At 41.8% G+C, this 420,493-nt stretch carries 382 protein-coding genes, 1 tRNA gene, 4 pseudogenes and 4 riboswitches; of the genes and pseudogenes, 277 read left to right on the top strand and 110 right to left on the bottom strand.

The features are described 5' to 3' along the window. Positions 1–166: 166 nt before the first annotated feature. Positions 167–1,177 carry a PQQ-dependent sugar dehydrogenase gene (locus tag AC25Y5_RS04260; RefSeq protein ID WP_488139248.1) on the bottom strand — a complete coding sequence of 337 codons (1,011 nt, stop codon included), beginning with the start codon at positions 1,175–1,177 and terminating at the stop codon, positions 167–169. A gap of 176 nt (positions 1,178–1,353) precedes the next feature. Here AC25Y5_RS04260 and AC25Y5_RS04255 point away from each other — a divergent pair, with 176 nt between their 5' ends. Genes AC25Y5_RS04255 through tatC (AC25Y5_RS04240) form a run of 4 tightly spaced genes read left to right on the top strand, consistent with a single transcriptional unit; the run spans position 1,354 to position 4,916 of the window. After that, positions 1,354–2,112 (top strand): gluconate 2-dehydrogenase subunit 3 family protein, encoded by a 759-nt coding sequence (locus tag AC25Y5_RS04255; protein WP_488139247.1) that lies wholly within the window; start codon positions 1,354–1,356, stop codon positions 2,110–2,112. Between the two features lie 14 nt (positions 2,113–2,126). Beyond that, positions 2,127–3,839: a GMC family oxidoreductase gene (locus tag AC25Y5_RS04250; RefSeq protein ID WP_488139246.1), complete on the top strand. Its 1,713-nt coding sequence runs from the start codon at positions 2,127–2,129 to the stop codon at positions 3,837–3,839. A gap of 21 nt (positions 3,840–3,860) precedes the next feature. Beyond that, positions 3,861–4,061, top strand: a complete 201-nt coding sequence (tatA, locus tag AC25Y5_RS04245) for a twin-arginine translocase TatA/TatE family subunit (RefSeq protein WP_482101332.1) — start codon at positions 3,861–3,863, stop codon at positions 4,059–4,061. A gap of 12 nt (positions 4,062–4,073) precedes the next feature. Then, complete coding sequence (tatC, locus tag AC25Y5_RS04240; protein ID WP_488139245.1) at positions 4,074–4,916, top strand: twin-arginine translocase subunit TatC; 843 nt, start codon at positions 4,074–4,076, stop codon at positions 4,914–4,916. A 35-nt stretch (positions 4,917–4,951) separates the two neighbouring features. On the opposite strand, the gene AC25Y5_RS04235 is transcribed toward tatC (AC25Y5_RS04240), so the two are convergent. From AC25Y5_RS04235 to AC25Y5_RS04225, 3 genes are all read right to left on the bottom strand, one after another. Beyond that, the gene (locus AC25Y5_RS04235) at positions 4,952–5,158 is read right to left on the bottom strand and encodes a hypothetical protein (protein WP_488139244.1); all 207 of its coding nucleotides are present in this window, start codon (positions 5,156–5,158) and stop codon (positions 4,952–4,954) included. A gap of 132 nt (positions 5,159–5,290) precedes the next feature. Next, the gene (locus AC25Y5_RS04230) at positions 5,291–5,434 is read right to left on the bottom strand and encodes a hypothetical protein (protein WP_488139243.1); all 144 of its coding nucleotides are present in this window, start codon (positions 5,432–5,434) and stop codon (positions 5,291–5,293) included. A 103-nt stretch (positions 5,435–5,537) separates the two neighbouring features. Beyond that, positions 5,538–5,954, bottom strand: coding sequence for a YmaF family protein (locus AC25Y5_RS04225; RefSeq protein WP_488139242.1), 417 nt, complete (start codon positions 5,952–5,954; stop codon positions 5,538–5,540). Between the two features lie 243 nt (positions 5,955–6,197). Here AC25Y5_RS04225 and AC25Y5_RS04220 point away from each other — a divergent pair, with 243 nt between their 5' ends. Beyond that, a complete protein-coding gene (locus AC25Y5_RS04220; RefSeq protein ID WP_488139241.1) occupies positions 6,198–6,725 on the top strand; it encodes a P-loop NTPase family protein in 528 nt (175 codons plus the stop codon). Positions 6,726–6,890: 165 nt separating this feature from the next. Here AC25Y5_RS04220 and AC25Y5_RS04215 read toward each other — a convergent pair whose 3' ends face one another. Further along, entirely contained in the window at positions 6,891–7,223 is a 333-nt protein-coding gene (locus AC25Y5_RS04215; RefSeq protein ID WP_488139240.1) for a winged helix-turn-helix transcriptional regulator, read from the bottom strand. A 429-nt stretch (positions 7,224–7,652) separates the two neighbouring features. Here AC25Y5_RS04215 and AC25Y5_RS04210 point away from each other — a divergent pair, with 429 nt between their 5' ends. Then, positions 7,653–8,732, top strand: a complete 1,080-nt coding sequence (locus tag AC25Y5_RS04210) for an AI-2E family transporter (protein WP_488139239.1) — start codon at positions 7,653–7,655, stop codon at positions 8,730–8,732. Positions 8,733–8,919: 187 nt separating this feature from the next. Here AC25Y5_RS04210 and tatA (AC25Y5_RS04205) read toward each other — a convergent pair whose 3' ends face one another. The 4 genes from tatA (AC25Y5_RS04205) to AC25Y5_RS04190 all read right to left on the bottom strand — a co-directional run bounded on the left by tatA (AC25Y5_RS04205) (position 8,920) and on the right by AC25Y5_RS04190 (position 12,317). Continuing rightward, entirely contained in the window at positions 8,920–9,123 is a 204-nt protein-coding gene (tatA, locus tag AC25Y5_RS04205; RefSeq protein WP_488139238.1) for a twin-arginine translocase TatA/TatE family subunit, read from the bottom strand. A 78-nt stretch (positions 9,124–9,201) separates the two neighbouring features. Then, positions 9,202–9,963: a twin-arginine translocase subunit TatC gene (gene tatC / locus AC25Y5_RS04200; protein WP_488139237.1), complete on the bottom strand. Its 762-nt coding sequence runs from the start codon at positions 9,961–9,963 to the stop codon at positions 9,202–9,204. A gap of 409 nt (positions 9,964–10,372) precedes the next feature. Further along, positions 10,373–11,821 (bottom strand): MFS transporter, encoded by a 1,449-nt coding sequence (locus tag AC25Y5_RS04195; protein ID WP_488139236.1) that lies wholly within the window; start codon positions 11,819–11,821, stop codon positions 10,373–10,375. Positions 11,822–11,990: 169 nt separating this feature from the next. Further along, entirely contained in the window at positions 11,991–12,317 is a 327-nt protein-coding gene (locus AC25Y5_RS04190; RefSeq protein WP_488139235.1) for a winged helix-turn-helix transcriptional regulator, read from the bottom strand. Positions 12,318–12,413: 96 nt separating this feature from the next. Here AC25Y5_RS04190 and AC25Y5_RS04185 point away from each other — a divergent pair, with 96 nt between their 5' ends. After that, positions 12,414–13,259, top strand: a complete 846-nt coding sequence (locus AC25Y5_RS04185; RefSeq protein ID WP_488139234.1) for a VOC family protein — start codon at positions 12,414–12,416, stop codon at positions 13,257–13,259. Between the two features lie 147 nt (positions 13,260–13,406). On the opposite strand, the gene AC25Y5_RS04180 is transcribed toward AC25Y5_RS04185, so the two are convergent. Further along, complete coding sequence (locus tag AC25Y5_RS04180; protein WP_488139233.1) at positions 13,407–13,736, bottom strand: CHY zinc finger protein; 330 nt, start codon at positions 13,734–13,736, stop codon at positions 13,407–13,409. 85 nt (positions 13,737–13,821) lie between these two features. Between AC25Y5_RS04180 and AC25Y5_RS04175 the strand changes: the two genes are divergently transcribed. Next, the gene (locus AC25Y5_RS04175) at positions 13,822–14,103 is read left to right on the top strand and encodes a hypothetical protein (RefSeq protein ID WP_488139232.1); all 282 of its coding nucleotides are present in this window, start codon (positions 13,822–13,824) and stop codon (positions 14,101–14,103) included. Between the two features lie 4 nt (positions 14,104–14,107). On the opposite strand, the gene AC25Y5_RS04170 is transcribed toward AC25Y5_RS04175, so the two are convergent. Then, positions 14,108–14,818, bottom strand: coding sequence for a hypothetical protein (locus tag AC25Y5_RS04170; protein ID WP_488139231.1), 711 nt, complete (start codon positions 14,816–14,818; stop codon positions 14,108–14,110). Between the two features lie 103 nt (positions 14,819–14,921). On the opposite strand from AC25Y5_RS04170, the gene AC25Y5_RS04165 reads away from it, so the two are divergent. Then, positions 14,922–16,193, top strand: a complete 1,272-nt coding sequence (locus AC25Y5_RS04165; RefSeq protein WP_488139230.1) for an acetyl-CoA hydrolase/transferase family protein — start codon at positions 14,922–14,924, stop codon at positions 16,191–16,193. Positions 16,194–16,277: 84 nt separating this feature from the next. On the opposite strand, the gene AC25Y5_RS04160 is transcribed toward AC25Y5_RS04165, so the two are convergent. Next, complete coding sequence (locus AC25Y5_RS04160) at positions 16,278–16,676, bottom strand: hypothetical protein (protein WP_488139229.1); 399 nt, start codon at positions 16,674–16,676, stop codon at positions 16,278–16,280. A gap of 173 nt (positions 16,677–16,849) precedes the next feature. On the opposite strand from AC25Y5_RS04160, the gene AC25Y5_RS04155 reads away from it, so the two are divergent. Genes AC25Y5_RS04155 through AC25Y5_RS04145 form a run of 3 tightly spaced genes read left to right on the top strand, consistent with a single transcriptional unit; the run spans position 16,850 to position 19,493 of the window. After that, positions 16,850–17,578: an ABC transporter permease gene (locus AC25Y5_RS04155; protein WP_488139264.1), complete on the top strand. Its 729-nt coding sequence runs from the start codon at positions 16,850–16,852 to the stop codon at positions 17,576–17,578. 4 nt (positions 17,579–17,582) lie between these two features. After that, a complete protein-coding gene (locus tag AC25Y5_RS04150; protein ID WP_482106022.1) occupies positions 17,583–18,371 on the top strand; it encodes an ABC transporter ATP-binding protein in 789 nt (262 codons plus the stop codon). Positions 18,372–18,386: 15 nt separating this feature from the next. Continuing rightward, entirely contained in the window at positions 18,387–19,493 is a 1,107-nt protein-coding gene (locus AC25Y5_RS04145; RefSeq protein WP_488139228.1) for an ABC transporter substrate-binding protein, read from the top strand. A 69-nt stretch (positions 19,494–19,562) separates the two neighbouring features. On the opposite strand, the gene AC25Y5_RS04140 is transcribed toward AC25Y5_RS04145, so the two are convergent. The 5 genes from AC25Y5_RS04140 to AC25Y5_RS04120 form a co-directional block, all read right to left on the bottom strand. Further along, positions 19,563–20,525 carry a DMT family transporter gene (locus AC25Y5_RS04140; protein WP_488139227.1) on the bottom strand — a complete coding sequence of 321 codons (963 nt, stop codon included), beginning with the start codon at positions 20,523–20,525 and terminating at the stop codon, positions 19,563–19,565. Between the two features lie 22 nt (positions 20,526–20,547). After that, positions 20,548–21,774: a peptidase T gene (gene pepT, locus AC25Y5_RS04135; RefSeq protein ID WP_488139226.1), complete on the bottom strand. Its 1,227-nt coding sequence runs from the start codon at positions 21,772–21,774 to the stop codon at positions 20,548–20,550. Positions 21,775–21,809: 35 nt separating this feature from the next. After that, positions 21,810–22,472, bottom strand: coding sequence for a lysoplasmalogenase (locus AC25Y5_RS04130; protein ID WP_488139225.1), 663 nt, complete (start codon positions 22,470–22,472; stop codon positions 21,810–21,812). A 264-nt stretch (positions 22,473–22,736) separates the two neighbouring features. Continuing rightward, on the bottom strand, positions 22,737–22,958 hold the full coding sequence (locus tag AC25Y5_RS04125) for a DUF2187 family protein (RefSeq protein ID WP_482101311.1): 222 nt from the start codon (positions 22,956–22,958) through the stop codon (positions 22,737–22,739). A gap of 1,087 nt (positions 22,959–24,045) precedes the next feature. After that, positions 24,046–25,455, bottom strand: a complete 1,410-nt coding sequence (locus tag AC25Y5_RS04120) for an amino acid permease (RefSeq protein ID WP_488139224.1) — start codon at positions 25,453–25,455, stop codon at positions 24,046–24,048. A 433-nt stretch (positions 25,456–25,888) separates the two neighbouring features. On the opposite strand from AC25Y5_RS04120, the gene AC25Y5_RS04115 reads away from it, so the two are divergent. The 10 genes from AC25Y5_RS04115 to AC25Y5_RS04070 are packed head-to-tail and all read left to right on the top strand — an operon-like array spanning position 25,889 to position 36,861. Beyond that, positions 25,889–27,112, top strand: coding sequence for a M20 family metallopeptidase (locus tag AC25Y5_RS04115; protein WP_488139223.1), 1,224 nt, complete (start codon positions 25,889–25,891; stop codon positions 27,110–27,112). 6 nt (positions 27,113–27,118) lie between these two features. Beyond that, positions 27,119–28,231: a tartrate dehydrogenase gene (locus AC25Y5_RS04110; RefSeq protein ID WP_488139222.1), complete on the top strand. Its 1,113-nt coding sequence runs from the start codon at positions 27,119–27,121 to the stop codon at positions 28,229–28,231. Further along, positions 28,215–28,961: an SDR family NAD(P)-dependent oxidoreductase gene (locus AC25Y5_RS04105; RefSeq protein WP_488139221.1), complete on the top strand. Its 747-nt coding sequence runs from the start codon at positions 28,215–28,217 to the stop codon at positions 28,959–28,961. Before AC25Y5_RS04110 ends, AC25Y5_RS04105 begins: the two co-directional genes overlap by 17 nt. Positions 28,962–28,984: 23 nt before the next feature. After that, complete coding sequence (locus AC25Y5_RS04100; RefSeq protein WP_488139220.1) at positions 28,985–30,430, top strand: aldehyde dehydrogenase family protein; 1,446 nt, start codon at positions 28,985–28,987, stop codon at positions 30,428–30,430. 20 nt (positions 30,431–30,450) lie between these two features. Then, a complete protein-coding gene (locus AC25Y5_RS04095; RefSeq protein WP_488139219.1) occupies positions 30,451–31,467 on the top strand; it encodes an ABC transporter ATP-binding protein in 1,017 nt (338 codons plus the stop codon). Between the two features lie 13 nt (positions 31,468–31,480). Continuing rightward, positions 31,481–32,473 carry an ABC transporter ATP-binding protein gene (locus AC25Y5_RS04090; RefSeq protein WP_488139218.1) on the top strand — a complete coding sequence of 331 codons (993 nt, stop codon included), beginning with the start codon at positions 31,481–31,483 and terminating at the stop codon, positions 32,471–32,473. A 27-nt stretch (positions 32,474–32,500) separates the two neighbouring features. Further along, a complete protein-coding gene (locus AC25Y5_RS04085) occupies positions 32,501–33,472 on the top strand; it encodes a P1 family peptidase (RefSeq protein ID WP_488139217.1) in 972 nt (323 codons plus the stop codon). Between the two features lie 55 nt (positions 33,473–33,527). Beyond that, entirely contained in the window at positions 33,528–35,069 is a 1,542-nt protein-coding gene (locus tag AC25Y5_RS04080) for an ABC transporter substrate-binding protein (protein ID WP_488139216.1), read from the top strand. Positions 35,070–35,084: 15 nt separating this feature from the next. Beyond that, positions 35,085–36,026, top strand: coding sequence for an ABC transporter permease (locus AC25Y5_RS04075; RefSeq protein ID WP_482101301.1), 942 nt, complete (start codon positions 35,085–35,087; stop codon positions 36,024–36,026). 10 nt (positions 36,027–36,036) lie between these two features. After that, on the top strand, positions 36,037–36,861 hold the full coding sequence (locus AC25Y5_RS04070) for an ABC transporter permease (RefSeq protein WP_488139215.1): 825 nt from the start codon (positions 36,037–36,039) through the stop codon (positions 36,859–36,861). Positions 36,862–37,079: 218 nt separating this feature from the next. Here AC25Y5_RS04070 and AC25Y5_RS04065 read toward each other — a convergent pair whose 3' ends face one another. Next, positions 37,080–38,738, bottom strand: coding sequence for a PucR family transcriptional regulator (locus AC25Y5_RS04065; protein ID WP_488139214.1), 1,659 nt, complete (start codon positions 38,736–38,738; stop codon positions 37,080–37,082). 150 nt (positions 38,739–38,888) lie between these two features. On the opposite strand from AC25Y5_RS04065, the gene AC25Y5_RS04060 reads away from it, so the two are divergent. The 7 genes from AC25Y5_RS04060 to AC25Y5_RS04030 all read left to right on the top strand — a co-directional run bounded on the left by AC25Y5_RS04060 (position 38,889) and on the right by AC25Y5_RS04030 (position 47,408). Next, the gene (locus tag AC25Y5_RS04060) at positions 38,889–40,352 is read left to right on the top strand and encodes a CoA-acylating methylmalonate-semialdehyde dehydrogenase (protein WP_488139213.1); all 1,464 of its coding nucleotides are present in this window, start codon (positions 38,889–38,891) and stop codon (positions 40,350–40,352) included. 83 nt (positions 40,353–40,435) lie between these two features. Then, positions 40,436–41,797 carry an aminotransferase gene (locus AC25Y5_RS04055; protein ID WP_488139212.1) on the top strand — a complete coding sequence of 454 codons (1,362 nt, stop codon included), beginning with the start codon at positions 40,436–40,438 and terminating at the stop codon, positions 41,795–41,797. Between the two features lie 391 nt (positions 41,798–42,188). Further along, positions 42,189–43,733, top strand: coding sequence for a CoA-acylating methylmalonate-semialdehyde dehydrogenase (locus AC25Y5_RS04050; protein ID WP_488139211.1), 1,545 nt, complete (start codon positions 42,189–42,191; stop codon positions 43,731–43,733). A 39-nt stretch (positions 43,734–43,772) separates the two neighbouring features. Further along, positions 43,773–45,131 (top strand): aminotransferase, encoded by a 1,359-nt coding sequence (locus AC25Y5_RS04045; protein WP_488139210.1) that lies wholly within the window; start codon positions 43,773–43,775, stop codon positions 45,129–45,131. 79 nt (positions 45,132–45,210) lie between these two features. Beyond that, the gene (locus AC25Y5_RS04040) at positions 45,211–45,336 is read left to right on the top strand and encodes a hypothetical protein (RefSeq protein ID WP_488139209.1); all 126 of its coding nucleotides are present in this window, start codon (positions 45,211–45,213) and stop codon (positions 45,334–45,336) included. Between the two features lie 21 nt (positions 45,337–45,357). Beyond that, the gene (locus AC25Y5_RS04035; protein ID WP_488139208.1) at positions 45,358–46,926 is read left to right on the top strand and encodes a sodium/proline symporter; all 1,569 of its coding nucleotides are present in this window, start codon (positions 45,358–45,360) and stop codon (positions 46,924–46,926) included. Beyond that, positions 46,923–47,408 carry a hypothetical protein gene (locus AC25Y5_RS04030; protein ID WP_488139207.1) on the top strand — a complete coding sequence of 162 codons (486 nt, stop codon included), beginning with the start codon at positions 46,923–46,925 and terminating at the stop codon, positions 47,406–47,408. Before AC25Y5_RS04035 ends, AC25Y5_RS04030 begins: the two co-directional genes overlap by 4 nt. Before the next feature lie 92 nt (positions 47,409–47,500). On the opposite strand, the gene AC25Y5_RS04025 is transcribed toward AC25Y5_RS04030, so the two are convergent. After that, positions 47,501–48,130 (bottom strand): glycerol-3-phosphate acyltransferase, encoded by a 630-nt coding sequence (locus AC25Y5_RS04025; protein WP_488139206.1) that lies wholly within the window; start codon positions 48,128–48,130, stop codon positions 47,501–47,503. Positions 48,131–48,273: 143 nt separating this feature from the next. Continuing rightward, positions 48,274–48,389: riboswitch (SAM riboswitch) on the top strand. A 124-nt stretch (positions 48,390–48,513) separates the two neighbouring features. On the opposite strand from AC25Y5_RS04025, the gene AC25Y5_RS04020 reads away from it, so the two are divergent. Then, the gene (locus AC25Y5_RS04020; RefSeq protein ID WP_482101293.1) at positions 48,514–49,803 is read left to right on the top strand and encodes an O-acetylhomoserine aminocarboxypropyltransferase/cysteine synthase family protein; all 1,290 of its coding nucleotides are present in this window, start codon (positions 48,514–48,516) and stop codon (positions 49,801–49,803) included. A gap of 113 nt (positions 49,804–49,916) precedes the next feature. Further along, the gene (locus tag AC25Y5_RS04015; protein WP_488139205.1) at positions 49,917–50,903 is read left to right on the top strand and encodes a homoserine dehydrogenase; all 987 of its coding nucleotides are present in this window, start codon (positions 49,917–49,919) and stop codon (positions 50,901–50,903) included. A 38-nt stretch (positions 50,904–50,941) separates the two neighbouring features. On the opposite strand, the gene AC25Y5_RS04010 is transcribed toward AC25Y5_RS04015, so the two are convergent. The 3 genes from AC25Y5_RS04010 to AC25Y5_RS04000 form a co-directional block, all read right to left on the bottom strand. After that, positions 50,942–52,435 carry a BCCT family transporter gene (locus tag AC25Y5_RS04010; RefSeq protein WP_488139204.1) on the bottom strand — a complete coding sequence of 498 codons (1,494 nt, stop codon included), beginning with the start codon at positions 52,433–52,435 and terminating at the stop codon, positions 50,942–50,944. A 187-nt stretch (positions 52,436–52,622) separates the two neighbouring features. Beyond that, a complete protein-coding gene (locus AC25Y5_RS04005; protein ID WP_488139203.1) occupies positions 52,623–52,853 on the bottom strand; it encodes an excisionase family DNA-binding protein in 231 nt (76 codons plus the stop codon). Positions 52,854–52,907: 54 nt separating this feature from the next. Then, a complete protein-coding gene (locus AC25Y5_RS04000) occupies positions 52,908–53,390 on the bottom strand; it encodes a QueT transporter family protein (RefSeq protein WP_488139202.1) in 483 nt (160 codons plus the stop codon). Positions 53,391–53,397: 7 nt separating this feature from the next. Then, positions 53,398–53,442: riboswitch (PreQ1 riboswitch) on the bottom strand. Positions 53,443–53,558: 116 nt separating this feature from the next. Here AC25Y5_RS04000 and AC25Y5_RS03995 point away from each other — a divergent pair. From AC25Y5_RS03995 to AC25Y5_RS03975, 5 genes are all read left to right on the top strand, one after another. After that, positions 53,559–54,455, top strand: a complete 897-nt coding sequence (locus AC25Y5_RS03995) for a DMT family transporter (protein WP_488139201.1) — start codon at positions 53,559–53,561, stop codon at positions 54,453–54,455. A gap of 123 nt (positions 54,456–54,578) precedes the next feature. Next, positions 54,579–55,268 carry a response regulator transcription factor gene (locus AC25Y5_RS03990; RefSeq protein ID WP_488139200.1) on the top strand — a complete coding sequence of 230 codons (690 nt, stop codon included), beginning with the start codon at positions 54,579–54,581 and terminating at the stop codon, positions 55,266–55,268. After that, positions 55,246–55,422 carry a hypothetical protein gene (locus tag AC25Y5_RS03985; protein WP_488139199.1) on the top strand — a complete coding sequence of 59 codons (177 nt, stop codon included), beginning with the start codon at positions 55,246–55,248 and terminating at the stop codon, positions 55,420–55,422. The genes AC25Y5_RS03990 and AC25Y5_RS03985 overlap by 23 nt, the downstream gene beginning before the upstream one ends. A gap of 2 nt (positions 55,423–55,424) precedes the next feature. Further along, positions 55,425–57,620 (top strand): sensor histidine kinase, encoded by a 2,196-nt coding sequence (locus AC25Y5_RS03980; protein WP_488139198.1) that lies wholly within the window; start codon positions 55,425–55,427, stop codon positions 57,618–57,620. A gap of 177 nt (positions 57,621–57,797) precedes the next feature. Continuing rightward, on the top strand, positions 57,798–58,835 hold the full coding sequence (locus AC25Y5_RS03975) for a potassium channel family protein (RefSeq protein WP_488139197.1): 1,038 nt from the start codon (positions 57,798–57,800) through the stop codon (positions 58,833–58,835). Here the strand turns inward: AC25Y5_RS03975 and AC25Y5_RS03970 are convergent. Continuing rightward, positions 58,829–59,479: a CPBP family intramembrane glutamic endopeptidase gene (locus tag AC25Y5_RS03970; protein WP_488139196.1), complete on the bottom strand. Its 651-nt coding sequence runs from the start codon at positions 59,477–59,479 to the stop codon at positions 58,829–58,831. The genes AC25Y5_RS03975 and AC25Y5_RS03970 overlap by 7 nt on opposite strands. Before the next feature lie 316 nt (positions 59,480–59,795). On the opposite strand from AC25Y5_RS03970, the gene AC25Y5_RS03965 reads away from it, so the two are divergent. Beyond that, entirely contained in the window at positions 59,796–60,128 is a 333-nt protein-coding gene (locus AC25Y5_RS03965) for a hypothetical protein (protein ID WP_488139195.1), read from the top strand. A gap of 86 nt (positions 60,129–60,214) precedes the next feature. Beyond that, the gene (locus tag AC25Y5_RS03960) at positions 60,215–60,688 is read left to right on the top strand and encodes a DinB family protein (protein ID WP_488139194.1); all 474 of its coding nucleotides are present in this window, start codon (positions 60,215–60,217) and stop codon (positions 60,686–60,688) included. 108 nt (positions 60,689–60,796) lie between these two features. On the opposite strand, the gene AC25Y5_RS03955 is transcribed toward AC25Y5_RS03960, so the two are convergent. From AC25Y5_RS03955 to AC25Y5_RS03935, 5 genes are all read right to left on the bottom strand, one after another. Beyond that, positions 60,797–61,429, bottom strand: coding sequence for a response regulator (locus AC25Y5_RS03955; protein ID WP_488139193.1), 633 nt, complete (start codon positions 61,427–61,429; stop codon positions 60,797–60,799). Then, positions 61,404–62,450, bottom strand: coding sequence for a sensor histidine kinase (locus AC25Y5_RS03950; RefSeq protein WP_488139192.1), 1,047 nt, complete (start codon positions 62,448–62,450; stop codon positions 61,404–61,406). The genes AC25Y5_RS03955 and AC25Y5_RS03950 overlap by 26 nt, the downstream gene beginning before the upstream one ends. Further along, a complete protein-coding gene (gene liaF / locus AC25Y5_RS03945) occupies positions 62,447–63,148 on the bottom strand; it encodes a cell wall-active antibiotics response protein LiaF (RefSeq protein WP_488139191.1) in 702 nt (233 codons plus the stop codon). Before liaF ends, AC25Y5_RS03950 begins: the two co-directional genes overlap by 4 nt. A gap of 101 nt (positions 63,149–63,249) precedes the next feature. Continuing rightward, complete coding sequence (locus AC25Y5_RS03940; RefSeq protein WP_488139190.1) at positions 63,250–63,888, bottom strand: PspA/IM30 family protein; 639 nt, start codon at positions 63,886–63,888, stop codon at positions 63,250–63,252. Between the two features lie 15 nt (positions 63,889–63,903). Continuing rightward, positions 63,904–64,254 carry a lmo0954 family membrane protein gene (locus AC25Y5_RS03935; protein ID WP_482106051.1) on the bottom strand — a complete coding sequence of 117 codons (351 nt, stop codon included), beginning with the start codon at positions 64,252–64,254 and terminating at the stop codon, positions 63,904–63,906. Between the two features lie 258 nt (positions 64,255–64,512). Here AC25Y5_RS03935 and AC25Y5_RS03930 point away from each other — a divergent pair, with 258 nt between their 5' ends. The 12 genes from AC25Y5_RS03930 to AC25Y5_RS03875 all read left to right on the top strand — a co-directional run bounded on the left by AC25Y5_RS03930 (position 64,513) and on the right by AC25Y5_RS03875 (position 77,906). Continuing rightward, positions 64,513–65,661, top strand: coding sequence for a thiolase family protein (locus AC25Y5_RS03930; protein ID WP_488139189.1), 1,149 nt, complete (start codon positions 64,513–64,515; stop codon positions 65,659–65,661). A gap of 139 nt (positions 65,662–65,800) precedes the next feature. Beyond that, a complete protein-coding gene (locus AC25Y5_RS03925; protein ID WP_488139188.1) occupies positions 65,801–66,571 on the top strand; it encodes a 3-hydroxyacyl-CoA dehydrogenase in 771 nt (256 codons plus the stop codon). A gap of 94 nt (positions 66,572–66,665) precedes the next feature. Then, positions 66,666–67,814: an acyl-CoA dehydrogenase family protein gene (locus AC25Y5_RS03920; protein ID WP_488139187.1), complete on the top strand. Its 1,149-nt coding sequence runs from the start codon at positions 66,666–66,668 to the stop codon at positions 67,812–67,814. Between the two features lie 3 nt (positions 67,815–67,817). After that, positions 67,818–68,795, top strand: coding sequence for a CaiB/BaiF CoA transferase family protein (locus AC25Y5_RS03915; protein ID WP_488139186.1), 978 nt, complete (start codon positions 67,818–67,820; stop codon positions 68,793–68,795). Between the two features lie 28 nt (positions 68,796–68,823). Then, positions 68,824–70,446 (top strand): long-chain fatty acid--CoA ligase, encoded by a 1,623-nt coding sequence (locus AC25Y5_RS03910; RefSeq protein WP_488139185.1) that lies wholly within the window; start codon positions 68,824–68,826, stop codon positions 70,444–70,446. Between the two features lie 546 nt (positions 70,447–70,992). Continuing rightward, positions 70,993–71,604: a DedA family protein gene (locus AC25Y5_RS03905; protein WP_488139184.1), complete on the top strand. Its 612-nt coding sequence runs from the start codon at positions 70,993–70,995 to the stop codon at positions 71,602–71,604. Positions 71,605–71,611: 7 nt separating this feature from the next. Beyond that, on the top strand, positions 71,612–72,439 hold the full coding sequence (locus AC25Y5_RS03900; RefSeq protein ID WP_488139183.1) for an undecaprenyl-diphosphate phosphatase: 828 nt from the start codon (positions 71,612–71,614) through the stop codon (positions 72,437–72,439). 305 nt (positions 72,440–72,744) lie between these two features. Next, positions 72,745–74,376, top strand: a complete 1,632-nt coding sequence (locus AC25Y5_RS03895; protein ID WP_488139182.1) for a M20/M25/M40 family metallo-hydrolase — start codon at positions 72,745–72,747, stop codon at positions 74,374–74,376. Between the two features lie 93 nt (positions 74,377–74,469). Beyond that, a complete protein-coding gene (locus AC25Y5_RS03890; RefSeq protein ID WP_482101268.1) occupies positions 74,470–75,177 on the top strand; it encodes a response regulator transcription factor in 708 nt (235 codons plus the stop codon). After that, on the top strand, positions 75,167–76,528 hold the full coding sequence (locus tag AC25Y5_RS03885) for a sensor histidine kinase (protein ID WP_488139181.1): 1,362 nt from the start codon (positions 75,167–75,169) through the stop codon (positions 76,526–76,528). The genes AC25Y5_RS03890 and AC25Y5_RS03885 overlap by 11 nt, the downstream gene beginning before the upstream one ends. 38 nt (positions 76,529–76,566) lie before the next feature. After that, the gene (locus AC25Y5_RS03880) at positions 76,567–77,262 is read left to right on the top strand and encodes a PepSY domain-containing protein (RefSeq protein ID WP_488139180.1); all 696 of its coding nucleotides are present in this window, start codon (positions 76,567–76,569) and stop codon (positions 77,260–77,262) included. Positions 77,263–77,348: 86 nt separating this feature from the next. Then, positions 77,349–77,906 carry a PepSY domain-containing protein gene (locus AC25Y5_RS03875; protein WP_488139179.1) on the top strand — a complete coding sequence of 186 codons (558 nt, stop codon included), beginning with the start codon at positions 77,349–77,351 and terminating at the stop codon, positions 77,904–77,906. A 100-nt stretch (positions 77,907–78,006) separates the two neighbouring features. Here AC25Y5_RS03875 and AC25Y5_RS03870 read toward each other — a convergent pair whose 3' ends face one another. From AC25Y5_RS03870 to AC25Y5_RS03850, 5 genes are all read right to left on the bottom strand, one after another. Continuing rightward, positions 78,007–78,741, bottom strand: coding sequence for an MBL fold metallo-hydrolase (locus AC25Y5_RS03870; protein WP_488139178.1), 735 nt, complete (start codon positions 78,739–78,741; stop codon positions 78,007–78,009). Next, positions 78,742–79,206: a GNAT family N-acetyltransferase gene (locus AC25Y5_RS03865; RefSeq protein ID WP_488139177.1), complete on the bottom strand. Its 465-nt coding sequence runs from the start codon at positions 79,204–79,206 to the stop codon at positions 78,742–78,744. It abuts the gene before it with no gap. A 266-nt stretch (positions 79,207–79,472) separates the two neighbouring features. Next, positions 79,473–80,363, bottom strand: a complete 891-nt coding sequence (locus AC25Y5_RS03860; RefSeq protein WP_488139176.1) for a glycine betaine ABC transporter substrate-binding protein — start codon at positions 80,361–80,363, stop codon at positions 79,473–79,475. Between the two features lie 2 nt (positions 80,364–80,365). Then, entirely contained in the window at positions 80,366–81,019 is a 654-nt protein-coding gene (locus tag AC25Y5_RS03855) for an ABC transporter permease (RefSeq protein WP_488139175.1), read from the bottom strand. Next, on the bottom strand, positions 81,016–82,146 hold the full coding sequence (locus AC25Y5_RS03850; RefSeq protein ID WP_488139174.1) for a betaine/proline/choline family ABC transporter ATP-binding protein: 1,131 nt from the start codon (positions 82,144–82,146) through the stop codon (positions 81,016–81,018). Before AC25Y5_RS03850 ends, AC25Y5_RS03855 begins: the two co-directional genes overlap by 4 nt. Before the next feature lie 247 nt (positions 82,147–82,393). Here AC25Y5_RS03850 and AC25Y5_RS03845 point away from each other — a divergent pair, with 247 nt between their 5' ends. The 4 genes from AC25Y5_RS03845 to AC25Y5_RS03830 all read left to right on the top strand — a co-directional run bounded on the left by AC25Y5_RS03845 (position 82,394) and on the right by AC25Y5_RS03830 (position 86,932). Next, a complete protein-coding gene (locus AC25Y5_RS03845) occupies positions 82,394–83,077 on the top strand; it encodes a response regulator (protein WP_488139263.1) in 684 nt (227 codons plus the stop codon). Between the two features lie 15 nt (positions 83,078–83,092). After that, positions 83,093–84,115: a sensor histidine kinase gene (locus AC25Y5_RS03840; protein WP_488139173.1), complete on the top strand. Its 1,023-nt coding sequence runs from the start codon at positions 83,093–83,095 to the stop codon at positions 84,113–84,115. Positions 84,116–84,219: 104 nt separating this feature from the next. Further along, positions 84,220–84,996, top strand: coding sequence for an ABC transporter ATP-binding protein (locus AC25Y5_RS03835; RefSeq protein WP_488139172.1), 777 nt, complete (start codon positions 84,220–84,222; stop codon positions 84,994–84,996). After that, positions 84,974–86,932 carry an ABC transporter permease gene (locus tag AC25Y5_RS03830; protein ID WP_488139171.1) on the top strand — a complete coding sequence of 653 codons (1,959 nt, stop codon included), beginning with the start codon at positions 84,974–84,976 and terminating at the stop codon, positions 86,930–86,932. Before AC25Y5_RS03835 ends, AC25Y5_RS03830 begins: the two co-directional genes overlap by 23 nt. Before the next feature lie 79 nt (positions 86,933–87,011). On the opposite strand, the gene AC25Y5_RS03825 is transcribed toward AC25Y5_RS03830, so the two are convergent. Further along, on the bottom strand, positions 87,012–87,563 hold the full coding sequence (locus AC25Y5_RS03825) for a spore coat protein (RefSeq protein ID WP_488139170.1): 552 nt from the start codon (positions 87,561–87,563) through the stop codon (positions 87,012–87,014). A gap of 194 nt (positions 87,564–87,757) precedes the next feature. Between AC25Y5_RS03825 and AC25Y5_RS03820 the strand changes: the two genes are divergently transcribed. From AC25Y5_RS03820 to AC25Y5_RS03800, 5 genes are all read left to right on the top strand, one after another. Further along, a complete protein-coding gene (locus AC25Y5_RS03820; protein ID WP_488139169.1) occupies positions 87,758–88,612 on the top strand; it encodes an MBL fold metallo-hydrolase in 855 nt (284 codons plus the stop codon). A gap of 82 nt (positions 88,613–88,694) precedes the next feature. Further along, a complete protein-coding gene (locus AC25Y5_RS03815) occupies positions 88,695–89,198 on the top strand; it encodes a YndM family protein (protein WP_488139168.1) in 504 nt (167 codons plus the stop codon). Positions 89,199–89,376: 178 nt separating this feature from the next. Further along, a riboswitch (cobalamin riboswitch) is annotated at positions 89,377–89,560 on the top strand. 179 nt (positions 89,561–89,739) lie between these two features. Beyond that, a complete protein-coding gene (locus tag AC25Y5_RS03810; protein ID WP_488139167.1) occupies positions 89,740–91,965 on the top strand; it encodes a ribonucleoside-diphosphate reductase subunit alpha in 2,226 nt (741 codons plus the stop codon). Further along, a complete protein-coding gene (locus AC25Y5_RS03805; RefSeq protein WP_482101253.1) occupies positions 91,950–92,390 on the top strand; it encodes a flavodoxin in 441 nt (146 codons plus the stop codon). The genes AC25Y5_RS03810 and AC25Y5_RS03805 overlap by 16 nt, the downstream gene beginning before the upstream one ends. Further along, a complete protein-coding gene (locus AC25Y5_RS03800) occupies positions 92,345–93,406 on the top strand; it encodes a ribonucleotide-diphosphate reductase subunit beta (protein ID WP_488139166.1) in 1,062 nt (353 codons plus the stop codon). The genes AC25Y5_RS03805 and AC25Y5_RS03800 overlap by 46 nt, the downstream gene beginning before the upstream one ends. A gap of 810 nt (positions 93,407–94,216) precedes the next feature. On the opposite strand, the gene AC25Y5_RS03795 is transcribed toward AC25Y5_RS03800, so the two are convergent. Together AC25Y5_RS03795 and AC25Y5_RS03790 are read right to left on the bottom strand one after the other, a co-directional pair. Beyond that, on the bottom strand, positions 94,217–94,624 hold the full coding sequence (locus tag AC25Y5_RS03795; protein ID WP_482101250.1) for a DoxX family protein: 408 nt from the start codon (positions 94,622–94,624) through the stop codon (positions 94,217–94,219). Positions 94,625–94,652: 28 nt separating this feature from the next. Further along, the gene (locus AC25Y5_RS03790; protein WP_488139165.1) at positions 94,653–95,297 is read right to left on the bottom strand and encodes an alpha/beta hydrolase; all 645 of its coding nucleotides are present in this window, start codon (positions 95,295–95,297) and stop codon (positions 94,653–94,655) included. A gap of 377 nt (positions 95,298–95,674) precedes the next feature. On the opposite strand from AC25Y5_RS03790, the gene AC25Y5_RS03785 reads away from it, so the two are divergent. The 7 genes from AC25Y5_RS03785 to AC25Y5_RS03755 all read left to right on the top strand — a co-directional run bounded on the left by AC25Y5_RS03785 (position 95,675) and on the right by AC25Y5_RS03755 (position 101,009). Then, entirely contained in the window at positions 95,675–96,205 is a 531-nt protein-coding gene (locus AC25Y5_RS03785; protein ID WP_488139164.1) for a helix-turn-helix domain-containing protein, read from the top strand. Between the two features lie 242 nt (positions 96,206–96,447). Then, positions 96,448–97,278: a molybdate ABC transporter substrate-binding protein gene (gene modA, locus AC25Y5_RS03780; protein WP_488139163.1), complete on the top strand. Its 831-nt coding sequence runs from the start codon at positions 96,448–96,450 to the stop codon at positions 97,276–97,278. A gap of 17 nt (positions 97,279–97,295) precedes the next feature. Beyond that, positions 97,296–98,006 carry a molybdate ABC transporter permease subunit gene (gene modB / locus AC25Y5_RS03775; RefSeq protein ID WP_488139162.1) on the top strand — a complete coding sequence of 237 codons (711 nt, stop codon included), beginning with the start codon at positions 97,296–97,298 and terminating at the stop codon, positions 98,004–98,006. Beyond that, a complete protein-coding gene (locus AC25Y5_RS03770; protein WP_488139161.1) occupies positions 97,999–98,625 on the top strand; it encodes an ATP-binding cassette domain-containing protein in 627 nt (208 codons plus the stop codon). Before modB ends, AC25Y5_RS03770 begins: the two co-directional genes overlap by 8 nt. Positions 98,626–99,051: 426 nt before the next feature. Continuing rightward, positions 99,052–99,399 carry a PAS domain-containing protein gene (locus AC25Y5_RS03765; RefSeq protein ID WP_488139262.1) on the top strand — a complete coding sequence of 116 codons (348 nt, stop codon included), beginning with the start codon at positions 99,052–99,054 and terminating at the stop codon, positions 99,397–99,399. Between the two features lie 59 nt (positions 99,400–99,458). After that, positions 99,459–100,478 (top strand): ThiF family adenylyltransferase, encoded by a 1,020-nt coding sequence (locus AC25Y5_RS03760; protein ID WP_488139160.1) that lies wholly within the window; start codon positions 99,459–99,461, stop codon positions 100,476–100,478. Positions 100,479–100,487: 9 nt separating this feature from the next. Beyond that, positions 100,488–101,009 (top strand): MogA/MoaB family molybdenum cofactor biosynthesis protein, encoded by a 522-nt coding sequence (locus AC25Y5_RS03755; protein ID WP_488139159.1) that lies wholly within the window; start codon positions 100,488–100,490, stop codon positions 101,007–101,009. Between the two features lie 38 nt (positions 101,010–101,047). Here the strand turns inward: AC25Y5_RS03755 and moaC are convergent, their stop codons facing one another. Continuing rightward, on the bottom strand, positions 101,048–101,539 hold the full coding sequence (moaC, locus tag AC25Y5_RS03750) for a cyclic pyranopterin monophosphate synthase MoaC (RefSeq protein WP_488139158.1): 492 nt from the start codon (positions 101,537–101,539) through the stop codon (positions 101,048–101,050). Between the two features lie 61 nt (positions 101,540–101,600). On the opposite strand from moaC, the gene AC25Y5_RS03745 reads away from it, so the two are divergent. The 9 genes from AC25Y5_RS03745 (at position 101,601) to AC25Y5_RS03705 (ending at position 108,473) form a co-directional block, all read left to right on the top strand. Further along, the gene (locus AC25Y5_RS03745) at positions 101,601–102,857 is read left to right on the top strand and encodes a molybdopterin molybdotransferase MoeA (protein WP_488139157.1); all 1,257 of its coding nucleotides are present in this window, start codon (positions 101,601–101,603) and stop codon (positions 102,855–102,857) included. Next, the gene (gene mobB, locus AC25Y5_RS03740) at positions 102,854–103,366 is read left to right on the top strand and encodes a molybdopterin-guanine dinucleotide biosynthesis protein B (RefSeq protein WP_488139156.1); all 513 of its coding nucleotides are present in this window, start codon (positions 102,854–102,856) and stop codon (positions 103,364–103,366) included. The genes AC25Y5_RS03745 and mobB overlap by 4 nt, the downstream gene beginning before the upstream one ends. Further along, the gene (locus tag AC25Y5_RS03735) at positions 103,353–103,790 is read left to right on the top strand and encodes a molybdenum cofactor biosynthesis protein MoaE (RefSeq protein WP_488139155.1); all 438 of its coding nucleotides are present in this window, start codon (positions 103,353–103,355) and stop codon (positions 103,788–103,790) included. The genes mobB and AC25Y5_RS03735 overlap by 14 nt, the downstream gene beginning before the upstream one ends. Before the next feature lie 6 nt (positions 103,791–103,796). Then, positions 103,797–104,030 carry a molybdopterin converting factor subunit 1 gene (gene moaD, locus AC25Y5_RS03730; RefSeq protein ID WP_482105647.1) on the top strand — a complete coding sequence of 78 codons (234 nt, stop codon included), beginning with the start codon at positions 103,797–103,799 and terminating at the stop codon, positions 104,028–104,030. Next, the gene (mobA, locus tag AC25Y5_RS03725; RefSeq protein ID WP_488139154.1) at positions 104,027–104,599 is read left to right on the top strand and encodes a molybdenum cofactor guanylyltransferase; all 573 of its coding nucleotides are present in this window, start codon (positions 104,027–104,029) and stop codon (positions 104,597–104,599) included. The genes moaD and mobA overlap by 4 nt, the downstream gene beginning before the upstream one ends. 4 nt (positions 104,600–104,603) lie before the next feature. Continuing rightward, positions 104,604–105,614, top strand: coding sequence for a GTP 3',8-cyclase MoaA (moaA, locus tag AC25Y5_RS03720; RefSeq protein WP_488139153.1), 1,011 nt, complete (start codon positions 104,604–104,606; stop codon positions 105,612–105,614). A 238-nt stretch (positions 105,615–105,852) separates the two neighbouring features. Continuing rightward, positions 105,853–106,815, top strand: a complete 963-nt coding sequence (locus tag AC25Y5_RS03715) for a 2-hydroxyacid dehydrogenase (protein ID WP_488139152.1) — start codon at positions 105,853–105,855, stop codon at positions 106,813–106,815. 70 nt (positions 106,816–106,885) lie between these two features. Then, a complete protein-coding gene (locus tag AC25Y5_RS03710; protein ID WP_488139151.1) occupies positions 106,886–107,299 on the top strand; it encodes a VOC family protein in 414 nt (137 codons plus the stop codon). 82 nt (positions 107,300–107,381) lie between these two features. Next, positions 107,382–108,473 carry an alpha-hydroxy-acid oxidizing protein gene (locus AC25Y5_RS03705; protein ID WP_488139150.1) on the top strand — a complete coding sequence of 364 codons (1,092 nt, stop codon included), beginning with the start codon at positions 107,382–107,384 and terminating at the stop codon, positions 108,471–108,473. A 92-nt stretch (positions 108,474–108,565) separates the two neighbouring features. Here the strand turns inward: AC25Y5_RS03705 and AC25Y5_RS03700 are convergent, their stop codons facing one another. Next, on the bottom strand, positions 108,566–109,924 hold the full coding sequence (locus tag AC25Y5_RS03700; RefSeq protein ID WP_488139149.1) for a sodium-dependent transporter: 1,359 nt from the start codon (positions 109,922–109,924) through the stop codon (positions 108,566–108,568). A gap of 309 nt (positions 109,925–110,233) precedes the next feature. Between AC25Y5_RS03700 and AC25Y5_RS03695 the strand changes: the two genes are divergently transcribed. Then, entirely contained in the window at positions 110,234–110,281 is a 48-nt protein-coding gene (locus AC25Y5_RS03695; protein WP_482101409.1) for an SEC-C metal-binding domain-containing protein, read from the top strand. A 66-nt stretch (positions 110,282–110,347) separates the two neighbouring features. After that, positions 110,348–110,488: a hypothetical protein gene (locus AC25Y5_RS03690; RefSeq protein WP_488139148.1), complete on the top strand. Its 141-nt coding sequence runs from the start codon at positions 110,348–110,350 to the stop codon at positions 110,486–110,488. Positions 110,489–110,635: 147 nt separating this feature from the next. On the opposite strand, the gene AC25Y5_RS03685 is transcribed toward AC25Y5_RS03690, so the two are convergent. Beyond that, on the bottom strand, positions 110,636–111,436 hold the full coding sequence (locus AC25Y5_RS03685; RefSeq protein ID WP_488139147.1) for a TIGR00266 family protein: 801 nt from the start codon (positions 111,434–111,436) through the stop codon (positions 110,636–110,638). A 97-nt stretch (positions 111,437–111,533) separates the two neighbouring features. Continuing rightward, positions 111,534–112,421, bottom strand: a complete 888-nt coding sequence (locus AC25Y5_RS03680) for a TetR/AcrR family transcriptional regulator (protein ID WP_482101222.1) — start codon at positions 112,419–112,421, stop codon at positions 111,534–111,536. Positions 112,422–112,652: 231 nt separating this feature from the next. Between AC25Y5_RS03680 and AC25Y5_RS03675 the strand changes: the two genes are divergently transcribed. The 10 genes from AC25Y5_RS03675 to AC25Y5_RS03630 all read left to right on the top strand — a co-directional run bounded on the left by AC25Y5_RS03675 (position 112,653) and on the right by AC25Y5_RS03630 (position 126,370). Beyond that, positions 112,653–114,191, top strand: coding sequence for a DHA2 family efflux MFS transporter permease subunit (locus tag AC25Y5_RS03675; protein WP_488139146.1), 1,539 nt, complete (start codon positions 112,653–112,655; stop codon positions 114,189–114,191). A 171-nt stretch (positions 114,192–114,362) separates the two neighbouring features. Beyond that, positions 114,363–115,406 (top strand): YecA family protein, encoded by a 1,044-nt coding sequence (locus tag AC25Y5_RS03670; RefSeq protein ID WP_488139145.1) that lies wholly within the window; start codon positions 114,363–114,365, stop codon positions 115,404–115,406. A gap of 181 nt (positions 115,407–115,587) precedes the next feature. Beyond that, a complete protein-coding gene (locus AC25Y5_RS03665; protein ID WP_488139144.1) occupies positions 115,588–117,066 on the top strand; it encodes an aldehyde dehydrogenase family protein in 1,479 nt (492 codons plus the stop codon). Positions 117,067–117,090: 24 nt separating this feature from the next. Next, positions 117,091–118,257, top strand: coding sequence for a saccharopine dehydrogenase family protein (locus AC25Y5_RS03660; RefSeq protein WP_488139143.1), 1,167 nt, complete (start codon positions 117,091–117,093; stop codon positions 118,255–118,257). Between the two features lie 35 nt (positions 118,258–118,292). Next, positions 118,293–119,483, top strand: a complete 1,191-nt coding sequence (locus tag AC25Y5_RS03655) for an acyl-CoA dehydrogenase family protein (protein ID WP_488139142.1) — start codon at positions 118,293–118,295, stop codon at positions 119,481–119,483. Positions 119,484–119,674: 191 nt separating this feature from the next. Next, positions 119,675–120,856, top strand: a complete 1,182-nt coding sequence (locus tag AC25Y5_RS03650) for an aminotransferase class I/II-fold pyridoxal phosphate-dependent enzyme (RefSeq protein ID WP_488139141.1) — start codon at positions 119,675–119,677, stop codon at positions 120,854–120,856. 1,003 nt (positions 120,857–121,859) lie between these two features. Then, positions 121,860–123,593: an ABC transporter ATP-binding protein gene (locus tag AC25Y5_RS03645; RefSeq protein WP_488139140.1), complete on the top strand. Its 1,734-nt coding sequence runs from the start codon at positions 121,860–121,862 to the stop codon at positions 123,591–123,593. A 199-nt stretch (positions 123,594–123,792) separates the two neighbouring features. Then, complete coding sequence (locus AC25Y5_RS03640) at positions 123,793–123,915, top strand: RAxF-45 family protein (RefSeq protein ID WP_482101214.1); 123 nt, start codon at positions 123,793–123,795, stop codon at positions 123,913–123,915. A gap of 165 nt (positions 123,916–124,080) precedes the next feature. Beyond that, the gene (gene abc-f, locus AC25Y5_RS03635; RefSeq protein WP_488139139.1) at positions 124,081–125,955 is read left to right on the top strand and encodes a ribosomal protection-like ABC-F family protein; all 1,875 of its coding nucleotides are present in this window, start codon (positions 124,081–124,083) and stop codon (positions 125,953–125,955) included. 31 nt (positions 125,956–125,986) lie between these two features. After that, positions 125,987–126,370 carry a VOC family protein gene (locus tag AC25Y5_RS03630; RefSeq protein ID WP_488139138.1) on the top strand — a complete coding sequence of 128 codons (384 nt, stop codon included), beginning with the start codon at positions 125,987–125,989 and terminating at the stop codon, positions 126,368–126,370. 192 nt (positions 126,371–126,562) lie between these two features. Here AC25Y5_RS03630 and AC25Y5_RS03625 read toward each other — a convergent pair whose 3' ends face one another. Together AC25Y5_RS03625 and AC25Y5_RS03620 are read right to left on the bottom strand one after the other, a co-directional pair. Next, positions 126,563–127,444 carry an SDR family oxidoreductase gene (locus AC25Y5_RS03625; protein WP_488139137.1) on the bottom strand — a complete coding sequence of 294 codons (882 nt, stop codon included), beginning with the start codon at positions 127,442–127,444 and terminating at the stop codon, positions 126,563–126,565. A gap of 163 nt (positions 127,445–127,607) precedes the next feature. Continuing rightward, the gene (locus tag AC25Y5_RS03620) at positions 127,608–129,095 is read right to left on the bottom strand and encodes a DASS family sodium-coupled anion symporter (RefSeq protein WP_488139136.1); all 1,488 of its coding nucleotides are present in this window, start codon (positions 129,093–129,095) and stop codon (positions 127,608–127,610) included. 599 nt (positions 129,096–129,694) lie between these two features. On the opposite strand from AC25Y5_RS03620, the gene AC25Y5_RS03615 reads away from it, so the two are divergent. The 3 genes from AC25Y5_RS03615 (at position 129,695) to AC25Y5_RS03605 (ending at position 133,495) form a co-directional block, all read left to right on the top strand. Continuing rightward, entirely contained in the window at positions 129,695–131,836 is a 2,142-nt protein-coding gene (locus tag AC25Y5_RS03615; protein ID WP_488139135.1) for a beta-propeller domain-containing protein, read from the top strand. 437 nt (positions 131,837–132,273) lie between these two features. Then, complete coding sequence (locus tag AC25Y5_RS03610) at positions 132,274–133,020, top strand: threonine/serine exporter family protein (RefSeq protein WP_488139134.1); 747 nt, start codon at positions 132,274–132,276, stop codon at positions 133,018–133,020. Between the two features lie 19 nt (positions 133,021–133,039). Further along, positions 133,040–133,495: a threonine/serine exporter family protein gene (locus tag AC25Y5_RS03605; protein WP_488139133.1), complete on the top strand. Its 456-nt coding sequence runs from the start codon at positions 133,040–133,042 to the stop codon at positions 133,493–133,495. Between the two features lie 44 nt (positions 133,496–133,539). On the opposite strand, the gene AC25Y5_RS03600 is transcribed toward AC25Y5_RS03605, so the two are convergent. Then, positions 133,540–135,198, bottom strand: a complete 1,659-nt coding sequence (locus AC25Y5_RS03600; RefSeq protein ID WP_488139132.1) for a sensor domain-containing protein — start codon at positions 135,196–135,198, stop codon at positions 133,540–133,542. A gap of 132 nt (positions 135,199–135,330) precedes the next feature. On the opposite strand from AC25Y5_RS03600, the gene AC25Y5_RS03595 reads away from it, so the two are divergent. After that, the gene (locus tag AC25Y5_RS03595) at positions 135,331–136,230 is read left to right on the top strand and encodes a DMT family transporter (protein ID WP_488139131.1); all 900 of its coding nucleotides are present in this window, start codon (positions 135,331–135,333) and stop codon (positions 136,228–136,230) included. A 37-nt stretch (positions 136,231–136,267) separates the two neighbouring features. Here AC25Y5_RS03595 and AC25Y5_RS03590 read toward each other — a convergent pair whose 3' ends face one another. Genes AC25Y5_RS03590 through AC25Y5_RS03575 form a run of 4 tightly spaced genes read right to left on the bottom strand, consistent with a single transcriptional unit; the run spans position 136,268 to position 138,957 of the window. Then, the gene (locus tag AC25Y5_RS03590; RefSeq protein ID WP_488139130.1) at positions 136,268–136,948 is read right to left on the bottom strand and encodes a hypothetical protein; all 681 of its coding nucleotides are present in this window, start codon (positions 136,946–136,948) and stop codon (positions 136,268–136,270) included. Continuing rightward, the gene (locus AC25Y5_RS03585; protein ID WP_488139129.1) at positions 136,948–137,697 is read right to left on the bottom strand and encodes a hypothetical protein; all 750 of its coding nucleotides are present in this window, start codon (positions 137,695–137,697) and stop codon (positions 136,948–136,950) included. Before AC25Y5_RS03585 ends, AC25Y5_RS03590 begins: the two co-directional genes overlap by 1 nt. After that, positions 137,669–138,577 carry an ATP-binding cassette domain-containing protein gene (locus AC25Y5_RS03580; protein ID WP_488139128.1) on the bottom strand — a complete coding sequence of 303 codons (909 nt, stop codon included), beginning with the start codon at positions 138,575–138,577 and terminating at the stop codon, positions 137,669–137,671. Before AC25Y5_RS03580 ends, AC25Y5_RS03585 begins: the two co-directional genes overlap by 29 nt. Next, on the bottom strand, positions 138,574–138,957 hold the full coding sequence (locus AC25Y5_RS03575) for a GntR family transcriptional regulator (RefSeq protein ID WP_488139127.1): 384 nt from the start codon (positions 138,955–138,957) through the stop codon (positions 138,574–138,576). The genes AC25Y5_RS03580 and AC25Y5_RS03575 overlap by 4 nt, the downstream gene beginning before the upstream one ends. 238 nt (positions 138,958–139,195) lie before the next feature. Between AC25Y5_RS03575 and AC25Y5_RS03570 the strand changes: the two genes are divergently transcribed. Continuing rightward, positions 139,196–140,938, top strand: coding sequence for an ABC transporter ATP-binding protein (locus AC25Y5_RS03570; protein WP_488139126.1), 1,743 nt, complete (start codon positions 139,196–139,198; stop codon positions 140,936–140,938). Further along, entirely contained in the window at positions 140,919–142,748 is a 1,830-nt protein-coding gene (locus tag AC25Y5_RS03565) for an ABC transporter ATP-binding protein (protein ID WP_488139125.1), read from the top strand. Before AC25Y5_RS03570 ends, AC25Y5_RS03565 begins: the two co-directional genes overlap by 20 nt. Before the next feature lie 61 nt (positions 142,749–142,809). Here the strand turns inward: AC25Y5_RS03565 and AC25Y5_RS03560 are convergent, their stop codons facing one another. Further along, complete coding sequence (locus AC25Y5_RS03560) at positions 142,810–143,280, bottom strand: YusW family protein (protein ID WP_488139124.1); 471 nt, start codon at positions 143,278–143,280, stop codon at positions 142,810–142,812. 148 nt (positions 143,281–143,428) lie between these two features. Beyond that, positions 143,429–144,448, bottom strand: coding sequence for a DUF2804 domain-containing protein (locus tag AC25Y5_RS03555; RefSeq protein WP_488139123.1), 1,020 nt, complete (start codon positions 144,446–144,448; stop codon positions 143,429–143,431). 68 nt (positions 144,449–144,516) lie between these two features. Here AC25Y5_RS03555 and AC25Y5_RS03550 point away from each other — a divergent pair. Both AC25Y5_RS03550 and AC25Y5_RS03545 read left to right on the top strand, forming a co-directional pair. After that, positions 144,517–144,589: transfer RNA gene (locus AC25Y5_RS03550), tRNA-Ala, on the top strand. A 185-nt stretch (positions 144,590–144,774) separates the two neighbouring features. Next, on the top strand, positions 144,775–145,260 hold the full coding sequence (locus AC25Y5_RS03545; protein WP_488139122.1) for an amidase domain-containing protein: 486 nt from the start codon (positions 144,775–144,777) through the stop codon (positions 145,258–145,260). Between the two features lie 78 nt (positions 145,261–145,338). Here AC25Y5_RS03545 and AC25Y5_RS03540 read toward each other — a convergent pair whose 3' ends face one another. Beyond that, positions 145,339–146,184 (bottom strand): DegV family protein, encoded by an 846-nt coding sequence (locus AC25Y5_RS03540; RefSeq protein WP_488139121.1) that lies wholly within the window; start codon positions 146,182–146,184, stop codon positions 145,339–145,341. Between the two features lie 166 nt (positions 146,185–146,350). Between AC25Y5_RS03540 and AC25Y5_RS03535 the strand changes: the two genes are divergently transcribed. Then, complete coding sequence (locus AC25Y5_RS03535) at positions 146,351–146,947, top strand: nitroreductase family protein (protein ID WP_488139120.1); 597 nt, start codon at positions 146,351–146,353, stop codon at positions 146,945–146,947. A 135-nt stretch (positions 146,948–147,082) separates the two neighbouring features. On the opposite strand, the gene AC25Y5_RS03530 is transcribed toward AC25Y5_RS03535, so the two are convergent. Beyond that, positions 147,083–148,465 carry a dipeptidase gene (locus AC25Y5_RS03530; RefSeq protein ID WP_488139261.1) on the bottom strand — a complete coding sequence of 461 codons (1,383 nt, stop codon included), beginning with the start codon at positions 148,463–148,465 and terminating at the stop codon, positions 147,083–147,085. A 180-nt stretch (positions 148,466–148,645) separates the two neighbouring features. On the opposite strand from AC25Y5_RS03530, the gene AC25Y5_RS03525 reads away from it, so the two are divergent. The 3 genes from AC25Y5_RS03525 (at position 148,646) to AC25Y5_RS03515 (ending at position 152,486) form a co-directional block, all read left to right on the top strand. After that, complete coding sequence (locus AC25Y5_RS03525) at positions 148,646–149,884, top strand: hemolysin family protein (RefSeq protein WP_488139119.1); 1,239 nt, start codon at positions 148,646–148,648, stop codon at positions 149,882–149,884. Between the two features lie 499 nt (positions 149,885–150,383). Beyond that, a complete protein-coding gene (locus tag AC25Y5_RS03520; protein WP_488139118.1) occupies positions 150,384–150,929 on the top strand; it encodes an RNA polymerase sigma factor in 546 nt (181 codons plus the stop codon). Between the two features lie 96 nt (positions 150,930–151,025). Continuing rightward, on the top strand, positions 151,026–152,486 hold the full coding sequence (locus AC25Y5_RS03515) for a phospholipase D family protein (RefSeq protein ID WP_488139117.1): 1,461 nt from the start codon (positions 151,026–151,028) through the stop codon (positions 152,484–152,486). A 115-nt stretch (positions 152,487–152,601) separates the two neighbouring features. Here the strand turns inward: AC25Y5_RS03515 and AC25Y5_RS03510 are convergent, their stop codons facing one another. Together AC25Y5_RS03510 and AC25Y5_RS03505 are read right to left on the bottom strand one after the other, a co-directional pair. After that, complete coding sequence (locus tag AC25Y5_RS03510) at positions 152,602–152,787, bottom strand: SE1832 family protein (RefSeq protein WP_482101188.1); 186 nt, start codon at positions 152,785–152,787, stop codon at positions 152,602–152,604. 23 nt (positions 152,788–152,810) lie between these two features. Next, entirely contained in the window at positions 152,811–153,887 is a 1,077-nt protein-coding gene (locus AC25Y5_RS03505) for a PseG/SpsG family protein (RefSeq protein ID WP_488139116.1), read from the bottom strand. 122 nt (positions 153,888–154,009) lie between these two features. Between AC25Y5_RS03505 and AC25Y5_RS03500 the strand changes: the two genes are divergently transcribed. From AC25Y5_RS03500 to AC25Y5_RS03465, 8 genes are all read left to right on the top strand, one after another. Beyond that, a complete protein-coding gene (locus AC25Y5_RS03500) occupies positions 154,010–155,935 on the top strand; it encodes a cation:proton antiporter (RefSeq protein ID WP_488139115.1) in 1,926 nt (641 codons plus the stop codon). Between the two features lie 232 nt (positions 155,936–156,167). Beyond that, positions 156,168–158,342 carry a DNA topoisomerase III gene (locus AC25Y5_RS03495; protein WP_488139114.1) on the top strand — a complete coding sequence of 725 codons (2,175 nt, stop codon included), beginning with the start codon at positions 156,168–156,170 and terminating at the stop codon, positions 158,340–158,342. A gap of 101 nt (positions 158,343–158,443) precedes the next feature. Further along, positions 158,444–159,046: a hypothetical protein gene (locus AC25Y5_RS03490; RefSeq protein ID WP_488139113.1), complete on the top strand. Its 603-nt coding sequence runs from the start codon at positions 158,444–158,446 to the stop codon at positions 159,044–159,046. 62 nt (positions 159,047–159,108) lie between these two features. Beyond that, positions 159,109–159,600, top strand: a complete 492-nt coding sequence (ybaK, locus tag AC25Y5_RS03485; RefSeq protein ID WP_488139112.1) for a Cys-tRNA(Pro) deacylase — start codon at positions 159,109–159,111, stop codon at positions 159,598–159,600. 97 nt (positions 159,601–159,697) lie between these two features. Further along, positions 159,698–160,330, top strand: coding sequence for a YczE/YyaS/YitT family protein (locus AC25Y5_RS03480; protein WP_488139111.1), 633 nt, complete (start codon positions 159,698–159,700; stop codon positions 160,328–160,330). Positions 160,331–160,419: 89 nt separating this feature from the next. Further along, positions 160,420–161,487 carry a hypothetical protein gene (locus AC25Y5_RS03475; RefSeq protein WP_488139110.1) on the top strand — a complete coding sequence of 356 codons (1,068 nt, stop codon included), beginning with the start codon at positions 160,420–160,422 and terminating at the stop codon, positions 161,485–161,487. Positions 161,488–161,714: 227 nt separating this feature from the next. After that, positions 161,715–162,905: a glycine C-acetyltransferase gene (locus AC25Y5_RS03470; protein WP_482105692.1), complete on the top strand. Its 1,191-nt coding sequence runs from the start codon at positions 161,715–161,717 to the stop codon at positions 162,903–162,905. 106 nt (positions 162,906–163,011) lie between these two features. Next, entirely contained in the window at positions 163,012–163,716 is a 705-nt protein-coding gene (locus AC25Y5_RS03465) for a DNA alkylation repair protein (RefSeq protein ID WP_488139109.1), read from the top strand. Between the two features lie 297 nt (positions 163,717–164,013). Here AC25Y5_RS03465 and AC25Y5_RS03460 read toward each other — a convergent pair whose 3' ends face one another. After that, a complete protein-coding gene (locus tag AC25Y5_RS03460; protein ID WP_482104366.1) occupies positions 164,014–164,685 on the bottom strand; it encodes a hypothetical protein in 672 nt (223 codons plus the stop codon). A gap of 193 nt (positions 164,686–164,878) precedes the next feature. Between AC25Y5_RS03460 and AC25Y5_RS03455 the strand changes: the two genes are divergently transcribed. Next, positions 164,879–165,823 (top strand): L-threonine 3-dehydrogenase, encoded by a 945-nt coding sequence (locus tag AC25Y5_RS03455; protein WP_488139108.1) that lies wholly within the window; start codon positions 164,879–164,881, stop codon positions 165,821–165,823. Positions 165,824–165,899: 76 nt separating this feature from the next. On the opposite strand, the gene AC25Y5_RS03450 is transcribed toward AC25Y5_RS03455, so the two are convergent. The 5 genes from AC25Y5_RS03450 to AC25Y5_RS03430 form a co-directional block, all read right to left on the bottom strand. Next, positions 165,900–167,252: a YjiH family protein gene (locus tag AC25Y5_RS03450; protein WP_488139107.1), complete on the bottom strand. Its 1,353-nt coding sequence runs from the start codon at positions 167,250–167,252 to the stop codon at positions 165,900–165,902. A 164-nt stretch (positions 167,253–167,416) separates the two neighbouring features. Beyond that, a complete protein-coding gene (bshB2, locus tag AC25Y5_RS03445) occupies positions 167,417–168,097 on the bottom strand; it encodes a bacillithiol biosynthesis deacetylase BshB2 (protein WP_488139260.1) in 681 nt (226 codons plus the stop codon). Between the two features lie 16 nt (positions 168,098–168,113). Continuing rightward, positions 168,114–168,464: a YojF family protein gene (locus AC25Y5_RS03440; protein WP_488139106.1), complete on the bottom strand. Its 351-nt coding sequence runs from the start codon at positions 168,462–168,464 to the stop codon at positions 168,114–168,116. Positions 168,465–168,683: 219 nt separating this feature from the next. Further along, positions 168,684–169,517, bottom strand: a complete 834-nt coding sequence (thiD, locus tag AC25Y5_RS03435) for a bifunctional hydroxymethylpyrimidine kinase/phosphomethylpyrimidine kinase (RefSeq protein ID WP_488139105.1) — start codon at positions 169,515–169,517, stop codon at positions 168,684–168,686. 60 nt (positions 169,518–169,577) lie between these two features. Next, a complete protein-coding gene (locus AC25Y5_RS03430; protein WP_488139104.1) occupies positions 169,578–169,844 on the bottom strand; it encodes a hypothetical protein in 267 nt (88 codons plus the stop codon). Positions 169,845–170,304: 460 nt separating this feature from the next. Between AC25Y5_RS03430 and AC25Y5_RS03425 the strand changes: the two genes are divergently transcribed. Genes AC25Y5_RS03425 through AC25Y5_RS03405 form a run of 5 tightly spaced genes read left to right on the top strand, consistent with a single transcriptional unit; the run spans position 170,305 to position 172,668 of the window. Further along, a complete protein-coding gene (locus AC25Y5_RS03425) occupies positions 170,305–171,057 on the top strand; it encodes a DUF4230 domain-containing protein (protein WP_488139103.1) in 753 nt (250 codons plus the stop codon). A 6-nt stretch (positions 171,058–171,063) separates the two neighbouring features. Next, positions 171,064–171,750, top strand: coding sequence for a uracil-DNA glycosylase (locus AC25Y5_RS03420; protein ID WP_488139102.1), 687 nt, complete (start codon positions 171,064–171,066; stop codon positions 171,748–171,750). A gap of 49 nt (positions 171,751–171,799) precedes the next feature. Continuing rightward, positions 171,800–171,976 carry a uracil-DNA glycosylase gene (locus AC25Y5_RS03415; protein WP_482101406.1) on the top strand — a complete coding sequence of 59 codons (177 nt, stop codon included), beginning with the start codon at positions 171,800–171,802 and terminating at the stop codon, positions 171,974–171,976. Continuing rightward, positions 171,973–172,236: a YwdI family protein gene (locus AC25Y5_RS03410; protein WP_488139101.1), complete on the top strand. Its 264-nt coding sequence runs from the start codon at positions 171,973–171,975 to the stop codon at positions 172,234–172,236. Before AC25Y5_RS03415 ends, AC25Y5_RS03410 begins: the two co-directional genes overlap by 4 nt. 51 nt (positions 172,237–172,287) lie before the next feature. Next, positions 172,288–172,668 carry a DUF423 domain-containing protein gene (locus tag AC25Y5_RS03405; RefSeq protein ID WP_482101170.1) on the top strand — a complete coding sequence of 127 codons (381 nt, stop codon included), beginning with the start codon at positions 172,288–172,290 and terminating at the stop codon, positions 172,666–172,668. Positions 172,669–172,716: 48 nt separating this feature from the next. On the opposite strand, the gene gerQ is transcribed toward AC25Y5_RS03405, so the two are convergent. The 3 genes and pseudogenes from gerQ to hemQ all read right to left on the bottom strand — a co-directional run bounded on the left by gerQ (position 172,717) and on the right by hemQ (position 174,375). Next, positions 172,717–173,073, bottom strand: coding sequence for a spore coat protein GerQ (gene gerQ / locus AC25Y5_RS03400; RefSeq protein WP_482101169.1), 357 nt, complete (start codon positions 173,071–173,073; stop codon positions 172,717–172,719). Between the two features lie 25 nt (positions 173,074–173,098). After that, positions 173,099–173,519: pseudogene (locus tag AC25Y5_RS03395) on the bottom strand (cell wall hydrolase). A 106-nt stretch (positions 173,520–173,625) separates the two neighbouring features. Further along, a complete protein-coding gene (gene hemQ / locus AC25Y5_RS03390) occupies positions 173,626–174,375 on the bottom strand; it encodes a hydrogen peroxide-dependent heme synthase (RefSeq protein WP_482101168.1) in 750 nt (249 codons plus the stop codon). 176 nt (positions 174,376–174,551) lie between these two features. Here hemQ and pta point away from each other — a divergent pair, with 176 nt between their 5' ends. Further along, positions 174,552–175,523: a phosphate acetyltransferase gene (pta, locus tag AC25Y5_RS03385; protein WP_482101167.1), complete on the top strand. Its 972-nt coding sequence runs from the start codon at positions 174,552–174,554 to the stop codon at positions 175,521–175,523. Between the two features lie 15 nt (positions 175,524–175,538). Continuing rightward, positions 175,539–176,378, top strand: coding sequence for an octanoyl-[GcvH]:protein N-octanoyltransferase (lipL, locus tag AC25Y5_RS03380; RefSeq protein ID WP_488139100.1), 840 nt, complete (start codon positions 175,539–175,541; stop codon positions 176,376–176,378). Between the two features lie 29 nt (positions 176,379–176,407). Here the strand turns inward: lipL and AC25Y5_RS03375 are convergent, their stop codons facing one another. Next, the gene (locus AC25Y5_RS03375) at positions 176,408–177,043 is read right to left on the bottom strand and encodes an RsfA family transcriptional regulator (RefSeq protein ID WP_482101165.1); all 636 of its coding nucleotides are present in this window, start codon (positions 177,041–177,043) and stop codon (positions 176,408–176,410) included. Positions 177,044–177,225: 182 nt separating this feature from the next. On the opposite strand from AC25Y5_RS03375, the gene AC25Y5_RS03370 reads away from it, so the two are divergent. Together AC25Y5_RS03370 and AC25Y5_RS03365 are read left to right on the top strand one after the other, a co-directional pair. After that, complete coding sequence (locus AC25Y5_RS03370; protein ID WP_488139099.1) at positions 177,226–178,524, top strand: HD domain-containing protein; 1,299 nt, start codon at positions 177,226–177,228, stop codon at positions 178,522–178,524. 11 nt (positions 178,525–178,535) lie between these two features. Further along, positions 178,536–179,039: a YwgA family protein gene (locus tag AC25Y5_RS03365; protein ID WP_488139098.1), complete on the top strand. Its 504-nt coding sequence runs from the start codon at positions 178,536–178,538 to the stop codon at positions 179,037–179,039. A 64-nt stretch (positions 179,040–179,103) separates the two neighbouring features. Here AC25Y5_RS03365 and thmT read toward each other — a convergent pair whose 3' ends face one another. After that, positions 179,104–179,289 carry a 2-hydroxymuconate tautomerase gene (gene thmT, locus AC25Y5_RS03360; protein ID WP_488139097.1) on the bottom strand — a complete coding sequence of 62 codons (186 nt, stop codon included), beginning with the start codon at positions 179,287–179,289 and terminating at the stop codon, positions 179,104–179,106. 68 nt (positions 179,290–179,357) lie between these two features. Between thmT and AC25Y5_RS03355 the strand changes: the two genes are divergently transcribed. Continuing rightward, positions 179,358–179,888: a YwhD family protein gene (locus AC25Y5_RS03355; RefSeq protein ID WP_482101162.1), complete on the top strand. Its 531-nt coding sequence runs from the start codon at positions 179,358–179,360 to the stop codon at positions 179,886–179,888. Between the two features lie 161 nt (positions 179,889–180,049). Here the strand turns inward: AC25Y5_RS03355 and AC25Y5_RS03350 are convergent, their stop codons facing one another. Next, a complete protein-coding gene (locus tag AC25Y5_RS03350) occupies positions 180,050–180,640 on the bottom strand; it encodes a hypothetical protein (protein WP_488139096.1) in 591 nt (196 codons plus the stop codon). A 77-nt stretch (positions 180,641–180,717) separates the two neighbouring features. Further along, positions 180,718–182,775 carry a transglycosylase domain-containing protein gene (locus tag AC25Y5_RS03345; RefSeq protein WP_488139095.1) on the bottom strand — a complete coding sequence of 686 codons (2,058 nt, stop codon included), beginning with the start codon at positions 182,773–182,775 and terminating at the stop codon, positions 180,718–180,720. Between the two features lie 158 nt (positions 182,776–182,933). Between AC25Y5_RS03345 and AC25Y5_RS03340 the strand changes: the two genes are divergently transcribed. From AC25Y5_RS03340 to AC25Y5_RS03270, 15 genes are all read left to right on the top strand, one after another. Then, positions 182,934–183,377, top strand: coding sequence for a YwiB family protein (locus tag AC25Y5_RS03340; RefSeq protein ID WP_482104351.1), 444 nt, complete (start codon positions 182,934–182,936; stop codon positions 183,375–183,377). Next, positions 183,374–185,041, top strand: coding sequence for an arginine--tRNA ligase (gene argS, locus AC25Y5_RS03335; RefSeq protein WP_488139094.1), 1,668 nt, complete (start codon positions 183,374–183,376; stop codon positions 185,039–185,041). The genes AC25Y5_RS03340 and argS overlap by 4 nt, the downstream gene beginning before the upstream one ends. Before the next feature lie 374 nt (positions 185,042–185,415). Further along, positions 185,416–185,598, top strand: a riboswitch (cobalamin riboswitch). A gap of 120 nt (positions 185,599–185,718) precedes the next feature. Beyond that, positions 185,719–186,684, top strand: coding sequence for an ABC transporter substrate-binding protein (locus tag AC25Y5_RS03330; RefSeq protein WP_488139093.1), 966 nt, complete (start codon positions 185,719–185,721; stop codon positions 186,682–186,684). Continuing rightward, entirely contained in the window at positions 186,677–187,672 is a 996-nt protein-coding gene (locus AC25Y5_RS03325) for a FecCD family ABC transporter permease (RefSeq protein ID WP_488139092.1), read from the top strand. The genes AC25Y5_RS03330 and AC25Y5_RS03325 overlap by 8 nt, the downstream gene beginning before the upstream one ends. A gap of 1 nt (position 187,673) precedes the next feature. Beyond that, a complete protein-coding gene (locus AC25Y5_RS03320) occupies positions 187,674–189,146 on the top strand; it encodes an adenosylcobinamide amidohydrolase (protein WP_488139091.1) in 1,473 nt (490 codons plus the stop codon). Continuing rightward, positions 189,146–190,102 carry an adenosylcobinamide-phosphate synthase CbiB gene (cbiB, locus tag AC25Y5_RS03315; protein ID WP_488139259.1) on the top strand — a complete coding sequence of 319 codons (957 nt, stop codon included), beginning with the start codon at positions 189,146–189,148 and terminating at the stop codon, positions 190,100–190,102. The genes AC25Y5_RS03320 and cbiB overlap by 1 nt, the downstream gene beginning before the upstream one ends. Continuing rightward, a complete protein-coding gene (locus AC25Y5_RS03310; RefSeq protein ID WP_488139090.1) occupies positions 190,089–191,168 on the top strand; it encodes a pyridoxal phosphate-dependent aminotransferase in 1,080 nt (359 codons plus the stop codon). Before cbiB ends, AC25Y5_RS03310 begins: the two co-directional genes overlap by 14 nt. Continuing rightward, positions 191,150–191,743, top strand: coding sequence for a bifunctional adenosylcobinamide kinase/adenosylcobinamide-phosphate guanylyltransferase (locus AC25Y5_RS03305; protein WP_488139089.1), 594 nt, complete (start codon positions 191,150–191,152; stop codon positions 191,741–191,743). The genes AC25Y5_RS03310 and AC25Y5_RS03305 overlap by 19 nt, the downstream gene beginning before the upstream one ends. Continuing rightward, a complete protein-coding gene (locus AC25Y5_RS03300) occupies positions 191,740–192,576 on the top strand; it encodes a cobyric acid synthase (protein ID WP_488139088.1) in 837 nt (278 codons plus the stop codon). The genes AC25Y5_RS03305 and AC25Y5_RS03300 overlap by 4 nt, the downstream gene beginning before the upstream one ends. Further along, entirely contained in the window at positions 192,573–193,334 is a 762-nt protein-coding gene (cobS, locus tag AC25Y5_RS03295; RefSeq protein ID WP_488139087.1) for an adenosylcobinamide-GDP ribazoletransferase, read from the top strand. Before AC25Y5_RS03300 ends, cobS begins: the two co-directional genes overlap by 4 nt. Beyond that, positions 193,307–193,900, top strand: coding sequence for a histidine phosphatase family protein (locus AC25Y5_RS03290; RefSeq protein WP_488139086.1), 594 nt, complete (start codon positions 193,307–193,309; stop codon positions 193,898–193,900). The genes cobS and AC25Y5_RS03290 overlap by 28 nt, the downstream gene beginning before the upstream one ends. Then, the gene (locus AC25Y5_RS03285) at positions 193,852–194,274 is read left to right on the top strand and encodes a bifunctional adenosylcobinamide kinase/adenosylcobinamide-phosphate guanylyltransferase (RefSeq protein WP_488139085.1); all 423 of its coding nucleotides are present in this window, start codon (positions 193,852–193,854) and stop codon (positions 194,272–194,274) included. The genes AC25Y5_RS03290 and AC25Y5_RS03285 overlap by 49 nt, the downstream gene beginning before the upstream one ends. Next, positions 194,271–194,852, top strand: a complete 582-nt coding sequence (locus tag AC25Y5_RS03280) for a cob(I)yrinic acid a,c-diamide adenosyltransferase (RefSeq protein ID WP_482104339.1) — start codon at positions 194,271–194,273, stop codon at positions 194,850–194,852. The genes AC25Y5_RS03285 and AC25Y5_RS03280 overlap by 4 nt, the downstream gene beginning before the upstream one ends. Positions 194,853–194,855: 3 nt before the next feature. After that, positions 194,856–195,341: an ECF transporter S component gene (locus AC25Y5_RS03275; protein ID WP_488139084.1), complete on the top strand. Its 486-nt coding sequence runs from the start codon at positions 194,856–194,858 to the stop codon at positions 195,339–195,341. After that, complete coding sequence (locus AC25Y5_RS03270; protein ID WP_488139083.1) at positions 195,338–196,021, top strand: hypothetical protein; 684 nt, start codon at positions 195,338–195,340, stop codon at positions 196,019–196,021. The genes AC25Y5_RS03275 and AC25Y5_RS03270 overlap by 4 nt, the downstream gene beginning before the upstream one ends. Here AC25Y5_RS03270 and AC25Y5_RS03265 read toward each other — a convergent pair. Then, entirely contained in the window at positions 196,000–196,542 is a 543-nt protein-coding gene (locus AC25Y5_RS03265; RefSeq protein ID WP_488139082.1) for a hypothetical protein, read from the bottom strand. The two genes, AC25Y5_RS03270 and AC25Y5_RS03265, sit on opposite strands and share 22 nt — an antisense overlap. A 161-nt stretch (positions 196,543–196,703) precedes the next feature. On the opposite strand from AC25Y5_RS03265, the gene AC25Y5_RS03260 reads away from it, so the two are divergent. The 9 genes from AC25Y5_RS03260 (at position 196,704) to pyrG (ending at position 210,393) form a co-directional block, all read left to right on the top strand. Then, positions 196,704–198,854, top strand: coding sequence for a (Fe-S)-binding protein (locus AC25Y5_RS03260; protein ID WP_488139081.1), 2,151 nt, complete (start codon positions 196,704–196,706; stop codon positions 198,852–198,854). 177 nt (positions 198,855–199,031) lie between these two features. Beyond that, complete coding sequence (locus AC25Y5_RS03255) at positions 199,032–200,228, top strand: acetyl-CoA C-acetyltransferase (protein WP_488139080.1); 1,197 nt, start codon at positions 199,032–199,034, stop codon at positions 200,226–200,228. Between the two features lie 21 nt (positions 200,229–200,249). After that, the gene (locus AC25Y5_RS03250) at positions 200,250–201,101 is read left to right on the top strand and encodes a 3-hydroxybutyryl-CoA dehydrogenase (protein ID WP_482101144.1); all 852 of its coding nucleotides are present in this window, start codon (positions 200,250–200,252) and stop codon (positions 201,099–201,101) included. 31 nt (positions 201,102–201,132) lie between these two features. After that, positions 201,133–202,269 (top strand): acyl-CoA dehydrogenase, encoded by a 1,137-nt coding sequence (locus tag AC25Y5_RS03245; protein WP_488139079.1) that lies wholly within the window; start codon positions 201,133–201,135, stop codon positions 202,267–202,269. Positions 202,270–202,317: 48 nt separating this feature from the next. Beyond that, entirely contained in the window at positions 202,318–203,457 is a 1,140-nt protein-coding gene (locus AC25Y5_RS03240) for an acyl-CoA dehydrogenase (protein ID WP_488139078.1), read from the top strand. A 19-nt stretch (positions 203,458–203,476) separates the two neighbouring features. After that, entirely contained in the window at positions 203,477–204,097 is a 621-nt protein-coding gene (locus AC25Y5_RS03235) for a TetR/AcrR family transcriptional regulator (RefSeq protein ID WP_482101141.1), read from the top strand. A 117-nt stretch (positions 204,098–204,214) separates the two neighbouring features. Then, complete coding sequence (gene icmF, locus AC25Y5_RS03230) at positions 204,215–207,472, top strand: fused isobutyryl-CoA mutase/GTPase IcmF (protein ID WP_488139077.1); 3,258 nt, start codon at positions 204,215–204,217, stop codon at positions 207,470–207,472. A gap of 593 nt (positions 207,473–208,065) precedes the next feature. Further along, a complete protein-coding gene (rpoE, locus tag AC25Y5_RS03225; RefSeq protein WP_488139258.1) occupies positions 208,066–208,641 on the top strand; it encodes a DNA-directed RNA polymerase subunit delta in 576 nt (191 codons plus the stop codon). A 156-nt stretch (positions 208,642–208,797) separates the two neighbouring features. Then, positions 208,798–210,393: a CTP synthase gene (gene pyrG, locus AC25Y5_RS03220; RefSeq protein WP_488139076.1), complete on the top strand. Its 1,596-nt coding sequence runs from the start codon at positions 208,798–208,800 to the stop codon at positions 210,391–210,393. A gap of 92 nt (positions 210,394–210,485) precedes the next feature. On the opposite strand, the gene AC25Y5_RS03215 is transcribed toward pyrG, so the two are convergent. Beyond that, positions 210,486–210,998 (bottom strand): DUF2529 family protein, encoded by a 513-nt coding sequence (locus AC25Y5_RS03215; RefSeq protein WP_488139257.1) that lies wholly within the window; start codon positions 210,996–210,998, stop codon positions 210,486–210,488. 150 nt (positions 210,999–211,148) lie between these two features. On the opposite strand from AC25Y5_RS03215, the gene AC25Y5_RS03210 reads away from it, so the two are divergent. From AC25Y5_RS03210 to AC25Y5_RS03015, 40 genes are all read left to right on the top strand, one after another. Further along, positions 211,149–211,508, top strand: a complete 360-nt coding sequence (locus AC25Y5_RS03210) for a response regulator (RefSeq protein ID WP_482104331.1) — start codon at positions 211,149–211,151, stop codon at positions 211,506–211,508. 150 nt (positions 211,509–211,658) lie between these two features. Then, entirely contained in the window at positions 211,659–212,516 is an 858-nt protein-coding gene (locus AC25Y5_RS03205; protein ID WP_488139075.1) for a class II fructose-bisphosphate aldolase, read from the top strand. 104 nt (positions 212,517–212,620) lie between these two features. Then, a complete protein-coding gene (fsa, locus tag AC25Y5_RS03200) occupies positions 212,621–213,268 on the top strand; it encodes a fructose-6-phosphate aldolase (RefSeq protein ID WP_482101136.1) in 648 nt (215 codons plus the stop codon). Positions 213,269–213,287: 19 nt separating this feature from the next. Next, positions 213,288–214,565 (top strand): UDP-N-acetylglucosamine 1-carboxyvinyltransferase, encoded by a 1,278-nt coding sequence (gene murA / locus AC25Y5_RS03195; RefSeq protein ID WP_488139074.1) that lies wholly within the window; start codon positions 213,288–213,290, stop codon positions 214,563–214,565. 85 nt (positions 214,566–214,650) lie between these two features. Beyond that, positions 214,651–215,616, top strand: a complete 966-nt coding sequence (gene glpX / locus AC25Y5_RS03190) for a class II fructose-bisphosphatase (protein ID WP_488139073.1) — start codon at positions 214,651–214,653, stop codon at positions 215,614–215,616. A 165-nt stretch (positions 215,617–215,781) separates the two neighbouring features. Next, entirely contained in the window at positions 215,782–217,065 is a 1,284-nt protein-coding gene (gene rho, locus AC25Y5_RS03185; RefSeq protein ID WP_488139072.1) for a transcription termination factor Rho, read from the top strand. A gap of 1,018 nt (positions 217,066–218,083) precedes the next feature. Next, a complete protein-coding gene (gene rpmE, locus AC25Y5_RS03180; RefSeq protein ID WP_488139071.1) occupies positions 218,084–218,314 on the top strand; it encodes a 50S ribosomal protein L31 in 231 nt (76 codons plus the stop codon). A 191-nt stretch (positions 218,315–218,505) separates the two neighbouring features. Next, complete coding sequence (locus AC25Y5_RS03175; RefSeq protein WP_488139070.1) at positions 218,506–219,111, top strand: thymidine kinase; 606 nt, start codon at positions 218,506–218,508, stop codon at positions 219,109–219,111. Between the two features lie 200 nt (positions 219,112–219,311). Then, positions 219,312–220,388 carry a peptide chain release factor 1 gene (gene prfA, locus AC25Y5_RS03170; RefSeq protein WP_488139069.1) on the top strand — a complete coding sequence of 359 codons (1,077 nt, stop codon included), beginning with the start codon at positions 219,312–219,314 and terminating at the stop codon, positions 220,386–220,388. Further along, the gene (prmC, locus tag AC25Y5_RS03165; protein ID WP_488139068.1) at positions 220,381–221,235 is read left to right on the top strand and encodes a peptide chain release factor N(5)-glutamine methyltransferase; all 855 of its coding nucleotides are present in this window, start codon (positions 220,381–220,383) and stop codon (positions 221,233–221,235) included. Before prfA ends, prmC begins: the two co-directional genes overlap by 8 nt. 44 nt (positions 221,236–221,279) lie before the next feature. Next, entirely contained in the window at positions 221,280–221,864 is a 585-nt protein-coding gene (locus tag AC25Y5_RS03160; RefSeq protein ID WP_488139067.1) for a stage II sporulation protein R, read from the top strand. Positions 221,865–221,924: 60 nt separating this feature from the next. Continuing rightward, positions 221,925–222,953, top strand: a complete 1,029-nt coding sequence (locus tag AC25Y5_RS03155) for an L-threonylcarbamoyladenylate synthase (protein ID WP_488139066.1) — start codon at positions 221,925–221,927, stop codon at positions 222,951–222,953. A gap of 68 nt (positions 222,954–223,021) precedes the next feature. Further along, positions 223,022–223,525 carry a manganese efflux pump MntP gene (locus AC25Y5_RS03150; protein ID WP_488139065.1) on the top strand — a complete coding sequence of 168 codons (504 nt, stop codon included), beginning with the start codon at positions 223,022–223,024 and terminating at the stop codon, positions 223,523–223,525. 58 nt (positions 223,526–223,583) lie between these two features. Then, positions 223,584–224,024 (top strand): low molecular weight protein arginine phosphatase, encoded by a 441-nt coding sequence (locus AC25Y5_RS03145; RefSeq protein ID WP_488139064.1) that lies wholly within the window; start codon positions 223,584–223,586, stop codon positions 224,022–224,024. Positions 224,025–224,240: 216 nt separating this feature from the next. Next, complete coding sequence (gene rpiB / locus AC25Y5_RS03140; protein WP_482101123.1) at positions 224,241–224,678, top strand: ribose 5-phosphate isomerase B; 438 nt, start codon at positions 224,241–224,243, stop codon at positions 224,676–224,678. A 72-nt stretch (positions 224,679–224,750) separates the two neighbouring features. Next, entirely contained in the window at positions 224,751–225,296 is a 546-nt protein-coding gene (locus AC25Y5_RS03135) for a TIGR01440 family protein (RefSeq protein WP_488139063.1), read from the top strand. Between the two features lie 64 nt (positions 225,297–225,360). Further along, complete coding sequence (gene glyA / locus AC25Y5_RS03130) at positions 225,361–226,611, top strand: serine hydroxymethyltransferase (protein WP_488139062.1); 1,251 nt, start codon at positions 225,361–225,363, stop codon at positions 226,609–226,611. A gap of 329 nt (positions 226,612–226,940) precedes the next feature. Further along, positions 226,941–227,570, top strand: coding sequence for a uracil phosphoribosyltransferase (gene upp / locus AC25Y5_RS03125; protein ID WP_482101119.1), 630 nt, complete (start codon positions 226,941–226,943; stop codon positions 227,568–227,570). Between the two features lie 19 nt (positions 227,571–227,589). Then, positions 227,590–228,708, top strand: a complete 1,119-nt coding sequence (gene wecB, locus AC25Y5_RS03120) for a non-hydrolyzing UDP-N-acetylglucosamine 2-epimerase (RefSeq protein ID WP_488139256.1) — start codon at positions 227,590–227,592, stop codon at positions 228,706–228,708. Between the two features lie 596 nt (positions 228,709–229,304). Beyond that, entirely contained in the window at positions 229,305–229,676 is a 372-nt protein-coding gene (locus AC25Y5_RS03115; RefSeq protein WP_482104318.1) for an ATP synthase subunit I, read from the top strand. Between the two features lie 139 nt (positions 229,677–229,815). Beyond that, a complete protein-coding gene (atpB, locus tag AC25Y5_RS03110) occupies positions 229,816–230,541 on the top strand; it encodes a F0F1 ATP synthase subunit A (protein WP_488139061.1) in 726 nt (241 codons plus the stop codon). Between the two features lie 65 nt (positions 230,542–230,606). Continuing rightward, complete coding sequence (gene atpE / locus AC25Y5_RS03105) at positions 230,607–230,831, top strand: F0F1 ATP synthase subunit C (RefSeq protein WP_149581150.1); 225 nt, start codon at positions 230,607–230,609, stop codon at positions 230,829–230,831. A 146-nt stretch (positions 230,832–230,977) separates the two neighbouring features. After that, complete coding sequence (atpF, locus tag AC25Y5_RS03100) at positions 230,978–231,532, top strand: F0F1 ATP synthase subunit B (RefSeq protein ID WP_488139060.1); 555 nt, start codon at positions 230,978–230,980, stop codon at positions 231,530–231,532. Continuing rightward, positions 231,529–232,068: a F0F1 ATP synthase subunit delta gene (locus tag AC25Y5_RS03095; protein ID WP_482104315.1), complete on the top strand. Its 540-nt coding sequence runs from the start codon at positions 231,529–231,531 to the stop codon at positions 232,066–232,068. The genes atpF and AC25Y5_RS03095 overlap by 4 nt, the downstream gene beginning before the upstream one ends. A 25-nt stretch (positions 232,069–232,093) precedes the next feature. Beyond that, positions 232,094–233,602: a F0F1 ATP synthase subunit alpha gene (atpA, locus tag AC25Y5_RS03090; RefSeq protein WP_488139059.1), complete on the top strand. Its 1,509-nt coding sequence runs from the start codon at positions 232,094–232,096 to the stop codon at positions 233,600–233,602. 74 nt (positions 233,603–233,676) lie between these two features. Next, positions 233,677–234,534, top strand: coding sequence for an ATP synthase F1 subunit gamma (gene atpG / locus AC25Y5_RS03085; protein WP_488139058.1), 858 nt, complete (start codon positions 233,677–233,679; stop codon positions 234,532–234,534). 44 nt (positions 234,535–234,578) lie between these two features. Then, complete coding sequence (gene atpD / locus AC25Y5_RS03080) at positions 234,579–235,994, top strand: F0F1 ATP synthase subunit beta (RefSeq protein WP_488139057.1); 1,416 nt, start codon at positions 234,579–234,581, stop codon at positions 235,992–235,994. Positions 235,995–236,143: 149 nt separating this feature from the next. Further along, entirely contained in the window at positions 236,144–236,551 is a 408-nt protein-coding gene (locus tag AC25Y5_RS03075) for a F0F1 ATP synthase subunit epsilon (protein WP_482101110.1), read from the top strand. Between the two features lie 82 nt (positions 236,552–236,633). After that, positions 236,634–236,858 (top strand): DUF1146 family protein, encoded by a 225-nt coding sequence (locus AC25Y5_RS03070; RefSeq protein WP_488139255.1) that lies wholly within the window; start codon positions 236,634–236,636, stop codon positions 236,856–236,858. A 391-nt stretch (positions 236,859–237,249) separates the two neighbouring features. Further along, entirely contained in the window at positions 237,250–238,548 is a 1,299-nt protein-coding gene (murA, locus tag AC25Y5_RS03065; protein WP_488139056.1) for a UDP-N-acetylglucosamine 1-carboxyvinyltransferase, read from the top strand. Between the two features lie 144 nt (positions 238,549–238,692). Then, entirely contained in the window at positions 238,693–239,661 is a 969-nt protein-coding gene (gene spoIID / locus AC25Y5_RS03060) for a stage II sporulation protein D (protein WP_488139055.1), read from the top strand. A gap of 10 nt (positions 239,662–239,671) precedes the next feature. Beyond that, the gene (locus tag AC25Y5_RS03055) at positions 239,672–240,331 is read left to right on the top strand and encodes a peptidoglycan DD-metalloendopeptidase family protein (RefSeq protein ID WP_488139054.1); all 660 of its coding nucleotides are present in this window, start codon (positions 239,672–239,674) and stop codon (positions 240,329–240,331) included. Positions 240,332–240,747: 416 nt separating this feature from the next. Beyond that, positions 240,748–241,017, top strand: a complete 270-nt coding sequence (locus AC25Y5_RS03050) for a sporulation transcriptional regulator SpoIIID (protein ID WP_482101106.1) — start codon at positions 240,748–240,750, stop codon at positions 241,015–241,017. Positions 241,018–241,202: 185 nt separating this feature from the next. After that, the gene (mreB, locus tag AC25Y5_RS03045) at positions 241,203–242,195 is read left to right on the top strand and encodes a rod shape-determining protein MreB (protein WP_488139254.1); all 993 of its coding nucleotides are present in this window, start codon (positions 241,203–241,205) and stop codon (positions 242,193–242,195) included. Positions 242,196–242,226: 31 nt separating this feature from the next. Next, positions 242,227–243,066: a flagellar hook-basal body protein gene (locus tag AC25Y5_RS03040; RefSeq protein ID WP_488139053.1), complete on the top strand. Its 840-nt coding sequence runs from the start codon at positions 242,227–242,229 to the stop codon at positions 243,064–243,066. 30 nt (positions 243,067–243,096) lie between these two features. Further along, positions 243,097–243,933 carry a flagellar hook-basal body protein gene (locus AC25Y5_RS03035; RefSeq protein WP_488139052.1) on the top strand — a complete coding sequence of 279 codons (837 nt, stop codon included), beginning with the start codon at positions 243,097–243,099 and terminating at the stop codon, positions 243,931–243,933. 51 nt (positions 243,934–243,984) lie between these two features. Next, the gene (locus tag AC25Y5_RS03030; RefSeq protein ID WP_488139051.1) at positions 243,985–244,314 is read left to right on the top strand and encodes a DNA-directed RNA polymerase subunit beta; all 330 of its coding nucleotides are present in this window, start codon (positions 243,985–243,987) and stop codon (positions 244,312–244,314) included. A gap of 49 nt (positions 244,315–244,363) precedes the next feature. After that, complete coding sequence (gene fabZ / locus AC25Y5_RS03025) at positions 244,364–244,810, top strand: 3-hydroxyacyl-ACP dehydratase FabZ (RefSeq protein WP_482101398.1); 447 nt, start codon at positions 244,364–244,366, stop codon at positions 244,808–244,810. 81 nt (positions 244,811–244,891) lie between these two features. Then, positions 244,892–245,281 (top strand): hypothetical protein, encoded by a 390-nt coding sequence (locus AC25Y5_RS03020; protein WP_488139050.1) that lies wholly within the window; start codon positions 244,892–244,894, stop codon positions 245,279–245,281. 94 nt (positions 245,282–245,375) lie between these two features. Next, positions 245,376–245,738: a hypothetical protein gene (locus tag AC25Y5_RS03015; protein ID WP_488139049.1), complete on the top strand. Its 363-nt coding sequence runs from the start codon at positions 245,376–245,378 to the stop codon at positions 245,736–245,738. A 148-nt stretch (positions 245,739–245,886) separates the two neighbouring features. Here the strand turns inward: AC25Y5_RS03015 and AC25Y5_RS03010 are convergent, their stop codons facing one another. Continuing rightward, positions 245,887–246,330 carry a YwpF family protein gene (locus AC25Y5_RS03010; RefSeq protein WP_482101397.1) on the bottom strand — a complete coding sequence of 148 codons (444 nt, stop codon included), beginning with the start codon at positions 246,328–246,330 and terminating at the stop codon, positions 245,887–245,889. 270 nt (positions 246,331–246,600) lie between these two features. Between AC25Y5_RS03010 and AC25Y5_RS03005 the strand changes: the two genes are divergently transcribed. Together AC25Y5_RS03005 and AC25Y5_RS03000 are read left to right on the top strand one after the other, a co-directional pair. Further along, a complete protein-coding gene (locus AC25Y5_RS03005) occupies positions 246,601–247,041 on the top strand; it encodes a single-stranded DNA-binding protein (protein ID WP_488139048.1) in 441 nt (146 codons plus the stop codon). 395 nt (positions 247,042–247,436) lie between these two features. Further along, a complete protein-coding gene (locus tag AC25Y5_RS03000; protein WP_482101099.1) occupies positions 247,437–247,619 on the top strand; it encodes a hypothetical protein in 183 nt (60 codons plus the stop codon). Between the two features lie 57 nt (positions 247,620–247,676). Here the strand turns inward: AC25Y5_RS03000 and AC25Y5_RS02995 are convergent, their stop codons facing one another. After that, complete coding sequence (locus tag AC25Y5_RS02995) at positions 247,677–250,421, bottom strand: DEAD/DEAH box helicase (protein ID WP_488139047.1); 2,745 nt, start codon at positions 250,419–250,421, stop codon at positions 247,677–247,679. Continuing rightward, positions 250,418–251,998 (bottom strand): SWIM zinc finger family protein, encoded by a 1,581-nt coding sequence (locus AC25Y5_RS02990; protein ID WP_488139046.1) that lies wholly within the window; start codon positions 251,996–251,998, stop codon positions 250,418–250,420. The genes AC25Y5_RS02995 and AC25Y5_RS02990 overlap by 4 nt, the downstream gene beginning before the upstream one ends. Positions 251,999–252,664: 666 nt before the next feature. Here AC25Y5_RS02990 and AC25Y5_RS02985 point away from each other — a divergent pair. The 6 genes from AC25Y5_RS02985 (at position 252,665) to AC25Y5_RS02960 (ending at position 262,073) form a co-directional block, all read left to right on the top strand. After that, positions 252,665–253,120 (top strand): transcriptional regulator, encoded by a 456-nt coding sequence (locus AC25Y5_RS02985; RefSeq protein ID WP_482101096.1) that lies wholly within the window; start codon positions 252,665–252,667, stop codon positions 253,118–253,120. A gap of 420 nt (positions 253,121–253,540) precedes the next feature. Further along, positions 253,541–254,236: a hypothetical protein gene (locus AC25Y5_RS02980; protein WP_488139045.1), complete on the top strand. Its 696-nt coding sequence runs from the start codon at positions 253,541–253,543 to the stop codon at positions 254,234–254,236. Continuing rightward, positions 254,229–255,527 carry a permuted SH3 domain-containing protein gene (locus tag AC25Y5_RS02975; RefSeq protein ID WP_488139044.1) on the top strand — a complete coding sequence of 433 codons (1,299 nt, stop codon included), beginning with the start codon at positions 254,229–254,231 and terminating at the stop codon, positions 255,525–255,527. The genes AC25Y5_RS02980 and AC25Y5_RS02975 overlap by 8 nt, the downstream gene beginning before the upstream one ends. 166 nt (positions 255,528–255,693) lie before the next feature. Beyond that, positions 255,694–256,164, top strand: a complete 471-nt coding sequence (locus tag AC25Y5_RS02970) for a general stress protein (RefSeq protein WP_488139043.1) — start codon at positions 255,694–255,696, stop codon at positions 256,162–256,164. A 1,121-nt stretch (positions 256,165–257,285) separates the two neighbouring features. Continuing rightward, complete coding sequence (locus AC25Y5_RS02965) at positions 257,286–261,161, top strand: S8 family serine peptidase (protein ID WP_488139042.1); 3,876 nt, start codon at positions 257,286–257,288, stop codon at positions 261,159–261,161. A gap of 294 nt (positions 261,162–261,455) precedes the next feature. Further along, a complete protein-coding gene (locus tag AC25Y5_RS02960) occupies positions 261,456–262,073 on the top strand; it encodes a 3'-5' exonuclease (protein ID WP_488139041.1) in 618 nt (205 codons plus the stop codon). A gap of 50 nt (positions 262,074–262,123) precedes the next feature. Here AC25Y5_RS02960 and AC25Y5_RS02955 read toward each other — a convergent pair whose 3' ends face one another. After that, positions 262,124–262,543 carry a hypothetical protein gene (locus AC25Y5_RS02955; RefSeq protein ID WP_488139040.1) on the bottom strand — a complete coding sequence of 140 codons (420 nt, stop codon included), beginning with the start codon at positions 262,541–262,543 and terminating at the stop codon, positions 262,124–262,126. Positions 262,544–262,704: 161 nt separating this feature from the next. On the opposite strand from AC25Y5_RS02955, the gene AC25Y5_RS02950 reads away from it, so the two are divergent. The 7 genes from AC25Y5_RS02950 to AC25Y5_RS02920 all read left to right on the top strand — a co-directional run bounded on the left by AC25Y5_RS02950 (position 262,705) and on the right by AC25Y5_RS02920 (position 274,630). Next, a complete protein-coding gene (locus AC25Y5_RS02950; protein WP_488139039.1) occupies positions 262,705–263,619 on the top strand; it encodes a DMT family transporter in 915 nt (304 codons plus the stop codon). A 165-nt stretch (positions 263,620–263,784) separates the two neighbouring features. Beyond that, positions 263,785–264,981 carry an aminotransferase class I/II-fold pyridoxal phosphate-dependent enzyme gene (locus AC25Y5_RS02945; RefSeq protein WP_488139038.1) on the top strand — a complete coding sequence of 399 codons (1,197 nt, stop codon included), beginning with the start codon at positions 263,785–263,787 and terminating at the stop codon, positions 264,979–264,981. A gap of 118 nt (positions 264,982–265,099) precedes the next feature. After that, the gene (locus tag AC25Y5_RS02940) at positions 265,100–267,310 is read left to right on the top strand and encodes a 5'-nucleotidase C-terminal domain-containing protein (RefSeq protein ID WP_488139037.1); all 2,211 of its coding nucleotides are present in this window, start codon (positions 265,100–265,102) and stop codon (positions 267,308–267,310) included. 233 nt (positions 267,311–267,543) lie between these two features. After that, entirely contained in the window at positions 267,544–269,061 is a 1,518-nt protein-coding gene (locus AC25Y5_RS02935; RefSeq protein ID WP_488139036.1) for an N-acetylmuramoyl-L-alanine amidase, read from the top strand. A gap of 84 nt (positions 269,062–269,145) precedes the next feature. Beyond that, a complete protein-coding gene (locus AC25Y5_RS02930; protein ID WP_488139035.1) occupies positions 269,146–271,053 on the top strand; it encodes a S8 family peptidase in 1,908 nt (635 codons plus the stop codon). A gap of 192 nt (positions 271,054–271,245) precedes the next feature. Beyond that, a complete protein-coding gene (locus AC25Y5_RS02925; RefSeq protein WP_488139034.1) occupies positions 271,246–272,301 on the top strand; it encodes a C40 family peptidase in 1,056 nt (351 codons plus the stop codon). Positions 272,302–272,503: 202 nt separating this feature from the next. Beyond that, a complete protein-coding gene (locus AC25Y5_RS02920) occupies positions 272,504–274,630 on the top strand; it encodes an S-layer homology domain-containing protein (protein WP_488139033.1) in 2,127 nt (708 codons plus the stop codon). Positions 274,631–274,842: 212 nt separating this feature from the next. Here the strand turns inward: AC25Y5_RS02920 and AC25Y5_RS02915 are convergent, their stop codons facing one another. From AC25Y5_RS02915 to csaB, 4 genes are read right to left on the bottom strand one after another with little or no spacing between them, the layout of a single operon-like run. After that, the gene (locus AC25Y5_RS02915) at positions 274,843–276,432 is read right to left on the bottom strand and encodes a hypothetical protein (protein WP_488139032.1); all 1,590 of its coding nucleotides are present in this window, start codon (positions 276,430–276,432) and stop codon (positions 274,843–274,845) included. 45 nt (positions 276,433–276,477) lie between these two features. Beyond that, positions 276,478–277,983 carry a murein biosynthesis integral membrane protein MurJ gene (gene murJ, locus AC25Y5_RS02910; protein ID WP_488139031.1) on the bottom strand — a complete coding sequence of 502 codons (1,506 nt, stop codon included), beginning with the start codon at positions 277,981–277,983 and terminating at the stop codon, positions 276,478–276,480. 51 nt (positions 277,984–278,034) lie between these two features. Next, positions 278,035–279,210 (bottom strand): glycosyltransferase family 4 protein, encoded by a 1,176-nt coding sequence (locus AC25Y5_RS02905; protein WP_482101077.1) that lies wholly within the window; start codon positions 279,208–279,210, stop codon positions 278,035–278,037. 3 nt (positions 279,211–279,213) lie between these two features. Beyond that, on the bottom strand, positions 279,214–280,335 hold the full coding sequence (gene csaB, locus AC25Y5_RS02900; protein WP_488139030.1) for a polysaccharide pyruvyl transferase CsaB: 1,122 nt from the start codon (positions 280,333–280,335) through the stop codon (positions 279,214–279,216). A 149-nt stretch (positions 280,336–280,484) separates the two neighbouring features. Between csaB and AC25Y5_RS02895 the strand changes: the two genes are divergently transcribed. The 10 genes from AC25Y5_RS02895 to AC25Y5_RS02850 all read left to right on the top strand — a co-directional run bounded on the left by AC25Y5_RS02895 (position 280,485) and on the right by AC25Y5_RS02850 (position 296,701). Then, positions 280,485–281,204 (top strand): WecB/TagA/CpsF family glycosyltransferase, encoded by a 720-nt coding sequence (locus AC25Y5_RS02895; protein ID WP_488139029.1) that lies wholly within the window; start codon positions 280,485–280,487, stop codon positions 281,202–281,204. Positions 281,205–281,228: 24 nt separating this feature from the next. Further along, a complete protein-coding gene (locus AC25Y5_RS02890; protein ID WP_488139028.1) occupies positions 281,229–282,503 on the top strand; it encodes a nucleotide sugar dehydrogenase in 1,275 nt (424 codons plus the stop codon). Positions 282,504–282,538: 35 nt separating this feature from the next. Further along, positions 282,539–283,948, top strand: coding sequence for an O-antigen ligase family protein (locus AC25Y5_RS02885; RefSeq protein WP_488139027.1), 1,410 nt, complete (start codon positions 282,539–282,541; stop codon positions 283,946–283,948). 554 nt (positions 283,949–284,502) lie between these two features. Then, complete coding sequence (locus AC25Y5_RS02880) at positions 284,503–287,025, top strand: S-layer homology domain-containing protein (protein WP_488139026.1); 2,523 nt, start codon at positions 284,503–284,505, stop codon at positions 287,023–287,025. A 245-nt stretch (positions 287,026–287,270) separates the two neighbouring features. Then, positions 287,271–287,768 (top strand): hypothetical protein, encoded by a 498-nt coding sequence (locus AC25Y5_RS02875; protein WP_488139025.1) that lies wholly within the window; start codon positions 287,271–287,273, stop codon positions 287,766–287,768. 767 nt (positions 287,769–288,535) lie between these two features. Next, positions 288,536–291,004 carry an S-layer homology domain-containing protein gene (locus AC25Y5_RS02870; protein WP_488139024.1) on the top strand — a complete coding sequence of 823 codons (2,469 nt, stop codon included), beginning with the start codon at positions 288,536–288,538 and terminating at the stop codon, positions 291,002–291,004. 332 nt (positions 291,005–291,336) lie between these two features. Next, positions 291,337–292,593, top strand: coding sequence for an S-layer homology domain-containing protein (locus tag AC25Y5_RS02865; RefSeq protein ID WP_488139023.1), 1,257 nt, complete (start codon positions 291,337–291,339; stop codon positions 292,591–292,593). A gap of 261 nt (positions 292,594–292,854) precedes the next feature. After that, a complete protein-coding gene (locus tag AC25Y5_RS02860) occupies positions 292,855–294,255 on the top strand; it encodes an MBOAT family O-acyltransferase (protein WP_488139022.1) in 1,401 nt (466 codons plus the stop codon). Between the two features lie 12 nt (positions 294,256–294,267). Then, a complete protein-coding gene (locus AC25Y5_RS02855) occupies positions 294,268–295,311 on the top strand; it encodes a hypothetical protein (RefSeq protein ID WP_488139021.1) in 1,044 nt (347 codons plus the stop codon). A gap of 70 nt (positions 295,312–295,381) precedes the next feature. Next, a complete protein-coding gene (locus AC25Y5_RS02850) occupies positions 295,382–296,701 on the top strand; it encodes an S-layer homology domain-containing protein (protein ID WP_488139020.1) in 1,320 nt (439 codons plus the stop codon). Between the two features lie 117 nt (positions 296,702–296,818). On the opposite strand, the gene AC25Y5_RS02845 is transcribed toward AC25Y5_RS02850, so the two are convergent. The 3 genes from AC25Y5_RS02845 to AC25Y5_RS02835 all read right to left on the bottom strand — a co-directional run bounded on the left by AC25Y5_RS02845 (position 296,819) and on the right by AC25Y5_RS02835 (position 302,262). Beyond that, positions 296,819–298,675, bottom strand: a complete 1,857-nt coding sequence (locus tag AC25Y5_RS02845; protein WP_488139019.1) for an LTA synthase family protein — start codon at positions 298,673–298,675, stop codon at positions 296,819–296,821. Between the two features lie 190 nt (positions 298,676–298,865). Further along, on the bottom strand, positions 298,866–301,379 hold the full coding sequence (locus tag AC25Y5_RS02840) for a phosphodiester glycosidase family protein (protein ID WP_488139018.1): 2,514 nt from the start codon (positions 301,377–301,379) through the stop codon (positions 298,866–298,868). 262 nt (positions 301,380–301,641) lie between these two features. Continuing rightward, complete coding sequence (locus AC25Y5_RS02835; RefSeq protein ID WP_488139017.1) at positions 301,642–302,262, bottom strand: S-layer homology domain-containing protein; 621 nt, start codon at positions 302,260–302,262, stop codon at positions 301,642–301,644. A 146-nt stretch (positions 302,263–302,408) separates the two neighbouring features. Between AC25Y5_RS02835 and galU (AC25Y5_RS02830) the strand changes: the two genes are divergently transcribed. Beyond that, complete coding sequence (gene galU / locus AC25Y5_RS02830) at positions 302,409–303,287, top strand: UTP--glucose-1-phosphate uridylyltransferase GalU (protein WP_488139016.1); 879 nt, start codon at positions 302,409–302,411, stop codon at positions 303,285–303,287. 400 nt (positions 303,288–303,687) lie between these two features. Here galU (AC25Y5_RS02830) and AC25Y5_RS02825 read toward each other — a convergent pair whose 3' ends face one another. The 4 genes from AC25Y5_RS02825 to AC25Y5_RS02810 are packed head-to-tail and all read right to left on the bottom strand — an operon-like array spanning position 303,688 to position 307,030. Beyond that, positions 303,688–304,017, bottom strand: a complete 330-nt coding sequence (locus AC25Y5_RS02825; RefSeq protein ID WP_488139015.1) for an EamA family transporter — start codon at positions 304,015–304,017, stop codon at positions 303,688–303,690. A gap of 1 nt (position 304,018) precedes the next feature. Further along, complete coding sequence (locus AC25Y5_RS02820; protein WP_488139014.1) at positions 304,019–304,360, bottom strand: EamA/RhaT family transporter; 342 nt, start codon at positions 304,358–304,360, stop codon at positions 304,019–304,021. Then, positions 304,357–306,090, bottom strand: coding sequence for a DUF6020 family protein (locus AC25Y5_RS02815; protein WP_488139013.1), 1,734 nt, complete (start codon positions 306,088–306,090; stop codon positions 304,357–304,359). Before AC25Y5_RS02815 ends, AC25Y5_RS02820 begins: the two co-directional genes overlap by 4 nt. 4 nt (positions 306,091–306,094) lie before the next feature. Then, positions 306,095–307,030, bottom strand: coding sequence for a glycosyltransferase family 2 protein (locus AC25Y5_RS02810; protein WP_488139012.1), 936 nt, complete (start codon positions 307,028–307,030; stop codon positions 306,095–306,097). A 307-nt stretch (positions 307,031–307,337) separates the two neighbouring features. Here AC25Y5_RS02810 and AC25Y5_RS02805 point away from each other — a divergent pair, with 307 nt between their 5' ends. The 3 genes from AC25Y5_RS02805 (at position 307,338) to AC25Y5_RS02795 (ending at position 313,182) form a co-directional block, all read left to right on the top strand. After that, the gene (locus AC25Y5_RS02805) at positions 307,338–308,654 is read left to right on the top strand and encodes a glucose-6-phosphate isomerase (protein ID WP_488139253.1); all 1,317 of its coding nucleotides are present in this window, start codon (positions 307,338–307,340) and stop codon (positions 308,652–308,654) included. 156 nt (positions 308,655–308,810) lie between these two features. After that, positions 308,811–310,541: a phospho-sugar mutase gene (locus AC25Y5_RS02800; RefSeq protein WP_488139011.1), complete on the top strand. Its 1,731-nt coding sequence runs from the start codon at positions 308,811–308,813 to the stop codon at positions 310,539–310,541. 136 nt (positions 310,542–310,677) lie between these two features. Continuing rightward, the gene (locus AC25Y5_RS02795; RefSeq protein ID WP_488139010.1) at positions 310,678–313,182 is read left to right on the top strand and encodes an S-layer homology domain-containing protein; all 2,505 of its coding nucleotides are present in this window, start codon (positions 310,678–310,680) and stop codon (positions 313,180–313,182) included. Positions 313,183–313,322: 140 nt separating this feature from the next. Here the strand turns inward: AC25Y5_RS02795 and AC25Y5_RS02790 are convergent, their stop codons facing one another. The 4 genes from AC25Y5_RS02790 to AC25Y5_RS02775 form a co-directional block, all read right to left on the bottom strand. Next, positions 313,323–314,444 carry a C40 family peptidase gene (locus tag AC25Y5_RS02790; RefSeq protein WP_488139009.1) on the bottom strand — a complete coding sequence of 374 codons (1,122 nt, stop codon included), beginning with the start codon at positions 314,442–314,444 and terminating at the stop codon, positions 313,323–313,325. A 328-nt stretch (positions 314,445–314,772) separates the two neighbouring features. Next, complete coding sequence (locus tag AC25Y5_RS02785) at positions 314,773–315,846, bottom strand: S-layer homology domain-containing protein (protein WP_488139008.1); 1,074 nt, start codon at positions 315,844–315,846, stop codon at positions 314,773–314,775. A 232-nt stretch (positions 315,847–316,078) separates the two neighbouring features. After that, entirely contained in the window at positions 316,079–316,609 is a 531-nt protein-coding gene (locus tag AC25Y5_RS02780) for a hypothetical protein (protein ID WP_488139007.1), read from the bottom strand. 67 nt (positions 316,610–316,676) lie between these two features. After that, on the bottom strand, positions 316,677–317,312 hold the full coding sequence (locus AC25Y5_RS02775; RefSeq protein WP_488139006.1) for a hypothetical protein: 636 nt from the start codon (positions 317,310–317,312) through the stop codon (positions 316,677–316,679). Between the two features lie 385 nt (positions 317,313–317,697). Here AC25Y5_RS02775 and AC25Y5_RS02770 point away from each other — a divergent pair, with 385 nt between their 5' ends. Continuing rightward, positions 317,698–318,498: a hypothetical protein gene (locus tag AC25Y5_RS02770; RefSeq protein WP_488139005.1), complete on the top strand. Its 801-nt coding sequence runs from the start codon at positions 317,698–317,700 to the stop codon at positions 318,496–318,498. A gap of 576 nt (positions 318,499–319,074) precedes the next feature. Beyond that, a complete protein-coding gene (iscB, locus tag AC25Y5_RS02765; protein ID WP_488139004.1) occupies positions 319,075–320,364 on the top strand; it encodes an RNA-guided endonuclease IscB in 1,290 nt (429 codons plus the stop codon). A gap of 87 nt (positions 320,365–320,451) precedes the next feature. On the opposite strand, the gene AC25Y5_RS02760 is transcribed toward iscB, so the two are convergent. Further along, positions 320,452–321,270, bottom strand: coding sequence for a hypothetical protein (locus tag AC25Y5_RS02760; RefSeq protein ID WP_488139003.1), 819 nt, complete (start codon positions 321,268–321,270; stop codon positions 320,452–320,454). A gap of 139 nt (positions 321,271–321,409) precedes the next feature. Here AC25Y5_RS02760 and AC25Y5_RS02755 point away from each other — a divergent pair, with 139 nt between their 5' ends. From AC25Y5_RS02755 to AC25Y5_RS02610, 30 genes are all read left to right on the top strand, one after another. Beyond that, entirely contained in the window at positions 321,410–322,138 is a 729-nt protein-coding gene (locus AC25Y5_RS02755; RefSeq protein ID WP_488139002.1) for a YveK family protein, read from the top strand. A gap of 5 nt (positions 322,139–322,143) precedes the next feature. Next, the gene (locus AC25Y5_RS02750; RefSeq protein WP_488139001.1) at positions 322,144–322,848 is read left to right on the top strand and encodes a CpsD/CapB family tyrosine-protein kinase; all 705 of its coding nucleotides are present in this window, start codon (positions 322,144–322,146) and stop codon (positions 322,846–322,848) included. 57 nt (positions 322,849–322,905) lie between these two features. Continuing rightward, entirely contained in the window at positions 322,906–323,673 is a 768-nt protein-coding gene (locus AC25Y5_RS02745; RefSeq protein WP_488139000.1) for a tyrosine-protein phosphatase, read from the top strand. 268 nt (positions 323,674–323,941) lie between these two features. Beyond that, positions 323,942–325,771, top strand: a complete 1,830-nt coding sequence (locus AC25Y5_RS02740; RefSeq protein ID WP_488138999.1) for a polysaccharide biosynthesis protein — start codon at positions 323,942–323,944, stop codon at positions 325,769–325,771. Between the two features lie 58 nt (positions 325,772–325,829). Further along, a complete protein-coding gene (locus AC25Y5_RS02735) occupies positions 325,830–327,197 on the top strand; it encodes a glucose-6-phosphate isomerase (protein WP_488138998.1) in 1,368 nt (455 codons plus the stop codon). A gap of 75 nt (positions 327,198–327,272) precedes the next feature. Continuing rightward, complete coding sequence (galU, locus tag AC25Y5_RS02730; protein ID WP_488138997.1) at positions 327,273–328,154, top strand: UTP--glucose-1-phosphate uridylyltransferase GalU; 882 nt, start codon at positions 327,273–327,275, stop codon at positions 328,152–328,154. Between the two features lie 108 nt (positions 328,155–328,262). Beyond that, on the top strand, positions 328,263–328,943 hold the full coding sequence (locus AC25Y5_RS02725; RefSeq protein ID WP_488138996.1) for a PIG-L deacetylase family protein: 681 nt from the start codon (positions 328,263–328,265) through the stop codon (positions 328,941–328,943). 21 nt (positions 328,944–328,964) lie between these two features. Then, the gene (locus AC25Y5_RS02720) at positions 328,965–329,789 is read left to right on the top strand and encodes a formyltransferase family protein (protein WP_488138995.1); all 825 of its coding nucleotides are present in this window, start codon (positions 328,965–328,967) and stop codon (positions 329,787–329,789) included. Beyond that, complete coding sequence (locus AC25Y5_RS02715) at positions 329,789–330,448, top strand: sugar transferase (protein ID WP_488138994.1); 660 nt, start codon at positions 329,789–329,791, stop codon at positions 330,446–330,448. Before AC25Y5_RS02720 ends, AC25Y5_RS02715 begins: the two co-directional genes overlap by 1 nt. After that, on the top strand, positions 330,445–331,308 hold the full coding sequence (locus AC25Y5_RS02710; RefSeq protein WP_488138993.1) for an NAD-dependent epimerase/dehydratase family protein: 864 nt from the start codon (positions 330,445–330,447) through the stop codon (positions 331,306–331,308). The genes AC25Y5_RS02715 and AC25Y5_RS02710 overlap by 4 nt, the downstream gene beginning before the upstream one ends. Positions 331,309–331,329: 21 nt before the next feature. Next, positions 331,330–332,574, top strand: coding sequence for a glycosyltransferase family 4 protein (locus AC25Y5_RS02705; RefSeq protein WP_488138992.1), 1,245 nt, complete (start codon positions 331,330–331,332; stop codon positions 332,572–332,574). Further along, complete coding sequence (locus AC25Y5_RS02700; protein ID WP_488138991.1) at positions 332,567–333,589, top strand: polysaccharide biosynthesis protein; 1,023 nt, start codon at positions 332,567–332,569, stop codon at positions 333,587–333,589. The genes AC25Y5_RS02705 and AC25Y5_RS02700 overlap by 8 nt, the downstream gene beginning before the upstream one ends. Beyond that, entirely contained in the window at positions 333,586–334,695 is a 1,110-nt protein-coding gene (locus AC25Y5_RS02695; RefSeq protein ID WP_488138990.1) for a capsular polysaccharide biosynthesis protein CapF, read from the top strand. Before AC25Y5_RS02700 ends, AC25Y5_RS02695 begins: the two co-directional genes overlap by 4 nt. A 7-nt stretch (positions 334,696–334,702) precedes the next feature. After that, positions 334,703–335,830 (top strand): non-hydrolyzing UDP-N-acetylglucosamine 2-epimerase, encoded by a 1,128-nt coding sequence (gene wecB / locus AC25Y5_RS02690; protein ID WP_488138989.1) that lies wholly within the window; start codon positions 334,703–334,705, stop codon positions 335,828–335,830. Further along, positions 335,830–337,029: a glycosyltransferase family 4 protein gene (locus AC25Y5_RS02685; RefSeq protein WP_488138988.1), complete on the top strand. Its 1,200-nt coding sequence runs from the start codon at positions 335,830–335,832 to the stop codon at positions 337,027–337,029. Before wecB (AC25Y5_RS02690) ends, AC25Y5_RS02685 begins: the two co-directional genes overlap by 1 nt. 105 nt (positions 337,030–337,134) lie before the next feature. Beyond that, positions 337,135–338,223 (top strand): glycosyltransferase family 1 protein, encoded by a 1,089-nt coding sequence (locus tag AC25Y5_RS02680; RefSeq protein WP_488138987.1) that lies wholly within the window; start codon positions 337,135–337,137, stop codon positions 338,221–338,223. Continuing rightward, positions 338,220–339,335, top strand: coding sequence for a glycosyltransferase family 4 protein (locus AC25Y5_RS02675; protein WP_488138986.1), 1,116 nt, complete (start codon positions 338,220–338,222; stop codon positions 339,333–339,335). The genes AC25Y5_RS02680 and AC25Y5_RS02675 overlap by 4 nt, the downstream gene beginning before the upstream one ends. Positions 339,336–339,396: 61 nt before the next feature. Further along, complete coding sequence (gene murJ, locus AC25Y5_RS02670; RefSeq protein ID WP_488138985.1) at positions 339,397–340,920, top strand: murein biosynthesis integral membrane protein MurJ; 1,524 nt, start codon at positions 339,397–339,399, stop codon at positions 340,918–340,920. A gap of 349 nt (positions 340,921–341,269) precedes the next feature. Next, the gene (locus tag AC25Y5_RS02665; protein WP_488138984.1) at positions 341,270–342,529 is read left to right on the top strand and encodes a hypothetical protein; all 1,260 of its coding nucleotides are present in this window, start codon (positions 341,270–341,272) and stop codon (positions 342,527–342,529) included. Positions 342,530–342,818: 289 nt separating this feature from the next. Next, a complete protein-coding gene (locus AC25Y5_RS02660; protein ID WP_488138983.1) occupies positions 342,819–343,919 on the top strand; it encodes a hypothetical protein in 1,101 nt (366 codons plus the stop codon). Between the two features lie 743 nt (positions 343,920–344,662). Then, positions 344,663–346,258: an aldolase catalytic domain-containing protein gene (locus AC25Y5_RS02655; protein ID WP_488138982.1), complete on the top strand. Its 1,596-nt coding sequence runs from the start codon at positions 344,663–344,665 to the stop codon at positions 346,256–346,258. Positions 346,259–346,284: 26 nt separating this feature from the next. Continuing rightward, a complete protein-coding gene (locus AC25Y5_RS02650) occupies positions 346,285–346,977 on the top strand; it encodes an inositol monophosphatase family protein (protein WP_488138981.1) in 693 nt (230 codons plus the stop codon). A 105-nt stretch (positions 346,978–347,082) separates the two neighbouring features. Continuing rightward, positions 347,083–348,078: a UDP-glucose 4-epimerase GalE gene (galE, locus tag AC25Y5_RS02645; protein ID WP_488138980.1), complete on the top strand. Its 996-nt coding sequence runs from the start codon at positions 347,083–347,085 to the stop codon at positions 348,076–348,078. Positions 348,079–348,420: 342 nt separating this feature from the next. After that, complete coding sequence (locus AC25Y5_RS02640; protein WP_488138979.1) at positions 348,421–349,077, top strand: acylneuraminate cytidylyltransferase family protein; 657 nt, start codon at positions 348,421–348,423, stop codon at positions 349,075–349,077. A 587-nt stretch (positions 349,078–349,664) separates the two neighbouring features. Next, complete coding sequence (locus tag AC25Y5_RS02635; RefSeq protein ID WP_488139252.1) at positions 349,665–351,392, top strand: phospho-sugar mutase; 1,728 nt, start codon at positions 349,665–349,667, stop codon at positions 351,390–351,392. A gap of 300 nt (positions 351,393–351,692) precedes the next feature. Then, the gene (locus AC25Y5_RS02630) at positions 351,693–351,914 is read left to right on the top strand and encodes a transcriptional regulator (protein WP_488138978.1); all 222 of its coding nucleotides are present in this window, start codon (positions 351,693–351,695) and stop codon (positions 351,912–351,914) included. Then, entirely contained in the window at positions 351,914–352,099 is a 186-nt protein-coding gene (locus AC25Y5_RS02625; protein WP_488138977.1) for a LexA family protein, read from the top strand. The genes AC25Y5_RS02630 and AC25Y5_RS02625 overlap by 1 nt, the downstream gene beginning before the upstream one ends. After that, positions 352,099–353,355 carry a Y-family DNA polymerase gene (locus AC25Y5_RS02620; protein ID WP_488139251.1) on the top strand — a complete coding sequence of 419 codons (1,257 nt, stop codon included), beginning with the start codon at positions 352,099–352,101 and terminating at the stop codon, positions 353,353–353,355. The genes AC25Y5_RS02625 and AC25Y5_RS02620 overlap by 1 nt, the downstream gene beginning before the upstream one ends. A gap of 13 nt (positions 353,356–353,368) precedes the next feature. Further along, a complete protein-coding gene (locus AC25Y5_RS02615; protein WP_488138976.1) occupies positions 353,369–353,698 on the top strand; it encodes a YolD-like family protein in 330 nt (109 codons plus the stop codon). A 1,372-nt stretch (positions 353,699–355,070) separates the two neighbouring features. Then, positions 355,071–358,553, top strand: coding sequence for a right-handed parallel beta-helix repeat-containing protein (locus AC25Y5_RS02610; RefSeq protein ID WP_488138975.1), 3,483 nt, complete (start codon positions 355,071–355,073; stop codon positions 358,551–358,553). A 586-nt stretch (positions 358,554–359,139) separates the two neighbouring features. On the opposite strand, the gene AC25Y5_RS02605 is transcribed toward AC25Y5_RS02610, so the two are convergent. Together AC25Y5_RS02605 and arcC are read right to left on the bottom strand one after the other, a co-directional pair. Continuing rightward, positions 359,140–360,375 carry an allantoate amidohydrolase gene (locus AC25Y5_RS02605; RefSeq protein ID WP_482101022.1) on the bottom strand — a complete coding sequence of 412 codons (1,236 nt, stop codon included), beginning with the start codon at positions 360,373–360,375 and terminating at the stop codon, positions 359,140–359,142. A 64-nt stretch (positions 360,376–360,439) separates the two neighbouring features. After that, the gene (gene arcC / locus AC25Y5_RS02600) at positions 360,440–361,390 is read right to left on the bottom strand and encodes a carbamate kinase (protein ID WP_488138974.1); all 951 of its coding nucleotides are present in this window, start codon (positions 361,388–361,390) and stop codon (positions 360,440–360,442) included. Between the two features lie 1,080 nt (positions 361,391–362,470). On the opposite strand from arcC, the gene AC25Y5_RS02595 reads away from it, so the two are divergent. Then, positions 362,471–365,986: an S-layer homology domain-containing protein gene (locus AC25Y5_RS02595; protein WP_488138973.1), complete on the top strand. Its 3,516-nt coding sequence runs from the start codon at positions 362,471–362,473 to the stop codon at positions 365,984–365,986. A 618-nt stretch (positions 365,987–366,604) separates the two neighbouring features. After that, positions 366,605–366,811, top strand: a complete 207-nt coding sequence (locus AC25Y5_RS02590; RefSeq protein WP_488138972.1) for a YwzD family small protein — start codon at positions 366,605–366,607, stop codon at positions 366,809–366,811. A 241-nt stretch (positions 366,812–367,052) separates the two neighbouring features. Here the strand turns inward: AC25Y5_RS02590 and AC25Y5_RS02585 are convergent, their stop codons facing one another. Continuing rightward, positions 367,053–368,129 carry a CdaR family transcriptional regulator gene (locus AC25Y5_RS02585; RefSeq protein ID WP_488138971.1) on the bottom strand — a complete coding sequence of 359 codons (1,077 nt, stop codon included), beginning with the start codon at positions 368,127–368,129 and terminating at the stop codon, positions 367,053–367,055. A 288-nt stretch (positions 368,130–368,417) separates the two neighbouring features. Here AC25Y5_RS02585 and AC25Y5_RS02580 point away from each other — a divergent pair, with 288 nt between their 5' ends. The 3 genes from AC25Y5_RS02580 (at position 368,418) to AC25Y5_RS02570 (ending at position 372,171) form a co-directional block, all read left to right on the top strand. Then, positions 368,418–369,548 (top strand): glycerate kinase, encoded by a 1,131-nt coding sequence (locus AC25Y5_RS02580; protein WP_488138970.1) that lies wholly within the window; start codon positions 368,418–368,420, stop codon positions 369,546–369,548. A gap of 18 nt (positions 369,549–369,566) precedes the next feature. Next, complete coding sequence (locus AC25Y5_RS02575) at positions 369,567–370,913, top strand: GntP family permease (protein WP_488138969.1); 1,347 nt, start codon at positions 369,567–369,569, stop codon at positions 370,911–370,913. A gap of 292 nt (positions 370,914–371,205) precedes the next feature. Continuing rightward, the gene (locus tag AC25Y5_RS02570; RefSeq protein WP_488138968.1) at positions 371,206–372,171 is read left to right on the top strand and encodes an SHOCT domain-containing protein; all 966 of its coding nucleotides are present in this window, start codon (positions 371,206–371,208) and stop codon (positions 372,169–372,171) included. A 160-nt stretch (positions 372,172–372,331) separates the two neighbouring features. Here AC25Y5_RS02570 and AC25Y5_RS02565 read toward each other — a convergent pair whose 3' ends face one another. Further along, positions 372,332–373,558 carry an amidohydrolase family protein gene (locus AC25Y5_RS02565; RefSeq protein ID WP_488138967.1) on the bottom strand — a complete coding sequence of 409 codons (1,227 nt, stop codon included), beginning with the start codon at positions 373,556–373,558 and terminating at the stop codon, positions 372,332–372,334. After that, on the bottom strand, positions 373,559–374,656 hold the full coding sequence (locus AC25Y5_RS02560) for a hypothetical protein (RefSeq protein ID WP_488138966.1): 1,098 nt from the start codon (positions 374,654–374,656) through the stop codon (positions 373,559–373,561). It abuts the gene before it with no gap. Between the two features lie 395 nt (positions 374,657–375,051). Between AC25Y5_RS02560 and AC25Y5_RS02555 the strand changes: the two genes are divergently transcribed. From AC25Y5_RS02555 to AC25Y5_RS02535, 5 genes are all read left to right on the top strand, one after another. After that, the gene (locus AC25Y5_RS02555; protein WP_488138965.1) at positions 375,052–375,288 is read left to right on the top strand and encodes a hypothetical protein; all 237 of its coding nucleotides are present in this window, start codon (positions 375,052–375,054) and stop codon (positions 375,286–375,288) included. A gap of 109 nt (positions 375,289–375,397) precedes the next feature. After that, positions 375,398–376,177, top strand: coding sequence for an MPN domain-containing protein (locus tag AC25Y5_RS02550; RefSeq protein WP_488138964.1), 780 nt, complete (start codon positions 375,398–375,400; stop codon positions 376,175–376,177). 901 nt (positions 376,178–377,078) lie between these two features. Beyond that, positions 377,079–377,969 carry a phosphate/phosphite/phosphonate ABC transporter substrate-binding protein gene (locus AC25Y5_RS02545; protein ID WP_488138963.1) on the top strand — a complete coding sequence of 297 codons (891 nt, stop codon included), beginning with the start codon at positions 377,079–377,081 and terminating at the stop codon, positions 377,967–377,969. A 64-nt stretch (positions 377,970–378,033) separates the two neighbouring features. Then, positions 378,034–380,463 (top strand): bifunctional diguanylate cyclase/phosphodiesterase, encoded by a 2,430-nt coding sequence (locus tag AC25Y5_RS02540; protein WP_488139250.1) that lies wholly within the window; start codon positions 378,034–378,036, stop codon positions 380,461–380,463. A gap of 265 nt (positions 380,464–380,728) precedes the next feature. After that, the gene (locus tag AC25Y5_RS02535) at positions 380,729–380,878 is read left to right on the top strand and encodes a hypothetical protein (RefSeq protein WP_488138962.1); all 150 of its coding nucleotides are present in this window, start codon (positions 380,729–380,731) and stop codon (positions 380,876–380,878) included. A 321-nt stretch (positions 380,879–381,199) separates the two neighbouring features. Here AC25Y5_RS02535 and AC25Y5_RS02530 read toward each other — a convergent pair whose 3' ends face one another. Continuing rightward, the gene (locus AC25Y5_RS02530; protein ID WP_488138961.1) at positions 381,200–381,625 is read right to left on the bottom strand and encodes a hypothetical protein; all 426 of its coding nucleotides are present in this window, start codon (positions 381,623–381,625) and stop codon (positions 381,200–381,202) included. Positions 381,626–382,107: 482 nt separating this feature from the next. Here AC25Y5_RS02530 and AC25Y5_RS02525 point away from each other — a divergent pair, with 482 nt between their 5' ends. Next, a complete protein-coding gene (locus tag AC25Y5_RS02525) occupies positions 382,108–385,188 on the top strand; it encodes a purple acid phosphatase family protein (RefSeq protein ID WP_488138960.1) in 3,081 nt (1,026 codons plus the stop codon). Positions 385,189–385,622: 434 nt separating this feature from the next. Here the strand turns inward: AC25Y5_RS02525 and AC25Y5_RS02520 are convergent, their stop codons facing one another. Further along, entirely contained in the window at positions 385,623–386,111 is a 489-nt protein-coding gene (locus AC25Y5_RS02520) for a hypothetical protein (RefSeq protein WP_488138959.1), read from the bottom strand. An 800-nt stretch (positions 386,112–386,911) separates the two neighbouring features. Next, entirely contained in the window at positions 386,912–387,247 is a 336-nt protein-coding gene (locus AC25Y5_RS02515) for a hypothetical protein (RefSeq protein ID WP_488138958.1), read from the bottom strand. Between the two features lie 97 nt (positions 387,248–387,344). Here AC25Y5_RS02515 and AC25Y5_RS02510 point away from each other — a divergent pair, with 97 nt between their 5' ends. Next, on the top strand, positions 387,345–388,010 hold the full coding sequence (locus AC25Y5_RS02510; protein ID WP_488138957.1) for a hypothetical protein: 666 nt from the start codon (positions 387,345–387,347) through the stop codon (positions 388,008–388,010). Positions 388,011–388,185: 175 nt separating this feature from the next. On the opposite strand, the gene AC25Y5_RS02505 is transcribed toward AC25Y5_RS02510, so the two are convergent. Together AC25Y5_RS02505 and AC25Y5_RS02500 are read right to left on the bottom strand one after the other, a co-directional pair. After that, the gene (locus AC25Y5_RS02505) at positions 388,186–388,533 is read right to left on the bottom strand and encodes a hypothetical protein (protein WP_488138956.1); all 348 of its coding nucleotides are present in this window, start codon (positions 388,531–388,533) and stop codon (positions 388,186–388,188) included. Further along, complete coding sequence (locus tag AC25Y5_RS02500) at positions 388,530–388,652, bottom strand: hypothetical protein (protein ID WP_488138955.1); 123 nt, start codon at positions 388,650–388,652, stop codon at positions 388,530–388,532. The genes AC25Y5_RS02505 and AC25Y5_RS02500 overlap by 4 nt, the downstream gene beginning before the upstream one ends. 76 nt (positions 388,653–388,728) lie before the next feature. Between AC25Y5_RS02500 and AC25Y5_RS02495 the strand changes: the two are divergent. From AC25Y5_RS02495 to AC25Y5_RS02465, 7 genes and pseudogenes are all read left to right on the top strand, one after another. Further along, positions 388,729–388,845, top strand: a pseudogene (locus tag AC25Y5_RS02495) (formylglycine-generating enzyme family protein); the annotation flags it as partial. A gap of 314 nt (positions 388,846–389,159) precedes the next feature. Continuing rightward, a pseudogene (locus AC25Y5_RS02490) lies at positions 389,160–389,264 on the top strand (GNAT family N-acetyltransferase); the annotation flags it as partial. A gap of 12 nt (positions 389,265–389,276) precedes the next feature. Beyond that, positions 389,277–391,076 carry a XylR N-terminal domain-containing protein gene (locus AC25Y5_RS02485; RefSeq protein ID WP_488138954.1) on the top strand — a complete coding sequence of 600 codons (1,800 nt, stop codon included), beginning with the start codon at positions 389,277–389,279 and terminating at the stop codon, positions 391,074–391,076. A gap of 270 nt (positions 391,077–391,346) precedes the next feature. Next, entirely contained in the window at positions 391,347–392,897 is a 1,551-nt protein-coding gene (locus AC25Y5_RS02480) for a 4-hydroxyphenylacetate 3-hydroxylase family protein (protein WP_482104207.1), read from the top strand. Positions 392,898–392,950: 53 nt separating this feature from the next. Next, positions 392,951–393,733, top strand: a complete 783-nt coding sequence (locus AC25Y5_RS02475; RefSeq protein ID WP_488138953.1) for a dioxygenase family protein — start codon at positions 392,951–392,953, stop codon at positions 393,731–393,733. Positions 393,734–393,878: 145 nt separating this feature from the next. Beyond that, positions 393,879–394,427: an FAD synthetase family protein gene (locus AC25Y5_RS02470; protein WP_488138952.1), complete on the top strand. Its 549-nt coding sequence runs from the start codon at positions 393,879–393,881 to the stop codon at positions 394,425–394,427. 47 nt (positions 394,428–394,474) lie between these two features. Next, a complete protein-coding gene (locus tag AC25Y5_RS02465) occupies positions 394,475–394,948 on the top strand; it encodes a flavin reductase family protein (protein ID WP_488138951.1) in 474 nt (157 codons plus the stop codon). Positions 394,949–395,207: 259 nt separating this feature from the next. Here the strand turns inward: AC25Y5_RS02465 and AC25Y5_RS02460 are convergent, their stop codons facing one another. The 4 genes from AC25Y5_RS02460 to AC25Y5_RS02445 form a co-directional block, all read right to left on the bottom strand. Continuing rightward, complete coding sequence (locus tag AC25Y5_RS02460; RefSeq protein ID WP_488138950.1) at positions 395,208–395,408, bottom strand: hypothetical protein; 201 nt, start codon at positions 395,406–395,408, stop codon at positions 395,208–395,210. Between the two features lie 38 nt (positions 395,409–395,446). Beyond that, complete coding sequence (locus AC25Y5_RS02455; protein WP_488138949.1) at positions 395,447–396,037, bottom strand: conserved phage C-terminal domain-containing protein; 591 nt, start codon at positions 396,035–396,037, stop codon at positions 395,447–395,449. Further along, positions 396,018–396,221 carry a hypothetical protein gene (locus tag AC25Y5_RS02450; protein ID WP_488138948.1) on the bottom strand — a complete coding sequence of 68 codons (204 nt, stop codon included), beginning with the start codon at positions 396,219–396,221 and terminating at the stop codon, positions 396,018–396,020. The genes AC25Y5_RS02455 and AC25Y5_RS02450 overlap by 20 nt, the downstream gene beginning before the upstream one ends. A gap of 655 nt (positions 396,222–396,876) precedes the next feature. Further along, positions 396,877–397,335 carry a hypothetical protein gene (locus tag AC25Y5_RS02445; protein ID WP_488138947.1) on the bottom strand — a complete coding sequence of 153 codons (459 nt, stop codon included), beginning with the start codon at positions 397,333–397,335 and terminating at the stop codon, positions 396,877–396,879. A gap of 105 nt (positions 397,336–397,440) precedes the next feature. On the opposite strand from AC25Y5_RS02445, the gene AC25Y5_RS02440 reads away from it, so the two are divergent. Next, complete coding sequence (locus AC25Y5_RS02440; protein WP_488138946.1) at positions 397,441–397,899, top strand: ASCH domain-containing protein; 459 nt, start codon at positions 397,441–397,443, stop codon at positions 397,897–397,899. Positions 397,900–398,480: 581 nt separating this feature from the next. On the opposite strand, the gene AC25Y5_RS02435 is transcribed toward AC25Y5_RS02440, so the two are convergent. Next, entirely contained in the window at positions 398,481–398,963 is a 483-nt protein-coding gene (locus AC25Y5_RS02435) for a sigma-70 family RNA polymerase sigma factor (protein WP_482102373.1), read from the bottom strand. Between the two features lie 252 nt (positions 398,964–399,215). On the opposite strand from AC25Y5_RS02435, the gene AC25Y5_RS02430 reads away from it, so the two are divergent. Further along, positions 399,216–399,716, top strand: a complete 501-nt coding sequence (locus tag AC25Y5_RS02430; protein ID WP_488139249.1) for a competence protein ComK — start codon at positions 399,216–399,218, stop codon at positions 399,714–399,716. Positions 399,717–400,251: 535 nt separating this feature from the next. Here AC25Y5_RS02430 and AC25Y5_RS02425 read toward each other — a convergent pair. Both AC25Y5_RS02425 and AC25Y5_RS02420 read right to left on the bottom strand, forming a co-directional pair. Continuing rightward, complete coding sequence (locus AC25Y5_RS02425; protein ID WP_488138945.1) at positions 400,252–401,040, bottom strand: helix-turn-helix domain-containing protein; 789 nt, start codon at positions 401,038–401,040, stop codon at positions 400,252–400,254. Positions 401,041–401,184: 144 nt separating this feature from the next. Then, positions 401,185–401,511 carry a hypothetical protein gene (locus AC25Y5_RS02420; RefSeq protein ID WP_488138944.1) on the bottom strand — a complete coding sequence of 109 codons (327 nt, stop codon included), beginning with the start codon at positions 401,509–401,511 and terminating at the stop codon, positions 401,185–401,187. Between the two features lie 295 nt (positions 401,512–401,806). On the opposite strand from AC25Y5_RS02420, the gene AC25Y5_RS02415 reads away from it, so the two are divergent. The 7 genes from AC25Y5_RS02415 (at position 401,807) to AC25Y5_RS02385 (ending at position 408,054) form a co-directional block, all read left to right on the top strand. Continuing rightward, the gene (locus AC25Y5_RS02415; protein WP_488138943.1) at positions 401,807–402,067 is read left to right on the top strand and encodes a hypothetical protein; all 261 of its coding nucleotides are present in this window, start codon (positions 401,807–401,809) and stop codon (positions 402,065–402,067) included. 181 nt (positions 402,068–402,248) lie between these two features. Continuing rightward, a complete protein-coding gene (locus tag AC25Y5_RS02410) occupies positions 402,249–402,491 on the top strand; it encodes a hypothetical protein (RefSeq protein WP_488138942.1) in 243 nt (80 codons plus the stop codon). Positions 402,492–402,971: 480 nt separating this feature from the next. Then, positions 402,972–403,319, top strand: coding sequence for a MerR family transcriptional regulator (locus AC25Y5_RS02405; protein ID WP_488138941.1), 348 nt, complete (start codon positions 402,972–402,974; stop codon positions 403,317–403,319). Further along, entirely contained in the window at positions 403,316–403,771 is a 456-nt protein-coding gene (locus AC25Y5_RS02400; RefSeq protein ID WP_488138940.1) for an SRPBCC family protein, read from the top strand. The genes AC25Y5_RS02405 and AC25Y5_RS02400 overlap by 4 nt, the downstream gene beginning before the upstream one ends. A 358-nt stretch (positions 403,772–404,129) precedes the next feature. Then, positions 404,130–405,809, top strand: a complete 1,680-nt coding sequence (gene hutU, locus AC25Y5_RS02395; protein ID WP_488138939.1) for a urocanate hydratase — start codon at positions 404,130–404,132, stop codon at positions 405,807–405,809. Next, positions 405,806–407,068 (top strand): imidazolonepropionase, encoded by a 1,263-nt coding sequence (hutI, locus tag AC25Y5_RS02390; protein ID WP_488138938.1) that lies wholly within the window; start codon positions 405,806–405,808, stop codon positions 407,066–407,068. The genes hutU and hutI overlap by 4 nt, the downstream gene beginning before the upstream one ends. Next, positions 407,065–408,054, top strand: coding sequence for an agmatinase family protein (locus AC25Y5_RS02385; RefSeq protein ID WP_488138937.1), 990 nt, complete (start codon positions 407,065–407,067; stop codon positions 408,052–408,054). The genes hutI and AC25Y5_RS02385 overlap by 4 nt, the downstream gene beginning before the upstream one ends. A gap of 110 nt (positions 408,055–408,164) precedes the next feature. Here the strand turns inward: AC25Y5_RS02385 and AC25Y5_RS02380 are convergent, their stop codons facing one another. The 5 genes from AC25Y5_RS02380 to AC25Y5_RS02360 all read right to left on the bottom strand — a co-directional run bounded on the left by AC25Y5_RS02380 (position 408,165) and on the right by AC25Y5_RS02360 (position 409,752). Beyond that, positions 408,165–408,773, bottom strand: coding sequence for a peptidoglycan DD-metalloendopeptidase family protein (locus AC25Y5_RS02380; RefSeq protein ID WP_488138936.1), 609 nt, complete (start codon positions 408,771–408,773; stop codon positions 408,165–408,167). A gap of 26 nt (positions 408,774–408,799) precedes the next feature. Continuing rightward, entirely contained in the window at positions 408,800–409,003 is a 204-nt protein-coding gene (locus tag AC25Y5_RS02375; protein ID WP_488138935.1) for a hypothetical protein, read from the bottom strand. Positions 409,004–409,069: 66 nt separating this feature from the next. Continuing rightward, positions 409,070–409,198, bottom strand: coding sequence for a YvrJ family protein (locus AC25Y5_RS02370; RefSeq protein ID WP_082786727.1), 129 nt, complete (start codon positions 409,196–409,198; stop codon positions 409,070–409,072). 76 nt (positions 409,199–409,274) lie between these two features. Further along, the gene (locus AC25Y5_RS02365; protein WP_488138934.1) at positions 409,275–409,493 is read right to left on the bottom strand and encodes a DUF2922 domain-containing protein; all 219 of its coding nucleotides are present in this window, start codon (positions 409,491–409,493) and stop codon (positions 409,275–409,277) included. Positions 409,494–409,530: 37 nt separating this feature from the next. Next, positions 409,531–409,752 (bottom strand): DUF1659 domain-containing protein, encoded by a 222-nt coding sequence (locus AC25Y5_RS02360; protein WP_488138933.1) that lies wholly within the window; start codon positions 409,750–409,752, stop codon positions 409,531–409,533. A 437-nt stretch (positions 409,753–410,189) separates the two neighbouring features. Here AC25Y5_RS02360 and AC25Y5_RS02355 point away from each other — a divergent pair, with 437 nt between their 5' ends. The 6 genes and pseudogenes from AC25Y5_RS02355 to AC25Y5_RS02330 all read left to right on the top strand — a co-directional run bounded on the left by AC25Y5_RS02355 (position 410,190) and on the right by AC25Y5_RS02330 (position 420,421). Beyond that, a complete protein-coding gene (locus AC25Y5_RS02355) occupies positions 410,190–414,956 on the top strand; it encodes a 5'-nucleotidase C-terminal domain-containing protein (RefSeq protein WP_488138932.1) in 4,767 nt (1,588 codons plus the stop codon). Between the two features lie 71 nt (positions 414,957–415,027). Further along, a pseudogene (locus tag AC25Y5_RS02350) lies at positions 415,028–415,252 on the top strand (PhnE/PtxC family ABC transporter permease); the annotation flags it as partial. A 24-nt stretch (positions 415,253–415,276) separates the two neighbouring features. Further along, a complete protein-coding gene (locus tag AC25Y5_RS02345; protein WP_488138931.1) occupies positions 415,277–416,860 on the top strand; it encodes a bifunctional metallophosphatase/5'-nucleotidase in 1,584 nt (527 codons plus the stop codon). A gap of 559 nt (positions 416,861–417,419) precedes the next feature. After that, complete coding sequence (locus AC25Y5_RS02340) at positions 417,420–418,616, top strand: multidrug effflux MFS transporter (protein WP_488138930.1); 1,197 nt, start codon at positions 417,420–417,422, stop codon at positions 418,614–418,616. Between the two features lie 563 nt (positions 418,617–419,179). After that, a complete protein-coding gene (locus tag AC25Y5_RS02335; protein WP_488138929.1) occupies positions 419,180–419,743 on the top strand; it encodes a TetR/AcrR family transcriptional regulator in 564 nt (187 codons plus the stop codon). A 162-nt stretch (positions 419,744–419,905) separates the two neighbouring features. Beyond that, positions 419,906–420,421: a DUF2798 domain-containing protein gene (locus tag AC25Y5_RS02330; RefSeq protein WP_488138928.1), complete on the top strand. Its 516-nt coding sequence runs from the start codon at positions 419,906–419,908 to the stop codon at positions 420,419–420,421. Positions 420,422–420,493 lie beyond the last annotated feature (72 nt).

Genomic DNA, 420,493 nt, shown 5'->3' with positions numbered 1-420,493 from the left:
CCCAAAAGTTAGATTTTGACTCTAACTTTTGGGGTGCACAACATAACTTGGTGGTTTTTTTATTTACGAGACCTCTTATTGTTAGAACGAAAAATCGACGCTTGTGCATAATTTAGCGCATGTCTACTGAAAAAAGAGAGGAGGAAATTGTCTGGATTCACCAATTCTAGCTACTCGTTAAGCGATATAAAACATCATCCTCATCTTGAGGTTTTCCACGTCCATCGGTATTATTTGTAATGAAATAAAGCGATTTTCCGTCTGAAAACACATCTCGGATACGGCCAAAACCCTCAATTTTATCAACTACTTCACCGCTATGCGGATCTATGACTAGAATACCTTCTCCACGAAGGGCTGCAATATACAGCAATCCCTTGTGAAATACCATGCCAGATGGTGCCCAAGTTTCATTTGAACCAGAAGTAAGCAATGGCGTTTCCAAACCGTCTTTCGATTCTGTCCCCTCAATGATCGGCCACCCATAGTTTTTGCCTTCAACAATGATATTTAATTCGTCATTTGCGGATTGACCATGTTCCGAAGCGTACAACTTTCCGTTTTCATCCCACGCGAGCCCTTGAGGATTTCGATGCCCAGAGCTAACAATTTCAAAGACGTTCTCTTCAGTGAGCCGAATGATTTTCCCGTTGAATGATTTTGGGTTTTGAGCTGAATCAGGATCCGCGCCATCCCCTATCGTTGCGTACAAAACATTGTCAGGTGAGAATGCGAGACGGCCACCATGATGGACTGGTCCGGATTCTATACCATCCAATAAGATTTCGTTTTCGTACCAAGAACTCCCATCATACTCAAGCGTCACAATACGATTGACCGGTGCTCCTTCAATATCATATGTGTAGTAAGCATAGGCTTTTTGGGAGTCCTGAAAACCTTTATCCAAAACAAAGCCTAGTAAACCGGATTCAGCTGCATTCGATAATGGTGCTGATAGATGGACGTCCTCACGTATCAATTTTTCGTCCTGCCTAGTCTTAACAATCGTTCCCGCTTTCTCGGAAATGAAAAAGTACTCACCATCATAGTCAATGGACCAAGGTGAAAGTAGCTGAGTTACAATCTTTTCAGTTTGATCATGATTTTGAGTTGGATTTAATTCCTGATTGCAACCTGCCAGAATGAGTAAAAAGAACAATAGAAGTAGGTGTTTCAAAGCGAATACCTCCATTCATACTTCATTTTCATTAGTATATAACGGCGTGCAGAAGAAAAGGAAATGAAACCCATCAAATATGGCAAGTTGTATTGTATAAAAATGGGTTAGGACTGGCATGCTTATTTGTAGATATCATAATAGATTTGGAAAGTAGTTCGAAGGAGGATATTAGGATGGCAGAAAATAAAAAAGGCCTTTCAAGAAGGGATTTCCTAAAGACAACCGGAATAGCGACCGGAGCACTCGTAGGAGGGGGTCTCATTGGAGGTCTTGTCGGATACAACGTTAACAAGGATGGTCAAGTTGCAGGAACGGCCGGACATAAAGGAGCAGGCGGTGAACCGGTCTCAGTAAGCAATCGAGGTCTGATGTTCTTTACGAACATGGCGGAGTTCAGTGTGTTGTCTCAAGCAGTTGAACGGATTTTCCCTGAAGACGATCTTGGTCCTGGTGCAATTGGACTCGGGGTTCCCTATTTCATCGACAACCAACTAGCGGGCAATTACGGAAGTAACTCGAAGGAATACATGCAAGGACCATTCTTTGCCGGCGAAGCGACGCAGGGATATCAAAGTAGACTGACGCGTGCGGAGATTTTCAGACAAGGAATCGGAAAAATGGAAGCGGAAGCAATGGGGCGGTTCGATAAAAATTTCGTTGATCTAGAGGGTGGCCAGATGGACGAAGTGATCACCGCGTTCCAAAAAAACGAAATTGATATGAAAGGTGTGTCATCGGAATTTTTCTTCAAGCTACTACGGCAGGCAACATTGGAAGGTGCTTACGCAGATCCAATTTACAACGGCAATACCAATATGGATGCTTGGCGCATGAAGGAATTCCCAGGCAATCAAATGACCTATATCGCAGAAATAGAAAACGAAAAGTTTATGAAATACGAACCACTATCACTAAGTAGTATGGAACATTAAAGGGGGAGCAGCAAATGGCAACAACGTTGGAAAAAGTGGATGTCGTTACGGTTGGAGTTGGTTGGACAGGCGGTATTATTGCTGCTGAATGTGCAAAAGCAGGACTTAAGGTTGTCGGATTGGAACGTGGAAAGGAACGTAGTACAGCAGACTTTTCGAGGGTGCATGATGAGTACCGCTATGCAATGCGCTATGAGCTGATGCAAGATCTATCGAAAGAAACAATTACTTTTAGGAATCACCAAAAAATGAGGGCATTACCTATGCGACAAATGGGGTCTTTTCTTCTTGGAGAAGGTCTCGGCGGGGCAGGGACACATTGGAACGGGCAAACATGGCGTTTTCTTCCCTATGATTTTGAAATCAAGTCAATGACAGACAAGAAATATGGAAAAAACAAACTATCCGCCGACTACCTGCTTCAAGATTGGGGCATTACCTATGATGAGTTAGAACCTTATTTCGACAAATTTGAAAAGACTGCAGGGTTATCTGGTGAAGCCAAAAATCCTTTCGAGGGGAAACGTTCTTCTGATTACCCAACACCCCCAATGATAAAAACCCCACTTCTGAAAAAATTTGAAACGGCTACAAGCAATCTTGGATATACGCCCTTTATGTTACCATCCGCAAACTTGTCAAAGGCTTATACTAACCCTGACGGCGAATCAATAGCAGCCTGCCAATACTGCGGGTTTTGCGAACGATTTGGTTGTGAATACGGAGCAAAGACTTCACCGGAAATTACGGTCATTCCAACCGCAAGGAAAACCGGAAACTTCGATGTACGTTTCCATGCAAATGTTGTAGAAGTGTTAAAGAAAGGTACTAAAGTGACGGGCGTAAGGTATATCGACAATCAAACTGGAGAAGAATATATACAACCGGCAGAAGTTGTTGTGCTTACGAGTTATGTCATGAACAATGCAAAACTATTAATGGTGTCAGGCATCGGAGAGCAGTACAATCCAAAGACGCAAAAAGGGACGCTTGGCAAGAACTATGCATATCAAATCCTTCCTGGTGCTACAGGTTTTTTCGATGAACAAATGAATGTTTTTATGGGAGCCGGAGCTCTTGGTATATCAATCGATGATCTGAATGGAGACAACTTCGACCACAGTGATCTGGATTTCATTCACGGGGGGAATATCGCCATGACTCAGACGGGGACACGTCCAATCCAGTCAAATCCTATACCGCCAGATACGCCAACATGGGGAGCCGATTTTAAGAAGGCTTCTATTCACAACTATACAAGGACACTTAACGTCTCAACAGAAGGCGCGTCGATGCCACACAAGGATAATTTTATGTCGCTCGACCCAGATTACAAAGATGCGTATGGTATTCCATTACTCCAGCTGACGTACAATTTTACTGACCAAGATCGAAATTTACACAAGTATATAGGTGGAAAGACTACTGAGATAATGAAAGAAATGGGTGCGAAGACAGTCATGGCCGGAAATCCTATTACAAACTATGATATTGTTCCGTATCAGACAACTCATAATACAGGTGGAACTATTATGGGGGCAAGTCCGGATAACAGTGTGGTCAACAATTACTTACAACATTGGGACGCTGAAAATCTTTTTGTAGTCGGTGCCGGGAATTTTGCGCATAACAGCGGATACAATCCTACAGGGACAGTTGGCGCACTCGCTTACCGAGCAGCGGAAGGAGTCATTAACTACAGTAAAAACGGTGGATCACTAGTGTGAAAATGAAAGGAGTCCTATGCAATGAGCTTAGCGAGTATTGGCGTACCTGGTTTGATCATCATCCTAGTTATTGTTCTCATCCTGTTCGGACCGAAAAAACTGCCTGAAGTGGGAGCCGCGGTAGGGAAGACGCTTGCTGAATTTAAGAAGTCGGCAAAGGATATTATGGAAGACGAAGAACCGGTGAACCAAAAGGAAACGAAGAAAACCGAACAACTATGAGCAGGTGAGGATATGGATCCATATGGAGATCACAATCGAAAAGTTGTCAGTCCGCTTGATAAAATCCACACTGTAATTGAGGAGGAAAAAGTAGGGCGTGAAGATGAAGAAAGCACCAGTAAGATAGTAAATGAAGTGAATGAATCCGTACTGGAGGCTGATCCATCCTTAGTCGATCATCTCACGGATTTAAGAAGACAGCTTGTCAAAAGCGCGGCTGTTTTCCTTTTTTTCTTAATCGCGGTGTTTTCCAGTATTAATCTCTGGTTCCCGTATATTACCCGGGGGCATGAGCTGATTATTCTTGGACCATTGGAAGTCGTGAAATTTTATATGTCGATATCAACAGCACTTGCATTTGGTTTGTCGATACCTTTTCTTTGCCACTTTCTTTGGCAATTTGTCAAACCGGGACTGAACGAACGGGAAAGTCGTTTCCTAAGTCTGTATTCCCCCGTCATGTTATTGCTTTTCATTATAGGCGTTTCATTCGGTTACTTTATCGTCAATCCACTTAGCTATAAATTCCTTGTTTCGTTAGGGGCAGTAAATTTTAACGTAATGGTTTCAGCGCAGGAGTATATCAGCTTTTTACTCATGACGACCATGCCGATTGGGATAATATTCGAGTTGCCTATAGTGGCACTATTTTTAGCAGCAATCGGATTGCTAACTGCGGAATCCATGAAAAAAGTACGTAAATGGTCGTATCTTGCTATCGCAATCATTTCGGCCTTGATCACGCCACCGGATTTTGTCAGTCAGCTCATTGTACTTATTCCAATGGCACTACTTTATGAAGCGAGTATTTTTATTGTCTTGTATGCGGAACGTAGAAGTGCCGTAACGAATTAAAGGAGGTGTCCGAGAGAGGATACCACCTAATGAAGTCAATTAAAAATGTTCTGTAGAAGACCTTTTTTTCGTCCGGTTGTTTGGGATGAACGGGATTCTGAGAAAGTATCTGTTTTTTTTCCGTGCTTTGAAGTTCCGCCAAATTCATCGAATTGCTTGGATAGTTTTTCCCTTGAGCCTTTGTTTCGCATTAGGTAAGCGGCACCCAGTCCGAGTGCAGCAAAAGTAGCTTTTTTTCTCATCTGATAAACCCTCCTTGTTTTTAGTTGTTTTCCCCATTCAAGTGAGATTAAACAAAGATATACCTGTTTGAAGAGATATTCCAATGTGAAAAACCGGTACCCCATATTGGGATACCGGTTTATTCAGTAGCTTTAAGAATTCTTGTGCGAACCATTTTTCATGGAGAATGGACCTGTAAACGATTCAACCTGTTTCATCAGTTTGTCCCGAGCACCTTTGTTTCGCATTAAATATGCAGCGCCCAGTCCAAGTGCTGTCATGGCCATTTTGTTCATAGAAAAATCATCCTCCTTGTTTTTGGTGTTCATGATAATATGCCCGATTTGAGGGATACTAACCAGGAAGTCTGCAGGAAGGTTATTTCGGATTGCTTCCCAATTAGCTTTTTGAGGGTTGTGTAAAACCTTTAATGACATGAATATGCCCATCATCTTCCGTTGTTCGAACCTCTACATAATGCGTATGGTAACCACCCGGCATCAAAATAGGGAGACTCGTATACGCTTCGTAGCGATGGATATGGTCGTCTTCAAAGGAGGTATTTCCCTTAATATGATGAAAATGGCCTTTATCCGTCTCAATGGGTGTACTGGTTACGCCTGGATGCATATGGATATGCCCATCACTACACGTGGTCGAACCTAGGTAGCTATGAGTGTGTCCATCCTCCCTATTTACGCTTGAAGGGATTTCAGTATTATTCACTGGGACAGTTTTATCTTCGATTGTTTCGGGACTTTGTACAGGAGGGAAATTCAAACCGTAAAATAGGTCATCCATATAATCGTCTAGCACGCTTTCAACTCCTCTTTTTAGATTCCCTACTAACGTATGTATTTTAAAATATTGTGGTTACAATAGTCAGCCCTATCCACTCCGTATATAAAAAGAAGGATTGAAACTATTTCCATGCTTTGGTCGTACATAGAACAGATACAAAGTATTGGAGTAATTTTATATTCTCTCAAATTCAGATAGATAGTCTGCAAATGAAATAGATATATATGATTCTAGAATTATGTGGAAGGGAGCGTTCGAATGAATAAAATCATGGTCATCGGGGTGTCATCTGGCGTGGGAAAGTCAACATTTGCGCGTCGACTAGGTGAAATGACTGAAATCGAAGTAACACATTTAGATCGAATGTATTGGAAACGGGATTGGGTGGAAGCTTCGCTTGAAGAGTTTTCTGCAGCACAACGACAAGTTGTTCAAAATGATCAATGGATTGTTGAAGGTAATTACTCGGGTACATTCAATATTCGAGAGCCATATGCGGATACAATTATTTATTTGGAACTCCCTCTCAGGGTCTGTTTGTATCGTGTGTTGAAGAGGAGGGTGCAATTCCATGGGGAAACTCGGGATGATATGGGTGAAGGGTGTAAGGAAAAGATAGATAAGGCATTTTTGAAATTCATTGTGACAACGTATGGAGCACGGAAAAAGAAAATGATAGAGCGGATGCAGCGTTATGCGGGGGAAGGGAAGACTGTTCATTACTTGAAAACGCCCGAGCAAATTAAGGGTTTTTTAGAGACATATAAGAAGGGTAATTGTAATTAAATGGTTGAAGTTGTTATATCCTTGCCTTTGCATACATCAATATGAAAATGGACTGCAAGACTAATTGTAGAGAAAGGCAGTCTGTTGAAGTGATGATGAGAAAAACATACAAAGAATCTCTCCAAAATATGAATACATAAAGCCGGTTTTTGAGTGTGATTGGCTTTATGTATTATTTGAAATGGAATCGGGTGCAACCCATGTTTTGGACCATTTTTCGATTTCTATCATAATGGGTGTAAGTGACATTCCTTTTTCAGTTAACGAATATTCAATTCGTACTGGTGTTTCTGGGTAAACATTTCGGATGACAAAACCTTGCTGATCAAGATCTTTTAACCGTTCGGATAATGTTTTACCACTGACCCCAAGTTTATCGGTCATGGTACAAAAACGCTGCGGTCCTGCCATTAATTGATATAAAATAAGAGTAGTCCAGCGTTGACTCAACACAGAAACAGCTTTTTCAAAACGTGGGCAAAGCTCAAATTCGCTCATAGTTTATCGGTTCCTTTCTACGGAAACTTAATACGTTGATAAAAGTTACTATAACATATAAATTTAGTTACATAAAGTAATTAAGTTACTATTTTTTGGAGGGGAAACCAAAGAAACTTTCATAAAACACCAATTACGAATACTGGAGAAGTATATTTTAATGTGTTAAACCAAGGTAGATCAATTTATTTTTATGATGAGGTTATCGGGTTTAAAGTACTTGAGCAAGTTTCGAAGACAGCGACATTGACTGCGGACGGAAAAACACCTTAGTTGTGAGCGCGGTACTGGTTTATGGACCAATCAAAAGTGTCGAATGAATTGTTCATATGAAGGGGGGTGAAACTTTCTTCGACGCCATCCGTAAAACAACGTATACTTAAAATTAATAGTCTATCAAAATGGTGATATGAAAAGGAAGTGGGATATATGACGAAAAAGCTATGGTTTCAAGTGGGTGTTGGAATATTGCTTGCAATGCTTATTATTAAATACTTTATGGAGATTCAAGGGATTTTTTCACCGCTGGTTATTATTGCAAAAGCCATTTTCATACCGTTACTTTTAGGCGGCGTACTTTATTATATTATGGAGCCAGTCCAACGGTTTCTGGAAAAAAAGAAAGTACCAAGGTGGGGAAGCATTCTTTCGATTTTTGCGATACTCTTAGCGGTCGTTTGGATATTTGTAGCGATTATTGGTCCTCCGATAACGAAACAAATTAACAACTTGGTTGATAATGCACCTACAATTACTAATGAAATCAACGTCATGAAAGACTCACTTCTTCAACAAAAAGATGATTTACCAAAACAGTTGGAAGATTCTATTGACAGTGCAGCTGATTCGATTCAATCCATTGCGGTCAATTTTGGGAAATGGATTGTTCAGTTTTTACAGTCGTTTCTACAGGCAATGTTCTTGCTAGTACTTGTTCCATTTTTCTTTATTTTCATGCTGAAAGATCATGAAAAGTTTGCACCGTTCATTTATAATTTCTTTTCCGGGAAAAGACGAGAATGGATTAAAAAAACCTTACACGATATCGATACGGTACTTCGTTCATATATCCAGGGACAGTTGTTAATCAGTTTTATTTTAGCAATTTTCTTATACATTGGTTATCTGGTTATTGGCTTGGAATATGCTTTACTGTTAGCTGTTTTCGGCTTGTTCATGAATTTAATTCCATTCATTGGTCCGTGGATATCTGCTGTACCAGCAATTATTATCGGCTTCCTAGAGGATCCGAAGACTGGTATCTTAGCTGCAATCGTTATGCTTGTTGCCCAGCAAATCGAAAGCAATCTCATAACGCCGAATGTGATGGGGAAATCACTGGATCTCCATCCGCTTACGGTTATTACTGTAATACTGGCTGCAGGTAATATCGGAGGTTTTCTCGGCATCATTGTTGCCGTTCCAACATATGCAGTTGGTAAAGCGATTGTCAAAAATATTTACGCTAGACGCAAGGAAATTAAAGAGGCGGCGACATCTACAGTATAGAGAAATGTGAACTTTTCAGGAGTTGAGATGTCTCGTGCTTGGATGTATCCGTATGTTTCATGGATATACCAGAATTATCGTTTATAAAACAGTTGCTATTCATAAATATAACGTAGTATAATCACTCAAAAGCCGGCATCAAATACGAATTATAATTCGTATCTGATGCCGGCTTTTGAGTTATCTATTAAATTTTCTTTTTCTCTGCTGCTTCTTTATCATCTGATTTGAATTCATCTGTTACATCATCCATGATGTCTTTTGTTGAACTCTTGAACTCCTTTAGAGTTTGTCCTACAGCTCTTCCTAATTGAGGCAATTTGGATGGTCCAAAGATGATTAAAGCAATTACTAGAATAATAATTAAACCGGGTACACCGATGCTTGGCATGGTTTTCTCCTCCTTTAAATTCAAATACACGCTTAAGGTAACAAAAATCAATATAATATTACTGCCAATAGAAATGCTTTAATCTTCTTCCTTCAAAATCTTCTCACGCTTCAATTCATTTGCCCGCTTTCTTTTAAGTGACCAGCTAGACACAAGGATACTGATCTCAAATAGCAGTAATAAAGGAATAATGATAAGAATATCGGAAATGAAGTCAGGTGGTGAAATAGAAACACCGACTATTACAAGTAGGAAATAAGCAACCTTTCTCATTTTCCTCAACTTTTCCGGTGTTACAATACCTAACTTTGTCAGAAATAGTACGACCACAGGTAATTCAAATACAATACCCACTGGAATGATCAAGTTAAACATGAATGTAAAGTACTGTTTCATCCCGTAGGTTTCAATTGCACCAATCGATTCGTTGATGTTTGACATAAAGTTCAACATTAAAGGGAAGAGGAGAAAATAACTGAAACTGATTCCCGCCAAAAACAAGAAAAAAGAGGCCGGAATAAACATGACTGCTCCTTTTGATTCTTCCCCGGACATACCCGGCTTCACGAATAACCAGGTCTGGTATAACGCAATGGGCAATGTAATCAGAATGGCCAACAGTAAAGCGCATTTTAAATAAATCATTAGCCCATCCGTATAGCCGAAAACGTTCCATTCTACGTGAAGGGCTGTAGGCTGCATCTTGATGAAAGTTAATATTTTTGGTGCAATACCGAAGCCTATTATAATTGAAATTATAAAAGTCGCAACTACAATAATGAGCCGTTTCCTCAGCTCCGTTAAATGTTCGACAAGAGTGAATTCTTGATCTGTTTTCATGCTTTTTACCACCCACTATTTTATAATGCTAGATAGTAAATTCGGAAAGTATAAACTTTCTTGTTTACCGAAAAGAATAGCTTTAATTTATACTATACTGAAAAAAATGCAGTAAAATTATAAAAGTAATCTGACCACCTACACATTATACACCTCAAAAATGATTTGTAAATAAGAGGACGCTCAATAATGGAGAAGAGCAAACTTGGAATAGAATAACTTTCTAAGATGAGGGGATAGTATTTCTAATCCGTATTAAGAAACGAAAGCAGTAGAATAAGAAAGCTTTGTTTTTATCATCAGAGTAAATTTGGAAAATAAAACAGCCTTAAATCAGATGTGATTTAAGGCTGTTTTCATCCACTTTGATTGAAGCGCTTTAATTCGTCTTACAATTGATCGGCTTATATTATATTCTACTATTTTCATTAACAGGATGCGCATAATCAGTTTTCCGGACTTTCTGTTTGGAGACGTCTTGTTTGGCTGAATTAGATGATTTTGGGATTAAGAATATAATCGCAATCAGTGCCAATACAGCGAATATGACGTTGGTGATGATTCCGATAGAAGCCGCCTTTTCAATATTGCCTGTAAGTGTTATCGCGCTATATACCGAGGCAGAAATGGCAACACCGAAAGAACTGCCAAGTGAGCTCGACATTTTGTAAATACCTGATGATGAACCGATCTTATCTTCCGGTACACTAGAGACTGCCGTATCTGTGGATGGCGTAGCATACAATCCGAGTCCGATACCGAACAGGATGAATCCAACAAAGACGACGATGATATAGGCTGTGTCTGGTAAAAATGTCAATGCCATTAATCCGATACCGATTGCAGCCAAGATAGAACCTACCACCATTGGCAATTTCGCTCCGGTTTTCTGCAATGTTTTTTCACCGACACGGATCATAACGAGGACGGATACTAAATAACCGATGGATAAAATCCCCGATTGAAACGCCGAGAATCCTCTTCCGACTTGCACATATGTATTGGCTACAACAAGCGTTCCTGCTACCGCATTCAATAAGAAGTTGGAGATGGTAGCACCTGTATACGGTTTGTTTTTAAATAAGTTAAAATCAATCAAGGCGTTCATTTTGCCTATTTCTATTTTAATAAAGAACAACACGCCAATCAGCGTAGCAGCAATTAACCCTAATATGAGTGGACTTGTCCAACCGAAATCGGCACCCCGTGTGATGACAACGTTTAATGCAACCATCATCAATACGAATACGACTAACCCAGTATAATCGAAACGGGAAGGAACTTTCTGTACCACTTTACTTTCGGGTGTGTCTTTGAGCAAAATCATTGCTAGGATAGCGAAAACGATTGAAAAGATAAAAATCCATCTCCACCCCATAGAAGTCGCAATAGCTCCCCCTGCAAATGAACAAACACCAGAGCCACCCCAAGATCCGATGGACCAATAACTAAGCGCACGTTGTCTATCTGCCCCATCATAGTATGTTCTTACCAAAGCAATCGTAGCGGGCATAATGCAAGCAGCAGACAGACCCTGGACAATCCGTCCAATAATCAACAATGTAGCGCCATTGGTTATGACAAGAAGAAGCGAACCTATAATGCTTAAAATAAGCCCGATATAGGTTAATTTTTTCCGCCCGAATTTATCGGCCAATCCACCCGCTGCAACAACGAAAATACCTGAAAACAATGCGGTCAAACTGATTGCGATATTCAGTGCGCCCAATGAAATCCCTAAATCTTTTTGCATTACCGGGACAATATTGACTAAAGATTGTGCGAAAAGCCAAAAAGTAATAACACCGAAAACAATTCCTGTCAGCATCTTATTCGTGCCCTGATAGCCTGTAGCCATGATTTTCCCCCTCAAAATTAGAAAGAAACTATAGTGGAAATATCGTTCGTTTTTTATGTATTCCATCATATTATCACAATAAAATAATGAGGGGGAGGTTTAAATCATTATTGTTTAAATTCGAATTAATATGAATAATATGAATCCATGGATAAGGTGGTTTGTTCTATTATACGTTTTCTTCCACTTGAGCAACCCATGTTTTTGACCATAATTCGATTTCTTTCATAATTGGTGTAAGAGACATTCCTTTTTCGGTCAATGAATATTCGATTCGTACAGGTGTTTCAGGGTATACAGTACGAACAACATAGTTTTGCTGTTCCAGGTCTTTTAATCGCTGAGATAATGTTTTTCCGCTGACGTTGAGTTTGTCAGTCATTGTACAGAAACGCTGTGGACCTGCTGTTAATTGATACAATATAAGGGCAGTCCAGCGTTGGCTTAATATAGATACGGCTTTTTCGAAACGCGGACAAAGTTCAAATTCGTTCATAAAATACCAGCTCCTTTATTGACAATTCTCATTCTAACATATAAAGTTAGTTACATAAAGTAAGTAACTGATAAAAAGAATTTAGGAGGAATATAAATGAATTTTCATAAAGCACCGCTTACGTATACAGGAGAAGTGCATCTCAACGTCATGGACTTGGACAGATCAGTCCGTTTTTACAAAGAAGTGATTGGCTTTAAATTGCTTGAACAAGAATCCAACAAGGTAGTATTGACAGCGGACGGGAAGACGCCCCTACTAATTATCGAACAACCGGACAATGTGACACCGAAAGAACCACGTCGCTCTGGACTGTATCACTTTGCGCTTTTGTTGCCAGAGAGAGCCGATCTCGGAGCGATTATTAAACATTTCGTGCAAAATAGTACACGGATCGGGGCTGCTGATCACCTAGTGAGTGAAGCGCTCTATTTGTCAGATCCGGATGGCAATGGAATTGAAATTTACACGGATCGTGACCCTGCTGTTTGGACTTGGGAAAATGGAAAGGTCGACATGAGTACGGACCCGCTCGATGGGGAAAGTATTGTTGCAGAAAGTGCAGGAAAGACATGGGAGGGGCTCCCTACCGGTACGGTGATGGGGCATGTCCATTTGCATGTGGCAAATCTGCCTGAAACGGAAATTTTCTACAATGCCCTTGGCTTCGAAGTCGTGACCACCTATCCACAGGCTTTATTTATGTCGAATGGGAAATACCATCACCATCTCGGCTTGAATACATGGAATGGCGAAGGTGTAACACGCCCTAAAGCGGGAAGTGTTGGACTTCAATCGTATACGCTCGTTTATCCGGATGAAACAGTTTTGAATGAAGCTATTACGAAGGTGGAAGCGTTAGGTATGAAAGTGGAAATGAACGGTAGTGGATTTATGACGGAAGATCCTTCCGGTATTCGAATTAATCTTCGAGTCAGGTGATTTATTTCATCAACAGAGTATAAGATGGATTATCAATAATCATTACCTGAATCTAAAAATGATATAATTGACTAAAAAAACGCTAGGTGAGATCTAGCGTTTTTTCATATTCACGGATTGAGGTGTCTCGTTGGTTAATTAGATTTGTTAAGTTTGAAAGTAGAGATTTCTGTGTAAATCACATTTCGGATTAAACAAAGCTGAACAACTAGGGCATTCCGAACCTCTCTCCAAATACTCCGTAATTGTCAGTTCATGACCACAAGCCCCGCACAGAACTGCTTTTTCAATAAATTTATCATCGGGCCAGACGGCGGGATTGCCACACCCGTCTTCTTTGTGGCATTCAAAGCAAGGAAAATAGGTGTCGCAGCAATAAAACTTGATAGCAATTCGATCGACTTCAGTATGGTAGTGGGAGCAGCGAGTTTCGTTATCAAGTACTTTACCTTTAACAGTATGACCTTTAATTTCCATATAGGTTCTCTTCCTTTCGCCTTAAAATTTGTACTGAAACAGTTATATGATGGGAAAGCTAATGTGAAAAAGGATTGGTGTCATATTGAAAGAGTTTCCGATAATTTATACGAATATTTGGGATGCTTTTTGGGCAATTCCAGTAATTTTGCTAGTTGTAATCTTAATGAAGATCCTTTTCAAAATATCTGAGACCTGGTTTTCAACAGTTACAACTATCACTGGACTTGTTTTGTCGATTTTCATTAGTCATCCAGGCAGCTTGCCCGCCGGGATTTTCATGGGCTTTTTTTATGGTGGCGCAGCCAGTGGGACAATTTATTCGCTGAAAGTCTGGTTTGTGAATTACTCAGGTAAATCGGGTTAATGAATTACTTTAACGGGCAAAAACCACATTGCATAAGTCCTGGAACATCTTTGGAGAAGCAACATGTCTTGCGGACTTCAGTGTTTAAAAGGGCAGAAGGTTCGCATCCACCTAGGTAATCCGCGAATAATGAATGTGGAGCGATATCTTCCCAAAGTGCATCATCTTTCAATAGATTGAGGTCAGCACGCGCATCTAAGGATGTAGCTGGATTTTCTAGCAGTACGTGATATTGCCAAAGGAGAAACCCGAAAATGTTTTCCCATAATGTTAGCGGTGAAACAGATGAGATGGTTCGGATTTTCCTGATGACAGCGTCACACTGATCTTTTAGAATTCGTTTAATAACAACGCGACGTTCACCATCGTCCACGTCCTGCCAGTCTTCCGCATTCGCAAACATACTAACAGACAGTTTTCCGTATTCTACTTTTGCCCCGAAATGAAGATGTTTTTTATCTCCATTCCATACCTCATCGTACGCCGCCAAGTTATAAAATTGCATCGCGGTGAACATTCCGAAACGACGCATGAAGTACGACGCTGCTACAGTTCGGTTAGGGCTTCCGCTCACTGCTTGGACTACATTTAATACGTCCTCCATTTTTTTTTCATCGAGCAGCGTTTCCAATGTGAATAAGTTTTGTTCCGGTTTTTCTACGTAAATGCTATACATATTCAGTTGTCTAATTTGATCCGAAGTTAAGTTTGTCATACATCCATTATATCCATCAAAGTGATAGGTCATCAAGTTGAGTGAGCGTTCAGTCTGTTGTATACTAATTGCTAGTTGAAAACTTACAGAGGTGGAAATCAAATTGGAAAAACGATTGAATGCAGATGAGTTTATAGGGTTGATTGGGAAAAAGGCGGATATCATCGTTCCGATTGCAAATGGGGAACCTCACCGTCTGCTGGATATAATGGAAGCGAATCATACAAAGTTACATGACGTTAAAATTCATCAAATGCTGACTCTTCGAGAGCGGGATTATATAAACGGTAAAATGAAAGGCCATTTATCACATGTTTCATACTTCTTAAGCGGTGCGACACGAAAAGCTTACCAAGAAGGCAAAATAGAATTAGTACCGAACGTTTTCCATGAAGTTCCGCGCATGTTGAAGAAAATCACAAATATGTCGATGGTCTTGACGGTTGCGTCGCCCATGGATGAACATGGTTATTTTTCTTTAGGAACGCAGGCGGACTATATTTCGGAATTCATCGGACATGTCCCGTTTGTTTTAGAAGTGAATAAGCATATGCCGCGGACATACGGTGAAAATCAGATTCATATAAGCCAGGTTGCGGGATACATCGAAAATGATCAGCCATTATCCGAAGAGAAGTCACCTTTGGTTGGGGAGAAAGATCTGAAAATCGCTGAATTTGTAACAAACATCATAGAAAACGGGGATTCACTTCAAATAGGAATCGGCGCAATTCCAAATGCGGTTATGGGTATGTTGAAAAACCACCGTCATCTTGGTATCCACACTGAAATGCTGACAGATGGCATCGTCGACCTAGTAAAAGCAGGGGCGGTCGATGGTACACAGAAGTTTACACATAAAGGGAAAATCGTAGCGACATTTGCTTTCGGATCACAACGTTTGTACGATTTCCTCCATGAAAATCCTGCTGTTGAATTTTTACCGGTCAGCAGGGTGAACGATCCACGTGAAATTGCGAAAGAAGAGAGAATCGTTTCCATTAATGCGACGACCGAAGTGGACTTTTATGGACAATGCGCATCTGAAACAATTGGCGGCCGTTATTATTCATCGACTGGAGGACAAGCTGACTTTGCTCGTGGCGCGCGTTTTGCAAAGCATGGTAAAGGGTTTATCTGCATGTATTCAACAGTGAAAAATGACACTATTTCGCGCATTAAACCGCAATTGACGCCGGGTTCTGTCGTTACAACGTCGAAAAACGACGTTGACAACATCGTTACAGAATACGGAATCGCCAGTCTGTATGGAAAATCGTTATCTGCACGTGCAAAAGCACTCATCGATATCGCTCATCCGGCATTTCGGGAGGAGCTACTGTTTGACGCAAAGAAGACCGGGATTATTATTTGAATAAGTTGAAGTGACAACGACCATGGAGAATCCAACCTCCATGGTCTTTTTGATGTTGTCTCGATTTCAACCGCTCATATATCCTTATCGACCGCCCCTAACTTGCGGCTGACCGCCCGTAACCCGCGGTGGACTGCCCGTAACTTGCGGCTGACCGCCCATAACTCGCGGTGGACTGCCCGTAACTTGCGGCTGACCGCCCATAACTCGCGGTGGACTGCCCGTAACTTGCGGCTGACCGCCCCGAACTCGCGGTGGACTGCCCGTAACTTGCGGCTGACCGCCCATAACTCGCGGTGGACTGCCCGTAACTTGCGGCTGACCGCCCATAACTCGCGGTGGACTGCCCGTAACTTGCGGCGACCGCCCATAACCCGGCGGCGACCGTCCATAACCCGCGCCTGACTGCCCACAACTTGTGTCCGACCGACTAGATAGTTTATCAGTCAGATGACTGTCATGAATTTCTTGTTGAAATATCACTGAATAGACCCATTTTTTCGCATGCGCCTAACACACTTTTTTAGGCTGATACATACTATTTGAATGAAGAGGTGGTGACGTTGAAGAGAGATAATAAAGCTGTCCGATACGATCCGTTTGAAATCGAGCAGCGTGAATGGAGACAAAGGCAAACGAAAGAACGGTTGAAACAGATGTTGACGATTGCTTCTCCCTTGTTCCTGCTACTCATGTGGGAATTTTTGTCGAGGACTGGAATGATTGATATCCGTTTCTTCCCCCCTCCATCCGCAATTGTAAGCACCTTTTTTGGGATGATTTCCAGTGGTGAAATGGCAAGTCACATCGGCGTTTCATTGTACAGGATTTTTGCGGGCTTTTTAATGGGTGTCATACCAGGTGTCATCATCGGATTACTAATGGGGCTTTATTCGCCAATCAGGCATTTTGTCTCGCCAATTGTGATGGCCCTGATGCCGATTCCTACACTTGCCTTGCTTCCGATTATTATTATTCTTTTCGGAATTGGTGATTTATCAAAAGTAATAACAATTGCGGGCAGTGTTTTTTTTCCGGTTGTCATAAATACAGCTGCAGGTGTTATTAATATCGACTCGATCTATTTAGATGTAGCCAAAAATTACGGGGCAGGAAAATTGAATTTTTTTACGAAAATTGCTTTGCCGGGCGCGATGCCGGTCATGTTGGAAGGAATTCAGATGGGGCAGGCGATAGCGCTACTAACGATTGTGGCAGCTGAAATGATGGGGGCAACATCCGGAATAGGATATCTAATTTGGGTATCGTACAAAGCATTTTTACTACAAGAAATGTATGTAGGGCTCATTCTCATTTCCTTTTTTGGTTATCTGTTCTCTCTATTGCTCCGAGGAATTCAAAAAAAGATGTTACCGTGGAGGTGAGCAGGTGAGCAGAAGAGCAAAAATCGTGATTCAGAATCTGACGAAAGCATTTTACAAAAAACAAGGCAGCGTAACAGCACTGGATGACATTAATCTTACAATCAAAGATGGGGAATTTGTCTGCCTCGTTGGACCGAGTGGGTGCGGTAAGTCAACGTTACTGCGCATATTAGCAGGGCTCGAGAAACCGAGTATCGGTGAATTTACAATTGCAACAGATGGAGAAGGTCGGCCGCTACAGTCGATGGTGTTCCAGGAAAAGGGTATTATTCCGTGGCTTACTGTCGAGAAAAATGTGGCATTCGGTCTAGAAATGCGTCATTTACCGAAAAAACTCATAAAAGAACGCACCGCTTATTATTTGAAAAAAACCGGTCTGGAAAAGTTTTCGTCCCTATATCCAAAAGAATTGTCAGGTGGAATGAAACAGCGAGTAAGTATTGCACGTGCATTTGCAAACGATCCGGAAATATTGCTGATGGATGAACCATTTGCTGCACTGGATGAGCAAAACAAGTTTATCTTACAAGAAGAGTTGCTGTCCATTTGGTCAGAAACAGGAAAAACAATTTTATTCATTACCCATAGTATTGACGAAGCGTTGTTGTTAAGCGATCGCATCTTATTAATGAGTTCGCAGCCGGGTAAAATTATTCAAGAAATTAGTGTCGATATGCCACGTCCTCGAAAAATAGAAGACATACGAGAAAACCCTGTAATGGCCGGACAATTCGTAGAAATATGGAAACACCTGCAAGAAGAAGTACAAAGGTCAAGACGGGAAGTTGAATAGAGAGGGAGAGATTCGATGGCAAAGTGGATGAAAAGCGGATGGTTGCTATCGTTATTAGCGTTAGCGCTCCTCGTTGGTGCTTGTTCTCCGAAAGAGACAGTAAAACCGGTAGAAGATGAACAAAAGCCTGAAGAAACAGTTGATGTTAATCCTTCCGGTGATTTAGCACCACTCGAAAAAAGAGCAAAAGTTATTATTGCGGAAGACGGGGCAGCCTCGGGGGCAGGTTTCTACATTGCGAAAGAGCGAGGGTATTTTGAAGACTATAATATCGAAGTGGAGTTTGCACAGTTTGCAAACAGTGATGACATGCTACCAGCACTAGCGGCGGGCGAAGTGGATATTGCGGGCGGTGTATCAACCGCATCATTCTTTAATGCGATTGCGCAAGGCATTGACGTAAAGATTATTGCAGATAAAGGGCATAACGTACCAGGGAAGTCGTATTTCACGCTCGTTATTGGTAACCATATGGTTGACGTAATCAAAGAGTATAAAGACTTAAAAGGAAAAAAAGTAGGGGTATCTTCTCGCAACTCGATTGATGGATACATTTACGAGGAAATGGTTAAGCACGCAGGTTTGACTCAAGATGATGTTGAGTTCGTACTCATGGCCGATTTCGGAACGATGCTCGGTGCGATTGATAGCGGAACCATCGATGCGGCCATTAATATAGAACCGCTTATCGCACAAGGTGTAGACAAAGGGTTTCACGTTCGGTTCGGAGATGCAACCGATTATGCACCTGAATCCCAAATTGCGATGGTCCTGGGCTCTCCTCAGTTCATGGCCGAGGAGGAAGACGTTTCTTTGCGATTCATGTCGGCCTATTTGAAAGGTGTGCGCGATTATAACGATGCATTTATCAAAGGGGAAGGCAAAGAAGAGATAATAGATATTATGACGAAGCATACAGCGTTAAAAGACCCCGCTTTATGGGAAAAGGTAAACGTAACTGGTCTAGATCCTGATGGTAAGATGTTCATTGACGATATAAAAAAACAATATGACGCATACAAAGCAAACGGTGCCATTCGTGGTGAAATTGATTTTGATAAAGCGATTGATACTTCAATAACAGAAATAGCGGTAGAAACAATTGGAGAATATGAACGCTAATCGACTGTATCAAATGTGGGCCAGAGTTTTTGGTAATAAAATATGCACCTCAAAGAAATTGCCCACACCTTAATTGGTGATGGGCAATTTCTTTTTCGCTAGTGCTGTTTGGAAACTATGTAATCCCATTCCTACAATGATAACAGCGATTCCAACGAGAGAAATTGTGCCGGGGAGTGCGATACCGAGTATCATCATTTCGCCAAGAATGACAAAAATGAGTTGGGTGGACTGTGTTGCTTCCACAGCAGCAAGTTTACCCTGGTCACCTCGTACACGGTCGGTAGCCATGAAAAATAACGTTGTAGCGATAACGCCCGAGCTGATACCGACTATGAAAGACTGACCAAGTTGGCTCCAGGAAGGAGGTCCAACAGTCCATAATGCATAGATGGAAAAAACAATCCAAACGGGAATCGTCATGAGTGTCATACCAAGTACGCGCTGGAAAGTGTCAAGTCTGCCTCCTAAGAGTTCCATCATTTTTCGGTTGCCAAGCGGGTAAGCAAATGCTGCAATGATGACGGGAATGATACCAAGCGAAAGCGTACGTAACTCTACGTTCTGCGCATGCGGTATTTGGATCAGTACAACTCCTGCAAAAATGACAAGTGTAATTCCTAGTGATAGGAGTGGGATTTTTTGTCGAATTTTCATTTCACCGTCTTTCGTTTTCACAACCAATGTGAACAACGGGGCTAACAAGACGCCTGCCACAATTGTCAATTGCCATGTGCCAGCAAGAAGCCATCCCGGACTGTAAGCTGCTGCGTACGTAAGGGGAGCATAGAACAGAACAAATGCCGTTACACTCCAAATGAAGAATGGGGCGGGTTTTCGGATAAATTCATTCTTCACGTCTCCAAGGCCTTTTCGGTGAGCGACAATAGCTATTAAAAACGGCACCATAAAGAAATACCGCAGGGAAGCACTCCAAAGCCAACTTCCGCCCTCTAATTCCATCGATCTGTTCAAAATGAATGTCACTGCGAAAAAAACAGAAGAGATGACACCAATCCATATTTCTTTCATATCATAGGTCATCCCCCTCTAATCATGCACGTTCTTCAAATAGTTTTACGGCCTCTATAATAACTTGTGTTGCTTTTTCCATGTTGTCGACTGAAATATATTCGTATTTCCCGTGATAGTTTTCTCCGCCGGTGAAAACATTAGGTGTCGGCATGCCCATATAGGACAATTGAGAACCGTCTGTCCCGCCGCGTACGGGTACGATATTGGGAGTTATGCTGAGATTCTTGAATGCATCAGACATAATATCGACAATCTCCATGACGGGTTCAATTTTTTCACCCATATTGAAGTATTGATCTTCAATTTCGAGTGAAATCATATTGTCTCCGTATTCCTTCTTTAGCTTGTCAGCTGTTTCAATCATTAACTCTTTTCTCGCTTCGAATGTTTCACGGTCGAAATAGCGAACAATATACGAAAGTGTTGTTTCTTCCGTAGATCCGTTGAATTGCATAAGATGGATAAATCCTTTGTAGCCATCCGTCTTTTCAGGGATTTCATCTACAGGCATTGCTGCTTGGAATTGATTGGCCAGTAAAATGGAATTGACCATTTTATCTTTCGCAGAACCTGGATGAACACTAACTCCACGGAAAGTAACTTTAGCACTTGCTGCATTAAAACTTTCGTATTGCAGCTCCCCAAGCGGTCCGCCATCCATCGTATATGCATATTTCGCCCCGAACTTGTTGACATCGAATTTATGCGGACCGCGTCCAATTTCTTCGTCAGGCGTGAAGGCGATACGCAATTTCCCGTGTTTCAAGTTAGGGTTTTCCTTTAAGAACGCCATCGCTGTAACAATTTCAGCAATACCAGCTTTATTGTCAGCACCGAGAAGTGTTGTTCCGTCTGTAGTAATAAGTGTGTGACCAATATAGTTTTTTAGTTCAGGGAAATTGTCTACGGCCATTACGGTACTGTCATTCAGTTGTATATCGTTGCCATCGTAGTTATCTATACGTTTTGGGTTAACATTCTTCCCTGTATAATCGGTTGCAGTATCAACATGCGCAAGAAAACCGATAACTGGTACATCGCGATCCGTATTGGCAGGTAGTGTTGCAAATAAATAACCGTAATCATCAAGCGTAATGTCTTCTAGCCCAATTTCTGCAAGTTCTTTTTGCAATTCATGCAGGAGGTCCCATTGGCCAACTGTCGAAGGTGTGGAAGTACTAGCTGCATCAGATTGTGTATCAATTTTTGCATAGCGCACAAGACGCTCAAATAATTTTTCTTTCATATTAAAGTAAACCTCCTAATAAAGTTCTGATGCATCTATCCTATCAGATTGCTCCGGTTTACGGAATACTTTACAATCCGGCTACCGATACTGGCCGCTATGAGGGTTTGTGCCGCGTAATACGTCATCATAACGAATGCATCGCGATAGGGGATTTCGAAAACAAACCGATCAATTGCAAGAACTGAATCTGAGAACATGAATAACAAAGCACCAATAATCGCAAGTTTTAATCTTGTGCGGATGGCCATCCATCCCATCGTTATAATAATACCAATATAACCGATAATGGCGATACCAAGAACAGTCTGCCCGTTAGAAAACTGTGAACCAGCTATCCATATTGCCATGCCGCTACCATATAGAAGGAGCGGAACTGCTGCCCGGAATGGCATTGACTTGTATCCAACATGACGGAATGCAAAAATATAAAAAATATGTCCTATGAAAAATGTGATAAGGCCGGGTAAAAACCAATATATGACACCATCGGCAATCATACAGACGATAAGCCCAGCGATAATGATCCGTTTATATTTACGGGAAAATAAAGGTCTTGTCGTTACCGCAAACAGAATAATGAGTACCATTGGAATGAGTTTCATGAGAATCTTTAGACCGATAGGGTTAGTGGGGATAAAGAAAATATAAATGATTCCCATTACAACAATTGCGGTAAGTAAAAGAATTCGAAGCATCAGGATAACCCCCTTTTCTATTACTTTTCGGGAGGTGACCAGTAAAATCCTTCTTTAATTGTCTAGTTGAAGTGGGCAAATAATCATGTGCTTAATACACGGAACAGATTTATTGGGAATTGTAATTTATAGAGAGAGTTGCTCTTCCAAGTGTGCATAGAAAAAAGGCATCATTGTTCAAGCAGATGCCTTTTTAGTCTTTATAGAAATAAAACAATCAATGGGAGATTAGGTAAATCCCCATTGATTGTTAGGTATGCTTTATTAAACGATTGAGTAATTCTTATGTGAAACAACAGTTAAGTTTGAAGCGGCACCAATAAGTTCGGCGTCCTTCGATGTAATTTCAACGATAACGGAGTTCTCAAGTATTTTAAAAATAGTACCATTCACTTCGTGTTCATTACGGACAAACGAAATTTCTTCATCGATTCTGCGCGCTGCGACAAAATCCGATACTTCTTTTTCCCTACGTGGAAAAGCCATTCGAATTCCCCCTATTATCCATTCTCATCTTGCCATCTATTTAATGAGTGCTTTTGGGAAACCCAAAGCAAAAAGTAAAAGTAGATGAAGATGGAAAACAACTAACCGTAAACTATATTTCATGTGTTGTCTACTAATAGTATACCATATTTTAACGAAATTTGCATTAAAGTAGATTTGATGGTCAAAAAGAGGAGTATATTTGAGCGATTTCAACGTTTTTCTTAATGAAATATTGTTTAGATACCTTCTTATATAAAAGCATGTCCATTGATGCTGTAGTTTATGATTACCAAGTAACGAACTTTCATACATTTTAGGGATAGAATACATTTCGTTATCTATCTTTGCGAAGGTGATTAATAAAAGTCCCGGTAGATAGAATCAGAAACCCCTCTAATAACGCTTCGCCGCTTTGTGGATGCCTCCCGCGATAAGCCGGAAAGAAAACCACTTTCAGTCTTATCGCTCCGGCTACCACGAAGTCGCACCTGCGCTGGATGGTCTGTGTAAGAAAGCTCATTTCGTTATAGGGAAATTAGACATGCAGCCTATAGTGCGTCTTTCTTCAATGAAGATAGTATCAAATAGCAATCACATTATAATTTCAGTCCATACATCTCAAAAATACAACTCCAGCACAGGCGCGGCAAAGGGATCGCCGAAGTTCTGAGCCTGGATGCGAAGCGCCAATCCAAGTTCATGGCGAAAGGCATCGAGGCCACTGAAAAAGTTCTTTATTATAATAAGAACTAGTTGATTGTAGTGGAGAGCGGCGACTCCAGCGGGAACAGCGCGAGCTGAAGACCCCGCAGGAACGCAGTGACGAGGAGGCTGAAGCCGTGCCCGCGGAAAGCGTCGGCTCGGAACGGAAATCAACGGGATATGAAGGAAATCGGATTTTTTCAGTGCCCTCAAAGGCATCCCCAAAGCGCCAAGCGGTCTACAATCCACACTCCGAATCACAACCCACTTAATAGTGAACACCCTCGGCGTGGGTGTGGCAAAGGCTCAGGGGATTTTAAAAAAATAAAAAACATCCAGTATCGCTTTTATTAAAAAGCGATACTGGATGTTTTTTTCTTTGTTAGGGAAGTGTCCTTGAAGATGCCTGTACAATGCCTTTCTCCAATTCTCCTATACCATTTTTCTTTCTGACAAAAATGAAGTAAGAAGCAACGGTCAAACCAGCTATAAGTAACGTAAGTACAGCTTGTACTCGCAATGATTCAATGATAAGCATTGCGATAAATATTCCCGCAATAACGACGATGGTTGCGTACGTTAGGTAAGGGAACAGCCACATTCTAATCTGAAGTGCTTCTGGGTTTTCCTTTTCAAGTCGTCTTCGCATCTGTAAATGTGAGAATGCGATGACCAGGTAGACCAGAAGTGCCACAGCCCCGGACGAGTTTATAAGAAATAAAAATAACTTGTCGGGCGAGATATAACTAAAGATGACCGCGATATATGAAAAGATTGTACTGAATAGGATTGCTCGGATAGGGACGCCACTTTTACTTAATTTTAAAAAGGCTTTTGGTGCATCGCCTTTCTGTGCCATCCCGAACAACATCCGGGAATTCGCATAGAGCGCTGAATTTAAGCAAGATAGAACGGCGGTTAAGACTACAAAGTTCATAATCTGTGCCGCGGCAGGAATACCTACATAATCGAGAACAGCGACAAACGGACTGACAAGTAAGTTTGCGGAATTCCAAGGCAGTAAAGTGACTACAATCGCTATTGAACCGATATAGAAGATGAGAATCCTCCAAATAACGCTATTTGTCGCAATTCGAACCGCTTTTGCCGGGTGGTCAGACTCGCCGGCTGCAATCGTAACAATTTCGGTACCCATGAATGAAAAGATGACTACTGTAATGCCTATTAAGACAGATCCAAATCCAGTTGGCATGAATCCGCCTGCACCTAAAAGATTCATTGTACCGGGAGCCTCAACTCCGGGGTACCAACCGAAAATAACACAAAGACCGAGGACGAGGAACAAGCCGATACTTACGACTTTAATAAGGGAAAACCAATATTCAAATTCTCCAAAGGATTTTACTGAAAAAAGATTTGTCAGTGTTAGCAAGATAGTTAAAATTAATGCCATTAACCAAAGTGGGAAATCAGGAATCCAGTATTGCATAATAGCTGCACCGGCAATTGCTTCAATTGCTATAACGACTACCCAGAAAAACCAATATAACCATCCAATTGTAAAGCCTGCCCACGGCCCGATTGATTCGGATGCATAGGTGGAAAAGGATCCGCTTGTGGGATGTGCGGCTGCCATCTCACCGAGCATTCGCATGACTAAGACGACAATTGTTCCTGCAAATGCGTAGGATAGAATCGCGCCCGGCCCTGAAGCGTTAATAACTGCACCACTTCCGATAAACAGTCCAGCTCCGATGACACCTGCAATTGAAATCATACTGATGTGCCGGATTTTTAAATCTGGATTTAACTTACCTTGTTGATGAGACATCTACATTCCCCCTTGTAAAAGTGATTATTCTCTCGTTTAAATTACCGTAATCTGTCTTGAATGATTTTGTCAATCATGTTCATTTAGAATGAATGGTAGACCTCCTTTTGTATGTAAGCGGTTTCAAGTACTTATAACTGAGTATTTGTATAGGTCAATATACCAATCATACAACAAAATCTCTGAATTATAGTAGACGACTTGTAAACCAATAGGAAAAATATTTATACAATGTGTTAAAAAAACCATTACCATTTTTCGGTTGGGCAATATGTCCAAACTTTACCAAGAAGTGCTCACACTTTGTCTAGTTAAATGAAAGCGGTTACTATTTAAAATTGAAATAGAATATTCGAAAGAGTTAATTTAAGTGGCAGGATAATATAGGTACGATCTCATTTAAAAAAAATGCTAGGTTGGAAAGGGAGATTAGATGAAGATAAAGGCTGAAAATAAGACTTATATTCGAGATCGGGAGGCTGTAATTAATTTAACTTCGGATCTAGTACGCATTCCAAGCGTTTATAGGGAAAATACTCCGGATGGAAATGAAACAAGAGTAGCGATGCACGTTGCCGCGTATTTAAGGGAACTTGGGATTGAAACACATGTGGAAGAGGTTGTGCCAGGAAGACCGAACGTCATCGGGATTGTCGACTCAGGAAAACCTGGTAAGACTCTTCTATTTGAAGGTCACACTGATGTCGTGACTGAGGGAGATAGGGATGCTTGGACTTATGATCCTTTTAGTGCACATATCGAGGATGGACGGATGTACGGTCGCGGTACAAATGATACTAAGGGGAATTTAGCTTGCATGATAACTGCTGTCCATTCACTCCTTCAGGATAAAGAGGAATTCAAAGGGAAAATAATTTTATGTATTCCTGTGGATGAGGAAGGCATGATGAGTGGCATAAAGCACTTCATTAAACAAGGTTGGGCAGATGGTGTAGATGGAGCAATCATTTGCGAACCGGAAGAGAATAACGTTTGTATTGCACAACGTGGAGCTATGCGGATAAGGGTAGACATTTTTGGGAAGATGGCGCACGGTGCAATTTCTTGGAGTGGCATTAACCCGAATTGGCGCATGGCAAGACTCATAGTAGAACTGGAGAAATTGGAGAAAGAAGAGCAAGCAAGATTGGGTGAGGATCCCTATTTAAAATGGCCTTCGATTACTCCGACGATTTTACAAGCACCCGTGAAAGGAGATGCACAGATTAACGTCATTCCGGACCACTGCATGATGACGCTTGATATTCGAACAGTTCCAGCTCAAGACCACGATGAATTATTAGGAAGAATTAATGCGATTATTGACAAACTAAAAGAGTCTGATCCAGATTTTAAATCTGAATTAACGATTCTCGATAACCGACCTTCTACAATTACCGCTGCTGATGACCCTGTTGTACAGGCAATATACGATGCGGTTGAATCGGTAACAGGGGAGAAGCCGATTTATAACGGAGTTCCTGGAGCAACGGACGGGACATTTCTTCATATGCACGGCATACCTATAGTAACAATTGGTGCAGGGGACCGAGATATCCCACACCAAATCAACGAATATATCGACATCGAAGAACTAGCTGTGACAACTGCAATATTTAGAGACGCGGCTCTCCGATTTTTAAATGCAAAGGAGTGATAGAATATGACAGAATTTAAGATCGCAGTTATACCGGGGGACGGAATCGGCATTGAGGTAATGGGAGAAGCAGTAAAAGTATTGAGGGTGTTGGAAGAATATGAAAAGGATTTTGTGTTGAATATTGAGGAATTTCCATGGAACTCGGATTATTATGTAGCGAATGGACGAATGATGCCTGAAGACGGACTGGAAACGCTAAAGAACTTCGATGCTATTTTGTTTGGAGCTATTGGTGATTCACGTGTTCCGGATGACGTTACGGTCTGGGAATTAATTATGCCAATTCGAAAGAAATTCCAACAATATGTAAACTTCAGGCCGGTTAAATCGTTGCCTGGAGTTAAATCACCTCTATTGAACGGCGAGGATATCGATTTTGTCATCTTCCGCGAAAATGCGGAAGGAGAATACTCGGATAGTGGCGGTCGCATGTTTGATTCGCAGGATTCCGAACTGGCCATTCAGAATACAATTATGACCCGCGGTGGAATTGAAAGAATAACAAAAGCAGCTAGTGAATATGCGGTAAAGAACGGCAAAAGGAAGTTAACGAGTGCAACAAAATCGAATGCTGTTACCCATGCAATGAAGCTGTGGGATGAGCATGTAAAGCGAGTTGTGGAAGAAGAGTATCCTGAGTTGGAACTAGAATCTTACTACATTGATGCGCTCGTTGCATATTTTGTCCAAAGGCCACAATCCTTTGAAGTTGTTGTTGCATCCAACCTGTTTGGAGATATTCTATCGGATCTTGGTTCTGGAATTGTAGGGGGTCTAGGACTTTCACCTTCAGCTAATATTAACCCCGAAAAGGAATACCCTTCAATGTTTGAAGCAGTTCACGGGTCTGCACCTGATATTGCTGGAAAAGGAATCGCAAATCCAATTGCTCAAATATGGTCTGCAGCTTTAATGCTAGATCACTTGGGCAAAGCAGACCTATCTAAAATAATCATCAATGCAATCGAAGATGTACTTTTGGAAGGGAAAATAAAGACAGCCGACATTGGTGGAAATGCAACGACTGAACAAATGGGTAAAGCTATTGTTGAGAAAATACAAGAACGGTATATCATTGAGAAAATGGGGAGTTTAAATCATGAAATTAACAGATAAAGTCGTTGTAGTAACTGGTGCAGGCGGAGGAATGGGAAAAGCAATCGTTTCACAATTGCTGGAACGAGGCGCTTTCGTTATTGGAATTGATTTGTCAGTAGATTCATTAAAAGATATTCAGCAACCAAACTTTGTAGCCAAAGAGGCTGATGTTTTAGATGAACAAAAAGTCTCGGAAATCTTTGAGGAGATTAATAATGAACAAGGTAAAATAGATGGTCTAGTCAATGCATTGGGTATTGCGCAATCTCAAACTCCTATCGAGGAAGTATCGTTAGAGCAATGGCATCGGCTTATGGATATTAACGCAACCAGTTTGTTTATCACCTGTAAGCAAGCCGTTAAATATATGAAGCCGAAAAACAGGGGCTCAATTGTTACCATTGCATCGATTTCAGCCGTTAGACCACGGCCAGGTCTCCAATCGTACATTGCTTCAAAGGGAGCGGCGGAGAGTTTTTCCAGGGCAATGGCGATCGAATTGGCCCCTCATTCAATCAGGGTTAATACAATTCATCCGGGTCCTGCGGATACAAACATGCTTGGGCAATTTGCTGGGGAAAACGCGGATGTATCTGCCGTGAAAAATGATCTATTTAAGCAAAGCGTTCCTTTAGGTGAATTAATTCAACCAGAAGATATAGCGAGTGCTGTCATCTATCTATTATCAGATAATGCAAAAATGGTAACTGGCGCTACATTAAACGTTGATGGCGGAAGAGGTTTGTAACAACGAGAGGCAGTGAATAGCTAATGAAACGAATTCAAATGTTGATAGATGGAGAATGGATTGGTGACGATAGCCATGAGTGGTTACCAGTTTTCAATCCATCAAACGGAAAGAAAATAGCGGAAATCGTAAAAGGTAGTAAAATTCACGTAAATCAAGCTGTTGTTGCAGCACAAATAGCGTTTGAAAGTGACGAGTGGAGAAGGGTAAAGGCTTATGAACGTGGACAACTTCTTGTGAGCTTTGCAAATTATATTAGAGAAAATGCAGAACAATGGAGCGAGTGGGAATGTGAAGATGTTGGTAAACCAATGTCACAAGCGCGTTCAGATGTTGAAGCTGCCGCTAGGTATTTTGAGTTTTATGGCGGTGCAGCAGACAAAGTGATGGGGGAAACAATCCCGATTGAAGAAGGGATATTAAATGCTACAGTTCTTGAACCTCTTGGTGTAACCGCTCACATAATCCCTTGGAATTATCCGCTTCAAATTATTTCTAGAAGTGTAGCGGCTGCTATTGCAACTGGAAATGCAGTAATCGTTAAAAGTGCAGAAGATACTCCAATGACAGCCCATGCGATTGCAGAGTGGTTTTCTGCAAGTGAATTACCAAAAGGGATTTTCCAACATATAACAGGCTTAGGTGTAGATGTCGGAGGACCATTATCGGCGCATCCTGACATTGCTCATGTGACATTTACTGGATCTGTGAATACAGGAGTTGCAGTTATGAAAGCGGCAGCAAATAATGTTGTATCTGTGACTCTTGAACTTGGCGGTAAGTCACCTAATATTGTATTTGCTGATGCATCTGAAGAGAAAGCATTGGAGGGGGTCGTTAAAGCAATTATCCAAAATGCGGGTCAAACATGTTCGGCAGGCTCGAGGCTCTTGATAGAAGAATCATACAAAGAAGAGTTTTTGAACAAGTTAATAACTAAGTTTAATACATTAACAGTTGGTCCTGGGAGTGAAGATAAAGATATTGGGCCGATTCTAAACAAAAAGCAATATGATCAAATCATGAGTCGAATTGAAGAGGCTAAGAATTTAGGCAGCATTATTGCGGGAGGAAAGGCGGTGTCAGTTGAAGGTTCAGAAGGTGGTTATTACATTGAGCCTACAATTATAGATGAGCTATCCCACACCAGTTCATTAGCTCAAGAAGAAATATTTGGACCAATATTAAGTGTGTTTACTTTTAAAGATGCGGAGGATGCTATCCAATTGGCTAATGGGACTGACTATGGTCTCGTTACGGGGATTTGGACACAAAATATCGACGTTGCTCACTATGTAGCTTCAAGGGTGAAGTCGGGTCAAGTATTCATTAACAACTATGGAGCAGCTGGTGGAATCCAAATGCCTTTCGGTGGCTATAAAAAAAGTGGAATTGGAAGAGAAAAAGGTTTCGTGGCATTAAGAAATTATACACAAATCAAGAATATAGCCATTAAATTTGGTATTTAACAGTGAGAAGAGGTGAATTTATGCAAAGCCTACAAATTAACAGTGAACCTTCTCCGCTAGATGTTAACGTCTGTCTTTTAGAGGTTAAAGGATTGAAAACTTATTTTCATATGGGGAAAGGGAAAATTGCTAAAGCAGTTGATGATGTCAGCTTTTCGATTAATAAAGGTGAAACAGTTGCATTAGTAGGTGAGTCTGGCAGTGGAAAGAGCATAACCTCATTATCAATTATGAGACTAATCCCAAGTCCTCCAGGTGAAATTGTAGAGGGTTCGATTAAACTTGAAGGAAAAGAATTGTTAACCTTATCAGAAGGTGAAATGTGCAACGTCCGTGGGAAAGACATTGGAATGATTTTTCAAGAACCGATGACATCTTTGGACCCGGTGTTTACGATAGGAAGTCAGATTGTAGAATCGATGATGGAGCATCAAAAACTAAAGAAAAAAGATGCTTATAAAAAGGCAGTAGATTTATTGAAAATTGTTGGTTTTTCTAGGGCTGAAAAAATTATTAAAGAATATCCACACCAATTATCTGGTGGGATGCGACAAAGGGTAATGATTGCTATCGCGATGTCTTGCAATCCTAAGCTATTAATCGCCGATGAACCGACTACAGCACTAGATGTAACGGTTCAGGCTCAAATTCTAAATTTGATGGTGGATATGAAGGAAAAGTTCGACTCCTCTATTTTGCTAATTACACATGATTTAGGCGTTGTCGCCGAAGTGGCAGATCGTGTACTTGTTATGTATGGGGGTCAAATTGTTGAAGAAGCCTCTGCCAAGGATCTCTTCTTGAGAACGAAGCATCCATATACGACTGCATTATTAAAAACCATTCCGAATGTAGACGTAGAGTTGGAACGATTGGATTCGATACCCGGTTCTGTACCCCCAGCCCATCTATTTCCGAAAGGTTGCAGATTTGCATCGAGATGTGAACATGCAATGGATATATGTCTTGAAAAGAATCCTAATCTTATAGAGGTTAATCCTCAGCATAAAGTAAGATGTCATCTTTTTGGGGATTAAGGAGGAAATTAGTGTGGATGAAAGAGAAAAAATACTTGAAATAAAAAATCTGAAAAAATATTTCACGATCAAAGGTGCTGCATTTAAAGGCAAAAGCAGTCAAGTCAAAGCTGTGGATGATATAAGTTTTGATTTGTATAGGGGAGAAACGCTTGGAATTGTAGGAGAGTCGGGCTCTGGTAAATCTACATTAGGGAGAACAATTCTGCGCTTACTAGAACCTACTGAAGGGGAAATTATTTTTGAAGGAACGAATCTTGAGAAATTAAGCCTTCGAAAATTAGACAATTATAGAAAGAATATGCAAATGATTTTTCAAGATCCATATTCTTCATTGAACCCGAGAATGCGCGTGGGGAAACTTATAAGTGAGCCTTTAGCTGTACGGAAAATACTAAATAAATCAGACCAATCCAAAAAAGTACTTGACTTAATTGGGAAAGTTGGTTTACCAAAAGAGTCTCTAACAAAATTCCCGCATGAATTTTCAGGTGGACAAAGACAGCGTATAGGAATTGCGAGAGCGCTTTCATTGAATCCACAACTTATAATTGCAGACGAACCTGTTTCAGCCCTTGATGTTTCGGTTCAATCACAGGTTTTGAACTTAATGATGGATTTACAAGATGAATTTAAGTTGACCTATTTATTTATTTCCCATGATTTAAGTGTTGTGAAACATATAAGTGATCGTGTAGGTGTGATGTATTTAGGGAAATTGGTTGAAATTGGCCCCAAAAAAGACATTTATAATAATCCATTACATCCTTACACCCAGGCTTTATTATCTGCAATTCCTGTTGCTGACTTTGGTAGTAAACGAGAAATCATTCAATTGAAGGGTGAGCCACCAAGTCCTTCAGATCCACCGCCGGGATGTGCATTTCATACACGATGTTCCCATGCTTTTGATCGATGTAAAATTGAACGCCCTGAACTAATCCGGCAAAAAGATGGGCAATCCGTGGCTTGCCATCTTTATTCGGAACAGCCAATATCTATTTGAAAAACTAATGAATGAGGATTGGTGTATATGACTTTTGGCAATATTACCGACGTGCCGGGTATAAAGGTTGGGAATGTTGAAAATCTAGAAGCGCTAACAGGTTGTACGATTATCCTTACAGAAGAAGGGGCGGTTTGTGGTGTAGATGTTCGCGGATCTGCTCCTGGCACACGTGAAACAGAATTACTGGATCCTATTAATTCAGTAACTGAAGTTCATGCAATCAGTTTGGCTGGGGGAAGTGCATTTGGTTTGGACTCGGCTTCGGGAGTCATGCAATATCTCGAAGAAAAAGGGATAGGGCTTGACGTTGGGGTAGCTAGAGTTCCAATTGTGCCAGGTGTAGTTCTGTTTGATCTCCCGGTTGGAGATCCCAAAATTCGTCCTGATAAAAAAATGGGGTATGAGGCGGCTATGAAAGCAGCAAAAGGGTCATTTCCATTTGGGAATATAGGTGCAGGATGTGGGGCAACAGTTGGAAAGATAACTGGATTTGAAAATTGTATGAAAGGGGGCTTGGGTAGCGCTTCTCTTACATTGGACAATGGTCTTGTGATCGGTGCGATTGTTGCGGTAAATGCTGTTGGAGATATAAGGGATCCGTCAAATAGAGAAATCATCGCCGGTCCAATTGACCCGGAAACAGGTGAACTTATTGATAGTCTCCTATATTTACAGAAAAACATAAAAAGCACAATACTTCCCGGTACAAATACAACAATCGGGGTTGTAGCAGTAAATGCTAAGCTGACAAAAGCTGAAGCAAAAAAGGTAGCGCAAATTGCACAAAATGGTTTGGCAAGAACTATATATCCAGTCCATACGATGTTAGACGGGGATACAGTTTTTGCCCTTGCAACTGGTGGTGGATCGTATCCAGTGGATTTAATCGGGAGCTTAGCGGCACAAGTCATGGAAGAAGCGATTATAGTAGCCATAAAATCTGCGGACGCAGTTTCTGGAATACCGAGTTTTAGAAGCATCCAAAGAGAAGGTTAAACGAGAATGACGACATGAATAGTTAACGTAAACCATTATAAGGGGGATTTTTGCAATGGAAAAAAGAAAATATTGGTCATCACTTGTCTCAATGCTACTAGTCTCCATTCTGTTGCTAAGTGCATGCACTAGTGAAAATGGAGAGAAGGATAAAGAGACGGATAAAGAAGAGACTAAAGAAATAAGAGTAAGAATTAATGATGATCCTGACTTTTTGGATCCACATTCAGCCACAGCTTCTATTTCGTTTCAAATGATTTTAAATATGTTTGAAGGATTATTTTCTCCAGAAACAGACGGTACACTTAAGCCAGCGATAGCTGAAGACTATAAACTCTCAGATGACGGTTTAACTTATACGTTTAATATAAAAGACAATGTGAAGTTTCATAATGGTGATCCGGTCACAGTTAAGGATATAAAGTATACATTTGATCGTTTAATGGGAACTAACAATAACGAACCACTATCTTCTAATTTTGTGAAAGTCGAATCTATCGAAATACCGGATGAAAGGACTGTGGTAATGAGACTCACAGAGCCTAATTCGAATTTTTTATACTCTCTGACAGCATTACAATCTGCAATTATCCCCGAAGCGAACGACGGAAAACATAATGATCATCCAATCGGAACTGGCCCGTTTAAATATGTTAGCTATAGTCCGGGTACTGATCTTGTTTTAGAGAAAAATACTGAATACTGGAAAGAAGGTATCCCTTATTTAGATAAAGTTACTTTCGTATTCCAATCGGATGATCAAGGGGCATTTATGGCCTTGCAGGGGAATGAACTCGATTTAACAAGCATTCCTGCACATCGTATATCTGAAGTAGAAAACGATTTTAATTTAAATCACCAAGATAATAACTCATCATTGGTAATTGCCTTTAACAATGAAAGAGAGCCATTTAACGATACAAAAGTTCGTCAAGCGATTAATTATGCAATAAATAAACAAGATATTATTGATTCGGTGTATTCAGGTTTCGCCACTCCATTGGGTTCAAATATGAGTCCTGCAATGGGGGATTACTATTTGGATGGATTACAGGATGTATATGATAGAGACATTGAAAAAGCGAAGGAGTTATTAACAGAAGCAGGTTATCCAGATGGTTTTAAAACAAAGATGTCTGTCTCATCCCATAACACAATGTACTCCGATATTGCTCAAGTTACTGTTGAGAATTTAAAGGAAATTGGCATAGATGTTGAAATAGAAGTGATTGAATGGGGAATTTGGTTGGACCGCATATATCGTGGAAGAGATTATGAGATGACAGCAATCGATTTAACGGGTAGACCGTCTGCTTATGAGGTACTCAACGACTATGTGTCTACTAACGATAGTGAGAACTTCTTTAAATTTAAAAATGCTGAATTTGATAAAGTAATGACGGATGTATTAAACGAGCCTGAACTGGACGATCAAATTAAACTTTATCATCGTGCTCAGGAGATATTAACTGAAGAGGCCGCGGCTGTTTATATTGCTGATTACCAGATAATATGGGCATTAAATAAAGACTTAGAGGGTCAAAAGGCGTATCCTTTCTGGTTCCATGACATGTCGGAAGTGAGATCTGCAAAATAGAAAGGAACAGAAAATATGGCTTATATCATACGTAGAGTTATATTATTCATTGTTACTGTGGCACTAGTATCCGTTATTACCTTCGCCGTTTTTCAAGTCATGCCAGGAGACCCTATCCGTATTATGTTAGGCCCAGACGCTGACGAGGCGCAAATAGCGACTTTAAAAGCGCAACTTGGTTTAGATCAACCACTTCATACCCAATATTTTGAGTGGATTAAAGGGTTAATGACAGGTGATTTAGGGCAATCAATCCGATTCTCAAAACCAGTCTCAGAATTGATTCTGGATCGATTACCAGTTACCATCTCCTTGGCTATTATGACGCTAACTATCGTAGTAGTTGTTGCTATCCCTCTTGGTATTTTTGTAGCGAAAAGACAAAACAAATTAAGTGATGTTGTTTTCTCTACAGTTACCCAATTAGGGATGGCAATCCCTTCCTTTTGGTTAGGGATGTTATTGATTTTATATCTTGGAATGAATTTTAAGTTTTTTTCTGTTAGTGGATATGTGCCTTGGACACAAAGTGTAACAGGTGCATTAGGAGCATTATTGTTACCAGCACTGACAATTGCGATTCCTCAAATAGCAGTTAAATTTCGCTATGTAAGGAATGCTATTTTGGAACAATTACGATTAGATTACGTGCGTACGCTTCGGAGCAAAGGAATCAAAGAAAAAAAGGTTCTTTACAAGCATGTGTTAAGAAATTCGATGATCCCGATACTGACAATATTTGGCCTAATAACTGCAGAAGTTATCGCGGGAACAATTATTGTTGAACAAGTTTTTGGTTTGCCTGGCATAGGTAAATTATTAATAACATCTATTAGTTATCGTGATTTTCCACTAGTACAAGGCATAGTCATGTACATCACACTTGCAGTTGTTTTTATCAACTTCTTGGTGGATATATTATATTCGATTCTTGATCCACGAATACGATTGACATAAGGAGGTCAACATGAAATCACTAATGAGTCACGGGAAAAATATAAATTTAATCATGGGCCTCCTCATATTATTAACTTTTTTACTGTTAATGCTTCTAAGTTTTATATATACACCGCATGATGTGAATGAGATGAGTGTCGCGAACAAACTGCAAAGTCCAAATGCTGTGCATTGGTTTGGGACAGATGAATTTGGAAGAGATATCTTTAGCAGAATTATGAAGGGGACCCAAACAGCTTTCTTTGTAGGTACAGTAACTGTGTGCATAGGAATGATTTTTGGCACTCTTATTGGTGGAATTGCGGGTTATGTAGGCGGTTGGGTTGATGAGGTTTTTATGAGAATTATGGATGCATTAATGGCTTTTCCAGGGATTATATTAGCCTTGATGCTAGTAGCTGTTTTTGGTCCGGGTATGCTAAATACCTCGATTGCTCTTGGTATAATAGCGATCCCCACTATAGCAAGAATCGCACGAAGTGGATTTATTCAGCATAAGGAGTTTGAGTACGTTCTATCGGCAAAATTGGTAGGTGTGAAGCCGTTTAACATTATGTTTAAGCATATACTTCCGAACGTTTCGTCCCCTCTTATTGTTGCGGCATCTATAAGTTTTGCAATTGCAATGTTGGCAGAAGCGAGCTTAAGTTATTTAGGGCTGGGTGTTCAACCGCCAGACCCTAGTTGGGGACGTATGTTAAGGGATTCTCAATCGTATTTAGCAAGCGCACCGTGGTATACATATGCGCCGGGTGTTGCAATCACGTTAATGGTTTTAGGGTTTTATATGTTAAGTAATGCAATTAGAGATATTATGGATCCACGTTCAAATTGACACAATCAGGCACACGCAATATGCGGAATATTTAAACGAGCTTGTGGTTATATATTTTGGGAATCATGTTGCGAATGCTACATTGAATACCCCCATCTAGCTGCATAAATTGTTATGCCAGTTATTGATGGGGGAATTATTTATGAAAGAAGCGCTATTAGACCATCTCGCTTCGTATTGTTAAAATATGTCTGAATATTTATAAGTAATTATTATCGTCATGTAATAATTGTGACAACATCATTTTTGTGTGTAGTCCCTATTACCAATTCATAAGCCTTAACGGCGGTTTCGATAGCGAGGCGATTCGCTGGTTCCATAAAATCTTTTCCAAGAAGTGTTTCCAATCGATCAAGTCGGTGGTACAGAGTTTGTCTGACGATGAACAGTCGATCTGAAGTTTCTTTTTTTGATCCACTACATTCAAGATAGACGCGGAGTGTCTCGAAGAGATTGCTATTCAACTTCTGATCGAATTCGAGCACAGCCCCCAAGTATTCATTAATGTATGTTTCAAGATGGCCGCTCTTTTTTAATAAAAGCAGTAGTCTGTAAATCCCTAAGCTTTCATAGAAATTACTTGTAGTTATTTCAGATTCATGTAGCTCCAGTACCTTATGAGCTTCTTTGAAACCTTTGCTTATATCTGAAATAGCGGTGTAGACCGTGCTTACGCCGAAAGTACATTTTTCCCCATCTATAAAGTTGTTTTCTTTCATTTTGAGAATGTCATGTGTGATTTGTGAGAATCTATCTGTCTCCTTTTTTAAATGATCAGCTGCGATGAATGAAGCAATGACTGTAATCTCATTTCTTCTAACTGAAACTGCAGGGAAAAAACCATGTCTTTTGAAAAGGGAACGAACCACTATAGATCTTTGAAGTTTTATTTCATCCAAGTCCTCTTCGCTGAGGTTAATTACTGGCGAGTCTATTTGAATAATAAAAACTCTGAAATGCATATTGCGGCTAGGGGGAGGAAAATAAGCTTGGAGATCGTCTTGTTCATACTCCCGGCCGTTTATTAGGTTTTGAACGAGTTTATCTTCTGAGTTTTGTTTACGTTCTTCGATTGTCCTAGTCCGCAATAATATTTGTGCTATAGCAAGGCTAGCGCGGTCTAAAATAAGAAAGAAAAATTCCTCTGATAGTGGAGGGTGTTTTATTTGTATGTACAAATTCCCCCAAACCTGGCCAAGGACTCGAACGGGCATTAGTGCGAATGTATCATCACCGAGCGTAAAGGTTCTTTGTTCCGTGTTATCCATTGAGGAACTTTTAACATATGAACGGAGTGATTTATCTAAGCTTTTAATTTCTGATGGATAATAAAATGGCTTCGCATCATCGTTAATAAAAAATACGTTCTCTTGAAAATGTTCATGTAGTTCACGAAGGATTTTCAGAATACCGTTGTGTGTAAGTGATAATGAAATGAATTTTCTCGACAGATGATCGAGTTGGGATAGCATCTCGTGATGTTGATTAATGATGAAAGTATGAAGGTCTTGGGTAATGTCGACAAACTTTACAATTTCCTTGAATAATATGATTGGAAAATTACTTTCATTGGCTAACTTGACTAATTCGGGAGGAATCTCTTGTAAATGAGGTCCGATTTCTATACAGATTCCTGCGACATCTTTTTCTATTAGTTTTTTCACATATTTTAGTTGGGAAGGGAGATCAAGTTGTAAACCTACACCTGTTGTAAGAATAAGTTCGCCTCCATTTATTAGCGAATCAAATTCTCCTGTTTCTAAAATATGCGACCACTTCACCCGTCTATCTAGTCCTTCAATACCAGCGATTAGTTTCGCGGACTTGAAAGAATTACGAGCAAGGACGTCTTTCACTGTAAAGGTTAAATCACTCATATTTATAAATCCCTCCCAAATGTTAAAATACTAAACTAACGATTTTACATTATGTAAAGTGTTAAGTATCTAAATAGTCTGTAAAGTATAGTATGAAGCCTAAATAAATCAGAGTCAACTAGCAAGACAAATAGAATAGGAGGAATAAAAATGACAATCACAGCAGTAGAGAAGAAAACGCTTACAAACTTCATCAATGGACAATGGGTAAAATCAACGACAGATAAATATGAAGAGGTACCGAATCCAGCGACGGGAGAAATCCTTGCGGAAGTTCCCATTTCTACGCTTGAAGATTTAAATCTAGCGGTAGAGGCAGCGAAAACAGCATTTGCAAAATGGAAGAAGGTTGCTGTGCCACAACGTGCAAGAATCTTATTTAAATATCAGCAATTGCTAATAGAGAACTGGGAAGCACTTGCAAGAATTATTACGATTGAAAACGGCAAAAATTATGCTGAAGCTTATGGTGAAGTGCTACGCGGTATTGAGTGTGTCGAGTTTGCCGCAGGTGCGCCAACATTAATGATGGGTTATCAGCTTCCTGATATCGCAACGAACGTTGAATCGGGCATGTACCGCTATCCAATTGGGGTCATTGGGGGAATTACACCGTTCAACTTCCCGATGATGGTGCCGTGCTGGATGTTCCCACTAGCTATTGCGAGCGGGAATACGTTTATCCTTAAGCCATCTGAGCGGACGCCACTCCTGGCAAACCGTCTTGGGGAATTGCTGCATGAAGCAGGTCTGCCGGATGGTGTATTCAATATCGTACACGGCGCACATGACGTCGTGAACGGTATTCTAAATCACCCAGATATTCCGGCAGTATCGTTTGTGGGTTCACAGCCAGTTGCTGAATACGTCTACAAAACGGGAACGTCGAATGGCAAACGTGTTCAAGCATTAGCGGGCGCGAAAAACCATACAATCGTCATGCCGGATGCGGATATGGATGCGACGGTAACCAATATTATTAATGCCGCGTTTGGATCCGCAGGGGAGAGATGCATGGCTTGTGCTGTGGTTGTTGCAGTCGGCGATGTTGCGGATGAATTAGTCGGAAGATTAGTAGATGAATCAAATAAAATGACAATTGGTAATGGCTTGGAAGAAGGGATATTCCTTGGGCCGGTCATTAGGGATTCACATAAAAACAAGACACTTGATTACATTGAGTCAGGCGTTGAAGAGGGCGCGAAACTGTTACGTGATGGCCGCGATGATAAGTCCACTTCTGAAGGCGGTTACTTCGTCGGACCGACGATTTTCGACAATGTGACAACAGAAATGAAAATTTGGAAAGAAGAGATTTTTGCTCCTGTATTGTCAGTTGTTCGAGTCGATACATTAGAGGAAGCGATTGAGCTTGCAAATAAGTCAGATTTTGCAAACGGAGCTTGTTTGTTCACAGATAGCGCGAAAGCGATTCGCCAGTTCAGAGAAGAAATCGATGCGGGGATGCTTGGCATTAACCTTGGCGTTCCAGCTCCAATGGCATTCTTCCCGTTCTCTGGTTACAAGAAGTCGTTTTACGGTGATCTTCACGCGAATGGCCGTGATGGAATCGAATTTTACACACGGAAGAAAATGTTGACAGCACGCCACTAATCGTAATGCGGTCGTTCAAAATAGGGGATAAATGCTGAGGTTCTGCTGATGTAGGCTTCAGCTATAAAAAGGGAGTGGGGCAATTGACAACAGCTAAAGAAACGACAAAGTCATTAGTTCAAAAAGACCGTGAAAATGTGTGGCATCACATTTCCGCTTATAATGAAAAAAATCCGCCGATGATCGTAGAAAGTGGAGAAGGAGCATGGATCACAGATCATAACGGTGATCGTTATCTAGATGGAATGTCCGGGCTTTGGGCTGTGAATGTTGGATATGGGCGTGAGGAACTTGCACAAGCCGCATATGAACAGCTGAAAAAACTGGCGTATGTACCGATGACGCAAAGTCACGAACCGGCAATTTTGCTTGCTGAAAAGTTAAGTGAAATGCTTGGCGGCGATTATAAGATTTTTTATTCCAATAGTGGTTCTGATGCGAACGAAGTAGCTTTTAAACTTGCGCGTCAATACCACCAACAGAATGGAGAACCGTCCCGTTTCAAATTCATCTCCCGTTACCGGGCCTACCATGGAAGTTCGATGGGCGCAATGGCAGCAACAGGGCAGGCATTACGGAAATACAAGTATGAACCGCTTGCGCCAGGATTCTTACATGTAGCGCCGCCAGATAATTATCGCAGACCAGCTGGGCAATCTATCGAAGAATATAATATTCAACGTGCCCAGGAGTTTGAAGAGAAAATTATTTGGGAGCAGAAAGAGACGATTGCCGGGATTATTATGGAGCCACTTATTACGGGCGGCGGTATCTTAATTCCACACCCAATCTATCTTGAAAAAGTTCAGGAAATCTGTAACCGTCACGGAGTCTTGCTCATTGTTGATGAAGTGATTTGCGGATTCGGTCGGACTGGGAAAGCGTTTGGCCATCAGCACTTTAATTTGAAGCCAGATATTATTACGATGGCGAAAGGACTAACGAGTGCTTACCTGCCATTATCTGTAACTGCAATCAGAAAAGACATCTACGAAAAATTTGATACAGGCGAAGAAAACAGTCATTTCCGTCATGTGAATACGTTTGGTGGAAATCCTGCTGCTTGTGCAGTCGCATTAAAGAACCTAGAAATCATGGAAAGAGAAAATCTTTTTGATCGATCCGCTGAACTTGGTGAGCGACTGCTAAAAGAGCTAGCTAGCTTGAAAGACCATCCATTCGTTGGCGATATTCGTGGCCTCGGCTTCCTTCTTGGAATTGAGCTTGTTGAAGACAAAGAAACGAAAGAGCCTGCATCCAACGCCCGTGTTGCGAAAATCATCGGGGATTGCAAGGCAAATGGGCTCATCATTGGCAGAAATGGTGATACCGTCGCAGGCTTTAATAATATCCTGGCGCTGAGCCCGCCGTTGTCTTGTACCGATGAAGACTTTGATTTCATTATCGCAGTTATGAAGAAGGTATTTAAGGCAAACGAAGCTTGATATAGGTATATAAGTTGGACATATGAATATAGCGTAGGCGAGCCTAACTCCGATAATTACTGGAGTTAAGGCTCGCTATTTTTTTGATGTTGATTATCTGAACCCTAGACTGTGTACTGATTAATCTAGCGTAGGAGTCTTAAATAGGGAGGTTTCCTCTCGTGCAGTAGTCAAATATGTTGATTGGAGTAGGTGTTGTAATTGAACTACTTTCAATTTTGGACAAAATGTATAGTCAATGTGGTTTTGATTTTACAAAACGTAAAGCAGAAGTCAAAATTTCTATTAATATACTGATAAGGCAAAGCGGAATTCAGTTTAGCAATTTTAAATGCTCGAAAGGAATTGTGTTATCAATTTTTAAAAACGAAAACAGGGGGTTAATTAAATTATGAACAAGCTAGATCGTGTTGTAGGCGAAAAGAAATCGGTGGACAAGATATATCATTTTATAGGCGGGGTGAAATCGGAAGGGGAATCTGAACGTTATGGACCTATTTATAACCCGTCCACAGGAGAAAAAACTGCTGACTGTCCTTACGCAACAGCTGCAGATGTGAACCAAGCCGTAGAGGCTGCAGATAAAGCTTTTAACACATGGAGGAAAACCCCCGTTGCAAAAAGGGTAGAAGTACTATTCAACTTCCGGACGTTGCTAATTGATGCAACTGATGAACTTGCTAGAACGATTGGGCAGGAAAACGGAAAAACAATTTCGGATGCAAAAGGAGAAATTAGCCGTGCAATTGAAGCGGTCGATTTTGCAATTAATGCACCGCATCTATTAAAAGGCGAGCATTCCACTGATGTAGGCGGAAGCATTAACTCCTTCTCCATTAAACAGCCGCTCGGCGTTGTCACATGTATTTCACCCTTCAATTTCCCGGTAATGGTACCGGTTGCGATGACAACAATGGCACTTGTATGCGGAAACTCTGTTGTATTAAAGCCTTCTGAGCGCGTACCAAATTCTGCACTGTTCATATCGGAGCTTTGGAAAAAGGCGGGGCTTCCTGCTGGGGTATGGAGTGTGGTGAATGGTGATAAGGAAGCGGTGGATGCGTTAATCACACATCCAAAAGTGATGGCAGTCAGTTTCGTCGGTTCCACAAAAGTGGCGGAATATATTTATGAGGAAGCCAGTCGACATCATAAACGGGTAGCCGCATTCGGTGGTGGGAAAAATCATATGATCATCATGCCTGATGCTGATATCGATTTTGCAGTTGACTCTTTCCTAGGGGCTGCGTATGGAGCGGCTTCTCAGCGTTGCATGGCTCTGTCTGTCGCGATGCCTGTTGGTAAAAAGACGGCCGACATATTTGTCGAGAAGTTAATAAAAAAAGTAGAAGAGTTGAGAGTGGGTTCGTATGACGATGAACAAGCCGACTTTGGGCCGGTCATCACACAACAATCCAAAGAAGCAGTACTCAAATCGATTGAAAACAGCTTACAAGAAGGGGCAAAACTCTGTGTAGATGGCCGTAATCCCGACGTAGGCAAAAATAGCAATGGGTACTATTTAGGCGCGACTTTACTGGACAACGTTACACCGGATATGGAGGTTTATCGGCAGGAAGTGTTTGGACCGGCAAGGATAGTAGTTCGTGTAAACAATCTGGGTGAAGCGATTGATTTGGTAAACGGACATGAATTTGGAAATGGGGTCACGATCTTTACGCAGAATGGTCCTGCAGCCCGCGAATTCACGGAGAAGGTCGAAGTCGGCATGGTAGGTGTCAATGTACCAATTCCGATTCCAGTAGGCTATCACAACTTTGGAGGCTGGAAGCGTTCAAAATTTGGTGAAAGTCATATGTTCGGACCGGATACTGTTCGATTCTTTACGAAAATTAAAACGGTGTCAGAAAGATGGCCAGAAACTACAGACCATAAAAAAGGTGTTGCATTCGACTTCCCAAGTAATCGGAATTGATTTGTTACTACTTATTGATAGAGAAAGAGGGATAAGAAAATGACAAAAGTGATAAAGGATACATCATCATTAGTTGAAAAGGATCGTCAAAATATATGGCATCACATTTCCGCCTACAATGAAAAGAATCCTCCGATGATCGTCGAAAGCGGAAAAGGGGCTTGGATCACCGATCATAAAGGTAATCGTTACTTGGATGGCATGTCTGGACTCTGGTGTGTGAACGTCGGATACGGGCGTGAGGAACTCGCGAAAGCTGCGTATGAACAGATGACAAAACTGGCCTATGCACCTATGACTCAAAGCCATGAACCTGCCATTGAGCTTGCTGAAAAGTTGAATGAAATGCTCGGAGGCGATTATGTATTTTTTTATTCGAATAGCGGATCTGATGCAAACGAAGTGGCATTTAAGCTTGCACGCCAATACCATCAGCAAAATGGGGAACCGTCACGTTACAAATTCATCTCACGTTACAGGGCTTACCACGGTAGTTCTATGGGCGCGCTCTCAGCCACTGGTCAAGCTCTACGGAAATATAAATATGAACAGCTCGTTCCAGGTTTTCTGCATATTGCACCACCTGATAATTACCGTAGGCCGGCAAATCAATCGGTTGAAGAATACAACATACAACGTGCGCTAGAGTTTGAAGAAAAAGTTATTTGGGAGCAGAAAGAAACAATTGCCGGGATTATTATGGAGCCTCTTATTACTGGTGGCGGAGTCTTGATCCCACATCCGATTTACTTGGAAAAAGTTCAAGAAATCTGTAATCGCCACGGCGTCCTTCTAATCATTGATGAGGTTATCTGTGGATTCGGACGAACTGGGAAAGCATTTGGCCATCAGCACTTTAGCGTAAAGCCGGACATTATTACGATGGCAAAAGGGCTGACAAGCGCGTACTTACCGCTATCTGTTACAGCTGTGCGAAAAGATATTTACGAAAAGTTTGACACAGGTGAAGAAAATAGCCACTTCCGTCATATCAATACTTTTGGCGGGAATCCTGCAGCTTGTGCCGTGGCATTGAAGAACCTCGAAATTATTGAGAAGGAAAGCCTTATTGAACGGTCTGCCGAGCTTGGTGAGCGTCTTCAAAAAGAGTTGGCAAGCCTAAAGCAGCACCCGTTTGTTGGTGATATCCGCGGTCTCGGTTTCCTCTTAGGAATTGAACTAGTTGAAGACAAGAAAACGAAAGAACCTGCTTCCAATGCACGTGTCGCCAAAATTATCGGGGAATGCAAGGCAAATGGACTTATTATCGGGAGAAATGGCGATACGGTAGCTGGTTTTAATAATATTTTAGCACTCAGTCCGCCATTGTCCTGCACTGACGAAGATGTAGATTTCATTATTGCTGTTGTAAAGAAAGTGTTTAAAGAAAACGAATGATACAAATGGGTAGAGGTGTGTATTCACCTCTGCTTCCTATTCTGATGAAAGTATAACTTTGTGATTAGGAGGTGACGATTTGTTCAATTTACCAGCGGAAACATTTTGGTGGATTATTCCATGGCCATTCATATGGGTTGGACTAGCAGTGTTTATGTATTTTAAGATGAAAAAAGAAGATGATGAGGAAGAAAATAATAGTTAAAAGGGGGGTGTTGCCGTGAGTATGGATGGAATAATTTTTGTAGTCTATTTAGCAGTTCTTTTAGGGATCGGTCTTTGGTTCTCACGTAAATCTGCAGAGTCCACAGAACAATATTTACTTGGAGGCAGGTCCCTTGGCCCAGCGGTTACTGCGATGACGATGCAGACTACCGCAATGAGTGGTTTTATGTTTATGGGTGCACCTGCAATGGCTTTCCAATATGGATGGTACGCTGTGTGGTATGCCATTGGTGATGCGGGTGGGTCGATTATTAACCTTTCCGTTTTGGGGAAACGGATGAGAAGAATGTCTGAAAAATTAGGAGCACTTTCTCCGATTGAATACTTGGAAAAGAGATTCGAAAGTGCCAGCGTACGTGTTGTAGGTTCCATTATCTCCATAGTCTTTCTTTTTGGATATGTTTGTGCTCAATTTATAGCTGCGGGAAAAGCGATGTCAACACTTACTGGCTTTTCATATGAATTGTCATTGGTTATTGGTGTTAGTGTCATTATTATTTATACAGTGGCGGGCGGTTATTTGGCTGTTGCGTATACGTCTTTTATACAAGGGATGATTATGGTGCTTGGAGTGGTTGGTATCGGGTGGTTGGCTTATTTCCACGTAGGCGGCATATCCGGACTAAATGCCTCTTTGGCACAAATTGATCCTACTTATTTAAGCATTTGGGGGAAAGGCTTAGCCTTTTATGGCCAATGGGGAGTCGTATTGGGTGCCATTCTAATTTACTCAATTGGTTATATGGGGCTCCCGCACGTTGTAGTTAGACATATGTCGATGAAAAGTACTAAAACGGTCAAAGGGGCGGTTTTGATAAGTGCTATTTGGAACCAGTTCTTTATCTTTGTTCCATATATTTTAGGACTTATCGGAATTATTCTATTGCCTAATATCGCTGATCCAGAAATGATAATAACGGAATTAGCCTATACTCTTTTCCCTGGTATTTTTGCAGCACTTCTCTTGTCGGCGATTATGTCAGCCGTCATGTCTACAGCGGATTCTATACTGATGCAGGCGGGCTCCATTCTTTCCCGAGATGTCTACCAACGGTTCATTAATAAGAATGCGAGTCAGAAAACAATGGTACTTGTCTCTAGGTTGTGTATACTAGCGGGCGGAATTGTCGGAGTTGTTGTTGCTATCTATGAACCACCGTCGATTTTTGCTTTAGTTGTTTTTGCTTTTGGCACACTTGCAAATAGTTTCCTTGTACCTTATGTTGCTTCTGTTTATTCGAAGAAGGCTAATTATATCGGTTGTTTATGTGCCATGATTGGCGGAGCGTCTACTAATATTCTTTGGACTTCGATGAGTTTGGAAGGTCCGACGGGGTTACACCCATTCTTAGCGGGCTTGTTAGTATCAATCATTGGGATGATTATTGGTAGCCGATTTGGCAGCAAGCCATCCCAAGAAATACAAGAAGTATTTGAGGAGTCGAGAAGAAAACGCATATTTACAAAAGAGTTTGACCGGAATATCTCCCGAAGTCTAGCTCCTGAAGCTAAAAATATCTCCAAATTTTTAGCGAAAGAAACGGAAGGCTACGAGCGTGGTTACTCATGAATGCAATACTAACTCAAGATGTAACGTTTGAAAAACAGGATATCCTTCGTGGGTTTCAAAAAATCGATAGGCGGGCAGAAATTCATATAAGTCAATTGATATACTATCCCTACTACTTTTTTGAGTTCGAAGTATACGCGAAAAGTTTACTAGCGTTTAAAGGGAAAATAGGCTGTACAGTTGATGCCCTCAGCGGTAAGGGGGCAATAGTGGATGTACAACCTAAATTTTCAAATAATCATATTGAAATGGAGCAAATACCAACTGTTATGGTTAGCGAGGATGATGCAAAAAAGATTGCAGAGAAATTTGTATTTGATCATACATCGTCGAAAGCTAAATTTATCACAATTCCTAAAATTCAACTGGTGGGCAGTGCACTCTTTCATCGGCCGTTTTGGTTAGCGGAGTATGGTCAAGAAGGACATGCGCAACGTCAAATGATTTTTGACGCGATTAGCGGAAGTTACCACCCTTTATAAATTAGTTTCAGTGGTTTCAATATTACCTTGAAGTTCCATTACTCTTTTTAATCATTAAAAACTGAGAACCTTCAAACGAGGGGTTCTCAGTTTTAAGATGCTTTCTTTTTGAAAACTGCAGAAACCTGTTTCTCGCTACGGTTTTTCATCCGACGGAAATTCTCGATATGTTTCCAAATTGCGATGCCGAATAAGAATACTGCCGCTATAATGGGCCAGTATCCATCTGCCCAAACTGCCATCGCGATGAGCGTCACGTACAGCATCAGCACGCCAAACACGAGAAAGTCTGTTACAAGCGCCACGATGACAAATAATGCAAAGCCAATGAGTCCAACCTGCCAGTCGATGGCGAGCAGTACGCCAATAATCGTGGCGGTTCCTTTACCGCCGTTGAACTTCATATAAAACGGGAAGTTGTGCCCAATCACGGTTGCAGTACCCGCGAGGAATAATAGTAAAGCTACAATTTCCCCTGGAAGTCCGGCATTTACAGCAAAGTATCGTACAAATAGGACAGCTACTGCACCTTTACCGATATCAATTGCAGCAACAAGTGCGCCGAATTTTTTCCCGAGAACGATTGTGGCATTCGAAGCACCGGCATTTTTCACCCCGGTATCTTTTAGGTTAACGCCCGAAATTATCTGTGCGACAACCGATCCATGCAAGCAACCGATGGCATATCCCGAAACTAGTACACTTGTAATCCATAACCACATAACCATTCCTCCAAAACATTGGTAAATTAATTGTAACATTAGAGGTAAACGCAAGGTTCAGAAAAATTATTTAATAATCTCTTGACTTTGTCTCGCGATATCTACTATACTATGTCACAAGATGGAAAACTGAATGATACAAACTCTTATCAAGAGCGGCGGAGGGAATAGGCCCTGCGATGCCCGGCAACCGACAAGCGACCAGCTTGTAAAGGTGCTACTTCCTACAGGTCGGTTCGAATGATCTGAAAGATAAGGGGAGGAAAAAGCGAAAGCGTAACCCTCTTCTTAAGCGAAGGGGGTTATTTTTTATTTCCAAAATACCCCCAGCGCCTCCGCAGATCACAATCAATTCCATCTAAAAAACTTTGGAGGTAATGACTTTGACAAAACTTAAACCTGAAACACTTCTTCTACACGGTGGACAAAAACCCGATCCTGTAACAGGTTCTCGTGCAGTTCCTATTCATAGAACCTCATCATTCGTATTTCGTGATACTGAACATGCTCAAAAATTGTTTGGACTGCAAGAAGCAGGCAACATCTATACGCGTATTACAAATCCAACCGTTGCTGTTTTTGAAGAACGTATTGCACTTCTTGAAGGAGGAACGGCGGCAGTTGCATTATCTTCAGGAATGGCGGCTATTGCATTTTCAATCTTAAATGTCGCAGGCGCAGGTGATGAAATTGTCGCGGCGAGCAATTTGTATGGTGGTACGTATAATTTATTTGCTAATACGCTTCCGCGTTACGGCATCAATGTAAAATTTGTCGATGTAACGGATCCTGAAAACTTCCGCGCAGCGATTACAGATAAAACAAAAGCTTTATTTGCAGAAACAATTGGTAATCCAAGTTTACATGTGCTTGATATTGAAGCAGTTGCGGACATTGCACATGAAAACGGTCTACCACTTCTTATAGACAGTACGTTTGCATCTCCATACGGTTCAAATCCAATCGAATTTGGTGCAGATGTCGTGATCCACTCTGCAACGAAATGGATTGGCGGACATGGTACAACAATCGGTGGAGTTGCTGTTGACGCGGGTACGTTTGATTGGACACAAGGACGGTTCCCAGGCTTTACTGAGCCGGATGAATCTTACCATGGCCTTCGTTATGGAATTGACACTGCAGGTGCGGCGTTTGCCACTAAGCTACGTGTTCAATTGTTACGAGACTTTGGACCTTGCTTGGATCCGGATAGTGCCTTTAACTTCTTACAAGGACTTGAAACCTTGCATCTGCGTGTGACAAGACATAATGAAAATGCTATCAAAGTGGCAGAATTCTTGAAACAGCATCCATCTGTTGAATGGGTAACGTATACTGGGAACGAAGATCACCCATCATATGACCTTGCGAAAAAGTATTTGAAAAACGGCTTCGGCTCCATTATCGTTTTCGGCATCAAAGGCGGGCGTGAGGCTGGTCGAAACGTAATTGACAACGTTAAAATCTGGTCGCACGTAGCTAACGTTGGCGATGCAAAATCCTTGATCATCCATCCTGCATCAACAACGCACCAGCAGCTCGGCCCTGAAGATTTGAAAAAATCAGGCGTTACCGAGGAACTAATTAGACTATCGGTTGGTCTTGAATCAGCAGAAGACATTATTGCAGATTTAGCGCAGGCTATTGAAGCAGCAGTAGCTGTAACAGTATAATTTTTGGAAGAAGGATGGCTATGACAATCCTCTTAGTTTGTTACGCCCTATAGCCATTTAAATGAAACTGAAAAATGGGGACTTGTTATTAAGCAGTCCATGGAGGTGGCGAAATGCCGTCAATCAAGGTTGCTCTACTCGGCTTCGGCACTGTAGGTGAAGGGGTTTACAGAATTTTGAATGAAAGAAAGAATGAGATTAAGCAGCAAACAGGCTGCGAAATCGATATAGTTGCCATCCTTGTTCGCGATGTAGCGAAAGTGCGTCTAGCAACACCCGGGGTAAAAGTGACGGGAGACATCCAGGACATACTGATGAACCCGGACATTGATTTCATCTTTGAGGCAATTGTTGGTGAGGAACCTGCCTATACGTATCTTTCAGATGCAATCGAAAAAGGCAAACACATTATAACGGCAAATAAGAAAATGTTCGCGACACATGGTCCGGCATTATTGAAACACGCGGAATTCCGAGGCGTTCAGGTCGGTTATGAAGCAACTACAGCGGGTGGAGTACCAATTATCCGTACAGTAAAAAACTTGTTGCCTGCAGATCGAGTACGACGAGTCAGAGGGATTTTAAATGGAACCTCAAATTTCATCCTGACAAAGATGCGGGAAGAGAAAGTTTCGTTTAAGGCTGCACTTATTGAAGCACAAGAGCTTGGTTATGCGGAAGCAGATCCGACTGACGATGTTAGTGGTAAAGATGCTTTTCGAAAACTGATGATTTTAAGTGCACTATCATTTGGTGCCCAGCCTGATTGGAGAGACATCCCGACTGTGGGAATCGATGGAGTTAAAGCTGAAGATGTTGCAGAAGCGTTAAAAGGGAAACTTCGTTATCGGCATATCGCGGAGATTTCAATTGATGAAAAGGGTGTCTTGCGAGGAAGTGTGGGACCGGTACTAATTGGTCCTGACAATCCGTTATATGGAGTCGACGGTGTTGATAATGCAATTATTGTTGAAACTGATTATCTAGGGTCCCTTACTCTTGTAGGCCCGGGAGCAGGCATGTATCCGACAGCGAGCGCATTGATCGGAGACTTCTTATATATGGTTAGACAACGTGAAAAGGTTCTTATCAAAAGTTAAGAAAAAGGCGATTCCATCTCAGGAATCGCCTTTTCAAATCATTTTTTTAGCTTCATTAACTTAGCTTCTACTTTCAAAGCTTTGATAAATGAGATAACCATCAGCAACATGACGAATGAGAATGGCAGCGCCGCGATAATAATGGTGTTTTGCAAGGCCGTAAGTCCACCGACAGAAAGTAAAATGAGGGCAATTGTCGATTGGATGATACCCCAAATGAGTTTAACTGTATTAGGTGGTGTCAACGAACCGTTTGTCGACTGCATGCCTAAAACGAAAGTTGCCGAATCTGCAGACGTAATGAAAAAGGATGCAATCAGTAATATGGCAAATACTGAAACGGCGATAGACAAAGGCATTGCACTAAACATTTCAAAAATGACTAGTTCCGTATCGGCTTTCGCCAAATCGAGAACGCCGCTTTTCTGAATATCGATGGCTGTTGTTCCAAACGCTGAAAACCAGAATGATCCAAGGAGCGTAGGGGCAACAAGTACACCAATCATGAATTCGCGAATGGTACGTCCTTTTGAAACTCGGGCTATAAACATACTGACAAACGGTGCCCATGAGATCCACCAAGCCCAGTAGAAAATAGTCCAGCTGTCAAGCCAACTACGATCACTAGAGTCTAAAGGTGCTGTGCGAAAACTCATTTGAACGAGATTTGATAAATAACCCCCAAACGAATCAGTAAACATATTGAAAATAAGCAATGTCGGTCCCACTATAACCACAAATCCGAGAAGTGCGAGTGCAAGTACTAAATTGGTATTCGACAAATATTTAATACCCCTGCTAAGTCCCGACCAGGCGGATCCGATGAATAGGACAGTAACGACCCCAATGATGACAATTTGAGAAAAGATATTAATTTTAACGTCAAATAAGTAATGAAGACCTGCATTAATTTGAACAGCGCCGAAGCCGAGAGATGTAGCAACTCCAAACGATGTCGCGAATACTGCGAGTACATCGACGAGAACGCCCCACGGACCTACCATTTTTTTCCCGAATATCGGCTTCAGTGTTGCTGAAATTAATCCTGGTTCGCCTTTGCGGAACTGGAAGAAGGCAAGAGATAGTGCGATTACGCCGTACATTGCCCACACATGGAGCCCCCAATGGAAGAAAGTCTGTTGTAGCCCTTCTTTAAAAGCCGCATCCGTATTTGGAGCTTCCGTGGCGGGATCGATTGCAAAATGTGACAATGGTTCTGCGGCACCATAAAAGACCAGTCCGATACCCATCCCAGCAGAAAAGAGCATGGCAATCCATGAAATTGTAGAAAATTGCGGACGATCTGTATCTTTTCCAAGACGGATTTTTCCATATGGACTTATGATGAAATAGAAACTCAGGACTAACATAAATGACATGAGTAACATATAGTACCAACCGAAAGTTGATGCAACAACGTTTTTAATATTCGTTGTAATTGCTTCAAAACTTTCAGGGGCAAATGCGCCATACCCAACGGTCAATATGATGAGACCAATTGTGATATAAAAAACGTTTGATATTTTCTTCATACTTCCCCCTCGTGTTACTGGTAATGTAGAAACAGTTTTTAACTATACTAGCAAAATGTAATGAAAGCAACTGTCCGGTTAAATAAGTATTCCCGTTCATAACCCTTTCCATTCGTGTGCAAGGACGATGCGGAGTCCTCTATTTAAATAAAAATAGCTGAAAATCCATAGATTTTCAGCCGATTTCTCAATCTTCATCTTTAATGTCGCGATCCGGTGGAATGGGTTCGTTACGCCATTCGTCAATTTGGTGTTTTAATGTTTCGAGCTGTTCTAAATAAAGACTAAACTGATCTTTGTTCACTAGAAATTGTTCGCCGTCATGGACAGAACGGATTCGTCCTTCCCTTACATACTTCTGAATTTGTTCGACGGGCATGCTAAGATATTCGGCAGCTTCTTGAATGGAGATATACATCTAAGCCCTCCTTAGAAAATTCAGTTGTAGATAAAGTGGCGGGTGCTGTTTCGGTTAAATCAATTTCTTGAAGTTTAACCGTTTATTCAAAGCCATCATAATCGGAATTCCAATTGCCATGACAACAAATTCACCGATTGCAACTGTTAACCATGTAAGTAGGAAAGGGAGCTCTAATGCTAGGTTTAACTCGAAAGCAATGATGAACATGGTAAAGGTGAAAACAAGTGTGTTGAAGACCAATCGCTTGAAAATGCCAGGTATAAATTTAGCAGAAAATATCGTGATTGAAAGAGCTATAATTGATTGACTTACGCCGAAAAATAGGTCATACATGCCAAGTGGAGAAAACAAGTTTGTGACGAATACTCCGAGTACAATGCCGAAGAAGAACTTCTTATTAAATACCACAAGATGGTTGAACAGCTCGGAGATACGAAATTGGATTGCTGAATAAGCCAGTGGTGCTATTAATAGAGATACGGCTACATATAAAGCGGCAATAATCCCGCTTATGGCCATTGTTTTTATTTTCATTACTTATTTCCTCCTAGTTTTTTAGCGTGGGATGGTTACGAACCACGTGTATGAACAATTTATTATTATAGTGGATAGTTACTAATTACGTCAAGTTGATTTAAAGTGTTGGAACTCTCGAATTACATGGTATCTTCTATATATAAAGGGAAAAGGAGCAGTGGAATCATGTCGCAGCGAATTGCCTACACAGTCGTGTTGTTAGGCGCAATCCTATGGGGAACAACGGGCACTGCACAAACGTTTCTCCCGCAAACCATCCATCCATTGACAGTTGGTGCATCACGGCTTGCGGTGGGTGGTTTTTCATTGTTGATTCTATTACTAATCATGCGAAAAATTAATTTTCGAAATTGGCCGTGGAAAGCTACGATTTACGCGGCTATTTCAATGGCTATTTTCCAGTATCTATTCTTTTCTTCTGTTAGATTAACCGGCGTCGCTATAGGAACAGTCGTTACAATTGGCAGTTCGCCTGTATTTTCTGGAATCATCGAATGGTTGTTGTTAAAACGACGTCCGACACTTATTTGGCTTGCAGCTACCGCGCTTGCGATTGCGGGGTGTGCACTACTATTTTTAAATAAAGACGGTATCGTTGTTAATCCAGTAGGTGTTTCGATGTCGCTTGGGGCAGGACTATTGTTTGCCTTTTATGCACTTGTAAATAAAGAAGTACTTGAAAAAGTGGACGCTGTACCTGCTGTTGCAGTCATCTTTTCAATTAGTGCGTTGTTGCTGATGCCACTTGTGTTTTTATTCGAAACGGATGGTCTGATTTCTGCTCGGGGAATATCTGTGGTACTGTATCTTGGACTAATTACGACAAGTGTAGCGTACATCCTGTTTTCAGCCGGATTAAAAAGAATTCCATCGTCGTCTGCCGTTACTCTATCACTTGCTGAACCGCTTACTGCAGCTGTTTTGAGTGTTATTGTGGTTGGCGAGCATCTCGACGGAACGTCCTGGACGGGCATTGCTATGTTGCTAGGCGGAATCCTCGTATTGACGCTCAGTGGTAGAAAAATGAAGAAGTCAGATAAACCCCTGGTCTCCCATCGATAGTTGGGAAGTCAGGGGTTTTTACCGATATAATCTGTTCTTAAGAAATTCTTCATAATTACAGTAGGTGAATGTTAAGATTTGGCGGTTACAATTGGTATCATAGAGAAAAGCGAGGTGCGGAAGATGGCGAAATTCACAGTGCTTGTAGCGGATGACGATCAGGATATCCGTAACGGGATTGAAATATATTTGAAAAATGAAGGTTATGAGGTACTGAAGGCGGCGGATGGTATAGAGGCACTTGAGCTACTGAAGTCGAATGATGTCCATCTTCTTATTCTCGATATTATGATGCCAAATATGGATGGTATTACTGCGACATTCAAAATTCGGGAAGCGCGCAATATCCCGATTATTATGCTGAGTGCGAAGGTGGAAGACTCTGATAAAATCCATGGACTATCCGTTGGCGCAGATGATTATGTGACGAAACCTTTCCATCCGATGGAGTTGATGGCCCGTGTGAAGTCGCAATTGCGTCGCTATATCCAATTTGGGACATACGATGGTCAGAAAAAAGTAGAAATCGACGGGCTTGTTCTTGATGAAGAAGCAAAGGAAATCACTATTGATGGTGACGTGGTAAAACTGACACCAATTGAATACAAAATCACAGAGTTGCTGATGAAAAATGCGGGGCGTGTATTTTCCATCAATGAAATCTACGAGCGCGTTTGGAATGAAGCAGCGTACAATGCTGAAAATATCGTTGCGGTGCATATACGTAAAATACGCGAAAAAATTGAAGCAGATCCGAAAAATCCGAGATATGTAAAGGTGGTGTGGGGCATTGGTTACAAAATCGAAAAATGACTGGGGTGTAGCTTGGTCAATCATCGCTATTGTCATTGCGGCTTTAAGTATCGGTTACTGTTTCTCCCACATCATTGACCTGGTCGGTAATGGAATGGAACGTTCCGGTAGAGCGATTGCTTACTTCACCCGGATAGTGAAAGGAAATGTATGAATATGAAAAATAAACGAATGCCTCTAGTTGTCTGGTCAATCCTGATCGCCTTGTTTTTAACGGCGCTTGTCTCTATTATAAACACGGGTCCGAGGTTTGTAGGGAATAGCTTTGTAGATACAGATGAATTCAAATCAGAAATGGAAAGTTTTTATGACAGGATTAGTACGACGGTTTTGAATCCGATTGATGTGGAAAAGGAGAAAAAACAAATCAACGTATCAAAGGAGGAAATCGCAGAGCATCGTGAGCGTTACGGCACATTGGCAGAACAAATTGCCAATATTGCAGCCCAATATCAAGACCGAATCGCAGAGGCGACAGCAGCTGGCAATGAAGTGCTGAAAACAGAACTGGTCAAAGAACAAGAATTAAAAACAGATGATATTCGAAAAAACTTCCAAGATGATAAGTATGTAGAGGAAAAAGTCCGTTCTGAAAAAGGAAAGGCACTTGAACAATATGTAAATGATCATATCAATGGTATGGATGGTTATAACTTCTCACACATTGCCTACGAATTGAAAGATGTGGAAACGGGTGAAATGTTTTCGTCTGGAAATGTCAACGTGTCCACTGTCTATCAGAACGTGTTTGATTCCGAGGAAGGGTACTTTGAGGCGAAGTCACTTCGTATAAATACCAATGATTTGTATCAGTACACTAGAAACCATTCTGGAGAATACATCGACAGTAACCCATCAATAATCGAGAATCCTAAACGAGATTTCGAAGGGATTGTCGCCGTTTCAAAAGCGGCATTACTGGAAGGGGTTTACGGTCAACAGGCAATCTGGTTTAACAAATCTAAATACATTGCCTATGGAACTTGGGTTGCGGGGGTAATTGCATTAATCCTACTGTTGACAAAGTTTCGTTTCAATAAGAACTGGGTGAAGGGTAGAAGAGGGGCAGACTGGTATAATCGTATAAAAATCGATGTAAAAGGAGCTCTGTTGGTAATAACATTGCTGATGCTCTATACTCATTTATTAATTGTTGCAGACTTTGTCTATTTTTATGGCCTTGAAAATTTACTAATGTATATAATTTCTTGTCTTTTCCTTGCAATCCTCGTTTTGCTAACAGTGTTTCAGGCGGCTAATTTCATGGAACGACTAAAAGATGAAGAGACGTTGAAGCAAGAAATTAAGGATAGTTATAGTTTGAGATTTATACTTGCGTGGCAAGGAATGTTTTTGAATCGTTCAATTGGTAGACAAATGTTCCTTCTATTAATCGGTTTTTTCCTAGCGGGCATCGGGTTTCTCGGTGTTCTCATGCAACCTATATTAATTATGATTTACATTCCACTTCTATTTTTCGCTGGATTGCCATTCCTCTATATATTCGTGAGAAGAACGGCGTATTTGAATCGTATTATTGTGGCTACTGAAGCGATGGCGAATGGACGTCTTCATGAGGAAATTAAAATCGAAGGGAAATCACCGCTTGCCGATCATGCACGGAATCTCAATAATTTACGCGAAGGTGTCCGGAGTTCCATGACCGAACAAGCGAAGAGTGAACGCCTAAAAACGGAACTTATTACGAACGTTAGTCATGATCTTAGGACACCATTAACATCAATTATAACGTACACGGATCTATTGAAAAAGGCAGATATCACAGCCGAAGAAAGAACAAAGTATATAGATATTTTAGATAGGAAATCACAGCGTTTAAAGACATTGATTGAGGATTTATTTGAAGTTTCGAAAATGGCAAGCGGTAACTTGGAGCTTCACAAACAACGTGTCGATTTGACACAATTGCTTCAGCAAGCACTTGCAGAGCACGAAGAAGAAATTTCGAAATCGGGCCTTGATTTTAGGGTGAACTTACCAGAGTCTACGCTTGTTGCCTATGTCGACGGGAAAAGATGGTGGCGCGTACTGGATAATTTGATTGTCAATGCCATTAAATACACATTGCCGGGTACCCGTGTCTATATTACACTTCGAAAAGTGGGAGATAACGCGGAATTCGTCGTGAAAAATGTGACGAAGTATGAGCTTGGTGAAAACACTGACGAATTGTTTGAACGATTCAAAAGGGCTGATGCATCACGTCAAACGGACGGTTCTGGACTTGGTCTTGCGATTGCACAATCCATCGTCGATTTGCATAATGGGAATATGAAAATTGAAGTAGATGGAGATTTATTCAAAGTAACGGTCGTCGTGGCGGCGGTTTAATAAATAGATAACGAAGTAAGCTGTAAGCAATGCCTTTATTTAAACGAGGCATTGCTTACAGCTTCTTTCTATTGTCAGGATCATTAATTGTGAAAAGGGTTTAAGGTTTTCCTTTAGCAGGAATGATTAACTAAAACAGATGCTACGTCTGGTACTGTAATTTGGGAGATGATTGGTTTGTTTAAAAAAAGATGGCTTGATATTGGTCAGGGTTCCCGGCGTCTGTTATTTCTGATGGGTGCAATAATATTTCTGTTAATTTTCGCAACTGTAGGATTCATGTTTTTCGAAGACCTACCGTTTTTCGATGCATTATGGTTGACAATCATCTCCGTCATGACGATTGGATACGGGGATATTTATCCAGTGACAAATGGAGGTAAAGGATTTGCGCTTTTCCTCGTGCCGGCAGGGGTTGCGATTGTGACATATGGACTTGGTACAGCGGCTACGTACATTATTGAAAAACAATTAGCAGAGAAAGTGTGGGAGAAGCAGATGAATCATGAAATAGGAAAGTTGGAAAATCATATCATTGTGTGTGGATTCGGCCGCGTTGCGCAACAGGTATACAAGCAACTAAAAGAGGAGGAAGGCGAGACGAAAATACTCTACATTCATGACAACGAGGAGGAAATACTTGCAGTTGTCGATCGGGGAACTCTTCGGCTCATTGGTGATCCGACGAATAAGGATATTCTGTTGAAAGCGCGTGTCGATCATGCTAAGGGATTGATTACAGCACTGGAAAGCGATGCGGACAACGTTTTTATAACCTTAACGGCAAAAAGTTTGAATGAGGATATAGAAATCGCAGCACGTGCAGAAAAAGAGGGGTCAGAAGATGTGTTGAAAAGGGCAGGCGCAACCCGGGTCATTAATCCTTCTGTTATCGGAGGGCGCGAGCTAGCCATGTCCGTTATAAAACCGACAGGAATTGACTATATAAATAAGCTTATTCGTTCGGGGAATAAGGACTTTATGGTCGAAGAAATCTTGTTGGATGGACATTCGACGCTTCTTGGACAGACCGTTGATGAGTTGGACATACGGAGAAAGTATGGCGTCACTCTCGTCGCCATAATGCGGGAAAAAGAACTAATCAGTAATCCTGATTTAAAAATGAAGTTTAGCAAGGGAGACATCCTTATTGCGATTGGTGACCGAGACTGTATTGAAAAACTTAAGGACGCGGTAGACTCATCCTTTCAATAGAAATAAATAATATACACTCCAACAAGTAAAACACCGATATCTGCAAACATGTGTATCGTCCAGGAGGGCAAAATGGTTCCGCTTTTTTCATTGGCCAACTGAAAGATCACTCCTCCCAACCAAAGTCCCGCAACGGCTACTACGAGAAGTGCCGGGCTAAACCAAGGTAAAAAAATGGCAATATGGTAAACCGCAAACAGGAAAGATGGAACAAGAAGTCGGATTTTTGAATTGCCCATGAGACTTGGCAACAGGCCGCGGAAGTAAAACTCCTCCAGCATCGAATTACCGAACAAAATATAGAATGCGATGAAAGGGAACACTGTAGCTGTTACACCAGCGTCTTCTAAATCGACAATAAGTTCATTGAGATTAATGAATGGCTTTAATAGGAGAAATGACATGATGATAACGGCCATTATTAAGATTCCCGAAGCGTTTGCGATACCCATACTTTTAGAATCTGTACCGCGTAATCGTAAGAATGGAAATCCAAACTTCCTATATAAAATGAGTGGAATCAGTAGAAATAGAACAACCTTCGCCATCGTTTTCCATATGTATTCAACCTCAAGACTTTGTTCAATCCAGATAAGAATAGCGATGTTGATTAGCGGCATAGCAAAAAAAAGCGATTTCTTCAAAAAATCCCCCCCTGTTTATTGTAAATAAGACGAAATAGTGGGATAATGGTTTCACAGGATTCTGAAAATAGGTTTGCGTCTCTTCAAGGTTATTTAGTGAATGAAGGGCATCATACGTTCAGAAATCCGTAATATATTAATCTTTTCAATGGGTTACCTGAATTACTACTAGCAATACTTGTGTTAACGATTGGCTATTTTTGATAGCGAAAGTTAAAGCAACAAGACTCAAAATAAAAAAATGAGAACCGTGCGAGGGGACGGACGGAAAGCGTATCCCGGTTCCCCGTACGAAGAGGGAGGATTTAAAGTAGATATGACAAAATCAGATGGCAATTATCCAAACAAAGACGATCTAGAACCAAATGTTAAAGGGATGTCTAAATCCGATGAGCTACCGCTTGCGGATCCTTCCGATTCAAATACATCGGAAGTTTTCAGAGAAAATGAACAGGAAGAGACGGGTGAGAACAAACCGTCTGCTTTCGCCGAAAATAAGATAAATAATACGAATACGGGTAATAATAAACCGGTATCGGGCGTAGGTTCTCCTAATGGCGAGGTAGATAAAGAAATAAGTAATTTTGATCAGCATACACACGAAAAATGGAACAAAGAGAAACCGAATGAAGATCCTTTTAAACCATAATTAAGCAGCGGTCACCCCTATATGGAGTGGCCGCTTTGATTTTTCTTGAGGGTACGATAGAGTAGAGGGGGAGAATTAAGAAAGGGATGATTATAATCGAAACATTGAATCAATTGAAATTCAGTCGTATATACACACTTGGCCGTGTAGCCAAAATAAGTGAAAAGGCATGGGACACACAACCTGCAGGATTCAGCAACACGATTCGCTGGAACGCGGGTCATATTTTTGTCTCGATGGAAACGCTTGTTCAAAAAGCAGTGGAGGGCTATGACCTTGTTAATCCGGAATGGATTTCATTTTTTGTATCGGGCTCGACTCCAGAGGGCTGGGAGGGGAACATTCCTTCCATAGAAGAGCTTCTCGTGGCGTTGGAGGAACAACCGGAGCGTATTATAAAAGCACTCGGTGGAAAATTGGATAATTCGTTACAAGAACCGATGTCAATCGGACCTTTGCATACGATGGCAACAGTAGATGCGGTCGCTCAATTTGTAGTTTGGCATGAAGGCATTCACGCTGGTATGATTAACGCGCTGAGCCGCTTGGCAGGGGAATAATGATATAAGTAAGGCAGCCACTTAGAGACGGAGACTATCCGAATCTACATGGCTGCCTTTTTTTATATGCCTGTCGCCTCTGAACAGGCGCACTGCGCTTTTGATATGTCAATTGACTAGTTCGTGTGTGAATGCATAAATGACCGCTTGCGTCCGGTCTTGGACTTCTAGTTTAGATAGCAGGTTGCTGACGTGCGTCTTCACTGTTTTCAGTGCAATAAATAAATCATCAGCGATTTCCTGATTCGTTTTTCCTTTCGCAAGATGCATTAAAATTTCAAGTTCACGCTCCGTTAAGTCATCATGCAGTTGCCGGTCCTTGCCAGCCCGCATTTTTTGCATCATCTTCGTAGTTACTTCAGGCTCCAACACCGTCTGTCCTTTCAAAGTCTCACGAATTGCTCCCGCGATTCGCTTGGCGTTTGAGGTTTTTAATATATAGCTGAGAGCTCCGGCTTCAAGTGCGGGATATACTTTATCATCGTCCAAAAAACTTGTAACAATGACAATCTTCGCTTCAGGCCACTCTTTAATAATCTCCGCGGTTGCTTCTGCACCATTCATTTCAGGCATAACCATATCCATTAAAATGATATCGGGGCGTAGTGCGAGTGCTTTTTCTACTGCTTCTCTCCCGTTTCCCGCTTCACCGATGACTTCCATATCCGGCTGAATCTGCAAATAAGCTGACACACCAATGCGGACCATTTCATGATCATCCACTAATAAGATCTTGATCATTCGATTCATCTCCTCTTCGGGTAGGCAATTTTACTTCAACAATTGTACCTTGGGATGGTACAGAAACAATTTTGCAAGAACCCCCGATTTCAATTGCACGCTCTTTGACATTTTGGAGTCCATAGGAACCGCCTTTTCCATCACTGTCCTTGAACCCAATCCCGTTATCTTGCACGCGGAAGATAGCAAGGCCGTCCCGTTCTACAAATAGTACTTCGACTTCTGTTGCTTGTGCGTGGCGAAGAGTATTGGATAACGTTTCCTGTGCAATTCGGAACAAATGATCTTCCGCCCCTTTCGACAGATTCACTTCTTCTAAACGAAAACGGATATCGAACAGTACTTTCTCTCTGAGTTCAACCAGTAGCTCTTCAAGTCCCTCTGTAAGTGATTTATTATTCAAAGCTGCTGGCCGCAGGTGAAGAAGCAAAGCCCGCATTTCCAGTTGCGCCTGCTGTACAACGCGTTCGACTTGGAGCAAAGGTTTTTGTGCTGATAAGTCGTCGTTGTTTTCTGTGATAGCAGATATTAGCATCGATGCAGCAAATAGTTGTTGGGAAACGGAATCATGCAGTTCACGTGCAAGTCGCTGTCGTTCTTGAATGATGCGCTCTTGGATAAGTTTGTCTTGCGCTTCTGCTCGTTCATCAATAATCCGCTGTAAACCTTTTCGCTGCGTTTGAATGACATTTGACACTGAACCAATTGCTCGGTCCATGCGTGGAGAAAGTTTCTCTTTTAAAATGACATCTTTTTCAGCATCAATTAATCCAGTTAATCTCTGCTCGATTGCTTTCTCTTTTGAACTTCCTAAAGTACCACTCCATAGGGCTATTCCCCAAGCAAGCACAAAAATCGTATTTAAAACCCACCAACCAAGCGGAACCTCCGCAAATTGCAACTCGAAAAAGGCGAACCAACTTTCCTCCAAAGGTAGGCCAAGAAGGAAGTAGACATACACCGCTGCAATGGTGAGAAGTAGAAGTGATAGCATAATACCGCGTCCGATGACTGCTCTCATTTTCTAGTCACCTCAACATCCCCGGCCCAAGTGGAAAGTGTAATGATGAGTTCAGGAGAATCAGGCATTTTGCCTTCATAACTGTCTTTCATATGAAGCGTTTCATTGATAAGTCGTTTTCGATGGATGCCAAAAATTCTGGCGTCTCCAATTAATGTCGTGTAATGAATACGAACGGGGATTTCATAAGGTAACTCGATTTTGATTTTTCCAAATCCCTGTCTCACTGATATTAAGGAAGTTCCTTTTGGTAGTACTGTATCTGTCACATCAATGTGAATATCGCTAAAGAATCCCTGAACGTGAATATCCTCCCATTCATAAGACGAAAACGGGGAGGATTGGACAGAAAATAATTTGTTTTTCCAAATGCCGTTCGGAGTTTCCTGTTGGATTTCTTTTAACGGCCGCATGATTTCTTCAGACGGTACGCCTTTCCATAACTTTACAAGGATATAGACGAGACCACCAAAAATGAGCAATCGTAAGCTCCACAATGTGAAAAGCGCGACCGCGATGAAGAAAAGTCCAATGAAAAAGAAAGGTTTTGAGCGCTTCTTCGATCCGTAATAAATAAATCCGGCACCAAGAAGGGCGAACACGATATTACCGTTATGAAAGAATACCGATTCGACAAATATGAGCAGCAGAAAGGTAAATCCCCAAAATGTAATTTTGCTCGTATTCGTACGATCCATTTTTTGCTCCTCCTTCTTGAGGTCAGATTTTTTGAAAAAAGGAAAAGGAAGGTGGGCAACTATTGCCATTTCCTGAAAACACCCTCCTCCTACAGTCTAGTTTACACAACTTCCGTATCTTTTGCGGAACTTTTCTCTAATGATTGAAGTCGGCGGTCCATTGAAGACGTTTCGAATTCACGTTCAATCTTCCCACCAAGGTTTTCAATATACTTTTTCATCTCGCCAACTGTACCGATATTACTGTCTGCATTTTTCGGAGAAATAACTTCGTCCATGCGGTGATGGGCGCGCGTTACGTTTTCTTTGCCCATCAATTGTAGCTGACGCACTTTCATATCTTTTACTTTATGTTTCATCTCTTCGAATTTGCGCTCTAAAGAGATTAATTCGTAAGCTGTCTCCATAACACTTTCAGATAGTTCTGCAGCACGTGTATCGTACGCGGAAATTTCTTCTTCGGCGAATGCGATTAGGTCTTGTTCACCAGCAACTATTGCAAGTTCAAGCTGACTCCGACGTTTGTCCGCCATTTTTTCTGCTTCTGACAATTCTTTTTGTAATTCATTTTGCAATGTGCTTTGTCGTTCAAGTAATTTCCCGATTGAATCAGTCTGTTTTTCAGCCTCACGAATATATTGGTTCAACATTGCGATTGGGTTCTTCGTTTCCTTTTTGTCGAATAGAGTATGGAGATCTGCTTGTAACGAGTATTTAAATCTATTCCAAAGTGAGTTCATTGATAGTTCCTCCTCTTATTTTGTGATGTCATTCCATTGGCGTTCAAAGTTTACAAAGGGATCGTTTGAAACATTACTGATGACATTGTTGTTTTCCGAGCCTTTCCATTTACGCCAAGCATACCAAACACCGAGAATTGCGAGAATTCCGATGAACGCTGGTACATTCGCTATAGCGCTTAACAAGGCGAGAATGAGTACGCCGCCCCAGAAAAATTTCGAGATTGTAGAATTACTTTTTCTGAAATAATGGAACCCTGCATATGCAATCAATGCAGAAAAGGCCAGTGCAAGAAGTGATCCAAGATTCACAAGGACGATGATTGCTGCCGTAATACCAAGTACTGCAAAACCAAGTTTCTTCATGTGTTGTTCCTCCTTTCGTTTGTAGCTTAATCTTATAACGATTTTACACTTGTCCAAACAGGCGCTGTACGGATTTGCAACTCGGTCTTAAGGCTGAGTTGATTTACTATAGCTATGGAAAATAGTAGGGATTTCATGTAAACTATTGTTATGAGAATAATCTATGAATTTAGTAAACTGTCGAAATAACAGTTGCGTGTAGAAACTAAAAATGGAGTGTCATTGTAAAGTCGCTTATCTGAGAGGGGTGATAGGGGAATGAGAGAAGTTGTTATTATTGAAGGGGTACGGACCGCGATTGGTAGAAGAAAGGGAAGTTTTGAAAATTATAGACCAGATGACCTCGCAGCGATAGTGCTTGAGGAGCTTGTCAAGCGTGCCGGAATTGATAAAGGCGCAATTGAAGACGTTATTTTAGGATGTGTGACGCAGGCAGGAGAGCAGGGCGGTAACATTGCTAGAACTGCAGCACTTATCGCTGGATTTCCTGTTCATGTACCTGGAGTAACAATCGATCGACAATGCGGTTCAAGTCAGCAAGCTGTGCATTTTGCGTCACAAGCCATTCTTTCGGGAGATATGGATATTGTCATTGCAGGCGGCGTGGAGAGTATGACGCGCGCGCCCATGAAGTCCAACATGGGAGAATCAAAACCAAGTCCAAAACTCATAGAAAAACATGAAATTATTAATCAAGGACTATCGGCGGAACGAATCGCTAAAAAATGGAATTTATCACGCGAGGAACTTGACCGCTTTTCATTCGAAAGCCACCAAAGGGCAATTCGGGCAATCGATGGAGGGAAGTTTGAAGAAGAAATCGTCTCTGTTGAAATCAAGAGAGATGATGGTACAACTGAAATGTTTTCTAAAGATGAAGGGCCTCGTCCCGAATCGACAACGAAAGTGCTGGCTGGGTTACGAACAGTCTTTGATGAAAATGGCGTAATCACTGCGGGTAATGCTAGTCAAATGAGTGACGGCGCATCGGCGGTACTTCTAATGTCACAGGAGAAAGCGAATGAGCTTGGACTCAAACCGATTGCCCGCATTGTTGCGCGTTCTGTTGTAGGGTCTGATCCCACGTTAATGCTGACAGGGCCTATAGAAGCGACCCGGATAGTATTAGAAAAAGCGGGTCTTTCAATAGAAGATATGGATATGTATGAAGTGAACGAAGCATTTGCACCAGTTCCACTAGCTTGGCTGAAAGAAACCGGGGGAAATCCTAAGAAATTGAATCCGAACGGCGGTGCCATTGCACTTGGCCATCCACTTGGCGCGACTGGAACGAAATTGCTTATATCAATGATCCATGAACTAAAACGGACAGAAGGTCGATACGGATTGCTCGCGGTTTGCGAAGGAATGGGTATGGCTAACGCTACAATTATCGAACGCATTTAAGAGGGAGGAATGAAGTTCAATTCCTCCCTCTTAAAGCCTCCGGCGGATGTCAAAGATTTTGAAGGGAGTTAATTGAGCAAGCTCAATTCAAAATCTTGACGCAATCACACCGAGGCGTGATTGAAAAGGGGATTCAGGGATGGAAATGGAGCAGGTTGTCGCAATCGTAACAGGCGGAGCATCAGGTCTTGGGGAGGCCACTGTAAGAAGGATAATCGATGCCGGCGGAAAAGCAGCTATTTTCGATATGAATGAAGAGCGTGGATTGGCACTTGCAAATGAGTTTGGGGAAAAAAATGTTGTATTCTTGAAAACGGATGTGGCAAGTGCGGAAGAAGTGGAGGCGAATGTAGCCTCCGTCAAAGGGACTTTCGGGAAGGTAACTGCCGTAGTCAATTGCGCAGGCATTGCGACACCAGGTAAAGTCGTATCGCGAGGTACTCCGATGGGGCTTGAACAATTTGAACAAGTGATACGGGTTAACTTGATAGGGACCTTTAACGTGATTCGTGTGGCAGCGGCTGCTATGCAAGAGAACGAACCAAACGAAGAAGGAGAGCGCGGAGTTATTGTAAATACAGCCTCCGTTGCTGCGTTCGAAGGGCAAATTGGACAGAGTGCATACAGTGCATCAAAAGGCGGTGTCGTTGGGATGACATTACCGATTGCGCGTGAACTTGCGGCATTCGGGATTCGTGTGATGACAATTGCGCCGGGTCTTGTAGAAACACCGCTGTTTGACGGATTACCTGAAGCTGCGCGTTTATCACTTGCTTCAATGGTGCCGTTTCCGAAACGACTTGGCCGGCCGAACGAATATGCAATGCTTGTTGAAAGCATTTTCACGAATACGATGCTAAACGGTGAAGTCATCCGATTAGACGGGGCGATCCGGATGCAACCGAAGTGATTTGGAAGTCGAAAGTTAAAGATATATCATCGACGAGCGCTGATAGATAACATATATCTTTTTGGAACTCATGGAAAAAAAGGGGGTTTAACCAGTGGGGAAATACAGATTTGAAACAGATGAGCATGACATGTTTCGGGATTCGCTTCGAAAGTTTCTTCAGAAAGAAGCAGTTCCGAATTATGACTTATGGGAAAAAGAGCGGCTTGTTCCGATTGCATTTTGGAAAAAACTTGGACAAATGGGCTTTCTTTGTCCGCAAGTTGAAGAACAGTACGGCGGGCTCGGACTTGATTTTAGCTATGGTGTCATCATCGGAGAAGAACTCGAACGCGTAGGAGGGGGTCTTACCGGAGTGGGTTTACACAATGACATCGTCGTTCCTTATATCGAATCGTTTGGTACGACAGAGCAAAAAGCACGCTGGCTGCCGGGTTGTATAAGCGCAGACATTATTACGGCGATTGCCATGACTGAGCCAGGAACAGGATCAGACTTAGCCAATATCCAGACGACAGCCATAAAAGACGGTGATCACTATGTCGTCAACGGTCAAAAAACATTCATTACGAACGGAATTAATGGGAACCTCATACTTGTCGCTGTGAAAACTGACTTGAAAGCCGAGCCGAAACACCGGGGAGTTAGTTTACTTGTCATTGAAGAGGGAACAGCTGGTTTCACGAGAGGACGTAAGCTTGATAAAGTCGGTTTGCATTCCCAAGATACAGCGGAGCTATTTTTTGAAGATTGCCGTGTACCTGTATCGAATTTAGTTGGTGAGGAAGGAAAAGGGTTCAGTTACATGATGGAAAAACTTCAGCAAGAGCGGCTTGTTGTCGCGATTGCTGCGCAAATTGCATCAGAAGACATGTTGGAAATGACATTAGACTATGTAAAGTCACGGAAAGCATTTGGCAAACCAATTGGATCATTTCAAAATACACAGTTTAAACTAGCAGAAATCGCAACGAAAGTGGAAATTGGCAAGTCTTTTGTCGAATCCCTAATCGAGGATCATCTTGCCGGTAAAGATGTCGTCACAAAAGTATCGATGGCCAAATATTGGCTTACCGATACAGCGCGTGAAATTTCGGCGGAATGCATGCAGCTGCACGGCGGATATGGCTATATGGAGGAATATAAAATTGCGAGACGGTACCGGGACATCCCAGTCGCATCGATTTACGCAGGGACGAATGAAATCATGAAGGTCATCATCGCAAAAAATATGGGATTGTAGGAAATGAGTATGTTAAAAGGTATAAATGTGCTGGATGTCACATATTATCTTCCGGGACCGTATGCTGCGATGCGTCTTGCATATATGGGAGCCCATGTCATTAAAGTAGAACCTCCGGGCGGCGATCCAGCGAAAAACATGAGTGGCGGCATCGTCCATCAAGCAAACAATATAGGGAAAGAATTCGTCACCCTTGATTTGAAAACCGTAGAAGGTAAAGCATCGTTGATAGAACTTATCAAAAAATCGGACGTGCTGTTGGAATCGTTCAGACCAGGTGTGATGAAACGTCTTGGATTTGATTATGACACTGTAAAAGCATTGAAACCGGATATTATTTATTGTTCGATGACGGGGTATGGTCAATCAGGGCTTCTAACTGAAGTAGGGAGTCATGATATTAATTATTTGGCGATGTCGGGAATTCTTTCCCAACTTACTAATCAGGAAGGAAATCCAATTCATCCTCAAAATACACTTGCAGATTATTGCGGTGCGGTTGCAGTTTCAGAAGGTATTCTCGCGGCACTAGTACAGAAGTTTAGTACAGGAGAAGGTGCATTCGTCGACATTGCAATTACTGAGGTATTGGCTGATTTTCAAGGGACGCATCTGGCATACAATGAAAAAGGTATTTCAGATAGAGGTATTCCAGAGATCGATGGTACGTCCATTTGTTACGGATTGTATCAGACAAAAGATGGTCGTCACGTTGCGCTTGGGGCTCTTGAGCCAAAGTTTTGGGACAACTTCTGTGAATTTGCAAAACATCCTGAGTGGAAACACTATGCATTCTATGCCACAGGCACTCTCGAACATTTAGAAGTAAGCGCTTACATCGAGACGATGACATGGAGTGAATGGCTCGCTATTTCACTGAGAACTGATTTTTGTTTGACACCTGTAATGCGGGTCTCCGATTTATCCGAACACCCCTATTGGCAGGCGAAAGGGATAAGGCAAAAAAGTGAAAATCATTAATTCCAACTGAAAAGGAGATGGATGATTTATGATGCAAACACCACTTTTATTATCGTCATTTGTTAAACGGGCTGAACAGTATTTTCCTGACAAATTAATCATTTCGAGGACAGCAGAAAATACAATTCATCGGATACCATACAGAGATTTCGCAAAACGGTTACGGCAACTTGCGGATGCGCTTACGAAACTTGGGATGAAACATGGAACAAAAGTAGGTTCGTTCGGCTGGAACCATCATCGCCACCTAGAGGCTTACTTCGGGGTACCGTGTACAGGTGCGATTCTTCATATGATTAATATCCGTTTGTCTCCTGAACATATTGCGTATGTGATTAACCATGCGGAAGATGAAATATTGCTTGTCGATGATAATTTATTCCCGCACCTATCGCAACTGGCACCTATGTTAAAGACCGTGAAACATTACGTCATTATGGGGGATAGTAAAGAAATTCCAGAAACATCGCTTAAAAATGTACATTCATACGAAGCTTTGCTTGAAGCTGCGTCAGATGACTACGTATTCCCAGAGGATCTGGATGAAAATACGCCGGCGGGCATGTGTTACACATCCGCAACAACTGGAAATCCAAAAGGAGTCGTTTATACACACCGTGGGCTTGTGCTGCACAGTTATGCACTGGGGCTGGCTGATTCGATGGGTATAGGAGAACGGGATGTTGCTATGCCAATCGTTCCGATGTTCCACGCGAATGCTTGGGGAATGCCTTTTGCAGCCGTCTTCTTTGGCACTACACAAGTTTTAACCGGTCCTGGCTTCAATCCAGCGCTCATCCTTGATTTAATAGAGCAGGAAAAAATAACGCTTACTGCAGGTGTGCCAACAATTTGGCTGGCAGTATTGAAAGAACTTGAGCAAAATCCACGGGATATCTCGTCATTGCGTGCTATTGTCAGCGGCGGATCGGCTTCGCCAAAAGGTTTGATTCGTGCATTCGAAGAGAAACACGGTGTTCCATTTATTGTTGGCTATGGTTTAACAGAAACGACGCCGCTTGTTAGTTTGTCAGTTTTTACATCGAAAATGGATAATTTAACAATGGATGAGAGAATTGAAATGCGGGCACTCCAAGGGTTAACAATGCCGGGACTCGAGGTTCGGATTGTTAAAGAGGGTAAAGAAGTGGCTTGGGATGGCAAAACAATGGGCGAATTAACGATCAAAGGTCCTTGGGTTGCGAGTGAGTACTATAAAGATGGTGGAACTGCTATAGCCTTTCAAGACGGATGGTTCCATACTGGAGACATCGCAGTAATCACAGAAGACGGTTACCTCAAGTTGGTGGATCGCACGGCTGACTTGATTAAAAGTGGTGGTGAATGGATTTCATCCGTTGATCTTGAAAACGCGCTGATGACCCATGAAGCTGTATTCGAGGCGGCGGTGATTGCGGTGCCACACGAAAAATGGTTGGAGCGTCCGCTTGCTTGTGTTGTTCTACATGAGGGACAAAAAGCAGACGAAGAAATGAAGAAGCGATTACTAAGCTATCTTGAAAATCAATTTGCAAAATGGTGGGTTCCGGACGACGTTATTTTCATGAATGAGATACCGAAAACATCTGTAGGTAAGTTCTTGAAAAGAGCTTTGCGTGACCAATTGACTGTGAATCTCGAAGAAGAATGAATGTGGGCCATCCGGTAAATATCGGATGGCTATATTTTTGTTGACATGGTCAGTGTGGATAACTTTTTCCGAAAGTAAAGATTTAATCAAATAGTTCTGTGGATAAGAAATAATTTTCTGAAATTATCAACAATTTCATTAAGTTATCCACTTCAAATGAGGATAACTTAATAAAAAACAAAGATATCCACATTTTAAAAGTATGTTTTTAAAATCAAAGCATAAAATAGGAGATATTCAAATTAGGGAGCAGTGACGTGTTTAAATCAGGAACTTTGGGCATTAGATGAAGAACTTCTGAAATTGAGTAGCGAAATTATTTCAATCAAACGATCTATCAATGGTAAAAGAAAGTCCATAAAATAATTCGTTGATACCGTTAAAATCGAATGCAGAAAAAATGAACTCATAATTGTACCTCTTCTTGCGTAAAATACATTACAGAAAACGAAACTTCTAGTCGTGCTGAATCGTCCTTTCTGCTGTCGAACTCTATTTGCATAGAGGGCCCATATTTAGTAAAGTAATAGATGGCGGTGGAGCAGCATGGAAAATTGGATTACTGAATTTATGAGCCAGTTTGGTTATTTTGGCGTGTTTTTATTAATTATGATTGAGAATATCTTCCCACCTATACCATCTGAAGTTATTTTAACGTTTGGTGGTTTCATGACGACGTATTCAGATATGACGCAGGTGGGTGTCATCATTACCGCGACAGTTGGATCGGTTGTCGGCGCGATGATTTTGTATAGTATCGGGTCATTTCTCGATGTGCCACGTCTTGAGAAGATTGTCGATCGATGGGGATCTATTTTGCGTCTTACTCGAAAAGACATTCACAGGGCGGACGCATGGTTCGACAAATACGGTCCTTGGACAGTACTGCTTTGTCGTCTTGTCCCACTGATTCGGAGCCTTATTTCGATTCCGGCAGGTATGTCGGGTATGAATTTCCCACTATTCATTCTGCTAACAACAATCGGCAGCTTGATTTGGAATGCAACACTCGTTTCCATCGGCGCGGCAGTCGGTGATAATTGGGAGTCAATCGTCCACTATATGGATATTTATTCGAACGTGGCGTATGTATTAATAGGAATTGGCGGTATAGCGGTATGTATTTGGTACATTCGCTACCGTAGAAAGAGAGTGTAACTAACCTATGGAATTATTTGATTTGATCAAAGCGTTAATACTTGGATTCGTTGAAGGGATGACGGAGTTTGCACCGGTGTCATCGACAGGTCACTTGATTATTGTCGATGATATGTGGCTGAAAACAACTGAGTTTTTGGGTGATCGTTCGGCATTCACATTTAAGATAGTTATTCAATTGGGTTCAATCTTAGCCGTTGTTATCGTTTTCAGGAAGCGCCTATTCAGCTTGGTGGGTCTCTATAAAATTGAAGGTCAAAAAATGAATTCTAGCTTCAACTTAGCACACGTCATTGTTGGCATGTTGCCAGCAGTTATTGTTGGATTTGCACTCAAAGATTATATAGATTTAAAGCTATCGGGTGTTGAAACGGTTATTTTTGCGCTAGTCGCCGGTTCAATTCTTATGATTGTCGCGGATAAATTCGGACCGAAAAAACCGTGGGTGAACACATTGGATCAGATAACATACAAGCAGGCATTCACGGTTGGTCTTGTTCAGTGTCTGTCCCTATGGCCAGGATTTTCGCGCTCGGGCGCAACGATTTCGGGTGGCGTGTTGTTCGGCATGAACCATAAGACAGCAGCTGATTTTACATTCATCATGGCGGTTCCTATCATGATGGGCGCGAGTCTGGTGTCCATATTGAAAAACTGGGAGCATTTATCAGTTGATGATTTGTCGTTTTACATCGTTGGTTTCATCAGTGCATTTGTTTTCGCACTAATCTCGATTCGCTTCTTCTTGAAGCTTATCTCACGCGTTAAGCTAGTACCTTTCGCTATCTACCGACTTGTATTGGCGGCAGTGTTAGCATTTATTGTGTTTTTATAAGAAATTGAAACGACTCCTGCACATTATTGCGCAGGAGTCGTTTTGCGTTTTTGTTAACAATGTCTGTCTTAATCAGTTAAAATGGGATTAGATGTTATTAAGCAAATAGACTCCTTTACAATTCCGAAAAGACTAATCGAAAACGGTATTGTTGCTGCTGTTCCTGTAAGAACCTCATCGAATATGGAGCAGGATATATTCGTATTACTTATACCTACGTACTACTTGTCCTTGAAACGAAACTGAATCTTTCAGAGAGACTTTTATCATAACTGTACTATATTTCACTTATGGGAGGTTTTAGAATGGAACACCGACTTTGGGATACACCTTCTACTCTTCGCGAATTGTTGTGTGAACTCGTTAGCTGGGATAGCCGTACGTTAACAGAGGGAGAGACTACATTTGCTCCGAAGTTAGTGTCGAAATTAAATGAACTGGAGTACTTTCAAGATAATCCAGACAAGATAGCCCTTCACGATGCGGGCCTTGGTCGTCAAAATGTTACTGCTTTGTACAAACATCCTAAGGCGACTGAAACAATAGTTCTTCTAAGCCACTTCGATACCGTCTGGACGGAAGAATATGGTGTGTTGGAACCTTTTGCGATTTATCCCGAGATGCTGACAAAAATGCTATCAGAGCCTAAGCATAATGCGGATCTTCCGGAAATTGTCCGCGATGATCTGAAGACGGGGAAATATCTATTCGGTCGCGGTACGATGGATATGAAAATGGGACTAGCGCTTCATATGCAGCTTATCGAAAAAGCGAGTGTAGAACAATGGCCGATTAATTTGTTAGTAACGACTGTTGCTGATGAAGAAGTGAACTCAGCGGGCATGCGTTCCGCTGTCAAAGAACTTGTCCGCATTCGTGAGGAACAAGGCTTAACCTATAAACTGTTTTTAAACAGTGAACCATCATTCTCACAGAGTCCGACGGATATCGAAGAATATATTTACTCAGGAACAATCGGTAAAATTATGCCGGCTGCCTTATTTTATGGAAAAGAGACACATGTCGGAGAGCCGCTAAAAGGGATAACCGCGAACTATATTGCATCATTTCTTACACAGCGCATGGAGTGGAACGAATTGTTCCGTGAAACGGATCTTGGAGAAACTACACCGCTACCGGTTTCATTGCAACAAAAGGATTTGAAATTGCAATATTCAACGCAAACGCCTTATCGTGCAGTTGCGCTTTACAATGTCTTTTTGTTTAAGCGCACGGCCACTGAAGTAATGGAGCTGTTTGAGCAAGTGGCATCTGAAGCGATGGATGCTTGCAATGACGGATATAAGTTTATTTGTAATCGTGAGCAAGTGACGGGTGTCGGGGAAGTGAAAGTGTTGCGCTACGAGCAGCTGCTAGACTATGCGGTTCAAAAGTTAGGGTTTGAAGAAATCGAACGCTTGAAGCAAGAAGCGCTCGATAACGCCGATTGGGATGACCGTGAAAAGTCACTGCGCATCGTCGATAATCTTATGATCCAATGTCAGGAACTTGCACCAGCAACTGTGCTTCTTTACGCACCGCCTTATTACCCTGCGGTAAACTCGTCGAATGATCCGCTTGTAAAACAATCAATTGAATTAATGAAAGAGACTGCTGGGAAATTAGGTAATAAAATTGGTCAAATGCATTACTTCAATGGTATCTGTGACTTGAGCTATGTCAACTACGATGACATAGAAAACGGCTGGAGTGCATTTGAAAGCAACACACCAGTATGGGGTGATACGTACAGCATTCCCTTTACTGAGATGGCTCAATTGAAAGCACCCGTGCTGAACGTAGGGCCATTCGGGAAAGATGCTCACCAACGGACTGAACGATTACACATAGACAGTGCTTTTGTCGAAATGCCTGTTATGTTAGAAACCCTTGTAAAGAGTATGTGTATCGTCGAAGGCGAATTGGACGCTGTCTAATGATTATGGAAAGCGGAGACACTCGGAATTGGCGAGAGTCTCCGCTTTTTGAGTAAGTCTGTTAAAATGAAAGGAAAACGGTAGGTGGGCTAAATGACTGAGCAGATTTTGATTATCGAGGACGAAGAAAACATCGCACGCGTCCTACAGTTGGAACTCGAGTTCGAAGGGTATGGGACAGGTATTGCGCATACAGGACCAGACGGGCTTATTAAGTACCGCGAACAACAGTGGGATCTTGTTCTACTAGACCTCATGTTACCTGGATTGAATGGACTTGACGTGTTACGGAGGATCCGCGCTACGGAGACAGACACGCCTGTCATATTGCTGACAGCGAAAAACGACGTTAAGGATAAGGTAGCGGGTCTTGACCTTGGCGCAAATGACTATGTGACGAAACCTTTCGAAATCGATGAATTGCTCGCAAGGATTCGGTCGGCGCTCAGATTCTCGAAACCTGCAGAACTCTTAGTGAAGGAAGACGAATACCTTCTAGAGTTCTCTGGTTTGTCACTTCACGAACAAACACGTGAAGTGAAACGAAACGGCCGTTCCATCGAATTGACACCACGGGAGTACGATCTTCTACTTCATCTCCTAAAGCACCCAAACCAAGTACTGTCACGCGAACAGTTGCTGGATGCTGTTTGGGGATACGATTATTACGGTGAAACAAATGTCGTCGATGTCTATATTCGATATGTCCGAAAAAAAATTGAAATAGGAGAAAAAAGCACACTTATCCAAACGGTACGGGGTGTTGGTTATGTTTTAAAGGAGCAGGTCAATGAAGCTTAAAACGAAAATCCACCTTTTATCCACATTGCTGATGCTCGTCATCTTAACGTTGACAAACATAGGTGTTTATTTTGTGTATGAAAAAATGGCGTTTGACACGGAATATAGTCAGCTGAAGGCCCAATCTGTAGACCTTATTGGTTCTCTTAGCCTGATGACCGGACAAAACGATCCAGCTACGGTGCTCCATACCTACAGGCCGCCGAATGGTGCAGTCCGTATTTTGGATCCAGCGGGTAAGGTGAAAGTGGAGTCCTCATCGGCGGAAGGGATTAAGAGTTACCAACCTGAAATAAAGCCCGGCGAACGCTACTCAATCGGTGAATTTGATAATACACCGATACTTACAATGCGTGAGCCAGTCATTTGGACAGACGGAAAAGTGGTTGAACTGCAAATGATTCAACTGCTTAGCGATGTAAAATATAATTTAAGTCTGCTCAAGTTGATTCTCCTCGGAGTGACCTTTATCGCGATGATTCCGATCACGCTTTCGAGTGCTGCGCTTGGGCGTATCGTGATACAGCCCATTGATAATCTTATTAAAACAATGTCGCAAAGCCGGCAAACAGGTACATATGAAAAAATTGAGGTATCGGCTGAAGGAAAAGATGAAATGGCGCAGATGGGTCATGAATTTAATGACATGATGGAGCAACTTGAAGGCAACTACAAAAAGCAGGAGCAATTCGTTTCCAATGCATCGCATGAATTAAAAACGCCACTCACCGTTATAGAAAGCTATGCACGACTCCTATCACGCCGTGGGTTTGATGACCGTTCGGTAGCGGAAGAGGCAGTTGGGGCAATTCTCAGCGAATCTATTCGGATGAAGGACATGATTGAGCAGATGCTTCAACTGGCAAGAAGCCATGAACAATCCGAATTTAACTTTGCGGAAACTGATATTCATGCGTTAGTCAACAAGACCTTGCAGCCAATGCGCCATGCATATGCGAGGGACTTTATCATGGAAGGGAACGGTTCTTCGGTCGCAGTGACAGATGATGAAAAGCTCAGGCAGCTCTTATATATTCTTCTCGACAACGCACGGAAATACAGTGAACGAGAAATCAAAACAACGATTACTGAAACTGAAACTGCTATTTCCATCACTGTCATTGATTATGGAAATGGTATTTCCGAGGAAGCTCTCCCGCATCTTTTCGATCGTTTCTATCGGGTTCATGAAGACCGAAACCGAAAAACTGGTGGAACCGGACTCGGACTGGCAATCGCCAAAGAACTTGCAGATGGTCTTGGTGCAGAACTGAAAGTTGAGAGCATCGTTGGAATGGGAACGACCTTTCGAATCACCATTCCCAAAAAACGGATTCTCACCGATTTTTAATGTTCTCGTCGTATGATAAACGAGAGGAGGCAACTAGTATGCACTTTTTGAAAAAGCCTTGGTTCATTCCCATCTTGTTAACCTTAGTCATTCTAATGGCGGGCGGATTATATATAGGAAGTTTAATTACCAAGAAAGAACCGATAGCGGCTGATGATATCCGAATTCATCTTGAGAGCATGTATGGTGGAACTGTCGAACAGATTGCCATTGACGGTGGTGTATATAAAGCGGAAATGAACCGAATCGGAGCGTCTTATACAGCTGAAATCGACGCAACGACGGGAAGTGTTATTTCACTCCTTCAGAATTCTGAAATGAAGGAAGAGATTCCGCAAGTGATTTCTGAGACTGAGGTGGAGGAAATTATTGCAGGGAGCTATGACGGGGAAGTTGAACGGATTTCATTGAATACAAGCTCTGAAGCTCCGGTTTACGACGTGAAGCTGTCGAAGGACCCGAAGTTTACAAAAGTGACAATCGACGCAATCACTGGTAAAACAATCTCAGAAGTTGTAAAGAAAACGACAGGAGAAAATGCACTTATTACAAATGAGCAGGCGATTGCAATTGTGCGTGGACAACTTAAAGGTGAAATAGATGATGTATCGTATGAGAAATCGGACGAAGGTGGCTTTTATCTAATCGAAATCGAAGCAACTGACGGTCGGGATGGCACTTTCCAAGTTCATGCCATTTCCGGAAAAATAATGTCCGTCACATGGGATGATTGACTCTCATCATATTCTAATAATCCTCACAATGTCTTCTCATCTTCGTCGAGTAATATGAAGGTAATAACAAAAGGAGGAGATACAAGATGAAGAAATGGTTAGCTATTCCGGCTTTGGCCGGTGCACTAGTACTAGTCGTAGGTGGAGTTGCAATGGCAGGAAACCCGGGAGAAGGTTTGAAGGTCGTATCGAAAGATTTATTGTCGGTTGCGGAAGCAGAATCGATTGCGGTGAAATCAGTTGGCGGTAAAGTGACAGAAGTAGAATTGGATCGTGAAAAGTCAAGGGCTATCTACGAAGTCGAGGTAAGATCGAACGGTATTGAATATGATCTTGATATCGATGCAAAAACAGGTAAAGTTTTGCGTACAGAAAAAGATGATTATGATAATGACGACTTTGATGACGATGATTATGACAATAATGTCAGCGGTTCTGATAGTAAATTCATAACAGAAAAAGCTGCTATCGAAATTGCGATGAAACAAGCAAAAGGGACAGTAACAGAAATTGAACTGGATGAAGATGATGATCGTGTCATCTATGAAATCGAAATTGAAGATGGCAAATATGACTATGATTTCGACATCGATGCAATTTCAGGTGAAGTACTGAAGTTTGAAAAAGACCGCGATGACGATTGAAGTAAAAAGGGCTGTTCTTGAACAGCCCTTTTACTATGGAGAAAAATGAATCTTCCTTGTTTACAATTTGTGTACTTTGTGTACAAAATGTATGTTTTGTTTACAATTTGTATACTTTGCCAACTTCAGCAAGTTCAGTAGACCCATCATATACAGAAACAGCTGCCTCAAGAATCTCATTGATATTTCCGTGTAATGGCAAGTGGGTCAACACGAGTTGCTTTACTTGCGCCAGTTTCGCGAGCCTTCCTGCTTCACTGCCTGTCATATGTCCCGGTGCCTTACCGAGGTGATCTTCATACAAATTCGCCTCGCTAATTAACAAATCCGTCCCGCGTGAGAATTCAACAAGTTCATCGCGCCATTCTGTATCTGCGGTGAGTACGATGGAACAATCGCCCACCCTGAATTTCATCGCCAGGCAATGGACGGGGTGTATGGTACGACAAAAAGACACTTCAAATGGACCGATTTGAACAATATCATCTTCCGAAATACCAATGCCTACTGTCTGACCTTTGTATGAAAGTTTCTCGAAATTCTCTTGATCCAATATGTGTCCGTAAATCGGTAATGGGGACGCTTGATGGCCCAGATAGAAATTAATGATTCTGCTGAATTGCAGGCTTCCGACATCGGCAATATGATCCGCATGATAATGGCTGATGACAACTGCATCTAGTTTTTCCAACGGTAAATAATTTTGCAATGAGGAAAGTACGCCGCTACCACAATCAATGAGGCAATGAAAACCATCATGTTCGATTAAAAAAGAAGATGTTGCGCTATTTGCTTTTGGATATCCGCCCCAGATGCCTATTGGTGTAATCTTCATTTAAAGTGTCCTCTTAATTACTTTGGCTAAAAACACAAATTCAATATTTTCACGAATCGTTTCTAGTTTATATTGTTCGTAGCCTAGTGATTTATACAGATGAATATTGCTTAAACTCTGTGATCCGGTATATAAATCAAAACGTTCACAAGTAGGGAAATAGTCTTCAAGCCCAAGCATTAACTTTTTGGCGATACCCTTGTTTTGATGATTAGGGTGAACCATCAATCTTTGTACATAAACAGTACCTTCTTTTTCGTCTCCCCTAACAGAACCAACTATTTCACCGTCTACGACAGCTTTTAATATGGTTTTTTTCTTGAAATCTTCTCTTGTTTCATCAATTTTTTCAATGAGCGGAGCGATTTGATAGTTATTATACATTTCGGCTTCTCTCAAATAAGCTACTTTTTGAATGTCTAAAATCGTTTGTGCATCGTCTGTTGTTGCTTTTACAATATTCATAAACGCTAATTCCCCTCTTAGTGGATTTTTTGAGTATAAAATAGAGTGTAATTGCAATTCAATTATGGCGGTTGCTGCTGTTTTCATCATAGCAGAAGTTGACAGAGCGGTAGGATTTGGAGAGCCGTTATGAGAAGAAATTATTACGAATTGCCATGATATCTTACTGAGTGTCGACCAATCATATATGTTGGAATACGCGATTTGTGCCTGTTATAACTATAAAAAACGCACCCCTTATCTAGTATAAGAGGTGCGTTCCTAGTTTACTTCTTTTCAATTAACCCTGCTTCAATAAGGAATTCTTCTGCGACTTTTTCAACCATCATACCGTCATTGTCGACTTTTCCATTCATCTTCTGCATAGTATCTTCGTTAATTGTGCCTTCAAGCGTTTTGAGTATTTCTTCAATTTCAGGATACTCTTTAAGTGCTTCTTTCCTTACAAGCGGGAGCGCATGGTACGGTGGGAAGAAAGATTGGTCATCTTCGAGTACGCGCAGGTCGTACATTTGTAACTGTCCGTCCGTCGTATACGAGTTAATAACGTCCACTTCACCAGCGTTAATGGACCGGTACATAATACCATGGTCCATCCCTTTAACTTCTTTAAAGTCAAGATCATATGCTTTTTGGAATCCAGGCAGTCCATCCGGTCGGTCGATGAATTCGAATACCGCGCCTAATGTGAAATCCTTCGAAACTTTGGCAAAGTCACTGAATGTCACTAGGTCGAGTTCTTCTGCTACTGCCTCGTCCACTGCGAGTGTATACGTATTGTTGAAGCCGAATGTGTTGAAAGCAATCATGCCATCCTTGTCAACAAGCCGTTTCGTGGCAGCTAACGTTTCATCCGCCGTCCCAGGTTCTTCATGATAATAGGTAAGGACAATTGTCCCCGTATAGTCGGGTATAACGTCGATAAGACCGTCTAACATGGCTTTCCACACGACGCTGGACCCGCCGAGATTTTCTTTATAAAGGACGTCAATATCTGTTTTGTTTTCAATCAATTGCCCCATCACGTGTGACAATATGATACTTTCCGTATTGTTACGAGAACCGAGTGTCAGAGAATCTTTTTCGATGAAAATACATCCTGACAGCAGGCTTGCAACAAGTATTGATGAAATCATTATTTTAAATTTGTTTTTCATTCTTACTTCAATCCTTTCGGCGTCGTCCAACGTTCAATTCCACCGAAGAGCGTTTCCAGGATAATCGCTAAGATTGCCGCAGGGATTGCCCCAAGTAAGATCAGACCGTCAATTCCGCGTGTGATACCGAGGAAGATGAAATCACCGAGTCCGCCTGCTCCAATGAAGGCTGCAAGTGTTGCTGTACCAACATTAATAACGGCAGCTGTACGTATACCAGCCATAATGACAGGAATCGCAAGAGGCAGTTCTACTTTTAACAGGACTTGCATGCTAGTCATACCCATCCCTTTTGCTGCTTCAGTGGTAGCTTTATCGACGTCTTTAATACCTGTGTAGGTATTGCGAATGATTGGTAGTAATGAATATAGGAATAACGCAGCAATAGCCGTTTTCACACCGATACCGAAAATTGGAATCATGAAACCGAGCAAAGCAAGACTTGGAATCGTCTGCATGACGCCTGCGCCGCCAAGTACAACTGTCGTGAGCTTCGGAACGCGTGTAATCAAAATACCGAGAAAAATACCGAGGACAATGGCGATAAGCATTGAGAAGAAGACGAGTTGAATATGGACGGATGTCGCTTCAAGTACTTCTTTCCACCGCATCTGTGTTTGTTCAACGAGTTGTTGCCAAATATTTAAGTTATTCATTGATTATCCCCCATTTCTGTCCACTGACTGGACATGGCGGATAACAGCGAACCACGTGTAACGACGCCAACTAATTTTTGTGATTTATCGACAATCGGGATTATGCCGTAAGGTGCTTCATCCATCATGACAATGGCGTCTTTAGCCGTTGCGGTATCATAAAGGAATGGTTCCCGAGTCACCATGATTTCTTCGATTGTTTTGATGTCATCTAATTTTTTTATAACGTCATATGCGGACACGATTCCAATTAATTTCTTGTCATCATCGACCACAATAATGTTCGTAATTTTTCGCTTGCGGATAAACGAAAGCGCCTTCTCTGGCGACCATTGAGGAAGGGCAGTGAAAACTGATTCTGACATGATGTCAGTAACTGGCATGAGTCCGGGATTTTGGATAATCCGATGTTTTCCTATGAACTCTTCTACAAAGCCGTGGGCTGGATCATGAAGTAATTTCTCTGGGGTGTCCAACTGTAGTAGTTTTCCGTCTTTCATGATGGCAATGCGATCTCCCATTTTTAGCGCTTCATCCATATCATGTGTTACGAAGACAATCGTCTTTTTTAATTTTTTGTGCAATGAAAGTAATTCGTTTTGAAGCTGTTCGCGTGTAAGTGGATCTAGTGCGCTGAACGGTTCATCCATTAAGATTACATCCGGATCTGCTGCTAGCGCTCTTGCAATACCAATACGCTGCTGCTGACCGCCTGATAGTTCTTTTGGATAACGACCCGCATAAACCTCAGGATCCAGACCGACCAATTCAAGAAGTTCATTGACACGGGCTTTAACTTCTTTGTCATTCCAACCTTTAAGCTGTGGTACAATTGCAATGTTTTTTTCGATTGTATAGTGGGGGAAAAGTCCGATTTGCTGAATGACATAGCCGATGTTTCGGCGTAATTCAGAGGCGTTGTAGGAGTTGGTATCCTTGCCATTAATAGTGATTTTGCCACTTGTGTGGGGCTCCATCCGATTAATCATTTTCATAGTTGTCGATTTTCCTGAACCACTTGGTCCGATGAGGACGAGTAATTCACCTGCTGGAATTTCGAAATTGACAGATTTTACTGCTTGAAATCCGCCATCATACACTTTGCTTACATTTTCAAATTTGAGCATGTTTACCTCCTGTGGTTTTTTACAACAAAATTATTTCCGAATTATAGATGAAAAAATCAAACGGAGTTAAAAAAAAGCAGACAATTTGCACTCCCGATAACGTTCGGGGCGATGTCTCTTTCAATCAGCATAACATATTCCAGTCGGTTTTTCAGAATTATTTTGCTTATTGCTCCTAAAATGTCCAAATTGCCTGTTTGTTATACAGTCCTTTACAATGGAATAATAGAAGGGAAGTGCATTGGAAATGGATATGACAATCTACGTTGTTGAGGACGATCTAGCAATTTTTAATTCATTGACAGAACGACTGAGTCAGTGGTCTTTCAGTGTAAAGGGTCCGGCAGATTTTCATAATGTCATGGGGGATTTTATCAAAGAGAAACCCCATCTTGTCATTATGGATATCCAGTTGCCGGCATACGATGGCTTTCATTGGTGCCGAGAAATCCGTGCAATTTCAATGGTACCGATTATTTTTCTTTCATCACGGGATCACCCGATGGACATGGTTATGGCCATGAATATGGGGGCGGATGATTACGTTCAGAAACCATTTCATTCAGATGTTTTGCTTGCAAAAATTCAGGCACTCCTCAGACGGACATATGCGTACGGAGAAGAAACACCGGATGTGCTTGAATGGAACGGGGCAATGATTGATATGAAGCGCAGTATCATTCGTCTGGATGGTGATGAAGTTGAATTGACAAAAAACGAATTTTTCATATTAGTAGTTCTTGTTCAATCAAATAATGAGATTGTTTCGCGTGATGATTTGATCCGAAGGCTATGGGATGATGAACGATTTGTCAATGACAATACTTTGACGGTGAACATTACAAGGCTCCGTCACAAACTTGCGGAAATCGGACTTGGCGAGGCGGTAGTCACAAAAAAAGGATTGGGGTATATGGCAACTACGCTTTAGGAAGGAGCCATCAGAATGTTTATAAGCTATCTATTGGATAAGAAAAGCTGGATCCTCTTTTATGTGTTTGCGCTTGGATTTGCAGATGCGCTAATTTGGCTTGACGCAGGAATAGATGCGGAATTTTCTTCCGTTCTATATTTTAATATTTTACTGTTTATCATATTCATTTTATTTATTCTCTGGCGGTACAAAAAGGAAATGAAGTTCGTCAAAGAGCTTACTATAATTGCAGATGTTGCATCATTTGACTGGCATGAAGCATTGCCGGAAACGACCTTTAAACGTGATGAAATTATAATAGAACTAGTACGTCAAGCGGCTATTTCTTCATCAAATAAGATGTCTGAATTAAAGTATGCGAACGCAATCGAAAGTGATTATACCGCTGCATGGGTTCATGAAGTGAAAGCACCGCTGACTGCGATGAAATTGATGATGGATGGCCATCACCATGAACCGGCTATCAGGAAAATACAAACGGAATGGTTACGCATTCGCTTACTGATTGACCAGCAGCTATACATATCGCGCATGCCGACACTCGAAGCGGATTATGTTTTGGAGAAGACGGATGTATACCATCTCGTTTCCTCGGAAGTGCGTGAGCTTGCTTCGTGGTTTATGGAAAAGAATATCGCGGTAGAGTTCGAAGGAGAGGATACGGAAGTCGTCACCGATGTGAAATGGAGCCGATTCATTATTCGTCAAATCGTAACGAATGCGGTGAAATATAGTCCGGTTGGCGGAATGATTATCATCTCTATAAACCATACCGATAGCGGAAATGTCGTCCTTTCCATCAAAGACAATGGTCGGGGTATTCAAGCGCATGATCTTCCACGTATTTTTGATAAAGGATTTACGGGTGGTACTGGAAGAATTCATAATGCAGCAACGGGAATTGGGCTTTATCTAGCAAAAACAGTGGCAGAGAAGATTGGCATCATGCTACAGGCACAGTCCGAAATGGGACAAGGGACCGCATTGGAAATGACTTTTCCAACAGAAAATGATTTCGATAAAACGCTGAAGTGACATTAATGTCACATTGACCACCATGTTTGTCATGACAATCAAACGACTATCGCTTTGCTGCGCGGTACGATAAGGACATGATAAAGAACTGGGAGGCATTCGTGATGATAGAATATGAAACAGTATTACACGCAAAAAATGTAAGAAAGTCATTTGGTGCACGGGGCAATGTACAGGAAGTATTGAAAGGAATTGAACTTCGCGTTGCAGAAGGCGAATTTGTTGGTATTATGGGACCGTCTGGGGCTGGGAAAACGACATTACTCAATGTTTTAGCAACAATTGACCGTGCAACAGACGGTGCAATTTTAATCGATGGATCCGACATTTCAAAAATGAAAGACGCTGAGCTATCCGCATTCCGTCGTGACAAACTTGGGTTCATCTTTCAAGACTACAATCTTCTCGACACGCTTACTGCGAAAGAAAATATCCTGCTTCCAATTTCACTCGGTAAAATAGGGAAGAAGGAAGCGGAAGCTCGTTTCAATGAAATCGCGGCGATTCTCGGTATAGCAGACATTGCACACAAATATCCACACGAACTTTCCGGTGGGCAGAAACAGCGGACATCCGCGGCACGTGCACTTATTAACGAACCTTCTATGGTATTTGCAGATGAACCGACAGGCGCACTTGATTCGAAATCGGCTTCCTCTTTGCTCGGTACGATGGAAAATGTCAATAAAGAGCGTAATGTCACGATCATGATGGTAACGCATGATCCAGTCGCATCCTCCTATTGCAGCCGTGTGGTCTTCCTGAAAGACGGCAATATCTATTCCGAATTGTATCGTGGTGGTAAAACGAGACAAGCCTTCTTCCAGGAAATTCTGAAAGTTCAAGGCGTTCTCGGGGGTGATAGCGTTGACTCTATTTGACCTTGTTATCCGGAGTATGCGGAAAAACATTAAGCACTATTACCTCTATTTCTTTGCACTAATCTTAAGTGTGGTTTTGTACTTTGTCTTTGCAACCCTGCAGTATGATTCGTCTATTAGTAGTGAGCGGTCCGCCTCGATGGATATGGATTCCGCTTTTACAGTTGCGGGGATTTTATTACTCTTCATCGCAGGAATCTTCGTCATCTATGCGAATGCTATTTTCCTCAAAAGAAGAAGTAGGGAAATCGGAATGTATCAATTAATTGGACTGACGAGAGGGGCAGTCGCGCGCCTTCTCATTATTGAAAATACTATTCTTGGTGTAGGTGCACTCATCGTAGGAATTGGTGCGGGAATGCTTGTTTCTCGTTTGTTTTTATTACTCCTGATGAAATTGATTGGTTTCGAAGGATTCATCGAACTATCATTTTCAATGGCGGCCATTATTCAAACGGCTGTAGTGTTTGTTGTCATCATTGCACTTACGTCTTTTCAAATGGTGTATGCCGTTTACCGCAACACGCTACTTAGCCTATTCAATGCCGATAAAAAAGGAGAGCATCCTAAAAAGCCTAAAACAATCGTGTCAGGTGTGCTAGCTCTGTTCGGGATCGGACTCATTGTTTTCGGTTATTGGTTGTCGGGCCGCATGTTGAACGATCAGGTATTATTTAATATGTTGGCAGTGCTCGCATCAACCATTTTAGGTACGTATTTACTATTTCGCGTGACTATTAGTTGGTTGTTTTATCAAATGCGGAAGCACAAGCAAGGGCATCTTGGGTTGATTAATAGTTTGTCACTTGCTTCACTAATGCATCGCATGAAAGGGAATGCGAATTCGCTGACGATTATTACGATTCTCTCTGCGATGACGCTTACTATGTTGGCGAGCTCGTATTCACTGTATTACTCGACAGAGAAAGAAACACGTTATGTAATGCCATTCGATTTTATGATTGAAGAAGATTCGGAAGAACCAAATTCGGTCGAGGGAATATCGGCGGTAGATTTTGAAGTTGAGTTAAATGAAAAAGGAATTGAATATACAACTGAAACAATTGAATTACTCGGAGTGGAAGGCACTTATGAAAAAGAAGTTTTCCCTTGGATTCTTGATATAAGTGAAGGAATCTATAATGCCTATTTTGTAAATGCTAAGCAATTACAAAATGCGGGTCTCCAAGTTGAGGCGCCACCAGAAGGATCTGTCATTTATCATAGCGCTTCTATGGGGTTTATGGGAATAGATATTAAAATACCATTCGAGATGTATATTACCAGTGGTGAAACAGAAAGCGTATTTACCACTGTGGAATTTAGCGAAGGCAATGTTGTGAACGGAAGTTATGGACCTCAATTAGTGGTGAGTGATACCGATTTTAAAAAGTATAAAAAATCGATGAAACCAGAAATTAAAGTGCGGAATGTACAAGTTTTTAACGTAGCTGACAAAGATCAACTTGTCATAGCATCAGGTGTCTTCAATCAACATCGTGATTCAGAGTCAGGGGCATACAGTACTGATTATTATTCAGCGTATGAAGCTTCTATTCAAGGTAATGGGCTACTCATCTTTATCGCTGGTTTTTTAGGGTTGGTGTTCTTAATTTCAACTGGTAGTGTCTTATACTTCAAACAGATGACTGAGGCGGAACAGGAAAAACAAAGTTACGCAACACTGCGTCAGCTTGGTTTCACAGTGAATGACATCATGCGTGGCATACTCCGCAAGCAGGCATTCGTCTTTGGTTTGCCGCTTTTGATAGGTCTATTGCATTCTGTGTTCGCCATTAAAGCCGCGTCATTCCTCTTCATGTCTGATATCACTGTGCCTGCTTCGATTGCAATGGGGATATATGCGTTGATTTACTTGGTTTTTGCATTTCTAACGGTTGGGTATTATAAGAAAACCGTCAAAGCTGCATTGTAAGAAAGAGTTGCTTAGGTTAAAAAACGCCAGGAATCTAAATAGATTCCTGGCGTTTTTATGTTTGATAATTGGGGTACTGTCATTCGGGAATTGGCAAGTACATTGTCGCGATTTCAGAGATTGCTTCTGCGGTCGCGGGCATTAATGGGTAGTAACCATTTTTAACCATATACTGCCAGATATCATAAGCATGACGATTACTATTCATGAAAGCATTCTCTAAAAAATGTCTTAAATCAGGATTCGCACACTCGAGGGTCGCCGCTCCGTAATTTTTGGCTGAGCTTTTTTGGTTGAGTAAATAGGCGGTGGCGATTTCCCGGTCGTTGTGGGTTTGAACGGATGTTCTCGGTTGTTCCGGTTGAAGCGGGACGGGTGCTTTTGTGAAATCCTGGAGTGTCGGATTTAAATCATCGGGACTGAACTTACTGATATCCGGCGTTGTCTCGCTTTGCACAAACTCCACTTTCAAATTATAGTCTTTTACATGTTGCGGAAAGTGACGAGTCAATAGTTCTTTTAGTTCTGGATCTTGGGCCTGGTTAATAAATCCGCTCATACATGTAACAGTGTTGAAGCATCCTAAAATCAATTCACTTAACTCGAATAATTCATGTGATGCCAATTTCATTCTTTTTCCTCCTCGAATCTCATTCTCCGCACGACATTATACTTCGCAATAAGGGCAATTATATACGGTTTTCATAAAAGGGCATTACTAGAAATTGTTTTCACGTAGTAATCCAGACACTTTACTATTACTGGTATAAAAAGTATGGATTGTACCACAATAAGGGCGATTCAGAATAACTAGGAGGCGAAGTTGTGGACAATAATCTATCTTACGGGGCCGACTACAAACTCATCCCAGCAACATCCGTAGAAAGTGGAACTGGAAAAGAGGTCCTTCCAGATTTGTACAGTCATACTGTTCAAATCGTAAATATTAGTTTGGTTGGGCTTCCTGACGCGAATGATTTCGTGTTAGTTGATGCAGGCATGCCCCACTCCGCGAATGAAATCTTCTCTGTTGTTGAAGAACGTTTTGGTAAAGATAGTCGACCCAAGGCAATTATTTTAACCCATGGTCATTTTGATCACGTCGGTGCGATTATAGAATTAGTCCAACGCTGGGGTGTGACCGTTTACGCCCATGAATTGGAAATTCCTTTCCTGACGGGTAAAACGAGTTATCCCAAACCAGATTCAACCGTAGAAGGCGGTATGATTGCTAAAATGTCGCCCATGTTCCCGATTGAACCAATTAACTTAGGGTATCATGTATTGCCATTACCTGAAGACGGTAGTGTTCCTTATATGCCAGGCTTCCGCTGGATTCATACACCAGGACACTCACTGGGTCATGTGTCGCTCTTCAGAGAAGAGGATAGAGCTTTAATAGTAGGTGATGCCTTTGTCACGGTTAAACAGGAATATCTTTATAAGGTGTTAACACAAGAACAGGAAATAAGCGGACCTCCCAGGTATCTGACGACAGATTGGGCAGCCGCCAGGGAATCAGTAGAAAAACTAGAAGCCTTAAAACCGACTGTTGCAGTAACGGGACATGGGCTACCAATGGCTGGCGACTTGTTGACGGACAGTTTACGGAAGCTGGTAGAAGAGTTTGACCGTATTGCTATACCTGACTATGGAAAATTTGTTGATAAAAAATCCTAAGTGATCGGCTTGTCTTTTTCCGGAAATAGATCGTGAATATTAATATTCAAATAATCTAATTCAGATTGGAGGGACGTAACTGATGAAAAAGATTACAGCACTGATAATTAAATTTATTATGATTACAGTTGTGTTGTGGATTGTTTTAGGGCTTTATGGCGTTTCATTTGGAGATATTCTGCTCACAAGTGTTTTGGTGACAGGTGTTTCATTTCTTGGAGACATGTTTATATTGCCCCGTATTAAAAATATAGGTGCAACAATAGCTGATTTTGTTTTGATACTCGTTATGATTTGGTTGGTGGGTCTCTATTTTTACGAACAGCCTGTCCAATTAGGCATGGCTGCTTTACTATCCGCAATTATTATTGCAGCGGGGGAATTTGTATATCATAAATATTTACTAAATCAGGTTCTCACTGATGACAAAGTGGCTCCTGAAAACAATGATATTTCTTACCAAAAAGGTAATATGCAGACTGAATTTGGATCGGAAGTTGATATCAAGAAGCCGGAAGAGGATAAGCCGACAGACAAGAATCATAAACAAAGACCGAAAAAACGGAGAAAGAAAAATCCTTATTAAATTGGCTCCTCATGTAGAAAACACCAGAATCCCATAGAGGACTGGTGTTTTCTTGTTTATGGGGAAGTTTCAGGCTTGGTTCACTGTAAACGGTGGAGAAATCATCAAACTGTTTTTTGCCTATTGAATTTTAAAACACAACATGTTAGGGTGTAATAAGAGTTCGAGACACTACATATAGTATTTAACGATGGAATGGTACCGATATCGGTTTAAAAGGGAATCCGGAAAATCCGGAGCTGTCCCCGCAACTGTAAGCGCAGACGACCGCCGAAAGAGCCACTGTGGAGAAATTTCATGGGAAGGCTGGGCAGGAAGAGTGAAGCGTGAGCCAGGAGACCTGCCTTCCATCGTCAAGCGACACTTTCTTCGGGGGTTGAGAGGTGGAAGCGAACGGGATACCGTCCGTCTACCTTCTATACTCGGAGATTAGTAGCGTGTGGTCCCATTCTGTTTCCTATAAAAAACCCATGAGCGATGGCTCTACCGAAAAGGTGGAGCTATCGCTTTTTTGTTTATACAATCATGAGAGGAGACAATAATGATGACAACTATAGTGATGAGAACCGATATGGACAGGCTACTTGATGAGTTACAGAATGAGTTTGGAAGAGAGGAATTATGGCCATTGCTTATCGCAAGTGAGCGATGGTACCTGAAATACCCTGAGGGGGCTGCATCAGAATGGGCCAAGGCAATGACGTTAGAATCACTTAGCAATATGGACGAGGCATCGTCGTATTGGACGTTCGTAGCTGCACGAATTCATCTGCGTGATGTCTACAACCGTCAGGAACTGCAACGGGGGGCAAAGGTCTACACAGACTTTGCAGGACATGTTGCCTGGCTTGTCGATAAAGGGTTATATACTTCTACGTTAACGCAGAAATATTCAAAAGAAGATCTCATCATTCTGGGTAATCTCATTGAACCGGAACGGGATAAATTATTTACATATATCGGATTAAAAACGCTTATGGACCGATATGCGGCTGTTGATTTTAATAAACAATCAGTTGAACTTCCCCAGGAGCGTTGGCTTATTATTGCGATGACACTGATGCAGGATGAGATGGAGAACCGGCTCGAAAAAGTTGCTGAATCGTATTGGGCTATGAGCAATTTGTATATGACAGTTGCTACACCGACATTGTCCAATGCCGGTAAACCACATGGTCAATTATCGAGTTGTTTCATCGATTCAGTGGATGATTCTTTGCAAGGTATTTACGACAGTAATACGGACATTGCTAACTTGTCTAAATATGGCGGTGGCATCGGTGTATATATGGGGAAAGTTCGGAGTCGTGGTTCTTCTATTCGCGGATTTAAAGGTGCATCGAGCGGTGTACTTCCATGGATTAAACAGTTGAACAACACAGCCGTTAGCGTAGATCAATTGGGTCAACGGCAAGGTGCTATCGCTGTCTATCTCGATGTTTGGCACAAAGACATCTTCATGTTCCTAGATCTTAAACTAAATAATGGGGATGATCGGTTGCGTGCGCATGATATATTCACGGGTGTCTGTCTCCCTGATATCTATATGGAACAAGTCGATGCGCGGGGAGAGTGGCATCTATTCGATCCGCATGAAGTTCGGACAATCATGGGGTATTCCCTTGAGGACTTTTACGATGAAACAAAAGGTGAAGGTTCGTTCCGTGAAAAATACGGAGAGTGTGTCAATCATCCTGAACTCAGCCGAGAAATCGTTCCGGCCATAGATCTAATGAAACGGATTATGCGCAGCCAATTGGAAACAGGAACGCCGTACATGTTTTACCGTGATGAAGTGAACCGCGCGAATGCCAACAAGCATGAAGGCATGATTTATTCGTCGAATCTATGTACAGAGATTACTCAAAATATGAGTCCAACTCAATTCGAGTCTGTCACTCTCGAAGACGATATCGTTGTTACGCGTTCCAAACCGGGCGATTTCGTCGTCTGTAACTTATCGTCCATCAACCTTGGACGAGCAGTTCCGGCAAGCGTTTTGGAAAGACTCATTACAATCCAAGTGCGCATGCTTGATAACGTCATCGATCTTAACAAAATACCAGTCGTCCAGGCACAGCGAACGAACGCGCGTTATCGAGGAATTGGTTTAGGTACATTTGGCTGGCATCATTTACTTGCCCTACAAAACATTCAATGGGAATCAAACGAGGCTGTGGATTACGCAGATAAACTATATGAGAAAATCGCCTTTTTGACGATAAAAGCTTCGATGGAACTGGCTACAGAAAAGGGATCCTACCCGTTATATGAGGGGTCGGACTGGCAGTCAGGAGTCTATTTCGAAAATAAGAAATACGATACGAGGGAATGGCGCGAACTTCGCATTGATGTTGCAACAAATGGTATGCGAAATGGTTACTTGATGGCAATTGCACCAAATAGCTCGACGTCCATCATTGCCGGATCAACTGCTTCAATCGATCCCGTATTCAAACCGTTTTATCATGAGGAAAAGAAAGATTATAAGCTGCCAGTTGTAGCACCTGACCTTAACCACAATACGTACGATGTGTACCGCCGCTCCGCGTATATCGTTGATCAGCGCTGGTCAATCAAACAAAACGCCGCAAGACAGCGTCATATTGACCAAGCAATTTCTTTCAACATCTATGTCCCAAATACAATCCGTGCGTCTGTTCTTCTCGAACTTCATTTACAGGCTTGGAAGTCTGGCATGAAAACAACGTATTATACGCGTTCAACAGCGACGGATATCGAAGAGTGTGAATGGTGTCATTCTTAATCGTTTACGCTACGTGGAGCGGGAATACACAGGAAGTCGCCGAATTAATCCAGGAAACGCTGGCCACTGAAAATCTCGAAGTGACAATGCATCGAATCGGTGGGGGAGTCATTCCGAACCCCAGTGATTTTGATGCGATGCTGCTCGGATCATTCACGTGGGAACAGGGCGCAACGCCTAACGAAGTAAAAGACTTTGTAGCTGACGTGGGGTATAAACCCGATAATGTCTATGTCTTTGGAACGGGTGATACCCAATTCGGCGGCGATGCACTATTTTGCCATGCGGCAGTAAAGTTGGCACGATTTTATGGATCTACATTTAACCCCCTCAAAATCGAGCAAAGTCCGCGCGGTGTACAAGAGGAAAAAGTAATTGAATGGTCGAAGGGAGTCCTGGAACATTGGAAAAACTTAAACGGGTAAAGGTATTGGAACCAATGCATCCCAATAAATCAACAGCTATTTTCGGTGGAAAAGCAAGCGGTATCCTCAACTGGAATGACCTTGCACATCCCCATTTCTATACATTAAGGCAACAAATTCGTTCGCTATTCTGGACGGCGAATGAAGTCGATTTGACGCAAGACGTAAAGCAATTTTCGACACTGACAAAGCCGGAACAAGATGCATTTCTTAAAATCATTGGCTTACTTGCGACACTTGACGGTCCGCAGACGACAATCGCTTTGAAAATGGCGGATTTCACAACCGATCCTTCCGTCAAATCAATCATGGCGACAATTGCAGATCAGGAAAGTGAACACAATCATTCTTACGCTTACGTATTGTCCTCAGTGACTACGTTAAATAAACAGATGGCTTCATTTGAAATGGGCCGCTCAGACGAAGTATTATTGAAGCGCAATGAGCGCATCGTCGAGGTATATAACGATTTCGCAGAGCATCCCACGATTGCATCGGCATTGAAAGCAATGGTCTATACGACGTTACTTGAGGGGTTGTTTTTCTACAGTGGATTCGCATTCTTCTACAATCTCGCGCGCAATCAAAAAATGGTTGGCACATCGACAATGATTTCATACATCAATCGTGATGAACTGCAGCATGGTAAAGCAATCAGCGACATATTTCGTGCGGCACTTGCGGAGAACCCAGTACAAAATACAGATGAATTCACGGCGTGGATTTACGAACAGTTCAAGCACTCAGTCGAGCAGGAAGTTATTTGGAGTCGTTACGTTTTAGTAGACATCGAAGGGATTGACCTTGTAGAAATGGAAGGGTATGTGAAATACCGAGCAAACAAAATGTTACGTATGCTTGGGCTCAGTGAAATCTATCCTGACTTCACGGATAATCCGATGAAGTGGATTCGGGCTTATGTCGATAGTTTTGACGACACCAAAACCGATTTCTTTGAACAATCTTCACGACAATACGTTAAAACCAGTGATTTGAATGGGTTTGATGATTTGTAAGTAATAAGAGTAGGTGTACACATCTAAAAACATGTACACCTGCTATTTTAAATAAACTATACATATGTCTATTGATTAACCATTTAATTGCATAAAAAGCCGGCGATAAGTGCTTGAAAATCGCCATTTCCACTTGACTATTTTCAATACGCTTTCGGCGAAATAATTACGACAGTAAGGAGGAATCGAATTTCATTCCTCCATACCGAGGGGCAAGTGTGGCTAGAAGTGACTTCGTCACTTCTAGCCACACTCTTTTCGGTTATCCTGTTGTGATTATTAGCCTGTCGCGTTCCTACAATAATTAAGTGAAAAATGCAGTTGCTATGAAAGAAAAGAATAAATGAGCTTCTATATAGAGTGTAAGTGCCCGAATATGTAATTTCGGGCACTCTAGCACCTTGTAGATAGTATTCTCTGCTTACTTTCAGCAAAAATCATGTGATGCTTTATAAGAAATTGACACTTCTTTAGAATATAAACAGAGACACTATAGTAGAAGGCTCGAGCGTCCAAAATTGTATTTTTGGACGCTTCTCTCTAAGTGAGAAGTCAGTTTTTCTTTCGTCCCGAAAAGCTTCGGTACTTCTTGTACCTGTGTCTTTGGAGAGCGACGTATGAACAAAAACCATACGATTATCGAAAAAAAGTAGGGATGCGACGAAGTCGCATCCCTACTTATAAAGAAATCTCGATAATGGTATAGAAATTGTTCAATTCAAAGCAATCCAAATATACTCTACTTGTAGCGCCCAGTACGTGTTCTATTTATTACTGGTTATCTTTGGTTAAACAACGAAATTTAGTAACTTATTTCTCCGTTTTTTTATTAAATACAGCTTCATCCACTGACCAAAGCTTGCTTCCGTTTACAGCTAAAAATATCGCAATTACTAAAAATGCAAGGTCGAGTTCGTAGCCAGCCATTTCTGGGGTACCTAAGAATCCAATGGCGAGTTTAGATTTCAGTATTGCTCCAACCATAATTAAAGCGAGCAGTGCAGAAACAATTCTTGTTCCAAGTCCTAAAATGAGTGCAGCACCACCTACCAATTCAACCGAAGCAACAACATACGCTAAAAATCCTGGAATGCCGATACTATCAAACCAACCAACAGTATTTTCGATTCCACCTTGGAATTTTACAAATCCGTGTACAAAGAAGCTTATTCCCAAAACAATTCTTAGCAAAAATGTAGTTAAACTTAATTTATTCATCTTTATTTCCCCCTAATTTTTCTTTTCTTTATTTATTGGATATATTATTGAACCATGCCGTGAAATCATTGAAGTTTTCGTTGGAAATTGTATGACCTTCGGGATATTTGCTGAATGTTGAAGTGGCTCCATTTTGACTGTAAAATGCTTCGGCATCAACGCCCCATTCAAACGGAAGAACTTGATCATGCTCGCCGTGAGAGATGAATGCTGAGACTCCATCAAGTGATTGAATATCATACTCTTCTTTTACGAAAGCGGGAATATAACCGCTAAGCGCAATAATTCCTTTTATACGGTTTCCAAGCTTCAATCCAAGAGTCATGGACAAGATTGCACCTTGACTGAAGCCCATGAAAAAGACCTCACGTGCATCGATTGGGTAGTTTTCTACCGCGTATTCGATGAAGTTTTCAAGTTTATTTACAGCACCTTCAAATGCGTCTCTATGTGGATTCCCGAATCCTTGAATAGTGAAAAATGCATTACCTGGCGGCTGTTGGAGAGGACCCCTTATACTAAAAACAAACAGGTCTTTTTCTATCCCGGAAACGAGAGGCATCATATTTTTTTCATTACTTCCCATACCGTGCAACAAGAAAATGACTGGATATTTCTTTCCATGTTCAATATTCTCAGGGGTACGAAGCTGATAAATTAGCTGATTTTCCATATTATCAAACCCTCCATTTTATATTCTCTTGAAAATAATATATTCATATAAGTGAACATAGATTTTAAAAAAATAGTAAACTTCGCTTTTCAATTGACTTCTGACGGTAAAACGATTTATTGCTATTTGTTTTGTACTGGAATATCTATTGACTATTTAACCGTGCGCGCCACATCACGCATACATCGTTCAATCGTTTCATCGTCTTTTACCACTACCAAAGTTAAGAGTGTTGCCAGAACTTATTTCTCCCTTCACCAACAAAAGTATTCTTGTATGGATATTTGTATTTTATAACATAACATCTTTTCGCGGAAAACGTCAACAAGTTTGTGTTACTATTAGAAATATAAATCAATACTTTTGGAGTGATGGACGTGGAAATCGGCTCGAAAATACGGGATATACGTAAGCGGAAGAAAATAACAATCGCGCAAATGAGCGAACAAATTGATCTGTCAAAAGGGTTTATCAGTAATATTGAAAACGATAATACCTCGCCCTCCCTTAACACTTTGCAAGCAATTGCGAACTACTTAGAAGTACCGCTGCCCTATTTACTACTTGAAAAAAAGCAGCATATGAAAGTAGTAAGAAAAACAGATCGAGTGTATACAACTTTTAACGACATAAAGATAGAACATCTTACTTCTCAAAGCGGTTTGCGGATGATGCACGTTGAACTATCGCCAGGTGCATCGACCGGTGAAGCGATTGCCCACGAAGGTGAAGAGAGTCATGTCGTCCTCAAGGGCACTGTACTGGCTGAACAAGGCGAAGACTCGGTTATTGCAAAAGAGGGTGACTCATTCAGCTGGAATGCTAGTGTGCCCCATTTTGTTAAAAATATAGGTGAAAAAGAGGCTATCCTGCTGATTGCTGTTTATTCCGAGGATAATAATTTATAAGATGAAAAAATGAGGGCTGTCCTAACCTTGTTATAGGGAAAGCTCTTTTCGCTCTGATGTAAAAAGATACGTATGAATATGTCCATCTCGAAAACAACAACTTATGATTAAGCCAAGAACATCCGTGACTTCAGTCGTGGGAGGTTCATTCGACCGTGTCCGTGCTGCGATATAATTCAGCTTCATTGAAGCGTGATTGATTAGAGTACAAAAACCGCCGGCTACAAAGGTGGTTTTTTAGCGTGGAATGGTTTAGCGAAGTTCGTTATGATTATAGAAATAGATATGAAGGGATCTGGGATAGTATGAAACGTCTTACGTTCCTAATTACAATGCTACTTACACTAATCCTTGGTTCGTGCTCCAACTCAGATGCCAGTACGAAAACGGAAATCCTTGTGGCTGCCGCTTCAAGCATGACACCTGCGTTAACGGATATTGCCGCCAAATTCGAAGAGACCAATAAAGATATTAAAGTTACGTTTACTTTTGGATCTTCGGGAAAACTTGCCCAGCAGATAAAAGGCGGTGCACCTGTCGATGTTTACATTTCTGCGAACAGTACAGACATGGATATACTTGAGAAAGCAGATAAAATTGAACCAAACACGCGTGCAACAATCACAAAAAATACGTTGGTTGTCATTCAGCAAAAAGGTGGCGTGCATTCACTGTTGAATGCGGAGAATCCGTTAATGACTGAAGAGACCCACTTTGCTATAGGTAACCCGGATACAGTCCCAGCTGGCATCTATGCAAAGGAAGCGCTTGTGGAAATGGGAGAATGGGAAGGACTTGAACCAACGTTAGTCTTTGGTAAAGACGTACGCCAAGTACTAACGTTTGTCGAAACAGGAAACGCCGAGAGGGGCATTGTCTTTACTAGTGACGCCAAGTCGTCTGATAGAGTAGAAGTTATCTTGGAAATTAATCCGGAATTGCATTCTTCTGCTGATTACCCGGGAGCAATTGTGGCGTCTACAGAACAGCCGGAAGCAGCACATGCCTTTCTCGACTACATGAAGACACAGAAGGTCCAAGAGGTCCTGACTGACTACGGATTTACAAACTAAAAGGGGGGACAATGCCAATGGAAGACATCAGTTACGGGCCACTCATACTCTCTATCAAAGTCGCGGCCATCGCAACAATCACCGTCTTTCTCGTGGGTACGTTCCTCGCACACACATTTGCCAAGAAAAACTTCTTTGGAAAGACCATCATTGAAGCATTCTTTCTATTGCCACTTGTATTACCGCCGACTGTCGTCGGATTCGGACTTCTAATCCTTTTCGGTAAAGAGCAGCTTCTAGGGAAATGGTTGTATGAATACGCAAATATACAAATTGTTTTCTCGTGGATAGGGGCCGTTATTGCTTCAACTATTGTCGCATTTCCACTCATGTATCAAAGTGCATCGGCCGCATTTAAACAAGTCGATGGGAAACTAGAAGCCGCAGCTCATACACTAGGTGCTTCGAAATGGCGCGTTTTTCGAACGATTACGTTTCCACTTGCATGGCCAGGTTTGCTAGCGGGGGTCGTTTTAACGTTTGCCCGAGCGCTTGGTGAGTTTGGGGCAACACTTATGATAGCGGGTTATATTCCAGGACTGACAGACACCATCCCAATGGCAATCTACTTTGCGGTTGAAGCTGGGGACATGAATACGGCGACATTTTGGGTAATTATCATCATCACACTAGGGTTTAGCGCAATACTTTGGCTTAGCTGGTGGTCGAACCGCAATTTACGTCGATTCACTGTGAAAAGGAAAGGGAGGACTTCTCGAAATGCTTGACGCACATCTCGTCAAAAAACTACCCGATTTTACAATTAATGTAGAACTTAAAACTGCTAAAGGCGAAGTGGGTGTTTTATTTGGCCCATCGGGTTCTGGCAAAACGACTTGTCTCGATATGATTGCAGGGCTCGTTCATCCCGATTCGGGTTATATTCGTATGAGGGATAACACTTATTTTTCAGCAGCTGAAAAGTCTCGCCGAACTGAAAAACGCAACGTCGGATATGTCATGCAGGACTATGCTTTATTCCCTCATATGACGACAGAGAAGAATGTTCAATACGGCATGAAGTCTACGGGGAAAACCGAAAAAGCACTACTGCTTCTTGAACGATTCGGAATCCATCATCTGCGTAACGCATACCCTCATGAAATGTCTGGCGGCGAGAAACAACGAACCGCAATCGCCCGGGCACTTGCGACGGAACCTGATATCCTTCTTCTGGATGAACCACTGTCTGCCCTTGACGATAAGGCGCGTTATGACGCTCTTAAAGTTATCACAGATATTCAAGGTGATTTGAATATCCCAATTATTATGGTGACGCATAATTTGATGGAGGCAGAGAAAGTCGCAACGCATATATATCGATTCGAAAAAGGTCGCTTAATCTAGTCCGCTATGGACAGAGTAAGCGGCCTTTATTTGAAGATAGAAACAAAAGCTAGCTCCAGGGGCTTTAACCTTTTCTTTTATGAGGGTATTCCCCACATGGCGCTACTCGCCAATCACGACGAATTCCGTTCAGAACATTAACGGGAAGGCAGCATTTCTATATTGACCATGAGTTATTCCTGAATTTCGGGGAAGGTCTGACTGTTTTCAAACCGGCACTTCCGCCCTCTTACGCCAGATAAGAAGAGTCAAATGGCTCTTCAAAGACCGACGGGTGAAAATTTGTACCGTTGAATTATGTAGGAAGAAGCTATATCCTGTATAGAAGGAACCATGAAAACTAATGAACGAAAAAAGGCAGCTTTGCGTTTCGTGGCATTCTCTCAAGTTGCGCTTGCAAGCCTGGTCCTTGTCAATTGACTTTACCTGTCTGCGGAAGTCTTCAATTCGACGGGTCAAGGGATTGTTGTAACGGATGCGTCGGGAACAATTCAATCAGTGAATCCTGCTTTTACAAAGCTAACAGGATATACCGAAGAAGAAGTAGTCGGAAGAAATCCGAATATGTACAGTTCAGGTAAGCACACGAAAGAATTCTACACATCGATGTGGGGTCAAATTGGCCAAGACGGTTTATGGCAAGGTGAAATATGGAATAAACGCAAAAATGGCGAGGAATACCTAGAACTCCTGTCCATTAGTGCAGTGAAAGACGGTTCAGGAGATATAACCCGTTACGTTGGAACATTCAGTGATATAACGCCGAGAGGTTAAGGGGGCATCCGGTCGTTGAGACCGGTAGCCCTCGCTTCAATTTGTAGGAGGAGTAGACATTGGAAAATCGCTATTCAAGACAAACGTTGTTTAAGCCAATTGGGAAAATTGGGCAGGACAAGTTAAGTTCTTCCCACGTCGTTATCATTGGGTGTGGAGCTTTAGGTTCAGCTATTTCAGAGACGCTTGTCCGAGGAGGCGTGCGAAAACTGACGATTGCAGATCGGGATTATGTAGAACCCTCAAACTTGCAAAGACAACAGCTATTTACTGAGCAAGATGCGCGGGATGGTGTACCGAAAGTGGTTGCTGCTGAAATTCGGTTAAAAATGATTCGAGAAGACATTGACATCGTAACTGTGCTTGATCATGTAGATGGACCTATTATGGAACAAATTATCACTGACGCTGACTTAATCATGGATGCGACGGATAACTTTGAAACACGTCTGCTAATAAATGATATCGCATGGAAAAATAATATTCCTTGGATTTACGGGGCTTGTGTTGGTAGTTCAGGTACGGTATTCCCATTCGTTCCCGGTCAATCCGCATGTTTCCGCTGCTTATTGCCAGTCTTGCCGTCAGTTAACGAAACCTGCGACACGTCGGGAATTATTGCACCTGCAGTGCAAATTACAGCTGCACATCAAAGTGCAGAGGCACTGAAATGGTTAACAGGGAATATAGATGCAATGCGCAAGAAACTATTCCATTTCGATGTGTGGAATAATACTCATGTAGAAGCAGGGATTTCCCGTATGCGAAACGAAGTATGTGAGACATGCGGAAATACGCCGACGTATCCAGCGCTACATCGTGCAGGAGGAACCGGATACGCGGTATTATGCGGTCGTGATACGGTCCAGATTATACCTGAAACAGGTCGTTCATTGACGTTAGTAGATGGAGAAATAGCTGCTAAACGTCTGGGGAAACCCTATAAAATGACCCCGTTTTTTGTGGAATTTAACGCAGAGGGCTATCGTTGTATATTGTTCAAGAATGGGCGGTTGTTAATTCACGGATTGAAGGACATGAAGATAGGTCGTAAATTGTATCATCAACTTTTCGGGTAAATAGGAGGAATGGGCTTGTCGCATTTAAGTGAAACTGAAAAAGAGAAAAAACTAGTTTTTTGTGTCTTAACGACGAGTGACACGCGTAATGTGTCGAATGATCGAAGTGGCTGGACAATTCGTCAAAAGCTTGAATCCGCAGGACATCATGTATTTGAATCATGGATTTGTCAAGACGATGCAATGGAAATTGAGTCTATTGTCGAAGAATGGTTGAGGAATCCAAACGTAAATGCCATTATTTCAACAGGCGGCACGGGCATTGGTTTCCGTGATGTCACAATCGAAACGGTATCTCCCTATTTTACGAAAAAAATAGATGGTTTCGGCGAGTTGTTCCGTTATTTGAGCTATACGGAGGATGTCGGATCGAAGGCGTTGTTAAGCAGGGCGGCAGCAGGTGTAGTGAAAGAAAAGGCGTTTTTCGCACTTCCCGGATCCGTGAAAGCAGTGGAACTTGCAATGGAAAAGCTAATTTTGCCTGAGATTCACCATATAGTGCATGAACTTACAAAACATTTAGAGGACTGAAAAATAAAAAGCTCACCTGAAGTGAGCCATAGTACTAACTACAATTGTCTTTCATAATCGCCATTTTTTCCGCCAGTTTTACGCAAAAGCATTGTCGGTCCGATGACCATTTCTTTGCCGGCCGCTTTGCACATGTCGTAAATGGTGAGTGCAGCAGCGGAGGCGGCAGTCAGTGCTTCCATTTCAACACCGGTTACGCCTTTTGTCTTTACTTCAGCTTCGATGAGGACTTCATAATGAGCGGCTACTTCATCGATGTTCCACTCAAACTGGATATTAACACCGGTCAAAGGGATTGGGTGACACATAGGAATGATGGAAGAAGTACTTTTCGCAGCCATGATTGCTGCGACTTGAGCGACAGCGAAAACATCGCCTTTTTTGTTTGTACCTTCAGAGATTTGGGAATGAATTATTTCATTAACAATGATGGATGATTTGGCGATAGCTGTCCTTGTGGTTTCTACTTTATCGGAAACATCAACCATCTTTGCACGGCCTTGTTCGTTGAAATGTGTGAGCTCTGACAATGGAGTCATTCCTTTCATGAGTACATAATAAAATTAGTATAGCAGAAGGGAAGGGAAATACATGGTGGAAATGAGAAAGCCGATTCAAGTATCGGAAGCTATCGCACTTATCATGGAGAACAAACACGTAACAAAAACAGAGATGATTCCGCTTGAACATACATATGGAAGAATACTAGCCGAACCGGTTATCGCAAAACACGATGTACCCTCATTCAATAGGTCACCGTATGATGGATTTGCAGTCCGTGCTGCGGATACGGCGGGTGCATCGGGAGAGAATCGCATCAAGTTCACAGTGATTGGTGAAATAGGCGCAGGGCATGTAGCAGATCGGGGAATCGGTCGCGGAGAAGCGTACAGAATCATGACAGGTGCTCCGATTCCGGATAACGCAGATGCTGTTATTATGTTGGAACAAACGATTGAAGGACAGGATAGTTTCACAATACGAAAACCATTCAGCCGAGACGAAAATGTTTCCTTTAAAGGCGAGGACTCCAAGAAAGGTGAGCGTCTTGTGGAAGCGGGAGCGTTCATCCACCCGGGTACGATAGCACTTCTGGCAACGTTCGGTTATGCAGAAGTCAAAGTCGCGAAACGTCCCAAAGTGGGCATACTGTCGACAGGCACGGAGCTGCTGGAAGTTTCCGATGAACTTGTACCGGGGAAAATTCGTAACTCGAACGGACCGATGATTGCAGCACAACTTACACGTATGGGAATTAGCTACAAATCATATGGCATGCAAGAAGATGATCTAGATGCGTGCACTGAAATCGTTGAAAAAGCGCTCATTGAAACTGATTTATTAATTACGACAGGTGGTGTTTCTGTTGGTGATTATGATTATTTACCCGCAATCTATGAACGATTGGGAGCTAGGGTTTTATTTAACAAAGTTGCGATGCGTCCGGGAAGTGTAACGACGGTCGCCGTTCTTGGTGAAAAGCTATTATTCGGTCTATCGGGAAATCCGTCCGCTTGTTTCACAGGATTTGAATTGTTCGCTAGACCCGCCATTCTAGGTATGCAAGGTGCCAAAATGCCTTATATGCCGCGCATGCAAGCGAAATTAGGTGAAGATTTCTCAAAGCCAAACCCTTTTACCCGCTTCATTCGTGCATTCTGGGAAATGACGACGGAAGGTTTAGTTGCAGTACCCGCAGGTTTTAATAAATCCAATGCGGTATCATCGATTGCCCGGGGGAATTGCTTAATCGTACTTTCGAGCGGGACGCGCGGTTACACAGTGGGAACTCAGGTTGATATTTTGTTGCTAGGTTCTGAACAAGGCGTTGGTGAGTGGGGATTATGAGGACACTCCAAGTTGTCGGTTATAAAAATAGCGGCAAAACGACACTTACATCGAGATGGATTTGTTTGTTGAAAAACAAAGGCTTTTCAGTAGCTGTATTAAAGCATCATGGCCACGGTGGACAGCCTGCCATGCCGAATCCATCGACAGATACGATGCAGTTTTTTGGGAGTGGAGCAGACGTTTCAGTTGTTGCAGGTGGAGGTGCGGTTCAGATACTATTAAATGAAGAGCCTGTATTTGCCGAACTTAAGATGCTGGCCGCAATCAACAAACCGGATATTTTACTCATCGAAGGGTATAAGAAAGAACAAGGAGAGAAAGTAGTTCTTCTTAGAGATGCTTTGGATTGGGCGTCGTTAAGCGAATTGGATGGTATTCAGCTAGTTATCGGGTGCCCGGAAATTACGGTTGGTTGTTCGCATATTGAATCCGCGCTGGATGTTGAACAGCTAGACTCGTGGCTGCTTGACTGGATTGAAAAGGAGGATGGCAATGAAACCGTTTGAAATTGTTGAAACGCCGATTGAACCGCAAAAATACTCCGATTACGTCCTCCATGCCGGTGCTGGTGCTGTCACTGTGTTCACAGGGCATGTGCGGGAATGGACGCACGGAGTCCGTACATTATATTTGTCATATGAGGCGTACGTTCCGATGGCGGAAAAAAAACTGGCGGAAATTGGGGCGGAAATGGAAGCGAAATGGCCCGGTGTGAAAGCGGCAATCGCCCATAGAGTCGGGGAGATGCATATTTCGGATATTGCTGTCGTCATTGCGGTGTCTTCACCGCATCGTAAAGCGGCCTATGAAGCGAATGAATATGCGATTGAACGCATCAAGGAAGTCGTACCCATCTGGAAAAAGGAAATATGGGAAGACGGCGAGGAATGGATTGGTGGTCAGAAGAAATATCCGGAAAAAGGGGATTGAGTAGATATGATAAAAGTGAGTTATTTTGCGAGGTTGCGTGAACTTACTGGCAAGCCAGAAGAAACAATCAATCGTGAATCAATGACTGTCCGCGAGCTGCTGGACTGGGCGGAAACGGCGTATCCAGGTTTTGGAAAAGACACCGTACATGTTGCAGTGAATGAGGAGTATGCCTTAAAAGAAGATGTTATCCAATCGGGCGATATATGTGCATTCATTCCACCGGTGAGCGGGGGGTGACGAAGACGGTTGGCATCATCCTTGCAGGTGGACAATCAAGGCGCTTCGGTTCTCCGAAAGCGTTCGCCAAACTGGGAGAGCAGTTTTTTTATGAAAGAGCAAAGGATGCTCTGGAGACAATCTGTGACGAGGTCATTGTCGTGACGCAACAGAATCTTTTAGAGCGTTTTCCAGCAGACGTTGAAGTTATTATCGATCAACCTGAGTATGCAGGACTCGGTCCGCTTGCAGGGATCCTGTCCGTGATGGAATCCGTGGAAGCGGACCGCTATGCGGTGTTGCCATGTGACATGCCGTGTGTAGACAGCCAGGTCATGTTAAAATTGATGGAACACCACGACAAAGGCGTTACTGCGGTTGTTTCGGGCGGACGGTATCATCCGCTCGTATCCATTTGGGATAAGCAATTAAAACGGGCAGTGAAGAAGTCTTTGGAAAACGGTCAACTGAATGTTATGAAGTTACTGACTCATAGCGATGTTATGTGGATAAATGGAAGTGTATTGACCGACGATGAAAAGCGAATGTTTACAAATGTGAATACACCGGAAGCCCTGGAAAGGGGATGAAGTTTTGGAAGCGATTCTAGATAAACTGGGACGACCGATTCGGGATCTTCGGATATCCGTGACTGATCGATGTAATTTCAGATGTGCCTACTGTATGCCGAAAGAAGTTTTTGGTGATGATTATGTGTTTCTTCCGAAAAACGAACTTCTTTCCTTTGAAGAAATTGAGCGACTCGCGAAATTGTTTGCTTCACTTGGCGTGAAAAAGCTTCGCTTAACAGGTGGCGAACCGCTTATGCGACGTGATCTGCCGAAATTGGTTGAAAAACTGATGAAAATCAAAGGGATTGAGGATATCGGATTAACGACCAACGGCGTGTTGCTCAAACAATACGCCCAGCCCCTTTATGAAGCAGGTCTTCGAAGGTTGAACATGAGCCTCGACGCACTTGACTCAGATGTTTTTGGGAAACTGAATGGTCGAGGGTTTAAACCGGAACTAATCCTTTCGAATATTGATTATGCGCAAAAGATTGGCTTTGAAATCAAAGTGAATATGGTTGTTCAAAAAGGCGTCAATGAAGGCGAAATCCTACCAATGGCCGCTTATTTTAAAGAGCGGGGTATTACGCTGCGATTCATCGAATTCATGGACGTCGGCAATGATAATGGATGGAGTTTCGAAAAGGTCGTCACGAAAAAAGAGATTTATGACATGATTTCTGCCGTCCACGATATTGAACCGGCGGAAGAGGATTATTATGGTGAAGTTGCGAAGAGGTATAGATACTTGGATAATGGGGCGCAAGTCGGTTTCATAACTTCTGTTTCGGAGTCGTTTTGTTCGACGTGCACACGTTCTAGGCTGTCATCGGACGGCAAATTGTATACGTGTTTGTTTGCGTCGGAGGGATTCGATGTCAGGGAATTGATCCGCAGTGGAATGACAGATGCAGAATTGCTCGATGCCATCACAAGAGTGTGGGAACGTCGCGGCGATCGTTATTCGGATGAACGCACTGAACAAACAGCGAAAAACCGGAAGAAAATCGGGATGAGTTATATAGGTGGGTGAGAAGGACAAAATGTGTCGGGCGTTGTTTAGTACGCTAGAAACGTTGCTTCCTCCATTAAAAATTAAAAGCGGATTACCTTATCTCCAAGGTAATCCGCTTTTGAAATGGACGTTCTTTAATTACCTTCAATTTCAACAACGACCGAGTGTCCTTTAAGTTTCTATAGCATTGATTGACAAGCCACAGCGCAGCTACGTATGCTACACTATTGTCAATTATGGGAATAGGGGGATCCGAATGAAACCAAGAATCTTTATTACAAGAAAGCTGGATGACCGAGTGATAGCACCGCTCCAGGAGAATTTTGATGTGAGAATGTGGGAATCGGAAAGTGAGAAGGTTCCGCGTGAAATATTATTGAAAGAAGTAGCGGAAGCCGTTGCACTTTGGAGTGTTACAGCGGATTCCATTAACCAGGAAGTATTTGCAGCGGCTCCGAACTTGAAAATTGTTTCAAATATGGCGGTCGGATACAACAATATTGATATTGAGGCAGCGAAAGAAAAAGGTATTATCGTAACGAATACGCCAGGAGTGTTAACGGAAACGACGGCGGATCTTACATTCGGACTCCTTCTTGCGACAGCGCGGCGTATGATGGAAGCGGAAAATGCTGTTCGTAAAGGCAATTGGACGTCTTGGTCTCCAATGGGCTATACAGGCATGGATGTCGGCGGAGCGACGCTTGGCATTATTGGCATGGGGCGGATTGGTGAAGCTGTTGCGCGACGGGCGAAGGGGTTCGATATGCGTGTTCTTTACAATAATCGCAACAGAAAACTTGAAGCGGAAGCGGAGCACGGTTTCGAATTCATGGAGCTGGATGAACTGTTGGCAGAAGCAGACTTCGTTGTCATCCTTACGCCTCTTACTCCTGAAACGGTGGGTCTAATCAATGCGAGAGAGCTAAAGCTTATGAAAAATACAGCAGTTCTCATAAATGTCTCACGAGGCGGAATTGTCGATGAGGTAGCTTTATACGATGCGCTGAAAGAGGGCACAATCTGGGCTGCAGGGCTCGACGTATTCAAAACAGAACCCGTTCCGCTCGATAATCCACTTCTGACACTTTCGAATGTCACAGTCCTTCCGCATATCGGCAGCGCCAGCATCAAGACTCGTCTTGCAATGATGAACCTGAACGCACAGGCGATTACTGCTGTACTTGAAGGGCGAGACCCGGAAAATCGAATTGTTTGATGAAGGATTCGGTTACAACTGTGTCGAATTAATTTAAAGTATATTTCAATCTAAGGAGGGAAAAAGCGATATGAAAGGTGCAGCTATACCTTATTTAACGTTCTATGGAGAAGGAAAAGAAGCGGCTGAATTATATATAAACGTACTGGGGCTTGAGCAAGTCAAAATACAGAAATTCTCAGACGCTAATTTCCCGCATCCACCAGAAGCGGCGGATTACCTCCTTCATTGCCATTTGAAACAAGGTGATTTTCAAATCATGCTTGCCGATTCTGCGGACAAGCCGGTTGAACGCAGCAAACAAGACGTTACACTGCTCATCGACTGTGTAAGCGAGGAAGAGGCGAATCGTATATACAACGGTCTTCGTGAAGAAGGAAAAGTGCTCATGGAACTGCAAGATATGTTCTGGGGCGCGAAGTACGGAAAAGTGAAGGATAAATTTGGTTTTACGTGGGATTTGAACTTTGAGAAAGACAGCTGACTTTTAAAGTAGTCAAACGGAAGGTATCTGAAATCAGCCCCTTCTGTTTTTTATTGTCAAAATGGAAGGAGTGGAATAGGATTTGGAGGACGAAAGTGGTTTGGAAGTGAAGGCCAGGGAGAAGTTAAGGAAAGAGGCTTTCGACTATATTGCTAGAGGCGCAGGGGAAGAAGCGACAATGAAGGCAAATAGAGAAGCCTTTAATAAGTGGCAAATCCGTCCCCGTGTGTTGCGAGATGTATCGGAACGCGATTTTTCAATTTCACTATTTGGGCAGAAGATGCAATCCCCTTTACTACTTGCGCCGATTGGTGTGCAGAAAATTGCCCACCCTGAAGGAGAACTTGCTTCAGCAAGGGCGGCAGCTGGCATGGGCATACCTTATATTGTGAGCAGTGCGTCTTCATATTCGATGGAAGAAATTGCGAAGGAAATGGGAGATGGACCACGCTGGTTTCAGCTCTATTGTTCACTTGAAGAAAGCGTGACGGAAAGTCTTGTCAAACGTGCAGAAGCATATGGTTACTCGGCAATTGTCATAACAGTGGACACCCCGATGCTTGGCCTCCGAGAGACAGATCATATAAATGCCTACTCCCCGCTCAGTGAAGGGAATGGAAGTGGAAATTACATAACGGACCCGGCGTTTTGCAAACTGCTGGACAAGTCCCCGGATGAAGATAGGGAAGCGGTATATGTAAAACAAATTGAAATTATCGACCGCCCGAGTTTGAATTGGGAAGACTTGCGGAAAATCCGGCGTTTTACTACGCTGCCTATTTTGCTGAAAGGTATTTTACATCCCGCGGATGCGCAGCTTGCAATGGATTATGGGGTTGACGGGATTATCGTATCCAATCATGGAGGTCGCCAGCTGGATCATTGCATCGCCTCATTGGACGCCCTCAAAGATATCAGTGACGTGGTAAAAGGGCGTATTCCTGTCTTGCTGGACAGCGGAATTCGGCGTGGGACGGACGTATTGAAAGCGTTGGCCCTTGGTGCGGACGCTGTTTTGCTTGGCCGACCGTATATTTATGGATTGGCAGATGACGGGGAAGTAGGGGTTGAGCGTGTAGTCGCCCAACTTCTACATGAACTTGATGTGTCGCTGGCACTCACAGGTGTGAAAACCATTCGTGAATTGGATAAGTCAATTCTAGTTAGAAGATGAAATGTAAAAAAACGGAAGGTCCTTGGTTGGGGACCTTCCGTTTTTGATTTATCGGCTTCTAGTTGAGTTCGTCACCCAACAAATCACTCTCACTAGTTTGCAAACAATTTAAAGACACCTAGCGCATCTAGGAAAACAATAATGATTGCGACAGGAGTAAGATATTTTAAAAGGTAGAACCAAATGTTGAAAAATATCTTCCCAACTTTCGAACCTTGCTTCATTTCGTCAAATAATTCCGTTTTAGAAATCTTTAATGGAATGAAGATAGAAATCAGTAATGCACCAAGGGGCATCAATACGTTGCTCGCTGTAAAGTCAACTAAGTCAAATACCGTTTTATCGAAAAATTTCACATCGCTCATTACTCCGTACGATAAAGAAGATGGAATACCAACGATGAAAATAGCCATCCCAATAATCCAAGTGAATTTCTTACGTTTTGAAGGATTGTTTTTTGTTAACGTCGCAACTATAATTTCTATCATTGAAAAAGCTGAAGTTAAAGCAGCGAATAGGAACAAAATCAAGAATGCAATGAAAAATAACATACCAAAGGGCATTTGATTGAACACTGCTGGTAAGACTGAAAAGATCAATGTCGGTCCAGCATCTGGTTGCATTCCGAATGAAAATACGCCCGGAAAAATAGCAAGGCCTGCTAACAGAACAACGGCGATATTCATTGAAATGATGGAAATCGCAGAGCTCGGCAGATTTTGTGTTTTAGGAAGGTAAGAAGCATATGTAACCATGACCGATACACCTAAAGAGAGCGTGAAGAAGGCTTGTCCCAAAGCGAATAAAATCGATTCTGAGGTCAGTTTTGAGAAATCAGGAACAAGAAGGAACCTAACACCTTCCATAGCACCGTCTAAGCTGAGAGATCGGATAACGATGATGACAAATAAAATAAGAAGTGTGGGCATCATGAATTTACTCGTCTTCTCAATACCTTTTTGAACACCTTTGGCTACGACAACAATTGTCAACACTATGAATATCAGTTGACCCGTCAATGTAGAGATAGGCTCCGAAATAATATCGTCGAACAATGGCCCAAATTGATCTGGCGAAAGTCCTGCAAGTTCACCGGTTAGCGCTTTAAATAAGTAGAGGATAATCCATCCACCAATAACGCTGTAAAATGACAAAACTAAAAAACAGGTAACAACACCTATGATTCCAGTTATATGCCAACCCGATTGGGGTGCAAACTTTTTATAGGTCGTAATGGCATCGCTTTGGCTTTTACGTCCGAGAATAAATTCCCCGACTAAAAGAGGGAAGCCTAATAATAGTATGAATAACAAAAAGACTAGGAGAAATGCACCGCCTCCGCCTGTTCCGGCTACGTAAGGGAATTTCCAAATGGCACCTAAGCCGATAGCGGAACCGGCAGCTGCTAATATAAATCCTATTTTTGATTTCCAATGTTCTTGTTGAGGCATATGGTCAATCCTTTCAATTCTTTACTTTATCACGAAGGTTTAACATTATCATGTTTCGATTAAAGTTGCAGAAAATTATTCATGAATAGCTTATAAAAGCTGCAATCACTACATTTTAAAAACCTCGCCCTTTCCGACCTTTTTGAAAACTACTTACCTTCATTATATCTGTCAGACGCTACAAATTCGACTAAACAGTTAGGTTGAAATAAATTCCATCTTTAATCATATCAGTCCGACAAACAGACATCTGTCTAATAAGATTAAAGAAAGAAATAGTCAGAATGCATCTACTAGGGGGAGAATTAAATGATCGGACGAAACGACCTATGTTCTTGTGGTAGCGGCAAGGAATAAAAGAAGTGTTGTGGATCGAAAGGGACAGATCTTGTTGATACGATTGTCAACGAAGAGCTTGACCGCGTGCTCGTCGGTTATTTTAATCAACACCCGAAAGATGCTGATCGCGTAGAAATGATGAAAATGATGCGAGAGTGGGCGAACCGCCTTTCCGGTGAACCAGGAAGCGAAGAAGAAGCAAGATATATATATGGCTGTTATTGAATGGCGTTAAGTAAACTTATTTGTGTGATTGATTACAAAAAAGGGTTGCCTCATCAGTCGGAAATAGACTTTTGAGACAACCCTTTTTCAATGTCGGCTTATTACTATGGAGACTAAATGACTAATTATTATTGGTTGAAAACTAACCTATTTTTTTCCGCCGAGCAAATCGAACAAGCCGCCGGTTATACTGCCTTCACCGACCGATTTTCCACCAGGTACTTGCGGTGCAGCTGCAAAAACACGACTTGCAAGTCTTGAGAATGGAAGCGATTGAATCCAAACCGTCCCCGGACCACGCAGAGTTGCAAAAAAGAGACCTTCGCCGCCGAAAAGCGCCGTTTTTACACCTTTCACCATTTCTATGTTATAGCCAACGTCATGTGTCATTGCCACAAGACATCCTGTGTCCACACGCAATACTTCACCTGGGGTAAGTCTTTTCTCGATAATCGTCCCTCCAGCATGAATGAATGTCATACCGTCTCCTTCAAGTTTTTGCATGATAAACCCTTCGCCGCCGAAGAAACCAGTACCAAGTTTACGCTGGAATTCAATGCCAACAGATACCCCTTTTGCAGCAGCAAGAAACGCATCTTTTTGACAGATGATTTTGCCGTTATGCTGACTTAGATCCATCGGAATGATTTTTCCGGGGTAGGGGGAGGCGAAGGAAACATGTTTCTTTCCTGAACCGTTATTCGTAAACGTCGTCATAAAAAGACTCTCGCCAGTCAACATCCGTTTTCCGGCACCCATCAGTTTCCCCATAATCCCTCCGCCTGAAGAACCCGAACCGTCACCGAAAATGGTCTCCATATCGATACCGTCTTCCATCATCATAAGAGCGCCAGCTTCTGCGACAACCGTTTCCTTGGGATCAAGCTCAACCTCTACAAATTGCATATCGTCGCCATGTATTTTGTAATCGATTTCGTGGTTGTTCATCGTTTCTAATTCCTCCCTCAAATGAAGTCCTTTTCTACTTAGCTATACGAGAGTAGCGAGGAAAAAGTTTCAAAAAGATAATGGGCCAGTATTCTAATTATCTAATCGTATCTGTATATTTCCAAACTCTGTGAGCGAGCTCTCGAGCTTCTGATTCATGGTCAGTCCCTGAATAAGCTTCTCGAAAAGAGTGAATAATAGATTCAAGGACGAATAAGCGGGGGTTTTCTGAACTTAGTTCATCAACTAGAAATTGAACATATTGTTTACCAGCAGGGCATGTATCGTCACCAGCAAGTAAATCCAAAAACCCTCTTAGTCGTTCAAGTAATTGCTGTTTATCTTCAATTGGACTAATTTCATCACTTCTCATTATTGAAAATATATCTTCCTCAAAAAATGTATCTTTTGTGCTGATTATAGCCGGAAACATTGAATCGGTTCTCCGCAATAAGTAATTTATTAGCTTTGTTGCATCAATTTCTTCCGTTGAAATAGTGGACCATGCGTTTGACATCAGGTGCATCATTCCAAACAGCATCACCGCAAAGTCGGTTGCGTAAGGAGTAGATTCCTTGCCATACACATCCACCAGACGTTTTTTTAACCAAGAAAGCTCGTCGAGGAGCATGTCCCTAAGGAATCTTTTTAATTCCTGATCACCTGAATGAAAAACTGCCTCAAAAATCGGCAACACGTTTTTTTCGCGATTGACATGCATACGTATTATAATCTGTTCAACCAATATGTTTTTATTTGACAGGTCCTGATCGATTAGCAATTCATGTCTTCTGACAGATGCTTCATCGCGCGCATTCTCAAGTATCGCCATAAGGCATTCGTTCTTGGAAGAAAAGTAATTGTAGAAAGTCCCTTTTGAAATGCCGGCTTCATCTAAAATATCTTGAACAGACGAAGTGGAAAATCCTTTATTTATAAAAATTCGCTGTGCTGTCAATAAAACCTGACGTTTACGCTTATTCATATAATCACCTATATTCTATAGTTGTTGGATCTAATGATTTTGGTCGATATATAGTGAGTTCTTCATTAAGGTGAGAGTGATTTTATACTACCAGTATATTTATATGATAACTCCAAAAGGTTATAACATCAATGAAATAAAGTTTTTTTCTATGAAAGCATTTTCGTTAGTTGCTCTTTTTGGACTATCAGTATAAAATGATGAGTATGCTATACTATGGGTGCAAATTAGATGATTTATATATTGGTAGGGGGAAGTAAAATAGATATTGAAAAAATGCACGAAAAACCGCCTTATGGCATGATAGCGATTTTGTTTGTTGGGACATTCGTAGCGTTTCTGAATAATACACTGTTAAATGTTGCGTTGCCGACTATAATGACAGAGTTTAGTGTTAGTCCATCTGAAGTACAATGGCTAACTACAGGTTATATGCTTGTGAACGGTGTCATGATTCCGGCTAGTGCTTACTTTGTCCAAAAATTTACGAATAGGAAATTATTTTTATCAGCAATGACTCTATTTACAATAGGTACATTGATAGCGGCTATTACGCCGACATTTGGTTTGTTGATAGTTGCCCGAATGATTCAGGCATCTGGATCGGCAATGATGGTGCCTTTACTGATGAATATTATGCTAACAGCATTCCCGGTTGAACGCCGTGGAGCTGCAATGGGTATGTTTGGGCTAGTCATGTTTACAGCGCCTGCAATCGGACCAACCTTATCGGGATGGGTTGTTGAACATTACTCATGGCGTACGCTTTTCGTAATCGTTTTGCCTTTTGCGATTGGTACGCTTGTTTATGCGATCTTCAAGTTACGTAACATTACTCCAAACCGCGACGTTAAGTTGGATGTATTCTCCCTAGTTTTGTCGAGTATCGGTTTTGGAGGCCTGCTTTATGGATTTAGTTCGGCAGGGGATAAAGGATGGTCATCACCAATTGTTTACGGAACGATTATAATTGGGGCATTGTCACTTATTGCATTCGTCGTACGTCAACTCCGTATGGATGAACCGATGCTAGACTTCAAGATATATAAGTATCCGATGTTTGCACTCTCTTCGGCTATTTCGATAGTCGTATCAGTGGCCATGTTTTCGGCAATGATTCTTACACCGCTTTACGTACAGAACGTCCGCGGTATCGGTCCTTTTGAAGCGGGCATACTGATGCTCCCAGGTGCAGTTCTAATGGGAATCATGTCCCCGATTACGGGTAGGTTATTTGATAAATACGGTGCGCGTGCTATGGCTATCATCGGCCTCACGATTACGATTGTTACGACATTCTTATTAAGTAAACTCGGTTTAGAGTCTGGTTATTATTACATTATGGTAGTCTATACGATTCGCATGCTAGGCATGTCTTTAGTGATGATGCCGGTCATGACGAACGGATTGAATCAGTTGCCGATGATTTCGAATCCGCACGGTACAGCTATGAATAATACGTTACAACAAGTTTCAGGTGCAATTGGTACGGCAATCCTTATGACCATCATGACGAAAAGGATGGAAAGTACGGGTGCAGATTTGGCTGCAGAAGCTGCGACTTCCGGAAATGCTCCGACAACTGCAGAAGGGCTTGCATTGTTGCAACAACAACTTGAATCGAAAGCAATGCTTAACGGGATCAATTACGCCTTCTTGGTGTCAACTGTCGTTGCTTTTGCTGCATTGCTTTTAACGTTCTTCATAAAAAGGGTTACACCGCCGAAGAACGATACGTCCTATAATGAAGCATTGAAAGACCAAAAATAAGCTGTAGATTAATATGTGCTCCGCATGGGTATTCCTATACCTAAGCGGAGTTTATGTGTTTCTGGTACAATTAAGAGATAAGCGGGATTTTCTTGAAAAGGATAGTAACCTAAAATGGCTACTGGGCTGGTTGATTGTGGTCCTATAGATTTAGAAAAAGGTGTGAGACGAATGATTGGAAGAAATGATCCGTGCCCATGTGGCAGCGGAAGAAAACATAAAAAGTGTTGTTCAGGGAAAAATGATGTCTCTCTAGAGGTGCTTATTGATGAGGAACTTGAGCGTATTGTCTTTGGCGCATATGAACAGGCAACAACTCCGGCAGATATGGCAGAGTTTGACAACCACAAAAGACTGTGGAATAGTAAGCTCGGTAAGCTGATGGCCAAGGATGACATTGATGAGACGGTTAGTGAATACTTCCTATTTATTGCACGTCGTGATCTCTGGAAGCGTCATCTCCTTAAAGTGATGAATAGTCCAGTGCGAGAGTCGGTTCGATCCGTTTTGGAATTATGGAAAGATCCTTTTGTCCTGTTTGGTAAAGTGAAAGAGGACCGGGAAGGGTATATTGTTGTCGAAGAAGTATTAGGTAACAGCACATTCAAACTGGAAAAGAATCAAGGCATGCAAGTTGAGGACCGTTCATTCATTTTTGGCGTCGTGTTGCCTGACAATCGCGATCCGAAAAATGATATTTATGTGATCTCATCTTTAATGTTCATTAAGGATCTGAATGGTTCAATTGAAAAACAGCTAGTTGAACTCGCGGAGTCTAGCGGATTTGAAAAGAGTCTTGAGTTCTATAAAGAGCATATGACGGATATCTATGAAATTCTATTGGCTAGAGATTCCCGATCGATTAACGAACTGATAGAACATGACTTTACTCCAGTTCAGCAAGAGGTCATTGAGATTCTGGATACTGTACTTGAACAGAGAAATAGTTCTCAAGATGCACGTGACCTATTGAAGAATATTGCAGTTACATACTTCTTGAAGGAAAAGCCTAATTTCAGAAAAGCAGGAGTAATCGCTGCTGCAGTATACTTCGTTACAGTCGATTTAGGAATAATGGATGAGGTAGCTTTGACGAATGCAGAAATAGCTAAGCTGTTTGGTGTGTCGACTAGTTCTATGACTAAACATGCAGATAACATTCGTGAATTTGTTCTTGATATGTACGAGAAAAGCCAGGAGAAGGCTGTGGAATAATTTATTCTTAGCATGAAAAGCATTTAAGATGAATAGGATAGAAGTGGATTAACCCTGGACGGGAAAACATGTCCGGGGTTTTAATTTTCGTGAAAATAAAAGGGATATGATGGTAAACGTCGAATTATATATAATGAAAGCGGTTTCATTAACTGCGTGTAAAGGAAAGGGGAATGTTGCAATGCAACTGAACAATTACATCGGGGGTTCTTGGCAGGAAGCTGGAGAGGCGGCTTATACCGCAGTCAAAAATCCGGCAAATGGTACAGAACTGGCGCAAGTAAGATTATCGACTAAGGAAGATGTGAGTCTTGCGGTAAAATCGGCGAAAGAGGCTCAAAAAAAATGGGCACTCGTTCCCGCACCTAAACGTGCAGACTTTTTATATGAAATTGGACGAATTATGAAAGAGAAGAAAGAGCATTTGTCACAAGTGTTGACGAAAGAAATGGGGAAAGTAATCGAAGAGGCACGCGGAGAAGTTCAAGAGGGCATTGACATGGCGTTTTACATGGCAGGTGAAGGTCGCCGCATGTTTGGAGAAACGGTGCCTTCTGAGCTTCAGGATAAGTTCGCGATGAGTGTCCGTGCACCAATTGGAGTTGTTGGACTTATTACACCTTGGAACTTCCCTGTTGCAATTGCGACATGGAAATCGTTCCCCGCAATTGTTGCGGGGAATACATTTGTTTGGAAGCCAGCTACGGAAACACCGATGATGGCTTACGAAATGGCACTTATTTTTGAAGAAGCAGGACTTCCTGCAGGCGTTGCAAATATTGTTTTTGGATCAGGTTCAGAAGTTGGAACAGCGATGATTGAACATCCCGATGTCCGTGTAATTTCATTCACTGGTTCAACGGAAACAGGTCGTCATGTTGCAGAATTGGGCGGACGTCATCTGAAAAAAGTATCCCTTGAAATGGGCGGGAAAAATGCAGTCATTGTAATGGATGATGCTGATATTGATCTTGCGGTTGAGGGGATTCTATGGAGTGCTTTCGGTACGGCAGGCCAGCGTTGTACAGCATGCAGCCGCGTCATCGTGCATAAAGATGTGAAGAAGGAACTCGAGCAGAAATTGGTGGAAGTGATGAAGGTGTTAACCATTGGCGATGGATTGGATGAATCTGTGAAAATTGGACCGGTCATCAATGCAAAAGCACTTGATAAGATTCATGGTTACGTAAGTATTGGCCAGGAGGAAGGCGCGAAACTTCTTACCGGCGGAAATATATTGACTGAAGGAGCACTTGCAGAAGGTCATTATTACGAGCCGACGCTATTTACAGACGTGAAGTGGGATAGCCGAATTGCACAAGAAGAGATTTTTGGTCCGGTTGTGTCACTGATTGAAGTTTCAAGTCTCGATGAAGCAATCGAAGTTAACAATAGCGTAAAGTTTGGTCTTTCTAGTTCGATTTTCTCGCGTGATGTCAATAAAGTATTCCGTGCACAGCGTGATTTGGACACGGGAATCGTCTATGTGAACGCTGGGACATCGGGCGCTGAAATCCATCTGCCGTTCGGTGGGACAAAAGGGACGGGTAACGGTCACCGCGATTCCGGTGTTGCGGCACTGGATGTCTTTACGGAATGGAAAAGTATTTATATAGATTTCAGCGGGAAATTACAGCGCGCACAAATTGACACGGAATAATTCTTAGTGTAAGGGGATGGTGAAATGAAGGTTGTTATACTCGGTGCAGGTTTAATGGGGAAAGAAGCAGCACGCGATCTCGTAAAAAGTGACGACGTCGAAAGAGTATATTTAGCTGACTTGAACGTTAGACAGGCAGAGGATTTTGCGGAAGAATTGATGTCCGACAAGCTTGATATCCTATTACTTGATGCAAAAAACGATGAGCAATTAAGTGATGTGATGGCCCTAGGAGGTGTCGTCATCAACGCGCTTTTCTATACGTTCAATGAGAAGGTGGCGCGCATTGCTGTCGACATCGGCGTCCATTCCATCGATCTTGGCGGGCACATCGGAGGCGCAACAGATGCAGTGCTCGACCTCGCTGATAAGGCGGTTGCAAAGGGTGTGACGATCATTCCGGATTTAGGGGTAGCACCTGGAATGATTAATATTCTTACCGGCTACGGGGCAAGTAAACTGAATAAAGTCAATTCCATCAAATTATATGTCGGAGGAATTCCAGTAAAACCGGAACCGCCGCTTAATTATAATGTCGTGTTTTCATTGGAAGGCGTGTTTGATCACTATACGGATCCTTCCCATGTTATTCGGAATGGCCAACTGTTGGAAGTCCCATCATTATCCGAAATCGAAACCATCATTTTTGATAAATACGGCGAACTCGAAGCATTCCATACGTCAGGTGGTACGTCGACATTGACGGAGTCGTTCCCGAACGTCGATACGCTAGAATACAAGACAATCCGCTACAAAGGGCATGCTGAGAAGGTCCAGCTGCTTGTCGACCTAGGATTACTATCTAGGGACAATGAAGTAACTGTAGGTGGCAATAAAGTAAAGGTACGAGACGTTATGCGAGAGCATTTGTCACCGCGGCTTCTCCTGGGTAAGAAATCCGATGCAGTGTTGCTGCGTGTTATCGTCAGTGGTGAAAAAAGCGGCATGCCGGTGACCTACGAATACGATCTTATAACTGAAAAAGATATGGCAGTCAACGAGACTGCAATGGCACGGGCGACGGCGAATACGGTTTCCATCGTTGCGCAAATGATAGGAAATGGCACGATTACTAAACGAGGTGTCCATCCTCCAGAAAACATCATACCTGGTGAATTATATATTAAAGAGATGAAAAAGCGCGGAGTCGTTATTGAAGAAAGTGTCGAGTCAAACGAAGCGCACATCTAATCAAAAACTGCGTGATTTGGAAAGGGGATGGGGAAGTGGACTTCGGATTTACGGATGAACAGAAAATGCTGAGAAAAACTGCACGCCAATTCGTGGATGCAGAGATTATGCCGTATATCCAAAATTGGGATGCGGATGGCGGATTCGACCCGGCAATTTGGAAGAAGCTAGCAGATCTTGGTTTCATGGGGGTTTGTATTCCTGAACAATATGGCGGCAGTGGGATGGATTACAATTCACTTGCTATTTTGTGTGAAGAATTGGAGCGAGGCGATACGGCTTTTCGTACCGCGGTATCAGTCCATATCGGTCTAAACTCAATGAGTCTTATGCAATGGGGAAATGAAGAGCAAAAGCAGAAGTATCTTGTACCTCAAGCAAAGGGTGAGAAAATCGGTGCATTCGGATTAACGGAGCCTGGTGCAGGGTCTGACGTCGCGGCAATGGCGACAACTGCCGTTCGTGACGGGGACGATTATGTATTGAATGGTCAAAAAACGTGGATTTCCCTTTGTGATGTGGCGGATCATTTCCTCGTTTTCGCCTACACGGATAAAACGAAAAAGCACCATGGCATCAGCGCGTTCATCGTCGAACGAACAACGCCGGGTTTTTCATCGAAAGCCATCAAAGGGAAGTACGGTATTCGTGCAGGTAATACGGGCGAATTGTTTTTTGAGGATATGCGTATCCCGGCAGCAAACTTGTTAGGGGGAGAAGGTGACGGATTCAAGATTGCCATGGCTTCCCTTGATAATGGGCGCTTCACAGTCGCCGCGGGAGCAGTCGGTTTAATCATGGGCTGTCTCGAGGAAAGCGTGAAGTATTGCCATGCCAGGGAGACATTTGGTAAGGAAATCGGCAGACACCAGCTCGTCCAACAAATGATCGCCAATATGGAAGCGGGCTATCAGATGAGCCGTCTTCTCGTCTACCGGGCCGGAGAAATGAAAAACAAAGGCTTACGCAATACACGCGAGACGTCGCTAGCGAAATGGCAGTCATGCGATTTTGCCAATAAAGCGGCGGACGACGCAGTACAAATCCACGGCGCTTATGGCTATTCGGATGACTATCCAGTCGCTAGGTTCCTGCGCAACTCAAAAGCGCCGGTTATCTACGAAGGGACACGTGAAATTCATACAATTATGCAGGCGGAATATGTACTTGGATACAGGGAAGACAAGAAATTGAGCAAAATGCTACCGGAATGGCCGTTTGAGTGAATAGGGAAACCCTGATGTGCTACATGCATCAGGGTTTTTTCGTGGTGAAATCTTTAGTCTGTCTACCTTTTAATGAAAGGCTAAGAAAGATAAGGTGTTATCATTTTTTCTAGCATTATTTACAATAGTGCCAAAGTTTATGATAAACTAACTCTTGAAATAACTAACTTAAAAATAAGGAGAAATGCCATATGAGAGTCGAGTCTTCATTTAAAGTAGAGCCTGCTTTAAAAATGTCTATTTTTTCGCCGGCAATTTTCGGTGATTTAAGAGCGGCCGCTAATGCAAAAAAAGCTACAGGTACTGAAGTTTTTGATTTGAGCCTGGGTAGCCCCGATCTCCCGCCTGATGAAAAGGTCAGAAAAGTCTTATCGGAACAAAGTGCGTTAGCAAGTACATATGGTTACACTTTAGGCGGTACAAAACGCTTTAACGAGGCGGTCGCTAACTATTACCAACGACGTTCAGGTGTTGCGTTAAACCCTGAAACAGAAATCATCCAAACGATGGGATCCCAAGAAGGACTTGTCCATCTGCCTTTTGCTTTCTGTAATGAAGGAGATTTTGTGCTGACAACGAATCCGGCTTATGTAGCATATGAAGCGGGCATTAAGCTTGCGGGTGCAGTTCCATATGAGATGCCATTGTTAGCGGAAAATGGATTTTTGCCTGACTTGGACGTAATTCCCGAAGAAGTTGCACAAAATGCTAAATTGCTCATTTTGAATTTACCGGGAAATCCTGTTCCAGCGATGCCGAGTCTGGAATATTTTGAGAAAGTAGTAGCTTTCGCAAAGAAATATAATGTCATCGTGCTTCATGACGCTGCCTATTCCGAATACTATTTCTCAGGTGATTCCCCAGTCAGCTTCTTATCGACACCGGGTGCGATGGAGGTTGGAATGGAAATTAACTCATTATCCAAGAGTTTCAGCCTGGCGGGTGCAAGAATAGCCTATATTGCCGGCAACGCAGAGATGGTGGGTATTATGAAACAGCTTAAATCGAATCTGGATTACGGTACGTTCGGTCCGATTCAGGAAGCTGCAATCGTTGCTCTCGATAATGCCGAAGAAATTACGGATCGTTTGCGGGAAGAGTTTTCAGCGCGTCATAAGGTGTTAATGAAAGGTATGGAGGAAATTGGATGGTCAGCCACTCCATCAAGCGGCGGCATGTTCGTCTGGGCAAAGTATCCGTATGACATGGATGACAAGGCCTTTGTTTTTCATGTGATTGAACAATGTGGCGTCGTCATGGTTCCTGGTAGTATCTTTGGCACAGAAGGCGCCGGTTTCGTCCGGTTGGCGCTTGTTCAGAAGGTGGATGTGATAGAGAAAGCGATTGATCGGTTACGGAATTTAAGTATGTAAGTGGAAGAAGGTTAGCAAAGGGCGGAGGTAACCGTCCTTGCTAACCTTTTTATGTGAAATGAATTAGAAATCCTGCTAATACCGCTTCGGCGCTTTGTGGATGCCTCTGAAGCCGCTGAAAAAGTCCAATTTCCTACAATCCCGTTGATTTCCGTTCCGAGCGGACGCTTTCCGCGGGCACGGCTTCAGCCTCCTCGTCACTGCGTTCCTGCGGGGTCTTCAGCTCGCGCTGTTCCCGCTGGAGTCGCCGCTCTTCACTACAATCAACTAGTTTCTACTATAAAAAATAACTTTTTCAGTGCCCTCGATGCCTCTCGCGATAAGCCAGAAAGAAGGACGCTTTCGGTCTTATCGCTTCGGCTACCACGAAGTCGCGCCTACGCTAGATGGTCTCTATGTAGAAAGCGCATTTCATTATCGGGGATGAGGCCTGCAGCCTGTAGTGTGTCTTTCTTCAATAAAATTAGTATCAAATAATAATCACATTATAATCTCAGTCTATACATCTTAAAATTACTTTCAATAATGTGCATACCAGCGTAGGTGCGGCAAAGGGGTAGCCGAAGCCATGAGACTGGATGCGAAGCGTTAATCCGGGCTCATGGCCAGAGGCATCCCCAAAGCGTCAAGCGATCTATATTCTACACTCCGAATTACAAATCTCCCGATAATGTGCACTCTAGCGCAGGCGTGACAAGGAGTAGCCGAAGCCATGAGACTGGATGCGAAGCGCTAATCCAGGCTCATGGCGAGAGGCATCCCCAAAGCGCTAAGCGGTCTAGACTCCACACTCAGAAACTCCTTCAATAATGAATACCTGGAAAACCTTGTAGAAAAAGCTTAAACTAATATGACGGGTTAACCAATGCTATACTAGGGTGCTGGGTGTAGGATTACGCCTTAATTATCCAAATCCAAGCGTCTCATCGGATTCAATGGAAATCTTTATATTATGGCTATCCTATTCATTAATAATAGATTCAACGGAATGGAGTTAAAAACTATGGACAAGAAAAAAGGCGGCTTGAAGCCATTTTACTCTTTAATTGTATCAACAGGAATCCCGAAGCTGGCTTTAACTATCGGCTTGACAGCAGGCGTGTTGACGACACTTGCAGGGTTGGTTGTCCCTTTGCTAACGAAAAGTTTAGTAGATGGGTTTTCGGTTTCCTCGCTAAGTATCCCGCTAATGATTGCTATCGGGGTGGCGTTCATTGTTCAAGCGGTAATTGATGGGGTATCCATTTATTCACTTAGTTATGTAGGGCAAAAAGTGGTTGCCAAATTGCGTGAACGAATGTGGACGAAGTTGATTCGTTTGCCTGTCAGTCACTTTGACAAGGAATCGAGCGGAGAAACGGTGAGCCGTGTCATTAATGATACGGGAATCGTGAAAGAATTGATAACGCAGCATTTCCCACAATTCATTACGGGTGTCATTTCGATTATAGGCGCGGTGACTATTCTACTCATTATGGATTGGAAAATGACACTTATTATGTTGATTTCAGTTCCTATTACAGTAGTTATTATGATTCCGCTTGGCAGCAAAATGGCTAAAATTTCACGTGGACTACAAGATGAAACAGCTTTATTTACAGGTCAAATTCAGCAGACGCTCGGCGAAATTCGCTTGATGAAAGCTTCCAATGCCGAGAAGAATGAAGAGGCAAGTGGAAAAGCTGGAATCGGAAAATTACTCGGATTTGGCTTGAAAGAAGCTCGTATTTTTGCTCTGATTGCTCCCTTTATGTATCTAGTTGTCATGGTCGTCATCGTCATGATTATCGGATATGGCGGCATGCGTGTTGCGAACGGTACAATGTCGACAGGTACACTTATTGCATTCCTACTGTATCTATTCCAAATTATTTTTCCAATTACATCATTTGCGATGTTCTTCACACAATTGCAGAAGGCGAAAGGCGCAACGGAGCGTATTATCGACATTTTGGAATTGCCATTGGAAGAAGGTCAGGTTGGCTTAGTGATGGATATTACTGACAAAGTAATTCAGGTTGTGGATGTATCCTTTGCCTATGAAGCGGATGAGCCAGTGATTGGGAACGTTTCTTTTGAGGCGCGACCTGGTGAAATGATTGCATTCGCAGGGCCGAGTGGTGGAGGGAAAACGACGATGTTCGGATTGCTTGAACGTTTTTACGAACCAACAGCGGGTGAAATCCGAATTGGCGGCACGCCCATAAATGAGTTGTCGATGGCATCTTGGCGCAGTCAGATTGGCTACGTTTCACAGGAAAGTGCCATGATGGCCGGAACGATTCGCGAAAACTTATGCTACGGTTTAGAAGATGGTAAAAGTATTCCGGATGAAAGGCTTTGGGAAGTTGCTGAAATGGCTTATGCTGACGAATTCGTCAAAACATTTCCGAAAGGATTGGACACTGAAGTTGGCGAACGAGGTGTGAAACTTTCGGGAGGTCAAAGACAGCGGATTGCCATCGCACGAGCATTTCTACGTGATCCGAAGATATTGATGATGGACGAGGCAACAGCAAGCCTTGACAGTCAATCGGAAAGTGTCGTTCAAGATGCACTGTCGCGATTAATGGAAGGGCGTACAACATTCGTTATCGCCCACAGACTATCCACAATTGTCGATGCAGATAAAATTATTTTCATCGAGAATGGGCAAGTAACGGGAAGTGGGACACATAAAGAATTGATAGAAACACATATGTTGTATCGTGAATTTGCGGAACAGCAGCTGGCTTAACGCTTTAGCCCATACTAAGAGCTCGCAGAAGGTGTCTTTTTACCAGAATGCGGGCTCTTTTTCATTCTTTAAATATATTCATTAACCCATTAAAATCATTACTAGTAGAGAAGTTCCTTTTAGGTTGGATGGTAGGATAGATGAATGTGAAGCGATTATGTGTTAAACTATTCTTACTATTAGTGAGCGGAGGTGAGGAATGATGTTAGACACTGTGTATGCACGTGAATGTTTACTGGAATATTTAGCCACTTCATGTGCGATTACTCATGAAATTACAGTCAACGGGACAAGTCTGTCCTTTTTTAGACAATTTCAGTAATCACACAGCTGTTTGGCATTTCATTCCTTACGATTATTTTTAAGGGGGAGATCGCTTACACGCGGTCTTTTTTTGATGTCTAGATTTCGGGTGTCTATAGGGCGCTCCGTGCTTTTCTAGAGATGCTTCCAGTTGTGAACATAAAACGGAAGGAAGCGGACAACGATGATATGTACAATTCAACAAGTAAGCAAAATGCTCGGTGGGAATACGATTTTTGAAAATCTTTCTTTGGAGATAAAAACAGGGGATAAATTAGGTATCGTTGGTAGAAATGGGAGCGGGAAAACGACGTTATTTAAGTTGATATCGGAAATGGAACAACCAGATAGTGGGGCAATTCATTTTAAAAAGGGTACGAAAATAGGCTATTTAGCGCAAATCCCTTTATTTGAAAAAGAAACGACCGGCTATGATGTGCTCAACAGTGCATTTAAAGAACTGAAGGAAATGCAGGAAAAACTGTCGGAGTTAGAGACGAAGCTAGCCAATATCGGAAACGATGACATGGATAAGTTGCTTCGGGTATATGGGAATTTACAGGAGGAATTCGCGCGTCGTGATGGTTATGCGGTGGACTCGGAAATCGACAAAGTCATCAATGGATTACAGTTGAAATCTTTTGTCGGACGGTCTTTCGGACGATTAAGCGGCGGTGAACAGACGAAGATTATGCTAGGAAAGCTCTTGTTGACGAAGCCGGATTTGCTGCTATTGGATGAACCGACGAATCATTTGGATTTATTTGCCGTCGAGTGGTTAGAAGAATATCTGAAAGAGTATACGGGAACAGTCGTCATCATTTCGCATGATCGTTACTTTTTGGATAGTGTCGTGATGAAGATTGCAGATCTTGAAGAAGGAGAGCTCAATCTATATTTCGGGAATTATTCCGCCTTCATCCACGAAAAAGAAGAGCGTCTTATGAGGGAATTCCAGGATTACGAAGAGCAACAAAAGAAAATCAGGAAAATGAAAGAATCCATTAAACGGCTCCGCCAATGGGCAAATGAAGCCAATCCTCCGAATCCTGGATTGCACCGGCAAGCACGCAATATGGAACGAGCGCTAGAACGGATGGAAAAGGTAAGGAAGCCGCTCATCGATCCGAAGAAGATGACCTTGTCTTTTGAAGCCGCACCAAGAAGCGGTAAGGAAGTTGTTGTAATGGAAGGAGTCATGAAATCATTTGGTCAACAGGAGCTTTTAAAGGGTGCCGATTTCCATGTATATTGGAAAGATCGAACAGCGATTGTCGGTCGGAATGGAAGCGGGAAATCAACCGTACTGAAAATTCTTTTGGGAGAACTTCCAATTGACGGTGGGTTGAGTAAAGTAGGGAATAGCGTGAAAATCGGATTCTTGTCACAACACTTTGAAATCAAAGACCCGAAGGCGCGTCTTATTGATGTCTTTCGGGGGGAAGTGAACGTAGCTGAAGGGGAAGCTCGACATATATTAGCGAAATTCATGTTTTATGGTCCAGATGTATTCATGCGAATTGGAGACTTAAGCGGTGGAGAACGGATGCGGCTCCGTTTGGCGCAACTGATGTATCAGGATGTTAATTTCCTTGTGCTTGACGAGCCGACCAATCATTTGGATATTGAGTCACGTGAGGTATTAGAAGAGGCACTTGAAGATTTTGCGGGTACAATTGTTGCGGTTTCGCATGACCGTTATTTCCTAAATAAATTATTCTCTCGCACGGCATGGTTGGAAGACGGTCTTATTACGACATTTGAAGGGCCATACAATTGGGCTCGCCAGAAGTGGCAGGAGTTTCAAAATCGTAAGGTGGAAGAAGTGATTAAACCTGCTGTAGTTGATAAACTGAAGATAGCAAAAGTGAAAGAAGAAAATCTTGAAAACGTCGAAGAATCCATTATAAGAATTGAACAAGCAATTGGAACGCTAGAAAAAGAAGCGGTAGACGAAACAGATTGGGTGAACTATGAATTAATCTTAGCGGAGATTGCAATACTGAAAAAAGAGATAGAGTCTTGTTATGAGAGATGGACGAGTGAAGTGGACTCGTAAAATCAAAACAATCAAAGGAGGCAAAAACAATATGAAAATCATTGTTACTAGTATATTCGTACAAGATCAAGACAAGGCACTAAAGTTTTATACAGAAACGCTAGACTTTGTAAAAAAGCACGATGTTCCCAGCGGGGAATTTAGGTGGATTACGCTTGTTTCTCCAGGAGAGCAAGAAGGCACTGAGCTTTTGCTCGAACCAGATAATCATCCAGCAGCCAAAGCGTATCAAAAGAAGCTATTCGAAGAAGGTATACCTGTAACGATGTTTGGTGTTGAAGATGTTCACAAAGAGTACGATAGGTTATTGAAACTCGGCGTGAAGTTTACTATGGAGCCGACAAAAGCGGGCGAAGTCACAATTGCGGTCTTCGACGATACATGCGGAAACCTTATTCAGATAATACAGCAGTAACTTTATGCGGCAGGCAATTATTCATAACAGGATAACCTGCCCCTCGCCAGTAACTTATGTAAAATAGTAAGAAACCCAGCTAAACTTCTCGTGTGAAGATTAGCTGGGTTTTTAAAGTTGGATGTGCAAAAAAATGCGAATTATCGCTTACAGTAACAGCTAGTCATGACAATCTTCAAAACAGTCACTTGTTCACGATCCTACAAAACCACCTCCATCCACATGAAGCGTTTGACCTGTCATGTAACTGGAATCTGTAGATGCCAGAAACACATAAGCGGGTGCGTTTTCTGCGGGTTGGCCGCGGCGTTTCACTGGTGTATCCGCTCCATGTTGTTGCACTTTTTTTGCATCGAACGTTGCTGGGATGAGTGGCGTCCAAATTGGACCGGGTGCTACGGCGTTAACGCGAATCCCTTTTTCTGCTAAATTCAACGCTAGCGAGCGGGTAAATGAAGTAATTGCTCCTTTCGTCGCGGAATAATCTAGCAAACCGGGGGAACCGTTATACGCCGTTACAGAAGACGTGTTAATGATGGAATCGCCATTTGTCATATGGTTTAAAGCCGCTTTCGTCAAATAAAATAATCCGAAGAAGTTCGTATCAAATGTTTCCCGGAGTTGATCTGCTGAAATAGAAAAAATATCGTCCTGCGGAAACTGTTTTCCAGCATTGTTTACAAGGATATTCAAACTGCCGAATTCATTAACTACTTCATCGATTAATTGCTCACAATGTTCCTCTTCACTGATGTCGATTCGGATTTTTAGCGCTTTCCCGCCATATTCTTCAATCAATTTAACAGTCATGTTCGCATCGATATCTTCCTGCTCACTTAAATAAGCGATAGCGACATTTGCACCTTCCTTTGCATATGCGACAGCAACTGCGCGTCCGATACCGCTGTCTCCACCTGTTATCAATGCGGTTTTTCCTTTTAATTTCTCTGAGCCTTTATAATTCTTATCGTCATAAATCGGGGCTGGATTCATTTCTGCTTCCACGCCGGGTTGCTCGTTTTGTGTCTGTCCTGGAATTTTATTATCAATTTTCTCATACTTATCTTCTGGCAAAGCAATTCCTCCTTACGAATGGTCTTCTTAAGAAATCATTCCCTGTCAATTAATGAACTAAACGAAAAACGCCCATATTGCCGTAATTGAGGCAATTCAAGCGCTTCGTTCAACAGGAATGAAGTTCAATTCCTCCCTGTTAAAGCCTCGGAGTGATTGAACTTTATAGAAGTCCGACCCATTTCCAATACGTTGCACTGAATAGCAGGATAAGTAAATAGCCGACAACCGTAAGGACAATACCAGATTTCAGGAAATCCTTTACTGTAAATGAACCGGTACCATAGGCAAGCATGTTTTGCGGTGCGCTGACTGGAAGAAGGAAACCGAAGCTGATAACGAATTGTTGGATCAAAACAAATCCGACACTGTTCGCATCCAGGGAAATCGTCGTTGTAAGCGCGATGAAAATCGGGATAAGTGCCGATGACAAGCTCGTCGCGCTGGCGAACCCCAAGTGGATAAGTATGTTGAACAGTGATAGTAAGGCAATCGTCGCAAGAATTGGCAAATTTTCAAGGCCCATTGCGCCAAACACCCGATTGGATAGCCATTGTGCGCCTCCTGTCTCCAAGAGGACTGTACCTAGTGCGATTCCTACAGCAAATACGATGATCGTTCCCCACGGAATAAGCTTTTCAACCGTTTTCCAGTCAAAGACGCCAATTTTTGGAGAGAGCAAAATCGCAATCGCCACAATCGTCACGGTCGTCGTGTCAAATGGATGAAGCACTTCTTCCGTTGACCAGAAGAACAGAAGGGCGAGAGCGACTACAATCAACCGTTTCTCTGAAGATTTAATTGGGCCAAGTTCTTTCAGCTGACCCTGGATCAATTCAGTTCCGCCTTCAACAACTTGCGTTTCAGGCTTAATCAGTTTAATCATGACGAAATACAGGACGACGGACATGATAATTGACCATGGAGCAGCATACATGAACCATGCTCCCCAGGAGATAGACACGCCCATTTCACTTTCGATGAAACCGAGTGCCACCATATTTTGTGCAGCGCCTGTCTTGATGCCGATATTCCAGATTGAGACTGATTGGACGGCAGTGATGACAAGAAGTGCGCCAAGACGGCTATTATGTGGTAAACCGAACGCCGCAACCATCCCGAGAAGAATTGGAACAACCGCGCCTGCACGTGCAGTAGCACTTGGCACGAAAAACGCCAGAACAATCGATACAATGATGGCACCAAAAACGATAGCACCTGTTTTTATGCCTACTTTTGACAGGATATACAGCGCAAGCCGTTTGTGAAGATTTGTCGCCTGCATCGCCGCAGCTAAAAATAAAGCGGCGGCCACAAGTGCAACCGCGGAGTTTGAAAATCCGCCGAGTGCAAATGAAAGAGCAGCTTTCGTGCCAAGCAAGACGTCGGGATTCGCCATATCCGGAGCAAGACCGAGTGACACGGCTAGAAGCCCGATAATCATTGCCGAACTCACAGGATAAGCTACCGCTTCGGTCATCCATAGAATGACCGCAAACGCCAAAATAGCGAGTGCGCGCTGCCCCATTACAGGCAATTCGTCGCCCGAATTAGGCAGAAGCATGATGACAATCATGACGATAAACGCAAGGGCAATCCAATAGGGTTTCAGATTACGTTTGGGCTTTTTAATCGTTTCAGCGGTTTCCAACGGTTATCAAACCTTTCTGCTCTATACGTACTTATACTCATTGTACCCATACTATATAGGTGATAAAACACGTAAAAACTACAAAATTCGTCAAATAAAGAAAATTCAAAGATTACCTTGAATACGTCATTATTCGAAACGTAAAATGAGGAATCATCACTTGTACCTGTATTATTAATTGGAAACTATAACGTTTAAGAGATTTCTTAATAGAATATTCGTTTACATGGATGAGTACCGTTGATTGTAGTGGAAGCGCCCGACTCCTGCGGGAATAGCATGAGCCTTGAGACCCCACAGGGAGCGAAGCGGACGAGGAGGCTCAAGCCATGCCCGCGGAAAGCGAGCGCTGGAACGAAAAGCAACTGCTTTAGGATATTCCTTATTACGCTCTACCAACTTAAAAAAATCTATTTGACTAGAGACGAGTAAGCGTTCGCCTAGAGTGTAAATTAACCTTGAATTTACTACTATTTCATTAATAAATAATCTGGATTTAATCGAAGAAAATGATAAGTGGGAAAATTTTCAGTTTAGTGTAACGAAATCTATTTATTGCAGTCTAATTATGTAATAGAACAAAGAAAGGGTTGGTCAAATTGAAAAAGAAGATCATTTGGCTTTTTATCACGGCCTTCGTTACTGTAGCTGCAATTTCTTTTGCGTTATTAATGGATAGAGTGACCGTCACTGCGTCAGGTATTGCGCTATCGGAAAGAGGATGGAGCGCAACCTTCTCCACGGCTTTGAAGAAAGATGCGCTAGGAACAGATGATTTGTACATTACTGACCAAAATGGAAAGCGGATAGACACGGGCATCGCGCTTACCAATACAGATAAGACGCTCCACGTAAAAGGTCTTACGCCAGGCTCGTATGCCCTCCATGTCAATAAAAATGCAGTAAACGGGAAATACCTTACATCACTTCCAATTGAAGAAATTAAGTTCACAGTGCATGAAACAATCGAGTCCGTCGCCTCAGAAAAAGAGCTGATAGCGTATTTCGAACGAGCAAAATCTATGCAGTCGACAGATGTAATGGCTACGGAAGAGTCAACAAATTCTAAAGCTGATTCAGTTGAATCTAGTGCGGGCGGGGGAGGAGACCATTCAACAACGAATAACCAAGTTGAAGGGGTCGATGAAGCCGACTCTGTGAAGACGGACGGCAACTATATCTACACCGTAGGAATTGGTAATAATAAAGTTGCAATTACCGATATTCGCAACCCAGAGAAAGTTAAAAAAGTAGCAGAAATTAAAATGGAAGACGAGTATTACCCTTCCCAATTGTTTCTGCATGATGACACACTAATCGTTTTAGGCGATAAATATGTACCACATCATTATGAGGAAGGCGATGCGAAGTCTGAAATGAGTAGACCCGTGAACGGAATGACAACCGTGCGAATGTATAGCATTTCCAATCCAGAGAATCCCAAACTAATTCGGGAAATTGGCACAGAAGGTCATTTAAATGGTGCGCGGAAGACAGGTAATATGCTGTACTTCGTGACAAATGTTTGGCCGAATTTTTGGGGTGTGAAGAATGTCGAAGGAGACTTACTCCGCCCGCAAGTATATGACTCGACGGAAGACAAAGAGGCAACACTACTAAACTATACGGATATCGCAATTCTTCCTGGAGCGATGGAACCATCCTACTCGGTCATTACGGCTATCGACCTTACATCGCCAGCAGAAAGTAAGGTCATGACAAAAGGTTATCTCGGCGGCAGTGAGCAGCTTTATATGTCCAAAGATAACTTGTATCTCACAGCAACAATTTACGAAACGAATGCCTCTACTTCCAGTAAAATGATTTGGAATCCAGGTAGTGCAAACAGTGAACTATTCAAATTTAATTTGAATAAAACAGATGTTGCATTCCACAGCTCCGCCACGTTGAAAGGTCATTTATTAAACCAGTTTTCAATGGATGAGCATAACGGCTATTTCCGCGTCGTAACAACAGAAGGGAATATGTGGGATGAAAAGAAGCCGTCTCAAAATCATCTATTCATTTTAGATGAAAACCTAAAACAAACGGGATCGGTCGAAGGCCTTGCGAAAGGGGAAAGAATCTACTCTGCACGCTTCATGGGGGATAAAGCTTATATGGTTACTTTCCGCGAAACGGATCCGTTATTCGTTATCGATGTGGCTGATCCAGCTGCCCCGAAAGTGCTCGGAGAATTGAAAATACCGGGATTTAGCAATTACCTGCATCCACTTGACGATAACCATCTAATCGGTTTTGGCTATGAAACGATTGCTGAAAAGAATCCGCAAGGCGGAGAACCCTTCATTATGACGATGGGTATGAAAATTTCTTTATTTGACGTATCCGATTTCAATAATCCAATTGAAAAGGACACTGAAATCATCGGCGGTAGAGGGACCCATTCACAACTCCAATATGATCACAAAGCGCTGTTTCAACATAAAGAACGAAAATTATATGGCTTTCCCATCTCAATTTACGATGAAAAGGGGAAAGACAGCATTGAGTTCCAAAGTTCAGGTGCTTTGGTTTATGAAATTACACCGGAAAACGGTATCGTCTTAAAAGGAGATTTGCTTAAAAAAAGTACCCCTGGAGAACAATATGAGGAATGGGAAAACGAAGTCCAGCGTATGCTCTACAATAAGGATGTTCTGTATACGATTTCAATGAAAGAAATTAACAACTATTCACTTGATACGTACGCGCCAATCAGCAGTATACAAATTAACTGAATGCAAATCGAGTCAGACAGATCCGGTTATGTGCCGGGTCTTTTCTTATGGACAAATTTAGCTAAGGGGATGATAACCTAATTGTTCATTGTTATTTTCCGCCAGCAACGATAAGATTATTTAAATGAGTCGATTTCATAATTGCTTATTTTAATTGAAAACCCTATATTAACTTAATTTGGTAATCAATTATTCGTTTGCATAGATAAGTTCTGTTGATTGTAACGGAAGGCGGCGACTCCAGCGGGAGCAGCACGAGCGGAAAGCCCCGCAGGAACGCAGTGACGAGGAGATTGAAGACGTGCCCGCGGAAAGCGTCCGCCTGGAGTGTAAATCAACCTTGTTCTAATATTAAATACATAATCCTCTATTATGAAAATAGCTTAAATAGATTGGAATTGAACGATTGTCTACAAGTACAGAGGGGGGTGTGGATTATGCCAATAGTGGATAAAGAGATGGCAATTGATTGTTGTTTGCTCGCGGGACGTTTAATGATGGAAGCTGGAGCCGAGACCTATCGGGTGGAAGATACGATGGCACGTATGGCTGAAACACAGCAATTATCAGCTACTCATAGTTTTGTGATTCCGACAGGTATTATCTTTTCGCCGGGTAGCCCACACCATACGAGACTGGTTCGGATAAAGGACCGCACGACTGATCTTGAAAAGGTAGCGCTCGTTAATGATGTTTCGCGCAAATTATCAACTGATCACTACACACTCGAGGAAGCATACACGAAACTTCAAGAAATCGAAAAAGCGAATGTTATGTTCCCATTATGGCTGCAAATCATCGCAGCTGCCATTGCAAGTGGGTGCTTTCTAATTATGTATGAAGGTCTTTGGAAGGACATACCTGTCGCTATCTTCGCGGGGGGTGTTGGCTACGTCATTGTGACTAAAATTCACGAGCTGACTAGAGTGAAGTTTTTCGCTGAATTTGTTGCATCACTCTTCATAGGACTAACCGGCTTTGTTGCGGTGCAGATTGGATTAGGAACCGAGCTCGATAAGATAATTATTGGATCTGTCATGCCGCTCGTTCCAGGACTATTAATTACAAACGCTGTGCGCGACATGATGGCGGGGCATTTCATGTCCGGATTATCAAAAGGGGCAGAAGCCTTTCTGACTGCGTTTGCAATCGGAGCAGGTGTAGCACTCGTCTTATCTTTTTGAATGAAAAAGGAGTGAGGTCTTGACGTGGATTATTCAAGCGGTTCTTAGTTTTCTCGCCGCGACAGGATTTGGAATTATTTTCAATGCCCCTCGTAGAATGCTATTTTATTGTGGTTTTGTAGGGATGACGGGCTGGCTGGTTTATAGCGTGTTTAATAGGCTATCGGGTGATCCAATGCTGGCTTCCTTCCTAGGCGCATTCATGGTAGCGCTAGTAGCGACGATTTTTGCCAAACGTTTTCGAACTCCGATGATCATATTCAGTGTCGCGGGAATCATTCCGCTCGTTCCGGGTGGGATGGCCTATAATGCGATGCGTCATATTGTTGAAAAGGATTACCTGACTGCAATTTCTTATGCTTCAGGGGCTTTCATGGTGTCCGGTGCAATCGCAATGGGGCTCGTTTTTGCGGAGGTAATTATACAGCTCATTTTCCGGTCAGGTATTGGTAGGAAAAGAAGCAAGGTAGCATAAAAATGGAGTGCTCTTTTGCTAAGAGACACTCCATTTCATTATTATTAATCCTCGAAAGTGATGTTGTCCGATGTAACGGGTATACCAATATAGTAGCCTTGAACAGCATCTACACCCATTTTTTTAAGAAGGTCGAATTGTTCTTTCGTTTCAACACCTTCCGCAACAACATAGAGGCCCATTGATTTACTGAATCGGATCATTCCTTCAACGAGTTGCTGCGTTTTCGGCTGTCGTGTTAAAGAGTGGATAAAGAGCTTATCGATTTTCACCTTTGTAATCGGTAAATGTTGCATATAGCGGAATGATGCGTAGCCTGTACCAAAGTCGTCGAGTGCGAATTCGATTCCCGCGTCTTGTAGCGCTTTCATTTGAAGGTTGATGGAATTTTCCTCTTCTGCCTGAAAAGCAAATTTCTCTGTAATCTCAAGTTCGATGTAGTTGGCGGGACATTGAGTTGTCTCAAGGATATTAATTATTTTGTCCTTCATATTAGCATTGCTAAACTCCCTCACAGAAGAGTTCACTGAAATACCAATGTTGAATCTCTGCCTATACCAAGATGCTGCAAGCTTTGCGGCTTCTTCGAGAACGAAAGCTCCGATGTCATGGATGAGACCGTTTTCTTCGGCGATTGGAATAAGTTCATCAGGCATGATTGTACCTAATTCGTCATCTTCCCATCGGACAAGAGCTTCGTATAGCGTTACTTTACCTGAAGCGATATCCAACTGCGGTTGATAGGCGACTTGTAAATTATTGTGGTTAAGCGCAGTGAGCATTTTTTTATCGATGGTTGCCCGTCTATTCAATACTTTGTGCGATGCTGCTGATAAGGAAGATATTTTTCCTCCACCGTTTCCAACAACATCTTTAGTGGCGGCGAGTGCAGCTTTCATCAAATGATTATACGTTTGTTGATCTTCAGGATAACGAACGATGCCTCCGCTGATAGGTAGTGACAAGGCGAAGTTGTCGATGTAAATTGGATTCTGTTCAAGGAATATTAGGAACCCCTGTACATACCAATCACCGAAAGAAGTCAGAACGATAAATTCATTGACACCGACCCTGGCAATCAGATTATCCTGGAAGTAACGCTTTAGTCGGTTTGAAAATGATTTGACTAGTTCTGCCTTGGATTCAGATGATTGTAAATCTTTCAATGTATAATAGTGATCAATGCTTATGAAGACTAAGGAGAAGTGTTTTGTCTCTTCGATTAAATCATTTACAACCGTCTCAAGTTTGTAACGGCTCATCAGTCCTGTTTCGTAGTCGATAAAAGCAATTTGTTGAAGCTGATCACGTAATTCTATATCGGCAGTAATGTCCAATTCGAGAAAAGTGAAAGAGCTATTTTTATCGTCAATGTCTGACTTAATCGGAATTGCAATCAGATTGACAAAGTAAGGTTCGCCGAAGCGTGTAACCTTTTCCACCGTGCCAAACCATGTGTTTCCGCTTTTTACGCTATCCCAAATGACATAAGCTTGTTCTTGTCCACGATCTGTTTCGGGGAACATTTGCCACAGGGATCTGCCAATTACACGTTTTGGCGTCCATTTGCTTATGTCTAAAAATTTTTTGTTTGTATATATTATCGAACCTTCGGCGTTTGTTCGGGTTACCATGTAAAATTGTTCGAGACTTTTCATTATGTCCGGTAGTTCGGGCACGAATAGTCCAAAATCTGGTTTCATATAAATGCCTCCTTCCGGGTATGGGATACTACCATTATAAAGAAGATATGGCGTCTGTACATCATGAAAATGCTAAATTCATAGTGAATATCGATAATGGTAGATAAATAGTCAGATTGGAGGAGGGGCAAGATGGGGAGATTGAAAGGCATCACTATGATTGTCTTCGGAGCGATGCTTTGGGGAGCGACGGGACCTATGATGGAGTGGATTCTTGCAAACAGTCAGTTATCAATTCCATTCATGCTTATAACACGTCTTCTTCTCGCAGGGGTATTTGTACTTGTGTCTCTGAAGTTAAAAGGTAAAAAAATAATGCTTCCGCTGCAGCAAAAAGTTTGGTTACGTCAAATGATTATTTTTGGGATATTTGGGATGATGGCAGTTCAGTATTCATTTCTGGCTTCCATTAGTACAAGTAATGCGGTAATTGCTACGTTGTTTCAATTTCTTGCGCCAATTTACGTCATCGCCTTCGTGTCTTGGAAGCAGAAAGCCCATCCACCGGGTGCCCAAGTACTAGGTATGTCTGTAACCATTGTAGGGCTATTTTTACTTCTTACAAATGGTTCTTTAACAGACTTTTCTTTGAGCAAGGAAGCGATTATTTGGGGAGTATTAGTAGGTTTTTCATTTGCTTTTTATACACTTTATCCTGCGCGGCTAATGGCTGAATGGGGCGTGTTATTGGTAGTTGGTTGGGGTATGCTTATCGGTGGGAGTATCCTGCTTATTATAAATCCAATGACGTTCATAACAGAATTACATTATCTATTGGATTGGAAAATATCAATGATGCTTCTCCTAGTTATCATCATCGGTACACTAGCGTTTGTCTTGTTCCTAGGTAGCATGAAATATATAACAGCTGTGGAAACGAGCGTATTATCGAGCTTTGAACCACTTACGGCAATGATTATTTCCGTTCTATGGTTCGGCCAAATGCTTGGTAATTGGCAACTCACAGGAGCAATCATCATGCTTGTAGGCGTAGCATGGCTATCAATAGCGGGAAGTAGAGCTAGAAACTAAAACAAGAACCGGTCCCGATTGGGAGCCGGTTCTTGTTTTAGTTATCGACAAAGTTAATATAAAGATTTTCGTCTGCTGTAATGACTAAGTCCTTTGGAACGAGTAGATGAATAGCAAGCGGGCGCTCCACTGAATTATGGGAATTACTTCTTTGCCGCGGTATCTTTGTGAACTGATTTAGTAAATAGGCTTCCTGATAAGTGGTATAGCTGATTTCCGTCACAGGGGGTCGCGGAAAGTGGACGGAATCGGCTGTCCACTCGGGTACTTTATAGTTCACTTTATCTGAAAAGTCAAATTCACCTATTAAGAGTAGTGGTTTAATGAGTGTCTCTTCAATAAGCCCATCGTTTACACTTTTTCGTTCAACAATTATCATGGAATCCATAGTGGAGCTTGCAGTTATTGCAAGCGTATCTGCTATTGTGTGCGATCTTTTTTCAAGAATCGTAGCAGGATCGATAGAACTGATGTCCCCCTCGTAGATAGCAACCCCTACATGATCGAATTGTTCCTCTGATCCCACTCTAGGTTGAGTGGTAAAAGAATCTGTGTCAATTAGTTCTACAGCGATTGTCGCAATTAGCAAAATTGCGGCGTATGTTGCCAAAAATACATACGTCCATTTTTTATTGACTTGACGTTTCGATTTTTTCTTCGCCCGCAAAAGGAACCAGACAATTAAACCTATGACTATCAAAGGTAAGAGTGAGAACATTATTTCCTCACCTCCGTATTATTCGTAAGTGCGATGGAAATAGCAAAGAGCACACAAACCGTCACAACTATTTTTATAAGGAAAATAAGCAACGACGTTTCAGTACCATAGAAAAAGACGACTTTTCCCATTAAATTTATGCCTCCCACATCTAATCGGAGCATGGGAACTATGAAAAATGCAACGAGTAATAGTGGAATGACAAGCTTGCTACGCTGGATGAACGAACCCGTCACATAACCTAGGCTTGCAAACAGCAAGGTATAAAGAATGGAAGTCGCAATCCTAATGAAAAAGTCGGCTGGAGAACTGAGTAGCCCTGAAGCTTCATTAATCAAGAGATCACTTTGGAATAATGAGAATAACTTAATAACGGAACCCGCTAGGACTGCTGTAATACCGGCAATGACGGATGCGAGCATTAAAAAGAGAATGCTGGATAAGTTGTGGCTAATCCGGTTTGATACGAATGAAAAAGCATCGTTGCGATAGGCTAGTGTTGTGACAAGGATACCCGTTAAAAGAGCCCAAAATAGTGTGAAGAGTACAGGTACATCACCGGTTGAAAAGGTATATTCAGTTATTACTGTACCTCCACTGGATCCGCCTCCACCCCCGTTTTCAAAGCCTATAAAGAGTCCAATCAGTTGTATAATGAGTAGTGAGCTGAAGACGCTAGTGTAGGCATTCAATTTATGAAGAAATTGTTTTTTGACAATGTCATACAGGCTTGGTTCCGTTAAATACATCATCAATCCCTCCTTTTGTACCGGTAGTCAATGCAACGTATGCATCATTTGCTGAGACGGGCACTATTTTAATGTCTTGTTGAGAGAGGTGCATCAATTCATCAGAAGTGAAGGTGTTTTTAAAAAGGAATTCACTATATGAACCATTCATCTGGCAACCAAACGTTTCTTTTATCGAAACGTACTCAAGCAATTTCTCGCTTTTACCAATCAGACGGACAAACATTTCTTGTAACTCTGTAATGGAATTGTGAAAGAGAACTGCTTTGTTATGAACCAAAAGGATATCTTCAAGTAAGTCTTCAATTTCTTCAAGGTGATGACTAGATACTAGAATGGTTCTGGGATGCGCGATATAATCTTTTAGGAGCGCGCGGTAAAAGTCTTTCCGAGCAATCGTATCCATTCCGGTAGTGGGTTCGTCGAAAATCGTCAGCGGGCAATGTGAAGCCAGGCCGATAATAGCATTGAAGGTACTCTTCTTTCCTTTTGAAAGGTCAATATGACGAGCTTCTGAATGGAAACTGAAATAATCGAACAAACCTTGCGCAAGTGGCGCATCCCAGTTTGGGTAGAAACGATTTGATTCTATTAAAATATCTTGTAGTGTCAGTTTGTCAGAAAAGCTCATTGTATCGTCAATCAGAATGGAGTTTGCAGACACTTTCAAACTGTTAAAAGGATTGTCTGAAAACACTTCGACATCTCCTGATGTAGCTTGGATATGTCCGGCGGCTATTTTCATCAACGTAGATTTGCCAACGCCATTGCGTCCGATGATCCCTGTCAGAACGTTTTCCCGAATACTGAAATTCATCTGGTTCAGGACAGTACGCCTGCCAAACTTCTTTGTGACATCAGTGAAATCAATTACATTCATGATTTTTCCTCCTTTTTCCGCGAACGTTCCTCTTTGATCAGCGACAGCAAATGTGAATCATCGACTTGGAGAAGCGTGGCTTCGTTGAGTAAGTCTATGATGAGTTGCCGTAGTTTCTCTTCTTTGCGTTTTTTTAGCAGTTTGTCGCGTGCATCTGGTGCAACAAACATGCCGAGACCACGGCGCTTGTAAACGACTTCGGCTTCAAGTAATAATGTCAATCCTTTTCCAGCTGTAGCTGGATTAATCGTAAATAGTTCGGCCAATTGGTACTGGGAGTAGACTTTTACATCGGGCGGAAGGGTTCCATCGATTATTTCCGTCTCAAGCCATTCCGCGATTTGTAAGTAAATCGGTTTTGAGCCGCCCATATCGAGCATTCACTTGACCTCCTTATTGATAGTGCATTACTGTTGTAATGTACTATACGTTAATTTGAAAAGAAGTGCAATCCGATTATTTAAACATTTTAATTCAAAGTACTTTAGATGCAATATTTCCTAGGTTAAGATGTCTCACAATTCAGTCGTATTGGCTATACACAGCCTAGTACCTGTGGCATAATTAGCTTATCAAGAAGTAATTCGTGAAACGAAAGAGTTTTTGGGGGTCAGTGAGATGAAAACTGTTTTTTCTTATGCATTGCCATACAAATGGCCAATTGTAATTGCACTATTTCTTATGCTTCTGGAGTTGTCGGTAGAACTGATACAGCCGCTCCTCATTGCTAAAATTATCGACGATGGCATCTTGGCGGGAAATGAGACTGTTATTTGGACGTGGGGAAGCGTCATGATGGGGTTGGCTTTTGTGGCATTCTTTTCGGGGGCCATCAATTCATTTTTCGCTGCACATGCTGCACAAAGTTTTGGATTTGATTTGCGTCAGGCGCTTTTCCGTCAAGTTCAGGCGTTTACCATGGCGACATTTCTCAGGTTCCCAACATCGGGACTGATCACGCGTCTGACGAGTGATGTAACGATGGCACAGAACGTCCTGTTTATGGGGCTACGAATCATGTTGCGTGCGCCGTTGCTTGTTATAGGTAGTTTAATCATGGCTTTTTTTGTTAATGTAAAACTCGCGTTGTTCCTTGTGGTAGGGGCACCATTATTGCTGGTCTTTCTTTATATCATGGCGAAGAAAGGAGTTCGTTACTTTTCCCACGTCCAGAAAAGGCTAGATCGGGTAAACCGTGTAATTCAAGAAAACTTACAAGCGGTTCGGCTTATAAAAGCTTTTTTACGTGGGGCTTATGAAGCGAGCCGTTTTTCCAAAGTATCAGATCTGTTAAGAAAAGATACTGTAAAAGCGATGCGGATGATGGAACTTATCTTGCCAATTCTACTGTTGGTTATGAACGCCAGTTTAATGGCTGTGCTATGGTTTGGTGCAATTGAAGTTCGTGACGGAGGAGCGCAAGTGGGGGAGCTGGTCGCAATCGTCAACTATGCGATGCGTATGACTGGTGCATTCTCTATGTTCTCATTCATCATCATTGCATTCTCGCGTGCGAAAGCTTCTTCCGAGAGGATGGAAGAAGTGCTACTTGCGAATGAAGACCTGGAAATCCATCGTTTAGAAAGTACAGGACTGCTGCGCAATGAAGGCGATTTACGATTCGAAAACGTGTCGTTCATGTACCCGGGTAAAATGGAACCGATTTTGGATAAAGTGTCATTCCATGTATCCTCCGGTGAAAAGCTAGCAATCATGGGGGCAACTGGCTCTGGGAAATCCACTTTACTTAACCTCATTCCTCGGATTTTCGAAAAGAGTTCTGGTGAAATATATGTGTCTGGGACAGAAGTGGATGAATGGCCGTTGAAAGACTTGCGGGATACAATCGGACTCGTTCCACAGCAATCGGTTTTATTTACAGGGTCCATTTTGGAAAATTTATCGTGGGGAGATACCGAAGCGCATGTCGATGAGTTGGAAGAGGCAGCGAAGAAAGCGCAAATCCATGAATCAATTGATTTGTTCCCACTAAAATATGGGACACGGGTCGGACAGAAAGGCGTCAACTTATCAGGCGGTCAAAAGCAGCGATTATCCATCGCACGTGCGCTTGTGCGAAAACCATCTATCCTGATTCTTGACGACAGCACAAGTGCACTTGACGTGAAAACGGAAACTGCGTTATGGGATGCGCTTGAAGGGGAAGAGGCGACAATGCTCGTTGTAACACAAAAAATCAGGACTGCACAAGGCGCAGACAAAATTCTTCTTCTGGATGAAGGGAAAGTTGTCGGCTACGGAACACATGACGACTTGATTCTGCAATCTGAATTGTACCGAAAAATTGCAGAATCTCAATCCGACGAGGAGGTGGCCGCCGATGTTACGCACGATTCGTAAACCGTTCGGCTACGAGCCTATCCTATCCAAAGAAGATATTCAAGGCAAAGGTAAAAAGAAGAAAGAACGTGCCGGCAATTGGAAATCGGTCCTATACCGGATTTGGAAACTTGTAGATGAGCAGAGAAGCCTGCTAATTGCAGTGCTTTCACTTGTTTTTGTCAGTTCGATTTTGGCATTGCTCGGACCGTTGATGATCGGGAAAATTATTGATAACTACATTATTCCGATGAACTTTGCAGGTCTAGGCGGCAATATAGGATTGCTAATCGCAATTTATATTGGCATATCGTTTGCCATGTACTTTCAGAACTATTGGATGGTAGGTATTGCTCAGCAGACAGTTTTTCGTTTGCGAACAAGCCTGTTTGCCCATCTGCAAAAATTACCGGTCACATTTTTCGATAAACGGCAACATGGAGAACTGATGAGCCGGATTACAAACGATATTGAGAACGTCAGTCAAACGCTGAACTCCTCTTTCATCCAAGTGTTTTCAAGTGTTTTGACACTGACGGGGACATTTGCTGTCATGCTTTACTTAAGTCCACTTCTGACACTACTGACAATGATTATTGTGCCTATCATGTTCATAGCGATACGATGGATTACCCGTCGTACTGGGTTGTTGTTTAAAGAACAACAACGGGCGGTCGGTGAATTGAATGGAATGATTGAAGAGACCATTTCCGGTCAGCGTATAGTCAAAGCGTTCTCGCAGGAAGACCGTGTGATGGAGGAATTTGCACAGAAGAGTGACAGGCTTCGTCGTACCGGATTCTGGGCGTTGACCTATTCCGGGTTTATCCCCAAAGTGATGAACATGCTGAACAATGCCAGTTTTGCAGTCGTTGCAGGAGTTGGTGGATTACTTGCTTTAAGAGGGGATGGGGTTGTTACAGTTGGAACAATCGTTATCTTCTCGGAATTTGCACGTCAGTTTACACGTCCACTCAACGATCTTGCTAACCAGTTCAACACTGTTCTTTCAGCAATTGCGGGGGCTGAGAGGGTATTCAAGATAATGGATGAGCCTATTGAGAAAGACGAAGCAACAGAATTTGGAAATACAACACTGCGAGGGGATATCAAATTCCGCAATGTGTCATTCGGTTACGCAGTTGAAACGGACGGCTATACGATTGACGATGTATCTTTCCATGTGAAATCAGGTGAAACGGCGGCGTTTGTCGGCGCAACAGGGGCAGGAAAGACAACAATTATGCAATTGCTAGCTAGGTTTTACGAAGTCGATAAAGGAGAAATTTATATCGATGGCATTCCGATTAGCAAGTTGCCGCGAAAAACGCTGCGCAGTCAGACTGCATTCGTCTTGCAAGATCCCTTTCTCTTTGAAGCGACAGTATTTGAAAATATCCGCTACGGAAAACTTGACGCCACTGACGAAGAGGTAATCATCGCTGCGAAACAGGCCAATGCACATAGCTTCATTAGCCGGCTTGAAAATGGGTACGAGACTATACTTACATCGGATGGTAGCGAGATTTCGCAAGGTCAGAAGCAATTGCTGTCAATTGCCAGGGCACTCGTTGCAGATCCAGTACTCTTACTTCTTGATGAAGCGACGAGCAGTATCGATACCATCACAGAACTGGAAATCCAGGAAGCACTCGAATGTCTAATGGAAGGTAGAACCAGTTTCGTTATTGCACATAGACTGAACACAGTTCGGAAAGCCGATACCGTCTATGTTATGGAACAGGGGAAACTCATTGAATCAGGAAATCAAGAAGAGTTAATTGAGCGACAAGGCGTTTATTACAACATGCTTTTGGAATCAAAAGTATAGCGATTAGAATTTAAAAGGCTGCAGAGACATATTAAAATGTCCCTGCAGCCTTTTAAATAAATTATTTCTTTTCTTCTATATCGAGAAGCGTGCCATCGTCAAATTCGACTTCAAGCTCGAATTTTGAATATGTGTCCAGTTTATACCACTTTAGGATGTTGTCGATTACTTCTTGTTTAGGTGTGTCTTTTGTAATGCGGATATCTAAAAAGAATAAATTGAATTCATCCATAGCGGCGCTGTCTTTTAACTTGACGCTCTCTAATTTGTTTTCATATTCTGCTTCCGCACTTTTTTTGACATCATAGTCTGCTTCAATCGCATCTTTTCCACCTACATCAATGTCGAGGTCAAACGAAGAGAAGCCATAGCCGTCACCCGTTTCGATAGACCCGCCTTCTTTCTCACTTTCAAGAATAATATCAGCGTCTTCACGGTTAGGCTCATCGGCATTTTTTCCGAGGTTACCACATGCGCCTAACACCAATGCACCGATTAAAAGAATTGCACCTATTCTATATTGTTTTTTCAATATACACACAACCTTTCATATTGTTAGCCTTCTTATGTATTTTGCCTATAATACAGCGTTCTAAACAAAATACGTATATCAATTGAAAAAAACGACATGAATGCCTGCGTGTAAAATGAGATATTATGTGCGAAACCAGATCTTTCATTTACCATTTTGCGTTGTGTTCTTCGGATGAACCGAGCATCTTGCGTATTTGTAGAATGGAACCGTCATGTAAGCGTATCTTTCCGTCGAAATAACCGATGACTTGATGGACTTCAGTACGGATCAAGCGGACATTCATCGTAGAGACTCTTTCGAAAAAGGGTGTAAATGTGATGTTGACACTATCGGAAAACTTGGTCTGGATTTTCCAGGGTACCATATAATTTTTCGAGTCATATGTAAACACAACATCTTCATGGATTTTTGTCATTAAGCCGTTAACAAATACAGCATTTTCAGTCATTCCTGTTCCGTCCGTCCATTTTCCACCAAAGTTAAGCCCAATGCGGCGGCCACCAAGACGCTGAGATGCCATTGCCCAGTTCCACTCTGTTTTACGGGGCCATATGCCTCTGCCGTAATCGAGAACCGCGAAACTGTAATCAGGGTTGAAGTCATACCGTCTTTCACCAATCTTAACAAAGCCGGAGGTCGGCAATGAATGGTGCTTAGCTGTGAATTGGAATATCTCCCTGTTTCTTGGGATAACAACATTCAACGATTCATCGTCAACTGGATGGACGATGTGGAAATCCGCATGAAGTACTTCATTATCGAAGTCAGGAATCGTTACGGAGAGATGTGTTTCACCTTGTATATGTAAAATCTGAACGGTTAGGTTATCATTCACAAATTTAACACTGTCTAGCACATTTTCAGGCATCTTCACAGCGCGTCCAATTGGAATTGTTATTTGTTTCTCATAGAATCGTTGCGTTTCGTAATTTAAGATATAGACAAAGCAGACAGCGGCATAATCGAGATGGCTAATTGTCACAGAAAACAGCAAATCTTCCCCGTACACGCACCAATAATTCCACTTTTTCTTCCGCATGAAATGGTTCTTTAAGTTGCTTTGGATGTATGGGTGACGCGCGAAACCGATTGCATCCGGATTCAATAACCCTTTATCGTCACACAACGCAACGAGTCCTGTGATTTCTCTTTCTGCATGCTGCATGTGATGTGCCCCCTGCCTATTGTCTTTTTCGAATATTATTGCTATAATCCTTATTGTACCAAAGATTCGGGGCATTAGCTCAGCTGGGAGAGTGTCACGCTGGCAGTGTGAAGGTCAGGGGTTCGAGCCCCCTATGCTCCATATAGTTTTCAGAAGGGTGTCTGATATAATCGGGCGCTTTTTTTGTTTAGGAATATATAATACTGCTAGGCCTCAGAAAGCTTCTTAAGCTATCGGTTTTACGTCTCTTTACGTTTATCAAACTACACCCGAAACGCATTCCAAACTCTTTGTATTCATAGGATGACGTAGGGAGGGGTTTGAAGATGTATAACAGGGAAGCAGCGGTTCGTTATGCCGATACGTGGTGGGATAGTCGTAATCCAGCATATCCAACATTCGATGTAGATTGTACCAATTATATTTCGCAATGCTTGCGGGCGGGCGGAGCGCCAATGCATGGATCTCCGAATCGGGAACAGGGGTGGTGGATTGGAGGCGGCACCTGGAGTTTTAGCTGGTCCGTGGCGCATTCGATGCGCTGGTATTTGGCTGGTTCGAAAAAAGGGTTGACGGCCACACAAGTTTCATCGGCCGAGCAGTTAGGATTGGGGGATGTCATTGCCTATGACTTTCAAGGCGATGGAAGATTTGATCATACAACAATTGTTACGGCGAAAGATGGTGCGGTTCCGCTTGTCAATGCACATACTTATAACGCAAGGCACCGGCACTGGGCATACAAAGATTCGTATGCAAGCACACCCAACGCACGCTACATCTTTTTTAAAATCAATGACCAATTTTCATAAGGGAAACAAGTGTCAGATACCTAGGGCAAGACACAAAAAAAGCAGTCCGTCGATTAATAACGGGCTGCTTTTCTTAATTCAATCAAACCATAAAACGGCAAGCGTTCCTTCTCCCGCGTGAACCGCGAGGACGGAACTAATATCTCCGATTTTTACTTCAAGGCCGGGTATTTGCTCCGTAAGAAGGTTTTTCAAATGGATTGCCTGATTCATGACATTGCCGTGCATTAGGTGAATTGTCTTTCTGCCGGGATGGTGACCTGCAGCTACTTTATCGACCAAGTATTGAAGTGCTTTTTTCTCGGACCGAACTTTTTCGACTGGTTCCAATTCGCCCTTTGCCGTAATCGTAACGATTGGTTTCACTTTCAACAAACTGCCGAGGAAGAACTGCGCACCGTTCATTCGACCGCCTTTATAAAGTTGTTCCAGTTGCCCCATCAATATGTAGATGTGCAGGGTTCCGGTCATTTTGTTCAGTTGTTTTTCGATTTCGGAGACAGTTGCACCTTTATCGTACATTTCCATGCCTTTTTCGACTAACCCGGTAACTCCGTAGGATAGTGAAAGGGAGTCGATGAATGTTACAGGAAATCCTGCGATTTCAGCGCCAGCAGTCGAAGAAGCAAGTGTCCCGCTCATTTTACTCGACACGTGAACAGCGATTGCCTGTTCATAATGTTCCGCGATTTCCTTGAACTTTTCGGAAAACTCACCTGCTGATGGTTGAGAAGTTTTCGGAAACTCTTTTGCATCTTTAATTTTTTCGTAAAGTTGTTCAGGCGTTAGGTCGACACCGTCGACAAACTGTTTTTCACCGAAATGTATATTTAAAGGAACGGAAAAGAAGTCCGGGTGTTGTTTGAGTTCCTCGGAAACGAAGGCAGTACTGTCCACAATCCATGCAAGCGGTTTCTTAGTCATGATTAAAACCATCCTTTTTTATTAGAATATATGCTTTTATTACTATACCATGAAAAGTATTTAATTGTATTCAGAAAACAATAATGACGTTGCTGTTCAGCCATTTTCGCAAAAGAGGAACGGGTAAGGTATAATAGTCGGAGTATACGTAAAGGGGACATGATTTATGAATGAGCAAGCCTTATCAGTTAGAGACGCGATTATTACGCGCCGTTCAATAAAGAACTTTAATGGTCAACCGGTTGATCCGGAAAACATTGCAGAAATGTTGGAAGATGCGGCGTGGGCGCCAAATCATGGCAATCGCAATCCATGGCGCTTTGTTGTAGCTGCAGATAAGGAATATGTGAAATTCCTTGATGTGTTGAAAGAATATGGCGTACCTAAATGGAAAGAGCTTTCGGAAGAATCACTAGCGCAGCAAATGAAGAAATTTACGGGTCCAGGTGCTGTTGTATTTGTTGTCGTTCCAGAAGATGCGCGCCAGAAAGAACGCCTGGAGGATTACGCAGCTGCAAGCATGTTCATAATGAACACGCAGCTTCTTGCATGGGACAAGGGGATTGGAACTTGTTGGAAAACTCCCGGATTCCTCGATAATCCGAAATTCAGAGCAGAACTCGGTGTTAAACAAGGAGAGCGTATTATTAGCATGCTCCAATTCGGTTATTTTGATGAAATACCAAAGGCCGCTCCCCGTAAACCACTAGAAGAATTAGTTACCTATTACGGCCGAGATAGTGAAGAAGCGAAAGAAGTATAAATCAGAAATGATTTGCGTCCGCATTGCATTTAATCATGCAATACGGACGCTTTTTTATGTTTAACACTGGTTTTGATGAAATTGATCCTGCTGTAAGCAAAAACCGAATCCCCATAATGGGAATCCGGGATAGGACTACTTCTTCAAATCATCTTTGTTAAAACCGGCAATTTCATAGTAATAATCGCTGATGACGCGCAAACCTTGGTCGAAGTTCTCCAAGTGGAAATGTTCATTTGGGGCGTGGAAGTTTTCTGACGAAAGACCGAAGCCCATTAAGACCACTGGCAACTCGAGAATTTCATCGAATGCCGCCACAATTGGAATCGATCCACCACCACGCGTATAAGCAGTCGGTACATTGTATACTTTTTCGTATGAACGACCGGCCGCCTGGATAGCGGGGTGGTCAAACGGAGTGATAAATGGTTTTCCTTTATCGAATTCAGTCACTGTCACGGTTGCGCCCACCGGTTTGTGTTTCTCGATATGCGCTTTCAACTTCTCGACGATTTCATCGGGATCCTGGTCAGGTACTAAGCGGCATGTGATTTTTGCGCCTGCTTCTGCAGGTAATACTGTTTTAATGCCTTCTCCTGAAAATCCACCAAATACGCCGTTAATTTCAAGTGTCGGACGTGTCCACGTACGCTCAAGGTACGAATACCCTTTTTCTCCGAACAGTTCTGTCACACCGATTTCTTCTTTCAATTCGTCTTCGTCAAAGCCAAGCGCTTGGTAAGCTTCGCGTTCCTCGTCTAATAGAGGGCGTACATTGTCGTAAAACCCTTCTATAGCAATGGTTCCTTCTTTATCGCGGAATGACGCAAGAACTTCTGCAAGTACATGAATTGGATTTTGGACGCCACCGCCATACAAGCCGGAATGAAGATCGCTTTTCGCGCCCTGTATATCGATTTGAACGCCGCTCAGGCCGCGAAGTCCATAACAAACTGCGGGTTGTCCGGGTCCTTGCATGCCTGTATCGGAAATAACAATAATATCGGCTGCAAGTTTGTCCTGGTTGGCCTTAATATACTTCTCGAGATTCGGACTGCCAATTTCTTCTTCACCTTCAATGATGAATTTCACATTGACAGGCAATCCGCCCGTTTTCTGAATTAGCGCTTCAACAGCCAATACATGCATGAATACTTGTCCTTTGTCATCGCTCGCACCACGCGCATATAATTTGTTATCACGTACTTCAGGTTCGAATGGCCCGCTTGTCCACAAATTCAATGGATCGACCGGCTGCACGTCGTAATGTCCGTACACGAGAATGGTTGGTTTTCCTTCTGCGTGGAGCCAATCGCCGTACACAACGGGATGTCCATCTGTTTCATCAATTGAAAGGTTTTCAAGACCTGCTTTTTTGAAAGAAGCGCGCAACCATTCTGCAGCTTGTTGCATATCGTCCTTATGGTCGGATAAAGCGCTGATACTTGGAATACGTAGAAAGTCTTTTAATAGGCCTAAATGTACATCCCGTTTTTCTTTGAAATACCCGTTAATCATCTCTAAATGATTCAATATAATTCCTCATTTCAAGTAATTTTGATTAGGAATAGTATAGCAGATAAGTGAGGATTTTGAGCGTGAAAGACGAACGATGACCTGAAGGGTATGGTATACTGTTTGAAAGTTATTAATAGGACGAATATACAAATATGATATTATTTCCGGGAGGAATTGCTTTTGTTTATTGCACTTGGCTTCTTTTTATTCATGTCGTTTTACCTCTCAGGTAGTGAAACGGCTCTTACAGCAGTAAATAGGAGAAAGGTCCAGTTTCGTGCTAATCAGGGAGACAAGCAGGCTATCAGGCTGCAGAAACTGATTTCGAAACCGGACCGTATGATTACAGGGATTCTGATCGGAAATAATATCGCGAATATTATGATGCCGACCCTCGTTACGACTATAGCAATCGACAAAGGTCTAAGTGTCGGTATTTGGACAGGGATACTGACGGTTATTATTATTGTCTTCGGTGAAGTGTTGCCGAAAACGATTGCTGCAACGTTCAGTGAGCGTGTCGCTTATATGGTTTCACCTACAATTTCACTTCTTATTACAATATTGACTCCGCTGACATCACTACTGGGCATGTTCACAAATATTTTCATCCGCATTATTTCAAAAGGTGCGGTGACGAAAGCTACACTTACCAAGGATGATCTACGATCGATGGTTGACATTGCATCTATAGAAGGAACATTCAAGATGGAAGAATCAAATCGGTTGAAAGAAGTACTCGATTTTGCAGAAAAGGATGTATCTGACGTCCTTGAAACACACCGGATGGATATCATCGGGCTGCCGATTGAAGCAACCTATGAAGAAGTACGTGATATAATTCTCGAGCATTCCTATACACGTTATCCCGTCTATGAAGAAAGCATGGATACGATTTTAGGCGTATTTTATTCAAAAATGCTAATCGGGTGGTCGATGAATCCTAAACAGACACTTGGTGAGTTGATTGACCGCAATACATTTTACGTAGTGCAGTCCGCCAGCGTTGAAAAAGTGTTCAAGATGATGCTCGCGAAGAAGAAGCATATGGCTATTGTTCTGGATGAATACGGAGGAACACTTGGCGTTATTACACATGAAGATATTATCGAAGAAATGATTGGCCAGGATATTGAAGACGAGACGGACGATGATGAAGAAGTACTTGTCTATGAAAAAACGGAACAAATGTTAACTTGTCACGGAAGGCTCGAAATCGTTGATGCGATGGATTTGTTAGGCGTTGAATTACCGACCGATCATGAAACACTTGGCGGATTTGTTCTGCAAGAGCTTGGTCATGTTCCTGAAGAAGGTGAACGATTTACATACGATCATATGCGTTTTGAAATCGAGGAAATGGAACGCAACCGTATTATACGAATGACCATTGCAATTCGGTCTGAAGAAAATGAATGAAACATGCAAATCCTTGTAACCAGACGATGGTTATGGGGATTTTCTTTTTTCAGACCGTCTTATGCCTATCCCATTTATTCGGCCGCTTCCGCTTTTCTTGTCTAGCTTCAGCGGCCAGACGCTAGAGGCTCACAGGATGTGAGTTACGCAGTCGTTGCCGCAGGACGCGGCGATCTTAGACTGTGAACCTTGAAAGTCGTTCCGGCTGTGCGGCAAAGTGCGCCGCTTCGCCAGACCGTCTTATGCCTGTCGCATCTATACGGCCGCTTCCGCTTTTCTTGTCTAGCTTCAGCGGCCAGATGCTAGGGTCATAAGTCGTTCTGGCTGTACGGCAAAGTGCGCCGCTTCGCCAGACCGTCTTATGCCCGTCGCATCTATTCGGCCGCTTCCGCTTTTCAAGCTTACATCTTTGTAAGTGTGCTGAAAGAGAATACGATGGTTTGAAAGGTCCCAATTGTTGATAATGAGAACAACAGATAGAAGACGGGAGCGTTATATTATGGACTTAAATCTTAATGGGGTGCATGAAGAATACGGACGTTACATATATCATTTATGCCTTAAGTTGACGCGTAACAAAGAAGAGGCAGAAGACCTCATGCAGGACGTATGGGTGAAAGTCGTACGGTACAGCAATCGCATGGACGACGTCGAACATATGAAAGCATGGTTAACAACCATTTGCATGAATACATTTCGAGATCGGTACCGGAAAGACGTTAGAAGAAGTAAACATGTGATGAACCAACCGGAAACGTTGGATGTGCCTATTTTAGATTTGGTTCCAAGTGACAGTCTGACTCCAGCGGAATTACTTGAGCGGAATGACATTCAATCCATCGTTCAACAAAAAATAGGTGAACTTGATGCCATTTACAGAACAACCATCGAGTATTTCTATGTCTATCAATATTCATTGATTGAAATTGCAGATGTGATGAAGGTCTCAATCGGTACAGTGAAATCCAGACTGTTCCGTGCTAAAAAGTATTTGAAAGAATTAATGATTGCAGATACAGCAGTGCAAGACTACGTCACTGCCTAAGAGCGCAGCCGAATGGGCTGTGCTTTTTGTTTGTCGAAAAACAAAAAGGGGAATCTAGCTGTAAGTGATAGATTAAGCTGAAAAGAGGAAATGCCCATGGAAAAGAAAGAAAAGAAAAAGGGATGGAGCAGGCGGAAGCGGGTTGTCCTAATTGTGCTGTTACTGTTTGTCTTTATTTACATAGGTGTAATCTTATGGAATACATATAAACCGCTTCCCGAAGGTATTTCTTTCGAGGGAGATATCCACTGGACGGACGATGTTGAAATGTTTACCGATTTGACATATGCACAAAATAAAGACGGGGATGGTATGGTGCATGAGCTTGCAATTTTCGATGAAGTTTACCAAATGATTGACCGGGCTGAGCAATTTATCGTACTCGATTATTTTTTATTTGATCATTATGTTGATGAAGAAGTAGAGTTTCCTAAAATCGCACAGACAATGACTGAGAAACTGGTGGCAAAAAAGGAGAAAAATCCAGATATGCCGATTATCTTTATCACGGATCCTTTGAACACGGGATACGGTTCTTACGAAATGGAATGGTTCACAATGATGGAAGACGTTGGGATTGAAGTCGTATACACAGATTTGGACCCGCTTCGCGATTCAACGCCAATCTATTCAGGGCTTTACAGGATGCTATTTCGTTGGATAGATTTTGAGAAAACAGGGTGGATTGCCAATGCCATGTCAAGTAAGGCTCCGAAAATGACACTGGCCTCCTATATAACATTACTAAACGTTAAAGCGAATCACCGGAAGACTGTCGTAACGGATAAGGAAGCGATTGTTTCATCAGGGAATCCGCATAACGCCAGTGGGTTTCATGGGAATATCGCATTGAAAGTAAAGGGGACTATCCTGAACGATATTTTAGCAGCGGAAGAAGCAATCCTTCGCTATACGAATGGAGGTACATTGCCGCGCGTCGAAGAGCCTGAGCCAGATGGTGGAGAATATGCCGTCCAGTACTTGACTGAGAAAAAAATACTAGATGCACTTCTCGCTGATATTGCGAAATCGCAAAAAGGAGACAAAATTCGTCTTGGTATGTTTTTCATTTCAAAAAGGGACCTAGTCAATGCGCTCGTCGATGCGGCAAATCGTGGGGTGGATGTGAAAATGATTTTGGATCCGAATGAAAACTCCTTTGGTAATGAAAAATCCGGGTTGCCGAACAGGCCTGTTGTGCAGGAAATGGTGGAAGATTCGGATGGGAAGATCGATGTCCGTTGGTACAATACGGTAAATGGGCAGTATCATACGAAACTGGTTGTCGTCCAGACGAAAGATGAAACGTATATTTCGAACGGATCTGCCAATCTAACGGAACGCACGCTTGATGATTATAACTTGGAAGCAAATCTACGGGTTATTGCACAGAATGACAGTGAGTTAACTGGTGAGATAGACACCTATTTCGATAGATTATGGAACAATGAAGATGCGATGTACACGCTTGACGTGGAAGAGTACCAAGATGAATTCACATTCTTCCAACGCGGCATTTACAGTTTACAGAAGCTGTTTAAACTGACGAGTTATTGAGTTTTTATATGTATAAGTCAAAAAGACTATCCTTTGTTTCATAGGATAGTCTTTTTTTAGAGCTTTGAAAGTATTAGTTTCTCACCTGGAACAGTGTCTAGACTCCAGCGCTATGTTATTCAAACTCGTCAAGCTGCTTATTCAGTTCTGCGAGATTATTTTCCATTGTCGCAAGACGAAGTTCGGCTTTTTTGACGTAACTATTATTGCCTGTCGATTCAAGCTTCTCGATATCACCTTGTAGATTAATATAGTCCATTTTGAGTTCGGCAATCGCTGATTCCACTTGACGTTTGTTCATAGAGTAAGGCACCTCGTTTTTACTCAGTGTAGCATATCGAACGTCTTTTTTCCTGCTCCGCCACTAGTATTTCGCTTCGGGTATTCAAGATAATAGCGAATGGCTTCACAGACAGCGTCTTTTCCGTCGCCCATTCCGAGTGCAGCTTGGCGTGCAATCGCTTTTTTACGCAGTGGATCGTGCAGCAATGGTTCCATGATGGCATTCAACAAACTGGACTGTTTCACTTTACGGCCGAGGCCAAGATGTATGAAACCGTGTTGGTCTTTTGGGAATGCAAGTCCTAGTTCGAAGTCGTTTTGTGCGAGGACGATGCAAGGGATGCCAAGTACGGCTACTTCATATGGCATGTAGCTAGATGCACACAAAATAATATCTGCGGAAGCATAAATTTCTGCAGTATTGTACGGATGCTCTACAACAGATGTGTTGCGTCTCCCAAGAGCCATCATCTGTAGTGCACTCGCATCATGGGAATAGTGTTCACCGATGAGCACCGTCACTTTAAGTGGAATCTGAAGTTGCATGATGTGTCGCAATGCACGGTAAGTCAAGTTTCCCAAGTCCTCTTCGCCGAATGTGATGACAAGGTGGGGGAGAGGGCCGGACTGGCCTTTGCGAAGACCTATATGTTTATATGAAGCCATCTGTTCGTCGCCAATGAAGCTCTCCCATCCAAGCACATAATGGTCGGGAACACTATCATTTGTTTCGGCATACAGTGTCTGGAAAACCAAATCCGCACATTTACCGCCATCGCCAAAATCATCGAAATGGATGATGGAGGGAACAAGCTCAGCAATCATTTCAACTTCCTCTAGTATTGTTGAGCCACTATCGCGTAGGAGTAAGTCTGGTTTAATGGTCGCAAGTGCCTGTAACAAAAGGTTATGCGTTTCGGTAGGCACTGATTTAAATCCCTTAGGTACCGGAGGGGAATCCGCACCACAAAGGAAGATGATATCTGTTTCATCAGCCAAAGTTTTTGCAATCATGGCTGCTCTGCGTGCGGGGTATGTCCCCTTTCCGTCCGAGCGGGAAATATGGATAGCTACGATTTTCTTTTGTTGTTCGTTTATTGGAATCACCCTTTCATGCAAATTGTTAAATTCATCCCTATTACCTTATGTATTGAATGATTGAGATATGTCTATTCCTAGTGGAGTGAAAATGGTAATATGATAAACTAACATTATTTCTTATTACGAACGGAGTGATTCGATTGTTTGATTCCTTACTGTTTGATTTGATGCTCGTTGTGTTAATAGGGATATTATCACAATGGGTGGCCTGGAGATTTCGTATGCCAGCAATCGTTGTTATGTCGGTTGCAGGGCTTCTTGTCGGTCCAATTTTCGGGCTTATTAATCCTAAAGACAGCATGGGCGATCTATTCGTTCCAATCATTACATTTGCCGTGGCAATCATTTTGTTTGAAGGTAGTTTGAATCTGGATTTCAAGGAAATTAAAGGTTTTAGTAAGCCAGTAGCGCGCATTGTTACAGTTGGAGCATTCATCGCGTGGATTGCGGGGTCGCTTGCGGCTCATTATTTGGCGGGACTTTCCTGGGCGGTTGCATTTATCATAGGTGGTTTGTTCATCGTTACGGGGCCAACTGTTATCTTGCCGCTCCTAAGGCAGGCAAAATTGAAACCGCGACCCGCGGCGATTCTGAAATGGGAAGCGATTGTCGTCGATCCGTTCGGTGCGTTGCTTGCCGTGTTCGCTTTCGAGCTCATCAAATTTTTGAATAGTCAAGTGACGTTAAATGCGTTGCTTTTATTCTTCGCGGCATCTGTTTTTGCAGTGTTGCTTGGATGGGGTGCAGGACGGATAATGGGGTCCGCATTTGAGCGAGGCGGGATTCCGGAATTTTTGAAAGCGCCGGTGTTGTTTGCGGTTGTTTTATTTACATTCGTTTTCGCGGATGAAATTATGCACGAAACCGGCCTCCTTGCGGTTACGGCGATGGGGATGACGATGGCTAATATGCATTTGACATCGATGCATGATATCCGCCAATTTAAAGAAAATATATCTGTTTTACTAATTTCGGGTATTTTCGTCATGCTGACCGCGTCACTTGATTCGCATATTTTGATTGAAATATTTAATCCGAATATTATCATGTATGTACTGGCAATGTTGTTTATCGTTAGGCCATTGTCAATTTGGATTTCGACTAATAATACTGAATTGAATATACGTGAGAAAATCCTGATTGGCTGGATTGCGCCGCGGGGGATTGTAGCTCTTACTGTATCAGGCTACTTTGCGTCGATTTTGCTCGATAATGGATACGAGGATGCAGAGGTATTGACTGCGTTGACCTTTGCGCTTGTCTTTGCCACAGTAATTCTACACGGATTTTCAATCGGCTTCATTGCGAAGAAATTGAAACTTACAACGACAGACGAATCAGGCATACTTCTTGTTGGCAGTTCGCGCTTTGCAGCGGAATTTGCTCAAGCATTGAAGGTGACTGGAAACGAAGTGCTACTCGTCGATCAATCGTGGGCGGGTTTATCACATGCCCGAAATCTTGGGCTGGACAGTTACGTAGGAGATATCCTATCGGAACAAATCGAATACCATCTCGACTTGACACCGTATCGCTATATCCTCGCGATGACGAAGACAGATACGTATAACGCACATATCTGTTCAGATTATGCACCGGATCTTGGAAGCGGAAACTTGTATCAGTCGGCATTTCAGGTTGGAAAAGAAGTCGACGGATTCAAGGTAGCCGGTGGTCAAATGCTGTTCTCGCCTGCCGTTTCGATTTATGACTTGGAAGAGCGGATGAATGCGGGACATGGAATTCGTAAAACAGTTATTACAAAACAGTATAGTTACACACAATATTTGAGAGAACGGGATGACAAATCTATTCTTCTCTTCATTCATCGTGCGGACGGTATGATTGAGTTCTTTACACCTAGCGCAGAGCCGCAAGCAACAGCGGGAGATGCTATTATCGCACTATCATCACCTGTCAAAAAGATTGAAAAAGTGAAAGAGCGTCTCGATGGTGAGAATGGTGAAATAGCCGTACCATATGAAGAAGTGGAAGGCTTATTCTTGAGGGATGAAAAAGCAGAGAAACCGGTCATTCCAGGTGATGCGCCACTTTCAGCACAATGAATATCACCATGAAGCACTTGTATAAATTGCGAGGGATTTGTGAATTCGCGGAAATGAGTGAAAATCGATCGGATGCATTGGATGATGCGTAAGAACCTATGGGGAAATTGCCTCTACACCGGTTGATGGTTTAGGGGCAATTTTGTCTCTACAGGACCAGGTTTCGTTCGCCCGACATGCATCCCTTCACGTTCTACCGTATAATTGAACCATGAAGAAAGGGGAAATACTTATGTCTAAATCACTTGTACTAGCTGAAAAGCCGTCCGTGGCTCGCGATATTGCACGAGTACTTGGTTGCAATAAAAAAGGGAACGGATTTCTTGAAGGCACAAATTATATAGTCACATGGGCACTTGGCCATCTTGTGACACATGCAGATCCAGAAGGCTATGGCAATGAATTCAAAGAGTGGAAGCTCGAGCACTTACCGATTATTCCTCAGCCATTCAAACTGGTACCGATTCGCCAAACGATGAAACAATTCAATGCGGTTAAAGCACAGCTGAATCGCAACGATGTGAAGGATATCATTATCGCGACAGATGCGGGACGTGAAGGAGAGCTTGTGGCACGCTGGATTTTGGAACAAGCAAAAGTCCGAAAGCCTATCAAACGCTTATGGATTTCATCGGTTACCGATAAAGCCATCAAGGATGGTTTCAATAACTTGAAAGATGGTCGTGCCTATGAAAACCTATATCAGGCGGCAGTAGCTCGTGCAGAAGCTGACTGGGTCGTTGGCATCAATGCAACGCGCGCACTGACAGTGAAGTACAATGCCCAACTGTCAACGGGACGTGTTCAGACGCCGACCCTCGCCATGATTGCAGAACGAGAATATCAGATTCGAGACTTCAAGCCAAAGTCGTTCTACGGTATGCAGGCATTGACTGAAACCGCGAAATTCACTTGGCACGATAAGACAGGTCAAACGCAGTCCTTCGATAAAGAAGCAACCGAGAAGTTGATAGGGAAAATCGACGGGATCCATTCAGGAAAAGTAATGGACGTGAAAACAACACCGAAGTCACAGCCGGCTCCGCATCTTTTCGATTTGACAGAGTTGCAAAAAGAAGCGCACCGCCGCTGGTCGTGGTCTGCGAAAGAGACGCTATCGACGCTGCAGAATCTATATGAACGCCATAAAGCCGTGACTTATCCGCGTACCGATTCGAAGCATCTAACATCGGATATGGAAAGCACGTTGAAAGAGCGGATTAAAGCTGTAGATATCGGACCATACCGTAAGGCGACTAACACATTGCTGCGTGCAGGAACTGTAAAACCGCAGAAGGGTGTCATCGATGACAAACGTGTTTCAGATCATCATGCTATTATTCCGACAGAGGAAACTCCGATTCTTCAAAACTTGTCCGATAAAGAGCAGCGTTTATATGACTTAATCGTCAAGCGTTTTCTGGCTGTTTTCTTCGGTCCGTTTCGTTATAACCAAGTGACGGCAGAACTCGCTGTTGGTGGAGAAATGTTTAAAGCGAAAGGCCGTACAGTTACGGATGAAGGATGGAAAAAAGTTTATTCGACAGAGGAAGAAGAGGCAGATACAGATACACTTCCTCCGTTTTCAAAAGGGGAAGAAGTGAAAATCCAGGCGATTGTTATGACGAATGGTCAAACGAAACCGCCTGCGAGGTTCAATGAAGGGACTTTGCTCGCTGCGATGGAGAATCCTTCACAGTTCATGCAAGGTGAATCTAAAGAGCTCATTAAAACAATCGGCGAAACAGGCGGACTCGGAACGGTTGCAACACGGGCCGATGTCATCGAGCGGCTTTTCAACTCATTCGTGATGGAGAAAAAAGGCAATGATATTTATACGACATCTAAAGGGCGCCAACTACTTGAACTCGTTCCGGAAGATTTAAAGTCACCCGCATTGACAGCGGAATGGGAACAGGGCTTGACGAAAATTGCCAATGGTCAGATGAAAAAAGAAGAATTCATGAAAGATATGATTGGTTTTTCAAAACAGACCGTCACTGAAATTAAAACAGATGATAAAAAATACAAGCATGACAATGTTACAGGCAAAGCTTGTCCTGAATGTGGAAAGCTTTTGTTAGAAGTAAACGGTAAGCGCGGTAAGATGCTCGTCTGTCAAGACCGTGAGTGCGGGCACAGGAAGAACGTCTCCATGCTGACGAATGCCAGATGTCCAGTTTGTAAAAAGAAATTGGAGATGCGCGGAGAGGGAGATGGACGGATTTTTGTCTGTAAATGTGGGCACCGTGAGAAGTTATCGGCATTTGAAAAACGCAGGGCAAGTTCGGGCGGCAAAAAAGCGGACAAACGTGATGTCCAGAAATACATGAAGAAACAGGGAGCGCCGGAAGAGTTGGAGAATACTGCAATGGCGGATGCGCTAAAGAAACTATTCGATAAGTAATTCTAGCTTAGCGCTTTGGTTGGGTTTATCGATCTGTAATAGTCGGGTATAATAGAGTTACTAGAATTTTGAAAATAGGACTAAATTGGAGGTGAAGTTATATGAATGCCGTTATGACTCAAGTGGCAGCGAGCGATCCTATCCAGCGATATGATACATTGAGGCGCAGAAATGCAGAGAATGCTTACAGTCGCAATGTACAATATAATGGTCAGAACCAGAAGACAGTTGAAAATCTGGAAGTTTTATTGACTGAGAAGAAAGACTCAGGAATCGTTCACTCAGAGCGTCAAGAATTTCAACGACTTGACGGAGGGCAAATGAAGCAAATCACATTGCCGATTGGAAAAACCCTTGAAGAAACGATTGACGTTTGGAGAAGTGTGCGGGCTGAAGCGATTTCAGAACCTGAACCGACGACGGCCGATTATCAGCTAGCAGCAACAGCATCGGCAAAAATCATGCGGACAGAAGCTCAAATAATGCTACACAATCGAGCACAATCTGAAATCGAGTCTGCAACTGTACGTGAAGAAGCTGAGTCAGTAAAAATGGCATCCATGGAACTTCCCTCCGCTCTCGATCGTGAAGTACTTATCATGCAGAAACGTTATGAACAGGCGATTTCAACTTACTCTTTCCAAGTTCAAATGAAACTGAAAGGATTCGAAAATGATCAACCTAGTTTCTATAAAATTGCATGATGAATACGTAAGGTCGCCCTTCAAATGGCGGCCTTTTCATTTTAGAAAGGAAAGATGAGCGGATGGCAAAACAGAACAAAAAAGTGAAAACGAATGCAGTACGCATTTTGGATGGGGAAAATGTATCCTACGAATTGATGGAGTATGAAGTGAACGATGGATTGGTGGACGGTATTTCCGTTGCCGAAAAAACGAAGCAATCCGTAGAGACAGTTTATAAGACGCTGGTTACAATTGCAGGACCTCGAGAACTATTGGTCTTTTTGGTGCCCGTAGCTGCAGAACTGGATTTGAAAAAAGCAGCAAGGGCGGCAGGTGTGAAAAAGCTCGAGATGCTTCCTTTGAAAGACTTGACGAAGGAAACGGGCTATGTACGTGGAGGCTGTTCGGCAGTCGGGATGAAGAAAAAGTACCCGACGTTCATCGATAAGTCGGCAGAAAGTCTAGAATGGATGATCGTCAGTGCAGGCAAACCCGGCTTGCAGGTGAAGCTGATTCCGGCAGAGCTGTCTCGTGTGACAGATGCGTCTTTTTACGACATTGTGAAGGATTAATAATTTCAAGGACATGAGGCGTGCTATAATGAATAGACAAAGAGGACGGCATTCACGCAAGTTGTGAATGTCTTTTAGTATGGAAAGAAGGACTTATATGAGAAAGATATTAATATGGAGATGGGCATTCTTTTTTATAGGAATGATGATCATGTCACTGGGTATTTCAATGACGATTAAAGGTCAAAAACTTGGAATTGCTCCGTGGGATGTATTGCATGTCGGATTGTACAAAAACTTCGGTTTGACGATTGGTACATGGGGAATTATTACGGGATTCATAATTATCATTGCAACTGCCGCTGTTTTGAAAGAATGGCCGAAGATTGGCACATGGTTGAATATGATTTCAATTGGTCTATTTATTGATTTATTCAATTGGCTGCTGCCGGATATCACTTCGTTGGGTGCGCAAATACTTATGTTCTCAGCGGGTGTAATTGTTATGGGATATGGCATTGGGATTTATATTTCACCAAATATCGGTGCGGGCCCTCGGGATAGTCTTATGCTCGTCTTTGTTCAGAAAACAGGGGCAAGCGTGAAGAAAATCCGGACGACACTCGAAGTCGTTGTAGCAATCGTCGGATGGCTATTTGGTGGTCCGGTTGGAATTGGGACGGTGCTAATCGCTTTATTTTTAGGACAGGTCGCCCATTATACTCTGCCGCAAAGCCGGAAGTTTTTGATGAGAATTATAGGTAAGAGTGAAGAGGAAATAACGTTCTGAAAAAAATCATTTAAGCATGTGCTGCCAAGCCGTGCTTTTTTTTATTGTCCGTGCATAGGTTAATCGTATGTACAGAAAGGATGATACGCATGAATGGAACGATAACCCAATACATGGGGACAGCCTATACAGGTGCCGGAATCACTCACAAATACGACAATCTGATTACAGCTGCCTCACAAACGTTATTTCTAAAATGTCCTCCGACAAACGCAATTTCAACTGTGTTGAATGAAGTGGCGGCATATTACGTTAAACAAGGCTATAATGTAGACCGGTTCATGGATCCTGTACAACCTGACAAAACAGATGCAATCTATATAAAAGGACCGGATGTGCTGATTCTTCAAGCTTCTCATCCGGTTGCACTCGAGCCGACGGATATTGGCGGTAAACACAAAGTGATCAGTTTTTACGATGTGTATGATGAAGTGAAATTACGCGAACAGAATGGTTCGATTGTAAAATTATTGAAAGAATCGGGTATTGCTCTAAAAAAAGCGTTGAAGTCACTGGAGGATGCAAAAGGAATTCATGACGATTGGGAAGCAGTGAATATCAAACGAATGATGTGGGATGTCCATGTGCATCAAATAGAAGCGCTGAAAGAAGAACTGTTTGGGAAGATAAAGCTAAATAAGGAAACCGCTATTTCCCACAGACTAATCGGATCGCTGACATCTGGAGGGGCAAAGGATTTCATTACCTCCATTACGAAACGAACAGAAAGACGTATTCTTATAAAAGGACTGCCGGGAACAGGAAAATCGACGCTCATGAAAAGTCTAGGAGCTGAAGCGGAAAAACGCGGATTTGACGTCCAATATGGCTGGTGTGGACTAGATCCATCAGGAGTCGATCTCGTATTATTTCCTGAGCTATCGGTTTGTCTGATTGATGCAACCATGCCGCATGTTTACGACTTGGAGCGCCCGGGTGACGAAATACTTGACCTTGTGCGTATGTGTGAAGAAGATGCAGGGGCAGAAGAGGAGATTGGTATAATTCGTGAAGTCTATGCAGAAAAAATGCTTGATGCGACTGGCTATATGCAGTCCTATGCACAAGCTGAGAACAGCATGAAAGTCATAATGGATTCTGCTATTATCACCCCTGTATTCGAGAAAAAAACAAATACACTTCTGGATTTGATTTAATTTCATTCAGAAAATCATTTTTTACTGAAAGTGAAGCTTCAGCTATAGAAGTCTCTCACTTAAGTTATGCCTTCAGGGAGTGGAAAGGCGACACGAGTCCAGCCAACCCAAGTAATAAGCTAGATCAATCACAGCGAGGCGTGATTGATCTAGGATTCACTTCATTCTGCGACAGGGCCAGTCGTATGGTAAAATGAAGGTATCATTTGTTTGAAAGGAAGATTACTTTGTCAAAAGTACTCCATACATTTTTAGAGGAAAATTTAAAAGAGCTTCGTGATCAAGGACTTTACAATGAAATTGATCCTATTGAAGGACCAAACGGCCCCATTATTAAGATTAAAGGTAAAGACCTTATTAACTTATCCTCTAATAACTATTTAGGACTTGCAACAGACGAAGATTTGAAAAAGCTAGCAATTGCCGCGACTGAAAAATACGGTGTAGGAGCCGGAGCGGTCCGTACCATTAACGGGACGCTTGACATTCACGTTGAGCTAGAAAAAAAGCTTGCTGAATTCAAAGGGACGGAAGCTGCGATTTCTTACCAATCAGGCTTCAACTGTAATATGGCGGCAATTTCCGCTGTTATGACAAAAAAAGATGCGATTCTTTCGGATGAATTAAATCATGCTTCGATCATTGACGGCTGTCGCCTTTCCGGTGCGAAAGTTATCCGCGTCAAACACCAAGACATGGACGACCTCCGTGCCAAAGCGAAAGAAGCGACGGAGTCCGGTCTCTATGAAAAAGTAATGTATATTACAGATGGCGTATTCTCAATGGACGGCAATATTGCCAACCTTCCTGGAGCCGTCGAAGTCGCGAAGGAATTCGATTTGATCACGTATGTCGACGATGCGCACGGTTCAGGCGTCACCGGTAAAGGGAAAGGAACCGTCAAACATTTCGGTCTTGAAAAAGAGATCGACCTTCAAATGGGTACTCTGTCAAAAGCAATCGGCGTCGTTGGCGGCTACGTTGCAGGTACGCAGGAATTAATTGATTGGTTGAAAGTCCGTTCACGTCCATTCCTTTTCTCCACGTCACTGCCTGCAGGAGATATCGCGGCAATCATGGGCGCGTTGGACAAGATATCAGAATCGACAGAGCTACATGATAAACTTTGGGAAAATGGGAATTATTTAAAAGCAGGACTTAAGAAATTAGGTTTCAATATTGGTGTATCCGAAACACCAATCACACCATGTATCATCGGTGAAGAAAAGCTGACACAGCAATTTTCAAAACGCCTAGCTGAAGAAGGTGTTTACGCTAAGTCAATCGTCTTCCCGACGGTCGCTAAAGGAAAAGGCCGTGTCCGCAACATGCCGACCGCTGCACATACAAAAGAAATGCTCGACGAAGCACTTGCGATTTATGAAAAAGTCGGTAAAGAACTCAATGTAATTTCATAATAAAGATTGAATCCCAGGTGGCGCACATGAGCTGTCTGGGGTTCTTTGGTAAGAAGTTTGATGGGCAGATAACTATGGAAATGATCTAGGTAAAGGAGAGATGTGCATGATATTCGAAGAAGTGATGCAGCAACTAAAAGAATTCGGCAACGAACAGACGAAGAATACGTTCTTAAATCACGGTGCAACTGAACCACTGTTTGGGGTACGTGTGGGGGATTTGAAAAAGGTTTTGAAGCATATTAAAAAAGATCATGAACTGGCACTTCGTCTTTACGACACAGGTAATTCCGATGCAATGTACCTTGCAGCGCTTGCGGTGGATCCGAAATTGATGACTGAAGATGATCTCAGGCGGTGGAGTGCTGCGGCAACTTGGTATCTAATCGCAGAAAGTGCAGTCGGTTGGGTAACAGCGGAAAGTCCAAATGCGTTAAAACTTGCACGTGAATGGATGAAATCTGATCGTGAAATGACAGCGGTCGCGGGTTGGAGCACGTATTCAAATTACGTTACGTATGCAGGGGCGGAAGAACTGGACCTGGATGAAATAAATTCACTCTTGCTGGAAATCCGTGATTCGATACACGTTGCACCAAATCGAGTACGCTACAATATGAACCAATTTATCATCTGTGTTGGGGCGTATGTACCCGAACTTCGTGATGCAGCAAGCAATGTTGCAGAAATTGTTGGGAAAGTACATGTCGACGTTGGAAATACGGCATGTAAGGTCCCGCTTGCAACAGAATATATTAACAAAATACTTGAGCGCGGTGAACCGAAGAAAAAGAAAACAGTCCGCTGTTAATAAAAGAGTAACCTTGCTATTTCAAGCGCATACTTATACAAACGAAAAGCCCTCCTAAAAATGAGGGCTTTTTTGATTCAATCAATCACGCCTCGGAGTGATTGCGTCCAGATTTTGAATTGATCTTGCGGCCTACAGGATGTAGGTCATGCAGTCGTTGCGACAGGACGTCGCGAACTTAGACTGCCTTCCTATTAACTCCCTTCAAAATCTGTGACATCCGCCGGGGGCTTAACAGGGAGGAATTGAAACTCATCCCTCCTAATTCAGCAGGGGTTTGCTCCCCGCTGAATGAAGTTAAACTTTGAAATCACCGTTAACGAAGCGTTTCTTTGTATGATGCAATACAAAACGCTGCATTCCGGTAGCACTATCAATGGAGCGATCCATTTCAGTCTCGTATTCATCACGGTTTCCGCGTTTCAAGGCCGCATAGGCTTTTAAAGAGTGGATCATCCAAGGCGTTTGCAATTTAGAAGTAAAGTTGGAAGCTTTGTCGAAGTTCCCATTCATGACATAGGCATGTCCTAAATAATACTCTTTATATTCTTGTCCGCTGAGTTTTTCAGCGTGCCCCATCACAGCTTTGGAGTTGTTTTGGAAAATTGCTAGGTTTGCGCCATAAATATCGGACATATCCTGTTGCGTATAGGTATTTATAATTCTTTTCAATGATTTCTCTATATCTTGCTTATTTCCATTTGCCAGCGCATAGGAATAACCGAAAATGGGTTTCTTATAATTAGCAGAAACATATCGGCCAATCGCTCGAAGAGATTTGGATTTATAGATGATATACATTGGCCGAAAAATGGACACGGAAATATACAAAACCAAGACCGCGGAGACAACAATCCACTTTGGCGCATCAAATGATACTAGAACAAATATGAGCATAATCCCTGTAGCCAATAGGAGTATTAATCTATAGAATTTTGAAAAGACAGACGGCTTATTATTTGGTAACATGATTCACCTCAAGTTTTCCTCTAATTATAACAGATAAGCTGATAGCAAATAGACTTCTATGGAAAACAACGTTGTCTTTTCCAGGAGAACGTTTTATAATGGACAAAGGCTTTTAAATCAACAATAAAATTAAAGTTAAATAGTTGTGTACTCCCCATAAATACAATCGTTCGAAAGTGAGGGACAGTTTATCATGAAGAAAATTTTGGTGACAGGTGCTTCAGGTCAAATTGGTTCAGAGTTAATTGCAAAGTTGCGTAAAGAATACGGTACCGAAAACGTCTTGGCGACAGATATTCGTTGCACGGATTCGGCAATAGAGGGTCCTTTTGAAGTGCTCGACGTGACAGATGCTAAAAAAATGCACACACTTGCGACAGATTTCGGTGCGGATACAATGATGCATATGGCTGCATTGTTGTCAGCAAAAGCTGAAAATGAGCCATTGTTTGCATGGAATCTCAATATGGGCGGCTTGATGAATGCACTAGAAGTATCGCGTGAACTAAATATGCAATTTTTCACACCGAGTTCCATCGGTGCATTCGGACCGTCAACTCCGAAAACGGACACACCTCAAGACACATTACAGCGACCAACAACCATGTATGGGGTCAACAAAGTTGCAGGTGAGTTGCTATGCGATTACTACTTCCATAAATTCGGACTTGATACGCGGGGAGTTCGATTCCCGGGGTTAATCTCGTATGTAGCACAACCGGGTGGCGGTACAACGGATTATGCGGTGGATATTTATTACAAAGCGCTTGAAGAAGGGAAGTACACTTCTTATATTGCAGAAGGCACGTATATGGATATGATGTATATGCCCGATGCATTGCAGGCGATTGTCGACTTGATGGAAGCCGATCCAGCGAAATTGATCCATCGCAACGCGTTCAATGTAACCGCGATGAGTTTCGAACCTTCTCAACTCGCTGCGTCCATAAAAAAATACATAGCCAACTTCGAAATGAGCTATGACGTAGACCCGGTACGTCAAGCGATTGCCGATAGCTGGCCCGATTCCATTGATGCAACAGCGGCCGTGAACGAATGGGGCTTCAAAACGAACTATGATTTGGATAAAATGACGGTTGATATGCTAGACAAATTGAAAATTAAATTGAATAAATGAGTATCCGGTAATGGAATTTATTCCTTACCAAATCAAAAAGACCTCGCAAACTTCTGCGAGGTCTTTCGTTTGTTCATTAAAATAAAAGATGTGCGACTCCTGCAATAATTGGCAATGAAATCACCGTACGCAGAAGGAAGATAACGACAAGTTCCCAAAAGTTGATGGGGATTTTTGACCCTAGAAGAAGGCCGCCAACTTCTGCCATGAAAATGAGTTGTGTTACTGAAACAGTGGCAACAACGAACAATGTTAACTCAGATGTAATCATGCCATTCGCAAGAATTACAGGTAGGAACATGTCCGTGAATCCGACAACCATAAGTTGCGCCGCTTCAGCCGCTTCAGGTATACCCAGGATGGACAGAATCGGTACGAATGGTATACCTAGAATTTTGAAGACACTTGTATACTCCGCAAGAATTAATGCGATGGTCCCGAAAGCCATAACGACCGGAATGACACCAACCCACATATCCAGGACGTTTTTTATGCCTTCGGACAACATTTTAATGAAAGAACGATTTGAATTCGCTTTTGTTAATGCGTTTTCAAGTCCATGAGTCAATGAGTTGTATCCCTCTGGCAATTTTTCTTCATCACCCGTAAACGGTCTTCCGTCTATATATTCATCCTTCTTTTTGGAAAGAGGATAAATCCGCGGCATGATAAATGCAAGGACAAGGCCAGCTAGAACGACTGTCCCATAAAATGGTAAGAAGTATGAGCCGAGACCAACTTCTTCGATAATGACGATAGAAAAAGTAATCGATACAACAGAGAAAGTTGTTCCAATAATGGCCGCTTCTTTCTTTGTATAAAATCCTTCTTCATATTGTTTGCTTGTTAGTAGCACACCAATTGTTCCATCTCCAATCCATGATGTCAGTGCATCAATTGAAGAACGACCAGGTATTTTAAATAGGGGACGCATCACTTTCACCATCATTGTTCCAAAAAATTCGAGTAAACCGAAATTTAGAAGAAGTGGCAAGAGCATTCCCGCGAAAAGGAAAATCGTAAATAGGAATGTAACAAGACCGGTTTCACTGAGTAGAAGCCCACCTGTATTTTCATTCCAAATGGCTTCCGGTCCAATTTTAAATAAAGTGAAGATTGCTAAAGTTGCTCCGATAATACGAACGATTGTCCAGAAAATCGATACTTTGAATAAGTTTGTCAGAAAAGACTGTTTGACAGAGTCTTTTGGAAAAAACGAATAAGCGATTGAACCGAGTGCAGCGATAATAAGTGTAATCGTAGCAACCCATGGCATTATGGATGAAATTCTATTTGATAATAGATCTGCAAGTATGGCAACAGGGATTTTCCAATCTCCGCCATACTTTACCGGAATCATAAATAAAAGAATACCGAGAATAGATGGAACGAGGAATAAGAACCAAGTGGATAAATTGAACTTTTTCATAATATCTCCTTTTTGCATAACGTTTGTATATGTTGAATATTTATACATATTACAACGTAATTCTCTTTATGTAAATATTATATAAATATGTTCCATTTTTCAAACTATTGGTGAAGAAAAAAACTGCAGCCTTTGTATAGACTGCAGTTGTAGTATTGGGGATATTATACTAAATCCCTGTCCCAGCGGTACGTATAAAAACGCTCATAATTCAACCATTTAAGCGCATCCGGATCAAGAGCTTCTATTTTTTTCTCCATCTCAATCATCATCCAGACTGTCTGGGATGCATGTGCTTTTAATGTCGCGATTTTTTTGTCAGCATTCGCTGTAATATCGTGTGTAACATCAGGTTCGCCAAGCACTTCAACTGAATTGTTTGCAAAAGCAAGTGCATAAATTGTTGGGCGTTCCGTTTCTGGCATTCTTCGGATGGCACGGACAACTGCGCGGCCCGTTGCATCATGGTCGGGATGAACAGCTAAGCCTGGATAGAAAGTAATGACAAGTGAAGGGTTCGTTTCTTCGATTAAATCTGTAACGAGCTTCACCATTTTTTCGTCATCTTCAAATTCAACGGTTTTATCGCGGAATCCCATCATCCGTAAATCGTCGATTCCCATCGCTTCACACGCCAATTTAAGTTCTTCTTTGCGGATCTGCGGCAATGTTTCGCGATTTGCGAATGGCGGATTGCCTAAGTTACGACCCATTTCACCAAGTGTCAAGCACGCGTAGGTAACTGGTACGCCCATATCCCGGTAGGAAGAAATGGTGCCTGATACGCCGAATGCTTCATCGTCCGGGTGAGGAAATATGACAAGTACGTGGCGTTCTGTTTTTATCAAAATCGTATCCTCCTTAGTATGTGAATGGGGTCTCGCTGATTTGAAGCGCTACTGCAAGTTTACCTTCTGCTTCAAGTCCTGCCATGAGCAGGCGTCCGTGTTCATCGAGTTTATAATGTGTGATGCCTTGTGCGTAAATCCAACCGTATGGCAGTTTCAAACCGATGCGGTGAGGCGAATCGCCAGCCACTTTACCAAGTTCGAATTTAACGATAATATTGCGAATAAATGCGCCCGCATTGAAAAATGCCTCATTGGTATGGGCAGCGTATGAGCCGTTCGTCGTTTCAAGATGAATGTACACATCTTTATTTGCAAATGAAGTTATGAGTTCCTGTAAATGGTCCGCTTTCACTTTCTCCATGCATATGCCTCCTTAAATCTATAACAATGCTTCTCTTCAGTATATAGAAAATGGGGCGTGAATGCGATAGATGGGCTTAGATCTGGATAATGGAAGGGGAGAGATTACGGTGGCGTGCCCAATGAAACGTGGGAAGTGTTCAACCAACCGCATGAAATCTCCAACAACCCAAAAAAACGCCAAGAGACATTCCACATGTCTCCTGGCGTTTAAAACATATTAAATTTCAACTGTCGTAATTTCAGTTGCGCCGAAACGGTTTTTCGCTCCGTGCATGACAGGTCCAACGTACTCGTTCAGTTTCCAGCCGTTAGCGATTGCCGCTGTGACGAACTTTTTCGCTTCGAATACAGATTCTTTTACATCTAGGCCATTTGCAAGGTTAGCTGTGATTGCAGCTGCAAACGTGCAACCGGCGCCGTGATTATAAGTTGTGTCTGTTTTATCTGCTTTAAGAAGTGTGAACGTTTTGCCGTCATAGAATAAATCGACCGCTTTATCGTGTTCAAGCTGTTTGCCGCCTTTGATGACAACATTGCGAGCGCCCAGTGCATGGATTTTTACAGCTGCCACTTTCATATCTTCAATGGTTTTCGGCGTTTTTGTACCTGCAAGCTGTCCAGCTTCAAACAAGTTCGGTGTGACAATTTCCGCTTTTGGAAGAAGGAATTCAACCATGGCGTCAACTGTCCCAGGATTCAATACCTCATCTTCACCTTTACAAACCATAACTGGATCGATGACTACATGTGAGAGACCTGATTCTGAAATCGCATTACCCGCAATTTTGATGATTTCTTCTGTGCTGAGCATGCCAGTCTTAATGGCATCGATTCCTGTCGAAAGCGCAGTTTTTATTTGCGTTTTTAAGACGTCGATTGGCAATGAGTAAACACCGTGTGACCAATTATTATCCGGATCCATCGTCACGATGACTGTAATTGCTGTCATGCCGTAAGTGCCGTGTTCTTGAAATGTTTTCAAGTCCGCCGCAATACCTGCACCGCCGGAAGTATCAGATCCTGCAATTGTTAACGTCTTTTTCAAAGTCATATTGGGTCTATCTCCTTTTTAAATAAATTCTAAGTTAATCTTATCGAATTAAAATTGAAATTACAATTGTCCGATATTATCGGCTTTTATCATTTTATAGATGGAATAAGCGAGAAAGGCTGCAATACTTGAAATCACGGCAGCCAAGACGACATGTTTGTTTAAAATGAGGCTTATGGCAAGAGCTAGCATGACGATAATTCCACAACTTACTAAAATGATGAAAACAATGATTCCCGCCTTTTTAGAGCGCTCAGGAACCAAATCACTATTCTTTGCAGCTTCAGAAACATTTTTCATCTTCTCACGTAAGTGCATATCCGCCATGTCGCACCTCCCTCAGACAATCGTACCACTTTTTCAGTTTGTTTGGAGAATTTTAAAATTTTGCAGAGTGAATTAATTTCATAATTGAAAACCCTATCATTGACGAGGTTTCTTAATCGATTATTCCTTTGCGTGGATGATTTCCGTTGATTGAAACGGAAGGTGGCGACTCCAGCGGGAAAAGCGCGATAGGAAGAGAAAGTTCACTCTTCCTTGGCTAAAAGCCCCGCAGGAACGCAGTGACGAGGAGATTGAAGCCGTGCCCGCGGAAAGCGTCCGCCTGGAGTGCAAATCAACCTTGTTCGGATTTAAATACTAAATTTCCTATTATGAAAATGATGACATTGCAACTGAGTCGGGACGTTAGGCGACCTGGGCTGTAGTTCTTGTTTGAAATGCAACTTTCCTATAATCTAAACGTATAAGAATAGTATCGAAAAAAGAGGAAAAGAGGGATGATGTGGCGGATGAAAAGAAAATCGGTGAAATTGAGCGCCTACTGAAAGAATTGAAAGCTTCAGAGGAAGAAACTGCAGTGACAGTGGAAGAAGTGGAAGGACGCTCGTCGGGATTCTGGCGTGTTGGGAAAGTCTTCTTTTCATTATGGAAAAAGTCTTTTTTAGCAATTGCAATTCTCCTTTTACTACTCATGGTTGCTTTACCATTTGCGACATACTTCATTCTGAAAACAGGGAGCACATTTACAGAGCAAAAAGGTGCTTTCCTTGAACAAATCCAGGACTTGAACGAACTTGCAACGGCAGAAGCATTCACAAAAGTCATTATAGAGCGGCAAGATAATACGTTGTTCGGGCAAAGCATCGGTCTAAACGTGCCGGGCACAAAGCGACAGCTGTTGGTCGTCGTTCCGGGATCAGTGAAAGCGGGCGTTGACATGTCCGGAGTAACGAAAAAAGATGTGGTAATCGATGAAAAGAATAAAACTGCTAAACTTACTTTACCGCCTGCCACTTTCCTTGGGGGAGCAGAAATCTTTTTCGATAAAGTCGAAGTGTACTCCTACGAAGGCGTATTCCGGGAAAAGGCGAATATCGAAGAAGCGTACGAACTTGCCGATGAAGCAAAAAAACTAATCATGGAAGAAACGATAGCTCAGGGTGTTTTAGCGACAGCGCAACAAAATGCCGAGAAGACACTAACAGAAATGTTTTCATTCGCAGGCTATACCGTAACGATTGATTTCAAGGAGTGAGTGACTGTGGATAATAAGCATATAGGTAACGAATGGGATGAAGTCCTAAAAGAAGAATTTGAGAAACCCTATTACAGTACGCTACGTGAATTTCTGAAAAAGGAATATGCTGAAGCTACGGTATTTCCACAGATGGATGATTTATGGACTGCATTCAAAAGGACGTCATTCAATGAAGTGAAGGTCGTGATTTTAGGACAGGACCCCTATCATGGACCTGGACAAGCACATGGCTTAAGTTTTTCTGTGAAACCGGGTGTCAAAATACCGCCAAGTCTGCGCAATATGTTCAAGGAACTGGCGACTGACATGGACTGTCCAATTCCGGAAAACGGAACATTGACAGGGTGGGCAGACCAAGGCGTACTGATGCTAAATACGGTGCTAACTGTGCGCCAAGGCCAGGCTCATTCACATCAAAAACAAGGTTGGGAGACGTTTACGGATGAAGTGATTCGGTATTTGTCTGAACGGGAAAAGTCGGTCGTCTTTCTATTATGGGGACGAGCTGCCCAAGGGAAAAAGAAACTCATCGATGCAACGCGACATGCGATTATTGAATCGGTTCACCCCAGTCCACTGAGTGCGAGCCGTGGATTTCTAGGTAGCCGTCCATATTCACAAGCAAATGAGGCTTTAATAGCGTGGGATGAAACCCCGATTGATTGGTGCCGAACAGGCGGAGTGCTTTAAATTGCACAGTTTGCATGATAAAGTTGGAGATGAAAAGAGGTGGACCGTTGTGGCAGTAAATTGTTTTCAATGCCAACATTTCTTCATAACATGGGATCAGCGGAGCCCACGTGGCTGCAAAGCATATGGATTTAAAACGCGGGAAATGCCATCGGTCGTCGTCAGGAGGTCTTCGGGCATGGAATGTTTGCAATTTGAACAGAAGAAAGGGGATGCCAAACCATGATTTCTTACGATCGAATCATATCGGAAATGGAGCGACAACTCAGTGCGGCAAGGCAAGCAAATGATGAAAGCACAATGCGGGAAGCGTTTTCTGCTATCAGATCGCTTTGCGAAGTTGCGCTTGGCGGAGAGAGTAACCGGGAAAGTAAAGTTTTCCCAAAAATGCTTTCGACCGGCAACACTGTCCCATCGATAAATTCGTTGGAGGGCAAACCCCTTGAAGAAGAGGATGCTAACGGCGGCTCGCTATTTGATTTTTGATTGGCGAAAGAAATGAAGTACTGAATTCATAACAAGAGAGTAGGGAACGATTTGCCATTTTTCATTATTGCAGGGGCTGTCAACGCAGCAATTGCCGTGGCCTTTGGAGCCTTTGGAGCACATGCTTTAAAAGAAAAATTAACTGAACACTATTTGGCTATCTGGAATACAGCAGTGCAGTATCAAATGTTCCACGCACTTGCACTCATTGCTGTTGGTATCCTTATGAGCTCATCGCTTTTTGGATCGTCTACGCAGTTAAGTTGGGCCGGGTATTTAATTCTTGCGGGAATCATTATCTTTTCCGGCAGCTTGTACGTGCTGAGTTTGACTGGGATTGGCATACTTGGTGCCATCACACCAATCGGTGGCGTTGCATTCATCGTAGGATGGGTCATGCTGATTATAGCGGCCATTAAATTCTCAAACTAAAAAAAACTTCTGAAAGCCCAAGTAATGGGATTCAGAAGTTTTTTGAATTTAGGGTTGCTGTGGGAAGTACCTGACTTCATTATCAAATTCGGCATAATCGAAATAAATCATCGGAAATAGAAAACGATGTCCTGTTGTCGAATCGCTTAAGATGACATGATCTCGGCCGGCTGCCTCTACAGTCCCACGTACTGCTTTCGTATTTGTACCCTCTCCAGTTGCACGTTCGAATGAAAAGTGGAAAGTTCCAGGTTCACCTCTATTCAATCGTAAAATGTTTTCAATGTATGACTGCTCACGTTGAGGTGGTCCTGCTGGCGGACTCATTGGCCTAGCTGGAACTGTTCCTTGTGGAGGTGCGACATGCTGATTCTGATAAGCGGGGTTCCAATAATATTGGACCATTATTTCATCCTTTCTCCATTAGAGATTATAAATTCGGGCAGTCTTCTACAGTCGGGCTAAAGAAATAATGCGACTTGAATCTGCCGGTGTTCCACTGGTTATACCATTGCGCAGGGAAATCACCTGCCGGCATGAAAAACCATAATGACCGTTCGCTAGGAGTGAAACGTTCACCGTTGATGGTGCGTCTTGCTAGTTTTCGATCTGACTCACAGGCACGCTGATAGAAATAACTTTTTGTTGTCGCTTCGAAGCCGCCGGGACTCTGGAAAACTATGTCCTGCAAACTCCGAATATCATTGAAGTCTAGACATCCCAGCGCGTACGCGATTGACCCCAACATTGCCGACTAAAAGCACCCCTAATTGACCGTCTCCTTCCGCTTCAGAGCGGATCAAACGTGTGAGCAAATCTAATTCAGCGTCCGTGTATTTTATTACAGCCACGGCACAACCTCCTTGATGAATCATATGCGCTATGGGCATCACTTATAACTCCGAAAAAAAATACCGTCTACCTGTAAAAACAGGTAGACAGTATTTATAGAATTGCTTAGATATTGAAAAACGCTTCTCTTTTGTCGCCTTCCAAAATGGTTCCAACAAAGAATGAACCGAAATCAGCATAGCGTGCGCTTACTTCATCAAAACGCATTTCATAAATAAGTTTTTTAAATTGGAGAACGTCCTCTGCGAACAATGTAACGCCCCATTCGTAGTCGTCAAAACCGACAGAACCCGAAATGATTTGTTTCACTTTACCAGCGTAGCTTCGGCCAATTAAACCGTGTGCGCGCATTAGTTCTTTGCGTTTATCCATATCTAGCATATACCAGTTAACGTCGCCGTCGCGCTTCTTGTCCATTGGGTAGAAGCAAATGTATTGGCTGCGTTGAAGTTCGGGATATAAACGCCCACGTACATGTGGGTTTTGATAAGGATCTTCCGTAGATTCGCCTGCAAGGTAGTTCGACAGTTCAACAACTGACAGGTACGAGTAAGCTGGAATCGTGAAATCCGCGATTGCGAGTTTATCGAATTCCGTTTCAAGCTCTTGCAGTTCAACCATTGTTGGACGCAATGTAATTAGCATGAAATCCGCTTTTTGACCGATTACTGTATAGAAAGCGTGTGCGCCGGTTTTATCGTCATCCGCTTTTTGAAGCTTCTCAAGGTAGACAAGAAGTTCTTCGACTGCTGCTTGGCGTTCGTCTTGTGGAACCAATTTCCATGACGCCCAGTCCATTGAACGTAAATTGTGCAATACATACCAGCCATCGAGTGTTTGTGCTGCTTCGATCATATCAAATCAGACTCCCTCATTATGAATTAACTTCTTATATTAGTGTAGCATAAACCGACGTGTTAGGCCTCTGACTTGCGCCAGTGTCACGAATTTGACATGAAGTAAAACGCTTTTACAGCCTCTCCCATTGGTGTATGCTTGAAGAATAAGATTGTGTGAAAGGTGGATATCCATTGGCTGATTTATTTGGCGGTATTAAAGAGAGTTTAAGTGGTAAACGAAAGACGATAATCCTGCCTGAAGGAACGGATATCCGCGTTTTGGAAGCTGCATCGCGCCTTCAAGGGGAGGGTCTTGTGAAACCCGTCCTACTTGGTAATGAAGCTGAGGTGAAAGAAGCCGCAACTGAAGAAGGAATTGATATTTCGGAAATAGACATTATTGATCCCGCGAGTGCTGCTTATTTTGAAGAACTCGCTGGAAAATTCGTAGAGCGTCGTAAAGGTAAAGCTACTTTAGAACAAGCGCGTGAACAACTGAAAGACGTCAATTATTTCGGAACAATGCTTGTTTACACAGGGCGTGCAGACGGATTAGTAAGCGGGGCGGCACATTCAACTGCAGATACAGTAAGACCAGCACTGCAAATCATTAAGACGAAACCGGGAATTTCAAGAACAAGCGGGGCTTTCATCATGATGAAAGGCGACGAACGTCTCGTTTTTGCAGATTGTGCAATTACAGTTGCACCGACAGCGCAGGAACTGGCTGAAATCGCAGTCGAAAGTGCAAAAACAGCGCGATCATTTGGTGTGGATCCACGGGTTGCAATGCTCTCGTTTTCCACAAAAGGGTCCGCGGTTACTGAAGAAACGGAGAAGGTTGCGAACGCGGTGAAAATTGCTCAATCGCTTGCGCCGGATTTACCATTAGACGGTGAATTCCAATTCGACGCGGCTTATGTACCGGAAATTGCTGCGAAAAAAGCACCTGGATCCATCATTCAAGGCAATGCAAACGTTTTTGTATTCCCATCGCTTGAAGCGGGTAATATCGGTTATAAACTAACGGAGCGTCTGGGCGGTTACGAAGCAATTGGACCCATTCTTCAGGGATTGAATGCACCCGTAAACGACTTGTCGCGCGGTTGTTCCGCAGATGATGTGTACAAGCTTGCTTTGTTGACAGCGGCACAAAGTCTATGAACAGGAGAATCTGAAATGACATATGACTCTTTTTTATACATTCCCGAATGGCGTTTCGTGGATGAATCAATGACATCCCGCAATCGCTCCGCACTGGAATCCTTCGCTGCGGACGATACGCTTTGTCACCTTGTTGGCCAGCAAATGAGTAAACCGACAGTTCGTACATGGGTTCACGACAACACCGTCGTGCTCGGAATTCAAGATCATCGGCTTCCGCATGTTGCAGAAGCCATATCGATACTTGAAACTGCGGGATATAATGCAATCGTCCGCAATTCAGGCGGTCTTGCAGTATGCCTTGATGAAGGTGTGTTAAACATATCAATCGTACTGTCAGAGCTGGATTCTTCAATCGATATTCCGGCGGGGTATGAAGTGATGCTCGCATTCGTGCGCATGCTTTTCCCTGAAGCAGGCAACCGGATTGAAGCTTATGAAATCGTTGGCTCGTACTGTCCAGGATCGTTTGATTTAAGCATTGGGGGCCGTAAGTTTGCGGGCATCTCGCAGCGCAGATTGCGTCAAGGCATCGCGGTTCAGGTCTATCTTTGCATCGAAGGAAGCGGAGCGGAACGTGCCGAGTTAATTCGTTCTTTTTACGAGGTCGGTTTGCAAGGGGAGGCCACAAAGTTCGATTACCCATCCATCAAACCGGAAGTGATGGCATCGCTGTCAGAACTGTTGGAAATGCCACTGACTGTCAGTGAAGTAGTCATCCGTACACAGCTTGTGCTGCGTAAACTTGCGGACTACGTTGACATGGGCGGCTTAAAACCGGAAGAAATGGAACTGTACACCTATTATTTGAACCGTGTCTTTGAACGAAATAAAAAAATGCTAGAGCACGAATAACAAAACACCACACAAGGTAAAACCGCCTATCAATGATTGATAGGCGGTTCTTTAGATACAAGGTTACCATTTTGTTCCATCTTGAAGACGGGTGCCGTGCGATCGGTTTCGTCATCTAGTGTAACGAGACGACGTGCCCGATTCATAATTTGAACAAATTGCTCATAATCAGCGCGCAGTGTTTTATTTTCCTGTTGAAGGTTTTCGATTTCTCTTTGGAGCTGCTCGACCTTTTCATTCGCGATTTTAGCAGTTTGCCTCCATCGAAATGACTCATTATCACCCGCGCCCGTATGATGCATGCGTACGAGAAAAGCGATAACCGTATCTAGGGATAAGTCCGATAATGGAACAGATACCTTTCTTTCTTCTGCTGCACCTTGTGAAGGGCTATATAATTGTTGTCCCCGGCGTTTAAAGTCTTTGCCCAGGACACGTATGGCTTGCTTGCGTTCTTTTTTCGCGTCCGCTAGTTCCTTTTCATAGTCGCGCCTAACAACTGCGTTCCATCTGAACCCGCAAGCCGCTGCCGTTCTGTTGAGCGCATCCCCAACTTCTTCGAAAGCGCTGAGTTGTGTACTACCTTCGCGGACATGCCGCAATACTGTGTCGGCTAATAAAGTATCATTTTCTTCAATCCAAGCATCCTGCCTAACTTTCACCATTTCCGTGCCTCCTGTCATATGTTCATAGTTTCTAACTACGGTTAGTGTGTACAGGAATGTGTTACTTTATTCATAATGAAAAAAGCATTCTATCTCTTTTTCACTTAAATGAACCTTTTTCCATCTTCCAGAGAAGCAATTTTATGATTATACTAAGAGGAATGAGTTATCGGAGGTGCACGATGGAATACAAAAATGAAAAACTGAAAGAAGAAAAGGTATTCAAGGATCCTGTGCATCGCTATATACACGTGCGCGACAAGGTGATTTGGGACGTGATCGGTACAAGTGAATTTCAGCGCCTTCGCCGTATTAAACAACTAGGGACAACCTATCTCGTATTTCACGGGGCGGAGCATAGCCGGTTCCATCATTCGCTGGGCGTCTATGAAATCATCAGGCGCATCATTGACGATGTTTTTAGTGGCCGTCCTGAATGGAACAGCGATGAAAGACTAGTGACGATGTGTGCGGCGCTGCTGCACGATCTCGGGCACGGTCCATTTTCACATGCCTTTGAAAAAGTGTTCAATCTTGACCATGAACAATTTACGCAAGCAATTTTGCTAGGGGATACGGAAGTGAATGCAGTACTTCGCCGGGTAGCACCTGATTTCCCGCAAAAAGTGGCTGACGTTATCGGTAAAACCTATCCCGATAAGCTTGTGGTCAGTTTAATTTCAAGCCAGATTGATGCGGACCGAATGGATTATTTACAGCGTGACGCTTATTTTACAGGGGTGTCCTACGGGCATTTTGATATGGAACGGATTTTACGCGTCATGAGGCCAACTGAAGACCAGGCCGTCATTAAATACAGCGGCATGCATGCCGTGGAAGATTATATAATGAGCCGTTATCAGATGTATTGGCAGGTTTATTTCCACCCTGTATCGCGCAGCGCTGAAGTCATTTTAACGAAAATCTTACATCGGGCAAAACATTTGCATGAATTGGGATATGTCTTTAAACAAGAGCCTACCCATTTCCGTTCATTTTTCGATAAAGTTATTGTTCTGGAAGACTATATAGCACTTGATGAAAGTATATTATTGACCTATTTCCAGATTTGGATGAAGGAAGACGACTCTATTTTAGCGGATCTTTGCTATCGTTTCATCAACCGCAAACTCTTTCAGTATGCAGAATTTGATCCGGCAACAGAATACCGCAAAATCAGTGTACTCGAACAATTATTCAAAGATGCGGGAATTGACCCCGCGTATTATCTCGTGACAGATTCGTCGTCTGACTTGCCCTATGACTTTTATGGCCCGGGCGAAGAAAATGAACGTTTGCCGATCTTTTTGCAAATGCCAAATGGCGAGTTGAGCGAGTTGTCACGTTCATCGGATGTGGTGGATGCGATTTCAGGTAAAAGACGGACAGACCATAAAATCTATTTCCCCGAAGATGTGCTGGAGGCAGGAAAAGAACAAAATCCACTGTATGGACAGATTTTACATATGTTGAAAGGTTAGGAGAGGTTAAGTTGTTACAGGAACACGCAAAAATTGTGCAGTTCATTTCAATCGCGAATGAAGTGACTGGCAGAAAAAAATTACAAAAAATGATTTATATCGCAAAAAAAATGAATTTCCCGTTTGCGGAAAAATACGAGCTCCACATGTATGGACCTTATTCAGAGGAATTAACGTTGCGCGTAGAAGAACTGCGTGAGATGGGCTTTCTTGCGGAACAATGCATAGATAAGGGATCTTACGTCCAATACAGCTACCAGGTAACAGAGGAAGGGCAGCATTTTCTTGAGACAGCGGACAACGCTCATGAAAATCTTGGAACTTGTATCGATAGCATGAATGTAAAAAGTTCACGTTTTTTAGAACTAGTTTCAACTCTGCTCTACTTCGATCACCTCGCAAAAGACGAGCAAATTGCCAAAGTCCGTATCGTGAAAAATAAACTGAACTTCTCCGACACGGAGATGGCTGCTGCATTCGATTTCATCGGTGAAATGCAGGGCAATGCAATCTAAACGTAAAAAAAGGCTATGCCCTCACGGAAAAATTCCGCAAGGGGCATAGCCTTTCTTCTGCTAATTATTGATCACTTAAACGTTTTCCAGCAACAGCGTAATGGTTTTTTAACATCTCTTCGATGATAACAGTGACGCTTTGAGCAGGTGCACCTGTTGTTTCAGTGACTGCTTGTGTTACTTTATCGCAAAGCGCACGTTTTTGTTCATCCGTGCGACCTTCCAACATTTTTACAGTGACGATTGGCATTTCATTTCCCCCTCCCTGTAGTTATTGGGTATAGTATATATAGTATCAGATTTGGAGGGGACGAAGAAATGCCAAATGAAAAAAAACCGAAGCAGAAATTGGGTTTTACAATTATAAAGGATGATCCTACTGACGGTCATGGTGGATATGGAATCGGATCGTTGTCTCTTGAAAACGTGTCGCCAGTCATTATCGACGTCGAAGAAGGGGTCGCACAGATCGAAATCGGTGCGATGCACGCAAGGAGCGACACGGAGCGGGGTATCAAGTTTACGCTGAACCGGGAAGATTCAGAAGGTGGAAAACCCTACTGGCTTGTCTGGGTGACAATCGATTTCAGAGAAGAAGGACCTTACTACGCAGGCATCACAGCTTGTGAAATGGTCATCAACCGTGAAAAACGTCGGGGCTATAAAGTACTCGCCGATCACGTCAATCGGATGGACAAATCGATGAAACGCAATATCATTGTCGACCATATGGATGATAAATCAAAGCAAATCCTTGCCGACTTCCTTGCAAATCATAATAAGGAAATGTGGGATCGAAGCGAACCAAAATTGCATATCGGTCTAAGTGTCGACTCACCTGGATTGTGAACAAAAAACGACAAATTTTGTAGACTTTGACTTCCAAGGTTGAATGTCAGCTTGAATAGAAGTAAACTAACATCATAGCTTGCTGTTGTAAGCTAGGACAACCGGAATTGTGCATTACCTGATGAATACCGTATCAAACAAACCCAAGCGTGATACACCTTTTAACAGGAGGCCTTGACTGGTAAAAAAGCTATCCAACCCCGAATTGATTTCGGATTGGATAGCTTTTTTGATTTTGATGAGAATGTCGACCGCTCAAAGTAGAGAGTAAACCGCCCAATCCCGTGCGTCGACCGCCCATATAAGAGTGCGGACCGCCCAATCCCGGGCGCCGACCGCTCAAATAAGAGTGCGCACCGCTCAATCCCGGGCGCCGACCGCTCATATAAGAGTGCGAACCGCCCAATCTCGGGCGCCGACCGCCCATATAAGAGTGTAAACCGCCCAATCCTAGGCGCCGACCGCTCAAATAAGAGTGCGCACCGCTCAATCCCGCGCATCGACCGCTCATATAAGAGTGCGAACCGCCCAATCCCGCGCGCCGACCGCCCGAATAAGAGTGTAAACCGCCCATTCCCGGGCGCCGACCGCTCAAATAAGAGTGCGTACCGTCCAATCCCGCGCGTCGACCGCTCAAATAAGAGAGTAAACCGCCCAATCCCGCGCGCCGACCGCTCAAATAAGAGTGCGCACCGCCCAATCCCGCGCGTCGACCGCCCAAATAAGAGAGTAAACCGCTCAATCCCGCGCATCGACCGCTCAAATAAGAGTGCGAACCGCCCAATCCCGCGCCCCGACCGCCCAAATTAGAGAGTAAACCGCCCAATCCCTACTCAAAAAACGAAAATGGGAACAGTTCAAATTTCTTGTCGTCCGCTTTACCTGAAGAGCGCTGTTCTCTTAGAGTTTTATCCGTACATAACTTTTGTGGCATATCCTTCTCTTTCACATAGACCAGCCTTTGCTTGTCACAACCGTTAACTGCAATACCACCAGTTTCAACGTCAACGATGACGCCATTTACACCTTCTGGTGGGATGAACGGTTCTGCCGTTTTTCCGCGATGGACTGTCTCCATAAAGTCAATCCATATTTTCTTCGATGCCGCTTTATCTGACGCATCGGTCAGTTGCTTTCCGACGTCGAATCCCGTCCAGATGCCAGCTGTCAGCGAAGGCGTATAACCAATCAGGTATTGATCGGAAATCGTTGTTCCAGATTTGGCTGCATAAGGACGTGTTTGTTTTTGCCGCATTGATAATCCTGTGGATGTAGAATAATCGTTGAACACGGGATCGAACATGCCAGTCATCAAGTGAGAAAGAACGAATGCATCCTGTTCACTCATGATGTGTTTTGTACTCTTTTTGGGCCGCTCATATACCGTTTTTCCATCTGCATCTGTTATGGATAGAATCGTTGTTGGTACAGTTTCAACGCCGCCCGATGCAATCCGATTATAGGCATTCGTCATATCGGAAAGAGTGACGAGGGAAGTGCCGAGTGCCGTTGCAGGTGATTCTGGAAAATCGCCATTGACACCAAGACGTTCTGCCATTTTGCTGAATTTCTTATAGCCAATATCCTCAAGTGTCTTTACGGCGTAGATGTTGTCAGAAATAGCGAGTGCCTGCGCTAGGGATAAGGGATGTCCTGCAAATTTACCGTTTACGTTGTTTGGCTCATATGTCGAGCGGCCGTTATCATACGTGAAAATGGTCTTTTCAGTTGATAAAAACGTCAGTGGACTAAATCCATCTTCCAGTGCAGCCGCATACAAAATAGGTTTCATCACAGAGCCGGGTTGGCGTTTTGCTTGTGTCGCCCGATTGAAAGGACTTTCAGTGTAATCTATTCCGCCGACAAGAGACGTGATGGCGCCCGTTCCAGCCTCGATTGACATGAAACCGACCTGTAATCCGCTGTCGGGCATCCATTTTTCAATCATTTCCTCTGCGGTTTGCTGATGAAGGGGATCCAACGTTGTGCGTATTGTCCAGCCGCCTTCAGCGGGATAGCGTCCTTTCGCGGTAAGCACTTTTTCCGCTTCTCGCCATACTTCATCCAAAAAGTAAGGTGCAATGCGCTTTGAATCAGCCCATTCTCGATTTTTTAACGTGATGGCTTCGTTCGTTGCCCGTTCTTCCTGCCGCGCCGTAATATATCCTTGTGCCTCCATCAATGAAAGAACAAGCAATTGTCGTTTTCTCGAATTTTCAGGACTATCAACAGGAGAGTAAACCGATGGGCCTTTCGCTATTGCCGTAATGACAGCAGACTCCTCAAGCGTCAAATCTTTTGCTGACTTTCCAAAATAAAAATTACTAGCCGCTTCAACTCCGTACATCCCGTGGCCGAAGTAGACGGTATTCATATAACCTTCCAAAATGACATCTTTATCATAAAATACTTCCATTCGGTATGCATACAGTGCTTCATGAATCTTTCTTTTCCAAGTCTTTTCAAACGTCAGGTACAAGTTGCGTGCATATTGTTGGGTAATCGTACTGGCACCTTCAACTTTTTTTCCTGCTTTCACATCTTTTAAAAGAGCCCCTGCAATCCGTTTATAATCAAAGCCATCGTGGTTATAAAAGTTTTTGTCTTCCGTTGCAATGACTGCGTCAATCAGAAAAGGGGACATTTCGTCAAGGTCGACCCAGTACCGCCGTTCCGCGGAAAAACGATCGCCGATTTGCCTACCGTTTTTATCGAGAAAGACAGAAGCTTTAGGCACACTCAAAGAAGGGGCACCTGTAATCTGTGCATACAGTCTGAGCGATATGAAGACGGTTAGCGCTGCCATCAGCATCGTAACGGATAATAGCAACAGCCGTCGTATCGTCGTGCGTTTTTTTTTCTCTTTTACATACACTGTCCGTCGCATACGATCCCGTCCCGTCCATGTCATTCCATCTAGTATGCGACGCATGCAAACAGATTAAACGGTACACACGTAAAAACTTGCTTTACTCGGATAGATTGAAATGTAGACTGGTAAAAGGATATAATGAGAAGATGTTTTATGACTAGGACGGTGAGCGTATGGAATCGCGGAAAAAAGACCGAAACGTGTTGATCCGGCTCTATTCATCAATCCGGCATCCGGACCAAGACGAGGAGAAACATGAATTGACCGCAACAGGTTTACTGATTGAAAAAGCAGGAAAAACCTATTTGAAATATGAAGAAACACAAAGTGACCAACAAATTCAGACAATTGTTAAACTCGATTCTGAAGATGCACTTATAATGCGTCGGGGTGCAGTCAATATGAGGCTTCCGTTCATGGCAACAGGTGAACGTGTCGGTTCATATGAAAGTGGTCCAGCGACTTTCAATTTGGTTGTCAAAACGGAAGAGCTTTCTTTTACGGAAGAAGAGGACAATTCGGGAGGTCGCTTCAATGTCAACTATGAGTTGCATGCAGAAGGATCGCTTCTCGGAACGTACAAACTTACTATTACATACACGGAGGGAACACTATGAATGCAGTAGAACAAATTCAACAAGAAGTGAAAAATGCATTGCGTCAAGCAGTAATTGACGCAGGTCTGGCGGAAGAAACAGCGATACCGGACATTATGCTTGAAACACCGAATAACAAAGACAATGGCGATTACGCAACCAACATTGCGATGCAACTGACAAAATTGGCGAAAAAGCCACCACGTGTAATTGCAGAAGCGATTCTTGAAAAGTTAAATACAGAAGACACTGCCATCAAATCGATTGAAATTGCAGGACCCGGCTTTATTAATATCAAATTAAAAACGGATTACTTAGGCGGCATCGTCAAGACTGTTCTTGAACAAGGCGAAAACTATGGTCGTTCAAATTTCGGCAATAAACAAAAAGTCCAAGTCGAATTCGTTTCTGCCAATCCAACAGGTGACCTTCACCTTGGTCATGCACGCGGAGCTTCCCTTGGCGATTCTCTATCCAACGTTCTCGATTTTGCAGGCTACGATGTAGCGCGTGAATACTACATTAATGACGCGGGTAATCAAGTGCACAACTTGGCGAAATCTGTAGAAGCACGTTATTTCCAAGCGCTTGGTTTGGATAAAGAAATGCCGGAAGACGGCTACCAAGGTCCGGATATTATTAATATCGGGAAAATGCTAGCAACTGAATTTGGCGATAAATACGTCAACACGCCAGATGAAGAACGTTATGCTTTCTTCCGCGAATACGGCCTTGCTCATGAATTAGAGAAGTTAAAGACGGACCTTGCCAACTTCCGTGTGTCGTTTGATGTGTGGTTCTCAGAAACGTCATTATATGAAAATGGCAAAATCGACGTTGCTCTCGATAAATTACGTGCCAATGGCCATGTCTTCGAAGAAGATGGCGCAACATGGTTCCGTTCAACAACTTTCGGTGATGACAAAGACCGTGTACTCATTAAAAACGATGGTACTTACACATATTTGACACCGGATATCGCGTACCATGAAGACAAATTGTTCCGTGGATTTGATAAACTAATCAATATTTGGGGCGCAGATCACCACGGTTATATTCCGCGGATGAAAGCGGCAATCGAAGCACTTGGCTACGGTGATGACACACTCGAAGTCGGCGTCGTACAAATGGTTCAATTGTATAAAGACGGCGACAAATTCAAAATGAGCAAGCGTACAGGGAAAGCCGTTACATTGCGTGAATTGGTTGAAGAAGTTGGCTTGGACGCGGTCCGGTACTTCTTTGCAATGCGTTCTGGCGACTCACAAATGGACTTCGACCTCGACCTTGCCATTTCCCAGTCCAATGAAAACCCTGTGTACTACGCACAATATGCGCATGCACGGATTTCATCAATTTTACGCCAGGCTGAAGAAAATGGAATGTCTGCTTCTGTTGAGCATGTTTCTTTATTGCAAGCTGAAAAAGAATTGGAATTGCTGAAGAAAATTGGGGACTTCCCGCAAGTTATCAGTGACGCGGCAAGAATCCGTTCACCACACCGTGTTGCTACGTTCATCCAGGAACTAGCCGCGACTTTCCATAGCTTCTACAATGCAGAAAAAGTGTTGGATCCGGATAATCGTGAATTATCGGAAGCCCGTCTAGCGCTAATCACAGTCACACGCACGACGATTGCTAACGCATTGAAACTGATTGGTGTTTCTGCACCGGAAAAAATGTAATAAACAAAAGCGCAGGGCGCCGTCCAGACGCGACAGGCACTGAAAGGCTTGAAGATAAAGGCGTACTTTGCCTTAATCATCAAGCCTGAATTTAAAGGAAGGCAGTCTAAAGTCGCGACGTCCTGTCGCAACGACTGCATGACCCACTTCGTGTGGGCCCAGCGTTTGGCGCCCGGAGTCTAGATGCGAACAAAAGCGCAGGGCGCCGTCCAGACGTTCCTTAACATTCAATATGACCGCCACATCAAAGAAGTTATTGGCTCTTTGGTGTGGCGGTTTTTTTAATGGATAAAAACCACTTAAGTTGCCCGAATATCGACAAGTTATGCTACCGACAGGCAAAAAAATGTAGTATACTGAATTTTGAACAAAAAATACATACCAAACATAAAGGTGCCCCGTTTAAAAGATGGGGTTAAAAGGGAAGTCGGTTCAATGCCGGCGCGGTCCCGCCACTGTAAGTGTGAGCAAGTCGCAATGAGTCACTGGAAAAATCCGGGAAGACGCGACAAGCCTTGAACACGAGCCAGGAGACCTGCCTTTATGGATCACACGTACCCTACGAGGATAGGATTGGTGAAAATCGGCGTCTTTGTGCGTCCAGATTTTTACTCAGCTTATTCCTCCGTAGCAATTACGGGGGATTTTTATTTGGCAAAAAACAGGAGGAAAACAACATGAAGAAGATTTGGCAATTGGGATTGACGGCTGTCTTTGCAGTATTCCTGCTCGCGGCTTGCGGAGGGACTGCGACAGAGGATAAGCCGAAAGTAGACGAAACACAGAATGCAGAAGAGGTCAAAGCTGATTTCCCAATGACACTAACGGACGCAATCGGCAATGAAGTTACACTAGAAAAAGCACCGACAACAATCGTTTCAATGATTCCGAGCAATACGGAAATATTGTTTGAACTTGGTCTTGCTGATGAAGTTGTCGGCGTAAGCGACTTCGATGATTATCCAGCAGAAGCACTTGAAAAAGAGAAAATCGGCGGCCAGGAATTCAACGTCGAAAAAATCGTTTCGATGAAACCTGAAATCGTTTTTGCACATGAATCAGGACTTGGATTGGGCGTGGAAGGACTGCAACAAATCCGTGATGCAGGAGTCCCTGTATTTGTTGTGAAAAATGCAGCAAACTTTGATGAAACCTACACGACGATTGAAACAATTGGTAAAGCGACTGGTAAAACAGTGGAAGCAGAAAAAATCGTTAAGGACATGAAAGCGAAAGTTGAAGAAGTGATAGCGAAGACAGAAAACGTCGAAAATAAAAAGACGGTACTCTTTGAAACATCACCTGCACCGCAGATTTACACACCGGGTAAAAATACTTTCATGGATCAAATGCTTGAAATGATTAATGCAGAGAATGTCGCTGCCGATCAAGAAGACTGGTTCGTAATGGCTCCGGAAGAAATTGTCAACCATAACCCGGATGTGATTATCGTGTCATATGACTTCGTCGAAACGGCAGTTGCAGATGTTTATGCACGTCCAGGTTTTGAATCTATTACAGCTATTCAGGAAGAAGCTGTAGTTCAAGTTGATGAGAATATTACTAGCCGTACAGGTCCGCGTTTAGCTGACGGACTAGAAGAATTAGCGAAAGCCATCTATCCAGAGGCTTTTGGTGAGTAAGTCAAGCGTTGCCTACATCGTTTCTATCGCCGCACTTGTTGTGGCGGTATGGCTCGGTGTGTCGATTGGGTCTGTAAAAATACCGATTAGTACGTTATGGAATAATGGAGCGGATGCAACAGCTTCAAACATATTGTGGGAGATTCGCATGCCGCGTGTTGTACTGTCTGGACTTGTCGGCGCCTCGCTCGCAATATCTGGAGCGGCTTTCCAGGGGTTGTTGAAAAACCCGCTTGCTGACCCTTATACCCTCGGAGTGTCGTCCGGCGCCTCGGTCGGTGCTGTGATGACACTCTTTTTTGGTATTTCCATTCCGTTCTTAGGCACTTATACGCTTCCTATATTCAGTATGGTCGGTGCTGCACTGACAATGTTCCTTGTACTCGGCTTCGCACGTCTCGTAGACCGTGCTATGAGGATGGAAACAATCATTTTGACTGGAATCATTTTCGGTTCATTCCTCGGTTCTGTCCTGTCATTGATGATTGCGCTGACGGGAGAAGAGTTGCGGCAAATTATTGGTTGGCTTCTCGGCAGTGTATCGATGCGGGGCTGGAATTACATAACGATGATTTTGCCGTTCGTTGTCATCGGGTCCTTCATGTTGTGGCTGAACCGCCGCGAATTAAATGCGATGCTATTCGGGGAAGAACGGGCGCATTACTTAGGCGTCAATGTGAAACGACGCAAATTCAGTATTTTAATCGGAGGATCCATCCTTACCGGTTCTGCAGTCGCAGTGTCAGGTACGATTGGGTTTGTAGGGCTTGTAGTTCCGCATATGACAAGATTATTATGGGGTTCGGATCACCGCCACTTACTGCCGTTATCATTCATGAATGGTGCGACATTGCTTATCATTTGTGATCTGATTGCGCGGACAATTATTGCGCCGACGGAACTTCCGGTTGGTGTAATTACCGCCTTTATCGGTGCGCCGGTTTTCGCATTCATCTTTTATAAACAACGAAGGGCAGGAGGAATGTGACATGTTAAACGTCGAAAATCTTTCTGGCGGTTACGGCAAAGAACCTATTGTGCAATCGGTAACGTTCCATGTTCGTAAAGGGGAGGTACTTGGGATACTCGGTCCAAACGGTAGCGGAAAATCAACGCTGTTAAAAATGATTTCTGGCATTCTCCCGAAGGAAACGGGTTCTGTCCAAATTGAAGGACAGGATGCATCGAGTTACTCACAAAAAGAATTCGCCAGAAAAGTGGCAGTTCTGCCACAACTGAATGCCCATACATTTTCCCACACTGTGCGTGAAACGGTAGAACTGGGGCGTTACCCACATCAGTCAGGGTTATTTTCCTCGTGGTCGGATGAAGACGAGCGTGCTGTTACGGAAGCATTAAGCAGTATGGAAATCACGCGTTACGCCGGGAGCGCAATTGAATTGCTATCGGGCGGTGAACAACAGCGCGTTTTCGTCGCGCAAGCGCTAGCTCAGGAAGCACCGATACTATTGCTCGATGAACCGACAAATCACTTGGATATCGCGCATCAGCAACAACTTCTGGACACGATTCGTAAACAGGCCATCGATAAAGGTCTGACAGTCATTTCTGTATTCCATGACATCAACTTGGCGTCGTTATACTGCGATCGACTGCTGTTGATGAATAAAGGGGAAATCGTTAGAATTGGCGTACCTCAGGACGTTGTGAAAGAAGAAGCAATCCAGTCTGTTTATGGCGCGCGTGTCAAATCACAGCCTCATCCCGAACTACCGAAGCCCCAAATTACATTGATGCCAGACACGAATGAAGAAATGAAACCATTTACCATCGTTAGAGAAGACTTTTCGATATCACCAAACTATGTTGCACTCAGAACGCATCATCCTTTGAAAACAATCTCTTCTGCAGTCCACAATGCTGGCATGGGTTGGTATCGATCGTTTGTTAACCGGCATGTTGACGCTGATTATAATATAGATGATGTCAAAGCTGAAAATGCATCTTATCTCGAGAGTCAAGGTTTTCATCTGGCGGAAACGGTCGGTATGATGACTGCTGTCACAACGGAGCATGCAGAAGTCAGGGAATACAAAGGCGATTTCGGCACGATTCTTATTGCGGTTACGGCTGGAGTCGGCAATGCGGTTGACGTTTCGCAAGCACTTACGCGTGACGAAAAACCCCGTGTCGGTACGATTAATACTTGGGTGATCATCAATGGTCAATTGCCAGATGAAGCATTTATCCAAGCGATGATTACTGCAACGGAAGCGAAAGTGAAAGCACTTCAAACGGAATCCATTATGGATCCGCTCACCGGCACAGCTGCGACGGGCACTTCAACAGATAGCCTGCTCGTTGCATCGACTCAGCAAGGCGAATTTCTTCCATATGCAGGCCCAATCACGGAACTAGGGAAACTGATTGGCCATGGTGTCTATGACTGCACAGTGGCGGCGATCCGTGCATACAAAGAGGCGAAAGGGTGGACGGCGTGATTCCTGCACACTTTATGGCCATCGCTATTGGTTTTCTGCTAGACAGGGTAATTGGAGATCCCCCGAAATGGCCGCATCCCGTCCGCTGGATTGGAACGTTCATTTCCAAAATGACAGCAGTTTTGAATAAAGGACGATTCCGTACATTGAAAGGGGCATTTACACTTTTCCTCACCGTCGGAATTGTTCTATCTATTGTGTTTTTTCTGGTCGGAATGGCTTATCAATTCAACCTCTACATAGGGATTCTTGTAGAATCAGTACTCATCGCTGTCGGGCTTGCACAGAAGAGTTTACGGGAAGCGGCGCTAGACGTTTATCTCCCGCTTTCTGAGAATGACTTACCAGAGGCACGAACGAAATTGTCTTGGATTGTCGGTCGCGACACCGACAAATTGAAAGAAAGTGGTATCGTTCGCGGCGCTGTGGAAACGGTATCCGAAAACATTGCGGATGGTGTTACATCGCCTTTATTCTGGTCTTTTTTACTTGGAGCACCCGGGCTTTGGATGTACAAAGCGGTGAACACACTCGATTCGATGATTGGTTACAAAGACGAGCGATTCGAGAAATTCGGCAAGTTTTCCGCGCGTGCAGACGATCTGTTGAATTTCATCCCGGCACGGATTACGGGTTTATTAATCATTTTATATGCACCAAATAAAAGCAAGATATCTTTCGGAAAACGGTTTGTTGGATGGAGTAAGGATGCAAGAAAACATCCAAGTCCGAACAGCGGATTTTTGGAAGCGGCAACAGCATGGCAACTTGGCGTTACACTTGGCGGAACGAGTACCTATCAGAAAGTCCTCTCAAAGCGTCCAGAACTCGGTCCAGGAAACAGTCCACTAACGGCAATACATATTAAACAAACCATTACACAGATGCATGTCGTGTCATTCATTTTTTGGATGGTACTAACAATGATTGGAGTGGTATTCTATGCTGTTGCCTGAACACGGTGCAAATCCGCACAGCGTATACGTAAAATTAGGAATACAACCGCCTGCACAGCTGCTCGATTTCAGTGAAAACGTTAATCCAGCAGGACCTCCTGAATCCATTACACAGATGTGGCCGGATTTACTCGGAAGTCTGACGGCTTATCCGAATCCGGAAGGGGAGCCGTTCCTATCCGCGGCAGCAGATTATCACGGCGTTTCGACGGATTATGTATTTGCAGGAAACGGAGCAGCCGAACTGCTAGCTCTTCTGGCAAATCGATATCAAGGGAAGAAGGCAATCGTCGTACACCCAACATTTTCAGAATACGAGGCGACACTCGCAGCAAAAAAAGTGGAGATTATTCGGGTTCACGCTTCGGAAGAAAACGAATTTAACTTACCGTTGAATGAGATTCTCCTTGCCATGAAATCAGCGTCTGTCCTATACCTTTGCACACCGAACAACCCGACCGGAATGATGCCGTCGCGTGCGGAGTTAAAGGAGATTATTGACCACGGCGCTGAACTAGAATGTGACGTCGTATTAGACGAGGCCTTTATCGATTTCGTCGATGAATCCCTTTCCTCCATTCAAGCAATCGAGCACAATCCGCATGTTTTAGTCGTGCGCTCAATGACGAAAATGTATGCGATTCCGGGAATTCGACTCGGCTATGTAGTGGCGAGCCCGCCTGTTATTGAGGAAATAAAAGCACTAGCTCCACACTGGAACGTCAATGGATTAGCAGCTCAAATTGGAGCAGTTTGTTTACAAGAAGCATCATTCCGAGAGTATGCGATTAGGCATAGTAATTACGAGCGGGAGAAGATGACTTTGTTTTTACTGGACAATGGGTGCGCCGTCACAAATTCAACCACGAATTTCATTTCATTCAGAACCGGATTAGGGCAGGGTGCCAGCAAACTTTACAAAGACTTGCTATTGCGGGGAATTGTTCTCCGTCATTCCGAAAACTTTCGAGGAATGGACGGTAGATGGTTGCGCATTGGTATGAAAAACGAAGCGTCTATGAATCGCTTAAAGGAGGAGTTGTCACAATGGTTCGCGGTAAACTGACGTTTGTAAGCGGCGGTGTGCGAAGTGGGAAAAGTGCTTACGCGGAGAAATCACTTGTAGATGAGGCACGGAAAAGTGGAGGACGCCTTGTCTATATTGCATCCGGTACCGCAACCGACTTGGAAATGCAGGCGCGAATCGAGCGGCACATAATCGATCGTATTGCTCATAATTGGAAGACGTTTGAACAGCCTACTAAGTTGGAAGACGTATTGCCATCTATCCATTCAGGGGATTGTATTCTTTGGGACTGCGCGACGACGTGGCTTGCAAACGAATTATACGTTGGCTGGGATTTGGGACAACCTTGTATCGAACAAAAAGGATGTATGGAACAGAAGGAAGAGCAACTGTACATAACTATCGACGCACTCTTAGCGAAAGCCGCTCACCTGGTAATCGTTTCGAATGAAGTCTTCGATGAGCTTCCGACAGAATACACTGAAACAGAAATCTACCGAAAATGGCTGGGATCTATCCATCAAAAGGTTGTCGCAAAAGCGGATAGAGCGATAGAAATGGACTATGGTATTCCGGTCGTATGGAAAAATGAACGGCGGGAGATGACGGTATGAGAGGACTAATTGTTCTGGGGACAGCATCAGATTCCGGAAAAACAATGATTTGTACAGCGCTTTGCCGTATTTTATCTGACGAATGTGTTCGTGTGACACCATTCAAATCTCAAAACATGTCCGGTTTTTCTGCAATAACGGAAAATGGACAAGAGATGAGTCGTGCGCAATACATACAAGCAACGGCCGCCCGAACGACACCGTCGATTTACATGAACCCGATTTTGCTTAAACCGGTAGCGGACATGAAATCAGAAGTCCTCTTTTTCGGGAAGAAATTGGGGCCTGTACCTGGAATGGCGTATCGAGAACAATTTTTCACCCGCGGAATAGAAGCGATTAAAACATCACTTGCCAAACTGTCGGAAATGTATGAAACAGTTATCATCGAAGGCGCGGGAAGTCCTGCTGAAGTGAATCTCAATGACAGAGAAATTGTTAATATGCGTGTAGCGGAAATCGCGGATGTGCCGGCTGTCTTGGTGGCCGATATCGATCGAGGTGGTGCCATTGCTTCGATTGTGGGTACGTTACAACTCTTACAACCCGAACACCGTGCGCGAGTCAAAGCAATTATTATCAACAAATTCCATGGCGATGTCTCGTTGTTCCAAGATGGAATTGAATTCATCGAAACCTACACGGGCATTCCGGTGGCGGGCGTTATTCCTTTTAAAGTCGATCATGGCATCGAAGAGGAAGATATGGACCGACCAGTTATGGAAGCACCCGCGGGGGTCGACGTCTACGATGCGTGGGCAAGTCATGTCAAATCACATCTCAACTGGCCGCTGATGAAAAAAGTGATTTCACAATCCGGGGGAACACAATGAACGGATTATTGCTCGCAGTGCAGTTTTTCACCGCAATTCCCATACGAAAAGAATTGCCACTTGGCCGAAAAGAAGTGACGGCAATGTATGTGGCGCTTCCTTTCGTCGGAGCGGTAATTGGACTTGCGATGTACGGCGTGTCAGAACTCCTATTGAATGATTTGCAAATAGGCACATTTCTGGCGGCTGTGTTGGTTGTTTTGACGGGTATCCTATTGACGGGCGGTTTACATATGGATGGCTGGGCGGATGCGGGCGATGCATTCTTTTCATACAAAGATCGTGAAAAACGGTTGGAAATTCTAGATGACCCGCGCCTTGGTGCATTTGGAACGATGGCGCTCGTTTTACTAATCATTCTAAAAATCGCTTTGTTCAATGAAATCTTAATGCGTGATGTAGGAAATGGTGCATTATTTATAGCCATCCCTTTTCTAGCGAGAGCTGCTATGAATCTGTATTTCATGACTGTACGACCCGCGAAAGATACAGGGATCGCGCACTTTTTTAAAGGGAATTTGTCATCAAAATCGGTCATTGGATGGACTTTACTCGGCAGTGTTGTGATTTTAGTAGGGATCGGATTTTTGATGAACATGGTAATTCCCGCTACCCTCGCGGTTGTTCTCATAGTCGCATTGTTCATATTTCGCAGATGGACAGTGAAACATTTCGGAGGCGTTAGTGGTGACTTGTGCGGCGCATTCATTGAAGGATCGGAGGCGCTTTTATGGCTCACAGTTTTGTGCTTTATCTGATTCGGCATCTCCCAACTTTAGGCAATCAACAGCATAAGTATATTGGTTGGACAGATGAACCCATTGTGAAAACGAGCGAACGGGAGTGGAAGCTGCCGGACATGCCGCAACACGTTTACAGTAGCGATCTTCTCCGCGCAAAACAAAGTGCGGGACTCTATTTCCCACAAGCCACTTTTCAAGCGGATGCTAGTTGGCGAGAATGTAATTTTGGCGTGTTTGAAGGGAAAACGTACGCACAACTTGAAAAGAACATGAACTATAGGAATTGGATTGACAATCCCTATGCGATTGCGCCTTTAGACGGGGAAAGTTTGGCGGATGTAGAAACGCGTGTAGTTGCAGCGTTGAAACAACTGCCGAACAAATCGGTTGTTGTCACGCATGGCGGACCAATTCGTGCAATTCTAACGAAGTTTTCACCTGATGCAAAAGAGTTCTGGTCGTGGAATGTCCCCCACGGAACAGGGTACCGGCTTGAATGGGAAAGTGACAATGCATTCGAGGAGGGGAAAGTATGCACGTATTTATCGGCGGTGCCCATAACGGCAAGCGGGACTATGTGAAAAGATGGCTGACGGAACGTGGTAAACACAACGTTCAATGGTTCGAAGGGAATTGTCCTGAAGCTAGGAATCCAGTCAATCCGGATGCTACCCAAACAATCGTTGTAGCCGGAATTGAGAAGTGGCTAGCTGAAACAAAATTGCCGGAAGAAGCGGCAATTGAATATGTAATGAAGAGCGTATCGCTACAACAGGATACAGTACTTATTTTAACCGATATTGGACGGGGAATTGTTCCGATAGATGCAAACCAGCGAAAGTTAAGAGATACTGTCGGCCGGCTTTATCAGCGGTTGCTCGCGGAAGCGGATGACGTGACACGAATTTGGTACGGCCTTGGAAAACCACTAAAGAAAAGGGGAGATTTTAAATGAAGATTTATACACGTACTGGGGATAAAGGACAAACGAGTCTAATTGGAGGACGCGTCGACAAAGACAGTCTTCGAGTTGAAGCATACGGCACGATGGATGAATTGAATTCATTCGTAGGGAAGGCAATGACGGAACTAGATCCTGCCATATTTGCAGATATGCTGACAGATTTAGAAGCCATTCAAAATGAATTATTCGATGGCGGAGGCGACTTAGCAAACGTTATGAAAGAACGTCATTATAAATTAGCCGAAGAACCGGTGGAAGTACTTGAACAGCGTATTGATGCACTCATGGAAGAAGCGCCGCCTTTGGAAAAGTTCATCTTACCGGGTGGAACACCTGCTGCCGCAACGCTTCATATTGCGCGAACTGTCGCGAGACGTGCTGAACGCCAAACAGTTTCGCTATTGAAAGCTGAAGACGATGTGCCGGCAGTCGTCCAACGCTATTTGAACAGACTTTCCGACTATCTTTTTGTCGCTGCACGCATTGCGAATTCACGAGTGAATGTGCCTGATAATGAGTATGTAAGAAGCGCGAAAGTGTTCAGAACTGACAAGAAAAAGGAGGATTAAACGATGCAGTTGAAAAAGCTGACTTTGACAGCGTTGTTTGCCGCACTTTGTGTCATTGGCGGAATGATAAAAATCCCGTCTGGCATCGGTTCGTTGGCACTCGATACGGTTCCGGCGCTTATCTCGGCTGCCTTTTTGCCACCCGTTTTCTCGGGGGTGGCTGCATTGCTCGGGCACACAGCCTCTGCAATGTATGCGGGTTTTCCTTTAGGTCCATTTCACGTGCTCATTGCACTAGAAATGTTCGTCATTGTTATCATCTTTGCCCGTCTGCATAAATCGGAGCGCCCGATTGCGAAATGGCTATTTTTCGTAGTGGCAAATGGTTTGATCGCGCCGCTGCCGTTTTATTTCCTAATTTCACCAGCGTTTTTCATAGGAGCAGTTCCGTTCCTGTTGCTCGCCACAATCGTCAATGCAGTTGTGGCGGCCGTTGTCATGCCATCACTTCAACATGTCGTGACGGGGCGCATGGGTGTTCTTAAATGAGGAATGCCATTGATATCGGAAATGGCATGATCGCGACGACGGATAATTCGGGCGGTATTGGTGAAAAACCGGGGGATCTCGTTACCGTGCCAGACAGAATCACGGCATACTTTGCCGCTCGCGTGACGCTGCTCGAACAATGGGCAACGCGAGCGGAACCCATTACGATTCTAATTCATAATTTTAGCGGCAATGATAGTTGGGAAAATTACGTGGCTGGTGTGACGGATTTATTTCACGAAGCGGGGATTGAAGTCCCGTCAATCAGCGGCAGTTCGGAAACGAATATGGAGCTGGTCCAATCAGCGATGGCAGTAACGATGATTGGGAAGCGAGTAGAGGAGCCAGCTACAGAAAAAGTTGCATGGTTTACATACGGTAAGCCCCTAGTCGGGGATGAAGTGCGGGAACAAGCGGAAGAAATTGCATCTGTATCCCTCATTCACGAGGCGATGGAAAAGGGAATCGTCCATCAAATCTGGCCAGTCGGCTCAAGCGGCATTTTAGAAGAAGTCCGTTTGTTAACCGGAATGAAAGACGCGCGCATTGAAACTGTTTTAGATCCACTGAAATCAGCGGGTCCGTCAACAGTCGTCCTCCTCGCCATTCCAGAAGCGGAAATAAAGGAGGCCGCAACGTTTTTCGGTCCGCTGTTAAATCAATTAATCATAATTACTTGAAACCTGTAGATTTCTTGCAGGTTTTTTTCTGTGATTAAGAAGTGGAATCGTATATTTGGCGCCAGCGACCGCCCGAATCCGACATGCAACCGCCCAATCCCAGCGTCCGACCGCTCGAATCCGGTATGGAACCGCCCAATCCCGTCGTTCGACCGACCGAATCCAGCAGGCAACCGCTCAATCCCGTCGTTCGACCGCCCGAATCCGACATGCGCCCGCCCAATCCCAGCGAGCAACCGCCCGAATCCGACATGCAACCGCTCAATCCCGTCGTGCGCCCGCTTGAATCCGGCATTCGACCGCGCAATCCCGTCGTGCGCCCGCCCAAATCCGATATGCAACCGCCCAATCCCGTCGTTTGACCGCCCGAATCCGACAAGCGACCGCCCAATCCCATCGTGCGACCGCCCGAATCCGACATGCAACCGGTCGTATCCAACATGCAACCGCCCAATCCTGTCATCCAACCGCCCGTATCCAACATGCAACCGCCCAATTCCTGCCCCCAACCACCCACCCATCAGCAATCAAACCAAAACCGAAACTAAATTTCTATCTTATCTAAAAATATCTGTTGACTGAATGCTCATTCATAATTAAAATAGAAAATAGACATCGACAAGAATACTATTTTCGACTACACTGTCTATAATATTCAAACAATTTAAGGGGGGGAGAATATATGCATCCATTGCTTATTGCCAACTGGATTCTGTTTCTCGCAGTCGTGGCCTATGCGCTTGCACTGTTCACACATTTAATTAGAACACGGATTCAATTTATCAAACTGGGGAAGAAAGAAGAATTTGATAATAATGTCTCCGAACGTCTACGTAAAATCTGGGTGTACGTTTTCGGACAAAAGAAACTATTAAAAGATAAAAAAAGTGGAGCGATCCACCTCATGTTTTTCTACGGGTTTTTACTCGTGCAATTCGGGGCCATAGATCTTATCTGGAAAGGGTTAAAGCCGGGATCTCACTTACCATTCGGTCCACTTTATCCTGCTTTTACATTTTTCCAAGAAATCGTTGCATTGACGATTCTCGTTGCGGTTGTGTGGGCATTCCACCGCCGTTATATCGAGAAACTTGTCCGTCTGAAACGCGGATGGAAATCGGGACTTGTTCTGATTTTCATTGGGGGGCTTATGGTTTCGACGTTACTTGCAAACGGTATGAACATGATTTGGCAAGGACATGCAGCGTCATGGACTGAACCAATTGCATCTGCGATTGCCATGATTTTCAGCTTCATGCCGGAAACTGGGGCAGCCGTCATATTCTTTATCGCTTGGTGGATTCATCTATTAATCTTACTAACATTCCTTGTCTATGTGCCGCAATCGAAACACGCGCACTTGATTGCAGGGCCTGCCAACGTTTATTTTCACCGTCTTGACCATGCGGGTAGATTAAAGCCAATCGACTTCGAAGCATTGGAAAATGTGGAAGAAGGAGAAGAAATGCCGCCGCTTGGAGTAGGGAAAATTACTGACTTTACGCAGCTGCAAATGATTGACTTATACGCTTGCGTCGAATGTGGACGCTGTACGAATATGTGTCCAGCGACAGGGACTGGTAAAATGCTGTCCCCGATGGACTTGATCACAAAACTTCGTGATAACTTGACCAATACAGGTGCGCTTGTCACGAAGAAGAATCCGTGGGTGCCGGCGCTCGCATTCAACAAAACAAAAGGTAACCAGATCGCATTTGCAGCTGGACTTGAAGGCGCTACAATGGACGATATCTATAACCCGTCCCTAATCGGTGATATTATCACTGAAGAGGAAATCTGGGCATGTACAACTTGCCGTAACTGTGAAGACCAATGTCCAGTTATGAATGAACACGTTGATAAAATCATCGACCTTCGCCGTTACCTTGTAATGACAGAAGGGAAAATGGACCCGGATGCACAGCGCGCGATGACAAACATCGAACGTCAAGGAAATCCATGGGGGCTTAACCGTAAAGAAAAGGAAAACTGGAGAGAAGCACGTCCAGATCTTCATATTCCAACAGTCAAAGAATTGAAGAAAGTGGGTGAAGAATTCGAGTACCTGTTCTGGGTAGGCTCGATGGGTTCATTCGACAATCGTTCACAAAAAATCGCCTTATCCTTTGTACATCTCATGAACGAAGCAGGCATCAAGTTCGCTATTCTAGGCAATAAAGAAAAGAACTCAGGAGATACGCCGCGTCGTCTTGGGAATGAGTTTTTATTCCAAGAACTGGCTACATCCAACATCGATGAGTTCGAAAAAGCGGGCGTCACAAAAATTGTTACGATTGACCCGCATGCGTACAATATTTTTAAAAACGAATACCCGGACTTCGGATTTAAAGCGGAAGTTGTCCATCATACAGAAATGCTGTACGAACTTGTGGTTCAAGGGAAATTGAAACCAGAACATGCCATCAATGAAACAATCACATTCCATGATTCGTGTTATCTGGGTAGATACAATGACGTTTATGATCCGCCGCGTGAAATTCTCAAAGCGATTCCGGGAGTTGAGCTTGTTGAGATGAAGCGTAATCGCGAAGACGGCATGTGCTGTGGAGCGGGTGGAGGACTCATGTGGATGGAAGAAGATTCAGGCCACCGCATTAACGTTGCCCGAACTGAACAAGCGCTTGAAGTCAGTCCGGGAATCATTTCATCCGGCTGTCCTTACTGCCTGACAATGCTATCAGACGGAACGAAAGCAAAAGAAGTCGAAGAAACGGTCGGTACGTACGATATCGCTGAATTGCTGGAGCGTTCCATTTTCGGTGAAAACTGGAGTCCTGTTCTAGCAGAAGAAGTAGAGTCAATTTTGCAATAAATCATTGCGGAACAAACAATACTGTCGTACAATTAATAGAATAAGAACTATGAATTACCAATAAAAAGGAGTGGAAACACTCCTTTTTTCTTGAATATTAACCGAGCGAGCGTTCAGTCGTTCGATGTAAATGAAAAATGAAAGCGGCTACACCAACTATAAAGGGGCGATAAGGGAATGAGAAGAACAGTTATCTTGAGCGGGGCACGTACGCCATTTACAAAGTTAGGCGGAGCATTAAAATCGATGACAGCAAGCGATCTCGGAGGTATTGCCATCAAAGGGGCATTGAGCCGCGCGGATGTAAAACCGGAAGAAATCGGTGAAGTGATTATTGGAACGGTATTACAAGCGGGGCAAGGACAAATTCCATCGAGACAAGCTGCAACAAAGGCAGGACTACCATGGTCTGTGAAAACGGAAACCATTAACAAAGTTTGTGCATCGGGCATGCGCAGCGTAACACTTGGCGATCAGTTAATTCGTCTGGGGGACGAAGAAGTGATTGTTGCAGGTGGAATGGAATCTATGTCTTGCGCTCCTTACTACTTACCAAAAGCACGATACGGACTGAAAATGGGCGATGCAGAACTGATTGACGGTCTGATTTACGATGGACTTTCTTGTTCATTCTCACCTAAGCGCGTCCATATGGGCACGTACGGCAATGCGACAGCAGAAGAATTCGCATTGACGCGCGAAGCACAAGATGCGTGGTCGCTGCGCAGTCATGAACGTGCACTTAAAGCAATTGATTCGGGCTTGTTCGCAAAAGAAATCATTCCCGTAGATGTCCCGCAGCGTAAAGGTGAGCCCGTTTTAGTTGATACGGATGAAGCACCACGCCGTACGACATCTCTTGAATCACTCGCGAAATTGCGTCCTGTATTTGGTAAAGACGGTACCATCACTGCAGGAAACGCACCTGGCGTTAATGATGGTGCATGTGCACTTATTCTGATGAATGAAGAGCGCGCCTTGAAAGAAGGGAAAACACCTCTCGCGACAATTATCGGCCATGCAGAAGTTGCCATTGAACCGGAAAACTTCCCGCAAACACCTGGACTTGTCATCAATGCATTACTCGAAAAAACAGGTAAGAAACTAGAAGACATAAAGCTTTTTGAAATAAATGAGGCATTTGCAGCAGTTGCGCTAGCAAGCACGCAAATTGCGGAGTTAGATCCTGAAAAAGTAAACGTCAACGGCGGGGCGGTTGCACTGGGCCATCCAATCGGAGCGAGTGGAGCGCGTATTATCCTGACACTTGCACATGAATTGAAACGTCAAGGCGGCGGCATTGGTATCGCAGCAATTTGTTCAGGCGGAGGCCAAGGCGACGCCATCATGATTGAAGTAGCTAAATCAGAATAATACGGAGGAGGAATCGACCAAATGGCTATTAAAAAGATAATGGTTATCGGAGCAGGACAGATGGGTGGAGGCATTGCTCAAGTTTGTGCACAAGCGGGCTTCGACGTGAAATTGAATGATATCAAAGAAGAGTCCTATGTTAAAGGACTTGCGGTCATTACGAAAAACCTTTCACGCAACGTTGAAAAAGGACGTATGACGGAAGATGAAAAATCTGCCGTCCTAGGACGCATCACAAAATCACTCGATTTACAAGACGCATCAGACGTTGATATTGTCATCGAAGCAGCTGTTGAAAACATGGCCATTAAAAAGTCGATTTTTGAAAAGTTGGATGAAATTGCACCGCAACATGCAATCCTCGCATCCAATACATCATCTCTTCCAATCACTGAAATTGCGGCGGCGACAAAACGTCCTGAACAAGTGATAGGCATGCACTTCATGAATCCAGTTCCTGTTATGAAACTTGTTGAAATCATACGGGGTCTGGCAACAGCTGACGAAGTATACAAAGCAGTCGAAGAAATGACCGTAAAATTATCAAAAACACCAGTTGAAGTGAATGACTTTCCTGGGTTTGTCGCAAACCGCATACTTATGCCGATGATTAACGAAGCAATTTACACGCTCTATGAAGGCGTTGCAACTGAAGAAGCAATTGACGAAGTGATGAAACTTGGCATGAATCACCCAATGGGGCCGCTACAACTAGCAGATTTCATCGGACTCGACACATGTCTGTATATTATGGAAACCTTACACGAAGGATTCGGCGACTCAAAATATCGCCCATGTCCGCTACTTAGAAAGTATGTTAAAGCAGGATGGCTAGGGAAGAAATCAGGCCGAGGATTCTACGTTTACGAATAACTAATGCTTTCAATATAAAGGGGAAATTATAATGGATTTATCATTCACCGAAGAACAGCAGATGATGCGCGACATGGTAATAAACTTTGCGAAAACCGAAATTGAACCGTTCATTCCACGTATGGAAGCTGGGGAATTTCCACGTGAAATCTTGAAGAAAATGGGCGGTCTCGGTTTAATGGGCATTACCGTTCCTGAAGAATACGGCGGAGCAGGCATGGATTTCATCTCGTATATTAGCGCTATCCATGAACTATCGAAAGTCAGCGCGGTTGTGGGTGTTATTCTTTCCGTTCATACTTCAGTCGGCACAAATCCGATTATCTATTTCGGTAACGACGAACAAAAAAGTCGTTACCTTCCTAAACTAGCGAGCGGCGAATATCTTGGTGCATTCTGTCTGACAGAAGCTTCTTCCGGTTCTGATGCGGGATCACTTAAAACACGCGCCGTCAAAAAAGAGGACCACTACGTATTAAACGGGTCTAAAATGTTCATTACAAACGGTGGCGAAGCAGATGTCTACATCGTCTTCGCAGCGACTGATCCAACAAAAGGGACGTACGGAATATCCGCGTTCATCGTTGACAAAGACACTCCGGGTCTCGTAATTGGGAAAGATGAACGAAAAATGGGGCTTCACGGATCACGAACAGTAGAGTTGTCGTTTGATCAAATGAAAGTTCCTGCGCAAAACCTATTGGGCGTAGAAGGCGAAGGATTCAAAATTGCGATGGCGAATCTTGACGTGGGTCGCATCGGTATTGCGGCGCAAGCACTTGGAATCGCTGAAGCGGCACTTGGAGCAGCAACGGATTACGCGAAACAACGCGTCCAATTCGGTAAACCAATTGCCGCTCAACAGGGTGTAGGATTCAAACTGGCAGACATGGCTACTGCAGTTGAATCGGCGAAATTGCTCGTTTACCGGGCTGCACAACTGCGCGCAGAAGGACTGCCTTGCGGAAAAGAAGCATCGATGGCTAAATTGTTCGCATCACGAGCGGCAGTGGAAGGCTCGATCGAAGCGGTCCAAGTGTTTGGTGGCTACGGTTATACTGAAGATTATCCAGTCGAACGTTATTTCCGTGACGCAAAAGTGACGGAAATCTATGAAGGTACAAGCGAAATTCAACGCATTGTCATTAGCAAACATTTGATGAAGTGACTTATAAAAACACGCCAACACAAAATACCAAATAAGGTGGGAAACCCAATGAACTTTAAATTATCCGAGGAACACGAAATGATTCGCAAAATGGTCCGCGATTTCGCAGAAAAAGAAGTTGCACCAACTGCAGCTGAACGCGATGAAGAAGAACGTTTTGACATGGATATCTTCAAGAAAATGGCTGAACTCGGCCTGACAGGTATTCCTTGGCCAGAAGAATACGGCGGCATTGGCAGTGACTTCCTTGCTTATTGTATCGCTGTAGAAGAATTGTCACGCGTCTGTGCTTCAACAGGAGTTACACTTTCCGCACATACATCACTTGCAGGCTGGCCTGTATTCAAATACGGTACGGAAGAACAGAAACAGCAATACCTTCGTCCAATGGCAGAAGGAACGAAAATGGGTGCATACGGCTTGACTGAACCAAGTTCGGGTTCTGATGCAGGCGGCATGCGCACTTCTGCAAAACGAGACGGGGACGACTATGTCTTGAATGGCTCTAAAATCTTCATCACAAACGGCGGAATTGCAGACATCTACATCGTCTTCGCGGTCACTGACCCAGATTCAAAACATAAAGGCACAAGCGCATTCATTGTAGAAAAAGACTTCCCAGGCTTCTCAGTAGGGAAAAAAGAGCGTAAACTCGGAATTCGTTCATCACCTACAACTGAAATTATGTTTGACAATTGTCGCGTACCAAGAGAAAACCTTCTTGGCGAAGAAGGACAGGGCTTCATCATCGCGATGAAAACACTTGATGGCGGTCGTAACGGAATCGCTGCACAAGCAGTTGGAATTGCACAAGGTGCACTTGATGCATCCGTTGACTATGCAAAAGAACGCGTTCAGTTCGGTAAACCGATTGCAGCAAACCAAGGCATCGGATTTAAATTGGCAGACATGGCGACAGCGACAGAAGCTTCACGACTGCTGACTTACCAAGCGGCTTGGCTAGAGTCGAACGACTTACCATACGGCAAAGCATCGGCAATGGCGAAATTGATGGCTGGAGATACAGCGATGAAAGTTACGACAGACGCTGTTCAAGTATTCGGCGGCTATGGTTATACAAAAGATTATCCGGTTGAGCGATACATGCGTGATGCGAAAATTACGCAGATTTACGAAGGAACGCAAGAAATTCAGCGTCTCGTCATCTCCCGTATGCTAACTAAATAAGCTAGGGAGGAGTATTAGGATGAATAAAAGAGAAGTGAAATCGTCTGTCAAAGACGAGAGTTTGATTGAAAAACGGCGTGAACAGATGATCCATGGTGCGGTGAAACTATTTAAAGAAAAGGGGTTCCATCGTGCAACGACCCGTGAAATCGCGAAAGCGGCGGGGTTCAGCATCGGAACGCTTTATGAATACATTCGCACGAAAGAAGATGTGCTCTATCTTGTCTGCGACAGCATTTATAATGAAGTGCACGACCGACTTTCCGCCCTACCTATTAAGGAAGGGACAGTGGAAGGTCTAAAAGTGGCCATTGATCAGTATTTCCATTTGATAGACGATATGTCGGATGAATTCGTTGTCATGTACCAAGAAACGAAATCGTTGCCAAAAGATGCTTTGCAATACGTCTTAACGAAAGAAATGGAAATGGCCGCCTTGTTCGAAAATCTTCTGCAGGCATGTGCAAAGTCGGGGGAACTGCGCATTGCGGAAGAAGAAATCGGAATCGCAGCGCATCATATCGTCGTTCAAGGTCAGATGTGGGCATTCCGTAGATGGGCATTGCAAAAAAACTATAAAATAGAAGATTATATCCGCGTTCAAACGGATCAGCTTTTCAAGGGATTAATCGGGGGATAGATTCAAAAATGACAATCTAAATGGTTGAATGTTCATAAGGCGCCAGAAACTTACTTAATTCATGAACCTCGAATTGTTTGAGTACCTGGCACCTATATCAGAAGGGGTGTTCTATATATGGAAACAGTCGAGATTTACAAACCGAAACACCATATCCGGTTCGTTACAGCATCGAGTCTTTTCGATGGGCATGATGCATCGATTAATATTATGCGTCGCATATTACAAGCGAGCGGAGCTGAGGTCATTCACCTGGGTCACAATCGCTCTGTTGAAGAAGTGGTCAATGCCGCAATTCAGGAAGACGTCCAAGCAATCGCAATGTCATCGTACCAGGGTGGGCACGTTGAATACTTCAAATACATGTATGATCTTCTTCAGGAAAAAGGGGCCCCGCACATCCACATTTACGCAGGTGGCGGCGGAGTAATTATCCCGAAGGAAATTAAAGAGCTGCATGATTATGGCATCACATGGATCTTTTCACCGGAAGACGGGCGTAAAATGGGCCTTCAAGGGATGATTAACCGGATGATGGAACAATGTGATTTCCTTACCGAAACAGATAATGAAATGGATAACCTTGAAAAAGTTAATACTAGCCAGCCGGAAATACTTGCGAATTTAATTACTTATGCGGAAGAAATGTACGGTAAAAACGATCCGCAAGCGACTGCCGTTCTTGAAAAAGCGCGTACGCTGTCTAAAAACACACCGATTCTCGGAATTACAGGAACGGGTGGAGCAGGAAAAAGTTCGTTAACTGACGAGCTCATTCGCCGCTTCCTGCACGAACTGCCCGAGAAAAAAGTAGCGATTCTATCCATCGACCCGACGAAACAGAAAACGGGTGGCGCTTTGTTAGGGGACCGAATTCGCATGAATGCCATCTTCAACAAACGTGTATTCATGAGAAGTCTTGCGACACGCGGTTCTCGTACGGAACTTTCCGGTGCCATTAAAGATGTATTAGACATCGTCAAAACAGCCGGATTCGACCTGATCGTGATTGAAACAAGCGGAATAGGTCAAGGGGATGCAGAAATTACAGAAGTATCCGATGCTTCGATGTATGTCATGACAAGCGAATTCGGCGCGCCGACACAACTTGAAAAGATTGACATGATTGACTTCGCAGACCTCATCGTCATCAATAAATTCGAACGTAAAGGCTCTGAAGATGCACTGCGCCAAGTGCAAAAGCAGTATCAGCGCAGTCATCTTCTCTGGGATAAAAACTTAGATACAATGCCGGTCTATGGCACAATCGCTAGCCAGTTCAACGATAAAGGGACGAATTCGCTTTTCGCGGCACTCGTAAATGTGCTGAATGAAAAATGTGGTCTTGACTGGGAAACTTCGTATGGGCAATTTGTTAAAACACAAAAACAAAATGTAATCATACCGAATGACCGTCAACAATACTTACGGGAAATTTCCGATACAGTTCGCGGTTACCATAAAAAATCCATCGTGCAGGAAACACTAGCACGCAAACTCTTCCAGCTCGAAGGAGCCATTCAAACGGTCAACGAACAGGCACCGGACGATGCACTCGTAACTTCGCTGCAATCACTTGCGGAGGGCATTAAGGAAGAATTGACGTCGGAATCAAAACGTATTCTAGCAAACTGGGAAAAGTTGAAAGAAGCCTATGCGGGCAATGAATTCATCACAAAAGTGCGCGATAAAGAACTGCGTACGGCTTTGACGACAACAAGCCTTTCTGGATTGAAAATACCGAAAGTCGCATTGCCGAAATTCAAGGATTATGGGGAAATTCTTCGTTGGGTGTATGCAGAGAACGTTCCGGGATCTTATCCCTATACAGCAGGCGTCTTCCCGTTCAAACGCGAAGGGGAAGATCCAAAACGTCAATTCGCAGGAGAAGGAACGCCTGAACGGACGAACCGTCGTTTTCACTATTTATCAAAAGATGACGATGCAAAGCGTCTATCAACCGCATTCGACTCCGTGACTTTGTATGGAGAAGACCCAGATGAACGCCCGGATATTTACGGGAAAGTCGGGGAATCGGGGGTCAGTATCTGTACGCTTGAAGACATGAAAAAGTTATATGAAGGGTTTGACTTGTGCGCACCGGCAACATCCGTTTCGATGACTATCAATGGTCCAGCTCCTATCATTCTAGCAATGTTCATGAATACAGCTATTGATCAGCAAGTGCGCATCAATGAGGAAAAACTTGGTCGTACTTTGACGGTTGAAGAGTTTACAGAGGTCAAAGAGGGAACACTGCAAGCTGTGCGCGGTACGGTTCAGGCAGATATTCTGAAAGAGGACCAAGGACAAAATACATGTATCTTTTCGACTGAATTTGCACTGCGTATGATGGGCGATATCCAACAGTACTTTATCGACCAAAAAGTGCGCAACTATTACTCGGTATCGATTTCGGGTTACCATATCGCTGAAGCAGGCGCGAATCCCATTTCACAATTGGCTTTTACACTATCAAACGGCTTCACGTATGTAGAATATTACTTGAGCCGCGGCATGAATATCGATGATTTTGCTCCGAACTTGTCGTTCTTCTTCTCGAACGGACTCGATCCGGAATACACGGTAATCGGCCGAGTTGCTCGCCGCATTTGGGCCGTTGCAATGCGCGAGAAATACGGCGCAAACGAACGCAGCCAAAAGTTGAAGTACCATGTCCAAACATCCGGGCGCAGCTTGCACGCGCAGGAAATTGATTTTAACGACATCCGTACTACGTTACAAGCACTTATGGCTCTGCAGGACAACTGCAACTCGCTACACACGAATGCTTACGACGAAGCAATTACAACACCAACTGAAGAATCAGTCCGTCGTGCAATGGCAATTCAAATGATCATTACAAGCGAACACGGTCTATCCAAAAATGAAAACCCGCTCCAAGGGGCATTCATCGTCGAAGAATTGACGGACCTCGTCGAAGAAATGGTCCTACAGGAATTCGAAAGTCTCAACGACCGCGGCGGCGTGCTCGGTTCAATGGAAACACAATACCAACGCGGTAAAATTCAAGAAGAATCCATGCACTATGAAATGAAAAAACATTCAGGAGAATTGCCAATCATCGGCGTCAACACCTACCTGAACCCGAACCCGCCGTCTTCAGAAGACGTCGACAACATGGAAATCGCACGCGCCACACAACAAGAAAAAGAAACACAAATCATCAACTTGCGTGCATTCAAAACAAAACACGAAGACCAAACCGAAGCAGCCCTACAAAAACTAAAAGAAGTAGCAGTCTCAGGCGGCAACATCTTCGAACAACTAATGGACTCAGTAAGAGTAGCAAGCCTAGGCCAAATCACAAACGCGCTATACGAAGTGGGCGGGCAATATAGAAGGAATATGTAATACGAAATGCGGAAGGCGCCGTTAAGACGCGCCAGGCGCTGGAGGGGCAACTGAAAAAGGCGCACTTTGCCTTTATCAGTTGGCCTGAAGCTGCAAGCGTCTGGCGCCTGCAGCTAGACAGTACGAAATGCGGAAGGCGCCTGCAGCTGGCCAACAAAGGAACACTTCATAATTTACAACCTGTAGGTCTAAAGCAGACACAAATCCGTGCAAACTTCGGTTAGCACGGATTTTCTGTTCATATTAAGCATTAATACCTGCACACATTCTAAATACTTTTCGTTTTATTGGATATTGGCTGTTATTTCCACGTATAATGGGTAGAATGGCTGGAAGGGGTGCAGGGATGAAAATGTATCACCATGTAATAATCATAGTCATCCTTGTCACTCTTATCTTTATTCTGTATGATAAAGGATTAGGAGCCATCCCATTCTTACTTACTGGAGTATATTTGGGGTTTATTTGTGTGAAAGAAATCCTATACTTTAAAAAGAGTAAAAGATTGTAGCATATTCCGTACGGTATTGTTTATAATGATAAGTATGTTTGTTTTTATCCCGCTAATTGAAGTTTCGCTTTACAGAAAGGACGTGTGTTTATTGAATATCCGTGAAATGACAAAAGATCAACTGTTTGAAGAATCAATGATAGACATCGCATATGCAGTATTGGCTGAAAGAAAAGAGCCGCTAACATTACTTCAGCTGATGGACGCAGTCCGTAAACTGAACGGTGTAACAGAACGTGTAATGAGAACAAAGTTGCAACAGTTCTACACGGACATGAATATTGACGGAAGATTCCTTGCCATCAATGATAATCGCTGGGGATTACGTGAATGGTATCCGGTCGATCAGATAGAAGTAGAAACAGCTCCAGTCGTAAAAGTACGCAAGAAGAAGAAAAAGAAAAAAGTTGTGCTTGAAGATGAGGATATCATTGAGGACGAAGACGACGAGGATGAGTTGTTCGACGAAGAATTCGATGAACTGCTCGAAGACGACGACGATGAAGATGACGATGATGACGACGACGACGATGAAGAAGAAGATGAAGAGGTCGTTGAAATTGAAGTGGACCTTCTCGAACCTGATGATGACCTTGAAATCATTCCCGATGATGTAGAACTTGATGACGATGAAGAAGAGGAAGAAGAAGAGGAATAATTACTTGACTTCACGCGTCCGAAACTATAAGATTTTACTGGGCTCCTTAAAAGGACAAGAATCAGTATATATGCGCTCCTCCTGTAGATTATTGTCTACAGATGGGGCGCTTTTTTATTTTTTTAGTAAGTAAAGAGAAAAATGGAGGAATTGCACATGACTAAATTTATTTTTGTAACCGGCGGCGTAGTCTCGTCACTTGGTAAAGGCATTAACGCAGCATCACTTGGCCGTTTGTTGAAAAGTCGGGGACTTCAAGTTACAATCCAGAAATTCGATCCATACATTAACGTTGACCCTAGGATGATGAGTCCTTTGCAGCACGGTGAGGTTTTTGTGACAGAAGACGGGGCGGAAACGGATCTGGATCTTGGCCATTATGAACGCTTCATCGACATTAAACTGAACAAATTCTCAAACGTTACGATGGGGAAAGTCTATTCATCCGTACTAAAAAAAGAACGCCGTGGTGATTATAATGGAGCAACTGTCCAAGTTATTCCCCATATTACAAATGAAATAAAAGGCTTGCTTATACGTGCAGGAAAAGAGACAAATGCAGACGTCGTCATCACAGAGATCGGCGGCAGCGTCGGCGACATCGAATCGCTTCCATATTTAGAAGCCATCCGTCAGATGAAGACAGATCTTGGTAAAAGTGATGTTATGTACATCCATAACACACTCATTCCTTACTTGCATGCGGCTGGAGAAATGAAGTCGAAACCAACACAACACAGTGTTAAAGAACTAAGAAGTCTAGGTATCCAACCGAATTTAATCGTGGTTCGCAGTGAACACCCGGTACCGAAAGATATGAAAGACAAAATTGCATTGTTTGCCAGCATTAAACCGGAAGAAGTTATTGAAGCCCTTGATGCTGAATCGCTTTATGAAGTTCCTCTGCGTTTGCACGAACAAAATATGGATAAAATCGTAGTTGACTTCCTTGAGCTTGAGACGAAAGAACCGGATATGACAGAGATTGAAGCATTGGTTCGTAAAGTGAAATCCCTTTCGAAAAAAATCCGTATTGGACTTGTTGGGAAATATGTTGAAATGCAGGATGCGTATATCTCTGCAGTTGAAGCACTTCGCCATGCAGGTTATGACTTTGACACGGATATTGAAATGAAATGGATTAATTCTGAAGAAGTTACAGCAGAAAATGCAAATGAAATTTTATCAGATGTCGACGGGATTCTTGTGCCTGGAGGATTTGGAAATCGCGGAATCGATGGCAAAATTGAAGCAATCACATATGCGCGTACACATAATGTGCCTTTCTTCGGAATCAGCCTAGGTATGCAATTAGCTGCAGTTGAATATGCACGCAATGTAATGGGGATTGAAAACGCTCATTCCGTTGAATTCGATAAAGAGACCAAAAACCAAATTTTCGAAAGCCCGGCTGAAAGTAACGGGATTGCGGAAGATTATTTCCGTTTAGGTGCCTATCCGTGTAAATTAAAAGAAGGTACAAAAGCGAGTGCTGCTTACGGCGAAGAGTTGATTTACGAACGTCACCGTCACCGTTATGAATTTAACAATGAATTCCGCGAGCAATTCGAAGAAGCAGGAATGATTATTTCGGGTATCAGCCCAAATGATCGGCTTGTTGAAATCATCGAATTGAAGGACCACCCGTTCTTCATCGGCGTCTCTTTCCATCCGGAATTTGCATCACGCCCAACACGTCCACAACCGTTATTCCGCGAATTCGTTAAAGCAATAATTGCTGGAAAAGAGTAAGGAATTAGGTAAGAAAATGAATCTGCTCATCTACAAAACCAAAAAAGCGGCACATCGACTGAAATTACGTCAATGTGCCGCTTTTTTTTCAGTCAATCTTCATCCGAAATCATTTCGTCATAAGCGAGCTTCACAGCTTCGTAAACAAATAAGGCAGCTAGCGCGTGAGGTTGAACGATTCGCTCTCCATTATCACCGGGTAGCAGGCCTCGTGTTAGACCAGTCGATATATACGTATAGGCTAAATCATCGAGTTCGTTGCCAATACCGGCCTTTTCTGCAGCGAGTACTGCGAACGGGATGAATCGTTCTGCGAGAAAGCGTGCCAACTCAAGAGCTTGGACATCCGTTGCGGAACGCGTTAATAGCCAAATTCTATCAGCTTTTCCAATGCCCATCTCATTATCGTAAGAAACGGCACCGTGTAGTGGTTCTGCACCATGAATTGCGGTTTCAATAACAGCAGTCATTTCACCAAATCCCGCAATAATTATGCGGCCTTCTCCAATTGTCGCTTGCGCAAGAAGACGTGCAGTCTCTTCAATTGACGCTTCACCGTTTCCAGCAATGCGCTGGAGAAGCCCACTAATTTGTGTTGTTAACATTTTCAATATGAACACCTCCATCCCATTATAGAATTATGTGGATGGAAAGCAAATTACAATAATTCGACTTAAAAGAAGGATATTATACTTATATGTCAAATAGTTATTAATAACAGTTATAAATAGCTACTTAGAAAGTAGGAGTGATAATTGAAAAAACTTTTAATCGTAGATGATCAAAAAGGGATTCGGCTTCTGCTTGATGAAGTTTTTAGCCGAGAAGGTTTTAAGACAGTACTCGCCGCAAATGGTATGGAGGCACTACGTGAAGTGGAGTTAGAAGTTCCAGACTGTGTCCTGCTTGATATGAAAATGCCAGGAATTGATGGGCTGGAAGTATTAAAAAGGATAAAATTGGGCTGGCCAGAAATTCCAGTTATCATGATGACCGCATACGGGGAAATTGAATTGACGGAAGATGCGCTGAAAACGGGAGCAGTTAAATATTTTACAAAGCCATTCGATATTTACGAAGTCCGTGATGCGGTAAATGCAGTTTTTGGAAGTTGACAAAACAGACAGTGGTAAACACTGTCTGTTTTTGTTATGATAATAGAGGTATATAAGGTATAAACATACACATAATTCGTTCTAACAGAGCTAATTCATAAGAGCAGGCTGAAAAGAAAATAGCTTTCCATAACCTGAGGAGGAATTCACATGTCACTTGTTTCCATGAAAGAAATGATGATTAAAGGCAAAAAAGAAGGATATGCAATAGGTCAGTTCAATTTGAACAACCTTGAATATACGCAAGCCATTTTACAAGCAGCGCAGGAAGAACAATCACCGGTTATTCTTGGTGTATCTGAAGGTGCAGCACGTTATATGGGCGGCTTCACGACTGTTGTACATATGGTAAAAGGCCTGATGCATGATTATCAAGTTACTGTTCCAGTCGCTATTCATCTCGATCATGGTTCGAGTTTTGAAAAATGTAAAGAAGCGATTGAAGCTGGGTTTACTTCTGTCATGATTGACGCTTCATCAAAATCGCTAGCTGAAAATATTGAAATTACGAAAAGAGTAGTTGATTTTGCTCATGAATGCGGCGTTTCTGTAGAAGCAGAGCTGGGCGTAGTCGGTGGCCAGGAAGACGATATCATCGCGGATGGCGTCATCTATGCAGATCCTGCAGAATGTAAAGAGCTTGTCGATAAGACAGGAATCGATTGTCTTGCGCCAGCATTAGGGTCCGTTCATGGACCTTATAAAGGCGAACCAAACCTTGGTTTCGAGGAAATGGAAGAAATTTCGAAGCAATCTGATTTACCACTAGTGCTCCACGGTGGAACAGGGATTCCGCTACATGACATTCAACGCGCTGTGTCACTTGGAACGGCAAAAATTAACGTCAATACGGAAAATCAAATCCAAGGTACAAAAGCGGTCCGTGAAAAACTGACAGCGGACGCTGAAGTATACGACCCGCGTAAATTCTTAACGCCAATGCGTGATGCCATCAAAAAAACGGTCATCGGCAAAATGCGCGAATTCGGTAGCTCGCAAAAAGCGTAACCAAATAACACTAAAACAAAGAGGAGAAGCATCTGCAATGATGCATCTCCTTATTTTCAAGGTAAAGCCAAGCACCAACAAAAACACCAAGGGGGAATTCATTCATGAAGTTTTTCATAGATACAGCAAACTTTGATGAAATAAAAGAAGCACATAGTTGGGGCATTTTGTCTGGTGTTACGACGAATCCTTCACTCGTTGCAAAAGAGGACGTACCATTCCATGACAGATTGCGAGAAATTTCAGCACTTGTCCCTGGTTCGGTAAGTGCAGAAGTTATCGCACTTGACGCAGAAGGTATGATTAGGGAAGGTCGCGAACTAGCCAAAATCGCCCCGAACATCACAGTGAAATTACCGATGACACCTGAAGGACTGAAAGCGTGTTCGGTCTTTTCACAAGAAGGCATCAAAACGAACGTTACGCTAATCTTCAGTGCAAACCAAGCGCTTCTTGCTGCACGTGCGGGAGCAACATATGTTTCTCCGTTCCTTGGAAGACTTGACGATATAGGACAGGATGGTATGGCTTTAGTCTCTACGATTGCAGACATATTCACAATCCATAACATAAAAACAGAAATCATCGCTGCGTCAATCCGCAGTCCGCAACACATTACGGATGCCGCGCTGAGCGGTGCCGATATTGCAACGACGCCTTTCAATGTGTTAACACAGCTTTTCAAGCACCCACTCACAGATAAAGGGATCGAAGCTTTTCTTGCGGACTGGGAAACTAGAAAGAATAAGTGACTCACCAAAGGAGAGTAATATGGACGTTTATAAAGTAACTGGCGGCAAACCGTTGCAAGGATCCATAAAAGTGAGCGGCGCCAAAAACAGTGCAGTTGCACTTATCCCGGCCTCCATACTGGCCGATTCTATCGTAACAATCGAAGGGTTGCCTGAAATTTCGGATGTTGCAACGCTTCAAGCATTACTGGAAGACATCGGCGGAAAAGTTAATTTCGATAAAGGGACAATGACGATTGATCCGACAGAAATGATAGCAATGCCGCTTCCAAACGGTAATGTGAAAAAACTTCGCGCTTCCTACTATTTGATGGGTGCAATGCTAGGCCGATTCAAACACGCAGTCATCGGACTTCCAGGCGGTTGTTTTTTAGGACCCCGACCCATTGATCAGCATATTAAAGGTTTTGAAGCGCTTGGTGCAAAAGTGACAAACGAACATGGTGCAATTTATTTACGTGCGGAAGAATTGCGGGGCGCAAAAATCTATTTAGACGTCAGCAGCGTAGGCGCTACGATTAATATTATGCTTGCAGCGGTTCTTGCAAAAGGTCGCACGACAATCGAAAATGCAGCGAAAGAGCCTGAAATTGTTGACGTAGCTACACTACTTTCCAATATGGGTGCTAAAATAAAAGGTGCCGGGACAAATGTCATTCGAATTGATGGTGTGGAAAAACTCCACGGAACGCGACATACCATCATTCCAGATCGTATTGAAGCGGGAACTTTCATGATTTTGGCGGCTGCAGCGGGCGATGGCGTAACAATAGAAAATGTCATACCTTTCCATGTCGAGGCGCTTACAGCGAAACTACGGGAAATGGGTGTCGACGTTGTCGAAGGTGAAGAACAGATTTTCATTCCGAAATCGAGGAATCTACAGGCAGTGGATGTAAAAACACTTGTCTATCCAGGTTTTCCGACGGATCTTCAACAGCCGTTTTCCGTGTTGCTCACACAGGCAGCTGGACCTTCAGTCATTACGGACACAGTCTATTCAGCCAGATTTAAACATATTGACGAACTTCGCAGGATGAATGCTGATGCTCGTGTCGAAGGACGTTCAGCTATACTTGCAGGACCGACGCCACTCCAAGCAGCAACTGTCAGCGCGTCCGATCTACGAGCTGGCGCTGCACTTGTTATTGCGGGACTTATTGCCGACGGAGTAACAGAAGTTCAGGAAATCCAACATATCGAGCGTGGATACGGTTCACTTATAGAAAAACTTCAGGGAATCGGTGCCGATATTCGTAAAACATCGGTTTCGGAGGAAGCCGCCGTTAGAGAATAAGCTAGTAAGTTTAAAAAATAAATATGCTATAATTAATCAGAGTGGCAATAATGACGGTTGAAACCGTCCATCAGGAGGAACATAAATGGAACGCAGTTTATCGATGGAATTAGTTCGAGTCACAGAAGCGGCGGCAGTTTCAGCTTCACGCTGGATGGGACGCGGTTTGAAAAACGAGGCGGACGACGCTGCAACAACAGCAATGCGTACTGTTTTCGACACAATTCCGATGCAAGGTATTGTCGTGATTGGTGAAGGCGAAATGGACGAAGCACCAATGTTATACATTGGTGAAAAACTGGGTACTGGTGTGGGTCCAGAAGTGGACGTTGCAGTAGATCCTCTAGAAGGCACGAATATTGTCGCAGCAGGCGGCTGGAATGCGCTAGCAGTCATTGCAATTGCGGATAAAGGAAATCTTTTGAATGCACCAGATATGTATATGGATAAAATCGCTGTCGGACGGGAATCTGTTGGGAAAGTCAGTATTGACGCTACCGTGACAGAAAACCTTATGGCAGTAGCCAAAGCTAAAAATAAAGCCATCGGTGACGTTGTTGCAACGGTTCTGGACAGAGAACGTCATGCAGCAATTATCGAAGAAATTCGTGCTGCGGGCGCTCGCATTAAACTCATAAATGACGGTGATGTTGCAGCTGCCATCAATACAGCATTCGATGAAACTGGCGTGGACATTCTATTTGGACTTGGCGGTGCACCGGAAGGCGTTATCGCTGCAGTCGGATTAAAATGCCTCGGCGGAGAAATTCAGGGACGTCTCGTTCCTTCGAACGACGCTGAACGCGAACGTTGCCTCAAAATGGGGATCGACGTCGACAAAGTGCTTTACATGGATGACCTCGTTAAAGGTGATGACGCGATATTCGCTGCCACGGGTGTAACCGACGGAGAACTTCTTCGCGGCGTACAATTCAAAGGCGGATATAGTGAAACGCATTCACTTGTTATGCGTTCAAAATCAGGTACAATTCGTTTCGTCGAAGGTCGTCACAGTATGGAGAAAAAACCTCTGCTCGTCATGCAAGACTGACGGAGCTCATCGCCCGGCCACATGCCGGGCATTTTCGCTTACACAGGGAGTGCCTATATATATATCCAAGTCCTTTCAAAGTGAATCCTTGGAATTATTATTGTAATTACCCTTCCTTATTTAACCTCAAAATTAAACCCATTAACGTAAAGAGTGGTGCCGAATATGACAGTGTTAACAATATCAGCGTTGGAAAATATGACTTTAAAAGAGTTATATGCCCTCGCCAAAGAATATAAAATTGCTTATTACAGCAAATTGACAAAAAAAGAACTTATTTTTGCTATATTGAAATCAAGGGCTGAACAAGAGGGCTACTTTTTCATGGAAGGTGTCCTTGAAATCATCCAGTCGGAAGGCTATGGCTTCCTTCGTCCAATTAACTATTCACCGAGTTCGGAAGACATTTATATATCCGCTTCACAAATCCGTCGTTTCGATCTCAGAAACGGAGATAAAGTAAGTGGGAAAGTCCGACCTCCAAAAGAATCGGAACGCTACTACGGCCTCTTGCAAGTGGAAGCGGTCAACGGTGAAAATCCTGAAGTAGCGCGTGAACGGGTGCACTTCCCGGCACTGACACCGCTCTATCCGGACCGTCATATTAAGCTTGAAGTGGATCCTTTGAAGCTGTCGACACGTATTATGGATTTAATTTCACCGGTCGGTTTCGGTCAGCGTGGATTGATTGCCGCTCCGCCAAAAGCCGGAAAAACATTGTTATTGAAAGAAATTGCAAATTCCATCACATTAAATCACCCCGATGCTGAACTGATTGTCCTGCTCATCGATGAAAGACCGGAAGAAGTGACTGATATCGAACGTTCCGTTAAGGCAGATGTCGTCAGTTCTACATTCGATGAATTACCGGAAAATCATGTTAAAGTTGCGGAACTAGTTTTGGAACGAGCTATGAGACTCGTAGAACATAAAAGAGACGTTATCATCCTCATGGATTCCATCACACGACTTGCACGTGCGTATAACCTTGTCATTCCGTCAAGCGGACGTACACTGTCCGGCGGTATCGATCCGGCTGCTTTTCATCGACCAAAACGATTTTTCGGGGCAGCTCGAAACCTGGAAGAAGGCGGCAGTCTAACGATTCTTGCGACGGCTTTAATCGATACAGGTTCACGTATGGATGAAGTCATTTATGAAGAATTCAAAGGGACGGGTAATATGGAATTACATCTGGATCGCCATCTTGCGGAACGACGCATCTTCCCGGCACTTGATATTCGTCGCTCAGGTACACGGAAAGAGGAGTTACTCATTCCTGCTGACCAGCTTGAAAAGTTATGGGCCATTCGGAAAACATTTTCCGATTCGCACGACTTCGCAGAGCGCTTCCTGAAAAAACTACGTCTCACAAAAACAAACGAAGAATTCTTCGATAAGCTCAATGATGAGATGAAAGCCCACCGCAACGGCAAAGGGCTGTTATAAACGAATTAAGCTAATATTAGTTGAACAAGTAAGTGCATTATAATGTGAGCGTATGCGCTTTTTATGTAGTATCCGGAGCGAAAAGACGAGAGAGTGAGTAGCGGACTTCCGTTGACCTTTTATCGGTTCGCTTTGGACAAAGTTAACGCTACACAATTACCGTCAAAACAAGCGCCAAACTTAGTGACTTCGTCACTAAGTTAGGCGCTCTTTTCGGTAATCCTGTTATCGTTATTTGTCCGTCGCTCCCTGATAATGGTCAAAGGAAAAGTGCGCTTGTTTTTTATAATGAAAGAATAGATTCTTCTCTATCCATTTTCAAAGCGGCCGAAGATACAATTTCGGGCGCTACCCCCGCTTTTAAGGTTTGCCTATTTCCGAAATATGGGAAGCACATTGATCATATTCTCTTGATAAATGGCACTATAGGTTGTAGATCTAATCCTAGATAATGAACTGTGCTTTCTTATGCGCAGGTGCGACTTCGTGGTAGCCGAAGCGAGAAGACGAGTAGTGGTCTTCTACTTGGCTTCCTCGCGGGAGGCATCCACAAAGCGCCGAAGCGGTATTAGAGGATTTCTAATTATCTCCATCTATTGGGACTATTTTTTTAATGCATTCTATCGATTTATGGGACTACAAGTTGCAAAAGATCTCATCCCCGATAACGAAATACGCTTTCTTATATAGACTATCCAGCGAAGGTGCGTCTTCGTGGTAGCCGAAGCGAGAAGACGAGTAGCGGTCTTCTACTTGGCTTCCTCGCGGGAGGCATCCACAAAGCACCGAAGCGTGTATAATGGGGAATTCTTAGTCCTGTCTATTAGGTGAAACAAATTCAATGGGATTTTTTCGTTAATTAAAATAGTTGCATCTACAAAAAAAACTTGTTATAATATCTGAGGTAACTTAAATAAAATCTGCGTGCATATGCGGTTGACGAACACGGGCCACGTAAGGCATCAGTCTTATAATACAACTCTGTTCCAGATGGTCCAGGGCGAAGGGAGAGAAAGTAATGAAAGCAGGAATTCATCCAGCTTATAAAGTAGCAAAAGTTACTTGTTCATGTGGTAACGCATTCGAAACAGGTTCTGTAAGAGAGGACATCCGCATTGAAGTTTGTGCGGAATGCCACCCATTCTACACTGGACGCCAGAAATTTGCTCAAGCGGACGGACGTGTCGACCGCTTCAACAAAAAATATGGTCTCAAAGAAGAAGGCCGCGAAGAAGAAGGCCAAGAGTAAGATCTGCTCAATACCCGTCAGGTGCGCTAGCGCCGGGCGGGTATTTCTTTTGAAAAATACACATTAAAATCCTCGTAACATATTCCAACGTTAAAAAAATACGTCAAATTGAACTTCTTTTAGGGTATGATAAATAGTCCAAAGACATTTTAGTAAGCACTATATAGATGCAAAACCGGAAGGAGATTCACATGTACGTAACTATGCAAGGTGGTTGGATTGAAGTAATTTGCGGCAGCATGTTCTCGGGGAAATCCGAGGAACTCATAAGGCGCATAAGAAGATCGCAATTCGCCAAACAGAAAATAGCAGTATTCAAACCGGAAATCGATGACCGCTATAGTGAAGAAGCAGTTGTCAGCCATGATGGGACAACCGTCATCGCAAACCCCGTTGCCGACTCAAATCACATCAAAGAGTTCATCTCAGATGACTACGATGTGATTGCTATCGATGAAGCACAATTCTTCGACGAAGGAATCGTTGACTTGGTAATGGGATTGGCTGATCGGGGATTCCGCGTCATTGTTGCCGGACTCGACCAGGATTTCCGCGGTGAACCATTCGGACCTATGCCGCGTCTAATGGCAGTGGCTGAACACGTTACCAAGCTACAAGCGGTTTGTACGGTATGTGGTTCGCCTTCCAGTAGAACCCAGCGGCTCATCAACGGCACGCCCGCCGGCTACGACGATCCTGTCATTCTGGTGGGAGCTTCGGAAGCGTACGAGCCAAGATGTCGCCAACACCACGAAGTACCAAATGGTGTTACAGATGCAGCGATTGTAAAAGGATAATAGCGAGTATGCCCGTCCGGTAGTATCGGGCGGGCTTTTATGATGAAAGTGCATTACCACAACTTTTAAAAGAATGGTCTACAATTAGAACTTCATCCAAACCTTCAAGGAACCTATAGTTCCAGTGAAATAACTGTATTTAAACCAAGAATTCCCGTACAATGAACGTACAAATCAGTCCTGAAAATGAGGTGTCCATAATGTTTGATAGGCTTCAAGCAGTAGAAGATAGATACGACCAGCTGAATGAAATGCTTAGTGATCCAGATGTAGTGAGCGACATGACCAAGCTCCGTGAGTATTCGATTGAACAATCCGGTCTACAGGAAAAGGTCGAGACGTATCGCGCGTATAAACATGCAGTAGCAGAACACAAAAGTGCCAAAGAAATGTTGAATGAGCATCTTGACGACGACATGAAAGAACTTGTCAAAATGGAGATTTCCGAGCTGGATGATCAAATCGAGTCTTATGAAGAAAAGTTAAAGCTATTGCTCGTTCCGACAGATCCGAATGACAAGAAAAACGTTATTATGGAAATTCGAGGAGCAGCTGGAGGCGACGAAGCGGCACTGTTTGCGGGTAGCTTATTCCGTATGTACAGCCGCTACGCGGAGATGAATCACTGGAAAGTGGACGTCTTGGATTCTTCCCCGACAGAACTTGGCGGCTTTAAAGAAATTATTTTCCTCATTAACGGCAATGGGGCCTATTCGAAGTTGAAATATGAAAACGGAGCACACCGCGTGCAGCGGGTACCTGAAACTGAATCGGGCGGGCGGACACATACATCGACCGCAACCGTTGCGTGTCTTCCAGAAGCGGAAGAAGTCGAAATCGTCATCCATGAAAAAGACATCAGAACCGATACATTCGCATCATCCGGTCCTGGAGGCCAGTCCGTCAATACAACAATGTCCGCGGTTCGGCTTACGCATTTACCAACAGGAATTACAGTATCCATTCAAGATGAAAAATCACAAATTAAAAATAAAGAAAAAGCAATGAAAGTATTACGAGCTCGTGTTTCCGATAAATTCACACGCGAAATACAAGATGAGTACGATGAAAAAAGAAAATCTGCAGTGGGTACAGGGGATCGTTCAGAGCGAATCCGCACATACAACTTCCCACAAAACCGAGTGACCGATCATCGCATCGGCCTGACGATTCAGAAACTCGATCAGATTATTGAAGGCAAACTGGATGAAGTAATCGACGCATTGATCATGGAAGAACAAGCATTTCGTCTGGAAAGTTTGGATCGCAATGACTGAAAAAATTTATGAAGCTCTCCAGCGGGCTTCTTCTTTATTGGAGGAAACTGGACTCGAACCGCATGCTGCACAACTTCTAATGGAATTTGTTACGCAAAAATCCAGAGCTACTTTATTTGCCGATATACAACAACAACTTACAGTCGACCAGCATTCTGCATTTTGGGATAAAACTGCCGAACTGCTCGAAGGAAAACCCGTTCAATATGTTATTGGTGAAGAAGGTTTTTACGGTTACACATTTAAAGTAAATGAAAATGTTTTAATCCCTCGACCTGAAACGGAAGAACTCGTTTATGGTGCACTCACTAAAGCGCGTAAAATCTTCAGTAGTAAAACAATCAGCGTTGCGGATATTGGAACCGGCAGCGGCGCCATTGCAGTTTCATTCAAAAAAGAATGGCCAGAAGCAAGCGTTACAGCAACAGACATCAGTAAAGAAGCACTAACAATTGCTGAACATAATGCAAATGCGAATGATGCCGCCGTTACTTTCCTGCATGGCGATTTAACCGCGCCGATTGCAGGAGAAAAGTGGGATGTCGTCTTATCGAATCCGCCTTACATTGCACATGAGGAAGCCGCGTCCATGTCTGGCAACGTGCTCAACCACGAGCCGCATAATGCTTTGTTTGCGGATGAAGACGGCCTCTACTTTTACAGAAGACTTGCTGAAAGCTTACCGCCGCTCATGAATACGCCTTGCCTCATCGCAGTTGAAATCGGTTATCTGCAAGGACCTGCTGTGCACAATCTATTTAAATTAGCATTTCCGAAAGCGACAGTGGAGACGGTAAAAGATATCAACGGCAAAGACCGAATCATATTTTGCGAGACTCGTGAATAAATCTCCTTAACTCTGGCAACAATGCAGAGTAGGAGGGGATAGCGATGTTACCAGACTATGAGATTAGGAGAACGAAAACAATAGGTCAAAAAGTGCTCCCTTATATTGAATTCATTATTGTGCTCATTATTATTCAGTCTTTTATAACGGTGTTCGCGGAAGCAGGAGACGATGAACAATCAATTCGATTTAGGTTGTTGGCTGATTCCAATGCACCAGCCGACCAGCAAGTGAAAAATGATATTCAGCAAAAAATACAGCCGCTTATCGAAGAGGCTGTAAATAAGTCACGCACGAAACAAGAGCTTGGGGATAACTTAGCAGCACTTGAAATCACAATTCTAGACATTGCCAATTCGATGTCAAATGGAGCAGAAGTTTCATTGATTCGTAAAAATGCTTTGTTTCCACCAAAACGCTCAGGGCTAATGATTGCTCCACAAGCGGAATATGATGCATACATTTTGACGATTGGCAGTGGACGTGGGGATAATTGGTGGTGTGAGTTGTTTCCGAAAATCTGTTTCCCCGATAAACCCGATAAAGCAGTAGAAGTAGAAGTAAAAGAAGAAGAAGAAGAAAAAGTCACTTTCTTTGTTTGGGAGTGGATAAAAGGTCTTTTTGCATAAAGTTATCAACTACTTTTGTGGATAAACTTAGGGAAATGTGTATAAGTGGAGGATTAGAGTATGAAAACGATCTTAACTTCAGTGGATAACATTCTGGATAACAAAAAAAACTATGAACAGGCTGTGGATATATTAAAAAATGGCGGTGTCGTTGCGTTCCCAACGGAGACGGTATATGGCTTAGGTGCGATGGCAACTGATGAACAAGCCGTACTGAGAATCTTCGAAGCAAAAGGAAGGCCATCAGACAATCCGCTAATCGTACATATTGGTCAAAAAGAACAAGTTCACACCTATGCATCGGCTATTGCAGGAAATGCAGAAAAACTGATGGATGCTTATTGGCCTGGTCCGCTGACACTTGTGTTTCATAAAATTCCCGGTGTGATAGCCGCGAATGTAACTCCAGGTGTTGAAACAGTCGCAATCCGTATGCCTGATCATCCCGTTGCACTGGAACTCTTACGTGCGCTCGGAGAACCGTTAGCAGCACCAAGTGCCAATCGAAGCGGAAAACCGAGTCCAACAGAGGCAGCTCACGTTTACAAAGATTTGAACGGTCTCATTCCCCTCATTTTAGATGGTGGTCAAACTGGTGTCGGAGTTGAATCGACAGTACTGGACATGACGACAGTTCCGCCTACAATTCTACGGCCAGGTGGTATTACACAGGAAATGATAGAAAGCATCATTGGTCCAGTAGCATCGGAGAATACAGTCGTCGGTGAACAAGCGCCGCGTTCACCCGGCATGAAGTATTTGCACTATGCACCTGAAGCACCTCTGTACATTATCAACAACGAAGCTGAAGACATTAGTAAAGCAGTCTATACGCTTCAGGCTGAGGGCAAGAAAGTTGCGTTTATCGGGTATGATGATCTAGGTGCCTTGGGTGCGGATTGGTTTTTTTCAGTCGGACCTGCGCAGGATAATGAAGCAATGGCGACAAATTTGTACGCAGCACTCCGTAAATGTGATTTGACCGAAGCGGATATTATTCTTGCTGTCGAGACGGACATGTCTGGAGTAGGTGCTGCTGTTATGAATCGGTTAATGAAAGCCGCCGAAGGTAAAAGATATATCAACTGAATCCTGACGAATGACCTCCCTTAAATCCGCATAAGATTGACTGATGCTGATTTAGGGGAGGTTTTACTTTGGAAGAAGTTTTCGCGGCTGGAATAACAACCTTGGACGTTATTGTAATCTATTCTTTCCTACAAATTAAAAAAGGGAAATTTGTTTTAGCGCTATGGACATCATTTCTTAATATGGTATTTCCTTTTCTAGGGTTTATAACGGGAGAACTGTCAGCGCATATATTTACAGTCTGGAGCAGCATTTTATCAGGCGTAATGCTCAGTTTGATCGGCATACATATGCTGTTGCAAGCGGATGAAAAAAAATCCTCTTCTCAACAGATACCACCATTATTCATCGCATTTGCAGTTAGTGTAGATGCCTTCTCAGTCAGTGTTTCATTTGGTATGCTTCAGATGGATAAAACACTGTTCATACTTGCATCTGGTTTTTTCACGTTTGTCTTTTCATATGCTGCGCTTCGGATAAAAGGGCATATGGGTCTAAAAAACGGAAAAGTACTGAGACGAATAGCAGGTTTGGCTTTACTAGTTTTAGGTATAATGTCATGTTTTCGTTGAAATTCACAGTTTCTTTATTCACAAGAATCAGCTAATCTAAAGAGAGAAGGTAATAGAAGTGAATGTTTATTTTATATGTACAGGAAATACATGCAGAAGCCCAATGGCGGAAGCGATTCTTCGATCAAAAGCAATTGACAATGTGACCGTTCGATCGGCTGGCGTTTATGCACGCGATGGCTGGCCGATTTCATTGAATGCGAAAACGCTCATTGAATCAGCGGACATGCCTTATACACCAGTTTCGGAGGAAGTAACAGAAGAAAATCTGGAATGGGCAGATATTGTTTTGACGATGACGCAATCGCACAAGGAGAACCTATTAAATTCTTATCCGGAAATAGGCGATAAGGTATTTACAATAAAAGGATATGCGGAATCGGCATTGACGGGGGACGTCCAAGATCCATTTGGAGGCGATCTTGAAACCTACCGACAGGCATTCAATGAGTTGTCGAAAATCATCGATGTGCTCGAACACAAACTGACGGGGGAATAGGGAATGGCTGAAAAAGGAAAAAAGCAATTCGGCTTACGGAGGAACTATATAATGTAATAAGCCGATTCGATTGTACAAAATAATACCGGAACTTTCATGTGCATTTGACGGAATGCTATATCAACTAAAAAATACAGCCCATTTTCTTGAGGGGTGTGTTTTTTTGTGGAAATCTGATAGAATAAGTTGTGAGTATATTATGAAAAGGGGGATCCTGTGAAAATTGCGATTTCTTCGGACCATGGCGGAAACAATCTTCGACATGAAATTATTAAATTGATGTCAGAGTTATCATTAGAGTTTGTAGATTTTGGTCCCAAATCGGATGAATCCGTGGACTACCCCGATTTTGCAGCGCCTGTTGCAAATGGAGTAGCATCGGGAGAATTTGACCGTGGTATTCTTATTTGCGGAACGGGCATCGGGATGTCTATTGCAGCAAATAAAGTAAAAGGAATTCGATGTGCACTTGTCCATGACGTCTTCAGTGCCAAAGCGACAAGGCAACATAACGATTCAAACATCCTCGCTATGGGCGAACGCGTCATCGGCCCAGGACACGCCAGAGAAGTAGCTGCGGCTTGGCTAGATACACAATTCGAAGGCGGAAGACACGAACGAAGAATCGGAAAGCTTATGGAGCTTGAATCCTAAAAAGCGCAGGTGGCCGTTTAGCCCTCAACAGCGCTGGACAGTCTAAATACCACAAGAAAGCAGGTGGTAAAAGTGGATGCTTTGAATTTATGGAAGCTTCAACTGGAACAATTGTTAGCGGAAATGTCTGAACAAACGCAATTTCGTTCAGGCACGCTATTCGTCGTAGGGTGTTCGACTTCTGAAGTTGCCGGCAAACGAATTGGTACAGGAGGAGCGCTTGAAATCGGAGAAGCGCTATATGGACCTCTGAAAGACTTTGCTGAGAAACACAAATTATTTCTTGCATTCCAAGGATGCGAACACATTAATAGAGCTTTGACAATTGAACGTCATGTCGCTGAAAAGTTCATGCTTGAACCAGTCACAGTCATTCCGGTCATCCATGCGGGTGGTTCCATGTCTGCCTATGCCTATCAGCATATGAATGATCCAGTTGTCGTGGAGCAGATTAGCGCAAGTGCTGGTATCGATATAGGACAAACGCTGATCGGCATGCATTTGAAACAAGTAGCTGTTCCATTGCGTACATCCATCCGAACTGTTGGAAATGCAATTGTGTCGGTAGCCACAACTCGGCCAAAGTTGATTGGTGGAACTAGAGCAATGTACGAATAAAGCGTTTACATCTGGCCACTGTAGACCGAACAAAAAATAGATGATAGTGAAGGGGAATGAAAAAATGGAATTGAACAAATTAGGTAACGTACAACGTGAAGACGTAGCAGTATACGATGCAATTATGGCGGAAAAAAAGCGTCAACAATCTAATATCGAATTGATCGCATCCGAAAACTTCGTAACAGAAGCAGTTATGGAAGCACAAGGATCATATTTGACAAACAAATACGCAGAAGGCTACCCAGGCAAACGTTACTATGGCGGTTGCGAACACGTCGACGTTGTTGAAAACATTGCACGCGACCGAGTAAAAGAAATTTTCGGTGCGGAATACGCAAACGTTCAGCCACACTCTGGTGCACAAGCGAATATGGCTGTTTATTTTGCTGTTCTTGAGCCTGGAGATACAGTTCTTGGTATGAATCTTTCACACGGCGGTCACTTGACGCACGGAAGCCCGGTTAACTTCTCAGGCGAATTGTACAACTTCGTCGATTACGGCGTGGGCAAAGAGGACGAGCTAATTGACTACGACGATGTCCGTCAAAAAGCGCTTGAGCACAAACCGAAAATGATCGTTGCGGGTGCAAGTGCATACCCACGTGAAATTGACTTTGCGAGGTTCCGTCAAATTGCAGATGAAGTCGGTGCATATCTATTCGTTGATATGGCGCATATCGCAGGACTTGTTGCAGTGGGCGAACACCAAAACCCAGTTCCACATGCACACTTTGTTACTTCAACAACACATAAAACATTGCGCGGACCGCGTGGTGGACTTATCCTTTCTACACAAGAATTCGAGAAAAAACTTAACAAGTCAATCTTCCCAGGCGTTCAAGGCGGTCCATTGATGCACGTTATCGCTGCAAAAGCGGTTGCATTTGGAGAAGCGCAGAAACCAGAATTCAAAACGTATATCCAACAAGTGAAAAGTAATGCAAAAGCACTTGCAGCAGCACTTATCGCTGAAGGCGTCGATATCGTATCTGGCGGAACAGACAACCATTTGGTATTGCTTAACCTGCGTTCACTTGAAATCACAGGTAAAATTGCAGAGAAAGTATTGGATGAAGTCGGCATTACTGTGAACAAAAACACGATTCCATTCGATACGGAAAGCCCGTTCGTTACTTCAGGTGTCCGTCTTGGTACTCCTGCGGTTACAACACGCGGTTTCAAAGAAGAAGAAATGAAGGAAATCGCATCTATCATGGCTAAAGTCTTGAAAAACCACGAAGACGAAGCTGTGAAAAAAGAAGCTCTAGAACGCGTTGCGGCATTGACGGATAAATTCCCTCTATACGCATAATCGTCTAATAGTCAAGCCGCTATCTATTTGATGGCGGCTTGTTTTATTTTTGTTCAGCAAATGAATGCGGTTTTGTTTTCCTGTTCAGCGGGTGTCAAAACGCTCGCTGAACGAGGAGGAATGAAGTTCAATTCCTCCATATTGAAGTTCTGCGCAATCTGGGATGCAAAATAGGACAGGGGTTCTATTATTAAAAGCCAATGCCACTGCTAGAAGTTGACCGATTGCTTGCCGAATAGTTAGACATTTAGCAGTCGGTTGTTAGGCATCCCAGAACGAGAACATTTCTGTTATAATGAACAGGACATTCCGAAAAGGGGCGAAAACCAATGCCGAAAATACATGTATTTGATCATCCGCTTATTCAGCATAAACTAACGTACATACGTGACATCAACACAGGAACAAAAGAATTCCGTGAACTCGTCGACGAAGTGGCAACACTTATGGCATATGAAATTACGCGCGACCTTCCTGTTCATGAAGTGGAAATTCAAACACCGGTTTGTAAGTCCAAATCGAACGTTCTTGCGGGTAAAAAACTCGGTATCGTACCGATTTTGCGTGCAGGGATCGGAATGGTGGATGGCATCCTTAAACTGATTCCGGCAGCAAAAGTAGGGCATATCGGACTTTACCGTGATCCTGAAACATTACAGCCGGTTGAATACTATGTGAAACTGCCTTCAGACGTATCAGAACGTAACTTCATCCTTGTCGATCCTATGCTTGCAACAGGCGGATCCGCAATTGCAGCGGCCAATTCATTGAAAAGCCGTGGAGCAAAACACATTACATTCATGTGTCTGATTGCCGCGCCTGAAGGTGTAAAAGCAATGACAGATGCACATCCTGATGTAAATATCTTCATCGCTGCACTTGATGAGAAATTGGATGAAAAAGGCTACATCGTCCCAGGACTTGGCGATGCAGGCGATCGTCTATTCGGAACAAAATGAGTTGGAAGGCGTGAATACATTGACTAAGAAATGGAAAGTTATGACGATTTTTGGTACGCGTCCTGAAGCCATTAAAATGGCACCGCTTGTACTAGAATTGCAAAAGCATTCGAACGATATCGAATCAATCGTAACGGTTACGGCTCAGCACCGTGAAATGCTGGATCAGGTGCTTCACACATTCGGTATCATCCCTGATTATGATCTAAATATCATGAAAGACCGTCAAACACTCATTGACGTTGCAACTCGCGGTCTTGAAGGACTTGACCGCATCATGAAAGAAGCTCAACCGGATATCGTACTTGTTCACGGAGATACGTCGACTACTTTCATCGGTAGCTTAGCTGCTTTTTATAACCGAATTGCGGTTGGACATGTAGAAGCAGGACTTCGCACGTGGAATAAATACTCACCGTACCCGGAGGAGATGAACCGGCAGTTAACAGGTGTCATTGCTGATCTGCATTTCTCGCCAACAGAGCAATCCGCTCGCAACCTTATTGAAGAAGGCAAGTCGGAAGATCGTATTTATATAACAGGTAATACTGCAATCGACGCACTTCAAACGACAGTGCGTGAAGAATACTCCCATCCAGTTCTGGACAAAATCGGAACGGACAAGCTTATATTGTTAACAGCACACCGCCGTGAAAATTTGGGCGAACCGATGCGCAATATGTTCCGAGCCATAAACCGGTTGCTTGTTAAGCATGACGATATCCAAGTTATCTATCCTGTTCATATGAATCCGGCAGTGCGCGAAGTAGCTGATGAACTTTTCGGTGACAATGATCGCGTTCATCTGATTGAACCACTTGAAGTTCTCGACTTCCATAATTTTGCGGCGCGTTCACACATTATCTTGACGGACTCGGGCGGTATCCAAGAAGAAGCACCATCACTTGGAAAGCCCGTTATCGTATTGCGTGATACAACCGAACGTCCGGAAGGAATCGAAGCCGGTACACTAAAACTGGCCGGTACGGATGAAGAAACAATCTTCAATTTAACGGATACACTTTTGTCCGACGAAGTGGAATACAATAAAATGGCCAAAGCATCGAATCCATATGGTGATGGCCATGCCTCTAAACGAATTGTTGAAGCACTGAAAAAATACTTATCCTCCATTTAAGTAAAAGGTATAAGAATGACGGCCGAATAAAAGGGCCGTCTTTTTTTTAGACAGAGCCTTCATGGCTCGACTCGACACATTGGGCAAGACCCTAATATGATTTTTGCGGAAAAATCGATTCGCGAAATAAACGCCAAATTTGACGAATGTTTGACAAAGTGAAGTCTTTGTGAAAAATTTCACTGTAATCAATTGACATCAAAATATGCCTATTGTATGCTTACAAAGGGTTAGAATGATAGGGTTTTCTTATTTGAAACGGCAACTAAATGTGAATGTTAAGGCTTTGTAATTATCTATCGCTTTTTGACGGATATGCAGAGGCCTAAATAGTATCATGCATTTGATAAGATGTAGCATTTGCCGAACTGCCTTTCATTCGACAAGACTCGCTACTAAATAACAGGTTCCATCCTTTTCAGTGTCTTGCCATCATTAATGTAAGCGTCCTGCTTAGATTGGACAAATAACTGGCTAGACAGCGAAACGGAACACCCCGAAATTCCTTGTGAAATTGCTTTCAACTACGCCTTATCTAAGTCGAAGTTGCAAGGCTCCATCCAATCCGGAAATACGAATCAGGAGATTAACTAACCATGCAAACATTGCAAGAAATTTATAGTAGGCAAAAAAGAGCTCTATTTTTTTTGCTCGCATTGTTCGTACTGGGTTGGGCATTTACTGACTTAAAATTGATTTTCGCAGGATTGATTCTCGGATCTCTTTTCGGATTGTATAATTTTTGGATCCTTGTCCGTAAAATGGAAAACTATGAACGGAAATTTGCACAAGGGAAAAATGGTACTTCGCTCGGGACATTTATACGTTTCGCTTCTGGTGTAGGTGCGGCTGCAGTTGCAACAGCGATGCCAGAATATTTTGACCTAATCAGTACGATTATCGGCTTTGCGATACCTTATGTTCTTCTACTAGTTGAGAGGATCATATACCACGCTAGACATCAGTAAAGCTTTTTTCGTCAGCAGGACTTTTCTCTAATGCAAGTCGTTATGAAAAAAGCTTACTGCACTTCTATTCTGTATTATCTGCGAAGTGATGCAGAAATAGCTTGACTTAATTCTGGTTGCAAAAGGGAGGTGAACGAAAATGGAACATGGAAATCCGTTATACACGGCTTTCGAAGGTACATTATTTGAAATGACATTCAATCTTTCAAACGTTTTAATGCTTTTCATCACATGTGCAATTGTATTCCTAATCGCGTTTTTCGCTACACGTCGTTTACAGTTGAAACCGACAGGCATGCAAAACTTCTTTGAATGGGTCATGGATTTCGTTAAAGGAATCATCAAGAGTAACATGGACTGGAAAACAGGTGGTAGATTTCACGTGTTGGGGATTACCCTTATCATGTTCCTCTTTGTATCGAACGTATTAGGGATTCCATTAGCAATCTATTGGGAAGGGGATCTTTGGTGGAAATCACCGACTGCTGACCCTGTAATTACAATGACACTAGCAGCTTTGGTCATTGCTCTCACACACTATTACGGTATTAAGATGTCAGGGTTGAAAGAATACGGAAAAGGTTACCTTAAGCCACTTCCTTTCCTTGCACCGCTTAAAGTCGTTGAGGAATTTACAAACACGCTGACACTCGGTCTGCGTCTTTATGGTAACATCTATGCCGGTGAAGTCCTTCTAGGACTCCTGGCTGGACTCGCAACATCAGGTATGCTCGGGTTGTTTGGAGCGGTCGTACCGTCACTTGCTTGGATGGGCTTCTCGATTTTCGTCGGGGCGATTCAATCATTTATCTTCGTTATGTTGTCGATGGTCTATATGTCACACAAAGTGGCAACAGACCATTAAGCATATAATGCCCGGGTAACCGGGCTGCAGAACAAAAAAACAGGGAATATTAGGAGGAAACAATAATGGTAGGTTCAGTTGGTCTATTAGCAGCAGCAATCGCAATTGGTTTAGGTGCACTCGGTGCAGGTCTAGGTGCAGGTCTAGTCGTTTCGAAAACACAAGAAGGAATCGCTCGTCAACCAGAAGCACGCGGTATTCTTCAAACAAACATGTTCGTCGGTGTTGCACTTGTTGAAGTTGTTCCGATTTTCGCAGCAGTTATTGCATTTATCGTAATGAACAAGTAAGTATAAGAAATATTTACTAAATGGCGAAGAGAGTAGTCTGAAGTTCTTCGCCATTCTTTTATGTAGTAGGAAAATCTTATTTTGAAAATAATGAACGTTTTCCATAGTTTAAAGAAACGTAAGCTCTTGAAGGGAGTGAATTAATCGTGTTTATGGATACCTTCGTCCTATTGGCAGCAGATGGTGAGGCCGTTAAAGGATTGGCGCAATTGAATGGCAAGTTAAACCTTGGCGATATTATCGTCACAGTCTTATTCTTCACGATTCTCATGCTTCTTTTGAAGAAAGTTGCTTGGGGCCCACTTATGGGTATCATGGATCAACGTGCTGAGTTGATCGCAAATGAAATTGAATCGGCTGAAAAGAGCCGTGCAGAATCACAACAGATTCTTGAAGAACAGCGCAACCTTTTGAACGAAGCGCGTAACAACGCTCAAGAGATTGTTGAAAATGCCCGTAAGCAAGGCGAAACGCAACGTGCAGAAATCATCACAGCGGCTCGTTCAGAAGTGGTTCGTATGAAAGAAGAAGCAACGCTTGAAATTGCTTCAGAAAAAGACAAAGCGGTCGCGGCAGTTCGCGGAGAATTCGTATCTCTTTCTATCCTTGCAGCATCTAAAGTACTCGGTAAAGAAATTTCCGAGGAAGATAATCGCGCATTGATCGAAGAAACGATTGTGAAGGCAGGCGAAGGGCGATGAGCCAATCGGTTGTTGCACAACGCTATGCACTAGCATTGTTCGAATTAGCACAACAAAACGGACAAACTGGACCGATTCAAGAAGACCTTCTTGAATTGAAAAAAGTTTTCCTAGCAAATAAAGAGCTCGGTCAGTTACTTGAAACGCCGAGATTAAAAGCTGCAAAAAAGAAAGAGCTTATGGCTGATTCATTTAAAGGAGCGAACCAGCTCATTTTGAATACATTGAATCTAATGCTCGACAAACAACGCATAAACGAAGTTGTAAACCTTGTAAACGAATTTACCGCATTAACGAATGAAGCAGCTGGAATTGCTGAAGCAAAAGTGTATTCTACACGACTGCTTACTGCGGATGAAAGCCTTGCAATTTCGACAGCATTTGCGAAAAAAATCGGTAAGCAAGCATTACGAATTGAAAATATCATCGATCCGAGCCTAATCGGAGGCATTCGTCTCCAAATTGGTAATAACATCTACGACAGCAGCGTGAGCGCTAAGCTCGAGCGACTGAAACAGGATCTTATCGGTTCATAAATCAGAAATTTGAGGGGTGACATGCATGAGCATCAAAGCTGAGGAAATCAGTGTTCTCATAAAACAGCAGATTGAAAATTATCAATCTGAGATGACAGTGAGCGAGGTAGGTACAGTTATCTCAATTGGTGACGGTATCGCACGTGTTCATGGCCTCGACAACGCCATGGCTGGGGAACTTTTAGAGTTCTCTACTGGTGTCTTGGGTCTGGCTCAAAACTTGGAAGCGAACAACGTTGGTATCATTATCCTAGGGCCTTACACGGACATCAAAGAAGGCGATGAAGTACGTCGAACAGGCCGTATTATGGAAGTTCCTGTTGGTGAAGAATTAATCGGACGCGTTGTAAATCCACTTGGGCAACCAGTTGATGGATTAGGTCCGATTGCAACAACAAAAACACGTCCAATCGAAAGCCCGGCACAAGGGGTTATGGCGCGTAAATCCGTTCATGAACCACTACAAACCGGCATCAAAGCGATTGATGCACTAGTACCAATCGGACGCGGACAGCGTGAATTGATCATCGGAGACCGTCAAACAGGTAAAACGACAGTTGCGATTGATACAATCCTAAACCAAGCTGACCAAGATATGATTTGTATCTATGTAGCAATCGGCCAAAAAGAATCAACAGTTCGTGGAGTTGTTGAAACGCTCCGTAAAAATGGCGCACTTGATTACACAATCGTCGTAACGGCTTCTGCTTCACAACCGGCTCCACTACTATATCTTGCACCTTACACAGGTATATCAATGGCTGAAGAATTCATGTTCCAAGGTAAGCACGTTCTAATTGTTTATGATGATTTAACGAAACAAGCAGCGGCATACCGTGAACTTTCTTTGCTACTTCGTCGTCCTCCGGGCCGTGAAGCTTACCCAGGTGATGTATTCTATATTCACTCTCGTTTACTTGAACGTGCAGCGAAGTTGAATGATACACTTGGTGCTGGTTCTATCACAGCACTACCATTCGTTGAAACACAAGCAGGAGATATCTCCGCTTATATTCCAACAAACGTAATCTCCATCACTGATGGACAAATATTCCTTCAATCTGACCTATTCTTCTCGGGTGTACGTCCAGCGATTAACGCCGGTCTTTCCGTTTCCCGTGTTGGTGGTTCAGCGCAAATTAAAGCAATGAAAAAAGTTGCGGGAACTTTGCGTCTTGACCTTGCGGCTTACCGTGAGCTTGAAGCATTCTCGCAATTCGGTTCTAACCTTGATTCTGCAACACAGGCGAAACTTGACCGCGGAGCGCGTACAGTTGAAATCTTGAAGCAGGATTTGAATAAACCATTTAAAGTGGAACAGCAAGTTATGGTTCTTTATGCATTGACACGTGGCTTCCTTGACGATATTGAAGTTAAAGATATTCTGCGTTTCGAAAGCGAACTGTTAAGCTGGCTACAAACTAACCATACTGATGTTTTAGATCAAATTCGTACGACGAAAGATCTTCCGGCTGATGATTTGATGGCAGCAGCACTCAACGAATTCAAGAAGACTTTCGCACGTTCTGAATAATTTTTAAGGAATCATCTTTGACAAAGACCGTCAAAATGATTGATCAAAAATACAAAAGGTGGTGAGAATTGCCAATGGCATCTTTACGCGACATAGAAAACCGTATTAAATCGACGAAAAAGACAAGTCAAATTACGAAAGCCATGCAAATGGTCTCCGCTTCTAAATTGAGCCGTGCCGAACTGAATGCGAAAGCGTTCATCCCGTACATGGAAAAAATTCAGGAAGTCGTCGGATCAATCGCAGCTGGAACAAGCGACTTGAGTCACCCGATGATGGTATCCCGGCCCGTTAAAAAGACTGGATATATCGTTATTACATCGGACCGTGGACTTGTTGGAGGGTACAACGCCAACATCTTGCGCATTGCAAAAAATGCGATTGAAAAACGCCACTCTTCAGTAGAAGAAGTGAGCATCCTTGCAATCGGCCAAAAGGGTTACGACTTTTTCGATCGACTTGGTTTCGATATCGTTGAAAGTCGGATTGGTCTATCGGATCATCCCACTTTCAATGAGATAAAAGATATCGCGAAGCGTGCTGTTGGCATGTTCACAGAAGGCGAGTATGACGAAGTCTATTTGTATTACAATCACTTCGTCTCCGCCATCGCAAGTGAAGTGACGGAAAAGAAATTGCTTCCGCTCACTGACATCACATCGACTTCCGCAACAACTTCGTATGAGTTTGAGCCTTCAGGTGAAGCAATCCTTGAAGTGCTTCTTCCGCAATACGCGGAAAGTCTCATTTACGGAGCTGTAATTGACGGAAAAGCGAGTGAACATGCTTCCAGTATGACAGCGATGAAAACTGCTACGGATAATGCAGCTGATTTGATAGATTCTTTAACACTTTCATTCAACCGTGCACGACAAGCTGCGATCACGCAACAAATTACGGAGATCGTTGGCGGCGTCGCAGCTCTTGAATAGGAGCGGGCACTGTACGGCAAAGAGTAAGACAGGAGGGAATAAGTATGAATAAAGGACATGTTCTTCAGGTTATGGGTCCGGTTGTTGACATCAAGTTCGAAGACGGTCAGCTTCCTAATATCTATAACGCTTTGAAAGTTCAGATTGAACGTCCAAACACCGAGCCTGAAACGTTGACACTTGAAGTCGCGCTTCACCTCGGAGATGATTCTGTACGTACAATTGCAATGTCTTCAACAGATGGTCTGCAACGCGGAGCAATCGTTGATGATATGGGTTCTGCAATTTCGGTTCCAGTTGGTGACGTTACACTTGGACGTGTATTTAACGTACTTGGAGAGATTATTGACCTTGGTGAGGAAATCCCGGCTTCAGAACGCCGCGACCCGATTCACCGGTTAGCTCCAGTATTCGAAGAACTTTCAACTGAAGTTGAAATTCTTGTAACAGGTATTAAAGTTGTTGACTTACTTGCTCCATACATTAAAGGTGGTAAAATCGGCCTCTTCGGTGGTGCGGGTGTAGGTAAAACAGTTCTAATTCAAGAATTGATCAATAACATCGCACAAGAACACGGTGGTATTTCCGTATTCGCAGGCGTTGGAGAACGTACTCGTGAAGGGAACGACTTATTTTACGAAATGACAGATTCCGGCGTTATTAAGAAAACGGCAATGGTCTTCGGTCAAATGAATGAGCCACCTGGCGCACGTATGCGTGTTGCTTTATCTGGACTTACAATGGCAGAACATTTCCGTGACGTACAAGGCGCGGACGTACTTCTGTTCATCGATAATATTTTCCGCTTTACACAAGCAGGTTCTGAAGTTTCAGCACTACTTGGCCGTATGCCATCAGCAGTTGGTTACCAACCGACACTGGCAACGGAAATGGGTACACTTCAAGAACGTATCACGTCTACAAATGCTGGTTCAGTTACGTCTATCCAAGCAATCTATGTACCAGCGGATGACTATACTGACCCGGCTCCTGCTACAACGTTCGCTCACCTTGATGCAACGACGAACCTTGAGCGTAAACTTTCTGAAATGGGTATTTACCCTGCGGTTGACCCACTTGCTTCAACTTCACGTGCACTAAGCCCTGAAATCGTGGGCGAAGAGCATTACGAAATTGCACGTCAAGTACAACAAACGCTTCAGCGTTACCGTGAACTTCAAGATATCATCGCAATCCTAGGGATGGATGAACTTGGAGAAGAAGACAAGCAGCTAGTTGGACGCGCTCGTCGTGTTCAAAACTTCCTGTCACAAAACTTCCACGTAGCTGAGCAGTTCACAGGACAAAAAGGATCATACGTACAAGTTGCCGAAACAATTAAAGGCTTCAGCGAAATTCTTGCAGGTAAGTACGATCACCTTCCAGAAGATGCATTCCGACTTGTCGGAACGATTGAAGACGCTATTGCAAAAGCAAAAGGTATGGGTGTTGAAGTTTAATCAGCAGGATTCAAATCCCTGCCAAATCAAATAAAAGCCTCCGGTGAATAGCGTAGATTTTTTAGGGGAGTTATCAAGACCTGCACGATAAAAGTCTGCGCCCAATTCGCCGATGTGAATTTGATTTTAAGGGACCAGGAGGGGAAAAAATGAAGACAATTAAAGTCAATATCGTCACTCCCGACGGCCCTGTTGTTGAAACCGAAGCGAACATTATCATCGCAGCTACCGAAACAGGTGAAATCGGGATTCTTCCCGGCCACATCGCGATGGTTGCGCCGCTTCAAATCGGTGGGCTTCGCCTACAAAAGGAAGACTCGACTGAACATATCGCCGTTCACGGTGGTTTTATCGAAGTCCGTCCGGATGTTGTCACTGTTTTGGCTCAAAGTGCGGAACTGGCTTCTTCTATTGATATCGACCGTGCAAAAAAAGCGGCGAAACTAGCAGAAGAGACACTTCAGGCAAAAAAAGAAGGCAGAGAACACGACTTAGCGCAACTGGATTTAAAACGTGCCCTCAATCGTATCGATGTCTACGAAACAAGAAATAAATGAGTTGTTGAGTTGGCGGGCAGAAGAACAATTCTTCTGTTCGCCTTTTCATTTATTAAGGGAGGACCCTACTTTGGATGCTATAATGGGCTATCAACCGTTACTGTCAATCGTTTCACATACTGTTTTCATAGCCGTTGCATTTTTTGCATTGCAAGCGATCATGCCAGAAAAAATCATAAAAAAAAACCGTGTCTTTCAAGCACAGTTATTGTTCATTTTATTAAGTATCACGATCGGATGGTCCGTGTCGAATTTCTTTTTAGAATTATCCTATTGGTCCGGAAGGCTTCCGTTCATGTTCGGCTGACTTATTAACCATTTTTGATGCAAAAAAAAAGGGTGATTTGATCAGCAATTTGATCAGCTACATGTTATCGCCTTGTATGCGAAAAACATCTCGTATTTAAGGCGATGACATGAAATTCATCAATTTTTTTGAGCTTAGGTTTGCTGTGCCGATTTAGAGGGAACTGATACTACAGGTGGAGAGATATTATGACACAAACCGTCAATAGTGTACATAATATAGACTACTTAAGTACTTAGTCGGTAAAATAGCCCAGACGTTACTTGTTATAAGGGGAACGTCAGTGTAAAATAGTATATGTTTTGAAGAGGATTGTATGACTAAAAAAATCGAATATATAAAATGAAAAATAACATGAATTGCTATAAATTAGGAGTCGGAGGGACTTATTTTGGATAAAATTATTATCACCGGCGGACGTGTACTTAATGGTACTGTCCGAGTCGAAGGCGCTAAAAATGCTGTGTTGCCTATACTTGCTGCTGCATTGCTTGCATCAGAAGGTGTCAACGTAATACGCGACGTACCCAATCTTTCGGACGTTGGAACAATAAACTCAGTTCTTAAAAGCTTGAATGCAAAAGTGGACCACTTCCCAAAAATGAATGAAGTCGTCATAGATTCTTCGGATACACTTTCAACTGAAGCACAGTTCGAATATGTACGGAAAATGCGTGCGTCAATTCTTGTTATGGGACCGCTTCTCGCACGTAATGGCTTTGCACGAATTGCACTTCCAGGCGGCTGTGCAATCGGATCACGTCCGATTGACCAACATCTAAAGGGCTTTGAAGCAATGGGTGCGGAAATTACTTTCGGCCACGGACACGTTGAAGCGAAAGCTGAAAACGGTTTAAAAGGCGCTAAAATCTATCTTGATTTTCCAAGCGTCGGCGCAACTGAAAATATTATGACTGCAGCGGCTTTGGCGGCTGGTACGACAATCATCGAGAACTCAGCAAAAGAACCCGAAATCGTAGACCTAGCGAACTTTATCAACGAAATGGGCGGTAAAGTTGTCGGAGCAGGTACGGACACAATTCGAATTGAAGGCGTCCAAAAATTAGTTGGCACAACGCATCACATTATACCGGATCGTATCGAAACAGGTACTTTCATGGTAGCAGCTGCAATTACGGGCGGAAATGTCATTATTGAAAATGCAGTTCCAGAGCACAACGCAGCACTTATTTCCAAGTTAACGGAAATGGGTGTAGTCATTACTGAACTGGATGAAGGTGTCCGCGTTACAGCAAAACTACCTTTGAAATCCGTAGATTTAAAAACAATGCCTCATCCTGGTTTTCCAACAGATATGCAATCCCAAATGATGGCACTTATGCTGACATCATCGGGTACAGGTATTTTGACCGAAACCGTTTTCGAAAATCGCTTCATGCACGTTGAAGAATTCCGTCGGATGAATGCTTCCCTCAAAATTGAAGGAAGATCAGTCATCATAAATGGACCTTCAAAACTACAAGGTGCTGAAGTAGCAGCAACGGACCTTCGTGCGGCAGCAGCCCTCATTCTAGGAGGACTTGTTGCAGAAGGTGTTACACGTGTTACGGAACTATCGCATCTTGACCGCGGATATGTGAACTTCCACGGAAAACTTGCGGCACTCGGTGCGGATATCGTACGTGTTTCCCCTGAGATGAAAACTGAAAAAACGGTACAACACGTTTAAATTCATTCCATAAATACTTGAAAGGGCTGTAGTGTAGAGACTACGGCCTTTTTTGTCTTCACATATATTAAGACTCAAAATGCTCCTTTGCTAGTATGTCCAAAATAACAGTAATAATACATCTTGTTTTTCATATAATCAATTATGGACAAACTACTAACAGCGTTCCTCATCATCCTTTTATTTTTCATCCCTATCCTATTAAAACAGACTCCGCAAATCACAAAAGAAGTTGAAGAACCGGAGGCACAGCTTTGCTACGTGGAGATCATCGTTACCGGCGTGGACAAGCCGATCCCACTTGAAGAGTATGTAGTAGGTGTCGTCGCAGCTGAAATGCCTGTCACATTCAGTGAAGAGGCTTTAAAGGCACAAGCAGTTGCCGCACGGACATACGCACTCCGAACGACCGAGAACGGCAAAAAACCAATCGCCGCAGATGTATCTGCACAAGTCTATTCCTCCGAAAAGAAACGGGAAGAGCGTTGGGGGAAAGAATTCAAACGCAATGAACGAAAAGTACGTGCAGCGGTGGAGGCGACTGCAGGGGATATTATTACTTATGGAGACGAAATGATAGCTGCAATGTTTTTTTCTACATCTAATGGACAGACTGAGACAGCGCAAAATTTCAGTGGCAATGACGTACCTTACTTACAAAGCGTGGATAGTCCCGGGGAGGGGGACGTTGCTGCAAACGTAGAAAGGAAAACCGAATTGAAACTTACTGAGTGGAATAAAAAGATAGGAAGCAAGTGGAGCGCTGATCGATTCAAATCACTTCAACTCGTTAGAAATGACACAGGTCGTGTTCAGAAAGTCCTCTCTACAGAATTTCAAGCGAGCGGCAGGGAAATGCGAGATTTGCTGGGACTAGCATCTACGGATTTTGATATCGCATTCGACGTAACGAATAGTATTGTTCATGTTACAACGAATGGCTATGGCCACGGTGTAGGGATGAGCCAATACGGGGCGGAAGCATTTGCTCAGAAAGGATGGACCGCCGAAAAAATTCTTTTACACTATTATTCGGGGACAAAAATAAAAAAATTTACTTTACTTGATTCGGAATGTTTAAAAACTCTCTCACTTGCAGATAATAGCGAGTGAGGTGATGACAATGCGAGAAGAAAAACCGAAAGCCCCTTCTCAGAAGAACAAAAGTGCAAAGGCAAAAAGCTGGTTTTGGCCTGTAGTCTATTCGGGTATCGCAATCGTCTTCGTTGGTATGATCTGGGGTTACAATGCATACATGAAAGAAGATGCCCCTGGTTTAGCCAACGATGCAGCGAAGGACCCGCAAGATGGATTGGTCGTCGAGACGAACGCAGCAAACGAAACACTCAAATACCCATTTGCTGAAGAGTCTATCGACGAAGTAGCGATTCTGCAAGATTTTTATGACGTAAATGCAGAGCCCGCCGTGCGTGAAAACGCGTTACTCGTCTCCAGCCAGACGTATGTAACAAACACAGGCATATCGATTGCGATTCAAGGCAAGGAATTTGAAGTTGTTTCTTCACTCAGCGGTACAGTAGAAGACATCTTGCTAGACCCGTTTAAAGGTGATGAAATCATACTTTCTCATGCCGATGGGTTAAAAACAATCTATCGATCCGTCACAGGTATTCTCGTTAAAAAAGGTGAAGAAGTGGTTCAAGGACAACCGCTCGCCACAACAACAGAAAATGAATGGAATCCGACGGCAGGCATCCATCTTCATTTCGAAATCCAACAAGATGGAGTAGCCGTAAATCCAAGCACTTTTCTAGCATTTTAATAGCAAGTTTCCAGCCATTCCAGAGCCAATCCGGAGTGGCTTTTTCTTTGGGGGAAATAGGGTGGTCGGCTTTGTGACCGCTCGAAAACAGCGCGGGACCGCCCGAAAACTCTTAGCGACCGCCCGAATCCTACGCATTACCGCTCGAAAATTACGTGGGACCGCCCGAATCCTACGCATTACCGCTCGAAAATTATGTGGGACCGCCTGAATCCTGCGCCCGACCGCTCGAAATCCCCGCGCGACCGCGCAATCGCCCAACCCCCACAAATAACCACCCCTAAAACGCAAACAACCGCCCAGAAAATCCCCATAACCACCAAAACCCCACCCACTCCCGACAACCGCCCGCATATCCCGCCCAACAACCGCATAGGATAAAGGAAGATTCGGACCTCAGAGGAAAGGAAGAGGGCGTGCACGAGCAAATACGGAGGCGATGCGTGCGCCTCGGCAATATGTTACTGGAAACGGGACTTACGGTACGTGCGTTGGCAAAAGCGACAGGCTATTCGAAAAGCACGGTTCACAAAGACTTGACGGAACGCTTACCAAACGTCGATGTGGCCCTGTCTGAAGAAGTCGCGAAAATACTTGCCTATCATAAGTCAGTCAGACATTTGCGGGGCGGCGAGGCGACAAGAATTAAGTGGATGAACGAAACAAAAAGAGTCGGAAACAGTTAGAAATAGAAGGCGGTATCGCATCCACATCGCGATCCGTTTTTTGCTTGTTGCAATAAATAGAGTTCTTTCACGAAAACAACCCTTAAGTATATTATTTATCAACCTTTTATGGTAAAATGTGTAGTCAGAAGCGTATACATACACGGGAATATCCAATGATGCGGGTGGAAGGGGAAACAGAAACAATGTTTGCAAAAGATATCGGCATAGACCTTGGTACAGCTAACGTCTTGATACACGTTAAGGGTAAAGGGATTGTACTGAATGAACCATCTGTAGTTGCGATGGATAAGCATACCAATAAGGTACTAGCAGTCGGGGAAGAAGCAAGACAAATGGTTGGCAGAACGCCCGCTAATATTATCGCAACCAGACCCATGAAAGACGGAGTCATTGCCGATTTTGATGTAACGGAAGCAATGCTTAGTCATTTTATCAATAAACTAGATGTAAAAGGATTCTTATCCAAACCGCGAATTCTAATCTGTTGCCCGACAAACATTACAAGTGTCGAGCAGAAAGCCATCCAAGAGGCAGCTGAAAAATCAGGCGGCAAGAAAGTGTATCTGGAAGAAGAACCGAAAGTTGCAGCAATTGGCGCGGGTATGGATATTTTCCAACCGAGTGGTAATATGGTCGTCGATATTGGTGGGGGAACGACGGACGTAGCTGTACTATCAATGGGAGACATCGTTACATCTAGGTCAATCACGACAGCCGGTAATACATTTGATAATGACATTACACTCTACATTAAACACAAATATAAATTATATATCGGTGAACGAACTGCTGAAGCTATTAAATTCAAAGTTGGAACTGTTTTTTCAGTTGGCCGAAAAGAAGAAATCGATATTCGGGGGCGCGATATGGCGTCAGGGCTTCCTCGCACAGTTACGATTCATTCCGACGAAATTGGAATGGCACTAAAAGAATCCGTTTATATGATTGTTCAAGCAGCGAAAAACGTCTTGGAAAAAACTCCTCCTGAATTATCAGCGGATATCATCGATCGCGGTGTCTTCCTGACAGGCGGCGGAGCACTACTGCACGGCATCGACCAATTACTCGCTGAAGAGCTGAAGGTTCCTGTATTTATTTCAGATAAACCGCTTGACTGTGTTGCGATTGGGACAGGCGTTTTATTGGATAACATACATAAGTTATCCAGCCGATAATCATTTTTAAAAAGTAAGGAGAAGTGAGCACATGTTCCGTGGATTTTATACAGTTGGGTCAGGTATGATTGCGCAACAACGAAAAACGGAGATGCTTGCGAACAATATGGCAAACGCCAATACGCCTGGTTATAAGGCGGAACAAGCAGTAATTCGTTCATTTCCAGAAATGTATATGTCGAGTATTGAAACAGCAAGAATACCGACGGAAAACGGCTTTCAGATGAAGGGATTATCGCCAGTTGGTGGGATTTCAACGGGTGTCTACATGCAGGAGACGCTGCCGTTATTTGCGCAGGGGCAATTGCGTGAAACGGAGCTGACAACGGACGTAGCGCTCATCGATGGCCGCTTACCGATTGATGAAGCCACGGGAACGGCGGGCGCCATATTCTTCAGACTTGAAAATGAAGGCGGTCGCGAACAATATACAAAAAACGGTAATTTCACAGTTGACGCAAATGGTTATTTAACGAGTTCGGCTGGGGCTTTTGTGCTTGATAGCAACGGACAGCGAATTGAAGTGCAAAACGATGACTTCCGCATAACTGACGAAGGCGTCATTATGGAAGGTGAAACAGCCGTCGCAACGCTTGGTGTTTCATTTGCACAGCGACCTGACACGCTTCAAAAACAAGGCGATGGCATGTTTGTAACTATGGACGGCGAAAACCTGGTTGCAGCAAATGACATGGCTGGCGTTACTTATTCAATGCAGCAAGGCTATCTGGAAGGATCGAACGTCGATGCAGCCCGGACAATGACGGACATGCTAACTGCGTACCGTGCATTCGAGGCCAATCAAAAAATTCTTCAAGCCTACGACCGCAGCATGGAAAAAACAGTAACGGAAGTGGGTCGGGTCAACTGATGACACGCCATTTGAAAGGAGCGGGGATGCATGATACGCACCATGACAACAGCAACAAACACGCTTAGTCAATTGCAAAACCAAATCGACATCATCGGAAATAACCTTGCGAATGTCTCGACACACGGCTATAAATCGAGTGATGCAAGTTTTCGTGAAATGTTGGTTCAGCAATTCAATAACGATAAGGCGGACACAGCACCGCGTCAATCTCCGAATGGTATCCGTTACGGTTCTGGGGCGATGCTTGGTCAAACACAGATGAATTGGAAAGCTGGCACCCTGCAAATGACTGGCCGTGAACTTGACTTCGCACTGACAACGCCAAAACAGTATTTTAATATACTCATGCCTGACGGAGGCGGCGAGCAAACTGTCTACACGCGTCAGGGGAATTTTTACGTGTCACCTATTGCTAACGGACAAGTGATGCTCGTCAACGCTGAAGGCTATCCGGTCGCTGATAGTGCAGGATTACCTGTCATATTTTCGGATGACGTAAAAAATTACACAGTCAAACCGGGCGGCGTCCTAGAGCTTACACATTCGAATGGAACGAGCGAGAACGTTGAGCTGGCTGTGACGGTGATGGAACGTCCGAATCTGATGGCACGGCTATCTGGAACGAACTTTGGCCTGCCCGAAAATTTGGCAGACCTCGGTGTCACTGAACAGGATGTCTTAACTGAGCTACAAGGTGCTGCTCGTAGTAGTATTGGAATAGAAGGCGAGGCGCTCGAAGCATCGAATGTGAACTACCAAAAAGAAATGACGGATCTCATCGGTATCCAGCGCTCTTATCAATTCAACGCGCGTGCAGTGACACTTGCGGATCAAATGCTCGGCTTAATTAATGGTATTCGATGAAACCCTACTAGAATGACGTCTGGAGCCTGGACAATTAAGGGAGTACTGACTATGACAGATGAAAAAAAAATTAAATTAAAAACCGAGCAACCAGAGGTGAAGCAAGAAGATGCCCAACCTTTACAACGATCAAGCCGGAAAGCAATTGGACAGCCTGAAAAAAAAGTCGAGGAAACTGCACCAAAAAAGCAAATTTGGGTACAAATTCGTCTACTTCCTATTTGGGTTCGTATAATACTGGTCCTGTTGCTTCTTGTCGGAGCGGCTGCGCTCGGAGCGATGATTGGCTATGGTACTCTCGGAGACGGCAATCCAAGCGATGTTTTTAAAAAAGAAACATGGACGCACATTTTGGATATCATTGCCGGAAAACAAAAATAACAGCTTTTTTATAAGTTAAAATACATAGTAAAGTGGTAGGAGGATGGGCATGCTAACAGCAGAACAGATACAAGCCATTTTACCGCATCGTTATCCATTTCTTATGGTAGACCGGATTCTTGAGGTTGAAGAAGGTAAACGTGCAGTAGGCATAAAAAACGTTACAATTAATGAAGATTTCTTCAATGGGCATTTTCCAGGATACCCGGTTATGCCAGGCGTTCTAATCGTGGAAGCGCTCGCACAAGTAGGCGCTGTCGCTTTGTTGCAAAAAGAAGAGAATAAAGGACGTCTTGCTTTTTTCGCGGGCATCGATAACTGCCGTTTTAAAAGACAAGTGACGCCTGGAGATACATTACGTCTGGAAGTGGAAATCACACGACTTCGTGGAACAATCGGCAAAGGCAAAGCGATTGCTACAGTCGATGGTGAAATTGCATGTGAGACAGAAATTACATTTGCACTTGGTCCAGTTGTAGAAACTGGAAAAAACTAAATTCGCTAATAAATGGAAGTTTCGATACAATGGTCAATACAGTGCTGTTAAATAGCACAAAGTGGGAGGTTTCAAATCAATATGTTTAAAGATCTTTCTCCAAATTTAAAAAGCAGCATAACGAGATCGATTACACAGACATTCGAACAATACATGAGCGATATTGAATGGTCCGGTGAGCGATTTAGTATCGATGATTATTTTGCCAGTTGGCGCGAGTACATTACTGTGAAAGCGCTTTGGTACACCAAAATTCCGGATGAATTAAAACTTGACCCAGAATTCCATGAAGATCTTGCGCAACGCATCAATAAAATTATCGCTCGAATCCTCAGTGAACCGCCATCTGAAGAACAAATTGTGGAAATTCAGAGCATGCAGGAAATGTTAAATACGCACTACGAGTATAACTGTAAAGCGGAAGCAGTATACGTCGATACATTGCTTAAAAAACATTTAGCATCTTCATAAATAAAAACGGATAGTTCCCTCATTTCTGGCTAAGCTACGAAGTATCATACTTGTTTGTGTGATAGACGGCTTGTGGAGAGGAGGGAATTTATTCATGTTCAAAAAAGCGATACCACTGGTTCTAATCTCGGGACTTGTACTAACAGGTTGTGGTACCAACGACGACGTGCCGAATAACAACGAAACGCCGATGGAAAACTTGGAGGACAACACAAAAGACATAACGCCTGATGTAAACGAACAAACAGGACCGGATATGGATGGTCTGAACAACGGTGGAGATGATGACGGCATCATTAATGACAACAACGGAGACCGTAATGGAATCATCAATGATGACGGCGGCGGCAACGCAAATCCGGACAATGGCATTATGAATGACGGCAACACAGACTCGGACAAGCGAAATGAAATGAACAACGATAATAACAACAATAACAACAATAACAATAAATAACCGCTAATCGCTAACCGCAAGCCGTGCGGGGAACCGCCTCATAACACTTGAGGCGGTTTTTCTACTCTCAATGAGCCAATCGAAAACAATTACAGATAAAAACACAAAAAAAACTGCCTATAACGCTAGGCAGCACAACATAGACCATTCAACTCTCCGCATCTTCCTGATCTTCCTTTAAACGCGGACGAGAGCGCATATCTGATTCGAATCGACGTAACAGATCTTCCCCTCCAAGCCCCTCACCAATCAATTCCTCCAATAGCTGTTCGGCATATTGAGCCCGCGCACGCTTCAAACGACCTTTTAGCAGTACGGAGATTTTATCCCCAATCGGCTTGACGCCTTTGACAGCAACACGGAATGCGGCAGGTTCGTTTTCAGGATACGAAATAACCACTTTTACTTCCAATAAATCCTCATCAGCTTTCCATTTTTCGAAAACGGACTGATGTTCTTTATCGATGAACATTTCTAAAATCCACATATGATGGCTATTTTCCTGGTTGATAATAATTCCGTCACTCAGCGGATAATCGCGTACGACATCTTCTTGCAGTATGCCCACTGACAACATTTTAAAAGTTTTTATCATCATCCACCCCAATCTTTTTCCTCATAGTATACCATAAGAGCAAATTCCAAAGAAATCAGATAGATGCTAAAGTTGAATTATCAATAAAACCTGAAAATTCCGATACGCCTTATGGCTATTCAATTACTACCATCCATGCCGCAAATAAAGTCGAGCAAAAAAGGAATTTGATGTCGAAAGGTGACTGAAAATTTAAATATATGTGATTGCACTTATTAAATTGGACCGAGTATGATGAAGTCAGAAACCAAGAGAGGAGGAACTCAATTGAATCAGGTTGCACTAGTTGGGCGAATTACGAAAGATCCGATTCTTAAAAGGATCTCAGAAAGTAGAGTACAAACCAGCTTTGTCCTTGCCGTAAACCGTAATTTCAAAAACCAGAAAGGAGAAATGGAGACAGATTTTGTGCTTTGTACAATGTGGGGGAGGCCGGCGGAAAATACTGCAAAACATTGCGGAAAAGGTTCTTTGATCGGAGTAGGCGGACGTATTCAATCCAGGTCATATGAAAGGGAGGATAAGAGTCGAGTCTATGTAACAGAGGTGATTTGTGAAGATGTTCGTTTTATTTTAACGAAAAAGCGTGCCAATGACAACCTGTACAGTGAACATGTAATAAGTACACCACAGTCGATAGCGGAAAAAGAGGATACTGAGCATTTCAATCTGCCGAGTAGAGAAGCAGAAGGATTACCGATTTTCTAACCTGAAGGATTTAGGCGCAATACTACATATCATGCGACGAATCTGTCGTGGCAAAAAGGAGGACTGCAACCGGGCAACAATCCGGGGCCGCAATGACAACTAAAAAGGATAGATAGTGAGTAATGCCAAATACACTAGTTAAAGGTAAATGTGAGAAAAAGAAATACTGGACATGTACAGAAGGGGTTCTAAGCATATCCAGTTTGAGTGAGTATAGATACGCGAGCGGATTTCTCAGGGACATCCGTACATAGCGAATCTAGTTGCATAGTAGAAATCCGATGGGGGTCGGATTCTTACGCCTAAAAATAACCACTTAAGAATCCTGGAATCGTGTTCTGCGCTTGTTTCCAGGATTCGGATAAGTGGAATCACTAGAGAGGGAAGTGAGAAGTTTGGAGACACTTACTAAAGATCTGCAGAGGATGGAAATGCAAATTGAACAACTGATTAGCATAGTAGCCAATCAAAACAAGCGATTGAATCGGATAGAAGATGGCGATAGGAAAAATAGACTCGTAACAATACGTAAAATTCCGTATGCGGATGCGTCTGATGGGATTTATGCAAAAAACTAAAAAGGACTCCAGTGCCAACTGCGGCACGGGAGTCCTACACTTATATGATACTGCTCATTAGCTTTCGAAAGATAACAAATCGTCCAGTTCCGTGTCGGACAAATCCGACAGCCACTGACTTGATTGGATTAAGTCGGCGGATAGTGCCGCTTTCTCCACAAGCATCTTATCGATTTTCTCTTCAATCGTCCCGATCGTCACAAATTTATGGACGTGGACGAATTTTGTCTGGCCGATACGGTAAGCACGGTCGGTTGCTTGATTTTCAACAGCGGGATTCCACCATCTATCTGCATGCAATACGTGATTTGCACCCGTTAAGTTCAATCCAGTTCCACCAGCTTTCAACGACAGGATGAAAATAGGGAATTCACCTTCCTGGAAAGCCTCCACCAGTCGGTCACGTTGCCCCTTCGGCATGCTGCCAGTCAAGAAGGGAACGTCAATGCCATGCAGTTCTGACAAGCATTGGCGGATGAGTTGCCCCATGCCAATGTATTGCGTGAAGATCAAGCATTGCTCTTTGTTATTTGCGATGTCAGCCGCCATTGAGACGATCAAATCCAGTTTATTAGACCTTGACATCATTTGCTCAGCAGGAGCTTGTGGCTCCTTTAAGAAGAGCGCTGGATGGTTACATAGTTGTTTCAATCGGCTGAGCATTTTTAAAATGAGACCTTTCTTTTCAAAACCGGTAAGTGTCTGCAACTTGAATTTCGTTTCTTCAAGAAAACTTTCATACAAAGCGGCCTGTTCAGTCGTTAAAGGACAGTATTCATTCTGCTCAAGCTTTTTCGGAAGATTGAGCTGCAGATCAGGATCACTCTTCGTTCTGCGCAATAGGAATGGACGAATTTTAGCTCTTAACTTCCGTTTATCCGCTTCTGAATCATCACGCTCAATCGGGATAATGTAGTTATCAGTAAATTTTCGGAAACTGCCAAAATACCCTTTGTGAATGAAGTCGAAAATTGCCCACAGTTCAGATAAACGGTTTTCAATTGGTGTACCCGTCAAGGCAATATGGTGCCTACCTCGAAGTTTTCGTATGACGCGGGATTGCTTTGTCTGCATGTTCTTGATATTTTGCGCTTCATCAAGCGTAATGCTCGCAAATTCTGTCTCCGCTAGCATTTCACCGTCCTGTGAAGCCGTACCATACGTCGTCAGTACGACGTCAGGCTGCAACTGGTGAATAAGTTCTTTAAAGTTCTCGTCTTTCGCTCGCATCGGACCGTAATGGGCATGGACTGAAAGAGAAGGTGCAAACCGTTCAAGTTCTTTTTGCCAGTTGCCAAGTACACTTGTCGGACAAACGATGAGTGATGGCGTATTTGTATCGGGTCTTGCATGAATGTTAAGCAGATAAGTAATGAGTTGAACAGTCTTTCCAAGCCCCATATCATCTGCCAGGCATGCACCGAAGCTATTATCACGCATGAAAGTCAGCCAGTTGTATCCGTCTTCCTGATATGGCCGCAGTTCAGCAAGTAAATCTTTTGAAATGCCGGCAGCAGGAAGACCTTTTTTATCGGACAGCATTTCCATATAACCAAGAAGTGATTTCTGCATCGTAAAAGCAAATAATGGATCATCTAAATCTTCATCTTCTTCAAGAGGGACTATTTCTTCAGGAATGTCTTGGAAAAGTAAGTCTTTAACAGTCCATTCCCCAGCGTCCGCACGGTCCATCAGATCGCGAATTTTTCTCAGCCACAATGGATCGATATGGAACCATTCATCGCCGGAGCGAATGTATTCACGGTTTTCATCGACAAGTTTACGGAAGTCCTCGCGACCGATCGTATTACCGGCAAGTGAGAAGTTCCAATCGAAAGACAGCACTTCGTCTAAACCGGTAGCTGATTTATACGATTGCACACCCGCATTGGTCCGTATTCTCAATTTGGATTCTGTCACTGATTTCAGCCATGCTGGCAGGATGACGGGGTATCCAAATGATTGAAGCAAAGGCAAGTCATTCTGGATGAACATTCGTACTTCAGGATCAGACATCGGTGTTGCTAAGAAGCTTTCACTAGGAACAATGTCCACTGAACCTAGGAAAGATGTCATTTCAGATTGCTTCTTCACAATGTCATCCGCGTATGGCTTCCACTTGGCAGGAAGCGCTTCTACGGCAGGTGCATTCACTTTCCGCATAGCAGGAGACCAATGTGCCCCGCGTTCTCCTACAATAACCGATTCAAGAAGCCATTCCGTGTCAGTAGTCTCGACTGCTGGTTCAGTCAAGCGGAATGCAAGATTGACCGGCATTGTCGAAACGGTTTCACCCGGCCAGCCGTATGTCCGTAAATGGGGTAACAATGAAGCAAGCAGTTCAGGATTAATGCCAGATGTTGAAAGCTTACTACTCACAGCATGAGCGATTACGGCAGCTGCGCCTTCGGAAATACCTGCTTTCTTGCTATCAAAACGAATACTAGTGCCGTCTACTTCCGCATAGTTCCATAAGTCGGGGTCACTCCATGAATTTGCAGCTTCCCGAACGGACGTAAGTAACGCGTCGTCTTCAGCAGTAAACCCTTCGAAGGTAATATAGGGGTGCATCGCTGAAAAAATAGGCAGTAGCTGGTCTGCTTGCACGTAAGCAAAGTCTGCATCTGTATTGATAAGGAGTCCAAAAAGCGCACGTTCATTGTTAAAGAACAGGAAGGAAACAAGTTCGTCCGGTTCAATCTTCAACCCATTGCCTTCTTCCGCGGCAATGGAAAATAGTCCATCTTCCAGTAAGCGAATGCTCAAACGGAATAGGCGATTTAATGTAAATGTTCCGGTCATAAATTTAAATTCCCTTTCTCCATTTCTTCCATCAATGCGCGAAGTCTGCGGTTTTTTTCACGCACTGTATCAATGTATTGATTCCAAAAGTCGATTTTGCCACTTTTTTTCGAACCGGCTTTCATTTGTTTAAACAATTTGACGGCTCGCCGATAACTATGTCGGTTCTTTTCTTTTATGAAACCCATGGCAAACGTATGAAGGAGTGGCAAGACAGCTGCTGGATCTGTACTCAGTGCCAATTTCAAGCCGCCTGCTTCCGCCCCGTCATAAGGAACACCGTATCTGTGCATTAGCGCTGCCCATTCGGCAAAACGTTCACGTTCAACAAGGAAATCTGCATATACATCGACACCCGGTTCCCCGTATTGGGCAAACATGCCTTCACGGAGCTCTTCCGAAAAATCAGCGGCTTCAAATAAACCGTCGATTGTGCGCACAAATGCAGGTCGGCCAGCCGAAGAGACAGATTCGTTAACGTAGTCACCAATATAGGGGAGCATTGCATGCATAATAATAGACAGTGATTCTACTTCATCATAACTTTCGGCAAGTTTTGCAAGAGGTAGCCATGTAATCACATTATCAGCTGTTACATTGTTAACCATTTCCGCCAATTCTTCATGTTTTCCTTCCGTTAGATGGAAAAAGGCGATAAAAGTTCTAGATTCCTCCGAGTTTTCTTTCGTAAGAATTTCCAACTCAACGCTTCGCGCGGCTTGATAGGGGAAGAGGTTCTCCCAAAAAAGACGGTAAACATGAAACCTTTCGTTGAACAAACCCGAATGTCCAAGCGCAAATGTCCGGACTAGCTCTTTCACTTGTTCATGAAAAGCGTCTGCTTCAAATAGTTTTGGTTTCGCGCCAATGGCTGAAACGCTATCGTTCAGTTTGCCCAGTTGCTCAGTTAGCCAGTTTTGTACATACCACTTACCGTAGAAGAATGAGGTCGGTTCACCGCCTAAATGGGCGTTAACATACGGCCACCCGGCATCCAGAACATGCAATCGATAGTAAAGTTCAAATAGAGGTTTCCACTCGTACTCAAAAGGAATTAACGGAGCCGCTTTTTGATCAATCAAGGACGTTTCATGGATGAACACACCTGGATTTTCAGCTGGTTCAATTGTGCGAAGTGGATTGGTTAGGCGCTTCAGTACATGAATCCATGCTTCAGGTGTGCGTTCAGATATGGAAAGTACCATCTGTTGCGAGTCGGTTCTGCGCCATTCGTGGAGCCATTCAGTCAGAGAATTCTGCTGTGAATATAAGTGGAATATAACGGCGATCCGGTGGGAACACCAGCCGGAATAACCGCATGTACATTGGGAACTTTCATTATTGAAAAGAAGGCGGACTTGTTCCGAATCCACACCAAAGAGACTTGCAACCACTGTGTTTTCAGATGGATCGTATACATATGAATCGGTTGCGCCATTTCGGACGAGTGCGACTGCACGTCTAACTACGAGTGCTTCGGCATCTACCCCAGGCCGCAGTGCATGTTTAATGCCATTCATATATTCATCTATTTCGTTTTCGTGCAAGTAGGATACACGTTCGACAGTTATATTCAACGGATCACTCCCTAAGAAAAGCATTCCTTCTATTATACCGCTTTTTAGCAGCGAGCGGAAATGATGTTATCCATATCTTGTACTTTTGCACATTTATTTATCTTTATTCAGCATTCATCTCTCACATCCATAGATGGAAGATGAATGCAGTTTTGTTTTCCTGTTCAGCGGTTGTCCAAACGCCTGCTGAACGAGGAGGAATGAATTTCAATTCCTCCCTGATAAGCCTCCGGCGGATGTCACAGATTTAGAAAGGAGTTAATTCATTGAAGGCAACCTAAGATCGCCGCGTCCTGCGGCAACAAGGAAGGATGCAGTTCAATCCTTCCCCCCTGTAGGCCTCAAGCTCGATTCAAAATCTGGACGCAATTACGCCGAGGCGTAATTGATTAGCCTTCAAATCGTATTGCTCGGTTTCGCAAAGGATCCGGTCATTTCAGTCAACAAGGGAGAATTGAATAGATGCTCGCTAGGACAAACTTGTTTGTATTTGCTCAAGCCCCAAACAGCCAAAGGAATTAAAAGTATTAACAAGTAACAGCATATCTACAAGCGGAATATAATAGATTAATGTATAGATGAAAGGTTAACAAAACATTCACAAAACAAACGCAGATGTGGTAGACTGATAATAAGTAGAATATTCAATAAAAGGGAGGGAGAAAGATGCTATCAGTACAAAGGATGACACCCTTTTTCACAAGCCAAGAAGATTACCGTCTCCGTCTCGTATTTGCCTACCAGTATTTCTCCATCATAAAAGGAGGAGACGTATTTCAATTCATTCCATCGGAAGGAAAAGAAATCGTTGTCAATATGAGAAGTTTGCAAGTTGAAAATCTAGGAGAAGTATTTGTTTTTCAACGTGGGAATCGCTTTATACGCTTGCCACTCTACCAGTTGCTTCTTATTTCGGATCTTCACATGCATCTAACAGTAATCCTAGAAGGGAAGATGGGGATCGAATCACAAGAAAAAATGCCGGAAGTGATATCACTTGAAGCTGCAGCGATAATAGAACATTTAGAGGCGGAAAACAGAACGCGTATGATTGATTATGCGCTCGAAACAGATGACATACAATTATTCGATGAACTGACGGAAGGACTGCAGCAAAATTGAAAAATGAAACTTGAAACACACCTGTCGTTGGACGTTAACGGTAGGTGTTTTTTTGTCTTCAATTCCAAGTGTTATCTTCTCTCTTGCCCTATAACAATAACAAACCTGTCAAACCGAATGAAAAGGGATAATCTCCTTCAGAAACAACAATTCGACCATTGTCGATTTCCCGGGAAATAAGAGAAACAACATTTCCCATAATTTTTTTTACTGTGCTCTTTTATAGAAGGATAGACAAAAAGTTCGTTTCTTAAACAGTGAAAGAGGGGTTTCCGTCACTTGCAATTCCCTAAACTAGTAAACTGGACATAATTTTAAGCCCTCAAACATTGCAAATCTCTCAATTTTTGCTAAAGTAAGCATAGGAGTATTCGTGACTTCAACAAATTCAGCCATAGTTAGCAGAAGGGGATTACCGCAATGTTTTTTGATTTTAAGTTTTGGCAATTCTTGACGAATCCGTATAAATTGGCGGACCAACTTCAAAATTCGAAGATGCGCGGTTTTAAAAGGCGTTTCTTATTCGTATTCTTTATCGGATTCCTCTTATTCGCACTACGTGATATATGGGGCATGAATACGGAGTCTATTACCTCGCTCCTTTCGACGATGACTACAACCGATTATACAATTGCAAGATATGTTTCACTGCTCGGTGCAATAATATGGGCACTTATCTATATGGGATTTCATTTCTTCGGGTTTGCATACATACTAAGTCGATTAACTGCGATTCCATTTAAAAAATTAATGCCGTTGCAATTGCTTGTAACAGGTATTCTATTGCTCGAGAAAGCGGTTATTTTCTTTGTGTTCACAATGAAAGGGGCGGCAACAAGCGTGTCTTTTCTCTCTTTCGGACCGCTTGCAGCAACTTTTCTTAATAACTGGTACATCATTCTATTCCTCAATCAATTGACAGTGACGACCGCGATTATTATCGCACTTCAATATCAATTCATCCGTTCATATACGGGTGGTATTGAACGTAAAGGGTTTTTCTGGGTTCTGATAGGAATACACGTAGCAATGGCACTCATTGTAGCAGCTGTTGGATTTATCCCGCTGGAAGACTTATTCCATTCCCTCATAGAAAGGGGTGTCGGCAATGAGTAAAGTAAAGAATATTGCTGTAACCGTTGCAATCAGCTCGTTTTTGGCAGCAAACTTCTATCTGCTCTTTTCTGATAAAAGCGTCATCACCAAATCAGTCTATGTTGATCAATTTGAACGAATGACAAGCAGTGATTACCAGGAGAAACTACCAAAAGAAGGATTTGTTGCGCCAGTTGAAACGTATACGGTCTACATTGACGGAGAAGATACAGTCGATTCATGGCTCGTAAAAGAAGGTGACCCTGTCACGGTCGGGGATGAAATCGCGATTTTGCTAACAGAGCGTGCAGAAGGTCAACGTGCTGTCTGGGAAGCAGAACGTGATGCGCTTCTACAGCAGTACTATTCGGTACAAAGCATGATTTCCACTTTGGAATCCGAACGCCAAGATGCACAATCCGATAGTTCATCGAACGTCAATCGACAAGACAATGTCTCAGAAGGTGCAGAAGAAACCAAGCTTGAAGTCGGTTTGAACGTGGATGTCAATGTCGATGTGAAACAGGATGGATCTTTTGCGCAGGCAATTGCAGCGGCTGAACAGGACTTGGCAGAAATCGAACGTCAACAAACGGTTATCGAAGCACAGCTGGCCCAAAATCCGGACAGGCCCGCATTGATTAGCCCTGTGGACGGTGTCGTTTCCAAAGTGACCCGTATCGGTTCCACGCTTGCTGTCGATATTTTTAGTTCACAAAAGGCGATTGTCACCTATACGAAAAACGAAGAATGGCTAAAAATAAAAAACGGTGACCCAGTAATCATTCAAGGAGCGGGCTTCGAAAATGCTGTGGAAGGAACTGTGCTATCCGTTTCACAAGCACCTGCTATGGACAATGAATGGCTAAATGCATATAAGGCACTTGACGATACACAGGTTACGAATCCGCTAAGCTATTATGAAGTTCGTATTTTAACGGACGAGGCAGTAGAATCTGTTCCGTACGGATCCAACATCAACGCAGTTGTTATCGTCAATGAAGCCACGGATGCCATCTCTGTAAAAGAAAAATGGCTAAATGACTTGTATAAAGAAAGTGCGTCTGTCTGGATGATTAACAAAGAAGGACGTGCCGAAAAAAGAGATGTAAAAACCCCGTTTGCATGGGAAACACGTGCGGTTGTGACGGAAGGTCTAACACTTGGTGAGGTAGTACTCGAGGAACCATCGCTGGTGGAGTATGTATACGAACCAAAAGTGTTTCTACCGATACCTACCGACTTGCCTTCAAAGAAAGAATGGAGAGCATTCGGATGGAGAAATTACGTGAAATATATACTAATTCGATGAAGTACGAACCTCGCAATTTGCGGGGTTTTTTCTTTGTTTAAAACACATAGATTCACAAACTGTAATCTGTTTGTAACAGTTTACATGTTTCAGATGTGAGTGAAGGGGTATTTTCTAGACTAGCAAGCCAATTAGCTTTTCACAAAATTCTAGGAGGCGTTATGAAATGGTTACAAGACATGTAGTGGGACATTATCATACTGAGGCTGAAGCAATTGCAGCAATTGAAGATTTGAAGAGACAGGGTTATGGATCAGATGAGATATCGGTCATGAGTAAACATTCAGAAGACGTTGAAGCCATTGCAGATGAAACAGGTACACATGCAGCTGACGGTGCAGCAACAGGAGCGGCAACCGGTGGAATTCTTGGCGGCCTCGGTGGTGTTCTTGCTGGAATCGGTGCACTCGCCATTCCAGGAATCGGTCCAATCATTGCAGCCGGACCAATTGTAGCTGGTATCACTGGTGCAGCTGCTGGAGCGGGAGTCGGGGGACTTGCCGGCGCACTTATTGGTATGGGTATCCCTGAAGAAGAAGCGACACGTTACAACGATTATTTCAATGAAGGCAAAATACTTGTGTTAGTTGACGGCGATTATACCCGTCCGGACGATCCATATCGCCCACTTGTCTAACTAGGAATATCAAATGCTTTTAAAAAATAGATGCGATGTGTCGTCAATTAATGACGATACATCGCATTTTTTCTATTTTATCCTGGTATTTTCCTTATAGAGCGAGGTGTGATACGGAGTGTGGATTATAGGCTTGGCGCTTTGGGGATGCCTCTGGCCGTGAGCGAGGGCACTGAAAAAGTCCGATTTCCTTCAATCCCGTTGATTTCCGTTCCGAGCGGACGCTTTCCGCGGGCACGGCTTCAGCCAATCGAACAGCGAAGGGTTCGATTTGCCGTATTTCTGCGTTCTTTGCAGAAATTAAGGCATCCTTCCCTCGTGCTCCCAACGCTAGCGCTGGAGTCGCCGCTCTCCACTACAATCAACTAGTTCTTACTATAGTATAGAACTTTTTCAGTGGTCCCCCATGAGCCTGGATTAACGCTTTGCATCCAGTCTCATGGCTTCAGCTACCCCTTGACGCGCCTGCGCTGGAGTTTTCCATTATTGAAAGTGATTTTGAGATGTAGGGACTGAGATTATAATGTGATTACTATTTGATACTAATTTCATTGAAGAAATACGCACTACAGGCCACAGGACTTATCCCTGATAACGAAATGTGCTTTCCTACATAGAGACCATCCAGCGAAAGCGCGACTTCGTGGTAGCCGGAGCGATAAGACTGAAAGTGCTCTCCTTTCCGGCTTATCGCGAGAGGCATCCACAAAGCGCAAAGCGGTATTAGCGAGATCTCTGATTCATTCCATATATCAACTCTGTTGTTAAATGCATTCTCTCGGTTTATGGAACTACCGGTTGCAAATCTCATCCCCGACAACGAAACGTGCCTTCATACATAGACCATCCAGCGCAGGGCGACTTCGTGGTAGCCGAAGCGATAAGACTGAAAGCGCCCTCCTTTCCGGCTTATCGCGAGAGGCATCCTCGAAGCGCTATTAGCGGAATCTCTAACTCCATCCTGCGCAAAAGAAATATCAGCACAACCTCTAATTCATCCTATAAAGTCCCTTTGAACGATTTATCACAAAGTGTATTTTGTATCATTACCACACTAGTAAACTTATGGTAAATTACAAGTGTCACACTATTTTGACAATATAACAAAGGGGGACTCAAATTTGAAGAAGACCACGTTCACAAAGCGGTTCAGTGCTTTCCTGGCTATCGCAATGGTTCTATCATTACTGACACCATTTTCAGCGTCAGCAAATGCAGAAACAGCAAACGCGCTGCCATTTAAGCCGGAAAAAGCTAATGAAAGCGTCTTGCAGCAAAAAGCCGCCATCGCTGAACAACTAAACTTACTACAAGGCGGTTCCAAGCTGCACAAAGACCTGCAAGGATTAACAGGAAGTGAGCAGATAGCCATTATTGTTCACCTATCCGAAAAACCCGTAGCCCTCGAACAGGGGATCAAAGAGCTACAAGGGGAAAAACTTTCAGCAACAGAAGCAACCGCGATAAAGTCAAAAGTGAAAAAGCAACAAGCAAACGTAAAAAAAGAAGCCCAAATTAAAAACATTAAAATCAACGAGAAATTCGTGTATGATACGGTCCTAAACGGTTTCTCTGCAACAGTAAAAGCCGAAGACCTCGAAAAAATGCTCGACCTTACCGGCGTTACGCTAATTGAGCCGGATACGGAAGTACATGCACTCGAAGAAACAGTCACACCTGTATCCGGAGCAGTAGATGCAGCAATGGATACAAGCATTTCATTCCTCGGAATCGAAAAACTATGGGATGAAGGCATCGAAGGGCAAGGCATTAAAGTCGCGGTGCTCGACACAGGCATCGACAAACACCACCCAGACTTCGCTGGAATTTATAAAGGTGGCAAGAACTTTATTCCAAACTCTTCCACGTATACGAAAACGCGAGCAGCAGACGATGCATCAGAAACACTACCATCTGAACGTCCTGCAGCAACGCCTGAATTCAATGCAAATGGAAGCGCTTTCTATACGTCTCACGGTACGCACGTGGCGGGTACAATTGCTGCAATCGGAGACAATCCATACAATGTTAAAGGGATTGCACCGAAAGTAGATTTATATGCATACCGCGTTCTTGGTGCGTATGGTAGCGGATCCACATCTGGTATCGTTGCCGCCATTGAAGAAGCAGTGATCCAAGAGATGGATATAATCAATCTATCATTAGGTGGCGGAGTAAACTCTGAAACAGATTCAGGCTCATTTGCCATCAATAACGCAATGATGGCCGGAACAATTTCAGTAATTGCAACAGGAAACTCTGGCCCGAACCGCGGAACAATGGGAACCCCTGCAACAGCGCGACTTGGAATTGCAGTCGGTAATACAACAAATCCTGAAGCGCATTTCGACAGCAATGTAACAGTAACTGTTGGGGACTACAAACTATCAAAAACAATGAACCTTATGGGAACGACATTCGGAGTAGATCTAGCATCGCAATTAGCAGATGAATACGAAGTTGTAGCAATAACCGGAATGGGTACAAAAGCCAATTATGCTGGCTTAGATGTAAAAGGAAAAGTAGCACTTGTCTCACGTGGAGAAATTGCCTTTGTGGACAAAATTGACGCAGCAAAAGGAGCAGGTGCAATTGCAGTCCTGATTCATAACTTTACAGGCGGTTCAAATGCGCCACAGGCTTCAGGTACATTCCTAGGCGATGCATTTGAATTCATCCCAACGTATGACTTGTCCCAAACAGACGGCGAAGCAATTCGCGCTGCGCTTACGAATGGACAAGGCACAGTAACATTCTCAGGTTTCAATAAAACCATGACAATCGGTGACGAGGTAAACACATCCAGTTCACGTGGACCGTCAACGCCGAACTTTGATATTAAACCGGACGTTAGTGCGCCTGGAACAAATATCATGTCAACAATTCCAATGTACAAAGAAGATAATCCAGCAGCAACTTATGACCAAGCATTCTCACGTAAAACAGGTACGTCGATGGCAACACCGCATATCGCGGGTATCGCAGCACTTGTTAAACAAGCGAATCCTTCTTGGAACGCGTTTGACGTGAAAGTTGCTTTATCCAACACAGCAAAAGTCTTGGACACAGCTAAGTATGACGTCATGGCGCAAGGCGCGGGGCGTGTAGACGCTTATGCAGCGGCACATCCATCTGCACTTGCTTATGCAATCGATACAGCGGTACTCGACAATAGCAATGAAGTGGTCGAAAACAAAAAAGGGACAGTGACATTCGGTCCTCAAGCCATTAAAGAAGGCAACATTTCCGTGACAAAACAGATTCTTGTGAAAGACGTGAAAGGCAGCGGTGGAACGTACAATGTAGCAGTAGATGTTACAAAATCCTTCGCAGATGCACAAGTAACAGTCGACAAATCTTCATTCACATTGAATAACGAGCAATTACTGACAGTTACATTGACAGCTTCTCAACAAGCAAATACAGTAACAGGTTCTGAATTGCTTGGTTATATCAAAATCACAGGCGGAGACACAGAAATGTCATTGCCATTCGCAGCGGACTTCAGCGGAGTAGCTGCCGTACAATTCAAAGACTTTGAAATTACGGAAACGGACTTGTCATTTGACGGGGACGGCGTGCAAGATGAGGCTATGCTTTACTTCACTGTAACGGGCAATCTTGCAACGAACTTCCTAGAAATTTGGGATATCATGAATCCAGATGGCGGCGTATACGGTGACGGTTACATCGGTTATCTTCATGCGGCGGCATCACTACCAGCAGGTTCATACCAGTTAGGTGTCAAAGGACAGTATAGACCTTGGACTTCGGGGACAACACTTACAACCATTCCCGATGGATTATACACTTTTGATTTCACAGGAGAAACGGTTTCAGGTACACCACCTGAAGTCGGCGGTTACGTCGGACCAGTTGTCGTAAAAACAACGAAACCAGAAATTGCAGGTTCGGTAATAAACGGACAAGCAACTGGGCAAGTGACAGACAAATACCTGGACTACAACGCGGAACTCGCAAAATATGGTCTAAACTATGATATTAATTCAAAACTGAAAGCATCTTACGTCTTAACGCAAAATGGCGTGGCAGGTGAGCCTGTAGAATTCAAACTGGCAGCAGACGGCGCGTATTCATTCCCTGTACCCGCATTTAACGCGACAACAGATTCACTTAAAGTAGTGATTAATGATGCAGCAGGAAATAGCGGCGAACAACTGCTTGTCGGCGTCCCAACAGACGTAGTCACAGTAACTGTCAACAAAGAAAACCTAGCACTAGAAATCGGTGCTACGGAACAGGTTACAGTGACTGAAACAACAACAAAACCGGACGGCACGAAAGAAGACAAAGACGTCACACAAGATGCAACATTCACCTCTGCTGATCAAACCGTAGCGGCCGTAGAAAATGGCATCGTTACAGCAATCGGCGCAGGCAAAACAGACATCACAGTCATCTACAAAGAATTTACTGCAACAGTCGTTGTTGAGGTAGCGGCATTAACGGAAGTGCCAAAACATGTCGTAACAATTGATGAAATCGCGGGTCAAGTAAATGATAAAAAGGCAAAAGAAATCCAAATCATAGTTTCGCCGTCCGAACAGGAATCCACAATCGAATTCAGTGCTGCAATCTGGCAAACGATTGAAAAATCCCGTAAAGACTTGCTCATTACAAAAGGCGAAGCTTCATACAAATTCTCGAAAAAAGCAATCGAAAAACTCGGAAAAGAAGCTGGCGGTGACGTGACAATCACACTCAACACAGCTGACGCGTCATCAATCACAGATGCGGTTTCCGAAAACTTCACACTTGGTCTAGAAGGCGGTAGCGGAGAGAATCGATTCGCATTGAATAATTTCAATGAAAAAATCGAAATCAACCTTCCAATCGACGTAACCAAAGTGAAAAAGACAAGCAAAGTGGCTGTCCTCGACCTTCATTCGAATGAAAGATATAAAGCAAAATACAAATACAATACACTCGAATTCGAAACAAAAGGTGCAGGCAGCTTCGTAGTGGTCAATGATTAACTATATAAGACACCTTCTAAAGAGTTGCACATAAATCTTTGCTTCGTATGCTTTCCATTTAAGTAGCTGCAGTTGCTTGGAGCGCTGGAACAGAAAGCAACAGCCCGTATCATCGGTTAAATTCATCTTATACAATAACTTTTTAAGAAAGCGAGATTCCAATTCATCGTATCGGAATCTTGCTTTTTTATTTCCGTTAAATTAATGAGTAATCATTGAAAAGAAGGGTATTAAGTAGTATAAGTAGAATTACTATTAATCAGAAAAGGAAACTACTGAAAAGGATGTGCCTATATGGTTGACTGGAATACAAAAGCATTCGAATTACTCGAAAAAAAGCCGAAACAACAAAACTGGGGAGCTAGAAGAGCGGCAAAGGATAAGAAGTATATAACATCATCAGCCTCCGTAAATAATTACATCGTACTCGACTTTGAAACGACAGGATTAAGAGCAGGTGCGGACAAAATCATTCAAATCGGCGCCATAAAATACATTGATCATGAAATGAAAGACATGCTCAATACATTCATTAATCCATACCGCCACATACCACTAGCGGTGACACGCCTTACAGGCATTTCAAATGAATCGGTTCAATGGGCGCCAAGTATAGAACAAACAATTGACGAACTGCTCGAATTCATCGGAGACCTTCCGATTATCGCCCACAATGCCTCATTCGATATGGGCTTCCTGTATGCACTAGACAGCATAGAAGGCATCACAATCCCGACGTTTACCGTCATCGATACAGTCAAACTAGCCCGGAAGAAAATCACACAAACACAAAACCATAAGCTCACAACATTGACCGAGTTTTTGCAGCTCGAACACGATGCGCATGACGCAATCGGCGACTGTCTCGCCACCGCCGCAATCTACCAATACTGCACGCAAAGTCATTTATAATAATCCCCCGCATAATCTGCTAAATCAGCAAGAACGGTTAGCAGATTTTGCTATGTTGAAAATAAGCTTATAGAAATCGCCCACAACCGCCCAAACACGCCGGGCAACCGCCCAAACTCCGCCCGCAACCGCTCATATATTCCATCGGACCGCCCGAACCGCGCCCACAACCGCTCAAATATTCCATCCAACCGCTCGAACTCCGCCCGCGCCCGCTCATATATTCCATCGAACCGCCCAAACCCCGCCCGCGCCCGCCCACATATTCCATCGAACCGCCCAAACCCCGCCCGTAACCGCTCAAATATTCCATCGAACCGCCCAAACCCCGCCCGCGCCCGCTCAAATATTCCATCCGACCGCCCAAACCGCGCCCACAACCGCTCAAATATTCCATCGAACCGCCCAAACTCCGCCCACAACCGCTCATATATTCCATCGAACCGCTCAAACCCCACCCACAATCCCACCAAACCCCACCAATCCCTCCAAACAAACTCCCCCAAATTACACCAAAAACCCAAAAACTCAGCTATACTAAAACAAACAGCTTCATACACAACAAATACAAACAAAAAAAACCAAAATCACAAAGGTGTCCGTCACCAAACAAAGAAAGAAGGCCACGATCATGTGGAAAATATATGCACTCCTGACCACTGCAATGCTAATCTGGGGATTCAACCTACCGCTCCTCAAATATCTGCTGTTATACGTCGGGCCCGTCACCATGACGACATTCCGACTCTTGCTAGCGGGAATATCCGTCTTCATCATCCTGGGCGCATTCAAACTGCTACGACTGCCAACCAAAAAAGAATGGAAATATATCATCGGGGGCGCAATGCTCAACGTCGTCCTCCATCACTACTTCCTAAACATGGGCCTTGTCCGTACATCTGGCACAAACGCCGGACTCATACTCGGCTTAGGCCCCGTCCTAACAGCAATCTTTGTTTCGCTCATCTTGCGTATCTCACCGTCTAAAGTTCAATGGCTCGGCTTCATCGTTGGCCTGGGCGGCGTCAGCTCAGTCGTCCTCGCAGGTGGGGGACTCGCCAGTCTTGCACTTGGTGATGTATTCATTTTCGTCTCCATCGCTACACAAGTCTTGTCATTCCTAGTCATCTCCAAAGCGGCCAAAACACTCGATCCGCGTATCATGACCGCCTATATGATGGTCATCGGCAGCGTCGTTTTACTCATCATTAGCCTGATTCAAGAACCCGGAGAAATCAAAGCATTCGCCACCGTTCCGCCAATGTTCTGGCTCGGCTTCGCGACAAGTGCTGTCATTGGTACAGCCGTCGGACACATGCTCTACAATTACTCTGTCGGAAAAGTCGGTCCGTCGAAAGCCGCCATCTTCATTAACTTCAACACCCTATTTTCATTACTCGGCTCAGCACTCTTCCTCGGCGAAGTCATCACCTATCGCCATCTGTTCGGGTTCGTCCTAATCGTCGCCGGCGTCATTTTAGGATCCGGCGCCGGCGAAGAACTATGGAAGAAACGGCGCAAAAAATCCGAAGAAAATATCCAGTAAACGTCCGCACAAAAAACAATCCGCCGTCCAACACACTGGGCGGCTTTTTCATCCAATCAACCCCGAAATGTTTCCCTCAAATCCTGCATATACTATATACACCAATCAAAAATAGACGGCCACCCGAACAACCCACGCCGTCACCAAAAAGGGGGAACCAACCGAATGGCACTCACCATCAACCCGCGCGTCCAGCAAATTGAACTATCCGGCATCCGAAAAATCTCAAACCAACTCATAAACTACCCTGATGCCATTAACCTGACCATCGGACAACCCGATTTCCCAACACCCGAACCCGTCAAAAAAGCCGCCAAGCAAGCCATTATGGATGATAAAACCGGCTACTCACATAACGCAGGCATGCTAGAGCTCCGACAAGCAGTATCCAATTTCTTCACCCAGAAATACGGGTTCACCTACAACCCGCAAACGGAAATCATCATCACATCCGGTGCAAGCCAAGCGATGGACACTGTATTTAAGACCATTCTCGAAAAAAACGACGAGGTCATCGTACCCGCACCCATCTACACCGGCTACGAACCGCTCATCACACTCGCCGGCGCAGTTCCGGTCTTTCTCGACACCACAACAACCGGCTTTATCCCGGATCCCAAAGAACTCGAAAAACGCATCACTAAACAAACAAAAGCAATCATCCTCAATTATCCATCCAATCCAACAGGCGTCACGATTCGACGCAAGACAATGGACGAACTTGCCGCCGTACTCGCCAAACACGAAATCTTTATCATTTCCGATGAAATCTATAGTGAAAACATATTTGAAGGAGAACACCGCTCATTCGCCCAGTACCCCGAGCTAAAAAACAAATTATTCCTCATCCATGGCCTATCGAAATCGCATTCCATGACAGGCTGGCGCATCGGCTTCCTACTCGCAGCGAAAGAGTGGATGCAGCAAGCCGTCAAAGTACATGCCTACACCATTCTTTGCGCAAGTGTTCCATCCCAGTACGCAGCCATCACCGCACTGACAGACTGCCAAAATACACCCGCTGCTATGAACCCGGAATATATTCGCAGACGTGATTACATCTACAACCGACTCACCACTATGGGACTGCCAACCGTCAAACCGAATGGTGCTTTTTACGCCTTTCCTTCCATTAAAGAGTTCAACCTAACTTCCGAACAATTCGCCCACACACTGCTCGACGAAGCCCGAATCGCCGTCGTCCCGGGTACAGCTTTCACATCCTACGGCGAAGGCCACATCCGGATTTCCTACGCATACGCCTTTGACCAACTCGAAATCGCCATGGACCGCCTAGAAAATTGGGTAACTAACTGGCGCAACAACGAACGCCATATTGTCCCAGATCCACCACTTATGTAAGAGTTCCTATTCAACTGTTGAAATTTACAATTACTTCATAGTCTAATTTAGATAAATCTGGTAAAGTAGAATAAACAGATAATAATACTACCAAACTACTTTATCAGGGGGCCGACACATGTTGAAAAAAATGTATTTATCAACCGCTGCGGCTGCAGCGGCAATGGCAGTAATGAGTGTACCAGTAGCGTCTGCTGACGAAATCACATTCACCGACGTATCCGAAAAGTACGAAAGGGCAGTAGCATTCCTTTTCTCGAATGGAATTACGGAAGGGTCTAATGAAACGAAGTTCGGCACGGAAACAACCATCAAACGTATCGATGCAGCTGTTCTAATTGCAAGAACTATCGGGTACGATGAGTCCAAAAAGTATAAGAACGCAGGTTTTACAGATGTTCCCAAACGAGCGGAACAGGCTGTCAATTTATTGGTGGAACTTGGAGTTGTTGATGGGAAAACAAAGACGAAGTTTGGCTCTGATGACAAATTGACACGAAACGAGGCTGCAAAACTGCTTGCAAGTGCTGGCCTGCTGGATGTTGACAGTTCTGTTGCGAAAACGAAATTTACTGATGTCAATAAACGATTTGCCCCATTCGTTTCGGCACTAATAGAAGGGGGAATCACACAAGGTAAGTCTGAAGCGAAGTTTGGTGCCGAAGATCCATTGAAACGTGGTGAACTTGCACTATTCATCGACCGTGCGAAAGCGCATTTCGGCTTCATGGATCTAATGGTTATGCATATGAACGATTCACATGCCTACCTTGATAACTTCCCTTACGTTGCTACGGCAGTGGAAGAAACCCGTGAAAAAAATAAAAACAACGTTCTTCTCCATGCAGGTGACGTGTTCTCCGGAGACTTGTACTTTAATACATTCAAAGGACAAGCGGACGTTGAACTCATGAACTACCTGGGCTTTGATGCAATGACATTCGGAAATCATGAGTTTGACCTCGGTTCTTCTGGAGAAGGCCATCAAGCACTTGCGGATTTTGTGAAAGCAGCGGAATTCCCTTTACTGACAGCTAATGTCGATTTCTCCGAAGATAAGTTATTTGAAGGATTACAAACAAAATCTGTCTCAAAAGAGTATGAAGATGGTCAAATTTATAACGGTGTGATTAAGGATGTCAACGGCGAAAAGGTTGGCGTGTTTGGTCTGACTACAGAGGAGACGCCTTTCATTTCTAGTGTTGGGTCTGTTGCATTTAGCAATTACATTGAAGAAGCAAAAGCCGCTGTTAAAGCGTTTGAAGATCAAGGTGTCAAAAAAATCATTGCGCTTACACATATCGGATTTGATGATGCAACTGTATTTGACAATGACAAAGAGCTTGCGAAGTTAGTAGAAGGAATCGATATTATAGTTGGGGGACATACTCACTCAAGCATTGCAGAACCATATGTCTCGACTGAATTTGATGCACCGACCGTCATCGTACAAGCAAATGAGTACGCGAAATATCTTGGAACGTTAGACGTAACATTTAACCAATTTGGAGAAATTACATTATATCAAGGTGAACTTCTAAGCACGGATGCGAGTGAAGGAGCTAGGGATAAAACTCAATATGAGGCGGATCCGAAAGCTATGGAAATTTTAAAGCCGTTTGCTGATAAAATCGAAGAAATCAAAAAAGAGTCAATCGGTGTGGAAGCACTTGTGAAACTTGATGCAAGTCGTGATAATGACAGTTCTGGCACGGCGAGCATCAGACATAGTGAAATGAACCTTGGAAATCTAATTGCAGATGGCATGCTTTATTCGGCAAAAACGCTTGTTGATGAAAATGCGGTTATCGCTCTTCAAAACGGCGGAGGAATTCGTACCTCGATTGAAGCAGGGGCTATTACGACCGGAGATGTATTGAAAGTATTGCCATTCGGTAACGGATTAGCGACTGTCAAACTTACAGGTACAGAAATTATTGAAGTACTTGAGCATTCGGTTGCAGCTGATTTAAGAGGGGATGGAGGCCTTAAAGAGAATGGGGCTTTCCTCCAAGTAGCAGGAATGAAATTTACTTATGACAGCTCCAAGGAAGTCGGCAAACGCGTTCAGCAAGTTTCCGTCAAAAATGGTACTGACTTCGAATCACTAAATAATGAAAAGGAATATATAGTTGCAACAAACATCTTCACAGCTAAAGGGGGAGACGGCTTCGCTACGTTCAAAAAAGCATACGAAGAGGGCCGTGTATCAGAACCTGGATTCTTAGACTACAAAAACCTAATTGAATACATGACGACATTTGAAAATGGGGTAGAACCTAAAGTTGAAGGTCGTATTATCAATGTTAATGCAACAGAAATAGAATAAGGAAAACCTAAACTGTCCGATTAGCTAGTATAGCTATCGGATGGTTTTTTCTATGAATTTGATAATTATTACAACAAGCTGAGAGTTTAATAGATGGTGAATGGCTTGTATAGGAGCGATTCTGCATGGCTTATTTACTAAACTAGTAATATATAGGTAGATAGTTATATAGAAGAATATTACTATTTAATGTATTCTATGGAGAGTAATGAGTATTAAAAGGAGGAAATTGAGTGAAAAAGTGGTTACTCATCATATGCGTCGCATTGATGGCAGTTGTTCTTACTCCAATAAATCACGGGAAAGCCAGTGCAATAAACTTCACTGATGTCGGTTCGACACATCGTGCACAGGCTGAAATATATTATTTAGTTCAAGGTGGTATTACAAGCGGGGTCACACCCACCCAATTCTCCCCAAATCGGGAAGTAACACGCGGGGAAGCAGCAATCATGTTGGGACGATCGCTTGGTCTTAATGGGGAAAGAGTTAACACAAAATTCCCAGATGTAACATTAAACAGTTCCGCTTCAGGATACATACAAAGACTTGCGAATCTTAATATTATTTCAGGCTATCCAAACGGGAATTTTAATCCTGACAACACCCTAAGTAGGGGAGAAATGGCTGTCCTAATCAGTCGTGCATTTGAATATAACGCGAATTCAGTAAGCGTAGCGACATCTACACTACTTAACAAAGGCATTGCGGAAGGTTTAGCTGACGGTTCATTTGGTGAATCTTTAACGATTAAACGCGCAGATTTTGCCGTATTCTTGACAAGGAGCATCAATGAGGATTTCCGTACAACACAAAAAGAAACATTCAATGTAGACATGTTCGTGAATACGAAAAACGCTACCACGTTAAACGTTAGGTCAGGCCCGAATACATCTTATCCTTCAATCAGTAACGTGAGTACAGGAAAGAATATAAAGTATGCTTATTCAGTTGGGGATTGGGCTTTCGTACAGTTCGACGGTAAAAAAGGATTTGTCCACACCGCATATATTCAAATTGACAAACCATCGACGGTTATACCAACACCAACGCCAACACCAACACCAACACCAACACCAGCACCAACACCAACATTACCGGGCGGTAAAGCATTGAAAGACCTTGTCGTCATTATTGATCCTGGTCATGGTGGAAGAGATCCAGGTGCTGTAGGAATTGGTTATTTAGAAAAGAATATGGTATTAAATATATCGAAAAAAATGAAAACATATTTTGATAAGACCCCTATTCAGGCTAAATTGACGCGTACAACCGATAAGTTTGTAGAATTATCAGGCCGTACTAATTTTGCAAAGGCGAATAAGGGAGATATATTCATATCTGTTCACACAAACGCTTTCAATGGTAGCGCAAATGGACAAGAAACGTTTTATTATGCCAAAACAGCTGCAAATAATCCGCATGTAAAAGAATCACGGGCACTTGCTAAATACATTCAAAATCGGATGTTGGAGGCATATAATCTTAGAAACCGCGGTGTGAATCCTAATAACTCTAAAGGAAATTTCGCGGTACTTCGTGAAAATACAATGCCGGCCGCACTAGCGGAAATCGGATTCATCGATAGCCCGAAGGATATTCAACAAATGAATACAGAGGCAGGTCGTGAAAAGATGGCTAAAGCACTTTTCCTGGCCACGCTAGACTATTACTTATACTATGAAAATAGGCAAGACATCATACCATTATATAATACGGTCAATGCTAAACCGAGCGGTAAACTTCATTAATCAGTCCCCCTACTTAGTCCACGACTAGCTGGGGGAGTTTTTTTATATCCGTAATACCATTACATATGAAAATGAGGGATTATATTGAAAAGTATCATCACCGCGGCATTTCTAATACTATTAACCGTATTACCTATCTCTGCGTATGCAGAAGAGCAATCAAATTATTTATTGTATTCTTCTGATGGGGATGTTGAAATTATTAAAAAGGCGTTCCCTGATTTCATAAGAGCATTCGAATTACTGCCGATGGTGGAAGTTGCATTAAGTGATAAAGAACTTAAGGAAATAAAAAACAATGATACCAATCTGCAAGTTTTCCCAGTAAATAACTATGAAGTAGCTGAAATAAAGGAGACCATACCGGCACAATTTGGACTGATTAATACGCTTCCCGAAAACACCTCGCCTTACACGGGAAAAGGTGTCAAAGTAGCGGTGCTAGATAGCGGGATTGATGTCAGTCATAATGATTTGGAAGTGACAGGTGGAATTTGCGCATTGCCAATAGAGGCGTGTGCAGAGGGAATCCCCTATTCAGATGATTTAGGGCATGGCACACATGTAGCGGGAATCATCGCGGCAAAAAATAATGGAATTGGAACAATCGGGATTGCACCTGATGTAGAGCTATATTCCATAAAAATAATTGATAAAAAAAATAGGGGGAAAACTTCGGATATTATTGCCGGTGTAGAATGGGCGATTAAGAATAACATCGATATACTTAATATGAGTATAACGACAGATAAGGATGATCCCGCATTAAGACTGATGATTGAAAAAGCCTACCAATCAGGGATGATTTTAGTAGCTTCTGCGGGAAATGAGGAATTTGGAGATTTAATAGATTCTGTCCAGTTCCCTGCTAAATACGCTCATGTTATTGCTGTTTCGGCTATCATGCAAAACAAATCCCGTCTTACTCAATCTTCAATCGGCGCGGAAGTAGAAATGGCTGCACCAGGCGACAAGATTAGAAGTACTTACCCAATTTCACTAGATAATGACGGAATCCGTGATGGTTATATGGAGTTATCTGGCACGTCAATGGCATCTCCGCATGTCGTAGGAGTCATTGCGCTTCTAAAAGAACGATTACCGGAAATTTCGAATACGAAGATGAGAGCTATTTTGGCAAACACAGCAGAAGATCTTGGTGTGAAAGGGCGCGATAAGGAATTTGGATACGGTCTTGTGCGTTATCCGATGTCAATTGAAGAAATTCCAATCGCATCCCATTATAGTGAACGTGGTAAAATCGTCGTGGAACTGTCAAATGCAGATCGAACCACGAACCGAAAACTTCAGGCGGGGGACGTTGATATAAAAGAACTCGAGCCGGGAGTGTGGGAATTATATCGGTTCAAGGGCAATCATAAGCTAACGCTGTCTTACCAAGGTGTAAAAGGAAAAGAAATGACTGAGCAGGTCAATGTAAATGTAGACACTGCCCAATACAAAGATATAAACCAAAATAAATGGTATATCGGACACATAGCATATTTGGCGTATAACGAAGGGATAAGCGGCTATTTAGATAACACATTTAGGCCTGACGCTCGCATCACACGTGCAGAAGCTGTAGTTCTGCTAGGTAGGACGCTTGGACATAACGGTGAGAAACGAAAATCTGTTTTCACGGATGTAAATCCGAATAGCTTTGCTTCAGGTTATATCCAATCTGCGGTTGAAGAAAATCTTGTTGCTGGTTTCACAGATGGTACCTTCCGTCCTGATGATGCCGTCACAAGGGCAGAAATGGCATTATTACTTCAACAAGCATTCCAGTTTCCTATTGATAAATCACGGCCTTCTCAATTTACAGATATGACTCCGAATGTAACAAGTTATGAAGCTATTCGTGCATTAGCACAAACGGGTATTATAGAAGGTTACCCGGATGGCACCTTTAGACCTCAAGAACCGATGACCAGAGCAACATTTAGTGTGTTTCTCGCTGGTGCAAAAAGGCCCGATCTTTTCAATTGAATGACAAAGAGGCTCAACCATTACCTAAAAGGTGATAGTTGAGCCTTTTTGTCGATAAACTTCTGTTACTTGATTGTAATGGAACTGTAATCTAATAAAGGTCTATAATCTGATACTATAAGTCTATGAGAAAGTATAAGAGCAAACAAACTAATAGATAAATAGACAAAAAAATTAACGCGGGGTGTAAATTTGAGAAGAAAGTTCATACTTGTCGTCCTTACGGCTTTACTACTAACAATCGCACCAATCACACAAATGCAGGAAGTGAGTGCAGCAACACCAAATGAAGTTGTCACTCAAGCTAAAAAGCTTCTGGGCATCAAATATGTCTATGGCGGAACGACAACATCAGGCTTTGATTGTTCCGGGTTCACAAGTTATGTCTATAAAGAATTAGGCATCAACTTGAATCGGACAGCCGCCGCACAATACAGTCAAGGGACTGCGGTTAGCAAAAGTAATTTACAACCGGGCGATCTTGTTTTCTTCGCAGGCACTGGTGGAAAAGGTAGAATATCACATGTAGGAATATACGTTGGCAATCAGAATATGATTTCAGCAACATCAAGCGCTGGAATTAAGATTGATAATATCGACACGAATCCTTACTGGAATCCAAGATATGCAGGCGCAAAACGTCTTGACTCTGTGACTAATACGCCAGTTAAATCGGCAGCACCAACACCAGCTCCAGAATTAGCGCCAGTCACGGATGGCAACTTTGCTGACGTTCAGGTCGCCCATGCAGCTTATGATGCGATAAAAGAACTTAATGTAGAAGGAATCATCAGTGGGTTCCCAAATCAGGAATTCCGTCCCGAAGCACAAGTAAGTAGGGGACAAGCTGCCGCAATGGTAAATCGTGTTTTGGAACTAAAACCAAAAAGTAACGTTATTTTCTCGGATGTAGGAACAACACACTCATTTGCAAAAGACATTGCAGCGATGAATGAGGCAGGAATACTGGCGGGATACTCGAATGGTAAATTCGGTGTGAATGACCCGTTATCGAAAGCACAACTAGCGATAATATTAGAGCGCGCATTCAACATTTCAGATTCCGTTGAAGGTCAAGTGAAAAGCGCGTCAATTTATACAGATGTACCGGCTTCGTACTGGGCATATGAATCGATTGTTGCATTGAAGCTATTGGATAAGACGACGATTTTCCAAACAGCAAACTTCTCAACCGATGCCAACACAACACGTGCAGAATTCTCCGCAGCACTCTATAGCGTTAAATAAGAAATAGTAAAGTTGTAAAGATAGCTATAAATAGAAGGGAGTCGCTCGTTACAATAAACGATCGGCTCCTTTTCTCTATTTACTTCTCATACACCAAAGGGGTAAACTGATAGATAAGTATAGTAATAGTGATACGATAATAATAGATTTGGTCTAAAGCTAGAAAGTCAGAGAAAAACTACAATTATACAGGAGGAAAGAAATGACTAGAATTAGTAGTAAATTAATTGCAACCTTGTTAGTAATATTTACCCTTTCAGTTGGTCTTTCAAACATTTCTGCAAATGCGGATGAATTGACGGGACGCTCTCTCGAACTAGAAATGCGGGAAATGATTGAAAAAGGATACTTGAGCGGTTATGAAGACGGAACGTTTCGACCGACGGAAAACGTAACACGCGCGCAGTTTGCGGCAATCATCGCCAGAGCGCTTGAACTACCAGAAGCAAATGGGAGTTTCAAAGATGTTCCGCCTACATCGAAATTAGCCTCCGCAATCCATAAAGTGAGCGGCGCGGGACTCATGGTAGGCTCCAGTGATAATACATTCAAGCCAAATGATCTCATCACTCGTGAACAAGTAGCACTCACAATGAAGAACGTATTGGATTATAGTCAAATGGCTACAGTAGAAAAACGAATCGAGTTCACTGACAGAAAAGATTTCGTCTCATCCGGCGGATTCCGCGCCGTACTTTATAGCATCAATTACAATATCATTAGTGGATTCCCAAACAACGCAAAGGATCCTAAGACAACTTATCGTTTCGAACCAAAGTCCAACGCGACACGCGAACAGGCAGCAGCATTCATTTCACGCTTTTTAAAAGCGAAGGAGTCCTATGGCGGCCCGGTTACACCGCCTGTTACACCGCCCGTTACGCCACCTGTTACACCACCCGTAACACCGCCTGTAACTCCACCGGTGGTGTCCAACTTGTACACGTTAGCCACGATAGAGAATGGCAAACTAGTAAAAGCGACAAAAACATATAAAGAATATTCGGATGCTGCTACTGATTTCAATAATACGGCTAAATACCAAGCAATGTATCGAGGCAATGAACTAGTACGTGTTAAAACAGGAATGGCTTTCGGTGATAACAAAACAGCGAGCGGAGCGAAAGAGAATACAGTTATCTATTCTGACACTGCATTAAAAAAACAAGTAACATATATAGAACAAGGTAGAGAAATGCGTTATCTTGGTTCGACCGACAACTTTGTGAAAGTCCAAGTTGGTGCTACTGAAGGTTACGTGAAACACTCTCAAGTGGACCTGATTCCACTTGCGTTAGTGACAAAACGAGACAATTATTCTGTAAGTCAATATGGAACGCTGATCCATAATATATATAATTACATGAGTAAATCATCAGGTTGGTATGCAATCGGACCGGCACCTGACTTTTTGAAGCAAGGCGTAGTCTACTATAGTCCGGACGGTGTCCATTTTATGAATGAAAAAGGACAAGGAGTAGGTACGTATTTCCCATATTTCCAGTTCTTATCCGCACGTACTGCAACGAATTATACAGCTGAAGAGTTAAATAAATACATTATGGAGAAATTGACAGAGAGAGAAATTGCATATCCTGTCAATTACGCTAAAGCTAGTGAAAAGTCCAAACTAATTGGAATGGGAACTTACTTCAAGGCGATTGAAAAAGAAAAAAGTATTAATGCTTTGATGATTTTGTCACTTGCGATTCATGAAAGTGATTACGGCATGAGCAAAACTGCTCAACAATGCAACAATCTCTTCGGTCTTTATAAATATGATTCATTGACTAAACTATGCCCGGATCAAGGGACGTTTAAATCGCCTGAATTAAGTGCAGTAGCCTTGGCAGATGCGTTCTTAAATCCAAACTATATTAATCCCGCTAGCGGCTTAGGCCGAAACCTAGGAGCTGCATTTGGTAATAAAACGACGGGCTTCAATGTCAATTATGCATCGGACCCGACATGGGGTGCGAAAGCAGGAGCTCATATGTATGAACATGATAAAGCAATGGGCGGGAAAGACCTCCATGAATACAGTCAATTCGCAATTACCAAATTTGACATACCGACCCGAGTTAGAACATCACCTGATGCTTCATCATCAGCTAACGTTTTGTTTGAATACAAAGCAAGAAATGTAGGTGTGTACAAAGGTTACGCTCCAGGAGTCGGCTATCCATTAGGCTATCCATTGGTCATAGTCGAAACGCTTAAAGGAGCAGACAACTATACTTGGTACAAAGTCCTTTCGGATCTACAATCCGCTGAATACGGCTATGTGCGTGAAGACGTAGTGAACGTAATCAGCTATCCAAAGAAATAACAGCAAACAATAAAAACCCCAGTCAATCAGAATTTAACTGATTGACTGGGGTTTTTCTTTTACGGTAGAAACTACCTAAAGCAATAAAGTAGAACATAGGTCAAGTGTGGAAAACCGTACAACCAGTGCAATGTACTTTTGATACAAATCATTGAAGCCTCCAAGTATCCTCCTAGCATCAAAAAAAGCCCCCAAATCGGGAGCCCATCAAACTATTCCTCTAGCAAATTCGTAACCTTCTCAATCAATTCCGCGTCTTCACTTTCCAAGTACCCAAGCTTCGCATCAATCATCTCATCGAAATACGCATTTCGTGGCAACTTCATCTTCTCCAACAACTTCTGCGTTTCCAGAAGATCCAATAACGTCAGCTGTGGATAGTCATCACCAGAAAACATGCCATCCGGTCTCGCTTGATACCACAGATCCCCAGTTTCTCGGATCCATCCGCCATCTGCATGACCAAACGACTCAATACCCGTTATGACATGCTTTGCAGCTTCCATATACTTCTGTTCACCTGTATCGCTAAAGGCGGTCAACAATACCTTCAAACCGCCTAGTTCATGATTCAAGGAAGCATGCGTCACCGGCGTCTTCGGATCTTCATCGAAATAATCGACAATGAGATAGCCATCGCCAGCTTCGATGATTTCACCAGCTTCAATGCGAGATAGTAAATAATCCGCATACACAGGTACGTACAGTTCTGCGCCTGTTACGTCGCCTTTAAACGTTTCGGCGGTCTTGTCCAAGAAGAACGACACGAACTCATTGTAGCGTGTATCCACATAGGGAGCACGTACACCATAAGCATTACCCAGCCAAGTGCTCGTATACTCGGAAGGCCAGCGCGTCCCTTCAAACTCATCGATATAGTAGAGCAGATTGATGCGTGAATTCAACACCATCGTTTCGAAAAATACAGAACCTGATTTCTCGTACCACTCTAGCGCCACGTCATCTTCAATCCGGCCGATGACACGCCCATAGCCCATTTTAGTAGATGGCTCGATTGAGAACGGCAACTTCGTGTAAGGGCCGTCCATCGTTAACCAGTTCAACTGCGAAACCTGATTATGTAACGCGAAATCGATATAGTCATCCTCTTCAACCTCGGAGGAGAAAAGAGGCTCTTCCGCTACAAGTATCCAAGACTCTGCAATTTTTCCACTTCCTACGCTCGCCGACCGTGAAATTGCGTCATCATTGACTTCTATATCTTGGAATTCACGGTCCAACTCACGAATCTTACTCGCATTTCCATTTTCATATTCTTTAACCATCGCTTTCGAAACGTATTGGTTTCCAACAAGCAATTCAAGCGTATGATCTTCACTGGTAGCCGTAATCCTGCCGTAAGGATTGACCGTCGGATCCTCCCCGAAAACATTATGATGCGGGTGGTCAACCGTAACGGGATTCCAATTTTTCGTGTCGAGATCCACACCGGCTTTAAAGTCGATTGTGGTACGCATGTTAAACCCTATCAAACCATCATTCTCTAACCGTTCAAAGAGGAAGACGGCCCCGTTACCTAGCGTTCGTTCTACGATCGAATAGGTTCCTATATCTTTGCCGAACAGTTTTACATCAAATTCCCGAATAACGTCAACTGTGTTTTCCATTTTCCGTGTCTTCTCACCCGAAAACTCGGTCTTCACTGCGGAAGATGTCATAAGGGAGGCAGAGTAATCATCCCCTTCATAGACAATCGTCGTATCTTTTATGAAATTGGGCAAAACCGCGACACCCAAGATTACAACTAGCAATACTATCAAACCAACAATCCATTTCTTCAATCGAAAACACACTCCCAAAATTGATTCCCTTGATTTACTTAAAATTCATCTCCGTATAAGTCCAACAAATCGTCTGACCCCTTCACGGTAAAACAAGAACAGCATGCCTGCATAGACAGCAATCCCTGCTGGTACAAGCACAGCCAACTGTAACAAAGCTGCCCACTCACTAGCCCCAAGGACAACTTTTAATCCCCAAACAGCGAGTCCCATTACAATAGCAGGACCGACAACCCGCGAACTCATCCGCGCAAATCGCTTAAACTCAGCAATCCCTAAATCGCGGTACACGACAACCATCGACACAACAAAGTAATAAACACTCACAACAGACGCTGAAATCGCAAGCGCTGGATACCCATACTTATCAACCAACAACCAGTTCAGCAAAAAGTTCACGGCAATCGTCGTAACACTGATCCGAAAAACAACCGCCGTCTTGCCGCGTGCATACATCGACTTCGACAAAATGAGTTGCATTCCCTGAAATACAATAATCGGCAAATACAATAACAAAGCCAGATGTGTATTCGTTGTATCTGCTGCCGTAAACGCGCCTCGTTCATAGATGAACGCAACAACCGCATCGCCGACAACCAACAATCCAATTGCAACCGGTAATAGCGTCACCAACGAAATTTCCATCCCACGAAACACCGTATCTCTAAATTTCGCCACATTTTCCGTCTGCTCACTCATTAGCGTAAAGATAATGGCAGCCAAAGTCGTCGCGTAAATCGCATTCGGAATACTGATGATGAGCGAAGAGTTATTCAAATAGGTAACTGACGCATCCCCCGTGCCAGAAGCGAAAAATCGGTTAACAAATAAATTCACCTGTCCAACGACAGAGTTCAGTAAGGAAGGCACAATCAAAATCAAGAAAGCTACCTTGAAATCGCGCTCCATTCGAAACACAGGCTGCCATTTATAATCCGAGCGGATAAGGGCAGCGATTTGAATCACAACTCCCATTACCGTTCCGGCGATAAAACCGTAAATCAAAGAGAAAATACCCCATATATCGCTGAAGAATAATGCGAAAAGGGCGGCCATTAATGTCGCAAGCAATTTGGAAACTTGCGATGGTACGAAAATACGCCGCGACTGCAAATAAGAATCGAGCAAACCGCTAAGCGCAATCATCGTCATAAAGGCAAAGAAAATCTGTGTCATTCGAACGGCAAGAACAGATGTCGCTTCAGTCATATTGCCGTAAATGAACGGTACAAATGCATCCGCGAAAAACCAGCCAACGATACTGACGCCGACAAAAATGAGCATCGTCCAATTCAATAGCGCATTGGCATTCTGATCTCCACGCTCGCCGGCAGCCCGACTTTTCACATACATCGGTAAAAAAACATTATTGAACCCTGTCGAAATCATGGCAACAATGAGGGTGATGAAGCCGAATGCAAGGAAATAGGCATCGGTCTCAGAAGAAGCACCGAATTCTTTTGCAACAATTGATTCGCGGATAAATCCAGATACTTTTAAAACGAGCGCAAGCGCTGTCGCCCATAACGCTGTCTTTTTCAATCGGTTCATAATACCCTCCATAATAGAAGAAGCTCCCAGCCGGGGCAGGGAGCTTCACAATTATTTATTCAATGCTTTAAGGTAAATTGCTTCATATTTCTCAGCTGCAGCAAAATGTGAATACTCCGCAATAATCTTCGCACGAGCCGTATCTGCCAAGCGCTGACCTTCTTCAGGATCGCCAAGCAAGCGAATCATTGCGTCGCTTAAGGCTTCTACGTTCTGCTCTTCAACAAGCAGCCCGTCCACACCATCCTCGATAATTTCCTTCAAACCACCAACCGCACATGCGATCAAGGGAACACCGGAGCCCATCGCTTCAAGCGCCGATATCGAAGTCGCTTCCTCAACACCAGCAGAGTAAATCGATGGCACAAGCGCAACGTTACTCGCCGCATAATACTCAACCATATCCGTATGGTCAACTGCACCAACCATTGTCACGCGATCAGCTATGCCTAGTTCTGCTGCTTTCGCTTTCATCGTCTCCATCATTTCGCCAGTACCCGCAAACACAACCCGCGCTTTCGGGAATTTCTCAAGTACTGCTGGCAATGAAAGAATCGGATAAATAACACCATTTTTCTTCGTCAACCTGCGGGGCACGAAGAAAATCAAGTCATCTTTCTCTAGTCCATACTTTTCACGGAATTCATCTCGACGTTCAATCTCAGGCTTAAACGACTCGACATCGATGAAGTTCTTAATCATATTGCCGACCACGCCTGTTTCCTTTTCGATATACTCCTTGATCCGCGTATCGACAGTGATTACTTCGCGCGTCGCTTTATACGATGCCCGCTCATCTTCCATCAATTCCTTCGCTTCAGGGGAGCCATCTATAACGGACCCCTTGGAAATACCTTCAAACGTCAAGTAACCGTGAACCGTGCTGACAACAGGGACATCGGAAGACATAGCAGCAAATGTCGTAAAGACATCCTGCGCATTAACCAAGTCATACGAGCCATCCGCAACTTCGGCTTTAATGATTGCCTCAAGTCCTTCTTTCCGACGTTTCAACGACCAGACATACCCTGATCCTTGTTTCACTTTATTCAATAGAAAAGCAGGGCCTCTTACGACACCTTCTTTTTTCCACTTAGGCACATCCGTAAACGACACAATACGCACTTCATGTCCGCGTGATTCAAGACCTGACTTCAATGTCGTTAAATGAACCGACAATCCTCCTAAATGAGGATAATCATACGCAGTTGCCAATAAAATCTTCATTACTCATCGTCCTCCATTCAAAAACGTATCTCGTAACAAGTCAACATTGCGAAGCGCTTCAGAACGCAAAACGTCAACATTTGGTTCAATCATTGCTTTTAGTTCATCCGAGTGATCAAGCGCATATAAGGAACTCTCAAGCAGTTCCTCTTTTGTAAACTCTCCGAGAGGGAACGACTTGTCCCACATACCTGAGCGTTTCAAAAAGCTCTCCACTTTGCGATCATAACTTAACCCGATATGCGGCACGTTCGATAATGCCGCGAATATTAATGCGTGCAATCGTAGTGCAAGTGTTAAATCTGTCTTAGCTATGAAATTATAAAACTCATTGGGTGTAAATGATTCACCAAGCAAACGCGTCTGATTCGCATGCTTCATCTTAGCCATCACTTTTTTCGAAACGTTTGTATCATAAGGCGGTTCCATTGGTACGAACACGGGCAGAACACCACGCTGTTCGATCAATTCATCCAATACCCATGCCAGTTTTTCAATATAGACATCTTCATGTTCAAACCAAGGACGTGGTGCAACGGCGACAAGACGTTCATCACCTGTCAAACCAAGCGACACATACGCAACATTATCTTCATTTGGTTTAAAGGCGAACACAATATCTGCCGTCACAATCGTTTCAGGGCGTTTCACCCCTAATGAAATCAAATAATCTTTTGAATACTGATCACGTACTGTGACCAAATCTGCCATATTGGCAAACAATCGCATTAAAAACTTGCCCCATTTACTCGTCACAGGACCGATGCCTTGTGAGAAGAACATTACCTTCGTTCCGCATAACTTCGCCAAGAAGACAATAAGCAAATAATAGGGAAGGGGACCAAACAAAAATTTAGTCGGATACGTATCCTGCAATAGGCCACCCCCACCAGAAATTAGCAAGTCCGCCTTACGCAATGCTTTCACTTTGTCCTTATTCCCATGACGCCATCCACGATATACCGACTTTACACCATGTTCTTTCGCTGTCTCTTCAGGGGACAATGAAAACACTGTAATGTCCGGATTATCAAGTTCCGCACGTAAATTATCAACAATCGCCTTCAAAATCGCCTCGTCACCTGTATTGCCAAGGCCGTAAAAGCCGGAAATTACAATTTTCAATACCCGTTCCTCCTCATAACAAAAGCCTCCACGTACTCGTGAAAGCATCATCCTCCTCAGATTTTATCACTCTTACAGATAGCTATGCAACCGCTTTGAGTTTCTGCTATACTAATACAATTGAAAGCGATGGAATTGAGGGTTCAACTATGAAGGATGCATACCTTGGCGTACATGTATCGCCACTTACATATGAAGGAATTGTGAAGGCTATAAAACTGAGAATGGATCGCGGGGATAAGTCGACAATTATCGCAGTCAATCCGGAAAAAGTGATGGCCGCGCAAAAAAATCCCGAAGTGAAAGAGCTTATTAACGGCTCCACATTTCAAATCGCGGACGGTGTAGGTATCCTACTTGCATCCAAGCTGAAAAATGGGAATATCAAAACACGTGTAACAGGTGTCGACATGATGGCACGCCTGTTAAAATTCGCGGCAGAAGAAAGCCATCCGATCTACTTATACGGAGCGAAGAGAGAAGTTGTCGAACGAGCTGCAGAAAACATTACAAAAGATAATCCCGGAATTGTGATTGCAGGAACGACTGACGGCTATGAACAAGACGAAAACGCACTCATCGAACGCATAAACGACAGTGCTGCCAAAATCATTTTTGTCGCCCTTGGCAGCCCAAAACAAGAATTATGGATTAAACGCAACATGGACAAGCTTTCAAACGTCTTAGTATTCCAGGGAGTCGGCGGCAGTTTTGACGTGTTTTCCGGAACGGTCAAACGGGCACCGGCTTTCTTCAGGAAAACAGGTACCGAATGGCTTTACAGGCTTATGAGCGACCCGAAACGCATTAAACGTCAGCTCAACTTACCACGCTTTTTAATAAAATTACTATTTAATAGAAGAAACTAAGTGAAATGTAAAAGGAGCATATAAATGAAAAAATCAATTTGCGTAGTTGGACTGGGTTACATCGGTCTACCAACAGCTGTTATGTTTTCGAATCATGGACACATCGTACATGGTGTCGACGTCAACGAAAGTGTAGTCGAACACATCAGTAATAAAAAACTTCATATAGAAGAGAACGGCCTGCAAGAACGGTTAGACAAAGCAATTGATTCGAACGCTTTCACAGTGTCGACAGAACCTGTAAAAGCGGACGTCTTCATTATTGCTGTACCATCACCAATCACGGACAACAAAACGGCAAATCTTGAATACATCCGTAGCGCAGCCAAAGCAATCACGCCGTTCGTCGAAGAAGGAAATCTTGTCATTCTCGAATCGACAGTGCCACCTCGGACTGTACAAGATGTCATCATTCCTGAACTTGTTCAATCAGGACTCGAAATCGGAACGGAAATTTTCGTCTCACATTCACCAGAACGGGTTATTCCCGGTCGTGTTTTCGAAGAACTTGTTTCGAATGATCGGATTATCGGAGGTGTGAATGTAGCATCAGCGCGCATGACATCTGAATTATATCGGTCATTTGTCAAAGGGCAAATGCATGAAACAGACGACACCACAGCAGAACTTGTCAAAGTCATGGAAAACACCTATCGCGATGTCAATATTGCACTCGCAAATGAGCTGGCAAAAATTTCAGCTAACATTGGTGTGGACGTATGGGAAGCAATACGGCTTGCAAATTACCACCCGCGCGTCAATATTCACCAACCGGGTCCAGGTGTCGGTGGACACTGTATCGCAGTCGACCCATGGTTCCTTGTTGAGTTAAACCCGGAACTTGCACAAATCATACACTTATCGCGCCGGACAAATGATGGTATGCCAGAATATACGGCGCAATTGACGGCGGATATACTAAAAGAAAAAGGCGTAGAACAACCAAAAGTAGCTGCACTTGGCCTTGCATTCAAAGGGAATATTGATGATATGCGGGAAAGTCCTTCCGTCGATGTCGTTAAACAAATGCTGAACAAAGAGCTGAATGTCTTCGCATACGATCCACATATCAAGACAAACAACATGGACGTGCAAACGCAAAATATAGATGAAGCATTAGATGGCGCTTCAGCAATTGTCATTTTAACGAACCACGAGGAGTTCAAAACAATGGATCCGAACCAAGCAGCGAAGCAAATGGCCTGCAAAGTCGTTATCGATACGAAAAATTGCATCGATCGACGTAAGTGGGAAGAGGCAGGATTTGATGTCCATGTTCTCGGAGATTCTAAAAACTAACATAGAAAACCTAAACGAAAGAGGAACTAGTCCCCATGGAATTTAAACAACATAAAATAATGCTAGCACTCGTTGCGTTCATAATTATCCAACCAATCATAGATATCTTGACGACTGCTTCAATCTTATTCATAGATATTCCGTTAACAATCGGTGTCATCATCCGTCTAGCCTATTTAGCAGTCATGGCTGGATGGATTATCTATGCCGCTACAAAAAGTAAACGGGCAAAACTTTATTTACTTTACTTAATCGGATTTGCAGTACTCGTCATTGTTAACTTTGTAACAAGTATGACTGTGAAAGAACCGTTTTTCGTCGTTGAAGAATTGACATTTTATACAAAAGTCGTTTATTTCCACGTACTGTTTTTCGGTTTCCTTCTATTAATAGAGGCACTAGCGAAAAATGGAACCGATACAAAGAAACAGCTCGTTAACTATTTCCTTATTGCATCGGGCATGATCAGTGCCGTATTCATCATTGCGCAGTTGACTGGAACAAGCCTTGCAAACTATGCAAGGTCGAAAGAAGGATGGACAGGGTGGTTTTACGCGGGCAATGAAATCGGTGCAACAATGGCAATACTATTGCCTATCACCGCCCTATACGCAGTAAATAAAATGACTGCTCCGAAAAAGTTCATTTATTGGTTGCCGTTCATTTTGCTCTCAATATCGATGCTTGCGCTCGGAACCAAAGTGGGATACGGAGGAATTATCATTGTTCTCCTTTCCGTTTTGGTTGGCAGTTTAATTATGCTGCTTATGAAGAACAAGGATACCGACAAACAAGTGGTAAAAGCGAATGTACTCGTTTCTACCATCCTGCTCATTGTACTAAGTTTCACTACACCATTCACCCCAGTATTCGGTAACATGTTTGCTCATTTAAACATACTAGGCATTTCAATGGGGGACAAGCCCGTTGAATTTGATGAATTTGGGGAAGAAATTGTGATTGATGAAGAAGAAGAGGAAGACCCATTCATAACGGGGAAACAGTTTGAAAATCTAGTGTTTAGCAGTCGAGAACAATACGCAGCCGATTACACTAGGCAATTCGCAGAAGCGCCGATCAGTCAGAAATTATTCGGTATGGGTTTCGCAGGTAACTATGACTACCCTCAACCGCACAAACCGCTTAAAATGATTGAAATGGATTTTCACGACTGGTTTTACTCTTTCGGTATCATCGGTTTCCTATATATGATGGCACCGATCCTGTACTTCGCTCTAAAATACGTCTGGCAGTTCATCACCAACTTTAAAACTAGATTCACATACTTTGGAATCTTGACCGGCGTTGCATTCCTAATCGGAATAGGCATTAGCTATACGGCAGGGCATGTACTGACAGCGCCATCCGTATCAATCTATCTCGCATTTCTTTTTGCGGTCCTGGTCTTCCAGGCACGAATTAGTACTGATACGATAACCAAATGACAAATTAAAAAGCCCGAATCTCAAGTGTTTAATAACATACGAGATTCGGGCTTTTTTAGATGACAGGAATCTAATTGACCCAAATATATCGGTAGTAGATTCAAGATAATACGATAATATAACAATGCGTAATCTTACTAATTATTTAGAAGGATGTAAAAAAGAAAGTGCTTACGAATGTGTTAATTCGTAACTAGTAGATTGGTTTTTAGTGAGACAAATTGAACGAAATCTATATAAAGCCAATGTTCATGTATAGTGGCGTGTTGATATAAAAATTCATTAACTTGATAATCATCTTCCTATATTTTACTTCTCTATGATTTTGTTGAAATAAGTATTTAGAAATTAATTCAGATTCTTCTTGATAAATACAGAGTAAGATGTATAATAGAATGAGAGTTTAGGTACTATGACATTCTTGGTAATCTATGAAATGTTTAGTAACAATTCATAGCCTAACGAATGAACTAATGGTATACTAAGACGGAAGAACACCGCTGATACATATCAGCACAAAACAGATACACCTAAAACAGGGAGGAATACTACACATGGCTTTACAATCAAATTCTTACAAAAAATTCGTTACAACTGCTGCAACAGCAGCACTAGTAGCATCTGCACTTGTTCCAGCGGCATCAGCATCTGTAACAACAGCAGCATTCACAGACGTTTCAGGTAACTATAAGGACGCAGTAGAGTATCTAGTAACTAATAATCTGGCTGCTGGCTTGACTGAAACTACATTCGGTGTACAACAAACAATCAAACGTGGAGACGCAGCAATTATCCTTGCAAAAGCACTTGGTCTTCAAGACGAAACAGCTCCTGCAAGCGGATTCTCAGACGTGCCAACACGCGCAGCTCTTGCGATCAACTCGTTAAAAGCAGCTGGTGTCGTTAACGGTAAAACAGCAACGAAATTTGGTTTCGAAGACAACTTGACTCGTGGCGAAGTAGCACTTCTTTTAGCTAACGTGAATGCTTACAACTTTAAAGGCGACGCTTCTAAATTGAAGTTCACTGATGTTAGCTCACGTTATGCAACTGCAGTAGCAGGTATGGTTGACGCAGGAATCACTTCTGGTAAAACAGCTACTAAATTCGGTACTAGCGATGCTATCAAACGTGGAGAGTTTGCTATTTTCGTATACAAAGCAGAATTGACGAAATCACCAGTGGTTGTATCGGTAACGGCGACTAACGCTACAACTCTTTCTTTAACTGGTACTGGTCTTCAAAATCTTAAAGCTACAGACGTAACAGTTGCAGGGAATACAGTTAAAGCTATTTCAGCAGCAGCTGATGGAAAATCAGCTACTTTAACTCTTGAAACTGCTCTTGTAGATGGTTCTGAATACAAAGTAACTGTTAAAACTGAATCAGGAACTAAAGAATTTACAGTAAAATACACATTCGTTTTTGCTACAGCAGCTGTAACAACTACTACACTTGAAGCTAACAAAGATAAGCAATTCTTACAAGTAACACTTAACGGTGCAGTTACTGACTTATCTACAATTGACTCACTTGGTTATGGTATTGAATTCCAAGCCAACAAAGGAGTATTTACAACTGGAACTACTTCTACTACAGGTGAGATTGATGAATCTAAACTAAAATTAAATGATTCATTTGATGTAAAAGTAGTACTTACTAAAGATGGCAAAACAGCTGAATCTAATACTGTTACAGTAAAAGTAGTAAGTGCTGCAACACCAGCAATTGGCGATATCGTTCTTAAAACTAGCCAATTAGGATTAACAAAAGCTGTAGTTTCAACAAAAGATGCTAATGTAGTAGTAGATAGTGTTAAATCTAATACAGGAAACGTGATTAAAGTATCTGGTTTATCATCATTTGCTTCATCAAATCCAGAAGTTGCAACAATTAATGCTTCTACAGGTGAAATTTCACCTATCAAAGCTGGTAAAACAACAATTACTTTAACAGCAGGTAATGTTACTTACTCTAAAGAAATTACTGTAGTTAATGAAGCTCGTGTAGCAACTGAAGCAACTGCTGGTAGTGTTACTGTTGCTCCAGGAGCAACTCTTACAAATAATGTAGCAATCACTGACCAATTTGGTGAAAAATTAGATAGTTCTAAAATTGTTGCAGCAGCTGGTTCAGCAACTATCGCAGTTTCAGAAGTAACTGGTCAAGCAGGTGTAACTGCGACTAATGCTATAGAGGATGGAAAATTACCAGTAACAATTAAACCTTTAGCAGGTGCGACAGCTGGTTCTTATACAGTAGTTGTTAAAGATTTAACTACTCTTAAAAACCTTGGTCAATTCACAGTTAATGTTTCTGCTGATAACACAGCAGATAACTATAAATTAGAAGTATCTGATTCTTCTAATGGTGTAGCTAACCTAGCTGGTACAAAAACTGTAACATTAAATGCAAAAGAATTTACTAAATCTGGTGGCTTTTTACAAACATTAAATGCAGCTGATGCTGGATTTACTGTAGAATCTGCAAATCATACTGTAGCTACAGTACCTGCAGCTATAAACGCTGATGGAAAAATCATTGTAACAGGTGTTAAAGTTGGTTCTACTCAAATCATCTTGAAAAAAGCTGGAGTACAAGTAGCTACTGCAACTATTACAGTTAAAGAAGAAGTTCCAACAATTGAATCAATTGTTTGGAAAAATAATGCGGCTACAATTTCAGTAGCAGGTAAAGCTATCACGTATAAAGATATCTTTACAATTACTGATACAGCTACTGGTGTTAATCCTATCGTTGAAGGTGTAAAAGTATCAGTAGATACAACATCAAAAGTTCGTATTGAACTAGGTAATGGTAATGCAGCACCTTTACTATACCTAGATTCAGATGATAACGGTTCCCGTAACAATAATGAAGAAATCCTTGGTACAGTTTCTGCTAAACTAGCTGGTTCAGCAGGTGAAAATATCAAACTAGGTACGGATTGGAATAAAAATATTCTTAGTACAACTACTGTTTCTGGTAATAAAGGTACAGTTGTAATCACTGTAACTGATAATGATACAGATACAACTGTAAGAGCATCTTCTACACTTAATGTAGATGTAAAATAATTAACAACTAACTAACGGTACCAGGCTCTAACACAGTTCAGATAACTCAATTTAGAGCACTGAACTGTGAGAGTACTGCAAGATCCCTTTACGTCCTTTGTGGCGTAAGGGGATTTTTCTGTATTTTATATGTTTATCAACGAACGGTAGTTTTAGAGACCTGTGCACCTCAAAAGTGATACGCTACTCTGTCAAATGGAAAAATCGTTGTAACAGGTGTTAAAGTTGGTTCTACTCAAATCATCTTGAAAAAAGCTGGAGTACAAGTAGCTACTGCAACTATTACAGTTCAAGAAGTACACCCTACAATTGAATCAATCGCATGGAAAAATAATGGGACTACAATTTCAGTAGCAAATAAAGCTATCACGTATAAAGATATCTTTACAATTACTGATACAGTTGCTGGTATTGATGCTATCGTTGAAGGTGTTAAGGTATCAGTAGATACAACATCAAAAGTTCGTATTGATCTAGATAATGTAGCAGTACCAGTGTTATACCTAGACCAAAATGATGATGGTAACTATACAAAGAAAGATGATGAAATTCTTGGCACAGTAGCTGCTACATTATCTGGAGCAGCAGGTCAAAATATCACTCTAGGTGCGGATTGGACTAAAAATATTCTTAGTACAACTACTGCTTCTGGTAAAAAAGGTACAGTTGTAATCACTGTAACTGATGATGATACTAATAAAACTGTAAGAGCATCTTCTACACTTAATGTAGATGTAAAATAATTAACAACTAACTAACTAACTAACTAACTAACAATACCAGGTTCTAACACAGTTCAGATAACTCAATATAGAGCACTGAACTGTGATAGTACTGCAAGATCCCTTTACGTCCTTTGTGGCGTAAGGGGATTTTTCTGTATTTTATATGTTTATCAACGAACGGTAGTTTTAGGGAGCTGTGCACCTCACAAGTGATACGCTACTCTGTCAATTTGTATGCGTTGATGCAGAAGAAGTTGTAGAATAAATTTCAGGTACCTGTGCACGACACTATTCAGTAAATTCACTACAATTGCATAAAAAAAGCAAGCTCAGCCATATTCACTTTGGCTGATCTTTTCACTGTATATTTATAAAATTTGATGAATTGTCACAACTTCGTCTTGCACAGGCACCCAAACAATTTATATAAATAGACTCACTTAAACGTAGGTTTGTTCTTTATAGGCTCTTGTTGTAAAATAACGGCTATCAAAAAACAAAATCCCTTTACGCCACTAAGGACGTAAAGGGATTTGTCTTATTCTCACAGCTCGGGCTTCTCGGAGGTAATTATCTGAATTGTGTTAGAACCTGGTACCCGAATCCAAAAGATACATTACAGTTCAACGCAAAGAACTCAATAACCTTACATTCTTTACAGTTCTACTATTACGGTTTAGTAATCTCTACTTAGGCAATAATAGAAATATAGGCGATATAAATACTTACTAGTTGATAAACATCAACAAAAATAGAATTGCCTAAAACAGGGAGGAATATGACAAATGGCTTTACAACCAAAATCTTATAAAAAATTCGTAGTTACAGCTGCAACAGCTTCACTTGTTGCATCTGCAATCGTTCCAGTTGCATCAGCTTCTGTAACAACAGCATCTTTCACGGATGCTACAGGAAACTATAAAGCTCCAGTAGAATACCTAGTATCTAATAATCTTACAAGCGGTTTGACTAAAACATCATTCGGCGTACAAAAAACAATCAAACGTGGAGACGCAGCAATCATTCTCGCTAAAGCGCTCGGATTACAAGACGAAAAGGCTCCTGCAAGTGGATTCTCTGACGTTCCCGCACGTGCAGCTCTTGCGATCAATTCTTTGAAAGCAGCTGGCGTCATTAACGGTAAAACAACAACGAAATTCGGCTTCGAAGATAATTTGACACGTGGCGAAGTTGCGCTTATTTTAGCGAACGCTAAAGCCTACGACCTTAAAGGTGATACATCTAAATTGAAGTTCACTGATGTTGGTGCACGTTACAAATCTGCAGTAGCAGGCATGGTGGAAGCTGGAATCACTTCTGGTAAAACAGCAACTAGTTTCGGTACAAGCGCTGATATTAAGCGTGGAGAGTTTGCTGTATTCGTATATAGAGCAGAAACTCTTGAAGCAGGTACACCTGAAGTCAAATCGGTAACGGCGATGAACCATAAAGAACTAAAAGTCATTGGTTCAGGATTAGACCGTGTAAAAGCTGAAAACTTCAACTTAGAAGGTAATAAGGTTGTTTCTTACAAAGTAAGTGAAGACAAACTGTCTGCAACATTGACATTTGAAAAAACTTTTGAACCAGATAAAGATTTAAAAGTGAAATATACAGAGAAAGTTGAAGGTGAGAAAGATAAAGTAACTGAATTTGCTTTCGCTTACTCGTTAGATGTAGCCTCAATTTCAGCTTCAGATGTTCGTCTTGATGGAGAGAAAGATAAACAGTACCTTTCATTTATGATTAACAACGAAAGTGTTTCAGCTAATGTTGAAACATTAAAGCAAGCTGGATATACTGTTGATTTTCAAGCAACTTCTGACGTATTAGTTGACGCTTCAACAGGGGAAATTGATGAAGCAAAAATTGCTACTGGTGATAAATTTGCTTATAAAGTTGTAATCACTAAAGGTGATAAGAAAGTTGAATCTGAACTTAAAGAAGTAAAAGTTCTTGATTTTGCAGCATATGTATCAACAATTGGAGAAACGAAAGTAAGCCAAGGTAACGTTGCTGTGAAGAGTGGTAAAGTTTCTGTTCAAGATGGTGCAACTACTTTAGATGTAGGTAAAGTAACATCTCTAAGTGGTGCCACTGTTGCAAATCCAACTTTAACTTACAAATCTTCTAATCCTTCGGTTGCTACTATTGATGGAAGTGGAGAAATTACGCCAATAAGTCCGGGTTCAGTAGTTTTTACAGTAACTTCAGATGATGCAAAAGTTGAAGTGCCATTAACTGTTACAAGTGGTGCTCGTGTTGCTACGACTGTAGATCCAAGTTCTACTTCAGTTAAACTTTACAATGGAAACAGCGATACAGTTGCATCTACTGTAGTTGACCAATATGGTGACGAGTTTGAAGGCACTGTTAATGTAGTATCTAAAAATACAGATATCACTAACGCATCAGACCAAGCTGTAAAGGTAGTCGACGGAAAAGCGGAATTTGAAGTTACACCAGTTGCTGCTGCTGAAGGAAATACAACTTTAGAAATTAAGAATGCAGATAGCACGAAAGTTTTAAAGACAGTTACAGTATCAATCTCTGACGATGCTAAAGTGGCTAGCAGAAAACTTGAAATAGCTAACTCTGGAAAAGACTTAAACCTAGATGTGGTATTTGCTTCTGATGATAACAAAGTAAATCTTCTTTGGAACACATACAATAAAGATGGTTTCAAAATTGGTTCTGAAGCCATAAGTAGTGGAGCTTACGCTGTATCTTCTTCTAATGCTGCTGTTGCAGAAGCGGTAGTGGATGCTGATACTAAGACGATTGCGGTTACTGGTAAAAAAGCTGGTACTACAAATATCCTTATTAAAGAAGGAACTGTAACAAGAGCTTCAGTAACAATCACTGTTTCAAATTCTACTCCAACTATCAAAACAGTACAATTTGAAAAAGTAAAAGATATTACAACAGCTGCAGCTTTATCAGACTTAGTTGTATTGCAGCCATCTAATATCACATTGAGCGATAGCACATTAAAAGCTCAACTTGATAAAAATGGCGATATCTATGTAGACCTTGATGAAGATAAGACTAAAGATGCCGAAGAAGTATTAGGTACTTTAGCTGTTAAATATTCAGGAACTGCATCTGATTTTACAACAGCACCTTCTATCTCTTCAGGTATGATTGAAGGGACGTTAGCTAATAACGCAGAAGGAACATTAGTAGCTTATGTAACTGGAACTGGTGAAGTAGTTCCTCTAGCAACTTCAACTATAAATGTAAAAACTAATTAATTGTTAAACACTTAGGCCATGTTGTTTTGGTTACTAGGTTATAACGCAGTTCAGACAATCCATTTCCGATGATACGGGATAGGTTGTTGAATGGGAAACAGTCCTTTGACTCCTCTACGGGTCAATGGGCTGTTTATTTTGCCATAAATTTTATACTTCTGTTATTGTAGCTTTTACTCGCCACATTAGAAGATAAAACGCTAGTATCCAAAACTAGATCTGTTGGAACTTACAGAAAAAACTACCAATCGCCGTAGCGAAATTGGATAAATTTAGTTATAATAGTAATTATAGTACGGAAAAAGGACAGAAGAAAGAGGAGAGGGTATTAGGTGAAAAATCGATGGATGTGGCGATGGATTGGATGCATTGTTGTCGCAGCAGTTATGTCACTCAGTATACAAACGAAAGCTTCATCGCAGTCATTTAAGGACGTTCCTCCAAACCATCGTTTTTGGGAAGTAATCCAGAGCATGCAAGAGAGAGGACTGATTAATGGCTATCTGGATGGCACGTTCAGACCAAATGAAAAAGTTGCACGTAAGCATGTTGCCCAGTTATTGGACAAAGAATTACAATTGAAAGTGAAGAAGGACACAAATTTCCGTTACAAGGATGTGCCTGCGAGTCATCCCAACTATGATGCGATTTTAAGAGTTTCCCAAGCAGGTATCTTTAGCGGTGATCGCAATGGGAACTTCAATCCTGACGCTCCGCTCACGCGAATTCAGATGGCTAAGGTGCTAGATGTAGCATTTGGATTGAATATTGAATCCTTCAAACATATTCCGGACATCAGTAAAAATTATTGGGGCTTTATGCACGTTCAGGCTTTGTATTCAAACGGGGTCACAGTTGGAGATCAGGGGTATTTTAAACCAAACGATTCCGTCACACGCGCTCAGTATGCAGCGTTTATGCATCGTGCGTTAAAAGTACCTAAGGTTACAGAAGTCGATTCTAATAAACCCTTGAAAAAAGAAGAAATACTGAATTTAGTCTACAGATTACCAGTTACAATCGAAACTACGATTAACAGTTTTAAACATCAGGGATCTCAATTCAGCGTGGTTCGCACAGAACTTTTGAAAAATGTAACTCCGTCGTTTATAGATTCTGGTTTAAAAAATTACTACGCTAACATGTGCACGCACTGTGATTTGGGTCTTTTTCCAGCTTTAATGGATGAAACAGATTATCGTTTTGAAATTCTTGAAAACAAATCAAATTTAGTCCGAATTCGTACGATTTCCTTTGATGCTCCGCTTGAAGCTGCCGGTTATTTGGAGTATACGTTTGTAAAGCAATCGGGCCAATGGAAACTGTCAGAATATGACTGGAATCATTTGGGGGCAAAAAGCTTTGAACTTTCAAAAGAGGAATCACTCCAAATCGTGAAAAATGATTACGAACGCTATAGATCGCCAAATGTACGCGTGAAGTTGCTCAATACTAAACACGAGAATGTATATGATATATACACGGATAAGAATTATCGTCGGCTTGTGTACCAGATGCAGGTGGATAGTGGAAAAAGTAGTTTCAATGTCACTTTTTATCCACATAGCGGACTTATCCATGAAGAATGAATAGAAGTTACTAGAAGTCTGTAAGATGGATAATAGATTCTAACACAATTCATGTCTATCATTTTCCAGTGACGCGAATTAGTATGAATGGAGAAGTAGCCCCTTGACCCTTAACTGTGGATCATCAAGGGGCTATTTCTATTGCCTTCTATTACATTTTTTAATGTTGCTAAAACACAATCAACCACGACATGATTTTATGTAAGATTCCTGTTAAGATTAGGTGTACGCTAACTTTATAGAGTAAAGGTGACATGCATCGTGATATTTAATTCATTTGAGTTTATTTTTCTATTCTTACCTATCGTATGGGTGCTTTATTTCATATTAGGAAAACTTCATATCCCATTTGCGAAAGCCTGGTTACTCGCAGCTTCGGTATTTTTCTATGGCTTTTGGAATCCAGCTTATTTACCGCTCATTATCACTTCGTTGCTTGTGAACTTTACAATAGGGGCGTTTTTGGGCAAGGATAAGGGCGGAAAATTTCGTAAGGTAGTCGCGACAATCGGAATTCTTTTCAATGTATTGTTACTTGGCTACTTTAAGTACTTTGATTTTTTCCTTGAAAACGTCAACTTCTTTTTCGATACGAATATTCCATTGAAAAATATATTATTACCTTTGGCGATCAGTTTTTACACATTTCAACAAATCGCTTATTTAGTCGATTCATATAGATTGGAAACAAAAAAGTACAGTTTTCTGAACTACAGCATATTCGTCATGCTCTTCCCGCAGCTTATTGCGGGTCCTATCGTCTATCATGGTCAAATGATGCCACAATTCAGCGATAAAAAGACGTACTCGATTCAATTTGAAAACATATCGAAAGGTCTTATAATTTTTGCAATTGGTCTATTTAAAAAAGTAGCGATTGCTGATGTATTTGCTAAGTATGCGAATAGCGGCTATAGCTCAGTCGATTCACTGACGTTTATCGACAGTTGGATTACATCATTAGCCTATACGCTACAACTTTACTTTGACTTTAGCGGATACTCAGATATGGCGATTGGACTGGCATTATTATTCAACATTAAAATGCCAATCAATTTCAACTCACCTTATAAAGCGCTAGATATCCAAGACTTCTGGCGCAGATGGCATATTACATTGTCGAAGTTTTTAACGACGTATTTATACATTCCGCTCGGTGGGAACCGGAAAGGGAAATATCGGACGTATATTAATATTTTCATTATTTTTTTCGTCAGCGGAATTTGGCATGGAGCTGGTTGGGCGTTCATCGTTTGGGGAACGTTGCACGGTGTCGCAAGCATCATCTGCCGTTGGTGGAAACTGGCCGGCTTTAAGATGAATAAAATGATGGCATGGATGACAACATTCCTTTTTGTTCACCTGGCTTGGGTGTTTTTCCGAGCAGCTACATTCACGGATGCGATAACGGTGCTGAAGGCAATGTTCGGGTTGAATGGTGTTCAACTTACAGGGCTTTATACCATATTTAATGAAAAACTATGGATCATCGGGCTCTATTTGATATTTGGTTTACTTCTATCATGGTTTGCAAAAAACTCGGTTGAAATTATGGATAGCCAAAAAAGAAACGTGTTATTGGCTCTGTTTATTTCTATACTGTTATTTTATAGTACGATGCAGCTGCAACAAGTGAGCGAGTTCTTATATTTCAATTTCTAAGGGGATCATCTTATGTCGGATAAAAAGTTTACGGTAACGATCGTTATTTTATTCGCTGTGCTCATATCAAGTGCTGTGAGCTTCAATTTCTGGATAGACCCTCTCTGGCACTACAGTCATGCACATGCGTACAATGACGTTCAAAAAGTTATTGATGAGCGAGAGCAGAAAATAGCACAGCTGCATTTTAAAGAAAAGGATTTCGATACACTTTTAATTGGGAGTAGTAGGTCCACTTATATTCATCCTACTGCATTCGGTACATGGAATGTCTTCAATGCTTCAGTTGCGAACCTTTCTATGCGTGAGTACCAAAGTTATATTTTATATGCACAGTCGCAAAACAAGGATATTGAACGAATCATACTCGGAGTCGACTTTTTTAAGTCAAGTGTAGAAGAAGCAGGAGCAGCGCGGTCTGTGAACAATTACGAAAAGAAAGTCAGTCAACCTTTTTATCGTACAAAAAACCTATTATCGTTACAAGTATTGGGATACTCCATCAGCAATTTTAAGCTATCAAGAGGAAATCTGATTTCTGAAGATAGGCTTTACAATAGGCAAGGGGAAGCATTCGCAAAAAAACTGTCTGAAAATGAAATCGAAAAAATGGCGGATGAAAAGATCGAAAGATTTGAAGATACATTTTACGGAGAACACTACACGTATTATCCGAAATATGCGGAAATCATGGCTAAAGTAAAAAATACGGTGCCCAATGGTGAAATGATTGTGTTTACAACGCCCATCTCCACGGAACTGTTCAAAGCACTCGTGGATACCGGTTTGTATGACGACTACGAAGTATGGATCCGTGATTTAGTAGAAGTCTATGGAGGCATCTGGAACTTTATGTATCCGAATACTGTCACGAATGATATCAATAACTACTATGACGGGCATCACTTCTATCCTGAAATCGGGGATTTGATGGCTAATCGTATTGAGAATAGGACGGCAAGCCCAGCTGCAGATGATTTCGGCGTTTATGTGACGCCTGAAAACATTGAAAAGCATTTGAAGGAAGTCCGTTCATTGGTAGCGGAACTTGAATAACAATTGGTTGAAATGAAAATGGTTGACTATATAATATCTGGGATTAAGCATAGAAAGGGGAATCGGGTACATGTCGTTTAAAACAACGATTTTGCATAGATTTGTTACATCTATGATTGTAATGATGGTGCTTGTTTCCTCAGCTGTTCCTGCGTTTGCGGCAACGTCTTCCTTTAAGGACGTTCCAAGTAGCTATGCTGAATCAGTGGAATTTCTCGTTGCGAACAATTATTCAAAAGGTGTAACTGCGACGCAATTTGGAACGGACCAACAAATCACGCGAGGGAGTGCGGCAGTTATTTTGGCGAACGCCCTCGATTTACCGGATTCTGGGACTAACAATACAAAATTCTCTGATGTTCCGAAACGAGCGGTAGCCGCTATTCATTCATTGAAACAAGCAGGTATTATAAATGGTAAAAGTGCAAGTTATTTTGGATTCGAAGACAATTTAAAACGTGGAGAAGTCGCGTTGATGCTCACGCAAGCAGCTGCTTATAATTTGCAGGGGAATGTGAAGAACATTCATTTTAAGGATGTAAATTTGCGTTATCGGGAAGCCGTTGCTGGCATGGTTGACCACAACATTACAAATGGAAAAACTGCTGAGCGTTTCGGTACAGATGATCAGTTGAAACGTGGTGAGTTCGCAGTTTTCATGTATAGGGCTGAGATGCTTAAACTGACTAAATCACTCCCGAATTCTTACAGCGATCTGTCTCAGAAGCTGATGTCTCAAGAAGTTTCTTCTATTAAGCTGATTGGTGATAGTATCACGGCGGGGATGGGTGTGCAAGGGCATTTCATCCCGAAAGATGGCCGGATTATTTTCAGTGATGATAAAGGCCAAGTATACCGCGAAGCGACTCATACGACAGACGTTTGGGCAAATCGACTAAGAGCGTATATGAAAAACCCGGAATTTGGTGCTATTGATGTGATTAATGCAGGAATTAGTGGGAAATCTGCAGCATGGACATTGAAAAACAGTAATCAATTAATGAGGCAGAAAGAAGATGTCGTTGTTGTTATGATTGGTACGAACGACCGCATTGACAGTAGTTTACAGGAGTATGAAGCGAATATCCGAGAATTGCTCAAAATTGTCGACGTGCGTTCAGAATATATGATTGTCATGTCACCGCCACCTTCGACGAACGAGACGTATGCTTATCGTTTTTCAGCACAAAGTATCGACAATGTGCTGAAAAGGATCAGTAAAGAAAAAGGGTATACGTTTATCTCTCATTTTGACGCCATCAATGAGTATCTTGCCAGTAACCCCAAAGTTGCGTATGAAGATTTGATGGAAACAAGAAGTCCCCATCCGACCGCGGCAGGTTACAAAGTCATGTGGCAAAAGATGATGGAGAAGTTGGAATTAAAGTAAATAAAGTAAGATGATAAGTACCCCTCACCGTTGTAGGTGAAGGGTATTTTGGTATCCAACAAATGAAAAAAACAAGTTTAGAACGGATACCTTCTCTCCGTTCTAAACTTGTACTCACTATTGCTCAAATAATTTATTTCGTCCGTACTGGTCGCCAAACAGCAGGTCATATTGGATAAGCTGGTAGTCCTCTTTAGCCCTCTCTGCCTTATCCGGCGTAACCAATAGCAAGTTGTCATTTGCGTCAATCTTGAGCTCCCGTGTATACCCAGGCATGACTTCTTTGAAGTTTTCCAACAGTGAATAATACAAGGGCTTATCAATTCCAGCCATATCGAAAACAGCGGGACCCAGGAATGTTGGACTGATTGTGCCCAGTTCGGGCGTTACAGCCCCATAATTATTCCAAAGAACGAGAGGTGTAGTCCTGGTTTTTCGGTAATCCTCCAATTCCCATTTGTCTTCTCCGGCTGTCCAGGGGACAAAATCAGCTAGTTTGTATAATCGGTAATCTTGGCCAATGGCTGGTAAATGGTCGCCGAAAAAAACGATGATTGTGGGTTCGTCGGAATCTTTGTAGTAATCCATTAGTTCTTTTAACGCTGCATCGGCATCTGCAACCCCTTGCGTATATGATCGGAGCATGTCGTTATAGATTTGATCTACTTCCGTCTGCATCTGTGCATTAACAGTGAACTCGTTATATTTATCCACGCTATAGCCGGTATGGTTTTGCATCGTTATTGCATAAATGAATGCCGGATCCTCAGCCATTTCGGTTTGCTCGATAATTGTCTTCGTTACTTGTTCATCTGAAACGAACGGTCCTTTGTAAATCGGGTTTTTGAAGCCATCAATGTCGATGAATTGCTCAAAACCAAAATGCTTGTAAACTTCTTCCCTGTTCCAGAACCATTTAGGGTAAGGGTGGATTGCGGTCGTTTGATAGCCTAAGCCCGATAAGTATGACGGCATGGCAGGGAGTGGATCTTTAATGTATTGTTGGTACGGAACGGAACCAATTGGAAGAAATACGTTTGAAAAACCAGTCAGCGCCTCGAATTCGACATTGCTCGTTCCACCTCCAAATGTCGGTGTCAGAATCGAACCGGATTGAGTTTTCCTTACCGTTGGCATAGGATCCGCATCGAATGTAACTTTATCCATCAGTGTCGGATCCCAGAAAGACTCGCTCATGATGAAGATGATATTAGGTTTCGTGTTTGGAGGATTCGTTTGTCCCGATTCTGATTTCTGCAGGTTATCCACGATTTTATTTATATTCTCTTCGTTATAGCCTTTTGGTGGCAATACGATTGCACTTTGCATATTTAATAAGAAGGTTACAAAAAAACCGTTCGTTTTATAGTTTCGATTTTGGTCGAAGGTAAGATTGGTAACCCCAGCTAGCTTGAGTGACGATTCAACTTGCGGGACTGATCGGTAAAAAGTAAAGGCACTTATGTACACAACACTCATTCCGACAAACAGTAAACGTACCCACCAATTTAAACGAATGACCCGTACCGGTTTTTTTACTAAGATATAGGTGATTATCGCGGAGATAAGAACGACTACGCCTATAATAACAAGAACGACTTTTGTTATATTAGCTTGTTGATAGATGTTGGGCAACAAATTTAAAACGTTATTATAAAGAAGCAAATCCCATGGATATAAAAATTCACTTAAAAAACTAAACTTAAAATAACTCATCATTGCAAGAAAGAGTACAATTCCATTTGTAAGGATAAAGCTGATTACATAGCGATTGAACAACCCTAAAAACAGAATGAACAAAAAATAGATGATCATTAAGTTAAAAAAGAAAGCTTCGGTTTTTTCATTGCGCCAAACGAGTGTTTCCTCATAACTTCCACTCAATAAGGTTTCGATACCGATTAGTAGAAAGTAGAAATAGACGATTGTCAGGAGTAATGTTACAAGAGCTCTATAGTTTACACGTAATTTCAACTAATCACCTAAATCGTAAAAGTATTATCATCAATAATCCAGTTTAACACGAATGAGTTCTGGAAACGAGTTTACAATGCCCCTGAAATGAGCAACCAACACTTGGGCTTCTTGTATAAGCGGAGACATCGTTTTTTTAGGTAAAAAAAAGGACCATGACTGGACTCAATTGTCAGCCATGATCCTTTTTTTATTTTGCTTTAAATTCTGTTACATTATCTTTTACCATCGGGGTCCCTTTAGAACTTTGGGTAAAATGCGTAACAACTAGTCGGTAGTTACTGCCTGATGTATAACCACCCTCTGGAGCGGAAATATCGACTTTGCGTGAATCCGCATTTGCTGAAACTGTAACAGGTTGACGAACACCGTTACGATCTTCTACATAGATATACTTATTTGTGAAAAAATCTTTTTTCATAGCTTGTGAAAATGTGACTGTGAACTTTTTATTTGTTGCTACTTCCCGTGCAGACGGGGAGGGAACAAAAGCTTGCTCTACGTAAGATTTATCGGAATAGAGTACTTGAAGTTTATCGAACAGCAAGAACCCTTTGTCTTTTTTCGCTGATGATTGTTCGGCAATATAAATTTTGTTCAACGTGAGTGGTGCAGCGGCGGTACGAGGAATAACCGCTTCGACGTATTTCCAACCTGTCCAGTTCAAACCATTTTCTTTCGTGAAGTCTACCACGATTTCTTTTCCGTTAGTATCCTTCAGGGAACCGCGGAGCCAATGGTTGTTGCCGTCGCCGTATACCCAAACACCGAGTTTTTTCGGCTGTGAGGCTAGTTTTAAGCCGTTTGTCCATGTCATGTAAGCGGCTGAAGTTCCTTCTTTATATCCTGTAAAATCATAATTTAGCCGTACGGAAGCGTTTTGGTCATGAGCTTGGATCTTATTCTCAAGCGCAAGTGATGCTGTAGCGCGCGCTGTCGTTGCCTCTAGTCCGCTGACTGATTCGAACGAGCCCAAAGTGAGGGGTTTGTCCGAAACGGTTACAGGTACGGTTTTGCTTACCTTGCCGACTGTTGCGGTCATCAAGCCTGTCGCTTCGTTGGCATTTGCGATGAATAAGTTACCTTCGATTGTACCCACATTTGAGGGGACAGAAAATGTAACTGCATCCGGATTGAGGGTCACTTTGTTGCCTTTTAGAATGCCCTGGACGTTTACAGTCAATCTTTCACCCGTACCTGTGCGGATGTCGGAAGGTGTGATAAGTAGATCATCGATTGAATCTGTTACAGTAACGGGTATTGTTACGGATGCATCCCCGTAAGAAGCAACGACTGCTCCCGAACCGGCTTTCATACCTAGAAATTGATTGTTTTCAATTTTTCCGATGCCATTCGTTACGGACACCAGTTTCAATTTTTTCTGATCAATGGGAAGGACGTTGTAATATTGGTCTAAAACAGAATCTACTGCAAAGTCAGCGGCAGCACCGACCATTACCGGGCCTTGTTGTGCTTGACTTGCTTTGATAAAGTGCGGGTCACTATAAGGAGCTGTACTAACTGCCTCAAGTATGGCGTTCACTGAACGCTCACTGCCGCCAGATGGACGGTTTGCAAGAGTAGGATAGACATCGCCGTATTTCCGTGTCACCATTGTTGTCGATCCGCCACCGTCTAAATTGATGGCGTTATAAGCGCCTACCTTAACGAGGTGGTTTGCAAATTCTTGTAGCGTCATGCCAGTACTGACTCCTTTAAGACCTGAGTCTGCTGTGACAAAAAATGCTCGTTTGCCTGTAGCATCTGTAGCTACAGCTGTGCGTGCAGTACGCTCTTTTGCGCGTCCGCTGTTTGGATCGATCGTCATGGCGACTTTACCATTTTGTACGAGAAGCGGGCCCGATGCCAACATGAACTTCGAATCTTTCCAACTTGCATCGACGTCGTATGCAACGGAAACGCTGTCGCCAATTTTCATATTACGAATTTTATCGACTTCTTTTCCATGTGCGGAGAGCACGAAACCACGTCCGTTTGCCGGAATAGTAGCGCTTGTCGCTTGTCCATTCTGGCGAATCCCAATGACTTTACCAGTAACTTTTTCACCTAGTGCAATATTTTGTTCGACAGAAGTTGCGGTTTCGACAACAACTTCTAATCCTGTACCGTTCGTTCTTGTTCGTTCATATGACCAACTCGATGTAAACAGGATGCTTTCATCTACATTTCGTTCCTTGTTTAGAGAAGTTAATCGAGTTGTTTTTCCTGCATGTTCAACTTGGACTGACAAATCATACGTACCAATTTTCGCTGTGTTGTCAGAAGTCATTCCGAATGCAGCCGGCGTATGCATGAAGTCGTTATAATTTGTGGATACAGCCCCAAGATGTTGTATAATGCCATCTTTCACTAACAAATAGCTTGGAAACTTATTTGTAAAATGGAAGAACGAAGCATTGATGGCTCCAACGACATGGTTCTGGTTTTGGGTATGTAGTGTTGCTAGATTTCTAACATAGGCAAGCTTGTTAATAGGATTTGAGACACCTACGTCAATTGTGGTGTAGGGCTGATTAAGATTGATAGATAGCTGGTTAACAGTCTGTTTGTTGCCACCGATGGTTACAGATTCCTTTGTATGATAGACGCCATGTGAAACATTTGCCGCAGAAACGTCTAGTACACTGACTTGAAAAAGAAACATTAAAACAACAATAAGCGGAAAAATTTTTTTCTTGAACATTTAAAAACTCCTTTGGATTTCAATGACTCTAGTATACAAAAATATACTAGAATCTACCATAGGCAAATTGGGCATACCGGAGGGTGGCGAGTCTATAGGTAGGGGATAACAAAAAAAGAACCAATGAGACAGAAGTGTCTCATTGGTTCTTTTTCGGCTTCAACCGGGTAAACTATATTAAATAAAACAGGATTGTTCCTACTTATTCATTTTAACATATTTTTTTAAAAATACAATAACAATATCCTTCATCTAAAGCATTTTAAGAGACATCTACAACCTTGGGTGGCTCAATTTTTGATAGACCGTCAGCTTTGTATATAAATATCGCGAATTCACCGCGCTTAATATGATCGGATCCGCCAAATTTTGTGGCCGACTTACCTTGCGTTATGTTATTTTCCACGAGTGCCGCAACAGACGATATGAATCTTGGGCTGACATCTGTGAATGGAATACGATCTTGACTTGCCTTCAGTTCATATGCAGAAGCGATCACCTTGGCCATTTCAGACCGTGTCATCGTATCGTTGGAACCGTATTTACCAGGGGACTTCCCGCTAACGACACCTTTTGCAGCGAGTGCATTGACAGCCCATAAACGGTTAGTAGGGACATCCGTAAAACCAGCGTTTGGGGATTTTGAATTTTCATTGAACCCCATAGCACGCGCAACCATGACAGCTGCGTCAATTCTTTTGATGGATACTTGTGTCCCAAACTGGGTAGGTGATATTCCTTGGGCATAGTTATTTGCGACGATGTAGTCGACTTCAGTTTTGTAACGGTCACCAACGTCACTAAAGGCAGCGGACGTTGTCGGCCCTTGAATGACGAAAGACAATAAGAGAATAGAGAGTAGTAGAGATATAGTTTTTTTCAAAATGAAAGCCTCCTTCTAATTTATTAGTCTACACGTTTACTAGTGTCGTAGCAAAAGGATTTTAGCCTATGCATAAAGGCGTAATAAAGCTGTTAAGCGTAAATATGTTATAATGAAGGAACACACAGTACTAATTGGAGGTCACTATGAAAAAAGTTAAAAAAGTAATCATACCTGCGGCAGGATTAGGGACACGGTTTTTGCCGGCTACGAAAGCGATGCCAAAAGAAATGTTGCCAATCGTTGATAAGCCAACCATTCAATACATTGTAGATGAAGCAATTGCGGCAGGTATCGAGGATATTATTATTGTTACAGGAAAAGGAAAGCGCTCAATTGAAGACCATTTCGACCACGCATTTGAATTGGAAGAGAATTTGATTCAAAAAGAGAAATATGAACTTCTTGAAAAAGTGAATGCCTCTTCTAATGTAGATATCCATTATATTCGTCAAAAAGAACCACTTGGATTGGGTCATGCCATATGGTGTGCGCGGAACTTTATCGGTGACGAACCGTTCGGTGTCCTGCTTGGCGATGACATCATTAGTAGTGAAGTACCCGCGCTTAAGCAATTGATGGACAAGTATGAGGAAACCGGAACGAGTATTATTGGTGTGCAAGAAGTGCCACTGGATCAGATTCATCGTTATGGCGTAATCGATCCTGTGTCAACGGATTCGAATTTGATGAAAGTGAAAAACTTCGTCGAGAAACCGACTCAAGAAGAAGCGCCATCCAATTTTGCGATTGTCGGTCGCTATGTCCTGACGCCTGAAATTTTTTCGTTTCTTGGAGAGAAAAACATTGGAAAGGGTGGAGAAATTCAACTGACAGATGCCATTGAAAAGTTGAATACCATTCAAGATGTATACGGTTATCAGTTTGAGGGTAGACGTTACGATGTTGGGGAAAAGCTAGGTTTTATAGAAACGACGTTGGAATTTGCACTCGAACGTGACGATTTGCGTGATGATCTTCTCGCTATTATGGAGAAACTTGTAGACGCTAACAAAAACACATGAAAAAAGGTTCTTTGTCAAATGACGTTGGTGAAGAGTTTTAGCCGACTTTAATTGGTCTATTTAATTGTCACGGGGCTGTCTAGAAAATCAGTAAAACTGATTTTTTGTGGCAGTCCTTTTTATGTAGTTTTCCAAATATCCCGTTGCTTTCCGTTTCAGATGGACGCTTTCCGCGGGCTCACCGCACGCCCCACGGAACGCGTCCGCACGGAACGGAAATCAGCGTGTAGCAGGATTATTTTAGTTTCATAGATATTTATAAAAAAATGACATTAGTGAAATTCCATCCCTTTCTCCTGTTCCATGGAGAAGGGGATTTTCTTTCACCAACGTCATATATTGTACAACCTGAAAGAATGCCTTCGGAATTTAAAATTCCGAAGGCATTCTTTATGTGTTATTACATAACCAAAAACACGGTTCCAGTCAAAATGAAGGCCACACCAGCGATTTTTCGTGCGGATATAGGTTCTTTTAAAAGCCATGCCGACAAACACATCGTCCATATATACGTAATGGACGTAAGCGGAAAGACGACCGTGTAGGGCAAGAAACGGAGTGCAATGATATTAAGAATCGCGCCAGTTCCGTAACTTACCAAACCGATAAATAGCCATTTTATCAAAGCGGGTCGATTTTCTTTGAAATCTTGTGCAGAAGCCTTTTTCAAGAAATAGCCGCCCAGTGCACCGCACCAGGTCATTGTAATGAGCAATGTCACAAATAACATACTAATTGCGATCACCCCCGATTAGCAGAACACCGATCAAAATAGACGTTGTCCCAATCAAGATATTTCGCGTAATCTCTTCTCCGAGAAAAAAAGAACCGAAAATAATCGCGAATACATAGCCGACGGTTAGCAGGGGATGCAAGACAGATAATCGACCAAACCGAAAAGCAATTGTCATGAACACCGCGCCACAACCATAAAGGAAGAAACCAAGCCATAAATGCCAGTCAAACAGTCCATCGGCCATTTTCCAGAAAAGTTGACCGAGTGCGGTGCTGAGTGCAGCGGTCAACATAAGACCGATACCGATGGATGACGTTTTCTTTCGAGGCTCTGTCATTTCACTTGTCCTATCTCATCGAATTTGATGAAGCTAAAGAACAGCAGTGCATACATGACAAAGGAGTTCGATAGTAAGTACCTGAAATCCTGTGCGGGAATTCCGACAAAGACGGCACCTGTATTGAGTGCAACAGGCAATAGAATTAGCCATGAACGCCAATTATTTCGCAAATAACTGATATACGTGAAGAGCAGCGCAAGCAACGTATAAAATGCGGGGCGCCAAATAATATCTTTCGCTTTGTCAGTCGTCTTCATATAGTTCAAAGCCGTATTTGTTACTTGCGCATTCAGCACAGTATTTACTAATCCGTATTCATTATTCAAATAGATATTTGTCACGTACCGACTCGTATAGCCGTCAGCGGGTTCATTGATTTGCCACACAAGGGAAGTCTGTTTGAACAATCCTTTTGCTGCGAGATAGGGGTTCTGAGTGACTAATCCACCCCACATTTTTGCATACAATTTGGGATCATCATAAATGACGAATCGATCGTAATCGCCCCATGAGAATTTGATGGGATCTACGCTATAGGGATTGAATTTTTCAGTCCAAAGCGGGATTGGGAACAATCGATTGATATATTCCGTCTGTTCTTCCGTCATATCCCCTTCTTCCGTAACAATTGTTGCAATTTGCTGTGTAGGAATACTAAGCATTTCTTGCGGATCTGAAGGGTGAACTTTCAGTGCTGTATAGATTGGGCCTGTCACGATTTGATGTGTCAAAATGAGCATGACGGTGATTGGGAGAACTCTTTTCCAATGCGTTCTGTACATAATTAGGACGAATACCATCGTAACGACGAAAACAGGGAAGCCGTTATGCCGGAAAAAAACAACACCTAGACTTGCTAGGACAAATAAAATGATGAAAGGCCAACTGTTTAGGACTTTACCCGTAGATTTCACAATTAGGAAGATGAGAATAGTGAAAAGGAACAACACCACACTAAACGAAACGTCTTTCCAAATGGTAATTGAAGTGATGGCATGGATTGGGCTAAGTGCAAAAATGATTAGACCTAACCAGATAAAGGCCTTCGGAATACGCGCGCGTTCTAAGACGTAGCCTAAAAGTCCAGTTGTGAAACTGAACATGGCAATCTGGAACAATGCAATAATGGCGGGCGTATCTCGGATTTTCAATAAAAGACCGATGAGCCACGTGTGCACAACCGGATGCCAATCCGTATATTGCTTCGATTTCGCCTGTCCCCATTGGGCAAGCGAATCCGGTGTCATCGTACCCGGATAGAACGCTATGAGGAAGAAGAGCGACACAACTAAAAATGGCAATGCATAGAGTGCGATTTTCCATATGGGTACCGATTTCTCTTCTTTGTCGAGATTGATGGACAGGAAGAAGCGTATGATCGCCATTGTCCCGATTAGAATGGAAGAAAAGACACCAAACCAAACTCCGAGAATGAGGATTATGTGATTATCCATTAAAAAGGCTTGTTCGCCTCGAATGCTCACTGTAAGCAGCAACGGATACAAAATACCGAAGATCCATAAACTCACTTTTTTTGCTCGGGTCATCTCTTTTGCAATTCCAATGAATCCAATTGCATAGTGTACTAAAAATCCCAAGGGAATCGCTAACAGTAAAATGATATATACGGGTACATTTCGTATTGGTGTGAAAAAGAACAAAACCGAAAAACTGAGAAAAAGACTAATTCCCAGTAATCCGGCGATCCGTAAACTTATTGATTTCATTGGTTCAACGACCTCCTGAAGTGCGTTCTGTTATCCTATTCAACTCCAGTTCATATCGTTTCCGGTGTGTGCCCGCGACTGTATCTAGAATGAGTGCGCAAGAGAAAGACAGCATCGCAAGAAGGACAAAACCGACTGCTAAAATTGCGGATGGCACTTTTGTAATGAAGTTCGTTTGGAAGAACTCAATGATGACCGGTGTACCGGCACCAAGACCGAGTAGTAGAAAAAGGATAGACCATGACGTAAAGAACAGCATTGGTTTGTAGTCTTTGAACAGCGTGAAAATCATGCGAAGCACCTTGATACCGTCCGTAATTGTATTCAATTTCGACTCGCTGCCTTCCGGACGGTCCCGGTAATCGATGGCGACTTCTTTGATAAGAAATTTATTATCAAGTGCGTGGATAGACATTTCCGTCTCAATTTCAAACCCAGGGCTTGTGATAGGCATCGATTTGACGAACAATCGGTCGAATGCACGATAACCAGTCATAATGTCTGTTAAATTACTTTTGTAAAGTTTGTTGATAAGTCCTTTGACGAGGTTATTTCCAATGCCATGAAATTTACGTTTGTTTTCGTTGAAGTAAGTTCCGTTCGATAGACGATCGCCGATGACAAGATTTGCTTGCCCCGTGCGAACAGGCTCCATGATTGTATGGACAAACTCTGCTGGGTACGTGTCGTCTCCGTCCACCATTACATATATATCCGCTTCAATTTCACGGAACATCGAGCGTACAACGTTCCCTTTCCCTTGGCGGGGCTCGAAACGAACTATTGCACCATGTGCGCGTGCAACTTCTGATGTCCGGTCGGAAGAGTTGTTATCATACACATAAATTGTTGCGTCAGGTAATTCCCTTTTGAAGTCATCAATGACTGTACCAATCGTTTGTTCTTCGTTATAACATGGTACTAAAATAGCGATTTCCATTTGAATACTCCTCTTTGTAACTGTTAAGATTGAGTGTTTGATAAGTAATGAAGGTAAGGCTTGTCCTCGACCGAGTCGAAGTGGTTAACCTACCAACTATCTAACACAACTTACGATACAAGTATTTTTTCATACAACATTGATATTACCACGTTACTAGCTTTTGGTACAATTAGAACGGTGTAAACCGACATGAATATCGGAGGATAAATATTGCCCTCTATTAACGAACAGCGTATAATACACTGCATGTTTGCTATATTGACTGGGCATAATAAAATAACTGAATTTCTGGGAGGAAACAACTCTGCTACGTACGTCGAAGAAGAACACTACCCTGTCCCTGGATACCACATTGCTCGACAACTTTGCAAAGAAGGACGAACTTGATGTGTACCGCGAAGAAGTAAGGCAAATCCATAGTCGGATGCACAAAAAAATAGGGCGAGGTTCGGAATTCCTCGGTTGGCTCGACTTTCCACTTCGAAATCATGAAACACTTCTCACTACTATCGAAGAAACTGCGAAAGAGATTCGAGAAAATGCCACGGTTCTTGTGGTCATCGGTGTTGGAGGCTCTTTCCTAGGCGCCAAAGCTGTCAAAGATGCACTAGACCCGTATTTTAATATGGATAATGGAACGGAAGTCGTTTTTGCCGGGCAAAACATGAGCGGGGCATATTTGAACGGACTCATGCGCTATCTAGATAAAAATGATGTATATATAAATGTCATTTCCAAATCGGGGACGACAACTGAACCGGCGATTGCTTTTCGTATCTTGCGTAATTACATGGAGGAGCGATACGCAGACGAGGCATCGCGCCGAATTATTGTTACGACAGACAAGAAGCACGGGACATTAAAAGAACTTGCCGATGAGAAAGGGTACCGTACATTCATTATCGAAGATGATATAGGCGGCAGATATTCCGTTTTGACCCCCGTCGGCTTGCTACCACTTGCTGCATCGGGCCACGATGTTCGGGCATTATTGGAAGGTGCGCGTTACGCGGCACTTGAATTGCAGGATGAAGATGTTGAAACGAATAATGCCTATCGTTATGCGGCAATCCGTCAGTTGCTTCATTCGAAGGGATATGATATTGAACTGCTTGCCTCGTTCGAACCTTCGTTGAAGTATTTCCATGAATGGTGGAAGCAACTTTTTGGAGAAAGTGAAGGGAAAGGAAGGCAAGGGATCTTTCCATCAGCCGTATCCTATTCAACAGATTTACACGCGATCGGCCAATATATACAAGACGGCAGACGGTTCCTGTTTGAGACATTGCTCCATTTCCATGATGTAGGAAATGATCAAGCGATTCCCTTTGAAGGGGATGACCGGGATGAATTGAACTATCTAGCGGCCAAATCATTGAATGAAATTAATGCACTGTCGAAAGAAGGTACCGCACTTGCACACGCGGAAGGCGGTGTGCCTGTTATCAAGATTGAATTAGCGAAGCTTGATGAATTCAATCTTGGTTATCTGATTTACTTCTTTATGAAAGCCTGTGCAATGAGTGCCTATTTGTCAGGCGTTAATCCGTTCGATCAACCCGGAGTCGAAGCATACAAAAATAAAATGTTTGAGTTACTTGAAAAACCTGGCTATTTATAAGGTTTAAGTCAATTGTACGATTACTTCTCCCGAGAAACACTGCGGGAGTTTTTTTATCGTCTAGACGCCAGCAGGGAGGAATTGAACAAGCGCTTTCGCTTTTGTTCTTCAAGCGTCTAGTTGGGTATACTAAACGTAGTGTAGGAAATGGGAGGAATGAAGATGGATATGACGACTGTGGAATATAAGAAATGGTTAGATTCGGGATTAATCCCCGGAGAGCTACGCGCAGAATTGCAAACAATCAAATTCGACAGCGGCGAAATCGAGGACCGGTTTTATCGTTATTTGGAATTCGGCACTGGCGGGATGCGCGGTTTGCTGGGCGCGGGGACAAACAGAATGAACATCTTTACGATTCGGCATGCTGCAGAAGGACTTGCGTTACATATCAAGGAAAACGGGATGGATGCAATGCGTCGCGGTGTCGCAATCGCCTATGATACACGGCATTATTCATTCGAATTTGCAATGGAAGTTGCCAAGACGTTAGGGAAGTACGGCATACATATCTACTTGTTCAAAGAGAGTCGACCAACGCCGGAGCTGTCGTTCGCAATTCGGCACTTTAATGCGTTTGCGGGCATAGTCATCACGGCGAGCCACAATCCAAAAGAATATAACGGCTTCAAAGTATATGGCGAAGATGGTGGACAACTGCCTCCGGACGCGGCAGTCGGCATTCTTACGTATATGAAGACAATCGAAGACATCCTTACGATTGGTGTAGCTAGCGAGGAAACGCTTGTTGCGAACGGTCTATTAACCTATGTACTTGAAGAAGTTGATGCAGCTTACCAAAAACAACTTCTGACATTGCGCTCGGCTGACCTATCTCGCGATGCGTTAACGATTGTCTATTCACCTCTCCACGGCACGGGTAACATCCTTGTACGGCAAGGGTTGCAGGCGTTTGGGTTTGAAAATGTCCATATCGTAGCAGAGCAGGAACTCCCAGATTCTGATTTTTCAACTGTTCTGTACCCGAACCCTGAAGAGAAAGAAGCATTTGAGCTAGCAATTGAAGTCGGGAAAAAAATGAATGCAGACCTACTCATGGCGACAGATCCTGATGCAGACCGATTAGGAGTGGCGGTACGTACGACTGCAGGAGAATATGAACTGCTAAGTGGCAACCAGTTAGGCGCAGTGCTCCTTCATTTCATCCTCATGAAGAGAAAAGCGCAGGGTAACCTACCCGAAAATGGAGTCGTCATGAAAACAATTGTGACATCTGAAATGGGAAGGGCAGTTGCGGCCGAATTCGGTATACCCACAATCGACACGTTAACAGGCTTTAAGTACATCTCGGAAAAAATTGAGGCATTTTCGAAAACAGGTGACTACACATTCCTTTTCGGCTACGAAGAGAGTTACGGCTACCTCATTGGCGATTTCGTCAGAGACAAAGACGCTGTCCAAGCTGCTCTTGTAACGGCAGAGGCAGCGGCTTATTATAAGGCGCAGGGCTCATCTTTGTATGAAGCGTTGTTGGCATTGTATGAACAAGTCGGTCATTACCGCGAGTCATTGAAATCACTGACGGCTTCTGGAAAAGACGGAAGTGAGAGAATCAGACGCATCATGGCACATTTCAGAAACAACCCGCCAAAAGTCGTAGGAGGCATCCATGTAACTTCCATAGAAGACTATTATTCTCGTACAGTGAAAACTGCAGATGGACATCAATCCGCAATCGATTTACCCGTTGCGGATGTCATTAAACTCCATTTGGAAGGTGGTTCGTGGATTTGTATACGCCCATCTGGGACTGAGCCGAAATGTAAGTTCTACTTTGGTGTGAGAAAGGGTTCCCGACTAGAGGCAGTACAAGCACTTGAAAGATTAGAACTAGAGGTTATGTCAGTTGTGGAATCTATTGTATAAGTAAAATGATGGTTGGAATGTTTTGTAGAACAGTTAAAATGTTCCAGTAGAGTGTTCGTGAATATATTGATATACTAGAATCCTATTCTACTGTATTGAGGATAGAAGATTCATCATATTAGGAGGAAAACATCTTATGTCTATACAAAACAAATCATATCAAAAGTTCATCACAACTGCTGCAACAGCAACGCTTGTAGCATCAGCCATTGTCCCTGTGGTATCCGCAGATGTTAAAACTGCATCCACATTCTCAGACGTTAGTGATAGATATAATGAGGCAGTTACATATTTAGTTGATCATAAAATCACAAAAGGCGTTTCCCCGACAAAATTTGGAACAGAACAAGCGATCAAACGTGTTGACGTTGCAGTTCTAATCGCAAATGCCGTTTTAAGCGATAAAGAGTTGGCAGATGCTCCTGCTTCTGGTTTTTCGGACGTTCCTGCCCGTGCGATAAAAGCTGTCAATGCGTTGAAAGAAAAAGGCATCATTAATGGTAAAACAACAACGAAATTTGGTTCGGATGCATCAATTACACGTGGAGAAGCAGCGCTTATGCTCGCAGAAGCGTATAGCATCACAGGAAATACGGCTAGTGTAACGTTTTCTGATGTAGCGCCACGCTACAAAGAAGCTGTTGCTGCATTGGTAGATAATGAAATTACTACAGGTAAACTAGGCAATAAATTCGGTACAACTGATTCGATTAAACGCGGAGAGCTTGCGATTTTCTTGTACAAACTAGAGAATTTGAATGTGCAAGAAGCTAAAGTTTCTTCTGTAGTAGCAGCGAACGGTGTACAACTTGAAGCTAAATTCACACAAGCTATCGATCCTGCATCTGTCTTTGAAGATGGGGTTAGCGGCGCATTCAAAACAGGCGCAGTAAAAGTAACATCTAACAATAACAATCCAACTGGAGCCCTTTCAGGTGAATTATCTAAGGATGGCAAGACATTACTCATTACGTCAACAAACCTTCTTGAAAAAAGTTATGCCGTTATAATTGATAACGTAACTACGAAAAATGGTAAAAGCGTTGCGAAATATGAAGCTTTCATTACTGTTCCAGCTGATAGCGTAGCACCGACAATCGTCGGAACTGAACAAGTAAGTGTTTCAAAAGTAAAAGTGAAATTCTCTGAGCCAATGCAAGCATTCTCGGCTGTCACATTTAAATCGGCAGATGGTAAGACTGCGACTGGCGTTACAGGTAATGTCGAAAAAGGCGCAACTGAAGTCGTATTCGAGATGGACAATACTGTAGCTGCTGAAAAAGAAATTACAGCAACATTCATCGGTGCAAAAGACATCGCAGGCAACTTGATTTCACCTAATCCTTCAACAGTAACATTCAAAAAAGGTGCGAAAGATGGTGTCGCTCCTACGGTTTCTTCAATCACTCAAAAAGGCGCGAAACAATTTGTCGTTGCGTTCTCTGAAGAACTTTCTGAAAAGCCAACAGTTAGTGCAACTGGACATACAGATTTAACTGTAGAAAAAGATGCTTCTAATCCAACTCGCTATATTGTTACTTCAAAATCTTTACTTAGTGGTGTAGTTACTGTGGCTGTTGACAAAACAACAGATTTAAGTGGAGAAGAAGGCGCAGCATACAGTAAAGTCGTCACTTTTGTGAAAGACACTGTAGCCGCGAAAGTAGTTTCATCAAATATCGTCACAGACACAACGGATAAAAAAGAATATCTTGAATTCACATTCGACAAAGATGTCGTCCTTGCGACTGGGGCAGCTGTATCAGCTACTGGGAAACATGTGAAAGACTTTGTAACAACAAACATTACAATCGCATCTACACCAGTAACATATAAAGACGCAACTGATCAAAAAGTTGTTCGTGTAGCACTTGCTGATTTACTCAAAGGCAAAGACGTAAAAGACGCAGTTTACACATTGGACTTCACACTTGCTGGCGTTAAAACAGCAACAGACGTAGCTACAGAAACAGCAAAGGCTACATTTACACGTGGTGAAGACAGTGCGCCAGAAAATACAAACGTTGTAAAAGTCACTAGTGTCGTACAAGATGCGAAAGACAATAACAAAGTAAACGTTACATTCGATCAAAAAGTTGACGGTGCAACTGCAACAACTCTTTCGAACTATACAATCGATGGTGCTGAAGTTGAATCTATCCTTTTGAACGCTGAAAAAGATGGCAAACAAGTAGCAGAGCTTACACTTAAAGCAGGCTCAAACACATACACAGGTGTTCGTAATATTGCTATTAAAAATATCAAAGCAATTGGATCTACTAAAACAATGGCGTCTTACACGACGAATGCTATCTCTCTAAAGGAGAACATCGCACCGACTGTGACATCAGCAAAACTGACTGCCGATGACACAATCAAGCTAACATTCTCTGAAAATGTTACTGATGCTAATGAAATTGACTTCGAAGTGCTGATTGACGGGAAAACAAGAGCAGTCAAAAATGAAGTGAATGCATTAATCGGTTCAACCGCTACAAAAACTGTAGAAATCAAAGTAACAGCGATTACAGCTGCTGAACTAGCTAAAGGTATTTCATTGAAAGCACTATCTACACTTGATGTTAAAGATGAAGCAGGTAATAAACTGTCCATTCCTACTAGTGTCGTAGTTACTCAATAATTTTTCATGAATGATCGATAATTAAATAAACTGTATAAATACAAAAACGAAAAATCAGCCAATTAGGAACCGGCTGATTTTTCGTTTTTTACTGCAGAAAAGGCCAGCACCACCATTCATGGTAGCAGACCTTAAAAAGCTCAATTCATAGAGTATAGCCGTTTATAACTGTCAAAGTGTTTACTCCAATAGCTATCGTTCACGCTTGAAATCTGGACACGGTCGCCACCGGCATGGATAAATTTGTTGTCGCCGATATAGATACCTGCATGGGAGATTCCTGATCGGTACGTATCTTTGAAAAACACCAGATCACCGACTTGAGGATTGCTCACTTCATAGGAACGTGCATCAAACCCTATTGTGTTTGTACGGGGTACGCTAATACCTGCCGCATTATACACGTGGTAGATATATCCACTGCAGTCGAACCCACGAGCAGTAGCACCACCCCATACGTAGGGGGTACCGAGGAATGAGGTAGCCGTTGAAACAATCGTGCCGACTGTACTTGGAGTGGTTGAAACAGACGGATCTATGACAGGTGCCGATACGGGTTTTGTATTCGGAACAGTCGCAACAAGTGAATTTTCAACCTTCAATACTTGTCCAACACGGATGAGACTGGACGACAAATTATTCCAGTTCATAAGTTGTGTAACCGAAATCCCTTGGCGGTATGCAATACTCGATAAAGTATCGCCAGCTGCAATACGGACTGTTCCATCTGTCGAAACCACACTAGGGGAAGCAGATAATTCCGATGGAGGCGGCGTTGAAGCTACTGGTTGTGACTTGTTAGCCGTAGTCGACGGTTTTACCGCTTGGATTTTGCCAGTTACCTTCAATACTTGTCCAGTATAGATAATATCACCGACTAGCCCATTTAGTTGTTGGATGGCGCTAACGGTTGTTTTATGTTGGTTAGCAATTCGAGATAACGTATCACCAGACGTCACCAAGTATGTATTTGTAGATGTAACTGTTTGTGATACAGGTTCGCTTTGAACGGGATTCCTACTAATCTTAGTTGGTGCATTTACTGCCGAAGCCACAACCTTCAATGACTGATTAGGGTAAATCACATCTGACGTTAAATTATTCCATTGTTTAAGATCTGACAAAGAAACTGTGTTTGTCGAAGCGATTTTCCAAAGACTATCACCAGGTTGCACGGTATATGAACTTGCTTCTGAATCTACAGCACCAACGAAAAGTGCCAATGAGCCTGTAGCGAATGCTGAAAAAACAATTTTCTTCATGAATTCTCTCCTTCATTTTGTGCTTTTTGTAATAGTTTTTTTAGTAGATGCATAGAATGCGAGTTAGTCTCTATTCTAGCCAGTAAGGAGGAAATAGGCAATAGGCAATAGGCAATATATCTAATGATTGCAATTAGATTGTAAGGGGGAGCTCGCGGAATTTGTCTTGAAAGAAGTGACCACCAAATCAACTATAGAAAAACTACATAAAAAGGTCTGTTCGGGACATTTTTTTCTATAGCTGCTCATACGTTTGACTTGATGAAAAACACATCAAAAACCCTCTCATCCATTCAGGACGAGAGGGTTAGACATATAAATTCAGTTGTTATTCACCAACAAATACACGCAAGTTCACGTTAAATGTTTCCCAGAACTCGGTGCCGTCTTGGTAACCGAACAATGTAACTTTGATATTGTTCGCTGCAAGATCGCTTTCAGCATTCGGCGTTTCTTTCAACAAAGTAACCATCTGATTTTGAATAACTGTTTTCGCAGCTGCAGCATCTTTATCAACATTCACTAATTTTCCGTTATCAATACGGATATCGTTAACGCCAAGTTCAGGAAGTTTGTCCGAGAATAGGCCAGTCCCTTGCAGTGCTTTAACGCCTTCGTCCAAATTGTAAGCGGTTAGTGTCAATGTATCTGTCTTAGGATCGAAACTAGATTCGGCTACTTTTTTACCGTCAACTTCGACAGTTCCATTTTCAAGAACGATTGCACGAATTTGGTCTTTCGTTTTTTGAACGATGGCAGCAACTTTTTCAAAGTTTTCAGCACGGACAACGAATGTCGACAATTCTGCACGTGTTACGTTAGCATCCGGCCTAAACGTTGTAGCTGTTTTGCCTTTTGTTACTTTGTTGTCAACAAGTGTGCGCACATGATCTGCGTACCAAGCACCGTCTTTAACATCTGTGAATGGATTTTCAGTAGATTGGTTCAAATTCAGTTTATAACCAAGGTCAAGCACTTTTGCCATGTGAGCACGTGTCATCGGTGCATTCGGTTGAAACGTCTTATCATTGAATCCTGCCATAAGGCCTGCATCTGCAAGAGCTGCGATATCGTTGTAGAAACGATTCGATTTCTTAACATCTTTAAAACCAGGATCTTTAACCGTCTTCACATTCAAACCAAGTGAGAGAGCAAGTATTTTGGCAGCTTGTCCGCGTGTTACAGCAGTATTAGGTCGGAAAGTCCCATCAGAATAGCCTTTAAGGATTCCTCGTTCAGCGAGGTTCATGATATTCGGGCTGTGAACCTGATCCGCTTTTACATCTGGGAATGAAGGTGCGGCATCCACCGTAGCAGGTGCAACAGCAACAATCGCTCCTACAGCAACCGCCGCAGATAGGGCAGTCAAGTAGGCATTTCTTCGTGAGTTGGTTTTCGTCATTTAATTCCCTCCAGTAACTAGATTGTAATAATGATAGTCTAATAGTGTGTAGACTACACTACTATAGCATAATTGCTAGTTTATTGAAAATTTAATATGTAGAAAATTCCTGAAATGGGGCGGATGGTGGGGAAGGGGAAGACTCACGGAGTCTAGGCAAAAAACACTCCATAAGTCGATGATAAATCGGTATATGGAGCAGTCTAGTAAACACTTATTCAGCTAGTACAAATCACTCAGCACCCTGACTCGGCACCACTGTCGGCACATATCCTGAATCGCCAACACTGATGTTAGCTGCATCAATTAGTGCTTGCGCTTTATCCTGCGCGGCCTGTTCTAAACTAGCTTTGCTGGCCGTTACTTCGTTATCGACGGTGTCTGTAATCTTTTTCTTCGCTTCTTTAGTTTTCTCATCAATCGATTTCGTGATTTCCTTGGATAGCTTATCGAATGCCTTGTTTACATCTTTGTTACCTTTATCTACGCTCTTACCAAAATGCTCTTCGACATCGTCGGAAGAAGCATCGAATTCACTTTGAATTTGCCCCTCAATAGCAGACTTCTTATCTTTGGCATTAATCTGAACCTCAAGACCTGCCCAACCGGCTACTTTAATGAATAAAGATGCCGTCGCAGTATCAAAAAAATCTTTAAAAGCTTGATTGGTTGCATAAGTTGCAGCACCTATGCCGCCTATCAATAAAACCGCGGATAGAGTCCCGGCTAGCACTTTACCTTTAACAGTTTTGAATAATTTCATCAATCATTCCTCATTTCTTCTCACTCTATTTTTTAAATCAACATCATTCAGGACTCCAAACGACCCGCTATTCGGCAATCTCGTTTTCTGAAACAACATCGCTAGTTTCTCCGCCCTCAACACTTCCATAACCTTCCGAAACAACTTCACTGGTTTCCTCGACTCCAACACTTCCATCACTTTCCACTCCAACTTCACTAGCCTCATCAATGATCCCAGGTGTTTCGATAAGAGGCTCAACAGGAACGACAGGACCGCCTCCCTCAATAACGGGCGTTTTCAAAAAATCCGCATCGATCTTAGCCTTACTCTTTTCGATTTCTGCATTAATCTGTGCTGTAATCTTCGTTTTGGCCGCATGATTGACATTTTCGATGGCCGCTTTCATTTCAGCTGATTTCGCTTCGAAGTGCGCATGTAATTCTTGTTCTGCTCTTGTTTTTTCGCTTGCTGCGTAGGTAGATAACTCTTTTGAGGCTTGCCGTTGTTCATCAATTAGAAGGGTCGAGAGCTCTTGCGCGTAAATGGAGGTTTGACTTTGAAGGGACTTTTCGGTTTCTAGCAGCAAAGGGCTTGTAAGGGCAGTGATCAATTCTTGAATGTAATCACTCGGACTTCTTTCATTTGCTAAAACGGTGCAGCCAATCGTGAAGAATGCCGCAACGATTGTCGAAAGGACAACCTTTTTTACGGGTATTTTCATGAATCCTCCTCCCTTTACTATAGATATGCTGAACCGTAACCATGAAGCGGGACACAATTAGTGTTTTAGTACTAATTAAAATGCCTCCCACATGAATATACTGATATAACTCGAACAAAAGAACCGGAAATGAATGATAGAATCTATTTTTTAACATAAAACTAGAATCCGCAGGACGCGGTCGCCCATAAAACGCTCCTCCGAATGAAGACAAAGCCCCTTCACAAAATGACAACCCCTCTATAATAGAAGAAACCCACTTAATAATAGAAGAAACTCCACCACCCAGAACTATCCCAAAATGTCGAATAGTGCACATATGAGTACTCCTCTTTCCGCCTTTCTGGTAAACTAGTAAATATGAATGGATGGAAAGGGGTAGCTTATGAAGAAAAAATTGAAGATTATCTTATCAATACTACTAATTGTTATCTTGGCCACCGCGGGGACGCTGCTCTATTTCTTTAAATTCAAAGAGTACGATGTTGCGGATGAAGAAGTGACGAAAATCATCAAAGATCCGTATACGCTTGAATTACCGGACGGAACGACGATTACATTGGACGAAAATGGGGACATCGTGGAATCTGAGGGGAACGCATCAACGCCTGGCACCAATGGGACGTCGTCTGACGGAACCGCAACGGAAGGTAGTAATGCTGAAGGAACCACTACAGAAGGCGGCAAAAATGAAGGATCCACTACAGACACCACCAAAGTAGAAGGAACCTCCACAGGCAGCAATACCACCGAAGGAACCACACCAAACACAGGAACCACACCCGGCAAAAAAGTCCCTACCGCAACAACAGGGGGCAGCAACACCAATATAAAAACATCAGTCAGTTCCATCAAACAAAAATACGTCCCAACCCTAGAAAACCTCCAATCACAAGCCGATACCAAGCTGAATACATTAGTGGGTCGTGCGAAGAATGAGTACAGTGCGAAGAAAGCAAACGGGGAAAAAATCAGCTACGGTTATTTTTACAATAAATACGCAGGTGCTGCAGAGGGACTTGAAGCAAATACCGATGCAGTATTCAATGGCGTCATCAAAGCAGTGGAGAAAGATTTAGTAACAAACGGTTACGATAAATCCTACGCCCAAAACTTAGTCGATGATTACAACGCGGCGAAAAAGGCACGAAGAAGCAGTCTATTGAACAAAGTAACTGGCTTATAAAATGGAAAAAGCAAGAGTCGCTTTACTCAGCGGGCTCTTGCTTTTTTTCTCGATTTTTTCGGTTTCAGCTGTTTCAACAAGACGAGCGTACGTAAAATGACAAGGAACACAGTCGTAAGGGGATTTCTTTCTGTTTGCCGATATAAGCAGACAGCATAACCCTTCATTATCAAAGTATCCAACCACCGAACAGTCAACAATAAGTCAATAATCCCTAAAGTATTGGAAATTCAGGGAAATACCACTACGTTATGGTATAATAAAACTGTATTAAATAGGAAAAAAGATAGAATTGGTAAACACATTTTAATCATAGTCAACTACCCACCACTTAAACGGTAACAATTGTTGAAATGGGGGCTTGAGAGTGCCCAAGTTGTCTAGCCTCAGTCTTTGATAGACTACGTTGGTTCGGTAATCACACCCCGGAATAATACCCTAGTTCCTTGCACTGTGTCGGCACTGTAAAAGCTCTGTTGGGTCGGAGCGGTCAACCGAATTTGGCGACATTTAATGTCGGAAGCCTTACCAACATTGGCAAAGGGTCACAAACTCCAAAAAAGGAGGGAATACGTCATGCTCGTATTCGTACTAAATCGGCACGGGGAAGCGCTCATGCCTTGCCAGCCGAGGAAAGCAAGAATGTTACTGAAAGAAGAAAAAGCGAAGATCATCAGTTATCAGCCGTTTAGAATTCAGTTATTGTTTGGGACCAGCGGCTACAAACAGCCAGTTACAATCGGTACGAAACTTGGAACCAAACATATCGGCATTGCGGTCACATCCGTTGACCAAGTACTTATAAAAGGTGAAGTCGAGTTGAGGATAGATGTGAAAAGTCTGCTCGAAACACGTAAAATATACCGGCGCTTTCGCAGACAGCGAAAAACCAGATACCGGAAAGCCCGCTTCCTGAATCGAAAGAAGCCGAAGGGGTGGTTGCCACCGAGTTTGGCAAGCCGAGCAGATAATATATTTCGTTGGATTCATCGTTTCCGCATTTTGCTGCCGAACCCGACGATGCATTTCGAAATTGGCAAGTTTGACCTGCAGAAGATCATCACGCCAAGCTCTGAGGGCGTTAACCAGCAATTGAATCATCAAGCTGGTTATTACGAAGTTCATTATTTCGTACTCGCACGTGACAACTTTACATGTCAAGTATGTAAACAGAATAACAAAATACTAAACACCCATCATATTCTCTATAAAACGGAAGGTGGCAGCAATTCTGCAAATAACCTGATCGCCGTTTGCGCCGATTGTCACACGAATGAAAATCATCGATCCGGCAAGATTCTTTGGAAATGGATGCAAGGCGGAAAAAAGCTGCGTACTTACAAAGAATCCCCTTTTACAAACAGTTTGCGAAATCACCTTTTTCGACAATATCCGGATGCAGTTATTTCGTATGGCAGCGAAACGACGCCACATCGAAAAAAGATTGGGTTAGAAAAGTCGCTTGTAAACGATGCCATCGCAATAACGGGGATTCCAACGATCAGGAAAGCCACCAAAACATCTTTCCAGATCAAGCAGTTCCGCAAAAAAAAGCGAAGCCTGCATGAAGCGACAGCACGTAAAGGACGGAAGCTACCGAACAATGAAAGTAAGCGCAACGCGAAGAATACCAAGGCATCCGGAGGGTTTTTTCTGAATGACCAAGTGCGAACGCCTTGCGGAACCACCGGCTATATCAGTGGCTTCACAGGAAAAAATGCCTGTTACGTCAAGTCAATCAGTGGCGAGTATATCGTTATTCCGGAAAAAAAGTACAAACAGCAACCGCTTTCGGGACTGATAAGGCGAAGCCACCAAGGCAATTGGCGCTATCAAATCAGCCATAATGAAGAGACAGTCTATTGAACAAGGCAATCGGTCCTTAAATTGAAACAAGCAAGAGCCGCTACTCAGCGGGCTCCTGCTTGTTTTCTTGCTTTTTTAGGTTTCAACTTATTCCACGGATTCTCCATCCACAAAATACGCAACTAACGCATCCGACCAAGCCATAATCCCATTCTCAGTAAGAATGTACGCTTCATCAACAAACGTCAACAATTCATCCGACCCCGTATCCGGCCAATTCGCCCAATGATCTAAATAAGGAATCCCGCGTGCTGTAGTGAACTTTTCAAGCGCTGCGATCTGAGTCAAATAATAACCGGCCTGGTAAATCGGTTGGGGCGGTGTCACTAGGAAAGAGACATCCGCTACATGACTTTCCGCGAGCGCACGCACGTCAAGCAAATGCCGTTGTTCGTCTTCAATGACGACGATGCCGTTATTATGCAACGTGAATGGCTCATACAGCACAATGTCATACCCTGTATCCCAATCAATTTCTCCACCTTCAAGCGCCTCAGCGACAAAACGTTCGGACGTCATGTCAAAAGTCGACACATCAACGCCAATCAAATCGCCGTATGCGTCACGAACCTCGCTCGCAAAATGCTCAGCTACACCTGCAATCGCATCGGAACCAACAATCAGCATCTGGACAGACTCCCCGGCTTCCGCGCGTAAAACAATCACCTCAAGCGTTCCTTCATCAAGTGTTGCGCCAATCTCTTGGATATCATCCGCGCTTAACTTCTGTACGGGCGACGACTTTTTAACCGAACCCTCACTTTCAAGCACAAGCGAATCTTCAGTCTCCTGGGCACTACGCCCCCCTGCACTTCGGACTTTTTCTTGCCAAGTCGAGGCACTGAACCAAAGGAGTCCCACACAAACAACGGAAAGAACAATTACTAAAATGGATTGAGTCTTCATACCTGCACCTCTCTACTTACGTTTTAGATTAGCTACAATATACCATATAAATTGTGGGTATTTGTTACAATAATAAATCCTCCTATGATATACTAGGGCAAAGTTCGACAATGTAAACGTAAAGGGGAAACTTGAATTCATGGAAGAAACAATCAGCTTACAAGAATTATTCAAAACATTGAAGAAACGGCTTGTATTGATCATCAGTGCAATCATTGTAGCTGTAACCATTGCGGGAGTTGTTAGTTACCTCTATTTGACGCCGATCTACCAAGCATCGACACAAATCCTGGTCAATCAAGAGAAAAAGGACACACAACAATTCAACGCCCAGGACATTCAAACGGATCTTCAACTCATCAGTACATACAATGTCATCATTAAAACGCCAGCAATCCTGTCGAAAGTGATTGAAAGTCTAGACCTAGACACAACGCCTGCTGGACTCGCTACTAAAATTTCAGTGAACAGTGAGCAAAACTCACAAGTACTTAACATCAGCGTCCAAGATCCTGAAGCCTATGTTGCGGTCGATATTGCCAACACGACGGCTGAAGTGTTCCAAGTTGAAATCCAAAAGTTGATGAATGTCGATAATGTGAACGTTCTATCGCCAGCAGTCCTTGCGGAAAACCCGTCACCTATAAAACCAGATCCACTACTCAACATGGCGATTGCCGCAGTGATTGGTCTGATGATAGGTGTAGGGATTGCATTCCTGCTCGAATACTTGGATACATCAGTGAAGACAGAGCAAGATGTAGAAGATTTGCTAGGATTGCCGATACTCGGCCTTGTAAGCACAATCTCGGAAAAAGATGTACCGGGTGATAGAGGAACCTTAAAAAGTAGAAGGAAGAAGAGGTGACCGGCATGTTCAACAAGAAAAAGAAGCCCGTACAAACGGTTGCACGTAAACTTGTGACCAATGTGAATCCGAAGTCAATCGTTTCGGAACAATTCCGTACGGTCCGAACCAACATCAACTTCTCAATGCCTGATAAGGACCTCAAAACATTGCTTTTCACTTCGTCCACGCCGGGTGAAGGTAAATCGACATGCGCAGCGAACGTCGCGATTGTCTTTGCACAGGAAGGGAAAAAGGTCCTGCTTGTCGATGCGGATATGCGCAAACCGACAATGCATTACACGTTCCACACGACGAATTCGACGGGCCTTTCCAACCTACTGACAAGGAAGTGGGGGCTTCAAGACGTCGTCCGTGAAACTGAAATTGAAGGTCTAGATCTGATCACATGCGGACCAATCCCACCGAATCCGGCAGAATTGCTTGGCTCGAATACGATGGACGCTCTTATTGAAGAACTGAAAGCAGGCTATGACATCGTTGTTTTCGACGCGCCGCCGCTGCTATCTGTTGCGGACGCGCAGATTTTGTCGAACAAATGCGAAGGCACCATCCTAGTACTCAATTCTGGTATGACAGAGAAAGCGAACGCTTTAAAAGCAAAAGAGGCATTGGTGTCATCTAAAGCCAATATCCTCGGCACAGTGCTGAACAATTTTGTCATGGAAAAAGATCATTACTACTACCAATATTATGGAACAGGAGAGTAAGGGGACTAGTATGTCCTTTCACTCTCTTTCTTTATTGCTGAAAGAGGAGAACGATACATGATAGATATGCATAGCCACATTCTTTTCGGAGTCGACGATGGCCCGGAAACAATGGAAGATTCAATACGCATCTTAGAACAAGCAGTACAAGAAGGCATCACTGATATGATTGCGACACCACATGCATTTAGTCCACACTTCCATGTGTCAGCTGAGAAAATAAAAAGTCAAATCGAATTATTGAGAGATGTAGTGGATGCGGCAAAAATGCCGGTCACGCTACATACAGGACAGGAAGTCCGGCTGTGCGCCGATCTCGTTGAGAAGTTGAAAACGAAAGAAGCACTGACACTCGCGAACTCGCGTTATCTGTTACTTGAACTTCCGTCACAAGCGGTACCTGCTTATACCGTCAATTTGATTCAGTCACTGCTAGGTGAAGGCTACATCCCGATCATCGCACATCCTGAACGCAACCGAGCCATCGCGGAAAAACCCGAACGACTCGAGCGACTTGTCAGACACGGGGCGTTAGCGCAAATCACAGCAGGAAGTATTGCTGGGCATTTTGGAAGGAATGTGCAAAAACTATCCATCCGATTAATCGAAGCAAACTTAATCCACACCTACGGATCAGACGTCCACAATTTGAAAACAAGGCCGCTACTGTATAACGAGGGGCTTGACTATATGGAAAAAAAGAAGCTTCATGATCTTGCAGACATCTTGCTAGAAAACAATGAGCGTATTATTAACAATAAACCCTTATTTTTACTGGAACCAGATGTACCCTCTGTAAAAAAGTGGTGGCACTTAAGTGGATGAGATGTTATCATTAGTTCGGCAATCGAATTGGTAAACTCTTAAGTATATAGTAACGGTTATAAAGTCTCTGATAGAAAAGTTCAACTAATGAGTCTATTTAATCTGAAGCGTTGGCGTCTACTGGGGTAGCCGAAGCAGTAAGACTGACAGTGGTTTTCTGTCCGGCTTATTGTGGGAGGCATCCCCTAGCGCCAAGCGTTGTTGGTGGGATTCTTTATTTCAACATATATAGATAAATATCACTACTGCGAAAGGAGGACTCCCTGCAATGTCCATGAACAAAAGAATGAGTCTGCTCGTAATTGTTGACTCCTTAATCGTCTTGTCATCCATTTATATTTGTTATTATATCTTGCATCCAGACATCAACATCCTCACGAACAAAATGTTGTTAATCAGTGTCATAACAATTCAAATTGCGCATCACACATTCGCGTGGGTTTACGGACTCTACCGCAAGGCGTGGTCGTATGCGTCTATCGGGGAATTGAAGTCTATTTTCAAAGCGGTGACGTTAACAATTGTCGTCGTTGCGATAGTGCAAATGGCCGTCATGCAAGATATCTATATGAGAGCACTAGCCCTTACATGGATGCTGCACATCCTACTCATCGGCGCATCACGGTTGTCATGGCGCATTTTTAGGGATTCGCTCAATCGTCATGTAGACATAAATGCAAAACGAACACTCATCATTGGTGCGGGACAAGCCGGCAGTATGATTGTGCGTCAATTGTCGCGAAATTCTAATTCGAGCATGAAACCCGTCCTTTTTGTTGACGATGACAAAGCGAAACAGGGCCTCGAGATTTTCAATGTGACAGTAGCGGGGGGCACGAAACAAATTCCAGACCTTGTCAAAACACATGATATAGAGAAAATCGTCATTGCAATTCCTTCCATGACCAAGCAGCAAATGGCTGACTTGATGAAAGTTTGTATCGACACGGGTGTCAAGACACAAACCATTCCACGCATTGAGGACTTAATGACTGGGAAAGTATCCGTCACGGATATGCAAGACGTCAAGATTGAAGATCTGCTTGGCCGAGACGAAGTCCAACTCGATTTGAAAGCCATCGCGGACAAGTTAACTGGTAAAACAATACTTGTCACCGGTGCGGGCGGTTCCATCGGCTCTGAAATTTGTAGGCAAGTGAGTGCGTTCAGACCAAGTCGCTTACTCCTTTTAGGACACGGTGAAAGCTCTATCTACAATATAGACATGGAACTGCGTCGAACAGTTTCAACAGATATAGAAATTATTCCAATTATTGCTGACGTGCAAGATCGAATGCGCATTTTCGATATCGTCAGCGAATATAAACCAGACGTCATGTACCATGCAGCTGCACATAAACATGTGCCTTTAATGGAAGCAAACCCGATGGAAGCCGTGAAGAATAACATCTTCGGTACGAAGAATGTCGCAGAAGCAGCAGATACATTCGGTGTCCCACACTTCGTGATGGTTTCGACGGACAAAGCAGTCAATCCGCCCAATATCATGGGGGCGACAAAGCGCTTTGCTGAAATGATTGTCCAGAACCTGGCGAAGGAAAGCTCAACAAAGTTCGCCGCGGTACGATTTGGCAATGTGCTTGGGTCCCGTGGCAGTGTGGTTCCTTTGTTTAAGAAGCAAATTGCCAGAGGGGGTCCAGTGACGGTTACGGATCCTGAGATGACGCGGTATTTTATGACAATACCTGAAGCCTCGCGGCTTGTTATTCAAGCGGGAACGCTTGCAGCTGGTGGTGAAGTGTTTGTGTTAGATATGGGTGAGCCTGTGAAGATTGTGGATCTCGCGAAGAACCTCATTAAGTTGTCCGGTTACAGTGAAGATGAGATTGGGATTGCGTATTCGGGGATTCGACCTGGGGAGAAGTTGTTTGAAGAGCTGTTGAATGACAATGAACGGCAGAGTGAGCATGTCTTTCCGAAGATTTTTGTTGGGAAGGCGGAGCCGGTTAGTGCGCTTGAGATGGAGTATGTTTTGAGTAGGGTACTGGAGATGGATAATCATGAGCTGAAGGAAACGCTTGTTGGGTTAGCTAATCGTAAGATACCGGTAGTTCAGAAGGAAGTTACGACTGCTTAAAATTGACAGCGGGTGCCAGATACTGACACCCAGTAAATCACTATATGGAGGTGAAGCATTGGCGCATATAACGTTTGATTATTCGAAAGCAAGTTCTTTTTTCGGGAGTTATCAACTCTCCTTCCTAGAACAGACGGTGAAATCCATCCATCATGAAATGCACAGTGAATCTAGTGTCCATAGAGAATATTTAGGATGGGTAGACCTTCCCGAAAACTATGATAAAGAGGAATTTGAACGTATTCAACAAAGTGCCCTCCATATAAAAGAAACGAGTGACGTTCTTCTTGTGATTGGAATCGGTGGCTCATACCTAGGTGCTCGGGCGGCCATTGAGATGCTGAACCACAGCTTCAACAATTTGCTGCCAAGCGACAAAAGAGAATATCCTCAAGTCATTTTCGTGGGTCATAACCTCAGCTCTACTTACATAACGCATGTCATTGAGTTTTTAGCAGAGAAGGATTATTCTATAAACATCATTTCAAAGTCTGGTACGACAACAGAACCGGCAATCGCTTTCCGGATTTTCCGAAAGCTGCTTGAAGAGAAATATGGACTAGAAGAAGCCAAAAAAAGAATCTATGCAACAACAGATAAGCAGATGGGCGCTTTAAAAGAGCAGGCCGATAAAGAAAGGTATGAAACATTCGTTATCCCCGATGACATCGGAGGCCGTTACTCCGTATTGACGGCTGTTGGCCTATTGCCGATTGCAGCGAGTGGAATAGATGTTGGCCAGATTATGGCGGGTGCCTTACAAGCGCAAAACGAGTTAACAAACCCATTGCTGGAAAAGAACGCAGCCTATCAATATGCAGTAATCCGCAACATCCTGTTTCAAAAAGGCATGGCCATTGAAATGTTCGTGTCGTATGAACCGGGCTTGCATTATCTTGCAGAATGGTGGAAACAACTATTTGGTGAAAGTGAAGGAAAAGATCGTAGAGGGATTTTCCCTGCATCTGCTAACTTCTCGACAGACTTGCACTCATTTGGTCAGTACATTCAAGAAGGCCAACGTAACTTATTCGAAACGATCATCAAAGTGAAAGAACCACTATGTGATCTATTGATTGAGAGTGATGTACAGAATATAGATGGATTGAATTACCTCGCCGGAAAAACGGTCGACTACGTGAACAGCAAAGCATTTGAAGGTGCATTGAACGCACATATAGAAGGCGGTGTACCCGGCTTAGTGTTTGAGATACCTACAATGGACGCTTATACATTTGGCTACTTGGTGTATTTCTTTGAGAAAGCCTGTGCAATGAGTGCTTACTTGTTTGGTGTGAATCCGTTCGATCAGCCGGGCGTGGAATTGTATAAGAGTAATATGTTTGAATTGTTGGAGAAACCAGGGTACGAACGGAAAATAGAAGAGGTTGAAAGTCTAGAAGGTATATCGGGTGCCAGACACTGACACAATTCGCGTCTTACCGCGAATTGTGGAAGCGCCTGGCACCCCCTAGAATAGAGGTAAAAGGAGGATATAACAGTGAAAAAGGTACGTAAAGCAATCATCCCGGCAGCCGGATTAGGCACGCGGTTTTTACCGGTGACCAAAGCCATGCCGAAAGAAATGTTGCCGATTGTCGATAAACCGACCATTCAATACATCGTTGAAGAGGCAATTGCATCCGGCATTGAAGATATTATAATCGTTACCGGAAAAGGGAAGCGAGCGATTGAAGACCATTTTGATAATAATTTTGAATTAGAAGAGAACCTTATTCAAAAAGAGAAATTTGATTTATTAGATAAAGTTAGGCAATCCTCAAATGTAGACATTCATTATATTAGACAAAAAGAACCCAAAGGACTTGGACATGCTGTTTGGTGTGCACGCAAGTTTATTGGCGATGAACCCTTTGCAGTCTTATTAGGCGATGATATTGTTCAGAGCGAGACTCCTGGCTTAAAACAGTTAATAGATCAGTATGAAGAAACACATGCGTCTGTTATCGGAGTCCAAACTGTACCTGACGGAGAGACAGATCGGTATGGAATTATTGAACCTTCCACTCAAGTAGGGAGAAGATATGCTGTGGAAAATTTCGTAGAAAAACCTGCGAAAGGAACTGCTCCATCGAATCTTGCCATTATGGGAAGATATGTTCTGACTCCAGAAATCTTCAAGTACTTAGAAGAACAAGAGACTGGGGCGGGTGGAGAAATCCAGTTGACAGATGCGATTCAAAAATTGAATCAAGTTCAGCGCGTATTTGCTTATGATTTTGAAGGTAAGCGGTATGATGTTGGGGAGAAGTTAGGGTTTATTACGACTACGATTGAGTTTGCATTACAGGACCCTACTTTGAGAGATGATTTGCTCGTCTTTCTCGAAGGGGTAATGCCGAAGAAAACAGTTAGTGAATGATGAGCTGAACCCTTGTTTATTTTAGATCTAATGGGCAGGGGGGGTCTGTAATGGAAGTTCCTTAAAAGGTAGTAATTCATACAAATTTAAATTAGTGAGGAAATTATAATGACATATTTAGTAGTTGTTGCACATCCAGATGATGAAGTTTTAGGTGCTGGTGCTACGATGTACAAGCTAGCGCAAGAAGGACATTCAGTAAATGTCTGTATCTTATCAGGTGAAGTGAACGCAAGAAATTACCGTCCGACTACTGATGAGTTAAATGAAGATGTAAACAACTCTATGGATATAGTAGGTGTTGATAAAATCATTCTAGGTGATTTTCCCAATATAGAATTAAATACGGTACCCCATTTAAAACTTGTTCAGTTTATAGAAAAGGCAATAATTGAGACAAAAGCGAATGTGGTGTTAACTCATCATCCAGCGGATCTAAATAATGATCATTTGCATACATCTCTTGCATGCCAGGCAGCGGTTAGATTATTCCAAAGAAGAAATGATGTTCCTCCATTAAGAGAACTCCTATTCATGGAAGTCCCATCCTCTACAGAATGGGGTCTCAATAAAGCAATGAATCAGTTTTCACCGAATACGTTTATTGAAGTCGGTGAGGTGAGTGTTGATAAAAAGATAGAGGCGATTGCACAATATCGAGGTGTTATGAGAGATTATCCTCATCCTAGAAGTAATGAAGCCATTAAGGGCCTTGCTGCATACCGTGGTGGACAAGCAGGAATGGTTTATGCTGAAGCTTTTGAAAGTGTATTCAGACGAGGATTTTAGTTGTTTGGAGGAAGATATGGCATGAAGATGAGAATAGCATTTGCAACTTGTGTGCAGTTGGGCAGAAGTTGCGTTGAAGAAATATACCGAATTGGCGGGAACTTGGATTTACTTATAACGTTAAAGGATGAAAAGGCAAAGAATAAGTCTGGAAGAATTTATCTTGATGATATTGCCGCTGAAAACACTACTCCACTATTGAAAATTAATAATATCAATGACCAAGAAGTTATTGATGCTCTTAAAGCACATAAAATTGATTGGTTATTTATTATTGGATGGTCACAGATAGCCAAGAAAGAATTACTCGAAACCCCGACACATGGATGTATTGGAATGCACCCTACGCTATTACCAATTGGCAGAGGAAGAGCAGCAATTCCATGGTCCATTATTAAAGGGTTAGATGAAACAGGTGTAACGATGTTTAAGCTTGATGAAGGTGTCGATACAGGAGAAATTATTGGGCAAGGAGTCATACCGCTTAATGAGAAATCAACGGCAACAGAGCTCTATCAAAAAGTAGATGAACTTCATATTACGCTGATTTCAAAGTATTGGGATGCTATCGTCAATAACAATATTACACTTACGAAACAAAATGATGCTGACGCTACTGAATGGTTAGGTAGAAAACCAGAAGATGGTGAAGTTTGGGGTCGCATGACTATGAATGAAGCTGATAGTTTGGTGAGAGCTGTCACCCATCCATACCCAGGCGCATTTTACAAAAATGGAGATAAAACTATTAGGATTTGGTCAGCTGAAACAAATAAAAATGATGGTGAAATTAAACTTAGCAATGGGTATTTGAATCCTGTTGATTATGAAGTAGAGGAATCGTAATGGGGAATAAAAAATTCCAAAGAGTAATTAAACGTTTATTTGATATTGTAGTTTCTTTAGTAGTACTTATTATATTTCTACCTATATGGATTGCAATTGCACTATTAATTAAAGTGACTTCTCCTGGTCCTGTTTTTTTCTTACAAGACCGTCCTGGACTTCATAAAATGATATTCAAGGTATATAAATTACGGACGATGAAAATCGGCTCAGAAACAATGGTGAAAGGCCAAGAAGTGATGAAAGACGATGATCGAATCACTTCTATCGGAAAGTTTCTGAGAAGAAGTAAAATCGATGAAATTCCCCAAGTGTTAAATGTTCTAAAGGGGGAAATGAGTCTAGTTGGTCCAAGACCGGAGCGGATTGCTTCCCTTGACGATTACAACGATGAAATTGAGAAGCGACTCAATATGAATCCTGGAATGACGGGATTAGCACAAGTAAGTGGCAATATACACCTTACCTTGGAAGAAAGATATAAATTAGACGTTTACTATGTAGAACATTTTAGTTTGTGGTTAGACTTAAAAATCATCATAAGAACTGTTGGTGTAGTCTTATTTGGTGAAGATCGATATGTCAATAAGCGATTAGTAGATATACATCTTGGACTCACTGAAATGGCAGCATCTAAAGAGGAGACTATTTCAAAATGAAAAAGATACTTATTACAGGAGCAAAAAGTTATGTAGGAACTTCTTTTGTTAAGTGGGTTTCTCAATATCCTGGTACGTATTCAATTGATACTCTTAGCCTAAGAGACGAGAAATGGAAAGAAACTTCATTTAAAGGATATGACGTAGTATTTCATACGGTAGGGATAGCACATGTCGACGCGAAACCTGAAATGGAATCTCTCTATTATAAAGTAAATAGGGATTTGACGATAGAAGCCGCTCAAAAGGCAAAAAAAGATGGTGTTAAACAATTTGTTTTTATGAGTAGTATTATTGTTTACGGTGATAGTAGTTATATAAATAAACCAAGGATTATCACCAAAGATACTGTTCCAACTCCTGCTAACTTTTATGGTAATAGTAAACTCCAAGCAGAGGAGGGAATTAAAGCTTTAGAAAGCGATGATTTTAATATTTCTATTATCAGGCCGCCAATGATTTACGGTAAAGATTCAAAAGGGAATTATCCTAAATTAGCTAAAGCGGCTCAGAAGTTGCCTGTGTTCCCAGATATCGAAAATCAGCGAAGTATGCTTCATATAGATAACCTATCTGAGTTTATTCGTATGATAGTTGAAAATGAAGAGAGTGGTACATTCTTCCCGCAAAACAGCGAGTATGTGAAGACCAGTGAAATGGTGAAGCTAATAGCTGAAGTACATAATAGGAAGATTAATATGACAAGGATATTTAATCCCATTTTAGGTGCAGTAAGCAAAAAAGTAGGAATTGTTAATAAGGTGTTTGGTAATTTAGTTTATGATCAAAGTTTAAGTGATTATAAAGAGAATTACAGAGTCTGGAATTTAAATGAATCGATCATTGCAACTGAAAAATAATGTAGAGGGGTGGATTATAGCTTGAAAAAACATATTTTAGTTATAGCACAATATTTCTACCCTGAACAATTTCGCATAAATGACATTTGCACTGAGTGGGTAAAAAGAGGATATAAAGTAACTGTAATAACAGGGATACCTAACTATCCACAAGGTAAGTATTTTGAAGGATATGGCTTACTAAAAAAAAGAAAAGAATTATATAACGGGATTGAGATTATAAGAATTCCACTAGTACCAAGAGGAAACAGTTCAATTATGCTTGCGTTAAATTATATTTCCTTCGTCATTTCCGGTTATTTTTGGAGCCTCTTTACTCGTATAAAAGCTGACTATGTATTTATATTTGAAGTATCTCCAATGACACAAGCCTTGCCGGGGGTATGGTATGCAAAGAAGAGGAAGATACCGTGTTATATTTATGTTCAAGATTTATGGCCGGAAAACTTCGAAATTTTATCAGGGATAAAAAATAAAACAGTTATTAATAAGGTAGGAAAAATGGTTGATTATATATATAGCCGCTGTACAAAAATATTTACTACATCAAGGAGCTTCGTAACTTCTATTAGTAATCGTGGTGTGTCAAAGGAGAAAATTGTGTACTGGCCTCAGTATGCAGAAGATTTTTATAAACCACTGAAAAAAATGGGTATTGATGAAATTCCAAATGATGATGCATTTAATATTATTTTCGCTGGAAATATTGGAGTTTCTCAGGGATTAGATATTCTCCCAAAAGTTGCCGCATTGTTAAAAGGAAATAATTTTAAAAGAAGAATTCGTTTTAATATTGTTGGGGATGGTAGATATAAAGATACCTTAATTGAGTTAGTAAACTCAAACAACTTATCAGATATGTTTAATTTCATACCCAAACAGCCAGCTAGCAAAATTCCTAAATTTATGGCAGCAAGTGATGCGGCTTTTCTTTGTTTAACAGACAGTCCACTTTTTTCAATGACAATCCCTGCAAAACTCCAGTCATATATGGCGTGTGGAATTCCAATTATTGCTTCAGCCAAAGGAGAAACTAATCAAATAATCAAAGAGGCAAATGCAGGGATATGTAGTCCAGCAGGGGACGTTCAACAACTTGCAGAGTCAATTGTTGAATTATTAAGCAATTCAAATGAACAACTTATTGAATTGGGTCGAAATGCAAGGATTTACTATGATAGGAACTTCAATAAATTAGAACTTTTAAATAAAATGGATGAACATTTTAGGGATTTCACGATATTGGAGGACAAAAATTATGTTTAAAGATAAAACTCTACTCATTACCGGGGGGACTGGATCCTTTGGGAATGCAGTAATGGAAAGATTCTTGGATACAGATATTAAAGAAGTTCGTATCTTTTCACGTGACGAAAAGAAGCAAGACGATATGAGAAAACTATATAATAATGATAAATTAAAGTTTTATATCGGTGATGTTCGTGATCTTGCGAGTGTGAAATATGCGATGAATGAAGTAGATTATGTATTTCATGCTGCAGCGCTTAAACAAGTTCCATCATGCGAGTTCTTTCCAATGGAAGCCGTTAAAACAAATGTCATTGGTACAGAAAACGTATTGAATGCATCAATAGAGTTTGGTGTTAAAAAGGTAATTTGTCTGTCAACGGATAAGGCTGCCTATCCAATCAATGCAATGGGAATATCAAAAGCAATGATGGAAAAGGTATTTGTTGCTAAAGCAAAAACCGTCTCTCCTGATAAAACACTCATCTGCGGTACCAGATACGGAAATGTTATGGCTTCCCGTGGATCAGTTATTCCACTATTTGTAGAACAGATTAAAGCAGGTAAGCCACTTACTGTAACAGATCCTGATATGACAAGGTTCCTTATGAGTCTTGAAGAAGCCGTTGAACTTGTAGTTTTTGCATTTAAGAACGCTGATGCAGGGGATATTATGGTTCAAAAATCTCCGGCTTCTACAATTGCGGATTTAGCACAAGCAGTAAAAGAAATTTTCAATGCTGATAACGAAGTGAAACTAATAGGTACTAGACACGGTGAAAAACTATTCGAGACGCTTCTTACGAGGGAAGAACATGTCGTTGCAGATGATTTAGAAGGTTTCTATAGAGTCCCGGCAGATAATCGTGATCTTAACTATGATAAATACTTCGAGGAAGGTAATGAAAGACTTTCTTCGGATGAAGAATACAACTCACACAATACATATCGACTTTCAATCGAACAAATTAAAGGAAAACTCTTAGAACTCCCTTATATACAGGATGAATTGAAAGGGTGGAATCGCAGGTGAAAATTCTTGTAACGGGTGCTGGAGGATTCCTTGGTAAAAACTTAGTTGCTGAGTTGAAAAACCAGGGATATGAGGATTTACTGTTGTATACAAGAAATCAAACTTTGAGAGATTTGGAAGAGTATACAAAGAAATGCGACTTTGTATATCACTTAGCTGGAGTAAATAGACCAGAGAATGAAATAGAGTTTATGGATGGAAACTATGGTTTTACATCTGAATTACTGGAGCTACTAAAAAAGCATAATAACAAATCACCTATACTAATTACATCGTCTATCCAAGCTGAAAAAGATAATCCATATGGTAACAGCAAGAAAGCTGGAGAGGATTTATTGTTCGAACACTCGTTAGAAACGGGTACAGAAGTGTTTGTATATAGACTCCCTAATTTATTCGGAAAGTGGAGTAAACCTAACTATAATATGGTTGTTGCGACATATTGTTATAATATCGCTAGAGATTTAGACATTCAGGTTAATAATCCAGACGCAGAACTTACTCTGTGTTATATAGATGATGTATTAGAGGAATTTGTGAAGGCGTTAGAGGGAATTCCTAATAAACATGATAATTATTGTTTAGTAGAAACGGCGTACACAATTAAATTAGGGAACTTAGCAAATCTTATTAGAGGTTTTAAAGAATCTAGAACAAATTTAAGTGTTCCAAATATGGATGATGCACTAACTAAAAAACTATATAGTACATATTTAAGTTTTTTGCCTAAAGATCAGTTTGCATACGATTTAAAAATGAATATAGACAACAGAGGTTCATTCACAGAGTTTATAAGAACTCCTGATAGGGGGCAAGTGTCTGTGAATGTTTCCAAACCAGGTATTACAAAAGGTAATCACTGGCATCATACGAAAAACGAGAAATTCCTTGTAGTTAGCGGTCAAGGATTGATAAGATTTAGAAATATTAATACAGAAGAAATTATTGAATATAAAGTAAGTGGAGAAAAGCTGCAAGTGGTTGATATACCTGTTGGATATACACATTCTATAGTCAATATAGGTGATAACAACTTGGTTACTGTTATGTGGGTGAATGAAAGTTATAATCCTGAAAATCCAGATACGAACTTTTTGGAGGTATAAAATACTAATGAAAAAATTAAAAGTCATGACAGTCGTAGGTACTAGACCAGAGATTATACGACTTTCAGCTGTAATCAATAAGTTAGAAGAGTCAAATGCAATTGAACATATACTTGTTCATACGGGACAGAACTATGATTACGAATTGAATGAAGTGTTTTTTAAAGATTTCAATTTAAGAAAACCAGATTATTTCCTTAATGCAGCTACCGGAACGGCTATAGAAACCATTGGTAATATCTTAATTAAAATAGATCCAATTATGGAAAAAGTAAAACCAGATGCCTTTTTAGTTCTTGGGGATACTAACAGTTGTTTATGTGCAATTGCAGCAAAAAGAAGACAAATTCCAATATTCCATATGGAAGCGGGAAATAGATGCTTTGACCAAAGAGTACCTGAAGAAACGAATAGAAAAATTGTAGATCATACTGCTGATGTCAATTTAACGTATAGTGATATCGCGAGAGAATATTTGTTAAGAGAAGGTCTACCTGCGGATCGAATTATTAAGACTGGAAGCCCGATGTTTGAAGTTCTAAATTCTAGAAAAGATGACATAGAAAAATCAGATGTGTTAGAGAGATTAGACCTTTATGAAGGGAGATATTTTGTAGTATCTGCACACAGAGAAGAAAATATTAGTTCAGAAACTAATTTCTTGGATTTAGTTGATAGTTTAAATGCAGTTGCTGAGAAGTATAATATGCCTGTCATTGTAAGTACGCATCCTAGAACTCAAAATATGATTAATGCTAAAGGGATAGAGTTTAATCCATTGGTGAAAACAATGAAACCTTTAGGATTTAATGATTATGTTAAGCTTCAAGTTAAGGCTAAAGCTGTACTTAGTGATAGTGGGACAATAAGTGAAGAGTCTTCTATTCTTGGGTTTAGAGCACTTAATATTAGACAAGCTCATGAAAGACCGGAGGCGGTGGAAGAAGCGTCGGTGATGATGGTAGGCCTTAAAAGAGAAAGAGTTTTGCAGGCGCTAGAAATACTAGAAGCACAAGAAGTAAGTACACTAAGACTTGTTGAGGATTATAGTATGCCTAATGTATCTGAGAAAGTACTTAGAATAATATTGTCATATACAGATTATGTAAATCGGGTTGTTTGGAGTAAAAACTAATGAAAGTATTACAAATAAACTCAGTTTGTGGAGTAGGGAGCACGGGTAGAATAGCCACTGACATTCATCATATTTTGAAAGAACAAGGGCATGAAAGTTATATTGCATATGGAAGAGATTTGCCTTTGAATTGTGATACAGCAATTCGAATTGGGACTAAATATGATAACTACTCGCATGTGGCTCTAACAAGGATTTCTGATAAACACGGTTTTGGATCCAGAAAAGCTACTTTGGAATTCATTAAGAAGGTTGAAGAGTTAGATCCCGATGTAATCCATTTGCATAACATTCATGGGTATTATATTAATATTGAAATTTTATTTGATTATATAAAAAAAGCTAATAAGCCCGTTATTTGGACACTTCATGATTGTTGGGCTTTTACAGGACACTGTGCTCATTTTGATTTTATTAATTGTAATAAGTGGGAAACAGGATGTAATAAATGCCCACAGAAAAGCTCATATCCATCCAGTTTCATTTTTGATAATTCTAAGAATAATTATTTAAAGAAAAAAGAGATATTTACAGGGCTTAATAATATGACTATTGTAACTCCTTCAAATTGGCTAGCAAATTTAGTGAAAGAATCCTTTTTAGGTGAATATCCAATTAAAGTTATTAATAATGGGATAGATTTAGATGTTTTTAGACCTACTGAAAATGACATTAGGGAAAGATACGAAATTGAAAATAAGTTCGTAGTATTGGGAGTAGCAAATGCCTGGAGCGAAAGAAAAGGGTTTAAATATTTTTTTGAAATATCAGATAATATCGATGTAAACGAAGTAATTGTATTAGTTGGTTTAACTGAAGAACAAAAAAAGAAGCTACCAAAGAATATAATTGGTATAACTAGAACAAATAATGTTAAAGAATTAGCTGAGATTTATTCAGCTGCAGATGTTTTTGTGAATCCGACATTAGAGGATAATTTTCCAACTACAAATTTAGAGGCATTAGCATGTGGAACTCCTGTGATTACATTTGATACTGGTGGAAGTGCTGAAAGTATTGATGAAAATACAGGATTTGTAATAGAACAAGGAAATTTCGAACAACTATTTAATACTGTAATAAAAGTAAGAAATTCAGAAAATTATTATAGGGATGTTTGCGTTAATAGAGTCAAGGAGAATTATTCAAGTGAAGTGAAGTATTTGGAGTATATTAAGTTATATGAGAGTCTAACTTAATCCACCTTCAATTGGTTAGACTTAATATTTAGAACGAAAATATTTAGGATTTATTGAGGTGTTTTAATGGAGCTAATAAGAATACTCTATGTGAATGGAGGCATAATGAGTCGTGGAGGTATAGAATCTTTCATGATGAATTATTACAGGCGTTTTGATAAAGAAAAAGTACAAATTGATTTTATTGTTCATGGATTTGAAAAGGGCATATATGATGATGAAATAATTAAAATGGGTGGAAGAATTTATAATGTACCAGTAAAAAGTAAGGATTATTTTGGTAATATAAAGGCATTAAAGAAAATTTTTAGTAGTGGCAAATATAAAATCATTCATTCTCATATGGATGCAATGAGTATGGTTGTATTAAAACAAGCTGAGAAATGCGGAATACCTATTAGGATTGCTCATAGTCATAATACTCAACACTTAACAAATAATCAAATAAAATTTATTCTCAATGAATACGCAAGGAAAAATGTATCAAAATACGCAACCCATTATTTTGCCTGTTCTGAGCCGGCTGCGAGATGGTTATTTGGAAATGAAAATGTCGATAATAATAAAGTTATGTACATTAAGAATGCTATTGATTTGGAGAAATATAAGTTTGATAAACTTACTCGAGAAAGTATTAGAAGAGAATATAATTTAAAGAATGAACTTGTCATTGGTAATGTAGGAAGATTTGACTATCAAAAAAATCATGTTTTTCTATTAGATATTTTTAAAGATATTTTGAAAGCACAACCTAATGCTAGACTTTTTTTAGTTGGAGATGGACATCTCAGAAGTAAGATTGAAACTAAGATATTAGAATTGAATATTAAGGATAAAGTAATTCTAGCTGGGATCAAAGATGATGTTTATAGAATTATGAATGCTTTTGATGTATTTTGTTTACCTTCTCATTTTGAAGGATTAGGTATTGTCTTGGTGGAAGCTCAAGCTAATGGACTAGAATGTATTACTTCATATGAGGTGCCTAGAGAAGCAGATATTAGTGGAAGAACAAAATTTATTAGTTTAACAGCCCCAACTGAAAATTGGGTTAATAGCTTATTAGAAGTAACAAAGGAGAAAAAAAATAGAGAAGTAAGTGATAACCAATTAATAAATGCAGGATATTCAATTATTAATGAAGCTCAAAAATTACAAAATATTTATTTGAATTTAGCAGGAGTGAAAGCATGAAAGTGTTAATTTTAAGTAATATACCGTCTCCATATAGAGTAGACTTTTTTAATGAGTTAGGAAAGCAAGTAGATCTTACTGTTTTATTTGAAGCAAAGACTGCTGAAGGGATTAAATTTAACTGGAATACCGATGATATTAAATGGTTTAAAGCGATATTTTTAAAAGAAGGTAATATACAAGAAAATAAAGTTAATTGGAATATATTAAAATATATAAAAAAAAATCAATATGATGAAGTAATTGTGACTAGTTATGCGTATTTTACAGAAATGGTTGCTTTATTAGCCTTGAAAATAAAAAATATTCCATATTACTTGGAAATTGATGGAGGAATAATTCGAAATGAAAATAGTTTTAAAAAAGAATTTAAAACTTTTTTAATTTCGAATGCAAAAGGCTATTTTAGTCCAAGTAAATCTTCAGATGACTATTTAATTCATTATGGCGCTGAAACGGAAAACATACATCGATATCCTTTTAGTTCACTTAGACAAAAGGATGTACTAGCTACTCCCCTGGATAAATTCGAGAAACAAATCATTCGAAAAAGTTTAGGTATTGATGGAGAAAGAGTAGCTCTCGCTGTCGGACAATTAATAAACAGGAAGGGTTTTGATATATTAATTAAAGCATGGGGAAATTTAGATAACTCTTACCAGTTAATAATTATTGGAGAAGGAGAATTAAAAAATAGGTATAAATCTATGTTAAATGAACTAAACATTACTAATATTAAAATATTAGAGTTTATGGATAAGGAAAAACTATCAAATTATTATAAAGCTGCAGATATATTTGTATTACCCACCAGGGAAGATATATGGGGGCTTGTAATAAATGAGGCTATGGCTAAAGGATTACCAATTATCACCACAGATAAGTGTGTGTCAGGGTTAGAATTAATAGAAGATGAAATAAATGGTTACATTGTACAGAGTGATAATCCTACAATGTTAGAGGTGAAAATTAAAAAAATATTTGAAAATGATGAATATATATATGAAATGGCGAAATCAAGCCTTAAAAAAATAAGAGCATATTCTATAGAGAGTATGGTGGAATCACATATTAATATATTCAATTCTGCTATTAATAAAACTTTAAAATAGTTAAGAGGAAAATAAGACGAATGAAAAATTCAACTGAAATCTTATGATTAATGGGGATAATATGAAAAAGATAGCATTATTATTAATAATTTTATCGTTATTTACAAAAATAATAGGATTAATTAGAGAAGTGGTCTTATCCCATTATTATGGAGCATCTTATATAAGTGATGTATATTTAATTTCACTTTTAATACCAAATGTAATTTTAGCAATAATTGGTAATGCGATTTTAACTGGATTTATACCTATGTATAATAAAATAGAAAGTAAAGATGGTATTGAAGTTGCAAATTCTTATACCAATAAACTTATAAATATTGTATTGGTGTTATGTTTTGGAATAGTCATTTTAGTAGTTCCTTTCACAGAGCCAATTGTTAAAATATTTGCATCAGGATTCACTGGAGAGACATTAGAATTAAGTATTAAATTTACTAGGATTAGTATTATTGGTGTTTTTTTCACTGGTCTAATATTTGTTTTAATGGGATATCTACAAGTAAAAGGGGATTATATTACACCGACTTTAATTGGTCTACCAATGAATATTATTATTATAGTATCTATAATAATAAGTTTTTATAATGATACAATATTTCTAGCAATTGGTATTCCGATTTCAATAGCTGCTCAATTTATTATGTTACTTATTGTAGCTAGAAGGAAAGGATTAATATATAAACCAACATTAAATATTATTGATTCTAATATTAAGTCTATGCTAATACTAGGTATCCCAATTATTATAGGATCATCAGTAACACAAATAAATAAAGTAATAGACAGAACGTTAGCTTCAAATATTATAGAAGGTGGAATATCAGCTTTAAATTATGCTAATACATTAAATATTCTTGTCCAAGGTATTTTTGTTTCAACGATTATTACTATAATGTATCCTAGAATATCGAAGATGGCTTCTAATGGAAAAATGAGAGAATTGAAAAACTCACTCACAGAATCGATTATAGGTATTAGTTTTTTTCTTATACCTGTTACATTTGGATATTTAATATTTGCTGAGCCAATTGTTCAGTTTCTATTTGGACGAGGCGCTTTTGATTCACAAGCAATTTATTTAACTTCTTCAAGTTTATTTTTCTACTCAATAGGAATATTAGGATTTGGCATTAGAGAAGTAGTTTCTATGGCATTCTATTCACTTCATGATACAAAAACTCCAATGATAAATGGTATTATTGCCATAGCAATAAATATTGTATTTAATTTTATCCTATCTAGTTTTATGGGTATTAGTGGATTAGCATTAGCGACAAGCATATCTGGAATAGTTTGTTCAATACTATTACTGGCAAGTTTTAGAAAAAAATTTGGATCTATTGATTTTAAAAAAATCCTTATTATCCTAGGGAAAATTATTTTAGCTTCTATAGTTATGGGAATTGGATCCAAATTAATTTATTCCTTTTTATTTTTACATATAAATGTTTATATATCATTAATCATTTCAATAATATTAGGTTCCCTAATATATTTTATAGTAATATTTTTTATGAAAATAAAAGAAATCGAAGAAATTTTTCAATTAATTAAGAATAGAAAAAAAACTGCGAGAAAATAAATTTCACAATTTTTATAAGCTAAAAAATTTTGTTATCTAGTTGATGACTCCTGCATCTCTTTTGAGAAATGATAAAAAATAATCTATATATTTAATAGATAAAAAAATGATTTGATAGAAAAAACAAACTTCAGAATACTGATTAAGGATCAATTATATAGTGCTAGAAACCAATTAACGCTTTACGTTTAATATTACTTATCGCCAATCTCTTATGAACCAAACTATTTGTCTTTCTATTTTGTGCAGTTCGCTAAATTTCGAATTATCAAGTTAAAATTATATATAGTTATTAAAATTACAAATAACATGTAATCTTATTACTATATTACTAAGGAGTTATTCTGATTTGGAAAGTGCAAATAAATATAAAAATATCTTTTATTTTGGGCTGTCATGTATTACACTGTTCTTTTTATTAATAACATTTCATGATAATAGGTATCAAATTGAATCTATTATATTAATAATGTTAAACTTTTATTTTATCTATTACTTTAGAAATAACATTTATATACTTTTTATAGGAATAGTTCTTTTATATTCAAATTATAGTATTATTATGGGCGAATTTTTAGTTCAAAATTTGCAGGTTTCTTTAAATTCTTTAAGATTTAGCAATTATAATTATTTTGAAATGGCATTAATTATGTTGATTCTATATATGCTTTTTTTGATTATATTTAGTAAAAAAAGTAAAAGAGTAGAATTCAATTTTTTATTTCAAGATAATTTACTGGTTTTTATACTGTTATATATATCTATTATTTTAATAAATATATTTTTTTTCGATCGTAGTAACCCGGATACTTATATTGTGAGGGGTTCTCCACTACAAGGTTATACCTATGTTTTATTTGCATTTCTAATTTATTATTCAGGAAATAAACAAATATTAAAAGTATTAAGTATACTATTAGGGGCTGGAGTCTGTTTACAGATTTTATTTTATGGTGGACGCGGATCAGTCATTCCTATTGTAATAATATTTCTTACTACTATTTTCATTCAAAAGCTTAACTTTAAAAATGTAATAGCAGGCGTGTCTATAGGTGTTATTTTATTAACTTTTATTGGAAGTTCTAGAAGTGGAGATAGAGTTAGTTTTAGTTCAATTTTTGACAAATTTACCGAAACTTATTTTGTACAAGATACCTCAGTTATGGCTTTTCTTTCTACTATTACTCATATTGCGGCTGCAGATTATTATGACTGGATTTTTAGAATAAAGTCATTCGGAAGTTTTTTATTGGCAATTTTATTAGGAGGTAACACAAAATACACAAGTCTAAGTAATATAACACTAGTTTCTAGAGAACTAAATTTTAATATAGGTGGAGGTATAATAGTTTCGCACTTTTACTTTTGGCTAGGTTATTTTGGTGTCATATTAGCTGGATTTATTACTGCACAATTTATAAATAAAGGGATTAAATCTAAAAGTCATTTAGGTAAAATAATTTTTATATGTTTTATTGCACAGACTTCTACATGGTATTTGTATTCGCCCTTGCAAATATTTAGAGCAAATTTAGTATTAATTCCTATAGTTTATATATTATTAAAAATAGTAGATATTTTAACAAAAAGGTTGAAGTCAGCGAGATAGTATACTTTAATAAATATTTTTTATAAATAAAACTAAATACAAAAATGCACAATTAAATTTGTGAACAATATATGATGCAGGTTTCTCTAAAGGAAACTGAGAATAACGAAATGATGCCTTTAGGAGAATGAGAATTCAATTAGTTCAACTGTGAGTCCTAGAGGTGGATTTTGAAAAGTGATAAAGAGCCATATTATTTATTGATAGGCTTTCTGATTGTTAACTTTGAATAAGGAGTTGATAGTCTTCCTTATAAAATAGAATTGTATACGTATAGGTGAACAGAGAAATGGATAGATATTCAATTAGGGGTGGAAAGATGAATAATTTATTTATTATGCATACTCAATATAATTTAATTTTAGCATGTGGAATAATTGAATCTAATTATAAACATGATCGAAATGATTTAATACTACATGCAGAATTTAAATTAGGTCAAAAACTTAAGGAGAAATTAAAAGGTATTTTTAGTAATATTTATTATGTGCAAGAGGAATTCAAATCATATAATTCGATTTTCAAAAAAGAATTTAGTCTTTACTTGAAAATAAAAAAATCAAAAGAAGTTTTTAATAACAAATATGATAATATTTTTTTAACTCAAGAAGAATATTATGACACTTTAGTACTTTCGAAGATAGGGGAATATTGTGAATTTAAATGTTTCGCTATTGAAGAAGACCCATATTTCTCTTTGAATAATAAGTACAATGAATTGGAAATTCAAGAATCTAAGAGTTTGAAAAGAAAGCTTTTAGATTTATTTCATAGTATTGTGTATGGAAAAAATACTTTTTATAAAAATGTGTATTCCTATGGTAGTAGTCCAATCTTCTCTAATGAATATGTTATGTTTCCCAAAGTTGTTAGAAGAGAACTGAAAAATAAGCTGTTACATGAAGTTACGCAAGAAATGATTATAAGTGGTGTAAGTAAGATATACGGGGATATAAAGTATGATTTTAATCAAAGTAACAAGTGTATATTGTTCTTTTTTGATCTTATATCAAGGTATGAAAATAAAAAAGATATAGAAAAATTAATTAATTTATTACTAGAAATTTGTGAAAATAGTGATATATCTTTTATATATAAATACCACCCAAGAGAGATTGAAAATTTCGAGTTAATTGAAAATAATAAATTTTGCTACAAATTATCAGCGATTGTCCCTAGTGAAAAAGTATTGGTAGACTTTTATGGTAAGGATGTAATTGTAATAGGGAATGCAACAACTGCAATTCAAGTATCTGCAAAATTAGGATTTAAAACTATTTCAATTGCAAAGTTAAATAAAATGGATAATCAAGCTGCTATAAGGGCTTTTAATAGTATGGAAATAAAGATACCAGAGAATATGAAAGAATTAATTAATGATATTAATTAATCCATCAATAATTATATTGAACTAATCATAATTTGAATTGCAAATCACCTAACATTTCTTTGTAAGCATATCAAAATTAAATTGAGTAATCAAAGAAAATAAATGAAAAAAATTAAGTGAAAACTGTTGCTTTTATACCAATTAAACTTAATAATGAGCGTTTACCTAATAAAAATATTTAGTCTCCTGATAATGGCGAGCTACTATTAAATTATATTTTGAAATCACTTGTAAGTATTTCAAATATTGACGAAGTTTATGTTTATTGTAGTAATGAAAAATCTGCGATCTTTTATCAACAGGGTTTAAGTTTCTTGAAAGAAGTGGATATCTTGATAGATCAGAAACAAAAATAAATGATGTTATTGGTGCATTTATTGATGATGTTGAAGCAAACATATATATTTCACTTCATGTCGCAGCACCATTTATAAAATAAGAAAGTATAAAAGTTGGAATACAAAAAGTCTTAAATAGAGATATGAGTCATCTTTTGCTGTTCAGAAAATACAAGAATTTTTATGGATGGATAATAATCCCTAAATTATAATCCAAGTTATATTTCAAGAACTTAGGATTTGGTACCTTATTATTCAAAAATATAATATGAGAATAGGATTTAAACCTTATTTAATTGAAGTTAGTAAAGTTGAAGGTATAGATATTGATGTGGAAGAAGTTTTTGATATTGCTAATGCTATAAACAACCTTTTTCTTTAGAGAAAAAATTAAGGAGACAAATAATGGGAAAAGTAAAGATTCTTGATTGTACCCTTCGTGACGGGGGATATATTAATGATTGGAATTTCGGAGAAAAAACAATAAAGAAAATAATTTCTAAATTATCTCAATCCAATATTGATATTATTGAATGTGGTTTTGTTACTGATATTAAATTTGATTATAATAAATCTTTATTTGACAGTGTAGAAAGAATAAGAGAATATATTGAACCAAAGAATGAAAAAGTTTCTTATGTAGGTATGATAGCACAGCCATACCCTGCAATTGAAAAAATTTCTGTTTGTGATCGAAAATCAATTGATGGTATCCGGGTAACTTTTCATGAAGATGAAATTGAAGAAGCCTTGATTTATGGTAAACAATTAATGGAGAAAGGATACATGGTGTATATTCAGCCGGTAGGGACAACGAGTTATTCTGATTCAAGTTTATTAGAGTTAATACAAAAAGTAAATGACTTGAAGCCGTATGCTTTTTATTTGGTTGATACTCTTGGAATCATGTATAAAAATGATCTTTTAAGAATGTTTCATCTTCTTGATAATAATCTTGAAGAATCAATTTCGATAGGTTTTCACTCACATAATAATTTACAATTATCTTTTTCTAATGCACAAGAACTATTAATGTTGCTTACTAAGAGAAATGTAATAATAGATTCTTCTGTTTTTGGTATGGGAAGAGGAGCAGGTAATTTATGTACGGAGCTAATAACACAGTATATTAATATGAATATAGAAGAAAAATATAATACAATTCCATTGTTGGAAATTTACGATGAACATTTAAGTAAAATATCCACTGATATTCAATGGGGTTATTCAATGCCATATTATATTGCAGCAGCTAATAATTGTCATCCAAACTATGCATCACATTTAATAAATAAGCAGACAATTTCTATAAAATCAATAAATACTATTTTGAAACAGCTTCCAATAGAAAAAAGAGACTTATTTGAAAAACAATATATTGAAGATTTATATATTAATTATCAGGTTCATTTTGTGGATGATTCAAATAATCTTCAAGCAATTAAGGAACTTGTTGGTGAAAAGAAAATACTTATCCTTGCACCAGGAAAGACTATTGAAACTCAAGAAAGTGAAATAAAGAATTTTATTAATGAAAATAACCCTTTTATTATCAGTGTTAATTTTAATCCTAATTCTTTTAAATGTGATGCTGTATTCTTTAGTAATCAAAAAAGAATTGAAAGTATGGATGATTTTATTAATGAAAAATCTGATGATACTAAAATTATAACTACATCAAATATAAAAACTTCAATCGTCAAATCTACCTTGGTTGTTAATTATTCAGAATTACTTGTTGAAAACACATCAATATCAGATAATGCAGGATTAATGTTACTAAATCTTTTAAACCATATTTCGATTACGAAGATATATCTAGCAGGATTTGATGGTTTTAGCTTGGATAAATCTATAAATTATTTTTCTGATGAGATTGTCAATAACGCAGAGATGTCAGGGTTAGTAAAGAGAAATGAAGCTATTAGTAACTATTTAAAGAGTATTAATAAGTATATGGGAATTCATTTTGTAACAAATTCTGCATACGATAAAAACTAATAAATTATTGATAGGGGGCTAATGATATGACGAAAAATGAAGTTCGCCTATTTTTAAATGAAGTTTGTGACTTGATCATGAACAATCTAAAAAAAGTTGAAGAAACACGGTACGATATTACATTAAAATTTGACGGAACCCCGGTCACTAAGTCTGATATTTTTATCGAAGAGCTGGTTCATAATTTTGTCCAACAAAAACTATCTAATGTTGTCTTTATTGGAGAAGAATCATTTGATCACAAAACAGTTTTAACTGATGGGTACATTGTTTTGATCGACCCTATTGATGGTACCGAAAATTTCTGCTCAGGTTTGAAAGAGTGGGGGGTATCCTTTGGCTTATGGGAAGGAAGTACTTTTCTTGGAAGTTTCTTATTGATGCCAGAGTTGAATCTTAAAATTATTACTGGAGATAAAGTAGAACCTATTCAGTCGCGGATTACCGGATTATCTTCTTCTATTACTGACGCAATCAGAGAAAGTATGCTTGAATCTGGTGAGTATCGAATAATGGGTTGTGCAGTTTATAATCTTTATAATGTCATTCATGGTTCTTACAATCGATTTATTAATCCTGAAGGAGCCTATGCGTGGGATCTTTTACCTGGAATAATGCTTGCACTAGAACATGGATGTCATGTAATACTTGATGGAAAAGTTTATACTGGAGGATTTCTAGATCCAAATAATAAATATAAAGTTGATATACGACGTTAAAATAGAAAGCTGAGGTCTACTCATTCTTAGTTAATATATTTAATAAGGTATACACTTATACGAATAAGCATAAAGTTTAAATTGAAATGAGGTCGAATAAGTCTGATGAATATCTTAGTAACTGGTGGTGCCGGATATATAGGTTCACACACATGCGTTGCTTTGCTTGAAGCCGGGCATTCAGTGATTGTAGCTGATAACCTCTTTAATAGTAAGCGTAATTCTATTAATAAAATACAACAACTTGCAGGTAAAGAAGTTATCTTTTATGAGATCGATGTAACGGATAAAGCTACAGTAGACAATATTTTTCAAAGCCATAAAATTGATGGTGTAATTCATTTTGCTGGTTTGAAAGCTGTTGGTGAATCAGTAGAGAAACCGTTAATGTATTATATGAATAATTTGGTGAGTACGATGGTGCTGGCTGAGGCTTGTTTGAAGTATGATGTTGGGCGTTTTGTGTTTAGTTCGTCTGCTACGGTTTATGGGGATAATCAAGTTCCATTTGTCGAGACGATGAGTTTATTGCCAACGACGAATCCTTATGGTGAAACGAAGGCAATGAGTGAGCGTATATTAACGGATATTGCAAATGTTAATCCTGGTTTTGCAGTGACTCTTCTTCGCTATTTTAATCCAGTTGGTGCGCATGAAAGTGGTTTAATTGGTGAAGCACCAAATGGTATTCCAAATAATTTAATGCCTTATGTAACGCAAGTGGCAAAAGGGAAATTAAAGCAGTTGCGTGTGTTTGGTAATGATTATTCTACAGTTGATGGGACAGGAGTACGCGATTATATTCATGTCGTGGATTTAGCTGTTGGGCATGTAGCAGCTATTGAGCGTTTGACGGACGGTGTTAATGTTTATAATATGGGCACAGGTCGTGGTACAAGTGTGTTAGAGCTAGTGAAAGCATTTGAAGAAGCTAATGGTATGGAAGTTCCTTATGAAATAGTGAAACGTAGGCCGGGTGATATTGCATCTTGTTATGCGAATGCATCAAAAGCTGAACGAGAATTAAACTGGACAGCAAAACTAAATATTGTTACTATGTGCCGAGATTCTTGGCAGTTTGAAAAGGGGGAGGGAAGGTAATAGTGTCAGGTGCCTGCATCGTAATAGTCTGGTAATATACTACACTTTAATATTTTAATACAGGAAGCAAACCATATCAATTTTGATTTAGTTTTTTGCTGTTTATAAATTAAATTAGGTGAATTGTCATATACGCGTGCTGTACAGACACGCCGCGCTATATCGGTAGTTTACGTTATAAACCGCTTTATTATTTGTGTGTGAGTAAATCTTGAAATTATAGAATTAAAAACTTAAAAAGATTTTTAGGTTGAAAACTTTAAGGTGTTTTTCAAACCTAAGATATAATCCATACTGCTAATGGTTATAAGCTTTTATTTTATCTGAAAAGGGAGTTTTAATATGTCTAAAGTAGTAGCATTTATGCCATTAAAGTTAAATAATGAAAGGCTTCCAAATAAAAATACAAAACCATTTGAAGGTGGCAGGCCTTTACTGAATTACATGTTAGATACATTAACTGAATGTAATTTTATTGATGAGATATATGTGTATTGTAGTAATGATAGTATTCAAGAGTATTTACCAAAAGGAGTGAAGTTTTTAAAAAGAAGTGAAAGTTTGGACTTAAATACAACATCAATTAATGAAGTAATGAGTTCATTTGCAGAGGATGTAAATGCCGATATTTTCGTCCTTGCTCATGCAACAGCACCATTTATAAAAAGAAAATCAATAGAAGAAGGTATATCCAAAGTTCTTAATGAAGGATATGATTCTGCATTTACTGTAAAAAAAATTCAGGAATTTTTATGGAAAGACAACAAGCCATTTAATTATTCAGTTGAAAATGTACCCCGTACTCAAGATTTAGTACCATTTTTCGCGGAAACTACGGGTATATATATTTATAAACAAGACCTAATAAAAAAGTATAACAGAAGAATAGGAGAAAATCCTTACTTAGTTGAAGTCTCAGATATTGAGTCAGTTGATATTAACAATCCTGATGATTTTTTAATAGCTGATGCGATATATTCAAAGGTTAATAAAAAGTAATTTCAGGTACCTATGCATGACTGTGTTCTGAAAATACAATACAACACAACTATATAATAATAATAATAATAATAATATGACGGTCAGATATATAGGCAAATTTCTGATATTAATTTATGTTTATTCAAGTGTTTCAGTTGTTCGACTTTTTGTTAAGCGTAGGTACCCAGATTACTAATAACTCAAAAAATAAGTGTTATTATTGTTGCAAATGGGTTGGCGGACGAGATTATCGGCGGATAAGGTTTATACGAGGGATTTGTTTAGCCGGGACTAAGCCTAAATGATTTTTAAACGACCCTACAGATTGTACTCAGAAGGTAAAAATAGTTGTGCATAGAATAATAATAGATCAGCCGGGACAAGTTGTAATTTCACGATTCTACTTTGATAATACTTCCGGTCGGATTATCAAATGGGTACCTTTCATTAGGTACCTTTCGTTTTGATATCACACGCAATGAGTATCTATTTGTTAGGTATGAATCCATTCGTCTCTCCAAGTATCGGGTCATATAAGAATAAGACGTTTGAATTGTTGGGGGAATTTATTGAATGAATAGGAGGTTTTAATTTTGGGAACATATATGCATGTTTTTGAGAGATGGATGCAAGAGAGTTCAATGCCGAATGAGTTGCAGCATGAACTGAGATTCATTATGCGTACTAACGAAGAAATAGAAGACAGGTTTTATCAATATCTATCGTTCGGGACAGGCGGAATGCGTGGGTTGCTGGGAGCAGGAACAAACCGGATGAACGTATATACAATCCGTCGCGTCGCGGAAGGACTAGCTCAGCAAATCATTGCGTCTGGAGAAGATGCTAAGCGTCGTGGCGTTGTGATTGCCTATGACACGCGTCACTATTCGAATGACTTCGCTTTGGAAACCGCGAAAACAATAGGGAAGCATGGAATTCGAGTTTTCTTGTTCAAAGAAAGTCGACCAACACCTGAACTATCATTCGCTATGAGGCATTTGAATGCATTTGCAGGCGTTGTCATAACAGCAAGTCATAACCCTGCACAGTACAACGGGTTTAAAGTGTACGGGGAAGACGGAGGACAACTACCGCCAGATGCCGCAGACGGAATTGTTCAGCATATGGTAGAGATTGAAGACTTGTTTGCTATTCAAACGGCTAACGAGGAAGCGCTACTTCAAAGTGGAATGCTGACTTACATATTGGAAGAGATTGACGAAGCTTATCAAGAATGTCTTCTTACATTGAGGGAAGATACAGGGGCCATTGAAGCGTACGGGAAGGACATGTCCATCGTCTATACACCACTCCATGGATCGGGGCTTGTACCTGTCGCTGAAGGGCTTCATAACTTTGGATTTAACAACGTATATGTAGTGCCAGAACAAGCTATACAGGATTCTAGATTTCCAACGGTGGTCTATCCTAACCCAGAAGAGCGTGATGCATTTGAATTAGCGATTCAACTAGGCAAAGAAAAAGGTGCCGATTTGTTACTTGCGACAGATCCGGACGCAGACCGTCTTGGCGTGGCAGTCCAAAACCGGGATGGAGAATACGAATTACTTACTGGGAACCAGCTTGGCGCACTTTTATTACACTACTTACTTATGCAGAAAAAACGAAAAGCTACGCTACCGGAAAACGGCGTCGTTATGAAGACGATTGTCACTTCGGAATTCGGTCGTGCTGTTGCTGCAAAATTCGAGATTCCTACGATTGATACACTGACTGGCTTCAAATTTATCTCCGAGAAGATTGAGGAATTTGAAAAGAGTGGTGAATATCAATTTTTATTCGGATACGAAGAAAGCTATGGCTTTTTGATTGGCATATTCGCACGGGATAAGGATGCAGTCCAGGCTGCGTTGTTGACTGCGGAAATGGCTGCGTATTATAAGTCTATTGGTAAATCGCTGTATGATGGCCTGATGGAGCTATATGATGAGCTTGGTCATTACCGGGAAGCGATGGAGTCGTTAACGCTTACAGGGAAAGATGGACAAGAGAAGATTGCGGTAATTATGGAAGAACTTCGTCAGGATCCGCCGCTATCCATAGCTGGCATTGCTGTTAGTGCTATTGAGGATTATCAAGCGGGGACAAGACGTTTTGGGGATGGAACGATCGAGAAATTGACGTTGCCAAAAGCGGATGTTTTAAAGTTCTTACTTGAGGATGGTTCTTGGGTATGTGTTAGACCTTCTGGGACTGAGCCGAAGTGTAAGTTTTACTTTGGGGTGCGGAAGGATACGGCGGAAGAGGCTGTGACAGCGATAGAAGTTTTGGTGGAAGATATAATGGATCTTGTTGATAGTCTGGAATTTTAAGCGAGAATAACTTTCGTTGTGTAGTCTTATCAAATTAATTTTAGGTATCTGTGCGAGAAACTGTTCCGACCATTTACTACAATTACATATTGATAAGGCGAGGACTAGTTATTTATTACAATTTCTAATCTCGTTTGAATTTTTATCTAATTGTTTGAATTGTTCATTGTTGCACAGGTACCGATTTTAAGTCGGACACTTAGCAAAGAGCCCAATTCTGGTAACTCTTGTTAAGTGTTTATTTGTCGTTGCAATACGAACGTATATTCCATATACTGATTAAAAGAGGAGGGAACAGATGTGCGTGTTGAATTGATTAAGTCGATGGATCGGAATTATGTCATAGATATGATGTACATATCAAAAGACGGTGAAATAAGCAAACGTAGAATCAAGGTGCTACAGGTGGGTGAGGTATCATTCCGAGCCTATTGTCATCTTCGCGGATCCAGAAGAACTTTTACGATTGATAACGTGCTGGCGCTTGTTCCTGTCATTCGAAAAGAAAAGGTGGTTATTTAATGAGTAGTCGACAACTAGAAATGTATGATTTATTGAAAAATCAGTACCCACCGACAATAAGAGAAATCACAACAGCTGTTGGATTGAAATCTCCTTCTACAGTTCATGGTCATTTAGACAAAATGAGGGGTAATGGTTATATTGACTTTGTTAATACAGCACGCACACTGCGAATAGTCGCATGATGGACTACAGCGAGTTTCCAAACAAACAAATCGCCTGTATCGACATGATGAGTTTCTATGCTAGTTGCATGGCGTCGATACACAATTTGGATGTTCGTACTGTTCCTATTGCGGTGGTCGGTAATTTTAAACAAAAGGGGAGTGTTGTACTGGCTGCATCACCCCCAATGAAGAAGCGATTTAGAGTGAAAACGGGAACGAGGCTTTTTGAAATTCCGGATCACCCCGATATTCGTTTGTTCGAACCGAAGATGACCTTTTTTCTAGAAATGTCTATGTCTATTACTCGTATACTCCACAAATATGTTCCAGCAGAAGCTATCCATGTTTACAGTGTGGACGAATCTTTTGTAGATCTTTCAGGCACTGAGAAGCTATGGGGCGATCCGGTAGAAACGATTAAAGAAATACAAGCAGAAATACTTGAAACGTTAAATTTACCGTCCACAGTTGGAATGGGTCCGAACATGTTGATGGCGAAGCTTGCGCTTGATCTAGAAGCGAAGAAAACCAGTTTTGCGAAGTGGGAATTTGAGGATGTACCGTCGAAGCTATGGCCAGTTGCTCCGTTGAGTGAAATGTGGGGAATTGGCCGACAGACGGAGAAAACTTTGAATAATATGGGTATCTTCTCAGTTGGCGATCTTGCGCACACACCGCTTGAACGACTCGAGAAAAAGTTTGGTGTAATGGGAAATCAATACTATCATCACGCCTGGGGGATTGACCTGTCTGAGTTGGGCGCACCTCTACTGGAAGGTCAAATGAAGAGTTACGGTAAGGGTCAAACGCTTTACAGGGATTATGTAACCCGTGAATCGGTTCTTGTCGTCATATTAGAAATGTGTGAGGATGTTTCTCGTCGCGCAAGGGGAGCTGGGAAAGAGGGGAGGACCGTTCATCTGGGGATAGGATATAGCAAGCATGCTTTGGGTGGTGGATTTAGTCGGTCGTTATCAATCGAGGAAGCTACAAACGATACGATGAAAATCTACCGGACTTGTGTAGCTCTTTTCGACAAATTTCATGATGATCGTCCCGTACGGAAAATTAGTATCTCAATTACCAATTTAGAAGATGAAACATCCATGCAGTTGAGCTTATTCGATGGAGATAAGTTGAGAAACCGTGAGTTAGGCGCAGTTATGGATAGCATTCGGAATAAGTATGGATCCACAGCTATATTGAGGGCTGTTTCTCTAACGGATGACGGGACCGCAATCGGACGCTCTAAATTGGTTGGCGGACATAAGTAATGGGAGGTATAGCATGATTCGAGATCGCGGAAATATTAAATGGACGGCATTGATGTTGCCGGAGCATATTGTAGAATTGAGAAATTGGATGGATCAGGAGCATTATGTTGAATGCCCGGAACTCAGTGAGTGGGATATACAATCTATCCAGGAAGAAATTGAATTAGCGTATAAACGCAAATGCCAAACGTTGATTAAGACTTGGAAGGACGGCAAGATTATGACACGCGGAGCCATAGTAGAAGTAATTGATATGCAGTCTAGCTATATTGTGCTCGTTAACCCCTTTGGACCTGAGAGGATTCCATTTTCAGATATAGTCAGCGCACAATGTATGGAATGAAAAACAACGAACCATGACCGCTCATATATCGTTTAGTACCGCCCGAAGCCCGTGGCTAACCGCTTATATATCGGTTTGGAACGCCCGAAGCCCGTGGCCGACCGCTCATATATCGTTAAGGCCCGCCCGAAGCCCGGGGCTGAGCGCTCATATATCGTTTAGGCCCGCCCGAAGCCCGCTGCTGACCGCTCATATATTGTTTAGGCCCGCCCGAAGCCCGCGGGTGACCGCTCATATATCGTTTAGGCCCGCCCTAAGCCCGCGGGCGACCGCTCATATATTGTTTAGGCCCGCCCGAAGCCCGCGGGCGACCGCTCATATATCGTTAAGGACCGCCCGAAGCCCGTGGCTACCGCTCATAAATTTTCAGGTACCTGTGCAAGAAACTGCTCTGGAAATTCACTACAATTACATATTTATAAGACGTGGATTAGGTATTTACTTCAATATCTAATCTTCTTTGCGTTTTTATACAATTGGGTGAATTGTTCGTTGTTGTTTTTTGCACAGGCACCCACACAATTATTCTAAAAAGCGGATCTTCCAGTTTTGCTTGCTATATTGTCATGATGAGAACATTCACCAATTATTAATCTCTAAGGAATACTGGTGTTTCATATAACTTCCTTTCAAGTTGTTTTTGTACTTCGTAACTAGCAATTTCTCCTCCACTTGATACAGATATCCATTCTATATTAAAAAGGCTAATTAAAGCCTTCAATAATTCGTCCCAGCATATATCAATAGGAGAAACGCCGATATCAATTCTTTCTATGGTTTCAAAGATTTTTTGCTTTGCTATAGGAGTAACATTCTGTAGGCGAATGGTGTGAAATTTCCTTTCTCTATGTCAAAACGAGTCCACGCTTGCCATAATGCAGCTCTTCCTGTTTGTCTAAAACTTTCCTGGTCACGGTAAATGTTGAGAGTGCGGATGGATGCTGATATCATCGGTTCGTACTGGTTCAAAACCTCTTCAAAATTATTCACGACTGCGGTGCTTTCGACCGTGCACGATTCTTTTATTCCCGGGTGCTTTCATCGTAGAATATTGGGAATGCCGAATCCAATCGTCAATTAGTGGAAATGGAGCTCAAAACAAGCGGTTTGAGTAGTCAAAACCATCACTTTGGAGTCTCAAAGTGATGGTTTTGAAGTATTTAAAGAATGTCTATTTTAAGTACAAGAACATAGTGATTTGAAGGGTACCTTAAAATTTTGCTATTTACTCTTGTTCACAAGCAGTTCTTTACTCTGTCCCTAGGCTTACTAGTATACTTAACTGATGATAGAACTCATTCGTATAATTGTGTTTAGAAAAGTATAAAGTATAGAAATCAATTGAATTTACTAATAGAAAGTGGGAAGATACGTGGCAATAATTCAAGTGTCTCAGCGTGAAGGATCAAACTACAAAACCATTCAGGTTGCAGTAGAGGCAGCTCTACCAGGAGATACAGTGGAAGTTGATGAAGGTGTTTATTATGAACATGTAACAATCGATAAGCTGCTCGTTCTTCGAAGTTCAGAAGGTGAAGCGAGCTCAGTTCGTCTAACAGGAAGTGTTCGTATCGCGTCAACGGAAGAAGTGCGTATCGAATCGATCAGTATTGGAGGAGGCACTGGTCCAGTGGACTATGGTTTACATATCGAATCAGGAGATGTAACGCTTCACCACTGTCTCTTCTATGAGATTCAAGGAGTTGCAATGCGAGTTGATGCAGCTGCAAAAGTATCCGCAGAGCATTCGATCTTTCAAAAAAATATACAAGGGATTGAGGTATTAGGGCGTTTGGCTTTGTTCGAATGCATAGTAGAAGACACGATCAAGTCTGCACAAATTAGTGTGCGCGCGGGAGGAGAAGTCGCGGTAACGAATTCCGGAATTTTAAGCGGGCAAGAAGAAGGCCTTTGCTTGTATGAAACGAGTCGAGCAACAATCACCAAAAGTTCATTCATCGGAAATCGCGGGGTTCAACTTCGTTTGGAACAAGACAGTTCTATGGACGTAGAAAGTACGAATTTTTATTTTGGACATGTCCAAGGAATCTATTGTGATCAATCTAAGGGTGTCCTGAAAAATTGTGTCTTTAAAAACCAAAGTTTGGAGCATGTAGCATTTACGAATGGATCCCATATCGAAGTCGAGGCAAGTACGTTTGAAAATGGTGAGGCTGAAGGAATGAACGTCAGTGGTTCATCAGTTGAGCTATCCGACTCACAGTTTAAAAACCAAAAAGGAGACCAAATTTCCTGTAACGAACAAAGCAAACTCTCGATTACAAAAACACAGATCCTTTCGGGTGAGTCTAGAGGAATTGTGTCCGGAAATTCCACGTGTACACTCATCGAATCTGAAGTGAAGTACAATCAGATGACGCAACTCTCTGCGTTTACTCAAAGCGTGTTCACGATTCTGGGTTGTGAAATTGAGAGTGGAAACAATAAAGGAGTTTACGTGACAAGTAGTCAAGTGACTATTTCGGATTCTCTTATTAGCCATCATAGTGGTGTACAGATTTTTGCTTCTGAACAATCGGAAGTAATTCTGTCGGCGACCGAAGTAAAGAGTGGGGATAGTGCAGGGATATTTGTGAAAGAATCCGAGTTGACGGCAGCCAATTGCATCATCTTCGGTCATAAGGGATCCAACGTTGTACTCAGTGCTGCGGCTAAAGCAGAAATTACCGATTGTAGAATATCGAGTGGCGATAAGAACGGCATACTTGCAGGTCCTGAAGTAGTTATTTCATTAGAACGGTCAATTTTGTTCAATCATAAAAGGCCACAAATAAGAGCAACGGAATCTGCAGAAGTCTTTATAACGGAGTGTGAAATCTATGACGGTAAATCGTCAGGAATCGTCTTGAGTCAGGTGGAGCGTACTGAAGTGACCGTAACTCGAGTACATGGTCATCAAGATGATCAAATCATCTTGCAAGATTGTTCGGATGCTGTATTCACTGGGGTGCAAGTGATGAATGGAAAGAAGGCTGGACTGAGACTCGAGCGTTCGGTTCCGGTTCTTAACGACTGTTCTTTTGAGAACAACCAAGCAGGAGATTTAGTTCGTTGGGATGACAGTGTTCCTGTGCTCACCGATACGGACTTGCAGGTTCCACCAATCACTAGTAAATTAGGCGGCAGTGCTGGACATTCCTCTACTGTAGATTCATCACCTACTGATCAGATGGATGTTTTCATGAATGGTTTGAACGGGTTTATTGGACTGGAAGATGTGAAAAACAAAATCCAGGAGTTTAAAAACGTAAGCGACATTAATCAATTCAAATTAGAGCGTGGAATGAAAGTTAATCCGATGGTAGCGCCTCATATGGTCTTTCAAGGTAATCCGGGTACTGGTAAAACGACAGTCGCTCGGCTTATAGGAAAGATTTTTAAAGAACTAGGTTTATTAAAGACAGGCCACGTAACTGAAGTGAAGCGAGAAGATCTCGTTGGAACGCATGTTGGTGAATCAGAAGAACGAACGAAAGTAATTATTAAGGAAGCTATGGGTGGCGTCCTCTTTATAGACGAAGCGTATACGCTTGCAGCAGGGGGCAATTCTAGTAATGATTTCGGAAAAAAAGTAATTGAAACGTTGCTTCCTGCAATGGAAAATTCTCGCGGTGAATTCATTGTCATCGCGGCAGGCTATACCGAAGAAATGAACCGTTTCCTAGCGTCTAATCCGGGATTGAAAGATCGTTTTACTGAAAAGATTCACTTTCAAGACTATACACCAGATGAGTTGCTTCAAATCTTCTTAAGCCAGTGTGAAGGAAGCTATGTGCACACTCCTGCTGCCAAACAAGCAGTTTATGAGGAGTTCGTGGAACGTTATCGTATCCGCGATGAAACATTTAGTAACGCTCGAATGGCACGTATACTATACGATCAAATCGGGCTTGCTCAGTCGATGAGAATTGCGAAATTTCCGCGTGAAGAGTGGACGGAAAAGGTATTGACGACGTTTGAAGAACAAGACGTTGTACAAGCGGTACAAGAGCATGGAGTGAAGACGTACGAAGTTCCAATCGATGAAGTACTACTCGCCCATAAACGTGCAGAACTCCATCAGTTTATCGGCCTTGGTTCTGTGAAGGCTGAAATAGATAAAATGATTGAATTAATGAGATACTACAAACGAGAAAATCATTCTACGGAGAAATTGATGAACCACACGCTGTTGATTGGTAAACCAGGGACAGGTAAAACCGAGGTCGGTCGTGTGCTCGCTGGTATTTATCAAGCGCTTGGATTATTAGAACGAGGCGATCTGATTGAAGTAGATCGCAGCGATTTAGTCGGTAGTCATATTGGTGAAACGGAGAAGCTGACAGCCGGGCTGATTGAACGAGCGATGGGTAGTGCGTTATTTATTGATGAAGCGTACACACTTGCGAGTGGTGGAGAGAATGACTTCGGGAAAAAAGTAGTGGAAGTGTTGCTGAAAAAAATGTCCGATCGACAAGGCGAGTTCCTATTAATTGCCGCAGGGTACGAAAAAGAAATGAATCGTTTCTTAGACAGCAACCCCGGACTCCGTCGACGTTTCGGACTAACGTTCCATTTTGAGGATTATACACCAAAGGAATTAATGGAGATTACCGACCTCTATAGTAAAGGGTACGGCATAACAGATGAAGCAAAGAGTGCATTAGTTCGTCACTATGAAGAGATTTATGCGCGTAGAGATAGTCATTTCGGAAATGCCGGTCTTGCAAAAAAAATAGCGAGAGAAATGACGCGTAAAGTCGATTATCGAATGGCTGTGGCGAGCAATAAACAAAATAGGCTTGCGCTCGAAAAAGAAATTACGAAGGATGATTTAGTTTTGTTGGAGAGTTGAATGATTTGTTGTTTTAATACACAGGTACTGCAAAAAAGCCATTGGAATAAAAATTTCAGGTACCTGTGCAAGAAATTATTTTGACAATTCACTACAATTACATATTTATGAAAAGGAGATTAGATAGGTACCTAACTATCTAATCTTTATTGGGTTTTTATACAATTGGTTGAATTGTTTGTTGTATTTTGTTGCACAAGTACACAAACAATTAAGTATCCTCTTCCACAACTTGCTTGTACGTGAGGCAGTACTTAAAAGCGATGCCTGTGCACCGCACAATTCAGACACTAATCAGACAATTAGGAAGGTGAATGAAAGGGGTGTAAACGATAAACTAAAGTGAGCTGTTCTCCACAAATGATTTTTACCACGCTTGTACAAAATGTTATCCATCATACTGATATAGTATCGAAATGGAGAGCGGGGAAAATTTCAGGTACTGTGCGCGAAACTACTCCGGCAATTCACTGCAATTACATATTTATGAACAGGAGATTAGATAGGTATTTGATTATCTAATCTATAATGGCTTTTATACAATTGGGTGAATTGTTCGTTGTTTTTGTTGCAGGTACTAGGTCGGTTACTCGACTACTGCAAAACGAAGAACTGCCTCTTCCAATACGTCAATTCCGATTAAGATATCTTCAATCGCTGTGTATTCATTTGGATGGTGACTGATTCCGTCTACGGATGGAACAAAAAGAAGCCCTACAGGACATAACCGGGTCATGTTCATGGCATCATGGCCAGCCCCACTCTGCATGAGTTGATAGGGAATATTCTTGTCCTTACAAACCATTTCTAGCGCATTATTAATTTCTGGGGATAGAAGCACAGGCTCCTCAGAACTAATTTCAATACTTTCTATCTCGAGTTTTCTATTCTCTTTAATGGAAGTTATCGTTTGCACTAAATGATCTTGCACGCGTTGCCTTGATGTTAACGAAGTGGATCTCATATCAATTTTCAATTCCACATCTCCTGGCACGACGTTCATAGCCCCATTGAACACCTCCATAACGCCTAGTGTAGCGACAGTACCAAAGTCTTCCTCTGCCTTCGCGACTTTTTCAAGTTCCAAGGCAATTTCCGCTGCCCCAAGAAGCGCATCTTTTCTCATATTCATCGGAGTCGTGCCTGAATGCGATGCTTTACCTGTTATTCTAACAATTAGTCTAACCGGAGCGGCAATTCCTGTAACAATACCGATTTTTTTATGATTATTGACTAATACTGGACCTTGCTCGATATGCAATTCAAAAAAAGCTTTAAATTCCTCATTCACTCGACTTGCCTGATCGATACCATTAATATCAAGTGCACAATAAGATAGTGCATTTTCTAATGTAATGCCATCTTTGTCTTTCAAATGTCGATATTTATCTTTTTCAAATTGCCCTGTCATCGCTTTGCTTCCAACTGTTGATACGCCAAAACGGGATGATTCTTCGCACGCAAATGAAATCACTTCAATCGGATGGTTCGTTTCAATCTTTTTTTCATTTAGGCGTTTGATCACTTCTAATGCAGCTGTGACGCCCAGCACACCATCGTATTTCCCGCCCTGGTAAACGGTGTCTAAATGAGAGCCCATGGCAACAGGAGGGAGCCCTTCAATCTTTCCTTCCCGTCTGGCAATAACATTTCCACAAGAATCCATGCGTATATCAAGATTTTCAGCCTTGCACATCCGCATAAAAGCATGGGTACATGTTTGCTCCTCGTTGGAGTAAGCAATTCTTGTAATTCCCTTATCACCTGCATTGTATTGATTTATATTTGCAAATAATGCTTCAAATCTTTTTCTTCTATCCATGCCCGTAACCTCCGATTATCTATTTTCGTCTTAGCTTGAAGAAAGAGTATACGATTTAAAGCACTCATTTAATGATATGTGTCCCTGCTTTTTCATTGATTGCGTCTTTTAAACTTTCGGTATTCGTAATGATAACTCTCATCCCGCTCTCCTCCAAAAAGCTTAAGCTTGCTTCAATTTTAGGCAGCATACTCCCTTCAGGAAAATGGTTTTCAAGTACATATTGCTTTGTCTGTGAAATTGTAATGATCTCCAGTTCTCTTTGGTTGGGTTTACCAAAGTTAATACAGACCCTTGATACACCCGTTGTAATAATTAACGTATCTGCGTTAATTTGTTCCGCTAACAGACTTGTCGCAAAGTCTTTATCGATAACTGCATCTATGCCTTCGTATGTATGATCTTCCCGCTGTACAACAGGGATTCCACCACCACCCACTGCAATAACAACAAAATTTGAGTCAATGAGGGACTTAATGGCATCCTTTTCAAGTATATTAATTGGTTTAGGGGATGGTACCACACGCCGGTATCCTCTTCCGGAGTCCTCAATAAATTTCCATTCCGGATGTGTTGCCTTCATAAGCTCAGATTGTTCAAAGGTATAAAATGATCCCACAGGTTTTGTTGGATTTTTAAAGTTGGGATCATCTGAACTTACTTCAACCCGAGTTAGAAGAGTAGCAACTTTTTTATCAATACCCCTTCTTGCAAATTCATTTGTTAATGCCTGTTGAATTTGATAGCCAATCCCGCCTTGTGTATCCGCTACACAATTAACGAGCGGGATTAAAGGCATTCCTTCTTGTTCACGTGCAATTTCAGACCTTCGAAGACCGAAACCTACCTGTGGGCCATTTCCGTGTGTAACGACAACTTTGTAGCCTTCTTCCACCATATCGGCAATATTAATAACCGTTTTTTGCACTACTTCATATTGATCCTGAATTGAATCAAAGCCATTCCCTTTAACCAACGCGTTTCCGCCAATGGCAACAATTATTACTCCACTCACCCGTGTTCCTCCTATAATACGTATGTATTGTTCTAGCTGCAGTTTGTGTGCTCGTCTGCCCAGTAGCTCAAATTCAAGCTCATAGGAAATGGATCCTTCATAGTCATGATTATATACGGGATTTCAATAATTACATACAAAAACCCAAAATCTCACAAAGCGATGCCTGTGCACCACGCAATTCAGTTAAGGACCGCCCGAAGCCCGTGGCCGCCCGCTCATATATGGGTTTGGACTGAATCCCGTGGCCGCCCGCTCATATATCGGTTTGGACCGCCCGAATCCCGAGGTCGCCCGCTCATATATCGGTTTGGACCGCCCGAATCCCGTGGCCGACCGCCCATATATCGGTTTGGACCGTCCGAATCTGTCTGGCTTATTGCGGGAGGCATCCCCAAGCGTTGTTGGTAGGATTCTTTATGTCAACATATAATCGTTGTTATTTTCATTATAAATATAAGTACCCCATAAGAGAGACTTTTTTAAAGTGTCTATCTTATAGGGTACATTTTAGAAAGTGGCTGGAGTTTTTTCATTTTCAATCCGATTTTCCACCAACTTTTGTTGAGTTGGCGATGGAATCAACTCGTTTTACTTTCGCAACCGCATAAATTTTGAATGTGTTCGGTGTTGCGCTTCAAGCCCTAGCAGTCCTACTACATTCTTCTGATAAAAATAATTTCAGAGCTCAAATTTGGGTTATAATCTCCTGCATTTTTTGAAGTAAGTTACTAAAGTCTTGATAGGGCGCAGAGAATTTACTTTGACGTGAAAATTAAAAAGCGATGCCTGTGCACCGCACCATTCAGACGCTAATCAGACAGTTTCTATGTAAGCGTCAAACTTCTCACACGTAAGCGTCAAATAACGCCCATCTGTCATAGTACATAGTGAGTATTTTTCAGGGACAGTTACAGCCCTTAAATGAGTCTGTTTTTGTTGAAAGGGCAATTTAATAATAGCTTAATCCCTCCCCGAATTAGAACGGAATATAAAAAGAAAAAACTGGTACATTTGGACTAATAATATGATATAGTTTGTTTTGATACTTTTGATATTGTTGATAGGGAGATGTTATTTGTGAAGAAGAGATTTCTGCTCATTTTTTTATGTTTTATGATTACAAATTCTATTATCTTTCCAGTTATAAATACAAATGCAAGCGGTGGAGATTTTACAGCCCCCACATTGGAAAGTGTAGAGGTTAGCTCAAGAGAAGTTAAGATAAATGACACAGTAACAATAAAAGCGGCAGTAGAAGATGATATTTCGGGGATAGAATATGTTCGAGTTGGATATCAGTATCCTAATTGGATAACTAAGAATATTTATTTAGAATATAGCGAAATTGAAGGTTTGTGGATAGGGAAATATACTATATCTACCAAAGATTTGAATGGGGTATGGAGATTTGATTCTATAGATTTTGTTGATAAGGCGGGAAATTATGAATCTGTCAAATCAGAAAATATCCCTAATAACTTAGATATACTTATAGACAATCCAAATGTTGTTGATACCACTCCTCCGACAATAGAAAGGATTGAGTTAGTAACAAAAGAATTAGAAGTTGGTCAAAAGCTAATCATAAAGGCTAAAGTAAATGATGATATTAGTGGCGTCAAAGAGGTTCAGGTATCCTACAAATCGCCGCACGGAAATAAGAGGTTTAGAATAAATTTATCACATGATAAAGAGAGTGATTTGCATATAGGGGAATACACCATATCATCTAATGATGCAAATGGGATTTGGAAACTTGGAGCTATAATTCCATACGATGAAGAATTGAATTCCAGGGTAATATATCCTGAAGACATGTTAAATCCAGAAGAATTGGATTTTACAGTAAATAATTCAACAGGCGGCGACTTTACAGCCCCAACACTTGAAAATATACAAGTAAGCCCTAGAGAAATAAGGGTAGGAGAATTCATAACAATAAAGGCCAGTATTAAAGATGACATATCTGGGGTGTTTGAAGTAGGTGCTTTAATGCTTCCACCACAAGGCAATAGTTTCAGAATGATTGACTTACATGATGAGGATAAGGATGGTATTTGGAGGGGGCATTATAAAATACAGTCTACAGATGTTAGGGGTACATGGAAAATAGATAGTATTTCCGCAAAGGATAATGCACATAATAGCAAGGATTATAAAATGTCAGACTTGGACTATGCTGAAGAGATGAAATTCACTATATTGGATGATTCAGATGAGCCGTCGACAAATCCAAATGATACCATAGTTATTCCTGATGTAAACCTTAAAGAAGCTATCAAGAAGACTTTAAATATTAAAAATGATTTAACAATAAGAGATATGGAGCAATTACACTATTTAGATGCGGATAATCTAGGGATTTCCGATTTATCAGGTCTTGAATATGCGGAGAATATAGAAAGACTATACCTCCCTCGTAATAAAATTTCAGATATAACTTCATTAAGTAATTTAACTAACCTGAAATCTTTATTTTTAGGTAATAATAATATAAGTGATATAAGACCACTTTCTAAACTTAGGGGTTTAACTGAATTAACATTATGGGAAAATAATATTTCAAATATAAATCCTTTAGTGGATTTGACCAATTTAGTTCAATTAGAATTAACTGATAATAAAATCGATAATATTTATGGTTTGAAAAATTTGAAAAAAATTCATAGCCTAGGCTTAAGTAAAAATCGCATAAGCGATATTATGGTGCTTAAAGACCTTGGTATGCTTGTGAATCTAGGTTTAGGTGATAATGAGATTCAGGATTTGTCCGTTTTTAGAAATGGGTTCCCGGACTTACAGAGTATTAATCTCGATTCCAATCGTATTACAGATATTTCTGATTTGATAAATCAAAAACAAATTCGTCATTTAAATCTATCTAATAATAAAATAGATAATCTAATTGATATTGGACAATTTACTAATTTAAACAGTCTAGTTTTAAATAACAATAATATAACTGATCTAACACCACTTTCCAATTTGAAAAACTTAAGTGATTTGATATTAAGGGACAATAATATTTCAGACGTAGCTCCTTTAAAAGATTTAGTAAAGCTTAATTGGCTATATCTTTGGGGGAATCAGATTGAAGATATTGGCGTTCTTGGTAATTTGGAAAATCTAACTTCTTTTGAGATATCATACAATAAAGTAACAGACATAACAGTAGTTAAAAACTTTAAAAAGGTAAGAGAACTATGGCTTGCCAATAATAATATTTATGACATCTCATCGGTTGAAGATTTAAATGAATTGGAGCTAATGAATGTACGCAGTAACCCGCTTGATAAAAACAGTTATGCAACGTTAACTAAATTAAAAGAACAAGGCATTACTACTTATTTTGATCAACCGGAATTAATGAAAATTAAAAGTGTTGAATTGGGCTTGAAAGAAATATCAGTGGGAGATACACAGACTGTTAAGATAAAAGCTACAAGTCCATCAGAGATTAAGAGTATAAACATGTACTTTATAAACGATTTAGATACAAATAAAGATATGTTATTTACTTATAACAGTAAGGAAGATGCTTATATTGGTACTCTGAAAATAAAGGCGGATGAAGTAGGTGCTTGGAAAGTTAGAGACATCTTAATTTATCCTGAAGATAACCGAAACTCCCTTCACATCCATGAAGAGAATGCTCAAAAATATCTGGGGGAGAATTTTGATTGGTCTAGCCTAGAGTTTAGTGTCAAAAAAAATAAAATAGCCCCAGAACCACCAACAGTGAATGAAGTAACAGGGACTTCAACAAGTGTGACAGGAACAGCCGAAGTGAGTTCTACAATTACGGTTAAAGCAGGAACGAATGTAATAGGAAAAGCAACTACTAATACCAATGGTAAATATAATGTTGTGATAGAGAAACAAGAAGCAGGAACAAAATTGAATGTAACTGCAACAGATGGTGCAGGAAATATTAGTGAAGTAACGGAAGTTACTGTATTAAGCGTACAAATAACAGAACCACCAGTAACACCAACACCAGTAGAACCAGAACTTCCGAAACCAGAAGAAACTGATCTACCAAAATCAACGCCACTAAATGTATTCAGAGATGTATCGAATAATTATCGTTTTATTAATGAAATCCTCTATCTTTCTGATAAAGGTATTATTAGTGGATATAAGGATTATACATTTAGACCAAATGAAGTCGTAACAAGAGGGGCTGCAGCAATTATGATTGTTCGTGCATTGGGACTGGAAGAAGTTGTAGGAGAAACTGAATTCACAGATGTTAACCAAAGTACAGTAGCAGCTGGCTATATTGCTGCAGCAGTTAAAGAAGGGTTTATTAAAGGTTTTGATGATAATACGTATCGTCCTGATGAAATAGTTACTCGTGGTCAAATGGCAATTTTAATTAGTAGTGCATTTGGTATTTCTTCAGCTCCGCCTAATCCATTCAAAGATATGAACTCAAGCATTTCATCATTTGATGCTGTATCAAGAATATCTTCTCTTGGAATTACCAGTGGCTATACAGATAATACTTATCGTCCAAATGAATTTCTAACTAGAGGACAATTTTCTGCATTTTTAGCAAGAGCTGTAAATCCTTATTTTATTAAAAAATGAAAAATAAGAGTTGATTATTATTTATGTTTTTCTCTAGTGAATGTTAATTAATTAAGAGGGTAGCAATTAAGCTACTCTCTTCTTTATGCCACAACTTAAAAGCAAAAGCGATGCCTGTGCACCGCGCAATTCAGACACTATTCGGATAATTAAAGAGTTGAATGAAAGGAGTTCTCTGGCTGAAACACGGCTAGAGGTTTTTTCATTTTCAATCCAATTTTCCACCACCTTTTGTTGAGTTGGGGTTTAAACGCTCTTGAAAACATCCTCCTGGGATATAATTTAAAATGTAGATTCAATAAGAAACACCTGAAACTTTGTTAATTCAATGTTTCAGGTGTTTTTGATTTTGTTGAGACTCCTTACATTTCACCCCACCTATGCCCTTTCTTAAGTCTCAAAATGTCCCTAGAATTTGTCCGAAGTGGCTCTAAAATATGGCACACGTGTCACTATCTCATGTCCATATCCAGTTCAAGATCTTTTGTATCAAATTTAACATTAAATTAATAGATTACGACTAATTTCGACATTATATTTAATGAAAGTGTACTACAATATATGGAAAGGTTATTAATTAATATAACATGTAGTAAAAAGGGAAAGAGGTATTGTCGCATGACAACGGTAGAATTACAAGAAGAATTCAAGCGTATTTTAGAATATGGATATCGTCGAGGAAATGAGAATGATTCTATAAAAATGGCTGATTTTATTGGAGAGTTATCCGAGCAGCTAAGAATAGAGTTTAACAAGGATGAAATAGAAGGCCTAAATCCTAAATATAAGATAGAAGTGGAAAAAATAGCGATGTGTAAACGCTAAACTAGAGTTAACAGATTTCCACAAATAAGATTAAACAGTTCCCTAAAAAACTAATCACTCAATATACTGAATTGTACTGTGCACAGGCAACCAAAGGTTCATTAACCGGCGGCTCTCTTCCCCGCACAGCTGGCTCATTCTGTCCTCAATACTCACATTTTTAGGGATTTATTGGCTTGACTATTTGGGATAACATAGACAGAACGTTCGGAGATTCCTTATCACAAGGGATCTCCGTTTTTCAATCTTGGCACAACATCGCTATTTTTAACAATAGAGCATCTTGAAAGAGAGAAGGATCGTAGCCGGTAATTTCTTTAATTTTTCGAAGTCGGTAAGTCATCGTATGGCGATGAATTTCCAGTGCTGTAGCCGATTCCGACGTGTTTTGATTGTATTCGAAATAGACAGTAAGTGTGTCTTGTAATGAATTGTTCAAGCCATCCAACATTCTGCCGGAAAATCGTTGCGTTTCTGCTGAAGGGCATCGTTTTAAAAGCGTTACTAATTCCACGTCTTCAAAATAGACAAGACGCCGGCCTTCACCTCCGAATTGCAAGGCGTTTTTCGACGTTGTGTACGAGTACCGGATGTCCTCCAATAATTGTACAGAATACCCGATTCCGATTTTCGCTGTGGGATTTTTCCGCAACACATCGAAGAGCTTGGGCATCTTTTTTTTCAGCGTGACTTCATCTAATCCCGAAAGTAAAATGAAAAGTTCATTCAACTGGGAATGTCCAATGAGCACAGCATTTTTGTCAAATTGTTCTTCTAATTGCTCAATCACTCTATGGGGAGAAGGAAGAAAGCTATCCGATTCTATCAATAGCGTTGTGAATGGACCTATGGTATTAAATTCAAGCAAGTCGAGTCTTTCTTTCATAACTTTGGAAAACGTTTCACTACTCGTCAGTTCCTCAAAAATTAGTTCTTTCATCTTCCGTTTCCACTCGCCTTGGGACGTAATTAGCGACTGGTGAACCATCATCTCTGTTGTTAATTGAACGAGGTTAGCAATGTCTTGAAGTTCATCGGGGTTGCCTGTTATGCCGATAACGCCGACTAATTGTTCTTGGAAATGAATCGGCATATTTATGCCGGGCTTTGCCCCTTGCCACTCCACTGAATTTTCTTCCATCACCCGTAAGAGGTCTCCTGTTTTTGCGACGAATGTTGCCCCTTCATGGATTTTCCCAATCCGCTCGGACTCTCCTGACGCCAATATGACTCCGTTTGTATCCATAACATTCAAATTGTAATTCAATTTGACCATGGTTTGCTTCACTATTTCTTCTGCAAGTTGTTTAGTAATCAAAAAAACACCTCCGTGTATAAGAATTCTAAATATTTGAGTTCTTATTTGTACATTAAGTATAGTGCTTATTCAAAAAAATATCACTATACTTATGAAAGCGCTTAACTTTATTGAGTAGAAGTAGAGGCCTTCTACTTTTACTCAATAAAGTTAAAGTCTCCAGGAAGGAATGAAACCCGATTTCTCTTGGGAGAAATGGAACCCAATTCCTCCTGGATGCCCCAGATTTTGAAACCGACAAGTGGGGTTCAAAATCTGGGCGTAATTGATAGTAAAGAGGTGGATTTTATGAAAATTATTGTAGCACCGGATTCATTTAAAGGAAGTTTGAGTGCGATAGAAGCAGCACAAGCAATGGCTGCTGGGGTTTGTGAGTATGATTCAACAATTACAACAGTGTTAATACCGGCAGCTGACGGCGGGGAAGGTACAATGCAAAGTTTAGTAGGTGCGACGCAAGGAAAAAAAGTATCTTGTGTTGTACAAGACCCACTTGGAAGGAAAGTCGAAGCAAGCTACGGCGTTCTCGGGGATGAAGAAACATGTGTCATTGAAATTGCAGAAGCTTCGGGACTGATGCTTTTACGTAAGGACGAAAGAAACCCACTGATTACGTCAACATATGGAACAGGGGAACTCATTCGTCATGCACTCGATGCTGGATTTCGTAAATTTATTATCGGGCTTGGCGGAAGTGCGACGAATGATGCGGGAGCCGGGATGTTACAAGCGCTTGGTATGAAATTACTTTCCAAAGAGGGTGTGGAATTGAATTCTGGCGGAGGTGCCCTCACCGACCTTCATGAAATCGACTGCGCTCATTTTGATAAAAGAATCGCAAAGAGCCATTTCCTAATTGCCTCTGATGTGGAAAATCCTTTCGTCGGCCCTGTTGGTGCAACCGCTGTTTTTGGTCCGCAAAAAGGAGCGACACTTGAAATGGTGACGGATCTCGATGAAGGTCTAACAACATTTGCGAATGTAGTAGAAAAACAAACGGGGATTTCACTTCATGCGAAAAAAGGGGCTGGCGCAGCTGGAGGGGCTGGCGGCGCAATTCAAGCGTTCATGCCTGGGGAAATGAAACAAGGCATTCATGTCGTCTTGAAAGCAATTTCATTTCATGAGCACCTAAAAGACGTAGACCTTATTCTGACTGGAGAAGGAAAAACGGATGTTCAGACGCTATCGGGAAAAACACCATTCGGAATAGCGAATGTGGCGCAAGAAGCAGGAAAACCAGTCATCTTAATTTCAGGAATGGTGGATGGAGAAAGTAGAGATGCCTTGCAACCGTTTTTTACGGAGTTGCATGAAATAGCAGATGGCACGCAATCTGTAGATGAATTAATGAATCACGCATTTCAGTTTTTGCAAGAAAAAACAAAAATAGTACTTGAACATTATTTTAGTGTTTAATGTGGAAGGGGTATAGTCATGTTATTTGGGGTGATTGCACTAGGTGTCGTTGTAATCGTTATATTAACTGCCGTTTTCAAAGTGCATCCATTCTTATCTTTATTATTCGGTGCATTTCTCGTAGGTATTGCTTCTGGCATGCCGTTACTAGAAGTTGTTGAAAGTGTTAACGATGGTTTTGGTAGCATCATGAAAAGTATTGGTATTGTGATTGTTGCTGGAACAATTATTGGGGTCATTTTGGAAAAATCGGGTGGTGCTTTCCGGATGGCTGAAGTGGTGTTGCGTGTGATAGGTGAAAAACGTCCGCAACTTGCTATGTCGCTCATTGGCTATATCGTCGCCATTCCCGTATTTTGTGACTCGGGATTTGTGATATTGTCAGGTTTAAAAAAGGCACTTGCCAAGCGCGCAAAAGTTTCCATTGCTTCGATGTCAGTTGCGCTTGCCACGGGTTTGTTCGCAACGCATACGTTAGTTCCGCCAGGGCCAGGGCCAATGGCTGCTGCTGGTAATATTGGAGCTGAAAATTATTTAGGAACGATCATCATAATAGGACTGCTTGTTGCGATTCCGGCTACGATTGTCGGTTACTTATGGGCTGTAAAGGTAGCATCTAAAATTGAGGTGCCTGAGGATACTGAAACAGGCGGTCTTGATTACGAGGAAATTGTGAAATCCTTTGGAGAAATGCCTTCTACGTTCAAAGCGTTTTTGCCAATTGTTCTTCCTCTTATCTTGATTGGAATTGGTTCAATTGCGACATTTGCAGGAGGAGATACTGGTTTTGTCGACGTTTTAAAATTTGTAGGCACGCCATCCGTCGCTTTATTGTTCGGCGTCCTTGCAGCATTGTTGCTTCTTCCGAAATTTAACGAAGAAACTTTGACGGGATGGATTGGTGTAGGATTGACGAATGCGGCACCAATTATTCTCATTACTGGGGCAAGTGGAGCGTTTGGGAAAGTGATTTCCAATTCTGGCGTTTCAGAGTTAATTAAGAATATGAACATGGAGATCTTTGGAAATGGTGCATTTTTCCTCCTTGTTCCATTTATTATTTCAGCTGCACTGAAAACGGCACAAGGCTCTACGACAGCCGCTTTACTCATTACATCGACCTTAATTGCACCGCTTCTGCCACTTATGGGCATTGAAGGAGCGATTCCGCTAGCACTCGTTGTCATGGCGATTGGGGCAGGGGGAATGATCGTCAGTCACGTCAACGACAGCTTTTTCTGGGTTGTCACAGAGTTTAGTGGCATGCAAGTAAAAGATGCCTATAAGGCACAAACGATGGCAACGTTGTTACAAGGGATCACAACGATGGTTGTCACAATGATTCTATGGACGATTCTAGTCTAGAACAACCGGTATAAATTTCAGGTAGCTATTATGATAGTTAACTACAATTCCATATTTATGAACAGGAGATTAGATAGGTACTTGACTATCTAATCTCTTTTGGTTTTTTATAGAATTGGGTGAATTGTTATTTGTTGCACAGGTACCCTTATTATTTATATTAATTAGCATACGTGTATCTAGTGAAAAAGATATACGAAATTTAATAGGAGTAAAGAATGTTAATATTGTATTGTAAGGTCATCTATACTCAAGTAGTAATTATCCAGTTTTTTGAGAGGGAGTAATTTAATTGAATAGCTCAGAACCAAATAATTCATTAGAATTAATATTAACTAATGCATTAAAATTGCCAGGAGTTAAAGTAAATCGTACTGAATTTTTATCTAAAACCTTGTCTGAATATGTAAGTTACAATGAACTTGTTGCTGTTTTGGAAAAAGGGCCAATTGAAGCAGGAATGAATATTGATACTCTAAATAAAGTAGCTAAATCCTTGATTGAGAAACGTACGCTTCAAAGTACTTCTGCATCATTTGCTGCTGGAATCCCAGGTGGGTTTGCCATGGCAGCTACAATCCCGGCTGATATTCTTCAATTCTATGGCGTTTCACTACGTTTTGCTCAGGAATTGGCGTATCTATTTGGTTACAAAGATTTATGGGAGGATGAAAAAGTGAATACTGAAAGAGTTAGGGGCGAACTTACATTATTTTTGGGGGTAATGTTTGGAGTTGCTGGTACCTCTTCTGCATTAAAAGTTTTGTCTTCTAAGGTTGCCCAGCAGGTATTAAAAAAACTACCTCAAAAAGCATTAATGAAAACAGTCTATTACCCAATTATCAAGAAAGTAGCCGCTACGATTGGAGTTAAATTAACAAAGAAGACTTTTGCTCAAGGTATTTCTAAAGCAATTCCAATATTAGGCGGGGTAATTTCAGGTGGTTTAACCTATGCGTCAATGAAACCAATGGGAACACGTTTAAGAAATACTTTATTTGAATCCGTTAATAACTACTCTAAAGAAAATTTTAAAAAGGATTTACGAGAAATGAAAAATGAAATCCCTGATATTATTGATGTGGACTTCACTGAGTTAGAAGATGATGTTTTGAGTAGCACTAATGTAGAAATCAAGAATAATAGTGTAGCTGATGAATTACTTAAGTTCAAACAACTGTTAGATATGGGTGTTCTTACACAAGAAGAGTTTAGTATGAAAAAAGAAGAGTTGTTATCTAGTAAATCTACTATATAATTAAAATAATTTCAGGTACCTGTGCAGGCTGTATTCTGGCAATTTACTACAATTCCATATTTATGAACAGGAGATTAGATAGGTACTTGACTATCTAATTTCTTTTGGTTTTATATACAATTGGGTGAATTGTTGGTTGGTGTTTGTTGCACACAAACAATTACTTTGTTCGATCAATTACTTTTTCACCTCGAAAGAAAACTTGCCTTATGTTTTCAATCTCAGTAATTTCTAAGCCAGGAACACCTTCCGCCACCAGGAAGTTTGCATCTAATCCCCATTCTAGTTTACCAAAGCAATCTCCTTTGCCTAAAATTTCGGCTGGATGTGCAGTTAACATTGCCAAAATCTCATTTTCATCATAGTCATGTTGCTTTAATAACTGCATGGCCGGGTTGGCAATGAGCATCAATACATCTGGTCCTTTTAGGGTTTGATCTCGAAATGGCAACCATGAAATACCTTGATAAGGGGGTAAGTAAGCATCTGTAGAAATTGAAACACCAATACTATTATTCATTAATTTAAGAATCTCTTCAGGTGAATTAGGCCGTAAATGAGTTCCGCCCATCGGTGTAGCGACAACTTTCACCTGTTGTTCTGCTACTTTCTTTATTTGCTGTTCCGTAATGCCATGTGCATGGTGCAACACATCAACACCAGCCTCCAAGGTCATTTGCAGAGCAACCTCACCAGCAACATGCGCACCTATTTTCTTGCCAGATTGGTGATAGATTTCTACGATCTGTCTTAATTCCTCTAGTGTATATATGATTTCTCCTGCCCTTGGGACTTCATCTGTAGTGAAATTCGCAGGCGTCGCATTGATAAAAATATTTTCACCTGGATAGTCACTTGCAAGAGCAATTCGTTGCACTACATAAGGATTGACTAACTCTTTTTTCTCTATGGTCTGTGACTGAGTAATAGCCGAATAATGAACTAACTTTTCAAAACCAATCGATATACTCGTCGTTGCAAAGGAAACATCAAGCGGCATATCTAAAACAGCACTTCGATAATCGCTCACCGTAAAATTAAAGAAAGGATGCCCGCATATTTGTTCCCCAAGTGCTGTAATCCCAGATGATAGAGCACTAAGGAGTAGTGCTTTTCCTACCGCTAAATGATTTTCGGGAGAAGTAACATAAAGTGAAGATGGTGCATACTCCAATAAGTGCGTATGGCAATCAACCAGGGATGGTGTTATGACATAATTCGAGTAATCCATAACAGGTAAACTAGGATACTGTTCCTTAAGTTCTTCCCATTTCCCCACAGCTAAAATCTTTCCATCTTCCACAGCAAAAGCACCATTATCAATCGTCCCTAACTTACTGACAGTGACAATCTTTTTTCCCCTAACTATATAGCGGTGACTCTTCATCTAATTCACCAAAAACGGTGTTAAAAAAGCAGCTAATACCCAAGCTGTAACAACTCGTAATAGCAGTCCAATCAATGCAGCTTTTAAAGCTTCTTTTTCATTAAGATCAGATGTTTCCGACCAAGTGGCTGGAATCTGACCAAAAATGACGGACAGTGGCAACCCTGAATTCGCCAAAACAAATGATCCGACAATTAGCCGTGGATCCACTGTACTTGCAATATCAGCTAGTTGAGCAACCGCCAACGTAGGAGCAGCAAGGATTGAAATGATTCCCGTTGTTGGTTCAATACTTATGACAGTTAAGATCGATGATAAAGAGGATTCAATTACACTCCAAACACCAAAAAACTTGAAAGTACCAATAAAGAAGAACACAGCTGCAACAGCTGGAATTATGATTAACAAAAGGAGTTCTACACCTTCTTTTGCCGAGGAAAATACCGTCTCCAGAAACCTTGTTTTTGGCGTAAAGCGAGGTAGATGTTCTAATTCAACCCTTTTGGTATCTCGATAAATTGTTTTTGATAAAATAAAAGGAACCACGATAATGGGAAGGAAAATCGAGAGGACAATAAGTGGAAAGGATTGAATACCAAAAATGGAAAGTGCAATGAGCCCTAATACCAGGGTAGCGAATGATTGTGGAGATTGAATCATTGTTGCGATAGCTATTTTTTGTTCCGCCTTAGTAGCCCTTGCTTTAACGAGAATCGGACCAGAGATTTTTCCAGCCGCGTTAATATCACCAAGGATATTATAAACACTTGGTATGATAACAGCCGGGTTGATTTTAAGCCACTTCATTACTGGAACAAAAAGTCGTATGAGACCATCCGTAAATCCTAACCGTTCCAATAATCGACCAAAAATCACACTGACAATAATCGCAATCCCCACTTCACTTGTTAAAAATACATCTACAACGATTGGTTTAACTTCCCCAATGATCGTATTAAAAAAATCAGCCAGTGAATTAGGAGCAAATAATAGGATAATCAGTGAAATGCAAACTAACAAAACCCCTATCACTTCAAAAGGATACCATTTTGACCTCGGAGACTTGGCTTTTGAGGTAAATGCTTGTTTTTTGTCCATAGTTAGACCCCCTACCGTTTTACTAACTTATGTGTGGAGGAATTCTTGTGTGTTTGTCTATCTTAAGTTTCAGGTGCCCGTGCAATAAAAAAATCTGACTATTATGAGCGATTACATATTTATGAACTGGAGATTAGATAGGTACCTGATTATCTAATCTCGATTGGTTTCTATACAATTGGGTGAATTGTTGGTTGTTTTTGTTGCACAGGCACACAATCAATTAGCGATAATAAAAAAGTCAGCCATGTTGAAGGGGCTGACTTTTTCGCTTGTTTAGAACTATTAGTTTTCGTAATATAATAGACCTATTCAGAAAATTAATCTATCAATTTTCAAAGTTTGAACTCTTTTCGTTCTGTTACTATCAAAATCAATGGGGGATAGATGCTATTATGTCGATACATGTTATTTTAGGGGTTACGGTTTGCACCCCTACTATGATTAAGACGCTTAAGCTAAATGGAGTTAGTAATATTATAGTTCTGAATGAACGGCATAGAGGTGACGAGGAATTGGTGGATGATGTTGCTTACTTATCGCCGGATCAAGCGAAACCGTATATTGAACAAAATAAGGAAGTTGTTTTTCACAAGTATATGAATGGAATCTATCTTAACAAGAAACGTTAATATTAACGCGACATAGTTTTTGGCATCCGGTAGGATTACAATCTTAAGCCGAGATCAAGAGTTTATTTCAAGGTGTTGGGACGTTTTTTCATAAGAGGGAGTGTTATCGATGATGAATGATGAGAAGCCGATTGAACTTATTCAACATGTTTTATCAACAATGATTTTAGATGCTGTACAATTTTTCCCGCAAACTAAGAAAAAAGTTCATTCGGAGGCACATGGTCTACTATTCGGTCTTGCGAAAGAAAAATCGATTGAATGCGACTATGCGTTTCCAGTAGGAAGTGTAGCAAATCGGAGTGATATGTCTGTTGCTCCTGACTCACTTGTAGATAAGGCTGTGAAGTCCACAAAAGAATTATTTTCTACATCCTCCTGTGTCGGGACCTACCATAGCCATCCCCATGAGGAGCCTTTTGAAGATTGGGCGGATCCGAGTAATGGTGATTGCGGATCGGCGAATTATTTAAATTTACCGTATTTCTTTATTATCGCAATTGCACGGAATGGAAAGAAGGATAAACCATTATCACTCTACCCTGTCGAGAGCGATGCCATTGAATTTACATATAACCCAAAGGCAGACCCGCATGAATCACCAAAGGTAAAGTCTATTAATCGAAAAGTCTTATCCCTTGAAGGGGTATTCCAGAAGTATACCTTTGCAATTCGTGCATATAAAAATACCGGGAAGTCGTTAGTTGACGTTGATTTAATTTCCTCTGAAGCTGCATTGGTGATGGTTTTACAAGAAGAAAATATAAATCTAGACAGGCTTACTATGAAAGAAACGTATAGTCTGCGCAAAATGGAGTATAACCTACGAGTAGAAAATGAAGAGCGCGGACAGGGGAATTTAACTTACCATATAGAGAAGTTAAAGTAGGAGGGATTGATGTCTTTAATTTCAGGTGCCAATTCCAACAATTCACCGCAATTACATATTTATAAGGCGAAGATTAGATGTTTACTTCAATATCTAATCTTCTTTGAATTTACATACAATTGTGGGAACTGTTCATTGTTGCACAGGTACCGATTTTCAATTGGTATTATAATTTTGTTTCCACTGTGTACCCTGCAAGTTGTGAATGCTCTTCTGGAATCCAACCATCACGTAATCGGCATATCCCTTGATATAAACTTCCATCAATGATATTTTCCAGCCATAAGCACAACTCTTTGATTGTTTCTCAATCTTTCAAGTGAACACCGTTTTTGTAAAGTGAATACTTTTGCATCTTAATTTCCTCCGATTCTTCAGTATCATCATTTACATCTATTAAATTAATACCGCCACCACACCTTATTATACTGGAGAAACCAGCATAAAGTTGTAATTGAAATGTTATTCATCTTTCGTCAAAGCAGTAGATTGCCTTTAATTGATTTCAGGTACGCTGTGTGCGGCACCCCGCAATTGCTGGTTCTATACTCTGTAATTGACTGTTAAACTGGTCTTTCTCACACCTGAATAGTGGAGACCTGAGGTTGTCAAAACAGGGGTGGACGTAAGAGCATCTTTATCTTCTCGACCGTTAGCCGCTTCTATCTTGTTATTGCGGAGTGCCCAAAGACTTTCACCGTCCGATTTTCATACAAAGTTTCAAAAATACTAGGTCCAAAATAATTTATCGTTCAATGGGTACCTGTTTATTATTGTGAAAAAGTGGTTATAAGAATGATAAAACAATATGAAAAGTTTACAAACAATCAATACAATAAATAGTATAATAGTCACTGTGTGCTATATACTATAACTTTTTTGAATAGGGTGTGTATCTGCAATGATTAGCAAAAAGATAGGCTCCATTTTAGTTTTCTTTATATTGAGTTTTATTTTGGCGAGTTGTGAAGGAGCCCCAAAAAAAATGACAATTGGAATGATTCCTGTCAAAGACGCTGCAGAAATGGAGGCAGACTTTGAACCTGTTCGGATATATTTAGAAGAAAGACTGGGACGTCCGATTGAAGTGGTTGCTACTGATAATTATGTGAGTTTAATCGAAGCAATGAAGGATGGGAAGATTGACATCGGCTGGTACGGCGCTTTTTCCTATATAGCCGCTGAAAGTGAAATGGAGCTGACTCCATTGATTGTCCAAGATAGAATAGATACCGGTATCTACTATAACTCTCTTATTCTTGCGCATAAAGATTTGGGAATTCACTCGATTGAAGAGTTAGAAGGAAGGAAGTTCGCGTTTGTCGATTCAGGTTCCACATCAGGGTTTGTCCTACCTTATACATTATTTAAGAGTAGACATATCGATTATGAAACTTTTTTCAGTGAAACGTATTATGCTGGTTCCCATGATCAGGTGACCTTCGATATTCAAAATCATAAAGCGGATGCAGGAGCTATTAGTAGTGTCCAGTATAACAATTTGATAAGAGAAGGGAAGATCCAGCCGGAAGACATGAATGTCATTTGGAAGTCCGAAGATATCCCAGGCTCTCCGTATGTGGCTAGAAGTGATTTAGACAAATCGATTCAAAAAAGCTTCACGCTCGCCATGATGAATATCCATAGTGAAGCACCTACTAGTTTAAAGAACTTTGACGAAAGTATTGAGAAATACATAGAAGCGGATGAGAAAACTTACAACTCAATTAGAAATATAGCAACCATTCTTGGAAAAGAATATATGTACGAACATTTCTTGAATGAGGAATAGACGTTCTATCGTAGCATGGAGGTGAATCAATCTTTTGAAAATAAGAAGCATTAAATTCTGGGCGATGATTTTAATTTTTCTGATGTGTGTCACAACGATGTCCTTATTCACTTTCTTATCCCAAAAAAATTTAAATGAGAGCCTAGAAAAAATATATAAAAACGAATCAGAATCTATATTAAATAACACACTACTTTCCTTTGAACATCAACTTTCTATCGTAGATAATACTTTAGAACAACTTAGTCAATCACTCCTCTTACTGAGCAATTATTCGAGTAGTACGGATGAGGTTGCAGCTTTGATACAAGTACAGCAAGAAAATTTCCCTGTTTATGGACATCTTGTATACGGTTTGGAGAATGGTGACTACTTTCAAGGAATGGATGATAAAATCCCGGAGAGTTTTAATCCAATCGAACAAGAATGGTATCAGCTTGCTCTTGAAAATCCCGATGATGTATTTTGGACAGAGCCGTACCTCGATTTTATAACGCAAGAAATCATTATTACTGCATCTAAGCCCGTCATTAGTCCGGAAGGGATTCAAGGAGTGGTTGCGGTCGATTTGAAACTTGTAGAAATGAGTAATCAAATTAGTAACGCAAAAATCGGAGAAGACGGATTGATCATGCTGCTGAGTCGTAATGGCACGATTCTAGCCAACCGGGAACATCATATGATTGGGGAATTACCGTTTGGATCCAAGTTCGAAAGTATAGTAGAAGACGCAAAAGGAAGTTATGTTCCTTATATCATTCAGGGAAAAAACTATCTTATACGTGCTGATACAATTAGAGAGAATGGCATGAGCATAATGGCGGCCATCAATGAAAAGGAAATCACTCAAGAACTATTCAAACAGCAATTGCCGATTGTCATGATTGGCTTACTTTGCTTCCTATTGTTTGGTACCATTACATACTTGGTTGCTTTAAGAGGAGTGCGTCCTTTAAAAAAAATGGGCACGCTGATGGCTTCCGTAGAAAATGGGGATTATGATGTCCACGCAAAAGCAAATGACTATATCGAGATTGCACGCCTATCAGCCGGATTTAATAGTATGATTCAAGCCATCAAAAAGCGCGATGAAGAACTCCTTATTTCAAATCAAGAGCTGATTGTCGCAGAAGAAAAATTACGAGGTAAATATATAGAACTAAAAGAGTCAAAAAAAGTATTGCAAGCAAGAGAGGAAAAAATCGAGCATTTAGCATCTAGTGATTCACTCACTGGGTTATTAAATAGAAGAAGCTTACAAGAAACGTTAACAGAATCACTTGAAGTCGATCAGAATGAATGCTTAAAAGCTGTTGTTTTTCTAGACCTGGATAATTTTAAAATGGTAAATGATTCGCTGGGTCATACATTTGGAGATAAGTTAATTATCGAAGTCGCCAACAAACTAACTTCATTATCCCCCATACATAAAGAGGTTGCTCGAATAAGTGGAGATGAATTTATCATAGTGCTTCATGATGTAGCGTCAATAGGGCAGGCAAAGAGCCTAGCTGAAGAAATAATAAGTCTATTTGACACACCTACTATCGTGGAATCTAGAATGTTAAATGTAACAGCCAGCGTTGGAGTTGCGCTGTATCCGCTTCACGGGGAAACGGCAGAAGAATTGTTGAAAACTGCAGATATGGCCATGTATCGGGCAAAAGGTTTAGGGAAAAATGGATACCGACTATTTGATGAAAGTATTCAACGAGAAGTAGAAGAAAAACTGAAAATAGAGCAGGGCATCCGAGAGTCTTTGAAAAACAATGAATTCGAATTATTTTTTCAACCGTTATATAATTCGGTAGTAGGAAGAAGTACAAGCGTTGAAGCACTCTTACGAACAAATTCACCTGCCCTTACTGATTATAATACGATCCAAATTATTCAAACAGCTGAAATGACAGGACAAATTGTAGAAATCGATAAATGGGTATTAAAAGAGGCTTGTAGTGCGGTTCAAAAGATGAATAACATGTTGAAGCAGTTTGTGCATATTGCTGTTAATATTTCGGCGATCCATATTATGCAACCTGATTTTGTGGCTGGTGTAAGGAAAATAGTGGAGGAATCGGGTATTCCACCTGAGTGGATTGAACTGGAAATCACTGAAACTGCCATGATGAATTCGTTCGACTCCAATAAGCTAAAATTAGAAGAACTGCGAGAAATGGGGATTTCCATTCATCTTGACGATTTTGGAACGGGCTACTCGTCTTTAAGTTATTTGAACAGTCTACCGATTGATCATGTGAAGATTGATAAAAGCTTTGTAGATGAAATGCTCCAATCGACGAAGAATCTTAAATTTATTGAAACCATCATTAACTTAGCCCATACAATCGGTTTAAAGGTTGTAGCCGAAGGTGTAGAGCACAAGGAACAGTTTGAAGCTCTCAAACACCTAAACTGTGAATTAATCCAAGGTTATTATATAAGTAAACCGGTAAATTTTAAGGAAGTTATCCGTATCCTCCAACAGAATAAGTGAAAAATGCCAGGTATCGAGACAAATCAAATTTACATGGGTACCTGGTATTTTTCTTGATTTTTTCACTTCTATTCAAAATCAAATAGACCTTGAGTATATTGAGGAAGTTAACGTAGAGGAATTAGTAATATTACGAATTGGCATGGGACCAGATGAAGATATCCAGCTTTACTATTTTACAGCTAGAGACTAATGTAATGATAAAATTCCTAGTATTTAAATGTAGCTCAATATCCTTTTTGGATACCAATGAGATTAGTAATTGTTGGCTACTCATCGCAATATGATGGGGCTTTTATTGATGCAAATTGACGGCATGCAGGGGCTCAAAGAATGGACAGGATTGTCGCACCCGGATGTCTACGAAGTGAAAGTGAAAAAGGATACCTATTACGCAAGGAGAATCTGGGGCTGAAACCCCCCCCTGATATCTTTTACAGATCCCTAAATTAGTAACGTTTAAACCTCAGGGTCTTTAATGTCTATCCTAAGGGGCGCACTGGTGCATAATCCTAAAAAGAAGAAGTTTAAGAAATGAAGAAACCACAACAAACGTTGTAATAACAGCGTTTGTTGTGGTTTTTGTTTTAGAGAATTGATTTAACCAAATACGATCATTTTCTCGAAAATGATGGAAGAGTTGGGTAATCTGCTTTTTATTGGGTGCAACAATTTTAATATCTAGAAGCGTCTAATCGACGCTTTCCAGACTCAGCTTTGATAACTGTTGAAAAAATTAGTAATACTGTTGATTCTGTTGAGACATATTATGATTTTGCATTTGTTGATTTTGCTGAAACTGTTGTGCTTGCTGGCGTGCTTGATTTAGTTGTTGTTGTGCTTGGCTTATAGCTTGGTTAACTTGATTTAAGGCTTGATTATTACTGACAGCTTGTAAACCCTGATTAAGAATTTGAACTGCTTCTAGCATAGATTGTTGAAGTTGTTGGTCCGTTTGGCGAATTTGTTGTTGGGTCTGCTGGCTAAATTGACCTAACTGTTGAAGAAATTGATTTTGCTGCCCTTGCCCCTGATAAGACTGTTGTTGACCATTAAGGTTTTGCATTGAATTTATTCGATTGGCAAATTGTCCAATCTCTTCAGAAAACTCAGCCTGGGCAGCTTTTTGTACTTCTTTTTTAATATGCTCTTTCTCGCTCATTGTAACTCAACCTTCGGATAATATTTTTGAACTTAGTTAGCTTGCCACCGTGGGGCGTTTTATACACTCGCCCAAAAATAGTAAGCGGTGCTGAGGGAATAAGATTGGCGAAGTTCGACCTCAGCTAGTTCCTCAAATTTTCCGACCTTCAAATTACGATTGCGTAGCTTATCTTTCCATTTTCAATGTAGAGATAAGCTACGCAATCGTTGGTCTCCAGCAAGAAACTTGTAATATATTCATGCAGTTCTATTAAACCTTCGAAACTATTTCAATTAACCTCCAATATCGCTATACAACTTCAAATCTAATCCCCCATTTAGTATTCAGTTACATTTCTTCAGTAAGTGCTTCAAACGTGCTATTTGATCAACTTTACTTAATTTTCACATTAAACTAACAGTATTACAATAATTGTAGAGTAATATAAAATTGTCTGTAAATTCCGGACGGAAAAAATAATAGAATGGAGTGTTGGTAGCGTGGTGTCCGTAATAAAAGAAAACAAATCATTGCGTCGTTTCTTTGCAGTTGCTCTCGTATTATTAATGGTCCTTTCAAATTTAAGTCCATTTGTAGGAACAGCCGATGCAGAAGAAGCTGAGGCAAAGTCAGACTTGTCTTTACTAGACAGAGCAAGCACATGGAAATACCTTGACGATGGTTCAGACCAAGGAACAGATTGGAAGGAAAAAGATTTTGAAGATAGCACATGGAAAGCGGGAGCTGCACCACTAGGTTATCCTGAATCTGAGAAGCATGGGACGTTTGGTAATATCGCAACGATTATTGACTTTGGTGGCGATTCTAGAAACAAGCATGCAACATCATATTTCAGAACAACTTTTGAAGTAGAAAATCTATCAAAAATAAGTACTTCAGGATTAATCACAGCTGGTATTGATGACAGTGCCATCATTTACCTAAATGGAAAAGAGATTGTTAGATATAATCTTCCTGAAGATGAAGATATTCCATTTAATCGCTATGTTGAAGATTATGGCCTTGATGATTCACCAGAAAGCAGTGATAAAACTTTTAATTTAACTGAAGAACAAATGTCATACCTAGTAGAAGGTACAAACGTACTTGCTGCTGAAGTACATCAGGACAGACCTTCTAGTTCAGACATATTTTTCGATATGGAATTTAAATCGATTTATCAAGCACCTGTAGATCCAACAGTGTATGATGCATCTAATATTTCTTTTGCTCCAGGGGCAGATGAAACAGAAAGAAATTACTCATGGTATTCTCCAAAAACGGATGTACCAGGTGTTATTGAATATGCGAAGGTAGAAGATAGTAGTGTTTCAAAATTCCCAGAAGACGCAAAGTCTGTTACAGCAACTCTAGCAGCAGCATCTTTAGGATATCAAGCAAATGAGACAACAATTACGGGAATCGAAGGTTCTTCAGAATATGTCTATCGTTTAGGTGATGGCAATGGAAAATGGTCAGAAACTTACAGCTTCAAAACTCAGGCCACAGATTCGTATAGTTTCCTATTCACAGGGGACCCGCAAATTGGTTCTTCTGGTAATGTTCCTAGTGACACAGCTGGATGGGTAAACACGATAAATAAAGCAATTGAAAAATACCCGAATACAAGCTTTATACAATCAGCAGGGGATCAAGTAAATGATGCAAACTCAGAAGAAGAGTACACAGGGTTTTTTGCACCTGAACAACTGAAACAATATCCAACTGCAACAACGATCGGTAACCATGATGATACAGAGTATTATGAATATCATTTTAATACACCGAATCAAAATCCGGAATTAGGAAATAAGGATAATTCTGGTGGGGACTACTATTTCACATATGGCGATACACTTGTAATGAACTTGAATTCGAATAATAAGAATGCAGCAGAGCATATTCAGTTTATGGAAGAGACAGTTGCGGAAAATCCAAATGCTAAATGGAAGTTTGTTGTATTCCATCATTCCATCTATAGTGCAGCAAGTCACTCTCTAGAAGCAGGAATTATTAAGTTGAGGGAAGAACTTGTACCTACGATTGATAAGTTAGATGTTGATACTGTTCTAATGGGACATGATCATTCCTATGTAAGAACATACCAAATGAAAAATCTTCAACCACTTAAAAATCAAATGATTGACGAACATGGCAGTGTTATTAACCCAGACGGTACATTATACCTGACTGCAAACTCTTCAAGTGGTAGTAAATATTATAATTTAAAGGATCCTGAATTTTATTCAGCAAATAGATCACAATTGAGAACGCCCACGTTTACAAATGTTGAAGTGACACCAACAAGCTTAGAATTTACGACACATCGTGTAGATACAATGGAAGTAACGGATACGTACAAGATCGTTAAGGATCCAAGTATTGAAGTAGTACTTCCAGCTCTTGAGTCTGTTTCAATTGAAGCAACAGGAGAGGTAGTACCTACTGAAGCAACAACATTCTATCCAGAAGTCTCACTGAACGTAACTGGTAAAAATGTTAATGGTGGCGTGTATGATATTGCTAACGAAGACATTACGTACAAAACAAGCCCGGAAGGTCAACTTTCTATTTCTAAAGATGGAAAAGTAGCTGTTGAAGAAGGTGCTAAGCCCGGTAATATTCGGATTTGGGCAGAAGTAACAAATGATGGGAAATCCATAGAAACAGAAAAAGTAACCATTCAAATCGTTGAGCACACTGAACAAACTATTTTTGAAAAAGCAAAAACTTGGAAATACCTTGATAATGGATCGAACCAAGGTACTGAATGGAGAGCAACTGATTTTGATGACAGTAGCTGGATGAGCGGAGCAGCACCACTTGGATACTCAAAAACAGAAAATCGGCCAATGTTCGGCTCTGTTAATACACTTATTAACTTTGGTCCAGATTCTGGTAATAAAATTCCGACATACTATTTCAGAACAGCATTTGAAGTAGAGGATTTGAGTAAGATTGGTGACGTTGGACACATTAACTTTGGCATTGATGATAGTGTTATCCTTTATCTAAATGGACAAGAAATTGGAAGATATAATCTACCAGAAGGCGAAATTGGTTATGACAAATATCTATCAGATTTAACGGGATCAAGTGTTGCTGATGAAAGTAGATATGAAACATTTACATTAGACGCTGCAGATTTAGCTCATTTAGTTGAAGGTACAAACGTATTAGCTGCAGAGGTACATCAGGACCGTGCAACTAGTTCTGATATTTACTGGGATATGGAATTCATTACTTCAGTAAATAACGAAACGGAAGAAGAAACGATTACTCCCGAAAAAGTATATGATTATCAGGGTTACTTTACTGGAAAACTAATAATCCATGATCCAAGTGTATCGGTCTCACTCGACGCAGCATCAAACATTAAAAATGGTGTTGTGTTCACAGGTGAATATGCAGAATTTCACGGGGAAGGGTTTGCGAATCAAACCGTAACCATTAAACCGAAAAAAGACCGTGCAGTCGTCGTTGACTTTAAAGGAACTGAAGTAAAAGAAGTTATTATTGAAGGAAGCAATGTTGAGGTTCGAGGCGATGAAAATGTACAAACCATTACTACTGCAAAATAAGTGGTAAAATATAGTGAATGCAGTTCCTAATATTGGAACTGCATTTTTTTTTATATATTTATGCAATAAAACGCGCATGCGAAACGGGTGCGCTCGCCTATTCACGGATTTGATCTTAATTTTAGGTACCTGTGACCGGCACTATTCAGTAATTACAATACAATTCTATAATAATACATTGTAATATGCGATTTTTCCTTGCTTTTTGTATAATTACTTGATTATGTGAATTGTTCGTCTTTGTGTCTCACAGGTACCTCTTTCAGACTTACTTACCGATTTGCTCTGCGATAGCGATGTTTTAGTTAAAGAACGTAAATCAATATCATTAATGAATTTCTAAGTTGTTATCTAATCTCTATTGGCTTTTTATACAATTAGTTGAATTGTTCGTCTTCGTTTGATGCACAGGTACTATTTCTAATGAAATTGATTCACTTACTTTCGAAAACACGTTTGAAGTATTCTTTTTGTTCATTATCTATTGCTACGTTTAATTTATGTTGTCTATCCTTTTCAAGTTTAGCTCGGAGTGTGGTTTCATCTCTGTGTTGTTCTAATTTGATCTTTAAATCATGGACGGTCGATGAAATATAATCACACCATTCCCCTTTGTGATTCCATTCTACTTCTATATCCTGATAAGAATGATTATGGGCATAATCAATCGTTTCATTATTCCAATCTATTTTTAGACCATCTGATTTATACACCGTAAAATTCTTATTATCATGATTTAAAACAATGGTAACAGTCCATTCGGCCCATTCGGAAAACTTAATACTAACACCTTCAAACACAAGGATTCTTGTTTTAGCTAAGAGTACTTCTCCTTCATACGCATCTTCATTCTTAATATTTAAATTAACTCGATCACCATGTTTCACCAAGTCTAATAATGTAACGAGTTTAATATTTTCCACAACCGCCGTTTTTTTACGATAAAGGCCAAATATATTAAGTCCCCCTCATTTTGAAAAGTTAAGTAAGTATATTGCTAAAAGATTAGTAGTATTCTTTAAGGCTCATAATTAAAATAGTTTTCTCCTCCAGAGAACCAAGTGACTGCAGTACAGGAAATAATCTAGATCGCAAAACAGCTGCCGTTCGAAATTATTGTGTGCAACAAAAAACAACCAACAATTCACCCGATTCTATGTTCGCCTCATGGCCGAAGTGTGTGTTACCACTCATTATACTAGCATTTAAATTTGAAATAAGTTCCATACAAAACACTTATAGTTATAATGTCCATGGTACAATATTTCTAAAGGAGGGATATCCTTGAGAAACATTCTAGGTCTTATTATTACGATTCTCGTAATCGTTATACTGCTTAAAATAATAGGTATATTGTAAACCGTTACATTATCCCCTTTTAAATTAAAAGTCAGTTTTTTTTCCAGGTTCTGCTTCTATATGTTAGTTATCATGCTTGATTGCTTCATTTTGATAACACCATCACCGGGGTGCCTGGGAAAAGAAATTGATTCTGTTTTGATAATACCTAGTCCTCTTTTTATTTACTGTATATGATGGGTCTCCTGTTTCCGCGTGCTACGTAACAACCTCGTTACATTCATCACAATGAATAATTTTAGGTACCTGTGCACGAACTTACTCCAATAATTCACTACAAATATATATTTATGAAAAGGAGATTAGATAGGTACTCGACTGTCTAATCTCTTTTGGCTTTTTATATAATGGGGTGACCGCCCATTTATCGAGAGAAACCGCCTGAAAACCGTGGAAGACCGCCCATATATCGAGAGAGACCGCTCGAAGTTCGCGGCTGACCGCCCATATATCGGGTTGGACCGCCCGAATTTCGCGGCTGACCGCCCATATATCGAGTGAGACCGCCCGAAAGTCGTGGATGACCGCTCATATATCGAGAGAGACCGCCCGAATCTCGCGGCTGGCTGCTCATATATCGAATGAAACCGCCCGAAGCCCGTGGCTGACCGCCGATATATCGAGAGAGACCGCCCGAAGCCCGTGGATGACCGCTCATATATCGATAGAAACCGCTCGAATCTCGCGGCTGACCGCCCATATATCGAGGGAAACCGCTCGAAGCCCGCGGCAAACAATTTAGTTTTCTGGTTAAAGCAATTGGGATTTGGGAATGGAACAAAAAGGAGGTGGATTAAATGGACACGTTTTTATATTTTCTTTATGCTGCTTTATATACGATATTATTGATTTTGGGATTATACGGCATTAAAAAACAAGATTTTGCAAGATGGACCAGTGTTATTTATATAGTAATATTGCCGCTTATTTATGATAATTTGCTATTGGCAACAGGTAAGTGGATTGGTGAAGGTGAGTTACTAGAAAGTTTAAATTTCTCTCGTTTTTGCTTACATGCTTTAATAACACCCTTGCTTGTTATGTATTCGATCGGTACGTTACGGGAAAGTGGAATTGAATGGGCCAAGAAAAAGTGGCTAGTACTAGTAGGTATTCTTTATACATTTGGCTTAATCGTATTAGAATTTTCGATAGAAGTTATGGGGTTGGAACTTGAAGTAGTGAAAGAATACGGAGTCATCAGCTATTCAAATGTAGAAGAAGCGACAGGTCCTCCTATTATGGTGTTGCTCGTTACACTTATTCTCATTGTGGCAAGTGCGATTTTATGGAAAAAAACGAATTGGCCAGTTTTCTTTATAGGTGCCATTGTTATGACTATTGGAAGTGCTATACCTATCAATGTAGATAGTGGAGCAGTGACGAACGCATTTGAGCTATTTTTGATATTTACATTGACTTGGACTAAAAGAAGATTGATTACAAAACAGCTACATGTTTGAATTTAGCGTACCTATTCAAGGGAATACCCTGACAACTCACTACAATTACCTATTTATGAACGGGAGATTAGATCGGTACTTGACTATCTAATCTCTATTTGTTTTTTATTGTACATGCACACAAACACAAAGGTGGCTTACTCTTTTAACCAGGAGCCTTCGCTGCTCGATTGGCCTAGTTTGTCCGACGTCCTAGTTCCTTCTGAACCATTTCAAGCATGGCCGACCGGAGTTTGCGCTCGTATGGGTCGGTCTCGGATTCCGGCTTGGCGAGATAGTCCTCGTTGTACTTGATTTCGAGGTAGAGAATGTCCGTCGATTCCATGACGGCATGGCGTTTGGACTTCTCCACCTCTGCCTCGATCTTTCCCGCCTCGTACTCCGCAGGGTTTCGCTTTGCAATCTCCGACAGGATGACGTTGATTGATCTGGTGTCTGGTGACTTTTCGAAGTTTAGCAGCGTTAGCCGTTCATACAAATTCTTGCTGGTGAGCTTCTTGACCTTAGCTTCACTGTATCTCATTTGGACAAGCCGAACATCTTGTTAATATCCAGGGCATCGAATTTGCCACGAAGAAGCGTCTCTTCTCTAAAATAAGCTATTTTAAATTCTATTGTTCGTTCACTGTAATATAATTTCACAATTTCTCCACCTCTGTAAAAATTACCTCATTCTAACATTGAATTAGTGCTTATTAAACTAAACTGTACTAGTGTCAGTTACCTCAGTCACAAATCTTATTGTAATCGATACAGGGTAGCGGCTCGGTCACACAATACTTTAGACAGCTCTACTGGCCATACAGGGTTCCGTTGTGCAGTGGATCTACTGTAAATATAAACTGTCCTACCGCTGGAATTGGTGTCAAAATAACTGAGATAATGTATATGAATTCCATATACATTATTATTTTTTTGATTAGAAACAAAATTCTCAAATCATGTTAAACTTGTTAGTATATTATCATCATCATCTTCTTATTGTAAGCGATTCAAGCTGATGCACAAGAGATTCTTGACATTTAAAAAAATGCTTATTTACGCGAGGCCCAAATAAATAATAATTATCAAATTGCACCACTTACGGAAACATATGAACATATCAAAGAAGATTTTCAGAGGAAGACCATTTGAAAAGCTACATTAAACGATAAAATAGTCGGTTCGGTCAGAGGATACGAGGAAAAAGGGACTTGTTATGTTGAAAGATTGATGGTGCATCCAGACTATCAAAACAAAGGGATTGGAAAATAGGAGGGGGAAAGGATGACGATGAAAGCCAATCAGTTACTTTTGCAAAATTTACTTGATGTTAATCCACGTTCAGGCATCATTAATCTCCATGATAAACGAATGGCATTAATCTCCGTGGAGGCATTAGGAATTTTGCGTACGGATTTAATTAATACACTTGGTATAGAACGCGCAAAAGGATTTCTAATGCGATATGGCTGGGCATGTGGCAATAAGGCGGCAGAGTCTCTTGGGGAAGAATATGACTGGAAATCGACAAAAGAATTATTGTTGGCGGGTCCAGCAATGCATACATTAGAAGGAGTTGTAACTGTAGAGCCAGATGTTTTGGAAATAGAAGGGGATAAATTATACCTAACAGGTTATTGGAAAAACTCGTTTGAAGTGGCGAATCATATTGCTCAACAAGGTGTTGATAGCGAGGCGATATGCTGGACGCTAATCGGCTACGCGAGTGGTTATCTATCAAAGATTTTTGGAAAAGAAGTTGTCGTCTATGAGGAAAAGTGCCGGGGGAAAGGAGACACAGATTGTTATTTTATAGCACAAACAGTTGCACACTGCGATGAAGTCCACAGGAAGGACTTACGCTATTATAAAACAGAATCTTTGCAAGCAGTCTTGGAAGACATATATATGGAAATTGAGCAGCTTAATGCAGATATCATCGAGTCAGAAAAAGTACAAAATCAATTAACAGATCTTTTTCTAGAAGACAAAGATATCAATCAAATCACGGATATGATTGGAAATGTTCTAGGGCGTAGCATCGTTATTAATCATTTAACCGAGATTTACTCATCATACTTTATGTGTAAAGAGGATGAGGAAGCATACGATAGTTGGATAAAAAGCAAGGCCTTTACAATGAAGCAAGATAACTTTTATTTCGAGTCATTTGGTTTGAAAAGTCAAAAAGTCGAATTAGGTAAACTGATTGTCATCGGTGATAAGAAGCTTGATCGAAGGGAAGAATTAATCATAAACCGCTCCTTAATGGTGTTTACAATTCAAATGTATCACCAGCGTAAAATCACAGAATCTTTATGGAGAAAAAGAGAAGATTTTTTTGCCGAAATTATTGATAATAAAATAATAGATGATGCTTCGTTAGAAAGGCAAGCTTCTATTTTTGGTTTTAAACCGGGCGAGACTAATCAGGTTATTGCCATTACCGTTTTGCCAAAAGAAAAGGTAAGGGAAATACTAAGTTTTCTCACGAAAAGGTATGCCCATTTTGATGTATTTAAGAAAGATGGATATGTCGTTATGATTGTTCCAGAGTCTAAGGAACAACATATTGATGAATTTTCCTCCAATCTACTTCAGGAAATTAGCGAAAGTTTATCAGACATAAAAGTATATATCGGTTCTGGTCGTCCTGTTGATACGATTCGAATGATGGGTAAAAGTTATTTGGATGCGACTCATATATGCGATTTTGTTCAATTAACGTACCCGATCGGTAGTCGACAGGCCGCTTATAAAGAACTGGAACCCATTATGATGTTTCTCAAAGGGTCCGATCAGCAAGAATTGATTAAGTTTTACTCGGAAACAATCGCAGAATTAGTGGAATACGACAATGAAAACCAAGGAAGTTTACTCATCACTCTAAAATCATATTTGGACAACAATGGGAATTTACAGCAAACAGCCGATGAATTGCATTTATCAATAGCGGGAGTTCGTTATCGGATTGAAAGAATTGAATTGCTGAGTGGCGTTGATTTGAAAACGGGATCTGGTCGATTTAAATGTCAGCTTGCGATAAGGATTTATTTTGTGTTACAAGTAATGAATAAAGTCTAAGGGACGAATCGGTTGCCGATTCGTCTTTTTTTATGGCCTAAAAAGTTATAAAATAATACTTTGCGGATAAATTGAAAGGCGGCATTCAGACTATGGTGCCTGCGCTTTTGTTTTTAGAAGGAAATCTGATATCTCGTAATTCACCAGTGTTCAGTAAATTCTGCTAGTTGAAACGTTAATGTTGATGTATTTTTGCAGTTCCGAGTATTTGGAATAGGATGTAAGATGTAGTTAGTAAGCGGTTACATTATTTAAAAGGAGGAATGAAAGATGACTACAAAACAAGAACAGGCAGTAAAATTACCTATGACGGGCGCCGAGTATTTGGAGAGTTTAAGAGATGGACGGGAAGTTTGGCTCCACGGTGAAAAAGTTGACGATGTTACAACACATCCCGCATTTAGAAATAGTGCTCGCTCAATTGCAAGTTTATATGACGCATTACATGACCCAGAATATAAAGATATATTAACAAGAGAAACTGATACTGGAAATGGTGGATTCACGCAACGATTCTTCCAACCGGATTATACACCGGAAGATTTATTCAAAACACGTGATGCAATCGCGCAATGGGCGAAAATGACATTCGGTCAAATGGGTAGATCACCAGATTACAAAGCTGCGTTTTTAGCAACGCTTGGCTCTAATCCAGAGTATTACGGTAAATATGCAGACAATGCAAGAAGATGGTATAAAGAAGCACAAGAAAAAAACTGGTACTTCAACCACGCAATTATAAATCCTCCGGTTGATCGCGACAAGCCGATGGATGAAGTGAAGGATGTATTTATCCATTGTGTTGGCGAAACGGAAGAGGGCATCTTAGTAAGCGGTGCGAAGATGGTAGCAACTGGTTCAGCACTCGTAAACTATAACTTTGTTGCACATTATGGTGCACTTGCGGTTCCAAGTGAAGAGTTTGCGCTCGTCTTCATTGCGGATATGGATACACCAGGAATTAAAGTAATTTGCCGACCTTCATATGAAAATAATGCAGCGGTTACAGGAAGTCCTTTTGATTATCCGCTTAGTAGCCGTTTCGATGAAAATGATACAGTACTTGTTTTTGAGAATGCGCTCATTCCGTGGGAAAATGTACTTGTTTACAAAGATATTGAAAAAGCAAATAGCTTCTTCCCGGAAAGTGGATTCCTGCATCGTCTATCGTTTCATGGTGTGACAAGACTTGCTGTAAAGTTAGATTTCATCTCAGGTTTATTAATCAAGGCTTTAAAAGGGAACGGGACGGATAAATTCCGCGGTGTCCAAGCCAATATCGGAGAAGTACTTGCTTATCGGAATATGTTCTGGGCAATAAGTGATGCGATGGCCTTAAATCCAGATGAAGGTGCAAATGGTTCTAAATTACCTAACTTAGATTATGGACTGGCATACCGTGTATTTATGTCGGATGGTTGGCCAAGGGTGAAAGACATTATCGAGACAGTAGTGGCTGGAAGCCTTATTGTCCAACCTTCTAGTGCACAGGATTTTAAAAACTCAGAATTGCGTCCAATTATTGATAAGCTTTACCGAGGTTCGAATGGCATTGAAGCAGAAGAGAAAATTAAAGTTATCAAATTGCTTTGGGATGCAATTGGTAGCGAATACGGAGGACGTCACGAATTGTATGAGCGTAACTATTCCGGAAACAATGAAAACATCCGTATAGAAAACTTAACGATGGCTCAAAAATCCGGACAAGCTGCAGAGTTTGAGGAATTTGCTCAGCGATGTATGGACGATTATGACTTAGACGGTTGGGTAAATCCTACTTGGATCAATCCTGATGACGTACATGCTTATAATAAAAAATAAATAAACAAATATACTTTCTACTTATTCCAATACTAATTAGGGGGAGACGAATCATGCAAAAAGAGGCGACTAAAAAGAATGAACGTGTAGTAGAGATATTCGATTTGTTTGTCGAACATGTCCAAGCGTTTTTGAAAGAAGCGAAACTAAATCACGAAGAATACACAAATTTCGTAAATTGGGCTGATCGACTCGGACGAACAGGGGAACTTCCTCTTTTTGCGGATGTTTTCCTAGAAACCCATGTGTTGAGAGCGATGTACACGGAGAAGCCGGGAACACAACCTTCACTCTTGGGGCCTTATTTCATTGAAGGATCACCTTTACTAGAAGCAGAGGCCGGACAGCCATTGGTTTTGACGCAGCGTCCTAACGAAGCAGGAGAAGTCCTGCTCTTCAAGGGGAATGTTAGTAATGTGGACGGCAAGAAGCTTGCAAATGCGCGGGTAGAAATGTGGCAAAATGATGCTTCTGCAACCTATTCCGCTTTCGATTCTGATGCACCAAAATATAATTTAAGAGGCCATTTCTATACGGATGAAAATGGAGATTTTGAAATAAAATCGATTGTTCCATTACCTTACCCGATTCCAACGAACGGTCCAACAGGAGAATTCTTGGATTACACTGGCCAGCATCCGATGCGTCCCGCACATCTTCACTTAATGTTTGAAGCTGAGGGCCATGAAACCCTAATTACTCAGGTGTTCTCGGAAGATGATGAATGGCTCGAAAATGACGTAGCGGATGGTGTTCGCTTGGATCTTCTAACAAAATTTGGAGATAAAGGTAGTCATGTAGAAGCATCTTTAAACTTTGTTATGCGTACGGAATAAAAAGAGTGCAAATAATCAGGAGCATTGTAGAATGTTCCTGGTTACCTCTTATTTCTCGTTGATTATCCTCTTAGAGTTACTCCTATATCTATTTATATTTTGCGGAAAAGGAATAAATACTTTTAATAGAAAGTGAGGTACTTAAATGAGGATATATCAACAAAATCAGCTTAAACTAGAAAATTCCGTTGTCACAATTGGGGCTTTTGATGGTATTCACCGTGGGCATCAAGCGTTAATAAAAAAAGCGAAGTTACAAGCAAATCTTTACGGGGTGCCCCTTGTTGTTTATACGTTTGATCCACCGCCTAAGGTCTATTTTCAAAATCAGTCAATGCTAACTTCATTGTCGGAAAAGAAACGCTTTCTTGAAGCATTAGGCGTCTCTTATACGGTTTTTGCTTCGTTCGATGAGGCTTATGCGGCGAGGAGCGCACAGGACTTTATTGATGAGCTAAATGATGTGAATCCTAGGGAAATTTGGGTTGGGCCAGGGTTCAACTTTGGCAAAGGCAAAAGCGGTTCAATTGAAGACTTGGATAATGCGTTCAATGCCTATCAGCATCCTGTCGTTACTTGTCCAAAAGGAGAAGTTATTTCTTCAACAAGAATACGAAAACTTTTTGAGCATAAGGAAACGAAGCAAGCTTACGATTTGTTAGGCAGAAATGAATTTGCCCTAGCTAAAACTTGATTAACGTAGTTAATATATTGAACTTACAAATTAGAGGAGGGTTTTTTATGGATGTTAGAGAATTTCGAAACTGTATGGGACGTTTTGCAACTGGTGTTACCGTAGTCACATGCAAAACTGAAGATGGTTATCATGGATTTACTGTGAACTCATTTACTTCGGTGTCACTAGATCCGCCTTTAGTGTTAGTGTCTGTTGACCGAAAAACGAAGGCAATGGAACACTTAAAAAATAATGCATTCACCATAAATATTTTAAATGATCAGCAAGAAGATGTGGCCATGCATTTTGCCGGACGCCCAAAGGAAGAAGAGCCGTTTACATGGGTTGAGGGGGAATATACAGCACGCCTTGAAGAATCACTTGCTTATATTGAATGTGCTCCGTGGAAAGAATATGATGGTGGCGACCATGTTCTTTTTGTGGGCGAGGTTTTGAACTTCGAATACACTGAAAGTGATGCACTTACATACTTCTCAGGAAAGTTCTCATCATTATCATCAAAAGTCCAAACTGTTTGATGATGTTTCCCCGATAAATTACAGGTACCTATGCAAGGGGGTATTCGGGGGATTCACCGCAATTGCATATTTATGAACGGGAGATTAGGTAGGTACTTGACTATCTAATCTCTTTTGTGTTTTTAAGTGAATTGTTGGTTGTTGCACACAAACAATTATTTAACATAACAGGTACCGACTTTATAATGTATTGGCTTGCAGATAATGTGACAGATGAAATGATTTCCTGGGAAATACCGACCCTCCTCGACATTTATTCTCATGAATTTCGGGTGCCTGTGTAAGGTTGTAATCCGCCCGAATCCGCCGCGCGACCGCCCGAACCCGTCCGCATCCCGCTCGAATCTGCCGTGCGACCGCCCGATCCGGCTTGCATCCCGCTCGAATCCGCTGCTCGACCGCGCGAACCTGCTCGCATCCCGCTCGAATCCACTGCTCGACCGCGCGAACCTGCTCGCATCCCGCTCGAATCCACTCACATTTCAGGCACCCAAATAGCTACGCCTCTCCTTCGCTAAAGTCTAATTCAAATGGCTTTGGCGGACTGCTTTCCGGCAAGTCACTGCCCCTCGATTCTTCCAAATAGTTTTCAAAATTCGTCGCATTGAACAATGTTGAAGGGCGCAAAAACTTCTGCCAATGTGAATCATCCAGCCAGTCCTCCGCTTTCGTGTCGATGACCTTTTTACAATCCGCCACTGTGTACCCATCCCTGAAACGCGCCTTGACCAATCGTGCAGTCGCCTTCGAAGACGCTTTGAATTGCTTGTTTATTTTGTCGTTCAAATAATCAATAACAGACACAACGTCGAGATCGTTCTCGACAATGTCTTTTTTAATACTCTTAATTTCTTTGGTTATTGCTAGGGGCATTTTGCCGTCAGTAGTGGGGGCAATTTGCGCTTCCTCTTGAGTTGAGTTTGCGGTCGTTGATGGCGCATGTTGCACCGACTGAATTTGCAGCATTGTATAATCAATACGGTACCATTTTGTCTTGTCCATTTTCATCCGATTGTACGAAGAAGTCGAAATAATATAGCCGCTATCTTCCAGCCTACGAATTGCCCGTTTAATCGTATCGACAGACAAATGGGAACTCTTCGTTTTTCCACTCTTCATATGTTTTGTAAACCCACTTATGCCCATCTCGCACATTTGGCGAGATGAGCGATCTAAAATGCAGTTGCTGCAGTAAAATGGCCGCGTTTAATCCAACTTGCATCGCAAGCGACGGAATTACCTGAAGCGGTGACTCATTGATTAATAAATTCATTAGGAATCCTCCTTTGGAAAATGTAGTGAAAAAGTGTAAGCGCCTGGTCAGGGGTAACACTTAACAAATAGAATGTTCTTCCTTGGTGATGGCCTTACGCAATAAGCCTAGGGAGGGATTGAAATGCATCCCTCCTTGGTCTGATTGCTTCGGCTCACACTTGTCGCTCCTTTGCTAGATTTGTTCGTTTTACTAGTGAGAAATACCGGCTAGTCTATTCCAAATAAATAGTGCCGAATATATAGCGAGTGTTTTTTTGACGACAGCAAGACGTCTTTGGCCTAGACGAGTGATGCCTTCACCCTCTATATAGACAAATCATTCGATAAAGTGGACAACGTATTGAGATTTATTTTTTTGTTAATGTTAGTAATGATTGCAACCATAAAAATGAACCACTTCTGCCAAGTTTTTTACCAGCGATTAACGCTAGACTTAACACTCGTTGCCAATGAGCTTACCAATGGGGTAACCTCCAGAAAGTGCAAATTTACAAAGTAAAGGATTTTGAAAGTAAAAAAAGCCTAACTCCTCTGTATCTTGAACGAGGAATTAGACTTATGATTTTCGTGTCCTTTTATACGATTGGGTGAATTGTTCGTTGTTGTTTGTTGCAATTTTTTTGAACTTTGTATGTAGCATTAACAGCTAAGAACTATCGTCTTTCTTTTTGTGAATCATATTTCATAAGTGAACCTAACATTGTAAAAATAACTAAGATTATGATAATAAAAATTAAGGCTATCAAGAATAATGACCAAATATTAATTAGGGTTTTAATTAATACGACAAATAAAATAAGTGACAAGATTCCCGAAATAGTTTTATTCAGTATGGTATCTTCTTCAAATAAGATATTTTTCACTATGTACCATAAAGATATAGACAAAATAACTATTCCAATGAGTAATAACAATAAGGGGATAACTAAGTTCTGAAGAAAAGATATATTGTCTTTAGAACTGAACATTAAATCAATGATTGATGCTCCTGAATTCATTTCTATAATAAGTGGTGCAGAAAGCTTGTTGGAAATGATGAATAAAAGAAATATAGAAAAAATTGCCGAAGCATAAATTAGGATATCAAAGTTACTGATTCTTTTTTCCTCCATCTTCCTCCTCCTTTCATAATTGAACTTATGAGCCGAAGATTGATAAAATTACTATGTAGGAGGCCGAGTTCTAAAACAAATTTTATAGAAAGTAGGTAGATATTTTTGAAAGATGGGTCGATTATTAAAATGTGGGAGGATTATCGAAAAAATAATCCAAACGCACCGAAAGAATATGATGCTTGGGCATTTGGCGATTCAAAAGAAATGGCTGATGAACTTGCAAAGTTAATGTTAGACGGAACTAAAACAGCAACAGCGTCAAATTATACGTTATATGATTTGGATAATGAGGAATTACCGTATGTTGGTCTTCACAATATTATCCTGGGCGGCGATGGAGAGGCAGTTGCAATAGCAGAAACCACATTTGTAGAAGTGGTTCCTTTTGATGAAGTATCGATTGAACATGCGTACTTGGAAGGTGAAGGTGACCGTACCTTAAATTATTGGCGGGAAGTCCACGAACTCTTCTTTAAAAAAGAATTTAATAATATAAAGCAGGATTTTAATGACAAAATCCCTGTTGTTTGTGAAAGGTTTAAGCTGGTGTATAAAAAATAAAGCGCATTAATTATTTTCACTAAATGGTACGTAACGAGTGGTCAGTTGTTTGCGGAAGGGCCTTGTCTGCCGTCGGGGTCGAAGGTGATGGTGGAGGTGCAAGAGAGGGTTATTATTGGATAATACATAGGTAGTGAAATCATGAATATTTCACTTAAGCAAAAAGTTGATATTATGAAAAAAATCGGATATTTTTGCTGTCATGGAATGGACGACTGCATACAAAGAGAATGAAATTGATGGGCGGTATTCGATTTGTATTTCTTAGGTCCAGTCGTGTAGAAACAGGGTTGTCCCATAGGCCGGGAAAACCCCGACCTATAGGCACGATCCCTTTTTTTGTTGTCTAGCTGCAGGCGCCAACACCTCGGAGGCTCACAGGATGTGAGTCACGCAGCCATTGCCGCAGGACGCGGCGTACTTTGACTGCCATCCTTTTTAAAGTGCCTTCCGCTTTACTTGTGATCCAGCTGCAGGCGCCAACTCCTCGGGTCATAAGTCGTTTACTGCGAGGGCTGAAGGACGCCCTCTTCGTAAACCGGCTTATGCCTGTCGGAGCTTAGCGGCGCCTTCCGCTTTTCTTAGGATAATGCACTTCTTAATTTCACCAGCGCTCGATATCTTCTTTTCCTAACCCCTTCAAACGTAATTCCGATCCGCTCAGCACATTCTGTAAGCGTATGTCCTTCTATGAATAGCCATTGGATAAGTTCCTGCTCGGCAGGGGGCAATACGTCCAGTGCATCCTTAAGTCTATTCAGCATTTCTTTCTGGATAGCGATTTCCGACGCCATTAGATACGCCAAAGATTCGTCATCCGTCGGCATGTTATGCTCTTCAAATCCGTTTTCCATTTTTAATTCATCCAGTATGCCACCCCGAATGCTTCGATAGGCAAATGGTGTGAAACTCCCTTTCTCTCGGTCAAAACGGTTCCACGCTTGCCATAAAGCGACTCTTCCTGCCTGTCTGAAACTGTCATGGTTGCGGTGAATATTTAATTTGCGGATAGATGCAGAAATCATCGGTTCATACTGCTCCAAAACGTCCTCGAAAGTCATCATTTGTGCGGCCTTCCAGACCGTGCACGGTGCTTTGTATTCCCGGGTGACTACATCGTAGTGCATTTGAAATAGGGAAACCAATGTGTATTTAGGACGTTTGGCGTACCATACGTGATGTATCGGTAGCGGAAAATAACATTTAACGCATAATAATTACATTATTCAGCATATTTAGATAAATATGCTTGAATTTTTATAAGTAAATGGTATCATACAAATATAACGTGTAAAAAGGGGGATGTTTATTTGAAGATGTGTGATTCTTTTTTAATTAATCGAACTGTATTAGCGGTTAAATCATTTTTCATGGGGGAAAATAAAAGTGAAATTATTACAACACATGGTATTTATTACTCCACTCTAAAACCACTAGATTTACTTAATAAGGCGTGCATTAATTATTTTTCATCGAAGCAGGGACGTACAGAGGTTACAAAGAATTTATTGAATTATTCAAGAAAACCGCCGTTCATTATAGTACCTAATGAAATTGGTGTATTTCCGACAGAATCATCAAAAAGTCCGGATTGTGTCTTTATTTTTAATCATCGCATCAGCGTTGAAGAAGTGGCGAAAGGCCAATCAGTGATTACATTTATGGCGGGGATTTCTATCACCGTAAAAGTCTCGAAACACACCATACTAAAGCAATACCAACGCCTCCACACGCTGATGAGCGTTAGTAACTTGATGCATCAGGAAAAGGAATTATATGATAGAGAAAATGGTTACAATGATAGAAAAGCTAAATAAGCGAGAGTGATAGAATTGTATGGTGATCAGTGGGGGAATCAATTAGTTAGTTGTGCGTAATGTTGTTTAGTCAATTCACTATAATTGCATACTTATAAACTGGAGAATAGGTATGTATCTATTCTCTTTTATTTGATTAGCAATGTGTTAATCGGGTATAACCCGTGGAATCAGGGAGTTGTCCAACGAAAGTCTCGTAGTGTCCAACAACCCCTCTGAAGTACCCAACCAAAGCCTAGAGTTGTCCAACGAATTCGTCCAAGTGTCCAACCAACAGGAAGTTTTCAACAAAATCTGCCAAGTTTCCAACAAACAGGAAGGTTGCCGACAAACTCCCCGAAGTGTCCAACAAAAGTCCTGAGGAGTCCAACAAAGTCAGCCAGGTGTTCAACCAACAGGAAGGTTTCCAACAAACTCCTAGAAGTTCCCAACCAAACCCCGTAGATGCCAACTATTCGCATCCTGTGTTCAACTTATCTCCTCAGATTTCCGACGCACTTTGAAATCGTTGGAAACGTGCATCAACTATTCTATTTCATCGATAGAAAAACCCCTCAAATGGCACGTCATAATCCATAAATGCCTCGCTGAATAAAGCCTTGTCGATGAGTTCGCGCAAGACGCCTGAATAATAGCCGGGTAGATTTCGGATGTTTTTCACTTTTGTCGTTTGAATCGAAATACGAAGTGCTTGCATAGCCAATTGCTCGAACAAATCCCCTTTGTCTTCGTGAATACTAAACTTTAGCATTTGCAGGGAATGTTTTCGGTAGACGCCGTAAAAATTACGTGCCAATTTACTTTCTCCGATTGTTGAAGAAAGAAGCGTTTTCATCTTACCGAAAAGTGTAGTAGGCACAATTTCCGGAGGAGACGTTCTTTTAAGATCTTTATTACTTAGCGCTTTAGAAAGAAAAGCTTCGTTTTGCGGTTGAGTGGGTTCCACCTTACTGACAGAAGGCTTTTCGTCATCCTTCGGGGTGTTCAATTTCGACTGGTCATTAGTAGGTTTAATGACATAAATGTTGGCGCCTAGACCGCTCATGACTGGGCGGATATAGTGAATCTTTTCGATGATTTCTAGTTTTTCTAACTTGCGTATTGCACGTCGTACAGTTGCGTTGGATTTCTTGATGGCCTTTTCAATTGTTTCGTGTTTCAAATGTGCAGCACCGTATTTGACGGAGTAACGACGGATCATATCAAGGACAGCCCGCTCTGTTTGATTCATTTCGTTCCAGTGATTGAGTACATGTTGCCTAGTCGCTGCGTCTAAATCATGTTTGTTTGTGAAGTGTGCGTATTCCGTTAGGTAAGTTGTCATAAAGAATATCCCCTTTATTCTTTATAAAGAAGAAAAGTGAGGTTTAGGGGACAATAAATGAAAAAAGTTTTTGTGATTTATTTAAATGTAGGCTAACGCATTAAATAATCAGGGGCTTACTACCGCGTTGGCGGATACTGTGTGTTAATGATAATCCCACAGTATCCGCCACTCACCTTCATCTTCTGCGACATATACTTCTTGTAGGAAACCGAACTTTCCATATTTACCTTCATAGGTTTGAATGACAGTAAATTTGTAAGCGACATCAAATGGTTGTGCTTCTTCAGTCATTGTCCAACCATTGATTTTACTATCTTCATTTATTGTAAATTGGAAAGTTTCGGTGCCAAAATGGCCAACGAAAACATGTAATCGGTCAGTCATGAACTGTGATTTGCTCCATCTCTCTTTCATCAAAGGGTGAAGCAATTCCCATGAATCACCAAAGTCTCCTACTTGTTCATGCATATAAAACGCTTCTACTACTTTTTTAGATTTGTAGCTCGGCGAATACAGGAAATTAATAGAGCCTATCAACACAAGTAAAGAACATATAGATATGAGAACAAAAAGTAAGAGCTTGTTACTTTTCCTTTTTCTCATCATGAATATCCCCTTTGTTAAGTTAATCTATATGAATAGGATATGATTTTAACTAGTTCATTATCAAAAATTACACAGAGAATGGAAATTTCTTAGTTAATTAAAGAAGGATTCTGATTACTTATGTCGAATTGATGATGTAAAGAGGAGGGATTAATGTATGACGGATGAAGAAAGAAATGATATCGCGGATATACTGTTACACAGTCTTTACGACTATCACTTTGCGAATGATGGAGGAAGTTATGCATTGCCCAGAACTGTACTTGCAGACGTCAATAGCAAACAGGCGATTGAATACCTAATCGAACAGGAATATGCCGAGGATAGCGGGCAAGGTTCGGATAATCTGGTTTTAGCGATTACACTGCATGGCATGGATTATGTCAAAAACAATGTACTGGAGGCATTATACATTTAAAAGGAACATCCTCATGCGGCGTTCTTTTTGTTTCATCGATTGAAATAGATAGAGTACTGATTTAGGATATGCCGGAACCTTATGAAGTGGCGATTGGGGGCGCGCGTACCTGCGTAGTTTAGTAAAGAAGGATTCCCATCTCTTCTGTCGAAATGTGTATAGAGAGGAGAGGGATTTAAGCATGATGAATGAAGAAGGACATAAACTCGCGGATGTACTGTTACAGAGTCTTTACGACTATCACTTTGCGAATAATGGAGGAAGTTATACATTGCCCAGAGCAATGGTACAAGCAGATGTCAATAGCAAACTGGCGATTGAACAACTGATCGAAAAGGAATATGCCGTGGATAGCGGGCAAGGTTCGGATAATCTGGTTTTAGCGATTACACCACAAGGTATGGAATATATCAAAAACAAATAACGGTAAGCATTACGTGATTAAAAGGAACGTCCTCATGGGGCGTTCCTTTTTTATCGATTGAAATAGATAGAGTACTGATTTAGGGAGGCGCGCAGCCGCGCGGCAGGAAGAAACGGGGTAGTAATGATAATGGATTAGTTTAGGGTAGCTCACTAGGATGTCCAACCAAGCCCAACGACTGTCCAACGAACTTCAAAAATTGTCCAACCAACAAGGGAGTGTCCAACATAACCGTCGAAGTATCCAACAAAGCAGCTAGCGTCCAACCCCCTTACTAAGGAGATAAACAATTATTTTAAGTGTTTTAGGTACCTGTGCGTGAAAAAATCCGGTATATACGCTACAATTTTATTATAAAATAATCAAAATAAGTGTCTGTCTGACGAACTTGTGTGTTCGTTTAGGAAATACTTTCTACAATATTTCGATTGACTCAGTGGTGCACCCTATCCTTTAAGATTTTAGTAGGGGAGGAATTACATGTATAAAATAAGCGAATTCAGCGAAATGACAGGATTGAGCAAGGAAACCCTACGCTATTATGAGCAGGAACAATTACTGGAACCTGCATTCGTTGATTCATCCAACAACTACCGTTATTATGACGACGGTTCATTTTTTCTGGCAGCGTTGTTGCAAAAACTTCGAAGTTTCGGCTGTACCATTCAGGAAATGAAAGATGTCATGCGTGATGAGTCGTTTGAGAATTTGGAAGAACTTTTACTGAAAAAGAAACAAAGTTTAGAGATTGAGATGGAATTAAAACAACAAAAGATATTGGATATTGAAGCATTTATTCGTACTGGGAGAGAGGAGCATGACGAATGATTTGGAAAGAAGAACGTCTGATTGACGCACCAATTGACGTGATCTGGGCTCTATTTGAAGAAGAACAGGCAACACGTATTATGCCAAAAGTAGTTGAGAATCGCTGGATTGAAAAAAAACCTGAAATGACAGGCTCAACTTACAATCAAACCTATGAAGAAGGGAAACGAAAAGAAACGTATGTGGTGGAAATTACGGAATTTGAGGACACAGTCAATCGAAAGCATAAGCGAATTCAATTTCAGCTGGCACGTGCATTTGAAATGACTTTAGGATTTACATTGGAAAAAGTAAGTGAAACACAGACAAATTTGATTTACTCGGGCTCGAACCGCGGCATCAATTTTGTAGGGCGTGCCATGCTAAAACTTGGTGGTGGAAAAAATGGTGATCAAGTGATTCATGACTTCATGGATCGCGTCAATCTACAAGCCATGCAAGACATGAAATGACGTGTAGCAAAAGCTTTTTATGAGCTCAAAGCTCAGCAAGTGTGCAACCAACCCCCGGAAAGTGTCTAACAAACGGAGAGGTTTCCCATAAACTCTCCGAAGTGTCCAACAAAGCCCGGCGACTGTCTAACGAATCTCGTAAAATGTTCAACCATCCCCTGAAAGTGTCCAACACACAAGGAAGTCTCCAACGAAACCATCGAAGTGTCCAACAATGTCCAGCAAGTGTGCAACCAACCTCGTAAAATGTCCAACCAACCCCTAATTGAGCTATTAAACTTAAAATAGTTAACATACCATAAAAGATGACTGAACTTTTAGTATATAATGAATACAACAGAACAGGGGGGTGTTATTTATGAAAGCGGTTCCGTCAGAAAAAGTAATTCGTTATAGAGGGACAGAATTGAATACAAAAGGCTGGCAGCAAGAAGCAGCTCTTCGTATGTTGATGAATAACTTGGACCCGGAAGTTGCAGAGCATCCCGATAAATTAGTGGTCTATGGTGGGATCGGGAAAGCTGCTCGGAACTGGGAAAGCTTTGATGCGATTGTAAAATCACTGAAAGCGCTAGAAAATGATGAAACGTTACTTGTTCAATCGGGTAAACCGGTCGCTGTTTTTAAATCGCATACCGATGCACCACGCATTCTCATTGCCAATTCAAACATCGTTCCGGCGTATGCAAACTGGGAGACGTTCCATGAACTCGATAAAAAAGGGTTAATGATGTACGGGCAAATGACGGCGGGAAGCTGGATTTACATCGGTTCACAAGGCATTGTGCAAGGCACATACGAGACATTTATTGAGCTTGCGAAAAAGCATTTCAATGGCAGTTTGGCAGGAACAATTACTGTAACTGCAGGGCTTGGCGGCATGGGTGGCGCACAACCGCTTGCAGTGACGATGGCGGGCGGCGTTTGTATCGGCATCGAAGTGGATGAGACTCGAATCGATCGCCGCATTGAAACGCGTTATACAGATGTGAAAACGGATTCACTGGATGAAGCCATCCGTCTGGCAGAAGAAGCTAAAAAAGAAGGAAAAGCATTATCCATTGGTTTACTCGGCAACGCTTCTGAAATTTTACCTGAAATGATTGCGCGCAATTTCACGCCCGATGTGCTGACAGACCAAACGTCTGCACATGATCCATTAAACGGTTATATCCCTACAAACATGTCTTTAGAAGATGCTGAGATCCTGCGTACGAATGATCCGGATGCATATGTGAATAAGTCAAAAGCGTCAATGGCTGTACATGTTCAGGCGATGCTTGACTTGATGGACAAAGGCGCAATCACATTTGACTATGGCAATAACATCCGACAAGTGGCGAAAGATGAAGGCGTAGAAAATGCATTCGATTTCCCAGGATTTGTTCCGGCTTACATCCGTCCACAATTTTGCGAAGGGAAAGGTCCTTTCCGCTGGGTTGCGTTATCAGGTGATCCGGAAGACATTTATAAATTAGATGAAGCGATTTTGCGTGAGTTCAGTTATAACGAACACTTATGCAACTGGATTCGTATGGCACAGGATAAAATTGAATTCCAAGGACTACCAGCCCGCATTTGCTGGTTTGGTTACGGGGAACGCGCGCGCTTCGGGAAAATCATCAATGATATGGTAGCAAGCGGCGAATTAAGTGCACCGATTGTCATCGGTCGTGACCATCTGGATTCAGGATCTGTTGCTTCTCCGAACCGTGAAACAGAAGCGATGAAAGACGGATCAGACGTTGTTGCAGATTGGCCGATTTTAAATTCCATGATCAATGCAGTTGGTGGCGCAACATGGGTTTCATTGCACCACGGTGGGGGTGTTGGCATGGGTTATTCAATTCATTCCGGAATGGTTATTGTGGCAGATGGAACGAAAGAAGCAGAAATTCGACTAGAGCGTGTATTGACGACAGACCCTGGAATGGGCATTGCACGCCATGCGGATGCGGGCTATGAAATTGCTGAAAGAACAGCTCGTGAAAAAGGCGTTAACATTCCAATGCTCGCGAAAGGAAATGATCCACAATGATAAAACCACTCTGGATTAAACATGCAGCTCAGCTAGCGACGCTCACTTCTGCCAATAAAGGACCTCGCTCAAAAGAAGCGATGTCCGAACTTGGCATACTAGAAGACGGCAGTTTATGGATTGAAGATGGCATTATTCAAGCGGTTGGATTAACAAATGATCTTGAAAAGCGCTATGCAGACCGTTTACATGAGGCGGAAATTGTAGACGCTACGAGCCATCTCGTGACTCCTGGGTTAGTGGATCCTCATACGCATGTTGCTTACGGAGGCAGTCGTGAACGTGAATTTGAGATGCGTTTAGAAGGTTCGACATACATGGATATTATGAATGCGGGGGGCGGCATCCATGCGACAACGCGGATGACACGTGCTGCATCGGAAGCGGAATTAATCGAACAAACGACTCGACGCCTCGATTTGTTCCTTGAACACGGGGTTACGACAGTCGAAGGGAAAAGTGGTTATGGAATGGATTTGGAGACGGAGTTAAAGCAACTTCGTGTGATGAAGACATTGCAGGAAACACATGCCATCGATATTGTTCCGACCTTTATGGGGGCGCATGCCGTTCCGGTTGAATACAAAGGGCGGGAAGACGAATTTGTCGATGTAATCATTCATGAAATGTTGCCTGTGATTGCCGAAGAAAAGCTTGCTGTATTTAATGATGTGTTTTGTGAAAAAGGCGTTTATACACCTGAACAATCAGAACGCGTATTGGAAGCCGGTAAACGTTTGGGGTTGATTCCAAAAATCCATGCCGATGAAATTGAATCATACGGCGGGGCAGAGCTTGCAGCAAAGGTCGGTGCCATTTCGGCGGAACATTTACTGAAAGCTTCCGATGAAGGCATCCGAGCAATGGCGAAGGCGGGCACGATTGCTTGCCTGCTTCCTGCAACCGCGCTGTATTTGCGTGAGCAAGCGGCAGACGGACGGAAAATGATTGATGAAGGCGTTGCTGTTGCCATTTCTACGGACTGCAATCCCGGTTCATCTCCAACAACGTCCATGCCACTTGTCATGAACTTAGCTTGTATTTCTATGCGACTGACGCCTGCGGAAGCATTGACAGCGGCTACGTATAACGCAGCTTGCGCCATTCAATGTGAAGACAAGGTGGGTTCTCTTGAAGTGGGGAAACAAGCGGATATCGTCCTATGGAATGCGAAAAACTATCAAGAAATCCAGTACTTCTTTGGCGTGAATCATGTAAAATCTGTGTGGAAAAAAGGCGTATTGGTGGTGGGGGAATGAAACATGCATGGCTTCAACCACCTGAATGGTCGTGGAATGTAGCAGGACAAGAAGTGACACATGTTCATCAATGGGTTCAGCCACTGAACGATGGAGAAGCTAAACCGGGTCTCATTCTATATGGTTCGCCGCTTTCTAGGTCATCGATTAGTGTCTCGGGTGCCTCATTGTACCCGAATGAGTTTCGAAAATTGTGGAAAAGCTTCGCCACTTATAATTTAGATGAAGATATCGACTTAAGTGCTTTTCGGGTTGCTGATGCAGGTGATGTACAGATGCATACGACGGATATCCTGTTATCACATCAACGAATCCAAGAAGCAACGGCCTCTCTTGTAGCGAGCTATCCGAATACGTTGACTTGCATGATTGGCGGAGATCATTCGACGACAGCATGCGCGATTCGAGGGATTAAGGATGTTCATCCAGAGCGAACAATTGGGATTTTACAGTTGGATACGCATCTGGATGTACGGGATCCTGCAGAATTAGGTCCAGCGAATGGAACGCCAATTCGGCAACTGATTGAGGGCGGCGTGGTGAAGGGGAAGCATATCATCAACGTCGGGTTGCACGGCTATTATAATGCAAAACCGCTCGTGGACTATGCCAAGCAGCATCATATTCAAATGGTGACTCTCAAACAAGCTCGCATGCAAGGCATAATCGAAACGATCCAAGCAGCACTTCAACAACTGGCTGCAGAAGTAGATTGCGTGTATGTCACTGTAGATATGGACGTGCTGGATATATCCGTTGCGCCGGGCGTTCCGGCATCTACGCCAGGCGGGATGACGGCGATAGAGCTGTTTGATGCTTTGCTTACGATCGGTCAGCATGAAGCTGTTCAGCATATTGACTTTGTCTGTTTGGATCCAAGCAAAGATTCCGCGGTTTTGGAAACTGTCAAGATTGGGGTTTATGGCTGGTTGCAGTTTGTTACGGGTCGGGTTAGTCGGTTGAAACAAGATGTCCAACGAACTTAGTAAAGTCTCCAACAAAACCCCAAAACTGTCCAACAAACAATTCCCAGGCTCATTCAAAAAAGCCCAACTTCTCATAGAAAATGAGAAATCGGGCTTTTTTCACGCTTACTTTACCTCGGCACCACATGATCTTTCGCCCATTTAGCAAGTGCAGCTGTCGTCAACTTCCCTGCAATTCCGTCTACAACAAGTCCTGATTGCTTCTGAAATGACTGTACCGCAGCCTTTGTAGCGGGCCCGTTTAGGCCATCTACAGCGATCTTGTAACCTACTTTGACGAGCAAACTTTGTATTTTTTTCACTTCATGATTCAAAACATAACATAACGGATCAACGGCATTCGTAAACTTGTTATTCCAACGACCGATGTGGACCTCGAAATGAAGGTGGATTCCTGTACTATTCCCAGTCGACCCTTTCACGCCGATACGTTCGCCCTGTTTGACTGTCTGCCCGACTCTGACACCAATTGACCGTAGATGTGCATACACGGTTTCAAACGTCTTTCCACCAATTGAGTGGACAATCATAACCGTGTTACCATAACCATTTGTAGACTTTGAAAAAGTAACTTTCCCGGCAGCTGCTGCAACAATTGTATTGTTTGATGGCGTATTTCCGTAATCCACACCAAAGTGCATCGTTCGAAAATGCGTAATCGGATGGATGCGGTAACCGAAAGGAGATGTGATACGACCCTCGCATGGTTTAATAAACATTGTTTTCCTCCTTTTTAAAATTATGTTTAACGACCGCTCAAATATCGAGTTCGACCGCCCGAATATGGTATGCAACCGCCCAATCCCCAGGACAGACCGCCCAAATATGGATTGCAACCGCCCAATCCCCACGGCGTACCGCCCGAATCTGGATTGCAACCGCCCAATTCCTGCAGCGTACCGCCCGAATCTGGATTGCAACCGCCCGATTCCTGCGGCGGACCGCCCAAATACGGTTAACAACCGCCCAAACTTTACAACGCGAGCGAGTCGTCCAACTGAAGTTTGATTAACATTCACTGCATTTTTAATGAAACCAACACATCATGGATCGCGACGAGTTTTGTTTCGAGCCGGTGCAAAAGATAGAATGATACGAATATCGGGAAACCGACTTCTTGTATGAGACTCATCCATTGTTCCATCTCGTTTCCTCCTCTCTATTAAAATGAAAAAACCGGTCCCCAGTCCGAAAACTGGTGAACCGGTCGTTGTTGCTTGTTAGGCGTTTACAAGTTCTGTTACATTTCGCTCAATAACCCGAGCGCTAACAACTGTTGCCAGCGGAGCGCCGTTAATTTCGAATACATTCGCAGCAATGATTTCCTGCATCGCAGCCTCGATGCTTTGCGGAGTCAAATCTGCGCGGGGTTCATCCACCGACAAACTCACCCTTTTTCCGCTCGCTGTGTTGAAGTTCAACTGTAGTGTTTTAGCCATTTTTCATTCCTCCTTTCCTGATTAGTTAATTGGTGAATTAGTTAATCAAACTCGATGTTTCCACGATATCCGCTCCGATGAACGGCAAAGTTGAGAGTCGACCCAGTTGCTCCAGCGCTTGGTACAAGTTCTCAGCAGGTGCATTTTCCTTGATGTAGCGGTACGTCTTCGCTTTGCGGATTAGCTTTCCGTCCTCTGTCAAACCACCGTCGAAGAATACGCGGCCCGACGCTTGTTGAAATTCGATTGTTGCTGCCATGTGAATCACCTCCTTTCACCCTCTATATAGAGTAAAAGGGAAGGAAAGGGGACATTAGTTAAAAAAAATTTCCGTTATCACCGTTTAATACTATCTAGACAACTCACTGCTATCCGGTTTGTGGAGACTGTATTTATGTAAGTCTATGAAATCGGAGAAAATCCTCTTGAGTCATTTAGACTTGTAAGGGAGACCGTTCGAAAACCCACGCGAACCGCCCGAATCTTCCACTCGACTTCTATCACCACTTCATACGAACCCTTATCATAATTCAATATAAAATATTGAACCGTCCACAAAAGACACAAAATATACGCTAAATTAACGATGTCTTTACAAATTGAGGATATTCTTAAACTAGGTTACTTATTGTCTCTTATAGGGTCATAGGTTTACGAGCATATATAGAAAAACAACAAAAGGAGGGGGAAAGAAAATTGAATAAGAAATTATTTTCTGTGTTATTAGCATTTTTAATTGTTTTTACGAGTATATTGCCGAGCACGAATCTATACATATCTGCAGAAGAGATTGGTAATGACGCTGTGATTCAGCCAGCGGAGAACGCAGAGGTTAAAGTAACAGACCCCTACATCGTATTAGAGGATTTTGAGAATGGAATTGGCACATGGCATGCAATTGGTTCGAAATTTAACACTGTCAATGCTTCCATTTCAGATGATGTCGTTCGATTTGGTAATCAAGCCCTAAAATTAGATTATGACTTTTTAGGACAACAAGGGACTTCAGGTGTCTATGCTCAGCGAGATGTGAAGTTTGAAATTCCTGGTGATCCAGAGAAAATTGGTATGTGGATTTATGGGGATGGCCATAAACATTGGTTAAGGCAATCATTAGTCGATGCAAATGGTCAAGGTTTTAATATTGATTTTACATCGGATTATCCGAATGGCGTGACATGGAAGGGGTGGAAGTATGTTGAGGCAAGCATTCCTGGCAATTGGGTTGCCCCCTTTAGTGTCAATCAAGCTGTGCGATATATGGCTACAAATGATGGAGGGAAATCAGCGGGTACGATTTATGTAGATAATATCCGTGCGATCTATGGTGAATATGATGAGGACGTTACGAATCCAACGTTAACGAACTTTTCACCAGCTGAACCTGCAGCAAAGAGCCAACCGGAAATTAGTATCGTAGCGACAGATAATGATGGTGGTTCTGGGATCGATGCAGAGCGCATTTTTATGAAAATCGATGGAAAAGACGTTACGCCTCGTTATGATGCTTTAACTGGAGTCGTTTCTTATGTGCCAGAAACACCGTTAGCCGAGGGGCTTCATGAAGTGTATGTTGAAGTGTTTGACAAAGAGGGTAACCACAAGTTCGACACGATGAATTTTCAAGTAAATGCTGGGGGACCTGCGTTTAATTGGGTTGGTCCTGAAGAAGCATATGCAGGAGCAACGTTTGATGTTCAATTAAAAATGAGCAATCTATCTGCATTAAGCGGAGCAGAAGTTGAATTAGCTTTTGATTTTAGCTTATTGGAATTGATAGATGGAGACAAGACAACAGATGGTTTTCAAGTAAAAGTCGCCGATAAATGGAAAAATACTGTCCGTATCAATGAAGTAAATAGGGAAAAAGGCACGATCCATCTTAGCTTTGAAAACCTAAACGCGATTGCAGCAGAAGAAAGTGAAGTACTAGCTACAATTACATTCAAATTAGGCCTTGATGCAAAGGGTGAAGCGGAAGTCGGGCTTACCAAAGGATCGATGACATATGTGGGTTCAAATGAAGCTACACCATTTTTTACAGAATCGTATAGAGCGCCTATTTCCCAGCCGCTCGTTTTATCGATAGAAGGAAAATCAGTAGGAACATCGACGACAATTAAAGTGACCGATCAGCAAGGAAATCCTATTGAAGGTGCAAAAGTAGAAATCGTCAATGCACAAGGGAAAAACTTAATTAAAATAATTAATGATACAACAATCTATCAAGGCGGAAGTGGCGTAAAAGGTGAAGCCCATCAAGAGGTTAAAGTAGGAACATATATGACTTATATGAATCCTCCGACTGGTAGCTTTCCATTTTACCGTGTGTATATGCCAAATGGCGTTGCAAGATACTTCCATGTACCTGCAGCGGATGCGGAGAAAGTAGATTGGAACGCTCTTTTTGCAGAATCAGATGCGAATGGTGAGATCCACACCGATGATTTAACACTTTCACAAGTGCCGTTAAGTCTACAAGCAACGAAGGGTGATTTAGTTAGCCAAGTTGAAACATTCACTCCAGTTCCGCAGTTAGGAATGGAAAAGCCTGAGAATATCACATTAACTTGGACAAATGATCCAAAAACAACGCAACATGTGACATGGCGTACAGGAACCGCAACAAGGGATAGTGTTTTAGAAGTAGTCGAACAAGCAAGTGGTTTTGAAAGTGATACAGTCAAGCGCTTTGAAGGGACAATTGAATTTTATTCAGATGTTACTGGTGAAATGAATATTCATCATGTAGAGGCAAATGGGTTAACACCAGGTGTTACGTATCAATACCGTGTTGGCAATGGTACGAAAGAAGGCTGGAGTGAAGTTAGTACATTTACAACGGAATCAGCTGCAGAAGCCGATCCATTCAGCTTTTTATTCTTCACAGATACGCAATCGGAAAATGCAGCAGGCTTTAGTATATGGACAAAATTATATGAACTGGGATTAGAAAAATATCCAGATACAAAATTTGCACTCCATTCTGGTGATATCGTCGAGGATGGAAGTAGAATGAATCAGTGGGATTTATTCCTAAATGCATCGAAAGGACTTAGCAATCAAATTCCGTTCATGTCTGTATTAGGCAACCATGATGTCTATGGTGATGGTGAGTCGATTTATCAATCATTATTCCCATATCCACAAAATGGACCTGCCGGGAAAGAAGGGTTTGTGTATTCCTTCGAATATGGAAATGCGAAATTCATTATGCTCAATTCAGAATTTGGTGTGCAAGATATGAATGAGCAACAAGCATGGATTCGCGAAGAAGTGGAAAACTCGGATAAGGAATGGACGATTGCAATGTTCCACCGTCCAGCATACAAGAGCAATCCATTAACAGGAACAAATGCGACTGCCGCGACATTTGCACCAATTTTAGAAGAAATGGGTGTTGATGTCGTATTAAATGGTCATGATCATGCTTACATGAGAACCCACGCGATGAAGGATGGACAAGTCCAAGCAAATGGCGAAGGAACAGTTTATGTCATCGGTGGATCTGCAGGACCCAAGTTCTATCCTGTGGAAGACAATGATTATGTAAATGTACAATACGATACAGATAAACAAGTTTTCACATCAATTGCAATTGAAGGAAAGCAGTTAAAAGGTGAAGTGTATACGATTGATAATGAATTGGTAGACTCATTTGTCTTGAAAAAACAGGCGGAAGAAGAGCCAGTACCAGGTCCTGAACCAGATCCAGAATTGCAGAAACCTGAAAAAATATACAACTTAAAAAATTATAAAACTGGAAAACTAATGATCAACAAGCCGAGCGTTTCGATTACGCTAGATGCAGCATCAGAAATTAAAAATGGTGTTGTGTTTACGGGGAATTATGCAGAATTTCATGGCGCAGGATTTGTTGATAAAACGATTACCATTAAACCGAAAAAAGCCGGTGCAATTATCGACTTTAAAGGTACTAAAGTTCAAAAAGTAATTATTGATGGAAAAAACGTAGCAGAAATTAGAGGCGCTGAAAATGCACAGTTTGAATATATAAACGGAGCAGCGGAGAAAGATATCACGTTTGTCGCTTTATCAACGCAAGACAGCGCGACAATTTTATATTTTAATGATGCGCATAATATTAGTCCGGTGAAACCTACCGGTGGCGTTGCGAGATTAGCTACCGTTGTAGAGGATGTCCGAAGCACACAACCAAATACGCTTGTTGCATTCGGTGGAGATTTAGGTGGTGGTTCCGTTTTTGGTGCAGCATTCAAAGGATTTCCACTTGTAGAAGCATTTAACTATATCCCGATTGACTATGCTAATTTTGGTCAGCACGATTTCGATGCGGGTGCAAGTAATACGAAGGAATTAGTGAAGAGTTCTGAGTTTACTTGGATTTCATCCAATCTAAAGAATGAAGTGGGCAATCCGTTTGCAGATGTGCCAACGTATGCAATCGAAGAAATGTCTGGACTGAAAATCGCTTTTATTGGTTTAACGGACAGAATGGTTACGACAAGTGTATCGAATGAAGTATTTCAAGAGGATGTTATTGAATCAGCGAAAGCAGCAGTAGAATCAATTAAAGAGAATGAAGAAAGTGTCGATATCATAATTGCCTTAACACAACAGGCTCAAGAATTTGATAAACAGTTGCTTGAAGCTGTTCCAGAAATTGTTTATATTTTCTCAGAGGAAGAATTTGAAAATGAATCAACAGTAAATGAATATGATGGTCGATTTGTTGCGAAACCTCAAGGTAATATCGGTTCGGTTATTCGATTAGATATTACAAAAGAAAATGGGGAAATTAATTTAGACACAATTGTTATCGATTTGGATGATACGATTGCAAACCATCCTGAACTTCATGTGATGGCAGAAGGTTATCAAACGGAGCTTCAAGAACGACTTGGAGATACGATTGCAGAACTGGCTCACGATATGCCACGCGATGGTAGACTGACAGAGGAGCAAGCAATCGGAAACTTTATTACCGATAGTTATAGAGATTATTACAAAGCAGATATCTCCTTTTTAAATGGTGGAGGAATCCGGGAAGAAGCGAAAGCGGGAAACTTCACAATGCTGGATGCCTATGCAATCTTACCATTCGGCAATAAGCCAATTCTAACCGATGTCTTGGGCAAAAGTATTCGACTCGCACTTGAAAATGGTGTGAGTCAAGCAGCGTATAATGGTTTCTTACATGTCTCTGGTATGACTTATGAATTTGATCTTCGTAAACCAGTTGGAGAACGGGTTAGCAATGTAACTGTTGGCGGTCAGCCACTTGATGAAAACAAGGTATACAAAGCAGTCATGCCGAACTTTATATTCAACGGTGGTGACGGATTTACAATGTTTAGTGAAGATGAAATACTTGTCGACGAAGGAAATGCGATCACAGATGCAGAACTCTTAATTCAATATGCGAAGCAATTAGGCGTTATCGATACACAAGTAGAAGGTCGAATTACGGAGTTGAAGTAGAGGAATAGTTTTTAAAAAAATGTAAAGCCTGCTGTGGAGGGAATTGCTCTTCAGTGGGCTTTTTTAATCTCCAGCTCGTCCCAGAATTTTTATCATTTACGCTGTATCGTTTCGAAATTGCTGTCCGTTACGCAACAATCCTCGGATTAGTGGGTGCAGGTGGAATTGGGACGCCGTTGATTTTCGCCTTGAATGCACGTGCGTGGGAAAGTGTGGGCATTATCCTGCTCGGCATTATTATCATGGTGACCATTATTGACATTATTTCTGGTAGACTGAGACGGAAATTAGTGTAATTTGAATGAATGCAAAGGTGGGGAATGAAAATTAGTAGAATTGAGATTGTTATTCTAGAAACAAGCGATATTCATGGAAATATTTATCCAATCCATTACGGAACAAATAACTATGTACATAGCGGCCTTGGTAAAATGGCAACCCTTATCAAACAAGAAAGGGAAAAGCACGAGCATGTCCTCTTAATTGACAATGGGGATTTGATCCAAGGGACACCCCTCGCGTATCATTCTATTAAAATGAAAAAAAGTGACCCGAATCCAATGGTGCTCATTGCGAATGAATTAAACTATGATGCGGCGGTTTTTGGTAATCATGAGTTCAACTATGGCCAAGAAATCGTGCAGAAGGTAGTGAACCAGTCTACATTTCCTTGGATTTCTGCCAATTTGTTGGATGAACGAACGGGCGAACCATTTTATGGAAAGCCGTACATTATAAAAGTGTTCCCCGGGAATTTGAAAGTAGGCATCCTCGGACTGACCACACCCTATATCCCGAACTGGGAACGTCCAGAGTTCATTGCGGGCATTGAATTTGCAGATCCTGTTACGGAAGCGAAAAAGTGGGTCGACTACCTTCGTAATCACGAAAAAGTGGACATCGTCGTAGTCTCTTATCATGGCGGTTTTGAAAGGAATCTAGATACTTTTGAACCGAGTGAAGCATTGACCGGTGAGAATCAAGGAACTCAATTGTGTATGGAAGTCGAAGGGATCGATGTTTTGCTGACCGGTCATCAGCACCGTCAGATTTCAGGAATGTATATAAATAACGTCATTGTCGTACAACCCGGACATCATGGACAGGCGCTTGGAAAAGTGACGTTGTGTCTTGAAAAACATGACAACAAGTGGAAATGCATTGAGGGAAGTTCCAGCCTTTTGCTTGCGTCGGAAGTGGAAGCAGATGAAGCGATTCTCGCGTTAACCGCACCGTATGAAAATGAAACGCAGGAGTGGCTTGATCAGCCGATTGGGAAAATTGAAGGGGATATGCTGATTCATGATCCAATTGATATTCGTTTGAAGGATAATCCGTTAATTGAATTTATTAATCAAGTTCAAATGGCGGCGTCGGGTGCAACGATTTCGAATACTGCTCTGTTTGACAACCACTCGCTTGGATTTCCTGAAAATGTGACGATGCGAGACATTGTGTCTAACTATGTTTACCCAAACACGTTAACAGTGATTCGGATAAGTGGACAAGACATAAAAGACGCATTGGAACGGTCAGCTTCCTATTTCAAGCAATACACGGATGGGCAGATTGAAGTGAATCCTGCATTTATCAATCCAAAGCCCCAGCACTATAATTATGATATGTGGGAGGGCATTGACTACCTAATCGATATCTCAAGACCTGTCGGCGAACGCATCGTAAAGCTTGATTACCAAGGTGGTCCAGTTGATATGCAGGTGGAATATGACGTAGTCATGAATAATTACCGGGCGGGTGGAGGAGGCAATTACTGGATGTTCAAAGGGAAACCTGTGGTCAAAGACATACCTGTGGATGTAACAGAATTGATTGCGGATTATTTTTTAAAAGAGAAAGTAGTACGTGCCAATGTAAATACTAACTGGAGAGTGATTCATGATTGATCACTTTCTTTCTAGTAGGGCTTTCGAAGTACCTTCGCGGAGAGCGCTCGAAAACCCTCGCGCACCGCTTGAATTTCCCGTACGACCGCCCGAACCCCCTCGCGCACCGCCCGAATCCACCGCCCGACCGCCCGAACCCCCTCGCGCACCGCTCGAATCCCCCGCGCGACCGCCCGAACCCTCTCACGCACCGCTCGAATCCCCCGCGCGACCGCCCGAACCCCCTCGCGCACCGCTCGAATCCCCCGCGCGACCGCCCGCACCCTCTCGCGAACTGCTCGAATTCTTCGCGTGACCGCCCGAAGCCCCACGCGAACCGCTCGAATCCATCGCGGGACCGCCCGAAACCCCACGCGAACCGCTCGAATTCTCCGCGTGACCGCCTAAAAACCCTCAACAACCGCCCAACGCTAAGGTATACCACTTATGCTATACTTAAATAAAATCAGAATAATGGCTAGATTACTAGTCAACTAATCAATCAGGCGAATAAAAGTCTACTAGAAGTACAAAAAAGTAGCTCTCAAAGATCGAATTTAGAAGGAAGTGTCAATCTAGTATGGCTAAAGTGAAAAAAGAAGTGAAGTTACATAAGTTTTGGATTGTCCTCTTACTAGGATCCCTTACTGCCATCGGGCCGCTATCAATGGATATGTATTTGCCGGCGCTTCCGATCGTTGCAACTGATTTACATACCTCAACATCGCTTGCACAATTAAGTTTGACCGCGTGTTTAATAGGGCTTGCCGTCGGACAGCTGATTTTCGGTCCATTGAGTGATATTCGGGGGAGACGCAAACCGCTCATATTTACGCTAATCGTATACGCGACTGCCTCTGTTTTATGTGCATTCAGTACGACGATTTGGGTTTTTATCGGGTTGCGATTTATCCAAGGGGTATCAGGTGCGGCGGGAATCGTTATCGCACGTGCGTCTGCCCGGGATATGTATTCTGGTAAAGACTTGACGAAGTTTATTGCTTTACTGGCACTTGTAAACGGTGCAGCGCCGATTCTTGCGCCCATTTCAGGTGGATTTGTTTTAAACTTCGCATCATGGAACGCCGTGTTTATCATATTAGGTGTAATTGGTCTTCTTATGTTTTTGGCAGTTACGTTCTTTCTCCCTGAGACGTTACCTGAAGAAAAAAGGTCTGAGGGAAGTATGCTGGCGGTCGTCAAGACATTCGGGAATTTATTTAAAGACCGTGTGTTTCTGGGGATATCGGGCACACTAGCCTTGATCATGTCGAGTATGTTTGCATACATAGCGGGGTCTCCTTTTGTCCTGCAAAACCTTTACAATGTCACACCTCAACAGTTTTCCATGTTGTTTGCACTAAATGGTTTAGGCATTATCATCGCCGCGCAAGTGACAGGTAGATTAGCAAGCACCGTTGACGAAGTGAAATTGCTTTTTACAGGGGTTTTATTGTCATTCACAGGAAGTATATTACTCTTTATCGTTGTTTCAAATGACCTTTCTTTATTCGCAATGACCGTAGCCCTTTTCCTCGTCGTTTCAAGCGTCGGGATGGTATCGACGTCCGCATTTTCGCTCGGCATGCAAAGCCAAGAAAAAGCGGCTGGAAGTGCTTCAGCCTTTCTGGGACTGCTCCCATTTATCGGTGGGGCGATCGTTGCGCCACTTGTAGGAATAGCAGGGGACCAAACGGCGTGGCCGATGGGCATCATAATTATGACTTGTAGCAGTGGTGCGCTTGTCCTGTTTTTGCTATTCGTGAGAAAAAGGTAAGTTTATTACGAGGGGTAGGTATTCATTTTCAGGAGAGAAAAGGTTAGGCCTGCAATTGTATAATGAAAAAGTTGAAACCAGACAAAGTGGCTTTTGTCTGGTTTTTTATGATGTATGGAATTTCAGGGATGCTGTGTATGATATTACTCAGTTAATTCACTTCAATTTCATAATTGCTTATTTTAATTGGAAAACCTAACATTAACGAAATTTCGTTATCAATTATTAACTTGCACGGATGAGTTCCGTTGATTGTAACGGAAGGCGGCGACTCCAGCGGGAACAGCGCGAGCGGAAAGCCCCGCAGGAACGCAGTGACGAGGAGATTGAAGCCGTGCCCGCGGAAAGCGTCCGCCTGGAGTGTAAATCAACCTTGTTTGGATTTTAATTCGAAATCCTCTAGTATGAAATTGACTCAATTACATACTTATTAGGGAAATTTTAGTCAAATAAGAGCATTTTTAGCTGTCTAAAATGTAATAAAACTGAAAACTTTTATTCAGGTTGAAAACTTGTTATAATTAAAACAGACCGGTTGGTATGTAGGGAGGAATACATCAATTATGGATACAAAATCGATATTAATTGATACGGCGACGACCCTTTTTCAACAAAAAGGGTATAAAAGTGTCGGACTTAATGAGATTTTAACAGCCTGTAATGTTACAAAAGGAGCGCTCTATCATCATTTCCCAAATGGAAAAGAAGAATTATTGATTACTTGTTTACACGGTTTAAACGAAGTCATTACCACAGATATTGAGGCTATATTCAGTAGGCATGAAGCAACGGAGGACGCGATACTGTCAATGATTGATAAGTTGGTTCACAACTTTGAAAGAGACGGCACCATTATCGCCTATACATTTAGCAGCATTGTCAGTGAAATGGCAACGATGAGTGAACCAGTCCGCACTGCTTGTAGTGCTCTATATGAAAACATTCAACAGCTTTACTATGAGAAACTTGTAACGGAAGGCTATTCGAATGAATCGGCTTCCGCTTGCGCGTTGTTGCTGACAGTTTCGATTGAGGGTGCAATGATGCTTTGTTTAACGCAAAAATCCGCATTACCTTTGAAAACAATTGCGACATTATTGCCGAGTATTTTAAAAGTAAACAGATAAAGTAGACAGAGCTCTTTACGATTGGGTTGTTTAACTGAGTGCATTTTTAGTGCAAATTGCATTTACGGCAGCTTCATTGATTTGCGTTAAGTTCATAACTGTATTTGCTTTTGTATTTAGAGTAGGTCCAATACGAATTTTGAAAGGAAGAGAAATCAAACGATGCATCAAGAAAACAGACTACCCAAAAACGCTAAAGAGGGCGCGTTATTCGGCGCTATCATCGTAACACTATCCGTATTATTAATAGGATCAATCAACATAATCCTTTCGGCTGGAGGATTCAACAAAGACGTTGCAATGAGCATGTTAATCACGTTACCTATTATTTGGGTTATCGTTATGATTATTGAACCTGTCGCAATCGGTCGTTTTGCAGAATTTTTATCGTCAAAATTCATTTCACCAACAGATGGTTTTGCTGCTCGTATCATGTTCCGTACGATTTTTACAGTATTGGGTATGTCATTCACAATGACAATTATTGGAGACATCGTTGGAAATGGTTTTAGAGATGATTTCGTTGCTCACTTCCTACAAACTTGGCCTCGTAACTTCTTAATCGCTCTATTTTTAGAGAGCTTAGTTATCCAGCCAATTGCACGCTTTGTAATGGTTAAAATGCACGCAGCGCAAGATAGAAAAGCTGCAGTTCAAGCGAAAACACAAAACGTTTAAAAAAATGGCTCAGACTTTTATCAAAAGTCTGTTGTGACCCCTTAAAGTTAGAGTTTTATATTATGCAGCTAA

Source organism: Sporosarcina sp. Y1011, from assembly GCF_057669885.1.
The sequence above is the reverse complement of the archived record's forward strand: the minus strand, read 5'-3'. Positions and strand labels throughout refer to the sequence as shown.

What these genes read in the sequence shown, in the direction of transcription:
- AC25Y5_RS04255 (WP_488139247.1), top strand. Translation starts at nt 1,354, where the DNA reads ATGGCAGAAAATAAAAAAGGCCTTTCAAGAAGGGATTTCCTAAAGACA.
- AC25Y5_RS03710 (WP_488139151.1), top strand. Translation starts at nt 106,886, where the DNA reads ATGAAAGGTGCAGCTATACCTTATTTAACGTTCTATGGAGAAGGAAAA.
- AC25Y5_RS03965 (WP_488139195.1), top strand. Translation starts at nt 59,796, where the DNA reads ATGACAAAATCAGATGGCAATTATCCAAACAAAGACGATCTAGAACCA.
- AC25Y5_RS04010 (WP_488139204.1), bottom strand. Translation starts at nt 52,435, where the DNA reads ATGAAGAAAATATCAAACGTTTTTTATATCACAATTGGTCTCATCATA.
- AC25Y5_RS02450 (WP_488138948.1), bottom strand. Translation starts at nt 396,221, where the DNA reads ATGAATTTATTAATCAATGAGTCACCGCTTCAGGTAATTCCGTCGCTT.
- galU (WP_488139016.1), top strand. Translation starts at nt 302,409, where the DNA reads ATGAAAAAAGTTAAAAAAGTAATCATACCTGCGGCAGGATTAGGGACA.
- AC25Y5_RS04195 (WP_488139236.1), bottom strand. Translation starts at nt 11,821, where the DNA reads ATGGCTACAGGCTATCAGGGCACGAATAAGATGCTGACAGGAATTGTT.
- AC25Y5_RS04190 (WP_488139235.1), bottom strand. Translation starts at nt 12,317, where the DNA reads ATGAACGAATTTGAACTTTGTCCGCGTTTCGAAAAAGCCGTATCTATA.
- icmF (WP_488139077.1), top strand. Translation starts at nt 204,215, where the DNA reads ATGGAAACAGTCGAGATTTACAAACCGAAACACCATATCCGGTTCGTT.
- AC25Y5_RS03430 (WP_488139104.1), bottom strand. Translation starts at nt 169,844, where the DNA reads ATGGCGGATATGCACTTACGTGAGAAGATGAAAAATGTTTCTGAAGCT.
- AC25Y5_RS03815 (WP_488139168.1), top strand. Translation starts at nt 88,695, where the DNA reads ATGAAAAAGATTACAGCACTGATAATTAAATTTATTATGATTACAGTT.
- AC25Y5_RS02400 (WP_488138940.1), top strand. Translation starts at nt 403,316, where the DNA reads ATGATTTGGAAAGAAGAACGTCTGATTGACGCACCAATTGACGTGATC.
- AC25Y5_RS02380 (WP_488138936.1), bottom strand. Translation starts at nt 408,773, where the DNA reads ATGTTTATTAAACCATGCGAGGGTCGTATCACATCTCCTTTCGGTTAC.
- AC25Y5_RS04080 (WP_488139216.1), top strand. Translation starts at nt 33,528, where the DNA reads ATGGAAAAAAGAAAATATTGGTCATCACTTGTCTCAATGCTACTAGTC.
- AC25Y5_RS03770 (WP_488139161.1), top strand. Translation starts at nt 97,999, where the DNA reads ATGCTTGACGCACATCTCGTCAAAAAACTACCCGATTTTACAATTAAT.
- AC25Y5_RS02700 (WP_488138991.1), top strand. Translation starts at nt 332,567, where the DNA reads ATGTTTAAAGATAAAACTCTACTCATTACCGGGGGGACTGGATCCTTT.
- AC25Y5_RS03475 (WP_488139110.1), top strand. Translation starts at nt 160,420, where the DNA reads ATGAATGGAACGATAACCCAATACATGGGGACAGCCTATACAGGTGCC.
- AC25Y5_RS02545 (WP_488138963.1), top strand. Translation starts at nt 377,079, where the DNA reads ATGATTAGCAAAAAGATAGGCTCCATTTTAGTTTTCTTTATATTGAGT.
- AC25Y5_RS02960 (WP_488139041.1), top strand. Translation starts at nt 261,456, where the DNA reads ATGGTTGACTGGAATACAAAAGCATTCGAATTACTCGAAAAAAAGCCG.
- AC25Y5_RS04035 (WP_488139208.1), top strand. Translation starts at nt 45,358, where the DNA reads ATGGATGGAATAATTTTTGTAGTCTATTTAGCAGTTCTTTTAGGGATC.
- AC25Y5_RS02635 (WP_488139252.1), top strand. Translation starts at nt 349,665, where the DNA reads ATGCATGTTTTTGAGAGATGGATGCAAGAGAGTTCAATGCCGAATGAG.
- AC25Y5_RS02405 (WP_488138941.1), top strand. Translation starts at nt 402,972, where the DNA reads ATGTATAAAATAAGCGAATTCAGCGAAATGACAGGATTGAGCAAGGAA.
- AC25Y5_RS03020 (WP_488139050.1), top strand. Translation starts at nt 244,892, where the DNA reads ATGTTTAAAGATCTTTCTCCAAATTTAAAAAGCAGCATAACGAGATCG.
- AC25Y5_RS03755 (WP_488139159.1), top strand. Translation starts at nt 100,488, where the DNA reads ATGGGCTTGTCGCATTTAAGTGAAACTGAAAAAGAGAAAAAACTAGTT.
- AC25Y5_RS02365 (WP_488138934.1), bottom strand. Translation starts at nt 409,493, where the DNA reads ATGGCTAAAACACTACAGTTGAACTTCAACACAGCGAGCGGAAAAAGG.
- AC25Y5_RS02465 (WP_488138951.1), top strand. Translation starts at nt 394,475, where the DNA reads ATGGATGTTAGAGAATTTCGAAACTGTATGGGACGTTTTGCAACTGGT.
- upp (WP_482101119.1), top strand. Translation starts at nt 226,941, where the DNA reads ATGCCGAAAATACATGTATTTGATCATCCGCTTATTCAGCATAAACTA.
- AC25Y5_RS03930 (WP_488139189.1), top strand. Translation starts at nt 64,513, where the DNA reads ATGAGAGAAGTTGTTATTATTGAAGGGGTACGGACCGCGATTGGTAGA.
- AC25Y5_RS03585 (WP_488139129.1), bottom strand. Translation starts at nt 137,697, where the DNA reads ATGTATTTAACGGAACCAAGCCTGTATGACATTGTCAAAAAACAATTT.
- AC25Y5_RS03870 (WP_488139178.1), bottom strand. Translation starts at nt 78,741, where the DNA reads ATGAAGATTACACCAATAGGCATCTGGGGCGGATATCCAAAAGCAAAT.
- AC25Y5_RS02770 (WP_488139005.1), top strand. Translation starts at nt 317,698, where the DNA reads ATGAAGAAAAAATTGAAGATTATCTTATCAATACTACTAATTGTTATC.
- AC25Y5_RS02710 (WP_488138993.1), top strand. Translation starts at nt 330,445, where the DNA reads ATGAAAAAGATACTTATTACAGGAGCAAAAAGTTATGTAGGAACTTCT.
- AC25Y5_RS03495 (WP_488139114.1), top strand. Translation starts at nt 156,168, where the DNA reads ATGTCTAAATCACTTGTACTAGCTGAAAAGCCGTCCGTGGCTCGCGAT.
- AC25Y5_RS03610 (WP_488139134.1), top strand. Translation starts at nt 132,274, where the DNA reads ATGCCAATAGTGGATAAAGAGATGGCAATTGATTGTTGTTTGCTCGCG.
- AC25Y5_RS02625 (WP_488138977.1), top strand. Translation starts at nt 351,914, where the DNA reads ATGAGTAGTCGACAACTAGAAATGTATGATTTATTGAAAAATCAGTAC.
- AC25Y5_RS03355 (WP_482101162.1), top strand. Translation starts at nt 179,358, where the DNA reads ATGCCAAATGAAAAAAAACCGAAGCAGAAATTGGGTTTTACAATTATA.
- AC25Y5_RS03410 (WP_488139101.1), top strand. Translation starts at nt 171,973, where the DNA reads ATGATTTCTTACGATCGAATCATATCGGAAATGGAGCGACAACTCAGT.
- hutI (WP_488138938.1), top strand. Translation starts at nt 405,806, where the DNA reads ATGATAAAACCACTCTGGATTAAACATGCAGCTCAGCTAGCGACGCTC.
- AC25Y5_RS02345 (WP_488138931.1), top strand. Translation starts at nt 415,277, where the DNA reads ATGAAAATTAGTAGAATTGAGATTGTTATTCTAGAAACAAGCGATATT.
- atpA (WP_488139059.1), top strand. Translation starts at nt 232,094, where the DNA reads ATGAGCATCAAAGCTGAGGAAATCAGTGTTCTCATAAAACAGCAGATT.
- AC25Y5_RS03575 (WP_488139127.1), bottom strand. Translation starts at nt 138,957, where the DNA reads ATGCTCGATATGGGCGGCTCAAAACCGATTTACTTACAAATCGCGGAA.
- galE (WP_488138980.1), top strand. Translation starts at nt 347,083, where the DNA reads ATGAATATCTTAGTAACTGGTGGTGCCGGATATATAGGTTCACACACA.
- AC25Y5_RS03570 (WP_488139126.1), top strand. Translation starts at nt 139,196, where the DNA reads ATGAAAACTGTTTTTTCTTATGCATTGCCATACAAATGGCCAATTGTA.
- AC25Y5_RS03280 (WP_482104339.1), top strand. Translation starts at nt 194,271, where the DNA reads ATGAAGATTTATACACGTACTGGGGATAAAGGACAAACGAGTCTAATT.
- AC25Y5_RS03890 (WP_482101268.1), top strand. Translation starts at nt 74,470, where the DNA reads ATGACTGAGCAGATTTTGATTATCGAGGACGAAGAAAACATCGCACGC.
- AC25Y5_RS03320 (WP_488139091.1), top strand. Translation starts at nt 187,674, where the DNA reads ATGTTAAACGTCGAAAATCTTTCTGGCGGTTACGGCAAAGAACCTATT.
- AC25Y5_RS03270 (WP_488139083.1), top strand. Translation starts at nt 195,338, where the DNA reads ATGAGGAATGCCATTGATATCGGAAATGGCATGATCGCGACGACGGAT.
- AC25Y5_RS04140 (WP_488139227.1), bottom strand. Translation starts at nt 20,525, where the DNA reads ATGAAAGAAATATGGATTGGTGTCATCTCTTCTGTTTTTTTCGCAGTG.
- AC25Y5_RS02825 (WP_488139015.1), bottom strand. Translation starts at nt 304,017, where the DNA reads ATGTTATTTGTGACATTGCTCATTACAATGACCTGGTGCGGTGCACTG.
- AC25Y5_RS03340 (WP_482104351.1), top strand. Translation starts at nt 182,934, where the DNA reads ATGGAATCGCGGAAAAAAGACCGAAACGTGTTGATCCGGCTCTATTCA.
- AC25Y5_RS03645 (WP_488139140.1), top strand. Translation starts at nt 121,860, where the DNA reads ATGGACAAGAAAAAAGGCGGCTTGAAGCCATTTTACTCTTTAATTGTA.
- AC25Y5_RS02895 (WP_488139029.1), top strand. Translation starts at nt 280,485, where the DNA reads ATGAAGGATGCATACCTTGGCGTACATGTATCGCCACTTACATATGAA.
- AC25Y5_RS03035 (WP_488139052.1), top strand. Translation starts at nt 243,097, where the DNA reads ATGATACGCACCATGACAACAGCAACAAACACGCTTAGTCAATTGCAA.
- AC25Y5_RS04070 (WP_488139215.1), top strand. Translation starts at nt 36,037, where the DNA reads ATGAAATCACTAATGAGTCACGGGAAAAATATAAATTTAATCATGGGC.
- AC25Y5_RS02995 (WP_488139047.1), bottom strand. Translation starts at nt 250,421, where the DNA reads ATGACCGGAACATTTACATTAAATCGCCTATTCCGTTTGAGCATTCGC.
- atpG (WP_488139058.1), top strand. Translation starts at nt 233,677, where the DNA reads ATGGCATCTTTACGCGACATAGAAAACCGTATTAAATCGACGAAAAAG.
- AC25Y5_RS02565 (WP_488138967.1), bottom strand. Translation starts at nt 373,558, where the DNA reads ATGAAGAGTCACCGCTATATAGTTAGGGGAAAAAAGATTGTCACTGTC.
- mreB (WP_488139254.1), top strand. Translation starts at nt 241,203, where the DNA reads ATGTTTGCAAAAGATATCGGCATAGACCTTGGTACAGCTAACGTCTTG.
- AC25Y5_RS03300 (WP_488139088.1), top strand. Translation starts at nt 191,740, where the DNA reads ATGAGAGGACTAATTGTTCTGGGGACAGCATCAGATTCCGGAAAAACA.
- AC25Y5_RS02795 (WP_488139010.1), top strand. Translation starts at nt 310,678, where the DNA reads ATGTCTATACAAAACAAATCATATCAAAAGTTCATCACAACTGCTGCA.
- AC25Y5_RS03790 (WP_488139165.1), bottom strand. Translation starts at nt 95,297, where the DNA reads ATGGAAAATCAGCTAATTTATCAGCTTCGTACCCCTGAGAATATTGAA.
- AC25Y5_RS02575 (WP_488138969.1), top strand. Translation starts at nt 369,567, where the DNA reads ATGTTATTTGGGGTGATTGCACTAGGTGTCGTTGTAATCGTTATATTA.
- AC25Y5_RS03275 (WP_488139084.1), top strand. Translation starts at nt 194,856, where the DNA reads ATGCAGTTGAAAAAGCTGACTTTGACAGCGTTGTTTGCCGCACTTTGT.
- AC25Y5_RS03465 (WP_488139109.1), top strand. Translation starts at nt 163,012, where the DNA reads ATGATATTCGAAGAAGTGATGCAGCAACTAAAAGAATTCGGCAACGAA.
- AC25Y5_RS04000 (WP_488139202.1), bottom strand. Translation starts at nt 53,390, where the DNA reads ATGAAAATAAAAACAATGGCCATAAGCGGGATTATTGCCGCTTTATAT.
- AC25Y5_RS02550 (WP_488138964.1), top strand. Translation starts at nt 375,398, where the DNA reads ATGATGAATGATGAGAAGCCGATTGAACTTATTCAACATGTTTTATCA.
- AC25Y5_RS02435 (WP_482102373.1), bottom strand. Translation starts at nt 398,963, where the DNA reads ATGATGACTTTCGAGGACGTTTTGGAGCAGTATGAACCGATGATTTCT.
- AC25Y5_RS02855 (WP_488139021.1), top strand. Translation starts at nt 294,268, where the DNA reads ATGTCGGATAAAAAGTTTACGGTAACGATCGTTATTTTATTCGCTGTG.
- AC25Y5_RS04005 (WP_488139203.1), bottom strand. Translation starts at nt 52,853, where the DNA reads ATGTATATCTCCATTCAAGAAGCTGCCGAATATCTTAGCATGCCCGTC.
- AC25Y5_RS03715 (WP_488139152.1), top strand. Translation starts at nt 105,853, where the DNA reads ATGAAACCAAGAATCTTTATTACAAGAAAGCTGGATGACCGAGTGATA.
- AC25Y5_RS02615 (WP_488138976.1), top strand. Translation starts at nt 353,369, where the DNA reads ATGATTCGAGATCGCGGAAATATTAAATGGACGGCATTGATGTTGCCG.
- AC25Y5_RS02950 (WP_488139039.1), top strand. Translation starts at nt 262,705, where the DNA reads ATGTGGAAAATATATGCACTCCTGACCACTGCAATGCTAATCTGGGGA.
- AC25Y5_RS04110 (WP_488139222.1), top strand. Translation starts at nt 27,119, where the DNA reads ATGACAGAATTTAAGATCGCAGTTATACCGGGGGACGGAATCGGCATT.
- AC25Y5_RS03160 (WP_488139067.1), top strand. Translation starts at nt 221,280, where the DNA reads ATGTTACCAGACTATGAGATTAGGAGAACGAAAACAATAGGTCAAAAA.
- AC25Y5_RS03095 (WP_482104315.1), top strand. Translation starts at nt 231,529, where the DNA reads ATGAGCCAATCGGTTGTTGCACAACGCTATGCACTAGCATTGTTCGAA.
- AC25Y5_RS02655 (WP_488138982.1), top strand. Translation starts at nt 344,663, where the DNA reads ATGGGAAAAGTAAAGATTCTTGATTGTACCCTTCGTGACGGGGGATAT.
- atpE (WP_149581150.1), top strand. Translation starts at nt 230,607, where the DNA reads ATGGTAGGTTCAGTTGGTCTATTAGCAGCAGCAATCGCAATTGGTTTA.
- AC25Y5_RS02750 (WP_488139001.1), top strand. Translation starts at nt 322,144, where the DNA reads ATGTTCAACAAGAAAAAGAAGCCCGTACAAACGGTTGCACGTAAACTT.
- AC25Y5_RS02850 (WP_488139020.1), top strand. Translation starts at nt 295,382, where the DNA reads ATGTCGTTTAAAACAACGATTTTGCATAGATTTGTTACATCTATGATT.
- argS (WP_488139094.1), top strand. Translation starts at nt 183,374, where the DNA reads ATGAATGCAGTAGAACAAATTCAACAAGAAGTGAAAAATGCATTGCGT.
- prfA (WP_488139069.1), top strand. Translation starts at nt 219,312, where the DNA reads ATGTTTGATAGGCTTCAAGCAGTAGAAGATAGATACGACCAGCTGAAT.
- AC25Y5_RS02480 (WP_482104207.1), top strand. Translation starts at nt 391,347, where the DNA reads ATGACTACAAAACAAGAACAGGCAGTAAAATTACCTATGACGGGCGCC.
- AC25Y5_RS02590 (WP_488138972.1), top strand. Translation starts at nt 366,605, where the DNA reads ATGACAACGGTAGAATTACAAGAAGAATTCAAGCGTATTTTAGAATAT.
- AC25Y5_RS02785 (WP_488139008.1), bottom strand. Translation starts at nt 315,846, where the DNA reads ATGACGAAAACCAACTCACGAAGAAATGCCTACTTGACTGCCCTATCT.
- thiD (WP_488139105.1), bottom strand. Translation starts at nt 169,517, where the DNA reads ATGACTTTGAAAAAGACGTTAACAATTGCAGGATCTGATACTTCCGGC.
- AC25Y5_RS03345 (WP_488139095.1), bottom strand. Translation starts at nt 182,775, where the DNA reads ATGCGACGGACAGTGTATGTAAAAGAGAAAAAAAAACGCACGACGATA.
- AC25Y5_RS02485 (WP_488138954.1), top strand. Translation starts at nt 389,277, where the DNA reads ATGACGATGAAAGCCAATCAGTTACTTTTGCAAAATTTACTTGATGTT.
- AC25Y5_RS04065 (WP_488139214.1), bottom strand. Translation starts at nt 38,738, where the DNA reads ATGAGTGATTTAACCTTTACAGTGAAAGACGTCCTTGCTCGTAATTCT.
- AC25Y5_RS02725 (WP_488138996.1), top strand. Translation starts at nt 328,263, where the DNA reads ATGACATATTTAGTAGTTGTTGCACATCCAGATGATGAAGTTTTAGGT.
- AC25Y5_RS03955 (WP_488139193.1), bottom strand. Translation starts at nt 61,429, where the DNA reads ATGATCAAGATCTTATTAGTGGATGATCATGAAATGGTCCGCATTGGT.
- AC25Y5_RS03995 (WP_488139201.1), top strand. Translation starts at nt 53,559, where the DNA reads ATGTCGCAGCGAATTGCCTACACAGTCGTGTTGTTAGGCGCAATCCTA.
- murJ (WP_488138985.1), top strand. Translation starts at nt 339,397, where the DNA reads ATGAAAAAGATAGCATTATTATTAATAATTTTATCGTTATTTACAAAA.
- AC25Y5_RS02555 (WP_488138965.1), top strand. Translation starts at nt 375,052, where the DNA reads ATGTCGATACATGTTATTTTAGGGGTTACGGTTTGCACCCCTACTATG.
- atpD (WP_488139057.1), top strand. Translation starts at nt 234,579, where the DNA reads ATGAATAAAGGACATGTTCTTCAGGTTATGGGTCCGGTTGTTGACATC.
- AC25Y5_RS02510 (WP_488138957.1), top strand. Translation starts at nt 387,345, where the DNA reads ATGGACACGTTTTTATATTTTCTTTATGCTGCTTTATATACGATATTA.
- hemQ (WP_482101168.1), bottom strand. Translation starts at nt 174,375, where the DNA reads ATGATCGAAGCAGCACAAACACTCGATGGCTGGTATGTATTGCACAAT.
- AC25Y5_RS03910 (WP_488139185.1), top strand. Translation starts at nt 68,824, where the DNA reads ATGATGCAAACACCACTTTTATTATCGTCATTTGTTAAACGGGCTGAA.
- AC25Y5_RS03865 (WP_488139177.1), bottom strand. Translation starts at nt 79,206, where the DNA reads ATGAATATTGTAAAAGCAACAACAGACGATGCACAAACGATTTTAGAC.
- AC25Y5_RS03880 (WP_488139180.1), top strand. Translation starts at nt 76,567, where the DNA reads ATGCACTTTTTGAAAAAGCCTTGGTTCATTCCCATCTTGTTAACCTTA.
- pepT (WP_488139226.1), bottom strand. Translation starts at nt 21,774, where the DNA reads ATGAAAGAAAAATTATTTGAGCGTCTTGTGCGCTATGCAAAAATTGAT.
- AC25Y5_RS03075 (WP_482101110.1), top strand. Translation starts at nt 236,144, where the DNA reads ATGAAGACAATTAAAGTCAATATCGTCACTCCCGACGGCCCTGTTGTT.
- AC25Y5_RS02360 (WP_488138933.1), bottom strand. Translation starts at nt 409,752, where the DNA reads ATGGCAGCAACAATCGAATTTCAACAAGCGTCGGGCCGCGTATTCTTC.
- AC25Y5_RS03545 (WP_488139122.1), top strand. Translation starts at nt 144,775, where the DNA reads ATGTATAACAGGGAAGCAGCGGTTCGTTATGCCGATACGTGGTGGGAT.
- AC25Y5_RS04095 (WP_488139219.1), top strand. Translation starts at nt 30,451, where the DNA reads ATGCAAAGCCTACAAATTAACAGTGAACCTTCTCCGCTAGATGTTAAC.
- mobB (WP_488139156.1), top strand. Translation starts at nt 102,854, where the DNA reads ATGAGGACACTCCAAGTTGTCGGTTATAAAAATAGCGGCAAAACGACA.
- AC25Y5_RS03960 (WP_488139194.1), top strand. Translation starts at nt 60,215, where the DNA reads ATGATTATAATCGAAACATTGAATCAATTGAAATTCAGTCGTATATAC.
- AC25Y5_RS03480 (WP_488139111.1), top strand. Translation starts at nt 159,698, where the DNA reads ATGAGAAAGATATTAATATGGAGATGGGCATTCTTTTTTATAGGAATG.
- AC25Y5_RS02420 (WP_488138944.1), bottom strand. Translation starts at nt 401,511, where the DNA reads ATGCATGAACAAGTAGGAGACTTTGGTGATTCATGGGAATTGCTTCAC.
- AC25Y5_RS03240 (WP_488139078.1), top strand. Translation starts at nt 202,318, where the DNA reads ATGAACTTTAAATTATCCGAGGAACACGAAATGATTCGCAAAATGGTC.
- rpmE (WP_488139071.1), top strand. Translation starts at nt 218,084, where the DNA reads ATGAAAGCAGGAATTCATCCAGCTTATAAAGTAGCAAAAGTTACTTGT.
- AC25Y5_RS02720 (WP_488138995.1), top strand. Translation starts at nt 328,965, where the DNA reads ATGAAGATGAGAATAGCATTTGCAACTTGTGTGCAGTTGGGCAGAAGT.
- ybaK (WP_488139112.1), top strand. Translation starts at nt 159,109, where the DNA reads ATGGCAAAACAGAACAAAAAAGTGAAAACGAATGCAGTACGCATTTTG.
- AC25Y5_RS02620 (WP_488139251.1), top strand. Translation starts at nt 352,099, where the DNA reads ATGGACTACAGCGAGTTTCCAAACAAACAAATCGCCTGTATCGACATG.
- AC25Y5_RS02905 (WP_482101077.1), bottom strand. Translation starts at nt 279,210, where the DNA reads ATGAAGATTTTATTGGCAACTGCGTATGATTATCCTCATTTAGGAGGA.
- AC25Y5_RS02790 (WP_488139009.1), bottom strand. Translation starts at nt 314,444, where the DNA reads ATGAAGAAAATTGTTTTTTCAGCATTCGCTACAGGCTCATTGGCACTT.
- AC25Y5_RS04075 (WP_482101301.1), top strand. Translation starts at nt 35,085, where the DNA reads ATGGCTTATATCATACGTAGAGTTATATTATTCATTGTTACTGTGGCA.
- modB (WP_488139162.1), top strand. Translation starts at nt 97,296, where the DNA reads ATGGAAGACATCAGTTACGGGCCACTCATACTCTCTATCAAAGTCGCG.
- AC25Y5_RS03040 (WP_488139053.1), top strand. Translation starts at nt 242,227, where the DNA reads ATGTTCCGTGGATTTTATACAGTTGGGTCAGGTATGATTGCGCAACAA.
- AC25Y5_RS02675 (WP_488138986.1), top strand. Translation starts at nt 338,220, where the DNA reads ATGAAAGTGTTAATTTTAAGTAATATACCGTCTCCATATAGAGTAGAC.
- AC25Y5_RS03520 (WP_488139118.1), top strand. Translation starts at nt 150,384, where the DNA reads ATGGACTTAAATCTTAATGGGGTGCATGAAGAATACGGACGTTACATA.
- AC25Y5_RS04060 (WP_488139213.1), top strand. Translation starts at nt 38,889, where the DNA reads ATGACAATCACAGCAGTAGAGAAGAAAACGCTTACAAACTTCATCAAT.
- AC25Y5_RS04155 (WP_488139264.1), top strand. Translation starts at nt 16,850, where the DNA reads ATGTTGACGATTGCTTCTCCCTTGTTCCTGCTACTCATGTGGGAATTT.
- AC25Y5_RS03860 (WP_488139176.1), bottom strand. Translation starts at nt 80,363, where the DNA reads ATGAAAAACAAATTTAAAATAATGATTTCATCAATACTTGTTGCAAGC.
- abc-f (WP_488139139.1), top strand. Translation starts at nt 124,081, where the DNA reads ATGATATGTACAATTCAACAAGTAAGCAAAATGCTCGGTGGGAATACG.
- AC25Y5_RS02340 (WP_488138930.1), top strand. Translation starts at nt 417,420, where the DNA reads ATGGCTAAAGTGAAAAAAGAAGTGAAGTTACATAAGTTTTGGATTGTC.
- AC25Y5_RS04180 (WP_488139233.1), bottom strand. Translation starts at nt 13,736, where the DNA reads ATGGAAATTAAAGGTCATACTGTTAAAGGTAAAGTACTTGATAACGAA.
- glyA (WP_488139062.1), top strand. Translation starts at nt 225,361, where the DNA reads ATGGAATTGAACAAATTAGGTAACGTACAACGTGAAGACGTAGCAGTA.
- AC25Y5_RS03885 (WP_488139181.1), top strand. Translation starts at nt 75,167, where the DNA reads ATGAAGCTTAAAACGAAAATCCACCTTTTATCCACATTGCTGATGCTC.
- AC25Y5_RS03440 (WP_488139106.1), bottom strand. Translation starts at nt 168,464, where the DNA reads ATGGAGAAAGTGAAAGCGGACCATTTACAGGAACTCATAACTTCATTT.
- AC25Y5_RS02385 (WP_488138937.1), top strand. Translation starts at nt 407,065, where the DNA reads ATGAAACATGCATGGCTTCAACCACCTGAATGGTCGTGGAATGTAGCA.
- AC25Y5_RS02745 (WP_488139000.1), top strand. Translation starts at nt 322,906, where the DNA reads ATGATAGATATGCATAGCCACATTCTTTTCGGAGTCGACGATGGCCCG.
- hutU (WP_488138939.1), top strand. Translation starts at nt 404,130, where the DNA reads ATGAAAGCGGTTCCGTCAGAAAAAGTAATTCGTTATAGAGGGACAGAA.
- AC25Y5_RS02660 (WP_488138983.1), top strand. Translation starts at nt 342,819, where the DNA reads ATGGATAGATATTCAATTAGGGGTGGAAAGATGAATAATTTATTTATT.
- AC25Y5_RS04015 (WP_488139205.1), top strand. Translation starts at nt 49,917, where the DNA reads ATGCCGTCAATCAAGGTTGCTCTACTCGGCTTCGGCACTGTAGGTGAA.
- AC25Y5_RS03455 (WP_488139108.1), top strand. Translation starts at nt 164,879, where the DNA reads ATGAAGAAAATTTTGGTGACAGGTGCTTCAGGTCAAATTGGTTCAGAG.
- AC25Y5_RS02945 (WP_488139038.1), top strand. Translation starts at nt 263,785, where the DNA reads ATGGCACTCACCATCAACCCGCGCGTCCAGCAAATTGAACTATCCGGC.
- AC25Y5_RS02970 (WP_488139043.1), top strand. Translation starts at nt 255,694, where the DNA reads ATGGTTACAAGACATGTAGTGGGACATTATCATACTGAGGCTGAAGCA.
- AC25Y5_RS03900 (WP_488139183.1), top strand. Translation starts at nt 71,612, where the DNA reads ATGGAATTATTTGATTTGATCAAAGCGTTAATACTTGGATTCGTTGAA.
- fsa (WP_482101136.1), top strand. Translation starts at nt 212,621, where the DNA reads ATGAAGTTTTTCATAGATACAGCAAACTTTGATGAAATAAAAGAAGCA.
- AC25Y5_RS03735 (WP_488139155.1), top strand. Translation starts at nt 103,353, where the DNA reads ATGAAACCGTTTGAAATTGTTGAAACGCCGATTGAACCGCAAAAATAC.
- AC25Y5_RS02885 (WP_488139027.1), top strand. Translation starts at nt 282,539, where the DNA reads ATGGAATTTAAACAACATAAAATAATGCTAGCACTCGTTGCGTTCATA.
- AC25Y5_RS02460 (WP_488138950.1), bottom strand. Translation starts at nt 395,408, where the DNA reads ATGCGAGCAGGTTCGCGCGGTCGAGCAGTGGATTCGAGCGGGATGCGA.
- AC25Y5_RS03530 (WP_488139261.1), bottom strand. Translation starts at nt 148,465, where the DNA reads ATGATTAACGGGTATTTCAAAGAAAAACGGGATGTACATTTAGGCCTA.
- AC25Y5_RS02940 (WP_488139037.1), top strand. Translation starts at nt 265,100, where the DNA reads ATGTTGAAAAAAATGTATTTATCAACCGCTGCGGCTGCAGCGGCAATG.
- AC25Y5_RS04030 (WP_488139207.1), top strand. Translation starts at nt 46,923, where the DNA reads ATGAATGCAATACTAACTCAAGATGTAACGTTTGAAAAACAGGATATC.
- AC25Y5_RS03940 (WP_488139190.1), bottom strand. Translation starts at nt 63,888, where the DNA reads ATGAACTCACTTTGGAATAGATTTAAATACTCGTTACAAGCAGATCTC.
- AC25Y5_RS02975 (WP_488139044.1), top strand. Translation starts at nt 254,229, where the DNA reads ATGAGTAAAGTAAAGAATATTGCTGTAACCGTTGCAATCAGCTCGTTT.
- AC25Y5_RS02820 (WP_488139014.1), bottom strand. Translation starts at nt 304,360, where the DNA reads ATGACAGAGCCTCGAAAGAAAACGTCATCCATCGGTATCGGTCTTATG.
- AC25Y5_RS02410 (WP_488138942.1), top strand. Translation starts at nt 402,249, where the DNA reads ATGATGAATGAAGAAGGACATAAACTCGCGGATGTACTGTTACAGAGT.
- AC25Y5_RS02415 (WP_488138943.1), top strand. Translation starts at nt 401,807, where the DNA reads ATGACGGATGAAGAAAGAAATGATATCGCGGATATACTGTTACACAGT.
- AC25Y5_RS03660 (WP_488139143.1), top strand. Translation starts at nt 117,091, where the DNA reads ATGAAGGTTGTTATACTCGGTGCAGGTTTAATGGGGAAAGAAGCAGCA.
- AC25Y5_RS03310 (WP_488139090.1), top strand. Translation starts at nt 190,089, where the DNA reads ATGCTGTTGCCTGAACACGGTGCAAATCCGCACAGCGTATACGTAAAA.
- AC25Y5_RS04105 (WP_488139221.1), top strand. Translation starts at nt 28,215, where the DNA reads ATGAAATTAACAGATAAAGTCGTTGTAGTAACTGGTGCAGGCGGAGGA.
- AC25Y5_RS03600 (WP_488139132.1), bottom strand. Translation starts at nt 135,198, where the DNA reads ATGAAACCAGATTTTGGACTATTCGTGCCCGAACTACCGGACATAATG.
- AC25Y5_RS04085 (WP_488139217.1), top strand. Translation starts at nt 32,501, where the DNA reads ATGACTTTTGGCAATATTACCGACGTGCCGGGTATAAAGGTTGGGAAT.
- AC25Y5_RS03370 (WP_488139099.1), top strand. Translation starts at nt 177,226, where the DNA reads ATGGAATACAAAAATGAAAAACTGAAAGAAGAAAAGGTATTCAAGGAT.
- AC25Y5_RS03155 (WP_488139066.1), top strand. Translation starts at nt 221,925, where the DNA reads ATGAAAACGATCTTAACTTCAGTGGATAACATTCTGGATAACAAAAAA.
- AC25Y5_RS03810 (WP_488139167.1), top strand. Translation starts at nt 89,740, where the DNA reads ATGATGACAACTATAGTGATGAGAACCGATATGGACAGGCTACTTGAT.
- AC25Y5_RS03250 (WP_482101144.1), top strand. Translation starts at nt 200,250, where the DNA reads ATGGCTATTAAAAAGATAATGGTTATCGGAGCAGGACAGATGGGTGGA.
- AC25Y5_RS02685 (WP_488138988.1), top strand. Translation starts at nt 335,830, where the DNA reads ATGAAAGTATTACAAATAAACTCAGTTTGTGGAGTAGGGAGCACGGGT.
- AC25Y5_RS03535 (WP_488139120.1), top strand. Translation starts at nt 146,351, where the DNA reads ATGAATGAGCAAGCCTTATCAGTTAGAGACGCGATTATTACGCGCCGT.
- AC25Y5_RS03670 (WP_488139145.1), top strand. Translation starts at nt 114,363, where the DNA reads ATGATTGGAAGAAATGATCCGTGCCCATGTGGCAGCGGAAGAAAACAT.
- AC25Y5_RS02560 (WP_488138966.1), bottom strand. Translation starts at nt 374,656, where the DNA reads ATGGACAAAAAACAAGCATTTACCTCAAAAGCCAAGTCTCCGAGGTCA.
- AC25Y5_RS04235 (WP_488139244.1), bottom strand. Translation starts at nt 5,158, where the DNA reads ATGAGAAAAAAAGCTACTTTTGCTGCACTCGGACTGGGTGCCGCTTAC.
- AC25Y5_RS02810 (WP_488139012.1), bottom strand. Translation starts at nt 307,030, where the DNA reads ATGGAAATCGCTATTTTAGTACCATGTTATAACGAAGAACAAACGATT.
- AC25Y5_RS02515 (WP_488138958.1), bottom strand. Translation starts at nt 387,247, where the DNA reads ATGGGCGGTCAGCCGCGAGATTCGAGCGGTTTCTATCGATATATGAGC.
- AC25Y5_RS03510 (WP_482101188.1), bottom strand. Translation starts at nt 152,787, where the DNA reads ATGAACAAACGTCAAGTGGAATCAGCGATTGCCGAACTCAAAATGGAC.
- AC25Y5_RS03630 (WP_488139138.1), top strand. Translation starts at nt 125,987, where the DNA reads ATGAAAATCATTGTTACTAGTATATTCGTACAAGATCAAGACAAGGCA.
- AC25Y5_RS03215 (WP_488139257.1), bottom strand. Translation starts at nt 210,998, where the DNA reads ATGTTAACAACACAAATTAGTGGGCTTCTCCAGCGCATTGCTGGAAAC.
- atpB (WP_488139061.1), top strand. Translation starts at nt 229,816, where the DNA reads ATGGAACATGGAAATCCGTTATACACGGCTTTCGAAGGTACATTATTT.
- AC25Y5_RS03055 (WP_488139054.1), top strand. Translation starts at nt 239,672, where the DNA reads ATGCGAGAAGAAAAACCGAAAGCCCCTTCTCAGAAGAACAAAAGTGCA.
- AC25Y5_RS02430 (WP_488139249.1), top strand. Translation starts at nt 399,216, where the DNA reads ATGTGTGATTCTTTTTTAATTAATCGAACTGTATTAGCGGTTAAATCA.
- AC25Y5_RS03640 (WP_482101214.1), top strand. Translation starts at nt 123,793, where the DNA reads ATGATGTTAGACACTGTGTATGCACGTGAATGTTTACTGGAATATTTA.
- AC25Y5_RS03260 (WP_488139081.1), top strand. Translation starts at nt 196,704, where the DNA reads ATGCATCCATTGCTTATTGCCAACTGGATTCTGTTTCTCGCAGTCGTG.
- AC25Y5_RS02980 (WP_488139045.1), top strand. Translation starts at nt 253,541, where the DNA reads ATGTTTTTTGATTTTAAGTTTTGGCAATTCTTGACGAATCCGTATAAA.
- AC25Y5_RS03850 (WP_488139174.1), bottom strand. Translation starts at nt 82,146, where the DNA reads ATGCTCAAATTTGAAAATGTAAGCAAAGTGTATGATGGCGGATTTCAA.
- AC25Y5_RS02800 (WP_488139011.1), top strand. Translation starts at nt 308,811, where the DNA reads ATGAAGATGGATATGACGACTGTGGAATATAAGAAATGGTTAGATTCG.
- AC25Y5_RS02445 (WP_488138947.1), bottom strand. Translation starts at nt 397,335, where the DNA reads ATGGAGGAAAAAAGAATCAGTAACTTTGATATCCTAATTTATGCTTCG.
- AC25Y5_RS02715 (WP_488138994.1), top strand. Translation starts at nt 329,789, where the DNA reads ATGGGGAATAAAAAATTCCAAAGAGTAATTAAACGTTTATTTGATATT.
- AC25Y5_RS02335 (WP_488138929.1), top strand. Translation starts at nt 419,180, where the DNA reads ATGGATACAAAATCGATATTAATTGATACGGCGACGACCCTTTTTCAA.
- AC25Y5_RS03935 (WP_482106051.1), bottom strand. Translation starts at nt 64,254, where the DNA reads ATGAAGAAACTTGGTTTTGCAGTACTTGGTATTACGGCAGCAATCATC.
- AC25Y5_RS03685 (WP_488139147.1), bottom strand. Translation starts at nt 111,436, where the DNA reads ATGAACAACCACGAAATCGATTACAAAATACATGGCGACGATATGCAA.
- AC25Y5_RS03290 (WP_488139086.1), top strand. Translation starts at nt 193,307, where the DNA reads ATGGCTCACAGTTTTGTGCTTTATCTGATTCGGCATCTCCCAACTTTA.
- AC25Y5_RS03680 (WP_482101222.1), bottom strand. Translation starts at nt 112,421, where the DNA reads ATGAATAAGCGTAAACGTCAGGTTTTATTGACAGCACAGCGAATTTTT.
- AC25Y5_RS04125 (WP_482101311.1), bottom strand. Translation starts at nt 22,958, where the DNA reads ATGGCTTTTCCACGTAGGGAAAAAGAAGTATCGGATTTTGTCGCAGCG.
- AC25Y5_RS03115 (WP_482104318.1), top strand. Translation starts at nt 229,305, where the DNA reads ATGCAAACATTGCAAGAAATTTATAGTAGGCAAAAAAGAGCTCTATTT.
- AC25Y5_RS03245 (WP_488139079.1), top strand. Translation starts at nt 201,133, where the DNA reads ATGGATTTATCATTCACCGAAGAACAGCAGATGATGCGCGACATGGTA.
- AC25Y5_RS03905 (WP_488139184.1), top strand. Translation starts at nt 70,993, where the DNA reads ATGGAAAATTGGATTACTGAATTTATGAGCCAGTTTGGTTATTTTGGC.
- AC25Y5_RS04120 (WP_488139224.1), bottom strand. Translation starts at nt 25,455, where the DNA reads ATGTCTCATCAACAAGGTAAGTTAAATCCAGATTTAAAAATCCGGCAC.
- AC25Y5_RS02330 (WP_488138928.1), top strand. Translation starts at nt 419,906, where the DNA reads ATGCATCAAGAAAACAGACTACCCAAAAACGCTAAAGAGGGCGCGTTA.
- AC25Y5_RS03305 (WP_488139089.1), top strand. Translation starts at nt 191,150, where the DNA reads ATGGTTCGCGGTAAACTGACGTTTGTAAGCGGCGGTGTGCGAAGTGGG.
- AC25Y5_RS03030 (WP_488139051.1), top strand. Translation starts at nt 243,985, where the DNA reads ATGACAGATGAAAAAAAAATTAAATTAAAAACCGAGCAACCAGAGGTG.
- AC25Y5_RS02540 (WP_488139250.1), top strand. Translation starts at nt 378,034, where the DNA reads ATGATTTTAATTTTTCTGATGTGTGTCACAACGATGTCCTTATTCACT.
- liaF (WP_488139191.1), bottom strand. Translation starts at nt 63,148, where the DNA reads ATGGATCGTACGAATACGAGCAAAATTACATTTTGGGGATTTACCTTT.
- iscB (WP_488139004.1), top strand. Translation starts at nt 319,075, where the DNA reads ATGCTCGTATTCGTACTAAATCGGCACGGGGAAGCGCTCATGCCTTGC.
- AC25Y5_RS03590 (WP_488139130.1), bottom strand. Translation starts at nt 136,948, where the DNA reads ATGTTCTCACTCTTACCTTTGATAGTCATAGGTTTAATTGTCTGGTTC.
- tatA (WP_482101332.1), top strand. Translation starts at nt 3,861, where the DNA reads ATGAGCTTAGCGAGTATTGGCGTACCTGGTTTGATCATCATCCTAGTT.
- AC25Y5_RS04050 (WP_488139211.1), top strand. Translation starts at nt 42,189, where the DNA reads ATGAACAAGCTAGATCGTGTTGTAGGCGAAAAGAAATCGGTGGACAAG.
- AC25Y5_RS04215 (WP_488139240.1), bottom strand. Translation starts at nt 7,223, where the DNA reads ATGAGCGAATTTGAGCTTTGCCCACGTTTTGAAAAAGCTGTTTCTGTG.
- AC25Y5_RS03745 (WP_488139157.1), top strand. Translation starts at nt 101,601, where the DNA reads ATGGTGGAAATGAGAAAGCCGATTCAAGTATCGGAAGCTATCGCACTT.
- AC25Y5_RS03665 (WP_488139144.1), top strand. Translation starts at nt 115,588, where the DNA reads ATGCAACTGAACAATTACATCGGGGGTTCTTGGCAGGAAGCTGGAGAG.
- AC25Y5_RS03580 (WP_488139128.1), bottom strand. Translation starts at nt 138,577, where the DNA reads ATGAATGTAATTGATTTCACTGATGTCACAAAGAAGTTTGGCAGGCGT.
- murA (WP_488139074.1), top strand. Translation starts at nt 213,288, where the DNA reads ATGGACGTTTATAAAGTAACTGGCGGCAAACCGTTGCAAGGATCCATA.
- rho (WP_488139072.1), top strand. Translation starts at nt 215,782, where the DNA reads ATGACAGTGTTAACAATATCAGCGTTGGAAAATATGACTTTAAAAGAG.
- cobS (WP_488139087.1), top strand. Translation starts at nt 192,573, where the DNA reads ATGAACGGATTATTGCTCGCAGTGCAGTTTTTCACCGCAATTCCCATA.
- prmC (WP_488139068.1), top strand. Translation starts at nt 220,381, where the DNA reads ATGACTGAAAAAATTTATGAAGCTCTCCAGCGGGCTTCTTCTTTATTG.
- AC25Y5_RS02470 (WP_488138952.1), top strand. Translation starts at nt 393,879, where the DNA reads ATGAGGATATATCAACAAAATCAGCTTAAACTAGAAAATTCCGTTGTC.
- AC25Y5_RS03650 (WP_488139141.1), top strand. Translation starts at nt 119,675, where the DNA reads ATGAGAGTCGAGTCTTCATTTAAAGTAGAGCCTGCTTTAAAAATGTCT.
- AC25Y5_RS02475 (WP_488138953.1), top strand. Translation starts at nt 392,951, where the DNA reads ATGCAAAAAGAGGCGACTAAAAAGAATGAACGTGTAGTAGAGATATTC.
- AC25Y5_RS02505 (WP_488138956.1), bottom strand. Translation starts at nt 388,533, where the DNA reads ATGAGATACAGTGAAGCTAAGGTCAAGAAGCTCACCAGCAAGAATTTG.
- gerQ (WP_482101169.1), bottom strand. Translation starts at nt 173,073, where the DNA reads ATGGTCCAATATTATTGGAACCCCGCTTATCAGAATCAGCATGTCGCA.
- AC25Y5_RS03700 (WP_488139149.1), bottom strand. Translation starts at nt 109,924, where the DNA reads ATGCCTCAACAAGAACATTGGAAATCAAAAATAGGATTTATATTAGCA.
- AC25Y5_RS03825 (WP_488139170.1), bottom strand. Translation starts at nt 87,563, where the DNA reads ATGAAATTGGCATCACATGAATTATTCGAGTTAAGTGAATTGATTTTA.
- AC25Y5_RS03540 (WP_488139121.1), bottom strand. Translation starts at nt 146,184, where the DNA reads ATGACTAAGAAACCGCTTGCATGGATTGTGGACAGTACTGCCTTCGTT.
- AC25Y5_RS03330 (WP_488139093.1), top strand. Translation starts at nt 185,719, where the DNA reads ATGAAGAAGATTTGGCAATTGGGATTGACGGCTGTCTTTGCAGTATTC.
- AC25Y5_RS02530 (WP_488138961.1), bottom strand. Translation starts at nt 381,625, where the DNA reads ATGAGCGAGAAAGAGCATATTAAAAAAGAAGTACAAAAAGCTGCCCAG.
- AC25Y5_RS03595 (WP_488139131.1), top strand. Translation starts at nt 135,331, where the DNA reads ATGGGGAGATTGAAAGGCATCACTATGATTGTCTTCGGAGCGATGCTT.
- AC25Y5_RS03350 (WP_488139096.1), bottom strand. Translation starts at nt 180,640, where the DNA reads ATGCGCGGGATTGAGCGGTTTACTCTCTTATTTGGGCGGTCGACGCGC.
- AC25Y5_RS04210 (WP_488139239.1), top strand. Translation starts at nt 7,653, where the DNA reads ATGACGAAAAAGCTATGGTTTCAAGTGGGTGTTGGAATATTGCTTGCA.
- tatA (WP_488139238.1), bottom strand. Translation starts at nt 9,123, where the DNA reads ATGCCAAGCATCGGTGTACCCGGTTTAATTATTATTCTAGTAATTGCT.
- murJ (WP_488139031.1), bottom strand. Translation starts at nt 277,983, where the DNA reads ATGAACCGATTGAAAAAGACAGCGTTATGGGCGACAGCGCTTGCGCTC.
- AC25Y5_RS03980 (WP_488139198.1), top strand. Translation starts at nt 55,425, where the DNA reads ATGAAAAATAAACGAATGCCTCTAGTTGTCTGGTCAATCCTGATCGCC.
- AC25Y5_RS03675 (WP_488139146.1), top strand. Translation starts at nt 112,653, where the DNA reads ATGATTTATATATTGGTAGGGGGAAGTAAAATAGATATTGAAAAAATG.
- AC25Y5_RS03515 (WP_488139117.1), top strand. Translation starts at nt 151,026, where the DNA reads ATGGAAAAGAAAGAAAAGAAAAAGGGATGGAGCAGGCGGAAGCGGGTT.
- tatC (WP_488139237.1), bottom strand. Translation starts at nt 9,963, where the DNA reads ATGAAAACAGATCAAGAATTCACTCTTGTCGAACATTTAACGGAGCTG.
- AC25Y5_RS03285 (WP_488139085.1), top strand. Translation starts at nt 193,852, where the DNA reads ATGCACGTATTTATCGGCGGTGCCCATAACGGCAAGCGGGACTATGTG.
- AC25Y5_RS04130 (WP_488139225.1), bottom strand. Translation starts at nt 22,472, where the DNA reads ATGCTTCGAATTCTTTTACTTACCGCAATTGTTGTAATGGGAATCATT.
- AC25Y5_RS04045 (WP_488139210.1), top strand. Translation starts at nt 43,773, where the DNA reads ATGACAAAAGTGATAAAGGATACATCATCATTAGTTGAAAAGGATCGT.
- AC25Y5_RS02580 (WP_488138970.1), top strand. Translation starts at nt 368,418, where the DNA reads ATGAAAATTATTGTAGCACCGGATTCATTTAAAGGAAGTTTGAGTGCG.
- AC25Y5_RS03800 (WP_488139166.1), top strand. Translation starts at nt 92,345, where the DNA reads ATGGTCGAAGGGAGTCCTGGAACATTGGAAAAACTTAAACGGGTAAAG.
- AC25Y5_RS03070 (WP_488139255.1), top strand. Translation starts at nt 236,634, where the DNA reads ATGGGCTATCAACCGTTACTGTCAATCGTTTCACATACTGTTTTCATA.
- AC25Y5_RS03835 (WP_488139172.1), top strand. Translation starts at nt 84,220, where the DNA reads ATGATAGAATATGAAACAGTATTACACGCAAAAAATGTAAGAAAGTCA.
- moaD (WP_482105647.1), top strand. Translation starts at nt 103,797, where the DNA reads ATGATAAAAGTGAGTTATTTTGCGAGGTTGCGTGAACTTACTGGCAAG.
- AC25Y5_RS02920 (WP_488139033.1), top strand. Translation starts at nt 272,504, where the DNA reads ATGACTAGAATTAGTAGTAAATTAATTGCAACCTTGTTAGTAATATTT.
- AC25Y5_RS03175 (WP_488139070.1), top strand. Translation starts at nt 218,506, where the DNA reads ATGTACGTAACTATGCAAGGTGGTTGGATTGAAGTAATTTGCGGCAGC.
- AC25Y5_RS03875 (WP_488139179.1), top strand. Translation starts at nt 77,349, where the DNA reads ATGAAGAAATGGTTAGCTATTCCGGCTTTGGCCGGTGCACTAGTACTA.
- AC25Y5_RS02650 (WP_488138981.1), top strand. Translation starts at nt 346,285, where the DNA reads ATGACGAAAAATGAAGTTCGCCTATTTTTAAATGAAGTTTGTGACTTG.
- AC25Y5_RS04220 (WP_488139241.1), top strand. Translation starts at nt 6,198, where the DNA reads ATGAATAAAATCATGGTCATCGGGGTGTCATCTGGCGTGGGAAAGTCA.
- AC25Y5_RS04025 (WP_488139206.1), bottom strand. Translation starts at nt 48,130, where the DNA reads ATGTGGTTATGGATTACAAGTGTACTAGTTTCGGGATATGCCATCGGT.
- AC25Y5_RS02775 (WP_488139006.1), bottom strand. Translation starts at nt 317,312, where the DNA reads ATGAAAATACCCGTAAAAAAGGTTGTCCTTTCGACAATCGTTGCGGCA.
- AC25Y5_RS04185 (WP_488139234.1), top strand. Translation starts at nt 12,414, where the DNA reads ATGAATTTTCATAAAGCACCGCTTACGTATACAGGAGAAGTGCATCTC.
- AC25Y5_RS03795 (WP_482101250.1), bottom strand. Translation starts at nt 94,624, where the DNA reads ATGAATAAATTAAGTTTAACTACATTTTTGCTAAGAATTGTTTTGGGA.
- AC25Y5_RS02740 (WP_488138999.1), top strand. Translation starts at nt 323,942, where the DNA reads ATGTCCATGAACAAAAGAATGAGTCTGCTCGTAATTGTTGACTCCTTA.
- AC25Y5_RS03855 (WP_488139175.1), bottom strand. Translation starts at nt 81,019, where the DNA reads ATGAATAACTTAAATATTTGGCAACAACTCGTTGAACAAACACAGATG.
- AC25Y5_RS03805 (WP_482101253.1), top strand. Translation starts at nt 91,950, where the DNA reads ATGGTGTCATTCTTAATCGTTTACGCTACGTGGAGCGGGAATACACAG.
- AC25Y5_RS02890 (WP_488139028.1), top strand. Translation starts at nt 281,229, where the DNA reads ATGAAAAAATCAATTTGCGTAGTTGGACTGGGTTACATCGGTCTACCA.
- AC25Y5_RS02985 (WP_482101096.1), top strand. Translation starts at nt 252,665, where the DNA reads ATGCTATCAGTACAAAGGATGACACCCTTTTTCACAAGCCAAGAAGAT.
- AC25Y5_RS04100 (WP_488139220.1), top strand. Translation starts at nt 28,985, where the DNA reads ATGAAACGAATTCAAATGTTGATAGATGGAGAATGGATTGGTGACGAT.
- AC25Y5_RS03490 (WP_488139113.1), top strand. Translation starts at nt 158,444, where the DNA reads ATGAATGCCGTTATGACTCAAGTGGCAGCGAGCGATCCTATCCAGCGA.
- AC25Y5_RS02755 (WP_488139002.1), top strand. Translation starts at nt 321,410, where the DNA reads ATGGAAGAAACAATCAGCTTACAAGAATTATTCAAAACATTGAAGAAA.
- wecB (WP_488138989.1), top strand. Translation starts at nt 334,703, where the DNA reads ATGAAAAAATTAAAAGTCATGACAGTCGTAGGTACTAGACCAGAGATT.
- AC25Y5_RS03845 (WP_488139263.1), top strand. Translation starts at nt 82,394, where the DNA reads ATGGATATGACAATCTACGTTGTTGAGGACGATCTAGCAATTTTTAAT.
- AC25Y5_RS02840 (WP_488139018.1), bottom strand. Translation starts at nt 301,379, where the DNA reads ATGTTCAAGAAAAAAATTTTTCCGCTTATTGTTGTTTTAATGTTTCTT.
- AC25Y5_RS03950 (WP_488139192.1), bottom strand. Translation starts at nt 62,450, where the DNA reads ATGAGAGCAGTCATCGGACGCGGTATTATGCTATCACTTCTACTTCTC.
- AC25Y5_RS03565 (WP_488139125.1), top strand. Translation starts at nt 140,919, where the DNA reads ATGTTACGCACGATTCGTAAACCGTTCGGCTACGAGCCTATCCTATCC.
- AC25Y5_RS04115 (WP_488139223.1), top strand. Translation starts at nt 25,889, where the DNA reads ATGAAGATAAAGGCTGAAAATAAGACTTATATTCGAGATCGGGAGGCT.
- AC25Y5_RS03460 (WP_482104366.1), bottom strand. Translation starts at nt 164,685, where the DNA reads ATGTTACCAAATAATAAGCCGTCTGTCTTTTCAAAATTCTATAGATTA.
- AC25Y5_RS03235 (WP_482101141.1), top strand. Translation starts at nt 203,477, where the DNA reads ATGAATAAAAGAGAAGTGAAATCGTCTGTCAAAGACGAGAGTTTGATT.
- spoIID (WP_488139055.1), top strand. Translation starts at nt 238,693, where the DNA reads ATGGACAAACTACTAACAGCGTTCCTCATCATCCTTTTATTTTTCATC.
- AC25Y5_RS03840 (WP_488139173.1), top strand. Translation starts at nt 83,093, where the DNA reads ATGTTTATAAGCTATCTATTGGATAAGAAAAGCTGGATCCTCTTTTAT.
- AC25Y5_RS04250 (WP_488139246.1), top strand. Translation starts at nt 2,127, where the DNA reads ATGGCAACAACGTTGGAAAAAGTGGATGTCGTTACGGTTGGAGTTGGT.
- AC25Y5_RS03915 (WP_488139186.1), top strand. Translation starts at nt 67,818, where the DNA reads ATGAGTATGTTAAAAGGTATAAATGTGCTGGATGTCACATATTATCTT.
- AC25Y5_RS02880 (WP_488139026.1), top strand. Translation starts at nt 284,503, where the DNA reads ATGGCTTTACAATCAAATTCTTACAAAAAATTCGTTACAACTGCTGCA.
- thmT (WP_488139097.1), bottom strand. Translation starts at nt 179,289, where the DNA reads ATGCCAATCGTCACTGTAAAAATGTTGGAAGGTCGCACGGATGAACAA.
- glpX (WP_488139073.1), top strand. Translation starts at nt 214,651, where the DNA reads ATGGAACGCAGTTTATCGATGGAATTAGTTCGAGTCACAGAAGCGGCG.
- AC25Y5_RS03255 (WP_488139080.1), top strand. Translation starts at nt 199,032, where the DNA reads ATGAGAAGAACAGTTATCTTGAGCGGGGCACGTACGCCATTTACAAAG.
- AC25Y5_RS02760 (WP_488139003.1), bottom strand. Translation starts at nt 321,270, where the DNA reads ATGAAGACTCAATCCATTTTAGTAATTGTTCTTTCCGTTGTTTGTGTG.
- AC25Y5_RS03555 (WP_488139123.1), bottom strand. Translation starts at nt 144,448, where the DNA reads ATGCAGCATGCAGAAAGAGAAATCACAGGACTCGTTGCGTTGTGTGAC.
- AC25Y5_RS03990 (WP_488139200.1), top strand. Translation starts at nt 54,579, where the DNA reads ATGGCGAAATTCACAGTGCTTGTAGCGGATGACGATCAGGATATCCGT.
- AC25Y5_RS02815 (WP_488139013.1), bottom strand. Translation starts at nt 306,090, where the DNA reads ATGAAATCAATAAGTTTACGGATCGCCGGATTACTGGGAATTAGTCTT.
- tatC (WP_488139245.1), top strand. Translation starts at nt 4,074, where the DNA reads ATGGATCCATATGGAGATCACAATCGAAAAGTTGTCAGTCCGCTTGAT.
- fabZ (WP_482101398.1), top strand. Translation starts at nt 244,364, where the DNA reads ATGCTAACAGCAGAACAGATACAAGCCATTTTACCGCATCGTTATCCA.
- AC25Y5_RS03205 (WP_488139075.1), top strand. Translation starts at nt 211,659, where the DNA reads ATGTCACTTGTTTCCATGAAAGAAATGATGATTAAAGGCAAAAAAGAA.
- lipL (WP_488139100.1), top strand. Translation starts at nt 175,539, where the DNA reads ATGACATATGACTCTTTTTTATACATTCCCGAATGGCGTTTCGTGGAT.
- pyrG (WP_488139076.1), top strand. Translation starts at nt 208,798, where the DNA reads ATGACTAAATTTATTTTTGTAACCGGCGGCGTAGTCTCGTCACTTGGT.
- AC25Y5_RS03015 (WP_488139049.1), top strand. Translation starts at nt 245,376, where the DNA reads ATGTTCAAAAAAGCGATACCACTGGTTCTAATCTCGGGACTTGTACTA.
- AC25Y5_RS02680 (WP_488138987.1), top strand. Translation starts at nt 337,135, where the DNA reads ATGAGTCGTGGAGGTATAGAATCTTTCATGATGAATTATTACAGGCGT.
- AC25Y5_RS03265 (WP_488139082.1), bottom strand. Translation starts at nt 196,542, where the DNA reads ATGGGTGGGTGGTTGGGGGCAGGAATTGGGCGGTTGCATGTTGGATAC.
- AC25Y5_RS02870 (WP_488139024.1), top strand. Translation starts at nt 288,536, where the DNA reads ATGGCTTTACAACCAAAATCTTATAAAAAATTCGTAGTTACAGCTGCA.
- AC25Y5_RS02425 (WP_488138945.1), bottom strand. Translation starts at nt 401,040, where the DNA reads ATGACAACTTACCTAACGGAATACGCACACTTCACAAACAAACATGAT.
- AC25Y5_RS04170 (WP_488139231.1), bottom strand. Translation starts at nt 14,818, where the DNA reads ATGACAAACTTAACTTCGGATCAAATTAGACAACTGAATATGTATAGC.
- AC25Y5_RS03925 (WP_488139188.1), top strand. Translation starts at nt 65,801, where the DNA reads ATGGAAATGGAGCAGGTTGTCGCAATCGTAACAGGCGGAGCATCAGGT.
- AC25Y5_RS04230 (WP_488139243.1), bottom strand. Translation starts at nt 5,434, where the DNA reads ATGAACAAAATGGCCATGACAGCACTTGGACTGGGCGCTGCATATTTA.
- AC25Y5_RS03450 (WP_488139107.1), bottom strand. Translation starts at nt 167,252, where the DNA reads ATGAAAAAGTTCAATTTATCCACTTGGTTCTTATTCCTCGTTCCATCT.
- AC25Y5_RS02780 (WP_488139007.1), bottom strand. Translation starts at nt 316,609, where the DNA reads ATGAAATTATTCAAAACTGTTAAAGGTAAAGTGCTAGCCGGGACTCTA.
- AC25Y5_RS02640 (WP_488138979.1), top strand. Translation starts at nt 348,421, where the DNA reads ATGTCTAAAGTAGTAGCATTTATGCCATTAAAGTTAAATAATGAAAGG.
- AC25Y5_RS02605 (WP_482101022.1), bottom strand. Translation starts at nt 360,375, where the DNA reads ATGGATAGAAGAAAAAGATTTGAAGCATTATTTGCAAATATAAATCAA.
- AC25Y5_RS03375 (WP_482101165.1), bottom strand. Translation starts at nt 177,043, where the DNA reads ATGGTGAAAGTTAGGCAGGATGCTTGGATTGAAGAAAATGATACTTTA.
- AC25Y5_RS02370 (WP_082786727.1), bottom strand. Translation starts at nt 409,198, where the DNA reads ATGGAACAATGGATGAGTCTCATACAAGAAGTCGGTTTCCCGATATTC.
- AC25Y5_RS04145 (WP_488139228.1), top strand. Translation starts at nt 18,387, where the DNA reads ATGGCAAAGTGGATGAAAAGCGGATGGTTGCTATCGTTATTAGCGTTA.
- AC25Y5_RS03895 (WP_488139182.1), top strand. Translation starts at nt 72,745, where the DNA reads ATGGAACACCGACTTTGGGATACACCTTCTACTCTTCGCGAATTGTTG.